295 protein-coding genes, 5 tRNA genes, 1 rRNA gene, 4 pseudogenes and 2 riboswitches are annotated in these 326,658 nt (G+C 56.2%); of the genes and pseudogenes, 211 read left to right on the forward strand and 94 right to left on the reverse strand.

What is annotated here, in order from left to right:
- Nucleotides 1-143: 143 nt before the first annotated feature.
- From rrf to ACED87_RS00050, 10 genes are all read left to right on the forward strand, one after another.
- A 5S ribosomal RNA gene (gene rrf / locus ACED87_RS00005) occupies nt 144-260 on the forward strand.
- A gap of 246 nt (nt 261-506) precedes the next feature.
- Entirely contained in the window at nt 507-1,385 is an 879-nt protein-coding gene (locus tag ACED87_RS00010; RefSeq protein WP_449081920.1) for a DsbA family protein, read from the forward strand.
- Nucleotides 1,386-1,637: 252 nt separating this feature from the next.
- Nucleotides 1,638-1,711: transfer RNA gene (locus ACED87_RS00015), tRNA-Thr, on the forward strand.
- Between the two features lie 134 nt (nt 1,712-1,845).
- Nucleotides 1,846-2,661 (forward strand): SGNH/GDSL hydrolase family protein, encoded by an 816-nt coding sequence (locus tag ACED87_RS00020; protein ID WP_449081922.1) that lies wholly within the window; start codon nt 1,846-1,848, stop codon nt 2,659-2,661.
- 543 nt (nt 2,662-3,204) lie between these two features.
- The gene (gene rpmB, locus ACED87_RS00025; protein WP_083090534.1) at nt 3,205-3,441 is read left to right on the forward strand and encodes a 50S ribosomal protein L28; all 237 of its coding nucleotides are present in this window, start codon (nt 3,205-3,207) and stop codon (nt 3,439-3,441) included.
- Between the two features lie 2 nt (nt 3,442-3,443).
- Nucleotides 3,444-3,614: a 50S ribosomal protein L33 gene (gene rpmG, locus ACED87_RS00030; RefSeq protein WP_185173514.1), complete on the forward strand. Its 171-nt coding sequence runs from the start codon at nt 3,444-3,446 to the stop codon at nt 3,612-3,614.
- Between the two features lie 3 nt (nt 3,615-3,617).
- Entirely contained in the window at nt 3,618-3,923 is a 306-nt protein-coding gene (gene rpsN, locus ACED87_RS00035) for a 30S ribosomal protein S14 (RefSeq protein WP_237187198.1), read from the forward strand.
- A 79-nt stretch (nt 3,924-4,002) separates the two neighbouring features.
- On the forward strand, nt 4,003-4,290 hold the full coding sequence (locus ACED87_RS00040; protein WP_237197087.1) for an HU family DNA-binding protein: 288 nt from the start codon (nt 4,003-4,005) through the stop codon (nt 4,288-4,290).
- Nucleotides 4,291-4,460: 170 nt separating this feature from the next.
- A complete protein-coding gene (locus ACED87_RS00045) occupies nt 4,461-5,069 on the forward strand; it encodes a copper resistance CopC family protein (protein WP_449081926.1) in 609 nt (202 codons plus the stop codon).
- Between the two features lie 48 nt (nt 5,070-5,117).
- On the forward strand, nt 5,118-7,274 hold the full coding sequence (locus ACED87_RS00050) for a cytochrome c oxidase assembly protein (RefSeq protein ID WP_449081928.1): 2,157 nt from the start codon (nt 5,118-5,120) through the stop codon (nt 7,272-7,274).
- Nucleotides 7,275-7,375: 101 nt separating this feature from the next.
- Here ACED87_RS00050 and ACED87_RS00055 read toward each other — a convergent pair whose 3' ends face one another.
- The gene (locus tag ACED87_RS00055; protein ID WP_449081929.1) at nt 7,376-7,588 is read right to left on the reverse strand and encodes a hypothetical protein; all 213 of its coding nucleotides are present in this window, start codon (nt 7,586-7,588) and stop codon (nt 7,376-7,378) included.
- 221 nt (nt 7,589-7,809) lie between these two features.
- On the reverse strand, nt 7,810-8,793 hold the full coding sequence (locus tag ACED87_RS00060) for a hypothetical protein (protein ID WP_449081931.1): 984 nt from the start codon (nt 8,791-8,793) through the stop codon (nt 7,810-7,812).
- A gap of 67 nt (nt 8,794-8,860) precedes the next feature.
- Here ACED87_RS00060 and ACED87_RS00065 point away from each other — a divergent pair, with 67 nt between their 5' ends.
- Nucleotides 8,861-9,556, forward strand: coding sequence for a hypothetical protein (locus tag ACED87_RS00065; protein ID WP_449081933.1), 696 nt, complete (start codon nt 8,861-8,863; stop codon nt 9,554-9,556).
- A 176-nt stretch (nt 9,557-9,732) separates the two neighbouring features.
- Here the strand turns inward: ACED87_RS00065 and ACED87_RS00070 are convergent, their stop codons facing one another.
- Nucleotides 9,733-10,827 (reverse strand): MauE/DoxX family redox-associated membrane protein, encoded by a 1,095-nt coding sequence (locus ACED87_RS00070; protein ID WP_449081935.1) that lies wholly within the window; start codon nt 10,825-10,827, stop codon nt 9,733-9,735.
- Nucleotides 10,828-10,989: 162 nt separating this feature from the next.
- On the opposite strand from ACED87_RS00070, the gene dcd reads away from it, so the two are divergent.
- Nucleotides 10,990-11,586: a dCTP deaminase gene (gene dcd / locus ACED87_RS00075; RefSeq protein WP_449081937.1), complete on the forward strand. Its 597-nt coding sequence runs from the start codon at nt 10,990-10,992 to the stop codon at nt 11,584-11,586.
- A 9-nt stretch (nt 11,587-11,595) separates the two neighbouring features.
- On the forward strand, nt 11,596-12,813 hold the full coding sequence (locus ACED87_RS00080; protein ID WP_449081939.1) for a hypothetical protein: 1,218 nt from the start codon (nt 11,596-11,598) through the stop codon (nt 12,811-12,813).
- Between the two features lie 75 nt (nt 12,814-12,888).
- On the opposite strand, the gene ACED87_RS00085 is transcribed toward ACED87_RS00080, so the two are convergent.
- A complete protein-coding gene (locus tag ACED87_RS00085; RefSeq protein ID WP_449081941.1) occupies nt 12,889-14,217 on the reverse strand; it encodes an MFS transporter in 1,329 nt (442 codons plus the stop codon).
- Nucleotides 14,218-14,340: 123 nt separating this feature from the next.
- Nucleotides 14,341-14,610 (reverse strand): DUF4235 domain-containing protein, encoded by a 270-nt coding sequence (locus tag ACED87_RS00090; protein WP_449081943.1) that lies wholly within the window; start codon nt 14,608-14,610, stop codon nt 14,341-14,343.
- Between the two features lie 179 nt (nt 14,611-14,789).
- Nucleotides 14,790-14,894: riboswitch (TPP riboswitch) on the forward strand.
- Nucleotides 14,895-14,950: 56 nt separating this feature from the next.
- Here ACED87_RS00090 and ACED87_RS00095 point away from each other — a divergent pair.
- From ACED87_RS00095 to ACED87_RS00110, 4 genes are all read left to right on the forward strand, one after another.
- Nucleotides 14,951-15,568: an ECF transporter S component gene (locus tag ACED87_RS00095; protein ID WP_449081945.1), complete on the forward strand. Its 618-nt coding sequence runs from the start codon at nt 14,951-14,953 to the stop codon at nt 15,566-15,568.
- Nucleotides 15,569-15,584: 16 nt separating this feature from the next.
- Nucleotides 15,585-17,186 carry an ABC transporter ATP-binding protein gene (locus tag ACED87_RS00100; RefSeq protein ID WP_449081946.1) on the forward strand — a complete coding sequence of 534 codons (1,602 nt, stop codon included), beginning with the start codon at nt 15,585-15,587 and terminating at the stop codon, nt 17,184-17,186.
- On the forward strand, nt 17,176-17,976 hold the full coding sequence (locus ACED87_RS00105) for an energy-coupling factor transporter transmembrane component T family protein (protein ID WP_449081948.1): 801 nt from the start codon (nt 17,176-17,178) through the stop codon (nt 17,974-17,976). Before ACED87_RS00100 ends, ACED87_RS00105 begins: the two co-directional genes overlap by 11 nt.
- Before the next feature lie 242 nt (nt 17,977-18,218).
- Entirely contained in the window at nt 18,219-19,130 is a 912-nt protein-coding gene (locus ACED87_RS00110) for an aminotransferase class IV (protein WP_449081950.1), read from the forward strand.
- Nucleotides 19,131-19,153: 23 nt separating this feature from the next.
- On the opposite strand, the gene ACED87_RS00115 is transcribed toward ACED87_RS00110, so the two are convergent.
- A complete protein-coding gene (locus ACED87_RS00115) occupies nt 19,154-19,768 on the reverse strand; it encodes a hypothetical protein (protein ID WP_449081952.1) in 615 nt (204 codons plus the stop codon).
- 53 nt (nt 19,769-19,821) lie between these two features.
- Nucleotides 19,822-20,295 carry a low molecular weight protein-tyrosine-phosphatase gene (locus ACED87_RS00120; protein ID WP_449081954.1) on the reverse strand — a complete coding sequence of 158 codons (474 nt, stop codon included), beginning with the start codon at nt 20,293-20,295 and terminating at the stop codon, nt 19,822-19,824.
- 400 nt (nt 20,296-20,695) lie between these two features.
- On the opposite strand from ACED87_RS00120, the gene ACED87_RS00125 reads away from it, so the two are divergent.
- The 6 genes from ACED87_RS00125 to ACED87_RS00150 all read left to right on the forward strand — a co-directional run bounded on the left by ACED87_RS00125 (nt 20,696) and on the right by ACED87_RS00150 (nt 27,048).
- A complete protein-coding gene (locus tag ACED87_RS00125; RefSeq protein WP_449081956.1) occupies nt 20,696-21,400 on the forward strand; it encodes a hypothetical protein in 705 nt (234 codons plus the stop codon).
- A 310-nt stretch (nt 21,401-21,710) separates the two neighbouring features.
- Nucleotides 21,711-23,558, forward strand: a complete 1,848-nt coding sequence (gene dnaK / locus ACED87_RS00130) for a molecular chaperone DnaK (protein ID WP_449081958.1) — start codon at nt 21,711-21,713, stop codon at nt 23,556-23,558.
- 2 nt (nt 23,559-23,560) lie between these two features.
- Nucleotides 23,561-24,166, forward strand: a complete 606-nt coding sequence (locus tag ACED87_RS00135; protein WP_449081960.1) for a nucleotide exchange factor GrpE — start codon at nt 23,561-23,563, stop codon at nt 24,164-24,166.
- A gap of 107 nt (nt 24,167-24,273) precedes the next feature.
- Nucleotides 24,274-25,275: a DnaJ C-terminal domain-containing protein gene (locus ACED87_RS00140; protein WP_449081961.1), complete on the forward strand. Its 1,002-nt coding sequence runs from the start codon at nt 24,274-24,276 to the stop codon at nt 25,273-25,275.
- Nucleotides 25,276-25,277: 2 nt separating this feature from the next.
- Entirely contained in the window at nt 25,278-25,703 is a 426-nt protein-coding gene (locus tag ACED87_RS00145; protein WP_449081963.1) for a heat shock protein transcriptional repressor HspR, read from the forward strand.
- 241 nt (nt 25,704-25,944) lie between these two features.
- Nucleotides 25,945-27,048 carry a baeRF3 domain-containing protein gene (locus ACED87_RS00150; RefSeq protein ID WP_449081965.1) on the forward strand — a complete coding sequence of 368 codons (1,104 nt, stop codon included), beginning with the start codon at nt 25,945-25,947 and terminating at the stop codon, nt 27,046-27,048.
- Between the two features lie 120 nt (nt 27,049-27,168).
- Here the strand turns inward: ACED87_RS00150 and trmB are convergent, their stop codons facing one another.
- The 7 genes from trmB to ACED87_RS00185 all read right to left on the reverse strand — a co-directional run bounded on the left by trmB (nt 27,169) and on the right by ACED87_RS00185 (nt 33,531).
- Nucleotides 27,169-27,990, reverse strand: coding sequence for a tRNA (guanosine(46)-N7)-methyltransferase TrmB (trmB, locus tag ACED87_RS00155; protein WP_449081967.1), 822 nt, complete (start codon nt 27,988-27,990; stop codon nt 27,169-27,171).
- Nucleotides 27,991-28,150: 160 nt separating this feature from the next.
- On the reverse strand, nt 28,151-28,780 hold the full coding sequence (locus tag ACED87_RS00160) for a hypothetical protein (RefSeq protein WP_449081968.1): 630 nt from the start codon (nt 28,778-28,780) through the stop codon (nt 28,151-28,153).
- Nucleotides 28,781-28,804: 24 nt separating this feature from the next.
- Nucleotides 28,805-30,406, reverse strand: a complete 1,602-nt coding sequence (locus ACED87_RS00165) for a GMC oxidoreductase (RefSeq protein WP_449081970.1) — start codon at nt 30,404-30,406, stop codon at nt 28,805-28,807.
- Nucleotides 30,407-30,704: 298 nt separating this feature from the next.
- Nucleotides 30,705-30,896, reverse strand: a complete 192-nt coding sequence (locus ACED87_RS00170) for an alanine:cation symporter family protein (RefSeq protein WP_449082180.1) — start codon at nt 30,894-30,896, stop codon at nt 30,705-30,707.
- Entirely contained in the window at nt 30,830-31,198 is a 369-nt protein-coding gene (locus ACED87_RS00175; RefSeq protein ID WP_449081972.1) for an alanine:cation symporter family protein, read from the reverse strand. Before ACED87_RS00175 ends, ACED87_RS00170 begins: the two co-directional genes overlap by 67 nt.
- Before the next feature lie 13 nt (nt 31,199-31,211).
- The gene (locus ACED87_RS00180; protein ID WP_449081973.1) at nt 31,212-32,054 is read right to left on the reverse strand and encodes an HNH endonuclease family protein; all 843 of its coding nucleotides are present in this window, start codon (nt 32,052-32,054) and stop codon (nt 31,212-31,214) included.
- Between the two features lie 34 nt (nt 32,055-32,088).
- Entirely contained in the window at nt 32,089-33,531 is a 1,443-nt protein-coding gene (locus ACED87_RS00185) for a TY-Chap domain-containing protein (RefSeq protein WP_449081975.1), read from the reverse strand.
- A 266-nt stretch (nt 33,532-33,797) separates the two neighbouring features.
- Here ACED87_RS00185 and ACED87_RS00190 point away from each other — a divergent pair, with 266 nt between their 5' ends.
- On the forward strand, nt 33,798-36,170 hold the full coding sequence (locus ACED87_RS00190) for a Tex family protein (RefSeq protein ID WP_449081977.1): 2,373 nt from the start codon (nt 33,798-33,800) through the stop codon (nt 36,168-36,170).
- Nucleotides 36,171-36,205: 35 nt separating this feature from the next.
- Here the strand turns inward: ACED87_RS00190 and ACED87_RS00195 are convergent, their stop codons facing one another.
- Nucleotides 36,206-39,943, reverse strand: coding sequence for a DEAD/DEAH box helicase (locus ACED87_RS00195; protein ID WP_449081979.1), 3,738 nt, complete (start codon nt 39,941-39,943; stop codon nt 36,206-36,208).
- Between the two features lie 149 nt (nt 39,944-40,092).
- Nucleotides 40,093-40,221: riboswitch (SAM riboswitch) on the forward strand.
- A 36-nt stretch (nt 40,222-40,257) separates the two neighbouring features.
- Between ACED87_RS00195 and ACED87_RS00200 the strand changes: the two genes are divergently transcribed.
- The 3 genes from ACED87_RS00200 (at nt 40,258) to ACED87_RS00210 (ending at nt 42,702) form a co-directional block, all read left to right on the forward strand.
- Nucleotides 40,258-40,476, forward strand: a complete 219-nt coding sequence (locus ACED87_RS00200; protein WP_449081980.1) for a nuclease PIN — start codon at nt 40,258-40,260, stop codon at nt 40,474-40,476.
- Nucleotides 40,473-40,904 (forward strand): plasmid stabilization protein, encoded by a 432-nt coding sequence (locus tag ACED87_RS00205; RefSeq protein WP_449081982.1) that lies wholly within the window; start codon nt 40,473-40,475, stop codon nt 40,902-40,904. The genes ACED87_RS00200 and ACED87_RS00205 overlap by 4 nt, the downstream gene beginning before the upstream one ends.
- A 127-nt stretch (nt 40,905-41,031) precedes the next feature.
- On the forward strand, nt 41,032-42,702 hold the full coding sequence (locus ACED87_RS00210) for a cell division protein PerM (protein ID WP_449081984.1): 1,671 nt from the start codon (nt 41,032-41,034) through the stop codon (nt 42,700-42,702).
- A 79-nt stretch (nt 42,703-42,781) separates the two neighbouring features.
- On the opposite strand, the gene ACED87_RS00215 is transcribed toward ACED87_RS00210, so the two are convergent.
- Nucleotides 42,782-43,195 carry a hypothetical protein gene (locus ACED87_RS00215; protein ID WP_449081986.1) on the reverse strand — a complete coding sequence of 138 codons (414 nt, stop codon included), beginning with the start codon at nt 43,193-43,195 and terminating at the stop codon, nt 42,782-42,784.
- A 112-nt stretch (nt 43,196-43,307) separates the two neighbouring features.
- On the opposite strand from ACED87_RS00215, the gene purN reads away from it, so the two are divergent.
- Nucleotides 43,308-43,886, forward strand: coding sequence for a phosphoribosylglycinamide formyltransferase (gene purN, locus ACED87_RS00220; protein WP_449081988.1), 579 nt, complete (start codon nt 43,308-43,310; stop codon nt 43,884-43,886).
- A 126-nt stretch (nt 43,887-44,012) separates the two neighbouring features.
- Nucleotides 44,013-45,620: a bifunctional phosphoribosylaminoimidazolecarboxamide formyltransferase/IMP cyclohydrolase gene (gene purH, locus ACED87_RS00225; RefSeq protein WP_449081990.1), complete on the forward strand. Its 1,608-nt coding sequence runs from the start codon at nt 44,013-44,015 to the stop codon at nt 45,618-45,620.
- Nucleotides 45,621-45,767: 147 nt separating this feature from the next.
- On the opposite strand, the gene ACED87_RS00230 is transcribed toward purH, so the two are convergent.
- Nucleotides 45,768-47,465, reverse strand: a complete 1,698-nt coding sequence (locus tag ACED87_RS00230; protein ID WP_449081992.1) for a substrate-binding domain-containing protein — start codon at nt 47,463-47,465, stop codon at nt 45,768-45,770.
- 337 nt (nt 47,466-47,802) lie between these two features.
- Here ACED87_RS00230 and glyA point away from each other — a divergent pair, with 337 nt between their 5' ends.
- Nucleotides 47,803-49,086: a serine hydroxymethyltransferase gene (gene glyA / locus ACED87_RS00235; RefSeq protein ID WP_449089387.1), complete on the forward strand. Its 1,284-nt coding sequence runs from the start codon at nt 47,803-47,805 to the stop codon at nt 49,084-49,086.
- 2 nt (nt 49,087-49,088) lie between these two features.
- The gene (locus ACED87_RS00240) at nt 49,089-49,973 is read left to right on the forward strand and encodes a bifunctional methylenetetrahydrofolate dehydrogenase/methenyltetrahydrofolate cyclohydrolase (protein WP_449081996.1); all 885 of its coding nucleotides are present in this window, start codon (nt 49,089-49,091) and stop codon (nt 49,971-49,973) included.
- Nucleotides 49,974-50,076: 103 nt separating this feature from the next.
- On the opposite strand, the gene ACED87_RS00245 is transcribed toward ACED87_RS00240, so the two are convergent.
- Nucleotides 50,077-50,787, reverse strand: a complete 711-nt coding sequence (locus tag ACED87_RS00245; RefSeq protein WP_449081998.1) for a GntR family transcriptional regulator — start codon at nt 50,785-50,787, stop codon at nt 50,077-50,079.
- Nucleotides 50,788-50,858: 71 nt separating this feature from the next.
- Between ACED87_RS00245 and ACED87_RS00250 the strand changes: the two genes are divergently transcribed.
- The 14 genes from ACED87_RS00250 (at nt 50,859) to ACED87_RS00315 (ending at nt 62,342) form a co-directional block, all read left to right on the forward strand.
- Nucleotides 50,859-51,311, forward strand: coding sequence for a hypothetical protein (locus ACED87_RS00250; protein WP_449081999.1), 453 nt, complete (start codon nt 50,859-50,861; stop codon nt 51,309-51,311).
- A 64-nt stretch (nt 51,312-51,375) separates the two neighbouring features.
- Entirely contained in the window at nt 51,376-52,398 is a 1,023-nt protein-coding gene (gene trpS / locus ACED87_RS00255; RefSeq protein ID WP_449082182.1) for a tryptophan--tRNA ligase, read from the forward strand.
- A 20-nt stretch (nt 52,399-52,418) separates the two neighbouring features.
- Nucleotides 52,419-52,949, forward strand: coding sequence for a 2'-5' RNA ligase family protein (locus ACED87_RS00260; RefSeq protein ID WP_449082000.1), 531 nt, complete (start codon nt 52,419-52,421; stop codon nt 52,947-52,949).
- 635 nt (nt 52,950-53,584) lie between these two features.
- A complete protein-coding gene (locus ACED87_RS00265) occupies nt 53,585-54,559 on the forward strand; it encodes an ABC transporter ATP-binding protein (protein WP_449082002.1) in 975 nt (324 codons plus the stop codon).
- 11 nt (nt 54,560-54,570) lie between these two features.
- On the forward strand, nt 54,571-55,476 hold the full coding sequence (locus tag ACED87_RS00270) for an ABC transporter permease (protein ID WP_449082003.1): 906 nt from the start codon (nt 54,571-54,573) through the stop codon (nt 55,474-55,476).
- 66 nt (nt 55,477-55,542) lie between these two features.
- On the forward strand, nt 55,543-55,680 hold the full coding sequence (locus tag ACED87_RS00275) for a hypothetical protein (protein ID WP_449082005.1): 138 nt from the start codon (nt 55,543-55,545) through the stop codon (nt 55,678-55,680).
- Between the two features lie 60 nt (nt 55,681-55,740).
- Complete coding sequence (lxmK, locus tag ACED87_RS00280; protein ID WP_449082007.1) at nt 55,741-56,853, forward strand: class V lanthionine synthetase subunit LxmK; 1,113 nt, start codon at nt 55,741-55,743, stop codon at nt 56,851-56,853.
- The gene (locus ACED87_RS00285) at nt 56,850-57,800 is read left to right on the forward strand and encodes a T3SS effector HopA1 family protein (RefSeq protein WP_449082008.1); all 951 of its coding nucleotides are present in this window, start codon (nt 56,850-56,852) and stop codon (nt 57,798-57,800) included. Before lxmK ends, ACED87_RS00285 begins: the two co-directional genes overlap by 4 nt.
- 89 nt (nt 57,801-57,889) lie before the next feature.
- Entirely contained in the window at nt 57,890-58,045 is a 156-nt protein-coding gene (locus tag ACED87_RS00290; RefSeq protein WP_449082010.1) for a hypothetical protein, read from the forward strand.
- 218 nt (nt 58,046-58,263) lie between these two features.
- Nucleotides 58,264-58,419, forward strand: a complete 156-nt coding sequence (locus ACED87_RS00295; protein WP_449082012.1) for a hypothetical protein — start codon at nt 58,264-58,266, stop codon at nt 58,417-58,419.
- A 204-nt stretch (nt 58,420-58,623) separates the two neighbouring features.
- Complete coding sequence (locus tag ACED87_RS00300) at nt 58,624-59,259, forward strand: flavoprotein (protein WP_449082013.1); 636 nt, start codon at nt 58,624-58,626, stop codon at nt 59,257-59,259.
- Entirely contained in the window at nt 59,256-60,122 is an 867-nt protein-coding gene (locus ACED87_RS00305; RefSeq protein WP_449082015.1) for a hypothetical protein, read from the forward strand. The genes ACED87_RS00300 and ACED87_RS00305 overlap by 4 nt, the downstream gene beginning before the upstream one ends.
- 23 nt (nt 60,123-60,145) lie before the next feature.
- The gene (locus ACED87_RS00310) at nt 60,146-61,405 is read left to right on the forward strand and encodes a M16 family metallopeptidase (RefSeq protein WP_449082016.1); all 1,260 of its coding nucleotides are present in this window, start codon (nt 60,146-60,148) and stop codon (nt 61,403-61,405) included.
- Between the two features lie 13 nt (nt 61,406-61,418).
- The gene (locus ACED87_RS00315; protein WP_449082018.1) at nt 61,419-62,342 is read left to right on the forward strand and encodes a hypothetical protein; all 924 of its coding nucleotides are present in this window, start codon (nt 61,419-61,421) and stop codon (nt 62,340-62,342) included.
- Between the two features lie 13 nt (nt 62,343-62,355).
- On the opposite strand, the gene ACED87_RS00320 is transcribed toward ACED87_RS00315, so the two are convergent.
- The 5 genes from ACED87_RS00320 to ACED87_RS00340 form a co-directional block, all read right to left on the reverse strand.
- Nucleotides 62,356-63,018 (reverse strand): response regulator, encoded by a 663-nt coding sequence (locus ACED87_RS00320; protein WP_449082020.1) that lies wholly within the window; start codon nt 63,016-63,018, stop codon nt 62,356-62,358.
- Between the two features lie 41 nt (nt 63,019-63,059).
- Nucleotides 63,060-64,295 carry a sensor histidine kinase gene (locus ACED87_RS00325; RefSeq protein WP_449082022.1) on the reverse strand — a complete coding sequence of 412 codons (1,236 nt, stop codon included), beginning with the start codon at nt 64,293-64,295 and terminating at the stop codon, nt 63,060-63,062.
- 413 nt (nt 64,296-64,708) lie between these two features.
- A complete protein-coding gene (locus ACED87_RS00330) occupies nt 64,709-64,897 on the reverse strand; it encodes an IS3 family transposase (protein ID WP_449082184.1) in 189 nt (62 codons plus the stop codon).
- A gap of 295 nt (nt 64,898-65,192) precedes the next feature.
- Nucleotides 65,193-66,533 carry a hypothetical protein gene (locus ACED87_RS00335; RefSeq protein WP_449082024.1) on the reverse strand — a complete coding sequence of 447 codons (1,341 nt, stop codon included), beginning with the start codon at nt 66,531-66,533 and terminating at the stop codon, nt 65,193-65,195.
- Between the two features lie 100 nt (nt 66,534-66,633).
- Nucleotides 66,634-67,743 (reverse strand): mannose-1-phosphate guanylyltransferase, encoded by a 1,110-nt coding sequence (locus ACED87_RS00340; RefSeq protein WP_449082026.1) that lies wholly within the window; start codon nt 67,741-67,743, stop codon nt 66,634-66,636.
- A gap of 314 nt (nt 67,744-68,057) precedes the next feature.
- Here ACED87_RS00340 and sdhC point away from each other — a divergent pair, with 314 nt between their 5' ends.
- The 26 genes from sdhC to ACED87_RS00470 all read left to right on the forward strand — a co-directional run bounded on the left by sdhC (nt 68,058) and on the right by ACED87_RS00470 (nt 96,180).
- A complete protein-coding gene (gene sdhC, locus ACED87_RS00345) occupies nt 68,058-68,438 on the forward strand; it encodes a succinate dehydrogenase, cytochrome b556 subunit (RefSeq protein WP_449082028.1) in 381 nt (126 codons plus the stop codon).
- Between the two features lie 3 nt (nt 68,439-68,441).
- The gene (locus tag ACED87_RS00350; RefSeq protein ID WP_449082030.1) at nt 68,442-68,927 is read left to right on the forward strand and encodes a succinate dehydrogenase hydrophobic membrane anchor subunit; all 486 of its coding nucleotides are present in this window, start codon (nt 68,442-68,444) and stop codon (nt 68,925-68,927) included.
- A 40-nt stretch (nt 68,928-68,967) separates the two neighbouring features.
- Nucleotides 68,968-70,731 (forward strand): succinate dehydrogenase flavoprotein subunit, encoded by a 1,764-nt coding sequence (gene sdhA, locus ACED87_RS00355; RefSeq protein ID WP_449082032.1) that lies wholly within the window; start codon nt 68,968-68,970, stop codon nt 70,729-70,731.
- Between the two features lies 1 nt (nt 70,732).
- Nucleotides 70,733-71,518, forward strand: coding sequence for a succinate dehydrogenase iron-sulfur subunit (locus ACED87_RS00360; protein WP_449082034.1), 786 nt, complete (start codon nt 70,733-70,735; stop codon nt 71,516-71,518).
- Between the two features lie 222 nt (nt 71,519-71,740).
- Nucleotides 71,741-72,964 carry an amidohydrolase gene (locus ACED87_RS00365; protein ID WP_449082036.1) on the forward strand — a complete coding sequence of 408 codons (1,224 nt, stop codon included), beginning with the start codon at nt 71,741-71,743 and terminating at the stop codon, nt 72,962-72,964.
- Nucleotides 72,965-73,260: 296 nt separating this feature from the next.
- Nucleotides 73,261-74,358 carry a BMP family lipoprotein gene (locus tag ACED87_RS00370; protein WP_449082038.1) on the forward strand — a complete coding sequence of 366 codons (1,098 nt, stop codon included), beginning with the start codon at nt 73,261-73,263 and terminating at the stop codon, nt 74,356-74,358.
- 224 nt (nt 74,359-74,582) lie between these two features.
- Complete coding sequence (locus tag ACED87_RS00375; protein ID WP_449082039.1) at nt 74,583-76,196, forward strand: ABC transporter ATP-binding protein; 1,614 nt, start codon at nt 74,583-74,585, stop codon at nt 76,194-76,196.
- Nucleotides 76,183-77,481, forward strand: coding sequence for an ABC transporter permease (locus ACED87_RS00380; protein WP_449082041.1), 1,299 nt, complete (start codon nt 76,183-76,185; stop codon nt 77,479-77,481). The genes ACED87_RS00375 and ACED87_RS00380 overlap by 14 nt, the downstream gene beginning before the upstream one ends.
- A 2-nt stretch (nt 77,482-77,483) precedes the next feature.
- Entirely contained in the window at nt 77,484-78,776 is a 1,293-nt protein-coding gene (locus ACED87_RS00385) for an ABC transporter permease (RefSeq protein ID WP_449082043.1), read from the forward strand.
- Nucleotides 78,777-78,905: 129 nt separating this feature from the next.
- Nucleotides 78,906-79,307, forward strand: coding sequence for a cytidine deaminase (locus ACED87_RS00390; protein WP_449082045.1), 402 nt, complete (start codon nt 78,906-78,908; stop codon nt 79,305-79,307).
- A gap of 141 nt (nt 79,308-79,448) precedes the next feature.
- On the forward strand, nt 79,449-80,747 hold the full coding sequence (locus tag ACED87_RS00395) for a thymidine phosphorylase (protein ID WP_449082047.1): 1,299 nt from the start codon (nt 79,449-79,451) through the stop codon (nt 80,745-80,747).
- A 35-nt stretch (nt 80,748-80,782) separates the two neighbouring features.
- The gene (locus tag ACED87_RS00400) at nt 80,783-82,288 is read left to right on the forward strand and encodes a hypothetical protein (protein ID WP_449082049.1); all 1,506 of its coding nucleotides are present in this window, start codon (nt 80,783-80,785) and stop codon (nt 82,286-82,288) included.
- Between the two features lie 84 nt (nt 82,289-82,372).
- The gene (locus tag ACED87_RS00405) at nt 82,373-83,638 is read left to right on the forward strand and encodes an adenosine deaminase (RefSeq protein ID WP_449082050.1); all 1,266 of its coding nucleotides are present in this window, start codon (nt 82,373-82,375) and stop codon (nt 83,636-83,638) included.
- Nucleotides 83,639-83,646: 8 nt separating this feature from the next.
- The gene (locus ACED87_RS00410; protein ID WP_449089388.1) at nt 83,647-84,339 is read left to right on the forward strand and encodes a MazG nucleotide pyrophosphohydrolase domain-containing protein; all 693 of its coding nucleotides are present in this window, start codon (nt 83,647-83,649) and stop codon (nt 84,337-84,339) included.
- A 260-nt stretch (nt 84,340-84,599) separates the two neighbouring features.
- On the forward strand, nt 84,600-85,880 hold the full coding sequence (gene eno / locus ACED87_RS00415; protein ID WP_449082054.1) for a phosphopyruvate hydratase: 1,281 nt from the start codon (nt 84,600-84,602) through the stop codon (nt 85,878-85,880).
- Nucleotides 85,881-86,062: 182 nt separating this feature from the next.
- The gene (locus ACED87_RS00420; protein WP_449082056.1) at nt 86,063-86,758 is read left to right on the forward strand and encodes an FtsB family cell division protein; all 696 of its coding nucleotides are present in this window, start codon (nt 86,063-86,065) and stop codon (nt 86,756-86,758) included.
- 43 nt (nt 86,759-86,801) lie between these two features.
- Nucleotides 86,802-87,383 (forward strand): DUF501 domain-containing protein, encoded by a 582-nt coding sequence (locus ACED87_RS00425; protein WP_449082057.1) that lies wholly within the window; start codon nt 86,802-86,804, stop codon nt 87,381-87,383.
- A gap of 66 nt (nt 87,384-87,449) precedes the next feature.
- Nucleotides 87,450-88,406, forward strand: a complete 957-nt coding sequence (locus ACED87_RS00430; protein ID WP_449082059.1) for a Ppx/GppA phosphatase family protein — start codon at nt 87,450-87,452, stop codon at nt 88,404-88,406.
- Between the two features lie 210 nt (nt 88,407-88,616).
- Nucleotides 88,617-89,864 (forward strand): S8 family peptidase, encoded by a 1,248-nt coding sequence (locus ACED87_RS00435; protein ID WP_449082060.1) that lies wholly within the window; start codon nt 88,617-88,619, stop codon nt 89,862-89,864.
- A gap of 190 nt (nt 89,865-90,054) precedes the next feature.
- A complete protein-coding gene (locus ACED87_RS00440) occupies nt 90,055-91,440 on the forward strand; it encodes an NAD(P)/FAD-dependent oxidoreductase (RefSeq protein ID WP_449082061.1) in 1,386 nt (461 codons plus the stop codon).
- A gap of 68 nt (nt 91,441-91,508) precedes the next feature.
- A tRNA-Leu gene (locus ACED87_RS00445) sits at nt 91,509-91,582 on the forward strand.
- Between the two features lie 238 nt (nt 91,583-91,820).
- Nucleotides 91,821-92,363, forward strand: a complete 543-nt coding sequence (locus ACED87_RS00450) for a DUF2975 domain-containing protein (RefSeq protein WP_449082063.1) — start codon at nt 91,821-91,823, stop codon at nt 92,361-92,363.
- The gene (locus ACED87_RS00455) at nt 92,350-92,583 is read left to right on the forward strand and encodes a helix-turn-helix domain-containing protein (RefSeq protein ID WP_449082065.1); all 234 of its coding nucleotides are present in this window, start codon (nt 92,350-92,352) and stop codon (nt 92,581-92,583) included. The genes ACED87_RS00450 and ACED87_RS00455 overlap by 14 nt, the downstream gene beginning before the upstream one ends.
- Before the next feature lie 210 nt (nt 92,584-92,793).
- A complete protein-coding gene (locus ACED87_RS00460; protein WP_449082067.1) occupies nt 92,794-93,672 on the forward strand; it encodes an HAD hydrolase family protein in 879 nt (292 codons plus the stop codon).
- 114 nt (nt 93,673-93,786) lie between these two features.
- Nucleotides 93,787-94,689, forward strand: a complete 903-nt coding sequence (locus tag ACED87_RS00465) for a Bax inhibitor-1/YccA family protein (protein WP_449082069.1) — start codon at nt 93,787-93,789, stop codon at nt 94,687-94,689.
- A gap of 237 nt (nt 94,690-94,926) precedes the next feature.
- Nucleotides 94,927-96,180: an AI-2E family transporter gene (locus ACED87_RS00470; protein WP_449089390.1), complete on the forward strand. Its 1,254-nt coding sequence runs from the start codon at nt 94,927-94,929 to the stop codon at nt 96,178-96,180.
- Nucleotides 96,181-96,306: 126 nt separating this feature from the next.
- Here the strand turns inward: ACED87_RS00470 and greA are convergent, their stop codons facing one another.
- Nucleotides 96,307-96,807 (reverse strand): transcription elongation factor GreA, encoded by a 501-nt coding sequence (gene greA, locus ACED87_RS00475; protein WP_449089391.1) that lies wholly within the window; start codon nt 96,805-96,807, stop codon nt 96,307-96,309.
- 156 nt (nt 96,808-96,963) lie between these two features.
- The gene (locus tag ACED87_RS00480; protein WP_449089392.1) at nt 96,964-97,374 is read right to left on the reverse strand and encodes a DUF4307 domain-containing protein; all 411 of its coding nucleotides are present in this window, start codon (nt 97,372-97,374) and stop codon (nt 96,964-96,966) included.
- A 149-nt stretch (nt 97,375-97,523) separates the two neighbouring features.
- Here ACED87_RS00480 and mca point away from each other — a divergent pair, with 149 nt between their 5' ends.
- Both mca and ACED87_RS00490 read left to right on the forward strand, forming a co-directional pair.
- Nucleotides 97,524-98,483: a mycothiol conjugate amidase Mca gene (mca, locus tag ACED87_RS00485; RefSeq protein WP_449089393.1), complete on the forward strand. Its 960-nt coding sequence runs from the start codon at nt 97,524-97,526 to the stop codon at nt 98,481-98,483.
- An 84-nt stretch (nt 98,484-98,567) separates the two neighbouring features.
- On the forward strand, nt 98,568-98,909 hold the full coding sequence (locus ACED87_RS00490) for a hypothetical protein (RefSeq protein ID WP_449089394.1): 342 nt from the start codon (nt 98,568-98,570) through the stop codon (nt 98,907-98,909).
- A gap of 119 nt (nt 98,910-99,028) precedes the next feature.
- Here the strand turns inward: ACED87_RS00490 and trhA are convergent, their stop codons facing one another.
- A complete protein-coding gene (trhA, locus tag ACED87_RS00495) occupies nt 99,029-99,769 on the reverse strand; it encodes a PAQR family membrane homeostasis protein TrhA (RefSeq protein WP_449089395.1) in 741 nt (246 codons plus the stop codon).
- Nucleotides 99,770-99,952: 183 nt separating this feature from the next.
- Here trhA and ACED87_RS00500 point away from each other — a divergent pair, with 183 nt between their 5' ends.
- The 3 genes from ACED87_RS00500 (at nt 99,953) to ACED87_RS00510 (ending at nt 101,858) form a co-directional block, all read left to right on the forward strand.
- The gene (locus tag ACED87_RS00500; protein ID WP_449082081.1) at nt 99,953-100,714 is read left to right on the forward strand and encodes an isoprenyl transferase; all 762 of its coding nucleotides are present in this window, start codon (nt 99,953-99,955) and stop codon (nt 100,712-100,714) included.
- A gap of 53 nt (nt 100,715-100,767) precedes the next feature.
- Nucleotides 100,768-101,271: a prepilin peptidase gene (locus tag ACED87_RS00505; RefSeq protein WP_449082083.1), complete on the forward strand. Its 504-nt coding sequence runs from the start codon at nt 100,768-100,770 to the stop codon at nt 101,269-101,271.
- Between the two features lie 104 nt (nt 101,272-101,375).
- Entirely contained in the window at nt 101,376-101,858 is a 483-nt protein-coding gene (locus ACED87_RS00510; protein WP_449089396.1) for an NUDIX hydrolase, read from the forward strand.
- Here the strand turns inward: ACED87_RS00510 and ACED87_RS00515 are convergent, their stop codons facing one another.
- From ACED87_RS00515 to ACED87_RS00535, 5 genes are all read right to left on the reverse strand, one after another.
- A complete protein-coding gene (locus ACED87_RS00515) occupies nt 101,859-102,365 on the reverse strand; it encodes a MarR family winged helix-turn-helix transcriptional regulator (RefSeq protein WP_449082086.1) in 507 nt (168 codons plus the stop codon).
- Between the two features lie 13 nt (nt 102,366-102,378).
- The gene (locus ACED87_RS00520; protein ID WP_449089397.1) at nt 102,379-103,620 is read right to left on the reverse strand and encodes a hypothetical protein; all 1,242 of its coding nucleotides are present in this window, start codon (nt 103,618-103,620) and stop codon (nt 102,379-102,381) included.
- Between the two features lie 118 nt (nt 103,621-103,738).
- Complete coding sequence (locus ACED87_RS00525) at nt 103,739-105,145, reverse strand: class II fumarate hydratase (RefSeq protein WP_449089398.1); 1,407 nt, start codon at nt 105,143-105,145, stop codon at nt 103,739-103,741.
- A 90-nt stretch (nt 105,146-105,235) separates the two neighbouring features.
- Nucleotides 105,236-105,859, reverse strand: a complete 624-nt coding sequence (locus ACED87_RS00530; RefSeq protein WP_449082090.1) for a carbonic anhydrase — start codon at nt 105,857-105,859, stop codon at nt 105,236-105,238.
- Nucleotides 105,860-105,966: 107 nt separating this feature from the next.
- Entirely contained in the window at nt 105,967-106,662 is a 696-nt protein-coding gene (locus ACED87_RS00535) for a DUF4245 domain-containing protein (RefSeq protein WP_449089399.1), read from the reverse strand.
- Between the two features lie 203 nt (nt 106,663-106,865).
- Here ACED87_RS00535 and glpX point away from each other — a divergent pair, with 203 nt between their 5' ends.
- Nucleotides 106,866-107,861 carry a class II fructose-bisphosphatase gene (glpX, locus tag ACED87_RS00540; RefSeq protein ID WP_449089400.1) on the forward strand — a complete coding sequence of 332 codons (996 nt, stop codon included), beginning with the start codon at nt 106,866-106,868 and terminating at the stop codon, nt 107,859-107,861.
- 142 nt (nt 107,862-108,003) lie between these two features.
- Here glpX and ACED87_RS00545 read toward each other — a convergent pair whose 3' ends face one another.
- From ACED87_RS00545 to ACED87_RS00560, 4 genes are all read right to left on the reverse strand, one after another.
- Nucleotides 108,004-109,023: a lipid II:glycine glycyltransferase FemX gene (locus tag ACED87_RS00545; RefSeq protein ID WP_449089401.1), complete on the reverse strand. Its 1,020-nt coding sequence runs from the start codon at nt 109,021-109,023 to the stop codon at nt 108,004-108,006.
- Nucleotides 109,024-109,059: 36 nt separating this feature from the next.
- Nucleotides 109,060-110,625 (reverse strand): LCP family protein, encoded by a 1,566-nt coding sequence (locus tag ACED87_RS00550; protein WP_449089402.1) that lies wholly within the window; start codon nt 110,623-110,625, stop codon nt 109,060-109,062.
- 167 nt (nt 110,626-110,792) lie between these two features.
- Nucleotides 110,793-111,335 carry a 5-(carboxyamino)imidazole ribonucleotide mutase gene (gene purE, locus ACED87_RS00555; RefSeq protein ID WP_449089403.1) on the reverse strand — a complete coding sequence of 181 codons (543 nt, stop codon included), beginning with the start codon at nt 111,333-111,335 and terminating at the stop codon, nt 110,793-110,795.
- Between the two features lie 79 nt (nt 111,336-111,414).
- Nucleotides 111,415-112,590 carry a 5-(carboxyamino)imidazole ribonucleotide synthase gene (locus ACED87_RS00560; RefSeq protein ID WP_449089404.1) on the reverse strand — a complete coding sequence of 392 codons (1,176 nt, stop codon included), beginning with the start codon at nt 112,588-112,590 and terminating at the stop codon, nt 111,415-111,417.
- A gap of 141 nt (nt 112,591-112,731) precedes the next feature.
- Here ACED87_RS00560 and ACED87_RS00565 point away from each other — a divergent pair, with 141 nt between their 5' ends.
- Nucleotides 112,732-113,307, forward strand: a complete 576-nt coding sequence (locus tag ACED87_RS00565; RefSeq protein ID WP_449089405.1) for a GtrA family protein — start codon at nt 112,732-112,734, stop codon at nt 113,305-113,307.
- On the opposite strand, the gene ACED87_RS00570 is transcribed toward ACED87_RS00565, so the two are convergent.
- Nucleotides 113,258-114,007, reverse strand: coding sequence for a TIGR03089 family protein (locus ACED87_RS00570; protein ID WP_449089406.1), 750 nt, complete (start codon nt 114,005-114,007; stop codon nt 113,258-113,260). The genes ACED87_RS00565 and ACED87_RS00570 overlap by 50 nt on opposite strands.
- 216 nt (nt 114,008-114,223) lie before the next feature.
- On the opposite strand from ACED87_RS00570, the gene ACED87_RS00575 reads away from it, so the two are divergent.
- From ACED87_RS00575 to ACED87_RS00590, 4 genes are all read left to right on the forward strand, one after another.
- On the forward strand, nt 114,224-114,727 hold the full coding sequence (locus ACED87_RS00575) for a WhiB family transcriptional regulator (protein ID WP_449082104.1): 504 nt from the start codon (nt 114,224-114,226) through the stop codon (nt 114,725-114,727).
- An 18-nt stretch (nt 114,728-114,745) separates the two neighbouring features.
- Nucleotides 114,746-115,009, forward strand: coding sequence for a DUF3499 domain-containing protein (locus tag ACED87_RS00580; RefSeq protein ID WP_449082106.1), 264 nt, complete (start codon nt 114,746-114,748; stop codon nt 115,007-115,009).
- Between the two features lie 141 nt (nt 115,010-115,150).
- Nucleotides 115,151-116,395, forward strand: coding sequence for an Ig-like domain-containing protein (locus ACED87_RS00585; RefSeq protein ID WP_449089407.1), 1,245 nt, complete (start codon nt 115,151-115,153; stop codon nt 116,393-116,395).
- A gap of 142 nt (nt 116,396-116,537) precedes the next feature.
- Complete coding sequence (locus ACED87_RS00590) at nt 116,538-117,635, forward strand: TIGR01906 family membrane protein (RefSeq protein WP_449089408.1); 1,098 nt, start codon at nt 116,538-116,540, stop codon at nt 117,633-117,635.
- A gap of 4 nt (nt 117,636-117,639) precedes the next feature.
- Here ACED87_RS00590 and ACED87_RS00595 read toward each other — a convergent pair whose 3' ends face one another.
- Complete coding sequence (locus ACED87_RS00595; protein ID WP_449089409.1) at nt 117,640-119,247, reverse strand: dolichyl-phosphate-mannose--protein mannosyltransferase; 1,608 nt, start codon at nt 119,245-119,247, stop codon at nt 117,640-117,642.
- A gap of 103 nt (nt 119,248-119,350) precedes the next feature.
- Here ACED87_RS00595 and rsmI point away from each other — a divergent pair, with 103 nt between their 5' ends.
- The 5 genes from rsmI (at nt 119,351) to ACED87_RS00620 (ending at nt 124,335) form a co-directional block, all read left to right on the forward strand.
- Nucleotides 119,351-120,235 (forward strand): 16S rRNA (cytidine(1402)-2'-O)-methyltransferase, encoded by an 885-nt coding sequence (rsmI, locus tag ACED87_RS00600; RefSeq protein WP_449089410.1) that lies wholly within the window; start codon nt 119,351-119,353, stop codon nt 120,233-120,235.
- A gap of 4 nt (nt 120,236-120,239) precedes the next feature.
- Nucleotides 120,240-121,316 (forward strand): TatD family hydrolase, encoded by a 1,077-nt coding sequence (locus ACED87_RS00605; RefSeq protein WP_449089411.1) that lies wholly within the window; start codon nt 120,240-120,242, stop codon nt 121,314-121,316.
- A gap of 68 nt (nt 121,317-121,384) precedes the next feature.
- Nucleotides 121,385-122,293 (forward strand): 16S rRNA (adenine(1518)-N(6)/adenine(1519)-N(6))-dimethyltransferase RsmA, encoded by a 909-nt coding sequence (gene rsmA / locus ACED87_RS00610; protein WP_449089412.1) that lies wholly within the window; start codon nt 121,385-121,387, stop codon nt 122,291-122,293.
- The gene (locus ACED87_RS00615; RefSeq protein ID WP_449089413.1) at nt 122,290-123,216 is read left to right on the forward strand and encodes a GHMP family kinase ATP-binding protein; all 927 of its coding nucleotides are present in this window, start codon (nt 122,290-122,292) and stop codon (nt 123,214-123,216) included. The genes rsmA and ACED87_RS00615 overlap by 4 nt, the downstream gene beginning before the upstream one ends.
- A 6-nt stretch (nt 123,217-123,222) precedes the next feature.
- Entirely contained in the window at nt 123,223-124,335 is a 1,113-nt protein-coding gene (locus tag ACED87_RS00620) for a glycosyltransferase (protein WP_449089414.1), read from the forward strand.
- A gap of 47 nt (nt 124,336-124,382) precedes the next feature.
- Here ACED87_RS00620 and ACED87_RS00625 read toward each other — a convergent pair whose 3' ends face one another.
- Nucleotides 124,383-125,306 carry a glycosyltransferase family 2 protein gene (locus ACED87_RS00625; RefSeq protein WP_449089415.1) on the reverse strand — a complete coding sequence of 308 codons (924 nt, stop codon included), beginning with the start codon at nt 125,304-125,306 and terminating at the stop codon, nt 124,383-124,385.
- Nucleotides 125,307-125,488: 182 nt separating this feature from the next.
- The gene (locus tag ACED87_RS00630) at nt 125,489-127,312 is read right to left on the reverse strand and encodes an ABC-F family ATP-binding cassette domain-containing protein (protein WP_449089416.1); all 1,824 of its coding nucleotides are present in this window, start codon (nt 127,310-127,312) and stop codon (nt 125,489-125,491) included.
- A gap of 119 nt (nt 127,313-127,431) precedes the next feature.
- Between ACED87_RS00630 and ACED87_RS00635 the strand changes: the two are divergent.
- The 18 genes and pseudogenes from ACED87_RS00635 to ACED87_RS00720 all read left to right on the forward strand — a co-directional run.
- Nucleotides 127,432-128,415: pseudogene (locus tag ACED87_RS00635) on the forward strand (polysaccharide pyruvyl transferase family protein); the annotation flags it as partial.
- Nucleotides 128,416-128,531: 116 nt separating this feature from the next.
- Nucleotides 128,532-129,047, forward strand: coding sequence for an arsenate reductase/protein-tyrosine-phosphatase family protein (locus ACED87_RS00640; RefSeq protein WP_449089417.1), 516 nt, complete (start codon nt 128,532-128,534; stop codon nt 129,045-129,047).
- Between the two features lie 117 nt (nt 129,048-129,164).
- A tRNA-Gln gene (locus ACED87_RS00645) sits at nt 129,165-129,236 on the forward strand.
- 60 nt (nt 129,237-129,296) lie between these two features.
- Nucleotides 129,297-130,772 (forward strand): bifunctional UDP-N-acetylglucosamine diphosphorylase/glucosamine-1-phosphate N-acetyltransferase GlmU, encoded by a 1,476-nt coding sequence (gene glmU / locus ACED87_RS00650; RefSeq protein WP_449089418.1) that lies wholly within the window; start codon nt 129,297-129,299, stop codon nt 130,770-130,772.
- A 5-nt stretch (nt 130,773-130,777) separates the two neighbouring features.
- Nucleotides 130,778-131,761 (forward strand): ribose-phosphate diphosphokinase, encoded by a 984-nt coding sequence (locus ACED87_RS00655; RefSeq protein ID WP_449089419.1) that lies wholly within the window; start codon nt 130,778-130,780, stop codon nt 131,759-131,761.
- Between the two features lie 112 nt (nt 131,762-131,873).
- Nucleotides 131,874-132,680 carry a glycosyltransferase family 25 protein gene (locus ACED87_RS00660; RefSeq protein WP_449089420.1) on the forward strand — a complete coding sequence of 269 codons (807 nt, stop codon included), beginning with the start codon at nt 131,874-131,876 and terminating at the stop codon, nt 132,678-132,680.
- Nucleotides 132,681-132,705: 25 nt separating this feature from the next.
- On the forward strand, nt 132,706-134,511 hold the full coding sequence (locus ACED87_RS00665) for an ABC transporter ATP-binding protein (protein WP_449089421.1): 1,806 nt from the start codon (nt 132,706-132,708) through the stop codon (nt 134,509-134,511).
- A gap of 28 nt (nt 134,512-134,539) precedes the next feature.
- Nucleotides 134,540-135,472: a glycosyltransferase family 2 protein gene (locus ACED87_RS00670; RefSeq protein WP_449089422.1), complete on the forward strand. Its 933-nt coding sequence runs from the start codon at nt 134,540-134,542 to the stop codon at nt 135,470-135,472.
- A gap of 48 nt (nt 135,473-135,520) precedes the next feature.
- Nucleotides 135,521-136,462, forward strand: a complete 942-nt coding sequence (locus tag ACED87_RS00675) for a glycosyltransferase family 2 protein (protein WP_449089423.1) — start codon at nt 135,521-135,523, stop codon at nt 136,460-136,462.
- Nucleotides 136,463-137,470 carry a CgeB family protein gene (locus tag ACED87_RS00680; protein WP_449089424.1) on the forward strand — a complete coding sequence of 336 codons (1,008 nt, stop codon included), beginning with the start codon at nt 136,463-136,465 and terminating at the stop codon, nt 137,468-137,470.
- The gene (locus tag ACED87_RS00685; protein WP_449089425.1) at nt 137,461-138,531 is read left to right on the forward strand and encodes an RNA-binding protein; all 1,071 of its coding nucleotides are present in this window, start codon (nt 137,461-137,463) and stop codon (nt 138,529-138,531) included. Before ACED87_RS00680 ends, ACED87_RS00685 begins: the two co-directional genes overlap by 10 nt.
- Entirely contained in the window at nt 138,532-139,254 is a 723-nt protein-coding gene (locus ACED87_RS00690; protein ID WP_449089426.1) for an acylneuraminate cytidylyltransferase family protein, read from the forward strand. It begins immediately after the preceding gene.
- Nucleotides 139,255-139,259: 5 nt separating this feature from the next.
- Nucleotides 139,260-141,503, forward strand: a complete 2,244-nt coding sequence (locus ACED87_RS00695) for an N-acetylneuraminate synthase family protein (protein ID WP_449089427.1) — start codon at nt 139,260-139,262, stop codon at nt 141,501-141,503.
- Nucleotides 141,494-142,642: a glycosyltransferase gene (locus ACED87_RS00700; RefSeq protein WP_449089428.1), complete on the forward strand. Its 1,149-nt coding sequence runs from the start codon at nt 141,494-141,496 to the stop codon at nt 142,640-142,642. The genes ACED87_RS00695 and ACED87_RS00700 overlap by 10 nt, the downstream gene beginning before the upstream one ends.
- Nucleotides 142,629-143,885: an ABC transporter permease gene (locus ACED87_RS00705; protein ID WP_449089429.1), complete on the forward strand. Its 1,257-nt coding sequence runs from the start codon at nt 142,629-142,631 to the stop codon at nt 143,883-143,885. The genes ACED87_RS00700 and ACED87_RS00705 overlap by 14 nt, the downstream gene beginning before the upstream one ends.
- Nucleotides 143,886-143,920: 35 nt before the next feature.
- Nucleotides 143,921-144,925: a glycosyltransferase family 4 protein gene (locus ACED87_RS00710; protein ID WP_449089430.1), complete on the forward strand. Its 1,005-nt coding sequence runs from the start codon at nt 143,921-143,923 to the stop codon at nt 144,923-144,925.
- Nucleotides 144,926-144,928: 3 nt separating this feature from the next.
- The gene (locus tag ACED87_RS00715) at nt 144,929-145,888 is read left to right on the forward strand and encodes a glycosyltransferase family 2 protein (RefSeq protein ID WP_449089431.1); all 960 of its coding nucleotides are present in this window, start codon (nt 144,929-144,931) and stop codon (nt 145,886-145,888) included.
- 13 nt (nt 145,889-145,901) lie between these two features.
- Nucleotides 145,902-147,041, forward strand: coding sequence for a glycosyltransferase (locus ACED87_RS00720; RefSeq protein ID WP_449089432.1), 1,140 nt, complete (start codon nt 145,902-145,904; stop codon nt 147,039-147,041).
- Nucleotides 147,042-147,103: 62 nt separating this feature from the next.
- On the opposite strand, the gene ACED87_RS00725 is transcribed toward ACED87_RS00720, so the two are convergent.
- The 4 genes from ACED87_RS00725 to rfbA all read right to left on the reverse strand — a co-directional run bounded on the left by ACED87_RS00725 (nt 147,104) and on the right by rfbA (nt 150,759).
- Complete coding sequence (locus ACED87_RS00725; RefSeq protein WP_449089433.1) at nt 147,104-147,388, reverse strand: PqqD family protein; 285 nt, start codon at nt 147,386-147,388, stop codon at nt 147,104-147,106.
- Complete coding sequence (locus ACED87_RS00730; protein ID WP_449089434.1) at nt 147,385-148,272, reverse strand: nucleotidyltransferase family protein; 888 nt, start codon at nt 148,270-148,272, stop codon at nt 147,385-147,387. Before ACED87_RS00730 ends, ACED87_RS00725 begins: the two co-directional genes overlap by 4 nt.
- Nucleotides 148,273-148,366: 94 nt before the next feature.
- Nucleotides 148,367-149,788, reverse strand: coding sequence for a polysaccharide biosynthesis tyrosine autokinase (locus ACED87_RS00735; RefSeq protein ID WP_449089435.1), 1,422 nt, complete (start codon nt 149,786-149,788; stop codon nt 148,367-148,369).
- A gap of 110 nt (nt 149,789-149,898) precedes the next feature.
- A complete protein-coding gene (rfbA, locus tag ACED87_RS00740) occupies nt 149,899-150,759 on the reverse strand; it encodes a glucose-1-phosphate thymidylyltransferase RfbA (RefSeq protein WP_449089436.1) in 861 nt (286 codons plus the stop codon).
- Nucleotides 150,760-150,841: 82 nt separating this feature from the next.
- On the opposite strand from rfbA, the gene rfbB reads away from it, so the two are divergent.
- The 8 genes from rfbB to ACED87_RS00780 all read left to right on the forward strand — a co-directional run bounded on the left by rfbB (nt 150,842) and on the right by ACED87_RS00780 (nt 158,064).
- Entirely contained in the window at nt 150,842-151,840 is a 999-nt protein-coding gene (rfbB, locus tag ACED87_RS00745) for a dTDP-glucose 4,6-dehydratase (protein ID WP_449089437.1), read from the forward strand.
- Nucleotides 151,840-153,258, forward strand: coding sequence for a dTDP-4-dehydrorhamnose reductase (rfbD, locus tag ACED87_RS00750; protein WP_449089438.1), 1,419 nt, complete (start codon nt 151,840-151,842; stop codon nt 153,256-153,258). Before rfbB ends, rfbD begins: the two co-directional genes overlap by 1 nt.
- 1 nt (nt 153,259) lies before the next feature.
- The gene (locus tag ACED87_RS00755; RefSeq protein ID WP_449089439.1) at nt 153,260-154,000 is read left to right on the forward strand and encodes a glycosyltransferase family 2 protein; all 741 of its coding nucleotides are present in this window, start codon (nt 153,260-153,262) and stop codon (nt 153,998-154,000) included.
- A gap of 227 nt (nt 154,001-154,227) precedes the next feature.
- Nucleotides 154,228-154,851, forward strand: a complete 624-nt coding sequence (locus ACED87_RS00760) for a 50S ribosomal protein L25/general stress protein Ctc (RefSeq protein WP_449089440.1) — start codon at nt 154,228-154,230, stop codon at nt 154,849-154,851.
- A gap of 125 nt (nt 154,852-154,976) precedes the next feature.
- Nucleotides 154,977-155,561: an aminoacyl-tRNA hydrolase gene (gene pth / locus ACED87_RS00765; RefSeq protein ID WP_449089441.1), complete on the forward strand. Its 585-nt coding sequence runs from the start codon at nt 154,977-154,979 to the stop codon at nt 155,559-155,561.
- A 130-nt stretch (nt 155,562-155,691) separates the two neighbouring features.
- Nucleotides 155,692-156,999, forward strand: a complete 1,308-nt coding sequence (locus ACED87_RS00770; protein WP_449089442.1) for a SufS family cysteine desulfurase — start codon at nt 155,692-155,694, stop codon at nt 156,997-156,999.
- Nucleotides 157,000-157,029: 30 nt separating this feature from the next.
- The gene (gene sufU / locus ACED87_RS00775; protein WP_449089443.1) at nt 157,030-157,488 is read left to right on the forward strand and encodes a Fe-S cluster assembly sulfur transfer protein SufU; all 459 of its coding nucleotides are present in this window, start codon (nt 157,030-157,032) and stop codon (nt 157,486-157,488) included.
- A gap of 141 nt (nt 157,489-157,629) precedes the next feature.
- Complete coding sequence (locus tag ACED87_RS00780) at nt 157,630-158,064, forward strand: adenylyltransferase/cytidyltransferase family protein (RefSeq protein WP_449089444.1); 435 nt, start codon at nt 157,630-157,632, stop codon at nt 158,062-158,064.
- Nucleotides 158,065-158,162: 98 nt separating this feature from the next.
- Here the strand turns inward: ACED87_RS00780 and ACED87_RS00785 are convergent, their stop codons facing one another.
- From ACED87_RS00785 to ACED87_RS00830, 10 genes are all read right to left on the reverse strand, one after another.
- Nucleotides 158,163-158,669, reverse strand: coding sequence for a DUF2505 domain-containing protein (locus tag ACED87_RS00785; protein ID WP_449089445.1), 507 nt, complete (start codon nt 158,667-158,669; stop codon nt 158,163-158,165).
- An 89-nt stretch (nt 158,670-158,758) separates the two neighbouring features.
- Nucleotides 158,759-159,355 carry a glycosyltransferase gene (locus ACED87_RS00790; protein ID WP_449089446.1) on the reverse strand — a complete coding sequence of 199 codons (597 nt, stop codon included), beginning with the start codon at nt 159,353-159,355 and terminating at the stop codon, nt 158,759-158,761.
- A 9-nt stretch (nt 159,356-159,364) separates the two neighbouring features.
- Nucleotides 159,365-159,814: a PssD/Cps14F family polysaccharide biosynthesis glycosyltransferase gene (pssD, locus tag ACED87_RS00795; RefSeq protein WP_449089447.1), complete on the reverse strand. Its 450-nt coding sequence runs from the start codon at nt 159,812-159,814 to the stop codon at nt 159,365-159,367.
- A 6-nt stretch (nt 159,815-159,820) separates the two neighbouring features.
- Nucleotides 159,821-161,026, reverse strand: coding sequence for a Wzz/FepE/Etk N-terminal domain-containing protein (locus ACED87_RS00800; RefSeq protein ID WP_449089448.1), 1,206 nt, complete (start codon nt 161,024-161,026; stop codon nt 159,821-159,823).
- A 29-nt stretch (nt 161,027-161,055) separates the two neighbouring features.
- Nucleotides 161,056-162,582 (reverse strand): lipopolysaccharide biosynthesis protein, encoded by a 1,527-nt coding sequence (locus ACED87_RS00805; RefSeq protein ID WP_449089449.1) that lies wholly within the window; start codon nt 162,580-162,582, stop codon nt 161,056-161,058.
- Nucleotides 162,582-163,868 carry an O-antigen ligase family protein gene (locus ACED87_RS00810; protein WP_449089450.1) on the reverse strand — a complete coding sequence of 429 codons (1,287 nt, stop codon included), beginning with the start codon at nt 163,866-163,868 and terminating at the stop codon, nt 162,582-162,584. The genes ACED87_RS00805 and ACED87_RS00810 overlap by 1 nt, the downstream gene beginning before the upstream one ends.
- Before the next feature lie 6 nt (nt 163,869-163,874).
- Nucleotides 163,875-164,786, reverse strand: a complete 912-nt coding sequence (locus ACED87_RS00815) for a glycosyltransferase family 2 protein (RefSeq protein ID WP_449089451.1) — start codon at nt 164,784-164,786, stop codon at nt 163,875-163,877.
- A 3-nt stretch (nt 164,787-164,789) separates the two neighbouring features.
- Nucleotides 164,790-165,491: a CDP-alcohol phosphatidyltransferase family protein gene (locus tag ACED87_RS00820; RefSeq protein ID WP_449089452.1), complete on the reverse strand. Its 702-nt coding sequence runs from the start codon at nt 165,489-165,491 to the stop codon at nt 164,790-164,792.
- Between the two features lie 360 nt (nt 165,492-165,851).
- The gene (locus ACED87_RS00825) at nt 165,852-168,950 is read right to left on the reverse strand and encodes a fibrinogen-like YCDxxxxGGGW domain-containing protein (RefSeq protein WP_449089453.1); all 3,099 of its coding nucleotides are present in this window, start codon (nt 168,948-168,950) and stop codon (nt 165,852-165,854) included.
- A 6-nt stretch (nt 168,951-168,956) separates the two neighbouring features.
- Complete coding sequence (locus tag ACED87_RS00830; RefSeq protein WP_449089454.1) at nt 168,957-169,712, reverse strand: hypothetical protein; 756 nt, start codon at nt 169,710-169,712, stop codon at nt 168,957-168,959.
- Between the two features lie 346 nt (nt 169,713-170,058).
- Between ACED87_RS00830 and mfd the strand changes: the two genes are divergently transcribed.
- Nucleotides 170,059-173,703, forward strand: coding sequence for a transcription-repair coupling factor (gene mfd, locus ACED87_RS00835; RefSeq protein WP_449089455.1), 3,645 nt, complete (start codon nt 170,059-170,061; stop codon nt 173,701-173,703).
- A gap of 62 nt (nt 173,704-173,765) precedes the next feature.
- Here mfd and ACED87_RS00840 read toward each other — a convergent pair whose 3' ends face one another.
- The 4 genes from ACED87_RS00840 to ACED87_RS00855 all read right to left on the reverse strand — a co-directional run bounded on the left by ACED87_RS00840 (nt 173,766) and on the right by ACED87_RS00855 (nt 177,465).
- On the reverse strand, nt 173,766-174,092 hold the full coding sequence (locus ACED87_RS00840; RefSeq protein WP_449089456.1) for a hypothetical protein: 327 nt from the start codon (nt 174,090-174,092) through the stop codon (nt 173,766-173,768).
- Between the two features lie 89 nt (nt 174,093-174,181).
- Nucleotides 174,182-174,874, reverse strand: coding sequence for a deoxyribose-phosphate aldolase (gene deoC, locus ACED87_RS00845; protein ID WP_449089457.1), 693 nt, complete (start codon nt 174,872-174,874; stop codon nt 174,182-174,184).
- Nucleotides 174,875-174,902: 28 nt separating this feature from the next.
- Complete coding sequence (locus ACED87_RS00850) at nt 174,903-176,621, reverse strand: phospho-sugar mutase (protein ID WP_449089458.1); 1,719 nt, start codon at nt 176,619-176,621, stop codon at nt 174,903-174,905.
- A gap of 19 nt (nt 176,622-176,640) precedes the next feature.
- Nucleotides 176,641-177,465: a purine-nucleoside phosphorylase gene (locus ACED87_RS00855; protein WP_449089506.1), complete on the reverse strand. Its 825-nt coding sequence runs from the start codon at nt 177,463-177,465 to the stop codon at nt 176,641-176,643.
- An 81-nt stretch (nt 177,466-177,546) separates the two neighbouring features.
- Here ACED87_RS00855 and ACED87_RS00860 point away from each other — a divergent pair, with 81 nt between their 5' ends.
- Nucleotides 177,547-178,965 carry an NAD(P)H-quinone dehydrogenase gene (locus ACED87_RS00860; protein ID WP_449081691.1) on the forward strand — a complete coding sequence of 473 codons (1,419 nt, stop codon included), beginning with the start codon at nt 177,547-177,549 and terminating at the stop codon, nt 178,963-178,965.
- Between the two features lie 88 nt (nt 178,966-179,053).
- Here the strand turns inward: ACED87_RS00860 and ACED87_RS00865 are convergent, their stop codons facing one another.
- The 3 genes from ACED87_RS00865 to ACED87_RS00875 all read right to left on the reverse strand — a co-directional run bounded on the left by ACED87_RS00865 (nt 179,054) and on the right by ACED87_RS00875 (nt 183,203).
- Nucleotides 179,054-180,448 (reverse strand): MFS transporter, encoded by a 1,395-nt coding sequence (locus ACED87_RS00865; protein WP_449081693.1) that lies wholly within the window; start codon nt 180,446-180,448, stop codon nt 179,054-179,056.
- A gap of 134 nt (nt 180,449-180,582) precedes the next feature.
- The gene (locus ACED87_RS00870; protein WP_449081695.1) at nt 180,583-182,400 is read right to left on the reverse strand and encodes an acetyl/propionyl/methylcrotonyl-CoA carboxylase subunit alpha; all 1,818 of its coding nucleotides are present in this window, start codon (nt 182,398-182,400) and stop codon (nt 180,583-180,585) included.
- 95 nt (nt 182,401-182,495) lie between these two features.
- Complete coding sequence (locus ACED87_RS00875) at nt 182,496-183,203, reverse strand: Maf family protein (protein WP_449081697.1); 708 nt, start codon at nt 183,201-183,203, stop codon at nt 182,496-182,498.
- A 109-nt stretch (nt 183,204-183,312) separates the two neighbouring features.
- Here ACED87_RS00875 and ACED87_RS00880 point away from each other — a divergent pair, with 109 nt between their 5' ends.
- A complete protein-coding gene (locus ACED87_RS00880; RefSeq protein WP_449081699.1) occupies nt 183,313-183,519 on the forward strand; it encodes a CopG family ribbon-helix-helix protein in 207 nt (68 codons plus the stop codon).
- Nucleotides 183,520-183,586: 67 nt separating this feature from the next.
- Nucleotides 183,587-184,222, forward strand: a complete 636-nt coding sequence (locus ACED87_RS00885; protein ID WP_449081700.1) for a hypothetical protein — start codon at nt 183,587-183,589, stop codon at nt 184,220-184,222.
- 2 nt (nt 184,223-184,224) lie between these two features.
- On the opposite strand, the gene ACED87_RS00890 is transcribed toward ACED87_RS00885, so the two are convergent.
- A complete protein-coding gene (locus ACED87_RS00890; protein ID WP_449089459.1) occupies nt 184,225-184,653 on the reverse strand; it encodes a hypothetical protein in 429 nt (142 codons plus the stop codon).
- Between the two features lie 187 nt (nt 184,654-184,840).
- Between ACED87_RS00890 and ACED87_RS00895 the strand changes: the two genes are divergently transcribed.
- Complete coding sequence (locus ACED87_RS00895; RefSeq protein WP_449081704.1) at nt 184,841-185,563, forward strand: hypothetical protein; 723 nt, start codon at nt 184,841-184,843, stop codon at nt 185,561-185,563.
- 162 nt (nt 185,564-185,725) lie between these two features.
- Here the strand turns inward: ACED87_RS00895 and ACED87_RS00900 are convergent.
- The 5 genes and pseudogenes from ACED87_RS00900 to ACED87_RS00920 form a co-directional block, all read right to left on the reverse strand.
- Nucleotides 185,726-186,189, reverse strand: a pseudogene (locus ACED87_RS00900) (aldehyde dehydrogenase family protein); the annotation flags it as partial.
- 238 nt (nt 186,190-186,427) lie between these two features.
- Nucleotides 186,428-188,131: a DUF885 domain-containing protein gene (locus tag ACED87_RS00905; RefSeq protein ID WP_449081706.1), complete on the reverse strand. Its 1,704-nt coding sequence runs from the start codon at nt 188,129-188,131 to the stop codon at nt 186,428-186,430.
- A gap of 58 nt (nt 188,132-188,189) precedes the next feature.
- Complete coding sequence (locus tag ACED87_RS00910) at nt 188,190-188,504, reverse strand: acyl-CoA carboxylase subunit epsilon (RefSeq protein ID WP_449081707.1); 315 nt, start codon at nt 188,502-188,504, stop codon at nt 188,190-188,192.
- 14 nt (nt 188,505-188,518) lie between these two features.
- Nucleotides 188,519-190,123 (reverse strand): acyl-CoA carboxylase subunit beta, encoded by a 1,605-nt coding sequence (locus tag ACED87_RS00915; protein WP_449081709.1) that lies wholly within the window; start codon nt 190,121-190,123, stop codon nt 188,519-188,521.
- 220 nt (nt 190,124-190,343) lie between these two features.
- Nucleotides 190,344-190,628, reverse strand: coding sequence for a YciI family protein (locus ACED87_RS00920; protein ID WP_449081711.1), 285 nt, complete (start codon nt 190,626-190,628; stop codon nt 190,344-190,346).
- 114 nt (nt 190,629-190,742) lie between these two features.
- On the opposite strand from ACED87_RS00920, the gene ACED87_RS00925 reads away from it, so the two are divergent.
- The 9 genes from ACED87_RS00925 (at nt 190,743) to gatB (ending at nt 201,589) form a co-directional block, all read left to right on the forward strand.
- Nucleotides 190,743-191,594 (forward strand): biotin--[acetyl-CoA-carboxylase] ligase, encoded by an 852-nt coding sequence (locus ACED87_RS00925; RefSeq protein WP_449081713.1) that lies wholly within the window; start codon nt 190,743-190,745, stop codon nt 191,592-191,594.
- Between the two features lie 52 nt (nt 191,595-191,646).
- Nucleotides 191,647-192,138: a PH domain-containing protein gene (locus ACED87_RS00930; protein WP_449081714.1), complete on the forward strand. Its 492-nt coding sequence runs from the start codon at nt 191,647-191,649 to the stop codon at nt 192,136-192,138.
- A gap of 221 nt (nt 192,139-192,359) precedes the next feature.
- Entirely contained in the window at nt 192,360-193,487 is a 1,128-nt protein-coding gene (locus ACED87_RS00935) for an adenylate/guanylate cyclase domain-containing protein (protein ID WP_449081716.1), read from the forward strand.
- Complete coding sequence (locus tag ACED87_RS00940; protein ID WP_449081718.1) at nt 193,484-194,557, forward strand: PP2C family protein-serine/threonine phosphatase; 1,074 nt, start codon at nt 193,484-193,486, stop codon at nt 194,555-194,557. Before ACED87_RS00935 ends, ACED87_RS00940 begins: the two co-directional genes overlap by 4 nt.
- A 99-nt stretch (nt 194,558-194,656) precedes the next feature.
- Nucleotides 194,657-196,813, forward strand: coding sequence for an NAD-dependent DNA ligase LigA (ligA, locus tag ACED87_RS00945; RefSeq protein ID WP_449081907.1), 2,157 nt, complete (start codon nt 194,657-194,659; stop codon nt 196,811-196,813).
- Nucleotides 196,814-197,353: 540 nt separating this feature from the next.
- Nucleotides 197,354-198,031: a transglycosylase family protein gene (locus ACED87_RS00950; RefSeq protein ID WP_449081720.1), complete on the forward strand. Its 678-nt coding sequence runs from the start codon at nt 197,354-197,356 to the stop codon at nt 198,029-198,031.
- Nucleotides 198,032-198,187: 156 nt separating this feature from the next.
- Nucleotides 198,188-198,484, forward strand: coding sequence for an Asp-tRNA(Asn)/Glu-tRNA(Gln) amidotransferase subunit GatC (gene gatC, locus ACED87_RS00955; RefSeq protein ID WP_449081722.1), 297 nt, complete (start codon nt 198,188-198,190; stop codon nt 198,482-198,484).
- A gap of 9 nt (nt 198,485-198,493) precedes the next feature.
- On the forward strand, nt 198,494-200,083 hold the full coding sequence (gene gatA / locus ACED87_RS00960) for an Asp-tRNA(Asn)/Glu-tRNA(Gln) amidotransferase subunit GatA (protein ID WP_449081724.1): 1,590 nt from the start codon (nt 198,494-198,496) through the stop codon (nt 200,081-200,083).
- A complete protein-coding gene (gene gatB, locus ACED87_RS00965) occupies nt 200,084-201,589 on the forward strand; it encodes an Asp-tRNA(Asn)/Glu-tRNA(Gln) amidotransferase subunit GatB (protein WP_449081726.1) in 1,506 nt (501 codons plus the stop codon). It abuts the gene before it with no gap.
- Nucleotides 201,590-202,217: 628 nt separating this feature from the next.
- Here the strand turns inward: gatB and ACED87_RS00970 are convergent.
- Genes ACED87_RS00970 through ACED87_RS00980 form a run of 3 tightly spaced genes read right to left on the reverse strand, consistent with a single transcriptional unit; the run spans nt 202,218 to nt 206,352 of the window.
- The gene (locus ACED87_RS00970; protein WP_449081727.1) at nt 202,218-203,117 is read right to left on the reverse strand and encodes a hypothetical protein; all 900 of its coding nucleotides are present in this window, start codon (nt 203,115-203,117) and stop codon (nt 202,218-202,220) included.
- Nucleotides 203,114-204,160: a hypothetical protein gene (locus ACED87_RS00975; RefSeq protein ID WP_449089460.1), complete on the reverse strand. Its 1,047-nt coding sequence runs from the start codon at nt 204,158-204,160 to the stop codon at nt 203,114-203,116. The genes ACED87_RS00970 and ACED87_RS00975 overlap by 4 nt, the downstream gene beginning before the upstream one ends.
- Nucleotides 204,161-204,168: 8 nt before the next feature.
- Nucleotides 204,169-206,352 (reverse strand): S9 family peptidase, encoded by a 2,184-nt coding sequence (locus tag ACED87_RS00980; RefSeq protein WP_449089461.1) that lies wholly within the window; start codon nt 206,350-206,352, stop codon nt 204,169-204,171.
- Nucleotides 206,353-206,642: 290 nt separating this feature from the next.
- Here ACED87_RS00980 and ACED87_RS00985 point away from each other — a divergent pair, with 290 nt between their 5' ends.
- The gene (locus ACED87_RS00985) at nt 206,643-207,332 is read left to right on the forward strand and encodes an alpha/beta hydrolase (RefSeq protein WP_449089462.1); all 690 of its coding nucleotides are present in this window, start codon (nt 206,643-206,645) and stop codon (nt 207,330-207,332) included.
- A 30-nt stretch (nt 207,333-207,362) separates the two neighbouring features.
- Here ACED87_RS00985 and ACED87_RS00990 read toward each other — a convergent pair whose 3' ends face one another.
- Nucleotides 207,363-207,581 (reverse strand): RNA-binding S4 domain-containing protein, encoded by a 219-nt coding sequence (locus ACED87_RS00990; RefSeq protein WP_449081734.1) that lies wholly within the window; start codon nt 207,579-207,581, stop codon nt 207,363-207,365.
- Between the two features lie 139 nt (nt 207,582-207,720).
- On the opposite strand from ACED87_RS00990, the gene ACED87_RS00995 reads away from it, so the two are divergent.
- Nucleotides 207,721-209,103: a glycine--tRNA ligase gene (locus tag ACED87_RS00995; RefSeq protein WP_449081736.1), complete on the forward strand. Its 1,383-nt coding sequence runs from the start codon at nt 207,721-207,723 to the stop codon at nt 209,101-209,103.
- A gap of 140 nt (nt 209,104-209,243) precedes the next feature.
- On the opposite strand, the gene ACED87_RS01000 is transcribed toward ACED87_RS00995, so the two are convergent.
- Complete coding sequence (locus ACED87_RS01000) at nt 209,244-209,864, reverse strand: GNAT family N-acetyltransferase (protein WP_449089463.1); 621 nt, start codon at nt 209,862-209,864, stop codon at nt 209,244-209,246.
- Nucleotides 209,865-210,059: 195 nt separating this feature from the next.
- Between ACED87_RS01000 and ACED87_RS01005 the strand changes: the two genes are divergently transcribed.
- From ACED87_RS01005 to dusB, 4 genes are all read left to right on the forward strand, one after another.
- The gene (locus tag ACED87_RS01005) at nt 210,060-211,034 is read left to right on the forward strand and encodes a GNAT family N-acetyltransferase (RefSeq protein WP_449089464.1); all 975 of its coding nucleotides are present in this window, start codon (nt 210,060-210,062) and stop codon (nt 211,032-211,034) included.
- Nucleotides 211,035-211,508: 474 nt separating this feature from the next.
- A complete protein-coding gene (locus ACED87_RS01010; protein WP_449089465.1) occupies nt 211,509-212,291 on the forward strand; it encodes a DUF2382 domain-containing protein in 783 nt (260 codons plus the stop codon).
- A gap of 99 nt (nt 212,292-212,390) precedes the next feature.
- Nucleotides 212,391-213,275, forward strand: coding sequence for an SDR family oxidoreductase (locus tag ACED87_RS01015; RefSeq protein WP_449089466.1), 885 nt, complete (start codon nt 212,391-212,393; stop codon nt 213,273-213,275).
- Between the two features lie 154 nt (nt 213,276-213,429).
- Nucleotides 213,430-214,626 carry a tRNA dihydrouridine synthase DusB gene (dusB, locus tag ACED87_RS01020; RefSeq protein WP_449089467.1) on the forward strand — a complete coding sequence of 399 codons (1,197 nt, stop codon included), beginning with the start codon at nt 213,430-213,432 and terminating at the stop codon, nt 214,624-214,626.
- Nucleotides 214,627-215,869: 1,243 nt separating this feature from the next.
- Here the strand turns inward: dusB and ACED87_RS01025 are convergent.
- On the reverse strand, nt 215,870-216,457 hold the full coding sequence (locus ACED87_RS01025; RefSeq protein ID WP_449089468.1) for a TetR/AcrR family transcriptional regulator: 588 nt from the start codon (nt 216,455-216,457) through the stop codon (nt 215,870-215,872).
- Nucleotides 216,458-216,547: 90 nt separating this feature from the next.
- On the opposite strand from ACED87_RS01025, the gene ACED87_RS01030 reads away from it, so the two are divergent.
- The 9 genes from ACED87_RS01030 to ACED87_RS01070 all read left to right on the forward strand — a co-directional run bounded on the left by ACED87_RS01030 (nt 216,548) and on the right by ACED87_RS01070 (nt 227,047).
- Nucleotides 216,548-217,246 carry a GAP family protein gene (locus ACED87_RS01030; RefSeq protein WP_449089469.1) on the forward strand — a complete coding sequence of 233 codons (699 nt, stop codon included), beginning with the start codon at nt 216,548-216,550 and terminating at the stop codon, nt 217,244-217,246.
- A 65-nt stretch (nt 217,247-217,311) separates the two neighbouring features.
- Nucleotides 217,312-218,673, forward strand: a complete 1,362-nt coding sequence (locus tag ACED87_RS01035; protein WP_449089470.1) for a deoxyguanosinetriphosphate triphosphohydrolase — start codon at nt 217,312-217,314, stop codon at nt 218,671-218,673.
- A 262-nt stretch (nt 218,674-218,935) separates the two neighbouring features.
- Complete coding sequence (gene dnaG, locus ACED87_RS01040) at nt 218,936-220,840, forward strand: DNA primase (protein ID WP_449089471.1); 1,905 nt, start codon at nt 218,936-218,938, stop codon at nt 220,838-220,840.
- 96 nt (nt 220,841-220,936) lie between these two features.
- Nucleotides 220,937-221,012: transfer RNA gene (locus ACED87_RS01045), tRNA-Asn, on the forward strand.
- A gap of 170 nt (nt 221,013-221,182) precedes the next feature.
- Nucleotides 221,183-222,055, forward strand: coding sequence for a phage holin family protein (locus ACED87_RS01050; protein WP_449089472.1), 873 nt, complete (start codon nt 221,183-221,185; stop codon nt 222,053-222,055).
- A gap of 182 nt (nt 222,056-222,237) precedes the next feature.
- Nucleotides 222,238-223,443 carry a glycosyltransferase gene (locus ACED87_RS01055; protein ID WP_449089473.1) on the forward strand — a complete coding sequence of 402 codons (1,206 nt, stop codon included), beginning with the start codon at nt 222,238-222,240 and terminating at the stop codon, nt 223,441-223,443.
- 79 nt (nt 223,444-223,522) lie between these two features.
- Nucleotides 223,523-223,596 (forward strand) — tRNA-Ile (locus tag ACED87_RS01060).
- 227 nt (nt 223,597-223,823) lie between these two features.
- Entirely contained in the window at nt 223,824-224,834 is a 1,011-nt protein-coding gene (locus ACED87_RS01065) for a hypothetical protein (RefSeq protein WP_449089474.1), read from the forward strand.
- 68 nt (nt 224,835-224,902) lie between these two features.
- Complete coding sequence (locus ACED87_RS01070) at nt 224,903-227,047, forward strand: S8 family serine peptidase (protein WP_449089475.1); 2,145 nt, start codon at nt 224,903-224,905, stop codon at nt 227,045-227,047.
- Here the strand turns inward: ACED87_RS01070 and ACED87_RS01075 are convergent.
- The gene (locus tag ACED87_RS01075) at nt 227,044-227,616 is read right to left on the reverse strand and encodes a peptidoglycan DD-metalloendopeptidase family protein (protein WP_449089476.1); all 573 of its coding nucleotides are present in this window, start codon (nt 227,614-227,616) and stop codon (nt 227,044-227,046) included. The two genes, ACED87_RS01070 and ACED87_RS01075, sit on opposite strands and share 4 nt — an antisense overlap.
- A 493-nt stretch (nt 227,617-228,109) precedes the next feature.
- On the opposite strand from ACED87_RS01075, the gene rpsB reads away from it, so the two are divergent.
- The 9 genes from rpsB to dxr all read left to right on the forward strand — a co-directional run bounded on the left by rpsB (nt 228,110) and on the right by dxr (nt 236,864).
- Complete coding sequence (rpsB, locus tag ACED87_RS01080; protein WP_449081765.1) at nt 228,110-228,919, forward strand: 30S ribosomal protein S2; 810 nt, start codon at nt 228,110-228,112, stop codon at nt 228,917-228,919.
- A 117-nt stretch (nt 228,920-229,036) separates the two neighbouring features.
- Complete coding sequence (gene tsf / locus ACED87_RS01085) at nt 229,037-229,867, forward strand: translation elongation factor Ts (protein ID WP_449089477.1); 831 nt, start codon at nt 229,037-229,039, stop codon at nt 229,865-229,867.
- A 140-nt stretch (nt 229,868-230,007) separates the two neighbouring features.
- Nucleotides 230,008-230,748: a UMP kinase gene (gene pyrH, locus ACED87_RS01090; RefSeq protein WP_449081768.1), complete on the forward strand. Its 741-nt coding sequence runs from the start codon at nt 230,008-230,010 to the stop codon at nt 230,746-230,748.
- A gap of 83 nt (nt 230,749-230,831) precedes the next feature.
- Nucleotides 230,832-231,389, forward strand: a complete 558-nt coding sequence (gene frr / locus ACED87_RS01095) for a ribosome recycling factor (protein ID WP_449081770.1) — start codon at nt 230,832-230,834, stop codon at nt 231,387-231,389.
- 6 nt (nt 231,390-231,395) lie between these two features.
- Nucleotides 231,396-232,241 (forward strand): phosphatidate cytidylyltransferase, encoded by an 846-nt coding sequence (locus ACED87_RS01100; RefSeq protein WP_449089478.1) that lies wholly within the window; start codon nt 231,396-231,398, stop codon nt 232,239-232,241.
- Nucleotides 232,242-232,346: 105 nt separating this feature from the next.
- The gene (locus ACED87_RS01105) at nt 232,347-232,868 is read left to right on the forward strand and encodes a DivIVA domain-containing protein (RefSeq protein ID WP_449089479.1); all 522 of its coding nucleotides are present in this window, start codon (nt 232,347-232,349) and stop codon (nt 232,866-232,868) included.
- Nucleotides 232,869-233,074: 206 nt separating this feature from the next.
- The gene (locus tag ACED87_RS01110; RefSeq protein WP_449089480.1) at nt 233,075-233,341 is read left to right on the forward strand and encodes a GlsB/YeaQ/YmgE family stress response membrane protein; all 267 of its coding nucleotides are present in this window, start codon (nt 233,075-233,077) and stop codon (nt 233,339-233,341) included.
- A gap of 164 nt (nt 233,342-233,505) precedes the next feature.
- Nucleotides 233,506-235,338, forward strand: a complete 1,833-nt coding sequence (locus tag ACED87_RS01115) for an ABC transporter ATP-binding protein (protein ID WP_449089481.1) — start codon at nt 233,506-233,508, stop codon at nt 235,336-235,338.
- 221 nt (nt 235,339-235,559) lie between these two features.
- Nucleotides 235,560-236,864, forward strand: a complete 1,305-nt coding sequence (gene dxr, locus ACED87_RS01120; protein WP_449089482.1) for a 1-deoxy-D-xylulose-5-phosphate reductoisomerase — start codon at nt 235,560-235,562, stop codon at nt 236,862-236,864.
- A 115-nt stretch (nt 236,865-236,979) separates the two neighbouring features.
- On the opposite strand, the gene pflA is transcribed toward dxr, so the two are convergent.
- The 3 genes from pflA to ACED87_RS01135 all read right to left on the reverse strand — a co-directional run bounded on the left by pflA (nt 236,980) and on the right by ACED87_RS01135 (nt 240,369).
- The gene (pflA, locus tag ACED87_RS01125; RefSeq protein WP_449089483.1) at nt 236,980-237,861 is read right to left on the reverse strand and encodes a pyruvate formate-lyase-activating protein; all 882 of its coding nucleotides are present in this window, start codon (nt 237,859-237,861) and stop codon (nt 236,980-236,982) included.
- Between the two features lie 9 nt (nt 237,862-237,870).
- Nucleotides 237,871-238,122: an autonomous glycyl radical cofactor GrcA2 gene (gene grcA2, locus ACED87_RS01130; RefSeq protein ID WP_449081783.1), complete on the reverse strand. Its 252-nt coding sequence runs from the start codon at nt 238,120-238,122 to the stop codon at nt 237,871-237,873.
- A 129-nt stretch (nt 238,123-238,251) separates the two neighbouring features.
- A complete protein-coding gene (locus ACED87_RS01135; protein WP_449089484.1) occupies nt 238,252-240,369 on the reverse strand; it encodes a pyruvate formate lyase family protein in 2,118 nt (705 codons plus the stop codon).
- A gap of 461 nt (nt 240,370-240,830) precedes the next feature.
- Here ACED87_RS01135 and ACED87_RS01140 point away from each other — a divergent pair, with 461 nt between their 5' ends.
- The 5 genes from ACED87_RS01140 (at nt 240,831) to ACED87_RS01160 (ending at nt 248,545) form a co-directional block, all read left to right on the forward strand.
- Nucleotides 240,831-242,141: a M50 family metallopeptidase gene (locus tag ACED87_RS01140; RefSeq protein WP_449089507.1), complete on the forward strand. Its 1,311-nt coding sequence runs from the start codon at nt 240,831-240,833 to the stop codon at nt 242,139-242,141.
- Nucleotides 242,142-242,276: 135 nt separating this feature from the next.
- A complete protein-coding gene (gene ispG, locus ACED87_RS01145) occupies nt 242,277-243,440 on the forward strand; it encodes a flavodoxin-dependent (E)-4-hydroxy-3-methylbut-2-enyl-diphosphate synthase (RefSeq protein ID WP_449089508.1) in 1,164 nt (387 codons plus the stop codon).
- Between the two features lie 21 nt (nt 243,441-243,461).
- Nucleotides 243,462-244,646 carry a GNAT family N-acetyltransferase gene (locus ACED87_RS01150; protein ID WP_449089485.1) on the forward strand — a complete coding sequence of 395 codons (1,185 nt, stop codon included), beginning with the start codon at nt 243,462-243,464 and terminating at the stop codon, nt 244,644-244,646.
- A 180-nt stretch (nt 244,647-244,826) separates the two neighbouring features.
- On the forward strand, nt 244,827-246,527 hold the full coding sequence (locus ACED87_RS01155; protein ID WP_449089486.1) for a hypothetical protein: 1,701 nt from the start codon (nt 244,827-244,829) through the stop codon (nt 246,525-246,527).
- 200 nt (nt 246,528-246,727) lie between these two features.
- Complete coding sequence (locus ACED87_RS01160; protein WP_449089487.1) at nt 246,728-248,545, forward strand: proline--tRNA ligase; 1,818 nt, start codon at nt 246,728-246,730, stop codon at nt 248,543-248,545.
- On the opposite strand, the gene ACED87_RS01165 is transcribed toward ACED87_RS01160, so the two are convergent.
- Nucleotides 248,496-249,410: a hypothetical protein gene (locus ACED87_RS01165; RefSeq protein ID WP_449081792.1), complete on the reverse strand. Its 915-nt coding sequence runs from the start codon at nt 249,408-249,410 to the stop codon at nt 248,496-248,498. The two genes, ACED87_RS01160 and ACED87_RS01165, sit on opposite strands and share 50 nt — an antisense overlap.
- Before the next feature lie 168 nt (nt 249,411-249,578).
- On the opposite strand from ACED87_RS01165, the gene ACED87_RS01170 reads away from it, so the two are divergent.
- The 9 genes from ACED87_RS01170 (at nt 249,579) to ACED87_RS01210 (ending at nt 258,494) form a co-directional block, all read left to right on the forward strand.
- Nucleotides 249,579-250,178, forward strand: a complete 600-nt coding sequence (locus tag ACED87_RS01170; protein ID WP_449081793.1) for a ribosome maturation factor RimP — start codon at nt 249,579-249,581, stop codon at nt 250,176-250,178.
- Nucleotides 250,179-250,316: 138 nt separating this feature from the next.
- Nucleotides 250,317-251,357, forward strand: a complete 1,041-nt coding sequence (gene nusA, locus ACED87_RS01175; RefSeq protein ID WP_449081795.1) for a transcription termination factor NusA — start codon at nt 250,317-250,319, stop codon at nt 251,355-251,357.
- 193 nt (nt 251,358-251,550) lie between these two features.
- Nucleotides 251,551-251,814 carry a YlxR family protein gene (locus tag ACED87_RS01180; protein WP_449081912.1) on the forward strand — a complete coding sequence of 88 codons (264 nt, stop codon included), beginning with the start codon at nt 251,551-251,553 and terminating at the stop codon, nt 251,812-251,814.
- A 187-nt stretch (nt 251,815-252,001) separates the two neighbouring features.
- A complete protein-coding gene (infB, locus tag ACED87_RS01185; protein WP_449081797.1) occupies nt 252,002-254,911 on the forward strand; it encodes a translation initiation factor IF-2 in 2,910 nt (969 codons plus the stop codon).
- Nucleotides 254,912-255,084: 173 nt separating this feature from the next.
- A complete protein-coding gene (gene rbfA / locus ACED87_RS01190; RefSeq protein WP_449081798.1) occupies nt 255,085-255,522 on the forward strand; it encodes a 30S ribosome-binding factor RbfA in 438 nt (145 codons plus the stop codon).
- A gap of 3 nt (nt 255,523-255,525) precedes the next feature.
- Entirely contained in the window at nt 255,526-256,572 is a 1,047-nt protein-coding gene (gene truB, locus ACED87_RS01195; RefSeq protein WP_449081800.1) for a tRNA pseudouridine(55) synthase TruB, read from the forward strand.
- A gap of 6 nt (nt 256,573-256,578) precedes the next feature.
- Nucleotides 256,579-256,953, forward strand: a complete 375-nt coding sequence (locus tag ACED87_RS01200) for a hypothetical protein (RefSeq protein ID WP_449081802.1) — start codon at nt 256,579-256,581, stop codon at nt 256,951-256,953.
- A gap of 98 nt (nt 256,954-257,051) precedes the next feature.
- Nucleotides 257,052-257,456, forward strand: coding sequence for a hypothetical protein (locus ACED87_RS01205; RefSeq protein WP_449081804.1), 405 nt, complete (start codon nt 257,052-257,054; stop codon nt 257,454-257,456).
- Between the two features lie 81 nt (nt 257,457-257,537).
- Nucleotides 257,538-258,494 carry a bifunctional riboflavin kinase/FAD synthetase gene (locus ACED87_RS01210; RefSeq protein ID WP_449081805.1) on the forward strand — a complete coding sequence of 319 codons (957 nt, stop codon included), beginning with the start codon at nt 257,538-257,540 and terminating at the stop codon, nt 258,492-258,494.
- 61 nt (nt 258,495-258,555) lie between these two features.
- Here the strand turns inward: ACED87_RS01210 and ACED87_RS01215 are convergent, their stop codons facing one another.
- From ACED87_RS01215 to ACED87_RS01225, 3 genes are read right to left on the reverse strand one after another with little or no spacing between them, the layout of a single operon-like run.
- On the reverse strand, nt 258,556-259,380 hold the full coding sequence (locus ACED87_RS01215; protein WP_449081807.1) for an aldo/keto reductase: 825 nt from the start codon (nt 259,378-259,380) through the stop codon (nt 258,556-258,558).
- 36 nt (nt 259,381-259,416) lie between these two features.
- Nucleotides 259,417-260,157 (reverse strand): 5'-methylthioadenosine/S-adenosylhomocysteine nucleosidase, encoded by a 741-nt coding sequence (gene mtnN, locus ACED87_RS01220; protein ID WP_449081809.1) that lies wholly within the window; start codon nt 260,155-260,157, stop codon nt 259,417-259,419.
- The gene (locus tag ACED87_RS01225) at nt 260,157-260,639 is read right to left on the reverse strand and encodes an S-ribosylhomocysteine lyase (protein ID WP_449081811.1); all 483 of its coding nucleotides are present in this window, start codon (nt 260,637-260,639) and stop codon (nt 260,157-260,159) included. The genes mtnN and ACED87_RS01225 overlap by 1 nt, the downstream gene beginning before the upstream one ends.
- A 303-nt stretch (nt 260,640-260,942) precedes the next feature.
- Between ACED87_RS01225 and rpsO the strand changes: the two genes are divergently transcribed.
- The 3 genes from rpsO (at nt 260,943) to ACED87_RS01240 (ending at nt 265,125) form a co-directional block, all read left to right on the forward strand.
- A complete protein-coding gene (gene rpsO / locus ACED87_RS01230) occupies nt 260,943-261,212 on the forward strand; it encodes a 30S ribosomal protein S15 (protein WP_449081813.1) in 270 nt (89 codons plus the stop codon).
- 240 nt (nt 261,213-261,452) lie between these two features.
- Entirely contained in the window at nt 261,453-263,678 is a 2,226-nt protein-coding gene (locus tag ACED87_RS01235; protein ID WP_449081815.1) for a polyribonucleotide nucleotidyltransferase, read from the forward strand.
- A gap of 115 nt (nt 263,679-263,793) precedes the next feature.
- Nucleotides 263,794-265,125, forward strand: coding sequence for a M16 family metallopeptidase (locus tag ACED87_RS01240; RefSeq protein ID WP_449081914.1), 1,332 nt, complete (start codon nt 263,794-263,796; stop codon nt 265,123-265,125).
- Between the two features lie 58 nt (nt 265,126-265,183).
- Here the strand turns inward: ACED87_RS01240 and ACED87_RS01245 are convergent, their stop codons facing one another.
- Nucleotides 265,184-267,139, reverse strand: a complete 1,956-nt coding sequence (locus ACED87_RS01245) for an acyltransferase family protein (RefSeq protein ID WP_449081817.1) — start codon at nt 267,137-267,139, stop codon at nt 265,184-265,186.
- A 347-nt stretch (nt 267,140-267,486) separates the two neighbouring features.
- Here ACED87_RS01245 and dapB point away from each other — a divergent pair, with 347 nt between their 5' ends.
- The 14 genes from dapB to dapF all read left to right on the forward strand — a co-directional run bounded on the left by dapB (nt 267,487) and on the right by dapF (nt 283,857).
- Nucleotides 267,487-268,242, forward strand: a complete 756-nt coding sequence (dapB, locus tag ACED87_RS01250; protein ID WP_449081819.1) for a 4-hydroxy-tetrahydrodipicolinate reductase — start codon at nt 267,487-267,489, stop codon at nt 268,240-268,242.
- 5 nt (nt 268,243-268,247) lie between these two features.
- Nucleotides 268,248-268,958, forward strand: a complete 711-nt coding sequence (locus ACED87_RS01255; RefSeq protein WP_449089488.1) for a hypothetical protein — start codon at nt 268,248-268,250, stop codon at nt 268,956-268,958.
- Between the two features lie 95 nt (nt 268,959-269,053).
- Nucleotides 269,054-269,983 (forward strand): 4-hydroxy-tetrahydrodipicolinate synthase, encoded by a 930-nt coding sequence (gene dapA / locus ACED87_RS01260; protein WP_449081821.1) that lies wholly within the window; start codon nt 269,054-269,056, stop codon nt 269,981-269,983.
- Nucleotides 269,984-270,088: 105 nt separating this feature from the next.
- The gene (locus tag ACED87_RS01265; RefSeq protein ID WP_449081823.1) at nt 270,089-271,804 is read left to right on the forward strand and encodes a ribonuclease J; all 1,716 of its coding nucleotides are present in this window, start codon (nt 270,089-270,091) and stop codon (nt 271,802-271,804) included.
- Between the two features lie 87 nt (nt 271,805-271,891).
- Nucleotides 271,892-275,179, forward strand: a complete 3,288-nt coding sequence (locus ACED87_RS01270) for a DNA translocase FtsK (RefSeq protein WP_449081825.1) — start codon at nt 271,892-271,894, stop codon at nt 275,177-275,179.
- 33 nt (nt 275,180-275,212) lie between these two features.
- The gene (pgsA, locus tag ACED87_RS01275) at nt 275,213-275,815 is read left to right on the forward strand and encodes a CDP-diacylglycerol--glycerol-3-phosphate 3-phosphatidyltransferase (RefSeq protein ID WP_449081827.1); all 603 of its coding nucleotides are present in this window, start codon (nt 275,213-275,215) and stop codon (nt 275,813-275,815) included.
- A 6-nt stretch (nt 275,816-275,821) separates the two neighbouring features.
- Nucleotides 275,822-276,364, forward strand: coding sequence for a CinA family protein (locus tag ACED87_RS01280; protein ID WP_449081829.1), 543 nt, complete (start codon nt 275,822-275,824; stop codon nt 276,362-276,364).
- Between the two features lie 206 nt (nt 276,365-276,570).
- Entirely contained in the window at nt 276,571-277,020 is a 450-nt protein-coding gene (locus ACED87_RS01285) for a helix-turn-helix domain-containing protein (RefSeq protein WP_449081830.1), read from the forward strand.
- A gap of 90 nt (nt 277,021-277,110) precedes the next feature.
- Nucleotides 277,111-277,332: a DUF3046 domain-containing protein gene (locus ACED87_RS01290; RefSeq protein WP_449081832.1), complete on the forward strand. Its 222-nt coding sequence runs from the start codon at nt 277,111-277,113 to the stop codon at nt 277,330-277,332.
- 204 nt (nt 277,333-277,536) lie between these two features.
- A complete protein-coding gene (gene recA / locus ACED87_RS01295) occupies nt 277,537-278,643 on the forward strand; it encodes a recombinase RecA (RefSeq protein ID WP_449081834.1) in 1,107 nt (368 codons plus the stop codon).
- Nucleotides 278,644-278,738: 95 nt separating this feature from the next.
- Nucleotides 278,739-279,737 (forward strand): regulatory protein RecX, encoded by a 999-nt coding sequence (locus ACED87_RS01300; protein WP_449089489.1) that lies wholly within the window; start codon nt 278,739-278,741, stop codon nt 279,735-279,737.
- A gap of 647 nt (nt 279,738-280,384) precedes the next feature.
- Nucleotides 280,385-281,899, forward strand: a complete 1,515-nt coding sequence (gene miaB, locus ACED87_RS01305; protein ID WP_449081838.1) for a tRNA (N6-isopentenyl adenosine(37)-C2)-methylthiotransferase MiaB — start codon at nt 280,385-280,387, stop codon at nt 281,897-281,899.
- A gap of 3 nt (nt 281,900-281,902) precedes the next feature.
- On the forward strand, nt 281,903-282,865 hold the full coding sequence (miaA, locus tag ACED87_RS01310; RefSeq protein ID WP_449089490.1) for a tRNA (adenosine(37)-N6)-dimethylallyltransferase MiaA: 963 nt from the start codon (nt 281,903-281,905) through the stop codon (nt 282,863-282,865).
- Between the two features lie 35 nt (nt 282,866-282,900).
- Nucleotides 282,901-283,857 (forward strand): diaminopimelate epimerase, encoded by a 957-nt coding sequence (gene dapF / locus ACED87_RS01315; RefSeq protein WP_449089491.1) that lies wholly within the window; start codon nt 282,901-282,903, stop codon nt 283,855-283,857.
- Here the strand turns inward: dapF and ACED87_RS01320 are convergent.
- Nucleotides 283,854-284,468: a class I SAM-dependent methyltransferase gene (locus tag ACED87_RS01320; protein ID WP_449089492.1), complete on the reverse strand. Its 615-nt coding sequence runs from the start codon at nt 284,466-284,468 to the stop codon at nt 283,854-283,856. The two genes, dapF and ACED87_RS01320, sit on opposite strands and share 4 nt — an antisense overlap.
- Nucleotides 284,469-284,555: 87 nt before the next feature.
- On the opposite strand from ACED87_RS01320, the gene hflX reads away from it, so the two are divergent.
- Both hflX and ACED87_RS01330 read left to right on the forward strand, forming a co-directional pair.
- Nucleotides 284,556-286,160 carry a GTPase HflX gene (hflX, locus tag ACED87_RS01325; RefSeq protein WP_449081845.1) on the forward strand — a complete coding sequence of 535 codons (1,605 nt, stop codon included), beginning with the start codon at nt 284,556-284,558 and terminating at the stop codon, nt 286,158-286,160.
- Nucleotides 286,157-288,196 carry an ATP-dependent DNA helicase gene (locus tag ACED87_RS01330; RefSeq protein WP_449089493.1) on the forward strand — a complete coding sequence of 680 codons (2,040 nt, stop codon included), beginning with the start codon at nt 286,157-286,159 and terminating at the stop codon, nt 288,194-288,196. The genes hflX and ACED87_RS01330 overlap by 4 nt, the downstream gene beginning before the upstream one ends.
- An 82-nt stretch (nt 288,197-288,278) precedes the next feature.
- On the opposite strand, the pseudogene lexA reads toward ACED87_RS01330, so the two are convergent.
- A pseudogene (gene lexA / locus ACED87_RS01335) lies at nt 288,279-288,938 on the reverse strand (transcriptional repressor LexA); the annotation flags it as partial.
- A gap of 275 nt (nt 288,939-289,213) precedes the next feature.
- Between lexA and ACED87_RS01340 the strand changes: the two are divergent.
- The 6 genes from ACED87_RS01340 (at nt 289,214) to ACED87_RS01365 (ending at nt 294,155) form a co-directional block, all read left to right on the forward strand.
- Nucleotides 289,214-289,864 (forward strand): LysM peptidoglycan-binding domain-containing protein, encoded by a 651-nt coding sequence (locus ACED87_RS01340; RefSeq protein WP_449089495.1) that lies wholly within the window; start codon nt 289,214-289,216, stop codon nt 289,862-289,864.
- A gap of 78 nt (nt 289,865-289,942) precedes the next feature.
- A complete protein-coding gene (locus tag ACED87_RS01345) occupies nt 289,943-291,073 on the forward strand; it encodes a histidinol-phosphate transaminase (protein ID WP_449089496.1) in 1,131 nt (376 codons plus the stop codon).
- 35 nt (nt 291,074-291,108) lie between these two features.
- The gene (gene hisB, locus ACED87_RS01350; protein WP_449089497.1) at nt 291,109-291,741 is read left to right on the forward strand and encodes an imidazoleglycerol-phosphate dehydratase HisB; all 633 of its coding nucleotides are present in this window, start codon (nt 291,109-291,111) and stop codon (nt 291,739-291,741) included.
- Nucleotides 291,741-292,421: an imidazole glycerol phosphate synthase subunit HisH gene (hisH, locus tag ACED87_RS01355; RefSeq protein WP_449081853.1), complete on the forward strand. Its 681-nt coding sequence runs from the start codon at nt 291,741-291,743 to the stop codon at nt 292,419-292,421. Before hisB ends, hisH begins: the two co-directional genes overlap by 1 nt.
- Before the next feature lie 82 nt (nt 292,422-292,503).
- Nucleotides 292,504-293,235: a bifunctional 1-(5-phosphoribosyl)-5-((5-phosphoribosylamino)methylideneamino)imidazole-4-carboxamide isomerase/phosphoribosylanthranilate isomerase PriA gene (priA, locus tag ACED87_RS01360; RefSeq protein WP_449081855.1), complete on the forward strand. Its 732-nt coding sequence runs from the start codon at nt 292,504-292,506 to the stop codon at nt 293,233-293,235.
- The gene (locus tag ACED87_RS01365) at nt 293,235-294,155 is read left to right on the forward strand and encodes an SseB family protein (protein ID WP_449089498.1); all 921 of its coding nucleotides are present in this window, start codon (nt 293,235-293,237) and stop codon (nt 294,153-294,155) included. The genes priA and ACED87_RS01365 overlap by 1 nt, the downstream gene beginning before the upstream one ends.
- Here the strand turns inward: ACED87_RS01365 and ACED87_RS01370 are convergent.
- A complete protein-coding gene (locus ACED87_RS01370) occupies nt 294,152-294,469 on the reverse strand; it encodes a DUF1844 domain-containing protein (RefSeq protein WP_449089509.1) in 318 nt (105 codons plus the stop codon). The genes ACED87_RS01365 and ACED87_RS01370 overlap by 4 nt on opposite strands.
- Nucleotides 294,470-294,858: 389 nt before the next feature.
- On the opposite strand from ACED87_RS01370, the gene infC reads away from it, so the two are divergent.
- The 3 genes from infC (at nt 294,859) to rplT (ending at nt 296,499) form a co-directional block, all read left to right on the forward strand.
- Entirely contained in the window at nt 294,859-295,593 is a 735-nt protein-coding gene (infC, locus tag ACED87_RS01375; protein WP_449089499.1) for a translation initiation factor IF-3, read from the forward strand.
- Nucleotides 295,594-295,797: 204 nt separating this feature from the next.
- Nucleotides 295,798-295,992: a 50S ribosomal protein L35 gene (rpmI, locus tag ACED87_RS01380; RefSeq protein WP_135011425.1), complete on the forward strand. Its 195-nt coding sequence runs from the start codon at nt 295,798-295,800 to the stop codon at nt 295,990-295,992.
- A gap of 123 nt (nt 295,993-296,115) precedes the next feature.
- Nucleotides 296,116-296,499 (forward strand): 50S ribosomal protein L20, encoded by a 384-nt coding sequence (rplT, locus tag ACED87_RS01385; protein WP_449081859.1) that lies wholly within the window; start codon nt 296,116-296,118, stop codon nt 296,497-296,499.
- Between the two features lie 287 nt (nt 296,500-296,786).
- Here the strand turns inward: rplT and ACED87_RS01390 are convergent, their stop codons facing one another.
- Nucleotides 296,787-297,452, reverse strand: coding sequence for an NAD(P)H-dependent oxidoreductase (locus tag ACED87_RS01390; RefSeq protein WP_449081861.1), 666 nt, complete (start codon nt 297,450-297,452; stop codon nt 296,787-296,789).
- 165 nt (nt 297,453-297,617) lie between these two features.
- Between ACED87_RS01390 and ACED87_RS01395 the strand changes: the two genes are divergently transcribed.
- From ACED87_RS01395 to ACED87_RS01450, 12 genes and pseudogenes are all read left to right on the forward strand, one after another.
- Nucleotides 297,618-298,553, forward strand: a complete 936-nt coding sequence (locus ACED87_RS01395) for a TrmH family RNA methyltransferase (RefSeq protein ID WP_449081863.1) — start codon at nt 297,618-297,620, stop codon at nt 298,551-298,553.
- Nucleotides 298,553-298,993 carry a (deoxy)nucleoside triphosphate pyrophosphohydrolase gene (locus ACED87_RS01400; protein WP_449089500.1) on the forward strand — a complete coding sequence of 147 codons (441 nt, stop codon included), beginning with the start codon at nt 298,553-298,555 and terminating at the stop codon, nt 298,991-298,993. Before ACED87_RS01395 ends, ACED87_RS01400 begins: the two co-directional genes overlap by 1 nt.
- A 102-nt stretch (nt 298,994-299,095) precedes the next feature.
- Entirely contained in the window at nt 299,096-299,620 is a 525-nt protein-coding gene (locus tag ACED87_RS01405; protein ID WP_449081867.1) for a hypothetical protein, read from the forward strand.
- Nucleotides 299,621-299,828: 208 nt separating this feature from the next.
- On the forward strand, nt 299,829-300,956 hold the full coding sequence (gene pheS / locus ACED87_RS01410; protein WP_449081869.1) for a phenylalanine--tRNA ligase subunit alpha: 1,128 nt from the start codon (nt 299,829-299,831) through the stop codon (nt 300,954-300,956).
- Between the two features lie 3 nt (nt 300,957-300,959).
- The gene (gene pheT, locus ACED87_RS01415; RefSeq protein ID WP_449081871.1) at nt 300,960-303,512 is read left to right on the forward strand and encodes a phenylalanine--tRNA ligase subunit beta; all 2,553 of its coding nucleotides are present in this window, start codon (nt 300,960-300,962) and stop codon (nt 303,510-303,512) included.
- 242 nt (nt 303,513-303,754) lie between these two features.
- Nucleotides 303,755-304,420, forward strand: coding sequence for a hypothetical protein (locus ACED87_RS01420; RefSeq protein WP_449081873.1), 666 nt, complete (start codon nt 303,755-303,757; stop codon nt 304,418-304,420).
- A 105-nt stretch (nt 304,421-304,525) separates the two neighbouring features.
- Nucleotides 304,526-305,569 carry an N-acetyl-gamma-glutamyl-phosphate reductase gene (gene argC, locus ACED87_RS01425; RefSeq protein WP_449081875.1) on the forward strand — a complete coding sequence of 348 codons (1,044 nt, stop codon included), beginning with the start codon at nt 304,526-304,528 and terminating at the stop codon, nt 305,567-305,569.
- Nucleotides 305,566-306,783 (forward strand): bifunctional glutamate N-acetyltransferase/amino-acid acetyltransferase ArgJ, encoded by a 1,218-nt coding sequence (argJ, locus tag ACED87_RS01430; RefSeq protein WP_449081876.1) that lies wholly within the window; start codon nt 305,566-305,568, stop codon nt 306,781-306,783. The genes argC and argJ overlap by 4 nt, the downstream gene beginning before the upstream one ends.
- Nucleotides 306,784-306,796: 13 nt before the next feature.
- Entirely contained in the window at nt 306,797-307,807 is a 1,011-nt protein-coding gene (argB, locus tag ACED87_RS01435) for an acetylglutamate kinase (RefSeq protein ID WP_449081878.1), read from the forward strand.
- Between the two features lie 28 nt (nt 307,808-307,835).
- Complete coding sequence (locus ACED87_RS01440) at nt 307,836-309,053, forward strand: acetylornithine transaminase (RefSeq protein WP_449081880.1); 1,218 nt, start codon at nt 307,836-307,838, stop codon at nt 309,051-309,053.
- Nucleotides 309,054-309,080: 27 nt separating this feature from the next.
- Nucleotides 309,081-310,034 (forward strand): ornithine carbamoyltransferase, encoded by a 954-nt coding sequence (argF, locus tag ACED87_RS01445; protein ID WP_449081882.1) that lies wholly within the window; start codon nt 309,081-309,083, stop codon nt 310,032-310,034.
- 22 nt (nt 310,035-310,056) lie between these two features.
- Nucleotides 310,057-310,545 (forward strand): annotated as a pseudogene (locus ACED87_RS01450) (arginine repressor); the annotation flags it as partial.
- 72 nt (nt 310,546-310,617) lie between these two features.
- Here the strand turns inward: ACED87_RS01450 and ACED87_RS01455 are convergent.
- Nucleotides 310,618-311,013 carry an ankyrin repeat domain-containing protein gene (locus ACED87_RS01455; RefSeq protein WP_449089501.1) on the reverse strand — a complete coding sequence of 132 codons (396 nt, stop codon included), beginning with the start codon at nt 311,011-311,013 and terminating at the stop codon, nt 310,618-310,620.
- A gap of 154 nt (nt 311,014-311,167) precedes the next feature.
- On the opposite strand from ACED87_RS01455, the gene ACED87_RS01460 reads away from it, so the two are divergent.
- Nucleotides 311,168-312,751: an AMP-binding protein gene (locus ACED87_RS01460; protein WP_449081885.1), complete on the forward strand. Its 1,584-nt coding sequence runs from the start codon at nt 311,168-311,170 to the stop codon at nt 312,749-312,751.
- Between the two features lie 28 nt (nt 312,752-312,779).
- Here ACED87_RS01460 and ACED87_RS01465 read toward each other — a convergent pair whose 3' ends face one another.
- From ACED87_RS01465 to ACED87_RS01495, 7 genes are read right to left on the reverse strand one after another with little or no spacing between them, the layout of a single operon-like run.
- Nucleotides 312,780-314,018, reverse strand: coding sequence for a glycerate kinase family protein (locus ACED87_RS01465; protein WP_449081887.1), 1,239 nt, complete (start codon nt 314,016-314,018; stop codon nt 312,780-312,782).
- Between the two features lie 25 nt (nt 314,019-314,043).
- Nucleotides 314,044-315,561 carry an SLC13 family permease gene (locus tag ACED87_RS01470; protein ID WP_449089502.1) on the reverse strand — a complete coding sequence of 506 codons (1,518 nt, stop codon included), beginning with the start codon at nt 315,559-315,561 and terminating at the stop codon, nt 314,044-314,046.
- On the reverse strand, nt 315,558-316,220 hold the full coding sequence (locus tag ACED87_RS01475) for a response regulator transcription factor (RefSeq protein WP_449089503.1): 663 nt from the start codon (nt 316,218-316,220) through the stop codon (nt 315,558-315,560). Before ACED87_RS01475 ends, ACED87_RS01470 begins: the two co-directional genes overlap by 4 nt.
- Nucleotides 316,221-316,262: 42 nt before the next feature.
- Complete coding sequence (locus ACED87_RS01480) at nt 316,263-317,021, reverse strand: sensor histidine kinase (protein ID WP_449089504.1); 759 nt, start codon at nt 317,019-317,021, stop codon at nt 316,263-316,265.
- Nucleotides 316,945-317,877 (reverse strand): HAMP domain-containing protein, encoded by a 933-nt coding sequence (locus ACED87_RS01485; RefSeq protein ID WP_449089505.1) that lies wholly within the window; start codon nt 317,875-317,877, stop codon nt 316,945-316,947. Before ACED87_RS01485 ends, ACED87_RS01480 begins: the two co-directional genes overlap by 77 nt.
- Nucleotides 317,840-317,989 carry a hypothetical protein gene (locus ACED87_RS01490; RefSeq protein ID WP_449081892.1) on the reverse strand — a complete coding sequence of 50 codons (150 nt, stop codon included), beginning with the start codon at nt 317,987-317,989 and terminating at the stop codon, nt 317,840-317,842. The genes ACED87_RS01485 and ACED87_RS01490 overlap by 38 nt, the downstream gene beginning before the upstream one ends.
- 57 nt (nt 317,990-318,046) lie before the next feature.
- The gene (locus ACED87_RS01495; protein WP_449081893.1) at nt 318,047-318,286 is read right to left on the reverse strand and encodes a hypothetical protein; all 240 of its coding nucleotides are present in this window, start codon (nt 318,284-318,286) and stop codon (nt 318,047-318,049) included.
- Nucleotides 318,287-318,509: 223 nt separating this feature from the next.
- Here ACED87_RS01495 and ACED87_RS01500 point away from each other — a divergent pair, with 223 nt between their 5' ends.
- From ACED87_RS01500 to tyrS, 5 genes are all read left to right on the forward strand, one after another.
- On the forward strand, nt 318,510-319,712 hold the full coding sequence (locus tag ACED87_RS01500) for an argininosuccinate synthase (RefSeq protein WP_449081895.1): 1,203 nt from the start codon (nt 318,510-318,512) through the stop codon (nt 319,710-319,712).
- A 122-nt stretch (nt 319,713-319,834) separates the two neighbouring features.
- A complete protein-coding gene (gene argH, locus ACED87_RS01505; protein ID WP_449081896.1) occupies nt 319,835-321,277 on the forward strand; it encodes an argininosuccinate lyase in 1,443 nt (480 codons plus the stop codon).
- Between the two features lie 9 nt (nt 321,278-321,286).
- Nucleotides 321,287-321,838, forward strand: coding sequence for an adenine phosphoribosyltransferase (locus ACED87_RS01510; RefSeq protein WP_449081898.1), 552 nt, complete (start codon nt 321,287-321,289; stop codon nt 321,836-321,838).
- Between the two features lie 520 nt (nt 321,839-322,358).
- Nucleotides 322,359-324,674, forward strand: a complete 2,316-nt coding sequence (locus ACED87_RS01515; protein ID WP_449081900.1) for a HelD family protein — start codon at nt 322,359-322,361, stop codon at nt 324,672-324,674.
- A gap of 68 nt (nt 324,675-324,742) precedes the next feature.
- Nucleotides 324,743-326,050: a tyrosine--tRNA ligase gene (gene tyrS / locus ACED87_RS01520; protein ID WP_449081902.1), complete on the forward strand. Its 1,308-nt coding sequence runs from the start codon at nt 324,743-324,745 to the stop codon at nt 326,048-326,050.
- A 252-nt stretch (nt 326,051-326,302) separates the two neighbouring features.
- Here the strand turns inward: tyrS and ACED87_RS01525 are convergent.
- A partial coding sequence (locus ACED87_RS01525; RefSeq protein WP_449081904.1) for a hypothetical protein occupies nt 326,303-326,658 on the reverse strand: 356 nt, incomplete at its 5' end.

Consider the following 326,658-nt stretch of genomic DNA (forward strand, 5'->3'; position numbering starts at 1 on the left):
TGACTGGTACTAATAGTCCGAAGGCTTACACTTTTTTCTGGGTATGTTTGTTGTTTGCGTCCACTGTATGGTTTTGAGGCAATAACCCTTGGGGGTTTTTGTTGGGCGCTGCCCCTGTGGTGGGTGGTGTTGCATCGTAGGTTTACGGTGGTTATAGCAAGAGGGAAACACCCGGTTCCATCCCGAACCCGGAAGTTAAGGCTCTTTGCGCCGATGGTACTGCACTGGTGACGGTGTGGGAGAGTAGGTCACCGCCGGTTTTTATAGTGGGATACAAGGAAGTCCTGGACGTTTGTCCAGGACTTTTTTGTTTTAATCAACCAGTTACAAAGCAGCTATTTCCCACGTCCTTTCATAGATTCCTCGCACCTTATCCACCACCGCTCCCATACACTCATTGTTTCCTGTGAGACTAGCTGGAGCGTCCGGAGAAGACCAGATATCCCCACCGAATCGCGGTAGGCTTGAACCTATCAAGAACGCACGTATGAAAGTGAGGCACATCTGTGTCTAAGGTAAAGCCCACCACTGACGCCCGCGAGCGTGCCCGCCACGTGGCGGCACAGCAGGCCAAGAAAACCTCAAAATCCTCCACTCGCTGGATTCAGTTCACCGTCCTCGGTGTGGTTGCCCTCATCGTCGCAATCATCGCAATTGTTGTGGTCAACGGTAACCGCAACCAAATCGCAGATGTAGGCCCGGTGCCTTCCTCCGCTAACCAGTACGGCGGCATCGTCATCACCGCAGATGGCATCCAACAGAACACCAGCACCGAAGCCATCCGCGACAGCAACACCCTGGGCACCACAGAAGCCACCTACACCCTAGAAGATGGCTCTGAAGCAAAAATGCCGCTAGGAGTAGCCCTCCCTGAAGAAGCAAACAAGAACGGTGAACCCGTACGCCTGACCATCTTCCAGGACTACGAATGCGTCCACTGCGCCGACTTCGAAGCCCAGAACGCAGACATTATCGCCGAACTGGTAGCCAGCGGCGACCTCACTGTGGAAATCCGAAACCTGACCTTCCTCGACGCCCACAGCCCCACCTTCTACTCCGCCCGGGCCAACAACGTTGCCTACTCCGTAGCTAACCAAGTATCAGCCGAAGACTTCCTGAACTTCCAGAAAGAAATCTTCACCCACCAGGGCACCGGTGGCCTCTCTAACGAAGAACTCGTTGCTATCGCTGAGAAATACGGGGCAGATGTGAAGGACGACGTCACTAACAACACCTGGCGTCCTTTCATCCAGACCGTCACCCTCGAATCAGCCACTAACGGTATTAGCGGCACCCCCACCGTCTTCGCTGACGGTGAGCTCTTCAACTCCAACGACTTCAACGCCTGGATCAACCAGAAAATTGAGGCCAAGAAGAAGAGCTAAAACTTACATTGGTAAGAGGCCCCCGCAGGGCTTGCTGCCCGTATAAGAAGCTAAGCCGATAAATACAGTCATGGGGCAGCTACAGGCCTTTTCCTACGCTCAGTGGCTAGGGAAAGGGCGTAGCTGCCTCTTTCTGTGCCTAGACTGTAAAACCCACTACCAGCGGGATTCCAGACTCCGCCGGTGCGGCCGTCCGCCCCGTCACCGGGAATATGCGCAAGCCCGAAATATCAGGTACACTGGAAAAGTCTTGCCTCCTTAGCTCAGCTGGCCAGAGCACCTGTCTTGTAAACAGGGGGTCACCGGTTCGAATCCGGTAGGGGGCTCTCTTTATGCCCAAAATAGGGTGAACCGGTGACCCTTCGGAGCCGGTTTTGTTTTCTCGCGCGCTCGGAATCCGGCCAGACCCAGAGGTAAAGTGGCCTAGTACCCACCTCATAGAGATAAGGCCCAAGCCCGCATGCTCTCAACTCTCGGACGAGATGAACCTATCCGCTACATCGCCCTAGGCGACTCCTTCACCGAAGGCGTAGGCGATCACGCCCCTGAACGCCCCAACGGGGTGCGCGGCTGGGCCGACAGAGTCGCTGAACAGCTCATGCTGGCAGATCCCAAGGCCCAATACGCCAACCTAGCAATCCGCGGGCGACTGCTAGTACCCATCATCGAAGAACAGCTAGAACCTGCCCTAGAGCTTAAACCCAACCTAGTATCCCTCGTCGGTGGAGGCAACGATTCCCTGCGCCCCGGCTTTGACGTGGACTCCCTGATGGTACGCTACGATGCGGCCTTTAAAGCCCTGCTCGAGGAGGGAGTTAAGGTCTTTACCATGACCGGTTTTGACCCCGGGCCCAAGGGCTTTTTCAGCGGTAACCGCGCCCGTGTGGCTCTCTTCAATGAGCTTTTACGTGAAGTTGCAGATAACCGTGGCGTCACCGTCGTAGACTACTGGCGCATGCACGAGCTGCTGGATACGCGCTACTGGGCCCCGGACCGCCTCCACATGAACGCGGCCGGTCATACCCTCACCGCCCGCCGAGTACTAGAAACTCTCAATGCAGAAAACATCGGTATCGGCGATCCCACCATCCCCGAGCCACTGCATAAAACCCGCCTCCAAGAGGCCCTGGATGGCGCTAAATGGGCCCGAGAATTTGTGGTCCCCTGGATCGGTCGCCGCCTACGTGGCACCAGCTCAGGGGACAGTATCAGCCCCAAATACCCCACTTGGACCCGCTTTGACCTGCTACCCGAAGAAGCACCTGCCACCCTTTAACAGGTGAGCTCTAGGATTAAAAGACTTAAGCTGTTAACATCACACTTAAGATTACACGCTTGTAATTTACCTCTGCGGCAGGGGAGGACGTTGGTGCCTGGCACCTTCTGCCAAGGCGGGAAAGCGCGGTTTAAAGCCTGAGATGACTTGCGAAAAGTTAAATCCCCGGTAGAATTGATGGAAGGTTCAAACGCACCAATGAATCATGAGAAGCAGCTTGCGCACACCGGAGCAGGTAGCACCAGCACCGGCTGGCGCAAGCTTTTTGTTGGGCTCATAGGTTGCGTGGTATCCCGTAATTACCTAGACTTTAAGGCTGTTCGTAGTGGTGGCAACACCTCTCGTGCACCTAAGCTTCACCGTTTTTCCCGCGGCAGGGATTCTCATCGGCCTCTCACCCGATGGCGGATCTCAAACACTCTAGCCTTGGAGAATAACCCGGTGCTCTACCTATAGGTGACGGGACGCCCATTGCTGATCGTCAGGAAACTGTCGAACGCCAACTGCGTACCGTCATTTCGTCAACATTTGGAGGAGAAAACTATGGCAGCTGTCTGCCAGGTGACCGGAGCTGTTCCCGGCTTTGGACACAGCATTTCGCACTCGCACCGTCGCAACAAGCGTCGTTTCGATCCTAACGTACAGAAGAAGAAGTACTACGTACCCTCACTTCGTCGCAACGTAACCCTGAACGTCTCTGCAAAGGGCATCAAGGTTATCGACGCACGTGGTATCGACGCAGTAGTTGCTGACATCCTTGCACGCGGAGAGAAGATCTAAACATGGCATCAAAGGCTAAGGACGTACGTCCTATCATCAAACTTAAGTCCACTGCGGGCACCGGCTTCACTTACGTAACCCGTAAGAACCGCCGTAACAACCCCGATCGTATGGTTCTCAAGAAGTACGATCCCGTTGTCCGCAAGCACGTTGACTTCCGAGAGGAGCGCTAAACAATGGCGAAGAAGTCCAAGATTGCTCGCAACGAGCAGCGCAAGGTCATCGTTGCACGCTACGCTGAAAAGCGCCTGGAACTGAAGAAGACCCTGGTTGACGAAAACGCAACCCCCGAGGAGCGCGAAGCAGCCCGCGTAGGCCTGCAGAAGCTGCCCCGCAACGCTTCACCCGTCCGCGTTCGCAACCGCGACCAGATTGACGGCCGCCCCCGCGGTACCTTCCAGAAGTTCGGCATCTCCCGTGTACGCTTCCGCGAGATGGCACACCGTGGCGAGCTGCCCGGTGTTACCAAGTCAAGCTGGTAATCTGTAGCTGATATGGTTAGCCTTGTGAAAAGGGCTAACCCAGCCACTCACTTTTTGAAAGTCTCAGGAGGAGCATTCAATGGCTAAGAACCGTAGCGAACTCGTTGCAGAGGTTGCAGAGAAGGCTGGCACCAGCCAGGCAGCAGTGAACGGTGTGCTTGACGCACTGTTCCAGGTCTTCGAAGCATCTGTTGCACAGGGCGAGAAGATCACCATCCCCGGCTGGATGGCAATTGAGCGCACTGACCGTGCAGCTCGTACCGGTCGCAACCCGCAGACCGGTGAAACCATTCAGATTCCCGCAGGTCACGGTGTTAAGCTGACCGCAGGTTCAAAGCTGAAGGCAGCAGTCTCCACCAAGAAGTAAATTTCTTGAACAGACTTTAGAAAGGGCCACCCCACGTACGGGGTGGCCCTTTTGCTATACCTACGGGAATAACCCACCACTGCCGTGAGATAATAGGCAGGCAAGACACACCCACCTGCTAGCCGGTGGGCACCTGCCGCGCCCACTTTCAACAGGCAAGGACAACTCCTATGTTTAAGGCACCTACAGCCTCTACCCGCACCTTCATCGCAGCCCTAGCCCTCGCTACCTGCAACCTACTGGCCATGCACCCAGCCTCCGCCCACGATGAGCTAGTATCCACCAACCCCACTGACGGGGCGACCCTCACCGAAGCGCCCGCCAGCATAGAACTGACCTACAGCGGCGACATTATGGACGTGGACGGAGCCAACCAGGTGCGCGTCACCAACACCGCCGGTGAAAGCGTCACAGACGGCAGCCCCCAAGTAGAAGGCACCGGAGTCACCCAAAACCTAGCACCCACCAATGATGACACTTACACCGTCACCTGGAGAGCCGTCTCATCCGACGGCCACCCCATCCAGGGAACCTTCACCTACACCGTAGAGCAGGGCAACAATACAGCCAGCTCTGCTACACCGGTCACAAGCCCAGGGGATGCTGAACCCTCAGCAGAACACACCGGCAGTACCAACACCACCACAACCGCTCCTGACCCCATGAGCCAGGTAGGGGAGGGGCTACCCACCTCTCTCAAAGCCATGCTGGCCCTCCTGGCAGTAGCAGCCTTAGGTTCAGCGCTAGTAATCGTACTGGCTAAAACCAAACGCCAGTAAAACAGCTAACTCCCACCCCGCCTTAAAGACCCTCAAGAAGAATCAGGTATGAACATGGCAGCACACGAGATGGTGCGGGGCCTCAAAAGCCACTGGATATGGGCCTTCCCCCTCGCCTCCCTCCTAGCCCTGGTAATGACCCTACCCATCACCGGCTCAACCTCCGCCACAGACCTAGCGGACGCCGGTGCCCTAGTACGCTGGGGCCTGCCAGTAGCCGAGAGCCTCCGCAACTTCTCAATGGCCGCAACCATGGGCTCTATCATCTTTGCCCTAGGCCTGGTGCCCCGCTTCCTTGACTCAGCTAAAGGCCAGACCAAGATCAACATGGCCCATGCCACCGATGCAGCCCAACGGCAAAAGAACCTGCACCGCACTGAACACCCAGCTTTTAGAAGAACCCTGACACTGGCGTCCGCATCTTCCATCACCTGGACTATCGCCGCCATTACCGTACTCATTTTCAACTACGCCAGCATCACAGGCCGCTCCCCCTCCAGTGGAACCGAGTACACCTCAGAACTCATCAGCTACATCACCACCATCGACTCCGGCAAACAAGAAGCCACCAGCATCATTGTGGCCGCGACCGTAGCAACCCTCGTCTGCGCGGTACGGTCACTGACCGGTCTACTGCTAACCCTGGGCCTATCCATGATCAGCATTGTGGCCATGGCCCTAGGAGGGCACTCCTCAGGCGGTAGAGACCACATGGGGGCAGTCAACTCCCTGGGCCTACACCTCGTAGGGGTAGTGCTCTGGTGCGGCGGGCTGATGGTACTAGCTTTCATCTCCCGCGACATCACCGGGGACCAAGCAGGCACCGGCACCCTCACTGAGAAGCAGAGAGGGGCGGTGCCAACGTCCGCCCGGCGTGTGCCCCTGGCCCTTGCGGTGCTGAGCCGCTACTCCGCCCTAGCCCTGCTAGGGTTCCTACTACTAGCTGTCTCTGGCGCCATCAACGCCCTGGTGCGCCTCAACACCCTGAGCGAACTCTTCACAACCACCTACGGGGCGCTAGTAGTCGCCAAAGTCATGCTCACCCTGGTACTAGGGGCAATCGGCGTCATTCACCGCCTACGGCTACTGCCCATGATGCGCTCAGGCCTCACCAGCGCTACCCGAGGCATCTGGTCCGCTATCGCCTGCGAACTGATCATTATGGGCGCCGCCAACGGCCTGGCTGTCTCCCTCTCCCGCACCCGGCCCCCCGCCCCCCAGACCCTGGACGCTCACGCCGAGCCCGTCCGCATCATCACCCTCTACGACATGCCCCCAGAACCGCACCTCACCCAGTGGTTCACCCAGTGGCGCTTTGACTGGTTCTGGGTAGCCTTCATCAGCTTCGCAGCCTTCGCCTACATCTGGGCCCTGCACAAAGTACGGCACAGCGGCGGGCACTGGCCCATGGCCCGCACCATCTCCTGGTTCCTGGGCCTTCTGGTGCTGCTCTACATCACCTGCGGCGCCCTGGCCGTCTACTCCAAGGTGCTCTTCTCCGTGCACATGGTAGAGCACATGCTCCTGACCATGGTCTGCCCCATCTTCCTAGTACTCGGGGCCCCCGTTACCCTATTCTTGCGTGCCTTGGAACCTCGCGCCGATGGCACCCGCGGGCCGCGCGAATGGATCCTACGCCTGGTACATTCAGGCTGGTCTAAAGTAGTCACCAACCCCATCTTCGCAGCCGTTCACTTTGCCGGGGCAATCGTCATCGTCTACTTCACCCCCCTCTTTGGGGTCATGCTGCGCTACCATGTAGGCCACGAGTTCATGCTGATTCACTTCCTGCTGACCGGCTACATCTTCAGCCTGGTGCTCATCGGCATAGACCCCCTGCCCCACCGCCCCACCTACCCCATGCGCCTGATCATGATCATTGCGACCCTGGGGTATCACGCCTTTGTGGGGATCTCCATCATGCAAATGGACACCTTGCTTCAAGCCTCCTGGTTCGGTAATTTAGGACGCCCCTGGGGCCTATCTGCCATTGAGGACCAGAAACTAGGGGGCTCACTCATGTGGGCTATCGGCGAGATACCCACCATGATTATTGCCGTCGCTGTTGCGGTGCAATGGTCCATGAACGATAAGAAAATACAAAAACGAATCGACCGCCAAGCCGACCGTGACGGTGATGCCGAACTGAAGGCCTACAATGACATGTTCGCGCAACTAGCAGAAAAGGACGCCCGCCGCCGCTAAAGGCCCCTAGGGTAGACTGAAGCCTACACACGATAGACCAAAGCCCGGGCAGAATATTCTGCCCGGGCTTTAGTCATATCCTTTTCCCTCAAAGAACCTACCTACGCGGAGGCCTGGCCCCAAGGCTGAGTAGGGTGGGCGGTCGTCCCAACCGGCTCAGCAAAACGAGTGCCGCCGGACTTTGCCTGGCCACGGACTGAAGGAACAGTAGGGATAGGGTCACTGAGTGGGCTGACCTGCTCCAGGCGGGCAGAAATTTGAGAGATCTTGTCAAACAAGGTCGATGACGAGGGAGCTGCAGCGTGCTGGGTCATGAGAAGCCTCCAAACATCGTTAAAGATGAAATACAAAGGGCGGTAAAGAGCCAATAAAACTCTGCACCAGGCTCAAAAGCCTCTTTAATGTAACCACCCTCAGACCGGATTTCTCTCCCGTTTAGCTGGGAGAAACCTCGTAAAAAAACCGTTTGGGGGACACCGCCGACGAACCTCACCTGGTACGTGATCTGCGCGCAGTGAACTAGGCGAAAGCTCACCTAACTATCCGGGGTAAAAGTAAGAGCCTCACCGTCAGCCGTGAGGGAACCAGCAAGCGTGAACATGACGGTCTCAGTGACCTGCTGGGTCTTACCGGTATAAAGATCAAGCTCAGTAAAAGAAATCTCTGCCTCACCGCTGCTCTTACCCAGCGCCCACTTACCCCCAGCCAAAGTAACCTGGGCCTGAGGGTACTCGGTCACCAGCCAGGTAACATCGCCATCGACCCGGCCCGAAAAATCGTATTCAAAAGGGCAACCGGCAGGGTAGAGCGAATTCTTTGTAGCACAGGTATCAAGATAGGTTTTTACCTGCTGCTGCACCGACGTTGCCGCAGTTTCTGAGGGGGTTAGCTCTACAGCCAGGGGCAAGGGCTCACCGGCCGGTGCTGTCACCGCCACCGTCTGCGAACTGGCGGTGTAGAGAGCCGACTCATAAGTGACCGTGTAGGAGCCAGGGTAGAAAACCGCAAATTCCCGTGCACCACCCTCAACCGAAACCTTGGTGTTGTTGAGAGTAGCTGCCTCCACCGAATTGGAGGTAACTTCTACGGTTGGCAGCTCACTGGCATCAATCTGCCAGCGGTCAAAAACACCCCAGTGAGAACCCACCTTATGAAGATGAAAATCCGTGCTACCTTCCTGCCCCTCTAACGTATAGGTAACGGTCACAGTAGCCCGCTCCCCACCATCGGTTACCGTAACCGCCTCAGCGGAGAGATGTTTCATCCCAGTCAAAGACGCCTGCAGGGCATCCCCATCGAGCATAGCGACGCTAGCCTCTGGCACCTGAGCCCCCAAAATACCCAGGGCTTTAGAGCCATCCCCCTCTCGCACAGCAGCGAAATAGGCGCGCACCTGCCCCTCAGGGCCGTACACCAGACGGTTGATAAGAGCTAAGGACGCCAAAGCAATGAGGATGGCAGCGAGTACGCCCACCAGCCACCAGGCTAAGACACGGTCTACTGAAGTTCTAAAATGCACCACCCTTTAAATGTAGCTCACACACGCTTACACCCCGTTTGTGTCAGACTGCCGATAGAGTAGAGCCATGGCAGAACACGCTCACCAGGTACCCGACAAATACGGGGCCGTCACAAAGATTTTTCACCCCCGCATCAACTCTTACCACCGCCGCCTCATCGCGGGCCTACCTGCGGGCGTCCTGGCTTTAGCCTGTATCTGGTTCATGCTGGCCAAGCGCCCCACCCCAGTCTTTATGGTGCTCCTAGGGCTTATTACCTTAGGCGCGCTCTTCGCGATCTACTCCACCTTGCGCCCACAGATTGTGGTGAAAACCCAGACCCATGTGCTGAGCGGGCGACTCTTTGGCTGGCAGGCCGCAGAACTTGACCACATCTCACAAACTGTTTTCGCTGAACGCCTGACCCCCCGCCAGGCTGCTACCAAGGAACTAACTGGCATAGCAGCCCTACGCTATAAAGGGGTCCCTGCCCTGTGGGCTGTCAACGCTAAGAACAAGCGTATTTTCCGCCTCGATGGGCGCATCTGGGATGCTAAGACCTTGCGCTCTATTGCCACCTCTATCGCCCCGCAGACCACCGTCTACCAGGCCATCAACGTGACTCAGATGAACAAGCAACACCCCGGCCTGGTGACCTTCAACGAACTCCACCCCGGCTGGAAATCCACCACCGTAGGGGTTATCTCCCTGCTCTTCCTACTAGCCCTACTTGTTGCTGCGGTAGTACCGGAAGAGACCCTACAACAGTTCAACATTCTCTAGCACGGCGCTCGCTCATAAAAAATCTCGCTCATAAAAACTATGGCCCGGTGCCTTCCCCCCCATGAACCAGGGAAAGCACCGGGCCTGAGTGCACCTAGAAAGGACCGGACTCAGCACCACTAGACTCAGCACCACTAGACTCAGCACCACTAGACCCAGCACCACTGGGCCCAGAACTACTGGCGCTCGATAACGATAGTTTCGTACTCCCCATCATCTACCGCCTCGGCATCAGCCTCTACATGGTTGTAATAGTCGGCGTTGACTTCAGTAATGATGTCTTCAATAAAACTAATGACCTTATTACCGCCAAAGACGGGGCCGCCTGCTAGAAGACCGTCCGCCCCAAGAGCAAGAGAGCCGGGGGTGCCGCTGCCGAAGAGGGCTTGAGTTTTAAAACCTGGATCAACAAAACACTGCACATCGGTGGTAAAAGTGAAATGCTGGATATTGCTGTCAGTTGATACCACAGGGTGAACACCTAGCATAGGTAGCTGCTGCTGCCACTCATCAATCTTCGCGATGACCTCGTGGCAGTGGCCGCAACCGGGAGAAACCCAGATGAGGACGCGTGCCTGCTGCGCAGCAAGCTCACGAAGCGTCGTGGCCTGACCGGTGCCAGGCTCCTGGGAAGGGTTTGTTACAGGGTAATGGAGAGCAGCATAGGGGATAGGGGTACGCACATATTCACCCTGCTCATCCACAGGAAATTCGAGGGCAGAGGGGGCACCCTCTGTGCCACTTACAGGAACAAGCTCAGAACGATAAATGGCCCAAAGAGTCAGCGAGGCCAGACCTGCACCAATGACCCACAGCCAGCCATGAGCATCAAGAGCCAAAAGCATGGTGAAAGCTGACCCGCCGGTGTTTAAAGCCCCGATGAGCGCGCCACAAGCAGCCAGCAAAAGGGCAGTATTGCGCACCAGAGTGTACACCGAGATAGGAGCAGTAGATGCTGAACCGAAGCAGTTACAGCTAGCGGTATTACCCTGAACAACGGCCCGTGCAATGAACACCCAGTAGCCGATAAAAAGCAGTACAGCAGCTACGGCAGCGAGCACCTGGATAAGACCGGGGGCAAAGAAAAGGACGGCTGCTAGCGCCAGCTCTGCCCAGGGCAGGGTACGTGCAACCAGCTTGACCGGTAACCATTGATCTAACTTGAGGTTGACGATAGCGGTGACGGTGCTGGCAGGCTCTTTAGCCTTGGCGTAACCGCTCACCGCCAGCGTCACGATAATGGTGAGCGTACAAAGCACGAGGGGAGTCATAGTCTGCTTTCATGCGAGTGACATAAGATGATGTGCTCTTAAGATTACTCTTTTGCACCACCCTGGTAGGGGTGTACTACGCCACTAGTTCCTTTCCCTATTTCTTGAATATCTGCGGTAGGGCAGCAGCAAGGGGCCGGTAGAGTACGGTATTTTTGAAGTGTGCTATTTTCTGATCAGGATATCCGCAAAGAAATTGATGCTGGGCGCATTGCCCTAGAGCCCTACGACCCGTCAATGATTCAGCCCGCCTCGGTGGACGTCCGCATTGACCGCTTCTTCCGGCTCTTCGATAACCATAAATACCCCTACATTGACCCTTCGCAGGCTCAAGAAGATCTCACCCGCTTGGTTGAGGTTGCACCCGATGAGCCCTTTGTGCTGCACCCGGGTGAATTCGTGCTGGGCGCCACCTACGAGAAGGTGACCCTGCCCGATAACATCGCGGCCCGGCTTGAAGGTAAATCGTCTCTGGGGCGTTTGGGGCTGCTCACCCACTCCACCGCCGGTTTCATCGACCCCGGCTTCTCGGGGCATGTAACCCTGGAACTGTCGAATATGGCGACCTTGCCGATTATGCTGTGGCCCGGCTCTAAGGTAGGTCAGCTCTGCTTCTTCCAGCTCACCAGCACCACCGAACACCCCTACGGTTCAGGAGCCTACGGTAACCGCTACCAGGGCCAGCGTGGCCCTACAGCCTCGCGTAGCTACCTCAACTTCCACAAAACTCTCATCCCTACCGACACCTCAACCAGCTAAAGGAGCCCCATGCGCGGCTTGTTGCTTCACCCTGCAGACGTTCCGGTGCTGGTGGTCTTTGAGGACGCCTCAGACTGGTTGTGGGAAGAAACCTTGCGAGCCTGGGGGTCCCTGGCCCCGCAGGTCATCGATTCTGTGACTGACGCTGACACCGAGGGCCTGCGCCTAGTCGTGCTAACCCAGCGTCCGGGGACTGAAACGGTAGCTGCCTACCCCAAGAGCCTTGAGGTCACCACCATCGATAGCTCTGATGAGAAGCGGGCTGCAGAGCGCCTGACAGTGCAGGTGACTATGCACCTCCTTAAAGCGCACGCTGGTAAAAAGCACCTGCTGCATGCTGCTGCCCTGGGGAATCCTGAGAGCAAACAAGCTGTGGGGCTGGTAGCCGCCTCTGGTACAGGCAAGACAACAGCAGCCAGAAAGCTTGGGGCCTCCCTGACCTATCTCAGTGATGAGACGGCTGTCATCAACATCGATGACTTGAGCATCATGCCCTACCCTAAGCCTCTTTCGGTGATTGAGAATGAGAATGAACCCAAGGTGCAATATGACCCGGCCCAGCAAGGCCTGAAAGTCGCTGAACCGGGCAGTACCTATACCCTCTCGCACCTGGTTATCCTCGACCGGGATAAGACCGGCCAGGCCCCGGTAAGCTGGGAACGCCTACCCCTAGATGAGGCCCTGTTTGCCATTGTTTTACAGTCTTCAGGGGTGCAACAGATGCCGCGGGGGCTAGAGGAACTAGCTCGTCTGCTCAACCGCGTAGGCGGAGCTATCAAACTGACCTATAGCGAAATTTCTGACACAGTTCCTTTCTTTGAAGAACTTCTTGCTGGGCAAGAAAAAGCTGCTCCTTTGGTGCAGGAGTTTCTATATCAGGCAGCGCCGGTTACTGGGTGCGAGGACGAGCGTGAGCAAGAAGCGCTCGCAGACGGTACAGCCTATTTCCGCCGGGCTGAGGGTACTGAAGTTTTAGCTATTGATGAGAAGTTTCTGCTGACAACTAAAGGGATTCTTTCTCGAATCTCTATTACTGCGTTTGATATTTGGACTTTTCTTGAAACCCCTCGCAGCTACGAAGAAGTGTACGAGAAAATGCAGGAACTCTACGGCGTCATTGACCGTGAAAGCTTTAGCGTGGCGGTAGAAGAGATGGTGAAGACTCAGATGATTGTGCCTTATGGAGAATACTCCTCTGCGCCATCAGTGAGTTCGCACCGTGAGTAAGTCAGAAGGTAAAGAAGGGGGCCCAGCTATGAGGCTGGGCCCCCTTCTTTCTCTTCTTAGAGCTATTTTCTTTTCTTAGAGCTGCTTGTGCTCAGGTGCCGATAAAGTAGCCTGCTGCGGGTCCTTAATAGGAATCATCAACAGTAGGCCAGCCAGGAGCACAATGACGATGCCCATGATGCCCCAAACCTGGCTGTCCATCAGGGTGACGAAAGTGCCAAAGAGGGCAGGGGCTAGGAAGCTGGCGGCGCGGCCGGTGGTGGAGTACAGCCCGTAGATTTCGCCCTCTTGGCCTTCTTCTACCAGACGCCCCAGGTAGGAGCGGGCTGCTGACTGGGCAGGGCCCACAAAGGCGCAGAGGGTGAGGCCGCAGACCCAGAACATGGTGGCTGACGGCCACGCCAGTAGGGGGAGAGCCGCTGCCATGAGCGCCACCAGGGAGAAAATGATGACGCGTTTGGGGCCAAAGCGGTCATCGAAGAAGCCACCGAGGACGGCCCCGGCACCGGCGACGATATTGCCGAAGATGGCAAAGATAATGACCCGATGAGTGCTAAAACCAAAGGAACCTGCCGCGAGTATGCCACCGAAGGCGAAAATGCCGTTGAGACCATCACGGAAGACAGCAGAAGAGACCAAAAAGTAGAGAGTGGTGGGGGCCTGGCGGTAGAGTCTGCCGATGGTGGCAAAGAGCTGCCGGTAGGAGGCCAGAACACCTGCACGGGGGACGTCCGCACGCACCGGCTGCGGCAGAGAGCGCACCTTAAGAATCAGGGGCAGAGAGAACACCAGGGCCCAAACCGCTGAGAAGAGGGCAACAGCGCGGATGTTGAGGGAGTCGTCCTCGGTGATGCCCAGCAGGCCGGGGGATATGAAGCCAAGGAGCACCAGCAGCAGGGCCATAATGCCGCCAAAGTAGCCCGCAGCCCAGCCGATGCCACTCATCTTGCCGATGGTCTGCCGGGTGGAGATCGTGGGCAAGATAGCGTTGTAGTTCACTACCGCAAACTCGTTGACCAGGTTGCCCAGGGCAAGAAGAACAACACCCCAGATGAGATAGTCGGGGCTGGGTGCCACGAAGAAGCAGAGGGCCATGATGAGAACCAGAAGCAGACTATTGACAGTCAGCCAGAGGCCACGGCGGCCAGTGATATCAGCCCGCTGGCCTGAGAGCGGGGCGAGGGCTGCGATGCAGAAACCTGCGATGGTTAGGCCGGTAGAGAGAACTGCTGAGGTGTGTTCGGTGCTGCCAAAGCTGGAACTGGTGATGTAGACCGCAAAGACGAAGGTGGTCATGATGGCGTTGAAGCTGGCGTTACCTACGTCCCAGAGGGCCCAGGCTAGGAAGGTGGAGCGAGTCGCGGAGGTGGTGGCTCCGGGGCTGCCGGTTGCTGGTGTGGTCATGGCTATATGGTATCGGCTGAGCTTTCTTGATGGGCTAGTGAAACGGTTAATGAGATGCTAAATGCAGGCTGGCCCCGCTCAGCAGTGAGCGGGGCCAGCCGTAAAAGAGGGCTATCGGTCAGCTTAGACTTCAGCCTGTGAACCAGAATCAGAATCGACCTTAGTCTCAAGCTGACGCTGAGCGCGGGTGATACTGACCTTGATGATAGTGCCCACCAGGCCGGTAATCAGGGACCAGATGATGATGTCGCGCCAGCGCTCATCGTCATCGGGGTTATTGGCCGGTGGCTCATTGCCGGTAATTTTAGTCCAGGTTGCACTCAGGATTTTGTTGGACAAGGCAACACCGCCGAGTGAAGCAGCGGTTCCTACAATCTTGATGAGGGGGTTCATGGAGGTTCCCTTTCGGTAGCTGGTAGGGGGCTCTCAGAGAGCTACTGGCACTAACACTATCAGTACTGTGTAAATGTGGGCAGCTAGTGATACCTGCTGTCACAAAAGTTTGTATCTTTTCTTTGGCGGCATGACCTGCTTATACTACAAAGGCGTTCAGAAAGAACGTCCGCCCACGGCGGAAACGACAGGGGAGCGCCCACACCGGGCGCTGAGAGTGCACACGCAGACCCTCGAACCTGATCCGGTTAGTACCGGCGCTAGGGAGTCGAAAAAGCGGCAGGCTATGAGCCTTGCCTGTGCATGCCCCCTTTGCTGTACCACATCAAAGGAAGGCTTTATGTCTAAGAAATCTGCGCTGACCTGGCGCGTCAACGATATCGTTATAGCTTCTGTGCTGGCAGTTGCCTGCGCTGTTATCTTCTGGGCCTGGAACAACGGCGGCTATAATCTGGCCCAAACAGCCCTAGCCCTTGCCCCCGAATACGCCTCACTGGTGGGCGGCACCTGGCTGATTGCCGGCGTCCTCGGTGGTTATATCATCCGCAAACCCGGCGCCGCCCTCTACACCGAGCTGCTGGCAGCAATAATTTCTATGCTTCTTGGCAGTAGCTACTCTGTAGGAATTATTCTCTCTGGCCTGATCCAGGGACTAGGCACCGAACTCATCTTCTTACTCTTTGCCTATCGAATCTGGAACCTGGGAACCGCCCTCCTAGCCGGTGCCTCTGCCGGTGCCTTCATGGGCATCTCTGAACTCTTTATCTACTTTGCAGGTGTCTTTGAAGGCTCTAAGGCCGTGACCTATGCGGTATGCGGAATTATCTCTGGCACCGTGCTCGCTGGCCTGGTCTCCTGGTTACTCACCCACGCCCTGGCCAGCACTGGGGCGCTTGATTCTCTGGCTGCTGGCCGTGCCCGCCGCCGGGCTAGTAACCCTTCCCGCACACAGATTTAGAGCGGAGAACACAGCCATGCACATGCAGCAGGGGGCCCGCTTTGTGGCCCGCGATTTTGGTTGGCATCACCCTGGGCGGGCCACCCCCGCCTTTTCGGGGCTGAACTTTGAGATTGAGCCGGGGCAGAAAGTACTCCTGGTAGGCCCCTCCGGAGCAGGAAAATCAACCCTGCTGCACGCCATGGCAGGCCTGCTCGTTGATGAGGACGGCCAAACCCAGCTCGGTGAACTCACCGTCAACGGGCAGCCCCCCACCCAGGCGCGGGGGGCCTGTGGCCTCATGCAACAGGACCCCGAAAGCTCAGTGGTGCTAGCGCGAGTAGGTGATGACGTAGCTTTTGGGCCTGAGAACCTAGGAGTGCCCCGTGAAGAAATCTGGGGCCGGGTCACCTGGGCCCTGGACGCTGTCGGGTTAGGCTCTTTACCTCTTGACCGCTCCACCTCAGCCCTCTCAGGCGGGCAGAAGCAACGGCTGGGGCTAGCAGGAATCCTAGCCATGCGCCCCGGCGCCCTGCTACTAGATGAACCTACCGCCAACCTTGACCCTGCCGGCGTGCTAGAAGTACGCGACGCCGTACTAGCTGCCACCGCTGCCTCAGGGGCTACTCTGGTGGTTATCGAACACCGGGTCGGTATTTGGGCTGAACACGTAGACCGCGTGCTAGTTCTCAACGCCCAAGGCGGCATCAGCTATGACGGGCCAGCCCAGCAGGTACTTACCCAGGCCCGTGAACAGCTCATTGCCGGTGGGGTATGGGTGCCCGGGTATGTGCCCCACCCTCCCCGGGCAGCGCAGACGGGGGAGGACGTCCGCCCCGGGCAGGTCGCTGGGGGGCACACCCCGCTGCTTGAGGCCCGCGATCTAGCAATCACCCGAGAGCTACCCACCCGCCGCCAACGTAAGCAGCGCGCCCGCGCGCTCGCCGCCGGGCAGGTGCCCACCCTGGATCTGCCCACCGTGGCAAACGGAATTAACCTGACTCTGCACGCCGGGGAACACCTGGCTCTTCTAGGGTCTAACGGGGCAGGGAAAACCACCCTGGCCCTAACCTTAGCCGGGCTCATCTACCCAGCTGCTGGGCAGGTCTACGCCCACCAGGGGCTCACAGCAAGCCTGCCTGCCCGCTACCGCAGCACCGACCCGGCCAGCTGGCCCGCAGCCGAACTAGCCGACCGTATCGGCCTGGTCTTCCAGGAGCCAGAACAACAGTTCCTTGCCCCCACCGTGCGGGCAGAACTAGAATTTGGACCCCGGCACCTAGCCCGTGTACGCAAAGAAAAAATAGATGAGACCCGCCTGGCAGTCCGCACCGATGAACTTCTGACCCGCCTGCGCCTTACTCACCTAGCAGAGGCTAACCCCTTCACCCTCTCAGGAGGGGAGAAAAGACGACTTTCGGTGGCTACAGCTCTGGCTACTGAACCAAGGGTGCTGGTACTCGATGAACCCACCTTCGGCCAGGACGCCACTACCTGGGCCGAACTTGTCACCCTGATGAGGGAACTACTTGACCGGGGTCTTGCGGTCATCTCCGTAACCCACGATAAGGACTACGTAGCTGCCCTCGGCGGCCAGCACCTCACCCTGCAGAAAGCGGAAACCACCCATGGCGCTTGACCTCTTCGCACTCGGGCCCGCCCACCGTAGCCGTGCCGGAAAACTCAACGCCGGCACCAAACTACTGGCCACCTTCCTCCTATCTATAGGGCTGCTCCTCATCAAAGACTGGGGCACAGCCCTAGCCGTCTTCGCCCTGGAACTGGCCCTGTTCAAAGCCTGGGGCATCCAGCCCCTCGCCCTGCTGGCCCGCTTCTGGCCCCTACTGGTAGGCGCCCTGCTCACAGGCTGGTCCACCTCGCTCATCGCCGAAAAAACAGGAGAAACAGTCCTACAGGTAGGATTCATCTGGATCACCACCGACTCCCTGGCCATGGGTATCTCCCTCATGACCCGAGGCCTGGCCCTCATCCTGCCCAGCCTCCTACTGATTACCACCACCGACCCCACCCACCTGGGCGACTCCCTCGCCCAAACAGCCAAACTTCCCGCCCGTTTCGTACTCGCTGCCCTAGCGGCCCTACGCCTACTGGGTCTCATGTTCAGCGAATGGCACACCCTGGGCCAAGCCAGGCGAGCCCGCGGACTAGGCGCCAGCGACTCCCTGCCCCGCCGCGTCCGCACCCTGGCCGGGCAAACCTTTGCCCTGCTGGTCCAAGCCATCCGCCGCGGAACCCGCCTAGCTACCACCATGGAAGCCCGAGGCTTCGGTGCAGGGCCCCGCACCTGGGCCCGCGTGCCTGTCTACCAGCGCGATGACGCGACCTTCCTGCTGTGCTCCCTAGCAATTCTCATGACCGGGTACCTGCTATCGGCAGCTGCCGGGACCCTGACCTGGGTGTGGCAGTAACAATAGGATGTAACGCGTCCATCCCTTTGAGAAAAGACAGGCCATCGCGTTAGAGTAAAAATATATAGCCGGTCACCAAACCCCACGGTTGGAAGAGCCGGCCTTCATGCTTCTCAGTCTCTAGCCCAAACGACGTGAAGCACGCTCGCACCGCGTATGGTGCTCGCATCAGATGCTCCCGCCGATAACCTGCAAGCCAGGTTGCCGCGGGAGCATCAGAGTTAAGGGCTAATCTTAGAAGTATGACTACAACCGTTGTGATGCTAACCCCAGAAAATCCCGCTGGTGAACTGGTTGACGCCACCACCCCCCTCATCAACATTGAAGATCAGGGGCTCACCCGAGGCGACGGCGTCTTCGAAACTATGCTGGCTGCCAACCGCCGCGTCCGCAAATTTGAGGCTCACCTGGCCCGGCTAGCAAGCTCCGCCCGCCTGCTCGATTTGCCCCTACCTGCCGAAGAAGGCCTACGCGCCGCCGTGCAACTAGCTCTCGATGCAGCAGCCCAAGGCCCCCAGACCGTGCTAGGTGAAGAACACACCGTCAAAATCATCATCTCGCGCGGCACCGTTGAAGCCGGCCCCCACACCTGGGTTACTGTGGCCCCGTCCTCACCCACCATTTTGCGCCAGCGCCAGCAAGGGGTGCGGGCCATGCTCCTACCGCGCGGCCACGACCCAGCAGAAGACTCCGCCTACCCCTGGCTCTTAGCCGGTGCCAAGACTCTCTCCTACGCCATCAACATGTCGGTGCTACGCTATGTGCGCAAACACGGCGCAGATGATGCCATCTGGGTCACCGAGGACCGCCGTATTCTTGAGGGGGCAACCTCATCTGTCATCCTCGCCAAAACTGAAGGCCAGAAGAAGGTGCTCTACACCCCCGAACCCTCCCACGGTATTCTGCCTGGCACTACTCAGGGCGCCATTTTTGCTGGTGCCCGCGCAGCCGGGTGGGAACTGGGCTACGGGCCCCTCTACCCCCAAGACCTACTAGAGGCAGATGCTCTCTGGCTGGCCTCCTCCGTGCGGCTTCTTGCCCCCGTCACCCACCTCAACGGCACACCCCTGGCCACTAGCCCGCAGCTCACCGAAGAGCTGCTGGGCTACCTGGCGCGGGGGGTAGATATAGATAACCGGGAAACTTACCTGTAGCCGCAAACCCCTCCGGGCCAGTGCTAGTGCTCTTGGGCGGGAAGATAGCGGACGTCCGCGCCCGCATAGGCGCTGGCGTAGGCTGTGAGTAGCTCGGCTTCTTGTTCCGCCCACATCTCCCAGTAGGGGAGGTAGATTTCCCCATCTCTAGCTAGGGCCCGCTGCCTGCGGCGGGTAGCATCGAGTTCTACGAAAATGCCTACATCGTGGGCCCCGGTGAGAGCCCCTACCCCCTCAGCGATGAGCACGCCACCTGCTGCCTGCCAGGCGGCGGTAAAAGGGTGGGGGCCGGTGGGCTGGGAGGTGCCCCAATCCCAGCCAAACCAGTGGGGGGTTTGGTCTGTGGTGTTGGCGCGTCCGCTCACTACCGTTTGGGCAAGCTGCTGCCAGGCTAGGGCGGCCTGCGCTAACCCGCCCCACCCCTGGTAGAGGTCCTCCAGGTGAAAGACCTGGGCGGGGATGTTTTGCTCTTTGACCCAGGCAGCCAGCTCAGCCGACAGGGTGGTTTTACCTGACCCGCTGCGCCCATCAAGAGCTACTAGCAGTGGCCTCTCACCGTGTAACCGGTGGCGGGCCTGCACTACCACCTCACCTACGGCGGCTAACTCCCTTAGCTCAAGCACTCTATTCTCCTTCACCTCGCTATACCTTCTGCCCTCAGGCTACCGCACTGCTCATTATTCGGCGCTAGCTAGTTATGGTGGGTTTGGGCGTGCTCAATCACTCCGGGGACAGCGTTCTGAATCATCTGGAAGGTTTCATAGAAATCGCTCATATTACCGTACCAGGGGTCGTAGATACCTAGCTGGTCTAGGGGCTTATCTGTTAGAGCCGGGTCGAACTCGCGCATCAGGCGGACCTTGCTCGCTGCCTCATCGTTGGGCGCTAGGCGCTTGAGCTCCCGGTAGTGGTTGGTGTCCATGGCTAGTAGCAGGTCGTAGCGGTCAAAATCAGCGCGGGTAAACTGCTTGGCTTTGTGCGAGCCAGTATTGATGTTGAGTTCGTCCAGCACTTTTTTGGCGCGCCGGTCAATGGGGTTGCCCTTTTCTTCGTTCGAAATGCCGCTAGAAGCTACCTCTACAGTGAGCCCAGCTTGGGTAGCGGCCTGCTTAATGAGGTACTCGCCCATAGGGGAGCGGCAGATATTTCCGGTGCATACAGTCATAATTCGATACATAGTCACCATGTTCGCATGATGCCTTCGGTCAGAGCTGGGTTTAGGGAGAACCTGAATAAAAAGTGAGAAAAAGTTCGCTCTCAGGCGGAAAACTAGGGGCAATCTATGTATAGTCTTACAGGTACACACACTTGATGGTGCTACTCTCAGGCATTGCTTGCCCGGTTCATACAGCAGTGAACTGAAGATGAGTAGCACCAGACACTCAGTTTCTTGAGTTCTTTCGAGATGACGAAAGCCCCACAGGCCACACACCTGTGGGGCTTTTGCGTACCGCCTATAGAAAAATAAATAAAGCTGCATATACACCCGCGAAAGAGGAGAAGACTGCTCATTTTGGGTAAAGTTATTGCGAATACACTGTACATCTGAAGAATTGAGATTCTCCATGACCGACCAGCCCAATACCCCCAACCCCAACCAGCCCACCACCCCTAATGCTCATCAGCCTGCTGCTAGCCAGCCTGCTCCCATGGGCGGTGCTGCTCAGCCTGTTCCCGGTACTCAGGCACCCGATACTTTTGTAGGTGCCCCTGTAGGGCAGCCTCCCGTGAACCCTCAGAAGAAGAACACGGGCCTGCTTATTGGTGGTTTGATTGCTGTTGCTATCGCGATTATTATTATCGCTCTTCTTTTCCTGACCGGTGTCTTTGGCGGGTCAAGCAAGGTTTCTAGCTACGACAAATTCAAGGGTGGCATGCAGGAAGCTACTGCTGGTTCTGCCGCCTCTAAGTGTCTAGATAGCGCTGATACTGTCATAAAGTCAGAGATGGAGGATATTAAGGAAGAAGAAGCTCCTAACTTGAATGTAAACCCTGAAGACATTGGTATTTTCATGTGCTCCTCGGTTGACTTGAGCAACATGATGAGCATGTTGGAAGCTGATGACTCTACACCTTTAGTCATGGGCATCTACGCCGAGGGTAACCCTACAATTGATGAGGAACTATCTGATTTCTCTGAAGCTGACAGTGAGAATGGTTGGGCTGTTTACGGTGAAAACTGGGCGATTGTTGGTATGAACACCGAAGAAAGTGTCAAGGCTAAGCTTCTTGATGAGTTCAACGGTACAGAATCTGTACCGAGTAAATAAGAAGCTCCTATCTTCTGACTAGAGTCGGTGCCCTGCTGCATGCAGGGTGCCGACTTTTTTGTAGGCACTTTCAGGGTTTTAACAGGTGCGGACGCCCGTGCCTGCCTTGGTCTTGTAAAGGCAGGGTAAGTCTGACGTCAGCTCTGATTAACCTAAACTTTAGCTGCGCAAAAAAGTTGAGTCTTTTTAACTCAACTCTGTTGACTTCTCTCTGAAACGTGGCAAACTAGATATCAAGACAAGCGAGTTGAGCCTGCGCGGCTCAACTTGTTTGAAAGATTTACAGATAACCAACCTCTCAGGAGAAAAAATGTCACGTGCAGTAGGTATTGACCTCGGTACCACCAACTCAGTTGTATCAGTGCTCGAAGGTGGCGAGCCCACCGTTATTGCCAACGCGGAAGGCGCCCGCACCACCCCCTCCGTCGTAGCATTCTCAAAGGACGGCGAAGTTCTAGTAGGCGACGTCGCCAAGCGCCAGGCAGTCACCAACGTTGACCGCACCATCGCTTCCGTCAAGCGTCACATGGGCACCAACTGGACTACCGACATCGACGGCAAGAAGTACACCGCCCAGGAAATCTCAGCCCGTACCCTCATGAAGCTCAAGGGCGATGCTGAAGCCTACCTGAACGACAAAGTCACCGACGCTGTTATCACCGTCCCCGCCTACTTCAACGACGCTGAGCGTCAGGCCACCAAAGAAGCTGGCGAAATCGCTGGCCTGAACGTCCTGCGTATCGTCAACGAACCCACCGCAGCAGCCCTGGCCTACGGCCTGGACAAGGGCAACGAAGACGAACTGATTCTGGTCTTCGACCTCGGTGGCGGTACTTTCGACGTCTCCCTTCTTGAAGTTGGTAAGGACGACGACGGCTTCTCCACCATCCAGGTACGCGCAACCTCCGGTGACAACCGCCTCGGTGGTGACGACTGGGACCAGCGCATCGTTGACTTCCTGCTAGAGCAGGTCAAGTCCAAGACCGGCGCTGACCTCTCCAAGGACAAGATTGCCCTGCAGCGTCTGCGCGAAGCAGCGGAGCAGGCTAAGAAGGAACTGTCTTCAGCAACCTCCACCAACATCTCCCTGCAGTACCTCTCCGTTACCCCCGAGGGCCCCATCCACCTGGATGAGAAGCTGACCCGCGCCAAGTTCCAGGACATGACCGCAGACCTGATTGAGCGCACCAAGAAGCCCTTCAACGACGTCATCGCTGAAGCAGGCGTCAAGGTCTCAGACATCGCCCACATCGTTCTGGTCGGTGGCTCCACCCGTATGCCCGCCGTCACCGAGGTCGTCAAGGAACTCTCTGGTGGCCGCGAACCCAACAAGGGCGTCAACCCCGATGAGGTCGTTGCCATGGGTGCAGCCCTGCAGGCAGGCGTTTTGAAGGGTGAGCGCAAGGACGTTCTGCTCATCGACGTCACCCCCCTCTCCCTCGGTATCGAAACCAAGGGCGGTGTGATGACCAAGCTGATCGAGCGCAACACCGCAATCCCCACCAAGCGATCAGAGACCTTCACCACCGCTGAAGACAACCAGCCCTCAGTATCGATTCAGGTTTTCCAGGGTGAACGCGAATTCACCCGCGACAACAAGAACCTGGGCACCTTCGAACTGACCGGTATCGCCCCGGCCCCCCGCGGCGTGCCCCAGATTGAAGTTACCTTCGACATCGACGCTAACGGCATCGTGCACGTCTCAGCTAAGGACAAGGGCACCGGCACCGAGCAGTCCATGACCATCACCGGTGGTACCTCCCTCTCCAAGGAAGACATCGACCGCATGGTTAAGGACGCCGAAGCTCACGCCGAGCAGGACAAGGCCCGCCGCGAGGCCGCCGAGACCCGCAACCAGGCTGAGAACACCGCCTACTCCATCGAGAAGCTCATCAAGGAAAACGGCGAGAAGCTACCCGAGGACGTCAAGACCGAGGTCCAGGCCGACATTGACGCCCTGAAGGCTGCCCTTGAAGGTGAAGATGATGAGGCCGTCAAGACCGCTTTCGAGAAGCTGCAGGCATCTCAGACCAAGCTGGGCGAGGCTCTCTACGCCCAGGCTCAGGCAGATGCAGCAGCCGGTGAAGGCGCTAAGGCTGAAGATGACGACGTCGTTGACGCTGAAGTAATCGATGAAGAAGACGAGAAGAAGAACTAACCATGGCTGAGAACACCAACGAGCCCGCAGACAACCAGCCCGAGGGCACCGACCCTCTGGAGGACGCCTTCGCCGCCCCGGCTGCTGAAGGCCACCCCGAGCCCGAAGGTGTAGCCGCTGACGCTGCGGTAGACGAAGAATCTGCCGCAGCTAAGGCAGGCGATAGCGCAGAGGCAACCGAAAACGCTGACGCGGCTCTAGCCGCCGAACGCCTTGAGGATTTGCGCCGCCTTCAGGCCGAGTTCACCAACTACAAGAACCGCACCGCCAAGGAAAAAGACCAGCTGCGTGACTTCGTCATCGCCGACCTGGTAGCAGCCCTGCTGCCGGTCATCGATGATATTGACGCCGCCCGCAAGCACGGTGACCTTGAAGAAGGCCCCTTCGCTGCGATTGCCAACAAGCTCGAAGAGACCCTAACCAAGCAGGGCCTAGAGCGATTCGGTGAGATTGGCGAACCCTTCAACCCCCAGGTGCATGAGGCTGTATTGCAGCAGCCCACCAGTGAGGTTGAGCCTGACTCAGTCTCCATGGTTCTACGTAACGGCTATAAGGTGAAGGACCGTGTGGTCCGAACCGCCCAGGTAGCTGTTGCGGTAGCAGAATAAGGACGCGGGCGGGCACCCGGCCTGATAGGTCAGGCTGGGTGCCCGCCCAGTTTTACCCCTCTAAAAGACACTAAAAGACATAGGATCTACCTCGGAAGGAGAGGCACATGGCGAGTGAAAACTGGCTCCATCAAGATTTTTATAAGGTACTAGGCGTAGCCGAGGATTCCTCCGAGGCAGATATTAAGAAGGCCTACCGCAAGCTGGCCCGCAAGTACCACCCCGACCAGAACCCCGGTGATGAGGCTGCTGAGAAGAAGTTCAAGGAAGTCTCAGAAGCCTACGACGTGCTCTCAGACCCCAAGCAGAAGGAAGAGTACGACCAGATCCGCAAGTACGGGGCCGCGGGCTTCAGCGGCGCTGGCGGCGGTTTCCCCGGTGGTTTCCCTGGCGGCGGTAACTTCACCTACTCCACCAGTGGCGGTGCTGGCGGCATTAACATTGAAGATTTGCTCGGCGGCATGTTCGGTGGCGGCGCTGGTTTTGGTGGGGGAGCACGCTCTGCAGGTGGCTTCCCCGGCGCTGGCGGCGGTTTCCCCGGTGGTGGTTTCTCACAGCCAGCGCCCCAGGGGAAAGACGCGACCACTAGTGCCCGTATCACCCTCCAACAGGCCTATGAGGGTGCTGAGGTTTCAGTCTTCCGCCCCGGCGGCTCCCAAACCCAGGTGCGCCTACCGCGCGGCGTTAAGGACGGCCAGAAAATCCGTGCCCGCGGCAAGGGGCACCCCGGTGCCGGTGGGGCAGGGGACCTGATTGTCACCGTCCGCGTAGATACCCACCCCTACTTTGAGCGGGAAGGGGATAACCTGCTGGTGCGCGTGCCGGTCACTCTGGAAGAAGCTGTGAAGGGCGGCGTCATCGAGGCCCCCACCCTTGATGGTGGAAGCGTTAAGCTCCGCCTGGCCGCTGGCTCACCGGCAGGCCGTAAACTGCGCGCTAAGGGCCGCGGCTTTGTAACCAAGAAGGGTAGCGGCGATATGCTGGTCATCCCTGAGGTACAGTTGCCCACCAATCTCACTGCCGAAGCTGAAGCCGCCCTCGATGCCTTCATCGCAGCTGCCCCGCAAACTAACCCCCGTGAAGAGATGCTGAGGAAAGCAGGCGGTTAAACATGACATTGGAAGCCGATCGCCCAGTTTTTGTTATCTCTGTGGCCGCTGAGCTAGCCGGTATGCACCCGCAGACCCTGCGCCAGTACGACCGGCTAGGTCTGGTTCAGCCCCAGCGGGCCCCGGGCCGTGCCCGCCGCTATTCTGAGCGGGATGTGCAGCAGCTTCAGGAGATCCAGGAGCTTTCCCAGTCCGGTGTTTCACTAGAGGGTATTAAGCGCATCATGCAGCTTGAGAACCAGGTGGAGGCCCTGCGGACCCGCATTGTTGAGTTGCAGGCTGATAACGAGAATCTGCGCAATCGCCTTCAGGAGGGTTCTCGCGTTTTTGCTGCCGGTACCTCTGGTGGGGCTATGCATCTAGCTCGTGGCAAGCGTCCGGCTGCACGCTCTACCTCCCAGGCCGTGGTGCTCTACCGGCCGCGTTAAGCCTGCCATCTTAAAATATTGTGGCGGCACCCAAGGTTGGGTGCCGCCACAATCTTTAAGTCTACGCTAGTCAAGACCAGTTCTTCTAATTGTCTGGATAATTTAGCTGTCTAGCGTTAATAGACTGTCATTATCTTCTCTCTAGGCCGAATACTCTTGAAGCCACCTTTATAGCCAGTTAGCTTAGTTCTAGGAGCGGTTAATACTTCCGCTACCCCAACCGACTAAAAAGGAGTCGACCATGACCGAGGCCCAGCTCTCCACCAACAAGCCCTTTGACGCTCTTGACACTAAAGCACTCACCGCACCTGCGGCAGAGGGAGCAACTCGCGTCACCCTCACCATGCCCACCGAACGCGCAGGGCGAGACACCACCGGAAACTCCACCCGCTTCCGCAACCTCTTAGCTACCGCTCGCGAAAAGCTAGAAGCAAGAGACGTAGACGCAGAAGCACTGCTAGCACCAGCCCACGAACTCGTCGATGACCGTGACTACTGGCAGCACCAAGGCGACGGCCTAGCCGTCCTACTAGAAAACGGCACCATGACCGCCCTACGCCTGCCCCTGGACCTACCCGAAGCAGTCACCGTAGCAGGGGACTACGACCTCACCTCCCTAGTACCCCTGCTCAGCACCGACACCAGCTTGCACCTGCTAGCACTCTCCCGCAAAGACGTGCGACTCTTCGAAACTGACGGCACCCGCATCGGCCAAATCGACCTCAAGCACATGATCGAAAGCGAAGAGGACATCTACGATGACTACGATGTGCAGCGCACCCAACAGCAGGTACCCAAGGGTGGGGGAGTAGCAACCTTCCACGCCCACACCAACGACTCAGACACCGACCGCATCTACCGCGAACGCTTCTTGCGCAAGGTGGCCAAGGGCATCGAAGACGAGGTTAACGAACCCCTGCGCCACCCCCTGGTACTGGCCGGTATTGAAGAACTCACCAACGAGTTCCGCAGCTTCACCGAATGGGGCCAGGTACTAGAGACCACCATTAGCGACGGCCGCGTGGACGAGATGAGCGAAGCCCAGCTCCTGGAAAAGCTCCAGCCCGTGCTTCAAGAGCAGGCTCAGCACGAAACCCAGAGCCTCAACCAGCAGCTTGAGGACGCCCGCTCTGGCAAGCGCTACATCGGCGCAGGCGAAGTGCTCGAAGCAGCCAAGCAGGGCCAGATTGCAACCCTGCTGGTAGCAGAAGACGAGAAGGCCACCACCGGCGAAGGCCTGAGCGAAGCAGCCCAGGCTATCAACCTGGTACTACGCTCCGGCGGCGAAGTAAAGCCCCTGCCCGAAAGCTCCGAAGAGAACCTGGCAGCCATCACCCGCTGGTAGACCAACAATAAGAGCACGACAAGCGGCTCCTACCTAACTCGCTAGAGGTATAAAGCGCCCCACCGCAGTGCATGAGCCTGTGGTGGGGCGCCTTTTCTCTACTTTTACTACTGAACCCTTTTATCGACGAATAAAGGTCAGGTCATGGGCGCGACGCCCTGCCTCACCGGCCTTGCGCTCGAAACTGGTCACCACGCGTCCTTCCCAGCGCGGAGCCCAGCCACCGACCGGGTCCTCCTCAGTGGTGTTTTCACCGGCGTGGGCATTAGTGAAATCGGGGTGAGCTTCGAGTACCTCGCGCATGACCAGGGCATATTCCTCCCAGTCAGTGGCCAGACGCCAAATGCCACCGGGCTTGAGCACACGCGCTACCTTATCGGCAAAGGCAGGGGAGACCAGGCGACGCTTGTGGTGGCGGGCCTTGTGCCAGGGGTCAGGGAAGAAAACCCAGAGCTCATCAACAGAAGATTCCTCCAGCAGATGATCCAGCAGCTCAGGGGCATTGGCCTGGGCAACACGCACATTCTCAACACCGGCCTGGCCCATCTTCAGCAGCAGGTCAGCGATACCGGGGGTGTAGACCTCAACAGCCAGGAAGTTAGCCTCAGGTACCTGGGCAGCCCGATTGACGATAGCCTCACCCAGGCCGGAGCCAATCTCAACGACCAGGGGCGCGTCAGTGCGTCCGTAAAGGGCCTGCTGGTCAAAGGTCGCACCCTCAGCTACCGAAGTATCCCCAACGTTGCGGGGTAGGTCAAGCACATGGGTGGGGGCGTAGGCGTCCCAGGCTTTTTGGCGGCGGGCGGTCAGGCGGTCGCCGCGGCGGACGAAGGAGTAGGGCTGGCGGTGAAATTTTTCAGGGACCGGGGCGCTCAAATCTTCACCTGCTGCTGCACGTTCGGCTTTGGCTGCTAGATCTTGTTGTTGCTTCTTGGTTTCCATAACTCTCCTTGCGAGGTTGAGACAGATAAACCGGCGCACACGGAAACGCTAAGTGCCGCCGGTAGAGAAAAGAAAGGCGTCCCCAATTATATCGCCACAGATATAGACCGGGGCAGGCTGAAAACAGCCTGCCCCGGTGGAAGGTTCCTCATAGCTCTACTTAGTAGGTAACGCGGCCCTGGGTAGTACCCATGTGATCGGAGTTATCGTCTGAGTCGCCGTCCATCTCGTCAATTACAGTAGCGGATAGGAAGAGCTCATACTGGACGTTCCAGAAAGGCCAGTTGATGTAGTAGCGCAGGGGAATATCGACTGACTCGCCGGGCTGCAGAGTACCAGCAAAGGTCCAGACAAAGCTGGGAGAACCCCAGCCTGCTGAGCCTGCGTAGGTGAAGGTGACGCGGGAGTCGCTTGAATTGACCTGGGTTCCGGCCTGGTTAGAGCCGGTTGCATCCGTAAAGACGTCTTGCATGTCGCTGAGCAGGGTCCCTGTGGGGTTAACTGCTGGTACGCTACCAACATTGGTGATGGTCATGGTATTGGGAAAAGACGCGTAAGCGGCTACGTTAGTCGTGGTGGTCGGGCCCCGGTAAATAGGGGTGTCGTAGACAGGCTCAAAGGTTGACCAATCTACAGTGGGATCAGCAATCTGAATTGCCAGATCGGTGCGAGGAATCTCTTCAAAACTCGCAGCGTAAGCGGGAATTGCACTGGTAGCTAGGACGGCGGGAGCGGCCCAGGCGCTGGCCTTGAGCAGGGTGCGGCGGTGGGGTGTCAGTAAAGAAGTCATAGGTTAGTACATCTCTCGAAAGTCTTAGGCGAAACGGCCTGCTGCCAGCAGACGGTCCATGTTGCGTTCTGCGATAGCAGTAATGGTGACGAAGGGATTGACACCAATTTTGCCAGGAATCAGGGAGCCGTCCATAACAAAGAGGCCGGGCACACCCTTTACTTCACCGTTGAGGTCGGTGGTTTCACCGATGACGGCACCGCCGAGCGGGTGGTAGGTGAAGTAGTCGGCGAAGGTCTTGCCACCCTGGAAGAGACCAGAGTTGTAGGAGGTGCCGGGGTTGGCCGCGTTCATCTTGTCCATGAAGGCTTTGGCTGCGGCAACACCGGGGGCTGCCTTGGTGGAGTCCCAGTCGAGGTCCATGGAGCCGGTAGAGGCGTTCCAGGTGAAGGTGCCCTTGTTGGGGTTGTTGGTGATAGCCAGGTAGAGGCCGATGCGCATATCTAGGCCTGCAGGGAAGGGGGCAAGCTCTGCGAAGACTGAGTTGGTGGAGTTATCCCAGTTGGAGATGCCCATGGCAGGGATTCCTGACTGGTAGCCGCCGGTAGCAGCATTGACGTTGCGGGCTACCATGATGTTGCCGTTGGGGCCCCAGTTGGTGCCCAGCGTTGCGGGCAGATTCTTCACAGTGCCTGCGTTCTTTGCTTGCAGCAGTAGACGGTTGGTGCCAACAGAACCTGCAGCCATGATGACGCGGTCGTAGACCTGTGTGGTGGCGCTGACCAGGTTGCCGGTGAAGTCAATGGTCTTCAAGTCGAGGGAGAAGGTGCCATCGGCTTGCTGGGTGAGGGCGGTTACCTCGGTCAGGGGGATGAGGTTGACTTTGCCGGTGGCAAAGGCGGTGGCCAAGATGGTTTTGGGCAGTGATTTTTTGCCGTGGTCGTTACCGAAGATGACCTGGCGACCTAGGGCTGAGCGGGGGACGCGGGAGAAGTTCTCTTGGCGCATGTAGTTCCAGTCGTAGACGTTAGGTACGAACTGGTGTTTGAAGCCGGCTTTGGCTGCTTGGGAGGCAGAGACTCGTGAGAACTGGTACCACTTGGAGGTGCCGACCACGTCGGATGGGGGTGTGGTGACTCCCAGGTTGGTGTTGGCGCGCGGGAAGTAGGTTGCGTACATTTCTGCAGCGTCAAGTTGGGGTAGGACTTGCTGGAAGAAAGAGGGGTTAGGGGTAACTGCCATACCGCCGTTGGCCAGTGAGCCACCACCTACGCCCTTGCCCACGTAGACCTTCATATTGGCGAAGCGTTCGATGCCTAGGACGCCGGCGGCCCGGTTGATGGGGCGGTTGACGTAGTCTAGACCGAAGACGCTGGAGAGGGGCATGTCGGTGCGGTCTTCGAACCACATGGAGCGTTCGGTGGGGGAGGTCATCTGGTCAAACCGGTAGCCGTTTGACTTAGGCGCCATCTTTTCCCAGTCGGCGCCCATTTCGATCATGTCGACGGTGTAGCCCTTTTCAGTGAGGGCGCGGGCGGCTACTGCGCCGCCGTAGCCGGAGCCGATAATGGCGATGCGCTTTTGGCCGTTGGCGTGGGCGGTAGTGGCGGTAGCTGCTAGGGCGGAGGCGGCAGATGCTGCTGCGGTTAGTTTGAGAGCTGAGCGGCGGTTAGGGGTAAATGGCATAGGAGTGTCCTTTTCTAGGTGCGGGTGCGAGACCGAATGGGTGCTGCTCACAGGTCTGGGAGGCTATGAGCATGCAGGCCGTTTCGCTAGTATGTGCGAAATACGTTGAAGATACGAAAAGACCTGTCCCCACTTTAGCGGTATTTTAGCGTGCTTATATCGCAACCTATAGGACTGTTGGCGTTTTGTGTTCAGGCGTACGAAAAATTATTTCGATGTCTTATCTGGGCGGTCAGCAGCCCGCGGATCGGTAACCATTTTTGCTGCGACCTTTTTGAGGCTGGTCGTGTCCCGGTGTTCAAGAGTTGGGGTGGTGGGTGAGGTACTTCTTAGTCTCACGCGCTACTAGACCAGAGAGTAGCAAGAGCCCGATGAGGTTGGGGATCGCCATCAGCCCGTTCATGATGTCTGAGAAGGCAAAGACTAGGGTGAGTGGGGCGATAGCGCCCAGCCCACAGACCAGGGCGAAGATAAGGCGGTAGCCAATGATAGCCTTTTTACGGTTCTAATGCCGCCAAGCAGGGCGGCGGCTGTTCCTACCGCAAGGACGCCGGCAGTAAGGTAGGGCGAGATGCTGAAGGAGTGCTCTAGGTTAGCTGAGATGGCTTTTGCCTGGGTCATGTTTCCGATGCCGAAGCAGGCAAAAACACGGCAGATACCGGGCCCACCAATGCTCAGGGAGAGGACAACACCAACGATATTACCGGTACCGACGGTGGTACCCAGGGCTGTGCTCATGGCCTGGAAGGAGGAAATTTCGCCTCTGGCGCCTTCTTGCCGGGAGCCACGCACCGCCCGCCACTAGCTAGCCGGTAAAAGCAGACCGATAGGCTGGCTGATCAGGGCAGGTTGCCAGCACACCCTGCATAGCCCGCTTCTCAGCACCAGTGACAGTAAGCCCATAGGCGGCCTTCACCGACACCTGCCGCGCCACATACTCACAGCGGTAACCGGGCTGGGGCAGCCAGGCGTCCGCACTCTTATCAGACTTCTGCGTGTTAGCAGTCTGCCCAGCCGCCTGCAAATTGAGCGGATCATTAGCTATAAGAACCCGCTGCTCTGGGCTCCACTGCCAAGCCCCAGAAACCCAGGCATTAGACAGCGCCACCACATGGTCGATAGGAATGGCATCGCTCGTCTTAGGCCCACGCTTAAAATCAATAGCCTCAGCCGTATAAGGGTCTACCAAGTGCCCTGAGAGCACAAAACAGTTACTAGCAACATCAAGGTCGGTAAGATCACGGGTCAAAATATCGTTCCGCTGATCGCAACCATTCTTGTCAATATCAGCCCAAGCCTGCCCATAAGCATCACGCTTATACTTAGTCCCAGAGTAGGAATCAGCCACCGTTAAACCCTCAAGAACCTCACTAGCCGTCGAATAAGTCTGCACCCCAGAACCCGAAAATCCGGTACTCACAGCCGTACCCGCAGGGTTGAGCAAACTATCAAGAGCAGACCGCACATTCCACTGGTGCGACCGCAACCACAGCAGACCGCCCACCAGTAAGACCACAACAAGCAGCAGAGCCAAGGCACGCTGCACACCAGCAGGTAAACCCGCTACAAAACGGACGCCCGCACGAATCTGGCGGTCACTAGGTGAAGAAAAACGAGGGGCAGAAGGACGCTTACGGGAGGTACTCATAGGTCACCTATTCTAACGCCGTGAGTTGGGTTCCCTACCTAAAATCCTCAATCGCTATATAACCACTACCGGTCACAGGCACCATAGGAATAGACCCGGTAGTAGGGTGAGCCACATTCACCGCCGGGTGGCCTGCCGGATCATCTGACTGATAGAAATCAGGGCGGTCACAGCCCATACCCTCACGCATAGCCTCAATAATGCCCTCGGCGGCGTCCTTAACCGACAAGAAGTTACGGGTCCACCGGCCATTAGGTGCCGTCCACCCCGCATCTTCTAGCATCTCGGTATCAAGCTCAACCTCAATAGTCTCAAACTCATCAGGAGACGTCAGCTCACAAAAATAGCCAGCAGGGGAACGCAAAATACTCACAAAATTAGTGAAATCCTTAGTCGCAACCACCTCAGGGCAGATGTAATAGATCCGCAAGGAAAGATTCCAGGGCAACTCCTCAAGACGCTGCTCCGTGACCGAAACCAACTGCCGCCAGGCCCGCTCAACACGCTCAGCCTCGGTCAGAGTCTTAGGCTGCACTACACCAATACCCTGCGCCTGAATCTCTTTAATATTAAGAGACTCAGTAGAATCAACCGCAGGCTGACCCACAGGCCGGGCAGACAAGCCCGAAGCCCCCATGAGCAGCACATCATTAAACATCTGACGGCCAGCCTGAAGAGCCACATGCCACGAACCATACTTAGCTCGCACCGTACCCAGGTGAGGCACGCGCCCGCTTCTTGCCGAATCCTCAGCCCAACTACCATAAAGCAAAACCGACGGCTTACGGTCATAACGGATGCAATAGTTCAAAAACTCGCCCAGAGTATTACGGAAAACACGCTCACTGAGGGTACTAGCTGCAAGCGTGATACCCTGCTCCTCAGCATTGGGCGGGCAAACCCCCACCTTCAGCAAGGCCCTAGACCAAGAACGATCCCCCAGGCGATCTTCAATCAGAGCCCGAGACGGAGGCCAAGAGAAATCCCCACGAGAAATATGGACAATCTCCTGCGGAAGATGAGCCAAAAAATCATCGTAGGTCTGCTCATCAAGCTCAGTATAGGGGTGCTGGGCCATGTAATTGAGAGCAGCACCAATACGCCCAACAATCGTAGCGATCTCCTCAGGAGGCACAGCAAAAGCCTCAAGCATACGCGGAAGATCTTGAATAATAATGGGGTCAATCCCCACCGCCGCGTACTCGTAATCAGGGTCCAAATCATAGGTCACAGCCACCGCATACCACAGGGCCGAAGCCATCAGCACATGCGAATGAGTTTGCCCCTGACCATTACCAAAAAGCCAACGGCCAGAATGAACCGCCTGCTCCACCAAGTCCCGGTCAAGACCAGGGTAAAGCACAGATACACGATGAAGAGCTTCAGAAGAGGTCCAGCCCATGCTCGCAAGCCCACTCAAGAGCGAGTCATAGCGCTCGCAGAATTCGGTATAGGAAAGATCGGTTTCCTCTGGCACAGTGGTTCTCCAAAGCAAGGTCAAACAAGAATGGGCTCGGGGTCAAAGAGTCTTGGTAACAGCCCTGTCTAGACCGCTCCCAAGTACCCTGTAGCACCACTTTAGGTGCTCCCACCCCTCTGTGACCACTGCAAGCTTAACTATTACAAGTAGATGAACAAACACCCACCACCCAAGTAACCTCCCCCAGCCCCCACAGCAGACCCCCATCACCTGGCAGAGCCTGCTCAAACCAACAGCAAAAACAGTATGAGAAACTAGAAACTATGACACATGCAGGCGCGGCAGATGCCCCCCACACCCCCCTCCCTCCCCTCGAGGAACGAATCGCTCTAGAACTCGGTGCCCGGGCCGACCAGGTGCGCTCAGCTATAGCCCTGCTCGATGACGGGGCCACCGTGCCCTTCATCGCCCGCTACCGCAAAGAAGCCACCGGTGGGCTTGACGACACCCAGCTCCGCACCCTAGCTGAACGCCTGCGCTACCTGCGAGAACTCGAAGAGCGCCGGGTGGCAATCGTCCGCACCCTGCACGAACGTGCCCTACTGACAGAAGAACTGGCAGCCGCCCTGGCGCACGCCCCCACCAAAAATGAGCTCGAAGCGCTCTACGCCCCCCACAAAACCAAGCGCAAGACCCTGGCCTTCCTCGCGCGGGAGGCCGGGCTGGAATCACTAGTTGAAGACCTGCTAGAAGTTCCCTTCGCCCCCACCGCTGACATCGCTGAGGCCTACGTTGAGTCTGAACTAGCTGATGCTGAGCCCGGCACCGTTGAAGCAACCGTCGCCTCAGTCGATAACGCCCTGGAAGGGGCCCGCGCCCTGCTGATTGAACAGGCCCTCACAGACCCAGCCCTGGCAGAAACCCTCCGCCAACGCTTCATGCGCCGCGGCGTCATCACCTCCCGCCTGATCCCCGGCCAGCAGCAAGCTGGTGCCAAGTTCAGCGACTACTTCGAATTCAATGAAGAAATCCGCCGTATCCCCTCCCACCGGGTGCTAGCCCTACTCCGGGCCGAAAAAGAAGGGGCCGTCAAGGTCAGCGTCGATGTGGACGTGCTCCCACCGGCCAAGTCCTCCCTCAAAGGTGCGGCCCGCGAAGCAGCCGAAATTTTGGCTGAAGAATACGACCGGGAACGCAGCTGGTACGAACGCACCGTGGCCGAAGCCCTGGGAATTGGTGCCCAGGTGCTCAACATGGTCTCCGACGAAACCATGGTGGTTGGCTGGCTGGCTAAAACTGTGCGCATAGCCTGCCGCCAGCGCCTGCTGCCCCGCCTGGCCTCAGAAGCCAGAACCTCTCTCTTCGAACAGGCAGAAAAGGACGCCATCACCGTCTTTGCCTCCAATTTGCGCGATGTTCTGCTGGCAGCACCTGCTGGCTCCCGCACCACCCTTGGGCTGGACCCTGGCCTGCGCACCGGCGTCAAAGTTGCAGTGGTAGGGCAGACCGGCCAAGTGCTGGCTACTGACCTTATTTACCCCCATGCGCCCCGCAACCAGTGGCAGGCCTCCCTCGATAGGCTCACGCACCTGGTGGGCACCTACCAGGTAGAACTCATAGCCATCGGTAACGGAACCGCCAGCCGAGAAACCGACAAACTTGCCTCTGACCTGATGAAAGAATGCACAGCTAGCGGCTACCGCGGGCTCCAGAAGGTCGTTGTCTCCGAGGCAGGTGCCTCCGTCTACTCCGCCTCAGAACTTGCCAGTCGCGAACTGCCGGGCATGGATGTCTCCCTGCGCGGGGCGGTCTCTATTGCCCGCCGTCTGCAAGACCCCCTGGCCGAGCTGGTCAAAATTGAACCCCAATCCATCGGTGTGGGCCAGTACCAGCACGATGTGTCACCGGCAGCCCTGACCCGTGCCCTTGACGGGGTTGTTGAAGATTCCGTCAACGCGGTGGGTGTGCTTGTTAATTCGGCCTCCCCAGCCCTGCTTGCCCGTGTTGCCGGCTTGAACAAGACCATTGCCGAAAACATTGTTGCCTACCGTACCGAACACGGCCCTTTCACCTGCCGCACCGATTTGCTGAAGGTGCCCCGCCTGGGCCCTAAAGCCTTTGAGCAAGCTGCCGGGTTCGTCCGTATCACCGATGGTACTGAACCCTTAGATGCCTCCGGGGTGCACCCCGAATCCTACGATCTGGCCCGCTCTATGGTGGCTGCTGCCGGTGGTTTCATTGAGGGTAAGGTCAGCGCAGAAGCCCTGGCGGCCCTGGACCCGCGTGACTTCACCACAGCTAGCGTCGGTTTGCCCACCATCACCGATATTATTGCTGAGCTTTCAGCCCCTGGGCGCGACCCCCGCCCCACCTTCCGCACCGCACGCTTTGAAGAAGGTGTTGAGACTATCGCCGATTTGACCCCCGGCATGATTCTTGAGGGCACCGTCTCTAACGTGGCAGCCTTTGGTGCCTTTGTGGATATTGGGGTGCACCAGGACGGGCTGGTGCATGTTTCGCAGATGAGCCGCGAGTTTGTCTCTGACCCTCACAGCATTGTTAAATCTGGTGATATTGTGCAGGTGCGGGTGGTTGAAGCAGACCCGGCCCGTCAGCGTATTTCTCTTTCCTTGCTGCTAGAAGAGCCAGAGCCCAAAGCCCGTAAGGGTAACCGGCGCCGCCACAATCTACGGTAAGGAAGACAGCCAGCGTGAGCCTGCCCTCCCCCCCTCTAAGAAGGCTGGCTTCCCTCTTCTGGGGCAGGGACAGTCAGCAAGTCGCGAATCTGCGCTGCGGTGAGCTGGGAGGCAAAGAAAGCGCCCTCATCAACCACAGCATCAAAAAGAGCAGCCTTAGACTCTTTGAGCTCCATGACCTTCTCTTCGATGGTGCCCGCTGAGACCAGGCGGTAGACCATCACATTCTTGGTCTGCCCAATGCGGTGCACACGATCAACCGCCTGCTGCTCGGCAGCCGGGTTCCACCAGGGATCCATAATGAAGCAATAATCGGCGCTGGTCAGGTTCAGCCCAAAGCCACCTGCCTTGAGAGAAATCAGAAAGACAGGGGCCGTACCTGACTCGAACTCTTCCAGCAGCTCCCCGCGATTGCGGGTAGAACCATCCAAGTAGAGGAAGGGGATACCCATATCAGAGAGCCTACCGGCGACCTTCTTGAGGTAGCCGGTGAACTGGCTAAAAATCAGGGCCCGGTGGCCATCATGAATAATCTCAGGCAGATTCTGCTCCAGGTAGTCCAGCTTAGAAGACTCCACCCCGGTATAGCGTTCAGCATCAATCAAGGTGGCATCCAGGGCCAGGCGGCGCAGGGTCGTCAAGGACTGGAAAATGGTGAAGCGGTTCTTGTCGATGTCCTCCAGCAGGCCCAGAATTTTTTGGCGCTCGCGCTGTAGGTGCGTATCATAGGCCCGGCGGTGGGCCGGTGCCAGGGGCACATCGATGCGCATATCGGTCTTCTCCGGTAGGTCGGCAGCCACCAGTTCTTTGGTGCGGCGTTTCATGAGCGGACGGATGCGGCGGCGCAGCCTGCCCAGGGCCTTGGTTTCTTCCCCGGATTCGATGGGGGTGGCGTAGACGTCCTTAAAGGTGCGGGCGGAGGGGAAGAGGCCGGGGGCGGCAATAGAGAACATGGACCACAGTTCCATGAGGTTGTTTTCCATGGGGGTGCCGGTGACCGCAATCTTGAGGCGGGCAGGTAGATCGCGGGCTACCTGGTGGGCCTTGGTTTTAGCGTTTTTGACGAACTGGGCCTCATCGAGCACTAGCCCCTCGAAGGGCTGCTGGCTACCTAGCTCAAAGTAGTGTTCTTCATCTAGGCGGAAGAGGGCGTAGCTGGTTACCACCACATCAGCCCCGGCGATAGTGTCGGTCAGGTGCCGTTTAGATTTACGCACCGACTCTTCAACACCCACTACTTTAAGGGAGGGGGCAAAGCGTTTGATTTCTCGCACCCAGTTGGGCACAACAGAGGTGGGGGCTATCACCAGGAAGGGGGCGGACGCGTCCGGATCGGCTTCTGCCCCCGGTGCCACCCCCGCTTCGTTCCCGTCTAGCTGGCGGTCGCGGGTGGGCTGGCTGGCCTCCTGCTTCTTTTCTTGGGCGTGCAGGAAGAGGGCGATGGTTTGTAAGGTCTTGCCCAGGCCCATGTCGTCAGCCAGCACACCACCCAGGCCGTGTTCCCAGAGGAAGGCTAACCACTGGTAGCCCTCCACCTGGTAGGGGCGCAGGGTTGCCTCTAAGGTGGGGGGAACATCTGCGGGGGAGTGGTGGCCCAGGTTGAGCAGGGCTGAGACCTGCTCGTCCCAGGCGGCAACGGTCTGGGTTTCTGCGGCGAGTTCTTCAAGTTCTTCCCAGAGGCCTACCTGGTGGCGGTTGATTTCTAGCGGCCCGGTCTTGTCGGTGAGCTGGGCTGCTTCGCGCAGTAGCTCTTGTAATTTCATGAATTCGGGCCGGTCAAGGGCAAAGTACTGGCCATTGCCCAGTAGCAGGTGGGTTTGGCCCTTGGCCAGGGCTGCAACAACCTCTGAGAAAGCCACATGCCATTGCCCAGCCTTGATAGCTACCCCTAGCCCGAACCAGTCGCGGCGGCGGGTATCGTCCACCGTCACAATAATTTCGGGGGCTTGATCCAGTTCACGGAATTCAGGTTTCGGGCCTGTGATATCGACCCGCACCCCCTCAACCTGCTGGTAGGCAGGTAGGTAGGTTTCTAGCAGGGTGCGGGTGCCCCAGTTTTCGGTGGAGTGGCGGGTGAAGGGCAGGCCGGGGCGAATCTTTTTGACCTCTTTGAGGACCCGGTATTCGTGGGCGGTATCGCGCACATCGGCCCTGTCTTCACCGGGGTAGCCCAGGGCATCGAGCCTGATGAAGTCACTATCGTCACCGGTGGGGTTGACCGGGTATTCCCAGTGCCAGGCGGTGTAAGCGGTAAAGGGCGGGCCTGGCTGATCGAAGGCGACTGTGAGCACCAAAGTTGGCATACGGACGGCCGGTAGCTCCAGGTCTTCGCTAGTGGTGCAGACAGCAAGCGCCCGGGTCAGGGCAGGGTAGTAGTCAGCAAAAAAGGCGGGGACGTCTGCGGCCGGTACTGTCACTTGCTCCCCTGATATGAGGGATTCGGCAACCGCATCGACCGGCTCAGCAAGAGGAATGAGCACCAGCTCAGAGTCAGCGCTCAGCCAGGAGGGCCGGTGTTCAGGTGCCACCTCACTAGCCTGGGCTAGGGCTGAGGGCAGGGTAGTCTCCCAGCGGGCAGCGGTAGCAGCTTGAACATAGGCCTCCTGGGCTGCCCCACCCAGGGCAATGAAACCCTGCCGGTTATTGCCCAGCTTATGGGTGAAATGAGCAGGAAGAGTGTAAGGGCCCCAGCGCAGTAGGGGAGTGAGCCGCAGAGCATCGGTGGAAGAGCCCCGTTCGGGCACAGGGTCTAAAGCCAGCTCAATCTGGGGGGCGCTGGCGATAGCCAGCCCGGTTTCTTTGCCCTCTAGGAGCACGGTCAGGCCCACATCGCTAGCAGATTCCAGCATCTGCCAGAGCAAGGACGAATCCACATTCGAAATAGAAGCCCAATCCCGGTGCGAAGAATAGATAGATTGGGAGCCTCGAATCACCGCATAAAATTCGTTGAACCAGGCTGCATGTTCAGGGAGCAGACCCGTACCCGCAGCCCCGGCGGCAGAGCCCGAAAATTTCTCCCAGCTCAAACCTCCCTTAATCCACTTACCGCGGGCCCCCATCATCAGCGGACGAGCTTCAAGCGACACCCGGGGAGCACCAATATTCTTAGTCCACCCGTACTTACCGGGCACCACCAGCCGCACATCGAGGGCCCCGGCAACCCGGTGGTTACGGCTATCGTAGCTGGGGCGCGCTGCTAGAGAATGAGCCAAAGAACGCCGCCACGCCGGCAGGGCCCTACTAGCCTGCCCACCGGTGTCCGCCTGGGTGCCTTCATCGGCCTGAGCCTCCAGGCTAAACATCGCCGCTTCACCCCTCTGCTCTTGTGCCAAATCTGCCGCCCGCTGCAGACCCACCCCCTGAGCCACCTCAAGAATCTGCTGAACCTTCTCCTGGGGGCTGCTGGGCTCCTGCGCGGTTTTCCAGGTGCTAGATGAGGCCGTCATCGCCCGCTTAGCCTTAGCCGTACGGTCAATAGCAGTCAGCATGAGCGCCACCGCATGCTTACAGTTATGAGCCACCGGGCACGAACACGTTGCCGAAAAAGCATAAGAACCAGCAACAACCTCAGCAGGGAAAGCCACCCGCGCAGTATAGGGCGCCGAGCCAGAACCAGCCACCTGCCCCTCAAGCACCCGAGCCTGCTCATCATAGGTGTAACGAATGACCTGCCCCTCACGCATATATCGCTGCCCCCGCGTATAAGCACCAGAGCCCACCTGCCGAATAATGGCTGGGGCTGTTACCGGAATTTCAGGGAAAGAAGTAGACACAGGCACACCTTCACAACAGAGCAAATACCTAGTCTTCTAGCGTATCGCACCACCTAAGACCCAGCACCAGCAGGCCAACTCACTCCAGCATTAAAAATAATGAGACAGATATTTACAGAAACTTCGAGGGCAGGTTATGCTTTTACCAGCTTCAAGAGATTCAACTGTTAAGCTCCGACTTTGGTTGAACGCCAACCCCATGTTCACGGGTGGCTCGGATGACGAAGCGGTCTGCATCGCGCATATTCAGCGCTGTTTGGTGCAGGCAAGAGCAAGTATTCGAAAGGAATGCGCACCTTACGCGCAACGACGGCATGTCAAACGCTCGACCCCACACCCACCGTCCTCACCTGACCGTTCAAAAGAACATCTCCGCCGCCTCAGTACCAGCCCGCGGCGGCTACACCGCAATGAGCATCCAGGACTACACCCGCTTCTCTAACGAACGCAGCGAATTCCTCAACTTCCTGCTCGCCTTCAACCCCAAGGGCACCCCTGCCACAACCGAGTACGGTGTTCTCAAAGCTGCATGAGCCAGGTAGGTCTGCTTCTCGACTCCGACGTCCTTGCCGAAATCCGCAAGGCCACCCCGCACCAGCAGGTAGTGAACTGCCTCCGCCGCCGCTCCTACCGCACCATGTACATCTCAGTACTCAGCCTCGGCGAACTCAAAGGGCTCTACCCCTACCCAGAAACCGAACGCTGGCTTGCTGAGCTCATGGAACGCTTCGACTCGCATGTACTAGACATCGACGCGAAGATAGCCCTGCAATGGGCCGGACGCCACACCGACAAGCACCTACACCTCGTAGGAGGCCAAGACCCACGCCCCCTCCCCACAGCAGCCCTCGAAGGGCTCATGGCCGCAACCGCCACCGTCCACCAGCTCGAAATTATCTCCAGCAAAGCCGAAATCTATAAATCCTGGGGCGTACCAGCAACTAACCCCTGGGAAGACTAAATTCTCACATCATAAACCCCACCCAGGCAGCCAAAAGAGAAGCGCAGACCCACAGAACCCCTGCACTTCTTACAGCGTGCAAGGAAAGAACAGCACAGAACAAAGAAACATGACATGATGAAAGGCGATGAATACCACCGCTCACCCCAAACGTTCCCTCCCCATGCCCCTATGGCTCCAGGGCTCAGTTGAACTTGCCCTCGTGGCGCTGGCCTCCTACCTCACCGTCGTCCTACTCCTGGCAGCGATCTGGTACACCAACGGTTTTAACAGCGGCACCCTCGCCGCAGCTATTTCTGCAGCCGGCCATATCTGGCTACTAATCCACGGCGTACCCCTGAACATGAACATTCCCGAACAAGGAGTCTTCTCAGCAGTCACCGGAACCATGAGCCTCGTACCACTAGGGCTAACCCTCATCCCCCTAGCCCTGTGCTACCGGGCCGGACGCCGCCTAGCCCGCGCCAGCTACGAAGGCCAATTCTGGCAACCCCTAGCAGGAGGCCTCACCGCCTACGCCCTGGTAGGTGCCGGGGTGAGCCTACTCTCCACCAACGACTTCTTCTCCACCTCCCCAACACGGGCCGCCCTCGTGCCCCTCTGGGTAGCAGCCCTAGGCATCCTCTTAGGCGGGTACGCCGAATCGCGCTCGCTGGCGGCCATGATCGGTGTGAACGCAGCTGACTGGGTGAAAAAGTTTAGCCAGTACTCCCGCTGGGCTGGCTCCTACGCCTGGGCCCTACTACGTGCAGCCCTGGTCAGCTCACTAGCTTTCCTAGCCGGTGGCGCCCTACTTCTGGCACTCACTCTCTTCTGGCACTGGGCTGAGGTAGTCACCCTCTACCAGAGCCTACGCGCCGGGGCAGTCGGCGACCTGGCCCTGACCCTGCTACAGCTAGGTCTACTGGTCAACCTGGTGGTCTATGCCATGGCCTGGAGCTCCGGGGCGGGCTTTGCCCTAGGTGAGGGCACCTCTGTTGATCTGACCGGCACCAATGTGGGGGTCATGCCCTCCTTGCCGGTGCTAGGGGCCCTACCGCACGCGACCGAACCCTGGGGCTACCTGGCCCTAGCAGTCCCCCTCGCCGCCGGTGCCCTAGGGGGCTGGTGGTTCTTCCGCGAAGGTGAAAACCATTATGATGAGTGGCTCTCCCTTAAAATCCGCTACCGCTGGCTATCGTGGACTCTCTCTACCCTGGGGCTAGCCGTCCTTACCCTCGTCCCCACCTTCCTGCTGATAGCCCTGCTAGGGTGGGCCGCTAACGGGTCACTGGGGCTGGGGCGCTTCACCGCTATCGGCCCTCACCCCCTCATCTTTGGTGCCTACTCAGCTCTCTTACTGGCACTAGGCACCATGCTCGGCCTGGCCCTGGCTCACCTGCTGGTGCGAGATACCTCCGGCGAACTAGAACGATTTGCCCAAACCAAGCCCACCCGCGAACAGAAAAAAGCTACAAAGGCTCAGGCTAAGCTCGAGAAAGCAAGGACCCGTATTCAGCGTTCTCTTCAGAAAGACAGAGAAGTGCAGCTTAAACTTGTGCCAGTGAAAGACGAGCATATGGAGAAGGAGCAAGTAGAGACAGAGCTAGCGGAAACAGAGCCAGCTACTGAGCTCACAGAAGCTGATCCTGCAAACAAGCAGGCAGAACCCGAACCTGTAGCCGAAACCGAAGAAGAAGCAGAACCTGCTCTTCCCTTCCGCCCTGTGGTCCGGCGTCCGAAATCCCTGCAAGCCCGCCGCCAAAAACGCCTGGAAGAACTAGCTGAAGGCGCAGAGAACGAAACCCGTTCCCCCTAAAAAATAAGCCAGGCTCACAACTCATGTGAGCCTGACTCTTCTATGCACACCCAATAAAACTCATAACATACCAGGCCAACTATTGGCCCAGAAGCTGCTGCAGCAGGCCATCGCTCATCTGTACGGTGCACTGCTGCTGCCTGCTTAAGGTCACAGCCTGCTGCAAACATTCAGCGTAGGCCATTGTTGCATCCACAAAAAGAAGCTGAACGAGGGCCGCAAAACCCAAAAAGAGCGACCACAATATCAGCAGAACCATCAAAATCATCGAAAAAGCAGGGAACCTAGCCCCCGCCATCTTCACCAGCGCCACGGTGGCAAACACACAAGTGAGCACCGCCAGCACAGCGGTCACCAGAGCCAACCAGCCAGGGTAAGAGGCGCTAGCGACCGTGGCAACCATGGCCAAAAAAGAAAGTCGCGACCACACCTTGATACTCGCAAGGGCAGACTCAGAGGGCAACTGATGAGAAGGACGCACAGTGTCAGACATACCTACCACCTTACCGCCCCACAGCAAAGACCCCGCACAGCCCTCACCCCTTCACTGTCTCATCACAAAAACTCTGCGGTGTGGGGCGCTAGCATACGATAAACTTTTCTGTATGCGCATTGTGGTGATGGTGTCCGGCTCGGGCACAAATTTACAGTCTATCCTTGATTCCGTAGCAGCAGGCGACCTCAACGCCACGGTTCTAGCCGTCGGCGCCGATAAACCCTGCCTAGGCCTTGAACGGGCTCAAGCCGCCGGAATAGAAACCTTCCTGGTAGAACCTAAGGCCTACGAGACCCGCGAAGCCTGGAACCGGGCCCTAGAAGAAGCCATCGCCAGCTACGAGGCCGACTACATTATCTTTGCAGGTTTCATGCGTATTGTTGACGCCCAGCTTGTGGACCGCTTTAAGAACCGCATCATTAACACCCACCCCGCCCTGCTGCCCTCCTTCCCCGGTGCCCACGGCGTCCGCGATGCCCTGGCCCACGGGGTGAAAGTCACCGGCCTGACCGTGCACCTGGTTGACTCTGGTGTCGATACCGGCCCTATCTTGGCCCAAGCTGCCGTCGATGTGCTCGACGATGACACCGAAGAAACCCTGCACGAACGCATCAAGATCAAAGAGCGGGTACTGCTGGTAGAAACCATCGCCCGCCTAGCCCAAGACCTCCAAGGCCCCAGCGCCTAACCCACAAATTTAGCCTCCTCCTGCGGGGCTGGGCCTAGGGTCGGGGCTCCATACCAAAACGACTCACATCCACGTAACCACCTGCTACCTGGCTTACCCCGGCAGCAAAAGAAACGGAGTTAATCTGTGAGTCTCATCGAGCTCGACCGCGTACCGCTCAAGCGTGCCCTTATTTCTGTCTACGACAAGACCGGCCTTGAAGATTTAGCAAAGGGCCTGCACGAAGCTGGCGTCGCTATCGTCTCCACCGGTTCCACCGCATCCGCCATCGCTGGTGCCGGTGTACCCGTCACCGAAGTCTCTGACATCACCGGCTTCCCCGAATGCCTAGAAGGCCGCGTCAAGACCCTGCACCCGCGCGTCCACGCCGGTATCCTGGCAGACCGCCGCAAGCAGGACCACATCGACACCCTCAAAGACATGGAAATTGAGGCTTTCGACCTGGTCATCGTCAACCTCTACCCCTTCGTTGAGACTGTAGCCTCCGGTGCAGACCAGGACGCTATCATCGAAAAAATTGATATTGGTGGCCCCTCCATGGTGCGCGCTGCAGCTAAGAACCATGACGCTGTAGCCATCGTTGTTGACCCGGCAAAGTACGGTCAGGTTGTTGAAGCTGCCAAGGCAGGCGGCTTCAACCTGGCAGAGCGCCGCCGCCTGGCCTCGGCTGCTTTCGCCCACACCGCCGCCTACGACACCGCCGTTGCTACCTGGACCGCAGCCCAGTTCGAGCAAGACGAGGACGCCAACTACTGGCCCCCCTTCGCAGGTCTTGCCTTCGAACGCTCCGAATCCCTACGCTACGGTGAGAACCCCCACCAGGCTGCTGCCCTCTACGTTGACCCCGCTGCCGCCCCCGGCATCGCCCAGGCAGAACTGCTCGGTGGTAAGGCCATGAGCTACAACAACTACGTGGACGGTGACGCAGCCCTGCGCGCAGCCTACGACTTCGATGAGCCCGCCGTAGCCATCATCAAGCACAACAACCCTTGCGGTATCGCAGTCGGTGCTGCTGATGCAGAAGACGCTATCGCCGATGCTCACGCTAAGGCCCACGCCTGCGACCCTCTCTCCGCCTATGGTGGCGTTATTGCCGCTAACTGCCAAGTAACTGCTGCAATGGCAGAGACTGTTAAGGGCATCTTCACCGAGGTTATTATTGCCCCCTCCTACGCTCCTGAAGCCCTGGAGATTCTGCAGACCAAGAAGAACCTGCGTATTCTGCAGCTACCTGAAGGTTTCGCCCGTGAAACTGTCGAGTACCGTCAGGTATCTGGTGGCGCCCTCTTCCAGGACGCTGACCGCCTGCACGCCGATGGCGACAAGGCCGAAAACTGGCAGCTAGTAGCCGGTGAGGCTGCTGACCAGGCGACCCTCGCTGACCTTGAGTTCGCCTGGAAGGCCCTGCGCGCAGCTAAGTCTAACGCTATCTTGCTGGCTAATGATGGGGCTGCTGTGGGTATCGGTATGGGCCAGGTCAACCGCGTTGATTCCTGCCGCCTTTCGGTAGAGCGTGCTAACACTCTAGCTGAGGGTGCTGAGCGTGCCCGTGGCGCCGTTGCGGCCTCAGATGCTTTCTTCCCCTTCGCAGATGGCCTGCAGGTGCTTCTGGACGCCGGTGTGCGCGCCGTTGTTCAGCCCGGCGGTTCTATCCGTGATGAAGAAGTAATCGCCGCGGCTAAGGAAGCTGGCGTGACCATGTACTTCACCGGAGCACGTCATTTCTTCCACTAAGCTCACCAGCGCTACGGAGCGAATATACCTTCGCCAGCTGGCTCCGGTATATTCGCTCCGCCGCTAGTAGAACTGGTCATCAGCAGTAAAAAGTCCGCCCCTCCAAGTACGGAGGGGCGGACTTTTTACTGTGTTAAGGGAAGAACCTTACTGCTGTGCGGCGGCTTCAGAGATACCGGTCAGTGCTTCAGCAAAGATGCGCTGAACATCGGTGGGGGAGGTCGCCTGGTAGGCTTCACCGCCGACGCTCTGGGCGATAGAAGTTAGAGCCTCCATGTCGGCCTCTTCAGAGATGCCAATCATGATGATGAAGACCGGGTTTTCAGGGTCTTGCTCTGCCTGAAGGGCGGCAATCAGTTCTTCTTCGCTGATGGAGGTTTCATCGAAGTTCTTACCGTCGGTTAGCATGATGACGGCGTTGACTGAACCGTAGTCGTAGTTTTCCTTAGCGGAGCGGAAAGCTGCCAGGGTGGTGTCGTAGAGGGCAGTGAAGCCGTGGGGGTTAACGGTTGAGGCGATCCCGGCGCCTGCTTCCTGGATCAGTTCACGCTGGGTCTTGCCGTCTACGGTTTCTTCAAGACCGCGTACAGGCAGGAGCTCTTGGTAGTCAGAGACAGTACCATCGGGCAGGGTGAGGTCGCGGGAGAACTTCCACAGGCCCATGGAGTCGCGGGCAGGGAAGAGCTGGGAGCCTGCCAGCACAGATTCAACGGTGATGTCCATGCGGGTCTTGTCGCTGCCGGGCTCCGGTGTGAGCATGGAACCTGACGTATCAAGCACGACCAGCGCGTGGAGGGGCGCTGACTGCAAGGAGTAAGAAGTCCACACCTGGGTGAGGATGTCCTGGTTGCTGGGGGTCAGCGAGGTAAAGCTGCCAGCACTGTACTGGCCCTCTAGCTCTTGACCGTCTGCGGGGCGTAAACCGGCGGACGCTAGGGCCTGCTTGCCCTCCTCGCTAGCCATAAAGTCGATAATCTGCTGGGCGGCGTCATCGATAGTGGCGTTCGTGCTGGAAGAAGCCTGGTAGAGGGGGTAGTTGAGCGTAAAAGAGCCGTCACCGGGGACGGTTGCGGTGAGCCCGGAATCTGAGTGGGCTGCTGCGTAGGCTGCGTAGTCGGCTTCGGTCACAATGACGGCGTCCTTGGTGCCGTTATCCACATCAGCTAGTAGCTCAGGGGCGCTCTGGGCGGCTTCGATAACACCGATGCTCTGGGCACGCAGGGCGGTGCCACCAATGAGGTCTTCAACGCTGACGGTGCCTGCTGATGCTTCAGAGATACCGGCAAGCAGGGCGGCAAATGCGCCGGGGTCTTCTTTAGGGTCCCCCATGCTGACGGTCTCTTCAGCGTGGAGAGCTTCTAGCCAGGTGTCGTAGCTGGTCTTGTTTTCTGAGACGATGACGCCGGGGGTCTGGGCTAAGGACTCTGCTAGGGGGGTGAGGCCGGTGCCGGCTTCGCCCATGGCTAGCTCAGCGCGGGCAGTGGAGTCAGGGATCCAGAGGTTGGTGCTTGCAGTCCCGCTGGCTGATTCGGTGACTATATCGCTGGCGGTCTTATCTGTGGTGATGTCTAGGGTGATGCAGGTTTCTTCATCTACCGGCATGGTTTTGAGGGCTTCTGCCATGGGTTCGGTAGTGGCGACTGTGACGGTCTGGGTGGTTGAGCAGGCTGCCGGTACGGCCTGGCTGCTGGTGGAGGGCTGGTTATCGCCGGTGACGTTGTTGTAGACGATAGCGCCACCGCAGAGCAAAATGACGGCTGCGGCGCCGGTCGCAATCCATTTGCGGCTGTTCTTCTTCTGGTTTTCAACGCGCTCTTGGCGGCGCGACTTGGTAATACTGGCCATTGCCTGGTGCCTCTTCCCTAATGCGGTGGTGGTGGGGGCGAGTGGGGTTTTCCTGGAACAGGTGCGTCTGCAAGGTGCTCGCTGGGCACTACGATGAGTGGGGTAGCGCCCATAGTTCGCCCTTTAGTGTAGCAAGAAAGCGTAATAGCAGCATTGTCTAATTTTCCTGAAAATTATCTCAAATCTGCCGCGGGAGCGGGTTCTGTCTAGCTAGGTCACATACACTTATAAGCAGAGTGCGCTTACCTGCGCCGCTCGGTTTAAAGCCTCACGTAATCTTCTGTATCCCTCATATGAATAGCAGAAGAAACTGAATCACCATACTCAAGGAAGTGGCATGACCAACCTTTCACATAACGTCACCAACCTGCCTCTGGCTGAGGTAGACCCCGAGGTCGCTGAATCTATCAAGCAAGAGCAGGGCCGCCAGCAGAACACCCTGGAAATGATTGCCTCAGAGAACTTTGCCCCCCGCGCTGTTCTTGAAGCTCAGGGCTCTGTTCTGACCAATAAGTATGCCGAAGGCTACCCTGGGCGTCGCTACTACGGCGGTTGTGAATTTGTTGACGTAGTGGAGCAGTTGGCTATTGACCGCGCTAAGGCCCTCTTTGGTGCTGATCACGCTAACGTGCAGCCTCACTCCGGTGCCCAGGCTAACAATGCTGTCATGCATGCCCTGCTCACCCCCGGCGATAAGATTATGGGCCTGTCCTTGGCTCACGGTGGTCACCTGACCCACGGTATGAAGCTCAACGTCTCAGGGAAGCTTTACGAGGTTGTCGCCTACGGTGTGGATGAAGAAACCGGCCGGGTTAACATGGATGAGGTTCGTGAACTGGCACTGGCTGAGAAGCCTCAGGTCATTATTGCTGGCTGGTCAGCTTACACTCGTCAGCTTGATTTCGCTGCCTTCCGCGCGATCGCTGATGAAGTAGGAGCCTACCTTTGGGTCGATATGGCCCACTTTGCTGGACTGGTTGCCGCTGGCCTGCACCCCAGCCCCGTCCCCCACGCCCACGTGGTTTCATCGACTGTGCACAAGACTCTGGCTGGGCCTCGTTCTGGTTTCATCATGTGTATTGAAGATTTGAAGAAGAAGATTGATTCGGCTGTCTTCCCCGGCCAGCAGGGCGGGCCTCTCATGCACGCCATTGCAGGTAAGGCTACCGCCTTCAAGATCGCTGGTTCTAACATGTTTAAGGACCGCCAGGTGCGCACCCTTGAAGGTGCAAAGATTCTAGCTGAGCGCCTGAACCAGGCTGATATGGCAGAGGCCGGTGTAAAGGTTATCTCCGGTGGCACCGATGTTCACCTGGTCTTGGTTGACCTGCGTGATGCTGAGATTAACGGACGTGAGGCAGAAGACCTGCTGCATGAAGCTGGTATCACCGTCAACCGTAATGCTGTGCCTAACGACCCCCGCCCGCCCATGGTGACCTCCGGTTTGCGCATCGGTACCCCTGCCCTGGCAACCCGCGGTTTTGATGCAGAGGCCTTCACCGAGGTCGCTGATATTATCGCTGAAACCCTCAAGCCCGGTGCGGACGTCGCTGCCCAGCGTGAGCGCGTCACCGCCCTGTGCGAGAAGTTCCCCCTCTACTCCGGTATTGAGGAGTGGTAAACATGCCGCAGATCCTTGATGGCACCGCTACCGCCGCCCAGATTAAGAGTGAACTGGCTGAGCGTGTAGCTGCTCTAAAGGAAAAGGGCATTACTCCCGGCCTGGCAACTGTGCTGGTGGGCGATGACCCTGCTTCCCGCTCCTATGTGGGCGGTAAGCACCGCGACTGCGCTGAGGTCGGTATCGCCTCCATTAAGGTGGAGCTACCTGAGACCATCAGCCAGGAGGACCTAGAAGCTGAGCTTGAGAAGCTCAATAATGACCCGGCCTGCACCGGCTACATTGTGCAGCTACCCCTGCCCAAGCACCTTGATACCAATCGGGTTCTTGAGAAGATTGCCCCCGAGAAGGACGCCGACGGCCTTCACCCCATGAACCTGGGCCGCCTGGTTCTGAATGTGAGTGACCCCCTAACCTCGCCTCTGCCGTGCACCCCTAACGGTGTGATTGAGCTGGTGGAGCGTCACGGTATTTCGTGGAAGGGTAAGAAGGTGGCTGTACTGGGTCGCGGTATTACCGTAGGCCGCCCCTTGGGCTTGCTGCTGACCCGCAAGGACGTCAATTCCACTGCCACCTTGGTACACACCGGCACTGAGGACGTCAGCGCCGCCCTACGCGATGCCGATATTATTGTGGCCGCTGTGGGCGTGGCTCATGCTGTGAAGGCTGACCAGGTGAAGGACGGCGCTATTTTGCTTGATGTTGGTGTCTCTCGCATTGAGGACCCTGAGACTGGTAAGAAGAAGCTGACCGGCGATATTTCACCTGAGGCTGCCGCTAAGTCGAGCTGGTACTCGCCTAACCCTGGTGGGGTTGGCCCCATGACTCGCGCTATGCTGCTGGTCAATGTGGTTGAGACCGCTGAACGTCAGGCTGCCGAGAACTAGAGTCTCTGCAAGAATCGCCGGGTGCATGCTGCAAAGCCTCTGCACCCGGCGATTCTTATATGCGCTCATGTGCCTTCATGGAGCTACCTTCACCTAGTGGGGGCTACCTTTTAACCTGTACTTCTAGATCGTAGCGGTCGCCCCGGTAGAGGGTCTGGGTGCTTTCAACGGGCAGACCGCGCAGGGTGTAGCCCACCTTTTCAACTCGCAGGGCTGCTGCCCCTAGCGGTACCCCTAACTGGGCTGCTTCTGCCTGGGTCAGATTGGTTGCTGCTACCCGTAGGGTTGCGGTTTCTACCTGAAAACCGGAGGCCTGCATCTGGGCGTCGAGAGAGGCCGATAACTGGGGTTCTAGGTGGGAGAAGGCTTCGGGCAGAAAGTGGGCGGTTTCTAGGGCGATAGGGGAGCCGTCTGCCTGCCGGAGCCGCTGAATCTGAATGACTTGAGCACCAGCGTCCAGGTTGAGGTCGCGTTGGACGGGCCGCGACGCTTGGATGAGATGGCAGGCGAGGGTTAGCGAGTGGGGGCGGTGGCCGCGTGCTGCCATGTCTTCTGTGAAAGAGCGTAAGGACGGGGCCCGCTTCAGCTGCTTGTGGGGCGCAACGTAGGTGCCAGAGCCCTGCACATGGTAGATCAGCCCTGCTTCGGCCAGTTCACGCAGAGCCCGGCGGACGGTGGCCCGTGAGACGGCGAAGATATCTTGGAGCTGCCGTTCTGTGGGCAGGGGCATGTTCTCCTCTGCAGGGGAAATGTAGCCTTCCTTGATGAGCTTTGCGACCTGCTGGTACTTGGTTTCACGTGACGGGGGCATCATGTACCCCACTTTACGCTTAAGTTTGGTCTACGATTCAGCGCGGCCTTACTTCCTTTGACATAATAGAGGTCATGCAGTCGAACGGTTCAGAGAAAACAGCGCAAGAGCAGAACACGAAGATGGCCCTGGTAGGTGCGGGCATCGGTATGGCAATTTTGGTTGCCCTACTTGCTTGGGCTATCGTACAGTCAGCCCGGGAAGAGTCAGTGCTGGGTTGGATTCTGGCCGGTATTATCGCGGCCTGGCTGGGTATCGCAGCTTATCTGCTGGTGAACGTCAACCGCACTCTGGCAGCCCAGCGTCAAGCCTATAAGGAGCATGCTGTGAAGCGGGCCGAGTATGAGTCTGATGTTCACGTTGAGAAGCTTGCTCATTCCTTCCAGATTTGTCTGGTGCAGTCAAAGGTGATTGCTGAGCAGCTTGAGGTCAATGACGAGAATTCCCGCGACATGATTGATCGCGCTGTTGACACTATTAACTTCACCGCTAAGAACGGTATGGAACTGGCCCGTGAAGGGGCCTAAAGATAGCGAAGGACGCCCCGTGAGCAATTCACAGCAGACCACCCCCGAAAAAGACCCCAAGGCTATGATCCCTAACGCGGCAACAGGTGCCCCGCGTGCTTTCTCGGGCGCCCAGCCGTCCGCAGATTCTATGCACCTGGGTAACTATATTGGTGCGGTCAATAACTGGGTTGGTCTTCAGCAAGACCACGAATGTCTCTACTTCATCCCGGATATGCATTCCATTACGGTGCCTCAGGACCCTGCTGTCCTGCTAGAGCGCACCCGTAAAACTGCGGCCCAGTATATTGCAGCCGGTATCGACCCTGAGAAGACCCCGCTCTTTGTGCAGTCCCATGTGCCTGAGCATGCCCAGTTAGCCTGGGTGCTTAACTGTCTTACCGGCTATGGTGAAGCTGCCCGCATGACCCAGTTCAAGGACAAGGCCGCTAAACAGGGCACCGACAACGCCTCGGTGGGTCTCTTTACATACCCGGTGCTCATGGCCGCAGATATTCTGCTCTACCAGGCCGATGTGGTGCCGGTGGGTGAAGATCAGCGTCAACACCTGGAACTGACCCGTAACCTGGCTCAGCGTTTCAACTCTCGCTTTGGTACTACCTTTGTGGTGCCTGAGCCGGTGATTTTGAAAGAGACCGCTAAGATCTATGACTTGCAGACCCCTGATTCTAAGATGAGCAAGTCTGCAACCACAGATAAGGGTATTATCTGGTTGCTTGATGACCCTAAGAAGACCGCCAAGAAGATTAAGAGCGCGGTGACTGACGCCGGTAGCGAGATCGCCTACGACCGTGAGAACAAGCCCGGTGTCTCTAACCTGCTGTCCATCTACTCGGCTGTCACAGGTAAGGCTATCGACGATATTGTTGCCGACTATCAGGGCAAGATGTATGGGCACCTGAAGGTTGATTTGGCTGAGATTGTGGTTGAGCAGCTCTCACCCATCCGTGAGCGTGCCCTGGAACTGATGGATGACCCGGCTGAGCTGGATCGTCTCTTAGCTATTGGCGCTGGCAAGGCCCGTGAGATTGCTTCTGTGACCGTGAAGAAGGTCTACGACGCGGTTGGCTTCCTGCCTGCCCTCTAAGAGATAGTGGTACTGGCCTGGTGTTTTCTTCACCGACGATAGACCCTCACCGCAGGTATCTCAGCCTTGTTGCTGGGGTACCTGCGGCGCTAGCTGAGCGTCTTACCTGCTGGCGGGCAGGGCAGGGGCTGGTGGGCCCTGCTGCCGAAAGCTGTCACATTACGGTGCTCATTAGTGAGGACGCCGGCGGCAACCCTCTGGGGTCTTTGCAGCAAGCGGTGGCTGGGCTGGGCCCGGTGCAGGTGCACCTGGGGCCAGCCCTGACCTTTGAGCCGGTCACCCCGGTGACCTACCTTCCCCTGGCGGAGGGGGAAGAGCAGCTTACACTCCTGCGTGGCGTCTGCCAGCAGGTGGTGGGGGAGTCAGTCTCACCTTTCCCCTATAAGCCGCACCTCACCTTAGCCAACCACGCCCCGGCCCCTGTGCTGGCGGCGTCCTTACACGACTTTGCTAATCTGCCCTCTGAACTTGCCCGTTTTTCGGTGACTCAGCTGATGGTGTACCGCTACAGCTTAGGGCAGTGGCAGAAGCTGGGAATAGTGGACCTCTAGTGAAAGGCCCTGCTTTTTCGTGTCGTTGAACTAGCTTCCGACCCCAGTGCTAGCGGGGCGCCTCCAGAGCTTTGTTGTGGCGGTGCAAGTAGAAGAAGCCCGGGGTCAAAGCCTACAACAATTGCCGACCAATGCCCGGTGGTATGGGCATGACCACAGCATCCTGGCTAATGCTTAGCAGAGATGCAACATCGATAACATCCTGATCATTATAGATTGCATCGATTGTGACGGTCTGCCTGTGTGGACTCACATCGCCGCTGGGGCCGGCTGACGACGGACATGAAGGTATCTTCCTGTTTGATGGTGGCAGAGTGTTCAACCAGGTGGGCGCACATGCGCAGTGCAACTTCAAGGTTGGTGCAATTGACTAGCACTGCGAGTGCGTCGAAGCATTTGTTCATGGGGCAGGAAACCAAGTGCATGTGCTTCCTTTATGGTAGCGACTGTAAAAGAAAGCCAACCTGGGCGAGACCACCTCAGATTGTTCAACAACTGTTGCAGGTGCGGCAGCGAACATACAAATGCGTGAACTATCGTCTACCCCAGAACTGTACGAAAGTATATGTGGCAAGCTCTAACGCCTCACTAGAGTTTTTAGTGAAGACGCAAGAGTAAGAAAAGCGAGGTGCGCAATGAACGGTCTCAAACTCCACAGAATTGGCCGTAGCTTCGGTGACCATAAGGTGCTTCAAGATGTAGATTTCGGTGTCCGCCGCGGTGAAATTGTTGGTTTCATTGGGGGTAACGGTGCAGGTAAAACCACCACCATGCGAATCATTCTAGGAATGCTTAAACCCACCGGTGGGTATATTACCTGGGACGGGGAACCTATCTCAACCGAGAACCGCAGGTCAATCGGCTACATGCCGGAAGAGCGGGGCCTGTACCCCCAGATGAGTGTCAAAGATCAGATTGTTCACTTTGCTCTACTTGAAGGGAAAACCCTGGGACAGGCGAAGGAAAAAGCTGACGAACTTATCGCCACGCTGGGCCTATCTGGTCATGAGAAAACTCTCACCCAAGACCTGTCGCTAGGTAACCAACAGCGAGTTCAGCTAGCTGTTTCGTTGGTCGGTAACCCAGAACTGTTGGTGCTTGATGAACCCTTCTCAGGGCTTGACCCTCTAGCGGTAGATACGATGGCTGGTCTTATCCAGCAACAGGCAGCTCAGGGTGTGGGCATCTTGTTTTCATCGCATCAGCTGGAGCTTGTTGAGCGCCTGTGCGACCGCGTCTGCGTACTTGATCGCGGCAGAGTGATGGCGGACGGTGCTGTCTCAGAGTTACAAAATACCGACCAGACCCGGTGGGAACTAAAGTTTGACCGTCCAGCTGGAGAATTTGTTGCCGAACTGTCATTGGTTGCTTCCTTCCATATCGAATTCAAGATGAGCAACCAGTTATCAGTTTTTATTACCGTTGAAGGCAGAGAAGCAACCATTCCCCAGGGTGTACTTGAAACTGCGACACGATTCGGGGGGCTGCGCAGTATTGAACCAGTGCAGCGGTCCTTGGGCGCACTCTTATCGCAGGATTATATCTCATCGGGTCGCGGTATCACCCCTGTTCTCGAAACAGAGCTTGAAACGGCAGGTAAATCACGATGAAGGCCAAATGTATGACTCAGCAAATTACCCAGCATGAAGTAGGTGAAATAACAGTGAGTACTGCTTTCCAAGAAATGTTAATCGTTATTAGACGTGAAGTTCTTACCCGTACCAAGAATAAGACCATCCTGTTAGTCACTGGCTTGCTTGCCCTTACCGCGGGTGTTGGCGCAGGCGTTGGCGGTTGGCTCTTAGGGGAGAAAATAGGGGATACTAGTTTCCAGCTAGATGCCCGCCTGCTTTTTGCTACAGCGATGGTCAGCGCCTTACTTAGCTCTCTGGTGTACTCATCCCAGAGCCTGACCTCTGGTGTTGTTGAAGAGAAGTCATCGAGGGTCGTCGAAATCCTCCTCACCAAAATCGGTGTTGTGCCTCTGTTGGCCGGAAAGATGATCGGTATCGGAGCAATAACGCTGGTCCAGCTACTTCTCATCGGCGGCACTGGCCTGCTGGGTTTCACCATAGTGGACGGATGGTTACTGTTAGAGCTTGAAGTAGGTGCAGTTCTTCTATGGTTCCTTGTATGGTTCTTGCTGGGCTACATGATTTTTGCAACCATGAACACGATTCTGGCTTCAACGGTTTCTCGGCAGGAAGACCTAAGTGCAGCAGTGATGCCCCTGTCGGTTTTACAGATGGTTCTGCTGGTCGTCGCCCTGTATCTTACACCCACCTATCTTGAAGAGACTTGGCTTAAGGGGTTGTCCTTCGTCCCGCTTTTCTCTTCTTACCTGATGCCTATCCGCTTTGGCCTAGACGGCGTACAGACCTGGGAAATGGTGGTCGCTGCTGGTATTGCTGCGATAACTATCCCACTACTGTTCTGGATAGCAACCCGTGTGTACAGCAACAATGCTTTGCGAACCGGTTCTAAGGTTTCACTGCAACGATCATTTGCCTCAGACAACGTGGCTTAAAGCCGGGCTTTTGTCCGATTCATCCTCTGGGATTACTTGCCCATCATCATTGAAAGGAAAAATAACATGACTACTCACAAGACCGAAACCACCTATATTGCTGCTTCCAAAGGCACCTCACCGGTTGGCCGCTGGGCTCGTAGCGTGGTGCTGGCCTTGATCGGCGGCGGTGTGGGCTACGCGGTAGTAACCCTCTTCTTCTAAATCGGTAGAAGTTTAATGGTGGGCGGGGTAACCAACTTACCTAATGGAAAGAGAACAGCGATGAGCATACACCATGGATCAGATCAGAAAACTACTGAACTTGATTCAGATGTTAGACAGCATGTGCAGAAGCTGCTGCCTGAAGATTATTACGGCAGGGTTCAAGCAGTTTCTAGCCCTAGCTTTCGGGGCCGTAATAAGTCATGGGTATTGACTTTTGATGGTGGCGACAAGGTTTTTCTCAAACAGGTAAATAAGACTATCGCTGGACCTTATGCATTCGATCGTTCGGTTAATTTCGCGAAGTTTTCTGATAGTAATCCAACGAATGTGCCGAACTCACCAAAGTTATTAGCTTCTCACCGCCCATCTGGCTTACTTGCTTTTGAGTACTGCAATGGCGAGAGCCTAGCAAAGCTTCTTGTTGACGAGACTATTCCTGATAGTTTTTCACGGCAAGTAGGTAGCTCTTTGGCCAAGCTCCATGCGGGACCAACGGATAACTTGCAAGAGGTAGCTCATCCATCCCCACCTGTACAGATGCTAAAGCAAGGAATCTCATATCAACGGCTGACTGCTTTTTCTTTAGCTGAAATTTCTCTGTGGAGTAAACTCCAGCAGGATCAAGAGTTAGTAGATTGCGCAGTGGCACTAAAAGCTGCTGAAGAAAATCATAGCGTTTCACCTGTGCATGGTGACCTGCGACTGGACCAATACCAGATGCATCAAAACCAACTCAATCTGCTGGACTGGGAAGAATTTGGTGTAGGGGATCCTGCTCGGGACCTTGGAACCTTTGCAGGCGAATGGATATACCGTGGTGTGCTTGACACCGTAACTACTCGCGGTGGAGCAGAGGAGCCTCCGCAACAGTTCAGCGAGGAATCCGCGAATCAGCGGATTGCAGAACGGATAGGGCATCTAGTTCCTAACATACAAGTGATGTGGGAAGCATACTGCCAAGAACGTCACGATGATGACTATCATGCATTAGCCTCACGGTCCGTTGCCTTTTTAGGATGGCATCTAATTGATCGAACAATCGCTAGAGCTTCTTCGGTTGCTAAGTTGCCGGGAATCGAAAGAGCGGCTGCAGGCATTGGTCGTCGAATTCTTCTAGAACCCCAGAAGTACACACAAATCTTAGGATTTGAAAGGAGTGACAAGAAGTGACCTTAGTCACTGAAAGCAGGTTTCCTGGGTTTACAGAAAGCCTAATAGAGGTGCAGCAACGCGTTGATATTGATTTGTCTCGCCTAAAAGCCAGGGTTGATGGGGAAAGAACCCAAGCCACCAGCTTGCTGGAGCTCAAATCACAACTAGGCGCCTTGATTTATGCTCATTTCCATCTTCAAAATCCGAAGACGAGTGGAGTTAGTCTTCACGACAGTCAAGACTTATCTCAGGCTCTTATTGACTGCATTCCTCACCAAAACCACTATCAACTTGCAGATTTCTTGAGTAGCTCCAGACAAGAGGGGCTTACCAGAATTCAAATTATGGGTCTCAAGGTTAGTTTACCTAGCTATCTTGTAGAAAACACTAATCTTCCAGGAAAAGTAAGAGTTACTCTTCCCAGCTGGCGTAGAAATACGACCCCGGGTTACCTGCTAGCTCTGAGTGAACAGCCTCTCCAGATTATGACTCACGATAGCTTAGTCCGCTTGTATATCGGATGTGACACTGCTGAAAAAGCTCTAGAAACGTGGAAAAATACCTTAGAGATTTTAAGCCTTCTGGGTGCTAACTATCAGGTAAAAGCTTTATCGGCCAGAGCTTCATACCCTCGCTCTGATGGAATTGTAGTTTACATAGCAGATAAGGATCGAGACCATGTCGTAACCGCTTTGAACGAGCTTGAAGTGATCGCAACAGCCAACGATAATCAGGAATACTCTCTCTTTGCTCAGCCGGTAGGCCCCAATATAGCTATTGCAGCGGAGCCGAATGATACACGATCTACCTACCAGGGTCTTAGCTTTGGCCAACATCGATCAAGAGTGCTTGTAGATGCTTTATTAAACGCTGCGTGTACACACCAGACTCTGCAAGAGTGCTGGAATCAAGAGACTCTCAGCGCTGGAATTGACGCAACTTTCCCTGCGTTCAATAGCGTATGAGTAAGCGGGTAAAAACTATAACTTTATAGTCTTGCCCCGCAGCCCCAAGGGCATAACTAACAACACAACAAAAAGAAAGTGAGACTATCATGGCTCAGAATGCAAATCTTATGGAACTGGCAGATGCACATACCGCTTTTGTTACTTCAGCAGAACTGGGAGCAGATGCAGCTTCTGAAGCGCCCGCAACTAGCCCCGTTTGTGTCGGCATCATTGTTGGTGCAACTCTGGGTACTGGCTGCTAGAAAAATATAAGTAACTATTTTGCAATTTTCCTCGCAGCACAAATAACGCTTAGAGGTGCTGGAAAGCGACTTGCAAAATATATTATAGAACTGGTGGGGAAAATTTTCATTTTTCATGTAATTTCCAGCGCCGCAACTAACTATAAACAAAATTTTTTATATTAGGACTTGCTGTTGCAAGTAACCCCTAATTACTTTTTATTTAAGGAGAACCGATTATGGCTCAGAATGCAAACCTTGTGGAACTGGCAGATGCACATACCGTTTTTGCTGCTTCAGCAGAACTGGGAGCAGATGCAGCTTCTGATGCACCCGCAACTACCCCTTTCTGCGCAGGCGTTGTTATCGGGTTGACTTTGACTGCTGGCTGCTAATAAATAGACGGTTGGTCACGATATATGCATAATTGTTTTGGTAAAAAGTGCGACCATTCGTTTATGAGTGCTTAGAAATTCTTTTATCTTGTGTATTTCGTGATGAAGTAATAAACGGTCGGTGCTGGAATTTTAACCTCACATCAAAATTCCAGCACCGCAACTATCTATAAACAAATTCATTCTATCAGTTAGAGGAATCTTATGGCACCGAAAAATCCTATAGATGAGCCACTGCAAGAAGACTTCTCCCTGCCTGGCTTCGGATACTCGAAGGTGGCGCTAGTACTAACAGGATCGGCTGTAACTCAGGTTATGCCCTACTGGATTGAATGGGCGAGAAAAACCATGCCACAGGTGGATTTTCGCATAATCATGCGTGAATCTGCATACCGGTTTGTGACAAGACATGGCATAGAATCAAGCTCACGTTCCCGAATCCAAAATGATATCTGGGCAGATAATATTATTGCTGAGCACATCGATATAGCTGAGTGGGCAGACCTCATATTAATCTATCCGGCTACCTTAGACTATGCTTCACGCTTAGCGCATGGAATTACAGACTCTCCTTCTCTTCTGGCTGCAATTGCTACAGAAGCGCAGGTCTGTATAGCCCCTTCCTTCCCCCCTCGGTCAATAAAACATCCTGCGATTCAAGAAGTGCTGAGGAAACTTCGTCAGCCTTCTGATTACCTGGTCATCGATCCTGTTCCGGGACCTAGCGAGTCAAGCGATACTGCTTTGGCCTGGGTTCCGCCAACTTTTGTTTCTGTACTTCGGATGATTGAAGGGCATCGGGTAGCTCGCTTAGGCTCAGCCTACGAAAGGGCAGCATGATCCTTACTGAGACTACACCCAGTCAGCCCGAGCGGACCCTACTATCATCTACCGGTCTTTTAAAGATTGAAAAGTGGTCTGCTGGCGAACAGCGAGGGCTGGTGCACACTTTAGGTAATTCAGCATCTCTGCCTTTTAACACCCTGCATTTCATGCCTCAAGAAGAACGACCTTCAGCTTTGGTGTGGGGGCAGGGAAGTTCCAAAGAACGTTTTTACCCTCTAACTGGGTATACACCAATCTATACCTGCGTGATGGATTCAGAAGGGCAGTACCACTTGAACTATTACCAGATGGTAGGAAAGGCTTGGGGATCCGCGCTGCGGGAAGTGCACCAGCTACCGGTCTCAGGAAATACACCATCTGCTTCCTACCTGCCTCGAACTGCGGTACGCTCCCACCACTGGCTGAATGAAGAGGGGTGGGAGTACCTCAACAAAGTTCTGGTCACTGAGCACTTTGAAAAGCTAAGGCAGTGGGAGAGGAGCGTTACCTGTGGTGCAAACTTGGTGGTATCGCACGGGAACGCAGGTTTTATTAGCTGGCTTGTCTCAGATAGGCAGGTTACTGGAGCCTTGTTAAGCGGCGAAGATGTTGGTTACGCCCTACCAGAATATGACATTGGCTGGGTCCTAGGAGAGTTTGCTGAATTATATGCTTTCTACCCTAGGTTGCGACCGAAACTGGTCAATCTCCAGAAAGGATTTCTCACAGGGTACGGGGACTTCCTGGAAAATAACTTAAATTCGGGCATCGCCTTCCGTCTTATTCATCATGCCTATGACTGGCACCATTATGCGGGAGCAAATCTTCAAGCCACTCAGCTTCTCATCGAATTAGCTACTGACTATCTTAATCGATAGATATGAAAGGGAGGTAACTTCTTATGAGTTTTAACCGTACACTCCTGAAAAATCACGGCCATGAAGAGCTTATAGTCGAGGGTTTACGTGCTATCGCTGTTCATGATCAAAGGGCAACTAATTTTTCTATCAGTTTGGCAGTACCTGCTGGTATGCGTGACGAGGAACCTGGGCAAGAAGGGTTCTTTCACCTTATCGAACACATGATTTACCAGGATTCTCATGCCTCTACAGCTGACCAGCGAGGCACTGCTATTTCAAGTGAAGGAGGAATTCTCGGCGGTAATACGCATATGGACTACACCGAGTTCTATGAGACAGGCAACCCAATTTATTTGAAAATTTCGCTACATAGAATCCTAGAACAGGTATTCTTTCCTGCCTTTAAAGTCCATCAGCTTGACGACCAAGTTCAAGCAGTTGCCACCGAACGCTTCCACAGACTGGCTAAAGCACCTGGTGGAGTTCTTCCTTGGCCACACCTTACCGGTCAGTTTTGGTCTGATTATGCTAACGGGCATGATGGTAGCGGTGATTTGGGGCTTCGTGAACGAGCCACCACCACTGCCCTCACCGACATCCATCAGCGTTACTATCAGCTGGGCGAGTCCGTTGTAGTAATTATTAGCCCGCTCCCTGCTGAACAAGTGTTCGGTTATGTTGAAAGAGCCTTGGCCAAACTAGGTTTAGTTCACCATGCACATAGTGCTGCCACTGCAAAAATAAGTCAGAGGAAAGGTGCTGGCCAGCCTATCCAGCGAAGCGTCACTAGCTATTTGAACCAGCCCGTAGAATGGGGTTCACGAAGGATTTCCGTGACCCGTAATGTCGATACAGATATAATCAGCCCTCATTTACTAGGTAGCTTGCTGGTGGCAGAAACCTTGTCTGGTGTGCGGGCATTAGATGCAAGTGCGGGTATCTTTGGCGTTGCTGATACACCATATGATGATCTTTTTGTTCTTGTTGATGACACCAATGCCCCTCTGGAACCTGCCGACCGTTTTAACTCGGTTAAAACAGCTTCGGATAGTGCTGTGAAACTTGCTGCTCAGAGAGCAATTCTTCGGCTGGAAAGCAATATTTATAACGATCAGAAAATCTCTCGTGTAATGGCTCGTGATGCTGTTATTCGATATGACCCTCACTATATCTATAGATTAACAAGGCGCCTCCGTAATATCGAAAATCAGACGGATACTCTACGGGAACTAGCCAATAAAGCTGCCGACTCTTTTGAAAACCAGGTTTTTGCTTCCCTAATTATCGGCACTAATACCTAAGAGGAATACCATTATGTTTACTCCGAAGAACTACACCCTCATTACTGTCAGCGATCACAGGTCAGAGCATACTTTTATGACAGTTGGCTGGCCTGCTGCCGCTCGTGAGAATTATCTAGAAGCTATGGTGATAGCTGCTGTGGAGCAGACCAACTTGGTCGTAGGTAGCCAACCCCTACTAATCATACGGGATAGTAATCAGCAGGTAGGATTAGCATCATTTGTGATGAACCCAACGAATGTGCAAACTTGGATACAGCACTTTACTCAAATTTTTGATGAGAATCCTGATATTTCTAGTGGCCAAGCAACAGTTGTCATTGTTGCTCCTGAAGCTGTGGCAAAGAGCTTCCCCGCCTTTTGCGTTCCCCCTACAACTGAGGCAGAGGAAGTAACTGCAAACCTTCAGCGATACCAGAAAGGCTCAACAGAACATATCATCATCGCAGGCCCGGAGCCAGCCGCCAAAGTGGGAAGCCTTGAAACCTTTGTTGCCATGTGTTTGCTCATGAATCCTATGAACCCGTTTGTGGCGTCGTGTCTACCCGCTAGGATTAGCCTTCAGCCGATGCGCGCATTGGTTGAAGGGAAACCACGTATCATCTGGAGCTGTAGTGGAGAAAATAGCGAAAGCGGAGAGATATTAGAAGTTCTAGAGAACACAGCAAAGGCAGTTATTAGTATTCCTGAAAATTATAGTAGGACGGAATTTGAGCAGGTTAAACAGTTTTCTTTCAGTAATCTCAGCCGCCCGCGTCTGGCACCCGATAATTTAGCAAGGTTTTTAACGCAGTACAGCGTGATGGGTTGGGGTATTGACGCTTTACTAGATACACATCGTATCAACAGCCTTAGCCTAGAGAATCTTGCCCCAGCTTTCGCTGAATTGGTCTATCCGATTGGAGCTGTTCTAGGGCTTGACCTTGTTAAAAAATAGTAAATTTATGGATTTACCAGGTTTTTAGGTTGATGAGGTTGTGTTCAATAGCTTTAACCAGAATCTGAACTCTGTCGCGTACCTGCATCTTTTCCATAATTTTCACAAAACGCGCTTTAATCGTTGATTCAGTAACAAAAAGTTCTGCAGCCATCTCTTTATTGTTCAACCCGCGGGCGAGAAGCTCAATAACCTCTATTTCTTTAGCGGTAAGAAGAGACATGAGTTCTTCATCGGGGGAAATCTCAGTAGGTATCGATTGTTCAAGCCCCTGCACCACATAACGGGTTACCTCAGGGGACAACACGGATCCACCGGCGTAAACGGTATGAATTGCGCTGGTGACCTCCTCAGGGAGAGAATCCTTCACCAGGTAACCTGACGCACCGGCTCGTAAGAGATCAACAACATAGCGATCAGTGGCAAAGGTGCTCAGCCCCAATATTCTTATATCAGGAAAAGAATGGTGAATATACTGGGTTGCCTCAACACCGTCCATCAGAGGCATCTGCATGTCCATCAAAATCACATCTGGTTGTAAAGCTCTTGCTTGTGAAATCGCCAACTTGCCATTTGAGGCTTCCCCTACCACTTCCAGGCTTTCATCAGAGGAAAGATAATCCCTCAAAATATTACGAATGAGGGATTCATCATCTACAAGGAGGACTTTAACCATGAATAGTTCCTTCGCTACGTGTAAACAAGCTAAAGTGGCAACTAAACCCTGGACATAGTTTTAGGCAGGGGGAGACTGACCTGGATTCTCCACACGCCGCCATCATCTTGATAAGACAATGTTCCGCCTAAGTCGTGAAATCTAGCCTTCATTGATTCTAACCCAGTCAAAGATGAAGAAACAGGTTCGTTGCGAGAGATAACGTTCTCTGAGGATAGCATGACGTTATGTTGCCCCACCGTAAGGTCAATTTTTACAGATCCATCAGGGGAACCGTGCTTGAGAATGTTGGTTCCTATCTCGCGAGCTGTACGTCGTAGCGCTTGACGTGATGCCAAAGGAATAAGGCTTACATCCCCATTAACAATCAAGGTAACAGTAAAACCTGCACCTTCTAGAGCATCAGATATTTTATGTAAATCGTGGGTGAGAGCCATTGCTGAAGTGGTTTCCCCTGAAAGTCGGGTGCTGCCCAGCAATAGATTCTCTTCCGCCTGGGGAGCACCGGGTAGTTCGCCCTCAGGCGAGTCATTTTTCTCAGCTTTAAGGACAGTCACCAGCTTGCGAAGATCCTCGAGCGCTTGACTTGCAGAATCCCCGATTCCAGTCAGAATAGCGGCTGTACTTTCTGAATTCTTTGCGAACTGTGCGCGTCGTGCCTGCATAGCGATAATGGTGACTTCATGCGCAACAATATCGTGTAACTCGTAGGCAAGACGAGTGCGTTCCTCATTCCGTGCCTGGAGTTGGGCTTCCCGAATAGCAATAATCTTTTGCTGGTCTTTTTCTCGCTGAAGCCGGAATTTTCTGAGTACTAATCCTGCGGCGTATGAAAACAGTGCTAATGATGATGTGAAGAGCTGAGCGATTGAAACATCGGACCCCCAGCTCGGGTATGCAACAAAAGCACATAGAACAATGCCGAACGTTATGACATGACGTTTTGGCGCCAGATAAGCGCAGTACACAGATACTAGAATTGCGGCTGATGAGAATCCAGCCCAGGTAAAACCGGAATCGCTATAGAGTACCGTAATGTTCGCAAGAGAAAAATACCAGCCATAAATGCCGGGCATGAGCCCAAACCCCATCATAAAAACGGGTAGATAGGCAATCGCAATAGCCCATACACGATTCTGAGTATCTGTGTTTTCATAGACCCCCAAAGATAAATCGACCGTAACAAAGATAAATACCAGGCAAATAAACAGTGCCCTCATGGGCGGACCAAGAGGAAACCACTTCTTGTTGGAGATACTACGGGGGCTTGTCGTCATGGGTTTATGCTATCAAACCCTTTCGCCATACTGCTTCGGAATATATGAATGTTAGTCACATATTCCTATTCTGCAAAGCCAGCCAAAGAAGGCAGGGGGTGCGATAGCTACTGAAGCTGAGGAAATCTGAACATCGATATTCCGTGGAAATGAAGTAGCCTGCGCAGGTGAAAACCCGAGGATGAGAGCAACGGCGACAGAGGTAAAAGCCAGCGCCTTGCGGATGTTCTTCATGGTTCGGAGTCCTTAACGTCGTGAGGTGAACTGTTGTCCTGCTATCTATTGTGGAGTATTAGGCTCCCTGAGGTGCATATACAAAAGTTCAGAAGAGGACTACCTATTGTTGTACTTAAGTTCAAGGTCTAAAGATTTTGTCTTCTGGACGAGCCCCGAAAGTTGGACTGAGCTAAATTCTAGGCGGCTAAGATATTCAAAACATGGCTCCGGTGCTCCAACGGAGCCAGACCCTTGAAGCGCTTCTTGCCCCTGCCATTGTTGTACCAACATATATATTTATCAACTACCTGACACCAATCCTCAACATTGGCGGAACTTTCTCCGTAATATATCTCAGATTTAAGGTGGCTGAAGAAATTCCCCATCACCGCATTATCGTAACCGTTACCCTTACACGGTATGGAATGAGCACCCCCTGACCGATTCAATTAGTTTCTTCTAACTGGAATGCTGATACTGGGAACCCCTGATTCGATGAGTTGTTCTCTTTGATGTTGGGTGAGAGAACTTCGTGTGCATATGAGAAATGCTCCCCGTTTGTTGGAGTTTGTTCTGTTGGTCCAACAAATGGGGAGCAGTTCACATGGGTGAAGAAGCAGGGTCTTTTGTAGGGGGCCCTTGCTATAGGGCTTGTTCTACCAGAGACTTTTCTACCAGGGCTTAGGCGTCGTGGCCGAAGTCGGTTTCGTGGTCAGTGACGAGGTGGGCGTTGCGGGAGATACCGTTAATCTCGTTGGGTACCTGGGGCAGGTCAGCGCTTGCGAAAACTTCAGCGGTGCCCTCAGACATCTTTGCCAGGGAGATAACGTGCAGCTTCTTAGTAGCGGGGTCGGTCACGTAAGCAGTTTCACCGTCAACCCAGATAGCGGGGCGGGGCTCCTGCCAGTCCTCAGGCTCGCTCCAGGGGGCTACAACGTCAACGGAACCCAGCTCGGTGCCGTCCTCAGCCCAGAAACGCAGCTTACCGTCAGTGGTCAAAACCAGGTGGGAGCCTTCAGGGCCACGGGCCAGGGAGCGGAAGGTGTAGGAGACACCCTCAGGTAGGGCAACCTTGGTGCGTTCCTTGGTGATGGTGTTAATCAGGGCGAACTGGCCGGGGCGTTCGAGTTCGGCGTCCTTATCGGTCTTGTAGTCAGCAAGTACGATAGCTGAGTCTGCTGAACCGAACTGGTTACCTGAACGTGAGTAGGGGTCTTCGGGGTTGGAGACCTTAGTGAAAGCGCCATCCTTGTAGATGAGAGCGCCGTCCTGGCAGCCAAGGGTGAAAGTGTCATCTGCGGCGATAGCTTCACCGTGAATACCGGGGCATTCCAGGTTCTCGGTGACTACAGACCCGTCAGCGTTAATGACGGCAGCGCCCGTGCCGGCTTCTTCGGTGCCAACTGAAACCAGGTACTGGTTGTTATCCAGGGGGATGGCAAGGCCGTGGTGGGCCTGGGGTAGCTTGATGGTTTCGGTGGTCAGGCTGGTGGCGGTGTAGTTATCTTCGCCGGTGAGTTCTGCCGGGTTGTAGATTTCGATAGTGCCGGTGTGATCTGCAAACATGGCGCTGCGACCGTGGTCGGTGATGACGTGGCCGGTGCCGTCAGCTGCGAAGCTGAGGTTAGTCAGGGTGGGGGTGGTGGTGTATGAGTGGCCGTGGTCGCCGTGCTTCTGTGACCAGGCGCCCATATCGAGCATGGTGAAGGAGGAGCCGTCAGCTACGACCAGGTGGCGGTTGTCGCCAGCGGACTGTAGGCGCAAGAAGCCGTCTTTTTCGATGGTTTCGATGACCTCGAAGGTCTTGCCGTCCACGATCATGATACCGCCATCGTAGGTCAGGGCGATGCGGGTTGAGGGAGTGGAGGCTTCGGTGATGACGGGGCGTTCTGCGGTTGCAGTGGCGCTGGGCTTGTCTGAGTTTGCGGTGTCAGCTGAGGTGTTCGCTGCCCCGCAGCCTGCAAGGGCAAGAGCTAGGGTAGCGCTGACAACGGTAAAGAGAGTATGAGAGGTTTTGTGCATGCACACCAGTCTAAACTAAATGAGAATCATTTACACAATATTGCTCTCAAAAAAGGCCCACACCTTTTACCGGTGCGGGCCCTCTCTTATCTCTAATGCACTAGAGCAGGTTGCCCTGGCCCAGCTCTTTGAGAGTATTGACAGTGTTCTTCACGCTCTGGGCGTCATTGCGCACGGTAACAAGCAGGGCATCTGCGGTATCAACCACAACTACATCGTCGATGCCAATGACCGAAATCTTGCGGCCGGTCTTGTTAACCACGATGCCGGTGGAGCTTTCACTCATGACGCTGGACTTATCTCCCAGCACGAAAAGCTCTTCACCGCTCTTTTCGATGTTCAGGCGGGCCACAGCATCAAAATCGCCCACATCGTCCCAGCTAAAACGCCCAGGGACCATAGCTACATCTCCGGCTGCTGCGGCGGGTTCCGCTACTGCATAGTCGATGGCGGTCTTGGGTAGGGTCTCCCAGAGACGGTTCATGCAGTCTTCGCGTGCGGGGGTATCCCAGGCGCGAGCAATTTCCATAATTCCGGCGTAAAGTTCCGGTTCGTTGGCTTCAAGGTGCTGCAACATGAGGGAAGCTGGGGCTACGAACATGCCAGCATTCCAGGTGTAGTCGCCACTGGCTAGATACTCTGAGGCGGTGGCCTGATCGGGTTTTTCAACGAACTGCTCAACAGCCAGGACGCTGGGAGCATCCTCTAGCCCCAGGTTCTGGGTTGCCTTGATGTAGCCAAAGGCGGTGGAAGGCTCAGTGGGCTCGATACCGATAGTGACAATCTTGCCGGAGGCAGCAGCATGGACAGCCTCACGTACTACAGCCTGGAATTCTTCAACAGGGCTGATGACGTGGTCAGCTGCGAAAGAGCCGATGATAGCCTCAGGGTCGCGCTCATGCAGGATGGCGCAGGCTAGGCCGATGGCGGCAGCGGAATCGCGGGGTGAGGGCTCGAGTACCAGGTCGGATCCGCGTAGCTCTGAAAGCTGTTGGGTGACGGCGTTGGCGTGGGCCTGGCCGGTGACGACAAGGACGCCGTTGGCTGCAAGGTCAACCAAGCGATCGTAGGTGGCGCGGAGCAGGGATGAACCTGTCCCGGTCAGGTCAAGCAGAAATTTAGGTTCTACGGCGCGAGAGAGGGGCCATAGGCGGGACCCTACGCCGCCGGCCGGAATGAGGGGGTAGAACCGTTCAAGTGGTGTTCTCATTGTTTTTACAGTGTACCGAGATTTGACGGCATAAGGATGAAATCTTTTCCCCTGCATATACGATAAGAGTCACTTTTGCTCTAAATCTTTATGGCAATTACCCTACGAAGCTCCCGAAAGGTAGTTTAAAGCCATAAAAATCTTCTCTAATATGGCGCAAAAAACTGGCCTGATGAGTGGTGACACGCTGTAAGTAAGTGACCTGAAAACCTGATAATCTAATGTTGAGTAGAACACACAATACGTATGTTGCGTAGGTGCGCTAACGGGTTGAACCTGTCGGTGTGTCACTTCGTAACACAGGAGGTTATCCAGTGCCGAATACATCCAAGGGCACGCTATACCGCGGCCGTGAAGGCATGTGGTCGTGGGTTGCCCACCGCATCACCGGTATCGCCATTTTCTTCTTCTTGCTAGTGCACGTGCTTGATACTGCCGTCGTCCGCGTCTCTCCTGAGGCCTACAACGCTGTCATGCACATCTACAAGAACCCCCTTATGGGTATGGGCGAAGCAGCCCTTGTGGCAGCTATCGTCTATCACGCCTTTAACGGCATCCGCATTATCCTGGTGGACTTCTGGAAGAACGGTGCCCGGAAGCAAAAAGCTATGCTCTGGGGTGTTCTAGTGCTCTGGGCTCTGGTCATGGTTCCCTTCCTCATCCGTCACATCATGCTCGTCTTTGGGGGTCACTAAGACATGGCAACTCCTCTGAAAACCAAGATTTCGGTTCCCCGCAGCCGCGACAACACCGTCTCAGGTGTCAAATACAATCGGGCCTCTTCTAAGCGCAACAACTTTGAGATGTTCGCCTGGCTCTACATGCGAGTATCTGGCGTTCTGCTGGTCATTCTGATTTTTGGCCACCTCTTCGTCAACCTCATGATGGGTGAAGGCGTACACCGTATCGACTTCGGTTTCGTCGGCGGTAAGCTAGCAAACCCCTTCTGGCAGGTCTGGGACCTGCTGCTCCTGTGGCTGGCTATGCTGCACGGGGCTAACGGCATCCGCGTGATCATCGATGATTATGCCGAAAAGGACTGGGTACGCTTCGTACTGAAGATAGCCCTCTTTTTAGCCACAGCTTTCGTTATTCTGCTGGGCACCCTGGTCATCTTCACCTTTGACCCCTGCCCCGCCGGTGCTGCCGCAGAACTTCTGCCCTCCATCTGCACCGCCCCCTAAGCTATTGGCGCTCTAGATTTTAGAAAGAAGCAACCAGACAATGCAGGTACATAAGTACGACGTCGTCATTATCGGCGCAGGCGGCGCAGGGATGCGAGCCGCTATCGAAGCTGGCCAGCGCGTCCGCACCGCTGTGCTCACCAAGCTCTACCCCACCCGCTCCCACACCGGTGCAGCCCAAGGCGGTATGTGCGCAGCCCTGGCCAACGTCGAAGAGGACAACTGGGAATGGCACACCTTTGACACCATCAAGGGCGGCGACTACCTAGTAGACCAGGACTCCGCAGAGGTCATGGCTAAGGAAGCCATCGACGCCGTGCTTGACCTAGAAAAGATGGGCCTTCCCTTCAACCGCACCCCCGAAGGCCGCATCGACCAGCGTCGCTTCGGTGGCCACACCCGCGACCACGGTAAAGCCCCAGTACGCCGCGCCTGCTACGCAGCAGACCGCACCGGCCACATGATTCTCCAAACCCTCTACCAGAACTGCGTGAAGCACAACGTAGAGTTTTACAACGAGTACTACGTGCTTGATCTTGTGATGGTAGAAGATGAGGACGGCGTCCGCCGCCCGGCAGGTGTCGTATCCTACGACCTAGCTACCGGCGATGTGCACGTCTTCCAAGCCAAGAGCGTTATCTTCGCGTCCGGTGGTTGCGGCAAAATCTTCAAGACCACCTCCAACGCTCACACCCTCACCGGTGACGGTATGGCCATCGCCCTGCGTAACGGCATCCCGCTAGAAGATATGGAATTTGTGCAGTTCCACCCCACCGGCCTTGCTGGTCTGGGCATTCTGGTTTCTGAGGCTGCCCGCGGTGAAGGCGGTATTCTGCGTAACTCTGACGGTGAGCGCTTCATGGAACGCTACGCCCCCACCATTAAAGACCTGGCTCCCCGCGATATCGTGGCCCGTTCTATGGCTAACGAGGTTCGTGAAGGGCGAGGCTGCGGCCCCAACAAGGACTACGTCCTACTGGACCTCACCCACCTTGAACCCGCCCACATCGACGAGAAACTGCCTGATATTACCGAGTTTGCTCGCACCTACCTGGGTGTAGAACCCTACACCGAGCCGGTACCGGTCTTCCCCACAGCCCACTACGCTATGGGCGGTATTCCCACCAACATCAAGGCAGAGGTACACGCCAACTCTGAGGACACCATCCCCGGCCTCTACGCTGCCGGTGAGGTAGCCTGCGTCTCAGTACACGGTTCCAACCGCCTGGGCACCAACTCCCTGCTCGACATTAACGTCTTCGGTAAGCGTGCTGGCATGTACGCGGCAGAATACGCAGCCTCCACCGATTTCCTGCCCATCCCTGAGGACGCCGCAGATGCCACCTTGGAACTGCTCAACCAGATCCGTAACGGTGAAGGCACCGAAAAGGTGGGCCAGCTCCGCAAGGAACTGCAGGAGGTCATGGACACAGACATGCAGGTCTTCCGCACCGAAGAAACCATCCACAAGGCCGTCGATAAGATTGTTGAACTGGAAGAACGCTACAAGAACATCCAGATTCAGGACAAGGGCAAACGCTTTAACCTTGACCTGTTAGAAGCAGTTGAGCTGGGCTTCTTGCTGGAACTAGCTAAGGTCATGTCTATTGCGGCCCTGCACCGCAAGGAATCCCGCGGCGGTCACTTCCGTGAGGACTACCCTGAACGCGATGACGCCAACTTCATGAAGCACTCAATGGTCTACCTCGATGAGAACGCCGAGATGGAAGGCATCAAGGGCCTACGCTTTGACACTAAGCCCGTGACCTTCACCCGCTACGAACCGATGGAGCGTAAGTACTAAAATGGCTGAATTTGAAGCACGTGAACCCGAATCCAAGGTTGAGCTAGAGTCTGAGTCAGGCGAAGCGGGCGCTATCCCCACTTTCGACGTGACGGTACAAGTTCGCCGCTACAACCCTGAAGAGTCAGCAGAGGCCCACTGGGACGAATTCAAGCTGACCATGTACGACACCGACCGTGTACTCGATGCCCTGCACAAGATTAAGTGGGAGATTGACGGTTCCCTGTCCTTCCGCCGATCCTGCGCCCACGGTATCTGTGGCTCTGATGCCATGCGCATCAACGGTCGTAACCGTTTGGCCTGTAAGGTCCTGCTCAAAGACCTTGACCTGTCTAAGCCCATCATCGTTGAACCTATCAAGGGCCTGCCCTGCGAAAAGGATCTCATCGTAGATATGGAACCCTTCTTCCAGTCCTACCGCGAGATTATGCCCTTCTTAATCAACGGCACCCATGAGCCAGAGCGTGAGCGCCACCAGTCCCAAGAGGACCGCGCCCGCTTCGATGACACCACCAAGTGCATTCTCTGCGCGGCCTGCACCTCGTCCTGCCCCATCTTCTGGACTGACGGCCAGTACTTCGGCCCGGCAGCTATCGTCAACGCCCACCGCTTCATCTTCGACTCTCGTGATGACGCCGGTGACATGCGCCTTGAGATTCTTAACGATAAGGAAGGCGTCTGGCGTTGCCGCACCACCTTCAACTGCACCGAGGCATGCCCGCGAGGCATTGAGGTAACTAAGGCCATTGCCGAGGTTAAGCAAGCTATCTTGGCTCGCTCCCTCTAAACACCGGTAGAAAGTCGCGCTCCATATCCCTGTAGAGCGCGACTTTTTTGTACGAAGGAATGCTGGTGCGGCAGACTCACGCTCGCTGCCGACCCTCTCGCTGGTTCGCTAGCGCTCACAAGCGATTCACGCCAGCCCCGAGCCAGCAGCTTCGCTGTGAGTCTGCTGCCCCCTATAGACAAACAATTCAGGGAGCAGGGGTATTGGGGCTACTCTATATACATGTCCTCCTATTCTTTTGCTGCAAGTTCTTTGGATCTAAGCGCTCCTTTCTTTGCCCAGCGCATTCGCTCTCTCGTGCCTGAACTTATTAAGTTCCGCAGGAGCGTCCATCAGAACCCTGAGCTGTCTTACCTGGAGAATAAGACGACTGAACGTATCTTCCACACGCTCACTGAGGCAGGGCTACACCCTCAGCATTTGAAGGGAACCGGCTGCTATGTGGATGTAGGCTCTGGCCCCATGGCTGCTGCCCTGCGCGCAGATATAGACGCCCTGCCCATTCAAGAAGAAACCGACTTGCCCTACGCTTCGCAGATAGATGGGATCATGCACGCGTGTGGGCACGATATTCACCAGACCGTCATGCTAGGTGTGGCTATTGCTTTGCACCGTTTGCACAGCGAGATTCCGCTAGGTGGTACGGTGCGTATAATCTTCCAGCCAGCTGAGGAGCAACTACCTGGTGGGGCAGTGGATGTGATTGCTCAGGGCGTTCTTAAAGGGGTGCCTCGTGCCTTTGCCTTGCACTGCGAACCTAAGGTGGATGTGGGCAAAATTGGCACCCGCATTGGGGCAATTACTAGTGCATCAGACACCATCAAAATTATTCTTAAGGGCCGGGGCGGGCACACCTCCCGCCCCCATCTGACAGAAGATGTTATCTATGCCCTATCTCAAATTGCTATTAACGTGCCTGCGGTGCTTTCCCGTAAGACGGACGTCCGCTCCGGGGTGCTGGTGGCCTGGGGGCAGATTGAGGCGGGGGTTGCTCCTAACGCTATTCCTTCTACCGCTTTCCTTGCCGGTACCATGCGCTGTTTAGATGTGGACGCTTGGCGGCAGGCTGGTACCATGCTCGATGAGGTGGTCGGTCAAATTGCTGCCCCCTATAACGTAGAGGTTGAGCTGGAGCACTACCGGGGGGTTCCGCCCTCGGTCAATGTCGAAGATGAGGTGGCCATGATTGAGGCTGCTTCGCGTGCGGAACTGGGGGAGGACTCTGTGGTGCTGGTGGAGCAGTCCATGGGTGGAGAGGATTTCGCCTGGATGCTGCAGGAGGTGCCTGGTGCTTTGATCCGCCTGGGTACTCGTGTGCCCGGTGGTGTTACCTACGATTTGCACCGGGGCGATTATGCACCTGATGAGCGTGCTATCGGGTATGGGGTGCAGGTTATGGCGGCGACGGCTCTGCGGGCTATCCGCACGGAGCTATCTCGCAGTTAACCTTCATTTTTTGCTGGCCGGCGTTTTTAGAAAATTTTTTCAGGTATGACGCAGGACGCTGCTGGGCGGGGGTGTCTGCTTGTGCGTGTGATTAGCCTAAACGCTGTTTTCTTCCGTGAAAGAGCAGTGTTTTGTTACGTGATTCACTTCCTGTCTGATGAATAGGGGGTGAATAGGAAGATAAATCACACTAAGATGTGTTGTGTTACGCAAAATATTCTCTGAAAGTAGCACTCGCATATAGACGGCGTCAATGATGCGCCGCTGGCTTTCAGGGCTGTACGAAAAGGACCTCCATGGCTTTCTCACGTAAGCACCTTGCATCCACCGGTTCCATCCTGGGTATCTCAGCCCTGCTCTTCTCAGCATGTGGCGCTGCCCCCGAAAACTCATCCTCAGCCTCCGGCGAGAACAGCGACTACCTGGGCTGTATCGTCTCTGACTTCGGCGGCTTCAACGACAAGTCCTTCAACCAGAACTCCTACAAGGGCCTGAAAGACGCTGTTACCGACTACGGTATTGACTTCAAAGAAGCTCAGTCCTCATCAGACACCGACTACGGCCCCAACGTCAACCAGATGGTCCAGTCAGGCTGCAACCTGACCATCACCGTCGGCTTCAACCTGGCCAAGACTACCGAAGAAGTAGCAAGCCAGAACCCCGATATGCACTTTGCTATCGTCGATGATAACTCCATCGAACTGGACAACGTGCGCCCCATCATCTTCGATACCGCCCAGGCTGCCTTCCAGGCAGGCTACCTGGCTGCCTCCCAGACCAAGACCGGTAAGGTCGCAACCTACGGCGGCGCCCAGTACCCCACCGTTACCATCTTCATGGACGGCTTCGCCCAGGGCGTTGCCTACTACAACCAGCAGAAGGGCACCAACGTGCAGGTGCTGGGCTGGAACACTCAGAACCAGTCAGGTACCTTCACCGGGGACTTCGATGACGCCTCAAAGGGCAAGGTCAACACCCAGAACTTCCTGGACCAGGGCGCTGACATCATCCTGCCCGTAGCTGGCCCTGTAGGCGCTGGCACCCTCGAAGCAGTCAAGGAATACAACGCCACCAACCCTGAGCACACCGCCTCCGTTGTCTGGGTTGACGCCGATGGTGTTGAAACCAACCCTGAGTACGCTGACATCATCTTGACCTCTATCCTCAAGAAGATGGACACCGCCGTCACCGAGACCATCAAGGCAGATTTGGACGGCAACTTCACCTCCGATGCCTACATCGGCACCCTGGAGAACGACGGCGTGGCTCTGGCTCCCTTCCACCACTTCGACTCAGCAGTCTCAGGTGAGACCAAGGCTGAGCTCGACAAGATCAAGGAAGACATCATCTCTGGCACCATTAAGGTCGAAACCGCAGGTACCCCCACCGCCTAGGCAGGTAGGTTGGCTGTGGACTCCTAGATAACGGCTCACACCCTCACCCATGAGGGCGTGAGCCGTTTTGTCTGTCTCGCGAACTTACCTCGACGAACTTACCTCGACAAGTAGCCTTTAGCGATAGGTGTCTCAACCGCTAAACTAGGCAACAAACGCTCCTTCACTCTGCAGCCCTCACCCGGCTGTAGCGTGTGCCCGGTTCTCACACAGAAAGCCACCCCATGAAACTCGAACTGCGCAAGGTCACCAAACGCTTCGGTGACTTTACCGCGAACGACAGCATCGACCTTGTGGTCCGCCCCGGCACAGTCCACTGCCTACTGGGCGAAAACGGCGCAGGCAAATCCACCCTCATGAACGTCATCTTTGGCCTCTACCAGCCCACCGAAGGGCAGATGCTTATCGACGACCAGCCAGTTGAGTTCTCCGGGCCCTCAGATGCCATGGCTGCAGGTATCGGCATGGTACACCAGCACTTCATGCTGGTACCCGTCTTTACCGTCGCCGAAAACGTCGCCCTAGGCTCCGAATCTCTTAAAGACGGCACCCTGGACCTAGAAACCACCCGCCGTAAAATTCGAGAAATCTCAGACCGCTACGGGTTCGCCGTTGATCCCGACGCCATCGTGGAAAACCTACCCGTGGGTGTGCAACAGCGCGTGGAAATCATCAAGGCCCTGGTGCGCGATGCAGAAATCCTGATTCTAGACGAGCCCACCGCCGTGCTCACCCCTTCTGAAACTGACCAGCTCCTGGGCATCATGGACCAGCTCCGCAAAGACGGCAAGTCCCTGCTCTTCATCTCCCACAAGCTCCGCGAAGTGCGCGAAATATCAGATGATATCACCGTCATCCGCCGCGGCAAGGTCGTCGGTCAGGCAGATCCCTCTATGTCCACCACCGAGCTAGCTTCGCTCATGGTAGGTAAGGCGGTGCAACTCACCGTCGATAAGGACGAGGCCCACACCAACGACCAGACCTTCGCCGTAGAAAATCTCTCCTTGGTCGCCGATAACGGACTGGCCCTGCTCAAAGACGTCACCTTCACCGTCCAGGGCGGAGAAATTCTTGCCATCGCCGGTGTGCAAGGCAACGGCCAGACCGAACTAGCAGAAACCATCATCGGCTTGCACCCCAAGGCTAGCGGCTCCATGAAACTCAACGGCACCGAGCTACTAGGCAAGACCACCAAACAGGTGCTTCGCGCAGGTGTAGGTTTCGTACCCGAAGACCGCAGCAAGGACGGCCTGGTCGGCTCCTTCTCCATTGCAGAGAACCTGGTCCTGGACCTCTTCGACACCAAAGAATTCTCATCAGCCGGAACCCTCAACCGCACCAAAATTTCTGAAAACGCTGACCGAGTAGGCACAGAGTTCGATATTCGTATGGGCTCCAAGGAGCACGCCGCCTCAACTCTCTCTGGCGGTAACCAACAGAAAATTGTGGTCGCCCGCGAACTCTCCCGCCCCCTCCAACTCTTCGTCGCCTCCCAGCCCACCCGCGGCGTCGATGTCGGCTCCATCGAATTCATCCACAAACGCATCGTCGAAGAACGAGACAAGGGCGTGCCCGTTATCATCGTCTCCACCGAACTCGATGAAGTCTACGGGCTTGCTGACCGCATCGCCGTCTTCTTCCACGGCGAGCTCATGGGCATCGTCCCGCCCAGCACACCCCGCTCCGTCCTTGGCCAGATGATGGCAGGAGCCACCTACCAAGAAGCCCTGGCAGCCTCTACAGACCACCAAGAAACTCCCAGTACTTCCCACGCCGCACACACGGCACCTACCCCCAAGACCCCCTGGGCAGAAGGAGAAGAGAATGAGCGAGCATAAGCCCGCAAACCCGCAGGTAGACCCTGCCCTTGCTGCCGACACAGCAGTCAAAACCCCGCCCCAGGACGCTCCCTCCCAGCTAGTAGCCACACAGAAGCCAACCACCTTTACCCGCATCGCAGGTGGCAGCATCGGCCTGTCTATCGGCGCAGCTCTAGCAGCTTTCATCGTCGGTGGGCTACTGATTGCAGTAACCGACCCGGCCACCCAGAAAGCGGCCTCCTACTTCTTCGCCCGCCCCATGGACACCCTCAGCGCAGGCTGGAACGCCGCCTACCAGGCCTACCTAGCCCTTCTCCAGGGCGCAATCTACAACCCCAAGGGTAGAAGCTTCGCCCAACAGATCCGACCCATTACCGAAACCCTCACTATGGCCACTCCGCTCATCTTTGCGGGCCTGGCCGTAGCACTCTCCTTCCGCGCAGGGCTCTTCAACATCGGTGCTCAGGGCCAAATCATTCTCGGCGCAATCGTCTCCGGCTGGGTTGGCCTCAACGCAGGCCTACCCCTGCCCCTCATGATTCCCCTCATCATCCTCGGCGGCATCATCGGCGGTGCCCTCTGGGGTGGAACCATCGGCCTCCTCAAAGCCAAGACAGGGGCCCACGAAGTCATCCTGTCCATCATGATGAACTACATCGCCGCCCACCTCCTGACCTACCTGCTCAAAACCCCTGTCCTCCAAGCCACCGGTAGCTCCAACCCCATCTCCGACTCCCTCCCCGCAAACGCAGTCTTCCCCCTGCTCCTGGGCAACCCCTTCCGCCTGCACCTAGGTTTCCTCGTTGCCATCGTGGCCGTCATTTTCGTTAGCTGGCTATTGAACCGCTCCACCACCGGCTTCCGCCTGCGCGCAGTTGGTGCTAACCCCAACGCCGCCCGCACCGCCGGAATCTCAGTTGCTTCCGGCTACATCATCGTCATGGCTATTTCCGGTGCCCTCGCAGGCCTGGCAGGTACCGCCCAAGTCTCCGGTACCGAAAAAATTATCACCATCGGCATCGCAGGCTCACTAGGCTTTGACGCCATCACCGTAGCCCTGCTAGGACGCTCCACCCCCTGGGGCACCTTCTTCGCCGCCATCCTCTTCGGCGCCTTCCGCGCAGGCGGCGTGACCATGCAAGTTGCCACCGGAACCAACATCGATATCGTCCTGGTTCTTCAGGCCCTGATTGTGCTCTTCATTGCCGCACCCCCGCTGGTTCGGGCCATCTTCCGCCTGCCTGACCCCACCGGCAAACCCAAGAAAAAGAAGACAGCTAAAAAGAAGGCCGTGGAGGCATAACCATGAGCGTCATCGCAACTTCAAAAACCGCCACCACCAAACCCCAAGAAAAACAGGCCGTTAAAAACTGGAAGAACACCGCCATCTACGGCGTCCTTGCAATTCTTGCTACCTACCTCATCGCCCTCCGCGCCCCCCAAAGCACCCTACGCCTGGGCATCTCAGAGGGGGTGAGCTGGTTCTCCGCCCGGCCCCTGAGCATCAATCCCCACATCTACGGCTGGGTAGCCTCTGCCATTATGCTTGCCCTGGCAGGCTACGCCCTGATTACCACCTCGGTTGGCAAACCCCTAGGCCGCTGGGTAGCGCCCCTCTTCTGGCTGACCTTCGCCACCGGCCTACTCATCTGGGCCATCGGCTCCACCACCAACCCAGAACTCTCCCTCGTCTCCCTACTCAACGGCGCCGTGCTTCTCTCCATCCCCATGATCTTCGGATCCATGGGCGGCCTACTGTGTGAGCGCTCTGGCATCGTTAACATCGCAATTGAAGGTCAACTCCTCCTAGGGGCCTTCTCAGCCGTCATTGTCGGTTCTACCACCGGCAGTCCCTGGGCAGGTCTTCTAGCAGCCATGGTAGGTGGCATGCTTGTCTCAACCCTGCTAGCCCTCTTCTCCATCAAGTACCTGGTAGATCAGGTTATCGTTGGTGTTGTGGTCAACGTGCTGGTCTCAGGTCTGACTGGCTTCCTCTATGCCCGCGTCCTTGAACCTAACGCCGCCACCCTCAACTCAGCTCCCAAGCTACCGGCCTTCGCTATCCCTGGGCTTTCTGAGATTCCGGTGCTTGGGCCCGTCCTCTTCAACCAGAACGTGCTGGTCTATCTCATGTATGTGGTGGTAGCTCTCATCTGGTTCGCCCTGAATAAGACCCGCTGGGGGTTGCGCACTCGTGCAGTTGGTGAGCACCCTAAGGCTGCTGACACCCTGGGCGTGAACGTTAACCGTCTACGCGCCACCAACGTCCTGTTGGCGGGTGCTGTAGCAGGTATGGGTGGGGCCTTCTTCACCCTGGTTTCTGTTTCAGCTTTCAACTCTGATATGACGGCCGGCCAAGGCTACATCGCCCTTGCTGCCCTCATTTTCGGCCGTTGGACTCCTATTGGGGCTCTCTCAGCGGCTCTGCTCTTTGGCTTCTCCCTCAACTTGCAGTTTGTGCTCTCTATTCTGGGCACTAGTGTGCCTACCGAGTTGCTGGCTATGTTGCCCTACTTGGTCACTATCTTCGCGGTGGCGGGCCTGGTTGGGCGCTCCCGTGGCCCTGCCGCTGTGGGTAAGCCCTACATCAAGGAGTAGGTCCGGACGGACGGGTGGCCGCTACCTTCACATGGGGTAGCGGCCACTGCCGTCTTAACGTTCTTAAATTTCGGCTACCGGGGCGTCCGCCTCCCCGTGCTGATAGAAAACTTGCAAAGGAAGATACCAATGACTCCACAAGAGATTGACTGGGACCAGCTCACCGCTGCTGCAACCGCAGCCCTAGCGAACTCTTACTCGCCCTACTCCAACTTCGCGGTGGGCGCGGCTGCCCTGACCACTGATGGGCGTCTGATTACTGGCGCTAATATCGAAAATGCCTCTTACGGGCTGACTCTTTGTGCCGAATGTTCCTTGGTGTCTGAGCTCTTCCGCACCGGTGGCGGCAAGCTGGCTGCCTTTGCCTGCGTTGATAAGGAGGGGAAGGCTCTCATGCCCTGCGGGCGGTGCCGTCAGTTGCTCTATGAGCACAGTGCCCCCGGTATGCTTCTGCGTTCTACTAGTGGGGTGCTGACCATTGAGCAGATGCTGCCGGATGCTTTTGGCCCTGACCGTCTAGCTACCTCCTAAGTTGCTGGACTATTTGTGATCTGGCACCTCTTTGGGGCCCTGCACTGGGGCGTGAACTGGCATACTGGAAGATAAGACCCTAACAGGATGGCAAGAGAAGGTAGGGGAGTGACGCTACACCCCAGCCGGAAAGGTGGGTGCTTGAGCACTGAAGCTTTTGATGCCGTAGATATCATCCGCACTAAGCGCGACCGAGGAACCCTCACCAAGGAGCAGATTGATTGGGTGATTGATGCTTACACCCGTGATTGTGTTGCCGATGAGCAGATGAGTGCTCTGGCTATGGCTATTTTTCTGAACGGTATGAACCGGCAAGAGATTGCCTGCTGGACCGATGCCATGATTCGCTCTGGTGAACGTATGGACTTCTCATCTATTATTGGGCCCGGTAAAAAGGTTGCTACCGCAGATAAGCATTCAACCGGCGGTGTGGGCGACAAAATTACTCTGCCTCTTGCCCCATTGGTGGCCGTGTATGGGGTGGCGGTACCTCAACTTTCTGGCCGCGGCCTAGGCCACACCGGGGGAACCTTAGATAAGCTTGAGGCGATTCCTGGCTGGCAGGCCAATATCTCTAATGAGAAGACTCTCCACATTCTGGGTACGGTTGGTGCGGTCATCTCGGCCGCTGGTTCTGGTTTGGCTCCTGCCGATAAGAAGCTCTATGCGCTGCGCGATACTACCTCAACGGTTGAGGCTATTCCCCTGATTGCCTCATCAATTATGAGCAAGAAAATTGCAGAGGGTACCGATTCTTTAGTGCTGGACGTCAAGGTCGGCTCTGGTGCTTTTATGAAGGACGCCGCCCGCGCCCGCGAACTGGCTGAGATCATGGTGGAGCTGGGCCAAGGGGCCGGTGTGAGAACCAGTGCCTTGCTGACCGCTATGGATACTCCACTTGGTCTGGCGGTTGGTAACGCTAATGAGGTTGCGGAATCTGTTGAGGTTCTTGCCGGTGGTGGGCCTAACGATATTGTTGAGCTCACCGTGGAGCTTGCCCGCGTCATGCTAAAAAATTCTGGTATCGACGCTGACCCGGCTGAAGCTTTAGCCGATGGGCGGGCCATGGATAAGTGGCGTGAGATGATCTCAGCCCAGGGCGGTGACCCTGATGCGCCCCTGCCTCAGGCCCGTGAAACTCATACTATCTACGCAGAGACCAGCGGCACCCTGACTCGCCTGGACGCGCTAGCTGTGGGCATGGCCTCCTGGCGTCTGGGTGCAGGGCGGGCCCGCAAGGAAGACCCCGTGCAACTGGCCGCAGGTATCAACTTGCACGCTAAGCCCGGGGACACCGTCACCGCAGGCCAGCCTCTGATGACCCTGATGACTGACACCCCTGAACGCTTTGCCCGAGCCTTGGAATCGCTCAAAGGCGCTTGGGCTATCGGCGACCATTACACCCCTACCGGCCTGATTCTCGATAGAATCAACGCTTAAAGCTATCTTTGACCTTGCAAGAAAAGAGAAAAATCGTGGGCCTATTTAGCCGCAAAAAAACTCAGGTACCTGCCTCTGACCAGCAGACCGCCCAGCGGGATGTTCTGGCAACTAGCCTTGACACTGAGCAGGCTCCCACCTCTCAGATATCTGAGGCTACTGCCCCTGCCTCACTTCGCCCTGCTCAGTCCGGCGCCGGTGAGGGTCTTAAGGCCGTTGTTAAGCTCATGCGCGCCAAGACAGAAGGCCAAGTGACTTTGAACCTGACCCAGAATGCTGGGGAGATGAAGTACACCCTCTACCAGCGGGGTCAGGAGGTAGAGTCTGGGCTGGTCACTCCCGATACCGAATGGTTCCAGGCTGTAGCTGACCTCTATGTGGAGGAAGAAAAGAGTGAGCGCGGCGCCTGGAACCGGGCCCTGATTGTGGTCAATCCTGCTATCGGCAGTGACGCGGCTGTGCACGCTTCTTTCATGAACACCTCCACCAGCAAGACCCACAACCTCAACTATGCCCTTGATATGGGTGGTACCCCGGAGCAGCAGCTTGAAGACCGTATGAGCCGTATTTCAGCTCGCCTGGCCCAGGACAAAACCCCAGTTGAGACAGCTGTGACCCCTGCCCCCGTTGAGGGCGCTGATGCTGAGGTGGTGGCCTCTTCAGAAGTGACCGTAACGGAAGTACCTGCTGAGCCTGCTGCACAGGAGTCTGCTGATGTAGAGCCTGCTGCACACGAGTCTGCTGATGTAGAGCCCGCTGAGCTGGAATCTGCTGAGGGTATTCCCGCAGATGATGTAACTTCCGCAGACGATGCAAGTCCCGCTGAAAAAGCTGGCGCAGAAGATAGCACTGACCAGCCCACTGACGAAGAGACTGAGAGTCGCCAGCTACCAGCCCACCTGGACGACAACGAATTTGAGACCGAGGACCAGCCCCAAGAACCCGATACACACACCCCGGTTTCTGCCCTGCCCGCGTCCGCACCGACCCTGGATGCGCCCATGAGCAGCACCAGCGTGGACGTTGCCCCCTCCTTCTCTGACCACAGCCAGCCCAAGCCCTCTACCACCAAGAAGGCCAGCGGCAACCTGGTACTCACTGAAGCTGAGGTCGTCTCCCGTTTCGCCCCTGCCTACCAGGCCCTCTTCGGGGCAGAAGGTAGCGCCCGCGACGTCTCTACCGTGCTGATTCGTGTACGTACTCTAGGGTCCTACTACGATGCCCTGACCCATGTTCGTCGTAAGGGCTTCTGGGAGCAGGTGCGCACCTTCGACCTCGTCCCCGAAGAAACCCTGGCCATTTTGCAGCTCAAGGCTGACTCCTACAAGGAAGGTCACGGCTCACCCCTGGCTATTAACATCCGCTTCACTCCTGGCACGCCGGTTGACGTTTCCTTTGACTACGCCGATGAGGAGGCTTTCGTCCGCTACCCTGAGCACCTACCTGCCCAGCAGTACGTTGAGGAGCTACGCATGTTCCCCCGCACCGGTGAGAACATCCCGGCCCACATGAGCGAGGCCCTGGCCTCCTGGACCTTCTAGGCCCTTACCTCCCCTGATATACCCCGCCCCGAAAGAGCCCCAACCCTTTCGGGGCGGGCCCCTTACTGAAAGAGCTAAGACGGCATGAGCACCCCCGCCCCCACCCTGACCTGGTTACAGAAACTCCCCAAGGTCTGCCTGCACGATCACCTCGATGGTGGGCTGCTACCCCAGACCCTTATCGAACTAGCCCAAGAGATAGGGCACACCTTGCCCGCTACCGACTCGCAGGAACTGGGGGAGTGGTTCAAACAAGCAGCGGACTCCCGCTCCCTGGCCCGTTACCTAGAGACCTTTGAGCATACCGTAGCGGTCCTGCAAACTGCCGATAATCTGCGCCGGGTGGCCCGCGAGCACGTGCTCACCCTAGCTGCTGACGGTGTTATCTACGGTGAGGTGCGCTGGGCCCCCGAACAGCACCTGCGCGGTGGGCTGAGCTTGGGCCAGGCTGTTGAGGCGGTAGCAGAAGGCCTGATGGACGGCATGGAAGAGGTCGCTAAGGCCGGTGGGCGAATCCTGGTCAACCAGATTCTCTGCGCCATGCGCCACCAGAAGAATTCCCTCGAGGTCGTGAAAACTGCCCTAAAGTACCGGGCGCTGGGCGTGGTGGGCTTTGACCTGGCAGGGCCTGAGGACGGCTACCCCCCAGCTTTATGCGCCGATGCCCTCAACCTTGCCGCCGAGCACTTCCTGCCGGTGACCCTCCACGCCGGTGAAGCCTTCGGCCTGGCCTCTATCCGCCAGGCCCTAGTAACCGGCCGCGCCCTACGCTTGGGGCACGGTGTGCGCATCACCGAAGATATTACTGCCCGCACACTGGCAGAGATTGACCCCGATGGGTCCTTAATGCCCGGTGCTGACCCCACCCAGAGCGTCCTGCAACTGGGTGAGGTTGCTGAGGCTGTGAAAAACCGCCGTATCGTGTTGGAGACCTGCCCTTGCTCTAACCTGCAGACTGACGCTGCGGAAAAGGCGAGCAGGGTGGGGCAGGGCAAGGACTTTGAACCGGCCCTTACTCATGAGGAGCACCCGGTTGCCTTGCTGTTACAGGCTGGGTTTGCGGTCACTATTAACCCCGATAACCGGCTTATGAGCGCTACCAGCATGACCCGCGAATTTGCTGAACTGGCCACCCACCACGGGTTTGGCGTACCTGAATTTTTTGAGGTCACTTATAACGCCGTTAATGGGGCCTTTTGCTCTTTCGATGAGAAGCAGGCCCTGTTAGCTAGCATCCAGAGCGCTTACGGGCAGTTAGCCTTGGAAGAACCAGGCCAAACCCAGGCACCGGGCCGCCAGGCACCAGAGCAGGCCCCGAATCAGACACGGGCCCAGGCCCAGGGGGAGTGAGGCCAGCCGTGGCAGAGGAAAACACCGCAAGCTCCACCCCAGATAGTCTAGGAGCCAGCTTTGAGCACCTCATGGGGCTCATGCACACCCTCCGCAGCCCCGGCGGCTGCGCCTGGACCAAGGCCCAAACCCACGCCTCTATCATGCACTTCCTGATCGAAGAAACTTACGAGGTCGCTGAGGCCGTTGAAGCACCTGGCGGAATCAACCTGCCCCTGCTGCGCGAGGAACTGGGGGACGTGCTCCTCAACGTCATCTTTCATGCCACCATGGCCTCAGAAACCCCCGCAGAGCAGGGCGGCTTCACCATGCAGGAGGTTATCAAGGGCTTAGCTGCCAAGCTGATAGGCCGCAACCCTCACGTCTTTGGGGCCCCGGCAGATAGGCGCGAAAATCTGAGCGCTACCGACATCTCCGAGGCCTGGGACCACCTCAAAAAAGCTGAAAAACCTGAACGCACCGGCCCCTTCGACGGGCTACCCCCGGCCCTGCCTGCGCTCGCTCTTGCCGCTAAGGTCGGGCAGAAAGCTGAGGCTGCCGGGGTTGATGTGAACCCTGCGGACGCTGGTGGGCAGCCTCCTGCCTTCGGTACAGAACAGGAGCTTGGGGCTTATCTTTATGCTTTAGTAGATGCTGCCCGCTCCTGCGGGCTTGATGCGGAACGTGCCCTGCGCACCTATGTGCAGGGGATAACCCAATAAAAGCTGCCCAAATATCGTAGAGGGCACTATTTGGCCCGACGATTTTCTTACCATTGGGTAGTTGTGACCCGTTGGTTAGAATCCACTAAAACCTCAGGGGCCCTGAAGAAAACCGTCCAGATGGGGGATTTCCTGTGTGTTTATGTGGGTGTTTTGGTAGACTGGGGGCATAAATGCGCCCGGGCATGGGAGCCCGGTCAGCCAAGTGGCTGTAGCGCTATATAGCCATTCTCATTTTTTATCCTTCAAGGAGCATTTTCATGGCTTTGATTACCGCAGTTCACGCTCGTCAGATTCTTGACTCACGCGGCAACCCCACTGTTGAGGTTGAGGTTCTGCTTGAAGACGGCGCTTTTGGCCGTGCAGCAGTTCCTTCAGGTGCGTCTACCGGTGAGTGGGAGGCTGTAGAGCGCCGCGATGGCGACAAGGCTGTTTACCTGGGCAAGGGTGTGCTGGGCGCTGTTGATGCAGTGATTGAAGAAATCGCTGAAGAGGTCATCGGCATTGACGCCACTGACCAGCGTGCTGTTGATGCAGCTATGATTGCTCTAGATGGCACCAACAATAAGGGCAAGCTTGGCGCTAACGCTATCTTGGGTGTTTCAATGGCTGTTGCTAAGGCTGCGGCTGAGTCTTCAGACCTGCCTCTCTATAAGTACCTGGGGGGCCCCAACGCTCATGTTTTGCCTGTTCCTATGATGAACATTCTCAACGGTGGCTCACACGCTGACTCTAACGTTGATATTCAGGAGTTCATGATCGCCCCCATCGGTTTTGATACTTTCTCTGCTGCCTTGCAGGCTGGTGTTGAGGTCTACCACGCACTGAAGAGTGTGCTGCACGACCGTGGCCTGTCTACTGGCCTGGGTGATGAGGGTGGCTTCGCCCCTGACCTTGACTCTAACGCTGCGGCCCTTGACCTGATTATTGAGGCTATCGAGAAGGCTGGCTACAAGCCTGGTGAAGAAGTCGCTCTAGCTTTGGATGTTGCTTCTTCTGAGTTTTATAAGAAGGGCTCCTACGAGTTTGAGGGTCAGAAGAAGAGTGCCGCTGAGATGTCTGCCTACTACGCTGACCTAGTTGCCCGCTACCCTCTCGTTTCTATTGAGGACCCCCTGGATGAGAATGATTGGGAGGGCTACAAGACTCTGACTGCTGAAATTGGAGATAAGGTTCAGCTTGTTGGTGACGACCTTTTTGTAACTAATCCCGAGCGTCTGGCCCAGGGTATTGAGGGTGGGGCTGCTAACGCCCTGCTGGTGAAGGTTAACCAGATTGGTTCACTGACTGAGACTTTTGACGCTATGAGCTTGGCTCAGCGTAACGAGTACCGTTGCATGGTTTCTCACCGTTCAGGTGAGACTGAGGATGTCACTATTGCTGATTTGGCTGTGGCTACTAATGCTGGCCAGATTAAGACTGGTGCTCCTGCTCGTTCTGAGCGTGTTGCTAAGTACAACCAGTTGCTGCGTATTGAAGAGGAACTGGGCGATCAGGCTGTTTATGCAGGTAAGAGCGCCTTCCCCCGCTTTGCACGGTAGTCTGCTGTTTCTCTAATGTGAGAGAATAAGGACGCCCGCGCCCCGGCCAGGTTGCCCCTGGCTGGGGCCCTGCCTTTTAAGGAGGGAACAAAGGGAGCCCGAGGCGCTTAGGGTGTTCAGCTTGTACTCAGCTCAGGCGGTAAAATAGGTTACTCACGGATGAGAAGGTGGGAATAACAGGTATGGCACGCACACCGGGGCAGAAGCCCAACCCCATTGCAGCCTTTTTTGGTTTTGGCCTGGGCAAGCCTGCGTCCGCGCCCTCTGAGAAAAAGCGGGCCAAGACCAGCAGACGGGGCCCTGCCCAGTCTCTGCGTGCCAAGACTGCAAGTACTGCCCCCTCTGAGGGGGCGGCAACTCCGGTAGCTGCCCATGCCTTTAGTGGGCACTTCATTACTTTCGCTATCGTGCTGGTGATTATCGCCCTGTCGGTTTACACCCCGCTCACCTCTTTTATCCGCCAGCAAAACGAAATTAATGATGCTAAGGCCAATATCGCCGCCCTACAAACTGAGCAGGAGTCGCTCAAGGCTCAGGTGAGCTGGTGGCAGGACGATAACTATGTGAAGCAACAGGCCCGCAGCCGCCTCTTCTACGTGGAGCCAGGGGAGACCCCCTACCTGGTGGTAGGGCTGGATTCAAGTAGCGACCTGGCAGATGATACGAGTGCCGCCGCTAAAACCGCCCCCGAGGACTCCTGGACCACTAAGTTCTGGGGCTCTTTACAACTGGCGGCTGAAGATACCTCCGTCACCAGCCCCGCCGCCGAACCCCAGAGCACCGATAGCGTTAGCCCATCACCTACTTCCACCTCCTCACCTATTTCCACCTCCTCACCTACTAGCACTGAGCCGCTTACTACCCCCACCCGCCCTTAGCGCCGGTAGACTAGAAAAATCAGCATCATCTTCTAAGGACGCCATGACCACACCTGCCAGCTTTGACCACCAGCCTCACGGCTTTGGTGTCACCGCCGAAACTCTCACCCCCACAGAGCTAGATTTGAAAGTGCTCTCAGCCCAGTTGGGGCGCACTGTGCGCGAGGTTGTAGAGATCCCGGCCCGCTGTGTGTGCGGCAACCCCCTGGTTGCTGCCACCGCCCCGCGCCTAGCTAACGGTTCACCCTTCCCCACCACTTTCTATCTGGCGCACCCTGTCATTACCGCGGCAGCCTCCCGCCTTGAGGCAGAAGGCATCATGTACGAGATGACCGATGAGGTCACCGACGATGCAGAAAAGGCAGCCGCCTACCAGGGCGCCCACGAGAACTATCTGGCAGAGCGCGAACGCATCCGTCTTAAGGCGGGCCTAGAAGAAATACCCGAAATTGAGGGAGTCTCCGCCGGTGGCATGCCCACCCGCGTCAAATGCCTGCACGCCGTTCTAGGCCACACCCTGGCTGTGGGCCGCGGTATCAACCCTTACGGTGATGCAACCCTTGATTTGATTGCCCAGTGGTGGACCCCTGAGACCTGCCACTGCGACCCGGCCTGGCGCAACTAACTCCCTGCCGGCGTCCGCCCCTCACACCTACCCACCTATCCGCTCTACATATCACCGGGAGTAACCATGCGCGTTGGCGCTATCGACTGTGGAACTAACTCAATTCGCCTACTCATTGCCGAGGCTGAAGCCACCGATACTGGTTTTGAGCTCACCGACCTTGAGCGCCGTATGAAGATTGTGCGCCTGGGCAAGGGGGTGGACGCCACCGGCTGGCTGGCCAAAGAATCTTTGGACCGCACTTTTGCAGCAGCGCGCGAATACGCTGAACTTTTGCGTGAGTACCAGGTGGAGCATGTACGCTTTGCCGCCACCAGTGCTACCCGCGATGCGGGCAACCGCCAGATTTTTATCGACGGGATCCGCGAGATCCTGGGGGTAGAACCTGAGGTGATTACCGGCAATGAAGAGGCGGAGCTCTCTTTCGCTGGTGCTGTCTCATCGGTAGGTAACACCGACGAGCTGACCTTGGTGATTGACCTGGGCGGCGGCTCAACCGAGTTCGTGCTGGGAAATAAGGACGGCCTGGCAGCAGCCCGCTCGGTTGATATCGGCTGTGTGCGTATGACTGAACGCCACGTTAGCTCTGACCCTGCCAACGTCACCCAGATTGCCCGCGTCATTGCAGATACCGACCGTGCTATTGCAACTGCAAGCACCTCCGTTGATCTCTCTGCGGCCCGTCGCGTGGTGGGTGTGGCGGGGACCGTCACCACCGTAGCCGCCCATGTTCTGGGTTTGAAGGCTTACGACTCTCAAAAAATTGATCGTGCCGAAATTGATATCAAGGATATCTGCCGGGCTGCAGCCGATATGGTTGCTATGACCAGCGCCGAACGTGCTGCCCTGCCCTATATGCATGAGGGTCGGGTAGATGTTATCCCTGCAGGTTCAATCGTTTGGGCCCGCATTGTTGAGCGCATCAGCCTTCTGACCGGCGGGGCGATTACCAGCGCTATCGCCTCAGAAAAAGATATTCTTGACGGCCTGGCCCTGTCAGTTGCCGCCCGCGCCAGCCACTAGGAGCCTATGATGGCCCTTCGGCGACTTTCCACTGGTACAGCACTGCTAGCTAGTACCCTGGCACTCGTTACTGCCCTGTGTCTGGGGAGCCTACCGGCGGGGGCGATCCCAGCGAGCCCCTCACCCAGTGCGGGTTCTACAGCTAGTGCATCAGCGCCAGCTACCCCCGCTAGTAGCGCTAGCCCTAGTGCGAATGCCAGCCCCAGCGCCTTGGCCTCTATACCTACCATCGCCACCCCCAAGGGGGATTCTATCCGTGCCCGCCAGTACTGGCTCACCCAGTACGGCTTCACCGATATTTGGAAGGAAACCACCGGTAAGGGCGTCACTATTGCTGTGATTGATACCGGTGTGGACGGAACCCACCAAGACCTTAGCGGTAACGTCATCGAGGGCTATGATGCCTCAACTGGAAGCACCACCACTAAGGGCTGGAAGGGCCTGGGCGTGGAGCCTGAGCACGGCACCCTGGTTGCTTCTGTTATTGCCGGGCACGGCCACAAGGACGGCACCACCCCCGCTAACTCTGGTGAACCTGGTGCGTCAGCGGGAATGATAGGTGTGGCCCCTGAGGCCACCATCTTGCCGATTTCCTTAGAGCTTGGCACCACTAGCGCCACCACCCGCTCGATTGATGAGCAGATTCCAGACGCGGTGCGCTACGCGGTAGACCACGGGGCTGACATTATCAACCTTTCTGTGGGCTCCGATAAGACGAGCTGGCCTGAATCCTGGGATTCAGCTTTTGCCTATGCGGAAGAAAAAGGGGTCATCATTATCGCCTCTGCCGGTAACCGTGGGGCAGGGCTCACCCAGGTTGGTGCCCCGGCCACCATGCCCGGTGTGTTGAGTGTCGGTGGGGTTGATAAGAATAGGCAGGACTCCTGGTCCTCTTCATCGCAGGGTATCTCTATCGCCGTCTCAGCTTCTAGCGAATCTATGATTGGTGCTATCCCCAACAACAAATACGCCACCTGGTCCGGCACCTCAGCAGCAGCCCCTATCGTGGCCGGGCTAGCTGCCCTGATCATGGAAAAATACCCTGACCTGACCGGCAACCAGGTGATCCAGCGCATCATCGAATCTAGTGACGATACAGGGGAGGACGGCCGTGATGCCCTCTACGGCTACGGCATCATTAACCCCAAAGCTGCCCTGGCCAGCTCGACCCCCGATGATACTGCCAGCAACCCCTTAGGTTCTATGAGCGACTGGATGAATGTCCACCGCAAAAACACCGTCTCAGCTGCACCCAGTGCTAGCGCCAGCCTGGCCCCTCTTCACCAGGCCGGTGAGACTATCACAGAGGCAGCCGCACCTGTGCCTGTGCGCCCTGTTGAAGATTCCGGTATCTTGCCTTTCATTGTGCTTGCAGCTTTTGCCCTGTGGGTCGGTATTATTACCTTTGGCTCTATTCATCAGCTCACTAATATCATCAAACGGAGCCGTCGTCGCTAGCCCGCTGGCAGCTCATCTGATTTTCATCAAATCTTCACCTGGCCCTGAAAGACTAGACACCCACTGGATGAAAAACGCTCATAGCAAATACCCCACCCAAAACTATGCTTAAGCCTCTCAAAAATGGCATGATAAGCATGGAGACTATTTGCCGGGGCACCGGCATTACACCAAGAGGAAGTTAACTCGCATGGCATTTAATAAAATCGCACAGGACCGTCCTCGCGTCCTCATCGTTGGTGGCGGCTACGTCGGCTTCACCGTTGCAAAGAAAATCCAGAAGGTCATCAAGGAGTCTGGCGGCGTCGTCACCGTTGTCGACCCCAACCCCTACATGACCTACCAGCCCTTCCTCCCCGAGGTAGCAGCAGGCTCCATGGAAGGCCGCAACGCCACCGTACCCCTGCGCCAGCACCTGCGTGACTCAGAAATCATCGGAGGCAACGTTGTAGCCATCGACCACGCAACTAAGACTGCAACCATTGAGCCCATCAATTCCGGTGAGCCTTTCGAGCTGACCTACGACGAAATCGTCCTGGGTGCAGGTGCTGTTACCCGTGCCTTCCCCATCCCCGGCCTGGCTGAGGTCGCTATCGGCATGAAGACCGTTGAAGAAGCAGTCTCCGTGCGTAACTGGGTACTTGAGCGTATCGAAACTGCCTCCCTGACCACCGATGAAAATGAGCGCCGCCGCGCCCTCACCTTCGTCATCGTCGGTGGCGGTTTCGCAGGTGTTGAGACCATCTCTGAGCTAGAAGACATGGCCCGTGAAGCCGTTAACCGCAACGAGCGCCTGCGCGTCTCAGACCTGCGTTTTGTCATGGTCGAGGCAGCACCGCGCATCATGCCTGAGGTCCCTGCAGAGCGTGCCGAGAAGGTTGTCGCTGAGCTGCGTGCCCGCGGCATCGAGGTTCTGCTGAACACTTCACTTTCAGACGCTACCGATGGTCACCTGAAGCTCATCAACATGGGCGATAAGTCACCTGCCGGTGAGGTCGATACTGACACCCTCATCTGGACTGCCGGTGTTGCAGCGTCCCCCATGCTCAAAGAAACTGACTTCCCCATCGATGAGCGCGGCCGCGTGCGCGTACAGGCAGATTTGCGTGTTGCTGGCGATGAAGGCATCATCGAGGACGCCTGGGCAGCAGGCGACAACGCAGCTGTACCTGACCTGTCCGGTGGCGGCGTGGGTGGCTTCTGTGTACCCAACGCCCAGCACGCGTCCCGTCAGGCCCTCAAGCTGGCAGAAAACCTGCTGGCCAAGCGCCGCGGTGAAGCCCTGACCGACTACTACCACGAGACTATCGGTGTTGTTGCCGGTCTGGGCCTGTGGAAGGGTGTAGCTAACTTCAAGGGTAAGACCATCGGCGGCCCCCTGGCCTGGATTATGCACCGCGGCTACCACGGTACTGCTATCCCCACCACTGAGCGTACCGCTCGTGTGATGGCTACCTGGGCTCTGAACCAGATTTTTGGTCGCGATACTTCTTCAATTCGTCACCAGAGCTCACCTCGCCGTGCCTTCCAGGAAGCCACCGGCACCGCACCGGAGAAGGCAAAGGCAAAGTTCTAAGAACTTTTCTGGTATAAATATATAAGCGATTGCGCTCACCGGGCCTGTCTTGGTGAGCGCACGCTGACGGCCCCATAGCCCAATTGGCAGAGGCAGAAGACTTAAAATCTTTGTGTTCCGGGTTCGAGTCCCGGTGGGGCTACAAAAAAGAGAGTACGCCATAATGCGCGAAGCGCAGGCGTACTCTCTCTTTTTTTGTTGCCTGGGTGAACTGGGTGTCCCTGACTAATTCTGTTGAGGCTGAAGGCTTGCACGGCATGTCGATAAACGATAACATCGATAAACGATAACATCGATAAACGATAGTATTGAAAAACGATATGTAAATGGTTGAGAGAGTTCATGCGAACAATCATCAATTAGTCAGAAAGGAAGTGACTGTGTCTACAAGTCCCCTTAGAAAGAAAAGCTTCTGGTCGTTTGACGTTACTGCATTGGCTATGTTGTGCACCCTATTTCTTGTTACTTACGTACTGAATGTATTTGTCGATCAGAAATTTCATACTTTCCTGAGCCCGGCAGTTGAAGGTGGTGTCAGTTTTGACCTTGCAACTGGGGGTCCCTTTGCATACTTAATGACAGGTTTTGTGCTCAAGTCGGCGAGCCTGCTAGTTGCCATTTGGGGGATGTGGTCCATGCTGAATCGCATTAAGAATGGTCAGATGTACACCGAAGAGACATCACAAGGTGCGGTTGTCGTTGCCTATGCGGTACTCGGCTGGCTGGTTGGCAGTGGCATTGAAGGCATGGGTAATAATTTCCTTGCGCACCGTCTTGGCCTAAACGACCAGTGGAGCGGTGGTCTACTCACCAATACTTCAGTCATGGTTCTTGTGTTCCTGTTGCTTGCAATGCTGTACGTCCTGCAGGGGTCGATTCGTCAGGCAATTGAGCTTCGGGAAGAGGTTGATGACCTTGTCTGAACCGGTTGAACAGAGCGGCAAATACATCCACTGTAATTTGGGTGTTTTACTTGATCAGCGTTCTATGACATTGCTTGAGCTGTCAGACCGAGTAGGGGTGACAGTTGCTAATCTTTCTAAACTCAAAAACAATCGTGCGAAAGCTATACGGTTTAGTACGCTCCTTGCTATTTGTGATGTTCTAGAATGCTCGCCGGGTGACCTGTTGAGTATTGAATAGGGAACGCCAGCGACTGTCACCCATCCCCCAGAATGGGGGGCTCTGGCTCACAAGTAAGATATTGTTTTGTTCACCCTATTCTTTTTCTCTTGACCCCGAGATAATCTATAGGGTCAAGAGAGAATGAGTAGGGTGAAGTTCTAGATAGGGGATAAGGACGCCACCGGCCGAGTAACGGTAGCCCCTTGGGCGTTCGATAGAGTAGAGGCTATGAAAACACCTCACCTCTACGCTGTAGATCTCGATGGAACCCTGCTCACGGACCACAAAACCTATCATCATGAGCAGCTTGACCGCGTCCTGACCCTACTTGCTGAACAGGGCTCCTATCTGGCTGTGGCAACCGGCAACCAGCTACCCAAAATTGAGCAGTACCTGGCCGGGCACGAGCACCATGCTAACCTCTACTACATCGCAGAAAACGGTGCCATCATTCATAACCAGGGCACAGATTTGGCCCTGTGGGGGTTTGAGCCTGAACTGGTCAAGCAGACCCTCACCGTCCTGGAAGATTTTCCGTCCCTGGGCATTATTCTGTCTTCTCGCCACTATTCCTATGTGCCAACTGACCGGCTGGAGCTCCTAGCTGGGCGAGTGTATGAGCAGGTTACTAAGGCTGGGATTGACCTGCCCGGACTGGATCTGGCAGACCCTATCACCGCCGTCCGCCCTTTCTACCCCAATGTGGAGACTATCGAGGACCCCACCACTGTCACGGAAACCATCGTTAAGATTGCCCTGAATGCTGACCCTGCTGAAGGTATCTATCAGACAATTGATAAACTTCATGCGGTTCTTCCTGCTGGGGTGGCGGCAACCTCCAGCGGTTTCGGGGCTATCGACCTGATTATCGAGGGCAACCATAAGGGGCACGGGCTGGCCTGGCTCACTGAGCACCTGGGGCTAGAAGCTGAACAGACTACCGCCTTTGGCGATTCAGGCAATGACCTTGAAATGTTCCACTATGCTGGGCGTGCTATCGCCATGGAACGCTCTGACCCGGCCCTGGCCCCGGTCACTGACCTGACTATTGGTTCGAATAATGATGGTGCCGTCCTTGATTTTCTAGAAGCTGAGCTGACCGCCTAGTTTCTGCCTGCTCACGCCCTGAGAAAACAGGGAAGAAAAGCTGGCCAAGATTCGGTAGGGTAGAAGACGCAGCTTTATACCACGACTACTTATTATCACTAGGAGACAACAGCCGTGGCAGGTAACCCCCTTATTAACAACATGACTAAGTCCGCTAGCGACCCCCGCTTTGGGCGGTTTGGCGCTGGTGGCACCACTACCGCCAGCCCCTACGGTCAGCAGACACAGAACCCTTACGGAACCTACCAGCAGGGGAGCTACACCCAGCAGGCTCCCTACGGTTACGATAACCAGCAGGTTTCAGCTGATCAGCTCAACGAGATGTACAACGCCGGTACCGCTGGCCCGGTTGATACGAACCGTATCACCATCAACGACATCATCATGAAGACCGGCCTGAACCTGGGCCTGGTGGTCCTTGGTGCTGCTCTTTCCTGGTACATGCCTATTCTGGTCTTCCTTGGTTTCGTTGGCGGTCTAGCACTTGGTTTCGTCAATGCCCTGAAGAAGCAGGTTTCACCGGGCCTGGTTATGACCTACTCGGTGATGCAAGGTCTACTGGTTGGCGGTATTTCCTACATCTTTGAGATCTCCTACCCCGGTATTGTGCTTCAGGCCGTTGTAGCAACCGCCATCGTTTTCACTACCATCTTGGCGCTCTACCGCTCTGGGAAGGTCCGTGCAACTCCCAAGCTAACTCGCTTCTTCCTGGTTGCTACGATTTCCTACGCCGTCTTCTGCCTAGTTAACCTGGGGGCCGCATTCTTCTTTGACTTCAACGCTCGCGGCGTAGAAATCATGGGTATTCCCCTGGGCCTTATCATTGGTCTCTTCGCTGTCCTACTGGCTACCTACTCCCTGCTCTTGGACTTCACTCACGCTAGTGAAGCCATCAAGGCAGGTATGCCTGAGCGCGAATCATGGCGTATTGCCTTCGGCCTGGTTGTATCGCTGATCTGGCTCTACGTTGAGATCCTGCGTATTCTCTACTACGTGCGCTCTCTGGCGAACGACTAAAGATTGCTTTCTTTAGCATCAAGCTAGAGGCCTACTAGGTGCCCGGGGCAGAAGTATTTGTACTTTTGCCCCGGCTTTTTGTCTGTGTAGGTGCCGCGGTGAAGGTAGCTGATAAAGAAGGGGGCGGACGCATCACCGGGCTGGGTGAGGCACATTTGCTCATTCTTGTGCCCGGGATACGGACTCTTGAGGGGCAGATAGTGAGGAATAGTAAGGAAACGTGGGAAGATATAAAGCATGAATGCTACTATTCCTGAAACCCCTGCGCGGCAGACCGCATCTGACCGCCAGGTGCCCTTCGCCCTACAGACTGCAGCGGCCTGGTCCTGGCGTCTGCTGATTGTTGGTATTGCGGTAGCCGGCCTCTACTGGATGCTGTCTAAGATTTCTCTCATCGTTATTTCGGTGATGATTGCAGCTCTCTTAGCTGGCCTAATGTCTCCGGTTGTTTACTTCCTGCGCCGTAACCGCATCCACGCTGGTATTGCCACTGCCATTACCGAAATAGGTCTGATTGCAGCGGTCGTGGGCTTGCTAGCCCTGGTGGGCCAACAGCTAGCTGTTGGCTTCTCCTCCCTATCTGGCCAGGTCGTTGAAGGCTGGAACCAGATTGTTGCCATGCTCAACAACCTGCCCATTGACCTGGGGGCAGACAAGATTGACCAGTACATTAGCCAACTGGCCACCACCTTGCAGGATAATTCATCAAGCATCCTCAACGGCGTCGCCAGCGTCGGGTCTACCGCCGCTGATATCGGCACCGGCCTAGTGATCGTGCTCTTCACCCTGATTTTCTTCCTCATGGAAGGTGAGCGAATCTGGCTTTTCATCGTTAAGCTCTTCCCTCGCAAAGCCCGCCGTGCTGTGAATGGTGCTGGCCGCCGCGGCTGGAAGTCCCTGGTTTCTTACGTACGCGTACAGGTTTTTGTGGCAGCAGTAGATGCTGTAGGTATCGGCCTGTCCGCTTTCTTCTTGGGTGTTCCTCTGGCCTTTCCTCTCGGTGTGCTGGTCTTCTTAGGTTCCTTTATCCCTGTGGTGGGTGCCCTACTTACTGGTGCTATCGCCGTCCTTTTGGCCCTGGTCGCTAACGGCCTGATCAATGCGCTCATCATGCTGGCTATGGTTCTGGTTGTGCAGCAGATTGAATCTCATATTCTTCAGCCCCTGGTGATGGGTAAGGCTGTTGCCTTGTACCCGCTGGCTGTGGTCATTGTCGTGGTTGCAGGCTCGATGCTCTATGGCATCCCTGGCGCCCTTTTTGCTGTGCCGGTCATGGCGGTAGCTAACACCGTGATCAGGTATTTGGCAGGGCGTGAATGGGAGCGGGACTCAGATATCCGCGAAGAAGCCTTCCTCTACCCGCATGAGGAACGCCGACGTGAGAAAAAAGCTATTGCAGAGAAGGTCAAAGAACGTCTAGAGAGCATCAAGAAAGCCGACGAAGCAGAGGAAGACACCCTCGAAGCTATCACCCATGGCGCCAAGAAGTAAGACATCGCCTCAGGCCTACCTCTTGCATTAGTTACTATGGTGAATAGGCAAACTGAAGCCCGGACGTCCGCCCCTCACAGAAGGGGAAGGACGCCCGGGCTTCAGCTATTCTGCCTGCGGCTGGTTCTAGCCTTGGAAGGGCTTAGCGGAGATAATCTTCACCGGAATCTGCTTGCCGTTAGGGGCCTCGTAGGAGAGCTCATCGCCTACCTTGTGGCCGTTGATAGCAGCGCCCATGGGGGACTTCTCGGAGAAGACCTTCAGGTCGGTGCCGCCGACCAGGGTGTCAGCTACTTCGCGGGAACCGAGCAGGAAGGTCATGCTCTTACCTGCGATATCTGCCTCAATGACCATACCCGGCTCAACAACACCGTCATCGGCTGCGGGCTTGTCTGAGACCTGGGCGGTCTCTAACAGGTGCTGGAGCTGCTTGATACGACCCTCATTCTTGCCCTGCTCTTCACGTGCGGCGTGGTAGCCGCCGTTTTCCTTGAGGTCGCCTTCATCGCGGGCTGCTGAGATACGGTCGATGATTTCCTGGCGGTAGGGCCCGGAGAGGTGTTCAAGCTCAGCCTGGAGCTTGTCGTAGGCTTCCTGGGTGAGCCATGCGCCTTCGTTTTCTGCCATGTGTTTACTCCTTGTCAGCACGGCGCCGTAGCCGGTGGGGCTGGGCCCGTGAGTGTGGACGGGGCAAAGAAGGCCCCGTATCAAACGTCAGTCGTGAGCCTAGTCTACCTATAGGCGCGGTAAGCTCCCTAACTTTACACCCGTAGAGAAAGGACGCTAGTTCACCTTCCAGCAGCTATCGACGGTCACTGTGGTGGCTTCACCTAGCACCCGCAGCTGGGCGGTCTGCACAGAGATACCGTTCCCCTTCTCATCGGTGTAGGGGCCGATGGCGACTTCTTTCCAGCCGACCGGGGCACCTGCGGTATTGAGTGCCTTAACAGCACAGACCGCGGTATCGTGGGCACCTTTGCTGACTTCAAAGGTCACTGAGACTTCATCGGCACTGGTCAAGGTAAAACCAACATCCCGGCCTGTGGGCTGCTCACTGGAGCCTGCCTGTACCCAGAAGATGAAGGCCCCGCCTGCAAGTACCGCTACTAGGGCCAGGGCGTACCAGAACCACTGGGGTAGGGCCGGGCGCTGGCGGGCAGTGCCATAACGGGCAGAGAGGTCAGGGGCGGTCATTGAGCCCACACCTTTCATACGGTGTAACAGAAAAAATGGGTCCACCACAATCACAGGTAGAATTGACCAGTGTCTTTGAATGCGGGCCCTTCCTCATTTACGATACCCCAAACATTACTCGAGCCACCTTCGTACCAATGGAGTTTTGCATGAGCAGTACTGAACCAGCGGCAGATAGCTTTAACCCCTCCCTGCTAGCCCCATTGAAAGATGACTACACGGGCCTGCGAATCTTAGCTGTTCATGCCCACCCCGATGATGAATCTTCTAAGGGGGCTGCTACGATGGCCGCCTATGTGGCGCGTGGGGCCCGCGTCATGGTGGCATCTATGACCGGTGGGGAGCGCGGCGACATCCTTAACGAGGCCCTGAACGATGACGCCTGGGCCCACCGCGACCTGGCAGGCGTGCGCCGTGAAGAAATGAAACAAGCTGCCGAAATCCTTGGGATTGAGCACCGCTGGATTGGTTTTATGGACTCAGGCCTCCCTGAGGGCGACCCCCTACCCCCACTACCCTACGGCTCTTTTGCAACCCTACCCTTAGAACAGGCCGCCGCCCCGCTGGTGCGCCTGGTACGCGACTTCAAACCCCATATCATCCTTACCTACGACGAAATCGGCGGCTACCCCCACCCCGATCACATCATGACCCACCGGGTCTCCATGGAAGCCTTTAACAAGGCCGGGGACGCAGATGCCTACCCCGGCACCGGTGAACCCTGGGACGTCTCAAAAATCTACTATGACCGCGCCTTCAACCTTGACCGAGTCATGGCCTTCCACAGCTACTTTGAGGGCGCTGGCCTAGAATCTCCCTTCGCCCAGTTAATTGCCATGTCCATGGAAGATGACCTTGAAGGCCGCCGCCCCCCGGTCTCCCGCCACCAGACCACCACCCGCATCTCCTCCACTGACTACTTAGAAAAACGAGACCAGGCCCTGCTCTCTCACCGCTCCCAGGTAGCGCCTGACTCAATTTTTTTCGCTGTCTCATCTGATCTGCAGCGTAAAATCTGGCCCTTTGAGGACTATGTACTGGCCCGTAGCCGTGTGAAGAGCGACCTGCCCGAAACCTGCTTCTCAACAGGCATCGACTACAACTCCTAGACAAGGAAGTCATAACACCACCGCGTACAATGGGGGTGAAAGGCCTACACCGCCCTGCACCTAAGACCAGAGGAAACCGTCACCGTGCCAGCCCTGACCCCACCCGCACTTACACTCCTTGCAGCCGAAGCAACCCCCACCGTCATGACAACGCTCAACCCCGACGGCTCCTTCCGCGGCTCACCGGGTATCGTGGGCTTCATCGTCACCTTCTGCCTGGCGATCGCTATTGTGCTGCTGGGTCTTGATTTGACCCGTCGCGCTCGCCGTCTGCGCTACCGCAGCGAATATGCTATCGCACGAGAAGCTGAGGAACGTGCAGCCGCTGAAGCCACCGCCCAGGGTGAGGGCGGTGAGCAGTCGGCTCATGCCACGGTGGGCGATCAGGCCCTGGTTGCCCAAGATCATCTGCGCCGTCCTCATTAGTTGCTTGAGGGGTTAGGAACTTAGGATGCCGCACCTGGCTGGGTGCGGCGTCCTGTTTTTTTGGTGTGGCGTCCTGTGTTTGGCTGCTGTGGGGGTGCTTTTGGGTAAGAGCGGCTAACCTAGGCAAAGATACAGAACATAACGGCTATATAGTGCTGAATAAAGCCGATCACCGTGAAGATATGGAAGAGCTCATGGAAGCCGAAGACGGTGGGTGCCATGGCGGGGCGTTTGGTGCCGTAGAAGATAGCACCAATAATGTAGCTGGCCCCGCCGGTGGCAATGAGGACGGTGGCTGTGGGGGAGACCTGCCAGAAGTCGCCCAGGTAGAAGAGAGCCATCAGGCCCATCACGATGTAGATGGGGGTGTAGAGCCAGCGGGGTGCGGCGGTCCAAAAGATTCTAAAGAGGGTGACAGACAGGGCACAGGCCCAGATGCTCCAGAGCAGAATCTTCTGCTGGGTGCCTTGCAACAGGGTCAGAGCCACCGGGGTATAGGTGCCTGCAATGAGCAAGGTGATATTGGTGTGATCCAGGCGTTTGAGGAACATACGGGTTTTAGCGGGCCAAAACCCGCGGTGGTAGATGCCAGAGACACCGAAGAGCAGGACGCCGGTGAGGGCGAAAATAGCGCAGCCGATACCTACCACCCCGCCGCCGGAGAGGAGGATGAGCACAATGCCAGCAATGAAAGCGAAGGGGGCGAACCCTGCATGAATCCAGCCGCGTAGCAGGGGCTTACCGTTCTGCCGGTAGAATTCGATGATTTCGCTTTGCGCATCGGTGAGCCGGTTGAGCACACCCTGGTGAGGTGCGCCTGAGGAGCCGGTGGTGTGGGAGCGGTGAACATGTGAAGCCATATTTTTAGTATGGCAGGTGGAAAGAAGCGCGGTCTAGGGGCCTAAGAAGCTGAAACTGTGGGCAGAGGGAGCGGTAATGGGCGTCCACCCATCTGATGGGTAGGGGAGTGAGGCCCTGCCCTGCCTTGCAGGTAGAATGGGCAGGGTAAAGATAACCTGCCACCCTAAAACCAGGAGCAGCATATGAAGCTACCGCAGCCACTGTATACGGTGTATGAGCGGTCCCTGATTTCTGCGATTCCAGCGGAGAAACTACCCCAGCATATTGGTGTGCTGGTCGATGGTAACCGCCGCTGGGCTGCCCTGCTGGGTGAGAGCACTAAGCACGGGCATGAGGCTGGTGCTGCCCGTATTATCGAGTTTTTGGGTTGGTGCACTGAGCTAAAGATTCCGATGGTGACTCTTTACATGCTTTCCACCGAGAACCTGAAGCGAAGCAGTGATGAGCTCAATGACCTGGTTGAGGTCATTGAGGATTTTGTGGGGCGGCTGGCAGCTAGCGGCCTGGGGCGGGTACGCCCGGTGGGGCAGCTTGAGTCTTTGCCTGCCAGCTTGCGTTCTGCTTTTGAGAGAGCTGTTGAAGAAACGGCGGCGGTTAGTGGTTTGCAGGTGAACATTGCGGTTGGCTACGGGGGCCGGCAGGAGATTACGGACGCTGTGCGCGGCCTGCTGCGCGAGGCGGCAGGTTCTGGTCGTAGTTTAGAGGAGCTGGCGGCTAGCCTGACCAGTGACGATATTTCTCGCCACCTGTATACCAGTGGCATGCCTGACCCTGATCTTTTGATTCGTACCTCCGGGGAGCAGCGTCTTTCTGGTTTTATGACCTGGCAGTCAGCCTATTCTGAGTTCTATTTTTGTGAGGCCTTGTGGCCTGATTTCCGCAGGGTTGATTTTTTGCGGGCCTTGCGTGATTATGCTCAGCGGCAGCGCCGGTTTGGCTCCTAGCAGGGGCTACGGTGGCTATGCTTCACTTGATATATAGTCTGGCTGTAGAAGGTTTGGGCGGACACTGGCAGGCAGGTGTAGCTGCTCTTCTTCTGGCCTGGGTCTTGGCCTGCTACTTGGTGGCTGCAGCTCGCTTGTGGGTGATTGATGTGCGTGAGCACCGCCTGCCTGATCGGATTGTGCTTCCTCTCTATGTTCTGGTGGGTGTACCTCTTCTGGGGGCTATTGCGCTGGTCTCTTCAGACCCTCTTGCCCATGCCCGTCAGGTGGCTGTGGGTGGGGTGCTGATGTTTGGTTTCTATGGCCTGATGCGTCTGGCCTCCCGCGGGGCGCTGGGCCTGGGAGATGTGAAACTGGCTGGGGTGTTGGGTCTACTCTTGGGCTATTTTTCGCCCTTGAATCTCTTGTGGGGGAACTTGCTCATTTTTCTGGCTGGTGGCCTGTATTCTTTAGTGCTTATTCTGGCTCGCCGGGCTACAGGCAGCACCCATATAGCTTTTGGCCCTTTCATGCTTTTAGGTACTACTCTTGCCCTGCTCTTTCCCGTCACCGGCTAGACCCTCCACCGGCTAAACCCTCCACAGGTCAGACCCGCTACCACTTAGCTCTGCACAGGCTGGGGCAGGAGCCAGCCCCGGCTACCTGCCCAGGAAAGGATAATATGCCTACCCCACAATTCATTATCGATTTACGCAAAAAAATTGGTTCTGACATGCTCTGGCTCTCTGGCGCTACGGCTGTAATCCAGCGCGATAACGGCGATATTCTACTGGTGCGCCGTAGCGATACAGGGGCCTGGACACCGGTAACCGGCATCGTCGACCCCGGCGAGAACCCTGCCCTGACCTGCCTGCGTGAAGCTGAAGAAGAGGCGGGCGTGGTGATTGAGGTGGTAGGTTTTGCCCAGGTGAAAGCAGACCCTCCTATGACTTTTGGTAACGGGGACCGCTGCCAGTTTTTGGACCATACTTTCTACTGCCGCTATGTTTCGGGGCAGGCTCGGGTGAATGATGAAGAGTCGAGCCAGGTTCGCTGGGTGCCGGTGGGGCAACTACCGGATTATTGCAGTGAACGTATGCTCGATAGAATTGACGCCGCCCTGCACTGGCAGAGCGGCGCCCGGTTTGACCTAGAGGCCCGGTAGCTAGGCCTGGGCAGAGAGCTTGTGGAGAAGCTCAACTAGCATGGTGCGTTCTACAGGGGTTAGTTTTTTAGCCCACTGGGTTTCTAGCTGGTTTTGCTGGGTGAAGATGGTGCTGATGAAATCGGTTCCGTCTTGGGTGAGCTCAACGAGGGTGCCTCGACCGTCCTTTGGGTCCTTGGCCCGGGTGATAAAGCCCTTGGCTTCTAGGGGTTTACTGATGTTTGAGACGGCGGCTCTGGTCATGCCGGTGATGTTAGCTAGAGAGCTAGCTGAGGTAGCTCCGGAGTGCCAGAGGGCAAAGAGCACCCGGTAGGCGGCCCAGGAGCTACCTGCGGGGCGGTGCACTTTAGATTCGAAACCATGGGTCATAGCAACGGACACACGGTTGAGCGACATGGCAAGGAGGGTTGCTTCAACATCGATGGGTGTACTGGAATGTTTGGCGAGATGATCGCCAACCTGGTCAATAAAGGACCAGTAGGTGTGGTTACGGGGTGATGGTTCCATTCCTTAAGCCTACTCACTGTGCGGCTGGGGAAGGAAATGAGTCCCTGGGAACCTGCAGATCTTTGATCTTCTGATCCAGAAAATCACCTTCTTTCTTAGCCTTCTCAAGCGCTTGGTGAAGAACCGCTGATTTAAAGGAGTCGCCCATCATGCCCTCCTGTAAATATTTTCTATAATTTTTATATATTCTCCACAGAATTATATAGCTGATTAAAAATGCAATTTGTGTAGCTAATAAAATAGAGTAGGCAAATTTTTCAAGAAGGGAATATTTATCAAAATTTCCTTCTGTGAGCATTTCTAGAAGAACCCAAACGGTGGGTACTGAGATGAGAATTTGAAATATTAATATCCAAATTGGGGTACCCTTTTTTTGGTTTAGAATCTCGAGCTTAGTTTTGTCAGTTGCGTAATCATACATTAAGTAGAGGCAGAACCACTGGAGTGCGTAAAATGGTAAGGTGAATAAGGAGACTTCCCAAGGGAATTCTTTGAGGATTTCTGACAGAGACTCTCCCCCCATGGGTGCGATAGCGATTCTCAATGGGCTGGTTATAGTTAAAGAGGGAAAGGTCAGAATGAGTAGAAAGAGATGTTTCAACCATTTGGTTTTTACAAATTGAAAATAAGTCTTTACTTTAGGCGCTTCCTTGTCTCTTAGAAGTATTTGTGATAGATAGAAACTCGTATAGCGTATGAGGTGCCCTTTTTTATTTAGTTTCTGATTGAGACTCTCTAACTTGACTATCTTTTCTTTATTTTCCTCTCTTCTTTGCTGAAGATCGGATATGTTAATGGGTGGGTGTGCGGAAATATAATGGCAGATAAAGGCTGGTATTAGATAGAAAATAAATTCTCCAAAGCTCAGTTGCTCTCTATCTCCTTGAAAAAAGTAGAGGGGCATGCAGACTAGGGAATAAAGGCATAGCACTGATGCTAAATTAGAAACCCCGTTCTCTATAAAATCTCTTTTCTTTTCGTCTTCCGGGCTTAATTGGACTCTACTCGCCAAGGCTGTTGCGACGTAAAGAGTTGCTAGTACTCCTGCAGCTGCTAGAAGATCCGTAGGCTTGACGACTATACCTGAGGTGACTCCTGCTGCTGATTTTAAGTTTTCAAAATCTACAGGTGAAGAATTCTTCCCTGTCTCTATAATGTTTGTAACAGTATATAGAAGGCTGGAGATGTATAGAAGAATTAAAAAAAGTAATAGAGAGAAAAGAGATTTCTCTGTAAAACTCTTTTTTGAATCCATTAAAATTACCTTTCATGTATCTTGTGAGCTAGATATAAATTACAGTGCCCGGCACCCCGTTTCGGGGTGCCGGGCACTCTAAGCTTTTTTAGGACTGCCTCAGAAGAGAGCGCAAGATTTAGAAATTACCCAGCATCTTGGTCACATCCAGAGCCTCATCAAGCTGAGCCTCCGTCACCTCATCGCGCTCAACATAACCTAAATCAATCACAGCCTCGCGCACAGTAGTCTTGTGAGCTACCGCGTACTTAGCAATCTTGGCAGCAGCCTCATACCCAATGAGCTTATTCATAGGGGTCACCGTCGAGGGGGAGGCCTCAGCCAAGAAACGGGCCCGCTCCACATTCGCCTCTAGACCGTCAATCATCTTATCTGCCATCACCCGCGAGGTATTAGCCAGCAGGCGGATAGACTGCAAAAGGTTAGCGGCCATCACCGGGATGCCCACATTCAACTCAAAAGCACCATTGGTAGAAGACAGGGCGATAGTGGTGTCGTTACCAATCACCTGCGCGCAGACCATAATGGCCGCCTCACAAATCACAGGGTTGACCTTACCCGGCATGATAGAAGAACCAGGCTGCAAATCAGGGATATGCAACTCACCCAGGCCAGTGTTAGGGCCAGAACCCATCCACCGAATATCGTTATTAATCTTCATCAGCGAGTAAGCGATATTACGCAACTGCCCCGAAGCCTCCACCAAGCCATCACGGTTAGCCTGAGCCTCAAAATGGTTACGAGCCTCAGTCAGCGGCAGGCCAGTTTCTTCAGCCAACAACTCAATGACGCGGGCACTAAAACCATCAGGGGTGTTAATACCAGTACCAACAGCGGTGCCACCTAGAGGAACCTCCGCCACACGAGGCAAAGAAGCCTCGACACGCTCCACCCCGTACCGCACCTGGGCCGCGTAACCAGAGAACTCCTGGCCCAAGGTCACAGGGGTAGCATCCATCAAGTGAGTACGGCCGGACTTCACAACGTCCTTAAACTCGCGGGCCTTACGCTCCAAAGACTCAGCCAGATACTCCAAAGCCGGTACAAGACTCTTAATAAGCGCCTCCGTGGCAGCAACATGCACCGAGGTGGGGAAAACATCGTTAGAGGACTGAGAAGCGTTCACATGGTCATTGGGGTGAACCTCAACATCCTCACCCTCCAAGGCCTGATTAGCTAGGGTCGCCAGCACCTCATTAGTGTTCATGTTAGAAGAGGTGCCTGAACCAGTCTGAAAGACATCGATAGGGAAGTGCTCATCGTAGTCACCAGCGGCCACCTTATCAGCAGCATCGCGAATAGCAGCAGCACGGGTGGCATCAAGAACACCCAGCTCCTCATTGGCGCTCGCAGCGGCTTTTTTGATAAGAGCGAGAGCGCGAATGTGGGCAGACTCCAGTGTCTGGCCAGAGATGGGGAAGTTCTCAACGGCGCGCTGGGTCTGGGCGCGGTAGAGGGCATCTACGGGGACGCGAACCTCGCCCATAGTGTCATGTTCAATACGGTATTCAGTGTTTTCTGCCATACCAGCTAGTCTAATACGCCCCCGCTGGCTCTGGCAGCGGGGGCATAAAATAACACGATAGCCTCACCGCCCCCTGCAGGGGGCAGGGCCTTAGGCAGTAATCAGCGGCGAGGAAGAATAGACCAAATCAGCCTTACCGTCAGCCAGATGATAGAAGACACCAACGACAGCCAGGGAGCCGTCCTCAATACCTTCCCGGATAATCCCAGACTGCTCAGCAATACGAGCGGCAGTCTGACGGGTGTGCTCAACCACCATATCGTTGATAGTGGCGTCCTCAGGCAGGTCAGTAGAAATAACCGAAGGTAAGATACCCTCCACCAGGTTACGGATAAAACCGGTAGGCATATTGCCCGAAATCAGGGCCTGGTGAGTGGCCTTAATGGCGCCACAAGAGTCATGGCCCAGCACCATAATCAGCGGGGTCTTGAGCTCACCACCAGCGTATTCCAGGGAGCCGAGCACCGCATCATCAAGCACCTGCCCAGCAGTGCGCACCACAAAAGCATCTCCGAGGCCAAGATCAAAAATGATTTCAGCAGCCAGACGGGAGTCACCGCAACCAAAAATAGCGGCGAAAGGGTACTGGCCTGCGACAAGCTCGGCGCGGCGGGCAGCGTCCTGGTTAGGGTGGGAGCGGGTGCCCTCTACAAAGCGGGCGTTACCTTCCATCAGGCGTTCCCAAGCCTGGATGGGCGTTTCAATGGTAGTCATAGCTAGTTTCCTTTCGCGGTGACTTAGGTTTAAAGTAGCAACCTGCCCCACCAAAGACCCCTATAAGGCAAATTACACTTTGGAAGGAGAGGATGCTGGCAGGTGGCTTATTGAATCCCACTAGAAGGAGTAGGCGAAACGGTAGAAGACGGAGCATCCATATAGGCAACAGTCGTTTCAGCCAGAGATTGAAACTCCGCCGCCTCAGCCTGACCCTTAAGAATCACCGTGGTGCCAGCTACCTCACCAATATAGAAGCTAGTGACTTTCTTCTGATCATCAGCATCGGCCAGGGAACGAACCTCCCAGCTCACACCCCCTGCCTGGACGGTAGCCTCAGCGACAGCCTGTCCCACGGTCTGAGCAATCCAGGTGGGGTTAGTGTCCTGCGCCTGCACCAGTTCAATAAAGTGGTTTGAGGCAGTGACCTGACCGGTGGACCAATAGTTGATACCGTCAGCCTGCCCGGTAACCCAGCGGGCATAGTTATAGTGCCAGCCCTCCTGTTCAGCAGCTGCCACCGGGTAACCTGCCTGCTGGCTGGCCTCATAGGCAATCACAGGTAGGTCAACGCTGGGCCGGTAAGGGTTCTTATCGGGCTGCGGCATGAGCCAGAGAACCGGCAAAAGCAAGAAGACCAAGACAATCATCGAAATCACCATATTGCGGGCCGGCGTATTAATGCGGTGGGCCTGTTTTTCGGTAATCTGCGGAACCACCGGCTCCGCGGCGTCCAACTTCTGAGATTCAGAGGCGGACGCCGTCGGCAAGGTCTGCTTATGAGGGCTAGTTGATGAAGTCACGCTCTCTATTCTGGTCTATCTACAGCTAGGACGCGAACTACCACCACCACTTACCATAACCACCGGCACCCGTCATAGTGAGGGGTGCACGGTCATAAAACAGGCGCTCACCGATATTACCGGGTAGGCTAGAGGGCGGAGACCACGCGCCCTCAATAGGAGAGGAGCCGCTGGCACTGTAACAAGCTACTCGAAGGTGAGTCATGTCAAAGGTACACAACGAAGATCGTAACCTTGCGCTGGAACTAGTACGCGCAACCGAAGCAGCCGCAATCGCATCAGGCCCCCTAGTAGGTGCTGGCGATAAAAACAAGGCCGATGGCGCCGCCGTTGACGCCATGCGCGCCCGCCTCAAAACCGTACACTTCAATGGCACCGTAGTCATCGGTGAAGGCGAAAAGGACGAAGCCCCCATGCTCTTCAACGGCGAGCAGGTCGGCGATGGCACCGGCGCCAAGTTCGATGTGGCCGTTGACCCCATTGACGGCACCCGCCTCACCGCCCTGGGCATGGACAACGCCCTGTCCGTTATCGCTGTTGCCGAAGGTGGCACCATGTTCGACCCCTCAGCCGTTTTCTACATGGAAAAACTAGTCACCGGCCCCGAAGCAGCCGACATGGTCGACCTGCGCCTACCGGTCAAGCAGAACCTGCACCTGGTCGCTAAGGCCAAGGGCACCAGCATCAACCAGCTCACTGTCTGCGTACTTGACCGCCCCCGCCACGCCAAGCTCGTTGAAGAAATCCGCGCAACCGGCGCCCGTACCCGCATGATCCTAGACGGTGACGTTGCTGGTGCTATCGCCGCCTGCCGCGAAGGCACCGATGTGGATATCATGATGGGCACTGGTGGAACCCCTGAAGGTATTGTTGCAGCCTGCGCTATTAAGGCCACCGGCGGCATCATTCAGGGCCGTCTGGCTCCCACTGATGATGCGGAACGCCAAAAGGCCCTGGACGCTGGCCATGACCTGGATGCTGTGCTGACTACCGATGACTTGGTCACTACCGATAACTGCTTCTTCGCTGCTACCGGTATCACTGACGGTAAGCTGCTGCGCGGTGTGCGCTACGGGCGTGACACTGTGACCACCCAGTCCCTGGTCATGCGTTCCCAGTCTGGCACTGTGCGTCTGATTGAGGCTGAGCACCGTCTTTCCCGCTACTCGGCTATGATTGCTGGGACTATGAACCGTTAGAACTCTAGAGCAGATTTAGGTTCGGATACTAGAGATTGAGCAGGTCTTCCCGAAAACCGACTGGCTGGGGCTGGCATGAATTGGGCGAGCGCCCAGCGCGAGCCCAAGAAGGTTAGTCGGCGAAGGGAAGACCTGCTCAATCTTATTTGCTGATACGCGCGCGAACCTTGGCGGCGGCGTCCTTGATTTTGGGGGCTAGGGTGCCGGTGGCAAATTTTTTACCTGCGATGAGGGCTTCACGGCCTGCGCGGATACCCTGGTAGGCCTTGTAGCCTAGGGGCGATACTGGTAGGTCCCAGGTGCCGGGGTAGGTGACAGAGCGCCCGCCGAAGGACTTTTTGAACTTGGTGAAGCCAGCCCACTGGTGGTCAGGGTCATCGGCTGGGGCAATACCAAAAAGGTCCATGGTGGTCAGGCCCTTGTCTTTGGCATCCAAGATGATGGTAGAGAGTAGGGGGTTTCCCACCTGTAGTTTGCGGTGCTCAAAAGAGGTTGCGGCATGGGCGTAGACGCGGGTGTCATCTGAGTCGTAGACCAGGGAGGCACCGATAGGTTCCCCGTCTACTTCTGCGATGAAGAGGGTGGCGGCGTCGGCGGGCATGAGCACCTGGGCTACGCGGGTGAGGTAGTCATCGTGCTGGCGGTTGAACCCTGCCCGGCCGGCAGTCTCGTCCAGGTATTTGAGCAGGATGGTGATATCTGCTGGGTCCTGGGACTTTCTGAAGGTCACACCCTTTTTGTGGATGTTGCGGTGCAGGTTGCGGTTGGTTGATTTGAAATCTTTGAGGATTTCTTCTTCGCTCTGCGTCAGGTCAATGATTTGGGTGTGGCTGGGCTGCACCTGGCGGGGGGAGAGGGTAAAACCTCGGGCGGTGAGGAAGGCCTGGCCGTTCTGGGCGCCCCAGATAGCGTCGTTAGTGGGTTCAACGCGGATAAACCAGCATTTGTTTTCGGCAGCTACGCGCTTCATATCTGCGATGGCTGTCTCGAAGGCGCTGGCACTGTCGGCTTCAGGCCCGTAGGGGGCGTAGAGGTAGCGGCCGGTGGAACCGCCTTCTAGGGTGGCTAGGTAGCGCCAGCCTTCCCCTTGGCCGCGAAAGACCTGGTGGCCGTTAGCTTCTTGGAGCTGGGCCCAAATATCTGACTGCAGAATTGTACTCATGGGCACCAGCTTACCGTCTTGCTCTTAGCCGTGGGGCTAGGGGACTGAGCAGGTGCCGTTCTCGCTGAGCTCTGAGGTGAGCTGGGCGCGGTAGGCAACAGTTTCAATCGTATCTAGACCTGAGGGGGCGGACGCCAGCGAGCTAGTTCCCCCGGCAGCTTGGGTGATGGCGGTGGGCTGAATACCTGAGGCTGAATCTGCAATGACCTTTTGCACCGCAGCGTGGAGCTGGTCGAAGTCGGGGTAGGTGGGGAAGCTGGTGTCGAAGTAGGGTGGGCCTGCTGCGAATTGGATGAGGCTGTATTTTTTAGATTTGAGTGCGACATCCCCCAGGGAGGCAAGGCCACTTTGTGGGATGTTGGTTTCGATGACCTGTTCACCGGCAGCGGTGATGTCTGCAAATTTGGTGAGCACGTTGGCTGGGTCCAGCTGTTTGAGCATGGCGGCCTGTACGCAGCGTTGGCGGGCCTGACGGTCGTAGTCTGAGGCTCCTTCGCGGGAGCGGGCATACCAGAGGGCGTGGAAACCATCTAGGCGTTGAACACCGGGTTCAATGTAGCCGTCGATGGGGTTGGGCAGGCCGGTGATTTCGTTGGTGCCGCCGCCGATGGGGACGTAGCCGCCTACATCGATGGTGATACCGCCAAGAGCGTCAATGAGCTGTTCAAAGCCGGACATATCAATCAGAATGTAGTTCTCAACGGTGATACCTAGTACCCCTGAGACGGCGTCCATGGTGGCTTCTGCGCCGGGGTCTGCCGCGCCGGGGTAGAGGTCGGGGTAGTCGGCGGTGACGGTGGGGTAGAGGGCGTTGAGGATGCACTCATCACCGCAGTCGAAGCCTTCAGGGTAGATTTTCCAGAGGGGAGAGCCGTCCTCAAAAATGGCGTTTTGCAGGTTGCGCGGGACAGAGATAGTGATAGCTTGACCGCTTGCTGCGTCGATGGAAACAACGGTCATCGAGTCGGGGCGGCGGCCTACCCGGTCGGCGCCGGCGTCCCCGCCCATGAGCAGAATGTTGTAGCGGCCATCGTGTTCTTTGATGGGGGTTCCCCCGGCGAAGATGGAGCCTAGTGCTCCGCGCCCGACCCAGGTGATGTAGGCGGCGTAGCCTAGCCCGCCACCGGTTAGGGCCATGCAGGCAACCAGGGCGAGGGTCACTAGGGGTTTAGCGCGGCCTTCGAGCAGGTTGGGCCGGATAGCTAGCATGGTCACTAAGAAGAGGTAGACCCAGCCGAGAGCGAGACCCACCAGGGCAAGAGTCACCAGCAGCAGCACCCAGGTATTAGTGACTAGGGAGAGCACTAGGGTACGGCGTAGCATCCAGAGCAGTAGCAGGGCTAGAACCAGGCCCCATACCGCAAAGGTAACTTTCAGGGCCCTGCGGCCCAGAGTTTTCTGGCCGGTTAGGAGCTGGGCGGAGCCGGGAAGTAGCAGGGTGAGCAGTAGCAGGAGCCAGGCCCGGCGGGTGCGGACGGGTGCCGACGCGGCTTCGGGGCGCCGCAGCGGGTCGGTGTAGGTGGGGGTGACCATGTGCTGGCCTCGCCCTCTAACACCCGTGATAGGTGCCATGGGGCGCGGACGCTTGCGCTCACCGGACATAAATGCTTGCCTCCCTAGCGTGGTGGGGCTAAAAAATAACCGAGTGTGGTTGAGCAGCTTAAAATCTACTCAACCACACTACTGAAAGAAGCTGGGTGCTCCCGGAGTGCTCTTCTGGGGCTTGCTGAGGTGCAGGTCAGAGCTGACCGTTTAGGGGTTTATAGTGCCTAGCGGTTTTTCTGCTCATCGACTGTGGTGCGCAAGGCAGCGCCCTTATTCATGGCTAGCTGGCGCAGGGAAGCGGCGAACTCTAGGAGGTCTGTTCGTACCTGGCGGGAGAAATCACTGTCACCGGAGCCGAGCATGCGCAGGGCCAGTAGGCCGGCGTTACGGGCACCGTTGATAGAGACGGTAGCGACGGGCACACCGGCAGGCATCTGCACGATGGAGAGCAGCGAATCCATGCCGTCAAGGGACTTGAGTTTGACCGGCACACCGATAACAGGCAGGGGAGTGACCGAGGCCAACATACCGGGTAGGTGGGCTGCGCCGCCAGCACCGGCAATGATAATACGGATCCCGCGGTCTGCTGCTTCGCGCCCGTAAGCGATCATGTCTTCGGGCATACGGTGGGCAGAGACAACGTCAGCTTCGTAGGGGATGCCAAATTCTTCAAGCACCTGGGCGGCGGCTTCCATGACCGGCCAGTCTGAGTCTGAGCCCATCACAATGCCGACAATGGGCTGGGTTGAGTCGTAGGGGGAGGTCATAGTGCTCCTTGAAGGTAGGGGTGGGGTGCGGACGTCCGCCCCTACACAGGTGGGGCGGGGCGAGCCTGCCAGATTATGCTTAGGCAGGGCCGTCGGTGAGCAGGGACGCTGCTTCGGTGGCCTGCTGACGCAAGGCAGCAAGGTCATCTGCTGCACCGGTCATATTGATATGACCAATCTTGCGACCAGGCTTGACGGCCTTACCGTAGTAGTGAACCTTAGCTGCCGGGTACTTTTCCATAAGCTGCGGGTAGGCACCGAAGATATCGTCGTTTGCTCCACCCAAGAAGTTCTTCATCAAGGCTACTTGACCCTTAATCTCAGTGCTGCCCAGGGGGTAGTTAGCCACGGCTCGAAGATGCTGCTCAAACTGGCTGGTGACTGAGCCATCCTGCGTCCAGTGACCGGAGTTATGCGGGCGCATAGCGAACTCGTTAATGAGGAAGCCAGCCTCAGAGCCAGGAACCTCAAAGAGCTCAGCGGCCATCACACCGGTAACACCTAGCTCAGTTGCTACCATAAGGGCGGCGGCCTGGGCTGCTTCTGCCACCTCAGGGGTGATACCGGGGGCAGGGGCAATGACCTCATCACAGACGGAATTGACCTGAAGAGACTCAGCCACAGGCCAGGCTACAACTTGGCCTGAATCGCGGCGGGCTACCAGGGCAGAAAGCTCACGGGTAAAGGGCACCTTCTCTTCAACCAGCAGGGCCGAAAAATCGGTGCGGTCAGGGAGCTGCTCGAACCAGGGGCTTGCTGCGGTGCGGGCTTCCTGCTCATCATCGAGCACCATGACGCCCTTACCGTCATAGCCACCTCGTGGAGTTTTCAGCACCACCGGCCAGCCGTTTTCGCTGCCGAAGAGAAGAAGCTCATCGAGAGTGCGAACCTCAGCCCAGCGGGGGTTAGGCAGGCCCAGGCGGTCAACGGCCTTGCGCATCTCAATTTTGTCCTGGGCATGAACCAGGGCATCGGGGCGGGGCTGCACATTAACACCCTCAGCTATCAGACGCTGCAGAAAATCGGTGGGCACATGCTCATGGTCGAAGGTCAGCACATCAACATGGCGGGCAAACTCTAACAGGGTTTCATAATCACGGTAATCACCGACAGGGGCGAAAGGCACAGCCTGGCGGGCGCAGACGTCCTCGCTCTCAGCCAGAATACGAAGGTCAAAGCCAAGCTCAGTGGCGGCGGGCGCCATCATACGCGCCAGCTGGCCGCCACCTACAACACCAATTTTGGGTCCAGTCATAGGGTAAGTCACACTCACTAGGCTACCTGGGTGTAGGGTGCTTGTAAAAGTCTGAGCTATATACTGTACAAGCTACAGGTAACCGAGCAGTTCCCACCCTAGAGGGGGCCTGCCCCCCCCAACTGACTAGGGAGAGAAAACATGACTTCGCTAAAAGAGCGTCTCGCTGCCCTCTGGCATAGCCACGGCCGAGAAGTAATGCAGTTCCTCAGCGTTGGCGGCATGGCCTTTATCATCAACTCAGCGGTGACCTGGACGCTCATGCACTCCATCTTCTCCGATGGGCACGCTAAGGCCAAGGTCGTAGCTGGCATTGTCGCCACCATCTTCTCCTGGGTGGCAAACCGCCTCTGGACCTTCCGCGAAAAACGCACCGGCAACAAGGTGCGCGAGGCCATTGAATTCGGCCTCGTCAACGCCGTCGGTATCGGTGTTGAGGCTTCTTGCGTACTCTTTAGCGTCTATGTGCTAGGGCTCACCAGCCCCCAAGCATCCTTCATCTCAGGCACCATTATTGGCACCATCTTGGGCACCATCGTGCGCTACTTCCTCTACAAATTCTGGGTCTTCTCGCAGAGCAAGAACTATAGCGAAAACAAAACCACTGAAGAAAAGCGGGCCGACCTCATTGAAGAGGCCACCCAAATTATGACAGGCTCCCTACCCGTTATTGAGACGGCAAAGACCGGGCCCGCTCATCGCCCAAAACTCGACTAAAACGCTCCTGATTCCAGGCCACTGCCGGGTCAAGCATAAGAGCTGCCCGGCCCGAAGCCATCACCGCCAGGGCCTTCTCCAGGTAGACGGCATCAAAATGCTCACCCGGAACCTGTAGGGCCGCCACCTCAGCCTCGAACTGAGTGTTCAGAGCCGCAGCCTCTTGAACAAGCTGGCCCATCAGACTCCCATAGCTAGACCCCTCCCAGGCCTGATCCTGCGCACCAGGAGCCGCCCAACCCACATAAACATCAGGGTGCGAGCGCACCTCAGCCGCATAATCAATAACCTCTACCGGTAGTTGCCCCATAAAACGAGGAGTCAGCGGCTCAGCGGCCACCGCAAGAAGATAATCCTCATCTGCGCCCTCTAGCTCTGCGGGGTCAAAGGCTGCACGGACGTCCGCCCCCGCCTGCTGCCCCCAGGCCAAGGTGGCCCCCACCCGCAGGGCAGCGACCGCCAAAACCAGTGACCGCCAGTGCAGGCGCTGGGGCAGAACTATGAGGGAACCGGGTCCAACCTCGCACTCATCCACCCAAAAGTTAGCGGTCTTAGCCACCCAGTTATCAAAGACCCGCCCTGAAAGTTCGATGCGCTCGCCGGGGGCTGAGTACCAGAGCAGGGTGGGGTGTTGCCGCTGAGCTAAATGGGCCATGAATTGGGGGAAGGAAGAGCCGGTGTAGGTAGATGTTGCTGTCATTCTCCTTACTCTAGGGCAGCATCTGTTCTAGGGCTAGCGGCCAGCTCGGCGGGGGGTAAATGCATATACCACAGTGAAACGCAAATTTTTGTGAGAAAATCTCGTGTAATGAAGATTTTTTTAATCTCAGCTTGACGAATAGGCCTTTACACGCGTGTAATTAGGTGCAGGGAAATTTTTATTCTGTCCTCTGTTTGGGATATGAAAGGGAAGAATATGGGCCTCCACAGCCGCCTGCCTCAGGGCGCTGCAGGGCGCACGCCTGATGTGGCCCAGCACCACACTATGCACTTTGCCCAGTATTTAGAAGACCAGGCTACTGCCTTGCTCAATGACACCGCCCCCAAAAGCCACGGTTGTGCAAGCACGCTTGCCTCTAGCTCAGCTACCGATGCCTCACCCGCTGGTGCGTCATCGACCGACGTCTCAGCTGCTGATTCCGATAACCTCTCCCTCTGGCAGCAGGCCGCCGGTATCTACAGCACCGATGGGGATGACGGTGAACTATCCTGGCAGGCAGATGCTCTCTGCGCCCAGACCGACCCCGAGGCTTTCTTCCCTGAAAAGGGCGGATCCACCCGCGACGCTAAACGTGTATGCAGCGAATGCCCCGTTCGTCAGGCCTGCCTAGAATACGCCATGGAAAATGATGAGCGCTTCGGTATCTGGGGTGGCTTATCAGAGCGTGAACGCCGCCGCCTCCGCAAGCAAGCTATCTAAGAAAGAAGGGCTTGATTCATGGCAACCTCCCGCCAGTGCTCACGCCAAACCTGCCAGCGTGAGGCTGTTTTCACGCTCACCTACGCCTACGCCCAGTCCACCGCTGTGATTGGCCCGCTCTCAGTCCACAGAGAGCCCCACGCCTACGACTTGTGCGAATTTCATGCTGACCGTCTCACCGCCCCGCAAGGCTGGGAGGTGGTGCGCCTGGACGCCCCCGCCACCAGCTCTGAGGAAGAGCAGCAGGAAGATGCCTCCTACCCACCGCTGCGGTCAGTCTAAAAACTGAACCAGCACAACCCGTTGGCCCCTGACCAACGGGTTTTTGTAATTGCTGTATCAAAAACAGCCCCTATCCGATAAACTTTGACGAGCACACAACACACTTGCGCCTGTAGTACGTGATATAAGGAAGAAAAGTTCGTGGTCAACCCCCTCAACACAGCCAGCCGAGAGGCCTTCACCCGTCGGTCTTTCGTAACCGTCGGAGCCCTGGGCACCGTAGCACTTGCCGCCTGCTCCACCTCAGAGAGCGCCAGACCCAGCAGCGAAACCAGCAGCGCCAGCGCCACACCCAGCCCCACGCCCACCGTCAAATTCCTCGGTACCATAGAGGTCTCCCCCGCCCTCGATGAGATTGAGATTAACCCTCTCGAAACCGTCACCGTCACTACCGCTGATTCAACCCTCACCAAGGTCACCGTCACCACCGCAAAGGGCGAGGAACTTGCCGGTGAGCTGGCAGCAGATGGCAAGAGTTGGGCTTCTACCGACCGCATGCTCTTTCACCGTGACTACACCGTACGATGGGAAGCCACAGATGCCGCAGGGACTAAGGGCAGCGGCAAGAGCACTTTCTCTACCGTCTCAGCCGCCTACGAAGTAGACACCCGCCTCAACATCGAAGAGGGCGCCAGCTACGGTATTGGTAAGATCATCCAGTTCAACTTCTCCGAGCCGATTCTTAACAAGGCTGAGGTCGAAAAGCGCATCACCATTAAGGGCGGCGGCGACCAGGCTGGCAAGTTCCGCTGGTACAACGACTACATGGTGCGCTACCGCCTCGAAGACAAGTGGGCCACTAACTCCACTATCTCCATCACCGTAGACATTTTTGGTCTGGATGTGGGTAACGGCATGATCGGTAACCACACTACTACCTATACCTTCAAGACCTGGAACAAGCGCTACGCCTTGGCCGATAACAACACCAAGACCATCAAAATGTATGTTGATGACGCCCTGGTGCGAGAAGCCCCCATTACTTTAGGAAACGCCGACTGGCCCTCAGTGGTCGGTCAGCTAGTAATTATTGAGCAGGCTGAGAGCTACTACTTTAACCCCGGCTCTCTGAACCTAACCGTCAACGACCCTCACTACTATGAGCCTTTCTGGGCCTCTTGGACCTCCCGCCTGACCGCTGGCGGCGTCTTTGTTCATCAGGCTCTGCCTTCTGCCTGGTCCTCGGTGGGTGTTGTTAACGTCTCCCACGGCTGCATTGGTCTGCTACCTGAAGACGCCAAGTTCTTCTATAACACCTTTGGGGTGGGCGATGTGGTAGAGACCGTCAATACCGGCTACCCCCAGGCTGACCCTGATGATGGCTACGGCGACTGGAATATTCCTTTTGCCAACTATCATGACTCTAACTGGAAGGGTAACTGGTAATACCAGTGCCCTTGCTGTCATAGTGTAGAAAGCTCCCGCCCTTTAGCACTGTTCCCCGGTGCTGAGGCGGGAGTTTTTGCTTTCTACCGCGTAGAATACACAGGCAGATGCACCCCGTATAGATCTTGGGAGGAAACCCGCCGTGGCCCAACAGCCTGACCAGAACCAGGAGTGGAAGAAACTCAGTCCCGCTCTCACCCCACCCAAGGCCGATAGCTTACTGTCAGCCCGCAGGGCTGAACGCGGTATTCACATCCCCGCTAGTACTTCCACCAGCTCATCTGAAACCAGCCAGACAGAGGCGGAATCAGGGAAAGATACTCCCCCTGAAACCGCCCCATGGACCTCAACCCTGGCGACGGTAAAGAGCCCTGAAGAGAGCGCACCCCCTGCTGATACCCCGCAGGCGGCTCTGGCCGACTCTTCAACAGAGGATCCGGCCCAGGCTGAGACTATCAGCGAAGAATCAGAGGTGACACCAGCGTCAGAACGGGCCGAAGCCCGTGAAGTTGCGGTGGACGATACCCCCCGACTGCTGGGCTTGCGCCGGGCCCTGATCGCTCTTGCCGTCCCTGTGCTCATCACCATGGTAGCTGTGCGCGCGGTTGCCAGCTCCGCCTTCCTCTGGCTGGAGTACCACCGCCCCGGCTTCCCGGCAGACAGCTACGGCTTTGACACCCAAGAACGGCTGCGCCTAGGCTCCTATGGGCTAGATTATATTCTGAACCTGGCCCCCCACACCTACCTGGCTGACATCATCACCGGTGGGCAGGCCGCCTTCCTTCCCAGCGAAGTTGAGCACATGACCGACGTCAAACAGGTCATGCTCATCAGCACCGTCTTTGCCCTGGTGATGCTGGTGTTGGCCCTACTCTCTGCCCGAACCCTGCGCTTGCGGGCCCCTGGCGTCCTTCGCTCATCCCTCTTTACCGGAGCCTGGCTTACCCTGGCTATGCTCATCTGCCTTGGCCTTGCCGCTGCTATCGGCTGGGAAACCTTCTTCACCAACTTTCACCAGGTCTTCTTCCCCCAAGGTAACTGGCAGTTCAGCATGAGCGACACCCTGATCCGTCTCTACCCGCCCCAATTCTGGGTGGACGCCGCCGCCACCGCTGGCCTGCTCATCCTCCTCATGGTGGCAATCATGCTCGCCACCACCTGGCCCACCCGCTACCGCAAGCAGCTAGCCCTCAAGCGCCGGGTAGAGCGTCAGGAGCTCAAAGACCTTCTCAGCCAGTAAATCCCTAAATCCAGGCGTCAAACCACATACGCTCACGCCACTCAGTGTAAGGGACAGTCTGAGCCGTCCAAATAGGCCAATAGTAGATCGACACCAGCAAGGCAAAGACCACAAAGAGCCCCACCACCAGCAGACCTACCCGGCGGCGGCGCACACTGTCGCCGGGGCGCCCTAGCGCCAGCCCTAAAATACCCGCCAACATGAGAATCAGATAAGGCTCAAACGATAGGGCATAAAAGAAGAACATGGTGCGCTCAGGGTAAGCAAACCAGGGGAAATAGCCCACCGCAAAAACAGCGAACAGGGCAGCGAAACGCCAGTCACGGCGCAACAGCACAATCACCAAAGACAAGACCGCAACGATGATGAAAGACCACCAGATCAGAGGGTTACCAATATTGAGCACGGCCTCAGAGCAAGAATCCACCGTACAACCGTTCACACCCAGCTTGGGAGACTCATAGTAGTAGCTGGTGGGGCGCCCTAAAATCAGCCACTGCCAGGCCGGGGACTCATAGGTATGAGGAGAATCCAACCCCGAGTGGAAGGTATAGGCAGAACGGTGATACTCCCACAAGGAGCGCAAAGATTCCGGCAACCAGAGCACCCCTTCACCAGGGTGCTCCGCCGCCCAATTGCGATCGTAGGCAGAATCTGAGAGAAACCAACCAGTCCAGGTGACTAAATAGGTGAGCAACCCAGTGCCGATAAGAGCGAAGAAAGCCAAGACCCCATCACGGAAGAAACCTGCAACATACCAGCGGCGAACCCCGGCGACACGGCGGGCATTGGCGTCCCAAAAGACCGTAAGCACACCAAAGATAGCGATGAAGAAGAGAGCGTTCCACTTGACTCCTACCGCCAGGCCCGCGCAGATACCTGCTATAAAGCGCCAGTAACGGAACCCCAGCCAAGGCCCATAGAGCATGAAATTGTCGGTGGGGGCGTCCTCGTTGGCGCGGGCATGCGCCGCTATGCGAGCAGCAAGCCGGCGCCTACCCTGATACCTATCAAGAAGCAACGCCACAAAGGTAGCTAAAAGCCAGAACATCAAAAAGATGTCAAGCAAGGCAAAACGAGACTGCACAAAATGTAGGCCATCAATAGAAAGCAACAAACCAGCAAGGGACGCTACCGTAACTGAGCGGAAGAGCAACCAGCCAGCTAACATGACCAGCCCCACCGATAGGGTGCCAGTCAGTGCCGCAGCAAAGCGCCACCCCAAGGGATTATCATCACCCAAAATAGCCATACCCAGGGCAATCATCCACTTACCTACCGGCGGGTGCACCACATACTCGGCCGTTTCCAACAGACCAGACGGGGCACCGGCCACGAAGGTCTCATTGGCTGTATCAGACCAATTGCGCTCATACCCGTAATGCAAGAGAGAATAGGCGTCTTTAGCGTAGTAGGTTTCATCAAAGACAACGGCGTTAGGGTTAGCCAGGTTCACAAAGCGCATGAGCCCGGCTAGCACCACAACCAGCAGAGGCACCACCCAGCCATAGCGGGGGAACGGCACCGCAGTCACCGCAAGCCGCGCTCGCAGGGCAGACTCGGTGAAAGCGTCTTTAAGGGTCAGGACGGCAGAAGCTTGGTTAGATGTCACCCTAGATATGCTACCTGCGGTAACAAGAACATGCGCGCAGCCACCCAAAGCCAGTTTCCCCCAACCCTCCTGCAAGAGCACAAAAGTAGTAGGGTTAAACCCTATGGAACCTTCCCAGCACACCACCGCCCAAGCACCCACCGAAGGTGGCGCCCTCATCCTGGGCGGCACCCCTATCGGCAACCTGGCCGACGCCTCAGCCCGCCTGCGTCAGGCGCTCGCTACTGCTGACGTCCTGGCTGTAGAAGATAGCCGTACCCTGCGTAAGCTTGCCGCCGGCCTGGGCGTGAGCACCCGGGGGCGGGTGCTGGTCAACCACGACCATAACGAGGCTGACCGGGCCGGGCAGATTGTTGAGGCGGTGGCCGCTGGGCAGACCGTCCTGCTCATGTCGGACGCTGGTATGCCTGCTGTCTCTGACCCTGGCTATGTGGCTGCTGCGGCCGTTGCTGAGGCGGGACTACCCGTTACCGCCTTGCCAGGCCCCTCAGCGGTTGTTACTGCTATTGCTGTTTCTGGCCTGCCTTCAGGGCGTTTCACTTTTGAGGGGTTCTTGGCTCGTAAGGGGTCTGACCGTACCCGACGCTTGGCCTCCCTGGCGGCAGAGGAGCGCACCATGGTTTTCTATGAGTCGCCCCACCGCCTGGCTGCGACCCTGCACGATTTTGCAGAAACCTTTGGTGTAGAGCGCCGGGCAGCGGTCTGCCGGGAGCTGACCAAGTTACACGAAGAAGTTGCCCGCGGCAGCCTGAGCGAGCTCATTACCTGGGCTGAATCCAAACAGATTAAGGGTGAAATCGCGATTGTGGTTGAAGGGGCCCCTGCTCCTGAGGCTGAGGCAGCAGAGAATCTTACTGACCTTGTCGTGGAATTGGTGGCCGGTGGCGTCCGCCTGAAAACTGCCTGCGCCCAGATAGCTGAAGCTCACGGGGTGTCTAAGCGTGATCTTTACCAGGCGACCCTGGCCGTCAAAGACTCAGAAAGCTAAAACTATGTGTACCGACCACACTCTTACCGATGCCCAGCTGAAGGAACTTGCTGAGCGTTTCGCCTCCTATCTGCCCAGTAAGACCGAACAGGGAGCAAGTATTTTTACGGCCCCTGAGCCTATTGTCGAAGGGGAGGTGCCCCCGGCTTATCAAGCTGAACGCTATAACACCGCTGATGAGCCCAGCGGGGAAGGCACCCGCCGCCGAGGCGAGAAGGGGGAGGACGGCCGCCGCCGCAACCTGATATTCCCACCAGCCCCGGCACCCCTGCCCTATGCCATCGTTGATAACCATACCCACATGGATTTGCTCGATGGTGAAGTAGCTATTACCGCCCGTGACGCCCTCGATACTGGCGAAGCCTTGGGTATTGGCGCTATCGTGCAGGTGGGCTGTGATGTTCCTAGCTCCCTCTACGCTGTGCGTGCAGCTCAGGCAGATCCTCGCGTACTAGCTGCCGTGGCCTTACACCCCAATGAGGCCCCCAAACTGGCTGAGGCTGGCCAGCTTGATGCTGCCCTAGCGGCTATTGACGCGCTGGCTGCTGAACCGCGGGTGCGGGCCCTGGGGGAGACCGGTTTGGACTACTTCCGCACCGGTGAAGAGGGCAAGGGCGCCCAGGAGGCGTCCTTTCGGGCGCATATTCGCATGGCAAAGAAACACGGTAAGGCTGTGCAGATTCACGACCGGGACGCCCATGAGGACATCGTGCGTATCCTGCTCGATGAGGGCGCTCCTGAGACTGTTATTTTTCACTGCTACTCTGGCGGCCCTGATCTGGCTCAAATCTGCAATGAGCAGAGCTGGTATATGAGTTTTTCCGGTACCGTGACCTTCAAGAACTCCCACGGTATTCAAGAGTCGCTCACCCTTGCCCGCCGCGACCTGATCCTGGCTGAGACCGATGCGCCCTTCTTGACCCCTCACCCCTTCCGCGGACGCCCCAATGCCAGCTACATGACCAACTACACTGTTCGTTTTATGGCTGACCACCTGGGCACTGACCTTGAAGGGCTCTGCCGGGATATTCGCGCTAACTCGCTGGCCGCCTACGGGCACTGGGGCATTGAGGGGTTCTAGATACCTGGGCTGAAGAGATAGGGTAGTGAAAAGCATAAGTGTATATACCTGCGGGTAGACTAGGGTTTGTGACTGAACAGCAAACGCCCGCGCCCGATGCTCTTTTGGGCCCCCAAGAAATTCGTGATTTGGCCGCTACTCTAGGTATCCGCCCCACTAAGACCCTGGGGCAGAACTTCGTGATTGACCCCAACACGATTCGTCGTATTATCGCTACTGCCGGTATCAGCTCTGATGAGACGGTGGTTGAGGTTGGTCCGGGCCTGGGGTCTTTGACTCTGGGTATTTTGGATGCTGCCCGCGATATGGTTGCTGTTGAGATTGACCCGCCCCTGGCCCAGCAGCTACCTGCGACAATTGCCCGCTTCCGCCCCGGTTCAGAAGACCGTATTGATGTGGTGCTTTCAGATGCTATGAAGGTCACAGAGCTGCCGCGTACCCCGTCCGCTCTGGTAGCTAACCTGCCCTATAACGTGGCAGTGCCGGTACTCTTGCACATGTTTGCTACTTTCCCTTCCATTGAGCATGCCTTGGTGATGGTGCAGGACGAGGTCGCAGACCGCCTCTCAGCTAAGCCCGGTTCAAAGATTTATGGGGTGCCTTCGGTCAAGGCTAACTGGTTCGCTGAGGTGTCAAAAGCTGGTGTGATTGGCACGAACGTTTTTTGGCCGGCCCCTAAGATTAAGTCGGGTCTGGTGGCTTTTAAGCGTCGCCCTGAGCTGTTGTCTGAGCTGCCTCGTGAAGAGGTCTTTGCAATTGTCGATGCTGCCTTTGCTCAGCGCCGTAAGACTTTGCGGGCTGCTCTTGCTGGTTGGGCTGGTTCTGCTACTCGTGCCGGTGAGATTCTTGAGGCCGCTGGTATTGACCCGCAGTTGCGCGGTGAGAAGCTCAATATTTTTGATTTTATTAAGATTGCTGAAGCCGCCCGGCAGGTACCTGCCGGTGCGGAGCAGGGCGGGAAGGGCGCGTCCTTATGACCCTGAGTGTTTCTGCTACTGCCCCGGGTAAGGTCAACCTCTATTTTGCGGTGGGGCCGGTACGTGAGGACGGCTACCATGAGGTCGCTTCGCTCTACGCCGCTACTGATGTGTTGGAGCGGGTGACGATTTCTTCTGCTCAGGCCCCTGGTATCACCCAGTCTATGAGTGTTGTTGAGGGTTCCCCTGTCGCGGAGCAGGTGGCTGCTGGGGCTTTTGACCCGGCTGTGGTTCCGCTTGATGAGTCCAACCTGGCCTATCGCGGCGCGGCAGCGGTGCTGACGGAGCAGGGCCTGGGGCCTGTGGATGTGGCTGTTCAGCTTCATATTGAGAAGGCTGTTCCTGTGGCCGGTGGTATGGGCGGTGGCTCTGCTGATGCTGCCGCCGCCATGAAGGCTATGAACGCTTACCTGGTGCAGGCTGGTTTGGTTGCTGAGCCCCTTGCTCTTGAGCGCCTGCTGGAGTTGGCTGCTCCGCTGGGTGCCGACGTGCCTTTTGCTCTCTTAGGTGGTTTGGCTGTGGGCACCGGGGTGGGGGACAAACTCACGCCGTTTGAGGTACCTGAAGGCGTTGAGCCTCTGCGGTTTGGGTTTGTGCCTTCAACCGCTGGGCTGTCGACCCCCACCGTGTTTAGGGAGCTGGATACTGGCCGCGCGGCGGGGCGCTACCCTGCTCCGGACGCCACCTTGCAGGTTCCGCAGGAGTTGATAGGTCTGTTGACCTCTGCTGAGCCGCTGCAGAAGCGCCTACCAGCTATTGCCGGGCTACTGCGCAATGACCTGGCGGCTCCGGCTGTAGCCCTGCTACCTGAGCTAGCTGAAACACTGGAACAGGCTACCGCCCAACCTAGTGTTTCAGCGAGCTTTGTATCAGGGTCAGGGCCGACAACAGCGGTTTTAAAAGAAAATATATTAGATAGGTAGAATACTATGGGCAAGAAGAGAATAATTATTGCTGTATCAGATCTATTCCTCCCGAATGGTCTCGTCACTTCAACTCGTAACCTATATGATGCTCTAATGAGTCAAGGGTATGATGTTGAATATTTTTTGTTATACTCAGCCGATGAAGATTTTCGGGCTCATTACAATATTTTCCGTATTAATCCTTGGATTAAATTTACGGATGATATGAAAGGCTACGAGACCTCAAAAAGATATCTACAACCGATTCGTAGACTCTTTGGTGCAGTGGGTAAACCTATTTTTTCATTGAGAATTCTATGGAAATTGAATAAATATAGAGATGATGATGTAGTGATTATTGGCGCATCGTTACAGAGTTATAACTATATTTCTAAACTGGTTAAATTGGATGGAATAAAAAGGGTAGTTCAGTTACATATGTCTCGGTCAGGACTTACTGACCAGGACGTTATGAATCTAAAAGAAGCTCTCAGTTCTTGTGATCATGCTACAGTTCTATCGGAGACTGATAAAAATCTGTTCACTCAGGAGTTTTCAAAAGAGTTTCATTTTGTCCCCAATATTGTAGATATTAATAGTCCAAATGGTGACTTACCCCATCTGGATAATAATAAAATTGTCTATGCAGGAAGATTTTCTGAGACTAAACAGGTGGATCATCTGATACAGGCTTTTATCAAAACTTCGCATGAAGGTTGGACTCTGAACCTATATGGGGAAGGCGAGACAAAGGCAGAGTTGGAGAAAGAATACTCGTCCTATCCTGAAATAAAATTTTATCCGGCTGTTCGAGATATAAGTCAAGCTTTTAATAATGCTTCTCTGAATGTTCTTTCTTCACAGATCGAAGGTCTTCCCATGACTATTGTCGAGGCGGCTCAACTAGGAATACCTACTATTGCCTATAACGTTTCGCCGGGGGTGGAAGATATTGTGTCGCGATGTGGAATTCTTGTGCAGCCTCAAGATATAGATTCTTTCAGTGATGCTCTTATGCAGTATATGAATGATTCAAAGCTGAGGAGAAGTCTAGGCGATAAGGCACAGCAATATTCTGAAAGGTATCGCACCAAATCTGTAGTAGAGACCTGGGAAAATCTATTTAACGGGCTGTAAGTGAGTGTGGGCTGCAATTGTGTAATGCGGCCCACGTCTTTATCGTATTATCTTTGAGAAATGCTATCGGGGATAGAATCCCACATGAGTACTGGTGACTCTTTTCTCTTAAGCAACCTGTATTGTATGTTTCCCACCAAAGCCCCTATTCTTCCTCCATATCCAGCGACATCTTCGATGGAACGCCTACGTAGATATAGGTAGGGCACTATTGCAGCTCTCATGATAGCAGTTTTTAGAGAAACAGAGTTGATATATTTTCCTCGGTTTTTGCATCTTTTCCATAACAATACATTTTCACGGGCGTACCGATAAACTTGGAGATAGGTATTACCTTTACTTTCACGAGCTCTGTAGTACAGAAACGTATCATTGCAAAAATATAGTGGACGTCCTGAATCTGTAATTCTCCATGAAAAATCGATATCTTCCGACCCTCTACGGAAGCTCTCGTCAAAGCCCCCAACCTCGATAAAAGATGACTTTCTATAAGCTACTGATGCTCCATGCGCGAATGGAAATTTGTTGAGTCCCAGCAGCATTTCTTGAGTTTTTCGTGAACTTGGTGCTGTTTCAGGAGACTCGCCTAAGTGTGGATAAAATGGCAAAATCGGAGTTGTTACGATACAATCTTCATTTAATATGTGCTGTGAAAGGCGAGATATCCAATTGGGTGCGACAACATCGTCAGCGTCGCAGGACAAAATAAAATTAGTCGAAGCTTTAAAAACCGCAAGATTTCGTGCGAATGATTGCCCTTTTTTCTGAGATGCATCTATGAGAGAAATATTGAGTGATTTTTTATATTCTTCAACAATTTTTTTTAGGTCATCTGTTGAGCCATTATCTGCAATAACAACTTCAAAAGGCGGAGCGTTTAACTGAGATGCCAAGGAATCTAGTTGCGCAGGGAGGTAGTCTGCTGCATTATAGGCAGCAATAATAACTGAGATGACAGGTTTTTCTTTCATTGAATTAGATCCTTAATTTATTTTTTCAGGGGTCTTGTAATGGGTGGACTTTAACTTCATTTTAAATATTAGAAACTGTACTATTAGTTTATTTTCAACTGTTGTATTTAATGCTTTCGGATGGTGAGCCTGGCTTTTATTACATATTTTTGAATACTATAGTAATCTCTGATATATATCTCCTATACTAGTTCGCTCAAATCCATCCAACGAATTTCTAATTCATCAATCTCTTCTTGCAAATTTTTTTTCTGGTTAACTAGTTCTGTTAATCCTTCATAGTCGGAAGGGTCATGAGTTACCATTTTCTCTTCCAGCTTGGCCTTCTGGTCAGCTAACTTGGTGAGCTTGCGGTCAATCTGGTTGATTTCCTTTTGTGCTGCCCGCACCTCAGCCCCGCTGGCTTTGGGTGAGGAGCTGCTGCTAGCGTCCTGCTTACCAAGCGGAGAAGAATCAAGGGCCTTGGTTGACGGGGCCGTAGCGGCAGAAGCTGAAAGCTGCAGGTACTCATCAATACCACCGGGCAGGTGCCTAAAGGTTCCGTCAATGAGCGCATATTGCTGGTCGGTGACACGTTCCATCAGGTAACGGTCGTGGGAAACCACTAGTAGCGTGCCGGGCCAGGTATCGAGAAGATCCTCCATCGCAGCCAGCATGTCGGTGTCCAGGTCGTTGGAGGGTTCGTCCAGAATAAGTACGTTGGGCTCATCGAGAAGAATGAGGAGGAGCTGAAGGCGGCGTTTCTGCCCACCGGAGAGGTCTTTGACCGGGGTGGAAAGCTGGGCTGAGGTAAAGCCTAGACGCTCCAGAAGCTGGCCGGGAGTCATCTCCTTGCCGCCGGCTACATAAGAGGTGCGTTTACGCCCGATAACATCTGAAACCCGGTCATTCTCAACTTCCCGCAGTTCATCGAGCTGCTGGGTCAGAGTAGCAACCTTCACAGTCTTACCGTGCTTTACACGACCACGACTAGGTTCCACTGACCCAGTGACCAGGCCAAGCAGGGTTGATTTCCCGGCCCCGTTCACGCCCATGATGCCAGTACGCTCACCCGGGGCAATGCGCCAGGTAACCTTCTTGAGAACGTCCTTGGTTGCACCTGGCTTGCTGGCATCGGGGTAGCTGACATCGACGTCCTCAATATCTACGACGTCCTTACCCAGGCGAGACACAGCCATCTGCGATAGCTCCACCTTGTTACGCACCGGGGGCACACCGGCAATCAGAGCATTAGCAGCATCGATACGGAACTTGGGTTTGGATGTGCGGGCAGGGGCTCCGCGGCGCAGCCAGGCTAGTTCTTTGCGCATGAGGTTTTGGCGTTTAGCTTCGCTGGCTGCCGCCTGGCGGTCACGCTCAACACGCTGCAAAATATAGGCGGCATACCCGCCCTCAAAGGGCTCAACGATACCGTCGTGCACTTCCCAGGTGCCGGTGCAAATTTCGTCCAGGAACCAGCGGTCGTGGGTGACAGTGAGCAGGCCACCGGCGTTTTTTGACCAGCGGTTTTTGAGGTGATTCGCTAACCAGGTAATAGCTTCAACGTCCAGGTGGTTGGTGGGCTCATCGAGCATGAGGACGTCCCAGTCACCTGCCAGCAGAGAGGCAAGGGCAACACGGCGGCGCTGGCCACCAGACAGAGAAGTAACAGGAGCGTTCCAGTCAAGATCTGAAACCAGGCCCGAAATGACATCACGAATTTTTGAGTCTGAAGCCCACTCATATTCGGGTGTATCACCCACGATAGCCTGGCCTACGGTCAGGGAGTCATCGAGTACATCGGCCTGGTCAAGGAAGCCAATACGGGTGCCTGACCGCACCGTAACCTTGCCTGAATCTGGTTCAAGGCGTCCGCCGAGAAGGGACAGGAGGGTCGATTTGCCATCGCCGTTACGGCCTACGATGCCGATACGGTCGCCCTCATTCAGGCCAACAGTGATGCCCTCAAAGATAGTTCGGGTAGGGAATTCAATATGCAGGTCTTCGCCGCCAAGTAGATGTGCCACGCTAACTATCCTAGCGGAGAAGAGAAGATGAGACTTCTATGGTTAAGTGATTGTATACTACTAGTCCAGGAAACTGACCAAAAACCGGTCACCCCAGCACGACAAACAACTACCAAGAATACGAGTTAATTATGCATTATGCGCACCCTATAAATAGATTCAAGCGATCTATCGCTCGCCTCAGCTATTATTGGTGGACAGTCCCTAATCGAAAAAAAATAGGAATAATAAAGACATTCTGGTGGGACCAGGCGCCTAATTTTGGAGACCTTTTAACAGAATATATTTTACCTCATTATGGAATTGCACCTGTTCTGGTTGCAGCTGAGAAGGCAAATCTTGTCTGTGTTGGGTCAGTGCTTAATATGGTGAGTGATAATTTTAGTGGATATATTTTGGGGTCAGGCGTTATGCACCCCGACCGGAATCTGGATTTAAAACAGGCAAGAATTTATGCCTTACGAGGAAAGCTGTCTAAGGAAAAGCTGAAAGTAGAAGAGAGCATCACATTAGGTGACCCTGGGCTTCTTATGAGTAGAGTCTTGCCGCTCGATAAAGTTGAACCAACAGATAAAATTGGCTTTATACCTCATTTTACTCATCAAGATAAAGATTGCATTAGAAAACTTTGGAAGCAGCTTGAGCATACCGCTATATATATCGATGTTAGAAACGCCCCCTCTAAAGTGGCTGAAGAAATTAAAAAATGCAGGGTTATATTCTCAACGTCCCTGCACGGGGTGATATTGGCAGATTCTTACGGGATTCCAGTGGTCTGGTCGATGCCCCCGGAGGGGTTACCTGGTGGTGACTTCAAGTTTAGGGACTACGAGTCCGTAGTGCTTGATGATTCCTTGTCTCGTAGAATCGATATATCTGAAATTCGCACCCCGAACGATATATACAATAAGGCGACGAGGGCGTCGCGAGATAAAATCAATCAGTCAATAAATGGACTGGAGAAATCAATCAGCAAGTTTGGTTGTGAAATTGAAAGTATGATGTTTTATCGGGTTGTCTTTGCTCAGCTAAGAGGCCCTGTGGCTACCTTGATAAATTCCATCCCTTTGGCGAAAAATATCAGCAGATTTTTGAATCGTTAATTTAAATATTTAGCATTTTATGCTAAAGGGAGGGCAGAGCGATGACGTTTAATGTAGGTCTTTTATTGGGTGGGGGGCAAGAGCGAATACTTAAAAAGGAAGCTTCTGGTGAGCTTATGCATAAGAAAATATTGTTTGTCTGTACGGGCAATATTGCCCGTAGCGCGTCTGCGCAATACATTGCTGAGCAACTCTCCCCACCCGAGTCTTCCTGGGTTTTTGATAGTGCAGGAACAGGTGCTGTCGTGGGCTCGGGGGTTGCTCCTCATATCGACACAGAGTTAGAGGCTCGGGGTGTCGAATTTCATCATCACCGTGCCAAACAAATTACGGGGGATCTTCTGGCAGAGTCAGCATTGGTGCTGGTGATGGAAAAGGAGCACCTTAACTGGATTGTGCGGGAGTGGCCTCAGCATCGCCCCAAAGTGCACCTCTTGAAGCAGATGGCTCGAGTGAAAGACAGCGCTGGGCGCCGGGTTGACCCTGTGGCCTTTATGCATCAGCTAGACGAGGCCCCATCGGGTAAAGACCAGCTCGCGGACCCTTACCGTCAGGGGCCTGAGGCTGCTCGTATTGCGGTAGAAGAAGTTGAATCAGCTCTCACCAAAATTATCCCTTGGCTGGGAATATAAGAGCCCCCAGGGAGACTTCTGGCGACACTCGGCCCCTCTGCGTTTCGTTCTGCGCGCAAGTCTTGGTAGTATCGTTTTTTGTTCCCGCCTTTCTCTGTAGTGGCGAGGGAACAGTAATCCGCCATGGTGTAATTGGCAACACAGCGGCCTTTGGAGCCGTTATTCAAGGTTCGAGTCCTTGTGGCGGAGCTCAACACCCCTTATATTGCAAGCTATCGGGGGAATCACTCGCTCAAGGAGTACCAACTCGTGACTGCTACCGCTTCAGGTCCGTCCGCTGTTATTGTTCTAGCTGCCGGAGCTGGAACCCGCATGAAATCCGCTACTCCTAAAGTAATGCACCCCATCGGGGGCCGTTCTATGGTCGAACATGCCGTCGCTGTTGCCCGTGAGCTTAACCCCACAAACCTTGCCGTTGTAGTGCGCCACCAGCGCGATAAAGTCGCTACCCACGTCACTGCGTTTGACGATCAGGTCACTATCGTAGATCAGGACGACATCCCCGGTACCGGCCGAGCAGTAGAAGTTGGTCTGCTGGGTCTGGACGCTGAATCGGGAGAAATTGAAGGCACCGTTGTAGTGACCTACGGTGACGTTCCCCTCCTAAAGACTGAGACCCTGCGCAAACTCATTGCCTTCCACGAAGAAGGCAAGAACGCCGTTACCGTGCTCACCACTCACATTGATGAGCCTGGCTCTTACGGCCGCATTGTGCGTAACGAGAACGGCGAAGTTACCGCTATCGTAGAAGCCAAGGACGCAAGCCCTGAGCAGCTTGCTATTACCGAAATTAACTCCGGTATCTATGCCTTTGACGCTCGCGTCTTGCGTGACTCGCTCACCCGCGTCACCACCAACAACGCCCAGGGTGAAAAGTACATCACTGATGTGCTCTCTATCGCCCGCGAGGACGGCCACCGCACCAGTGCTCTAGACATTGAGGACCGCTGGGAGGTAGAAGGCGCTAACGACCGTGTGCAGTTAGCTCAGCTAGGCCGCAAGCTCAACGATCGCATTACTCACGCCCATATGGTCGCTGGCGTAACAATCGTTGACCCTGAAAGCACCTGGATTGACGTTACTGTAACGATTGAAAATGATGTCACGATTCTGCCTGGTACCCACCTGCGCGGAACCACCCATATTGCTACCGGTTCAACTATCGGCCCCGATACTAGCTTGACCAACGTCAAGGTGGGGGAGGGTGCGACCATTTCCCGCACTGAAGGTTCTGATTCAGAAATCTCTGACGGCGCCACCGTCGGCCCCTTTGCCTACCTACGCCCCGGAACCAAACTCGGCTCCAAGGGTAAAATTGGCACCTTCGTTGAAACCAAGAACGCTGAGATTGGTGCTGGCTCAAAGCTACCGCACCTCTCCTACGCCGGCGATGTAACTATTGGTGAAAACTCCAATATTGGTGCAGCCTCAGTCTTTGTTAACTACGATGGTGTTAGTAAGCACCGTTCTACCGTAGGGAGCAATGTTCGCATGGGATCAGACAACATGTATGTTGCACCTGTGCACATTGGTGACGGAGCATATTCTGGAGCTGGTACCGTCATCCGCAAGGACGTCCCCGCGGGCGCCCTCGCATATAACGAAGCCCCTCAGCGCAACATTGAACGCTGGGTCATTGAAAAGCGAGCCGGTACCGCAGCCGCAGAAGCAGCTCAGGCTGCCCTCGCGGCCGATTCAACCGACTCTGTTAAGGAAAGCGAATAGCAGTAATGACTGAGATTACGAATCCAGGCGAAAAGAAGATGGCGTTGGTCTCAGGCCGCGCCCACCCCGAACTCGCTGAACAAATTGCAGCGGAACTAGGGAACGAAGTTCTTCCTTCCTCTGCCTACACCTTCGCCAACGGTGAGACCTACGTACGGTTCAACGACTCGGTACGAGGCAAAGACGCATTCGTTATCCAGTCACACCCGGCACCTATCAACGATGCTGTGATGGAACAGCTGATTATGATTGACTCACTCAAGCGTGCATCAGCCCGTTCAATTACCGTGGTTTCTCCCTTCTACCCCTACGCCCGTCAGGACAAGAAGCACAAGGGCCGCGAACCTATCTCAGCCCGTCTAATTTCTGATCTTTACAAGACCGCTGGTGCTGACCGCCTCATGAGCGTTGATTTGCACACCGCTCAGATTCAGGGCTTTTTCGACGGCCCAGTTGACCACCTGATGGCTATTCCTCTGCTGGCAGATCACGTAGCAAGTAAGGTAGATACCAATAACGTCACCGTTGTCTCCCCCGATACTGGCCGTGTGCGCGTAGCAGAGCAGTGGGCTGAGCTTCTGGGTGGTGCCCCCCTTGCCTTCGTCCACAAGACTCGCGATGTTAACGTACCCAACCAGGCTGTTTCTAAGACTGTTGTCGGTGACATCGAGGGCCGCACCTGCGTGCTGATTGATGACATGATTGACACCGGTGGCACTATTGCCGGGGCTGTCCGTGTGCTCAAGGAGAACGGCGCTAAGGACGTCATCATCGCAGCAACCCACGCTGTCTTCTCTGACCCCGCTGCCGAGCGTCTGGCTAACTGCGGTGCTAGCGAAGTTGTTGTCACCAACACTCTGCCCCTGAAGCCTGAACAGACTTTTGAGAACCTAACTGTACTATCGATTGCACCCCTGCTAGCACGTGCTATCAAGGAAGTATTCGATGACGGTTCAGTCACTAGCTTGTTTGATGGGCGAGCTAACTAACATCGCTAATATCACTGAAAGATAGCTCCTCGCCGTATGGCTTGGAGCTATCTTTAGATGTAGCGTTTAGAGAGTAATATGCTGATTTATTATGTAATGGGGTTGGATTCCGATGATTAAGTATGTGATAGCGCTAGATGGGTCACAACGAATCGATGGTTTTTGTAAACAACCATATGCACAGGATTTTCATATATGGCAAGCTTATAACGGATATGAGAACCCAATACCTGAGTTTGTTAATCTGGCTGGGCTTGAAAAATGTCTGAGGCGTAAACCAAGTTTAGGTGAGATAGGTTGCTCTATTAGCCACTACCTTGTCTGTAAAAATTTTGTGGAGAATCACAAAGATGAGGATTTTCTATTAGTTGCTGAGGATGATGCGAGATTTCACCCTAAAACTCCGCTGATTATTAATAGATCTATAAAAATCACTGACTGGAAGCGGACAGGGATTATTGTTTTTTCAGGGTCGGGTCTTGAGCATGGTATACGAAAATTTACAGCACCTGAACAGGGTATGGCAGCTATGTCGGTGAAATCGCTCCCAGTAGGCTGGGCTGGAAGGTATCCTTTCATTTTAGGTAAATTTGATGGTAATGCTCTGGGGGCAGGCCTTTACCTCATCTCTAGAACAGCAGCGGAAAAACTCGTTGACTATGTTGAAAGGGAATCTAGACTCTCATGGCCTTCAGACCACTACCATGTTTGGGTTAAACCATTAGACATTGGGATAAAAATTGTTCGGCCTGGTCTCTGTTCTTGGGAAGGCGAATCGACTATTGGGGGACAAGATCATGATTGGTCAAGCGGCGTAGGTCTTCCGGAAAAAGAAGACGAACCGTTCTATAAGACCTTTTATCGTGAGCTATTTCTTAAAGAAAGATTTCGAAGATTCATGCGATCATTGAAGGTCTAAATATTTAAATACAAAATTAGGGGTTATGTTGGAAAAAATTCACATTCTCTTTCCTGGTAAATCATTTTATTTATTAATATTAAACTGCATTCTATTATTTATAGTGTCGCTGCTTGATTTGCTAGGTGTGGCTACTATTCTGCCTATTATTCAGGTAGCGGCAGGTGCTGACTATTCTTCAGGGTATTTGGGGGTGATTTATGATTTACTTGGGCAACCTGATAGAAAAACTTTGATGATTACCTTGAGTTGCGTATTAGTCCTTGCATTTATTTTTAAAGGAATTTTTTCTTTAGCTATTAAATGGTGGAGTGGAGGGTTTTTATCGAAACGTCAAACGGCTACTTCAGTATCGATGCTTAAAGCCTATGTCGATGAACCCTATATTCAGCATCGTAAGCGAACTACGGCTGAAATATTGCAGATTACAGGTTCTGCTGTGGGGGCAGTCTACAACGGCTATGTGGGGAGTGTGCTTACTATTATAGGGGAGGGTTTATCTATAATTCTGTTACTTCTCCTCTTGGCTATTGTTACCCCCCTAGAGTCGCTCGTTGCTTTTCTTTACTTCGGAATAACAGCATTTCTTATACAAGGTTTCCTTAAGAAAAAAAACTATAATGCTGGTGGTGTGGTGTGGTGGAAAGATCTTCAAGCTTCAGAAGCCACCCTCAATGCTATTGATGGATATCGTGAAAATATAATTCATGGTATCAAAGATAGGGTAGTTTATAACTATCAAACAACGAAAATGGAGGCGGTGTATGCTGGGCGACTCAAAACCTTCTATTTCGACCTTCCAAAATATATTCTTGAAATAGTTTTTATTCTTGGAATAACTATTATTATAGGAATTATGTTGGCCTATAGAGGCTTGGACAATATTGCATATATGGCTGTTTTTGTAGGGGCTTGTATTCGAATTCTTCCTAATTTTGTTAGAGTAATATCAACTGTTGGTGCGTTGAGGGCTTCCCTCCCCTTTCTTGAGAAATTCGAAAAAGCTGTAGAAGAAACGGGAATGCGTTCATTTCAATTTATTGATGATGACCCTGACATCGGAGCATTCAAAGAGGTCTCAGAATCGCTGGAATCAATAACTGTTAGAATCGAAGATTTAAGCTTCCGGTATCCTGATGGTGAAAAAAATGTCCTTAACAATATTAATTTCACTGTTCCTAACGGCACCTCTGTGGCTTTCGTTGGCGGGTCTGGATCGGGTAAAACTACTCTCATTGATATCATCTTAGGGCTGTTGGAACCTACAACAGGTAGAGTTACTGTAAATGATGCAGATATTCAGAGTAATTTGGAAAAATGGCATCAGAATGTGGGGTATGTGCCTCAAGACGTCTTTCTTTCTGGCAAGTCTATTAGAGAAGAAATCGCTTATGGGCTCAAAGCCGAAGAAATTGATGACCCACGTGTTTGGGAATGTATAAGGTTAGCTGAACTGACTGATATGGTTAAATCAATGGAATGCGGCATTTACACTGAGATTGGTCAAAATGGTACTCGTTTATCGGGCGGTCAGCGTCAACGGATTGGCCTAGCTCGAGCTTTCTACCGTAATCCGAGTGTGCTCATTCTTGATGAAGCAACTTCTGCCCTGGATAATGAAACTGAACATAAAATTACTCAGGCAATTAATAGATTGACTGAAGGGCGGACAGTTTTTATTGTTGCTCACCGTCTATCGACTGTAAGAAACGTCGACCAGCTACTTTATCTATCTAATGGTTATATCGTCTCGCAAGGAACATTTTCTGAAGTAAGACGAGATAACGCAGAGTTTGCTCGTTTGGTAGACCTCGGTCAGCTACCGGAATAAGAAATAATCGAATGCAATGACAAAAACAGTGGATACTTCAATTATTATTCCGTGCCATAACTCTGGAAGAACTCTCTCGATACAACTCGAGAGTCTCTATAAGCAAGATAAATATCAACCTTTTGAAGTTTTAGTTGTAGATAATCGTTCAACTGATTGTACACGAGAAGTTGCCCAATCCTGGCAAAGGCGACTTAATCTTCGAATTATTGATGCAAAACAGCATCAAGGCGTATCATATGCGCGTAACAGAGGAATAGCCGAGGCTAAAGGAAGTAAATTAATATTTCTTGATGCCGATGACGCTACTTTACCTGAGTATATTGGATATTGCCAGAGGTCCTTAGATGAGTATCCTGTATATATAAGTGGTTTTGACCCTGTTGATGACAATGAATTTATTTATGGGCTATCTCATGTTCTAGATAAAGTAAGTCATAAGAGCTTAATCTACCGTTCCCCTTTGCCTAGTGAGCAAGACCCAAATTGGCCAATTCTACCTGGTTGTAGTTTCGGAGCTCTGAAATCAGTCATGGAAGAAGTTAGAGGTTTTGATATCACTATGGAACCTGGGGCTGAGGACAATGATCTAGCTTTTCGACTAATGGCCGCTGGCTACGAATTAAGGGTTCAGCGTAGCACGACTATTGCTTATCGGACTAATAATCGTCAGCGTCCCTTTATCGTCTATTATAAACGCGCAAAAAGCGTCGCTCTGTTGTCGAAACGCTATGGTAAGTGGAGTGTAGATACATTAGGTGAGAAATCCCCAATAGTAGGATTATCGAAGACCCTTGCTGCAGGTATAAAGATTCTCATAACAAATCCTAGAGAAATCAAACAATGGATACCACGACTAGCTTTGAAAATAGGTATTTTAAATGGATGGGTTCTATATTATTTGCTGGGAAGAGCCCCTGCTCCGAAGCTTGGGGTGGGGCTTTTGTCTCCTGGGAAATAAGATTATTTAATATTTAAACTTCCTTCACCTTGTAAAGAAATAATTTTTTTGATTTTCATAAAGAAATCTTCTCGTGAAAAGAGTTCTATGCTAAAAATATCAATAATTATCCCCCACTATGGGGACTCTCAAGATACGTTAATTCTTATTAACTCTTTACAAAGTCAGGTATCTGCTACATCTTGTGAAATAATTGTTTCCGATGATTGCTCCCCGATTCCTTTTCCTGAAGTTGAAGGTGTAAATCTTGTCCAGCGTGCGGAAAATGGGGGATTCGGTGCAAACGTCAATAGCGGTGTTGAAACAGCTTCAGGAGAATGGCTTCTCATTCTTAACAGCGATCTCAGCTTGCCGGATAACTTCATTGAAGAGATGTTGCGAGCAGCTCAAGAAGAAGGCCCGTCTCTTCTCGCTCCTCAAATCATTGGACATAACGGTGAGTCTCAATGGGTTGGCCGAGACTTTCCCCTAACCCGACACCATGTGTGGGAATGGTTTACCCCAGCAGCCCGTTTACGCTCCACGAAATTTTGGCATTGGATGGTCGGGCATGATTTAGCTTGTACCACCGGAAACCGCGCAGAACCCGACTGGCTCATGGGTGCTTGTATGATGCTCCGCAAAGAAGATTTCGATGCGGTAGGTGGCATGGACGAGCGTTTCTTCATGAACAGTGAAGAAGTCGATTTACAACGTCGCCTGGCAGCCCATGGCATTAAACGAGTATTCCGCGGCGATATAGTAGTAGAACATGTTGGAGGCGGCTCCTCAGGAGCCTCCACTCAACGTCGGCAGTGGGTGCTCAACTCTCGTTTTATCTATAATGCTAAATGGAACGAAGGAAAGCACTTAGCTACGTGGCTAAAAGCCACTACCGTAGTCAATTTCCTATATAACTCACTTCGCTCTTTGCGCAATAACGGTGTGCGGCCCACATCAACCTTGCGTGAAGAACTGGCCTACATCAAGAAAGCAGAAAGTAAACGATAAATGGCAGAGAAACTTCTCATTATTAGCCCTGCTTTCCACGGTTACTGCTACTCCATCGCAGATGGCTTCAAACAACTAGGCTACGAGGCAGTAGTGCATCGCTACGATGCCTTCGATACCGTCAAAGACAAGCTACGCAACAAAGCTCTCTACGAGCTCCCCTCAAAAGTAGGCTTCGATGGGCAGAAAGCAGCCCAAAAAGCAGCTACAGTCAAAGCCCTGCAAGTTCTTCATGAGATCAACCCCGATAAGCTCATTGTTATTAAGGCTGATACCTTAGGAGATAACTTCTGGCAGGCCGTCACCGCTCGTAAGATCCCCTACATTCTCTGGTTATACGACGATCTTGAACGTCATCGCTATGACCGTGACTTCCTCCGTAGCCTACCTACGGTTGTCAGCTATGCGCGGTCTGAGGCAGAAGAGCTTGCTGCAGATGGAATTAATGCCCATTTCGTTCCTAACGCTTATGACCCTAAACTTGCTCAGTTCCCTGCACACCGTAGAAATGAAATTGTCTTTGTAGGTTCCCGCTACAAAAATCGTGAAATCATGATGGTTGAGCTTGCAGAAGCAGGAGTCCCTGTTCGAGCCTACGGCCGGGAATGGTCTCACCACATCTTCGACCGTTTACGAACCTGGGAAATCAAGCGCCCAAATATCCCCTCAGAACGAGACATCACTTTAGCGGAAGCCTATGAAGTACAGGCATCTGCAGCCGCAGCCCTTAACATCCATGGTCTACAGGCTGGGTTAGCTATGCGTACTTTCGAAGTGCCAGGAATGAACGGCCTGCAGCTCATCGATCGCCCTGATGTTGAAGAATTCTATGATGTAGGAAGCGAAGTGCTGGTTTACAAAAGCACTGATGAGCTTATCGACCTTTGCCAACGCATTATCGCTGACCCCACCTGGAGCGATACAATCCGTGCTGCTGGTCTTAAACGCAGTCAAGCTGAGCATACCTTCTTCCACCGTGCACAGAAAATGGATACCCTATGGGGCTAAAGTACGCAGAAGACATCACCGCATGGAGTCGCTGGCAGGCCAATGCTCACCCCCTACGTCGTGGTAAAGTCATGGCTCAACACGCAGTGAACTACCTGAAAAATAGGGGAAATGAACCCGCGGATAACGACGTAACAGTGGGGTATCTTCATACTTGTGAGTGCTTAGCAGACATTTTATTTGTCTTAGATTCGACTACTCCCACCGCTGTTAGTTCTCTTGTCCAACCGGCAGCATATCTTCGTCAGAAGAACTATGCGCTGTGGGCTCCTGAAGATATCACTCATCTCCTTCCTGATGCAGATTGGCAGGTCCGTCAGGTTTCTGGTGAAGAACTTGCACAATACGTCCCTTCCACCGGGCAGGTGGTAGCACTTGGTCACTATATGGAGTATGGTCGGGCAGCCTATCAGTTCTCTCAGAAGCAGGGAGCCCAGTTCGTTACGGTTCAGCATGGTCTCCATACCCCCTATGCGCCCCCGCTAGCCCATGGCACTCATCTTTTGGCTTTTAGTCAGGCTGATGCTGAGTTTTGGATTTCGGGCCGTAGTGATGTTACCTATGACGTGGTGGGTTCACAGTTGTTCTGGGAGGCAGCTCAGAAGCCAAAGGTGGAACTACCCGAATCAGAACAGCAACCCATCTTTCTAGGGCAGATGCACGGGGCTGAGCTATCACGTCGCTCCTACGCTCGTGCAGGGTTCCAGTTTTGTCAGCAAACGGGGGCACGTTACAGACCTCACCCTAATGAAAAAGACAAACTATCTGTACTAACCCATGCTCTATGGGAGAAAATGGGAATAGATATTGACCGTGGTGGGGAGCCCCTTAACACGCTCACTAACCCCGTGGTATCTATTTTTTCCACGGGTGTTCTTGAAGCAGCGATAAGGGGAGTCCCTGCTTGGGTCTACCACCCTAACCCTCCTGCTTGGGTTCAGGAATTCTGGGAGCGTTACGGTCTGCACCAATGGGGAGACGCTCCCACACCAGCACCTGCTGTGCCCGCTGTGCCCCCCGCACAAGCTATCGCAGCTTACTTAGAGGAGAAACTACAGTAGATGCGCGTTTTATGCGTTATACCCGTTCGCGGCGGGTCTAAGGGAATCCCCCGAAAGAATCTCAAGCCGATAGCTGGCAAGCCCCTGGTTGCCTGGACTGTCGAACAGGCTCTTGCCGCAAAGGCTGAGCTAGAAGGCGAGCACCTAGTTGATGTGCTGGTCTCTACTGATGATGCTGAGTTAGCTGATATTGCGCGTGACTACGGCGCTGAGGTTCCTTTCATGCGCCCTGCACATCTGGCAGAAGATACTACTGCTACTGAGCCGGTGATTGAGCATGCTATCGAGTTTTATACTGCCGCGGGCAAGCGTCCGGACGCTGTGATGCTCCTGCAGGCGACGTCCCCCGTCCGCCTACCTGGTACCCTCACTCGCGCTATCCGCCAGTTCGCTGCCTCTGATTCAGATTCCATGGTGGGCGTTATCCCCATTGGCCCTTTTATCTGGGCAGCCACAGAGCCTCCTACAGCCCAGTATGAGGTTATAGCCCGCCCCCGCCGCCAGGAGCTAACGCGTGAAACCTACCGCTACCGTGAAAACGGCTCCATGTACCTCACCAAAACCGAGCTCTACGAAACTCTCCACAACCGCTTAGGCGGCGCCATTGAGCTTTTCATGCTCGATGAGGTCGAAGGCGTAGATATTGACGCCATGATTGACTTTGCTGTTGCTGAGCACCAGCTTCAGGCAACTCTTACCCCCGCAGAGAACGAAGAAGGCTAAAACCTATGATTATTGAACGTAACATCACCCCCTATATCGTCTTCTCTGAGGACCCGGTACTCACTGCTTTGCAGAAAATCTCTGCTAACGGGCAGCGCATCATCTTCCTCGTCAACGAGTCCGGCGTGCTTAAGGGCTCGCTCTCAGACGGCGACTTCCGCCGCTGGCTCATTGCCAACCCCACCGCCTCCCTCGAAACCAGTGCGCTAGAGGTCGCTAACAAAGCCGTCAAAACTGCCCCCGCTGGCTCAGAACCCACAGATCTTCAGGGCGAATTCGCCCAGGGCATCAGCCACCTTCCGCTGGTAGATGAACGCGGCCACCTGGTTGCTATCGCCATGGACGAGCAGAACGTACTGCGTATCGGCCGCACCGAAATTACCGCGGAATCTCCCTCCTTCATCATTGCCGAGATCGGCAACAACCACCAGGGTGATGTCGATTTGGCCAAGCGCCTGGTAGACCTGGCAGTTGATACCGGTGCGGACGCCGTCAAATTCCAGCTACGCGATATGGACGCCCTTTACCGCCAAAAGGGTTCAACCTCAGCCGGTGAAGACCTGGGTGTACAGTACACCCTCGACTTGCTGTCTCGCTTCTCCTTGACTGTGGACCAGATGTACGAGGTTTTCGACCACGTCAAGCAGCACGGCATGGACATCATGTGCACCCCCTGGGACGGCCCCTCCGTCCAGGCCCTCGTTGATTACGGCATTCAGGGTCTTAAGGTTGCCTCTGCTGACCTGACCAACCACGAGCTCCTGCGGGATATGGCTTCCCGCGGCCTGCCCATGCTGGTTTCTACCGGTATGAGCCGTGAAGAAGAGATCCGTGAATCGGTCAATCTGTTGCGCTCCCTGGGTGCCTCCTACGCCTTACTGCAGTGCCAGTCCACTTACCCCGCGCCCTTCAAGGACGTCAACCTGGCCTACATGGACCGCCTGGCTGACATCGGCCAGTGCCTGGTGGGCTACTCAGGCCACGAACGCGGCTACCACGTTCCTATTGCGGCTGTTGCCCGCGGTGCCAAGATTATTGAAAAGCACTTCACCATCGATAAGACCCTTGAAGGTAACGACCACACTGTCTCTCTGCTGCCCGACGAGTTCAAGGCTATGGTGCAGCAGATTCGTGAGGTAGAGGAGTCTATCGGTACTTCCGCCCCTCGCGAGGTATCCACCGGTGAACTCATGAACCGCGTCAACCTGGCTAAGTCACTGGTAGCTACCCGCACCATCGCCAAGGGAGAGGTCGTGACTGAGGCGGACGTAGAGGTCAAGTCACCCGGCCGCGGCCTGCAGCCCAACTACCTGCCCCAGCTTCTGGGACGCACCATGCAGCGTGAGGTCGAGGCAGGCTCCTTCTTCTTTGATGGCGACCTGAAGGACGATCTGGTGACCCGCCGTGACTTCAAGTTTGATCGCCCCTGGGGCCTGCCCGTCCGCTACCACGACTACAAGCCCCTGATTGAGGATGCTGAACCTGACTTCCTGGAGTTCCACTTCTCCTATAAGGACCTTGAAGTCAACATTGATGAGGTCTTTGACCGCAAGCTCGATATGTCCTTCACTACCCACCTTCCCGACCTCTTCGCCGGTGACTTCCTGGTAGATTTGGCCTCCCGCGACCAGGAAACATGGGAACGCTCCATCGCAGAGGTCCAGCGCACCATCGACATCACCCGCGATTTGACCCGATACTTCACCGTCGATGATGACCCCGTCATGGTGGTGACCATGGGTGGCTTCACCAAGGACGGCCACATTGCCCCCTCAGCCCGTGCCGACAAATACGAACGTATCGGCGAGGCACTAGCCAAGCTGGACACCTCAGGTGTGCGCATCGCGGCCCAGACCCTGCCTCCCTACCCCTGGCTCATGGGCGGTCAGCAGTACCACAACCTCTTCCTTGACCCCAAGGACACCGCTGAATTCTCAGACACCTATAACACTGCCCTCTGTCTGGACATCTCTCACACCATGCTGGCCGCTAACTTCCTCAAGATTTCTCTCGCTGAGGCTGTTGAGCTACTAGCACCCCGATCAATCCACCTGCACCTAGTAGACGGCGTAGGCGTAGACGGCGAAGGCGTGCAGGTTGGTGAAGGCGATGTAGATTGGGCAGCCCTCGGCAAGCAGCTGCGTGAGCTAACCCCCAACTCATCCTTCATTCCCGAAATCTGGCAGGGCCACGTCAACAACGGCGAAGGCTTCTTCACCGCACTCGATAGGCTCGAAAAATGGCTCTAAACTCACAACAGCCTACTGTTCTCTTATGTATGCCGGTATCTGATTTTGCTGGAGTAGCACGGCATTTAGTTGATATCGCCCGGAACGGAATTCCTGGTTACAATCTGGTCTTTTTCTGCCCTCAGGGCGAGCTGTCTGAGCATCTAGAAGACCTGAACGTGGATATTAGAACCGGAACTTTCGGACCGGATTATGGATTTTTGCCGTCATATAAGGCCCTGAACCGTGTTATTGATGAGGTTAAACCTGATCTGGTGCATACCCACCTGGCCTATGCGGATGTAGTCGCGGTAGCCGTGGTAAATGCGCGTAAGGCCCGCCACCTCGTGCAGAAGAGTGTTCATGCACCTAAGTTGGTGAGCACCGAACACGGTATTGCTGTGGATGATCTCGTGTTTCATGGGACTGTCCGCCAGCAAAAAATCATGGAGGCTGTCCACCGGGTCCGTCTATGGTTTACGGACGGCAAGATTGCTGTATCTAAGTTCAACGCGGTACAGATGCGTAAGAAGTGGGGGGCCCGTGACATCACGGTTATACCTAACGGTGTCGATTTGGACGTCGTCGCCGAGAAGGTCGCCCAAAAACGAGTGCCCGGTCAGCCGGGCGTACTTCGTGTAGTTTCTATGGCACGTTTGGCACCTGAGAAAAAAATTGATGTGCTCATTGATGCTTTCGCTCTGGTTCTTCAGCAGGACCCTTCTGCTCAACTTGAAATAGCTGGGAAGGGTGAATGCCTAGAGGATTTGCAAAAGCAGGTCGCAGATTTGGGTATCCAGGAGAATGTGAACTTTTCTGGCTTTAACGATCCGTTTGAAGTGATGAGGCGTAACGACCTTCTCGTGCAGCTATCAATCGCGGAGAACAATTCCTATACCCTACTTGAGGCTAAAGCGGGCGGTCTAAAAGTTATAGCAACAGCGATGGGTGGTAACCCCGAGCAACTAGAACCTGAAGAGATGGTACCTGCCCTCACCGCTTCAAACCGGTCAGAAATTGTTGAGGCCGCAGCCCAGAAAATTCTTAGTTATGAGAATAGCGCTATCAGTAATAATAATTTTTCCTGGGATAGCACTAAAGCAATGACTAAGAATATAGGAAAGAAATATAGAACAGTCTTAAATAATGAATACCGATAATGCTCAAGCCTCGCAATCGAAGGTAAACGAATTTTCTTGGAATGTTAAAACATCCCAAGCTATTAAGCTAGAAGTAGCTAAGATAGCTCAAGGAACCGGAAAAATAATTATACTTGATTTTATAGTCGGATTCTTGCTGATTTTTCGATGGATTCCTCAGGTAAATTTTCCGCCTTCTGCTTTACTTCTTGTAGTTTATGTTTCTCTGAAACTGCTTAGGCGCTCTCAGCGTACGGTGAGGCTTGCTCCCGCTATCCTTGCACTTTTCTTAATTGGTGCTATATATGTATTCACGGTATCGACATTCGTATACGAGATCAGTTATGAAGTTTCGGGGCAAAGACTGATTAGAATTTTTTCAGTGGTTTTATTTGCCCTATTGATAGCAGATGGCCGTATCGATCTCAAATCTCTTATCCTTGGTTTCGGCAGTGGTCTTATTTTTAACGCTGTAGCTTTTTATGCAGGTGTTGCCCCAGCCCCGTATGGGGAGTACCTTGCGGGGTGGATTGGCGATAAAAATGTTGCTGGTCTCTATCATGCCATTGTTCCACTCGTTATTTTTGTCCTATACAGTAAGCCTTGGCAACGAATAACCTTGCTAGTCTTTGCTTTGCCACTGCTGTGGGCTACAGGGTCGCGCACTAGCATTGGAGCCTTTATAATTGCTATTTTGTGGATGTTATTTGCAGGGCGACTAAACCTATTTATGAAATTCTTATTTGGCGGTTTAGTCATCTGGCTTTTTGAATGGGCTCAAGAAAATTTTGCTGATTCAGAAGTTTTTGGTGATAGAGCCGGAACTGACTGGTTTCGTGAACAAATCGATAATGCTTCACTGATTAAAGTTCAGAATACTCCATGGTTTGGACAAGGGCTTGGACAAGCAACAGTACCTATTGAGGGGAAAAGCAACCAATTCTTCCATAACTCTTTTTGGACCTTGTATGTTGAAGGGGGATGGCCTTGGACTATCTTGGTTCTAGGAGTTACCCTTATTGTCATATTTATTATGAAGCAGCCTCAGTCTCCTCGACAGATTGGTGCAGAAGCTACGACAGTTGTTCTGTTGGCCTGTTCATGGCGACTTGGTGAAGTAATTCTAACTATGCCTTGGGGTCTTGCTATGGGACTTGCTCTTTATTACCTGTCAAGCTCCGAATCCTTGAAGCATAAAAGAAGTTCTTCTTTCAAACAGTATGCTAAATCTGAAAATATCATTTTTAGAGATAGACAATATTAAATATCTCAACGACGAACAAGATATAAGGGGTATTGGTGCCAATTTGTTATGATGCTCGCTGGGTCGGCAACTATGGAATAGCCAGGTATGCGACAGAAAGCTCAAAGAATTTTCCTTCAGAATTTCTTCGACCGCTTCATGCTAAGTTCTCCCCCTTATCACCTTTAGGTCTTGCAGAGTGGGAACTGAATAATCTGCCTCGAAAGCTGAAGAAAGAATATTATTATTCCCCGTCTTTTACCCCATCTCTATCACATGGGCATAAACAGACTATTACTGTTCATGATTTAATTCATCTTGATGTCCCTGGTGAATCATCAAAAATTAAAAAAACTTATTATGAAAACGTAGTTAAGAAAGTTATTCAGAATTCTGATTTAACATTTACTGTTTCGAGATATTCTCAAGAAAGAATAGCGGAATGGGCAAATATCGATTTGCAGAGGATAGTTATAACTGGTAATTCGGCTAGTGCAATATTTAGCCCTAGTGGTGATAAGTATCAAATTGGGAATCCGTACATCCTTTACGTTGGAAATACAAAACCACATAAGAATTCAGAATGTGCACTAAATATTTTGAGAGCTATTCCTGGGAATGTATCTTTGCTCATGGTGAGTTCAAAAACTTCTGAACTCATGGCCAAGATATCAGAGATGAAACTTGAAGGGAGGGTTCGGATTCTCGAAGATGTTTCCGAGGAATCTCTTGCAAAAATCTACAGAGGAGCTAGATTACTTTTGATGCCTTCTTACTATGAAGGATTTGGCCTTCCTGTCCTTGAGGCTATGGCAAGCGGTATTCCTGTCGTTGCATCAAATACAACAAGTCTCCAAGAGATTATTGCAGATGCAGGATTGATGTTTAATCCGTCTGATAGCGAAGAGGGGGCTGACCTAGTAAACCAGCTACTTGATGATTCTCCCATAAGGGATGCCCTCATTTTCAAAGGGCTAACCAGAAGTTTAGATTATCAGTGGGAAAATATATCAAACACTATATATTCCCACTTAATCCAGGTCTGTAATCAAACACAATAAAACATGAATACAATAAATATCCCTAAGTATAAAGCAGCAGTTATCATACCGACTCGTGGTGGAGCTGATAAGCTTCACTATCCTCTTGATTCACTTTCACAGCAAACTGAAAAAGATTTTCAAGTAATAGTAGTCGTGGATGGCGATGTGGACGGCTCAGCTCAGATTGTTCAAAAATATATTGATTCAGAAAAGCTTAACCTAGAACTAATTGTATTTGACGAAAATCAAGGCCGAGTATCTGCTCTGAATGCAGGCTACAATGCTGCTGACGCAGAAATATTGATTCGCTGTGATGATGATATCGAAGTTAAACCAGACTATATTGCTAATCACCTCTCATACCATCAAGGTGATAGTGAGATAGGGGTTATGGGACTAGTCCATAACAAATTCCCTGATACTCCTCATGCTCGGGCCTATGGCTACTATCGCGATAGAAAATTCCGTGAAGAGGCTTATAATGCCTCCAAAGACCAAGTTTGGCATTACTGGGCAGCAAACTGTTCTATGCGAGCTACTACTTTTAAAAAAGTTGGCGGCTATGATCAGCGATACCGTCGATACGGCTGGGAGGATGTTGATATGGGCTATACACTATACATGGCTGATGTAGAACTTATCCTTGCACCCGAGTTAGAAGTGGACCACTATATTGCGGCGACAACCACTGCAGGCCGAGCACGCCGTGCATTACATTCTGGAGCTTCTCGACAGATTTTCATAGAAAAACATGGTAAACATGTTCTTTCTGAACCTAATCCAAAAGGAATCTGGGGCGTCTGTGTTCGCCTCTTAGCAGCAATTAGTACTGAAAAAAATATCCAATGGTTTGGTGCTCTTATCGATTCTGTTGCTGATAAGTTTCCTCCTCATATTGCAGAGAAATTTATGGCTCTTATAATTGAGAGTGCCAGTTTTGCAGGGGTCAAGTATCCTAATCGTGCACGCGTCGTCTTTTAATCAGAGGGAACTAATGAGATTGTTTGGCTGGACAGACGGTAAATCAAAACACCAGAAAAAAATACCAGAGATCGCTATCGCTCATGACTACCTAACCCAGCGTGGGGGAGCGGAGCGCGTCGTCCTTGCCATGCACCGTGCCTTCCCCGATGCCCCTATCTATACAACCTTGTACGACCCAGAAAAGACGTACGAAGAATTCAAAAACTGCACAATTATCACCTCTCCCCTTAATAAAGTACCCCTCTTCAGAAAAGACCACAGACTCGCTCTTCCACTCTTGCCCATCTTCTCAAGTCTCTTGCGTCCCAGAGCAAATAAAGTCTTGGTCTCATCAACGGGCTGGGCCCACGGGTTTCACCTACCAAAAAAAACACTCGTATACTGTCACTCACCAGCCCGATGGATCTACCTAACAGACCAATATCTAGGAGATACAGCGAATCCGCTAATCGCCTGGGTTTTTAAATTCCTACGGCCCCTCCTACTGCGATGGGACCAGCACGCTGCCGCCAAGCAGCCCCACTACGTAGCAAATTCGAGTACAATCCAACGTCGAATTCAGGACGTCTACGGTAAAGACGTAGACATCATCTACCCACCTTTTTCCGTTAAAGAAGGCGACCGCCTAAAGGAAATTCAGGGCCTTGAAGAATTTATGGCTGGCGGCTACTTCTTAATCGTTTCAAGACTCCTGCCCTACAAAAATGTACAACATGCTCTGCAAGCCTTTGCAACGCTCGATGAAAAACTCCTGGTCATCGGGGCCGGTCCCATGAAAAATGAGCTAGAAGAAAAAGCTACCCCTAACGTGGCTTTTGCTTCAAACCTCTCTGATGAACAAATGAGCTACGCTTATGCTCATGCCACCGCACTACTGGCAATCTCCCATGAAGATTTCGGTATAACCCCCCTCGAAGGGGGAGCCTTCGGGAAACCAACCATCGCTCTCCACGCAGGAGGATTCCTCGATACCATAGTCGAAGGCGTCAACGGAACTTTCATTGAGTCGCCCACACCCTCCGACATCGAGGCTGCCGTGCGCCGTTTCAACCCCGCTGATTTCGACGCTTCTGCGGTGAAAGCCCACGTACAGAAATTTTCAGAAGAGCGTTTCAGTGAAGAAATAATCCAAAAAATACGAAAACTATAGAAAATCAACCAGTCATCAATCAAATATAGAGAAGCTCCCTGAACGGGGAGCTTCTCTATTGTTTAAGCTACTTGTTCGATGAGCCCTTGTCTCTCTAGCGTAGCTAGAAAATCTAAAATACTGTCAGCCACGGTCTCTCTGTCCACACCATAAATCTCAGCCATCTCATGAATTAGTTCTTCACTACCCATGGATGTTTCTAACAACTCCCAAATGAGTAGGCCTACACCATTGAAAGTAAAGATGTGAGAACTTTCAATATCTGCTACGTACAGTACTTCTTGATTGTTGAGGGATACCTCAGAACCGTAAACGTAGGCTGTAGTGGCGCACCGCTGGTATTTCATTTCTTTCTCTTCCGCTTCTTAGGGGTAATTTTAGCGAATCTACTGAGAAATTTTTGACGTATCTCTCGTTTACTGGGGGAATGGCCTAACTCCATAGCAAGATGGTCTCTATTAACCTTGAAAATATCCAGAACCGTTCTAATCTTAGCGATGAAGCCAGGTGCCGTCCTCACCCTGGCATACCAGCGAGTCATATCTGACGTTTTTTGTGAAGCGGTCCTCCACAATAAATAGTCAGGGTGAGAGGCATAATCATCTATGGTGCCTTGAGCTGCCGCATAAGCCAGCATAGCTTCTAACTCAAACACTCTCTTCTCTAAGAGGTGCTTTTCTTCCTTAGTAAGAAGTTGGTTGAGGTACTCTACGTCAGGTTTATGTGGGGAGGTGGACCGTGCAGCATGGATATAGACTACGATACGAGAATCTACAAGTGAAGTGGTCAGACAGGGGTAACCAGCAATAGTTTTAGTGCGGCGCTGCTCCCATAAACGGTTGAAGGCAGTAGTGCTATCAGAACCTAAACCAGGAAAAGCCCGGTGCACATCAGCTAAACCCCACGTGGGGTGATAGATAGTCATCGCGTGATGGTAATCAGACCCTGTTTTGAAGGTTGTTAAGACTTTCCAGCCAGCGCCTTCAACTGCTTTCACAAATGAATCTATATGATGTGGGCGAACCAAGACATCTACATCGGTACTGGTCCGTGTTCTGGGGTACGTATCTTCACCAAAAATATACCCCTTGATGTGCAAGAGATCCACCTCAGCTAAGGCCGCCAGCCGCTGAAGATGTGCGTGGCTTAACATAATACGAGCTTTGAGGGGAACCTCTTTATAGTTTTCGCCTTCGGTTAAGGTCTCACGCGGTGCTGAAGGTGTTGTCACAAATATCCTGTTTCATAACATAAGAGCTAGCTGGCAGTAATGGAAAGAGGGGAAGGCCTAGCCTCCCCCTCTTTTAGAGACCGATAGAGACGGTCTATGCAGTCGTTTTGTGGTTGCGCTTCCGTTTTTTACCCTTACCTTGGGAGTCTGCCTCATCTACACCGTAATAGTTAGAGTAGGCACCATTAGAAGAGTAAGCGAACCCATAGTAGGTATTACCCAGACCGGTGCGAGGAGCACGGTTGATAACAACGCCTAACAACTGAGCATTGACCTTGCGCAAGTTCGCTGCTGCCTCCGCCAGATTCTCTTTGCGAGTCTTACCTACGGTACCTACTAAGACGACGCCGTCAACAGCAGTTGAGAGGAGCGTAGCATCGGTAACCGGCAGCACCGGGGGGACGTCAATAATTACAGTGAACTCAGATGCGAGCTCTACAATGAGCTGGCGCATCTTATCAGACCCTAAGAGCTCAGAGGGGTTCGGGGGAATACGACCAGCAGGCAAGACGAAGAGCTGAGTATCTTCAAACTGACGAACCGCATCTGAGAGCTCAACCTGCCCTGCAAGAACCTGTGTGAGGCCAACCTTGGAGTCAATTTTGAACTTCTTCGCAATGGTTGGGCGGCGCAAGTCAGCATCGATAATAATGACAGGTTCGCCAGCGTCAGCCAAAGCACGAGCAATAGAGGTTGAGACGGTTGATTTACCTTCACCGGGTTCAGCAGAGGTGACAATCAGTGAACGAGGGGGATTATCAACATTCACAAAGCGCAGGTTAGTGCGTAGCTGACGGATAGCTTCCTGTGAGATGTGGTCATTTTGAGCGCGAAGAATATTATTCTCAGAGAGTTCTTCTGAGACAGGCAATACGCCCAAGATACCGGCATCTGTTGCTTTGGTGGCGTCATCCCGCGTACGTAGCTTGGTATCTACGGTGCGACGCAGCAAAATTGCTGCCAGAACGAGAGCCAAACCAATTAGAGCTCCTATTCCCACGAGTTTAGGTACATCAGGGCTTACAGGAGAGCGGTTAAGAGTTGCATCTTCTAGGGGAATAACTCGCACTGAGCTTGATCCCTCTAGATCATTTGCAACTTTTGCCACAGCCTGCAAGGAGCTATTAGCAAGTGCCTGGGCGTTCTCGGGTGAGGTACCAGTAGCAGAAACATTGATAAGCGCTGAATTAGCGTCTACTGTGGCACGAAGATTCCCCTGAATCTGGGCAGGGGTAAGGTTAAGCTCAGGGTTAGCTGCTGCAATCTCTTGAGCTACAGGGCCACTATTAACAAATGCTAAGTAAGCCGCAGCCTTTTCTTTCGCGGCTGCTGAACCTGAGATAACTTCACCAATCCCAGTGCCATCACCTACCGTTACATAGCCAGTGGCACTAGAAGCGTAGACCCTAGGCTGAAGCATTGAATAGCCAAAGCCAAGAAGAGCACCTACGAGAAGCCCCGCGAGGAGAAGTTTCAGATTGACGCGTAACATGCGTACAACATCGAGTATGGTCATAGGTCACCTAAGTATGAGTAAGAAGAAAACAAATAAACTTTCTTGAGTCTACCAGCGGATTCAGCAGACCTCTAGGAAAGCGAAAAGCAAGTTTTGGAGTGCCTGCTAGTTTAAGAAAGCAGACCCATCAGGTAGGCCCCGTAGCCGCTCTTCACTAGGGGGGCTGCTAGCTCTTCAAGCTTTTCGTCGCTAATCCAGCCCATACGCCAGCCAATTTCCTCAGGAGAACCGATGGAGAGACCCTGGCGGGCTTGAACGGTGCGGATAAAACTGGTGGCGTCTGCCAGTGAGTCAAAGGTGCCGGTATCGAGCCAGGCGGTTCCGCGGGGGAGAACTTCTACCTGTAGTTTTCCTTGGTCAAGGTAGACACGGTTAAGGTCGGTAATCTCGAGCTCGCCGCGAGGAGAGGGTGCAATGGCCTTGGCATACTCGACGACATTATTGTCGTAGAAGTATAGACCCGGGATGGCGTAGTCACTCTTAGGCTTTTCTGGCTTTTCTTCGATGGAAATAGCCTTGAAGTTTTCATCGAACTCAACAACGCCGTAGGCAGTAGGGTCAGATACCCGATAACCAAAGACAGCGGCGCCGTCTACGTCATTGTATTTACGGAGCTGATTACCAAGCCCGGGGCCATAGAAAATATTATCCCCCAGCACGAGGGCTACTGAATCGCTCCCAATATGCTCTTCACCCAGAATAAAAGCCTGTGCTAGGCCGTCTGGAGAAGGCTGAACCTTGTAGCTAAAATTCACGCCGAACTGGGAACCATCGCCCAAAAGACGGCGGAACTGGTCCTGATCCTGGGGCGTGGTGATAATCAGGATATCCTGAATACCTGCCAGCATGAGAGTGGAAATGGGGTAGTAAATCATCGGTTTGTCATAAACCGGAGTGAGCTGCTTGCTGATGCCGAGCGTGATGGGGTGGAGACGTGAGCCTGTACCACCTGCGAGTAAAATTCCCTTCATACCCCCATTCTGGCATGAACACCACATTTTTCGGTGCTATCAGAAACCCAAAATAAGGTGATTTGCCACTAGTGTTATAGCTATGGGAAAAATTCTTGTTACCGGCGGTGCCGGCTTTATCGGTTCTAACTTCGTCCACTACCTTATTGATAATACTGACCATAAGGTCGTTGTGCTCGATAAGATGACCTACGCTGCCAACGAGATGTCACTGGCAGGTCTGCCTGCTGACCGCTTTGAGCTGGTTAAGGGCGATATTGCCGATATGGATGTTGTTGATGGCTTGGTAGGTGAGGCGGACGCTGTCGTCCACTACGCTGCTGAATCTCACAACGATAACTCCTTGAACGACCCTAGCCCTTTTATTCACACTAACCTCATTGGTACTTTCACCCTGCTTGAGGCAGTGCGTAAGCACAAGACTCGCTACCACCACATCTCAACTGACGAGGTGTTTGGTGATCTAGAACTAGACGATCCCGCTAAGTTCACCGAAACCACCCCCTACAACCCCTCATCCCCGTACTCATCTACCAAGGCTGGTTCTGACCTACTAGTGCGTGCCTGGGTACGTTCCTTTGGTATCGAAGCAACTATCTCTAACTGCTCCAATAACTACGGGCCTTACCAGCACATCGAGAAGTTTATTCCGCGCCAGATTACCAACATTCTGGCTGGCATCAAGCCCAAACTCTACGGTGAGGGGCTCAACGTGCGCGACTGGATTCACGCTTCTGACCATTCTTCCGCGGTCCACACCATCCTGGAAAAGGGCAATATCGGGGAGACCTACCTGATTGGTGCTAACGGCGAAGAAAACAACATCACTGTTCTGCGCACTATTCTGCGTCTGATGGGCCAGCCTGAGGACGCCTTCGAGCACGTGGTAGACCGCCCCGGCCACGACCTGCGCTACGCCATCGACGGCACCCGCCTGCGCGAGGAACTGGGCTGGGAACCCCAGTTCACCAACTTTGAGGCCGGTCTGGCGGACACCATCGCCTGGTACACCAATAACCGTGCCTGGTGGGAGCCCCTCAAGGCTGAGGTCGAAGCCAAGTACGCAAAGGCAGGCCAGTAATGCCCAAAGAATTAGCTGTTCACACAACGGAAATCCCGGGCCTGCTTGTTATCGACATCCCGCAGCACGGTGATAACCGTGGCTGGTTCAAGGAGAACTGGCAGCGCGAGAAAATGGTTGCCGCCGGTCTACCAGATTTCAGCCCGGTACAGAACAACATTTCTTTTAACGCTTCTGCCGGCACTACTCGCGGTATCCACGCTGAACCCTGGGACAAATACGTCTCGGTAGCCACCGGCCGTATCTTTGGCGCTTGGGTTGATTTGCGAGCCGGAGAATCTTTTGGCAAGACTGTCACTGTAGAGCTTGGCCCCGATACTGCTGTTTTTGTTCCCCGAGGGGTAGGTAACTCCTTCCAGACCCTGGAAGACAACACAGCCTACACCTACCTGGTCAATGACCACTGGTCAGCGGACGCCCAGGGGGAGTACTCCTTCCTCAACCTCGCCGATGAAACCGTAGCCATTGACTGGCCCATTGCTCTGGAGCAAGCAGAACTCTCTGACAAGGATAAGAACCACCCCCGTCTTGCTGAGGTAGAGCCCCTAGCTCCTGCCCCCCTGCTGGTGGTCGGTGCGAACGGGCAACTGGGCCGTGAGCTGGTCAAGCAGCTTGACGCATCCGGCACCCCCTACCTTGCTGTTACTCGTGCAGAACTTGACCTAGCGCATCCTGACAGCTGGGCATCTGCCTACCGTTGGCGTTCCCTGCGCGGCATTATCAACGCGGCAGCCTACACCGCGGTTGATCAGGCTGAGACTCCTCAAGGGCGCGCGGAGGCCTGGGCTGCCAACGCCACTGGTGTTGCGGCCTTGGCACAGGTTGCGGACGAAGCTGGCATCCCACTGGTGCATGTCTCTACCGACTACGTTTTTGATGGTTCCCTACCGCTCGGTGAAGAATACACAGAGGACGCCCCGGTGGCTCCTCTGGGCGTGTATGGCCAGTCGAAAACTGCTGGTGAAATGGCTGTTCGATCGGTACGTCGTCACTATGTTGTGCGTACCTCCTGGGTGATGGGCGACGGTAAGAACTTTATTGAAATTATGAAGTCCCTGGCGGAGCGTGGCGTGAACCCCACCGTGGTTTCTGACCAGTATGGCCGGCCCACCTTTACTGAGGATCTTGCCGGAGCAATCCTGCATCTGGTGGAAAAGAACTGCAAGTTCGGTACTTACCACGTCTCTAATACAGGGGAAGTGTTGACTTGGGCTGACTTGGCGAAAGCTGTTTTTGAGCTGGCGGGTCACTCAGCAGATAGGGTAACCCCGGTGTCTACAGCTGAGTATTTTGCGAAGGCAGAGAGTTTTTCGCCACGACCAAGTAATTCTGCCATGGATTTATCAAAGATAATTGATGCTGGATTTGTGCCTCGAAACCACAAAGATGCGTTAAATGATTATTTTGGAGCCGTGTAGTATGAAGAAAGTAGACGCAAAATTTTCTGTTATTATTCCAACCCTCCAACGTTCGGAAGTGTTGTCTAAGGTTATTGATCTCTGTGATAACCATCCGCGTGTGGGCGAAGTTATCATCATTAATAATGAACAAAAGCCTCTCGACTTTGATAGCCCAACGGTTCGTGTAGTAAACTTAGAACAAAATATTTTTGTTAACCCTGCATGGAACATGGGGGTATCGCTTGCACATTATGATTTGATTGCGCTTGTCAATGATGATGTTCTTTTTGATCCGGTAGCTTTTGATGTTGTTGCTAGGGCCTTGAGTAAAAATACCTTTGGGATTATTGGTCCCGATAAATCTTGTTTTGAAGCTCCTACGTCACAGTCTCGAGTTAGACTGGCGCGTATTAGGCCTACTGTTGATGGCTTTGGAACATTTATGTGCTTGCGCAAGGAAAATTATATTAAGATTCCAGATTCCTTAAAAATTTGGGGTGGTGATGATGTTCTCATTCAGTTTCAAAATAGGCCTCCTGGAGTTCTTGTGGGAGTTTCGTTTGAAACTGAGATGAGCACCACCTCGAGTGATGTATCGTTCCAAGGCATGCGGAAAAATGAGGACGATACGATTATTGAAATACTAGATGGTTCGTATGGTGACATTTGGTGGCATCGGCCCTTTAACTTCTATAACTCTCAAATTCGTCCTATGCAGGACCGGATTAAATTAGCTTTTGGTAAAATATTGAAACGCTAACGAAATAATAGATGTGATATAAATTATCGCCTTGGAGTGTTGTCTTTTCTTTGATTCTGTTGAATAATTAGACCCGTGCACTTTGTGCGCAGGCCAAGGCAGTGGAATGCTGGTGGGAAACCCCGGTAGGTCCGAAACTGACAGTGGCTGGTTAGAAAGCGATTTCTGGCGCCAGTTCACTACACCACTTGGCGCATCGACAACTAACCACAGAAAGGATGGCCCTCATGTCAGAGACCATCAAGATTTCAGCAACCGTCCGCACCGACTTCGGTAAGGGCTACGCCCGCCGTATCCGCATGGCCGGTGACATCCCCGCAGTTATCTACGGCCACGGCGAAGAGCCCAAGCACGTAGTACTACCCGGTCACGCAACCACCATGGCAGCCCGTGTGCCCAACGCAATCCTCGAACTTGACATCGAAGGTGACTCACACCTGGCCATGATCAAGGACATCCAGCGTCACCCCATCCGCCCCGAACTGCAGCACATCGACCTGCTGACCGTTAAGCGCGGCGAGCGTGTTGAGATCGAGGTTCCCGTACACATTGAAGGTGAACCCGCCGTTGGTGCCGTTGCAAACCAGGAAGAAACCGTACTGCTGGTTGAAGCAGACGCCCTGAAGGCACCTGAAGCTCTCGTTGTTAACATCGAAGGCCGCGAAGCAGGCGCACACGTTCTGGCTTCCGACGTTGAACTGCCCGCTGACGTCACCCTCGTAGCAGATGCAGAACTGCTGGTTGTTAACATCTCCGAGCCCGCTGAACTCGACGTCCCCGAGGTCGGCGAAGAAGGCGAAAACGCACCCGAAGGTGCTGAAGCAGACGCTAAGGTAGACGAAGCTAAGTAAGCTCTGTAACTACCTCACCTCTTTGTAAGGCCCGTACCGTAGTCAACGACGGTGCGGGCCTTCTCTTAGCTCGATAGACTCTTTACATGCTTACCGGATTCTTGCGCCGTAGGAAGGGCAAAAATATGTCAGATGCATGGCTCATCGTTGGTCTGGGGAACCCTGGCCCAGAGTACGCTGCAACCCGTCACAATATCGGGCAGATGGTGCTCGATGAATTAGCGAACACCGTTGGCGGTAAGTTCAAAAAGCACGGTAAAGCTCGTGCCCAGGTTTTAGAAGGACGCCTGGGTGTGGGTGGCGCGAAAGTTGTGCTGGCAAAGCCTCTCACCTACATGAACGTATCGGGTGGGCCCGTCTCTGCCTTGGCCCAGTTTTATGGCATCGACTCCGAAAAAATCATCGTGGTGCACGATGAGCTTGATATCCCCTTCGATTCCATCAAACTAAAAATCGGTGGGGGAGAGGGCGGCCATAACGGCCTGCGTGATATTAGCAAGGCCCTGGGGACTAAGAATTACTACCGGGTGCGTACTGGTATTGGTCGCCCTCCGGGGCAGATGCAGACAGCTGATTTTGTGCTGAAGCCTTTTACAACCGCGGAGAAGAAAGATTTACCTTTCCTTATCTCTAATGCGGCTCATGCTGCAGAGATGCTGATTAAAGAGGGCCTCTTGGGCGCTCAACAGCGCTACCACGCAGCGTCATAGCATCAGCCAGCACGTTTCTAGCCGAGAGCTAAGCCCTATAGCGTAGCCTTACTACCAATTCCGCCCCGCAGGGAATAGGCTAGAAAAATGTGCCGTTATATCAGGCGTACCCAATGGAAAGGTAAACACAGTGGCTAGCCAATACCGCACCCCAGCCGGGGCAGAGCTCACCAATGAGCTCGTTACCGAACTACGCAAGGACTACCCCATCCTCAGTCGTGAGGTCAACGGCCGTCCCCTGGCCTACCTCGATACCGGAGCCACCAGTCAAAACCCCCTGCAGGTACTGGATGCCGAACGTAACTACTACCTCGGCGTCAACTCAGCCGTCCACCGCGGTGCCCACACCCTGGCCGTTGATGCCACTGACGCCTTCGAGGACGCCCGCCGCACCGTAGCCTCCTTCATAGGCGCAGCAGAAAACGAACTCGTCTGGACCTCCAACGCCACCGAAGCTATCAACCTGCTCACCTACTCCTTCGGCAACGCATCCGCTGGGATAGGTGGGCAGGCCGCTACCCGCTTTGCCCTAGGGGAGGGTGACGAGATCGTCACCACCGAGCAAGAACACCACGCCAACCTCATCCCCTGGCAGATCCTGGCTGCCCGCACCGGGGCGAGCCTGCGCTACATCCCCGTCACCGATGAAGGGCTCATTGACTACGAAGCTGCCGAGAAAATCGTCACCGAACGCACCCGCGTCCTTACTTTCACCCACGTCTCTAACGTGGCAGGGTCCATCACCGATGTAAACTTCATGGTCTCCCTGGCCAAAAAAGTTGGGGCGCTCACCGTACTGGATGCTTGCCAGTCAGTGCCGCATATGCCCGTAGACGTCAAAAAACTCGGCGTAGACTTCGCAGCCTTCTCCGCCCACAAAATGCTCGCCCCCACCGGAATCGGTGCCCTCTACGGCCGTAACGAGCTACTAGAGGCCATGCCCCCCTTCCTCACCGGCGGGTCCATGATCACCAAGGTCACCATGACCGAAGCCAAATGGATGCCCGCCCCCATCAAATTCGAGGCAGGAACCCAACGCGTCTCCCAAGCCGTCGCCTGGGCCGAAGCCATCCGCTACCTCCAGCACCTAGGCATGGAACAAGTCCACGCCTGGGAAACCAAACTGGGGCAGCTCCTAGCTGAAGGCGTCAGTTCCATTCCCGGCGTCCGCCTCATAGGGCCAGCAGCCGACCAGCCCCGCGCAGGGCTCACCTCCCTCCACCTTGATGGAGTGCACCCCCACGACGTCGGTCAGCTCCTTGACGAACAAGGCATCGCCGTGCGCGTAGGCCACCACTGCGCCCAACCCCTCCACCGGGCCCTGGGCATCACAGCCTCCACCCGCGCCTCAGCCTACATCTACAACACCACCCACGATGTAGAACGCTTCATCGAAGAACTCTCAAAGGTACGCCGCTACTTCGGCTACACCGACTAACACCAACCAGCCACAGAAAGAAGAAACAGCATGAGCGGCCTTGAACAGCTCTACCAGCAGATCATTCTCGAACACTCCAAGCAGCGCTCCGGAGAAGGCCTCATCGACCCGGCAGCTGGAACCTGCACCGCCACCAACCACCAATACAACCCCACTTGTGGCGACGAGATCAACCTGCGTGTCATCCTCAAAGACGACCAGAAAACTATCGACTCCATCTCCTGGGAAGGTGACGGCTGTTCCATCTCCATGGCCGCTGCCTCCGTCCTCTCAGAGATGGCCCCTGGCATGAGTACCCAAGAATTTCAAAAGCTCATCGATGACTTCCGCGAAATGCTCCGTTCCCGCGGCCAAATCGAACCCGACGAAGAAACCCTGGGCGATGCTGCAGCCTTCGCCGGTGTCTCCAAGTTTGTTGCCCGCGTCAAATGCGCCATGCTCTCCTGGGTGGCTGCTGAAGAAGCCACCAAGGAAGCCAGCAAACCCTAACCGGTACTGTCCCCCAAAGTGACCCCGCAAGTGTCCTTACCCTGCCGCGCACCTTAACGTAGGGTTAAAAGCGAAACACACCTGTGCTAAAGAGTTGCGCGTTCGCACCGCGCCCGCTCTCATACATTCTTAGGGGAAAATATGAACATCGGTTACGCTGCTGGAGCCTTCGACCTATTTCACGTAGGCCACCTCAATATTCTGCGCCAGGCCAAGAAAAACTGCGACTACCTCATCGCTGGGGTAGTCTCTGACGAGATGCTAGAACTCACCAAAGGGCGCAGGCCCATGGTGCCCCTAGCCGAGCGCATGGAAATCGTTGCCCACATCGACTTTGTGGACGAAGTACGCGCCGAAACGGTAGTCGACAAACTCGAAACCTGGGAGCAAGTAGGCTTCAACACCTTCTTCAAGGGAGATGACTGGAAGGGAACCCCTCGCGGCATCGACCTGGAAAAGCGCTTCGCCCAGGTCGGTGTGCAGGTTGTCTACTTCCCCTATACCTCCCACACATCTAGCACCCAGCTACGGCAAGCCCTGGAAGCTCTCAACACCCCCATAGCAGCCGCAGCCTAAAAGGGTCAAAGACCACACAAAAGACAAGGACGCCCCGCCCTCCTTCCTCTATTCGTTAGGGGAGTGGAGCGCGGGGCGTCCTGGGTATCTAGAGGCTCCTAGTAGTTAGCCTTAATGTACTCTTCTGCGCTGGTGCCCAGAGTTGAGAAGACACGGCCAATCTGAGGCTCAGCGGCAGCAGCAATCTTCTTGCCCACCAGAGGAATAGAGCACTTGACCTCACCATCGACCTTAACCTCGGTGGTCTCACCGGCAGGGGTGAGGGTCTGGGTTGCCTTACCGGTAACGGGAATACCCTTAACAGATACCTCAGAATCTACGGTGCGAGAACCATCGGCTGCAGGGGCTGAGACACGGTCAACCTGTGAAACAGCGACACCGTTTGATACACCAGGGATTTTCTTGGCCATATCAGGGATACGGTCTGCGGGGATAGCGCGCACAGTGGTAGCAGTGAAAGCACCAGCGGGATCCCCATCAAGAGAGAAGGACTCGAAGGAGATGCGGACCTTTTCGCTGGCGAAACGAGCGAAGTTCTCATCTGCAAAAGCGCGAACTACATCGTCGATAGAAGCGTTGATAGTGGTTGAACTCTGAACAGCCATGGGCTCTCTCTTTCAGGGGCGGTGATAAAAGGGTCGTACCCTATTCTACGGGGTCGGCTTGAGGGCGTGAAAGCGTGGGGCGGCCTTGCTTACTGAGAGCGGAATCCGGCGATAATCTGCCCGGCCCGGCGCAAAAAACCGCTGTTGTCGGCAGAACCTAAGTCTTCTAACTTCGCTGAGAGGTTATCTGAAGCCTGATCACTACCGGGAACCCGGTAGGTGCCCCGCAGCGAACCGGGGTCGGCAAAGGCCGCGTCCAGCTTATTGCAGAGATCTTCAGGGCTGGTGACCACGATAGTTTCACCGTGACTTTCCATCACCCGGGAGAACTCTACCTGGTGGTTATCAACGACCTCATCGAGATCAGCCACCCGGGGTACAGCCAAAGGAATAGCTCCAACCTCACGGGCATCAAGAATGGAACCAGGGCCACCCTGGACCAGCACCACCTTAGCGGACCGGTAGAGATCAAGTAGCTCAGCGCGCGGCATACGCTCCACAGCCTCCGCATGCTGGGGCGGGGCCGTAAAACCGTGCTGCACCAAAGCTCTTACCTGGGGTCGGTCCGCCAGGTAGGTATCAACCCAGGTGATGAGACGATCAAAGTGGTGGTGGTCGGTGCCCAAAGAGACAACTAGGTCGTAGGCTTTAGCCGGGTTTAGGGCAGGTTCAAAAGCGTCTGTCACAGGAGCCTCCTAAAGAATATGGCCAATATTGACGGCTTCGGGGAAGGTCTTCTTCTGCTCCTCCCACTGCACCACAAAAAGGTCGCTCATGGGGTAGCACATGCGCCCGGTGAGAGTGGGCATGGTGATACGGTCGTAGGCCTCAATAAAAACGGTTTTGATGCCCAGTAGCTTGGCAATGATGAAGAAGGGAACAGCTACCGCAGCCCCGGTAGAAATCACCGCATCGGGCCGCTCTTTGCGCAGCACCCGCCAGGCTACCCTCACATTGCGAATCGCATTAGGGATATTACGGGTGGTGGGGAAATGCACCCAGTAGGTGCGCTCGCCGTCCAGGGCTGCTTTGACTTCCGGTAGCTCGAAGGTTGCCCAGGCACGGTCGTGTTCTTTCCAGAATTTATCGAGGGCTATGAGCTGGGCTAGGTGGCCGCCCGCGCTTGCAGTGAGAAGTACTTTCATGGCTATTTATTTCTGGGTGGGAGTATCGAAGTAGACGGGAATGACCTGAGTTGTGCTAGCTGGCGTCATCTCATCAAAGAGCCTTTGGACGCTCTTGAGCCTGCTCTGAGACGTGAAGGGTAAGAGCAGCACTCGGGTGTGATCGGCAGCAAGCAGTACCTTGGCAACTGATGCTGATTCAGGTGCTTCAATGAGCACCGGGGCATTCTGGTCGATGTAGTCCTGAAGGTTGCCTAACCCCAGGGCGTTGAAAGTAGCAGTATCTGTCAGCACGTAGCTGTTATCGGTAAGGAGGTCGGTCAGCAGGGAAGTCAGCGAGGCTGCTACATGGGGGGTGGGGGAGAAAATCGTCACCCCCTGCAACTCTGCCTGGGTGAGGCGCCCATCTGCTAGGCCGATGCGGCGTAAGAGGTGGGCAGCTGATTCATGTTCAGCCTCGCGGCTGATAACGGAAACAGGGGAGCCTGAAATTTCTGCCAGGCGTTCGGAATAGCCCAGGGTAGGGTTGGCCCGGTCTACCAGATAGGCCAGGAAAAGACCGAGCAGCAGGCCCATAGCCGCGCCGATAAAGATGGTCTGGGCCAGACTGAAGTTTGAGGGTTCACTGGGCACCTGGGCCTCTGAGATGATAGTGCCACTCTCAGTGGAAGTCGCTTCGAGGGTAAGAATCGCCTGATCAACGAGGGACTTATCCATGCCCTGTGAGACAGCGTCAATGTTTTCTCGGGTCTCTTCACGGCTAGCACGCAGGGTATGTGAACGGTGATTCAGGTAGGCACGAGCAACAGTGTTAGCGATATCTGCAGCTTCATCAGGGTTCTTGGCATTGACGATAACATCAAGAATGGTGCTATTTGAGTGACCGGCAGCAGTAACCTGCTCTTTCAAATCTGCCACATCCATACCCAGCTCATCCGCCGCTGCCTGCAAGACCACACGAGATGAGGCGATAGCTTCTTCCGTATCCATATCGATAGAACTGAGAGCAGCGCGCAGGCCACTGGCACCGGCACTAGGCTGAGTGACGTTCACAACGGCCTTCGCCTCATACGATTGGGGCAAAGCTAGACCCGCTACCGCCCCCAAAGCTGCAAAGATGAGAGTCGTCATCACCACAACAAGCTTGTGTCGTAGGATGCGGCGGGCAGCAGCCCCCAACGAAACGGGGGTGGTCTGCTGACCGGTGGCTCTAACTCGTGAAGAGCGTTCCATAGATGTTCCTTCCCTAGGAGTGTATGGGCCTAGCGGCGAAGTTTACGAGTGATTGAACTGACGAGAGCTTCCAGACCAACTGCCTGACGGAAGCGATAAATAAGCGCCAGATAAAGAGGAATAAGAAGCAGCACATAGATAGCCACAGCTAACAGACTCTGCCCCCACACCATGAGAATAAGAGCCGCACCCAGCCCCGGCGTCAAAAAGGCTAAAGCCATGACCGGCAGCACCTCACCCAGCCGCGGGCAGATACCCAGCTTGCCATAAACCTGGACCGTAGCTAAAGCGCAGTCAGTTAGGACGGCCGCCGCCCACGCTACCGCAGCCCCAGCAAGACCCCACAGCGGAATCAAGACCAGGTTCAAAACCAGCGCCACCACCAAAGCCGACAGCTTGTTATAAAGCTGCCAGCGGGCGCGTCCGCTCATCAAGAGAACCGACTGCACCCCACCAGCTGCCATCTGCACCAACATGGCGACACCAATAATAAAGAAAAGGGGAGCACCAGCAGTAAAACCCTCACCAAAGAAACCCAAAAGGACCGGGCCAAAAGCTGCAAGAGTAATGAAAAAAGGCCAACCCACGGCAACAAGAATACGGGTAGCAGAAACAAAAATCTCACGGGCCCGCCCCTGATCCCCCCGGGCAATAGCCGCTGAAATATCAGGCCCCGTCACCACACGGGCAGTATGCTCAACCATGGCACCCACCCGCACACAACGGTTCACAGCGCCATAAACACCACTAGCGGCAGGGCCCAAGAAAAGACCAATCAGAACCACATCAACCCACTCCAGCACGACCTCCACCATAGCCGATACTCCACGAGCAGAGCTAAAAGCCCAGAAAGAACGAGCCGACTCAGGCGGCGCCACAGCAGAAGCCAGCACCTGCCCCACCGCAAGATGGCGGGCCTGGTAATCGGGGACGTCCCCCTGGTTCGGCATATACCTGCGCACCCAAAGAACAGCCAGCCCACAAACCAGCACCAGCGGCACAGCCCAAGCCAAAGCCAGATAAGCGATAGCCCCCGAAAAAGTAACCGCCAGCATAACAGCCCCAATGCGCAGAGTAGGCAGCAGAGCCGACTGCAAAAAAGTAAACTCCACCGTATGCCCCAACCCACGCAGGGCACCAAAACACAAGGTCATCCAGGCCGAAACCACCACAAAGGGGGCCGCCACAAGAATAGCCGCACGGACGTCCGCCCCCAGACCCGCAGACACAGCCGGTAAAGCACACACCAAGGCAGCAAGAGCCAAGACCACCGCGACAAGAGTAGCTGGCCCGAAAGCAAAACGCATCAACTGCGGCAAAGTCGAATAACGGCCCACCGCCCGCTGCGCACTCATGGTACGCACCAGCCCAGTATCGGCACCAAAAACACACAGCGAGGTAGCAACCGCAAAGAAAGCCATCACCTGGAAAAAAGCACCAGCACCGGCCTCTCCCACCCCGTTAGAAACAATCAGGGTCGCCACAAAAGCTGCGGCAGAACCATACATCACATAGAGAGAAGAAAAAGCCCCACTGCGGGCAAGTGACCTAGCCACTACAGACCCTCCCCGTACATGCGAGAACGCATCATCAAAGCCACCGACAACATCAGCACAGTCAACTGAATCACGTCAAAAGAATAGAAAAAAACAACAGCCAGCGCCGAAACAATCACCGAATGAACCCATATACCGGTCATCGACGCAATATTCCAAGTATTAACCAAAACCGACACCAGATAGAGCAAAAAAAGCCCCAGCCCCACAAAACCAAAGCAAAACATCATCGCCCACACCTGCCCCTGAGTACCCATCGAGACACCCACACTATCGGCCATCTTCGACGTACCATACCCCACCAGCGGCGACCGCAAAGTGTATTCAAAGGTCAACTCATAGAGCGAAGCCCGCCCACCAGTAGAGTCAGAATACTCCTGACGGCCCAAAATATCACCGACAGCCCCAGACACCAACAGGTAGGTCACCACACCCACACCCAACACAGCACCAATACCCAAAGCCCTCCAGTCACCCTTGAGCAAGAGCCGCAACAGCACATAAGCAAAGGCAGACCCAAGCCCAATAAACATACCCCGGTTAGAAGTCGCCACAGCAGGAACCAGCGACAAAGCCACCGCAAAGCCCAAACCCCACTGAACCTTCTTCGACCGCACACCAGTCATCACCGCAAACACCACAGGAGTCAGCAGAGCATAAGCCAGGCCCCAAGAATTAGCGTAAGGAAAAGGCGCAGACGGGCGAATATAAGCCACCGCAGCACCCCACGGCCACTGCACCTCAGCCATCGGCGGAAGCACATAATCCCTCACCAACTCATTATTGAGCAAGGCCCCCGGCAGAATAAAACTCATAGGGGTCGGCAGACGAAACTCCGGGAAAACCAAGGCCACATACCCCAAAACCACCACCGTAAACCAAACGGTCAAAAGACCGCCGAGCAGAACATGGTTAGGGACGCGCTCGCGGGCATTGAAAAAATAGAGGGTATAGATGCCCACGTTAAAGAGGTTCATATAACGCTGGAACCAGCCCAAGAACTCCGAGGCAGTATCAACCGACACCACACAAACAAGACCCCAGAACATGAGCGCAAACCAAACCCATAGGGTGGAGTGCACCAGCACATGACGGCGCATCACCATCAGCACAATCATTACCGCTGCCAGCAGAGTAGGGGCAAACTGCATCAGACCCATAGCCCACACCAGCGGGAACCCATAGAGCAGAACCAGAATAGGCCAAGCCGGTAAGGGGGCACCGGCAGTTGGCGCAACAGCGGTTAAAAACCGGTTGTGGCGGTGAGTAGGAGTCAAGACAGTCATAAGAATTTAGAGACCTCGGCCGGTCTTATTCACAGCAGCCAGCAGAGCAGAAGGGCTCATAAGACCCAGCGCAACGGGCAGTGCAGCCCAAGCCCGCAACTGGGTGAGGTCCCGGCGCAAGGTAGCACGCACATAAGCCAGGGCCAGCTTCTTCTGGCCCAAAGCCGCATAAATAAAAGCAATCTGACCCGAGATACGGGCCAACCCCCGAGGGTCAGTCTCAAACTCGGGGAACTTACGCAAGAGATAGGTCAGGCCCGCAGCCATGTTCTCCCACTTCCCGGCAAAGAAGGACGGCCGATCCCAGAGCACCAGCACCAGCGGCTTCTCTACCGAATAGATATCGCCGAACTTTGTGGCGCGCAGCAGCAAATCATAGTCCTCGCCGTAGGCAGCTGGAAGGTCCTCATCTACCAGCCCCACGCGTCCTAACAAATCTGACCTGCGGTAGAGCATGGCTGAAGGGTGAATCTCAGTGATACGAGAACGCAGAAAATCCTTAAAAGTAGCGCGGGCAGGGGCTAGCCGGTCAATGTCCTTACCTCCAGAGCGCACACGAATACCCGATGAAATCGCAACCGCCTGCGGAACCTGCTGCCAGAGCTCTAACTGGTCAACAAGCTTGGTGGGCAGCCAATAATCATCGTCGTCACAGAACCCTAAAATCTCACCCGAAGCTGCCTCAATACCGGTGTTACGGCCACCAGCTAACCCCTGGGGACGGGTATTAGCAAGAGCCCGCAAGGAGCGGTTCTCAGGGACCGAGACATCGTTCAAAGAATCAATGTCAACATGGTCAAAAACCACCAGAACCTCAACCGGGCCAGTATAGGTCTGATCAAAAAGAGCAACTACGGCAGTACGCAGCAGCTCAGGACGCTTGCCATTGGTGGCAATAATGACAGAAACCTTCTGCATGCTTTAGACACCTGCCGGCTGAGAAAGAGTAAGAAACTTACGGCGCATCGACAGCAGCACAGTGGCAGCATTGGCCACAAAGAGTAGGCCATAGACTAGCACAAAGCCCAGACCGGTACCCCAGAAGATAAAAATCCAGCAGAAGGTGCCAGCATCCATGTGCAGGTTGACGAAAGATCGAAGTGTACCCCCGGTAGCAGGGGCCGCAGTGCCCCGATGATTGTGTAACTGCTCAGCTAAAATCTGGCTCATAAAATGCCCTGCAACCAGCACGGTAAAGGCCAAGGGCAACCACCACAGTTGCCAGCCAGTGAGAGGAAAAGCCTCCGGGTACTTGATGAAACCCACCAGAATGGTCAGGTGCATAGCGGGAGTGCGCATAGCATCCACCACATGGTCAAGCCACTCACCAGCGGGGGAGGACGCACCGGTCACTCGAGCTACCTGACCATCTGCTGAGTCCAGGGCATAGCCCAGAGCAAAGAGCAGAGCTACACCTAAACCTAGAAAAACTGTGGGTGGGAAGAGAACCATCAGCAGCATACCTGCCACCGAGACACTGGCGCTCAAGGCTGTCACCCCATTGGGGCCAAGACCAATCTTGACCGCAGCTGCAGCAAAAACGCGTGCAATACGGCGATTAACCCACCGGGTATAAGCTGGCACCCCGGCACCAGATTTTTGGGCGGAGTTAAGCTGTGCCAATGTTTCCCTGAACCCGCGAGGGGGCAAAATGTGAGTGCTTGTCATAAACCCTAGATAATCCTTGAACGTGTGTGTGAGAGACCAAGAAAGCCCCCGCGGCTAGTGCTACCAGTACCTGCGGTAAGCCAGGTAGCTTCACAGTAGTAGCCAGCCCAACTACCTAATCTTAGGTGAACAGCTGAACTAGCAAAAGGCGAAAACCAGCCCACAAAATGTGCCCTCCACGTCAGGGGATTACCCCTAACCAGCCCACCAAATAAAGAGTAAGAGCCTCGTACGCTTCTGCTATTTCATAGGGCCTGTGGCCCGTGTTCTAAGAACACGGGCCACAGGCTTACCTCACTAAGCAGGGCAGCAACCTTACTTGGTCCGCAGAACCGCTTCCATATCGAAAGTGGCGCTTTGAGAACGGCGGTAAGAGTGAACCTCAACAGCAATCACATTCTTACCCTGGTTCAGCTGGCTAGCAGGAATAACCACAGTAATCGGGGTTGCCTTGGCCAGAGAATAGGTCACAGGCTTCCGCGCCGGGGTATTCGGTGCAGCACCGTTCATCAGATTCGTACGGTTAACCTCACGCCCGTTGACGTAGATAGCCAAACCGTCATCTGCGTACGTGGTCAAGACCAGATCCTGATTAGGCTGCGGGGTTAGTTGCAGCTCCTTGCGCAGGAACATAGACATGGGCTGGTTGTAGTAGGAGAACTGCAGGTGGGTTGCCAGCGAGAATTCCCCCCAACCAATAGAGGTCGGCGAAACATACCACTGACGGGCGGTGTTGTAGGCGTAGTTGGTAGAACGCCAGGTCTTGTCGTACTCATTGGTCAGTGCGAAAGCAACATTCCAGTCATCGCCTGAGGCAAGAACCTTCTGATCTGCGGGCTTGACCGGTTCAACCGGGGCCACAGGCTCAGCCGGGGCAGGGTTATCTTCAATGACCGGCGGCACAGGTTCTGCGGTAATTTCCTCGATAGGCTTGACGCTAGCCGAAGCGCTAGGTTCAGCAGACGGGGCAGGAGTCGTCGGCTCAGATGCCGGTTCAGACGGTGCCTGGGGCGTGGGTGCAGCGGTCGGCTCACCAGGAGCTTCGGTGGTGGGTTCTACGGTCGGCTCAGGTGCGGGCGCAGGTTTAGCTGCTAGAGCTACCGGGGTAGAAGCTGAGACGTTACCGGCTGCATCTGCAACACGAACGAAGTAGCGGGCGTCCTCAGATGTGGGCAGTCTGTAGCTGGTCTCTGAGGTTGAAGCGATGACCCGGTTATTACGCAGAATCTGGTAGGTGACACCGCGCTCTGATACACCCTTCCAGGTGAGAGTATCGGTAGCATCAGCGGTGGTTACTGCCAGGTTAGAAGCAGCAGCCGGGGCCTTAGCGTCAGCAGGTGCGTAACGGGCAAAGCCTACAGTCTGCTGCACACCCTGGTAGCCCAGTGAACGGGTGATGTCGCCACCTACCCAGAGAGTACCGGTGGAGTCAGTGAAAGAAGCCCAGATACCATGCCCCTTAGCTCCCTGAATGTTGGGGTTGAACTGGGGCAGAATGTCACCGGTCTGAGCGTCGAAAGCGGCAATCAGGCGGATGGTGTTGACGCCCTTATAGGTCGGGGCATCCCAGGGGTTATCGTGGGTGGTGGCTCCTGAGTAAATCCAGTCGCCACAGTGGCAGGAGGCGTACAGGACGCCGTTGTTCATGGAAAGATCCTGGAAGTCGCCACCGCTCTTAGTGATATAGGTAGTGGGACGGTTTGCCAGGTTTGCTTTGTCATACTGGGCCAGAAGATGCTCGGTACCAGCTGTCCAGATAGTTGAACCGGCATCTTGTATATCGAACTGGAACCCGTCGCGGGGGTAGGGGTTCTTTGCTCGGTGGGACAGCGTCCACTCCCACTGCTGGGCGAGGGCGCCGTCTGTGGTGTTAAGGTAGGCCAGTTTCCAGGAGCGCTGATTGTTGACGGTGGAGAAGTAGCCGGCTACGGCAACGCCCTCATCGCTTGGGGAGACACCGTTGACGGTGCCGTTGGTGGTTGGGCGCCAGCCCCAGTCGACCGAGTTATCGTTCAGGCGGAAGCGGGCGATGTTCTTAGAATAAGCGTAAACATCTGAGGTGGAACCCTTCACGTGAGTGAAGTTACCGCCGATATAGACGTAGTTGCCGTGAACGGTGATGGACTTAACGAAGGAAACACCGCTAGCGTTACGGCTCACTACATCCCAGCCCAGGGAAGTATCGGTAGCACCAGTGACCGGGTCAAGAATCACAAAGCCCTTAGCGGGCTGGCCGTTGACCTGGGTGAACTCACCGCCAACTGCCAGTTTGCCGTTGGGCAGGGGCTCAATAGCCTTCACCTGGCCGTTGAGCTGGGGAGTAAAAGTGCGTACCAGCTCGCCGGTATTGACGTTGTAGCCAGCGATAAACTTCTGCTGCACCTTCTCGCCGGTGACAGCATTTTCAACGAAGGCGAAGTCACCGCCGGTGTAGACGGTCTCACCGAGCTGGTTAATGGCCTGCACACGGGTGTTGAGCTCCCCTAGCATGCCTGTGCCACTGTTGGCGCTGGTGCGCCAAAGGACGCGGGAAGAGAAGCTGGCAGGCAGGGCACGCTTGGTTGCCTCTGCGGTGCCGCTATCGGCAATATCGGTCAGCTTCAGGTCTGCCTGGGTGAGCTTGGGGCGCACAAAGACCTGGGTGAAGGGGATAGCGTAACCGGCCAAAGGGGGTGACCACAGGTAAGAGGTGGGGGTGTCGGTGCCGTAGATGAAACGGCCGTAAGCAAAACCAATCTTCCAGGACTGGCTTTTGCGCCCGTAGAAGGTGTTGGAGTAGTAGTAGTCGTTATCGTTGGAGATACGGTTGACCGAGGTGGGGTAGCTACGGTCAGCACCCATCGTTGGGTCGTTATCGTAGCGGATGTTTTCCCAGGGGTGGTAGGCCGAGAGAGTCCAGGACCAGTTCTCGGTCTTGGTGCGCTGTGCGTACATGTTCTGCCAGGTAGTACCTGCTGCGTTACCTGCACGGTAGAAGCGTACCCCATCCGCAAGGTCCTGCACCTTAGTGTCGCCCAGTAGAGCATCCACAGTGGTAGAGGGAAGCTGGACCGGGGTAAAAGCGTCCGTCCCATCAGGGTTGGTGGCCAGCTCTCGGGGGTCACCCTTACCGGCGTAGTCTTCGCTCCAGCCTTCGCGGCCGCGGCCAATCATGACCCAGCCGCCGCCATTGGTTTCCTGGTCGCAGTAGAACTGGGCGGGGGCGTCCATTCTATCGGTCCACAGCCAGTAGGCACCGGATGCGGACTCAGGGTCATTCTGCTTAATTTCCCAGCAGGAGGCTGCCGCGGTTTCGCTCGTCAGACCGTCGGGTACATACTCATTGGTGGCAGTAGCACCGGGCAGAATGGAGATACCAAGGCCCAAGGTGATTGCACCGACGGCGATTTTAGTTAAGAGTGAGGGTTTTTTCATGTGTGTTTAGCAATCTGCGTCGTTGGGGAAGTCATGGGAAGCGATTTTCCAGGCCCCGTTATCTTCTACCAGAGTGAAAATGTTCAGTGAGCGGGTGAACTGCGAATCACTGACAGGGTTGCCGTTTTCATCTAGTACCTTGACCTGGGAGGAATCTAGGCATACTTCAAGAACTTTGGCGGCCTGCCCCTGGTAGTCACTATCTGCTACACGGGGGGTGCCTACTACCGTGGAGTTTCCCTCTACATGCCAGCCCGCCAGCGCGTATTCAGTTGCCGTGGCTAGGTACTGGTCGAGGGCTGCACCGGTGGCTGCTGCTTCAAGCTGCGCGGTGGTTTCGGCGGAGATGTAGCTTTCGACCGCGTCCTCATCGATGTGGACGTTTTCGGTGTCGCTGCTGATCTCATCAGAGGTGTCTTCTGTGCTGGTCAAGGTGCTGGCGGGTTCGATGCCTGCTAGGGCTTCTTGGATGTCGGTGTAGAGTTGCTCTGCATTTTCAACCTCTGGGGCATCTAGGGCGACGTCGCTGGCTTGGGCGAGAGCCTCGGAACCTACGAAGTTTTCGGTGAGGGTTTCACCTGCACTGTTGGTAGCTACCGCGTTTGCGGTGGTGCTGGTGACGGTGCTGGGGTTTTCGCTGCTGTTATTAGGTGAGGTGCAGGCTGCCAGGGCTAGGGTGGCGCTGACACAGAGGGTAAGGACGCCTGCGTGTCGGCTGGGTGCGCGCAGGGCAGATGAGAGAGATGGCCCTAATCGTTTCATTAAGTCCCTAAGAGTTGTGGTGCGTGGATGAGGAAGGCGGGAGGCTACTGGTGCTCTGTGCGATAGGAGCGAGGTTCAACCAGGGGCCTTGCCGGTCATCTCATATTACCGGCTGGTTCTTGTACTGGTCAGTAGATGTGGAGGGAAAATATGAGGTTACTCAGTAGTAACTTATGGGGACAAAATAGTTTTTAATTCAAAAAAATTTAGCCAGACTCACCACCCCACCAAGCCTCAAGAACCGCGAAAATTCCCTCACCCCTCTACCCACCAGGGCTTACCGGCACACAAGGGCCTATGGGATAATGAAGCCTGCACCAACCGGCCATACACTAGGGGAGTGAAGATGTCACTGAGCGGCCTTGCCCAAGCCCTCACCCAAGAGCCCAGCTACACCGCAATCGTCAACCAGGCAGGCGCAGACCCTAAAGCCCGCCTGGACGAATTCCTCATCGGCTCCCCAGACGGGGCCCGCCCCTTTATTCTTGCCGGTATAGCCCAAAAACTTGCCACCCAGGGCGAGGCGAGTAAGCCCGTCCTCTTAGCTGTTACGGCCACCGACCGCGAAGCTGAAGACACCGTCACAGCCCTGAACAGCATCCTGGAACCCGGCCAGGCCCAGCTCTTCCCCGCCTGGGAAACCCTGCCCCATGAGCGGCTCTCCCCGCGTAGCGACACCGTAGGCCAGCGCCTTGCCGTCCTCCGCGCCCTAGCTGAGGGAGACGCGTCCGCCCCACGCGTACTGGTGGCCCCCATCCGCTCAGTACTACAACCCCTAGTTGCCGGCCTAGAAAAAATGCGGCCAGTTACCCTACGGGTGGGGGAAGAACACGATTTTGATGCCCTGACTAAATCTCTTGCAGCAGCCGCCTACTCCCGTGTCGATTTGGTCTCAAAACGCGGAGAATTTGCCGTGCGCGGTGGCATCATCGACATCTTCTCACCGACTGCCGCCCACCCGGCCCGCATCGAATTCTTTGGGGACGAGGTCGAAAATATCCGCTGGTTCTCAGTCGCTGACCAGCGCACCCTACCAACAGCTGACCACCCTACCGAACTACTAGCGCCACCTTGCCGTGAACTGCTGATTACCCCCAGCGTCATGAGCCGAGCAGCCCGACTCAAAGGCTCCTTCCCCGGCGCTGCTGCCATGCTAGAAAAAATTGCTGGCGGTATCTACGTCGAAGGCATGGAATCTCTGATCCCCCTCCTGGTCGATGACATGGTCACCCTGCTCGATCACCTACCCCAAGGTTCTCTACCTCTGATTATTGAGCCAGAGAAGGTGCGCTCGCGTGCGACCGACCTGGTGGCCACCAACGAAGAGTTCCTCCTAGCTGCCTGGGATTCGGTGACTGACAGTACGGACGCCCCCATCGATTTAGGGGCTAACGGCTCTGATGGGCTGAGCGCCGGTAGCTTCCGCACCATTGCCTCCATGAGAGAGAGTGCCCTAACCCGAGGGCTGGGCTGGTGGGCTATCACGGCCCTGGGCGTAGATGATGCCATCGATGACGGTATCGATTCGGTTCAGCTCGCTGCCCGTGCCCCCCACACCTATGCGGGTAACGTGACCGAACTGCTGAGCGAGGTCGGTAAGAAGGTTAAGGACGGCTGGCGGATCACCGTGGTCACTGACGGGCCCGGCCCCCTTACCCGCTTGTTGGATCTTTTCCAGGAGGCTGACATCCCAGCCTCTCGTGTAGAGAGCCTGACCAGCCTGCCGGAGCCTGGCCTCATCGAGATGACCACAGCCTCCATGGGGCGCGGCTTCATGATGGATGGTGAAAAGCTGGGCCTGCTGACTGAAGCAGATATTCTGGGCCGAACCAGCCCCTATGCCACCCGTGATTTGCGTAGCGGCAAACTGCCGGTGCGCCGCCGTAAGAACGCGGTAGACCCTATGAGCCTATCTGCCGGTGACTACGTGGTGCATGAACAGCACGGTATCGGCCAGTTCGTTGAGCTGATTCAGCGGCCCATCGCCGGGGCCACCATCACCCCCGGCCAGCCCAAGCCCATGAAAGAATACCTGGTGCTGGAGTACGCCCCCTCCAAGAGGGGCGGGCCTAAAGACCGTCTTTTCGTGCCCTCTGACCAGTTGGATCAGGTGTCCAACTATGTGGGTGGCGATGCCCCGGTGCTCTCAAAGATGGGCGGGTCGGACTGGGCTAAGACTAAGTCCAAGGCCCGCAAGGCTGTTAAAGAAATTGCTGCTGACCTGATTAAACTCTACTCAGCCCGGCAGGCCTCCCGCGGGCACGCCTTCGGCCCAGATACCCCCTGGCAGCGCGAGTTAGAAGAAGCCTTCCCCTACAATGAGACCCCTGATCAGCTGTCTGCTATTAACGAGGTTAAGGCTGATATGGAGCGAGAAATCCCCATGGACCGCCTCATCTCAGGCGATGTAGGCTACGGCAAGACCGAAATCGCTGTGCGCGCTGCCTTCAAGGCAGTACAGGACGGTAAACAGGTGGCCGTCCTTGTGCCCACCACCTTGCTAGCCCAACAGCACTATGAGACCTTCACCGAACGATTCTCCGGTTTCCCGGTTTCTATCAAGGTGCTCTCTCGCTTCCAGAAGGCCAAAGAGTCTGCCGAAATCGCTGAAGGTATTAAGAACGGGTCAGTGGACGTCGTTGTAGGCACCCACCGTATTCTTTCTGAGTCTGTGGACTGGAAGGACCTGGGCCTGGTCATTATCGATGAGGAGCAACGCTTCGGTGTAGAACACAAGGAAAAGCTTAAAACCATGCGCACCAATGTGGATGTGCTGGCCATGAGTGCCACTCCCATCCCGCGTACCTTGGAGATGTCCCTGACCGGCATCAGGGAGACATCCACCCTTGCCACCCCGCCTGAGGAGCGCCACCCCGTCCTGACCTTTGTAGGGCCCCGCACCGATAAGCAGATTACCGCCGCTATTCGCCGTGAGCTCATGCGCGAAGGCCAGGTCTTTGTGGTGCACAATCGGGTCTCCACCATTGAAGAGACCGCCAACGAGATTCAAAAACTTGTTCCTGAGGCCCGCATTGCAGTGGCCCACGGGCGTATGAGCGAATCCCGTCTTGAAAAAATTATTGTGGACTTCTGGGAACGTAAATTTGATGTGCTGGTTTCCACTACCATTGTTGAAACTGGCCTCGATATCTCCAACGCCAACACCCTGATTGTGGATCAGGCACAGAACTATGGCCTCTCCCAGCTTCACCAGTTGCGCGGACGCGTGGGCCGCGGCCGCGAGCGCGCCTACGCCTACTTCCTCTACCCGGCCGAAAAAATGCTGACTGAGGTCGCCCATGAACGGCTTAAGGCAGTAGCCACCCACAATGAGCTGGGTGCCGGTATGCGTCTGGCCATGAAAGACCTTGAAATTCGTGGAGCCGGTAACCTGCTTGGTGGTGAACAGTCTGGCCATATTGCCGGGGTGGGCTTTGACCTCTACCTGCGCCTGGTTGGTGAGGCTGTGGCTAACTTCCAGCACGGGGAGAAGGAAGAGGCCCCTGCAGAGATTAAGGTTGATTTGCCGGTTAATGCCCACATGCCTCATGACTATGTGAGCTCAGAGCGTCTGCGTCTGTCGGCCTACCGGCAGATTGCCCAGGCTCAGAGCGCAGAAGAACTGGTAGAGGCCCGCGAAGAACTGGTGGACCGATATGGTACCCCACCGGCACCGGTTGAAAATCTTTTCAAGGTTGCGGCCCTGCGTCATCGTGCCCGCGCCGTGGGTCTGACTGAGATTGTGGCGATGGGCCCCAAGGTGCGCTTCTTCCCGGTCAATGATTTGCCGGAATCTCGTCAGATGCGACTTGAGCGCATGTACCCCGGTGCCCAGTACCGTCAAGTACCGGGCACCGAGAACTGGCAGATTTTGGTGCCCCGCCCTAAGACCTCTGCTGTGGGGGGTAAGGACCTGGTAGATGATGCCATGGTGGAGTGGACTGAGCAGTTCATCCACGCCATCTTTGAAGCTGGTGTCTCAGGCTCATAGAGGAGGGCGGCCCACCTGCAGAAGGTGGGCCGCCCCTTACATAACTAGACGGTCAGGTCTCTCTATTTGAGGTAGAGGTCTGTACCGCCGAGGTGCTGCTTCTCGTTGGTCTTGGAGGGCAGAATCCATAAGGGGACGATAAAGGTGAGGCCGTAAAGGAGAACAGCTACGGTCCACCAGAGCCAGCCACCTTCAGGGTACATGCCCAGGGTGTAGAGGCACCCTAAGAGTAGTACAAAGCAGAGAATGAAGAGGGCGATATTGGAGCCCAGTTCCTGAGTGCCTGAATACTGGGGCGCGCCGCTACGGGCAGGGGCACCAGATTCCATTCTGAAGGATTCAACATTGGAGCGTTTTTCAGCATCCGACTGGGTAGAGGTCGTAACCATGGGGGAGTCCTTTTCGTGTGTGTACTTTAGTACTCAGTATAGGTGCTACAGACGTGATGTGCACCATGGGTGCAAAGGTGAAGGGGGTCTTAGTAACCGCCCTGATCGGCCTGGCCCGCACCAATAATGGAAATGCCCTTGGATGCCCCGATACGGGTGGCCCCGGCTTCAATCATGGCCAGTGCTTGATCGCGGGTACGTACCCCACCAGAGGCCTTCACCCCCATATCGGGCCCTACGGTAGCGCGCATCAGGGCAATGTCTTCAACGGTGGCACCGGCAGAAGAATAGCCGGTGGAGGTTTTAACGAAATCTGCCCCGGCCTCAACAGCGGCCTGGCAGGCCAGAACCTTCTGCTCATCGGTCAGCTCAGAGGTCTCAATAATAACTTTCAGTAAGGCACCACCGGCATGGGCAGCCTCAGCTACAGCCTTAATATCAGCTACCAGGGCATCCTTCTTACCTGCTCGGGCATCAGCAATATTGATGACCATATCCACCTCGCGAGCCCCTGCCTCAACGGCGGTCTTGGTCTCGAAGGCCTTGACCACGGTGGCGCTGGCACCGAAGGGGAAGCCGACCACCACGCAGGGTACAGAGGTAGACCCGGCCAGTTCTTCTGCCAGGAGAGGAGCCCAGATGGGGTTAGCGCAGACGGAGGCAAAACCGTACTGCTTGGCCTCGGAACAGAGACGGCGGATATCTGCCTCTGAGGCTGAGGGGGCCAAGATGGTGTGGTCAATCATGGCCGCTAGCTGAGCTGATGAAAGGTCAAGAGTCATTATATTTTTTCCTCCAGGGTAGATTCGTTTAGAGGCCCAGGGCCGCTGTCATATCGGCCTTCAGCAAGGCTAACTTGGCCGCTGCAAGGGTGCGGGCATCACTAACAGAAGCGGTGACAGGCACGATAACCTCCAGGTAGCACTTGAGCTTAGGCTCGGTACCTGAGGGGCGGACGATGACGCGGCTAGAATCCTGCGTGTAATAGCGCATACCGTCGGTCGGGGGAAGAGTCTTACTGCCCTGAGCCAGATCCTCAACCGATACCACGGGGGAGTTGGCAAGCTCTGCGGGCGGGTGAGCGCGCAGGCGCTGCATCATGGCCGGGATCAAGGCTAGATCTTCAACACGCACAGAAAGCTGGTCGGTGGCGTACAGGCCGTACTGGGCGGCAATAGCATCAAGGAGAGCTGGGAAGGAGGAGCCTGCGTCCTTCAGTTCTTGCGCGTAATCGGCCATGACGAGGGCCGCTGAGATACCGTCCTTATCGCGCACCTGGGCATGATCAACACAATAGCCCAGGGCTTCCTCGTAGCCGAAGGTGAGGTTTTCCACCCGGGCAATCCACTTGAAACCGGTCAGAGTCTCATGGTGGGTTACCCCAGCGGCCTTGGCGATAGCCCCGGCTAGGCGGGAGGAGACAATCGAGTTAGCGAAAGTGGCGATGGAAGGGTCAGTGACGGACGCCAACACCCGGGTCGCTAGGATAGCCCCGACCTCATCGCCACGGAGCATAACCCAGGTTCCATCACGTTTCACGGCGAAAGCTGCGCGGTCTGCGTCCGGATCATTGGCAATAATCAGATCGGCATCAATCCTCTGGGCTAGGGCCATAGCCAGGTCCAGTGCGCCGGGCTCTTCGGGGTTAGGGAAGGCAACAGTAGGGAAATTCGGGTCAGGTTCAGCCTGCTCCGGCACCAGGGTAACGTGAGTGAAACCGGCCTGGTGCAGCACAGCTTCAGCAGTTTTGCCGCCCACACCGTGCAGGGGGGTCAGTACGATTTTGAGGTCGCGCTCTTTCTTCTCCACCAGGGGGGTGACCCGGCTCATGTAGTCACTGACGATACTCTCAGGCAGTACCGACCAGCCCTCAGTAGCCAGCACCGGGGTAGTGACGGCAGAAATGGCAGCAGCGATATCCCCATCGTAGGGTGGGATAATCTGGGCACCGCGAGCAGCAGGCTCAACGGCTGCTCCGCCCAGGTAAACCTTGTACCCGTTGTCATTCGGTGGGTTGTGGGAGGCCGTGACCATCACCCCGATCTCGGCCCCGTATTCGCGGGTGGCCCAGGCGGTAACGGGTGTGGGCAGTGCCGAGGGCATTAGGTGAACCTCGATGCCGGCGGCGGTGAAAATAGCGGCGGTATCGAGGGCAAAGACGTCCGAGTTCTTGCGGGCATCAAAACCCACCACAGCAGAAATTTTCTCCCAGCCCTCAGCGGACGCCCGCGCGGTCGCGTAGTCTGCCAGGCCCTGGGCTGCACGCTGAACCACGACCCGGTTCATGCGCATGGGCCCAGCGCCGAGTTCAGCTCGCAGACCTGCGGTGCCGAACTGTAGGGTCCCTGAAAAACGGTCAGCTAAATCGGCGGTAGCAGCTTCATCACCGGATTCAACCTGGTTGATCAGGCCCTCTAGTTGGGCCTGAGTCTCGGCATCGGGGTCAAGACCAGCCCAGGTGCGGGCTTGCTCTAGTAGCTGCTGAATATCAAGTGGCTGAGCATCGAGTGACTGAGTATAAAGTGGCACGGGGGTTCCCTTCGCAGTATTAAAGAGCTGCAACAATATCTGCAAGCAGGCGAGAAATGCGGGGGCCAGCAGCCTGGCCAGCCTCAATCACTTCGGCGTGAGAAAGCGGAGTCTGCTGAATACCGGCAGCCAGGTTAGTTACCAGGGAGATACCAAAGACCTCAAGGCCAGCAGCGCGGGCGGCAATAGCTTCAAGGGCGGTGGACATGCCCACCAAGTCAGCACCAAGAACACCGGCCATCTTCACCTCAGCAGGAGTCTCGTAATGAGGGCCAGGGAACTGCATATACACACCTTCCTGCAAGGAAGGGTCAATGCTGCGGGCAATCTGACGGATACGGGGGGAGTAGAGATCGGTCAAATCAACGAAGTGGGCGCCGGTAAGCGGGGACGCGCCGGTAAAGTTCAGATGATCAGAGATAAGAATGGGCTCCCCAGCTGAATAAGCGGGGTTCAGCCCACCACAGCCGTTAGTGAGAATCATGGTCTTAGCGCCGGTAGCAGCAGCGGTACGCACACCATGCACCACAGCCTCTACGCCGCGACCTTCGTAGTAGTGGGTGCGCGAACCAATCACCAGGGCCCGCTTGCCGCCCTTGGTCAGAATTGAGGTGAGGGTGCCGGGGTGGCCGGCCACAGCAGCCTTGTGAAAGCCCGGAACCTGATCGGCAGGTAGAACATGGGTGCTCTCTCCGATGAGGGAGGCGGCCTCGCCCCAGCCAGACCCTAGCGTCAGCGCCAGATCATGTTTTTCAACACCGGTTTTCTCGGCAATGAACTCCGCAGCTTCGCGGGCACGGCTAAGCGCCGGGTGGTCAGGGTCGGCGGTGGAAAGGGTAGTTATCTTTGAATCGTTCAACACACTTCTACGGTATCAAACCTGCCCAGAGTTGAGCCTTTGTGCGATGTGCGACACAATAAAAGGGTGACTCTCAAAACAGACTACGCATCGCACAAAATTGTTATTCTCGGCGGCGGCCCCGGCGGCTACGAAGCAGCCCTGGTCGCCGCAAGCCACGGTGCCGACGTCACTATCATCGAAGATAAAGGTATCGGCGGCTCAGCCGTCCTCACCGACGTCGTACCCTCCAAAACCCTCATCGCCAGCGCGGACGCCCGCAACCGCTTCGGCAAAGCCCAAGAACTCGCCATCTCAGTAGGCGACGACGACAACCCACCCCCCATCTCCGTTGACCTGGCCAAGGTCAACCAGCGCCTCATCGACCTAGCCCACCAACAATCCCACGACATTAAACGCACCCTAGAACGCAGCGGTGTCAAAGTCATTGAGGGCCGCGGCAAGCTCATCGACCCCCACACCGTACAGGTAACCGACTCCACCGGCCTCACCTACGATTTGACCACCGAATTCATTATTCTGGCCGTGGGCACCCACCCCCGCGAGCTACCTACCGCCCAGCCCGATGGTAAACGCATCCTCAACTGGACCCAGCTGTACTCCCTAGAAGAACTCCCAGAAAATCTAATTGTGGTCGGCTCTGGCGTCACCGGCGCAGAATTCGCCTCCGCCTACAACGGCCTAGGCTCCCAAGTCACCCTGATTTCTTCTCGCGACCGGGTGCTCCCCGGTGAGGACGAGGACGCCGCCACCGTCCTTGAAAACGTCTTTGAGCGCCGCGGGGTGCGCGTCATGCCCCGCTCACGTGCTGATGCCGCCTGCTACAACGAGACCGGGGACGGCGTCATCGTCACCCTAGGGGACGGGCGTAAAGTCGCAGGCTCCCATGTGCTCATCGCTGTAGGCTCTATCCCCAACACCGACAACCTGGGCCTAGAAGAAGCTGGGGTCGAAGTCAGCGAGTCAGGGCACATTAATGTTGATCGTGTCTCGCGCACCAATATTCCCAATATTTACGCAGCCGGTGACTGCACCGGGGTCTACCCGCTCGCTTCTGTAGCGGCCATGCAGGGCCGGGTTGCTGTCTCCCACATGCTCGGTGATAGCGTCAAACCCCTGCGCACCCACCAGGTAGCAGCCAACATTTTCACCTCCCCAGAAATCGCAACAGTTGGTATTAGCCAAAGCGAAATCGAATCAGGTAAATACCAGGCCGATATGGTCATGTTGCCGCTGGCTACTAACCCCCGCGCCAAGATGATGGCAGTGGAGGACGGTTTCATCAAAATCTTTGCCCGCAAGCACTCAGGGACTGTTATCGGTGGCGTGGTGGTAGGGCCCCGCGCCTCAGAGCTGATCTTCCCCCTGTCCCTAGCTATTGATAAGAAGCTACACGTTGATGATATAGCCGAAACCTTCACGGTCTACCCCTCACTGACCGGCTCCATTTCAGAAGCGGCCCGCCAGCTACACATCATGCAGTAGCACACCTCATAGAAGAAGGGAGGGGTAGCGCTCGCTCAGTGCTGAGCGGGTGCTACCCCTCCCTTATGGGTGAAGGTTCATCTTCTCCTTATTTGATGCGGGCCATGGTGGTCAGGTCCACATCGCGGGTTTCATGGGTGATAGCCATGAAGAAGAGGGTCAGGACGCTGGTTGCGGCCAGGTAGAGACCAACGGCACCCACACCGCCGTTAGCATTCAGCCAGACCGCAGCGTAGGGGGTCAGGGCTGCACCCAGGATGGATGAGACGTTGTAGCTCATACCTGAGGCAGTGTAACGGACGTGGGTGGGGAAGAGCTCAGGCAAGTAGGCGCTCATGGAGCCGAAGGTGAGGCCCATCAGAATCATGCCGATTGCCATGAAGAGGACGATACGGCCGGTGTTGGCGTTCTCGCCGGTGCCTACAACCTGGGGGTCCATGAGGAAGCCGAAGGAGAGGCCGAAGACCAGAATTGCGGCGGTGATGACCAGCTGGGAAGAGCGGCGACCGTACTTATCTGCTAGCCAGCCGGAGACCGGGATCATGGCTGCCAAGAAGAGGATGGTGATGAGCTGGATGATAAGGAAGGAGCGGTAGGGGATACCCAGGCCGCCCTCTTCTGGCTTGCCGATACCGAAGGAGAGGATCCAGGCGGTCATCAGGTAGAAGAGTACGTAGTTAGCCAGCATGATGAAGGTGCCCTGAATCATGGGCCACCAGGCAATCTTGAAGGCTTCAGCCAGGGGGGCCTTGACCTTCTGGTTCTGGTTGAGGGCCTGCTTGAAGACAGGGGTTTCTTCCAGCTTGAAACGGACGTAGAGGCCCACCGCTACCATGACGATGGAGGCGATGAAGGGAACACGCCAGCCCCAGACCAAGAAGGTGTGGTCGATGGAGTCACCGGCTGCCAGGGAGGTAAAGCCCATGGCGACGGTCAGCAGTAGCATGAAGCCGTTGGCCAGAATGAAGCCGAACGGGGCGCCGAGCTGGGGCCACATGGCGGCGCGGCCGCGCTTGCCCTTTTCAGCGTATTCGGTGGCTAGTAGGGCTGCGCCAGACCATTCGCCGCCCAGGCCCAGGCCCTGGCAGAAACGTAGGATGGTCAGCATGGCAGGTGCCCACAGGCCGATCTGGTAGTAGGTGGGTAGTAGGCCGATGAAGAAGGTTGCGATACCCATGGTCAGCAGTGCACCGACCAGGGTTGCTTTACGGCCTACCTTGTCACCGAAGTGCCCGAAGACGACAGAGCCGATGGGGCGGGCGATAAAGGCTGCTGCGAAGGTTGCCATGGAGGCTAGGAGCTTGGCGGTTTCGTCCTCGCCGGTGAAGAAGAGGGCGGGGAAGACTGCTACAGCTGCGGTGGCGTAGATGTAGAAGTCGTAAAATTCAATGGTGGTGCCAATGAGTGAGGCCAAGATGACGCGGCTGCGGGGTACGGGCTTATGGGCCGTAGTAGGCGCTGGGGTTACAGCTGGTGTGCTCACAAGATCTCTTTCTAGAGGTATGCGTGACGTGTTGTATTGTTTTACTCTAAAACCGATGTCCCCTAGCTGAAACCCAGATTCCACTATGTGAGCAATAGTGGTGGGGTGTAGCGAATACCTGCACCCCACAAGGACTACTTGATAGTAGCGATCACCGCACCAGCTGAAACAGTATCGCCAGTCTTCAGCTTAAGACCAGTGACCTTACCCGCCTTATGGGCGGTAATGGGCTGCTCCATCTTCATGGCCTCAAGCACCACAATCAGATCACCTTCGGCAACCTTAGCGCCATCCTTAACAGCGACCTTGACGATAGTGCCCTGCATGGGGCTGGTCAGCTCATTACTGTTAGCAGAACCGGACGCACCGCCGCGGCTGGAACGAGACTTACGAGCCTTAGAGGCAGCAGCAGCCTTAGAAGCAGTACCACCCAGAGCCGGAAGGACTACCTCCATCCGCTTACCATTGACCTCAACAGTAATCTTCTGGCGCTCATCATCCCCCTCAGCCAGAGTAAGAGCACCATTATAGGAGGGTAGAGTGTTCTTGAACTCGGTTTCAATCCAACGGGTATGAACCGCAAAATCAGCCCCATCAGCGGGAGCAAAAGCTGGCTCATCAAGCACCGCACGGTGGAAATTAGCAACAGTAGGCATACCCTCAATCACCAGCTCATCCAAGGCACGGCGAGCCCGCTGCAAGGCCTGCTCACGGGTGGCACCAGTGACAATGAGCTTAGCAATCATAGAGTCAAAGTTGCCGCTGACAGTATCGCCTGCAATAACACCTGAATCCCAGCGGACGCCCGGGCCTGCCGGTACTACCAGCTTGTCGATGGTGCCAGGGGAAGGCATGAAGCTGCGCCCGGCGTCCTCACCATTAATACGGAACTCAAAAGAATGACCGCGCACCACAGGGTCAGTGGCCTCAATGGTCTCACCACGGGCAATGCGGAACTGCTCACGCACCAGGTCAATACCGGTCACCTCTTCAGAAACCGGGTGCTCAACCTGCAAACGAGTATTAACTTCAAGGAAAGAGATAGTACCGTCAGTACCTACCAGGAACTCACAGGTACCAGCGCCCTGGTAGCCTGCCTCCCGCAAAATAGCCTTAGACGCCTCATACAGACGCTCATTCTGCTCATCAGTCAGGTAAGGGGCAGGGGCCTCTTCGACCAGTTTCTGGTTGCGGCGCTGTAAGGAGCAGTCACGGGTAGACACTACCACCACGTTACCGTGGGCATCAGCCAGGCACTGGGTTTCAACATGGCGGGGCGAATCAAGGAAACGCTCAATGAAGCACTCGCCGCGGCCAAAGGCTGCAATAGCCTCACGGACAGCTGACTCGTAGAGCTCACCAATACCCTCACGTTCGCGGGCAACCTTAATGCCGCGCCCACCGCCACCAAAAGCAGCCTTAATAGCAACAGGTAAGCCGTACTCGTCAGCAAAAGCCTCAACCTCAGCAACGCTCTTGACAGGGTCCTTAGTGCCCGGAACCAGAGGGGCACCCACCTTCTCAGCGATATGACGGGCAGCTACCTTATCACCCAGACGGTTAATAGACTGAGGGGAAGGGCCAATCCAAGTAAGACCGGCATCAATGACCTGCTGAGCAAACTGGGCATTCTCAGAAAGGAAACCATAACCGGGATGCACAGCATCGGCACCAGAACGCTGAGCGACCTCAAGCAGCTTATCCATAACCAGGTAAGACTCAGCGGCGGTGGCGCCACCGAGGGCATAAGACTCATCAGCGAGCACCACATGCTGGGCTTCACGGTCAGGCTCTGCGTAGACAGCAACCGTGGAAATTCCCTCATCCTGGGCGGCACGAATCACACGCACGGCAATCTCACCGCGGTTGGCAATCAGTACCTTGCTGACGGGGCCGGTGTGACGACCTTTCACCGGGGTAAAAGTCTGGGCCAGGTCATTGTGTGCAGTCACTGTAAAAGCTCCTCGGGTTGATGCGCCGATGCCGGCAAGCACGCATTGCTGTGAGACGCCGAAAAACGGCGCCTCACAATATCGTATCTTGAAATTTATCGCGAAGTTTTCCAAATGGTGTTGATTGAAACACCAAAGTCAGCCAGCATTCTGCGCAGAGCATGAATAGAGAGGCCCACCACCGTATGGTACTCGCCCTCAATACCCTTAATAAAAGCCGCACCAAAGCCATCAATGGTGAAAGACCCCGCCACCCACAGGGGCTCCCCCGTAGCCACATAGGCACGGGCCTCCTCCTGGCTGAAGGTATCAAAATGCACGGTAGCTGTACGCAGCTCGCCAGCCTCTCCACAGTCAGCGCCCTGACCTGCTGTCCCGACCCGAGTATCAACCAGCCAATGGCCCGTGTGCAGCCGCCCGCTGCGTCCGCTCATTGCGGTAATCCGTTCCAGAGCTTTCTCAGCACTACCGGGCTTACCGTAGGCGGCACCATCGAGCTCAAACACAGAGTCACACCCCAACACCAGGGCACCAGCAGCCTCAGGGAGGGCAGCCACAGCCTGGGCCTTGGCTTTAGCCAATAACTGGGCGGTCTGGGCCGGGGTAATGTCACCCAGCCCCGCCTTATCGGCAGCCTGCTGGGCTTGGCGCAGAGCAGCCTGCTCATCAACATCGCTGACAATTACGGTGAAGCGGACGCCAGCGTCCTCCAAAAGTTTCTTACGGGCAGGGGAAGAGGAGGCAAGGACGAGCCGCACCGGCTGATCACTCGGCGCAGCTGTGGTTTCAGTGAGGTTTTGCATGGGTAACAGTCTAACGGGGTCTAGTAGGTCTACAGCCTAAAGCCTTGGCGCCAGGTGAAATGTGCAAAGCGGTATAGAGCCTGTGGTATCACCTTGGTATTGTTGAGATATGGCTCTTAGCCTACGACTTCCTGAAGATTTAGACCACCAGCTTGCAGATTTAGCAGAGCGTGAGCATTCATCTAAACACTCCCTCATTGTTGAAAGCGTCCGTCGCCTGCTGGAGGAAAGAGATCACCGCGCAATGGTAGAAGAGGGACTTGCATATGCCCTTGAACATGATGCGAAAACCTTGGAACGACTAGCCGACTCATAAATGCAACGAAAGAGACAGTAGGGCCTGGGTGCGCATCCCCACGGATTAAACAAACGAAAGATAACTTGTGACGTATTCTGACATCCGACTCTGCTCTCTTAAAGAGGTGAGTGACATGGTGGGCCGCCCGCTGGCTCAGGTGCAGATACTGGACCGGGCTCATGCCTTGGGGCGTGCATACACCACCGGCGCTAAGTCACGTTATTACCCCTATGAGCGAGTGGCTGAGCTCGCTTCTGCTCCACGCTGGGATAAGCCGGGCTTCATTCAACGGCTAGCTGAGCTAGGTGTTCGGGGTCAAAAAGTTGTTATTTTGCGGCAAATCGATGCCCAACCTACTGGAAGCCCGGCAGGGCGTACCTGGTATGGGTTTGATATGGCAGCTGAAATGTCTGAAGACACTACCGTTCGAGCAGGCCAAACAGATGCTTCACGGATGGCCTGGAAGGTTAGCTCTTCTAACCTGTCTTTGATTCGTTCTCTAGCCCCAGGGCAGACCCTTCCTCTTGTTATTACTGTGGGCGGGCTAGTGGTTGCCGGGCGAGAAATTATAGGTGTGGATGAGGCTATCACCGCTGAGATGGGTGACCTTGTGGCATTTGAGGTTCAGGACGCTGGCCCCTGGCTGGAAGCAGTGAGGTTTAGTTGGCTTAACTCTGGGCCTGGTCAGCCAATTCTCTGGTGGGATCTACCCCAAGGGTAGGCCTAGGGGACTCGAATCATTGAGCCGTCCCAGAGGGTTAGCGTATGGGAGGCGGATTCTATATCGATGGTGAGCTTCCAATCTGCGTAGGTACTGCCTGGGCTGAGTCTGGCTTGCTGGTGGCAGTGCGGATTCTGGATAAGGACTTCTAACTCTTGTGGTGTTGGAGAAAACGGAATAAGCCAGGTGGTGTTGATGCCGAGTGCTTCTAGGTCGCTGTAGGAATTGCATCTGATAGGGGCGAGCGTAACGGTTTGCGCGGTGAGCGCCAGGACGACGTAGAAGCCGGTTTGGGCGAAAGGGTCGAGCTGCCCTTTGGGAATGGGGCAGCGGTTCCTTGTCTTGGGGCGCAGGTTGAAGTGGTAAAAAATCTGGCCGACAGTGATTCCCAGGTCTGTGGGTCCAGTGGGCTGCTCAGAGGAAGGGTTCATGACACACCTTTTTCTAACTGGTTGATTTAACTAGATAAGAGTATAGTGTGGGTAGTGTGAGGTGTCACCACGCCTGTGGGGCTAGGTGATAGCTGGAAAATCTTTAATTAAAGTGCAAAATTTTGAAAGAAATTTTTTGAACTTTGTTAAATAATATACGTTAGGAGAAGAGATTTTTATGTACAATGTGGATCTTATTAAGGAATATTTTTGTAATGAAGATATTTTCTTTCAAGGATATGTTGAGGCATGGTCGGAAAGCAGATGGGGTCGGATTCAAGAAGGTAGAGTTCAAGAAAGTGATATAACTGCACTGTTGTTAGCGACAAATGGATCCCTAGAGGATCGAATTATTGAGTTTTTTATATATGAAGCTGGCTTGTTGCTTGAGAGTGGATGTTTCTATAGACTCCGTTCCTCTCAGGATCCCTTGATTAAAAAGTTTCGGCGGCGCGATGAGGCTGGGAATTTGGTAAAAAATGTTCCTGATATTTTCGTGACTAAAGAAAGTGCTTCGGGTGATGAGGTGACTCTAGTTGTTGCGGTTGAGCTTAAAAAGAATGCCCAGGTAAATTACATAAACTGCCCAACGGGAAAGCATTTGCGTTATAGTAATCAGATTGTTTGCTATGCTGAGGGATGTTGTTTTTCAGATGAATTAAAAGACATTGTTCGATATATTTGGCTTTCCCCGAAGCGAAAAAAGAGGAGTCATCGAGGGGTTAATGGCGAAAATCAGATGATGGGTTGGGGTTTTGATGAACAATTTTCGCATGAATTTTTTGAGTTTCAGCAAAATGTTTTTTCATCATTATGGCGTCATGCCAATCTCGAAAACTTATGTGAAGAATTAGATGAATCAATTGAAGGGGTGATTTTGTCAAAAATTATTAAGGACTGGATATCCTGATAATTGCTTGTAGCTAGCTTGGGATAGCAAAGGCTCCGCCTTCCTTCTGCGGACTGTGCCAAACCAGTCTAGGAAAGGCGGAGCCTAAGAAAGCTTATTCATAAGGGAGCGTGAGCCTGTGGAACCCCTTATGAATAAGCCTCAAGCTATCAGGGGCAGATTTTAGAAGAGCCCCATCGGCTTATCTGAGTAGCTGACCAGCATGTTCTTGGTCTGCTGGTAGTGAGCCAGCATCATCAGGTGGGTCTCGCGGCCGATGCCTGACTTCTTGTAGCCACCGAAAGCGGCGTGGGCCGGGTAATTATGGTAGTTGTTGATCCAGACACGGCCAGCCTGAATGGTGCGGCCTGCCCGGTAGACGGTGTTTTCTGGTCGCGCGTCCAGACACCCGCACCTAGACCGTAATCGGTGTCATTGGCAATACGCATAGCCTCATCAAAATCAGTGAAAGAGGTAGTAGCCAGAACCGGGCCAAAAATCTCTTCCTGGAAGATACGCATGTCGTTGCTACCGGCAAAAACGGTAGGCTGAATGTACCAGCCGTCCGCCAGATCGCCGCCCAGCTCACAGGCCTCACCGCCCACGAGAACATTCGCGCCCTCGTCCTTACCAATCTTCAGATAGGCAGGCCAGGCCCTGGTAGCCCTGATTGTCGCCAAGCGCGAGGGTATTCTGAACGAGGAACTCTATAAGGCTCCCCGCACTGAGGGCGGCTTTGTAGCTGAGGACGTCTACGTCCGTCTTGGCGAGGCACCCCAGGTGCCTGCCGCGGCAGCGTCCTAATACTCCACTACCACATAGCAGAGGGCGGGCCCTGCACATCGGTCGGTGTGCAGGGCCCGCCCTCTTGTTCTCTTGTTCAGGCTAAACAGCTAGCGCCCGGCGCAGGGTATCTAGCCCGACTGAGCCTAGAAGTAGGGCGCGGGTGTGGAAGTCGCGGTCAGAGATCCCGGCGGCGCGGGCGTCCTCACGCAGCTGGAGCCAGAGGCGCTCGCCCACCTTGTAGGAGGGGGCCTGACCCGGCCAGCCCAGGTAGCGCAGGAACTCAAAGCGGCGCTGGCCCTCAGAGAGATCCAGGTTAGCCTCCAAGAACTTATAGCCCTTCTCGGCGTCCCAGATGCCCGGCTCGACACCCAGCTCAGTGACCCAGCGTTCGGGAATCTCAAAACCGCAGTGCAGGCCAATGTCGAAGACCACGCGCGCTGCGCGCAGGCGCTGAGCATCCAGCATACCCATACGGTCGCCCACATCAGAAAGATAGCCCAGCTCATCCATCAGACGCTCAGCATAAAGCGCCCAACCCTCACCATGGCCCGAAACCCACACGGCCTTAGCCCGCCACTGGTTCAAGGTCTCCGCCATAGCCGTTGCATACGAAACCTGCAGGTGGTGGCCGGGCACACCCTCATGGTAGACAGTTGAGGTTTCACGCCAAGTGCCAAAAGTGTCCTCACCCTCAGGCACAGACCACCACATGCGCCCGGCTCGCTCAAAATCGGCGGACGGGCCGGTGTAATAGATACCTCCTTCTTGGGTGGGGGCAATCATACATTCGAGCTTGCGCAGCGGCCCCTCAATAGTGAAATGCTCCTTGGCCAGGTCATCAAGGGCAGCATCAGAGAGTTTCTGCATCCAAGCCTGTAACTCGGCGGTACCCTTGAGCGTACGCTCAGGGTCAGCATCCAGCAGGGCCTTAGCCTGGTCAATGGTGGCACCGGGTTTGATAGCCTCAGCAACCTCCTGCTGGGCTGCGATGATGCGGTCAAGCTCCTCAACACCCCAGGCGTAGGTCTCTTCCACATCAAGGCTAGTACCCACAAACTGGCGAGAGTAAAGACTATAGCGTTCACGGCCCACCGCATCGGCCTCAGGCGCGTCAGCCCGTAGAGTCTCTTTGAGGTAGGTGAGAAGTTCCCCGTAGCCTTCCTGAGCGGACGCCGCGCCCTGGGCTGCAAGGTCAGCCTGCTCAGGGGCTGCCTCCGCAACCTCACCTGCCAGGGTGTCGAAGAAGCCGCCCTGGGCAATGTAGGCGGTAACCTGCTCAATAACAATATCTACCTGGCGTACCGCCGCTACCCTACCTGTGGCTCGGGCAGCTTCTAAGGTCTGAATATAGCCACGAACCGCTGCCGCGACCTTACCTAGACGGCCCGCAATATGCGCCCAGTCCTGGGCTGTTTCGCGGCTCATCAGGTCAAAGACGGCCCGGATACTCTGAACGGGGGAGGCAATATTGTTGAGTTCCCAACCGCCCAAACCTGCCTGGTGCATCTCAAGTTTCAGGCCCAGACGCTCACGCATAGCATCGATAGTGACCCGGTCAGTCTCATCAGCTGGCTCGACCCCATCAAGAGCCGCTAAAGTCTGACGGGCCAAATCAATCTCGGCCTGAGTACCGGCAGGAGAGTAGTCAGGGTACTCAGTCTCCCGGCCCTTACGGCCCTCGATAGTGGCAGAAGCCGGGTCGAGTTCTAGGATCTTCTCGTAGTAGTCGTTAGCAATCTGATCGACCGCAGTTTGTGCACGGTCGGCCTTGAAAATCTGGGGTAAATCTGGGTGTAGCGTCATGCCCCTATTCTAGGCCACGTGACCCACAAAACAGGGCGGGGGGGGAAGGAGAGGCCAACTACTGGGGCCGGGCCCGCTTCCAAGAACCAGGGCCCGGGCGCAGCCGCATACCCAGACGCTGGGTATTGTTCAGGCGGCGCTGCCACATCTCCGAGGCAGTCTCCTGCTGAGAATCAGCCTGAGCCTGCAAAGCCACTATAAGGCTGGCCAGTGCAGCTAACTCTTCATCAGTGGGGTTACCCCGCACCACCGAAAAAGCGGGGGCGGGCACCTGCTCATCACCAGCGTCCTGCCCCTGGGCATCACCGGGCGCGGACGCAGGCACCGGCTTCTTACCGAAACCCAGCAGAGAGAGCGGATTGGGAGTTGGCATAATCTATCGACCCCTTAGAGCGGAATATTGCCGTGCTTTTTAGCGGGAGTTGCCGCACGCTTATCGCGCAGAGCCCGCAGAGAAGAAATAATACGCACACGAGTCTCAGAAGGAGCAATCACCTCGTCAATGTAGCCCAGCTCAGCAGCCTGATAAGGGTTGAGCAGCTCCTCTTCGTACTTGGCAATAAGCTCAGCGGTCTTAGCCTCAACGTCACCGCCCTCTTCGGCTATGGCAGCTAGCTCTCGGCGGTAGAGAATATTGACCGCACCCTGGGCACCCATCACACCAATCTGGGCGGTCGGCCAAGCCAGGTTAATATCGGCACCTAGCTTCTTAGAACCCATCACAATGTAGGCACCGCCATAGGCCTTGCGGGTAATCACAGTAACTAACGGCACGGTAGCCTCAGCGTAAGCATAAAGTAGCTTGGCGCCGCGGCGGATAATGCCGTTAAACTCCTGGTCAGTACCCGGTAGGAAGCCAGGCACATCAACAAAGGTCAGAATCGGGATATTGAAAGCATCACAGTTACGCACAAAACGGGCGGCCTTCTCCGAGGCGTTAATATCAAGGGTCCCAGCAAACTGAATCGGCTGATTAGCCACAATACCCACAGTCTTACCCTCAACCCGGGCATAACCAATCATGACATTAGGGGCATAAAGGGCCTGCATCTCAAAGAAATGCCCGTCATCGACAACCGCCTCAATAACCGCCCGCATATCATAGGGCTGGTTAGCTGAATCCGGTATCAAGGTATCAAGGTCCAGATCCTCAACAGTAATCTCAGAATCCTGGTCATGATCCAGCGGGAAAGTCTCGGTGAGGTTGTTCGAGGGCAAGAACTCAACAAGCTCACGGACGAAATCAAAAGCGTCCTCTTCATCCTCAGCCAGGTAAGTAGATGTGCCAGTGACCGCGTTATGCTGGCGGGCACCACCGAGGCTCTCCATATCAACCTGCTCACCGGTGACAGTCTTAATAACATCCGGGCCGGTAATAAACATGTGACTGGTCTTATCAACCATAACAATATAGTCAGTCAGAGCAGGGGAGTAGGCTGCACCACCGGCACAGGGGCCCATAATCACTGAAATCTGCGGGATAACACCAGAGGCGCGCACATTCATGCGGAAAATATCAGCAAACATGGCCAAGGAAGCCACACCCTCCTGGATGCGGGCGCCACCACCGTCATTAATACCGATAATGGGGCAACCATTTTGCAGGGCAAACTTCTGCACCTTCACAATCTTCTCACCATTAACCTGCGAGAGAGAACCACCATAGACGGTGAAATCCTGGGAGTAGACCGCAACGAGACGGTCATCAATGGTGCCATAACCAGAAACCAGGCCATCACCTACCGGCTTCTTCTTCTCCATACCAAAGGCCGTGGTGCGGTGCTTAGCTAGGGCATCAAACTCAACGAAAGACCCCTCATCAAGGAGCATGTCGATGCGCTTGCGGGCGGTCTGCTTGCCGCGCTCGTGCTGGCGGTCGATGGGGCCCTGGCCGGTGGGGGCGAGGGTTTGCTCGCGGCGGGCGTAGAAGTCAGCGATTTTACCGGCGGTGGTGGTCAAATTGGGGGCATCGGTGGTGGGGTTATCGCTCATGCTGTACCTGCCTCGTGCGCTGGTGGGTCAATGATGTGGGGTGACCTGGGATTAGGGTCATTCTGTTCAACTATAGACCGGCCACCCCCGTGCGCCCAATTATTCTTGGGTTTTTGAGTGGTTTTTGCAGATAAAGATGGGGTGTCTCGGTGAGCTAAAACGGGCTGAAGCAGGCTCACCCTATCTGGGGGCCTGCTTCAGCTGCTTGAGATTCTTGAGGCTACTTGCCGACCTTGCCGATAACAGCATTCCATTCGCGGGCAGTGTAACCGGTCAGCACGCCACCGGTGCTCATGGGGTCTGCGGCGATGATGCCATCTAGGTCTTGGCGATCTTCAGCGACGAAGATGAGTAGGGCACCGGCCGGGTCCCCATCGAGGAAGGCACCTGCCGCATGGAGCTTACCTTCTTCGTGGAGTTTGGCCAGGTACTCACGGTGGGCGGGGCGGTGCTCAGCTTGTAGCTCAGCCGGGCCATAAGAATACTGCACAGCGTAAACGGTCATAGTGGAACCTTTCGTAGGGGTCAGACATTTCCAGTATTGCACCACCAGGCCGGTGAAAGGGCGCATGACCCCGTAGAATAAGGGCCGAACTTATGTGAAATAAAAGGAGCACCTATGGGGCAGTTGCAGGCTACATCAGTGGAAGTGAGCGGATTCGATCGGGTAGAGATTCTACCGTCGGTGGGCTCAACCAACGACTACGCCCGGCAGATTCTTGTGGGAGATACCCTCGTGCGCCGCAGCTATGGTGAGCTCTCCTTGGTATCAACAGCCGACCAGAACGCGGGAAAAGGACGCCTGGATAGGGTCTGGGTGGCCCCGGCCGGTACTGCTTTGGCCACCAGCTTTATTGTGCGCCCGCACGTGAACCCCATGAATAGGGTGGCCCCTGACCAGTACCACTGGTTCACTTCCCTGGCGGCGCTGGCTGCTTGTGATGTTTTTGAGCAGCTTGCGGGGCTGCGCCCCTCTATTAAATGGCCTAACGATGTGCTGCTGGGTAACCGTAAAGCCTGCGGTATTCTGGCCCAGCTCATCATTGAACCTGAAGGGCAGATTTCTGTTGTGGTGGGTATCGGGTTGAACCTGAATCTGACCCCAGATAATGTGCCTGTTCCTACCGCTACCAGTGCCCTCATGGAATCTGGTCAGCCGGTTGATCTCAACCAGGCTCTTACGGTCTTGGCTAACAATTTTGCCCGCTACTATCGGGACTTTGCGGCGTCCGGCTTTGAAGCGGATGCCCTGACCGGCGGAAATTCACTACTGACCCGTTTGCGTAACCGAATGAGTACCCTGGGTGCCACTTTGACCATTCACCTGCCTGGGGATGAGACTTTTAGGGGCACCGGTGTTGAGCTGACCGCAGAAGGGGAGCTGGTCGTCCGCGCCGAGACGGGTGAGGAGCGCAGCTTCACGGTGGGGGATGTGGTGCATGTGCGTCCCCAAGGCTACGGCCAGGCTTAGCTACCTCCTGGGCGTACCGGGTAATCTTCAGAAAGCACCGCTAGAATCACCGATGATGAAACTTCGAGGTCAGCTCTACCCAGCAGAACACACCCTTGCCGCTACCCGCGCCCATGGGGTGCTGCTGGTGCGCCCTTTGAGCTATTTTTTTGCTGCCATGACCGCCTGGAGCTTTGCCTCCGCCATAGGTACAGGGGCACCTGCCTGGTACTACCTGGGGCTGGGGTTGGCTGTGTGGCTGGTCTGGTTGGGTGCGCGGGGGCTTCTGCGCTGGGCTACTACCAGCTACCTGCTCACTAATCAGCGGCTAGTCATTAGGCGGGGCTTGTTATCTGGTAAGGACGTGAGCGTCCCGCTTCTTGAAATTGAAGGAGTGAGCGTGGGCAACCGGCATTTAATGGGCCTGACGGATGCGGCGGCCTTGACTGTTCATGCTCGCGGGGGCCTCTACGTCCTGCGGTCTGTGCCGTATGCTGACCGTTTTAGTCAAGAGATTCGTAGTGCTCAGCAGGCCCTCTTGAAGGGGTCTTCTCCCTCGGTGTGAAGCTTGTAATATGGGGCTGATATGTCGTGATGAGCTAGCTTGGTTCGATAAAAAGTGATGGAGGGCATAGAATAGGCGATGGCGCCCAGTAAGTGACGACATTTTGTAGCCTGTATCACACTATATGGGTATTCTGGAAGTAGTTAACTGCTTGCAGCCTCAGCCCTAGGGCTCACAGCCCCTAGAACAACATAGCACTCACCAAAAGAAGGAAGACTCCAGTGGAGAAGTCAGCACCCGGTAGCGGCACCGCCGAACAGGTCGGAACCGCACCCAACCGGAGCAGGCACCCCCATAAACATGTGCAAAGCCAGCTCTACCGTAGCAACGAAGCACGGCAAGGAGTTCAAGAACTCGAACGTGCTCTCTTGGGGGAAAACCGCAACATGAAGCGCGGCGAAGTTGCAGATCAGGCCGGGGTGCCACTACTAACAGCCCGCAAAATTTGGCGTTCCCTAGGCCTTCCCAACCTCACCGATGAAGACACCTACTTCACCCAGGCCGACAGCAAAGCCCTGACAGCAGTTACCTCCTTAAGCAAAGAAGGAAAACTCAGCGAAGAAGCAGCCCTCTCCCTGACCCGTTCTGTAGGGCAGATGATGGATCGCATGGTGGTCTGGCAGATTGAAGCTCTAGTCGAAGATATGGTTATTAACGGCGGGCTCACCGATACCGAAGCCCGCGGCGAACTTCTAAGCCTACTGCCTCGCCTCATCGAAGACCTAGAAGACATCACTGTCTACGGCTACCGCCGCATGCTCAACGCAGCAATCCTGCGCCTTGCCCTACGCGATGAAGAAGGCTGTAGTGACCTCTCCGAAAGTGACCTACCACTGGCCCGCGGAGTAGGCTTTGTCGACCTAGTCTCATACACCTCACTCTCACGCGAAATGAACGAGCGCACCCTAGCCCGCCTGGTCAAAAGCTTTGAGCAACGCTGCGCCGAAGTTATCGCAGTGGGCGGCGGGCGCATCATCAAAACGGTAGGCGATGAAGTCATGTACCTAGTCGAAACCCCTGAAGACGGTGCCCGTATCGCACTAGCCCTCTCAAAACTCATCAGTGAAGACCCCCAGCTACCCGAAGCCCGCGTATCTTTTGTCTGGGGCAGGGTGCTACCCCGCCTAGGGGATATCTACGGGCCGACCGTAAACCTAGCCTCCCGCCTAGTGGCACTCACTGAACCCGGAGTCGTCCTCACCGACGTGTTTACCGCTGAAACCCTCGAAGACGACAAACGATTTGTACTTATCCCCCAAGGCGTGCGCAACGTGCGTGGCTTTGGCAATGTTAAGCCCGTAGCTATCACACCGGGCATCGGTAACGAACTGGAGATCGATTTCGAATGACTCACGCCCCTCACCTCACCATCTACGCGGGCAAGTCAACCGACGTAGGCCAATACCGCGATAACAACGAAGACTCCATGATCGTTGCCGGCAACCTCTGCGTGGTCGCAGACGGCATGGGCGGGCACGAAAAAGGCGAAGTAGCCTCCCGCCTGTGCACCCGAACCTTAGCCTACGCCCAGATGTTTACGCTCCCCGGCGGTATGACGGAAGAAGAAGCCACCTTCCAGCAAGAACTTGCCAGCGAAACCCAGAGCGACGAAGGGCAGACCCGTCGCTTCCGCAAGCGCCGCAAGGAAACCTCGGCCCTTAACCGCCAGATTCTTAGAACTCTCGATAAAATCAAGAACATTATCGGTCAAGCCGATGAGACCATCAAAGCTGCCCTCGACCTGCGAGCAGGCACAACAGTTACAGGTGCCTGGCTCACCCACATCGGGAATCAACCCATGTGGTTTATCTTCAACGTAGGCGACTCACGCACCTACCGCCTTGCCCGGTCTGAAGAGATACACCCTGAAGAAGCTCTATCTGTTTCTAACGGACCAGTCGAGGGGTTAGAACTAGAGCAGATTACTGTAGACCACTCTGAGGTGCAGTACCTGGTAGACACCGGCCAAATCACCGCCCTAGAGGCCCTGACCCACCCGCGCCGCAACGTCATCACCCGAGCCCTGGGCACCGGTAATTACTGGGAGCCTGACTTCTGGGTCATTCCTGCCCGCGAAGGCGACCGCCTCATGATGTGCTCCGATGGTCTTTCTGGTGAACTCTCCCATAACTACATGGCACGAGTGCTGGCCACCGTTGAACACCCCCAGGACGCCGCCGACGTACTCCAGATGGCGGCCCTACGCGCCGGGGGGCGAGATAACATCACCGTCATTGTGGCAGATGCTATCACCGTAGAAGAATCCGAAGCCCGTGAGGCTGAGCTCAAAGCGCTGACCGAAACAGACGCCCACCAGATTGTGGCTCACATCGACGGCTACGACTACACCCACACCACCACCACGGAAGAAGAGCAGTTCCACTCTGAAAAAGAACTGCACCGGGGTATCAACGGCTAGGGTTGAGCAGGGATGTCATAGGGCAGAATAGATAGGGTGAGTGAAAACAAAGACCTTCCCGGTGTAGAAGAAGAAACCGTGCACGGCGTTGACCGTGACCTGGTCGAAGGCCAGGGCGTTGCCCCCGCTATTAAGGAGCGATACGCCCAGCTCATTGACCAGGTGCGAGTAGCCCGCCAAAGCTACTACGTTAACGACGCCCCCACCATCTCTGATGCTGACTACGATGCCCTCTACCGTGAGCTTGAAAAGCTCGAAGCCCAGCACCCCGAACTGGTAGCTAACGACTCACCCACCCAAGAAGTTGGCGGCGAAGCCTCAGCAGCTTTTGCTCCGGTGACCCACCTGGCCCGCATGTACTCCCTCGAGGACGTCTTCTCCCTCGAAGAACTCGGTACCTGGTTAGACCGCGCCGAAACCAACGCCCAAGAAATGACGGGCGCTCGCCCTGCCTGGCTGACTGAACTCAAGATTGACGGGCTGGCCGTCAACCTGCTTTACCGCAAGGGCAAACTGGTGCGTGCCGCCACCCGCGGCGACGGAACCACAGGGGAGGACGTAACCCACAACGTCCTGACTATCGGCACGATCCCCACCCAGCTTGCCGGGAAGAATCACCCTGAAGAAATTGAAATTCGGGGTGAAGTCTTCATCTCATCAGCCGATTTTAAGATTCTTAACGAGCAGATGGTGGAGCAGGGCAAGGCTCCTTTCGCCAACCCGCGTAATGCGGCGGCGGGTTCTTTGCGGCAGAAGGACGCCGCCCTGACTGCCGAGCGCCCCCTGAGCATGTTCGTGCACGGAATCGGCGCCCGCACCGGCTTAGATATCGCCACCCAGTTTGAAACCTACACCCAGCTGCAAGAATGGGGGCTACCCGTCAGCCCTTACTCCCAACTGCTGACCAGCCGCTCAGAGATCCTTGAGTTCATTGCAACTTACGGGGAGAAACGCCACTCCCTGGTGCATGAAATTGACGGCATTGTTATTAAGGTCAATGACTTTTCTACCCAAGAACGCCTGGGTTACACTTCTCGCGTGCCCCGCTGGGCTGTGGCCTATAAGTACCCGCCTGAAGAGGTTAATACTAAGCTGCTGGATATTCGGGTAGGGGTGGGGCGTACCGGTCGTGTGACCCCCTTTGGGGTGATGGAGCCTGTGAAGGTTGCTGGTTCAACGGTCGAGATGGCTACCTTGCATAATCAGGACGTCGTCAAAGCTAAGGGCGTTTTGATTGGCGATACCGTGGTTCTGCGCAAGGCGGGGGACGTTATCCCTGAAATTGTGGGGCCGGTAGTGGCTCTGCGTGATGGGAGTGAACGGGAGTTCGTCATGCCCACCGACTGCCCTTCTTGTGGGCAGCCTCTAGCTCCTGCTAAGGATGGGGATGTAGATATCCGTTGCCTCAATGCCCGCTCTTGCCCGGCCCAGCTCACAGAGCGCGTGAACCACTTGGCAGGCCGTGGGGCTTTTGATATTGAGGCTCTGGGGTATGAGGCTGCTAAGGCGCTGACAAACCCGGCAGCCCCCGAGCAGGCTCCTTTAGTGTCAGAGGCTTTTCTCTTTGACCTGACCGCCCAGGATCTTGCTGAGGTGCGGATCGAGCGGGAAAAGAAAGTCAAAGGTGAGCCTACTGGTAAGACGGAGTTGGTGCCTTACTTCTATACCCGGGGCACTGCTAAGAAGCCGAGTGCCCCTACCCGTAATACTGAAAAGCTTTTTGAGCAGTTGGAGAAAGCTAAGAGCCAGCCCCTGTGGCGGGTGGTGGTTGCCTTGTCTATCCGGCATGTGGGCCCTACCGCGGCACGGGCCTTGGCGGCCGAGTTTGGGTCTATGGAGGCGATTCGTTCAGCTAGTGAGGAACGGTTGGCAAATGTTGATGGTGTAGGTGCCATCATTGCTCGTTCCCTTAAAGAGTGGTTTGCCGAAGACTGGCACCGGGAAATTGTGGAACGCTGGGCTGCTGCGGGTGTGCGGATGGAAGATGAGCGCGATGCGTCGGTGGAGCGCACCCTTGAGGGGCTGACCATTGTGGTCACTGGAACCCTAGCCCGCTTTACTCGTGATAGTGCTAAAGAGTCCATTATTGTGCGTGGTGGGAAGGCTTCTGGGTCGGTTTCTAGGAAGACTAGTTTTGTGGTTGCCGGTGAGTCTGCTGGTTCTAAGCTAGATAAAGCTGAGCAGTTGGGGGTTCCGGTGCTAGATGAAGAGGGTTTTGAGCTGCTCTTGGCGCAGGGGCCGGACGCCTTTGTTTAGGTGCTAGGTCACAGGAAGGTCACGGGGACGTATAAACCTGTAACCTAAATGTGACCTAGGCCCCTGTTCGCCACGGGGGAAGTGGTGGGAAGTTTAAAAAAATTTTAAGGCTGCAGCAACCTACCTTAAAAACAGACAAGTTTCTCGTGATTAAAATTTTTTGTCCCCATTTAAACCCCAGAAATACACGCTTTGTGTCGGTGTTAAGGGTGATACAAGCCTGTCTTTAAAACATCTTCACCCAGAGGGTGGGGGAGGTGTCGGCAGGCACGGAGTGCGGTGATCTGTTTCAAACAGGGGTTGGCAAAGCTGAAATCGTTACGTTATCGTTATCAACGAATCAAAAACGACCGGCACGAACCACTTCGCAACGGTCAATAGCTCACAGTGGAAGCTGTGGGCGCATGCTGGGCTCTACCGCACACCTGATGCCGTCTACAGGGTAAAGCCTCAAGGAATCCAATCTACGATTACGGGTAGACGGCAACGCAAAGACGTCCAGGGATGGAAAGAGCGTAAGGTGGCCTAATGGAGCATTTCATGACTTCCAACATTCGTCGTTCAGCAGCAGTACTTGCAATCGGTGGCGCAGCAGCAGCAAGCCTGGCAGCTACCCCCGCAGCCAACGCCGCTCCCCTCGAAGCTTGGGAAGCCCTCGCACAGTGCGAGTCCGGTGGCAACTGGGCCATTAACACCGGTAACGGCTACTACGGTGGCGTCCAGTTCTCACAGACCTCTTGGAACGCAGCCGGTGGCACCGGTAGCCCCGCAGCTGCTTCAAAGGCAGAGCAGATTCGTGTTGCTGAAAACCTTCTTCAGATGCAGGGCTGGGGCGCCTGGCCTGCATGCGCTGCCAAGCTGAACCTTTACGCTTACGGCACCGCAGGCGCACCTGCTGCTCCTGCTGCAGCTGTAGCACCCCAGGCAACCGAGGTGACCGAAGTTGCCGTAGCTCCTGTTGTTGTAGAAGCTGCCCCTGTTGCTGTAGAAGCTCCTGCAGCCGAGGTTGCTGTTGCTGAGGCACCCGCCGCAGAAGCAGTTGCTGAAGCAGCACCTGCAGCTAACACCTACACCGTCAAGGCTGGCGACACCCTGTCAGAAATCGCTTACGCTCACGGCTTCAACGGCTGGGACGAAGTTCTGGCAGCTAACGCTGACCTGATTCAGAACGCTGACGTCATTGAAGTTGGCTGGGTTCTGACCATCCCCGCTAAGTAAGACCTTCCCGGTTCTTATCCTTTGAGCGGATTCTGATCTCACACTGTTGCCCCCTAGCCTGTGCAGGCTAGGGGGCAATTCTTTTTAAATCGTGTTATGACCGTCGGCGGGCTAAGATAGACAATGAAAACCTATGTCTAACTCGTGGAAGTGATTATGTCTGCTATTACGAGTGAGCAGGTGGCACACCTTGCCATGCTGGCTCATATCGAGATGACTGATGAAGAGCTAGCCGCTATGGCCGCTGAGCTCGACGTCATCGTAGAATCCGTTAAGTCAGTCTCAGACGCTGTCTCAGACGACATCCCGGCAACTAGCCACCCCATCCCGCTGAAGAACGTTTTCCGTGAGGACGTGGTGGGCGAAACCCTGAGTGCTGAGGAAGCGCTCTCAGGTGCCCCCGACGCTGAGGACGGTAAGTTCAAGGTTCCGGCAATTCTGGACGAAGACTAAGGAGCGGGCATGAAGGACATCATCAAACTTTCTGCAGCAGAACTTGCTGAGAAGCTGGCCGCTGGCGAACTGACCTCTGTTGAGGCGACCCAGGCCTACATTGACCACATCACCGCTACCGACGGTGAACCCCTAGATGCAGAAAACCGCGCAGCCGGTAAGAGCGGTCTCAACGCTTTCTTGCACCTGAACGCTGAAGAAGCCCTTGAGGTAGCCGCTAGCGTCGATGCAGATCGTGCAGCCGGTAAAGAACTCCCTGCCTTGGCAGGCGTCCCCATCGCTGTCAAGGATCTTATTGTCACCAAGGGCCAGCCCACCACTGCTGCCTCCCGCATGCTTGAAGGCTGGATGAGCCCCTATGACGGCACCGTCACCCAGAAGATTCGTGAGGCTCGCATGCCTATTCTGGGTAAGACTAACCTCGATGAGTTCGCTATGGGTTCTTCCACCGAGCACTCAGCCTTTGGCGTGACCCGCAACCCCTGGGCCCTGGACCGTATTCCCGGTGGCTCAGGCGGTGGCTCCGCGGTCGCTGTGGCAGCCTTCCAGGCTCCCTTGGCCTTGGGCACTGACACCGGCGGTTCTATCCGTCAGCCCGCAGCGGTTACCGGCTCGGTCGGCGTGAAGCCCACCTACGGCTCTGTCTCCCGCTACGGTGTGATTGCTATGGCATCTTCCCTGGACCAGGTAGGCCCCTGTGCCCGTACCGTCCTCGATACTGCCTTGCTGCACGAGGTTATCGGCGGCTACGACCCCAAGGACTCTACCTCCCTGAACGAGCCAGTGCCCGCCTATGCGGATGCTGCTCGCGCCGGTGCTGCTGAAGGTGGCCTCAAGGGCCTGCGCGTTGGCGTCATCAAGGAGCTCACCGGTGAGGGCTTCCAGGCTGGTGTGATGGCTCGTTTCAATGAGTCCCTGGAACTGCTCAAAGAAGCCGGTGCAGAAATCGTTGAGGTTTCTCTGCCTTCCGTTAAGGAAGCTATTGGGGCCTACTACTTGATTATGTCCTCTGAGGTTTCCTCAAACCTGGCTAAGTATGACGGTGTTCGTTTCGGTCTGCGTCAGCTACCTGAAGAGGGTAACGTCACGATTGAGCGCGTCATGGCTGCCTCTCGTGCAGCCGGTTTCGGTGCAGAAGCTAAGCGCCGTATTATTCTGGGTACCTACGCCCTGTCTGCTGGCTACTACGATGCCTACTACGGTTCTGCCCAGAAGGTGCGTACCCTGATTCAGCGCGATTACGCTCAGGCCTTTGAGGTCGCAGATGTGCTGATTAGCCCCACTGCTCCTACCACCGCCTACAAGCTGGGGGAGAAGACCAAGGGCGATCCCATGGCCATGTACAAGGGCGATATTGCCACTGTGCCCACTAACCTTGCCGGTGTGCCCTCACTTTCCTTGCCCGGTGGCCTGGCAGATGAGGACGGTCTGCCGATAGGCATCCAGTTCACCGCACCTGCCCATGAGGACGCCCGCCTCTACCGCGCCGGTGCTGGCCTGGAGGCCCTGCTGACCGCCAAGTGGGGTGGCTACCTGCACGAGCAGCTACCTGATACTGCCGCCCTGATTCGTGACTTTGACTTCGAGGGAGCTAAGTAAATGTCTGAGGAAATCCTGTCCTTTGAAGAAGCCATGGAGAAGTACGACCCCGTACTGGGCTTCGAGGTTCACGTTGAACTCAACACCAAGACCAAGATGTTCGATGCCGCTCCTAACGAGTTTGGTGATACCCCCAACACCAACGTCACCCCCGTCTCGCTGGGCCTGCCCGGTGTGCTGCCGGTGGCCAACGGTAAGGCTGTTGAGTCTGCTATCAAGCTGGGTCTGGCTCTGGGCTGCGAGATCGCACCTATCAGCCACTTTGCCCGTAAGAACTATTTCTACCCCGATACCCCCAAGAACTTCCAGACCTCCCAGTACGATGAGCCCATCGCCGCTAACGGGTCCTTGGATGTTGAGCTGGAGGACGGCACCGTCTTCACCATTGATATTGAGCGCGCCCACATGGAAGAGGACGCCGGTAAGCTGACCCACAAGGGTGGTACTGCTGGCCGTATCCAGGGTGCAGATTTCTCCCTGGTGGACTACAACCGTGCCGGTGTGCCCCTGATTGAAATTGTTACCCGCCCCATCGTGGGTGCAGGGGATAAGGCCCCTGAGCTGGCCCGCGCCTACGTGGCAGCTATCCGCGAAATCGTGAAGAACCTGGGTATTTCTGATGCCCGTATGGAACGCGGTAACGTGCGCTGCGATGCTAACGTCTCGCTCATGCCTAAGGGTAGCACCGAGTTCGGTACCCGCTCTGAGACCAAGAACGTGAACTCTCTGCGCTCGGTTGAGCGTGCGGTGCGCTATGAGATTCAGCGTCACGCAGCAGTTCTGGACGCTGGTCAAAAGGTTGTGCAGGAAACTCGCCACTGGCATGAGGACACCCGCGAGACCACCAGCGGCCGCCCCAAGTCTGACGCTGATGACTACCGTTACTTCCCTGAGCCTGATCTGGTTCCGGTGGTGACTGACGCTGAGTGGATTGAGCGTCTGCGCGCGGAGCTTCCTGAGCCTCCGGCTGAGCGTCGCCGCCGTCTCAAAGCTGACTGGGGCTTCTCCGATGAGGAGTTCCGCGATGTGGTCAACGCTGGTGCCATGGACGCCATTGAAGAGACCGTTGCCGCTGGTGCCCCTGCCGCTGTTGCTCGTAAGTGGTGGATGGGTGAGATTGCCCGTATCGCCAAGGAGCGTGAGGTTGAGCTGACTGAAACCGGTGCAACCGCCGCTACTATCGTTGAGCTCAACCAGCTCATTGAGGGCAAGAAGATTAACGATAAGATCGCCCGCCAGGTGCTGGGTTTCGTCATTGAAGGCGAAGGCACCCCCGCTGAGATCGTTGAGAAGCGCTCTTTGGCTGTGGTGTCTGATGATTCGGCCCTGACCGCTGCTATCGATGAGGCCCTGGCTGCTATGCCTGATGTTGCCGATAAGATTCGTGCCGGTAAGGTTCAGGCTGCTGGCGCTGTGGTTGGTCAGGTCATGAAGGCTACCCGTGGCCAGGCAGATGCCGGACGCGTGCGCGAGCTGATTCTTGAAAAGCTGGGTGTTGAGGGCTAAACATCCCACTAGCTAGCTAATGTGCTGACCGGGTGCTCTTCTTCAAAGGGAGGGCACCCGGTTTTTCTTTTCATGCGTGTGCTGGCACAACGGTCTTTGGGGTGTGCTGGCGCAACGGTCTTTGGGGTGTGCTGGCGCAACGGTCTTTGGGGTGTGCTGGCACAACGGTCTTTGGGGCGTGTGCGGGCTTGGTGTACATGGGTACAAAAAGGCGCCCGCTCTGGGAAGGAGGGGCGCCTTATTGATATGTACCGCGGGTAGGGCTCTGAGGTGAAGAGCTCTACGCGGCCAAGGGCCGGTGCACTAGGGAAGGTTGACCGGCCGCCAGGGTAGGTAGCAAAAAAATCGCACTGAAGCTACCTGGGTTCTCGATTTAACACGGTGAGAGGCTCTCACACTAGTACAAGGGGGGACAACTAGGAGCGAAAACATGCACCAGGGGCGTGCTGCCTTTCAGAAGCTCTGAGCCTCCTGCACCGGTTATAAAATCGAGTGCAAGGGAAGGTGGTTACCACATCCACCATGCCTTACACGTATTAGGTTATGTTCTGCTACGTCTCGCTTATATCGCAGTTCTAGGGCGAGCCTTAACACGGGGGCAGACGAAGCCGGCTGACAGCGGTGCTACCTAGGTGGTTGCTGGTGCCCAGCTGAGGGTGAGGGTGGTGTCCTTGAGGCTGGGGTAGAAGTGGGAGAGGTAGTCAGTGATGGTCTGAGCGCAGGTAGTGCGGGCAGGGGCTTTACTGCCGCTTGCCTGTTCGGTGAAGCTCACGGTCAAGGGGGTTCCGGTTGCGGTGAGTTTGATAGCTGCGGAGTAGCTGCGGTGGGTGAAAGGCAACAGTAGCTGGTAGCTGCCATCTGCTGGTGGGTGGACTCTACCGCGGACGCTAAAGCGTAGCATGAAGGTTTGCAAGGGTGGGATGAAACTGGTGGGGGTGAAGACCCATTCTTGGTCTTTACTCACACGCGAGACGGTGAAGTGCTGGTTAGTGCAGGTGAGTTCTTGGCCCTGGGGGAGGGCAAAGACGAAGGCGGAGCACCCTGATTCTAGGCTCAGTAGGGTGTAGGTGGCGTTGAGGGTGAAAGCTTCTAGGTCTGCTGGGTCAAGGAGGATATCGAGGTAGCAGCTTGAGGTGAGCACCTGGGGGTTATTGCGGAGAAACTGTAGGGTTTCGGAGTCGTCGAAGCCCTGGGTTGCGGCCTTGTGCAGGGCTTTTTGGGTGCGTTCGTCGAAGCTGAAAGTTTCGCTGAACAGGTCGATGGTTTCGCTGCTTATATGTTCGCCGGTGATGGCCCGCCGTACCCGGTCTTTGTACTTATAAGGTGGGATTTCTAGGCCGTAGACCGTGTGCTGGTGGGCGCTGATGGCCCGGGCGATTGCCCTGATAGAAAAGGGGTTGGATTCGCCGAGTTTTTCGTGGTGAACGTAGCGTTCCCAGGTTTCGCGGACGTAGGGCTCAAGGAGTTCTGAGCGCAGGAGGGAGCTGACCAGGTGGGTAGTTGAATCTGATGTGGGTGTGCTGCTCATGGTAGGGGTGTGGTGGTGTTGGTGGTGAGACGGGAGAGCCAGGAGGGGGCATTTCCGTGGTAGTGGCGGATAGCTCCTTCATAGTTGCATTCCCAGAAGTAGGCGAAGATGGTGTCTTCGGTGATGGGGAAGCTCATGGAATAGCGTAGCTGGGCTGGTAGTTCTATAACTTCCATGAGGTTTTGATCGCTCATGGTGTGGGACCAGATTTTCTGGTGCATGTTGGTGGGTGGGGCATCGAAGGTTAGGGCCAGGCTGGTGTTGAATCTGGCTGGGGTGAAGGGGCCTAGGGATGCGTAGTTGAATTTTTCTTGCTCAACGAGCATGGGGTCGATGTCCATGTCGATGCGGTAGCGAATCTGATGCACCTGGCCGTAGCGGATAGGTGCTGGTGGCTGGATGGCGAGCTGCCACATGGTGTTTTCCTGGTGGTGGATGTGAGCGCCTGTCTGCTCGTTACGGGAGATGAGCTGGCCGCCCTCAATCAGGGTGATGGTTGAGTCGGTGCACTCAAAACGGGGGCAGATGAGGGTGAGCTCATCAATCTCGGAGCGGATGATCTCGGTGACAATGAAGTAGCGCATGAACCCGAACGCATCGACGTGCCCGTCCATGAGAGTGGAGAGGGAGGTGTAATTGCGGGTACCAATGGTGCGTTCGGCTCTGGTGAGGGTTTCTGCTCGCTGGGCTAGCTTACGGCTAAGGCTGTGGGTAGAGAGGGCCCGCTGTAGTTCTCTAGCTTCGGCTGCGGTGAACTCGAAGGCTGTGATGAACATGTGGGCGGTGGCATCCGAAATTGCTTCGCCGTTGAGGGCCCGTGAAACCCTGTCTTTGATGGTGGCTGGGTCAATGTCGTGCTCGAGGTAGTCTGAGAGCTCGTAGGCGATGAAGGTGGCTACGGCTCGCTGGTTGATGGAGTTACCCCGCCGTCTTTGTACGTGCCGCATCCATTTTTCCCGATAGGGCGGCTTGTTGAGCAGGGAGAGCAGGATTTGGTGGGGGACGCGCGGGGTCAGATCTACCAGATCAGCGGACGGTGACATGGGCGGGGTTACTCAGAGAGGGTGCTGGCACCCAGGTGGGTGAGGAGAAAGGCGTAGTCCCAGGCGATTTCGCGCCAGGCGGTGTAGCGTCCTGACCCGCCGCCGTGCCCGCCGTCCAGCTCAATTTTGAGCAGGGGAGTGGGGGAGGCCGGGTCAATGGTTTCGCGTAAGGCCGCTACCCATTTGGCCGGTTCGACGTAGAAGACGCGGGTGTCATTCAAGGAGGTGACAGTAGCAATGGCCGGGTATGTGACGGGACGGATGTTCTCGTAGGGGGTATAAGACTTCATATAGTCGTAGACCTCCCGGTCAGTAATGGGGTTGCCCCATTCTTCCCATTCCAGGGCCGAGAGCGGCAGGTCGGGGTCAAGAATGGTGGTGAGAGCATCAACGAAAGGCACCTGGGCCAGGCAGACTGCATACTTTTCAGGGGCCATATTCACAACAGCGCCCATGAGCAGGCCACCAGCTGACCCGCCCATGATGCCGATACGGTTGGCATCCACCCAGTCTTGGGAGGCTAGGAAGTCGGTGGCGTCGATGAAGTCGGTGAAGGTGTTTTTCTTGGCCAGTTTCTTCCCCTCGGTGTACCAGGCACGACCCATCTCACCGCCGCCGCGCACATGGGCTACAACGAAGATGACGCCGCGGTCTAGCACGCTCAGGCGGGCGGTGGAGAAATAAGGGTCCATGGAGGACTCATAGGACCCGTAGCCGTACTGAATCACGGGGTTTTCACGTGTTTTATCGAGGTCGGCGCGGTGCATGATAGACAGGGGAATCATGGCCCCATCTGCTGCCGGTGCCCACATGCGGTAAGAGATGTACTTTTCTGGCTGGTAGCCAATGACGGGGGTGCGCCGGCGCAGCACCAGCTCGTCGGTGTCTGGGAAATAGTCGTAGACACTGTTGGGGGTCAGGTAAGAGGTGTAGTTCAGCCGGATGACCGGTGACATGATATTCACACCAGAGAAAGCTGAGGTGTAAAGCTCTTCGGTAAAGCCTCCCGGCTCATAGAGCTCAATACCCTGGGGGTGGCCGCTGGCCACCTGCTCAGCCAGGGCGCTACGCGGGGCCACAAAGACCTTGACGGTGGTGTTCTCACGGGCCATGAGCACCAGGTGGTTGCGGGAGAACTTGAAGCCTTCCAGGCGGACGTCCGCCCGGTGGGGAACCAAGGGCACCCAGCTGGCCTTGAAGTCGTCAAAGGGGACGTAGCGTTCGCGCAGGGGTGCCAGCACTACCTCACCGTTGGGGGCCTGATAGTTATGGCCGATGACCAGGTAGCCGGTGCCCCCAATATCGATAACATCGGTGGAGTACTCAATACCGGCGTCCCGTGTGATGATGAGTGTGGGCTCTACCTGCCCCAACTCATGAATGTTAATAATGCGGGTCTCTGAATACTCCGAATTAGCAGAAGTAATCACCACATGGGTGCGGGAGGAGGACATACCAGCACCCAACCAGAGCCCAGGATCATCCTCACGGTAGAGGGCAAAATCTTCAGAGGCATTAGTGCCAATGGCATGGGCGCGCACCTCATAGGGGCGCCAGGCCTCATCAACCACCGAATAAATCAGGTGCTTAGCGCCAGAAGCAAAGAAAGCCCCCGCGAAGACGTCCTCTACCTTCTCATCAAGAATTTCACCCGTATCAAGGTTCTTAAAGTATTGGGTGTAGCGCTCATCGCCTGAATCGTCCACACCGAAGGTCAGTAGAGAACCATCACGGGTGACCTGGAAAGAACCCAGCGAGAAGAAGGCCATGCCGCGGGCAAACTCGTTGCAGTCCAGTACCACCTGCTCACCCTCAAGAGGCTCACCAGGGCGGATAACCGGCGGCCGGTAGCGCTCTTCCACACTGCCCTCGGTCAGGGCAGGGACACGGCACATAACCGGGTACTGTTCACCGGCAACCGTGCGGTTAAAGTACCACCAGGCCCCGCGGCGGGAAGGAACCGACATATCAGTTAGTTGGGTGCGGCCCTTAATCTCTTCAAAAATAGCCTCACGCAAGGGCTGCTGGTCTTCTGTCACAGCCTCGGTGTAAGCATTCTCAGCGCGCAGGTGCTCAAGAACCTCTTCATTGCCCTTATCCCGCAGCCACTCATAGTAGTCCACAAAAGTATCGCCGTGATGGGTACGTTCAACCGGTACACGCTTGGCAAGAGGAGGAGTTAAAGACATCATGAGCCCTTTCGTAAAAACTCGCTTTCCCCTCATTCTAAAGGACGTTCACACAGCCTAACTTATGCAATACAAAGATACATGCAGAAACTTTTGACCCCTTTTAGAACGCCCCCAGGCCCTTAGACCAGACTGGAGGCAAGCCAAGAGAACCAGCCCTAAGCCCCAGCTAGTTGGTCGGCAATCTACCCTTAGGGCTCAAACATTTGCTTGCTGGCGCTCGTAAAACTTACCTGCGGAAGATAGACTGCCTACGCTTGCCCTTCATACCGAGACATACTTAGGAGAGTTTCATGAGCCAGTACACGGTTGAATATTCAAAGGCCGAACCCTACCGCCGGGGCACCCACCTGGTGGTGCTCCTACACGGCTACGGCTCCCACGAGCGCGACCTACTCGGGCTCACTTCTTACCTGCCACATGACGCAGTGACCTACGCGTCCGTCCGCGCGCCCCAGCCCGTCGGCTACCCGCTACCGGCGGACGCCAGCACCGCCTACGTCCCGGCACCCGCCACCGGCTACCAGTGGTGGCGGTGGCCCCTCAACCAGCAGCTAGAAACCGTCGGCTTCACCGCCATCAAACTAGCCGTAGACTACCTCCTTGGCTGGCTTGAACCTATCGCCGCCGACTACGAAAGCGTGACCCTGCTAGGCTTCTCCCAGGGTATGGCACTTGCCACCTCGGTAGCCCGCACCCGCCCCGATATGGTCAAAGCCGTCGTGGGGCTCTCCGGCTACGCCGTAACCGGAGGAGAGGGCTACTTCAAGGACGAACAACTAGCAGCTAACCCCCTGCCCCTCTTCTGGGGTCGCGACGAAGCTGACCCCATCATCCCCGCCGCAAATATTGCCGAAACCCAAGAATGGGCCGCCCAGCACGCTACAGTCACCGCCCAAACCTACACCGGTATCGGGCACAGTGTCGCAGCAGCAGAACTGGCCCACATCTCAGCCTTCTTGAAAGAAAAAGTGCTCCCCTAGGAGAACCACACCGAAGAAGAGGAGAGGGGGCTAGTCAGTTTCGACCTGCACCGTCATGCCGTTAAGCTCAACGGTATCCCCAGCATGCAACTGACGCCCCCGCTGCTCACAAATCTCCCCATTCACCTTCACCAGGCCCTCCTGAATGACCTCACGGGCATGCACCCCGTTCTCCACCAGATTCGCCAGCTTCAAAAACTGGCCCAGACGAATCATCTCATCACGAATAAAAACAGACTCAATACTCATACCCACCACTCTACCTGCGCCAGCACCCACGCCCCTAGGTGCGGTAGGCTTAAGAGCGAGTGCGCCACCCCGGCCCACGTCCTTTCACATCCAAGCACGCCACAACCGGTGGCGCAGGCTCACAGGAGAAAAAACACCTATGGCACCGAAGTCCAAACTCGATAACGTTATTTCACTGGCAAAACGCCGCGGATTCGTCTTCCAGGCAGGTGAAATCTACGGTGGATCCCGCTCAGCATGGGACTACGGCCCGCTCGGTGCCGAACTCAAAGAAAACATCCGTCAGCAGTGGTGGCAGACCTTCGTCCGCGCCCGCGAAGACATGGTCGGGCTGGACTCCTCCATCATCCTGCCCAAGGCAGTCTGGGAAGCCTCAGGCCACGTAGCAACCTTCACCGACCCCCTCGTTGAATCCCTCCACACCCACAAGCGCTACCGCGCCGACCACCTCATCGAAGCCTACGTCGCCAAGCACGGCCACGAACCAGCCAACGGCCTAGCAGATATCCGCGACCCCGAAACCGGCCAGGAAGGCGCCTGGACCGAACCCCAAGCCTTCTCCGGCCTCATGAAAACCTTCCTAGGCCCCGTCGATAACGAAGAGGGCCTGCACTACATGCGCCCCGAAACCGCCCAGGGCATCTTCGTCAACTTCAACAACGTCGTCACCGCCGCCCGCAAGCGTCCGCCCTTCGGCATCGGCCAAATCGGTAAAGCCTTCCGCAACGAAATCACCCCCGGTAACTTCATCTTCCGCACCCGCGAATTCGAACAGATGGAAATCGAATACTTCGTGCACCCCAACGACGCACAAAAGTACTTCGACCAGTGGGTAGAAGACTGCTGGAACTGGTTCATCGACCTGGGCATCAACCCCGACAACATGCGCAAATTCGATGTCCCGGCAGAAGACCGCGCCCACTACTCAGACGGCACCATCGACCTCGAATACCGCTTCGGCTTCCAGGGCTCCGAATGGGGCGAACTCATGGGCGTTGCCAACCGCACCGACTACGACCTGGGCGTCCACAACGAACACTCCAACGCCAAGCTCGAATACTTCGACCAGGGCAGCGGCGAACGCTACGTCCCCTACGTCATCGAGCCCTCCTTCGGTCTGACCCGCTCCATGATGGCCTTCCTGGTGGACTCCTACGTTGAAGACGAAGCCCCCAACACCAAGGGCGGGGTAGATAAGCGCACCGTACTCAAACTCGACCCGCGCCTCTCCCCGGTCAAGGCCGCCGTCCTTCCCCTGTCCAAGAAGGAAGACCTGGTGCCCACCGCCAAGAAACTCGCTAACGAGCTGCGCCGCAACTGGAACATCGACTACGACGACTCCGGCGCCATCGGCCGCCGCTACCGCCGCCAGGACGAAATCGGTACCCCCTTCTGCATCACCGTAGACTTCGACACCCTCGAAGACCAGGCAGTTACCATCCGCGAACGCGACACCATGACCCAAGAACGCGTCTCCCTGGACAAGGTCACCGCCTACCTAGCAGACAAGCTGACCAAGTAGGTAGCGTAGTTTAGATACACAAAAGGACGGACGTGCGTTCGCCTGCTGACCCTCTTGGGGCTCGCGCTGGGGCGCTCGCCCCAATTCACGCCAGCCCCGAGCCAGCAGGCTCTCCGCACGTCCGTCCTTTTGCTGTTGCCTTAGATTTCGACGTGCTCCAAGTCCACTGCCAGGTGGCCTGAGACCGAACGGGAAGCCTCCCAGTCGCTGCGCAGTACAGACTTAATAACAGCATCATGGTACTGCCCATCGACCAGGTAAGCCTCACGGCGGCGCCCCTCAGGCACAAACCCGCAGGAGGTATAGACGTGCTTGGCGCGCTCATTAAAATTCAGCACCTCAAGCCCAATACGGTGCAACCCCAGCTTCTCAAAGGCGTAATCGACCATGAGCTTAGTAGCTTCTGTGCCGTACCCCTTATTCTGGCCAGCTTCACCGATAGCAATACGGTAATTAACTGACCCGTTGTCGGGGTCGAACTCATTAAACGCCACTTCGCCCACATACTTTTTCTGATCTAAAGCGTAGATAGCAAGGTCAAGCCGCTTCTTTTTCTCATTGCGGCGCGAATACCATTGGCGGGTTTTCGTCTCATTGAAAGGGCGGCCCTGGGTCACTCGCGAGTGTGCGGTACCGGTTTTCAGGAGCATCTCGGGCTCTTGCAGAATACTGATCATGGCATCGATTGCTTCATCGGTGAAAGGGCGAAGCTCTACCAGTGAATCTGAGAGGGTGGGTTTGTGGGCAAGGGGAGAAGTCATAACACCACGCTAAATAATAGACTCAAATAAACTTCAAGCCCTTCGAGTCTATCCGGTGACAGTCCGGTGAAATCAAGGTGTTTGCTGGCCGTTTCACGCTCAGCGTGCACTATGCCCCTACAGTAGGTGCCCGCGCGCAGGGCAGGGGCGCTAAAGTAGATGGGTACACCCACCGGCTACCTGAAAGGTACTATCGTGAGCACCGCCGAGAACACCTACACTCTACGCCCCTGGCGCGAGGGCGATACCCTAGCCCTCTTAGAGTACTGGCACGATGCTGAAAACCGGCAGGTAACCGCCTTCCGCTCATCCTTCGGGCCAGATTCTGACGCCCGCTTCTCCCGCACCCTTGTTGCCGAACACCAGGGGGTGCCCGTAGCCGCAGGCACCATCTACGAGACTGACCTGCACCCGGCCCGCCTCTGGTGCTACATCGAGGTAGCCCCTGAACACCGCCGCACAGGCCTAGGTAGCCTACTTCTGCAGAATCTTAAGGACGCTGCCGCCTCAGCCCCCAGCGCGGCTTCGGCTTTCCGAACCAAGGTGGAACCAACCTCCACCGGCCTAGACTTTGCTTCTGCCCGCGGTTTCACCGTCGCCCAGCGCTCGCGTATGGTGCGTATTGAAGCTGGGGCGGTGCCCTCGGTGCCCTTACGCCAGGATGAATCTGAGCGTATTACCCAGGCGATTGAAGATTTAGCTACCGGGTCTGTGGAGCTAACCCAGCGTTTCTGGGAGTTCTACCGGGCCGTGCACACCTGGGATGAGCCAGCCGATATGCCTATCGGCCGGGTTAACCGTCTTTTCCTGTCTGATGAGGCTGAGGCTCTGGGGGCTGTGGTCTTGCGGGATGATGTGCTGCGTGCCCAGGCTAATGGTAAGAAGGGCGATATTATCGCCTTTGCTGTGAGCTACCGCCCTATTGAGGTTGATGCCGGGCAGATGCCTGTCTCAGAAGATGATGCTACTGAGATCACTATCGGTTACCGGGTGGGTCACCCTGGTGCCCGTGAGGCTATTATGCAGCTGCTTTCGGTGCTGACTGGTACCTATGCGGTGCAGGTTGAGGTTGATGATTCTATGGAGGATCTAGCCGTACTGATTGACCAGCTCGTGAAGATGGGGGCTGCCACCGTGACCAGCGAGTCCCTGGTGCTGGTGGACGGCTAACCCAGACATTTTTTCTAAGACCCCTTGGTTCTCTCTTCACCCCCATACTTTTTGAGGGGGTGAAGAGAGAACCAAGGGGTCTTTATTATGGTCGAGCGGACGGGGTGTATCTGCCGATATTATTTGACGTCCTACAAGCGCCTAGTGCCTCTTATGTGCCGATGGTAAATATGATTTTAGAGGGTGTTTACCTTAAAAATAGACCTGCGTTACCTTGTTGGGTAATACCTGCTAGGAAGATGGTGACTAGGTGCCTTGGTGCTGTATATACACTGTTTGGCTTTATGGTGTTCTTTGTTTTGTCTCAGAGTGAAATCTTGTCATTTTTCTTAAAAAGCCCGCTTATGAACTTGCTCAGTCTACTGAAAGTATGTAGTGTTATAAACAGTTGTTCAGCCTACTGATAGCACTCATAGGGAGTCTATCGCTGAAGCAACAACTCGTACTGAGAGTCGCAAAGAAAGGCAATAGCTCATGGCTACCAACGAAACCATTGAAACCCTGCGCAACAGCACCGTTTTCGGCACCGACGGCGAAAAGATCGGTCACGTAGGCGAGCTCTACCTGGACGCACAGACCGGCGAACCCACCTTCGTCACCGTCAACACCGGTTTCTTCGGCACCAACGAATCCTTCATCCCCGTGGACCAGGCCCGCTATGCAGGCGACGAAATCCACGTCCCCTACACCAAGGAATTCGTCAAGGATGCCCCCAACATCGCAGAAGATGGCGAACTCTCACCCGCTGAAGAGCAGCGTCTCTACGAGTACTACTCACTTACTGCAGGCACCGCAACCGCTGGCACCGCAACCGCTGGCGTAGCTCACACCGAGCGTCCTGCCACCGGCGCACCTGCAACCCATGCAACCAACACCGCTGAACACGGCGACGTTGTAGCTCACGAAGAGCGCCTCAACGTAGGCACTGCCACCAGCGCAACCCAGACCGGCCAGGTCCGCCTGCGCAAGGTCGTCCGCACCGACACCGAAACCGTCGAGGTGCCCGTCCGCAAGGAAGAAATCGTCGTTGAGCGCACCAACCTCAAGGACGGCGAAGTCGTCAATAACTACGACTTCGACTCCGCAGAGGCACACGCAGACGTCACCGTCACCGCCCACGAAGAGCGCCCCGTAGTCTCCACCGAGACCGTAGCAACTGAGCGCGTCTCTGTAGGCAAGGAAGTACACACCGACACCGAGCGCGTCTCAGCAGACGTCCGCAAGGAAGAAATCGTTGTAGAAGGCGACAAGAAGTAAGCACTAGACTAAGCCTCTAGCGCTGAACAGCCTCACGCAGGGCCCCGGGAAAACCACACGGGGCCCTTTCCTATAAGCCCCAACCCCAAAGGACGAAAAATGGCCTACCTCGTAGACCCCCGCAGCAAATACCCCGTCATCGCCCCTCCCAAACAAACCCAGCCCGAACCCGGCCTCGACGCAGAGATGACCCCTAAAGCTGACCTAGGCATCGACACCTACAAAGGAAACAGCAGACTCAAAGGGCGCCGCGCCCTTATCACCGGTGGGGACTCCGGCCTCGGGGCAGCAGTTGCCATCGCTTACGCACGCGAAGGCGCCGATGTCGCTATCGCCTACCTGCCAGAAGAAGAGCCAGATGCCCGCCTCATCATCGAACAGATTGAGCAAGCCGGTGTTAAAGCCCTAGCACTACCCGGGGACCTACGAGAACGTGAACACTGCCAGCAGATCGTTAAGCAGACAGTAGAAGCCTTTGGTGGGCTAGATATTCTGGTCAACAACGCCAGCCGCCAGGTCTGGCACGAAAAACTCGAAGACATTTCAGACGAAGACTTCGACTCCACCATGAAAGCTAACGTCTACTCCTCCTACCGGGTCACCAAAGCGGCACTACCGCACCTTGAGCCTGGGTCAGCTATCATCTTCACCTCCTCAATCCAGGCCTATGAGCCCAGCGAAACTCTGCTGGATTACGCCCTGACTAAGGCGGCAATGAACAACTTCAGCAAGGGCCTGGCCCAGGCCCTAGCCCCGCGCGGTATCCGCGTCAACGCCATCGCCCCCGGCCCCTTCTGGACCCCACTGCAACCTAGCCATGGCCAGCCCCAAGAAAAGCTCACCCAATTCGGGCAAGACACGCCCCTGGGCAGAGCCGGCCAGCCTGCCGAAATCGCTGGGGCCTATGTTTACCTCGCCTCAGATGAGGCAAGCTACGTATCGGGTGAGACACTGGGCCTTACCGGCGGGCGCCCCACACCCTAAAGACACACACCCCCTTTATCTCTCATGACGCTCGCCCCCACCTTCCCAACCCCGCCCCTAACCGGTGCCGGGCCGGGGAGTGGGGGCGGGTGTCCTTACCTATTGCTCTAGCTAACAGCGCACCAGGTGGCCTTTATGCCAGAATTGGTAGGTTATGACAGAAGAGACTCTTGGGACCGGGCAGATGCCGGCCCGCGCTAAGCAGCTAAAACTGCCGCCCCTACAGCTAGGCAAACAGACCATCGACACCCCGGTAGTGCTGGCCCCCATGGCAGGCGTTACCAATAAGGCCTTCCGCAGGCTCTGCCGCGACTACGGCGGCGGGCTCTATGTAACCGAGATGGTGACCGCCCGCTCCCTGGTCGAACGCAACCCTGAGTCTCTACGCATCATTGACCACGACGGCGACGAGAAAATTCGCTCTATCCAGATTTACGGGGTGGACGCCGTCAACGTGGGCAAAGCAATTCGCATGGTGGTCGAAGAAGACCGCGCCGACCATATCGACTTGAACTTTGGCTGCCCCGTCCCCAAGGTCACTAAGCTTGGCGGAGGGTCTGCCCTGCCCTGGAAGACTGACCTTTTCACGGCTATTGTCCAGACCGCGGTGCGTGAGGCTTCCCGCAACGATATTCCCCTGACCATCAAAATGCGTAAGGGCATCGACGAGGACCACCTGACCTACCTTGAATCAGCCAAAATAGCTCGTGACGCGGGGGTTGCGGCTATCGCCCTGCACGGGCGCACTGCCGCCCAGCACTACTCTGGTAAGGCCGATTGGGGTTCTATCGCCCGGTTGCGTGAGGCTATCCCCGATGTGCCGATTTTGGGTAATGGCGATATTTTTTCTGCTGAGGACGCCATCGCCATGGTTGAACAGACCGGGGTGGACGGCATCGTGGTGGGCCGTGGCTGCCAGGGCCGCCCCTGGCTCTTTGGCGACTTGCAGAATGCTTTTGAAGGGTCTGAAGAGCGCCACCGCCCCTCTGTATCTGAGGTGGCTGACATGATTTACCGCCATGCTGAGCTGCTGGTTGAGACTTTTGGTGATGAGTCCCGTGGCCTGCGGGAGATTCGTAAGCATGTGGCCTGGTATTTCCATGGCTACCCGGTGGGCGGTAAATTGCGCGCCAAGATGTCTACTGTTCCCACTCTCGAAGCTTTCCGTGAGTACCTGGCTGAGCTGGATCACTCTATCGGCTACCCTGGTGCTGCTGTTGAGGGGCCGCGTGGCCGTGCAGGTAACCCCAAGAAGCCTCACCTGCCTGATGGCTGGCTGAACTCCCGCCTCCTGGGGGACGCTGAGCGTCTGGGTCTGGTGGACGCCGAACTAGATATTAGCGGCGGCTAAGTACGGAGCGGACGCCCGCCCCGGCTAGTCCATGTCGGGCGGCGGAGGGTCGGTGGGTGTTTTGTCTTTCCACAGGTTGATACCCCATATGATGGAGAAGAGACTCATCGTGTGGAGGCTATGAAAGACAGCTCCGCACTCTTCACCGTAGATGTCGCTGGCTGGGTCTGATGCGGCGATGGCTCGTAGAGTAGGAGCGTAGCCCAGCCTTTGAAGGTGTTACCCAGGAAGAATTCGTGGGTGCCGAGGTAGCCCTGCCAGCAGGCTATCTGGTAGGCCCTGGACTTGGTTCGGACTAACCTTTCATAGCGAAAATGCTCCAAATCGCCATAGTTGGGTACGTACTTCTCGCTCATAGAAGACGACTGTACCTTCCAGTAGGGGGCGCAAACCGTAGGTTACATTGAGTGCTTACCAGAATCGCGCAGTGCCCACGCCGTGTGTGGACGCTGCGCGATTCTGGTAGACGCTGGGTTCGCAGTGCACGCGCGGACGGACGCCCCCGCCCTCTTATCGCAGGTCAGGGAGGTAGGCGAGGGACACCCCGCCACAGTTTGCGCACCCCGTAGACACCGTAGTTCTCCTGGTGTATTTTGACCAGTTCCGGGATGAGCAACTGGTCGCTTAGTGTTCTGGCAACTGGCACACGGGCCTTAGCAGCCCGGTAACCACGGGAGGTGATAAACCCACCGATGAAAGTGGTTGCTAGTACCCGGCAAATAGGTTCGACCCCGAAGAGATTCTTGTGCGTGTCGATGAAGCGGATTATCAGCGGGCCGGACGGTCGAGCTCGGCTACGAAAAGGCTGAAGCGGCTTTCAGGATTTCGTTGGCTCTGCGTAGTTCAGCGATTTCTTTGCAGGAGGTGTAGAGGGGTTCATTTGGGTGGTTTTCTCGTCGGCCAGAGGGTAGGTGTAGGGCTCTGGTTTTGAGTTCTTGGGGGTATCTTGAGGGGCATGGGTAAAGTTTCTTTGGGTTGTTGGTTTCCAATTTTAGGGGTGGGAACTAAACCCAGTACATATCATTTTGTCTTCTTGGTCCTCGCCATTATTTCCGTTGTGATGACGGTGCCCGGCAGTCTAAAAAGTAGCACACCAGTAAGCCCGTACTACTTGGCGACCGTCCCTGAAGGGTAAAAACTCATCTCCCCGTAGCATCTCGCTGCGGGGAGGTAGGTTTAAAGGGCAGCAGGTAGTAAATAATATGCGCTCTTTTTTTTGGGGGGGGATAGGACGTTCGTACCTCTAGCTCAGGATTTTCCTCAAGCCGCTTCTGACATCAGCTTTAATCTCATCGACTAGCCCTGGTTGGCTTGGTGCGTTCAGATAATCTAGGGTCAGGCCATTGATAAAGGCTGTTAGAAGCCGGGCAGTGCGAGCAAGATCTTCAGTGGCGATTCCCAGCTCTCCGGTAGATTGCCAGGCGGTCAGTCCCTGTATTAGACGATCCTGGAAAATTGCTAGCTCCTGCTGATATAACTTGGCTAGCCCGCTGCGAGTTGAAGCTGCTGCGCCCATAATAATCCAAAGCGTGGCGTCCTCTCGTTGTACCTCTCCAATCGGTAGAAGCTCGAGTAGGGCAGTCGTCAGTCTTTCCAAGGGGTCAGCGGGCAATTGTAGATTCTGTACCCGTTCGTGTTGCCGTGCTGTAGAGCGCAGGAGTGCTTTTTCGAGCAACTGATTTTTTGTGCCCATGTAGTACTGGACGGTGCCGTGGGTAAGGCCTGCTTCTTGGGCTACTTTTCGCACACTCACTACATCAAAACCTTGTGTGACAATCACGCGGATTGCCGCATCACTTATGGAGGTTTCTTGAGCAGATATATCAGACATATATGCACTTTATCAACGAAGAGGCCTTAACCTTATTTTCTCATGCGTTCGTATGATAATGTCTTATACGATCGTATGAAGGAGCGGGTTATGGCCAGTTACTTTCCACTCTTTGGGCTGGCGTTAATTGATAGCCTCAGCCTGGGGACCCTGGTGATTCCTATAATCCTGCTTCTCAAATGGAGGCGGGTACGGGTACTTCCATATGGCACCTACCTGGCCACAATATCCGTCTCTTATCTTCTGATTGGTGTCGCTCTTTTCTTTGGGATGCGATGGGTGATAGAAGCCTTCAGTCAGGTAGCAACCACCGTATGGTTCAGCTGGATAACGCTGGTACTGGGTGTAGCTCTGTTCATCTTTGGAGTTTTCTCACCGAACCCCGTGAAGAAAACAGCAGATGAGATCATGGACGCTCGCGCCAGCCAGACTAACCTTACGGCTCGGAGGGGAGCTGGTTTGTTAGGGGTTATGAGCCTGGCTGTTGGGTCGGCTGTTTTAGAGACGGCAACTATGCTGCCCTACCTGGCTGCTATTGGCATTATTCAATCGTTAGAAGTATCTTTCGGAGCGCAGCTGGTGGTGCTGGCTCTCTATTGCCTGGTGATGGTGGCACCGGCGGCTCTCATCGGTTGTTGTGCGCGCATGTGGGGTGACCGTGCCTTTGAAAAAATCTTCAAAATAATGCCGCGTTTAGAATACGAAGCCAAAGTAACCATCCTCTGGGCTGCGGCTATTGTGGGGGTGTTGTTGGCTAGGAATGCTGTGATTAGGCTCGATTTGTTCTAGAAAGCTGGAGTCGGCAGATTTTGATGTGCCGTTGTCAGCTGGATAGGGGCTACTAGACTTAAACCATGAAGACCACCCCAAGTGCACAGCAACTGATTGAAAACTCACCCAGTGAGCCCGCGCCAAGCCCCGGCTATACCGAGGCGGACGCCGAACGGTGGGTGCCTGAACATCACAAGTCTGTTTACCGTTCACCTTTTGAGCGCGATCGCGCTCGTGTGTTGCACTCGGCCGCCCTGCGCCGGTTGGGCGCTAAAACCCAGGTGGTTGCCCCTGATACCGATGATTTTGTGCGCACGCGCCTGACTCATTCCCTTGAGGTCGCCCAGGTCGGTCGTGAGCTGGGGCGCATGTTGGGCTGTGACCCTGATGTTGTTGATACTGCCTGCTTATCTCACGATTTGGGTCACCCGCCCTTTGGGCACAATGGTGAAACTGCCCTTGACCGGCTGGCGGCTGATGCTGGCGGGTTTGAGGGCAACGCCCAGACTCTGCGCCTGCTCACCCGCCTGGAACCTAAAGTGATTAGGCATGATGGGGGCCCGGCTGGGCTGAATCTGACCCGGGCGTCCCTGGACGCAACCTGCAAGTACCCTTGGGCCCGTGAGAAGGCCCCTGCCCGCGCTGACGGTAAACCCAACCGCAAGTTCGGTGTCTATGCCGATGATATGCCCGTCTTTGACTGGTTCCGTGCCGGGGCTGTTGAGGCTGGGGCTGCACCGACCCAAAAGTGTATCGAGGCGCAGGTTATGGATTTGGCTGATGATATTTCGTACTCGGTGCATGATGTTGAGGACGCTGTCTTTGGTGGTCACTTGCAGCTTGATGATCTAAAAAATGCGGACGCCCGCCAGCAGGTTTTTGAGAAGACCCGGCTCTGGTATCTGCCGGGGGTTGAGGACGCCACCCTTGACCGGGCTCTGACCCGTTTGGAGGGCCTTGACCGTTGGTTGCCTAATATGACGGGGACTCGCTCGTCTATGGCATCTTTTAAGGCGCTTACCTCTACTGTGATTGGGCGTTTTGCTGCTCGTGCTATGGTGGCGACCCGCGAGGTGTATGGGGATGAGCCGCTAACCCGTTACCAGGCCCAGTTGGTTGTGCCAGAAGAGACGGAGCATGAGATTGCTGTGCTGAAGGGTATTGCTACTGCTTTTGTGATGGCACCGCGGGACGCGGCGGCTCAGGCTACAGATGGTAATCAGCAGGAGATTTTGGAGTTCTTGGTTCATGCTCTCTATGAGAACCCTGATTACCTTGACCCGGTCTTTACCGCTGATTTGCAGGAGTTGGGCCGTCATGATGATACTGCCCGTTTGCGCCTGGTCATTGATCAGGTTGCCTGTTTGACCGATCGTTCTGCGCTTGCTTTGTTTAAGCGGATTACTGGGACTCACTGGGCGGTGGGCGATAAGCCCCTCTGGTAAGTGTTGATAGAAAAGGAAAATCAGTATGAGATATAAGAAATCTTTGAGAGAGATTTTTGTGGCTGCTCTAGCTAGTGTGCTTGTTGGGTTGCTGGCGGGTGCTGTGACGGGCCTTTGGGTGGTTGGTGTGGGTTCTTTTATCGTCACCTTGCTTATAGCGCTTTCGCCGGAGTCTTTCGGGTTAGGGCGCACCCGTCGGGGGCCGCTGGATGACGACTCAGTTTGATGACGTAGTTTGACGGGGCAGACTAAAATTGAACCCGTGGCAGGCTTAATCAAACGAGAAGACATTGACGAGGTGCGCTCTCGCACCGACATTCGCGAAATCATTGAAGGGTATGTGACCCTCAAATCTGCAGGTATTGGCTCTTTCAAGGGCCTGTGCCCTTTTCATGATGAGCGCACTCCGAGTTTCCATGTGCGCCCGCAGATGGGCACCTACCACTGCTTTGGTTGCGGTGAGTCGGGGGACGTGATTAGTTTCCTCATGGCAATGGACCATACTTCTTTCACTGAAACGGTGGAGAAGTTAGCTGCCCGCATTGGCTATGAGCTGCACTATGAGCAGGGTAGCGGTATGAGCCGGGAAGAGGTAGGACGCCGCCAGCGGCTACTGGATGCCCATAAGGTTGCGGCGGAGTTCTTCCAGAAGAACCTTTATACTCCTGCTGCCGTGGAGGCCCAGAAGTTTTTGGGTGCCCGCGGGTTTGACCCTGTAGCGACCCAAAAATTTGGGGTTGGTTTTGCCCCTAAGGGGTGGGATAACCTGCTCAAATATTTGATGAATAAGGGCTTCACCACCGATGAGTTGCGTGAAACGGGTATGTTTTCTGAGGGGCAGCGGGGCCTCTATGACCGTTTCCGTGGGCGTATCATCTGGCCTATCCGCAATATTACTGGTGAGACTATTGGTTTTGGTGCCCGCCGTATTTTCGATGATGACCAGGGCCCCAAGTACCTTAATACCCCTGAGACTGCTCTCTATAAGAAGTCGCAGGTGCTCTATGGCCTTGATTTGGCTAAGCGCCCTATTGCTAAGAAGAAGCAGATTGTGGTGGTGGAGGGCTATACCGATGTTATGGCTGCCCAGCTTGCCGGTATTGATACTGCTGTGGCTACCTGCGGCACCGCATTTGGTACTGATCACATCAAAATTGTGCGTCGTCTGATTTCTGATGATGGCACTGGCGGCGAAGTGATTTTCACTTTTGATGGGGATGCTGCGGGGCAAAAGGCTGCCCTGGCTGCTTTTTCGGAGGATCAGCGGTTTGTTGCTCAGACCTTTGTTGCTGTGGCTAAAGACGGTATGGATCCTTGCGATTTGCGCCTTACCCGCGGGGACGCTGCGGTGCGTTCTTTGATTGCCTCCCGGCGTCCGCTCTTTGAGTTTGCTATTGATGCCACGCTTGCCAACTACGATTTGAGTACCTTGGAGGGGCGGGTGCGCGGTATGCGCGCTATTGCCCCCATTATTGCTGGCATTAAGGACGCTGCCCTGCGCCCGGCCTATGTGCGGCAGGTATCTGGGCAGTTGGGTTTGGACGCTGCTGAAGTTCAACGAGCGGTGAGTGCGGCGGCAGCTTACCCGCAGGCGTCCGCCAGTCAGCGAGCTGAAGCCGCAGAAGCTGAGCGTGCTGCCCGAGCTGCTGCAGAAGAAGCCCCGGCACCGGTGGAGGACCCCTATGAGCTCCCTGATATGTGCGACCCTGTAGCCCGCACTGAGCGGGAGGCTCTTGAAGTTGTCTTGCAGTACCCTCAGTACCTTTCTGTGGAGCAGTGGCAGGAGTTGGCTGGTGTGCATTACCGTTACCGGGCCCATGGTGGGGTTGCTCAGGGCATTATTGGGGCGGCTTCGATGATGGCTCCTGCGGCTGGGGCTACCTGGGTTAATACGGTGCGTGCCTATGCCCCTGAGCCTGTGCATACTCTTCTGGCGGAACTTACTGTGGCCCCTATTCCGGCTCGTACCGATGAGCAGTTGATGCGTTATTCGCGGGATATTCTCAATCGTCTCTTTGAGCAGGAAATTACCCGCCAAAAGTCAGATTTGCTGATGCAGCTACAGCGCCTTTCGCCCCAGAATGATGCTGAGGCTTACCGGGAGATACAGCAGCAGTTGCTTGCTCTTGAGTTGCGTCGTCGTAGTAAGATGCAAGGCCAAGACTAGACTGTGACTGAGCTAACCTGCTCTCGGTTTGCGCGGTACGGGAACCCCGTGTAAAGTTATTACTCGTTGCGGCGATGAAAACATCGCAAACAACATTCCCCCGTAGCTCAATTGGCAGAGCATTCGACTGTTAATCGAAGGGTTACTGGTTCGAGTCCAGTCGGGGGAGCCACCAGAGAAAAGACCTAGCTTCGGCTAGGTCTTTTGCTTTAACTACTTACACCTTGCATAAACACGCTATATTCCGTTGCCTAGTCGCCACAAGCACCTAAAAGACGGTAAACTTACTATTTAGAAAATGTAAGATGCAAGTACGCTTATTGACACTAAGAGAGGTGGCACATGACCACTCCCAACGATCTAAACGGCTCCGTCCGGGCCCGGGGTCTACGCGCTGGCTATAATAACCTCAAAGCTAGCGCACAACACGTGGTTGACGCCGGTAAGGTGCTCACCAACCTAACCCCTAAGCAGCTCAAAGACGAAATCCAGATTGCCAAAATCGAAGTCAAAGAAAAGGGCATCGCCCTAGGCAAAGGCGCCGCTGTTGCCGCCATCGCCCTCATCTTTGCACTCTTCATGACAATCGCCCTCATCATCCTGGCCTACGTCGGCTTAGCTGCCCTCATGCCCAACTGGGCCGCTGCCCTCGTGCTCTTCGTGCTCTTCCTCCTTCTCGCCGCTATCGCCGGTTTCATAGCCTTCAAGATGATTAAGGCCCAGATGCCTCTCAAGCCTGAATCAGCTATCTTCGGCCTGCTCTACGACCTGGGCGTGCTCAAGGAAGGCTCCGCCATGACCGCCAAGCGCGTCAAGCGCGAGCAAGAAGAACGCGCTGAAGCCAAGAAGGCTGAAAAGCAGGCCTCTGAAAATGCCCAGGGCGGCAGCGACCAGCAGACTCACGCCACCCTCAACCCCAGCAAGGAACAGCTCATCCAGCGCACCAAGCAGCGCCGCGAGCACCTCAAGACCCTGCGCGATGACATCGAAACCTACTCACGCAACGTACAGGTTGGCACCCAGAACCTGGTCAACAACGCCAAGGCCTCCGCTAAGAACGCCCCAGCAAACGCAGCTAAAAGCAGCCGCAAACTGGCCGTCAACGCCTCCAACCCCGAGACCCTCCAGGCCCACTGGAAGTCCTTCGCAACCCTGGCAACCTCCCTGGGAGCCTTCTTCCTCTTCCTGGGTAAACTCATTAGCCGCCGCAAGTAAAACCCTTGTCTCGCCTCAGAAAAGGCGGCACAAGCGTCCTTGCCACAAGCCCGCCCCAGCATCCACCGCCGGGGCGGGCTTGGTGTTTTCCCGCACTCAACCGACCACCGGGCTGTGCGCCAGTGCGAAAAACCCGGTAAGGTCAGTGTGACAAGGAACGAAGAGACCCCGAAAGGCCCCACATGGCTGACACGCCCCTGACCATCCTCATTGGCGCCGACACCTACCCACCCGACATCAACGGGGCCGCCCAATTCTCATCCCGTCTTGCCCACGCAATGACCGCACGCGGCCACACCGTACACGTCATGGCACCCAAACAAGAAAAAGGTGTCACCAGCTGCCACACAGTCGACGGCATTGTGGAGCACCGCATGCGCTCGCACCGGGTTATTACCCACCCCTATATGCGCTTGAACTTCCCCTGGGAGATTTATGCTGAGGCAGACCGCCTGGTGCAAGAAATTCAGCCCGATGTGATTCATATTCAGTGCCACTACCTGATTGGGCGCGTACTGGCCCGTATCGGCGCTAAACGCGGTGTGAGAGTAATTGCCACCAACCACGTCATGCCCCAGAACATCACCCCCTTCTTACCCTTCAATGACCGAGTCAATTCTGTGCTAGAGAAAATATCCTGGGGCGATATGCGCCGGGTGCTAGGCCAGGCAGCCGTGGTGACTACCCCCACCCAGATTGGTGCGGACGCCATGGAAAGCGGCGGTAAGTTCTCTCGCCCCGTCATGCCAGTTTCTAACGGTATTCAAAGCTCTGACTATGAGCTTGCCCCGGGGGAGAGCATTGATAAGCCTGCCGGTGAACTGACGGTTTTCTTTGCCGGGCGACTAGCGGTTGAAAAGAATATTGATGTGCTCATTGAGGGCTTCTCAGGTCTGCCTGCTGACCTTTTGCAGAAAACCGTGCTTGAGGTGGCCGGTACTGGCGAAATATTAGCCGAGTTGCAGGCTAAGGCCGCTGACTGCGGCGTGGCTGATCGGGTACGTTTCTTAGGGTATGTCTCTGATGAGGAGCTTCGCGCAGGCTACCTGCGCGCTGATGTTTTCTGCCAGCCTGGCACTGCCGAGCTGCAGTCGCTGGTGACCTTAGAAGCTATGAGTGCGTCAAAACCTGTGGTTCTAGCGGATGCGCTGGCCTTGCCTCATCTGGTTGATTCGGGGAAGAATGGTTACCTTTTTACGCCCGGTGATACCGCTGAGCTGGCGGGGCATCTGGCCGATATTCTGAGCCTGCCTGAGGCGGAGCGTCAGGCCATGGGGAAGTGCTCCCGCCAGATGGTGGCCCGTCATGCTGCTGAGAAAACCTGGGAAACTTTTGAGTCTCTCTACCGCTCAAATGAGCCTTATGAACGGTTCCTGGCGGGGCGCTAGAGCCACCTGTGGTTTGGTTTCATCTGCCTTTTTCGGTATTCTTAGAGGCAGTGTCACGCTCGCTAGAGCCTGGTGCTGTGGGGCCTTAGCTCAGCTGGTTAGAGCAGGGGACTCATAATCCCTTGGTCGCGGGTTCAAGCCCCGCAGGCCCTACTAGTACGCCTCTCACCTAGCAAAAGGTGGGAGGCGTTTTTTCTTGGAATACTTTTCTCCCCGTATGTGTGGGCACTTACAGAAAGCCTTGCCCCAGGCTTTAACGACACACTCCATTCACCCTGTATTCTCATACAGTTCCCGTGTTTTTCCTTGCGAGATGCTACATTTGTTGAGGAAAGTTATTACTTTCTCTCATTCGTCCCCCACCTAACTCAGAGGAAACTATGTCTTTCTCCCTCAAGCGCATTACTGCGCGCGTCCTGGCAGCAGGTCTGCTGGCAGGCTCTCTGGCCTTTGCCGGTTCTGCCGGTGCCCAGGCGGCAGTTAGCCCCGCCCAGTTCGCCAGCTACACCTCAGAAGCTGGCGTGCACTCCAACTACCACGTCTATGCTGAGAACATTGACTGGAACCAGCCTGTGGGCGTTGTCTTCTACCTCGATGGAGACTACTGGCAGACTAACCAGTCCAAGGTGCACTCACCCAACAACTCTCAGCTGCTGGGCATGGCTAAGGTCGCTAATGAGCGCAACATGGTTTTTGTGCCCGTCATCTCCCCTGATAAGGACGCCACCGGCAACGGTATTACCTGGTGGCAGTCCATGGACGCCAACGGCGACTGGTTCCGTTCTTTCGCTAGCTCCTTCATTGCTGAAACCGGCCTAGATTCTTCCAACGTATGGACTATCGGCCACTCTGGTGGCGCAGAAATCACCGGTTTTGAGCTGCTGGCTGATAGCCAGGATTCCTGGCGCACTGGTGGCGGTTCGGTCATGGTCGGCGGCGGTAATAGCAACGGACTGCAGACTCTACCCTCAGAGACTGCCAAAGACTTCTCCCTCCAGTGGTACATCGGTTCTGAGGACGGCGTGGGCGCAACCTGGCCTGTTGCCTGGTCAGCTTATGGCGCAGCAGAAAACGGTCACAGCATCTACTCTGCTGCCGGTTTCAAGAATGTAGATTTCACCGTGATCCCTGGTATCGAGCACCACAACTATGATTTCCCCGTCATCCTTGAAGAGGCCCTTGATAAGGTTGAGCCGCAGCTTATTGGCGGTATTGGGGCTTACTTCTACACCCACGGTGGTGCCCAGGTTTTTGGTGAGCCTGTCGCTAACGAGTACGCCATCACCGGTGGCGCCCAGCAGCTCTTCCGGGCAGCTAACGGCGTTGAGACCCTTTTGGTGTGGTCCGCTGAGACTGGTGAGGTTACCCCGGTAGCTTACGCTCGTTTCTAGGTTTGAGCTTCTGTAGCTCCCTCGTACCGTATGCTGTGTAAGGACACACATTTTTTGAGGGAGTAAGCATGTCTCGTTCACCGTTTTTTCAGTCCGTTGCAGGCACCTGTTCTTTGGTGCTTGCAACGGGCTTTTTGGTCACTGCCCTACCTACTGCCGGTCAGGCGGCACCCCCGCAGGGTGCCTTCGGCGATGCTGCTTATCAGGGGCAGGTAGCAGGAGGGCCGGACGCTGGTACCGCCGGTGAGATGACCACCCGCTACCAGCCGCGGGTAGAACCTGATACGGATCGTCTGGTTGTGAAGTTCAAGGAGGGGGTGGTGGAGCAAGAGCAGGCTGAGATTCTTGATGATATTGCAGAGGCCACCGCTGCTGTAGAGGTCGCTGAAATCTCCCATGAGACAGTTGAACAGGCTCAAGTGGTAGATGTTCAAGAGATGATGACCCCCAGTGAGCAGGCGCAGATTGTTGAGCTTCTAGAAGAGCAACCTGAGGTTGAATACGCTGAGCCTGATCTCATCATTAGCGCTGGGCAGGCAGCTACTCCCCGAAACCCACCTAATGACCCCTATTTCGCTGGTTACCAGTGGAATATGAGAGCTATTGATGCCCCTGGGGCCTGGAAGTATGCTACGGGTGAGGGCGTGGTGATCGGTGTGGCAGATACCGGGCAGACCTGGCACCCTGAGCTGGCTGCTAAGACCTTGCCAGGCTACGATTTTGTGTCGGCTGATCAGAGTAGGGACGGTAACGGTTGGGACTCTAACCCCAATGATGAGGGGGACTGGGGCCCACAGGTGCCGCGTTCTATGTGGCATGGCACCCATGTAGCTGGTATCGCTGCTGCTTTTACCGATAACGGTGTGGGTGTTGCTGGGGTTGCGCCTAACGCCCGTATTCAACATGCTCGCATTATGGGTGTGAACGGGCGAGCCTATACTTCTGATCAGGCTGCTGGTGTTGCTTGGAGTGCGGGTGTGCCCGTGCCTGGGGCACCGGCAAACCCGACCCCTGCGGCAGTGGTGAACTATTCTGAGGGGTTCTATTCACCGACCTGCCCTCAGGTGCTTCAGGACGCTATCAATGCAGCTCATGCCCGGAATGTTCCGGTCGTTGCGGCAGCCGGTAACTTTGGTGCTAATGCTGCTGGAACTTCACCGGCTAACTGCCTGGGCGCTATCGTGGTGGGCGCAACTGCCAGCGGGAATAGGATGACTGGTTACTCTAACTGGGGGCCCATGCTTGATGTGGTGGCCCCTGGTGGGGCGGCTGGGTCCGATATCTGGTCTACGGTCAATACTGGCGCCTATACCCAGGTGGGGCCAGGCTATGGGCCTCTGAATGGTACCTCCATGGCGGCCCCTCACGTCACTGGCATTGTTGCTTTGATGAAGGAGCGCGACCCTAATCTCACCGTTGAGCAGATTCGCTCTATTCTCAAAAATACTGGTACGAGCGTGAACGGTTACCGCCTGGTGAATGCGCCTCGAGCTGTCTCAGCGGTTGCCGATACTCGCTCCCAGTTTGCTTTGGTGAATGCCATTGGCCACTATTTTTGGAGAAATGGGGCCTACGAGAGGTTTGGTGCTCCTACCACTGCTGAGATTGCCTTGCGTGATGGTGGGGTAGCTCAGATATTTGCCAAGAATCAGGTCATTTATTGGACTGCTCGACAGGGGGCCTTCCATGTTAATTTCAATGGTGCTATTGGTGCTAAGTATCGTTCTGCTGGGTATGAGCATGGCTATGGGTACCCCACTATGGCTGAGATGGCTGTGCCTGGGGGAGTGATGCAGCGTTTTGCTCGGGCTGATGGGCGTACTACGGCTGTGTATTGGGATGCTTCTACTTATCGGACTCATGCTGTGTGGGAAGCTGGTTCTATTGGGTACCGGTATAACGTTTCTGGGGGTGTTGGTCGTTATGGCTTCCCGGTGTCAGATGAGACTGCTGTGATGGGTAGTGTGCAGCAGCGGTTTAGGACGGCTGCTGGTACAGAAACTGTGATGGTTTGGTCACCTGGTACGGGTACGAAGGTTTTGAATGGCCGTGGTGGCTTGTACTGGTATTGGGTGAATAACGGTTATATTGGGCAGCTTGGTTATCCCACCTCGGATGAGGTTGCTCAGGCTGATGGGTCGGTTGTTCTTAGCTTTACGAGTGGTGCTCAGTTGCGGTGGACGGCTGAGACCGGAGTGCAACGAGTACGCTAGGCGGCGAAATCATCACCAATTGGTAGGAGCACACTAGGGCCATCTAGCCCGAGAAGAAGCAGGGGGTTCGTATAGTCGAGCCCCCTGTCTGCTGTCTTAGACCCGGTGGCGGGTTCTCTTACACCCCAGTGCAGGCAAAAGCGTGGGGCACAGTGCTGAATTTCTGGGTCAAGCTGGGCGATGACGTCCCCGGCCTGCACCTGGCTACCAAGAGGTAGGGGATTGTTCACCGGCTCAAAGGAGGACAGCCTCCCATCTGGGTGCTCGATGGTGAGTACCTGGCGGTCTACCACCGTGCCGGCAAAAACTATTTCCCCTTCAAAGGGTGCCAGGACGTTCCCGCCTGCTTGGAGTGTAAGATCAACTCCACGGTGCCCAACTGACCAGCGTGCGGCGGGCTTTTCAAAGCCGCGTATCACCTCAACCTGCTGCCCTTCTAATGGGGCCTGCCAGGGGTGCGTCCGCTGTGCTGAAGCTAGGGGAGCTACTGCACCTATGAGTAGCAGGGCACAAGAACAAGCCCCTAGAACTCTCGTCACTGCTTGAGCGGGGAGGGGAAGAAAAGACATGGCAAGAAACCTTCTAGTCGGTGCCCGCCCCTTACCCTAGGTGGCGCCAATCATCGGTTGCTCCTATCTTTACCACTGGAAACCTGCCATCACAAGAGCTAAAAACTCGGTGATTAAAAGCCAATGATGGGGTATAGTTGTTGATTGCAGTTTGTCCCTGCACCCTGCCTAAAAATAGGTGGCGCTGGGGGCAAGGGGAATCCCTTTACATAGAGACCTCTCCTTGAGGAGCCGTTTACGCGCGCTTCATCTAGGATCTGACATCGCGTAACGTGAAGCAACTAGCCTCTAGTTGATAAGGAACTTTCGGTCCGGCATAAGCCGGTGAAGGTCTGAGACTGCTTCGTCACTCCAACGAAAAAGTCTGAGCGTTACCAGGGGAGCGGGCCTTGGCCTAAGACGCTCCACATGTAAACCGATAACTACTATGCGCGGAGCGCGGCTAGCCTGGAATCAGGGGCCCGCCCGGCACCCATCACACTAAGGAGACGACATGCCCGTCGTAACTATGCGCCAGCTTCTCGATTCAGGTGTCCACTTCGGTCACCAGACCCGCCGCTGGAACCCCAAGATGAAGCGTTTCATCCTCACCGAGCGCAACGGCATCTACATCATCGACCTGCAGCAGTCACTGGCCTTCATTGACCAGGCTTACGAAGCTGTTAAGGCAACCGTTGCTCACGGCGGCACCGTTCTGTTCGTTGGTACCAAGAAGCAGGCTCAGGAAGCCATCGCTGAGCAGGCTACCCGCGTGAACATGCCCTACGTTAACCACCGCTGGCTCGGTGGTATGCTCACCAACTTCGCCACCGTTTCCAAGCGTATTGAGCGCATGAAGGAACTCGAGCAGATCGACTTTGACGATGTTGCAGGCTCACAGTTCACCAAGAAGGAACTGCTGCTTCTTCGCCGCGAGCACGAGAAGCTCGAGAAGACCCTCGGTGGTATCCGCAACCTCACCAAGGCACCTTCACTGATCTGGGTTGTTGACACCAAGAAGGAACACCTGGCTGTTGACGAAGCTCAGAAGCTGGGCATCCCCGTAGTTGCTATCCTCGACACCAACTGCGACCCCGATGAAGTTTCCTTCCCCATCCCCGGTAACGACGACGCAATCCGCTCCGTCAACCTGCTCACCCGCGTCATCGCGGATGCAGTTGCTGAGGGTCTGCTGGAACGCGAAAACAAGAAGACCGGCAAGTCAGCTAACGCTTCTGAAGAGCCCATGGCTGAATGGGAACGCGAACTGCTGGAGCAGCACGAAGCTGCCAAGGCAGAAGCACCCGCTGAAGAAGCTAAGTAAAGCTTAATAGAGAGTTACGGCACCCGCCCACATTCGGTGGGTGCCGTTCTCACACACCCCACCGTCATAGTGGGGCGATAGATTTCCCTAATCTGTTCAAAATATAAGGAGTTCACCATGGCGAACTACACCGCAGCCGACATCAAGGCACTGCGCGAAAAGACCGGCGCAGGCATGCTCGACGTCAAGAAGGCCCTCGACGAGGCCAACGGCGACCAGCAGAAGGCAATGGAAATCATCCGCGTGAAGGGCCTTAAGGGCGTCACCAAGCGCGAAGGCCGTGCAACCGCAGAAGGTCTCGTCGCTGCACGCGTTGAGAACGGCGTTGGCTTCATGGTTGAAGTTAACTCAGAAACCGACTTCGTTGCTAAGTCCGAGCCCTTCATCAAGTTCGGTAACGACGTACTGGAAGCAGCAGTTGCTGCTAATGCCTCCAACCTGGATGAGCTCAAGGCAGCTTCCTACGAGGGCAAGACCGTTGAAGAACTCACCACCGAAGCAGGTGCCCTGCTGGGTGAAAAGATCGTTGTTCGTCGCGTAGCTCGCGTTGAGGGCGAGAACGTTGCAGTTTACCTGCACAAGACCTCCAAGGACCTGCCCGCACAGGTTGGCGTTCTGCTTGCAGTAGCTGGCGACAACACCGACGAAGTTGCACACGACGTTGCTGTTCACATCGCTGCAATGAGCCCCAAGTACCTCAACTCAGACTCCATCTCCGCTGAGGACGTTGAGGCTGAGAAGCGCGTTGCTGAAGAAACCGCACGCGGCGAAGGTAAGCCTGAGCAGATCATCCCCAAGATCGTTGAAGGTAAGCTCAAGGCTTTCTACAAGGAAAACACCCTGCTTGACCAGGACTTCGCTAAGGACTCATCCAAGTCTGTTGCAGCAGTTCTGAAGGAGAACGGTGCAACCGCAACCGCTTTCGAGCGTTTCCGCGTCGGCGCCTAATACTCTTCAGGTGTGATTGAGCACCAAAAAAGCTCATAGCTCAGGGGAGCCCCGCACAGGGGTTCCCCTTTGCCGTATGCTAGAGACAAAGCGCGCACCTGATGCCGCAAAAAATTTTTGACCTTTTCAGGAGGGCCATCATGGCAGAGTCAACCCGAACCATCCAACGAGACGCCACCGGTCGCCGCCGCGTGCTACTCAAGCTCTCCGGCGAGGTCTTTGGCGGCGGTGAAGTCGGTATCTCCACCGAGGTTGTGCGCGGCATCGCAGAGCAGATTGCCTCAACCATCGGCCATGTTGAGGTTGCTGTAGTAGTAGGCGGCGGTAACTTCTTCCGTGGCGCTGAACTCTCAGAAGCAGGCATGGACCGTTCTCGCGCCGATAACATCGGTATGCTTGGTACCGTCATGAACTCCCTGGCCCTGCAGGACTTCCTGGAGCAGGCCGGTATCGACACCCGCGTGCAGTCAGCTATCTCCATGCAGCAGGTTGCAGAGAACTACATCCCCCGCCGAGCCATCCGCCACATGCAAAAAGACCGTGTGGTTATCTTCGGTGCTGGTGCGGGCCTGCCCTACTTCTCCACTGATACTGTCTCTGCCCAGCGTGCCCTGGAAATTCACGCCGATGAAGTTCTTGTCGCCAAGAACGGGGTAGACGGTATCTACACTGCTGACCCCAAAAAAGACCCCACCGCTGAGCGCCTCTACAAGCTCACCTACGATGAAGCCCTTCAGCGCAACATCCGTGTGATGGACCAGACCGCTTTTTCCCTGTGCAAGGACAACAATGTGACCATGCGCGTCTTTGGTATGCAGGGTGAAGGAAATGTGGCCCGGGCCATTTTAGGTGAAGAGATTGGTACCCTGGTTACTGCCTAAGGGCACCAAGACCACTAGACTAGATAAAGACTACCGATAAAGCGCCCCACTGACGGGCACAACCTTATAAGGACTAACAACAGATGGTTGAAGAAACCCTGCTCGAAGCCGGCGAAAAGATGGATAAGTCTGTCGAAGCCTTGAAGAATGAATTCGCTTCAATCCGCACCGGCCGCGCCAACCCCGCACTCTTTGCAAACCTCACCGCAGACTACTATGGTGCTCCCACCCCCTTGCAGCAGCTGGCCTCCTTCCAGACCCCTGAAGCTCGCACCGTGCTCATCACCCCTTACGACAAGAGCGCCCTGGGTGCCATTGAGAAGGCTATCCGCGACTCAGATCTTGGGGCCAACCCCGCCAATGACGGTAACGTGGTGCGTGTTGTCATGCCTGAGATGACAGAAGAGCGCCGTAAGGAATACATCAAGATGGCCGGCCAGAAAGCCGAAGAAGGCCGTGTTGCTGTGCGCAACACTCGCCGTCACGCCAAGACTGCTCTCGATAAGCTCGTCAAAGACGGCGAAATCGGTGAGGACGAGGGTGCACGCGGCGAAAAAGAGCTTGATGCTCTGACCAAGAAGCACATCGACACTGTTGATGCGCTGCTGAAGTCCAAGGAAGCTGAACTGCTCGAGGTCTAAATCTGTATGACTGTTCATTCTCAAGAACAGCCGCCCCAGGCCTCTAAAGCCGGCAGGAACCTACCCGCCGCCATCACCGTCGGCCTTGTGCTGGGCGCGTTGTTGGCGGTGGGTTTATTTTTTGTTCCCTTCGTGCTGGTGCTGCTGGCGGCGGCCGCTGTCTCGGTAGGCACCTGGGAGGTCTGCCACGGGCTCAACCATAAGCGCGGTATGGGAATTCCTGTTATTCCCGCTGTTGCCACTGCGCTGATTATGCCTTTTGCCGCCTACTATGGGGGCGGTACCTGGCTGATTTTTACTGTGGTGGCCTCGATTCTGGTGCTGATTGGCTGGCGTATTGTGGGGCAGCGTGATGGCATGATTATGTCGATCATGGGCTCTATCTTTGTGATGTCCTGGGTGCCTTTCATGATTTCGTTGGCCCTCTTGCTCTACCGGGAGGATTCAGGGCCCGGTAAGGTGCTTATGATTCTGCTCATGGCTATTGGTAATGACACCTGGGGTTATATTGCTGGCGTCAAATGGGGTAAGACCCCTATGGCCCCTAAAATTTCTCCGAAGAAAACCTGGGAGGGCTTTGCCGGGTCGATGGTGGGTTCCATTATCGTGGGTATCATTTGTTCCCTTCTTATGGGTGACCCCTGGTGGTATGGCCTTATTGTGGCTGTCTTCTTGGTGGTTGCATCTACTGCGGGTGACCTGGGGGAGTCCATGGTTAAACGTGAAATTGGTATTAAAGATATGTCGCACATTCTGCCGGGTCACGGTGGTGTGATGGATCGTTTAGATTCTATTGTTTTCGCTATTGCTATTGGTTACGTGATTTTCTCGGTGCTTACAGCCCTCTTTTAGGGCCCGGTGCTGTCAGATATTGGAGGCTCAATGAAACATCAGGCTGAATCTTCCGGAGAGTTTCGCCGGGTTAGCCCCGAAGAGAAGGGGTACTCGATAGCTAGCGTGGATTCTTTTTTCACGCGTCTAGCTGACGACTATGAGCTTCTGCTCGCCGGGGGAGAACTGGGCGCGGGGGTGCATAACTCCTGTACGATACGTGCAGCAGTTTTTAAGTCTGAGAAGGGTGGCTATGCGCCGGACGATGTGGACGCTGCCCTCGATAAGGTTGAGGACCGTTTCTGCGAGCTTGAGCACCAGTTGTATGTGCAGCGTTATGGGCGGCAGACCTGGAATCAGGCGGTAGAGGAGCTGCGAGAGCTTCTGCTGGGGCGTCTGCGGCGGCCTGCCGGTCAGCGCTTCCGCAGACCTTCTAGGCGTTTGACGAAGGGGTACTTCAGTAAAGAGGTTGATGCCCTCTGCGAGCGCCTTTTGGCTCATTTTCGGGGGGCGGACGTCCTTACCCCCGCTGATATTAGGGCGGCGGCTTTTAGCCCGGCTACCGGTGATCTCTGTTATGAGGAGACCCAGGTGGATGCTTTTTTGGATAGGGCGATTGAGTATCTAGGTGATACTCGGTTTGAGTAATATTCTGTGATTGCTCAACCTGTGTTGCGGTGTTCTAAGGTGACTTTTGGGTTTTATGAGGGAGAACCTGAAAATAATTAAGAGGTATAAATTCGACACACATGCAGTTTGCTTAGCATTTTGAAAAATTCTGAGCTATACTCAAAGGGTACTGATTGTTCAGGGTATATAGCCCCGAACACCAAGCACAGAAAGAAGGAAACATCATGACTTGGATTGGTTGGATTATACTTGGCCTGATCGCAGGCGCACTGGCAAAGCTGATTATGCCTGGCCGTCAGGGTGGCGGCATCATCGTCACCATGATTCTCGGTATCGTTGGCGCACTACTCGGTGGATGGTTGGGCTCCTTCCTACCCATCCTCTCCGATGGTGTGGACGGCTTCAGCATTGGTACCCTCTTCACCGCTGTAGTTGGTTCACTGATTGTTCTGGGCATCTACGGCGCAGTCACCAAGAACAGCCGCGCATAATATAGCCCCCGCACAGGCTCACTAAGAAGCCTTGCTCAAAGCTCATATGGCACAGAGCTGCAATACAGGGCGGGCGTCCTAGAAAATTCTAGGGCACCCGCCCTTTAGCATGCCCACCCCACCGCCAGTAGACCTACCACCCTGCCCCCAGAAGGTAAAGAAGCATGAAAAGTATCGCCAGAATCGTCAGAGCCACCCGAGAACTATGGCCCTACTTCATTGGAATCATCATCTGCGCGGTACTCACCAGCGCAACCTCTCTACTGGCACCCTTTATCGTCGCTGGGGCAGCAGATGCCGTCGTCGGCCACCTCAACGGCTCAGCACCAACCACCGCAGCAACTATCACCTGGTTGGCCCTGGCCTACCTGGCAGCCCAACTGGTCAGCGTCCTCACCACCAACATTGGTGGCTACATCGGCGATGTCATGAGCCAGCGTATGCGCACCATCCTCTCGGTACGCTACTACGAAAAGCTACTCTCCCTACCCCTGTCATATTTCGATACAGAGCTCACCGGCACCATCATTGCCCGGCTCAACCGATCCATCACCGAAGTCACCAACTTCGTGAAGACCATGAGCAACACCTTCATCTCCCTGGTACTCACCACGGTCTCGGTGATTGTCATCAGCTCCATCTACTACTGGCCCCTGGGGCTACTTCTCATTATTATTTTCCCGGTCTATTTCTGGCTGACCAGTAAAACCAGTGAAAAATGGCAGGTTTGGGAAGGCGAAAAGAACGAGAATATCGATATCGCCTCAGGCCGTTTCGCTGAGGTTATCGGGCAGATTCGCGTGGTGAAATCATTTGGCCGCGAACGCCGAGAACTCACCGACTTCGGCGGACATTTTGAAAAGACTATCGGGCTGACCCGTTCACAATCTAAATTCTGGCACTTTATGGATGTCGCCCGTCTCTCTTTTCTTAACCTAATTTTCTTTGCCCTCTACCTCCTCATTTTCTTGCGCACCCTAGCCGGGGATTTCACCATCGGTAACATGGTCCTCCTCATCCAGCTCCTGGCCATGGCCGTTGCCCCCATCAATTCTCTATCCTGGATCGTTGATACAGCCCAGCGCGCAGTGACCGGCTCTAAAGACTACTTCGAGGTCATGGAACGAGAATCAGACGCCCGCGCCCTGGCCATCACCGCTGGGGCTACTAGCGCGCGTCCGGCTTCCCAGAAACCTGCCTCCGCCTTGAATGCTGAACCCGGTGCAGAACTCGTCCGCTTTGAGAAGGTAACCTTCGGCTATGAGGGAGAAGAAGACGTACTACACGGAATCGATCTATCCATCAAACGCGGTGAGCGCATTGCTTTCGTGGGGGAGTCCGGCGGCGGTAAATCTACCCTCATGGCCCTACTTGAAGGTCTCTACGACCCCCGTGAAGGGCGAGTGCTGGTCGATGGAATGGACATTGCCGGTAGCGACCTAGCTAAAGTACGTTCACTCATCGGCATGGTCTTTCAAGACGCCTCACTTTTTTCAGGCACCATCGCCGAAAACATCGCCTACGGCCGCCCCGGAGCAACCCGAGAGCAGATTATCGAGGCAGCAACCAAGGCCAACGCCCACGACTTCATCTCAAAGTTCGCAGAAGGCTACGATTCCCTCATTGGCGAGCGCGGCCTCAAGCTCTCTGGTGGGCAAAAGCAGCGTATCGCTATCGCCCGGGCCATGCTCAAGGACGCCCCCATCCTGATTCTCGATGAGGCCACCAGCGCCCTAGACACTAAGGCTGAGAGGGCAGTACAGAAGGGATTAGACGAGCTGATGGAGGGCCGCACCTCCTTGATCATTGCTCACCGCCTCTCGACCATCGCAACGGTGGACCGTATCGTTACCCTCAAAGAGGGGCGTATTGATGAGGTGGGTAGCCCCGCCGCCCTGGCCGCCTCTGGCGGTATCTACGCTGAGCTGTTGGGTTTGCAAACTACAGGCGGGAAAGCCGGCAAGAAGAAACTGCAGAGCTTCGATATTGTGGGGTAGATACCCCAAACCAACCTCTAGGAGATACCTGTGAAGAAAGCTCTTCTTGCTGCACTTACCTGCGCGACTCTTGCCCATGTTGGGTTCTGGGGCACCCGGTATTTTAAAGCCCCAAAGGCTGAGCGTAACTGGCTCATCTTCTTAGGGCCTGGGCAGGGCATGGTGAGGTGCCTAGTGAGGCGCCTACTGTCACACCGCTAGGCCTGTGAGAAAATAGGTGTATGCGATTTGGCTCAACTCAGCGCTTTGGCGCCTCCCGCGATACTCTCACCGACCAGCTAGCAGACTTTCTGAAAGGCGGGCGGACGGTCACCCTGCTTGGCTCCACCGGCTCCATCGGCACCCAGGGGGTGCAGGTCATTGACCACCTCAACTCCCTAGCAGGAGCCGAAACCGGTAGCAAGGACGCTCCCGTGCGCGTTCTTGCCCTTTCAGCTGGCTCCCGCTCCTTGCCGCTTCTGGCAGAGCAGGCTGCCCGCCTGCGTCCGCACCTGGTTGCCACCAGCGGCACCGAAGCGGACGCAGCCACCTTGCGCTCGCTGTTAGCTGAGCTAGCCCCCGGGTACAGCCCCCAGATTGAGTGGGGGGCGGATGCTGCCACCATTGCTGCTCGTACCGGAGCGGACGTCGTCCTCAACGGCATCACCGGCTCTATCGGCCTGGAACCCACCCTGGCAGCCTTGCAGGCTGGTTCCCAGGTGGCTCTGGCTAATAAGGAGTCCCTGATTGCTGGTGGTGAGCTGGTCAAGGCCGCTGTTGATGCTTCACCCCTGGAACAGCCTATGGTTCCGGTAGATTCGGAGCATTCAGCCCTGGCTCAGGCTCTGGCGTCGGGTACTGATCGGGAGATTGACCGGCTGGTGCTGACTGCTTCTGGTGGCCCCTTTAGGGGGATGACCTATGAGCAGCTACGGGAGGTCACCCCTTCTCAGGCTCTGGCTCACCCCACTTGGGATATGGGCCTGGTGGTTACTACTAACTCGGCTTCTATGGTCAATAAGGCCTTGGAAGTCTTGGAGGCTCACCACCTCTTTGGTATTGACTTGGATTGTATTGATGTGACGGTTCACCGCCAGTCGGTGGTTCATTCTATGGTGCAGTTTGTGGACGGCTCAACGATTGCTCAGGCCTCCCCGCCCACCATGCTGCTACCGATTGCCTTGGGTTTGACCTGGCCTCACCGTATCCCTGGGATTGCTGAGCCTTGTGACTGGTCGCAGGCTACCGAGTGGACCTTTGAGCCCCTGGACAATAAGGCCTTCCCCGCGGTGGAGATGATTAAGCGGGCAGGCCAGCGAGGCGGTACCTTCCCGGCGGTTTTCAACGCTGCGAATGAGGAGGCTGTGGCTGCCTTCCACGCCGGTAGAATTCGTTTCACTGACATGATTGAGACCACGGGGCGGGTTCTTGATGAGCACGCTAGCTCTTCGGCCCTGGCCGAGTCTGGTTCTCTGACTCTGGAAGCGGTGCTGGAGGCTGAACGTTGGGCTCGTACCCGCGCCAACCAGATTCTGGAGCAGGGCTAGGGCTCCTCCAGCAGAGATATGTCTCTAGAGATGACCCCCTTGTTTCTCTCTTCACCCTGAGATAATCCATGGGGTGAAGAGAGAAACAAGGGGGTCATCGTTTGATGGATAGAGTTTAGAAGACGGTGAGGCCGCGGGCGCGGAAGATGTCGCGGGCTGCTTCGGTGGCTTCTTTACTGGGTGGGTGGACGTCCTTGAGCTGGTAGTCGTAGCCTAGTGTCTCCCACTTGTCGGTGCCCATCTGGTGGAAGGGCAGCACCTCAACGCGCTCAACGACCTTGCGCCAGCGGCAGACGATATCTGCCACTTTCTCAATATTTTCAGGGGCGTCAGTGTAGCCAGGAACCAGTACGAACCGGACCCAGATTTTCTTCCCCAGAGCTGAGAGCCTGTCGCCAAAGTCGATGGTAGGTTGCAAGGCTCGGCCGGTGAGTTTCTGGTAGACCTCCTCAGAGCCGGACTTCACATCTAGTAGCACCAGATCAACGTTGTCGAGGAACTCATCAGAGGCGTGTGCACCGAGAAAACCTGAGGTGTCGATGCAGGTGTGAATTCCTAGGGATTTGGCGCTCATTAAAATGTTCTCAGCGAAGGCCCGTTGCATGAGCACTTCGCCACCTGAGATAGTGATTCCGCCGCCGGTAGCGCGGAAGACCTTGCGCATGCGCTTAATCTTCTTGATGAGGTCAGCTGCTAGGACGGGCTGCCCGTCCTTCATGTTGAAGGTGTCGGGGTTGTGGCAGTAGAGGCAACGCAGGGGGCAACCGTTCATGAAGATGGTCATGCGGGTGCCAGGCCCATCAACGGCGGTAACCAGCTCCCAGGAGTGAACGGAGCCAAGCTGACCTCCCCGCATCAGTTTGAGCTGTGCTGAGCGTTCTAGGTCGGTGAGCTCACCGAGACCCCAGGTTCCGGCCCCTGTATGCCGGTCCGCCGGCGGAGCAAATTCTTGCTCGCCGGCGGTTACGGTGACATCACCGAGGACGTCCTGAGACATGGGTAATCCCTAGGCCCCGTGGTGGAAGGTGCGTGAGAGTACGTCCATCTGCTGTTCGCGGGTGAGGCGGACGAAGTTGACGGCGTAGCCTGAGACGCGCACGGTCAGGTTAGGGTACTTGTCGGGGTTTTCCATGGCGTCCTCGAGGGTTTCGCGGTTGAGGACGTTGATGTTTGCGTGGTAGAGGCCCTTGGGGGCGGTCTTTGATGCGCGGTTCTGCTTCATTGAAGCCAGGCGCTCTTCATATGACTTAACTGCCATGATGTTCTCCTTAGTGGTGAGTTAATGAGGTTGCGAGCCCGGTAGAGGGGTGCCAGCCAGCTGGCTCGGGGCTGGCGTTAAGGGTGCTGGCGGGCACCCCTCTACCGGTGTTGCTGAATCTATTGAGTTTTAGTCCTCTTCAGGAATGAATCCTGCATCCAAGATGCCGACCAGGTTCTTGACCTGTTCGTCCTTGGTGCGGCCGAGGGCGGTGGGGGTGATGGTGTTGGTTAGGGAGATGCCGTCGAGGGCGTCTTCGTAGTCCAGCTTACCGACCGAAAGCATGGAGGCAACCATGCCGTGGGTGTCCATACCGTTTTCGGGGTTGGCGCCGGGGGAGAAGGGGGTACCTGCTCGGTGGCCGGAGGGGAAGTTACCGGTTGCCTTACCGTAGACCACGTTGGAGGTGATGGTCAGGACGGACTGGGTGGGGATGGCATCGCGGTAGAGGGGGATGGCCTTGATTTTCTCCATGACGGTGTGGACGATGGTGGCGGCGATGTCGTCGGCACGGTCGTCGTCGTTGCCGTAGGCGGGGAAGTCGCCTTCAGTGATGTAGTCAACGATTAGGCCGGTTTCGTCACGGACGGGGGTGACGGTGGCGTACTTGATGGCTGCTAGTGAGTCAGCGACGATGGATAGACCTGCGATGCCGCAGCCCATAGCGCGGACGATGTCTGAGTCGTGCAGGGCCATTTCGATGGCTTCGTAGGCGTACTTGTCGTGGCTGTAGTGGATGATGTTCAGGGCTTCGATGTAGGTGGCGATGACCCAGTCCAGCATTTCTTCGTACTTGACCCAGACCTCATCGAAGTCAAGGGGGCCATCGCCCTTGATGGGCTCGTAGCCTTCGACGATGAGCTTGCCGCTCATTTCGTCGCGGCCGCCGTTGAGGGCGTAGAGCAGGGCTTTTGCTGCGTTGACGCGGGCGCCGAAGAACTGCATCTGCTTACCGATTTTCATGGGGGAGACGCAGCAGGCGATGGCGGCGTCGTCGCCCCACTGGTTACGGATCTGGGGGTCAGATTCGTACTGGATTGAGGAGGTCTCGATGGAGATGGCGGAGCAGAATTCCTTGTAGCCGTTGGGCAGGTTTTCGTCCCAGAAGATGGTGATGTTGGGTTCGGGGGCGGGGCCTAGGTTGCGTAGGGTTTGCAGCAGGCGGAAGGAGGTTTTGGTGACTAGGGTGCGGCCGTCATCGGTGAAACCGCCGTCTGACCAGGTTGCCCAGTAGGGGTCGCCGGAGAAGATTTGGTCGTAGTCGATGGTGCGCAGGAAGCGGACGATGCGGAGCTTGATGACGAGTGCGTCGATCATTTCCTGGGCGTCGGTTTCGGTGATGAGGCCAGCGGCTAGGTCGCGTTCGAAGTAGATGTCCAGGAAGCCGGAGAGACGGCCGATGGACATGGCCGCGCCGTCCTGGGACTTGACGGAGGCTAGGTATGCGAAGTAGGTCCACTGGACTGCTTCTTGGGCATTGCGGGCAGGGCCCGAGATGTCGAAGCCGTAGAGGGCTGCCATCTTCTTGAGGCGCTTGAGGGCCTTGATTTGTTCTGAGTGTTCTTCGCGGAAGCGTGCCCAGTGCTCGGAGAAGCCCTGGTCGCCTACTGCGTGCTTGGCGCGCTCTTTGTCGGCGATGAGGTTATCGACACCGTAGAGGGCAACGCGGCGGTAGTCACCGATGATGCGGCCGCGGCCGTAGGCATCGGGTAGGCCGGTGATGATGTGGGATGAGCGGGCTGCGCGGATGCGGGGGGTGTAGATGTCAAAGACGGCGTCGTTGTGGGTCTTGCGGTATTCGGTGAAAATCTTTTTGATGTTTTCATCGGGTTCTTTGCCGGCTTCGCGGATGGCGGTTTCGACCATGCGCCAGCCGCCGTTGGGCATCATTGCGCGCTTGAGGGGCACATCGGTCTGTAGGCCGACGATGACGTTGTCGTCTTCTGAGATGTAGCCGGCGGGGAAGGCGTCAATTTCGGCGGGGGTGTGGGTGTCTACGTCGTAGACGCGCTGCTTGCGTTCTACGGAGAGGTAGTCCTTTTCGAGGGTGTCCCAGACGCGGAGGGTTTTTTCGGTGGGCCCTGCCAGGAAGGAGGCATCACCTTCATAGGGGGTGAAGTTTTCGAGGATGAACCCTCGAACGTCAATGCTGTCTTGCCAGGGGCCGGGGGTGAACCCTTCCCATGCGGCGGCGGATTGGTCGTTGACAAAGACTCCCGTTGAGGGGGCTTCAACCTGTGCAGTCATTAGTGAGTGCTCCTAGTGAAGTGATGGGGTGGCGCTCGTTTGTTGGGTAGCGCGTTTTCACCTCTTATTGTGCTGAGTTTGGCCCTTAAAACAAATAGGTATATTTCATACCTAAAAATGTTTTGATGTGGTAGTGGCTGATATTTTCGCAGGTCACTGGGGGTCTTTAGTAGTTGGCCTACCTGATAATCCGTATTTTCTATCCAAATAAAGGGGAGGGAAATCTTCTCTTTGACGTTTTGTGACGTAAAGGCTTTTCTGACCTAAAAGTAAAGGTGAAAACCACCTCAAAGGGCCAGGCACCTTGCCACATTATGGGTAAATTCAAAGACCCCACAAAGCGACAGCCCCTCATACTATGGCGTACTCTAACAGATGACCTGCCCAACCCCTGTGGGCGCCGCACCTCTAAGGAGCACCCTCGCGTGACCGTCCTACTTTTCATCATTGGTGTAGTGCTGATGGCCCTAGCTATCGCCGCATCTATCGCCCTGCACGAACTAGGGCACCTGGTACCAGCCAAACTCTTTGGTGTGCGCGTACCCCAATACATGATTGGATTCGGCAAGACCCTTCTTTCCTGGCGGCGCGGCGAAACCGAGTACGGCTTCAAGGCCCTACCGTTAGGTGGCTATATCTCCATGATTGGCATGTACCCACCCGGCAACGACGGTAAGGACGGGCGCGCAGGCGGCACCAGCCCCTTGCAGCAGCTTGCCCGCCAGGCACGAGCAGCGGATGCTGAACGCGTCACCGAAACTGACCAGGGCAGGCTCTTCTATCAGCTACCGGTCTATCGGCGCATCATCATTATGTTGGGCGGGCCAGCTATGAACCTGCTCATTGGGGTGGTGGCTACCGCCGTGCTCATCACTGGTTTTGGCTCTTACCAGCCGACCACCAGCGTCCAGAGCGTTGCCCAGTGCGTGCAGGTTATTGACCCCACTACTGTAGGTGCTCCTAGCCCTACCGAATGTGGGGCCCAGGACCCCCAATCCCCAGCTAACGCTGCCGGGCTACAACCGGGCGATACTATTAGGACCTTTGCAGGTCAGAGTATTACCAGCTGGGACCAACTCACCGAGCTTATCCGCACCAACGCAAATACCCAGGTGCCTCTCACCGTCGAGCGTGAGGGTCAGAACCTTGAACTCACTATTACCCCCATGCTGACCGTGCGCCCCATCTACGATGAACTCACAGGCACCTACCTCACCAACCCTGATGGAAGCTACCAGACCCATGAGGTCGGTTTCATTGGTATTGGCCCTAGCACGGAGCTAACCCCTGGAACCATCGACCAGGTGCTACCCACTGTAGGGGAGTCGCTCCACCGCATTGGGGCTGCCCTCATCAAGCTACCAGCCCGCGTCTACGGGGTAGCTACCACCCTTATCACCAACGGCCAGCGCGATGCCAACAGCCCGGTATCTGTGGTGGGTGTAGGCCGTATTGCCGGTGAAATTGCTTCACACGACCAGATTATTCTGCGCGATAAGGCCGCCTCTTTGGTCTCTTTGGTTGCTCAGATGAACCTCATGCTCTTTTTCTTCAACCTTATTCCTTTGCTGCCGCTTGATGGCGGGCATGTGCTAGGTGCCCTCTGGGAGGGGTTCCGCCGCAAGAGCGCAAAGCTCTTAGGACGCCGCGACCCTGGCCCCTTCGACCCGGTTAAGCTGCTGCCCCTGACCTACCTCGTTGCTGGGGCCTTCCTGCTGATGACGGTGATTCTGGTGGCTGCCGATATTTTCAAGCCGGTGAGTATTTTTTAGGGTTAGTCGGCTGCCAGGGCACCCTGCCTACCCTGTGTGCTTTACCTCAACCGCTCTTTGAGCTGAAGCGTGGCACAATAGATAGTTGAACAGGTGCGCCTTGCTCGCACCGCCAAAGAACCTTTGGAGGAAGATTTGACCTCGGTCGCCCTTGGAATGCCCGCTGCTCCGCCGCCCGTTTTGGCTCCGCGCCGTAAAACCCGCCAGTTTAAGGTCGGTAGTGTAGGGGTTGGCTCAGAATCTCCCATTTCGGTGCAGTCCATGACCACCACCAAAACCCACGATATCGGTGCTACTCTGCAGCAGATTGCTGAGCTGACCGCAGCTGGTTGCGATATTGTGCGTGTCGCCTGCCCTACCGATAAGGACGCAGAGGCCCTACCCATCATTGCCAAGCAGTCCCAGATTCCTGTGATTGCCGATATTCACTTCCAGCCCAAGTACGTCTTTGCTGCTATTGAAGCCGGTTGCGGGGCGGTGCGCGTGAACCCCGGTAACATCCGTAAGTTTGATGACCAGGTTAAGGAAATCGCGGCAGCCGCTAAGGACCACGGCACCTCTATTCGTATCGGTGTGAACGCCGGTTCGCTCGATAAGCGCCTACTGGAAAAGTACGGTAAGGCAACACCTGAGGCCCTGGTTGAATCTGCTGTGTGGGAGGCTTCTCTCTTTGAGGAGCACGGCTTCCACGACTTCAAGATTTCGGTTAAGCATAATGACCCTGTCATCATGGTTGAGGCCTACCGTCAGCTTGCGGCTGCCGGTGACTGGCCCCTTCACCTGGGTGTGACCGAGGCCGGCCCTGCCTTCCAGGGCACTATCAAGTCGGCTACTGCTTTCGGCGCCCTCCTCTCAGAGGGTATTGGCGATACTATCCGTGTTTCCCTCTCAGCTCCTCCGGTTGAAGAGGTTAAGGTCGGTGCTCAGATTCTTGAGTCCTTGAACCTGCGCCCCCGCAAGCTCGATATTGTCTCCTGCCCCTCCTGCGGCCGCGCCCAGGTGAACGTCTGGGAGCTGGCTGAGAACGTCACCAAGGGTCTTGAAGGTATGAAGGTTCCCCTGCGTGTGGCTGTTATGGGCTGTGTTGTCAATGGCCCCGGTGAGGCTCGTGAAGCTGACCTGGGTGTTGCCTCCGGCAACGGCAAGGGCCAGATCTTCGTGAAAGGTGAGGTCATTAAGACTGTGCCTGAAGAGGATATTGTGCAGACCCTGATTGAAGAGGCCAACCGTATTGCCCGCGAAATGGAAGAGCGCGGCGAAATTGACCTCTCTGGTGAACCTACCGTCTCCGTCTCCTAAGTACCTTTAAGAAAATCCACCGTGACCGTCTTTTCACCTTTCCCCCGCGGGGCAGATGACGCCCTGATCCGCCCCCTGACTAAGGATGACCGGGCGGAACTTGAAACCATGATTGAGACGGACCCGGTGGGTTTCCTTTTTGCCGCTGAGCACCTGCATCACTTCGGTTTACCGGCCCCCAGCGCCCTGACCTCTTTGAAGGTCTCTCAAGGTTTTATGGGAGTTTTTGTGCCCCGTGAAATACACCCGGAGGTAGGGTTCCAGGGGGCTGGGAGCACCCAGCCTTCTGCTGGCCTGACCCTGCCTGTAGGGGAGAGGCTGCCCGCTAAAGTCAAGACTGCCCTCAATGGCTTATGGTCTAAAACTGGGGCTCTGGTTGGGCGCTCTGCTGGAGCGCACTTCGCCGAGCCGAACCCTCGCACCGCAGCCCCTATGCCGGGTCTAGCTGAGACTTTTGCTCCTGCGCCGTCTCAGGGCCAACCTCGTTATGCCCTGGTGGGGGCTTTCTGGTTAGGTGCGAACTGTGTCCCTCTGACTGTGCCGCAAACCTACCACCGGCAGGTGGCGGCCTACATCTGGAGGCATAATCGCAAGATAGGCTCCATTTTTGGTCACCAGGAACCTGTCATGGGTATATGGAGTTACCTTGCTCATCGCATGCCAGCCCCTTTTGATGTGCGCAAAAATCAGCCTCTTCTTGAGTTGCCTGTGACCACTGATTTAAGCCACATAGCCGGTGCGACTTTAGCTCGCCCCTCCTTGGGTGCCCCTGCTGTGGTGGAGCAGGTGCGCTGGGCTAGAACTGATGATAGGCCCAGCCTCATACAGGCCTCGGTGTCTATGTTTACCGAAGAAGTGGGCTATGACCCCATGACGCGTGACCCGGCCGGTTACACCCGTCGCGTTGATGAGCTCACCCGCACTGGCCGAACCTTAGTGGCGGTAAATAGTGAAAATGTGGTGGTCTTTAAGACTGATGTGGGTTTGGCGCATGGGTCAAGCTGCCAGCTTCAAGGGGTTTGGTTGCACCCGTCCTACCGTGGTCAGCGGTTAGCGCCTGTTCTTTTGGCGCAGGCTTGTCAGCTGATTCGCCAGCGTTTTCCGCACCTGTCGCTCTATGTTAATGACTACAACGCACCGGCCAGTGCCCTCTATGCTGCAACGGGCTGGAAGCAGCGCTCAACCTTTGCAACAGTTCTCTTCTAAAGAGGAATATCCCCCAGTGAGACTACACATGTCCCCTAAAGGGGTGGTGTTCTGGCCCTGCTGTAACTGGTAGTTTTAATGGTGCACACTTTTACCTCTGCATCGCAGGTCTGGAAACCCCAATCACCCCAATTTCGGACGCAGAGCACCCCATTATTTACGAAACTTTGAGGGAAAGCATTGAAGAGCCTCCGCACATCTCTTGGCCTCACCACCTTGATCGGTCTTTCACTGACCTTGACTCCCGGCGCCTTTGCCGTTGACGCTGCTGTTGATACCACCACCCCTATTGGCGCCTACTGGGAGCAGCATCAGGACGTCCTAGGTGCAGCAACCGGCGAACAGCAGGTTTTTGCTAACGGCGCCACCCAGCAAACCTTTGAAAACGGCGTTGTAACCCAGGGTAAGTACGGCGGTGTTCAGGCTGTCACTGGTGCAGCTGGCGCAGCCTTCCTTAAGGCAGGCGGTGCTGAGAAGTTCGGCAACGCTGAATCATCCCCTTGGAAGCACAGCCACTGTGGCCTTTCGCTTACTACCCACGATGGTAAGACTCGCTGGCTTGTTGTGCTGGATGAGAAGACTCAGGCAGGCTCCTACCTTAACCTGAACTCTGCTGAGGCAAAGGCCTGGCAGGCAGAGCGTTCTAAGACCCGTTCCTGCTTTACCAATAACGCGGTTGCCCCTGCCGCCCCTGTTGTCTACGGTGCCCAGCCTGAGCCGGTAGTAGCTGAGGGTCCTGCCCCCCTTGCAGAAGGCGTTACCCCTGTAGAACCCGTTGCCGAGGGTATCATTCCTCCTGTAGAGCCTGTCGCTGAAGGTATCGCCCCTCCTGTAGAGCCTGTCGCTGAAGGTGTCACTCCTCCCGTAGTAGCGGCAGAACCTGAGGCTCCGGTTGCTCCTGAAGTTCCCGCAGAACCTGAAACTCCGGTAGCCCCTGAAGCTCCGGCTGATACTAACTTTGGCGATGCTGCCAACAAGATTGCTGAGGCCCGCGCCCTTGCTCTTGCTGAGGGTGTAGTCGTTGCTGAAAACGGCGGTGAACTCACTAAGGTCACCTCTGACCTGGTCACCTTGAACTTCGGTGGCAACATCTCAGCTATCTACTCAATTTCCCAGGACCGCGCGCTGATGATCAACACTGACGCGCTAGCAATCTACCTGGCTAACCCTGGTGAGTACGGCACCTACCTCTACCAGAACGAGTACACCAAGCACTGGAAGACCGGGGCCTTAGAACTGCGTGCTCTCTTCTACAACACCACCGCTGAGCAGTGCTCCACCCCTGTTACCTGGGACGATCACGGTTATGCCCTCTTCTCTTCTGGCACCGCAGTCATCTCCCACTACTTTATCCAGTACAACGATTACGGCACCTGCATCAACTGGGATAACCAGACCGTTGCCTCTCCCGTTACCTGGGGCGCTGGTTTGATGGACCGTACCGCAACCGGTACTGAGATCGACGCCACCTACGACTGGTCAGCAGCTAAGTTCATTCCCCTGCAGCAGGTTCTTGAACTGCGCCTTGACGCTAACAAGGTTGTCTACATCAAGGCTGACGCGAACGGTAAGCCCCTGGCCGGTGCCCAGCCTGTTGAGTCTTCAGCTCTGACTGAGGCCCTCAACCTCGCTGATCGTGGCCGTTTCTCCTCCTACAACGACTGGGCTGCCGGTGGCGACTGGAACATCTGGAACGAGATGACCATGCTGGGCGCTCCCATTGCTGATGCAACTGAAGTAACCGTCAATGGCACCACCACCGTGACCCAGCAGTTTGAAGGCGGCACCCTGATCTGGGCTAAGGGTTCTATCTTCATGAAGGCTGAACTCAACGACCTGGGCAAGGCCAAGCTAGCCTGGTACAACGACCTGGGCCTCTAAGCCCCTAGAATTCGCAGGTTCTTCTGCGCGGATACCGGCACCTACCTACCTGCCCTAAGGCAGGGGAGTGGGGCGCCGGCGTCCTTTCTTTAAAACCGGGTACAGCCCGTGCAGGTAGGCGGTAAACTGGTAGGTAAGTATGCCCGCTCCCGCCTTTTGCGCCGGTGGGTGGGCCCCGTACGAGAGAAGCGAGAAACCACTTGGTCCAGCGCCTGTCACACCTGTTCCTGCGCACCCTGCGTGAAGACCCCGTCGATGCCGAAGTTGCCAGCCATAAACTACTGGTCCGTGCCGGCTATATCCGCCGTGCTGCCCCCGGCGTCTACACCTGGCTACCGCTGGGCCTGAAGGTACTGGGCAAGATTGAGAACATCGTGCGTGAAGAAATGAACGCTATCGGTGCCCAAGAGGTACACTTCCCGGCCCTGCTGCCCCGCGAGCCCTACGAGGCAACCAACCGTTGGGAAGAATACGGCGATAACCTCTTCCGTCTGCAAGACCGTAAGGGCGCAGATATGCTGCTGGCCCCTACGCATGAGGAAATGTTCACCCTGCTGGTCAAGGACCTCTACACCTCCTATAAGGACCTGCCGGTTTATCTCTACCAGATTCAGACCAAGTACCGCGACGAGGCCCGCCCCCGCGCCGGTCTGCTGCGTGGCCGTGAATTCATCATGAAGGATTCCTACTCCTTCAACGTTGATGATGAGGGCCTGGAAGAGGCTTACCAGGCTCACCGTGCCGCCTACATCAAAATTTTTGAGCGCCTGGGCCTTGAAATCGCTATTGTGCAGGCCCAGTCTGGTGCGATGGGTGGTTCCCGCTCTGAGGAGTTCTTGCACCCCACCCCCATTGGTGAAGATACTTTTGTGCGCTCTGAGGGCGGGTACGCGGCTAACGTTGAGGCTGTTACTACCGTGGTGCCTGAGCCTGTGGACGCCTCTTCCACCCCAGCTGCCCACGTGGAGATGACCCCTGACTCAGCGACTATCGACACTCTCGTTGAACAATCCAACGTCCTGCACCCGCGCGAGGGTGAGCCCTGGGGCGCTGCTGACACCCTGAAGAACGTGGTGCTGGCCGTTATTCTGCCTGATGGTAGCCGCCAGCTGGTTGCTATTGGTGTGCCCGGTGACCGTGCCGTTGATCTGGGCCGTGTTGAGGTGAACGTGGGCGCCCTGCTGGGTGTTGGCGGTGAAGTTGAGGTTGAAGCTGCGAGCGAGGAAGACTTCAAGAAGTTCCCGCAGCTAGTCAAGGGCTACATTGGCCCCGGTCTGGCGCTGAGTGAGAAGCTCCTGGGTGCTGAATCAGCTACCGGTATTCCTTATTTTGTTGACCCCCGCGTCGTTGAGGGCTCTGCCTGGATTACTGGTGCTAACGAGGATCAGAAGCACGTCTACGACCTGGTACTGGGCCGTGACTTTGAGGCTGATGGTGTGATTGAGGCCTGTGAGGTGCGCGAGGGCGACCCGGCTCCTGATGGTTCTGGCCCCCTGATTGCTGCTCGTGGTATCGAGATGGGCCACATCTTCGCCCTGGGCCGTAAGTACGCTGAGGCCCTGGGCCTGAAGGTTCTGGATCAGAACGGCAAGCTACAGACCGTGACCATGGGCTCCTATGGTGTGGGTGTTACTCGCGCCCTGGCAGCTATTGCTGAGGGCAACCACGATGATAAAGGCCTGGTCTGGCCCCGTAACCTGGCCCCGGCCGATGTGCATGTGGTCATGACCGGCAAGGGCGCTGAGGTTGCAGAGGGCGCTGAGAAGCTGGTTGCTGACCTTGAAGCTGCTGGGCTGGATGTCATGTTTGATGACCGCCCCAAGGTATCACCCGGTGTGAAGTTTGGTGATGCTGAACTTCTGGGTGTTCCTACCATTGTGGTAGTTGGCCGTGGCTTTGCTGAGGGTAAGGTCGAAATTAAGGACCGCCGTAGTGGTGAGGCCCGCGAGGTCAGCCTTGAGGACGCCGTTACCGAGGTGCTGGCTGAAGTTTCGCTAACTCCTGGGCATCGAGGGTAAGCATAAGCGCCAGGGCCTCAAGGTCATCTGCTGACCTTGCCAGGTTCTGATCGGCAAGAGCGGCCCGCGCGTTGGACTCTATAGCCGTGGTGACGTCGGTGAGGTGCTGGGGTGCGTCCGCTGCTCCCACTAGGGGGTAGGACGCCGCCGGTGCCTCAAAGACCCCGTAGCAGGTGAGTACGGGGGCAGCTAAGCGGCTCATGCCGGTGCTGGCCTGCGCTAGCTGGCCAGCCTGGGAGGCTACCGCCCCATAGCCCTGCTGGGCTCGGGCGGCATAGACTTCGCTCACGTAGTTGAGCTGGTAGATGCTCTGCTGAAGAAGCGCCAGCGAGACAGGTTGTGCAGCCTCTTCACTACCTGAATTATCAGGAGCACCGGCGGCAAGCCCTTCATCGCTGCAGGTGTAGTTGCTGATTTTTTCTACATCATCAGCCAGGGCATCGGGGTAGGCAGCAGAAACCAGGCCGTCCTGGCGGGCAGCCTGCCACAGGTCGGCAAGGGCTGTGAGCGCGCGGGCCCGATCGCCGGCGTCCTCGGTGGTAAACCCTAGCTCAAGGAGCACCGAGATCGTGCTTTGAAGCTGCTGGTCAACCGGTTCATAGTCTCCTACGGTTACTTCTTGGGCCGCAGGGGCTAGGGATTCAAGGGCGCCCTGGGTGGCCTGGGCCAAATCATCTTTCCCTGCATCCTTGGCTGACTGCTGCAGGGCCGTGAGCTGGGTAGCCATGGTGCTTTGGTCTTGTAAGTTAGCCCGTATCTGTTCTGTCTGACGCTGGGAGAACCAGCCCATCGCAAGGAGCACTACCAGCAGGCCAGCCAAGAGGGCTGCCAGGAGCACGGGGGTTAGACGAATAGAGCGATTCATAGGTAGCTACCTCTCACAAGAAACAGTGCAGGCAAGGGCCCACCCTCCCCATTCTGCCAAAAAGTGCTCTGACTCGCCCGCCCTCAGCGAATTCCTAGCAGGCTGCTAGGGCACCGGTGGTAGGCTGGAGTGAATATATTTGAGCCCCAATACCAGGAGTTACGCGCGATGGCATCACCTAAAGCCAGTAAAAAGGACGCCCCCAACGCCCGTGAGCGCCGGGCTGCTGCCCGTGCCGAGCAGGGCATCACCCAAAAAGCCCCTGCCGGTAGCTTTGTGAGTGTTGAGGGTGTGCGTGAAGCTGTTACCCAGGTGGTAGAGCAGGAGTTCAAGCTGGTTTTGGAGAAGCTCACTGCTAAGGGCAGTGGTGCTAACCGAACCTTGGAAATTGTGGTGGACTACCCTGAAGACCGCACTGATGCCCTGTCTCTCGATACTATTGCTGAGGTTTCTCAGGCCCTCTCTACGGCTCTTGACGCCGTTGATGATGGTGAGGTGCCTTACTCTCTTGAAGTCTCATCGCGCGGTGTGACTAGCCCCTTGCTTGAGACTCGTCACTGGAAGCGTTCTATTGGCCGTCTGATTGAGATTACTGAAGCTGGGGGAGAGAAGTACCTGGCCCGGCTCGATGTTGTGACCGATGAGGGGCCAGTACTGCGCCGGAAGAAGGAGACCAAGAAGGGTCAGCCTGAGAGCTACCGTGACCCTGTTACCCTGCCCTGGGGCACAATTTCTGGGGCAAAGGTTGAAATTGAATTCAACCGCTAGCAAGTAATCGCTAGAATATAAAGACAAGACTGCACCTCAATACTTTTTGAGGCAGCGCGCCGCATACGCGCGAACATACACCGCAAGCGGTGCCGGAGCTTCTTTGCCCCGGCACCGTGTTACACGGAAGGGCCAACCATGGACATTGATTTGAGCAATCTCCGCCTGCTCGAAAAAGAGCGCGACATCTCAATCGACACCCTGATCCCGATGATTGAGAGCGCCATCCTGCTGGCCTACCAGAAGCAGCCCGGTGCTATCCGCGGCTCACGCGCTGAGCTTGACCGTACCACCGGTAAAGTCGCCATTTGGGCTCCTGAACTTGATGAGAACGATGAGCAGATTGGTGAGTTTGACGATACCCCCAATAACTTTGGTCGTATTGCCGCCTCAACTGCCCGCCAGGTCATTCAGCAGCGTCTGCGTGATGCCCAGGATTCAGCTGTTCTCGGTGAGTTCAAGGATCGTGAAGGTCAGTTGATTTCAGGTGTGATTCAGCAGGGCCCTAACCCCCGCATGATTCACGTTGATTTGGGCACCCTAGAAGCTGTACTGCCCACTAACGAACAGGTGCCGGGGGAGCGTTATACTCACAACACCCGTCTGCGCGCTTATGTGCTTGAAGCGAAGCGTGGCCCCAAGGGCCCCTCAATCGTGCTTTCTCGTTCTCACCCCAACCTGGTGCGTCGTCTTTTTGAGCACGAGGTCCCTGAAATTGCTGATGGGTCGGTAGAGATCATGGCTATTGCCCGTGAGGCTGGGCACCGCACTAAGCTTGCGGTGCGTGCCACTAAAGCTGGTGTAAACCCCAAGGGCTCTTGCATTGGTGAGATGGGTGCGCGTGTGCGTGCTGTGATGGGCGAACTCAACGACGAAAAAATTGATATCGTCGATTACTCTGAGAGCCCTGAAGAGTTTATTGCTGCTGCTCTCTCACCGGCTAAGGTCAGTGACGTTACTGTAACCGAGCGTAAGACTTTCTCAGCCCGCGCTATCGTACCTGATGACCAGCTTTCTTTGGCTATCGGTAAGGAAGGGCAGAACGCCCGTCTAGCTGCTAAGCTCACCGGCTGGCGTATTGATATCATCTCAGCATCTAAGTACGAGGCTGCCATGGCAGCAGCTCGAGCTGCGGGTACCGAAGATGATGAAGAAGCCCTCGATACTAGCGCAGAATAAGAGAGCTGACTAACATATTTGCCGTTAGCCCCCGCAAGGGGGCTAAACTGGTCTATTGAGGTCACACCACCAGAGGGTGCTCATGACTGGCAAGCGCCCAGCCATGTCTGCAAGCTCCGCCAAAAGAGCTAGCAGAAGATAGGTTAACAACACGAAGGGAGCGCCTGAGCTGCACACCCCCGTCCGCACCTGTATTGGCTGCCGAACCACAGCACCTGCCCCTGACCTCACCCGTATTGCCCTCACACAGACTGAACCACCGTGTGCAGTCTTTGACCGGGCCAAAAACCTCCCGGGGCGTGGAGCCTGGCTCCACCACACACCCGAATGCCTTGCCCTCGCACTCAAAAAGAATGCGCTGGCCAGGGCCTTTAGAACCCGGGTCGATGCCAAGGAACTGGTCATTCCCGCCCAGCGGGTAGCCGGTCCAACCCCGCCAGGGGTGGCGAACCAATAATGTCAACGAGTTTGACGACTTACTGTGTACGAAAGCGAGTCAGAAAACTGATGGAAACCCGATGAGTGCCGCGCAATGAGTACTTTCCTGTGCTCACCCACCGGCAAAAACCCAGCTGAAAACCAGCTGAAACCTCATACAAACTGAAGGTTCGCCCCTGTTCGGTGCGAACCAGAACAGGAGAAAAGTGGCTAAGCCCCGCGTTCACGAGATCGCTAAAGAACTCGGAATTCAATCCAAAGAAGCTGTCGCTAAGCTTCAAGAACTTGGCGAGTTCGTCAAGGGTGCATCATCAACCCTCGAACCGCCCGTAGTTAAAAAATTGCGTGCTGCCTTCCCCAACGCTACTGCCTCAACTGAGGCCCCGGCAGAACAGAAGAAGGCTGCTGCCTCCACGTCAGCTCCCAAGCCTGGGGCAACGTCAGCGAAGCCTGCTGCTGCGCCCAAGGCTGCTGGCACTCCTAAGCCTGCTAGCGCACCTAAGCCCGGTTCAAGCGCCCCCAAGCCTGGGGCCGCTGCACCGAAGGCTACCCCCGCAGCTAAGCCTGCTACCGAGGCTGCACCTGCTGCTGAGAAGAAGGACGCCGCCACCAAGCCTGCTGGCCCCCGCCCCGGCAACAACCCCTTCTCCACCACCCAGGGCATGTCAGCGCCCAAGCCGGCTGCTCCTAAGCCTGCTGCCCCTCGTCCTGCTGGCGCTAAGCCTGGGCCCCGCCCCGGCAACAACCCCTTTGCCCCTTCACAGGGCATGGGTAAGCGCAATGACCGTAACGAGCGTGGCGAAGGCGGCCGCTCAGGTGGCCCCCGCCCCGCAGGTGGTCGTAACGGCCGCGGTAACAACCCCGGTGGGCCTCGTCCTGCCGGTGGCGGTAACGGTGGCCCCCGCCCCGCAGGTGGCCGCAACAACGCTCCTCGCCCTGCTGGCGCAGGTGCCGGTGGGCCTCGCCCTGCCGGTGGCGCACCCCGCCCCGCAGGTGGCGGCGGCAACCGCCCCTCACCTAACATGATGCCCACCAAGATGAGCGGTAACGTCGGTGCCCGTGGCGGCGCCGGTGCATCTGCTGGTGGTGGCCCCCGCCGTGGCTCAGGTGGCCCCGGTGGCGGTAACGGTGGCGGCTTCAACCGTGGCCCCGGTCGCGGTGGCCCCGGTGCTGGTCGCGGCAACGCCCAGGGCGCTTTCGGTCGCGGTGGCGGCAAAAAGAAGAAGGGCAAGACTAAGTCAGCTCTGCGTCGTGAAGAGCAGCTGCGTCAGCCTACTATCGGTGGCGTAGCCGTACCTCACGGTGACGGCACCACCGAGATCCGTATGCGTCGCGGCGCCTCACTGATGGACTTCGCCGAGAAAATTGGCGCAAACGCCGCAGCCTTGGTGACCGTCCTGATTCACCTTGGTGAAATGGCAACCCAGACCCAGTCCCTCGATGAGGAAACCTTCGAACTGCTCGGTGCCGAACTGGGCTACGTCGTAAAGATCGTTTCCCCCGAGGACGAAGAACGTGAACTGCTCGAATCCTTCGACATCAACCTGGCTGCCGAAGCTGAGGCTGAGGACGAAGAGGTACTTGAAGTACGCCCGCCGGTTGTAACCGTCATGGGTCACGTTGACCACGGTAAGACCCGCCTGCTCGATGCTATCCGTAACACCAACGTCATTGACGGTGAAGCTGGCGGCATCACCCAGCACATCGGTGCCTACCAGATTCGCACCGAAGTTGAAGGCGAAGAGCGCTACCTGACCTTCATTGACACCCCCGGTCACGAGGCCTTCACCGCCATGCGTGCCCGTGGTGCCAAGGTCACCGACATCGCAATCCTGGTTGTTGCAGCGGACGACGGCGTCATGCCCCAGACCGTTGAAGCACTCAACCACGCCCAGGCAGCTAACGTGCCGATCGTTGTTGCAGTCAACAAGATTGATAAAGAAGGCGCTAACCCCGAGAAGATTCGTGGTCAGCTCACCGAATACGGCCTGGTACCCGAAGAATACGGTGGCGACACCATGTTTGTTGAGGTCTCAGCCCGCCAGGGTAAGAACATCGACGAACTGCTCGCCGCTGTCACCCTAACCGCAGACGGTGCCCTGGAACTGAAGGCTAACCCCAACAAGGAAGCCCGCGGTGTGGCCATCGAAGCTAACCTCGATAAGGGCCGTGGTGCTGTCACCACCGTACTGGTCCAGTCCGGTACCCTACGCGTAGGTGACGCTATCGTTGCAGGCTCCGCCTACGGCCGCGTCCGTGCCATGTTCGATGAGAACGGCACCAATGTGGAAGAAGCAGGCCCCTCACGCCCCGTACAGGTACTGGGTCTGAACACCGTGCCCCGCGCAGGTGACACCTTCCTCTCCACCGAAGAAGAGCGCACCGCCCGCCAGATCGCTGAAAAGCGTGAAGCAGCTGACCGTAACGCCCAGCTTGCTAAGCGCCGTAAGCGTGTGACCCTCGAATCCTTCGATGCCGCCGTGGCAGAAGGCAAGATGGACACCCTCAACCTCATCATCAAGGGTGACGTCTCCGGTGCTGTTGAAGCACTGGAAGAGTCCCTGATGAAGATCGAGGCCGGTGGCGACGAAGTTCAGCTACGTGTTATCCACCGCGGCGTTGGCGCAATCACCCAGAACGACGTCAACCTGGCAACTGTCGATAACGCAATCATCATCGGCTTCAACGTCCGCCCCGCCGAGCGTGTGGCAGAACTGGCCGACCGTGAAGGCGTAGAAATGAAGTTCTACTCCGTCATCTACCGCGCTATCGAAGAAGTTGAAGCAGCCGTCAAGGGTATGCTCAAGCCTGAATACGAAGAGGTTGAACTGGGCTCAGCCGAGATCCGCGAAGTCTTCCGCTCCTCCAAGTGGGGCAATATCGCCGGTTCAATCGTCAAGTCCGGCATCATCAAGCGCAACTCCAAGGCACGCCTGGTACGCGACGGTGCTGTGGTTGCAGATAACCTCAACATCGAATCCCTGCGCCGTTTCAAGGACGACGCCACCGAGGTCCGCGAGGGCTACGAGTGTGGTATCGGCCTGGGTTCCTTCAACGACATCAAGGAAGGCGATGTTATTGAAACCTGGGAGATGCAGGAAAAACCCCGCGTCTAGGCTTCTACCTGGCTGATACTAAGGACGCCGGCAGGCGGGGCACCCCGCCCCGCCGGCATACCAGGTACACAACCTAGCAATCACGCTTAGGCACCCTAGGGTTCGCGCTCGCAGCAAACCCTAGGGTGCCTTTACACTTAAAGATAGAAATATCTCTTACGAAGGAGAACATCATGGCAGATCCCGCACGCGCCGCCCGCCTAGCCGACCGTATCAAGGTCATCGTTGCCCAGGCCCTTGAACGTCGTATCAAGGACCCCCGCCTCGGCTTCATCACCGTCACTGACGCCCGCGTCACCAACGACTTGCAGCACGCCACCGTCTACTACACCGTGTTTGGTTCTGAAGAAGAGCAGGCCTCCACCAAGGCTGCCCTCGAATCAGCTAAGGGTATTTTGCGCTCTGAGGTGGGTAAGAACATCACTGCCCGTCTGACCCCCACCTTGACCTTTGTTCCCGATGAGGTGCCCGTTAACGCGGCCCACATTGAGGATTTGCTCCGCAAAACTAAGGAACGTGACGCTGAGCTTCTTGCTGCTCGTGAAGGGGCCGAATACGCCGGTGGCGAGGATGCCTACAAGAGCACCGAGACTGAGGAAGACGAAGCCTAAACCGTGGCCAAGAAAGCACCCACCGGGCCCTCTGGCCTCATTGTTGTCGACAAACCTGCCGGATTAACCAGCCACGACGTCGTTTCTAAAATGCGCTGGATTGCTGGTACCCGCAAAGTAGGGCACGCCGGAACTCTTGACCCTATGGCCACGGGGGTGCTCATTCTTGGTGTCAATAAGGCAACCCGCCTTCTGACCTGGGTGGTAGGGGAGACTAAAACCTATACCGCCACTATCCGCCTGGGTGTCTCTACCCTCACCGATGATGCAGAGGGCGAGGCAAGGGCAATCGCTGCTGCCGGTGCCCTGGACCAGATTAGTGAGGACGCCATCAGGCAGCAGCTTGCTCTTCTCACCGGGGATATTATGCAGGTGCCCTCTGCCGTTTCGGCTATCAAAGTCCAGGGGGTGCGCTCCTATGCGCGGGTACGCTCGGGCGAAGAGGTAGAACTGGATGCACGGCCTATCACCGTACATTCCTTTGACCTGCACCAGGTTCGCCCTGCCCAGGGCACCTACCAGCTAGGTGAAGACGAGGTGAGCACCAGCGTCCTTGACCTTGATGTGACCGTTGTCTGCTCTGCCGGTACCTATATTCGTGCCCTAGCCCGCGACCTGGGTGCGGCCCTGGGAACCGGCGCCCATCTTACTGCCTTGCGCCGCACCGCCATTGGCGAGATTCGTGCAGAAGATGCCTATAGTCTTGATGATCTTATTGCTAGGCGTGAAGCTGAAGAAGCTGCCCCCCTGCTACCTCTAGAAGAGGCAGCTCGCCGCCTTTTTGCCGTCCGTCATCTCACTGCGGCTGAAGCCACTGATTTAGCTAACGGGCGCCGTATCACCCCCACTGAGGGCAGTCTGGCCACTCAAGCTACTACTAAAACTGGTTCCACCGGTGGGCACGATAAACCTACCACTACGGGCCTTACCGCAGCCTTTGCCCCTAACGGGGTTCTGGTTGCCATCATCGAAAATACCCGTTTCCGCCGTCAAGATGTTGCCGCCCCTGTGCTCGTCTTTGAGGCCGGAACTAGTTTCACGGAAGACTAGCCCGCCATGATGATTGCTGGACTCGATCTCTGGTTCTGGGTGTGTGCGGCCCTGGGCACCGTCTCCTTCCTGATCTGTCTTACTAAGTTCCTGCGCGGGGCAGCCCCGGATGATTGGGCTCAAGGCTCCGTTATTGTCCTTGAGGTCTTTCTGCTTATGTACCTGGTCGGGTCTATTATCATGCAGGTCAGCACTGACGGCCCTAGCGGCGACTGGCTTGAATACTACGGCTACCTGATCACTGCCATGATTATTCCTGTTGGCACCTTCATCTGGTCCCTTGCAGAGCGGACCCGCTGGTCAACCCTGGTGCTGGGGCTAACTGGACCGGTGCTGGTGATTATGGTGCACCGCATGAATATGCTCTGGTACTACTATTAGGTTGGTGCGGCAGAAAGTAAGCGCACCCCCTGCACTAAAGGCCAGAAATACCCATAAGAGCAGCATCAACAGATTGCATGGGAGATAAGGACAAGACTATGAACCAAACGCAGAAGAACAGCGGCTTTGGGCGTCTACTTGTGCTGGTTTACGGTATTTTCACGCTTTCAGCCGGGGCGCGGGCTCTTTACCAGGTCATCCGAAAATTTGATGAAGCCCCGCTATCCATTAGCTTGTCAGCTCTTTCAGCTCTCATCTACCTGGTTGCCACTATCGCTCTGGCCAAGAAGGGGGAGAGGGCGTGGGTAGTTTCCCTGGTTGCCGTCAGTTTTGAAATGGTGGGGGTGTTGCTCATTGGTATCTTCTCCTACCTGCAACCCCAGCATTTTGAGGTGGCTTCGGTCTGGTCGCATTTTGGCTCTGGCTACGGTTATATTCCCCTGATTTTGCCTATGGTAGGGCTCTGGTGGCTTGCCAAAACCAGGCCTGTTCGTACTCGCTGAGCGAAGACGTCCGTCTGCACCTGAGCAGACCGTGCTAATTCCGCGTAGTATAGACACGAAGCAACCCAACCGAGGAGCACAGTGAAGCGCTTTACCGATCTCGCTCAAGTCCCTGCCGACTTTGGCCCCACCGTGGTTACCATCGGCAACTTTGATGGTGTGCACATCGGTCACCAAAAAGTGCTCTCTACCCTGGTCGATACGGCCCGGGCTCACCAGCTTGACTCTGTGGCGGTCTCCTTTGACCCTCATCCTGCTAAGGTTCACGGGCCTGCTGGTGGCCATATTGAAATCATGGGGCAAGATGGCCGGCAAAAAATTCTTGCAGATCTCGGCGTCGACTACTACCTGCTTCTGCACTATGACCTCACCTTTGCCGCCCAAACTCCTCAAGAGTTCGTTAAGCGCACTTTTGTTGATGCCCTGAATGCTAGGTTCGTGGTCATCGGTGATGATGTCCGTTTTGGGGCTCATAATTCTGGTGATCTCAACACCATGAGAGAGCTGGGCGAAAAATATGGTTTTGAGGTGCTTGTTGTTGAGGACCTGCTGGCCCTTGATGACCGCCGTTGCTCATCAACGTCTATCCGGCAGCTACTTGCTCAAGGGCAGGTGGGGCACGCCGCCTCTATCTTGGGGAGAAACCACTATATGAGCGGTGAGGTGGTACATGGTGCTGCCCGCGGCCGCGAGCTAGGCTTTCCCACCGCCAACCTACACGTTGATTCAGAAGGGCTTGTTCCTGCGGACGGGGTCTACGCTGGCTGGTTGACTGATCAGGGCGGCACCCGCCACCCTGTGGCTATCTCTGTTGGCACTAACCCTACCTTTGAAGGCATCACTACCCGCCAGGTGGAGGCTCATGTTATTGACCGCCCCCAGGAGAAGGTTGAGGACTTCAACCTTTACGGGCAGCATGTCACCTTGGAGTTTGTAGAGTACCTGCGCGGTATGGTGGCCTATACCGGTGTAGAAGCACTCATTGAGCAGATGCACGACGATGTAGAAAAGGTTAAGACGATCCTTAGCGGTAACTAATGAACATATAAAGAAGTTCCCGGAATAAGAACTCTTATTCCGGGAACTTCTTTACCTTCTCCTACATCTCTTCGTGGGTGTTGGGGTCGAAGTCGCGGCCCACCCCAGATTCTAGGGCGTCGATACGCTCAACCTGCTCGTCGGTGAGTTCCCAGTCGAAGACGGCCAGGTTTTCTTCCATGCGCAGGGCGTGAGAGCTCTTGGGCAGGGGCACCAGGTTCTTCTGAACCTCCCAGCGCAGGATTACCTGGGCTACGCTCTTGCCGGTTTCGGTTGCGATAGCCTCTAGGGCGGCGTCCTTGAGCAGGTCGGTTTTGCGGCCCAGGGGTGACCAGCACTGGGTGAGAATGGCGTGGTCGAGGTTGTAGGCTGCCCAGTCCTGCTTCTGGGAGTAGGGGTGCAGCTCAATCTGGTTGATGGCGGGGGTGACGCCGGTTTCTTCAATCAGGCGGTCAATGTGTTCGGGCAGGAAGTTAGAGACGCCAATAGATTTGACTAGCCCTTCTTCTTGGGCTTTGATGAGGGCCCGCCAGGTATCGACGTAGAGCCCCTGGGAGGGGTTGGGCCAGTGAATCAGGTAGGCGTCCAGGTAGCTAAAGCCCATACGGTTCAAGGTGCCTTCAAGGGAGCGTAGGGTGGCCTCGTAGCCGTGGTCGCGGCCGGGTACCTTGGACTGCACAAAGACTTCGTCGCGTGGGGTGCCTGAGCGTAGCACGCCGCGGGCAACACCTGGCTCGTTCTCGTAGTTCACGGCGGTATCAATGAGGCGGTAGCCGCGGATGATGGCCTCAGATACCGCGGCTTCGGCCTCTACATTATTGAGCGGGTAGGTGCCTAGACCTAGGAGTGGGATGGTGTTGCCGTCGCGTAGGGTGTGGGTTTGCATTGGTTTTCCTCTCAGGTGGTGCGGTGCGGACGCCGGTTAGCGGGTGAGCAGATCTAGCACGAGGGTTGCGCTTCGTTGGGCGACGATGGGGGCGTCCATGTGGAAGTCCTGATCGGCGGCTGGGCCGCATAGGTCAGAGATGCCGCGTACTGCGATGAAGGGCAGGGAGCGGCTGGAGCTAATCTGGGCCAGGGCGGTGGTTTCCATGTCGGTGGAGATAGCCTGGGGGAAGAGCTGCCGGGTGTCTTTGACGTTATGGGCGGTGACGAAGGACCCACCGGCTAGCATCTGCCCGAAGAGGGCACTGCCTTCGCCGGTGTAGGCTGCTGCTGCGGTGCGGGCTTTATCACCTAGGGCCGGGTCGGTGCTGTAGCTTGCGGGCATGCCAGGGACCTGCCCGAACTCGTAGCCGAAGGCGGTGGCGTCCGCGTCGGTGTAGGTGTAGTGAGTGCCGATAGCTAGATCTCCCACATTGACGTCGGCGCGTAGGCCACCGGCGGTACCGGCTGATACGATCACGCGCGGGATCGGTACTAGGGCCAGGGCAACAGAGAGGGCGGTGGCCGCATTGACCAGGCCAATCTGTGAGCGCACCAGCAGGATTTTTAGCTCATCAGTGCCGGTAGCTAATACTCGGGGGTAGAAGAGGGCTTCGCCCAGGGCGTAGGCTTCACCGGCAGGTTCTGTCTTCTCCAGGAAGGGGGCTGCTTCTACATCCATCGCTACTTGAACGATGGCAGCGTTCTCAAAGCCAGCGGGAAGTGCGAAAGCTGACATTAGGCCATCACCTGCTCCCACTCGTCCTTTTTCTTTAAGAAGGTACGCACCGCAGCCTGGGCTTCTTCCAGGGAGTGGTTGGCGCCCCAACCGCACTGCACCGCGTTAGCTGCCGGGACTTCATCAGCTTCAAGCAGGTCCTTCATGGTGGCTTCAAGCACCTGCATGAACTCGGCAGGTTCAAGGCCTAGAGTGAGGGCGTAGAAACCGGTCTGGCAGCCCATGGGAGAAAAATCGACCAGGGCGTCGGTGTGGTTACGCATGTGGTGGGCGGTCATGTGCTCAATAGAGTGAATAGCTTTCATGCCCAGGTGCTCCTTGTTGGGCTGGGCGAAACGCACATCGTACTTAACGAGGACGTCGCCCCCCGGCAGGGTCTTACGGGCTGCTACGCGCACGTATGGGGCGGCCACAGCGGTGTGGTCGAGGTCGAAGGATTCAACGTTTGTCTTTTGCTTCTCAAAATTTTCAGGCTTTTGCATGGTTTCCATTCTCCCAGGCTCGAAGCTCAATAGCTACCTGCTCAGTAATCTACTCAACATAGGCTGATTCAGTAGCGAGGGTAGACCTGTAACTGCGGGGTAGGGAAGAAGGGCAGGTGAGCCAAGCTACCGCCGGGCTCTCTTCCCGCTAGCAGGCTTGTGCGGTAGAGTTGTTGATGCATGTAACTGCAGTCCGTGGCAGTTCCCTGCAGAGGCTAAGTCACCTACCGGCGTCCTGGCCCTCAACCCGGCAGCAAAAATGTTGACCGGGCCGCACACGGCACTAACTCTAGGAGTTACACCATGGCTCTTGATCCCAAGATCAAGCAGGACATCATGAAGGAATACGCAACCCACGAAGGTGACACCGGTTCACCCGAGGTTCAGGTTGCAGTTCTGACTCGTCGTATCACCGACCTGACCGAACACCTCAAGTTCCACAAGCACGACCACCACTCACGTCGTGGTCTGATGATTCTCGTTGGTCGCCGCCGCAACCTGCTCGGCTACCTCAAGAGCGTCGACATCGAGCGTTACCGCGCCCTCATTGAGCGTCTCGGTATCCGCCGATAACACAAGGTTTGTGAGCGTGAGGGCGGCACCTGCACCCGCGCACCCGGCTTAGCATAAGCCTGATGCCGCTGGTCAAAGGTGACGCCCTCACCCACACCTACCACCCCCCCAAATAACAGAATAAGTCGCCGCGTGCTTTGACGGTCCTCGGTAGCGGTTTACAGAAAACCCCACAGGCGGGGTCTGTGAGCCTCAATCGATGACCGAAGACGCGGCGCAGACAAGAGAAATGGAGGAACCTTGGAAGGTCCCGAAATTCAGTTTGCAGAAGCAATCATTGACAACGGCAAGTTCGGTAAGCGCGTAGTACGCTTCGAAACTGGCCGCCTAGCCAAGCAGGCCGCAGGCTCTGCCCTGGTCACCATCGACGACGACACCACCTTGCTCTCAGCCACCGCCATCGGCAAGAGCCCCCGTGACGGCTTCGACTTCTTCCCCCTGACCGTAGACGTTGAAGAACGCATGTACGCAGCCGGCAAAATCCCCGGCTCCTTCTTCCGCCGCGAAGGCCGCCCCTCAACCGAAGCAATCCTAGCTGCACGTCTCATCGACCGCCCCCTGCGTCCTGCCTTCAAAAAGGGCATCCGCAACGAGGTTCAGGTCGTTGTCACCGTACTCACCGTTGAGCCCGATGAAATCTACAACACCGTCGCCATCAACGCAGCCTCCTGCTCCACCACCCTCTCAGGTGCCCCCTTCGCAGGCCCCGTCGGCGGCGTGCGCGTAGCCCTGATTGACGGCCAGTGGGTTGCCTTCCCCAAGCACTCCCAGCTCGAGAAGGCTGTCTTCGATATGGCAGTAGCCGGTCGCGTTGTGACCAAGGCAGACGGCACCGAAGACGTAGCCATCATGATGGTCGAGGCAGAAGCTACCGACAACTCCTGGAAGCTCATCAAGGAAGACGGCGCCTCCGCACCGACCGAAGATGTCGTAGCCGAAGGCCTAGAGGCTGCTAAGCCCTTCATCGCCGCCCTCTGCAAGGCCCAGGCCGACCTGGCAGAACGCGCCGGCAAGCCCGCCCTGGAACTGCCCATCTTCGGTGAACGTGCCGCAGATGTAGATGAAGCAGTCAAGGCTTTTGAGCCCAAGATCGTTGAGGTCTACTCCATCGCCGGTAAGCAGGACCGCGAAACCGCCTCCGCTGACCTGCAGCAGGAAATCGTTGAAGCGCTCGCCGCTGAAGGCAAGGAATTTGAGGGCCGCGAGGACGAAGTCAACGCAGCTTTCAACGCCCTGACCAAGCACGTTGTGCGTCAGCGCATCCTGACCGAGCAGGTTCGTATTGACGGCCGTGGCCTGACCGATATCCGCCAGCTCACCGCTGAGGTTGAGGTACTGCCTCGCGTTCACGGTTCCGCTATCTTCGAGCGCGGCGAAACCCAGATTATGGGTGTCACCACCTTGAACATGCTCAAGATGGAGCAGCAGCTAGACTCCCTCTACCCGGTCAAGTCCAAGCGCTACATCCACCACTACAACTTCCCGCCCTACTCAACCGGTGAGACCGGTCGCGTTGGCTCACCTAAGCGCCGCGAAATCGGCCACGGTGCCCTTGCTGAGCGCGCCCTCACCCCGGTTCTGCCTTCCCGTGAGGAATTCCCCTACGCTATCCGCCAGGTCTCAGAGGCCCTGGGGTCCAACGGCTCAACCTCCATGGGTTCAGTCTGTGCCTCCACCCTCTCCTTGCTGAACGCCGGTGTGCCCCTGCGCGCACCTGTTGCCGGTATCGCCATGGGCCTTGTCTCTGATGAGGTTGACGGCGAAACCCGCTACGCAGCTCTGACCGACATTCTCGGTGCTGAGGACGCCCTGGGCGATATGGACTTCAAGGTCGCAGGTACCTCCGAGTTCGTCACCGCTATCCAGCTGGACACCAAGCTTGATGGTATTCCTGCCTCTGTTCTGGCAAGCGCCCTGACTCAGGCCCGCGAAGCCCGCCTGCACATCCTTGAGGTCATCAATGCAGCAATTGATGCCCCCGATGAGATGAGCGACTACGCACCGCGCGTTATCTCCGTGCAGGTACCGGTTGCCAAGATCGGTGAAGTTATCGGGCCTAAGGGCAAGATGATTAACCAGATTCAGGAAGATACCGGCACCGACATCTCTATCGAGGATGACGGCACCGTCTACATTGGCGCTACCGACGGCCCCTCAGCCGAAGCAGCCCGCTCAGCAATCAACGCGATTGCTAACCCGCAGGTCCCCGAAATCGGTGAACGCTACCTGGGCACCGTTGTGAAGACTACTACCTTCGGCGCTTTCGTCTCACTGACCCCCGGTAAGGATGGCCTGCTGCACATCTCCGAGCTGCGTAAGCTCAACGACGGCAAGCGCGTCGATGATGTTGAGGACGTCGTCGGGGTTGGCCAGAAGGTCCAGGTCGAGATCTCCAAGATTGACGACCGCGGCAAGCTGTCACTGGTACCTGTGGTTGCTGAAGATGAGAGTGGCGACGAAGAGTAAATAAGCTCTCCATAGCTTCTACAGTAGGAAGCAGATAGAGGGGGCAGGCACCAGGTGTCTGCCCCCTCTGACGTCTCTAAACCCTTATTTTCTCTAGAAGAAAGACATGACTGATATGCCCGTCCTTCTACCCCTTGAAACCGCAGACCTCACCGACGAGCTCAATTACCGCAACGGCCGCCTCATCTACGCTGGTGGAGGCGGTAACGAAGTTCGCCGGTCTGTGCTGCCGGGCGGCGTCCGCGTTATCACCGAGCGCATGCCCTCCCAACGCAGTGTCTCCATCGGTTTCTGGGTGGGCGTAGGCTCCCGCGACGAAGAGCCTGGCATGCTAGGCTCTACTCACTTCCTTGAACACCTACTCTTCAAGGGCACCGAGAGCCGTAGCGCCCTCGATATTGCTCATGCCTTTGACCGGGTAGGCGGCGAATCCAACGCCCTCACCGCCAAAGAGCACACCTGCTACTACGCCCGTGTGCTTGATGAAGATACAGCCATGGCCATCGACGTGATTGCAGATATGGTGACCGGTGCCAAGCTTGACTCTGCCCTACTTGAACAAGAACGCGGCGTTATCCTCGAAGAAATCGCCATGGATCAGGATGACCCCACCGATGTTGCCTTTGAGTCCTTTATTGAGCAGCTCATGGGCAGTAATCCACTGGGCCGCCCCATTGGTGGTACCCCGCAAGAAATTACCGATGTTGCCCGCAATAAGGTGTGGGAGCACTACAAGAAGTTCTACACCCCTGACCGTCTGGTGGTCTCAGCAGCCGGTAGCCTCAACCACGCTGAGATCGTCAACCTGGTGCTTGAATCGCTGGCCAACCGCGGCTGGAATCTGATTGAGGGAGCACTTCCTGCCCCGCGCCGTATCCGCCAGCAGAGTGAGGTTGTACCTGGTGCCCGCGAAAAAACCCTGGAAAAGGGCTTTGAACAGACCAATATTGTGATGGGCTGCCCCGGTCTCATTGCTGGGGACGAGCGCCGCTACGCTATGAGTGTGCTCAACTCTGCCTTGGGTGGGGGCATGTCTTCTCGCCTCTTCCAAGAAATTCGTGAGAAACGCGGTCTGGCTTATTCGACCTTCTCTTTTACCGGCGCTTACTCAGACGCTGGCTACTTCGGTATGTACGCCGGTTGCCTGCCGGCTAAGGCGGAGCAGGTTGCCGAGCTGATGCGCGCTACCTTCAAAGATTTTGTGCAGGACGGTATCACGCAGGAAGAGCTTGAGAAGGTTGTGGGGCAGCTTGGCGGCGCTACCGTCTTAGGCAGTGAGGACGCTGGTTCCCGTATGAGCCGTCTGGGCCGGGCAGAGCTCGACTCAGGTAAGTTCCTGTCCATTGACGAACTTCTTGAGGGAGTCCGGTCGGTCACTGCAGAGCAGGTCAATGAGCTAGCCCGCTATCTGGCAGACCAAGACTGGGTCACTACCCTCGTTAAATAAAAAGAAGCAGGGGCACCCGCCAATGAGGGGTGCCCCTGCTTCTTTGCTGATAGCTGTTTTACTCGGTCAGGGCCTTGGCTACCGCGTCCTTGACAGTCTGGGCGTAGACGGTTAGACCCTCATTCTGAGGGTGTACTCCGTCAGAGACCAGGTATTCGGGGTGGCCCTTGGCGGCGGCCTGCCAGTCGGCAATAAAAACCGTGCCGGGGTTTTGCTCGGCGAACTCACGAATCACCTGGTTAGACGGCTCAATCCAGGTCAGGTTGGCTGGGCCCACACCGGTCACCAGCACAATCTTGCGTTCACCCTTAGGGGAGACTGCGGCCTTGAGGCCTTCTAGCTGCTCAAAGCTGAAAGTGGAGTTAGCTGTTACGGAGAAGACCAGCACCTGGCGTACCTGCCCTGCCTCTAACATCTGATCAACGACGGGTAGGGCAGCTGCGCTAGTGCGGGAGACCTCTGCATTGACCAGGGCCTGGGGTAGGGCCTCGCCTAGGGCACCGGAGGACGCTAGCGTAACCGAGTCACCTATAATCGTCACCTGCGAGCCGTCAATATCAGCCGGTGTGAGAGGCGCAGTGGCTGTGGGGGAGGGGTGCCCGCTTTCGGCCGGTTCAGCTGATGTACTGGGTTCAGCGGATGCGCTGGGGGCAAGTGTGCTGGGCTGGGGAGCCGGTGCGGACGCCTGCGAATACTGAGCGCCAGCAGCTACTACCGCTTCTGCCTGGGTCATAGTGGGGGCGGTACGCACAGCAAAGACAGTGGCAATGAGGGCTACCCCAGCTAGGAGAGCTGCGCCCACCGGTAGGGCACGGCCAGCAGGTGCCAGCATGGCTGAGAACCAGATAGAGAGCGCCCCGCGGAAGCCCAACTTACGCACGGGCTGCTCCACATATATGTACGACAAGCCTGCCACAGCAAGGGTCAGGAGCAGTACCGCCACGTTCACCCAGGGGGAGCGGGTAGCACCAAAAGCATAGTGGGCCAGTACCATCAGCGGCCAATGCCACAGGTAGATGCCGTAGGAGCGTTGGCCCACCCAGCGCAGAGGAGCTAAAGATAGCAGCGCCCTAAAAAGCCCAGAGGTGCCGCCACGGACGTCCGGAAGTAGAGCCTGAATAATGCCCATACCCAAGGCGGACCCTACCAGCAGACCCCAGGGCATTAGCCAGGTGCTCTGATCTGAGAGAACGAGCGCAAAAGGAAGAAGAGCAATAAGACATACCCAGCCGGTAAGCTGGCGCACCCAGCCCCAGATGCCGTTACCGTAGCCCACCAGGGGGTAGAGACGGGGGTCAGCAGGTGGGTACATGGACCAAGGAATCATCATAGCCAGCAGTACACCCAGCATCAGCCCGTAAAGGTGGGTATCAGTACCGTAGTAGAGGCGGGCAGTAGAGACCCCAAAGAAACCTAAAACCACAGCCAAAAGGAGGGAAAATAAGCCCAAAATGGCCGGTACGAGGGCCCGCTGCCACCACTTAGCGATAAACATGAAGACAAAAACCAAGACCACAGGCCAGAAGAGGTAGAACTGCTCTTCTACCGCTAACGACCAGAAATTAGTCATAAGCTCAGGGGAAGTCTGCGTGAAATAGTCGTTACCAGCCCAAATCAGCAACCAGTTCGAAGAGTAGGTAAAAGCACCCACAATCTGACGGCCCAAACCGACCTGGGCATCACCACCGACCACCAGGGCCAAAGACCCAACCACCAGGGTAAGTAGGGCAAAGGCCGGCACCAGGCGGCGTAGACGCCGCACCCAGAAGGAAACAATGTCCATCTTGCCGGTGTAGGCGCCCTCCCGCAATAAGAGGGAGGTAATCAGATAACCCGAAATGACGAAGAAAATATCAACACCAATCATGCCTCCGGGCAGGAACTGAGGCCAAAAATGGTAGACCAGCACCAAGGCCACCGCGAGCGCACGCACACCGTCAAGACCTTGCAGGATAAAACGTCGCTGCCCCTCATGGGGGTGCACAGCGGAGTAAAAAACGTGATCGTCTTTCATAGTTCCTTTGAGTCGGTGAGTCGGTGGGGGGGTGGAGCGCAGGCGCACCTTTCTAGTGTAAGAGCTGACCAGGATTTCTTATGTCGCACCCGCCGGGAAAATTTGCGCCAGGCAGGCCATAATCTTTCCCCCTGACCGAAACACCTGCCCTGCCCCCGTCCGCCAGCACATCTGATAGGACGCTGGGCACACCAGGAGGGTGCAAGGAGGCTACCCTCTTCGCTAGAGTAGTGTGAGGTGGCATCTTGATGCGATACCTGCACAACCGGTACTGCACCTATCAGTAAGAGCCACCAGGTGCCAACTGGCACCCAATACTATCAACTAACTAAGGGGTATATAGAGGCATGAGCAAGATTTGGAAGGTCGCTGTTATCGGCGCTGCTGGCCGTATGGGGTCCGAGGCTGTTAAAGCAGTCAACACCGCAGAAGACATGGACCTTGTCGCGGCTCTAGGCAACGGGGACTCCCTAGAATTGCTGGTTGAATACGGCGCTGAGGTCATGATTGACCTGACCGTTCCTTCCGCTACTGAAGCTAACGTCCGCTTCGCTGTTGAACACGGTATTCACGCGGTGGTGGGCACCACCGGCTGGAACGAAGAGCGCCTGGCCTCCCTCAAAGCCCTGCTGGCTGAGCACCCCCAGGTAGGTGTGCTCATTGCCCCTAACTTTGCCATCGGCTCCATCCTGGCTACCGAGTTCGCAGCTAAAGCAGCTAAGTTCTTTGAATCGGTTGAAGTAATTGAGATGCACCACCCCAATAAGGTTGATGCCCCCTCAGGTACTGCCGTGCACACCGCCAACAAAATTGCGGCAGCCCGTGCCGAAGCTGGGGTGCCGGTCTCACCCGATGCCACCGAAACCGATGAAGGCGGCTCACGCGGGGCCAAAGTCAATGGCGTCAACGTCCACGCCGTCCGCCTGCGCGGGCTCACTGCCCACCAGGAAATCCTGCTGGGGGACGCCGGCCAGCAGCTGGTTATCCGCCACGATTCTTTTGACCGCACCAGCTTCATGCCCGGCGTGCTCCTGGGCGTGCGCCAGGTTGAACAGCACCCCGGCCTCACCGTAGGCCTTGACCGCTACCTCAACCTGGACTAACCCCCATGACCTCGCTGCGCGCTTTCACCGCCGGGGCAGTAGCCCTGGCCGCCCTTACTGTGCTCATACTGCCCCTACCAGTAGGAACCCGCCTCTTCCTCCTGGCCGTAGGTGTTTTCTGCGCGGTATTTATCGCAGTGGACGCCGGTGGGCACGGGCGTATCTACGCCGCCCTTGTGACCGTAGTGCTGAGCCTCTACCTGCTGCTCACCTTCCAGCGAGGTATCATCTTCCTCCAGAACGCCGGAGCCCTAGGGGCCCTGCTGGGGGCAGCGTTGATTGTCCTTCCTATCCTGGGCACCTGGGCTATGGTGCGAGAAATCATCTTTGGCTCCCGCACCCAGGCCCTAGGCCAAGAACTAGCCGCAGAAGCAGAACTGCCCGAAGACACCCTGCCCCAAGACACTCAGCCCCAAGACACTCAGCCCCAAGACACTCAGCCCCAAGACACTCAGCCCCAAGACACTCAGCCCCAAGACGCTCTGCCTGAAGACACCCTGCCCCGCACCAAAGCAGGCCGTATCGACCGCGCCGCAGCCGATGCACAATTCACCCACATCGCAGCAGCCACCGAAGCGGAACCTGCCAACTGGAAAAACTGGTTCCGCCTCTCCCTGGCTTACGATGCCTGCGGCGACCGAAAACGCGCCCGCACAGCAATGCGCACCGCCATCGCCCTGCACCGAGGCAAAACCCCAGCCCATCTATCCATCTAAGCGAAAGCCGCCCACCGGCGTCCGCCCCGAAAACCCCAGCCATAAATAAGCAAACTCACCCCACCCCACCCGTCAGATAAGGTAACGTAGTAGATATGTCTGAGACCTCACAGCACCCCACCGCAGCAGAACCCACCTTCGGGCGCCTGCTCACCGCCATGGTTACCCCCTTCACCGCAGAAGGCAAACCTGACGAACAAGCCATCGCCGCGCTCGCAACCCAACTGGTTGATCGTGGCCACGACGGCCTGATCGTGTGCGGTACCACCGGCGAATACTCCACCATGACCGATGAGGAAAACGAAAAAGTTTTCCGCACCGTCAAGGAGGCTGTGGGCGACCGCACCAAGATCGTTGCCGGTGTTGGCTCTAACGACACCGCCCACACCCTGCACCTGGCCTCACGGGCCGAAGCTGTCGGCGTCGATGGCCTACTGGTAGTGACCCCCTACTACAACAAGCCCACCCAGACCGGCCTAGAGGCCCACTTCCGTGCTGTCGCTGATGCGGTCAAGACCCCCGTCATGCTTTATGACATTCCCGGCCGTGCAGGTATCCCCATCACCCCGGCGGTATTCCGTGCCCTGGCAACCCACGAGAACATCGTGGCAGTCAAGGACGCCAAGGCCGACTTCGCCGCAGCAACTGAAGTCATGGAAACCACCGACCTAGAATTCTACTCAGGCGATGACGGGCTGACCCTGCCCTGGCTTGCCATGGGCGCAGTCGGCCTGGTCGGCGTTACCTCCCATGTAGCCCCCGAACACTTCCGCCAGCTCATTGACGCAACCGTCGCCGGCGATATGGCAACTGCCCAGAAGCTGCACTTAGACTTAGCACCGGTCGTCCGCGCAACAATGAGCCGGGTTCCCGGTTGCGTTGCTGCCAAGCAGATTCTTACCTGGCAGGGCATCCTCGACTCAGCTGCCGTGCGCCTGCCGCATGTGCGTGCCACCGACCAAGAAATCGCTCTCATGCGCTCTGATCTTGAAGGCTCCATCATCGCCTCCACACTGGTCAAATAAAGAAACGTACTGCGGGCACCTGGCGGGCCCACCCAAAATCACCGTGATTTTGGGTGGCCCGCTTTGCCCGTATTTCAGAAAAGAAAACCGAACGAAAGAGAAACTATGCAAATAGTTGAAAGCCCGCACCTACCCCCCAAACTGAAAAAGGACACCCTACGCGTTGTGCCCCTGGGTGGCCTGGGTGAAGTTGGCCGTAACATGACCGTCTACGAAATCAACGGCAAACTACTCGTTGTTGACTGCGGCGTGCTCTTCCCTGAAGAGTCCCAGCCCGGCGTAGATTTGATCCTGCCTGACCTCAACTACATCAAGAACCGTCTGCAAGATATCGTCGCTATCGTACTGACCCACGGCCACGAAGACCATATCGGTGCTGTGCCCTACCTGCTGCGTCTGCGCCCGGATATCCCCCTGGTTGGTTCTCAGCTAACCCTGGCCCTGGTTGAGGCAAAACTGCAAGAGCACCGTATCAAGCCCTACACCATGGACGTTGTTGAAGGTCAGGTGGAACGCTTTGGCCCCTTCGAATGCGAATTCGTAGCTGTTAACCACTCCATTCCTGACGCACTGGCTGTCTTTATCCGCACCAAGGCCGGTAAATGCCTGCACACCGGTGACTTCAAGATGGACCAGCTACCCTTGGACGGCCGTATTACTGACCTGCGTCATTTTGCTCGCCTGGGTGAAGAAGGCATCGACCTCTTCCTACCTGACTCAACCAACGCTGAGGTTCCCGGGTTCACCCCGACCGAAAAGAACATTGGCCCGGTTATCTCCAACGTCATGCGCGATGCTAAGCGCCGCGTGATCGTCGCCTCCTTCTCATCTCACGTGCACCGCGTGCAGCAGGTACTTGAAGCTGCTGCTGAACGTGGCCGCAAGGTCGTGCTCGTAGGCCGCTCCATGGTCCGTAACATGACCATCGCTGAGAAGCTGGGCTACCTGAAGGTGCCCGAGGGCGTGCTGGTTGACCTCAAAAAGGTTGATGATTACCGCCCCGAACAGATCGTGATGATGTGCACCGGCTCCCAGGGTGAGCCCATGGCTGCTCTTTCTCGCATGGCCAATGGCGACCACAAGATTCAGGTAGAAAAGGGTGACACCATCATCCTGGCCTCCTCCCTGATTCCTGGTAACGAAACCTCTGTCTACCGCGTCATCAACGGCCTGATGAAGTTGGGCGCCAACGTGGTGCACAAGGGTAACGCTAAGGTTCACGTTTCAGGTCACGCCGCTGCCGGTGAGCTGCTCTACTGCTACAACATTCTGCAGCCTAAGAACGTCATGCCCGTCCACGGTGAAGTCCGACACCTCTTGGCCTCTGGCAAGCTGGCTATCGAAACCGGTATCAAGAGCGACCGCGTTCTCATCTGCGACTCAGGTACTGTAGTAGATTTGCGCGATGGCCGCGCTGACATTGTCGGCCAGGTACCTTGCGAATACGTCTACGTCGATGGCAAGTCCGTTGGGCACGTGACCGAAGATGACCTCAAGGACCGCCGCGTACTGGGTGAAGAAGGCTTCGTATCTATCGTGACCGTCATTGACCGGGCCACCAAGCGCGTGGTCACCGGCCCTGACATTCACGCCCGCGGTATCGCCGAAAACGACTCCGTCTTTGACGACATCACCCCCAAGATTACCTCCGCCTTGGAAGATGCCCTCCACCGGGCACCTGAGAAGGTGCACACCACCCACCAGTTGCAGCAGATTGTCCGCCGCACCATGGGCGCCTGGGTAGCCCGCCGCCTGCGTCGCAAGCCCATGATTGTGCCCGTAGTTATCGAGACTCACAGCCCCGAAGCTGAAGGCAACTAACAATCTCTGAGCATACCCGGCGGCAGTTTGACCTGCTGCCGGGTAAGCTATTTAAACGCAACCGATCATCAACCAGTATTGGGAAGAATGGCTCAGCGAAAGTCTGCATCGAGTAAATCAGCCCCCCGTTCCACGGGGAGCCGCTCCAAGACGTCCTCACGTCGCTCAACCTCCGCTCAAGGTCGAAGCCGTAAGATCGCCCCCGCACCCCCTCAAGAGAGTAACGCTTTGGTGCGCGCCCTAGTAGGGGCCTGGCAAGCTCTAGCTTTTACCGTAGGAGGTGCGGTGCGCCGTATGGGCGAACTCCGCACCGACATTGAACTGCACGAACGCCGAGACGGCGGTGCCCTACTGGTGCTGGTCATCGGCCTGCTAACTGCTGCCGTGGAATGGTGGGGCTGGCGCTCTGACCCCACAAACCTATCCTGGTACGAGTGGCCCCTGCACCTGTGGCATGTTGCAGTAGGCGGCCTCTTTGGTCAAGGCTCTTTGCTGATTCCTATCCTGTGCCTCATTTTTGCTATCCGCATCTTCCGCCACCCGCTAGAAGTGCGGGCAAATAACCGCATCGCCATCGGTTTTACCGTCATGACGGTCTCGGCCTCAATGATGGGAGCCAAGGTAGCGGGCTACCCCTCCTTCTCATCAAGTTTCGACGAATTCTGGGGCGGCGGCGGCACCGTGGGCGTGCTGATTGGCACCCCCGCAAGCCGTATCGTGGGTGGGGTCAACCTGCTTGAATGGTCAGTCATTGCCCTAATTTTCCTCACCGGCCTGTTGATAGCAACCGACACCCCTCTACGCCAAATCTGGCCCAAAATTGTGTACATTTATAGCCTCATGCTGGGCGAGAAACCCCACAGTTCTGTGGCCGATGCTGGGCGCCCCTCCCGTACTTCACGCACCCAAGACGAGACAAAAACCCGTGTGCTTGAGGGTGAGCATGACCGTTCTTACCTCTATGAGGACGCCCCCGCACCTGCCCCGCGCCAACGTGGCGGCTTACTCAGATGGTTAGGTTTTGGCACCCGCAAGGAGCAGGACACCAGGCTTGACCGCTATGAAGCTGACGAAGCCTACCAGAGCGCTGTGGTAGATGAAGGGTATGCCCCTGAACCTGATACGGCCCCGGTCAGACGCGTAGCTGCACCCGGCCGTCCTGCCCAGAAGACCGCTCCTGCCACAGAGGTCTTTGACATGGAGGCCCCTGCCCGGCAGACCCGCCGGCAGAAGAAAGCCGCTAAGAAACAGCCCGAGCTCTTTGACCAAAACCTGTGGAAAAACCAGGAAGAGACTGCAGCAGAAGGCAAGAGCGAGAGCCTCTCCGATGCCCCCGCTCAGCGTCTTGACCAGGCCCGCCAGGCTGCCGCCGACCACGGCTATAGCCCCGAACCTGTAGAGGCAGGTAGCTACAGGGCTGAGCCCGAAGCCGATGCGGCGCGCCCTGCCCCTGCCACCTCTGCCCCCGCCTCAGCCCGGGCTACTGCCACTCCTACCGTGCCCCGCCCCGGTAAGGCTACTGCTTCTGCCGCCTCACTGGGGGCCACCCTCGCCGGTGCTGCTGCTGGTGCAGCCACCGGGGCCGCTAGTTCTGCCGCCGGCTCAGTAGCTGCTTCAACAGCCGGCTCAGCAGCCGGTTCGGCAGCTGGTTCTGTTGCTGCAAACCCTGGTCAGGTGCCCGCCCCCGCGCGTCCGCCTGCCCGCCTGCAAAATAACACTGTTGCTGAAACTACTGAGCAGCCCCGCGGTGAGCTAGTCGTTGAATCATCAACTGGTGCTTATGCCCTGCCTACTGAGTCCATGCTTGAAGCTGGCCCACCTGCCAAGGAAAGCTCCGAAGCCAATGAACAGGTTGTTGATGCCCTGACCAACGTGCTTGAACAGTTCAACGTGGATGCTGAAGTAACCGGTTTCTCACGCGGCCCTACTGTTACCCGCTATGAAATTGAGCTGGGCCCCGGCACCAAGGTGGAGCGTGTTACCGCCCTATCAAAGAACATTGCCTACGCTGTGGCATCTGCCGATGTACGTATTCTCTCGCCTATCCCCGGTAAGAGCGCTATTGGTATTGAGATTCCCAATACCGACCGCGAAATCGTGGTACTGGGCGATGTGCTGCGCTCCTCTAAAGCCCACGGAACCGACCACCCCATGGTCATGGGCGTCGGCAAGGACGTTGAGGGCGGCTTCGTTATCGCTAACCTGGCCAAGATGCCTCACCTGCTGGTGGCAGGTGCAACCGGTGCCGGTAAGTCATCCTTTGTGAACTCCATGATTACCTCAATCTTGATGCGTTCAACCCCTGACCAGGTGCGTCTGATTATGGTGGACCCCAAGCGCGTGGAACTCACCGCCTACGAGGGTATTCCTCACCTAATTACCCCCATCATCACTAACCCCAAGAAGGCTGCTGAAGCCCTGCAATGGGTGGTGCGAGAGATGGACGCCCGCTACGACGACCTGGCCCACTACGGCTATAAGCATGTAGATGACTTCAATAAGGCCGTCAAAGCTGGCAAGATCCAGCCAGAACCTGGTTCTAAGCGCCAGATTAAGGCCTACCCTTACCTGCTGGTGATTGTCGATGAGTTGGCTGACCTGATGATGGTTGCCCCGCGTGATGTGGAAGAGTCCATCGTCCGTATTACCCAGTTGGCTCGTGCCGCCGGTATTCACCTGGTGCTGGCTACCCAGCGTCCTTCTGTTGATGTGGTTACTGGTCTGATTAAGGCTAATGTGCCTTCTCGTATGGCTTTTGCTACCTCGTCTGTCACTGACTCTCGTGTGGTGCTCGATCAGCCTGGTGCTGAGAAGCTAATTGGTCAAGGTGATGCCCTCTTCTTGCCTATGGGTGCTTCTAAGCCTATGCGTGTGCAGGGTGCCTGGGTGGGCGAGTCTGAGATTCATGAGGTCGTGGAGCATGTGAAGAAGCAGGCTCCTGCGGTGTACCGTGATGATGTGATTGCTGCTGCGCCGTCGAAGAAGATTGACGATGATATTGGCGATGACCTGGATGATCTGCTGCGGGCAGCGGAGCTGGTGGTCAATACCCAGTTCGGTTCGACCTCCATGTTGCAGCGTAAGTTGCGCGTGGGTTTTGCTAAGGCTGGCCGTCTGATGGATCTGCTCGAATCTCGCGAAGTTGTTGGCCCCTCTGAGGGGTCTAAGGCCCGTGACGTGCTGGTTCAGCCCGATGATTTGCCGGTGGTACTTGCTAAGCTTCGCGGTGAGGAGCCCCCGGCTGCGGCTGAGAGTGACCCTTACGGTGATGACCCTGTGGCTCACATGAATGATGGGGTGCCGCAGGCTGTTGACTACTATGACCAGGCTGATGACCCTGATAGTGAGGACGCCTGGAACCTCACCGGCCGCTAATTTACTCACCCGCCAGACCCTAAGGAGACTCCCATGTCTGAGCAAACCACAACCGCCTCGAACTGGAATGTGCCTAATGCGCTCACTGCCCTACGCATTGTGATGGTGCCACTTTTTGTGTGGGCGCTGTGGGCTGGTGGCCCTCATGGTGAGGCTGATCTGAGCCTGCGCTGGTGGGCTGTTGCCGTCTTTGTGCTGGCTATGGTCACTGACTGGCTCGATGGCTACCTGGCCCGCAAGAACAACTTGATTACCAGTTTCGGTAAGATTGCTGACCCTATTGCTGATAAGTTGCTGACGGGTGCTGCTTTTGTGGTTCTTTCTCTCTTGGGGGAGCTGTGGTGGTGGGTAACCATCGTCATTTTGGTACGTGAGTGGGGTATTACTATCATGCGCCTGTTTGTGATTAAGTACGGGGTGATGGCGGCTTCACGGGGAGGTAAGGTGAAGACCGTGCTGCAGACTGTGGCTCTGGTGCTGATGATTCTTCCCTTAGGCCAGCTTGGCTCCTGGGCCTTGTGGCCTGGCTATGGGGTGATGGCTGCTGCGCTGGTGGTGACTGTGGTGACCGGTATCGACTATGTTATGAAGGCTATGCAGCTACGCCGTGATTTTTTCGCAGCCCAGGGGAAGTAAGTTCTTATGGCTAAGGTGAGCCTTCAGGCACTTGAGGACGCTGCAGCCTGCTTGGTGGCTACAGCTGCGGCGTTGAGCCGGGGAGAGCATGCCCTGGGTGCGGACGCTGGCACCCAGCTGGCTACCGCCGAGTCTTTGACTGGGGGTATGGTGGGGCAGATGATATGCACTGTTGCTGGTGCTTCTGCTGTTTATCGGGGCGGTGTTATCTCCTATGCCACTGAGGTTAAGGCCTCTATCTTGGGGGTGCCCGCAGATTTGTTGGCTGAGCGCGGGGCTGTAGACCCTGATGTGGCAGTTGCCATGGCGCAGGGAACTACCCGAGTCTGTGGAGCTGATTTTGGGGTGTCTACTACTGGGGTTGCTGGGCCAGAACCTTGTGATGGGAAACCGGTGGGGCGCGTCTATCTGGCTGTGGCTCACCCGGTTAGTGGGGGCGTGCGTGTGCTGGAGAAGAACTACGCTGGTAGTCGCGGGGAGATTCGCGCCCAGGCTACTTGTGATGCTCTGACTCTGTTGAGAGAATTTATTTTAGAGACCAGCAGGTGAGCTCCCAGGAAGTTTTCAGATGAATTTTTCAGCTAACCGGGAATGAAACCACAGTTGCGTGGGGTTATATAGATGTAACGATGAAAAAATCGTAAGTAAACGAAATATTTTTCAGATCAGCTGACGAAAGCGCGCTTATGCGCTAGGCTGAACACAAGGAGCTTCTGATCTACCAGAAGCAGAGCAACCAGGAGATTGGTATAAAAATGACTAAGCAGCCCGTATCCGTGAACGGTGTGGTCCGTTGGAAGGATGTGGGTCAGACTGAGAACGCTGCCCCCGCCAACGACACCGGTAAGGTAATCCTGCTCCGCCACGCTATCGGCGAAGTTCTCCGCGATGTTCGCCAGCGCCAGGGTCGCACCCTCCGCGAAGTTTCCCACTCAGCCCGAGTATCACTGGGCTACCTCAGTGAAGTTGAACGCGGCCAGAAGGAAGCCTCATCAGAACTGCTGGCATCCATCTGCCAGGCGTTGGACATCTCCCTTTCAGCTATGCTGGCTGAGGTTTCAGCTCGCATGGCTGTGGAAGAAGGCTTCTCGGTGCCCGATACTGTACCTGCTGAATTCTCAGAACAGTTCAAGCGTGAATACGGTATCGCCGCAACCTCAAGCCGCGATATTCCTGCCGTCGAGCACCCCATGGCAGCTCGATAAACTATCGGCTTCTTTAGGCTAAAAGATAGAGCCGAGCCCGCAGAAGGGCTCGGCTCTCTTTGCGCCCTGTACCTTAGAGGATGGAAAATCATGAAGCTCAGTGAATTTTGGGCCGCTATGGACCATGAATTCGGGCCGGTTTATGCCCGCCATCTAGCCCGTGACCTGGTACCTGGGGATTTTGGTGATTTAACGGCCCAGCAGGCTCTGGATGCCGGTGCCAGCGTGCGCGAGGTCTGGTTGGCTATCTGCCGTGTGCAGGATGTGCCACCGGAGAGGCAGTTGGGGCCTGATGTTGAGGCTCGGCCCTAAGTTAGAAAACTATTCGTACTTGATAGAAAATGTGTTCGAATTCCTGTAGGGTTGTGAACAAACGACTGGCAGCCCGCGACACATAATCGGGTTATCCACAGATTTTCAAAATCTTCGCGCTGAACCCTTAAAGTGTCAGCCCTAGGTATTAGCGTGGTAGCCAGAGAAGAAATCTCGCACCGCGATAAGAAATGAGGAACATACATGGCAGCGAAAGCTCGCATGCAGTCAGTAGGCCAGGTGCCCGCCGAAGGCCGCGAAAAGGCCCTCGAAACCGTCCTTGCTCAGATTGATAAGAACTATGGCAAGGGCTCTGTAATGCGCCTGGGCGACCGTGAAACCGCCAAGGTAGAGACCATCTCAACCGGTGCTCTGGCGCTAGATGCCGCACTCGGTATCGGCGGTTTGCCCCGCGGTCGCGTGGTAGAAATCTACGGCCCTGAGTCCTCCGGTAAGACCACTGTGGCCTTGCACGCTGTTGCTAGCGTACAGAAGGCAGGCGGCATCGCAGCCTTCATTGACGCTGAGCATGCCCTTGACCCGGTCTACGCAGCCAAGCTGGGTGTAGACACTGATGCCCTGCTCGTCTCCCAGCCCGATACTGGTGAGCAGGCCCTAGAAATCATGGATATGCTGGTGGGCTCTGGCTCCATCGACATTATCGTAGTTGACTCGGTTGCAGCCCTGGTGCCCCGCGCTGAAATTGAGGGCGAAATGGGTGACTCCCACGTGGGTCTACAGGCTCGTCTGATGTCTCAGGCTCTGCGTAAGATCACCGGTCGCCTGTCTGCCACCAACACCACCGCTATCTTCATCAACCAGCTGCGTGAAAAGATCGGTGTCTTCTTCGGCTCCCCTGAAACCACTACCGGCGGTAAGGCCCTGAAGTTCTACGCCTCAGTGCGTATCGATATCCGTCGTATCGAAACCCTCAAAGACGGTGCTAACCCCATTGGTAACCGTACCCGCGCTAAGATCGTGAAGAATAAGATGGCTCCGCCCTTCAAGCAGGCCGAGTTCGATATTCTCTACGGTGAAGGAATCTCCGTTGAGGGTGGCATTCTTGATCTTGCTGTTGAGCACAATGTGGTCAAGAAGTCCGGTGCCTGGTTCACCTACGAGGGTGACCAACTGGGCCAGGGTAAGGAAAATGTGCGCCGCTTCCTCAAGGACAACCCTGAGCTGACCGAAGAGATTAAGTACAAGACCATGGTTAAGCTTGGCATCATCGAGGGTGAAGAGGAAGAGCAGGGTGAGGTTGAGCCCAGCACCTCCGCTGACCCGCTCGATGATATCTCTGAGAACTTCTAAACTCACCACAGTGAGCTCATAGCCGCCACTACCAGGCCTATGCCAGGTAGTGGCGGCTTTCGCCATAAAACGATGCAGGCAAAGAGGAGGGCAGCATGACTAGCGAAAACCCACTGACCGATTTTCTGACCCCCGAAGAATACCCAGCCTGGCACCCAGCCGCCCAAGGCCTTAGCGAAGATGTGCCGGGGGAGTCTGGCACCTATACCAGTGAACGACCAGCCACCCCCTACACCGGTAAAGCATCATCTGCAGTCGGTAGCAGTCATAGTGCGGGGCACATAAGTGAGAGAAGTGAGGGCGAGCGCCCAAGCAAGTACACCCGCCGCCGCAACCCCAACCTCAAAAAAGGGTTCCGCAAGCCACCTGCCAAATACGCTGCCCGCTCGCCCTTCGCACCTGCTATCGGGGCGGCGTCCGCACCGGCGGCCCAAGCCTCCCGGCGTAAACCTTCCCAGCCCCTCTTTCGTGAAGGCTCAGCCTTGAACGAGCCGGTGACCGATGAGGAGATGCTGGTACAAGGCGTTACCCCCATGCCTGAGAGACGAGGCCGGGGTAGTAGAGAGCCTGAGAGCGAATTTACGCGGGCTAAAAATATTGTGCTCAACCAATTGGCTGCTTCACCTAAATCGCGGGCCATGCTAGAGAAAAAGCTGGTTGAGAAAGACATCTCGGCAGAGGTGATTGAGGATATCCTGACCCGTTTTGAAGCGGTCAACCTTATTAATGACGCCGAGTTCGCTGACCTGTATGTGCGCACCCGTATGAATGTGAAGAAGCTATCGCGTTCAGCTATCCGGCGGGAGTTGAAGACCAAGGGCGTTGAGGGTGAGCTGGCTGAGCTTGCCCTAGAGCAGAGAACTGAAGAAGATGAGCGCGCGGACGCCCACGAGCTGGTGCGTAAAAAACTACGGCCCTCTATGAATCTAGGCGACCGTGCGGAGAAAGATAAGGTTATGCGCCGCCTAGTAGCTATGCTAGGCCGCAAGGGCTACCCGGCAGGTCTAGCTTTTAGTGTGGTGCGTGAAGAGGTCGAGAGCTACGCTCAGGAAATGGGTATGAGCGATGAAGGAGGGTACAGCTACTACGACTAACTGGGCGTGAACCGGATGAATCTAAGGGCTAGTGGTCGCCGTCATGAATTGTGCAGGCGTAGATGATGAGAACACTGCGCCTCTTATATTCGGTTACTTCGTAGATGAGGCGGTGCCTTCGACTATGCCCATGCTTCATCGGACCATAGCTTATTCATCGATTAGTCCATGCTCTGTTAGCTGGCCTCCTTTGACCTGGCGAACAGAACGTCGTAGATGTTTGAGATTGTTCTCAGATGTGCAATGCACCCTTAAAAAGGGGGATTGGGAAGAGAAATCACATTCCAATTGCTTTGTTCTACCCTTATTGCCTGCACCGCTACCATCGCTACAGCTAAGTGAGTATCGTCCTGCATACTTCTGCAGGGGTTCGGGGCTATCTGCCGGTGCCCCTCCCTCTCTGCGAGTAAGCGCAGGCCCCTGAAAGCGAGCTGGGGCGTATCTACCCAAGTCTCCAGGGCCTGCCGGGGTGTGGCGTCCGCCCCAAAAGCCCGGCCAGAAGACGCACAAAAGCGGGAGAATCTACGGGCTGCTCCACCGGGCTAGGGCAGTAGGCACTTGCAGCCTGGGCTGCACGTGATGCAAAGAATGAGGAAGAAGGGCGAACCGGCATAGAGCCCAGAATATCAACCTAGTAGACTGTACGGGTGAGTATTGACCTGAACACCGACAAGCCCGTGGCTGTACCTAAGACCCGCACCTATGAGGTGCGTACCTTCGGCTGCCAGATGAACGTCCACGATTCTGAGCGTATGAGCGGTCTGCTTGAATCCTCAGGCTATGCGCCCGCAGAAGAAGGAACCACCCCCGACCTCATTGTTTTTAACACCTGCGCTGTGCGTGAGAACGCCGATAACAAGCTCTACGGCAACCTGGGCCAGCTCGCCCCTCTCAAGCGCGAAAACGAGGGCATGCAGATTGCTGTGGGTGGCTGCCTGGCGCAGAAAGATCAGGACGCCATTATAAAGAAGGCCCCCTGGGTTGATGTGGTCTTCGGTACCCACAATATTGGTTCCCTGCCGGCCCTGCTGGAGCGTGCCCGTCACAATAACGAGGCCCAGGCAGAGCTGCTTGAAGCCCTTGAGGTTTTCCCCTCCACCTTGCCAACCAAGCGCGACCACGTGTACTCGGGCTGGGTTTCTATCTCGGTGGGCTGCAATAACACCTGCACCTTCTGCATTGTGCCCTCCCTGCGCGGTAAGGAAGAAGACCGTCGCCCCGGTGAGATCCTGGCTGAGGTTCAGGCCCTGGTTGACGATGGCGCTATCGAGGTGACTCTACTGGGCCAGAACGTCAACTCCTACGGTGTGGGCTTTGGCGACCGTCAGGCTTTCTCTAAACTCCTGCGGGCCTGCGGTGAAATTGAGGGGCTGGAGCGCGTGCGTTTCACCTCCCCCCACCCGGCCATGTTTACCGACGACGTAATCGACGCTATGGCCGAGACCCCCAACGTCATGCCTGTGCTGCACATGCCCTTGCAATCTGGCTCCGATAAGGTGCTCAAAGACATGAAGCGCTCCTACCGTTCCAAGAAATTCTTGGGCATCTTGGAGAAGGTGCGTGAGCGCATCCCTGAGGCTATGATCACCACCGATATTATTGTGGGTTTCCCCGGCGAGACCGAAGAGGACTTCCAAGAGACTCTGCGCGTGGTAGAAGAAGCCCGATTCTCCTCTGCCTTTACCTTCCAGTACTCCATTCGCCCCGGAACCCCGGCTGCCACCATGCCCAACCAGGTGCCCAAGGCGGTGGTACAAGAACGCTATGAGCGTCTGACCGCCTTGCAAGACCGCATCGCCGGGGAAGAGAACCGCAAGCAGCTGGGCAAGACTGTTGAGCTGATGGTCACCGCTGAGTCCGGCCGTAAGGCAGAAGAAACTGGCCGTCTTTCTGGGCGGACCCGTGACCAGCGTCTGGTGCACTTCACCGTGCCGGAAGGCTGCCAGACACCCCGCCCCGGCGACCTGGTGACCCTGCCCATCACCGAGGCAGGTTCCTTCCACCTGATTTCTGACCCCACAGCCGACCAGTATTCGGTGCGCCGCTCCCGCGCAGGTGACGCCTGGGACCGCGCCCAGGCCGACTCCTGCGGAACCGGCACCACCCAGGTGCCCGGCAGCCCCGTTTCTCTAGGCTTCCCCACCTTCAAGCCCGCCCGCTAACCCATGACAGGAAAGGACGCCGGCAACAACTCCCTACCCATTATCGCCGTAGTGGGCCCCACCGGCTCAGGCAAAAGCGCCCTCGCTATCGAACTGGCCCAGGCCCTGGGCGGAGAATGCGTCAATGCTGATTCCATGCAGTTTTACCGGGGCATGGATATCGGCACCGCCAAGGTCACCCATCAAGAAATGCAGGGGGTGCCCCACCACCTGCTCGATATTCTCGATGTGACCGAAGAGGCTTCGGTGGCAACCTTCCAGGCTCAGGCCCGGCAGGTTTTTGATGAGATTCGCGCTCGCGGGCACTACCCGATTCTGGTGGGTGGTTCTGGTCTTTATGTGCGGGCTGCCCTGGATGTTTTGGATTTCCCTGAGACTGATCCGGCGGTGCGGGCCCGCCTGGAGGCTGAGCTGGCGGGCTCTGGCCCCGGCCCCCTGCTGGAGCGGCTAGGCCAGGTTGATCCCGTATCAGCTGACCGGGTTAAGGATGACCGCCGTCTGGTGCGTGCCTTAGAGGTTTTTGAGGTGACAGGCCGCCCTTTCTCATCCTTTATGCCTACCCGCACCTATTGTCAGCCGGCTCTGCAGATTGGTTTGAATGGGGATCGTGCCCAGTTGCATCAGCGGTTGCATGAGCGGGTTCTTGCTATGGAAGAGGCCGGGCTGCTGGCTGAGGTTCAGGCTCTGGAGGCTCAGGGGCTGCGTCAGGGTAAGACTGCCCCGGCCGCTATTGGCTACCGGGAGTTCCTTAAGGTTTTGGACGCTGCCCGCGGCGCTCTGCCGGCTGGGGAGGATTATTCTGTGGCTCAGGCGGTTGAAGATACTGTTACTGCTACCCGCCAGTTTGCCCGCCGCCAGCTCACCTGGTTCAGGGCAGATGAGCGGGTGCACTGGTTGGATTGGTCCAGCCCTACCCTGCGTGATGAGGCTTTGGCCATCGTTGCGGACTATCAGGCATTAAACTAAAGAAGAAAAGCGCCTACAACCGAAAGGCAAAACCCGTGGCAACCCACACCGTAGAAACCCCCGTCTGGGGCGATTTGACCGGCAAGACCCTGACCAAGGGGCAGGCGACCGGCAATGATTTCATCTTCGTCACTGACCCTCAAGGTAGTCTTGATCTACCGGCAGAGCTTATTGCTAAGGTCACTGACCGCCACTTTGGTATTGGCGCTGATGGCTTTATCCGGGCGGTCAAGACCGAGCATCTGGACTTTGCCTCTCACCTGCTAGAAGAAGCCCCTGAGGCTGTCTGGTTCATGGACTACCGTAACGGTGATGGTTCTATTGCCGAGATGTGCGGCAACGGGGTGCGCGCCTTCGTTGACTACCTGCTGGCCGAAAAACTGGTTGAGCTTGAAGAGGGCGGGCGCCTGCTGATTGCCACCCGTGCTGGCATTAAGGCTGTTGGCCGCACTGAGGACGGCTACGCTATCGACATGGGCCCCTGGGGTTTCATCAATGGGGATATGGCACGCGATAACGGTACGGACGCCCAGGTCACCGCCAAGGGCCTGCGCACCCCCCGCGGGGCCCTGTCTATCACCATGGGCAACCCTCACACGGTGGTCATGCTGGGTACAGACGGTAAGCTCGATGGGCTGAACCTGCACGAGGCCCCTAAGGTTTCACCTAACCCGCCTGAGGGCACCAACGTGGAGTTCGTTGTGCCAGAAGAAATTTCAGCAGAAGATGGTGACCCTGCCACCGAAAATATTGGTTTGATCCGCATGCGCGTACACGAGCGCGGTGTGGGGGAGACTCTCTCTTGCGGTACCGGTGCCTGTGCGGCGGCTGCTGCTACCCGCTTCTGGGGTGGAGACGAGGCCCCCGATGAATGGCTGGTGCGCGTACCTGGCGGCACCTTGGCCGTTACTTTCGTGCTAGGCCCTGATGACCTGGAACATGTGGTGCTGGCTGGGCCTGCCGCTATGACCGGCAAAGTACTGCTAGGTTAGACGGCTAGATCTGGCCGGTGCACCTGGAGGATACGGAAGCCCTTTGAGGTAGCGTAACGGGCTACCACAAGGGCGGGGAAGGTTTCAGCTAGCCACTTCTGTAAGGAATCTGAGCCCAGATTCTTTTGCACCACCAGGTAGGCACTGCCACCGGGGGCCAGACGGGGGAGCCAGGTGCGCATAATGCTGTGGAGTACATCCTTACCCACACGAATGGGCGGGTTGGACCAGATAGTGTCAAAGGTGAGGGACTCATCTAACGCATCGGGTGCAGTGACCGTCACGTTGGTTAGGCCCAGGCGCTCAGCGTTCATTCTGGTGAGCTGGGCTGACCGGGAATTGACCTCAACCCCGTAGATTTGAGCCTGGGGCGCTGCCATGGCCAAGGTCAGGGTAATTGGGCCCCAGCCACACCCGATATCGAGCATGCGCGCCCCCTGCGGGGCAGGGGCCTCATCAAGAAGAATGCGGGTTCCTTTATCAACCCCACCCGGGCTAAAAATACCGGGGGCGGTGAGCACCTGCACCCGGCGTCCGCCTAGCTCAACGGTCACCGGCTGAGGAGAAAAATCGCCGGTAGGGTTCTCAGAAAAATAGTGCGCACTACTCATAGACGTTCATTCTACGCTAAGCCCCTGCCCATACCGCCCTAGAAAAGCTAGAATAGAAGGACGCTTTAAACCACCTCGAAAGGTACTATGACCGAGACTTCAACCCCCAGCAATGACCCTAAACTTCCCTCAGATGAACAGCTCAGGCTGACGGTAGACCGCGTGCTGGGGCGGGCACAGAGCAACGGTAGCGTGCTCGATGAGCGGGCCCGCGAACTCTCTAATAACCAACGTGAACATTCTGAATACGACGGCGACCAGGTTGACCTTGAAGAACGCCGGGCCCTACGCCGTGTAGCGGGCCTATCAACCGAACTCGATGACGTCACCGAAGTTGAATACCGCCAGCTCCGCCTAGAACGCGTAGTCCTGGCCGGTGTCTGGTCAGAAGGCACCCTGGAAGAAGCCGAGAACTCCCTGCGTGAACTGGCTGCACTGGCTGAGACCGCCGGTTCTGAGGTGCTTGATGGCCTGGTGCAGCGTCGTCTCAAGCCCGACCCTGGCACCTACTTAGGTTCCGGTAAGGTGCTGGAACTTAAAGACATTGTTGAGGCTACCGGGGCTGATACCGTGATTGTGGATGCCGAGCTGGCTCCCTCCCAGCGCCGCGCCATTGAAGATATTGTCAAGGTCAAGGTTATTGACCGTACCGCCCTGATTCTCGATATTTTCGCCCAGCACGCTAAATCGCGTGAAGGTAAGGCCCAGGTTGAGCTGGCCCAGCTTGAATACATGCTGCCGCGTCTGCGCGGTTGGGGTGCCTCTCTGTCCCGTCAGGCTGGTGGCCGTGCCGCAGGTGGTGAGGGTATTGGTTCTCGTGGCCCTGGTGAAACCAAGATCGAAATGGATCGCCGCCGCCTTCGCTCCCGTATGGCTAAGCTTAAGCGAGAGATCGCTGCTATGGCCCCTGCCCGTGAAACTAAGCGTCTTAACCGTAAGCGTAACCGGGTGCCCTCGGTGGCTATTGCCGGTTATACTAACGCCGGTAAGTCTTCCCTGCTCAATCGTCTGACGGACGCCGGTGTGCTCGTTGAGAACGCCCTCTTCGCTACCCTTGACCCCACCGTGCGTAAGGCCCAAACTCCGGACGGCGTGGGCTACACCCTCTCAGACACCGTTGGTTTTGTGCGCGCCCTGCCCACCCAGCTCGTTGAGGCCTTCCGCTCCACCCTGGAAGAAGTCGCCGATGCAGATGTGATTGTGCACGTGGTCGATGTCTCCCACCCTGACCCGGAGGGGCAGATCCATTCGGTACGCCAGGTCATCACCGAGGTTGATGCCCAGAATATCCCCGAAATCATTGTGCTCAACAAGGCTGATGCCGCTGACCCCTTCGTCATTGAGCGTCTGCGCCAGAAGGAGCCCAACCATGTGGTGGTATCAGCTCGAACCGGTGAGGGCATTGAGGAACTGAAGCAAAAAATTGCTGACACCATTCCTCGCCCCTCTATCGAACTTCACCTGCTGGTGCCTTTCTCCGCCGGGGGCGTTGTCTCCCGCCTGCACGAATGGGACGCTGAAATTCTGCGGACCGCTTTTGTGCAAGATGGCACCTATGTGCAGGCCCTAGTCCGTGAAGAAGTGGCCTCTGATTTATCTGAGTACGTTATTGAAGGTGACCTGCTGGAAGTGCTGCAACCTGAAATTGATGACGCTATCGCCGCAGGGGCGGTCGAAACCCAGCGCGCATGAACGACCACGTCACCGCACCCACCGGGCAGGAGCTAGAAACCCTGCCCGGTGCCCAGCCCGTCCTACACCTGCTCGATACCGTAGTAGAACGCTCCGGGGGCCAAAGACGCGACGGCCAGCGCACCATGGCAGCTCATGTGGCCCGCTCCCTAGATACCGGCAAGCACCTGCTGGTTCAAGCAGGCACCGGAACCGGGAAATCCCTGGGCTACCTGGTACCTGCCATTCATGCTGCCCAAACAGCAGAGAAACCTATCGTGGTGGCAACTGCGACTCTGGCCCTCCAATCTCAGATTGTTAACCGCGATATTCCGCGTCTGCTTGAATCCTTGGGCGATGAGCCTGAACACGAAACCGATGTGGCTATCCTCAAAGGCCGCAACAACTATGTCTGCCTGCACAAACTCGAAGGCGGCTACCCTGAGGAGGACGGCGACGCCCTCTTCGATATGGACCCAAGCACAGGTGCCACCGGCCCTGCCGGAAAACTGGGGGAGGAAGTCGTCCGCCTGCGCGCCTGGGCTCAAACCACTGATACCGGTGACCGTGATGAACTTTTACCCGGTGTAAGTGACCGCGCCTGGCGGCAGGTTGCAGTGACCGCCTCAGAGTGTTTGGGTAAAAAGTGCCCTCTGGTTGAAGAATGTTTCAGCGAAATGGCTCGGGCCCGGGCAGCAGAGTCCGACATCGTTATCACTAACCACGCCCTTCTGGCTATTAACGCCTTTGAGGGTGCTGCGGTGCTGCCTGACCACGATATCGCCATTATTGATGAGGCCCACGAACTAGCAGACCGGGTGACTGGTGCGGTCACTGGAGCCCTCTCACCGGCCGCTATTACCAAGGTTGCCCGCAGCCTTAGACGGCACACAGATGCGGACCATAAGGCCCTGGAGCAGGCGGCGCTGGCGCTAGATGATTCACTTAACGGGGTTCCCGCTGAGATGATGCCTAAGGGCCTGCCTGACCGGGTGGCTGCCGCCATGGAGCGGGTGCGTGATGCTGCCCGTCAGGCTCTCACTGATACTAAGAGCGGGGATAAGGACGGGGACGCCGGCCGCCAGATGGCTCGTGCCGCCTTGACTGAGGTGCACGAAACATCCGAGAAAATGTTGACAGCTGACCCCCTCTACCAGGTGATTTGGGTGTCTCGTACGGGTTCTTGGGAGCCTGGTAAGGGGTATGTGGCCGCTGCTGATGATGACCCCGCAACCTTGAACATTGCCCCTATTTCTGTAGCTGGTCACCTGCGTGAGGGGCTTTTTGAGAACCGCACCGTTGTGCTGACCTCTGCCACACTGACGGTGGGGGAGAGCTTTGACGCTGCTGCTGGTGCTCTGGGGCTGATGGGTAAGGAGGCCCCCCGCTGGGACGGCATTGACGTTGGCTCACCCTTTAACTACCCCAAGCAGGGTGTGCTCTACCTGGCCTCTGATCTGCCTAAGCCTGGGCGGGGCGTGTCGGTAGAGCAGCTTGATCGTATCGTTGAACTTGTCACTGCCTCCGGTGGTGGTGCCCTGGGGCTTTTCTCTTCTAAGCGCGGTGCTGAGCTGGCTGCTGAGTATGTGCGGGAACGTACTGATATGAATATTCTTTTGCAGGGTGAGTCTTCTTTGCGTGCCCTGGTCAAGGAGTTCACGGACGATACTGACTCTTGCCTTTTTGGCACCATGAGCCTCTGGCAGGGCGTGGATGTTCCCGGTGATTCCTGCCGACTGGTGATGATGGACCGTATTCCTTTCCCTCGCCCCGATGATCCTTTATCGCAGGCACGGGCCCGTGCTGTGGCGTCCGCTGGTGGTAATGGGTTTATGGCTGTTTCTGCCTACCATGCTGCGGTGCGGATGGCTCAGGGTGCGGGGCGCCTGGTGCGGTCGGTGGGTGATAGGGGAGTTGTGGCGGTGCTCGATTCACGGATTGCCACCCAGCGGTATGGTTCTTACCTGGTGAAGTCTCTGCCGCCTTTTTGGACGACCACGCGTAAGGACGTCGTGCTCGGGGCTCTAGAACGCCTGAAGCAGTCTATTGGCCAGTAGTAGAGGGGTTTGCCCTGCCAAGCTGCCATGCCGTTTATAGTTTGGGCCGTTGATAGGTAGCCCTGGTGATAAACAGGTCTGTTTATAGACTGCGCAGAACAGAGACGACCTTGCCCATGATGGTGGACTTATCACCCAAAATGGGCTCGTACTGGGTGTTCTGGGGCAGCAGCCAGGTGTGCCCGTCTCGCTGACGGAAGGTTTTGACGGTGGCTTCGTCATCGAGTAAGGCAGCGACAATATCACCGTTGTGTGCGGTGTTCTGGGCACGTACTACTACCCAGTCACCGTCGCAGATTGCAGCATCGACCATAGAATCACCCTTGACCCGCAGCATGAAGAGGTCGCCTTGACCTACTAGCTGGCGGGGGAGGGTCATCACATCTTCGATAGCCTGCTCAGCGGCGATGGGGGAACCTGCTGCGATTCGACCCACCAAGGGGACTGTTGCAAGGTTGTCATCAGTCTGTGCGAAGGTGGGCACAATCGGTAGGGTGATGACGTTGGTCTCTGGCTTGGCTTCTTCAGGTGAAGGTTCACCGCTGAGAATTTCGATAGCGCGGGGGCGCTTGGAGTCGCGTCTGATATAGCCCATCTCTTCTAGACGGGAGAGCTGGTGTGTGACTGATGAGAGTGAAGCTAAACCAACGATGTCACCAATTTCACGCATGGATGGCGGGTAGCCGTGCACCTCGATAGCGTTGGAGATGGCGTCCAAAATTTTTTTCTGGCGGGCAGTGAGGGGGCGAGAGCCCTTGTGGGGCGGGCTTGCCGGAGTCTGCGCAGTTCGTTCGCTCACGGTATCTCGTCTCTGTTGGTTCTTAAAATGTCAGCCACCCGGTGTTCACTATCAAGTGGTCTTCTAAGACTATGCCAAGCCAACAGCTTATTCAAACATTTGTTCTAATTTTTCTCGACTATGTTCGATTTTTCTGATAGAACATAGATACGAAGAAATCTTAGAACAAACATTCGACTTTCGGTTGAATGTTTGAGCGTGAATCAGGAGAAAGACTTATGAGCACCATCGCCTTGCCCGAGTTTATGGCTCGTACTTCTTTGAAGAAGCCCCTTGATCAGGCTGCTACTTTTACCATTAGCCAGGGGGCTCAGCCCGTAGCCTCAGCCGGAGCTCTGCGACAACCTCAATACCGTATTCGTTTTGCATCGCCCACCCCTGCGCACCGCGTACCTGCACACCCCGCACCTACCCGCCCTGCACCTGAGACTGCTTCACGAGACCAATCTTCTTTATCTACCTCTTCTGCCCTGGCTCAGAAGCCTGCGGTGGCCACGGCGCCACGGGGCTTTGCAGGGCCAGGTCACACAAAGGGCGTAAAATATCAGAAGATTCGCCTCACCCGCCGCGGCCGTCTAGTGTTTAGAGGCCTACCACTTCTTACAATGCTGGCCCTGGTTGTTCTGGGTGCCCTAACCCTGCTTGCGCCGGGGGAGGCTAAGAGCGCTACTGCCGATTCGGTGACGCCGGTGAGCCGTACAGTCACTGTGGTGCACGGGGATACTCTCTGGACGATTGCCGCAGATGTGGCACCAGAAGAAGATAACCGCGACGTCATCACCCGCATCATGAAGATTAACGATCTCACCAGCGCCCAGCTGGTACCTGGCCAGACCCTTGAAGTTCCTCTCTATCACCAGGGGCGATAAGGGTGATAAGGGGGTGAGCCTATGTGCCAGGTGGTGCAAAAGAATGCAGGGCAAGGCCTAGGTCGGTACACTAGGGGAGTGACAGAAAATACCACAGCACTCCAAGCCCTGCCTCTGCGCGATGATTTGCGGGGCCGTTCGCCCTATGGCGCGCCCATGATTGATGTTCCGGTAACCCTAAATGTTAACGAGAACACCCACCCTATGCCGCAAGAAGTTATCGACGCCATCACCCGTGATGTAGCCCAGGCCGCTGCAACCCTGAACCGCTACCCCGATCGCGAATTCGATACCCTCAGAGCAGAACTGGCCGACTATCTAGGGCATGGCCTGACCCCTGAAAACATCTGGGCTGCGAACGGGTCTAACGAGATCCTTCAGCAGCTGATGCAGGTCTTCGGTGGCCCTGGCCGTTCGGTGATGAGTTTTGTGCCTACCTATTCCATGTATCCCCTGCTGGCAGATGGTACCAATACCGCTTTTATCGCCGGTACTCGTGCCGCCGATTACTCACTGAGCGCGGAATCAGCAGTTCAACAGGTCACCGAACATACGCCCTCCATCGTCATTCTCTGCTCACCCAATAACCCCACCGGCACAGGCCTGGGCTTGGATGTGATTGAAGCTGTCTACGATGCAGTAGCAGCCTACAACGGTATTGTTGTGGTCGATGAAGCCTACGCCGAATTCGCCCAAGACCGCACCCAGAACGCCCTGACCCTGCTACCTGGCCGCCCCAACCTGGTTGTTACCCGCACCATGAGCAAGGCCTTCGCCCTGGCAGGTGCCCGCCTGGGCTATTTTGCTGCTAATCCTGCCGTTGCGGACGCCGTTCGCCTGGTTCGCCTGCCCTACCACCTCTCTGCCGTCACCCAGGCAACAGCGGTTGCCGCTCTGCGCCACCGCACCCAGCTACTAGCTAACGTAGACGATATCCGCGCCCAGCGTGACCGTATCGTAGAGCACCTCACCGGCCTGGGCTTAGAACCGGCCATATCAGATTCCAACTTCGTCTTCTTTGGTGGGCTCAAAGACGAAAAAGCGGCCTGGAACTACCTGCTAGAGCGTGGCGTCCTTATTCGAGATAACGGTATCGCCGGTTACCTGCGTGTGACCGCTGGAACCGAAACAGAAACCAGCGCTTTCTTAGAACACCTCACCGACTATATACAGACCTACGAGCGTTACACGCCAGAGACATCCCTATAGAACCCCGGCAAAACCCCTCAGAAAAAGAGACAGACATGGCAGTATCTACTGAATCATCCACCGGCCTTGGCCCCCGTATTGCAAAGATGGAACGGGTGACCAGTGAGTCATCCGTGAGCGTCGAAATCAACCTCGATGGTACCGGCGTATCAGAGATCGATACCGGTGTCCCCTTCTACGATCACATGCTCACCGCCCTCTCAAAGCACTCCCTGATTGATATGACCATCAAGTGCACCGGCGATACACATATCGATGTGCACCACACTGTTGAAGATACCGGCATCGTGCTAGGTGAGGTGCTCCGCCAGGCACTAGGTGATAAGGCAGGTATCCGCCGCTTTGGCACTGCCACCGTGCCCCTGGATGAGGCGCTGGCCTCTGCTGTGGTCGATATTTCTGGCCGCCCCTACCTGGTGCACACCGGGGAGCCTGAAGGCTTCGAATACCACCTGATTGGTGGCCACTTCACCGGCTCAATGGTGCGTCACGTCTTTGAGGCCTTCGCCTACCACTCCGGAATCTGCCTGCACATCACCCTAGAGGGCGGGCGCGACCCCCACCATATCGCTGAGGCCCAGTTCAAGGCCCTGGCCCGTGCCCTCCGCCAGGCCGTTGAGCCAGACCCCCGCCACTCCGGTATTCCCTCAACCAAGGGAGCCCTCTAATGAGCGAGGCTACAGGGCAGAAGCCTACCGTCACGGTTCTGGACTATGGGGCAGGGAACGTGCGCTCAGCCGTCCGCGCCCTTGAAGAAGCAGGGGCGCAGGTAGTGCTCTCCCGCAAGGAATCAGATGTGCTGGGAGCTGACGGTCTGGTCGTACCCGGTGTGGGTGCTTTTAAGGCCGTCATGGACGGGCTAAAAGAAGCAGACGCTATCCGCATGATCGGCAGACGTGTTGCTGGTGGACGCCCCGTGCTTGGTATTTGCGTGGGCTTACAAGTCATGTTCGAAAAAGGTGTAGAACACGGTGTTGAGACTGATGGCCTGGGCGAGTGGCCCGGCACCGTTGAAAAGCTCAAAGCTGAGGTCGTACCGCACATGGGCTGGAATACTGTGCGCGCCCCTGAAGGGTCACAGCTCTTTGCCGGTATCGAGAATGAGCGCTTCTACTTTGTGCACTCCTATGGGGTGCAAGAGTGGGCTTTTGACCAGAATAACGAGGCTATGCTCCCGCCCCAGGTCACCTGGGCTAACCATGGTGGTGACTTCATTGCCGCAGTTGAAAATGGGCCCTTGAGCGCAACCCAGTTCCACCCTGAAAAGTCTGGCGAAGCCGGTATCCGCCTGCTTAAGAACTGGATTACTTCCCTTCCGATTACCGGGCGTTTGGGCCAGGCCCAGTAGGGTGTATGGGCTGAAACTTCTGGCCTGCTACCCATTACTTTCAATCTAGATTTTTACTTCCACAACTTCCAAGGAGATAACAATGACTGACCGCCTCGAACTGCTACCGGCAGTTGATGTAGCTAACGGCCAGGCCGTGCGCCTGGTCCAGGGCGAAGCTGGCTCAGAAACCAACTACGGTTCCCCCGTTGAAGCAGCCCTAGAGTGGCAGAATGCCGGTGCTGAATGGTTGCACCTGGTTGATCTGGATGCTGCCTTTGGCCGAGGCGATAACATCGACATTCTCACCGAGGTGGCCCAGGAGCTCACCATCAAGATTGAAATGTCTGGCGGTATTCGCGACGACGAGTCACTAGAGCGGGCTCTCTCCCTTAACCCTGCCCGCATTAACCTAGGAACTGCCGCCCTAGAAAACCCCGAGTGGACCCGTAAAGTCATCGCCGAGCACGGCGACATTATTGCTGTTGGCCTGGATGTGCGCGGTGACGTACTGGCTGCCCGCGGCTGGACTAAGGAAGGCGGCAACCTCTGGGAGGTACTTGACCGCCTGAATGAGGACGGCTGCGCCCGCTACGTTGTCACTGACGTAACCAAGGACGGCACCTTGCAGGGCCCCAACCTGGAACTGCTGCGCAAGGTTGCTGAGCGCACCGATAAGCCGGTGGTTGCCTCTGGCGGCATCGCTACCCTAGATGATATTGCGGCTTTGCGGACCATGGTGCCTTATGGTGTTGAGGGTGCTATTACCGGTAAGGCTCTTTACGCTGGCCAGTTCACCTTGGCTCAGGCCCTAGATGTTGCAGGCCGTCCCTAGTGGCAGATTTTTCTGACCGGGTGCACCGGGCTCATACTCATGGGCACGGTCACCCTGGTAACCCCAGTGCACCACGCCGCCAGGTGCCTGCCCATATTGCTGCCCAGTTGGCGTCCGCTGGCCAAAAAAATGATACGGGCGGTCAGCCTTGGGAGGGGCGCAACCTGGGGGAGGGCACTAGCCATACCCACCAGTTCCCTGGCGATGATGGTACTACTGACCCTGCCTTGCTGAGAGCCTTTGAGGCTTTTGCAGCGGGTGAGGTTGATGAAGTAGCTGTGGTTGATGCTCTGCGCTCTGTGCGTATTTTTGCCCCTGTGGTTGCCCAGTTGTCTCAGGCTGAGATTACTGAGCAGGGTTTGGTCTCAGATAAAGAGTCAGAGATGGCTTTGGTGAGTATTCAGGCACCGGACGGGCGCCGTGCCCTGCCTGTTTTCACTCATGTAGATGCGCTCACTAGGTGGCATGATATGGCCCGCCCGGTTGCCGCAGATATGCGTAAAACTGCCCTGTCTGCTGTGGAAGATGAGAACCAGCTTATTGTGGTGGACCCTGGGGCCAATCTAACCTTTGTAGTGCGCCGCCCGGCCTTTTGGGCGATTGCTAAGGGTGAGCCCTGGGTGCCTTCTTACCGTAACCCTCAGGTTGCTCAGGAATTGAGGAACATTGCTGCGCCTATATCTGCGGTGGTGGCGGTTGAGGCAGCCCCCGGCAGCGGCGTCTATTCGCAGACTGCGGGCGGACGCCTGCTGGCAGGGGGCGGTCACGGGCCGGAGCTGAAAATTATGCTCACTCTTCGCCCTGGCCTCACGCAGGAGCAGGTTAACCAGACTGTGCGTACTTTTCAGGAGGGGCTTGCCCTTAACCGGGTGGTTGCTGAGCAGGTTGATTCTGTGCAGATTGCTTTAGCGTCGGCTTAGAATACTGGGCCGGTGAATTTTTCGCCGGGGCCCTTGCCGGGGGCATCCGGGTAGGGGGAGGCCTCGCGGAAGGCTAACTGTAAGGAGCGTAGCCCATCGCGTAGGGGAGCTGCGTGTTGTGAGCCGATTTCTGGGGCGGAGGCGGTGACGAAACCTGCCAGGGCGGTGATGAGTTTGCGGGCTTCATCGAGATCTTTGAGTTCGTCGGCGTTCTCTTCGGCTGCTAGCCCGCATTTGACGGCGGCGGCGCTCATAAGGTGAACAGCGGCGGTGGTGATTACCTCAACCGCAGGGACCTCGGCAATATCTCGCATCTGGGAGTTGATTTCTTCAACCTCTTCAGCAGTTACACCATCGGGTAGCTGCTTGCTCTGGTGGGAGGGTTCTTCAAAACGGTAGCTGGTTTCCTTACTCATGTTTACTAGAATCTCACATCAACCCTACCCAGTGTGAATTACTCGTCACAGTTACCCTGGCTCCTGGCGTCCGCCTCTGAGAAAGAGGGGTGAAACCCTTGTATTTGCGCGCCTTATCCAGTAATGTTAAATGCTGTTTGCAAGTGGAACTTATATTCCCACCCGATGTTGCTAGTTTTGGCGACCGGGTCAGCACCCAGGCTTCCGTAAGGGAGACGAGAGGGAAAGCTGCGCCGTATGTTGGCGTGCCTGCCCCCTTGTTCTGGGTAGGTAACTGAAGCCTCCGCTTGCCAAGCCGCAACCGGGGGCTTTTTTCAACCCCCACAGAAATTCACGGGGGACACCCCGCCACAAGCAACAGGAGCTTTGTCATTAGCGATCCACGCATCAACGACCGCATTCGCGTCCCGGAAGTTCGACTCGTCGGCCCCGGCGGTGAACAGGTCGGTATTGTCCGCGTAGAAGATGCACTGCGTCTTGCTCAGGAATCTGACCTCGACCTGGTTGAGGTTGCTCCTAACGCTAAGCCGCCTGTGTGCAAGCTTATGGACTTCGGTAAGTACAAGTATGAAGCCGCAGTCAAGGCACGTGAATCTCGAAAGAAGCAGGTTAATGCTTCTTTGAAGGAAATCCGTTTCCGCCTCAAAATTGACACCCATGACTACGAAACCAAGGTAGGGCACGCACGTCGTTTCCTTTCCGGCGGTGACAAGGTCAAGGCTATGATTCAGTTCCGTGGTCGTGAACAGCAGCGCCCCGAGATGGGTGTGCGTCTGCTTGAACGCATGGCAAACGACCTCACCGAGGTTGGTACTGTAGAGTCCAACCCCCGTGTTGATGGCCGTAACATGGTGATGGTTCTTGCTCCGCTGCGCGGTAAGCAGGAGGCCCGCCGTGAAAGCCAGAAGTCAGGTGGCCGCAAGGGTCGCGAACGCGTCAACACCACTGAGGCAACCCCTGTGACTAATTCCCTGGCAGATGCAATGCCTGCGGAACTTAAGGCACAGGCGTCAGCCGAATAGGAGCTGTTTAGACACCAGGCGCGGGCTCGTGTAGGGTTTCGTGCTTGGTCGTCGTTCGCTCTGCCGCTGTTCTTACTGAAAAGTAAGGACGTCGGTGGGCGGGCAGAACACCCTTAAAACTTCCCCGCATCTGTGGGGTTGTTGAGTTTTTCAGTTCCTTTCCCCGCAACCGGGGTGAGGGTAGAACGTAAGGAGAATCGGCTCATGCCGAAGCAGAAGACCCACTCTGGTGCTAAGAAGCGCTTCAAGCTCACCGGTACTGGCAAGGTTAAGCGCCAGCAGGCCAACCGCCGCCACTACCTGGAGCACAAGTCCTCCCGTCTGACCCGTCGTCTGGCTTCTGACCAGATTGTAACCGGCGGCCAGGCTAAGGTCATCAAGAAGATGCTGGGCAAGTAAGCTCACTTTCTCTTGAAGCTTCGCCCTCGTGATGAGGGCGCACCAAAAGTAGATATTTTCTCTCCTGCACCAGCGCTTAGAATTTTGTGAAGCTGGGTAGGACATAGACGTTAGGAGACACACGTGGCACGTGTGAAGCGCGCGGTTAACGCGCACAAGAAGCGCCGAGTAATCCTTGATCGTGCATCAGGCTACCGTGGCCAGCGTTCACGCCTTTACCGTAAGGCTAAAGAACAGGTCATTCACTCACTGGTTTACAGCTACGACCACCGTCGTAAGAAGAAGGGTGACTTCCGTCGCCTGTGGATTCAGCGCATCAACGCAGCTGCACGCGCTGAGGGCCTGACTTACAACCGCTTCATCCAGGGCCTGAAGGCTGCTGAGGTTGAGGTTGACCGTCGTATGCTGGCTGAGCTGGCTGTTAACGAGCCTGCTGCTTTCTCAGCTCTGGTTGAAATCGCTAAGAACAACCTGCCTGAGGACACTTCAGCTCCCAAGGCTGCCTAAGCTCTTTTAGGTCTGTCTTTCCCTAACTAACTGTTGGGGTGCGGACGCCGCCTCCCACTTTCCTGCCGCTGGGCAGGGGAGCGGGAGGCTGCGTCCTTTTTGTTGTGGTCTTACTGGGCTGGAGCGTCGGGTTGGGGCGTCGGACGGGAGGAGCGGGGCTGGGCGCACAGTGAACGTCCACCAGACTCTCGCGGTGTCTGCGCCTATAGTGGGCACAGTGAGAGTTCGGTGGGCGGACGGCGACCGGGTGGGCTTATCGTCGCTCCTTGAAGTTCCAAGGGAACTGGTTACTCCACCCAGGTGATGACCTCTTCGGCGGGTTTGCGGGTCTGGGGCCAGGGTAGTTCTTCGGCGCGGTAGCCCAGGGCCAGCATGGTAACGATGCCTTCGGTGGCGGGGTCAATGATGCCGTGCTCGGCTAGGAGTGCGTTGGCTTTCTCTGGGTTGAACCCTTCGATGGGGCAGGAGTCGAGGCCGATGAGGGCGGCTGCGCTCATCATGTTGCCCAGGGCGATGTAGGTTTGTTTGGCGGACCAGTCGAAGAGGGCGCGGTCGGTGGTGAGGCCCATGTCGTCTAGTTGGAAGGTTTTGTAGGTTTCGAGGGCCTTGGCGTGGGCCTCCGGGGTGAGATTTCGGGAGGCTAGGGAGCCTTGCATGTGGGGGCCATCGTGCTGCATGTTGCGCTTGGCAAGGAGCAGGATGAAGTGGCTTGCCCCGTCTAGTTGGCGGGCTGCACCCCAGCTGAAGGGCTTGAGGGCTTCACGAATTTCGGGGTTTTGCAGGACGACGAAGCGCCAGCCTTGTGCGCCGACGGAGCTGGGGGAGAGGCGGGCGACTTCGAGAATGTAGTTGATGTCGTCCTTGCTGATTTTCTTCTCGGGGTCGAAGAACTTGATGGCGCGGCGGCGGTGGGCTGCGTCAAGGACGAGCTGCTTAATGTTTTGGTTCTGCATGGGATGTTCCTTGAATTGTTGGGGGTATGGCTTGTTGCTCAATAAACAGGGTATCGGTTTTATTCCTTGCCTGGGTAGGCATATGGTTGATTCGTTCACTGCTTAGGGCAGGCGCGGGGTGGTTCGGTGGTATGAGATAAACCTAGCCGTGAGACAATAGAGCCTATGGATTTCAAAGAACGCCTCAGCACCCCCGTCATCATGGAAAACCCTCAGGCAGACCGTGTTAAAGATATTGCCAAGCTTGCCACTCGGGCAGCCCGCACTAAGACTGGGCATTTCCTGGTGGAGGGGCCGCAGGCCGTCCGCGAAGCTCTTAAGGCTCACCAGGTTAAGCCCTTGCTTGATGCTGTTTACATTACTGAGCGTGCTTTTGAGCGGCACCCTGATATTGCTGACCTGCTTGAAGAGGTCTATGGCAGCCCCACCCCGGAGGCTGGGCGTAAGGTCTTCATGCGTATGGTCACCGAGCCGGTGCTTGCGGCGATGGCTGAGTCTGTTAGCCCTCAGGGTATTGTTGCTGTTGCTTTCCAGAATGATATTGCCCCCTCTGATATTTGGGGTGAGGGCGCTATTAACCCTAAGCTTATTGCTGTGCTTACCCGTGTGCAGGATCCGGGTAATGCTGGCACTATTCTGCGTGCGGCGGACGCTGCCGGTGCTGACTTGATTGTTACCACCAAGGGGTCTGTGGATCTTTATAACCCTAAGGCTGTGCGATCTACCGCCGGTTCTCTCTTCCATGTGCCCGTGATCCAGGGTATTGATCTTGAAGATTTTGCTGAGGACGCCAAGGCCCAGGGCATTGGTGTGCTTGCGGCGGATGGCTATGGCCGTGTTTCTCTTGATGACTTGCAGGATGCCGCTTTTGCCTTGCGTAACGGTGTTGAGCCTCGCAAGAAGGTTAAGTATGACCTGGCTAAGCCCACCATGTGGCTCTTTGGGAATGAGGCTGCGGGTCTAAATGATGAAGAGAAGGCTGCTGCTTCTTTGCGTGTGGCTGTTCCTTTGCGTGGGGCTGCTGAGTCGTTGAATGTTGGTATGGCTGCTGGTGTGTGTCTCTTCGCTTCCTCTTTGGCTCAGAACCGTAAGGGCGACTAGTGGGGGAGGGCGCCGCTGCTGTGTACCCGGTGCAGGTGGTTGGGGCAGCTATTGTTGATTCCTTGGCTGCCCCTACCCGCCTGTTGGTGGGCCAGCGTTCTGCTCCGCCTGCGCTGGCGGGCCTCTGGGAGTTTCCTGGTGGCAAGGTTGAGCCCGGTGAAGCTTGTGAGGATGCCTTGCTGCGCGAGCTTCGTGAAGAACTCGGCATTATTGCTAGGCTCGGTGTTGAAATCACCGGCCCTCACCCCCAGGGCTGGGTGCTGAACGAGAAGGCGGCTATGCGGGTTTGGTTTGCAGAAATTGCGGACGGACGTGCCACCGCCTTGCAAGATCATTCTGAGTTGCGCTGGGTTCCGCTTGATGCCACAGCGTTGGAGCTGCCCTGGATTCCTGCTGATTTTCCTATTGTGGAGGAGATCTTGGCGGGCGTCCGCGCGTAATTTTGGGGTAAATATTCTCTCTCTGCTGAAAAGGGGTAGGTCAGGCTACGTCTAAGCGGTAGAATTAGTATGCACACTTTTTATTTTTGAAAGGCATAGAAGATGACTCAGTCACCTAACCCCAATGAATACCAGGCACCTGTCAACGCTCAAGGTGCACCCGTAAGCCCTAACGTCCAGCCTGGTTTCGACAACACCGGGTACGGCCAGCAGCCTGTAGCTCCTGACGCTGAACAGAAGCACAGCCGCTCACAGGCAGTTCTTTTAGCTACTGCTGTCGTCTATCTCCTGACCCAGTTGCTGAACTACTTCTTCACCCCCGAGGTCATTGATGTTTATGGTGAGCAGGTTGTTGTTGAAAAGAACCCCCTGCTGAGCGTAGTAAGTACGCTCATTGGTCTGGGTCTCTTTGCCCTGGTCTACGGCCTGATGGCTAAGTACAAGAAGGCCGGCCGTATCCTTGGCTACATCTTTGCCGCTATCGGTATTATCGGCGCTATCTGGCTCCTCATTGGTTCTTTGGTCTTCGCCCCCATCCTGGTAGTGGCTTACCTGCTGTGGATTGTGCTGGCCATTGTCTGGATTGTCGTCGTCTCTAACAAGTCAGTATCTTCCATCCTGCGCTAATCGCTAGCGACTACAACCCCAATGGGCCCTCCGGCAAAAGCCAGAGGGCCCATTCTTGTAAAAAGATTGTGGAGCCTGGGTAGCGAGTCCGCGGAGCTCACAAGGTAGACAAGGCCAGCACCTACCGCGCATTTGCACTAAACTAGTGTCTTGATGCCATGGGCGCGCATCAGCGCCCGTTACGCCCACAATGTGAAGAGAAGTGCACATGACTGATTCTTTGCCCGAGGTGCCTGAGAACCCCACACCCTTCCAGGTGCTGGCTAACATTCGCGCCATTCTAGAAAAAGACCCCGAGAACGGTCTTGAAACCGTCCGCGAGGCCTTCACCGCCGAATTTGAGCGCGCCCAGAAGGAAATCGCTGAGAAAACCGCTGACTTTGAAGAGCTCAAGCGCGTGCGCCTGGACTTCACCGGCGATAAGGCCAGCTTCACCCTAGCCAATAAGCAGATGCGCGATTTGCGCAAGGAGCACAAGGCTGAGGTCGGTAAGCTCATGGGCCAGGCGCGCGGACGCCTGACCAAGGCCCTTGAAGCACGCAACGCCCAGCTGGAAGAAGAGCGCGATGCCCGCATCCTAGTTGAAGAAGCAGTGGACGTCACCGCCCACACTCCTCGCCGCCGCATCGGCGGGCGCCACCCCATCAGCGTCCTACAGGAACAGATGTGCGATATCTTCGTGGGTATGGGCTGGGAGATTGCAGACGGCCCCGAACTCGAATCAGAGTGGTACAACTTCGACTCACTGAACTTCAAGCCTGACCATCCGGCGCGTGAACTGCAAGACACTTTCTTTGTGGAGCCCACCAGCGCCCACCTGATGCTCCGCACCCACACCTCACCGGTGCAGATGCGTTCCTTGCTTTCCCGCGATGTGCCCCTCTACGTGGTCTGCCCCGGCCAGGTCTACCGCACCGATGAGCTCGATGCCACCCATACCCCGGTCTTCCACCAGATTGAGGGCCTGGCGGTTGATAAGGGCCTGACCATGGCTGACCTTAAAGGCACCCTAGAGCACATGGCCCGTGCCATGTTCGGCGAAGAAGCCAAGATTCGCCTGCGCCCCAACTACTTCCCCTTCACTGAGCCTTCTGCCGAGCTAGATGTCTGGCACCCGGACGCTAAGGGCGGCCCCCGCTGGATCGAGTGGGGTGGCTGCGGTATGGTCAACCCCAACGTGCTACGAGCAGCCGGTGTTGACCCCGAAGTTTACTCAGGTTTCGCTTTTGGTATGGGCATCGAACGTACCCTCATGTTCCGCAACGGCGTCCAAGATATGCGCGACATGATTGAAGGCGACGTCCGTTTCTCACAGCAGTTCAAGATGGAGATCTAACCCATGCGCGTACCCCTTTCCTGGCTGCGTGAATACGCACCCGTCCCGGCCGACGCAAGCGCCGAAGATGTCATGGCAACCCTGGTAAAGGTTGGCCTTGAAGAAGAAGACGTTCACCGCCCCACCGACGAGCTAACCGGCCCCATCGTGGTGGGCCAGGTGCTCTCCATGGAGCCTGAAACCCATTCCAACGGTAAAACCGTTAACTGGTGCCAGGTGCGCGTTGTGCCTGAGGGCCAGCAGCAGACCCTGACCGGTAAGGGCATTGAAGAGTCCGGTGTGCAGGGCATTATCTGCGGCGCCCACAACTTCAAGCCTGGGGACAAGGTTGTAGTGACCCTGCCCGGTGCTGTGCTGCCTGGCGGTTTCGCTATCACCGCCCGCAAGACCTACGGTCATAAGTCAGCCGGTATGATTGCCTCCGTCAAGGAGCTAGGTATCGGTGAAGACCAGGGCGGTATTCTGGTGCTCTCCACCCTGGGGCTTGACCCTGAGGTTGGCACCGATGCCATGGAGCTACTCGGCCTCTATGATGAGGCAGCTGAGGTCAACGTGACCCCTGATCGTGGTTACGGCTTCTCCATTCGTGGTATCGCCCGCGAGTACTGCCACGCCACCGGCAACGATTTCGAGGACTTTGTTCTTGATCTGGCCGCTAAGGCACCTGCTGCCAACGACTCTGGTGTGCCCGTCACCCTCACCGACTCAGCCCCCATCCACGGTAAGGACGGGGCCACCCGCTTTGTGGCCCGCTCGGTCAGTGGCGTGGACGCAACCGCCCCTGTGCCCACCTGGATGTCCTCCCGCCTGCGCCTGGCGGGCGTCCGCTCCGTCTCCTTGCCGGTTGATATCTCTAACTACGTCATGCTTGAGACCGGCCAGCCCCTGCACTTCTATGATGCAGATAAGCTGGCAGGTGGCATCACCGTGCGCCGGGCAGAGGCTGGCGAGAAGCTCACCACCCTGGATGAGAAGGAACGCGAGCTCAACACCGAAGACCTGCTCATTACCGATGAGTCCGGCCCTATTGGCCTGGCTGGTGTGATGGGTGGGGCCTCCACTGAGGTCACTGACTCAACTACCCGCATCGTCATTGAAGCAGCCCGCTTCGATGAGGTTTCTATCGCCCGCACCGCCCGCCGCCACAAGCTCTCATCTGAGGCCTCCAAGCGTTTTGAGCGTGGTGTTGACCCCCAGATTCAGGCCGCTGCGGCCCAGCGCGCCGTTGACCTGCTGGTTGAACTAGCCGGTGCCAGCGCCGATGAGGGCGTAACGGACGCCGGTGGCAGCTTTACCCCCACCGTCATCTCCCTGCCCGCTGACTACACCGCAGGCCGTATCGGCATCGACTACACCCAGGAGCAAATCGTTGGTTCCCTGGAACAGATTGGTGCCAGCGTTGAGGTAGCTGAGGGCTCCTACGAGGTCACTGTTCCCTCCTGGCGCACCGACCTGGGCGCTAAGGAAGACCTGACTGAGGAAGTCGCCCGATTGGTCGGCTACGACCTGATTCCCTCCACCTTGCCTGTGGCCCCTCCTGGGCGCGGCTACACTGTCGAGCAGACCTTGCGCCGCCGGGCCCTGAACGCCCTGGCAGCCTCCGGTTTGACCGAGGTCTTTGCCTACCCCTTCGTCTCTGATGAAGATAACAACCTCTGGGCAAGCCCTATCGCCGGTGAGAAGGTGGACTCTATCCGCCTAGTTAACCCCATCTCATCCGCCCAGGGCTGGATGCGCCGCTCCCTACTGCCGGGCTTGACCGACGTTCTTTCCCGCAACCTCTCCCGCGGATTCAAGAACCTAGCCATCTACGAGACCGGCTCCGTCTTTATCCCCGGCACCCAGCTAGGTTCAGCCTCCATTCCCGGCCTGGGCGTCAAACCTGCCGATGAGGTACTAGCTGACCTGAATGCTGGCATCCCTGAGCAGCCCCGCCACATTGCCGGTCTTTTTGCTGGTGCTGAGCATGAAGAAACTCCGGGTGTGAGCGCTCGCGCCTTTGACTGGCGCGATGCCCTAGATTCTGTTCTGTTGGTTGCTGATGCTGCTGGCGTGAAGCTCACGGTTGAAAATGGTGAGCATCAGGCCTTCCACCCTGGCCGCACCGCCGTGTTGAAGGACGCTGCCGGTGAGGTTATCGCCTACGCCGGTGAGCTACACCCCAAGCTCCTGGCTAAGCTGAATCTGCCTGAGCGCACCAGTGCCTTTGAGCTCAACTTCACTGCCCTGATTGCTCAGGCTGGTGAGGCTGTGCAGGCTACCGGTATTTCTGGCTACCCGGCTGCTAACCAGGACGTTGCCCTGGTTGTTGATGCTAAGGTTCCTGCCGCGGATCTTGCTGCCGCCCTGGTAGAGGGCGCGGGCCAGCTGCTTGAGGACGTCCGCGTCTTTGATGACTACCGCGGCATCGGCATTGAAGAGGGCAAGAAGTCTCTAGCCTTTGCCTTGCGTTTCCGTGCAACTGACCGCACCCTCACCGCCGATGAGGCCTCTGAGGTTCGTGAGGCTGGTGTGGCCCTGGCCGCCGAGCGTTTCGGCGCGGTTCAGCGTGCTTAGAGGCATTAAAGCCTGGTAATAGCTAAGTGGGAATGAGCCCGGCGGATGCGCGTCCGCCGGGCTCATATGTCTTAGCAGGGGGTGATTCGGCTGAGGTTGAGGTGGGGGAGGGGACGTTTTCTTAGAGAGGGCCTGGAAAAGGCTGGGCCTTGAGAGGGCTGGCCAATTTTTTTGGGTCTGACACGGTAGAATGGACTTCCCGCCTTGTCTAGGCAATCACCCACAACCTCTGGAGATGCACCGTGAGCGATCAGCGCTACCTCGAAGATAAAGATACCTTCGACGAAAATGACCGCACCGACGACTTCTTCACCTTCTCGGAAGAAGAAGAATACTACGAGGAACCTCGCGGGCCCCTGGGCCCTAAGCTAGCCCTTGCTGGCATCATGCTGGTAGCTTCACTTCTGGCGATGCTACTGCTCATCGGTGGTGTGCGCACTTTCAACGAGGCCCGCGCCAATGAAGGCTACGAGGGGCGCTCCTGGGTGATGGCCGGCAGTTTTGAGAAGCTCACCAGCGACCTGCAAGGCGATAGCAATGTGGCCACCTATAAGGGAACGCTGCCTGATGATGCTGCTATGGCTGATAAGACCTTCGTTTCTGAGATTGCTGACCCGGTGCAGGTTAACCCCGGGTCTGCTGTTGAGTTCCGTGGTTCTCAGACGGGCACTGTGAGCGCTGATTTCCCGCAGAAGGTTGATGCCCTGCTGGTGCAGACTGATGAGAGCCATTTGACGGTTGCCCGTACTGGTGAGGCAGGTAGCTTGGTGCCGGTCACTGAGAGTACGGTGGCCTCTCAGAAGCGTAGTGCTATGTTCCGTCTGGCTGGTGCCATTCTGGTCTTTGGTGGTGGGGTTGCTGCTACTTTTATGATGATTCGTCAGCGTAAGGGCGCTGAACTGGCTTAGTCTGTTGTGGGCTTGCCTGGGCTGACTTGGGCTGGGGTGGTTTTACACTACGACACACATTGCATAAATATTTACTAGTATGTAAAAACATGCAAAGATGGTGCTATGACTATTACCGTAGCTGTCACAGGAGCCACCGGGTACGCCGGTGGTGAGATTCTGCGTCTTTTGGCCACCCACCCCCACGTTGAGGTAAAAACCGTGGCCGCCCACTCGTCCGCTGGTTCCCGACTCGGCGATCTGTCCCCCCATCTTCGCGCCTACGCCGACCTGGTGGTCACAGACACCACCGCCGAGGCCCTCAGCGGGCACGACGTTGTCTTCATGGCCCTGCCCCACGGGGCAAGTGCAGAGATCGCCGCCCAGCTACCCGAAAACACCCTGGTGATTGACGCAGGGGCAGACCACCGCCTCGACAGCGCAGAGGCCTGGGAAAAGTTCTACGGCTCAGAACACTCCGGCACCTGGCCCTACGGCCTACCTGAACTACCAGTTGGTACCGGTAAACAGCGTCAAAACCTGGCAGGTAGTAAGCGAGTTGCCGTGCCCGGCTGCTACCCCACAGCCTCCATCTTGGCCCTAGCTCCCGGCTTTGCCGCCGGTCTGCTCGAACCCAGAGATGTTGTCATTGTTGCCGCCTCAGGCACCTCAGGGGCAGGTAAGAGCCTCAAACCCCACCTGCTCTCAGCCGAAGCCATGAGCAGCATGAGCCCCTACGGGGTCGGCGGTTCCCACCGGCACACCCCCGAAATTGAAGAAAAACTCTCCCACATCGCAGGGGAAGAGGTGCAGATTTCATTCACCCCCACCCTAGCCCCCATGCCCCGCGGCATCCTCGCCACCGCCACCGCCCGCGTCCGCCCAGGTGTCACCGAGGCTCAGCTGCGGGAAGCCTGGCAGCAGGCCTACGCCGATGAACAGTTCGTGCACCTGCTCCCAGAAGGGCAGTGGCCCACCACCAAGAGCGTGCAGGGCTCCAACCACGCCGAAATGCAACTAGCCTTCGACGCACACACCGGGCGCCTTATCGTTACCAGCGTCATTGATAACCTGGCTAAAGGTACCGCCGGCGGTGCCATCCAGTCCATGAATATTGCCCTCGGGCTCCCCGAAAATGCAGGCCTACTCCAGGAAGGACTCGCACCGTGACCGACTCTATCCACCAGATTGAAGGCATCACCACCCAAGGCGTCACCTTCCCCCGTGGCTTCCGGGCAGCCGGTGTGCGCGCCGGAATCAGCGCCGTTGACGGTAAAAAGGACGTCGCCCTGGTCGTTAACGACGGGCCCGTCAAAAACGCCGCCGCCGTCTTCACCAGCAACCGTTTTGCCGCCGCCCCCGTCCTCTGGAGCCAGCAAGTTATCAGCGATGGCCGGGCGGACGCCGTCCTCCTCAACTCCGGTGGCGCTAACGCCTGCACCGGTGCCCCCGGCTTCCAAGACACCCACACATCCGCTGAACTCCTGGCCGAGCTGCTGGGCATCTCGGCCGGTGACGTCCTAGTCTGCTCCACCGGCCTCATCGGCGAGCGCCTACCCATGGACAAGCTCACCGCCGGAACCAAGGACGCCCTAGCCTCCCTAGGTGTAAGCCCCGGCTCCTCCCTGGCCGCCGCTGAAGCTATCATGACCACCGATACTGTCTCAAAGCAGGCCGCTATCGGTGTAGAAATTGAAGAGGGCGGCTACTACCTGATTGGTGGTATGGCGAAGGGTGCTGGCATGCTGGCCCCCGGTCTGGCCACCATGCTGGTTGTTATTACCACCGATGCTCTGATCTCACCTGAAAATCTTGATATTGCCCTGCGTGAAGCAGTGCGCCTGAGCTTCAACCGGGCTGACTCAGATGGGTGCATGTCTACCAACGACACCGTCATTCTCATGAGTTCTGGTGCATCAGATATTGAACCTGACCTGGGGGTCTTCACAGAAGCTCTCACCAAGGTCTGCCAAGATTTGGCTCTGCAGCTCATTGGGGATGCCGAGGGCGCCAGCCACGACATTCACGTGCGGACCCTGGGCGCAGCTAGTGAAGCGGACGCTGAAGAAGTCTCTCGGGCTGTCTCCCGCTCTAACCTCTTCAAAACCGCCATCTTTGGTAATGACCCCAACTGGGGCCGAATCCTCTCCGAGGTAGGCACCACCTCAGCTACCTTTGAGCCGGAAAACGTCAACGTCACCATCAACGGGGTGCAGGTGTGCACCGGCGGCGGTATCGGCCAAGACCGCTCCCTGGTCGATCTTGCCGCACACCGTAAGGTCACCGTCGATATTGATTTAGGTGCAGGCCAGCATGAAGCTACCATCTGGACCAACGACCTCACCCACGACTACGTGCACGAAAACTCAGCCTACTCCAGCTAACCAAAGGACCCCTATGGCAGAGCAAAAAAACGCCCACGCCCGCTTCGACACCGCCCAGCAAAAAGCGAAAACCCTCATGGAAGCCCTCCCCTGGATTCAACAGTTCCGGGGTAAGGTCATGGTCTTCAAATACGGTGGCAACGCCATGATTTCAGAGGAGTTGCGCGCCGCTTTTGCAGAAGACATGGTCTTTCTCCGCACCATCGGCATCTGCCCAGTAGTGGTACACGGTGGCGGCCCGCAGATTACCGCCATGCTGGGCAAGCTTGGTATCCACAGCGAATTTCGCGGCGGCTTGCGCTACACCACCCCCGAAGCTATGGACGTAGTCCGTATGGTGCTCACCGGGCAGGTAGCCCGCGAACTGGTCTCCCTCATCAATGCTCACGGGCCTTTTGCTGTTGCTATGAGCGGTGAGGACGGCGGGCTGCTGCGCGCTCGCCGTATCGGCACTGTAGTAGATGGGCAAGAAGTAGATCTGGGGCTGGTCGGTGAAGTTGTCGGTGTGAACACCACCGCCATCATGTCCATGATTCAAACCGGTAAAATTCCCGTCATTTCATCCATCGCCCCTGAAATGCACGACCCCGAGAAATACCCGGAACATAACCACGGCCTAGCGGGTCTTACCGGGGAAATCCTCAACGTTAATGCAGATACCGCCGCCGCAGCCGTCGCTGCAGCCCTGGGAGCTGAAAAGCTGGTCGTCCTTACCGACGTTGAAGGTCTGTACGCCAACTGGCCCCACAAAGATTCGCTGATTTCATCCTTGACCGTGAGCGAACTGCGAGCCATGCTCCCCACCCTGGTTTCGGGCATGATTCCCAAGATGGGTGCCTGCCTGCAAGCCGTTGAGCAAGGTGTTCCTCGTGCTTCTATCGTCGATGGTCGCCTGGCTCACTCGCCCCTGCTGGAAATTTTCACTGACCGCGGTATCGGCACCCAGCTCACCCCCGATAATGTCGAGGACACCCCCTGGCACCACCCAGCACCTGACTTCCAGGTCAAGCCCATCACCTATTAGGACCACTTCACTCAGCAAGGGGAAAACCATGTCTCAAGAACAACTACTGACCAACTACAAAGATGAGCTACTCGGTGTCTTCGGTGACCCCTCCCTGGTGCTGGTAGAAGGCAAGGGCTCCCGCGTCACAGACGCCGACGGCAAGGTCTACCTAGACCTGCTCGGTGGTATTGCTGTCAACGCCCTTGGCCATGCCCACCCCGCCTGGGCCCAGGCCATCAGTGAGCAAGCAGCCACCTTAGCTCACGTCTCCAACTTCTTCACCACACCCCAACAGATTTCTCTAGCTCACCGCCTGCTTGGCTACCTGGGCGCTGAGGACGGCCGCGTCTTCTTCTGCAACTCCGGCACCGAAGCCAACGAAGCAGCCTACAAGCTGGCCCGCCGTCACGGCAACACCCACGGCAAAGGCACCATCCTAGCCCTTGACCACGGGTTCCACGGCCGCACCATCGGCGCCCTCTCCTTGACCTGGAAGCCCGCCTACCGCGAACCCTTTGAGCCCCTACCTGGCGGCATCAAGCACATCCCGGCCACCCTCCAAGCCCTCGAAGAGAACCTCACCGACGATGTTGCCGCCCTCATCATCGAACCCATCCAGGGTGAGGCTGGCGTGCTGCCCCTGCCAGAAGGCTACCTAACCCGCGCCCGTGAACTCACCCGCGCCCACGGTGCCCTACTCATCGTGGACGAAGTACAAACCGGTATGGGCCGCACCGGCCGCTGGTTCGAGCACTCCCGCGAACTCACCGGCACCAACCTGCCCGATGCCATCACCCTAGCCAAAGGCCTAGGCGGCGGCTTCCCCATCGGCGCCATGATCGTCACCGGTGAAGAGAACACCCGCACCCTCCAAACAGGCATGCACGGCACCACCTTCGGCGGCAACCCCCTAGCCACCGCAGCCGCCACCGCAACCCTAGCCACCATCGAAGCAGAAGGGCTACTAGAGGCAGCAACCGACCGCGGCTCTACCTTCCGGGCAGCCATCGAAAAAACAGGGGGTGTAGAAGAAACCAGGGGAGCGGGCCTACTCATCGGCATCGTCCTAACCGAAGAAACCACCCAAACCGGTGCCCCCCTCGCCCCAGCCTTCGTAAGCACAGCACGAGAAGCCGGATTCATCGTCAACGCCCCCGATACTCGCACCATCCGCATCGCCCCAGCCCTGACCATCACCGATGAAGAACTGGCCAAATTTGCTGAAGCCTTCCCCACCATCCTGGCTCAAGCCCGTCAGCAGTAGAAACACCCCCACCCCTAGGAGAACACCGTGGTACGCCACTTCCTCAAAGACACCGACCTCACCCCCGACGAACAAGCCCAGGTACTTGACCTAGCCGCCTCCATGAAAGCTGACCGCTACGGCTACAAGCCTCTAGCAGGGCCCCAGACCGCCGCCGTCATCTTCGACAAAACCTCAACCCGCACCCGCTTCTCCTTCCACGCAGGAATTGCAGAGCTCGGCGGCAACCCCCTCATCGTCAACCCCGGCGAAGCCCAACTCGGCCACAAAGAGACCATCTCAGATACTGCCTCCGTCATCTCCCGCATGGTCTCCACCATCGTCTGGCGTACCTACGCCCAAGCCGGCCTGGAAGAAATGGCCCAGCACTCCCGCGTACCCGTCATCAACGCCCTCTCCGACGACTACCACCCCTGCCAGATCCTGGCCGATCTGCTCACCATCCGCGAGCACAAAGGCGACCTCACTGGCCTGACCATGGTCTACCTGGGGGATGCAGCTAACAACATGGCCAACTCCTACCTCCTAGGCGGGGCCACCGCCGGAATGCACGTGCGCATCACCGGCCCAGAAGGCTACCTGCCCGCAGACTCCGTCGTCGCAGAAGCAGAAGAACGCGCAAAGGAAACCGGCGGATCAGTCCTGGTGACCACCGACCCCGACCAGGCCCTTGCCGGTGCGGATGTCGTCATCACCGACACCTGGGTCTCTATGGGCCAAGAAGACGAAAAAGAAGCCCGCGCCCAGGTTTTCAAACCCTACACCGTCAACACCGAAGCCATGAACAAGGCAGCAGAAGGCGCCATCTTCCTCCACTGCCTACCTGCCTACCGCGGCTACGAAGTCACCGCCGACGTCATCGACGGGCCCGCCTCCGTCGTCTTTGACGAAGCCGAAAACCGTCTTCACGCCCAAAAAGCCCTCATGGCCTTCCTGCTCGCCGAGTCCAACCTCGCCACCGACGTCCGCACAGCTCTCTAAGACACCAGGCACCAGAAAAAGAGAAGAAACAATGGCGATCCCCTCCACCAAAACCGCGCGTCAGGCCCGCATCATCGAGGTTCTTCAAACCCACCGTGTGCGCTCGCAGGCTGAACTGGCTAAGCTGCTCACCGATGACGGGCTCAAGGTGACTCAGGCGACCCTTTCGCGTGACCTGGTGGAAATTGGGGCTGAGCGTGTGCGCGATGAAAAGTCAGGGCTGATCTATGCGGTGCCTAACCACCCGGTGCGTCGTAGTACTCAAGAAGGCCCCGATGCCCGCCTGGTTTCTCTCTTCAAGGAGTTGTTGGTGACCGCAGAGGCCTCAGCTAACCTGGTGATTTTGCGGACCCCGCCGGGTGCGGCCCAGTTCTTGGCCTCGGCTATTGACCAGGCTGGTTTAGAACCCCTGCTGGGAACGATTGCCGGTGACGATACTGTCATGGTCATTGCCCGTGATCCGCAGGGAGGCGAAAAGGTAGCTGCCCTCTTCCTAGAATGGGCGGCATAGGTTAGAGAAGTGAATATGAGGGCGGGCTACCTCTGTACGGTAGCCCGCCCTTGGTGTGTGCGAAGCCGGGATTTATGCGAAGAGCTGCTTCATCTCTTCAAGGTTGAAAAATTCTGCTACGTCAGCTGGGGTCTGGCTTCCTAGCGTTTCGTCAGCACCTGCATCCAGGAGCATGCGGGCGATGGGCAGGTTGTTGCGGAAGGTGGCGCAGACCAGGGCGGTTTGGCCTCGTTCGTTGAGACGGTCCAGGTCGGCGCCTTCGTTGATGAGTAGCTGTACCAGCTCTGAGTGTTTGTGGTAGGCGGCCAAGATGAGCAGGGTGTCGCCCTTGGCGTTGGTGAGGTCAACGGGTACGCCCTGGTCGAAAAGGGACTTGAGGGCTATCGGTTTGTTGTCCCGTGCCAGGTCGAAGACCGAGTTAAGAAAGTCAATGTCTTGTTCGGTCAGAGTGTGGTTCGCATCTGTCATATCTTCACTTTCTCAGAAGTCGGGTCTTTTTAGCAACCCTGTCTAGACCTATAGGGTGCTTATCCCTACCCTGGGAGCTTTCACCGAGAGGTGTTAAGCGGTCAGGTATGAAAGAATAGGCAGGGTCAGCTAGGCCCGTCAGGAAAGGCACCCTGTGAATACCCAGCACTCCCAGCACTCCCAGCACACTGCAGACTCTTCACCCCAGCACAATCTAGCGACCCTCCTTGCTGCCCGCGCTGATTCGGACCGCACTGCCCTGACCTGGGCCGGTGGCTCCTTGAGCTACCAGCAGCTGGTCACGGCGGTAGGTGCTGCCCGCACCTGGCTGGGGGAGCGAGGCCTCACCCCTGGCGATAGGGTAGCTTTGGCCCTGCCGAATGTGCCGGCCATGGTGAGCCTCTACTATGGTGCCCTGTCTTTGGGGGCGGTAGTGGTGCCCATGCACCCGCTGCTATCGGCGCGTGAAGCTGCCTACCAGGTGCAGGACGCTGGCGCCCGGCTTCTGGTGGCAGCCGCCGGTACGCGCGTGGGCCAGGAAAGCGAGCAGATTCGTGAAGAGGTGGGGCCGCAGCTGGCCGTTCAGGTGCTTTCTGCCGATGCCATGTTCGATAGGGACGCCCCGGCACAGCAGGCCTGGGAGCCCTCCCCTGTGCGGGCCCAGACCCCTGCGGTTATTCTTTACACATCGGGAACTACTGGTGCCCCTAAGGGGGCTACCCTTACCCACGCTAATATGCTCTCTAACGCCCTGACCTGCGCAGATGTTTTCGGTTTCACCGCAGATGACGTAATCTTTGGGGGCCTTCCGCTCTTTCACGCCTTCGGGCAGACTGTATCGATGAATGCGGTACTGGCAGCAGGCGCCGCTATCGCCCTGCTGCCTCGTTTCACACCGGGTGGGGCCGCCCAACTGTGCGCCACAGCCGGGGTCACAATTTTTGCTGCGGTTCCTACCATGTATGGTGCCCTGGCCAGCTACCTGGGCACCGACCCGGCCTTGGCGCACCGTCTGAAGGGGCGTGTCCGCTTCGGTATCTCAGGTGGTGCAGCCTTACCGGCCTCTGTACACGCCGATATTGAGCGCCTGGTAGCCTGCCCTATCTATGAGGGGTATGGGCTGAGCGAAACAGCGCCGGTTGTCTCTTTCAACCGGGCTGAGTACGGCCTGGTCATTGGTTCTGTGGGCAGGGCCCTGCCCGGTGTGGAGGTCAAGGTCGTCGATGAAGAGGGGCAGCCCTTAGCTACGGGTGAGGCCGGTGAACTGTGGGTGGCTGGGCCTAATGTTATGGCCGGTTATTGGGGCCGCCCTGAGGCTAGCGCTGCGGTGCTCAAGGGTCGCTGGTTTGCCACCGGTGATATTGCTCGACTCGATGAGGAGGGGAACATCTTTATTGTTGACCGGCTTAAAGACATGATTTTGCGTAACGGTAACAGCGTCTACCCGCGGGAAATTGAGGACGTTCTCTACACTAACCCTGCCCTCCAGCTGGTGGCTGTAGTGGGTCAGCCCTCAGATGTGGTGGGTGAAGAAATCGTGGCGGTGGTGGTGCCTCGCCAACCCCTGGATGCTGCGCAGCAGGCTGAGCTGATCGCCTCCTTAGATCAGCTAGCTCGCCAGGAACTTGCAGCCTATAAGTACCCGCGCCGCTACATTTTTAAGGAAGAGCTACCCTTGGGCCCGACCGGCAAGATTCTTAAGCGGGTGTTGGCTGAGGCTCTCACCCAGGAGTCCTAGGTAAGAGCCTCTACTAGTTTTGGTGAGCCTACGGGGCTAGTTGTGCCCGGCGGGATTGCATGGAGGCTGAGAGCGAGGCACCGAGCAGAATCATGCGGAAGGTACGCTCTGCTGAGTCTGTTAGGAGCTCTTCACCATTGACGAGGGCATCTTCAAGGTCCATGGGCAGGGGAATAATCGAGGCAAAAGCGTCGATACCGGCATCGTGCACACGGTAGGCCTTTTTGCCAATGGAACCAGCTAAGGCGAGTACCGGGGCGCCTGATACCTGGGCGCGGGAGGCGATTTCTGCTGGTACCTTGCCCTTGGGGGTTTGAAAGTCGATGGCGCCTTCTGCGGTGACCACCAGATCTGCCCGGCGGATTTCTTCGTCCAGGTTGATACCTGCTAAACCAGAATCGATCAGGGCCTCAAAGCGCGGGGTGAGCTCTGCACCGATGAAAGCTAAACCAGCGCCCAGGCCGCCGGAGGCGCCGGTACCTGCCCCGGTGCGGAAGTCCACATAGAGTTTGCCGTCGGTCATGTTCTGGTAGGTTTCTTCCAGCAGATCTGCCCAGTGGGTGAGGGCCTGATCGAGCTGTTCGACCTGCTCTGGGGTGGCCCCCTTCTGCGGGCCAAAGACGCGGGCAACTCCCTGAGGGCCGGTAAGAATATTGTGTTGGTTCAGTGCAAGAACAATCCTCACCTGAGAAAGGCGGGGGTGCAGGCCGGAGTAGTCGATGGATGCTGCTTCAGCCAGGTGGGCCCCGCCTAGGGGTATCTCTTCCCCGGCCTCGTTGAGGATGCGAGCGCCTAAGGCTGAGAGGGCACCTGCACCACCATCGGAGGTGCCTGAGTCCCCGCAACCTACTAGTACGGTGTGTACGTCCTCCTGATCCAGTGCTGCTGCGATGAGTTGGCCTACCCCGTAGGTGGTGGTTTCAGCGGGGTTGCGTAAATCCTTGGGTACCAGGGACAGGCCGGCTGCTGCTGCCATTTCGACGACAGCAACGCCTTCCTGTGCCCCGCCGAGTAAGGCGTAGTGGGAGCGAACTTCTTGATTCACTGGGCCGGTGACTTTGGTGTGGATCAGTGTGCCGCCGGTTGATTTTGCCAGCATTTTGGCGGTGCCTTCTCCGCCGTCGGGAATGGGCATGGTGACGGTGTTGACGCCGGGGATGACGCGGCGGATACCGGAGGCGATAGCATCGGCTACAACGTCTGCTTCAAGGGAACCCTTGAACCCAGAGGGGGCAATGAGGATGCGCTGAGGGATAGAGGTAGTCATGGTCTTTCTCCTTATGTGGTGTTGTTTAGAGGTAGAGGGGTAGGCCAAGGGCTGGCCAGATATAGAAGGCAAATCCGGCAATGAGTGCTGCATGAAGCGGCGCCAGCCAGGCCGAAAGTTTGAGGAGGTCTGCTGGGGTATAGGTGGGGTGCCCGTCGATGGAGGCGAAAAGGGCAACTGGTTTGGCGCTGGAGGTCAGGGTGTGGCAGAAGCCTGCGGCTGCGGTTGAGATGAAGGCTGCTGCGACCGGGTTGACGCCCAGGGGGATGGCGGCAGTGATGATGAGGGGCACTAGCACAGCTGAGCGGGCAGAGCGGGACTGGATGACCAGGTGGGCCACCGTGGAGAGGGCAATAACGAGAAGGACGAAGGCTGCTGCTCCGCTGCGTCCTAGCCCGGCAACTGGGGCGAAGATTGATTCTGCGAGCCAGGTTGCTGCCCCTGATTCTGAGAGGGCGGTACCGATTGCCAGGGTGGTGGCCATAAAAATGAGCATGGGCCAGGGGGCTTTTTTGAGGGCTGCTGCTAGTTTGACTGATCCGAAGTGGGGGGCGCTGGCAGCTAGGGCACCGAGGATGGCAACAATCACTGGGTCTACCCCGTGGATGGTTTCGGTGCACCAGAGCAAGATGGCAAGAAAGAGCACTAGCGCCATGTTTTTTTCCGCTGGGGTAAGTGCGCCTTGTACCGGGGTTGCATCGTCGGTTTCGAAGTCTGTTATATCGATTTGGAGCTTGGTGGGGGCATCATCTTTGGTGGGGAAGAGCAGGAAGACTAGCTCAGTGACTAGGAGTGAGGCGAGCAGGCCTAGGCCTGAGCCTAGTATCATCCACTGTAGAAAGCCGATGGTTTCTAGCCCGTAGGCTACCAGGATTTCTGCGGTGACGAGGTGGGCACCTGCGCCGATAAAGCTGGCAACGGCTGAGACCAGGATGGTGGAGGGAGCTAAGATGCCTAGGGCCTTGACGAGTTTGGGGCGGTCGGGCATGGCGTCGGCCACGGCCAGGTAGATGGGCAGGGCGAGGGCTGCCCGCCCGGAGGGGGAGGGCACCAGGTAGACGGTGAGGAAGAGGGCTAGGTTGTAGAGGTGGGCTAGTTGGCGCGGTGTTCGGGCTAGGGATACGAGCCTGGCGGTGAGGCGGCGGGTGAGGCCTGAGGCGGTAAGAGCTTGAGCCATCACTACGGCTGCTACCAGTAGCCAGACTGCGCTAGTTCCTAATGAAGCGGTGAACTGGTCGGTGCTGATGATGCCTGTTAGGACCAGGGCGACTGCTGCTGCGAGGGAGATATAGGTGTCTGAGAGGGGGCTAAAGACCCAGGCCCAGATGGCGAGGGTGAAGATGGCTAGGGTGAGGGCACCTTCTAGGGTGAGTTGTGATGAGGTGAGCCCGGTCAGTGCGGTGGCGGTGATGAGCAGTACGGCAATGAAGAAGGATGCCAGGAGTTTACCGGTGATGAAGCTGGGTTTGATGATTGTTAGTGGCGCGGTATCGGTAGCCGGTTGAGGGTTAGGTGCGGTGGTGGATGTGTAGAGAAGTTTCATACGAATCGGTAGCCTGCCCCTCGAACGGTCACGATGTAGTCTTCGCCAATTTTTTTGCGGAGGGCGCGGATGTAGACGTCGACGATGTTGGAGTTGGGGTCAAAGTCCATGCCCCATACTTGCCCTAGGAGTTGCTCCCGGGAGAGCACCTGGTTTTTGTGGCGCATGAAGGTTTCTAGTAGGGAGAATTCGCGGCTGGTGAGTTCGGTGCTGGCCCCTGTGATGGTGACTTGGCGGGTGAGTACGTTGAGGATGAGGTCGCGGTGGGTGAGTGTGGATGCGTTGGTTTCTTCTCGGCTGGTGTCGAGTAGGCGTAGGCGGATGCGGGCTAGGAGCTCTGCGAATTGGAAGGGCTTGGTCATGTAGTCGTTGGCGCCGTTTTCGAGTCCTTCGAGGGTGTCTGAGACGGAGTCGCGGGCGGTGAGCATGATGATGGGTGTGGTGATCCCTTCAGCTCGTAGGGATTTCATGATGGTGAACCCGTCCATGCCGGGCAGCCCTACATCGAGGATGATTAGGTCGAAGTCGCTGACTTTGGCGAGGGCGTAGGCGGAGCGGCCTTCGTCGATCAGGGTTGAGGTGTAGCCGGCTGATTTGAGGCCTTTGACAATGAAGGATGAGATGCGTGGGTCATCTTCAACGATCAGGATATGGCTCATGGCGGTGTTTCTTTCTGGTGGTGCGGTTGGTGTGGAGGCTTTTTATTTAGTCCAGCTGGGGTAGCGTACGCTGGAGATGTTCTCTGCTAGGGGGTCGGTGTCGTCCTTGCCGCTTTCGGTAGCGGGCTCTGCTGGGAGGCTGATGCCGAAGATAGCTCCGATCTTGTTATCTGGTTGGGCTATCCAGACTGAGCCGCCGTGGGCTTCTGCAATGGAGCGGACGATGGCTAGCCCTAGTCCGGCGCCTACGGAGTGTTTCTTGGCGGTGGCGGGGTTTTTGGCGTTGTTGCGTTTGAAGCGTTCGAAGAGGGTGGCGGCGTCTTCTTCGCTGACGCCGGGGCCTTGGTCGCGTACCCAGAGTTTGAGTTCTCGTTTTTTGCCGGTGTCTTCGAAGGCTGAGCCGATGGAGATGGTGGTTCCTTCGGGGGAGTATTGGGCGGCGTTGGCGCAGAGTTGTACGAGGGCTTGGGTGATGCGCTGTTCGTCGAGGTTTACTTCGCCTTCTGCGATGTCTGAGATCATCCAGCGGTGGTCGGTAAAGGCCTGAACTTTTGAGTCGAGGGTAATCATGAGGTCTGCGACGTCAACGGGGTGGGGTGAGACGAAGTTGGGGCGTTCTGATTTGGCGAGGGTGAGTAGGTCGGCGACGATGCGTCCCATGCGTTCTAGTTCGTCGTCTACTAGTTGGAGGGTTTGGTCTTGTTCTTCGGTGCGGTCCATGAGCTCAAGGTGGCCGCGGACGATGGTGATGGGGGTGCGCAGTTCGTGGCTGACGTCGTCCATAAATTGGCGTTCGATCATGGCTGATTCCTCTAGTCGGTCGAGCATCTGGTTTGAAGGTGTGGCCCATGGCTGCTACATCGTCGTCGCCTTTGACGGCGACTCGGCCTGAGAAGTTTTTGTCGTTGATTTCTTGGGCGACTGCGCGCAGGCTGCGGATGGGTTTGGTGATGCGTCCTGCAACGAGCCAGGCGATGAGTATGGTGGCTGCTAGCCCACCGAGGCCTACCCAGATCATGGTGATGATGGTGTGTTGGACTTCGTCGAGTTCGGGTTGGATGTATTCGACCACGATAAGGTGGCCGGTGTGTGCGCCGGTGTCGGTGGTGAGGTTGATTTCGACTGTGCCCCAGTGGACGGGGCCAGCTGGGGTTTGGGCGATCCCGGAGGTTCTATTGTTGCTGGTGATGGTAGTTAGTAGGTCCCTGTCGTGGTGGAGGCGGTAGCCGCTGTTGTCGGCGAACTGTTCTTGTTCGTCGATGAAGATCACTTGTTGGGGTGTGATTCCGATGAGTTGTTCGCTGTGGCCGGTGTATTGGCGGGAGACGAAGGCTGTGAGTAGCTGGTTGAGGTCTTCGAAGGGTGCTGCGGTGGTGGGGTCTACTCCGATTTCAGCGAAGTTGCGGAACTCTGAGATTTCGCTTTCTGCACTTGCTGCGGCGTTGGATCCTACTTCGCTGATGAGGATTTCTCGCACTGTAAAGATGAGCCCGGTGATGATGAAGGCTGTCACTAGGACCATCCAGGCAACGATGCGAAGCCGGACTGAGCCTGTGCGCTGGCCTTGGGTGCCAGAGGGATGTGCTCTGCGGTGTTTGGGGTGGAGCTTGCGGAGGGGGTTAGTCATCGTCGCCATCGTCATCGAGTTCGTAGTCATCGTCTATGTCATCGTCATCATCTGCCGGTGCGGGGGCCGGTGCTGGGGGCTGTTCGATGATGGCGGGGGCGGGCGCGTGTTCAACTACCGGGGGTGCGGGGGCTTCGACCATGGTGGGTACCTGGTCTATGAGCTGGGTTGTACCTGCTGCCTCTTCGGGGGCGGCTTCTTAGGTGGGGGCAATGTGCTCAGTGACGGGTGCTGTTGCTGGCTGTGAGGCTGGATCCTGGTTCTGTGCTGATGGTGTAGCAGAGGGGGTGGCAGATGAGCTTGGGGAGCTGGTGCGGTCTAGGACGATGGGGGCTGTTTCTTCCCCTAGTTGGCCTTGGAAGCTGATGAGAAGGGCGAGGGCAGCTACCGTCCCGACAGCTGCTAGGAGCAGAGTTCCGAACATGTATTTCTTGAGCATGTTTCTAGTGTGTCAGCTGTCTTTAAAAGTTCTGTGAGTCTCTCATTAAGGTTTTTTCATGTTGGGGTGGGTGTTTCTCTTGCTGGTTGTGTGTGAGCGCGCGATGATAGTAAGCGGGTATCACTAACCGATACATTTTGTATAATTATGTCTGAGTGTGCATAATTATTTATAGAACCTGCGGGAACACCCCGCCCCTGAACGCCACATATCAAGGAGCACCATGAAAGAGCGTATCGTCCTAGCCTACTCAGGCGGTCTCGACACCTCCGTCGCCATCGGCTGGATCGGCGAAGCAACCGGCGCAGAAGTTATCGCCGTTGCCGTTGACGTAGGGCAGGGCGGCGAAGACCTGGAAACCATCCGCCAGCGCGCCCTAGACTGCGGTGCCGTTGAAGCCTACGTTGCAGATGCCCGCGATGAATTCGCCAACGACTACTGCATGCCCGCTCTCAAGGCCAACGCCCTCTACATGGACTCCTACCCCCTGGTATCGGCTGTCTCCCGCCCCGTCATCACCAAGCACCTGGTAGCTGCCGCCAAGCAGTTCGGTGCTACTACCGTTGCCCACGGCTGCACAGGTAAGGGCAACGACCAGGTCCGTTTCGAAGTTGGCATCCAGACCCTGGGCCCTGACCTCAAGTGCATCGCACCTGTGCGCGACCTAGCTCTGACCCGCGAGAAGGCTATCGACTACGCAGAGAAGAACAACCTGCCGATCGTCACCACCAAGAAGAACCCCTTCTCTATTGACCAGAACGTCTGGGGCCGCGCGGTTGAAACCGGCTTCCTCGAAGACATCTGGAACGGCCCCACCAAGGACGTCTACGACTACACCGACGACCCCACCTTCGCACCCACCCCCGACACCGTGGTCATCTCCTTCAAGGAAGGTATCCCTGTTGCTATTGACGGCCAGGCTGTTACCCCCCTTGAAGCTATCGAAATCATGAACCGTCGCGCAGGCGCCCAGGGCATCGGCCGCATCGACATCGTTGAAGACCGCCTGGTCGGTATTAAGTCCCGCGAAATCTACGAGGCTCCCGGTGCTATGGCCCTGATGGCTGCTCACAAGGAACTTGAAAACGTCACCATCGAGCGTGAGCAGGCCCGCTTCAAGAAGATTGTTGGCCAGCGCTGGACCGAACTGGTCTACGACGGCCAGTGGTTCTCACCGCTGAAGAAGTCCTTGGACGCCTTCATCAACGACACCCAGAAGATGGTCAACGGCGATATCCGCATGGACCTGCACGGTGGCCGCGCCGTAGTCACCGGCCGCAAATCAGAGACTTCCCTCTACGACTTCAACCTGGCCACCTACGATGAAGGTGACTCCTTCGACCAGTCCATGGCCCGCGGCTTCATCGAGCTCTTCGGCCTCTCATCCAAGGTCGCTTCAGCCCGCGACCAGCGCCTGGGCCTCTAAACCCAGCCTTGCTTCAGCCGCCCCACCCCGCGCGTCCTCGCCCACCTCTAGGGTAAGGACGCCGGCGGGCGGCTTTTGCCGTATATTCCCCACGATTTTCTCAACTCCGCAAAGGTAAAAACATGTCAGCTGAAAAGCACGGTACCAATGACGGCGCTCTATGGGGCGGACGCTTCGCAGGCGGCCCTTCTGAGGCGCTCGCTGCCCTGTCGAAGTCAACCCAGTTCGACTGGCGTCTGGCTCCTTATGATATTGCTGGTTCTCGCGCTCATGCGCGGGTGCTGGCGAAGGCTGGTCTGCTCACTGAGGATGAGCTGACCGGTATGATTGCTGCCCTAGACCAGCTTGAAGCTGATGTGCGTTCTGGTGCTTACACCCCGGCTGAGTCGGATGAGGATGTGCACGGTTCCCTGGAGAAGGGGCTGATTGAGCGTGCTGGTGCCGATTTGGGTGGTAAGTTGCGTGCGGGCCGTTCCCGTAATGACCAGATTGCTACTTTGGGTCGCATGTATCTGCGTGACCATGCTTCTATTATTGCTGCTGGTGTGATGAGCACTATTGATGCTTTGATTGCCCAATCTGAGGCTCACCCTTACGCGCCTATGCCTGGCCGTACTCATTTGCAGCATGCTCAACCTGTTTTGCTTTCCCATCAGCTTCTGGCTCATGCGTGGGCTCTTTCTCGTGACCTTGACCGCCTGCTGGATTGGGATAAGCGCGCCGCTGTTTCTCCTTACGGTTCTGGTGCGCTTGCTGGTTCTTCCTTGGGGCTAGACCCTGAGGCTGTTGCCGCTGATTTGGGTTTCAACTCTGCAACCCACAATTCGATTGATGGCACTGCTTCTCGTGACGTCTACGCTGAGTTCGCCTGGATTGCGGCCATGATTTCGGTGGATCTTTCTCGTATCTCTGAGGAGATTATTCTCTGGGCTACTAAGGAATTCTCTTTTGTGACCTTGCATGATTCTTTCTCTACTGGCTCGTCGATTATGCCGCAGAAGAAGAACCCTGATATTGCTGAGCTGGCTCGTGGTAAGGCTGGCCGCCTGATTGGTGATCTTACCGGTCTGCTGGCTACTCTTAAGGCTTTGCCCTTGGCTTATAACCGTGATTTGCAGGAAGATAAGGAGCCGGTCTTTGATGCTATTGACCAGTTGGAGGTTCTGCTGCCTGCTGTTTCGGGCATGATTGCTACCTTGACTTTTAACACTGACCGTTTGGCTGAGCTTGCTCCTCAGGGCTTTGCTTTGGCCACGGACGTTGCCGAGTGGCTGGTGCGCGAGGGTGTGCCTTTCCGTGTGGCTCATGAGCTGGCTGGTGAGGCTGTGCGCGTCTGCGAAGAGAAGGACTGTGAGCTGTGGGATCTATCGGATGAGGATTACCTGGCTATTTCACCGGCTTTGCATGCGGGTGTGCGTGATGTGCTGACTGTTGAGGGTTCTTTGAATTCTCGCAGCGCCCAGGGCGGTACTGCACCGTCTGCTGTTGCCGCCCAGTTGGCTGCGCTTAAGAGTGAGCTTGAGCCTGCTCGTGCTTTTGCTGCCCGCCCCCAGGTCATCAGCTAGGGTCGAGACATGGTTAAGTCCCTTGATTCTTCTTTGCCTCTTGCGCAGCAGATTCCTGCTGCTTGCGCGCAGATTCAGGACTTCCCTAAGGAGGGTATTCTCTTCTACGATGTTACGACCTTGTTCGCGAACGCGCAGGTTTTTCGTGCTTCTATGGAGGAGCTGGCTCAGCGTTTTGAGGGGCAGTTCGATATTGTCGCTGGTGTTGAGGCGCGCGGCTTTTTGATGGCTTCAGCTATCGCTTATATTGCTGGTACTGGCGTCATGACCGTGCGTAAGGCAGGTAAGTTGCCGCGCGATACCTATATGAAGGAATACTCTTTGGAGTATGGTCAGGCTGCGATTGAGATTCATAAGGACGATATCCCGGCCGGTTCGCGGGTGTTGATTGTTGATGACTTGTTGGCTACTGGTGGCACTCTTGAGGCTGCTACCCGCCTGATGGAGATGGCTAACTTGCAGGTTGCTGGTATCGGTGTGCTGTTGGAGTTAGATGGCCTGGGCGGACGCGGGCTGCTGGCCGGTCACCGCTTGGAGGCTTTGTCTCTGGTGGCTGAGTAGAGGCTGGCCCGCTCATAGCACCCCTGTTTTTATGCGTAGTAAGCTTTTTGTTTCCTGCACTACCGTTGCGCTGTTCGGTTTGGCTGCCTGTGGTTCTGACGGCGGTCAGGCCGAATCTAGCGAATCACCAACTACTGAGGTGACTAACTCAGTAACCGCATCGGTGTCTAATCTTCTGCAACAGCTGTAGCTACCGAGCCAGCCAGTACATCGGGCTCCTTCGGCTGTGGCATCACTATGGGAGGGCTCAGCGTAGTATGCGAGACAACGTCTCAAAGCACCGCGCTTGATGTTGGCACCGTTATTAACTTCAACGGAGTCTCCTGCCAAGCTGTTTCTGCCGATTCCATCACGTGCATTGGCACTGATGGCGCAGGTTTCACCATTTCACCTGATGGAGTGACCCAGCCCTAGCAGCATTTCTGAGCGGACGGCCGCCCTCCCTCGATAGGGGAGAGGGCGGGCGTCCTTTCTTTTTGTCAGGCTGTGCAGGTAGAATGGAGGGCTTGAATTTTCCGCGATGAAGGGTTCCCTCTTGACTGAGAACACAACCGCAACCGGTGAGCAGACTGCCGCTGAAAAAGCCTACGAGGCTCAGCTGGTGGGTGAACGAGCCTATGTGGGTAGGCTCTATGCCCGCCTTGATGAGCTGCGAGAGATTAATGAGAAGAAGCTCAAGAGCACCCGCAAGAATCAGGCTGTCGGTAGTCACCAGAACCGTTCAGAGCGTGATGCTTACGCCCAGCATTATGAAGACCGCCTGGCCCAGTACAATGCGGTTGACCACCGTCTAGCTTTTGGCCGCCTTGACCTTGATGATGAGGCGATCCGCTATATTGGCCGTATCGGTCTTGCTACTGAAGAGCACGAGCGTCTACTCATTGACTGGCGTGCCCCTGAGGCTGGCACCTTTTATCAGGCTACTGCGTTCAACCGGCAGGGTGTGCGCCGCCGCCGTCATCTGATGCTAGAGCGCCGCGAGGTCACCGGTTTTGAGGATGACGTTCTTGATTCAACCTTGCTTGATGAGGGCGAGGAGAACCTGCACGGTGAGGGGGCCCTGCTGGCGGCTCTTAACCGTAAGCGCACCGGCCGTATGGGTGATATTGTGGCGACAATTCAGGCAGAGCAGGACGCCATCATCCGCGCTGATCTGGCAGGGGTGCGCGTGGTGCAGGGCGGCCCTGGTACCGGTAAGACTGCTGTGGCTTTGCACCGTGCAGCTTATCTGCTCTATACCTTCCGCGAGCGTCTGAACAATGCGGGTGTCCTGGTAGTTGGCCCTTCTGCCTCTTTCATGTGGTACATCGAGCGGGTGCTTCCTTCTTTGGGTGAGACTGGTGTGGTTATGTCTTCTCTGGCTACCTTGTACCCCGGTATTAAGGCTGTGCCCGAGGCTGACCCGGCTGTCGCCAAGATTAAGGGCGATCTGCGTATGGCTGAGGTTATTAAGAAGGCTGTGGCTGACCGTCAGAAGGTGCCGGCTCAGCCCGTAAAAATGTATGTGGATTCCACCGCTATTGAGCTGACTCCTGGCATGGTTAAGCACGCTCGTGGCACTGCGCGCTCTACCGGCAAGCCCCATAACGAGGCCCGCGAAACTTTTGTGAAGGTGTTGCTGAAGGAGCTGACGCACCAGCTTAACGAGAAGCTGGATGCTGCTGCCGGTCACGCGGTTGACCGCCCCTACCTGGAAGATGACGTACGAGCCTCCATGGATGTCCGCCGGGCTGTTAATCTTGCCTGGATGCCTCTGTCCCCTGAGACTCTAGTGCGCTCGCTTTTTTCTAAGCCGGAGTATCTGCGTAGTGCGACTGTGGGCGTCCTGACGGATGCTGAACGTGATGCTTTGGCGCGCGCCGCTGATCTGCCCTTTACTGAGTCTGATGTGCCTTTGCTGGATGAGGCTGCTGAATTGTTGGGTGATTTTTCTAAGGTTGCTGGTGCTGGGGCTGTTGCCCGTGCTGAGGCTGCCCACCAGGCGAATCTTGAGAATGCTCGTAAGGCCCTTGAGAATGTGGATCAGCAGTTGGCTGATATGGGTGTGGACGGTGTAGTAACCGCCGAGCAGATTGCTGAGCTGAATGAGGAGCGCGGCGAGCGTATGACCGCTGCCCGTGCTGCGCAGATTGACCGCACCTGGGCTTATGGGCATGTGGTGGTTGATGAGGCTCAGGAGCTGTCACCTATGCAGTGGCGTCTGCTCATGCGTCGGTGCCCTATGAAGTCTTTTACGATTGTTGGCGATATTGCGCAGGCTTCTTCTGCAGCGGCTTCACAGTCGTGGGCGCAGGCGCTTGAACCTTTTGTGGGGGAGCGTTTTACCTTAGATGAGCTGACGGTCAATTATCGTACTCCTGCCCAGATTTCGGATGCGGCGGTGGCGGTTGCTCGTGCTGCTGGCCTGGATATTTCTGCCCCGCGTGCTGTGCGCGAGGGCAATTGGGCGCCGTCTGCTCGTATTGTGGGGCAGGACGGGCTCTACCCGGCTGTGGTGGCTACGGTCAGTGAGGAGCTGGAACAGGGCGCCGGTGGCCTCATTGGTGTGATTGTTAGTGAGGAACGCTACCGCGAGACTGCCCTAGCGATTGCTGCTCAGCATCGGGGCAAGCTGGGTACTTCGGCTTCTGCCCTGGAGCACCAGGTGCTGATTCTGACTCCGTGGGAGGCTAAGGGCCTTGAATTCGATACTGTGATTATCGTTGAGCCTAATGATTTGGTGCGCGCGGCCAATGGTTCGGTGGGTGATTTGTATGTTTCTATGACCCGCCCCACCCAGCGTTTGTATCTCTTGGCTTCCAGTGAGTTGCCGGCCGGTATTGAGGTATCTGCTTAGTAGCAGTCTGGTACGGTGGTGCATGGTAGATGTACCGATTTTTTATAAGAAACTAGTCAGGAGTAACCGTGTCTGAAGAGACTCTTGCAGCTCAGCACAACGACGATTCCTTTGAGAATATCTGGCAGGAATTGAAGTGGCGTGGTTTTGTGCACGTCAGTACCGATGAAGAAGCCCTTGAGAAGGCGCTGGCTGAAGAGACTGTGAACTTCTATATCGGTTATGATCCCACTGCTGCTTCCTTGCACTTGGGGCACCTGGTTCAGTTGCTGTTGATGCGCCGTTTGCAGCTTGCTGGTCACCGCCCCTTTGGTTTGGTGGGTGGTGCTACCGGTCTGATTGGTGATCCCCGCCAGACTTCTGAGCGTGTGCTCAACTCCCGCGATGTAGTTGAGGGCTGGGTGGCTCGTTTGCGTGGCCAGATTGAGCGTTTCTTGTCTTTTGAGGGTGAGAATGGCGCGCAGATGGTTAATAACCTGGACTGGACGAGTGAACTGTCTGCTATCGATTTCCTGCGTGAGATTGGTAAGAATTTCCGTGTGGGCACCATGATTAAGAAGGAAATCGTGGCGAAGCGTCTGAACTCTGATGAGGGTATTTCTTACACCGAGTTCTCTTACCAGATTCTGCAGGGCAACGACTTCCTGGAACTTAACCGCCGTCACGGTGTGACCTTGCAGTGTGGTGGTTCTGATCAGTGGGGTAACTTGACCAGTGGCACTGAGCTGGTGCGTAAGGTGACCGGTAAGAGTGTTCATGCTCTGGGGACCCCGCTCATTACTAACTCTGATGGCACTAAGTTTGGTAAGTCTGAGGGTAATGCTATTTGGCTTGACCCTGAGATGTGCTCACCCTATGCCTTCTACCAGTTCTGGTTGAATACTGCTGATGCGGACGTGGCTGATCGTCTGAAGATTTTTACTTTTAAGACTCGTGATGAGATTGCTGCTTTGCAGAAGTCTGTTGAGCAGGAGCCTTTCAAGCGTTTGGCTCAGAAGACTCTGGCCTTTGAGGTTACTTCTTTGGTTCATGGTGTTGAGGCTACCGAGAAGGTTATTGCTGCTTCTGAGGCTCTTTTTGGTAAGGGCGATTTTGCTTCTTTGGATGAGGCTACTTTGAAGGCTGCTACTGCTGAGTTGCCTCATGCGGTGTTGTTTGCTGATCAGTTGGATATGGTGACTGTGCTGACTGAGACTGGTTTGTCTGCTTCTAAGTCTGAGGCTCGTCGCACTCTTAAGGAGGGCGGGGCTGCTATCAATAACGTCAAGGTTCAGGGTGAGGACGCTGCTTTGGTTGAGTCTGATTTGCTCTTGGGCAAGTATGCGGTGGTTCGTCGCGGTAAGAAGAATATGGCTGTTGTTGAGGTAGCCCGGTAAAGCTTATGGCTTTGTGAGGCTTTTTGCCTGTTCTACTGATGATTGAGTCAGTAGAAATGGTGCGGACGCCCGCCCCAGCTTTTCCCCTGAGGTGGGGGAGGGCGGGGCGGGCATTTATTGTTTCTACTTGTCAGAGCTGGGAATCAGGGAGGGCCTAGGGAGAGCGCACTGGGCTACTGTCTTCTGGGGTTAAAAATTTTTCCAAAATATTTTTGAAAGATTTAACCTGGTTGTTTACTAGGGGAAACACTTTCATGTAGGCAGGTTTGAGGGGGTTTTTGCGGTGGAATTGGCCCAACTGGGGTTGCGGGCCTGAAAAAACCTGCGTAAAGTATAACGAGTCGCTGAGGCGCGGGGAACCGGCCGGGAGCGATAAATAATCGAATAGTGCACCACAAGTTGAGTCGATAAAGACTCCCAGGGATAGTCAATAGAACTGGTTTTCGGGTTTGAAGCTAAGGCTTCGAAATAAAGAAAAGAGCTTGTGGCCATCGTCATGCTCTGAAGAGTTGCGATGATGAAAAAAGCATTATAGACTAAATGAGTTGCCCAAACGGGTAACACACAAACATGAGAATGACCGATACGAAACACCGGCCAGTGAAACA

Source organism: Rothia sp. 32237D007AR, from assembly GCF_053544675.1.

Bases quoted from the DNA above. Each gene is read 5' to 3' on its own strand.
- ACED87_RS00020 (WP_449081922.1), top strand. From the start codon at position 1,846: ATGCTCTCAACTCTCGGACGAGATGAACCTATCCGCTACATCGCCCTA.
- rpmB (WP_083090534.1), top strand. From the start codon at position 3,205: ATGGCAGCTGTCTGCCAGGTGACCGGAGCTGTTCCCGGCTTTGGACAC.
- rpmG (WP_185173514.1), top strand. From the start codon at position 3,444: ATGGCATCAAAGGCTAAGGACGTACGTCCTATCATCAAACTTAAGTCC.
- rpsN (WP_237187198.1), top strand. From the start codon at position 3,618: ATGGCGAAGAAGTCCAAGATTGCTCGCAACGAGCAGCGCAAGGTCATC.
- ACED87_RS00040 (WP_237197087.1), top strand. From the start codon at position 4,003: ATGGCTAAGAACCGTAGCGAACTCGTTGCAGAGGTTGCAGAGAAGGCT.
- ACED87_RS00045 (WP_449081926.1), top strand. From the start codon at position 4,461: ATGTTTAAGGCACCTACAGCCTCTACCCGCACCTTCATCGCAGCCCTA.
- ACED87_RS00050 (WP_449081928.1), top strand. From the start codon at position 5,118: ATGAACATGGCAGCACACGAGATGGTGCGGGGCCTCAAAAGCCACTGG.
- ACED87_RS00055 (WP_449081929.1), bottom strand. From the start codon at position 7,588: ATGACCCAGCACGCTGCAGCTCCCTCGTCATCGACCTTGTTTGACAAG.
- ACED87_RS00065 (WP_449081933.1), top strand. From the start codon at position 8,861: ATGGCAGAACACGCTCACCAGGTACCCGACAAATACGGGGCCGTCACA.
- ACED87_RS00070 (WP_449081935.1), bottom strand. From the start codon at position 10,827: ATGACTCCCCTCGTGCTTTGTACGCTCACCATTATCGTGACGCTGGCG.
- ACED87_RS00080 (WP_449081939.1), top strand. From the start codon at position 11,596: ATGCGCGGCTTGTTGCTTCACCCTGCAGACGTTCCGGTGCTGGTGGTC.
- ACED87_RS00085 (WP_449081941.1), bottom strand. From the start codon at position 14,217: ATGACCACACCAGCAACCGGCAGCCCCGGAGCCACCACCTCCGCGACT.
- ACED87_RS00090 (WP_449081943.1), bottom strand. From the start codon at position 14,610: ATGAACCCCCTCATCAAGATTGTAGGAACCGCTGCTTCACTCGGCGGT.
- ACED87_RS00095 (WP_449081945.1), top strand. From the start codon at position 14,951: ATGTCTAAGAAATCTGCGCTGACCTGGCGCGTCAACGATATCGTTATA.
- ACED87_RS00100 (WP_449081946.1), top strand. From the start codon at position 15,585: ATGCACATGCAGCAGGGGGCCCGCTTTGTGGCCCGCGATTTTGGTTGG.
- ACED87_RS00105 (WP_449081948.1), top strand. From the start codon at position 17,176: ATGGCGCTTGACCTCTTCGCACTCGGGCCCGCCCACCGTAGCCGTGCC.
- ACED87_RS00110 (WP_449081950.1), top strand. From the start codon at position 18,219: ATGACTACAACCGTTGTGATGCTAACCCCAGAAAATCCCGCTGGTGAA.
- ACED87_RS00120 (WP_449081954.1), bottom strand. From the start codon at position 20,295: ATGACTGTATGCACCGGAAATATCTGCCGCTCCCCTATGGGCGAGTAC.
- ACED87_RS00125 (WP_449081956.1), top strand. From the start codon at position 20,696: ATGACCGACCAGCCCAATACCCCCAACCCCAACCAGCCCACCACCCCT.
- dnaK (WP_449081958.1), top strand. From the start codon at position 21,711: ATGTCACGTGCAGTAGGTATTGACCTCGGTACCACCAACTCAGTTGTA.
- ACED87_RS00135 (WP_449081960.1), top strand. From the start codon at position 23,561: ATGGCTGAGAACACCAACGAGCCCGCAGACAACCAGCCCGAGGGCACC.
- ACED87_RS00140 (WP_449081961.1), top strand. From the start codon at position 24,274: ATGGCGAGTGAAAACTGGCTCCATCAAGATTTTTATAAGGTACTAGGC.
- ACED87_RS00145 (WP_449081963.1), top strand. From the start codon at position 25,278: ATGACATTGGAAGCCGATCGCCCAGTTTTTGTTATCTCTGTGGCCGCT.
- ACED87_RS00150 (WP_449081965.1), top strand. From the start codon at position 25,945: ATGACCGAGGCCCAGCTCTCCACCAACAAGCCCTTTGACGCTCTTGAC.
- trmB (WP_449081967.1), bottom strand. From the start codon at position 27,990: ATGGAAACCAAGAAGCAACAACAAGATCTAGCAGCCAAAGCCGAACGT.
- ACED87_RS00160 (WP_449081968.1), bottom strand. From the start codon at position 28,780: ATGACTTCTTTACTGACACCCCACCGCCGCACCCTGCTCAAGGCCAGC.
- ACED87_RS00165 (WP_449081970.1), bottom strand. From the start codon at position 30,406: ATGCCATTTACCCCTAACCGCCGCTCAGCTCTCAAACTAACCGCAGCA.
- ACED87_RS00180 (WP_449081973.1), bottom strand. From the start codon at position 32,054: ATGAGTACCTCCCGTAAGCGTCCTTCTGCCCCTCGTTTTTCTTCACCT.
- ACED87_RS00190 (WP_449081977.1), top strand. From the start codon at position 33,798: ATGACACATGCAGGCGCGGCAGATGCCCCCCACACCCCCCTCCCTCCC.
- ACED87_RS00200 (WP_449081980.1), top strand. From the start codon at position 40,258: ATGTCAAACGCTCGACCCCACACCCACCGTCCTCACCTGACCGTTCAA.
- ACED87_RS00205 (WP_449081982.1), top strand. From the start codon at position 40,473: ATGAGCCAGGTAGGTCTGCTTCTCGACTCCGACGTCCTTGCCGAAATC.
- ACED87_RS00210 (WP_449081984.1), top strand. From the start codon at position 41,032: ATGAATACCACCGCTCACCCCAAACGTTCCCTCCCCATGCCCCTATGG.
- ACED87_RS00215 (WP_449081986.1), bottom strand. From the start codon at position 43,195: ATGTCTGACACTGTGCGTCCTTCTCATCAGTTGCCCTCTGAGTCTGCC.
- purN (WP_449081988.1), top strand. From the start codon at position 43,308: ATGCGCATTGTGGTGATGGTGTCCGGCTCGGGCACAAATTTACAGTCT.
- ACED87_RS00230 (WP_449081992.1), bottom strand. From the start codon at position 47,465: ATGGCCAGTATTACCAAGTCGCGCCGCCAAGAGCGCGTTGAAAACCAG.
- glyA (WP_449089387.1), top strand. From the start codon at position 47,803: ATGACCAACCTTTCACATAACGTCACCAACCTGCCTCTGGCTGAGGTA.
- ACED87_RS00240 (WP_449081996.1), top strand. From the start codon at position 49,089: ATGCCGCAGATCCTTGATGGCACCGCTACCGCCGCCCAGATTAAGAGT.
- ACED87_RS00245 (WP_449081998.1), bottom strand. From the start codon at position 50,787: ATGATGCCCCCGTCACGTGAAACCAAGTACCAGCAGGTCGCAAAGCTC.
- ACED87_RS00250 (WP_449081999.1), top strand. From the start codon at position 50,859: ATGCAGTCGAACGGTTCAGAGAAAACAGCGCAAGAGCAGAACACGAAG.
- trpS (WP_449082182.1), top strand. From the start codon at position 51,376: ATGATCCCTAACGCGGCAACAGGTGCCCCGCGTGCTTTCTCGGGCGCC.
- ACED87_RS00265 (WP_449082002.1), top strand. From the start codon at position 53,585: ATGAACGGTCTCAAACTCCACAGAATTGGCCGTAGCTTCGGTGACCAT.
- ACED87_RS00270 (WP_449082003.1), top strand. From the start codon at position 54,571: ATGACTCAGCAAATTACCCAGCATGAAGTAGGTGAAATAACAGTGAGT.
- ACED87_RS00275 (WP_449082005.1), top strand. From the start codon at position 55,543: ATGACTACTCACAAGACCGAAACCACCTATATTGCTGCTTCCAAAGGC.
- lxmK (WP_449082007.1), top strand. From the start codon at position 55,741: ATGAGCATACACCATGGATCAGATCAGAAAACTACTGAACTTGATTCA.
- ACED87_RS00290 (WP_449082010.1), top strand. From the start codon at position 57,890: ATGGCTCAGAATGCAAATCTTATGGAACTGGCAGATGCACATACCGCT.
- ACED87_RS00295 (WP_449082012.1), top strand. From the start codon at position 58,264: ATGGCTCAGAATGCAAACCTTGTGGAACTGGCAGATGCACATACCGTT.
- ACED87_RS00300 (WP_449082013.1), top strand. From the start codon at position 58,624: ATGGCACCGAAAAATCCTATAGATGAGCCACTGCAAGAAGACTTCTCC.
- ACED87_RS00305 (WP_449082015.1), top strand. From the start codon at position 59,256: ATGATCCTTACTGAGACTACACCCAGTCAGCCCGAGCGGACCCTACTA.
- ACED87_RS00310 (WP_449082016.1), top strand. From the start codon at position 60,146: ATGAGTTTTAACCGTACACTCCTGAAAAATCACGGCCATGAAGAGCTT.
- ACED87_RS00315 (WP_449082018.1), top strand. From the start codon at position 61,419: ATGTTTACTCCGAAGAACTACACCCTCATTACTGTCAGCGATCACAGG.
- ACED87_RS00320 (WP_449082020.1), bottom strand. From the start codon at position 63,018: ATGGTTAAAGTCCTCCTTGTAGATGATGAATCCCTCATTCGTAATATT.
- ACED87_RS00325 (WP_449082022.1), bottom strand. From the start codon at position 64,295: ATGACGACAAGCCCCCGTAGTATCTCCAACAAGAAGTGGTTTCCTCTT.
- ACED87_RS00330 (WP_449082184.1), bottom strand. From the start codon at position 64,897: ATGGGGAATTTCTTCAGCCACCTTAAATCTGAGATATATTACGGAGAA.
- ACED87_RS00335 (WP_449082024.1), bottom strand. From the start codon at position 66,533: ATGCACAAAACCTCTCATACTCTCTTTACCGTTGTCAGCGCTACCCTA.
- ACED87_RS00340 (WP_449082026.1), bottom strand. From the start codon at position 67,743: ATGAGAACACCACTTGAACGGTTCTACCCCCTCATTCCGGCCGGCGGC.
- ACED87_RS00350 (WP_449082030.1), top strand. From the start codon at position 68,442: ATGGCAACTCCTCTGAAAACCAAGATTTCGGTTCCCCGCAGCCGCGAC.
- sdhA (WP_449082032.1), top strand. From the start codon at position 68,968: ATGCAGGTACATAAGTACGACGTCGTCATTATCGGCGCAGGCGGCGCA.
- ACED87_RS00360 (WP_449082034.1), top strand. From the start codon at position 70,733: ATGGCTGAATTTGAAGCACGTGAACCCGAATCCAAGGTTGAGCTAGAG.
- ACED87_RS00365 (WP_449082036.1), top strand. From the start codon at position 71,741: ATGTCCTCCTATTCTTTTGCTGCAAGTTCTTTGGATCTAAGCGCTCCT.
- ACED87_RS00370 (WP_449082038.1), top strand. From the start codon at position 73,261: ATGGCTTTCTCACGTAAGCACCTTGCATCCACCGGTTCCATCCTGGGT.
- ACED87_RS00375 (WP_449082039.1), top strand. From the start codon at position 74,583: ATGAAACTCGAACTGCGCAAGGTCACCAAACGCTTCGGTGACTTTACC.
- ACED87_RS00380 (WP_449082041.1), top strand. From the start codon at position 76,183: ATGAGCGAGCATAAGCCCGCAAACCCGCAGGTAGACCCTGCCCTTGCT.
- ACED87_RS00385 (WP_449082043.1), top strand. From the start codon at position 77,484: ATGAGCGTCATCGCAACTTCAAAAACCGCCACCACCAAACCCCAAGAA.
- ACED87_RS00390 (WP_449082045.1), top strand. From the start codon at position 78,906: ATGACTCCACAAGAGATTGACTGGGACCAGCTCACCGCTGCTGCAACC.
- ACED87_RS00405 (WP_449082050.1), top strand. From the start codon at position 82,373: ATGAGCACCCCCGCCCCCACCCTGACCTGGTTACAGAAACTCCCCAAG.
- eno (WP_449082054.1), top strand. From the start codon at position 84,600: ATGGCTTTGATTACCGCAGTTCACGCTCGTCAGATTCTTGACTCACGC.
- ACED87_RS00420 (WP_449082056.1), top strand. From the start codon at position 86,063: ATGGCACGCACACCGGGGCAGAAGCCCAACCCCATTGCAGCCTTTTTT.
- ACED87_RS00425 (WP_449082057.1), top strand. From the start codon at position 86,802: ATGACCACACCTGCCAGCTTTGACCACCAGCCTCACGGCTTTGGTGTC.
- ACED87_RS00430 (WP_449082059.1), top strand. From the start codon at position 87,450: ATGCGCGTTGGCGCTATCGACTGTGGAACTAACTCAATTCGCCTACTC.
- ACED87_RS00440 (WP_449082061.1), top strand. From the start codon at position 90,055: ATGGCATTTAATAAAATCGCACAGGACCGTCCTCGCGTCCTCATCGTT.
- ACED87_RS00455 (WP_449082065.1), top strand. From the start codon at position 92,350: ATGACCTTGTCTGAACCGGTTGAACAGAGCGGCAAATACATCCACTGT.
- ACED87_RS00460 (WP_449082067.1), top strand. From the start codon at position 92,794: ATGAAAACACCTCACCTCTACGCTGTAGATCTCGATGGAACCCTGCTC.
- ACED87_RS00470 (WP_449089390.1), top strand. From the start codon at position 94,927: ATGAATGCTACTATTCCTGAAACCCCTGCGCGGCAGACCGCATCTGAC.
- greA (WP_449089391.1), bottom strand. From the start codon at position 96,807: ATGGCAGAAAACGAAGGCGCATGGCTCACCCAGGAAGCCTACGACAAG.
- ACED87_RS00480 (WP_449089392.1), bottom strand. From the start codon at position 97,374: ATGACCGCCCCTGACCTCTCTGCCCGTTATGGCACTGCCCGCCAGCGC.
- mca (WP_449089393.1), top strand. From the start codon at position 97,524: ATGAGCAGTACTGAACCAGCGGCAGATAGCTTTAACCCCTCCCTGCTA.
- trhA (WP_449089395.1), bottom strand. From the start codon at position 99,769: ATGGCTTCACATGTTCACCGCTCCCACACCACCGGCTCCTCAGGCGCA.
- ACED87_RS00500 (WP_449082081.1), top strand. From the start codon at position 99,953: ATGAAGCTACCGCAGCCACTGTATACGGTGTATGAGCGGTCCCTGATT.
- ACED87_RS00510 (WP_449089396.1), top strand. From the start codon at position 101,376: ATGCCTACCCCACAATTCATTATCGATTTACGCAAAAAAATTGGTTCT.
- ACED87_RS00515 (WP_449082086.1), bottom strand. From the start codon at position 102,365: ATGGAACCATCACCCCGTAACCACACCTACTGGTCCTTTATTGACCAG.
- ACED87_RS00520 (WP_449089397.1), bottom strand. From the start codon at position 103,620: ATGGATTCAAAAAAGAGTTTTACAGAGAAATCTCTTTTCTCTCTATTA.
- ACED87_RS00525 (WP_449089398.1), bottom strand. From the start codon at position 105,145: ATGGCAGAAAACACTGAATACCGTATTGAACATGACACTATGGGCGAG.
- ACED87_RS00530 (WP_449082090.1), bottom strand. From the start codon at position 105,859: ATGACTACCATTGAAACGCCCATCCAGGCTTGGGAACGCCTGATGGAA.
- glpX (WP_449089400.1), top strand. From the start codon at position 106,866: ATGTCAAAGGTACACAACGAAGATCGTAACCTTGCGCTGGAACTAGTA.
- ACED87_RS00545 (WP_449089401.1), bottom strand. From the start codon at position 109,023: ATGAGTACAATTCTGCAGTCAGATATTTGGGCCCAGCTCCAAGAAGCT.
- ACED87_RS00550 (WP_449089402.1), bottom strand. From the start codon at position 110,625: ATGTCCGGTGAGCGCAAGCGTCCGCGCCCCATGGCACCTATCACGGGT.
- purE (WP_449089403.1), bottom strand. From the start codon at position 111,335: ATGACCTCCCCCTACGACTCAACCCAGCCCATTGTCGGCATTGTGATG.
- ACED87_RS00560 (WP_449089404.1), bottom strand. From the start codon at position 112,590: ATGACTGGACCCAAAATTGGTGTTGTAGGTGGCGGCCAGCTGGCGCGT.
- ACED87_RS00565 (WP_449089405.1), top strand. From the start codon at position 112,732: ATGACTTCGCTAAAAGAGCGTCTCGCTGCCCTCTGGCATAGCCACGGC.
- ACED87_RS00570 (WP_449089406.1), bottom strand. From the start codon at position 114,007: ATGACAGCAACATCTACCTACACCGGCTCTTCCTTCCCCCAATTCATG.
- ACED87_RS00575 (WP_449082104.1), top strand. From the start codon at position 114,224: ATGGGCCTCCACAGCCGCCTGCCTCAGGGCGCTGCAGGGCGCACGCCT.
- ACED87_RS00580 (WP_449082106.1), top strand. From the start codon at position 114,746: ATGGCAACCTCCCGCCAGTGCTCACGCCAAACCTGCCAGCGTGAGGCT.
- rsmI (WP_449089410.1), top strand. From the start codon at position 119,351: ATGGAACCTTCCCAGCACACCACCGCCCAAGCACCCACCGAAGGTGGC.
- ACED87_RS00605 (WP_449089411.1), top strand. From the start codon at position 120,240: ATGTGTACCGACCACACTCTTACCGATGCCCAGCTGAAGGAACTTGCT.
- ACED87_RS00615 (WP_449089413.1), top strand. From the start codon at position 122,290: ATGACCCTGAGTGTTTCTGCTACTGCCCCGGGTAAGGTCAACCTCTAT.
- ACED87_RS00620 (WP_449089414.1), top strand. From the start codon at position 123,223: ATGGGCAAGAAGAGAATAATTATTGCTGTATCAGATCTATTCCTCCCG.
- ACED87_RS00625 (WP_449089415.1), bottom strand. From the start codon at position 125,306: ATGAAAGAAAAACCTGTCATCTCAGTTATTATTGCTGCCTATAATGCA.
- ACED87_RS00640 (WP_449089417.1), top strand. From the start codon at position 128,532: ATGCATAAGAAAATATTGTTTGTCTGTACGGGCAATATTGCCCGTAGC.
- ACED87_RS00655 (WP_449089419.1), top strand. From the start codon at position 130,778: ATGACTGAGATTACGAATCCAGGCGAAAAGAAGATGGCGTTGGTCTCA.
- ACED87_RS00660 (WP_449089420.1), top strand. From the start codon at position 131,874: ATGATTAAGTATGTGATAGCGCTAGATGGGTCACAACGAATCGATGGT.
- ACED87_RS00665 (WP_449089421.1), top strand. From the start codon at position 132,706: ATGTTGGAAAAAATTCACATTCTCTTTCCTGGTAAATCATTTTATTTA.
- ACED87_RS00680 (WP_449089424.1), top strand. From the start codon at position 136,463: ATGGCAGAGAAACTTCTCATTATTAGCCCTGCTTTCCACGGTTACTGC.
- ACED87_RS00685 (WP_449089425.1), top strand. From the start codon at position 137,461: ATGGGGCTAAAGTACGCAGAAGACATCACCGCATGGAGTCGCTGGCAG.
- ACED87_RS00690 (WP_449089426.1), top strand. From the start codon at position 138,532: ATGCGCGTTTTATGCGTTATACCCGTTCGCGGCGGGTCTAAGGGAATC.
- ACED87_RS00695 (WP_449089427.1), top strand. From the start codon at position 139,260: ATGATTATTGAACGTAACATCACCCCCTATATCGTCTTCTCTGAGGAC.
- ACED87_RS00700 (WP_449089428.1), top strand. From the start codon at position 141,494: ATGGCTCTAAACTCACAACAGCCTACTGTTCTCTTATGTATGCCGGTA.
- ACED87_RS00705 (WP_449089429.1), top strand. From the start codon at position 142,629: ATGAATACCGATAATGCTCAAGCCTCGCAATCGAAGGTAAACGAATTT.
- ACED87_RS00715 (WP_449089431.1), top strand. From the start codon at position 144,929: ATGAATACAATAAATATCCCTAAGTATAAAGCAGCAGTTATCATACCG.
- ACED87_RS00720 (WP_449089432.1), top strand. From the start codon at position 145,902: ATGAGATTGTTTGGCTGGACAGACGGTAAATCAAAACACCAGAAAAAA.
- ACED87_RS00725 (WP_449089433.1), bottom strand. From the start codon at position 147,388: ATGAAATACCAGCGGTGCGCCACTACAGCCTACGTTTACGGTTCTGAG.
- ACED87_RS00735 (WP_449089435.1), bottom strand. From the start codon at position 149,788: ATGACCATACTCGATGTTGTACGCATGTTACGCGTCAATCTGAAACTT.
- rfbA (WP_449089436.1), bottom strand. From the start codon at position 150,759: ATGAAGGGAATTTTACTCGCAGGTGGTACAGGCTCACGTCTCCACCCC.
- rfbB (WP_449089437.1), top strand. From the start codon at position 150,842: ATGGGAAAAATTCTTGTTACCGGCGGTGCCGGCTTTATCGGTTCTAAC.
- rfbD (WP_449089438.1), top strand. From the start codon at position 151,840: ATGCCCAAAGAATTAGCTGTTCACACAACGGAAATCCCGGGCCTGCTT.
- ACED87_RS00755 (WP_449089439.1), top strand. From the start codon at position 153,260: ATGAAGAAAGTAGACGCAAAATTTTCTGTTATTATTCCAACCCTCCAA.
- ACED87_RS00760 (WP_449089440.1), top strand. From the start codon at position 154,228: ATGTCAGAGACCATCAAGATTTCAGCAACCGTCCGCACCGACTTCGGT.
- pth (WP_449089441.1), top strand. From the start codon at position 154,977: ATGTCAGATGCATGGCTCATCGTTGGTCTGGGGAACCCTGGCCCAGAG.
- sufU (WP_449089443.1), top strand. From the start codon at position 157,030: ATGAGCGGCCTTGAACAGCTCTACCAGCAGATCATTCTCGAACACTCC.
- ACED87_RS00780 (WP_449089444.1), top strand. From the start codon at position 157,630: ATGAACATCGGTTACGCTGCTGGAGCCTTCGACCTATTTCACGTAGGC.
- ACED87_RS00785 (WP_449089445.1), bottom strand. From the start codon at position 158,669: ATGGCTGTTCAGAGTTCAACCACTATCAACGCTTCTATCGACGATGTA.
- pssD (WP_449089447.1), bottom strand. From the start codon at position 159,814: ATGAAAGTACTTCTCACTGCAAGCGCGGGCGGCCACCTAGCCCAGCTC.
- ACED87_RS00800 (WP_449089448.1), bottom strand. From the start codon at position 161,026: ATGGAACGCTCTTCACGAGTTAGAGCCACCGGTCAGCAGACCACCCCC.
- ACED87_RS00810 (WP_449089450.1), bottom strand. From the start codon at position 163,868: ATGACTGTCTTGACTCCTACTCACCGCCACAACCGGTTTTTAACCGCT.
- ACED87_RS00815 (WP_449089451.1), bottom strand. From the start codon at position 164,786: ATGCAGAAGGTTTCTGTCATTATTGCCACCAATGGCAAGCGTCCTGAG.
- ACED87_RS00825 (WP_449089453.1), bottom strand. From the start codon at position 168,950: ATGAAAAAACCCTCACTCTTAACTAAAATCGCCGTCGGTGCAATCACC.
- ACED87_RS00830 (WP_449089454.1), bottom strand. From the start codon at position 169,712: ATGAAACGATTAGGGCCATCTCTCTCATCTGCCCTGCGCGCACCCAGC.
- mfd (WP_449089455.1), top strand. From the start codon at position 170,059: ATGTCACTGAGCGGCCTTGCCCAAGCCCTCACCCAAGAGCCCAGCTAC.
- ACED87_RS00840 (WP_449089456.1), bottom strand. From the start codon at position 174,092: ATGGTTACGACCTCTACCCAGTCGGATGCTGAAAAACGCTCCAATGTT.
- deoC (WP_449089457.1), bottom strand. From the start codon at position 174,874: ATGACTCTTGACCTTTCATCAGCTCAGCTAGCGGCCATGATTGACCAC.
- ACED87_RS00875 (WP_449081697.1), bottom strand. From the start codon at position 183,203: ATGCAAAACCTCACTGAAACCACAGCTGCGCCGAGTGATCAGCCGGTG.
- ACED87_RS00880 (WP_449081699.1), top strand. From the start codon at position 183,313: ATGGCTCTTAGCCTACGACTTCCTGAAGATTTAGACCACCAGCTTGCA.
- ACED87_RS00890 (WP_449089459.1), bottom strand. From the start codon at position 184,653: ATGAACCCTTCCTCTGAGCAGCCCACTGGACCCACAGACCTGGGAATC.
- ACED87_RS00905 (WP_449081706.1), bottom strand. From the start codon at position 188,131: ATGACGCTACACCCAGATTTACCCCAGATTTTCAAGGCCGACCGTGCA.
- ACED87_RS00910 (WP_449081707.1), bottom strand. From the start codon at position 188,504: ATGCCAACTCCCAATCCGCTCTCTCTGCTGGGTTTCGGTAAGAAGCCG.
- ACED87_RS00915 (WP_449081709.1), bottom strand. From the start codon at position 190,123: ATGAGCGATAACCCCACCACCGATGCCCCCAATTTGACCACCACCGCC.
- ACED87_RS00920 (WP_449081711.1), bottom strand. From the start codon at position 190,628: ATGACCGTTTACGCTGTGCAGTATTCTTATGGCCCGGCTGAGCTACAA.
- ACED87_RS00925 (WP_449081713.1), top strand. From the start codon at position 190,743: ATGGGGCAGTTGCAGGCTACATCAGTGGAAGTGAGCGGATTCGATCGG.
- ACED87_RS00930 (WP_449081714.1), top strand. From the start codon at position 191,647: ATGATGAAACTTCGAGGTCAGCTCTACCCAGCAGAACACACCCTTGCC.
- ACED87_RS00940 (WP_449081718.1), top strand. From the start codon at position 193,484: ATGACTCACGCCCCTCACCTCACCATCTACGCGGGCAAGTCAACCGAC.
- ACED87_RS00950 (WP_449081720.1), top strand. From the start codon at position 197,354: ATGACTTCCAACATTCGTCGTTCAGCAGCAGTACTTGCAATCGGTGGC.
- gatC (WP_449081722.1), top strand. From the start codon at position 198,188: ATGTCTGCTATTACGAGTGAGCAGGTGGCACACCTTGCCATGCTGGCT.
- gatA (WP_449081724.1), top strand. From the start codon at position 198,494: ATGAAGGACATCATCAAACTTTCTGCAGCAGAACTTGCTGAGAAGCTG.
- gatB (WP_449081726.1), top strand. From the start codon at position 200,084: ATGTCTGAGGAAATCCTGTCCTTTGAAGAAGCCATGGAGAAGTACGAC.
- ACED87_RS00970 (WP_449081727.1), bottom strand. From the start codon at position 203,117: ATGAGCAGCACACCCACATCAGATTCAACTACCCACCTGGTCAGCTCC.
- ACED87_RS00975 (WP_449089460.1), bottom strand. From the start codon at position 204,160: ATGTCACCGTCCGCTGATCTGGTAGATCTGACCCCGCGCGTCCCCCAC.
- ACED87_RS00980 (WP_449089461.1), bottom strand. From the start codon at position 206,352: ATGATGTCTTTAACTCCTCCTCTTGCCAAGCGTGTACCGGTTGAACGT.
- ACED87_RS00985 (WP_449089462.1), top strand. From the start codon at position 206,643: ATGAGCCAGTACACGGTTGAATATTCAAAGGCCGAACCCTACCGCCGG.
- ACED87_RS00990 (WP_449081734.1), bottom strand. From the start codon at position 207,581: ATGAGTATTGAGTCTGTTTTTATTCGTGATGAGATGATTCGTCTGGGC.
- ACED87_RS00995 (WP_449081736.1), top strand. From the start codon at position 207,721: ATGGCACCGAAGTCCAAACTCGATAACGTTATTTCACTGGCAAAACGC.
- ACED87_RS01000 (WP_449089463.1), bottom strand. From the start codon at position 209,864: ATGACTTCTCCCCTTGCCCACAAACCCACCCTCTCAGATTCACTGGTA.
- ACED87_RS01010 (WP_449089465.1), top strand. From the start codon at position 211,509: ATGGCTACCAACGAAACCATTGAAACCCTGCGCAACAGCACCGTTTTC.
- ACED87_RS01015 (WP_449089466.1), top strand. From the start codon at position 212,391: ATGGCCTACCTCGTAGACCCCCGCAGCAAATACCCCGTCATCGCCCCT.
- dusB (WP_449089467.1), top strand. From the start codon at position 213,430: ATGACAGAAGAGACTCTTGGGACCGGGCAGATGCCGGCCCGCGCTAAG.
- ACED87_RS01025 (WP_449089468.1), bottom strand. From the start codon at position 216,457: ATGTCTGATATATCTGCTCAAGAAACCTCCATAAGTGATGCGGCAATC.
- ACED87_RS01030 (WP_449089469.1), top strand. From the start codon at position 216,548: ATGGCCAGTTACTTTCCACTCTTTGGGCTGGCGTTAATTGATAGCCTC.
- ACED87_RS01035 (WP_449089470.1), top strand. From the start codon at position 217,312: ATGAAGACCACCCCAAGTGCACAGCAACTGATTGAAAACTCACCCAGT.
- ACED87_RS01050 (WP_449089472.1), top strand. From the start codon at position 221,183: ATGACCACTCCCAACGATCTAAACGGCTCCGTCCGGGCCCGGGGTCTA.
- ACED87_RS01055 (WP_449089473.1), top strand. From the start codon at position 222,238: ATGGCTGACACGCCCCTGACCATCCTCATTGGCGCCGACACCTACCCA.
- ACED87_RS01065 (WP_449089474.1), top strand. From the start codon at position 223,824: ATGTCTTTCTCCCTCAAGCGCATTACTGCGCGCGTCCTGGCAGCAGGT.
- ACED87_RS01070 (WP_449089475.1), top strand. From the start codon at position 224,903: ATGTCTCGTTCACCGTTTTTTCAGTCCGTTGCAGGCACCTGTTCTTTG.
- ACED87_RS01075 (WP_449089476.1), bottom strand. From the start codon at position 227,616: ATGTCTTTTCTTCCCCTCCCCGCTCAAGCAGTGACGAGAGTTCTAGGG.
- rpsB (WP_449081765.1), top strand. From the start codon at position 228,110: ATGCCCGTCGTAACTATGCGCCAGCTTCTCGATTCAGGTGTCCACTTC.
- tsf (WP_449089477.1), top strand. From the start codon at position 229,037: ATGGCGAACTACACCGCAGCCGACATCAAGGCACTGCGCGAAAAGACC.
- pyrH (WP_449081768.1), top strand. From the start codon at position 230,008: ATGGCAGAGTCAACCCGAACCATCCAACGAGACGCCACCGGTCGCCGC.
- frr (WP_449081770.1), top strand. From the start codon at position 230,832: ATGGTTGAAGAAACCCTGCTCGAAGCCGGCGAAAAGATGGATAAGTCT.
- ACED87_RS01100 (WP_449089478.1), top strand. From the start codon at position 231,396: ATGACTGTTCATTCTCAAGAACAGCCGCCCCAGGCCTCTAAAGCCGGC.
- ACED87_RS01110 (WP_449089480.1), top strand. From the start codon at position 233,075: ATGACTTGGATTGGTTGGATTATACTTGGCCTGATCGCAGGCGCACTG.
- ACED87_RS01115 (WP_449089481.1), top strand. From the start codon at position 233,506: ATGAAAAGTATCGCCAGAATCGTCAGAGCCACCCGAGAACTATGGCCC.
- dxr (WP_449089482.1), top strand. From the start codon at position 235,560: ATGCGATTTGGCTCAACTCAGCGCTTTGGCGCCTCCCGCGATACTCTC.
- pflA (WP_449089483.1), bottom strand. From the start codon at position 237,861: ATGTCTCAGGACGTCCTCGGTGATGTCACCGTAACCGCCGGCGAGCAA.
- grcA2 (WP_449081783.1), bottom strand. From the start codon at position 238,122: ATGGCAGTTAAGTCATATGAAGAGCGCCTGGCTTCAATGAAGCAGAAC.
- ACED87_RS01135 (WP_449089484.1), bottom strand. From the start codon at position 240,369: ATGACTGCACAGGTTGAAGCCCCCTCAACGGGAGTCTTTGTCAACGAC.
- ACED87_RS01140 (WP_449089507.1), top strand. From the start codon at position 240,831: ATGGCCCTAGCTATCGCCGCATCTATCGCCCTGCACGAACTAGGGCAC.
- ACED87_RS01165 (WP_449081792.1), bottom strand. From the start codon at position 249,410: ATGAATCGCTCTATTCGTCTAACCCCCGTGCTCCTGGCAGCCCTCTTG.
- ACED87_RS01170 (WP_449081793.1), top strand. From the start codon at position 249,579: ATGGCATCACCTAAAGCCAGTAAAAAGGACGCCCCCAACGCCCGTGAG.
- nusA (WP_449081795.1), top strand. From the start codon at position 250,317: ATGGACATTGATTTGAGCAATCTCCGCCTGCTCGAAAAAGAGCGCGAC.
- rbfA (WP_449081798.1), top strand. From the start codon at position 255,085: ATGGCAGATCCCGCACGCGCCGCCCGCCTAGCCGACCGTATCAAGGTC.
- ACED87_RS01200 (WP_449081802.1), top strand. From the start codon at position 256,579: ATGATGATTGCTGGACTCGATCTCTGGTTCTGGGTGTGTGCGGCCCTG.
- ACED87_RS01205 (WP_449081804.1), top strand. From the start codon at position 257,052: ATGAACCAAACGCAGAAGAACAGCGGCTTTGGGCGTCTACTTGTGCTG.
- ACED87_RS01215 (WP_449081807.1), bottom strand. From the start codon at position 259,380: ATGCAAACCCACACCCTACGCGACGGCAACACCATCCCACTCCTAGGT.
- mtnN (WP_449081809.1), bottom strand. From the start codon at position 260,157: ATGTCAGCTTTCGCACTTCCCGCTGGCTTTGAGAACGCTGCCATCGTT.
- ACED87_RS01225 (WP_449081811.1), bottom strand. From the start codon at position 260,639: ATGCAAAAGCCTGAAAATTTTGAGAAGCAAAAGACAAACGTTGAATCC.
- rpsO (WP_449081813.1), top strand. From the start codon at position 260,943: ATGGCTCTTGATCCCAAGATCAAGCAGGACATCATGAAGGAATACGCA.
- ACED87_RS01240 (WP_449081914.1), top strand. From the start codon at position 263,794: ATGCCCGTCCTTCTACCCCTTGAAACCGCAGACCTCACCGACGAGCTC.
- ACED87_RS01245 (WP_449081817.1), bottom strand. From the start codon at position 267,139: ATGAAAGACGATCACGTTTTTTACTCCGCTGTGCACCCCCATGAGGGG.
- dapB (WP_449081819.1), top strand. From the start codon at position 267,487: ATGAGCAAGATTTGGAAGGTCGCTGTTATCGGCGCTGCTGGCCGTATG.
- ACED87_RS01255 (WP_449089488.1), top strand. From the start codon at position 268,248: ATGACCTCGCTGCGCGCTTTCACCGCCGGGGCAGTAGCCCTGGCCGCC.
- dapA (WP_449081821.1), top strand. From the start codon at position 269,054: ATGTCTGAGACCTCACAGCACCCCACCGCAGCAGAACCCACCTTCGGG.
- ACED87_RS01265 (WP_449081823.1), top strand. From the start codon at position 270,089: ATGCAAATAGTTGAAAGCCCGCACCTACCCCCCAAACTGAAAAAGGAC.
- ACED87_RS01270 (WP_449081825.1), top strand. From the start codon at position 271,892: ATGGCTCAGCGAAAGTCTGCATCGAGTAAATCAGCCCCCCGTTCCACG.
- pgsA (WP_449081827.1), top strand. From the start codon at position 275,213: ATGTCTGAGCAAACCACAACCGCCTCGAACTGGAATGTGCCTAATGCG.
- ACED87_RS01280 (WP_449081829.1), top strand. From the start codon at position 275,822: ATGGCTAAGGTGAGCCTTCAGGCACTTGAGGACGCTGCAGCCTGCTTG.
- ACED87_RS01285 (WP_449081830.1), top strand. From the start codon at position 276,571: ATGACTAAGCAGCCCGTATCCGTGAACGGTGTGGTCCGTTGGAAGGAT.
- ACED87_RS01290 (WP_449081832.1), top strand. From the start codon at position 277,111: ATGAAGCTCAGTGAATTTTGGGCCGCTATGGACCATGAATTCGGGCCG.
- recA (WP_449081834.1), top strand. From the start codon at position 277,537: ATGGCAGCGAAAGCTCGCATGCAGTCAGTAGGCCAGGTGCCCGCCGAA.
- ACED87_RS01300 (WP_449089489.1), top strand. From the start codon at position 278,739: ATGACTAGCGAAAACCCACTGACCGATTTTCTGACCCCCGAAGAATAC.
- miaA (WP_449089490.1), top strand. From the start codon at position 281,903: ATGACAGGAAAGGACGCCGGCAACAACTCCCTACCCATTATCGCCGTA.
- ACED87_RS01320 (WP_449089492.1), bottom strand. From the start codon at position 284,468: ATGAGTAGTGCGCACTATTTTTCTGAGAACCCTACCGGCGATTTTTCT.
- hflX (WP_449081845.1), top strand. From the start codon at position 284,556: ATGACCGAGACTTCAACCCCCAGCAATGACCCTAAACTTCCCTCAGAT.
- ACED87_RS01330 (WP_449089493.1), top strand. From the start codon at position 286,157: ATGAACGACCACGTCACCGCACCCACCGGGCAGGAGCTAGAAACCCTG.
- ACED87_RS01340 (WP_449089495.1), top strand. From the start codon at position 289,214: ATGAGCACCATCGCCTTGCCCGAGTTTATGGCTCGTACTTCTTTGAAG.
- hisB (WP_449089497.1), top strand. From the start codon at position 291,109: ATGGCAGTATCTACTGAATCATCCACCGGCCTTGGCCCCCGTATTGCA.
- hisH (WP_449081853.1), top strand. From the start codon at position 291,741: ATGAGCGAGGCTACAGGGCAGAAGCCTACCGTCACGGTTCTGGACTAT.
- priA (WP_449081855.1), top strand. From the start codon at position 292,504: ATGACTGACCGCCTCGAACTGCTACCGGCAGTTGATGTAGCTAACGGC.
- ACED87_RS01370 (WP_449089509.1), bottom strand. From the start codon at position 294,469: ATGCGAGATATTGCCGAGGTCCCTGCGGTTGAGGTAATCACCACCGCC.
- rpmI (WP_135011425.1), top strand. From the start codon at position 295,798: ATGCCGAAGCAGAAGACCCACTCTGGTGCTAAGAAGCGCTTCAAGCTC.
- ACED87_RS01390 (WP_449081861.1), bottom strand. From the start codon at position 297,452: ATGCAGAACCAAAACATTAAGCAGCTCGTCCTTGACGCAGCCCACCGC.
- ACED87_RS01395 (WP_449081863.1), top strand. From the start codon at position 297,618: ATGGATTTCAAAGAACGCCTCAGCACCCCCGTCATCATGGAAAACCCT.
- ACED87_RS01405 (WP_449081867.1), top strand. From the start codon at position 299,096: ATGACTCAGTCACCTAACCCCAATGAATACCAGGCACCTGTCAACGCT.
- pheS (WP_449081869.1), top strand. From the start codon at position 299,829: ATGACTGATTCTTTGCCCGAGGTGCCTGAGAACCCCACACCCTTCCAG.
- pheT (WP_449081871.1), top strand. From the start codon at position 300,960: ATGCGCGTACCCCTTTCCTGGCTGCGTGAATACGCACCCGTCCCGGCC.
- argC (WP_449081875.1), top strand. From the start codon at position 304,526: ATGACTATTACCGTAGCTGTCACAGGAGCCACCGGGTACGCCGGTGGT.
- argB (WP_449081878.1), top strand. From the start codon at position 306,797: ATGGCAGAGCAAAAAAACGCCCACGCCCGCTTCGACACCGCCCAGCAA.
- ACED87_RS01440 (WP_449081880.1), top strand. From the start codon at position 307,836: ATGTCTCAAGAACAACTACTGACCAACTACAAAGATGAGCTACTCGGT.
- ACED87_RS01455 (WP_449089501.1), bottom strand. From the start codon at position 311,013: ATGACAGATGCGAACCACACTCTGACCGAACAAGACATTGACTTTCTT.
- ACED87_RS01465 (WP_449081887.1), bottom strand. From the start codon at position 314,018: ATGACTACCTCTATCCCTCAGCGCATCCTCATTGCCCCCTCTGGGTTC.
- ACED87_RS01470 (WP_449089502.1), bottom strand. From the start codon at position 315,561: ATGAAACTTCTCTACACATCCACCACCGCACCTAACCCTCAACCGGCT.
- ACED87_RS01475 (WP_449089503.1), bottom strand. From the start codon at position 316,220: ATGAGCCATATCCTGATCGTTGAAGATGACCCACGCATCTCATCCTTC.
- ACED87_RS01480 (WP_449089504.1), bottom strand. From the start codon at position 317,021: ATGATCGAACGCCAATTTATGGACGACGTCAGCCACGAACTGCGCACC.
- ACED87_RS01485 (WP_449089505.1), bottom strand. From the start codon at position 317,877: ATGACTACGAACTCGATGACGATGGCGACGATGACTAACCCCCTCCGC.
- ACED87_RS01490 (WP_449081892.1), bottom strand. From the start codon at position 317,989: ATGGTCGAAGCCCCCGCACCCCCGGTAGTTGAACACGCGCCCGCCCCC.
- ACED87_RS01495 (WP_449081893.1), bottom strand. From the start codon at position 318,286: ATGCTCAAGAAATACATGTTCGGAACTCTGCTCCTAGCAGCTGTCGGG.
- ACED87_RS01500 (WP_449081895.1), top strand. From the start codon at position 318,510: ATGAAAGAGCGTATCGTCCTAGCCTACTCAGGCGGTCTCGACACCTCC.
- argH (WP_449081896.1), top strand. From the start codon at position 319,835: ATGTCAGCTGAAAAGCACGGTACCAATGACGGCGCTCTATGGGGCGGA.
- ACED87_RS01510 (WP_449081898.1), top strand. From the start codon at position 321,287: ATGGTTAAGTCCCTTGATTCTTCTTTGCCTCTTGCGCAGCAGATTCCT.
- ACED87_RS01515 (WP_449081900.1), top strand. From the start codon at position 322,359: ATGAAGGGTTCCCTCTTGACTGAGAACACAACCGCAACCGGTGAGCAG.